This window comes from Pelosinus sp. UFO1 (assembly GCF_000725345.1).
GTDB lineage: Bacteria > Bacillota > Negativicutes > DSM-13327 > DSM-13327 > Pelosinus.
Map to the genome: position 1 here is coordinate 115,344 of NZ_CP008852.1, position 461,373 is coordinate 576,716.

At 39.4% G+C, this 461,373-nt stretch carries 395 protein-coding genes and 5 riboswitches (2 of these 400 running past the window's edge); of the genes, 321 read left to right on the plus strand and 74 right to left on the minus strand.

Going from position 1 to position 461,373, the window contains the following annotated elements; translation table 11 throughout:
- The 20 genes from UFO1_RS00470 to UFO1_RS00560 all read left to right on the plus strand — a co-directional run.
- On the plus strand, positions 1–263 hold the end of the coding sequence (locus UFO1_RS00470; RefSeq protein WP_038666500.1) for a CoA transferase subunit A. It extends 499 nt beyond the left edge of the window; 263 of the gene's 762 nt are visible here — the last part of the coding sequence; the start codon falls outside the window, past its left edge; it ends in the stop codon at positions 261–263.
- 20 nt (positions 264–283) lie between these two features.
- Entirely contained in the window at positions 284–943 is a 660-nt protein-coding gene (locus tag UFO1_RS00475; RefSeq protein WP_038666504.1) for a 3-oxoacid CoA-transferase subunit B, read from the plus strand.
- 63 nt (positions 944–1,006) lie between these two features.
- Entirely contained in the window at positions 1,007–2,155 is a 1,149-nt protein-coding gene (locus UFO1_RS00480; protein ID WP_051788766.1) for an acyl-CoA dehydrogenase family protein, read from the plus strand.
- Between the two features lie 26 nt (positions 2,156–2,181).
- Positions 2,182–3,429, plus strand: coding sequence for a hypothetical protein (locus tag UFO1_RS00485; RefSeq protein ID WP_051788767.1), 1,248 nt, complete (start codon positions 2,182–2,184; stop codon positions 3,427–3,429).
- 92 nt (positions 3,430–3,521) lie between these two features.
- On the plus strand, positions 3,522–3,665 hold the full coding sequence (locus UFO1_RS25070; RefSeq protein WP_158442759.1) for a hypothetical protein: 144 nt from the start codon (positions 3,522–3,524) through the stop codon (positions 3,663–3,665).
- Positions 3,666–3,783: 118 nt separating this feature from the next.
- A complete protein-coding gene (locus UFO1_RS00490) occupies positions 3,784–5,685 on the plus strand; it encodes a sigma 54-interacting transcriptional regulator (RefSeq protein WP_051788768.1) in 1,902 nt (633 codons plus the stop codon).
- 330 nt (positions 5,686–6,015) lie between these two features.
- Positions 6,016–7,041: a 4-hydroxythreonine-4-phosphate dehydrogenase PdxA gene (locus UFO1_RS00495; protein ID WP_038666513.1), complete on the plus strand. Its 1,026-nt coding sequence runs from the start codon at positions 6,016–6,018 to the stop codon at positions 7,039–7,041.
- A 73-nt stretch (positions 7,042–7,114) separates the two neighbouring features.
- Positions 7,115–8,002, plus strand: a complete 888-nt coding sequence (locus UFO1_RS00500; protein ID WP_038674778.1) for a sugar phosphate isomerase/epimerase — start codon at positions 7,115–7,117, stop codon at positions 8,000–8,002.
- 15 nt (positions 8,003–8,017) lie between these two features.
- Complete coding sequence (locus tag UFO1_RS00505) at positions 8,018–8,845, plus strand: sugar phosphate isomerase/epimerase (RefSeq protein WP_038666517.1); 828 nt, start codon at positions 8,018–8,020, stop codon at positions 8,843–8,845.
- Positions 8,846–8,884: 39 nt separating this feature from the next.
- Positions 8,885–9,541 carry an aspartate/glutamate racemase family protein gene (locus UFO1_RS00510; protein ID WP_051788769.1) on the plus strand — a complete coding sequence of 219 codons (657 nt, stop codon included), beginning with the start codon at positions 8,885–8,887 and terminating at the stop codon, positions 9,539–9,541.
- A 74-nt stretch (positions 9,542–9,615) separates the two neighbouring features.
- Positions 9,616–10,929 carry an MFS transporter gene (locus tag UFO1_RS00515; RefSeq protein WP_038666519.1) on the plus strand — a complete coding sequence of 438 codons (1,314 nt, stop codon included), beginning with the start codon at positions 9,616–9,618 and terminating at the stop codon, positions 10,927–10,929.
- A 209-nt stretch (positions 10,930–11,138) separates the two neighbouring features.
- Positions 11,139–11,975 (plus strand): transketolase, encoded by an 837-nt coding sequence (locus UFO1_RS00520; protein ID WP_038666521.1) that lies wholly within the window; start codon positions 11,139–11,141, stop codon positions 11,973–11,975.
- A complete protein-coding gene (locus UFO1_RS00525; RefSeq protein WP_038666524.1) occupies positions 11,972–12,904 on the plus strand; it encodes a transketolase family protein in 933 nt (310 codons plus the stop codon). The genes UFO1_RS00520 and UFO1_RS00525 overlap by 4 nt, the downstream gene beginning before the upstream one ends.
- 28 nt (positions 12,905–12,932) lie before the next feature.
- Positions 12,933–13,844, plus strand: coding sequence for a sugar phosphate isomerase/epimerase (locus tag UFO1_RS00530; RefSeq protein ID WP_038666527.1), 912 nt, complete (start codon positions 12,933–12,935; stop codon positions 13,842–13,844).
- 59 nt (positions 13,845–13,903) lie between these two features.
- On the plus strand, positions 13,904–14,878 hold the full coding sequence (locus UFO1_RS00535; protein ID WP_038666529.1) for a D-2-hydroxyacid dehydrogenase: 975 nt from the start codon (positions 13,904–13,906) through the stop codon (positions 14,876–14,878).
- Between the two features lie 173 nt (positions 14,879–15,051).
- A complete protein-coding gene (locus tag UFO1_RS25610) occupies positions 15,052–16,134 on the plus strand; it encodes a PrpR N-terminal domain-containing protein (RefSeq protein WP_038666532.1) in 1,083 nt (360 codons plus the stop codon).
- A gap of 47 nt (positions 16,135–16,181) precedes the next feature.
- Entirely contained in the window at positions 16,182–17,147 is a 966-nt protein-coding gene (pfkA, locus tag UFO1_RS00545) for a 6-phosphofructokinase (protein ID WP_038666535.1), read from the plus strand.
- Between the two features lie 112 nt (positions 17,148–17,259).
- Positions 17,260–18,018 carry a sulfite exporter TauE/SafE family protein gene (locus UFO1_RS00550; protein WP_038666538.1) on the plus strand — a complete coding sequence of 253 codons (759 nt, stop codon included), beginning with the start codon at positions 17,260–17,262 and terminating at the stop codon, positions 18,016–18,018.
- Between the two features lie 297 nt (positions 18,019–18,315).
- Entirely contained in the window at positions 18,316–20,538 is a 2,223-nt protein-coding gene (locus tag UFO1_RS00555; protein WP_038666541.1) for a cache domain-containing protein, read from the plus strand.
- Positions 20,539–20,690: 152 nt separating this feature from the next.
- Positions 20,691–21,140, plus strand: a complete 450-nt coding sequence (locus UFO1_RS00560; protein ID WP_038666545.1) for an Hsp20/alpha crystallin family protein — start codon at positions 20,691–20,693, stop codon at positions 21,138–21,140.
- Positions 21,141–21,571: 431 nt separating this feature from the next.
- Here UFO1_RS00560 and UFO1_RS00565 read toward each other — a convergent pair whose 3' ends face one another.
- Positions 21,572–22,465: a MurR/RpiR family transcriptional regulator gene (locus UFO1_RS00565; RefSeq protein ID WP_038666548.1), complete on the minus strand. Its 894-nt coding sequence runs from the start codon at positions 22,463–22,465 to the stop codon at positions 21,572–21,574.
- Positions 22,466–22,781: 316 nt separating this feature from the next.
- Between UFO1_RS00565 and garR the strand changes: the two genes are divergently transcribed.
- From garR to UFO1_RS00610, 9 genes are all read left to right on the plus strand, one after another.
- Entirely contained in the window at positions 22,782–23,675 is an 894-nt protein-coding gene (gene garR, locus UFO1_RS00570; protein ID WP_038666551.1) for a 2-hydroxy-3-oxopropionate reductase, read from the plus strand.
- 75 nt (positions 23,676–23,750) lie between these two features.
- Positions 23,751–25,184: a four-carbon acid sugar kinase family protein gene (locus tag UFO1_RS00575; RefSeq protein WP_038666554.1), complete on the plus strand. Its 1,434-nt coding sequence runs from the start codon at positions 23,751–23,753 to the stop codon at positions 25,182–25,184.
- A gap of 21 nt (positions 25,185–25,205) precedes the next feature.
- Entirely contained in the window at positions 25,206–26,048 is an 843-nt protein-coding gene (locus tag UFO1_RS00580; protein WP_051788770.1) for a class II fructose-bisphosphate aldolase, read from the plus strand.
- Between the two features lie 46 nt (positions 26,049–26,094).
- Complete coding sequence (locus UFO1_RS00585) at positions 26,095–27,432, plus strand: GntP family permease (protein ID WP_038666557.1); 1,338 nt, start codon at positions 26,095–26,097, stop codon at positions 27,430–27,432.
- Between the two features lie 148 nt (positions 27,433–27,580).
- Positions 27,581–28,207, plus strand: coding sequence for a carbonic anhydrase (locus UFO1_RS00590; protein ID WP_051788771.1), 627 nt, complete (start codon positions 27,581–27,583; stop codon positions 28,205–28,207).
- 11 nt (positions 28,208–28,218) lie between these two features.
- Positions 28,219–29,142 (plus strand): AEC family transporter, encoded by a 924-nt coding sequence (locus UFO1_RS00595; RefSeq protein ID WP_038666560.1) that lies wholly within the window; start codon positions 28,219–28,221, stop codon positions 29,140–29,142.
- Between the two features lie 177 nt (positions 29,143–29,319).
- Positions 29,320–29,751, plus strand: coding sequence for a MarR family winged helix-turn-helix transcriptional regulator (locus tag UFO1_RS00600; RefSeq protein WP_038666562.1), 432 nt, complete (start codon positions 29,320–29,322; stop codon positions 29,749–29,751).
- Between the two features lie 54 nt (positions 29,752–29,805).
- The gene (locus UFO1_RS00605; protein ID WP_236639300.1) at positions 29,806–31,035 is read left to right on the plus strand and encodes an MFS transporter; all 1,230 of its coding nucleotides are present in this window, start codon (positions 29,806–29,808) and stop codon (positions 31,033–31,035) included.
- An 84-nt stretch (positions 31,036–31,119) separates the two neighbouring features.
- Positions 31,120–33,117: an FAD-dependent oxidoreductase gene (locus UFO1_RS00610; RefSeq protein ID WP_038666568.1), complete on the plus strand. Its 1,998-nt coding sequence runs from the start codon at positions 31,120–31,122 to the stop codon at positions 33,115–33,117.
- A gap of 120 nt (positions 33,118–33,237) precedes the next feature.
- On the opposite strand, the gene UFO1_RS00615 is transcribed toward UFO1_RS00610, so the two are convergent.
- On the minus strand, positions 33,238–34,173 hold the full coding sequence (locus UFO1_RS00615) for a LysR family transcriptional regulator (RefSeq protein ID WP_038666571.1): 936 nt from the start codon (positions 34,171–34,173) through the stop codon (positions 33,238–33,240).
- Positions 34,174–34,310: 137 nt separating this feature from the next.
- On the opposite strand from UFO1_RS00615, the gene citD (UFO1_RS00620) reads away from it, so the two are divergent.
- From citD (UFO1_RS00620) to UFO1_RS00680, 11 genes are all read left to right on the plus strand, one after another.
- Positions 34,311–34,586 (plus strand): citrate lyase acyl carrier protein, encoded by a 276-nt coding sequence (gene citD / locus UFO1_RS00620; protein WP_051788772.1) that lies wholly within the window; start codon positions 34,311–34,313, stop codon positions 34,584–34,586.
- Positions 34,583–35,497: an aldolase/citrate lyase family protein gene (locus tag UFO1_RS00625; RefSeq protein WP_038666574.1), complete on the plus strand. Its 915-nt coding sequence runs from the start codon at positions 34,583–34,585 to the stop codon at positions 35,495–35,497. Before citD (UFO1_RS00620) ends, UFO1_RS00625 begins: the two co-directional genes overlap by 4 nt.
- Positions 35,487–37,043, plus strand: coding sequence for a citrate lyase subunit alpha (citF, locus tag UFO1_RS00630; RefSeq protein WP_038666577.1), 1,557 nt, complete (start codon positions 35,487–35,489; stop codon positions 37,041–37,043). Before UFO1_RS00625 ends, citF (UFO1_RS00630) begins: the two co-directional genes overlap by 11 nt.
- A 103-nt stretch (positions 37,044–37,146) precedes the next feature.
- Positions 37,147–37,398, plus strand: a complete 252-nt coding sequence (locus UFO1_RS00635) for a MerR family transcriptional regulator (protein WP_051788773.1) — start codon at positions 37,147–37,149, stop codon at positions 37,396–37,398.
- Between the two features lie 205 nt (positions 37,399–37,603).
- Complete coding sequence (gene ftsH / locus UFO1_RS00640; RefSeq protein ID WP_051788774.1) at positions 37,604–39,145, plus strand: ATP-dependent zinc metalloprotease FtsH; 1,542 nt, start codon at positions 37,604–37,606, stop codon at positions 39,143–39,145.
- Between the two features lie 317 nt (positions 39,146–39,462).
- Complete coding sequence (locus tag UFO1_RS00645) at positions 39,463–39,759, plus strand: hypothetical protein (protein WP_038666581.1); 297 nt, start codon at positions 39,463–39,465, stop codon at positions 39,757–39,759.
- A gap of 543 nt (positions 39,760–40,302) precedes the next feature.
- Positions 40,303–41,529, plus strand: a complete 1,227-nt coding sequence (locus UFO1_RS00655) for an MFS transporter (RefSeq protein ID WP_051788775.1) — start codon at positions 40,303–40,305, stop codon at positions 41,527–41,529.
- Between the two features lie 76 nt (positions 41,530–41,605).
- Entirely contained in the window at positions 41,606–42,187 is a 582-nt protein-coding gene (locus UFO1_RS00660) for a MerR family transcriptional regulator (protein WP_051788776.1), read from the plus strand.
- 30 nt (positions 42,188–42,217) lie between these two features.
- On the plus strand, positions 42,218–42,505 hold the full coding sequence (locus UFO1_RS00665) for a YciI family protein (protein ID WP_038666586.1): 288 nt from the start codon (positions 42,218–42,220) through the stop codon (positions 42,503–42,505).
- Positions 42,506–43,001: 496 nt separating this feature from the next.
- Positions 43,002–43,193 carry a PTS system mannose/fructose/sorbose family transporter subunit IID gene (locus tag UFO1_RS26155; RefSeq protein WP_071841975.1) on the plus strand — a complete coding sequence of 64 codons (192 nt, stop codon included), beginning with the start codon at positions 43,002–43,004 and terminating at the stop codon, positions 43,191–43,193.
- A gap of 541 nt (positions 43,194–43,734) precedes the next feature.
- Positions 43,735–52,098 (plus strand): GH36-type glycosyl hydrolase domain-containing protein, encoded by an 8,364-nt coding sequence (locus UFO1_RS00680; RefSeq protein ID WP_038666595.1) that lies wholly within the window; start codon positions 43,735–43,737, stop codon positions 52,096–52,098.
- A gap of 190 nt (positions 52,099–52,288) precedes the next feature.
- On the opposite strand, the gene murI is transcribed toward UFO1_RS00680, so the two are convergent.
- On the minus strand, positions 52,289–53,071 hold the full coding sequence (gene murI / locus UFO1_RS00685) for a glutamate racemase (protein ID WP_038666598.1): 783 nt from the start codon (positions 53,069–53,071) through the stop codon (positions 52,289–52,291).
- Between the two features lie 328 nt (positions 53,072–53,399).
- Here murI and UFO1_RS25080 point away from each other — a divergent pair, with 328 nt between their 5' ends.
- From UFO1_RS25080 to UFO1_RS00695, 3 genes are read left to right on the plus strand one after another with little or no spacing between them, the layout of a single operon-like run.
- On the plus strand, positions 53,400–53,570 hold the full coding sequence (locus tag UFO1_RS25080) for a hypothetical protein (RefSeq protein WP_158442761.1): 171 nt from the start codon (positions 53,400–53,402) through the stop codon (positions 53,568–53,570).
- Between the two features lie 16 nt (positions 53,571–53,586).
- Positions 53,587–55,503, plus strand: a complete 1,917-nt coding sequence (locus tag UFO1_RS00690; protein ID WP_038666601.1) for an OPT family oligopeptide transporter — start codon at positions 53,587–53,589, stop codon at positions 55,501–55,503.
- Positions 55,496–55,846 (plus strand): PqqD family protein, encoded by a 351-nt coding sequence (locus UFO1_RS00695; RefSeq protein WP_038666603.1) that lies wholly within the window; start codon positions 55,496–55,498, stop codon positions 55,844–55,846. The genes UFO1_RS00690 and UFO1_RS00695 overlap by 8 nt, the downstream gene beginning before the upstream one ends.
- A gap of 143 nt (positions 55,847–55,989) precedes the next feature.
- On the opposite strand, the gene UFO1_RS25920 is transcribed toward UFO1_RS00695, so the two are convergent.
- Positions 55,990–56,262 (minus strand): iron-containing alcohol dehydrogenase, encoded by a 273-nt coding sequence (locus tag UFO1_RS25920; protein WP_051788777.1) that lies wholly within the window; start codon positions 56,260–56,262, stop codon positions 55,990–55,992.
- Positions 56,246–56,485, minus strand: coding sequence for an iron-containing alcohol dehydrogenase (locus UFO1_RS26160; RefSeq protein ID WP_051788778.1), 240 nt, complete (start codon positions 56,483–56,485; stop codon positions 56,246–56,248). Before UFO1_RS26160 ends, UFO1_RS25920 begins: the two co-directional genes overlap by 17 nt.
- 165 nt (positions 56,486–56,650) lie before the next feature.
- On the opposite strand from UFO1_RS26160, the gene UFO1_RS25620 reads away from it, so the two are divergent.
- The gene (locus UFO1_RS25620; RefSeq protein ID WP_236639301.1) at positions 56,651–56,863 is read left to right on the plus strand and encodes a hypothetical protein; all 213 of its coding nucleotides are present in this window, start codon (positions 56,651–56,653) and stop codon (positions 56,861–56,863) included.
- A 156-nt stretch (positions 56,864–57,019) separates the two neighbouring features.
- Here UFO1_RS25620 and UFO1_RS00710 read toward each other — a convergent pair whose 3' ends face one another.
- On the minus strand, positions 57,020–57,850 hold the full coding sequence (locus UFO1_RS00710; RefSeq protein ID WP_038666606.1) for a MerR family transcriptional regulator: 831 nt from the start codon (positions 57,848–57,850) through the stop codon (positions 57,020–57,022).
- 167 nt (positions 57,851–58,017) lie between these two features.
- On the opposite strand from UFO1_RS00710, the gene UFO1_RS00715 reads away from it, so the two are divergent.
- The 6 genes from UFO1_RS00715 (at position 58,018) to UFO1_RS00735 (ending at position 65,430) form a co-directional block, all read left to right on the plus strand.
- Positions 58,018–59,178: an efflux RND transporter periplasmic adaptor subunit gene (locus UFO1_RS00715; protein WP_038666609.1), complete on the plus strand. Its 1,161-nt coding sequence runs from the start codon at positions 58,018–58,020 to the stop codon at positions 59,176–59,178.
- A gap of 15 nt (positions 59,179–59,193) precedes the next feature.
- Positions 59,194–62,337 (plus strand): efflux RND transporter permease subunit, encoded by a 3,144-nt coding sequence (locus UFO1_RS00720; protein ID WP_038666612.1) that lies wholly within the window; start codon positions 59,194–59,196, stop codon positions 62,335–62,337.
- 95 nt (positions 62,338–62,432) lie between these two features.
- The gene (locus tag UFO1_RS00725) at positions 62,433–62,759 is read left to right on the plus strand and encodes a multidrug efflux SMR transporter (RefSeq protein ID WP_038666615.1); all 327 of its coding nucleotides are present in this window, start codon (positions 62,433–62,435) and stop codon (positions 62,757–62,759) included.
- A 191-nt stretch (positions 62,760–62,950) separates the two neighbouring features.
- Positions 62,951–63,694: an AAA family ATPase gene (locus UFO1_RS00730; RefSeq protein WP_038666618.1), complete on the plus strand. Its 744-nt coding sequence runs from the start codon at positions 62,951–62,953 to the stop codon at positions 63,692–63,694.
- 45 nt (positions 63,695–63,739) lie between these two features.
- Positions 63,740–63,865 (plus strand): hypothetical protein, encoded by a 126-nt coding sequence (locus UFO1_RS25925; RefSeq protein ID WP_256380530.1) that lies wholly within the window; start codon positions 63,740–63,742, stop codon positions 63,863–63,865.
- Between the two features lie 152 nt (positions 63,866–64,017).
- Complete coding sequence (locus tag UFO1_RS00735; RefSeq protein WP_038666620.1) at positions 64,018–65,430, plus strand: aspartate aminotransferase family protein; 1,413 nt, start codon at positions 64,018–64,020, stop codon at positions 65,428–65,430.
- A gap of 106 nt (positions 65,431–65,536) precedes the next feature.
- Here the strand turns inward: UFO1_RS00735 and UFO1_RS00740 are convergent, their stop codons facing one another.
- Together UFO1_RS00740 and UFO1_RS00745 are read right to left on the minus strand one after the other, a co-directional pair.
- Complete coding sequence (locus UFO1_RS00740; protein WP_038666623.1) at positions 65,537–67,336, minus strand: MutS family DNA mismatch repair protein; 1,800 nt, start codon at positions 67,334–67,336, stop codon at positions 65,537–65,539.
- Between the two features lie 268 nt (positions 67,337–67,604).
- Entirely contained in the window at positions 67,605–68,609 is a 1,005-nt protein-coding gene (locus tag UFO1_RS00745) for a DMT family transporter (protein WP_038666626.1), read from the minus strand.
- 187 nt (positions 68,610–68,796) lie between these two features.
- Between UFO1_RS00745 and UFO1_RS00750 the strand changes: the two genes are divergently transcribed.
- Both UFO1_RS00750 and UFO1_RS00755 read left to right on the plus strand, forming a co-directional pair.
- Positions 68,797–69,678, plus strand: coding sequence for a LysR family transcriptional regulator (locus UFO1_RS00750; RefSeq protein ID WP_038666629.1), 882 nt, complete (start codon positions 68,797–68,799; stop codon positions 69,676–69,678).
- A 119-nt stretch (positions 69,679–69,797) separates the two neighbouring features.
- The gene (locus UFO1_RS00755) at positions 69,798–70,229 is read left to right on the plus strand and encodes a VOC family protein (protein WP_236639302.1); all 432 of its coding nucleotides are present in this window, start codon (positions 69,798–69,800) and stop codon (positions 70,227–70,229) included.
- A 75-nt stretch (positions 70,230–70,304) separates the two neighbouring features.
- Here UFO1_RS00755 and UFO1_RS00760 read toward each other — a convergent pair whose 3' ends face one another.
- Positions 70,305–72,182 (minus strand): sigma-54-dependent Fis family transcriptional regulator, encoded by a 1,878-nt coding sequence (locus UFO1_RS00760; RefSeq protein WP_038666633.1) that lies wholly within the window; start codon positions 72,180–72,182, stop codon positions 70,305–70,307.
- Between the two features lie 323 nt (positions 72,183–72,505).
- Between UFO1_RS00760 and UFO1_RS00765 the strand changes: the two genes are divergently transcribed.
- From UFO1_RS00765 to UFO1_RS00815, 11 genes are all read left to right on the plus strand, one after another.
- Complete coding sequence (locus tag UFO1_RS00765; protein WP_038674799.1) at positions 72,506–73,900, plus strand: anion permease; 1,395 nt, start codon at positions 72,506–72,508, stop codon at positions 73,898–73,900.
- 77 nt (positions 73,901–73,977) lie between these two features.
- Positions 73,978–75,231, plus strand: a complete 1,254-nt coding sequence (locus UFO1_RS00770) for a 3-isopropylmalate dehydratase large subunit (protein WP_038666636.1) — start codon at positions 73,978–73,980, stop codon at positions 75,229–75,231.
- A gap of 13 nt (positions 75,232–75,244) precedes the next feature.
- Positions 75,245–75,763 carry a 3-isopropylmalate dehydratase small subunit gene (locus tag UFO1_RS00775; RefSeq protein ID WP_038666639.1) on the plus strand — a complete coding sequence of 173 codons (519 nt, stop codon included), beginning with the start codon at positions 75,245–75,247 and terminating at the stop codon, positions 75,761–75,763.
- 347 nt (positions 75,764–76,110) lie between these two features.
- Positions 76,111–76,848 carry a (Fe-S)-binding protein gene (locus UFO1_RS00780; protein ID WP_038666642.1) on the plus strand — a complete coding sequence of 246 codons (738 nt, stop codon included), beginning with the start codon at positions 76,111–76,113 and terminating at the stop codon, positions 76,846–76,848.
- Positions 76,838–78,259 (plus strand): LutB/LldF family L-lactate oxidation iron-sulfur protein, encoded by a 1,422-nt coding sequence (locus UFO1_RS00785; RefSeq protein WP_038666645.1) that lies wholly within the window; start codon positions 76,838–76,840, stop codon positions 78,257–78,259. The genes UFO1_RS00780 and UFO1_RS00785 overlap by 11 nt, the downstream gene beginning before the upstream one ends.
- A gap of 4 nt (positions 78,260–78,263) precedes the next feature.
- Complete coding sequence (locus UFO1_RS00790; protein WP_038666647.1) at positions 78,264–78,986, plus strand: lactate utilization protein; 723 nt, start codon at positions 78,264–78,266, stop codon at positions 78,984–78,986.
- 412 nt (positions 78,987–79,398) lie between these two features.
- Positions 79,399–79,740, plus strand: coding sequence for a zinc ribbon domain-containing protein YjdM (locus UFO1_RS00795; protein ID WP_038666649.1), 342 nt, complete (start codon positions 79,399–79,401; stop codon positions 79,738–79,740).
- Positions 79,741–79,868: 128 nt separating this feature from the next.
- Complete coding sequence (locus tag UFO1_RS00800; protein WP_038666652.1) at positions 79,869–81,083, plus strand: MFS transporter; 1,215 nt, start codon at positions 79,869–79,871, stop codon at positions 81,081–81,083.
- A 243-nt stretch (positions 81,084–81,326) separates the two neighbouring features.
- Complete coding sequence (locus UFO1_RS00805; RefSeq protein ID WP_038666655.1) at positions 81,327–82,880, plus strand: glycosyltransferase family 39 protein; 1,554 nt, start codon at positions 81,327–81,329, stop codon at positions 82,878–82,880.
- Between the two features lie 86 nt (positions 82,881–82,966).
- Complete coding sequence (locus tag UFO1_RS00810; protein WP_038666658.1) at positions 82,967–83,653, plus strand: response regulator transcription factor; 687 nt, start codon at positions 82,967–82,969, stop codon at positions 83,651–83,653.
- A complete protein-coding gene (locus UFO1_RS00815; protein ID WP_038666662.1) occupies positions 83,643–84,935 on the plus strand; it encodes a cell wall metabolism sensor histidine kinase WalK in 1,293 nt (430 codons plus the stop codon). Before UFO1_RS00810 ends, UFO1_RS00815 begins: the two co-directional genes overlap by 11 nt.
- Before the next feature lie 207 nt (positions 84,936–85,142).
- On the opposite strand, the gene UFO1_RS00820 is transcribed toward UFO1_RS00815, so the two are convergent.
- On the minus strand, positions 85,143–85,328 hold the full coding sequence (locus UFO1_RS00820; RefSeq protein WP_038666665.1) for a hypothetical protein: 186 nt from the start codon (positions 85,326–85,328) through the stop codon (positions 85,143–85,145).
- 415 nt (positions 85,329–85,743) lie between these two features.
- Complete coding sequence (dcuC, locus tag UFO1_RS00825) at positions 85,744–87,006, minus strand: C4-dicarboxylate transporter DcuC (protein WP_038666668.1); 1,263 nt, start codon at positions 87,004–87,006, stop codon at positions 85,744–85,746.
- A gap of 258 nt (positions 87,007–87,264) precedes the next feature.
- Between dcuC (UFO1_RS00825) and pepT the strand changes: the two genes are divergently transcribed.
- Positions 87,265–88,509 (plus strand): peptidase T, encoded by a 1,245-nt coding sequence (gene pepT / locus UFO1_RS00830; RefSeq protein ID WP_038666671.1) that lies wholly within the window; start codon positions 87,265–87,267, stop codon positions 88,507–88,509.
- A 125-nt stretch (positions 88,510–88,634) separates the two neighbouring features.
- Here the strand turns inward: pepT and uxaC are convergent, their stop codons facing one another.
- The gene (gene uxaC / locus UFO1_RS00835) at positions 88,635–90,041 is read right to left on the minus strand and encodes a glucuronate isomerase (RefSeq protein ID WP_038666674.1); all 1,407 of its coding nucleotides are present in this window, start codon (positions 90,039–90,041) and stop codon (positions 88,635–88,637) included.
- A gap of 316 nt (positions 90,042–90,357) precedes the next feature.
- Between uxaC and UFO1_RS00840 the strand changes: the two genes are divergently transcribed.
- A complete protein-coding gene (locus UFO1_RS00840) occupies positions 90,358–90,612 on the plus strand; it encodes a hypothetical protein (protein WP_038666677.1) in 255 nt (84 codons plus the stop codon).
- Between the two features lie 50 nt (positions 90,613–90,662).
- On the opposite strand, the gene UFO1_RS00845 is transcribed toward UFO1_RS00840, so the two are convergent.
- The gene (locus UFO1_RS00845; RefSeq protein ID WP_038666679.1) at positions 90,663–90,953 is read right to left on the minus strand and encodes a hypothetical protein; all 291 of its coding nucleotides are present in this window, start codon (positions 90,951–90,953) and stop codon (positions 90,663–90,665) included.
- A gap of 149 nt (positions 90,954–91,102) precedes the next feature.
- On the opposite strand from UFO1_RS00845, the gene UFO1_RS24240 reads away from it, so the two are divergent.
- The 5 genes from UFO1_RS24240 (at position 91,103) to UFO1_RS00865 (ending at position 94,311) form a co-directional block, all read left to right on the plus strand.
- Positions 91,103–91,258, plus strand: a complete 156-nt coding sequence (locus UFO1_RS24240) for a ribbon-helix-helix domain-containing protein (RefSeq protein WP_084159764.1) — start codon at positions 91,103–91,105, stop codon at positions 91,256–91,258.
- Between the two features lie 195 nt (positions 91,259–91,453).
- Complete coding sequence (locus tag UFO1_RS00850; RefSeq protein ID WP_038666682.1) at positions 91,454–91,747, plus strand: DUF1294 domain-containing protein; 294 nt, start codon at positions 91,454–91,456, stop codon at positions 91,745–91,747.
- A gap of 138 nt (positions 91,748–91,885) precedes the next feature.
- On the plus strand, positions 91,886–92,971 hold the full coding sequence (locus tag UFO1_RS00855; RefSeq protein WP_038666685.1) for an alanine/ornithine racemase family PLP-dependent enzyme: 1,086 nt from the start codon (positions 91,886–91,888) through the stop codon (positions 92,969–92,971).
- Positions 92,964–93,455, plus strand: a complete 492-nt coding sequence (locus UFO1_RS00860) for a GNAT family N-acetyltransferase (protein ID WP_038666688.1) — start codon at positions 92,964–92,966, stop codon at positions 93,453–93,455. Before UFO1_RS00855 ends, UFO1_RS00860 begins: the two co-directional genes overlap by 8 nt.
- Before the next feature lie 292 nt (positions 93,456–93,747).
- Complete coding sequence (locus tag UFO1_RS00865; RefSeq protein ID WP_038666690.1) at positions 93,748–94,311, plus strand: flavin reductase family protein; 564 nt, start codon at positions 93,748–93,750, stop codon at positions 94,309–94,311.
- Between the two features lie 23 nt (positions 94,312–94,334).
- On the opposite strand, the gene mrdA is transcribed toward UFO1_RS00865, so the two are convergent.
- Positions 94,335–96,194 carry a penicillin-binding protein 2 gene (mrdA, locus tag UFO1_RS00870; protein ID WP_236639303.1) on the minus strand — a complete coding sequence of 620 codons (1,860 nt, stop codon included), beginning with the start codon at positions 96,192–96,194 and terminating at the stop codon, positions 94,335–94,337.
- 182 nt (positions 96,195–96,376) lie between these two features.
- Complete coding sequence (locus tag UFO1_RS00875; protein WP_038666693.1) at positions 96,377–98,392, minus strand: sigma-54-dependent Fis family transcriptional regulator; 2,016 nt, start codon at positions 98,390–98,392, stop codon at positions 96,377–96,379.
- A gap of 543 nt (positions 98,393–98,935) precedes the next feature.
- Between UFO1_RS00875 and yjeM the strand changes: the two genes are divergently transcribed.
- From yjeM to UFO1_RS00905, 6 genes are all read left to right on the plus strand, one after another.
- Positions 98,936–100,447, plus strand: coding sequence for a glutamate/gamma-aminobutyrate family transporter YjeM (gene yjeM / locus UFO1_RS00880; protein WP_038666695.1), 1,512 nt, complete (start codon positions 98,936–98,938; stop codon positions 100,445–100,447).
- 96 nt (positions 100,448–100,543) lie between these two features.
- Positions 100,544–101,536, plus strand: coding sequence for a type II asparaginase (locus UFO1_RS00885; RefSeq protein WP_051788780.1), 993 nt, complete (start codon positions 100,544–100,546; stop codon positions 101,534–101,536).
- Between the two features lie 29 nt (positions 101,537–101,565).
- Positions 101,566–102,828, plus strand: a complete 1,263-nt coding sequence (locus tag UFO1_RS00890) for an S-layer homology domain-containing protein (RefSeq protein ID WP_038666700.1) — start codon at positions 101,566–101,568, stop codon at positions 102,826–102,828.
- Positions 102,829–102,887: 59 nt separating this feature from the next.
- A complete protein-coding gene (locus UFO1_RS00895) occupies positions 102,888–104,000 on the plus strand; it encodes an aminopeptidase (RefSeq protein WP_038666703.1) in 1,113 nt (370 codons plus the stop codon).
- Between the two features lie 96 nt (positions 104,001–104,096).
- Entirely contained in the window at positions 104,097–104,831 is a 735-nt protein-coding gene (locus UFO1_RS00900) for a gamma-glutamyl-gamma-aminobutyrate hydrolase family protein (protein ID WP_038666705.1), read from the plus strand.
- Positions 104,832–105,137: 306 nt separating this feature from the next.
- Positions 105,138–105,824 carry a hypothetical protein gene (locus UFO1_RS00905; RefSeq protein ID WP_051788781.1) on the plus strand — a complete coding sequence of 229 codons (687 nt, stop codon included), beginning with the start codon at positions 105,138–105,140 and terminating at the stop codon, positions 105,822–105,824.
- 9 nt (positions 105,825–105,833) lie between these two features.
- On the opposite strand, the gene UFO1_RS00910 is transcribed toward UFO1_RS00905, so the two are convergent.
- Positions 105,834–106,061: an Imm74 family immunity protein gene (locus tag UFO1_RS00910; RefSeq protein WP_038666708.1), complete on the minus strand. Its 228-nt coding sequence runs from the start codon at positions 106,059–106,061 to the stop codon at positions 105,834–105,836.
- A gap of 375 nt (positions 106,062–106,436) precedes the next feature.
- Here UFO1_RS00910 and UFO1_RS00915 point away from each other — a divergent pair, with 375 nt between their 5' ends.
- The 4 genes from UFO1_RS00915 (at position 106,437) to UFO1_RS00930 (ending at position 112,489) form a co-directional block, all read left to right on the plus strand.
- A complete protein-coding gene (locus tag UFO1_RS00915; protein WP_038674803.1) occupies positions 106,437–108,572 on the plus strand; it encodes a peptidase domain-containing ABC transporter in 2,136 nt (711 codons plus the stop codon).
- Positions 108,565–109,983 carry an HlyD family type I secretion periplasmic adaptor subunit gene (locus UFO1_RS00920; protein WP_038666710.1) on the plus strand — a complete coding sequence of 473 codons (1,419 nt, stop codon included), beginning with the start codon at positions 108,565–108,567 and terminating at the stop codon, positions 109,981–109,983. The genes UFO1_RS00915 and UFO1_RS00920 overlap by 8 nt, the downstream gene beginning before the upstream one ends.
- A gap of 4 nt (positions 109,984–109,987) precedes the next feature.
- Positions 109,988–112,150 carry a peptidase domain-containing ABC transporter gene (locus tag UFO1_RS00925; RefSeq protein ID WP_038666714.1) on the plus strand — a complete coding sequence of 721 codons (2,163 nt, stop codon included), beginning with the start codon at positions 109,988–109,990 and terminating at the stop codon, positions 112,148–112,150.
- A gap of 150 nt (positions 112,151–112,300) precedes the next feature.
- Positions 112,301–112,489 (plus strand): hypothetical protein, encoded by a 189-nt coding sequence (locus UFO1_RS00930; protein ID WP_038666717.1) that lies wholly within the window; start codon positions 112,301–112,303, stop codon positions 112,487–112,489.
- A 242-nt stretch (positions 112,490–112,731) separates the two neighbouring features.
- Here the strand turns inward: UFO1_RS00930 and UFO1_RS00935 are convergent, their stop codons facing one another.
- The gene (locus UFO1_RS00935; protein WP_038666720.1) at positions 112,732–113,358 is read right to left on the minus strand and encodes a hypothetical protein; all 627 of its coding nucleotides are present in this window, start codon (positions 113,356–113,358) and stop codon (positions 112,732–112,734) included.
- A 706-nt stretch (positions 113,359–114,064) separates the two neighbouring features.
- Here UFO1_RS00935 and UFO1_RS00940 point away from each other — a divergent pair.
- From UFO1_RS00940 to UFO1_RS00975, 8 genes are all read left to right on the plus strand, one after another.
- Entirely contained in the window at positions 114,065–116,704 is a 2,640-nt protein-coding gene (locus UFO1_RS00940) for an EAL domain-containing protein (protein ID WP_038666724.1), read from the plus strand.
- A gap of 389 nt (positions 116,705–117,093) precedes the next feature.
- Complete coding sequence (locus tag UFO1_RS00945) at positions 117,094–118,155, plus strand: hypothetical protein (RefSeq protein ID WP_038666727.1); 1,062 nt, start codon at positions 117,094–117,096, stop codon at positions 118,153–118,155.
- A gap of 31 nt (positions 118,156–118,186) precedes the next feature.
- Positions 118,187–118,918 carry a thiamine diphosphokinase gene (locus UFO1_RS00950; RefSeq protein WP_038666730.1) on the plus strand — a complete coding sequence of 244 codons (732 nt, stop codon included), beginning with the start codon at positions 118,187–118,189 and terminating at the stop codon, positions 118,916–118,918.
- 188 nt (positions 118,919–119,106) lie between these two features.
- Entirely contained in the window at positions 119,107–119,760 is a 654-nt protein-coding gene (thiT, locus tag UFO1_RS00955) for an energy-coupled thiamine transporter ThiT (RefSeq protein ID WP_038666732.1), read from the plus strand.
- A 225-nt stretch (positions 119,761–119,985) separates the two neighbouring features.
- A complete protein-coding gene (locus UFO1_RS00960; RefSeq protein WP_038666735.1) occupies positions 119,986–121,065 on the plus strand; it encodes an aromatic acid exporter family protein in 1,080 nt (359 codons plus the stop codon).
- A gap of 326 nt (positions 121,066–121,391) precedes the next feature.
- Positions 121,392–121,769 carry a GntR family transcriptional regulator gene (locus UFO1_RS00965; RefSeq protein WP_038666738.1) on the plus strand — a complete coding sequence of 126 codons (378 nt, stop codon included), beginning with the start codon at positions 121,392–121,394 and terminating at the stop codon, positions 121,767–121,769.
- The gene (locus UFO1_RS00970; RefSeq protein ID WP_038666741.1) at positions 121,762–122,457 is read left to right on the plus strand and encodes an ABC transporter ATP-binding protein; all 696 of its coding nucleotides are present in this window, start codon (positions 121,762–121,764) and stop codon (positions 122,455–122,457) included. The genes UFO1_RS00965 and UFO1_RS00970 overlap by 8 nt, the downstream gene beginning before the upstream one ends.
- Positions 122,457–123,161: a hypothetical protein gene (locus UFO1_RS00975; protein WP_038666744.1), complete on the plus strand. Its 705-nt coding sequence runs from the start codon at positions 122,457–122,459 to the stop codon at positions 123,159–123,161. The genes UFO1_RS00970 and UFO1_RS00975 overlap by 1 nt, the downstream gene beginning before the upstream one ends.
- Positions 123,162–123,345: 184 nt before the next feature.
- Here the strand turns inward: UFO1_RS00975 and UFO1_RS00980 are convergent, their stop codons facing one another.
- Positions 123,346–124,254: an MBL fold metallo-hydrolase gene (locus UFO1_RS00980; protein WP_038666747.1), complete on the minus strand. Its 909-nt coding sequence runs from the start codon at positions 124,252–124,254 to the stop codon at positions 123,346–123,348.
- A 392-nt stretch (positions 124,255–124,646) separates the two neighbouring features.
- On the opposite strand from UFO1_RS00980, the gene UFO1_RS00985 reads away from it, so the two are divergent.
- The 5 genes from UFO1_RS00985 to UFO1_RS01005 all read left to right on the plus strand — a co-directional run bounded on the left by UFO1_RS00985 (position 124,647) and on the right by UFO1_RS01005 (position 128,057).
- Positions 124,647–125,636, plus strand: coding sequence for an NADH:flavin oxidoreductase (locus UFO1_RS00985; protein ID WP_038666750.1), 990 nt, complete (start codon positions 124,647–124,649; stop codon positions 125,634–125,636).
- Positions 125,637–125,673: 37 nt separating this feature from the next.
- Positions 125,674–126,324, plus strand: a complete 651-nt coding sequence (locus tag UFO1_RS00990) for a flavodoxin family protein (protein ID WP_038666753.1) — start codon at positions 125,674–125,676, stop codon at positions 126,322–126,324.
- A 137-nt stretch (positions 126,325–126,461) separates the two neighbouring features.
- Complete coding sequence (locus UFO1_RS00995; protein ID WP_038674804.1) at positions 126,462–126,839, plus strand: VOC family protein; 378 nt, start codon at positions 126,462–126,464, stop codon at positions 126,837–126,839.
- A gap of 18 nt (positions 126,840–126,857) precedes the next feature.
- Positions 126,858–127,442, plus strand: a complete 585-nt coding sequence (locus UFO1_RS01000; RefSeq protein WP_038666756.1) for a nitroreductase family protein — start codon at positions 126,858–126,860, stop codon at positions 127,440–127,442.
- Positions 127,443–127,658: 216 nt separating this feature from the next.
- A complete protein-coding gene (locus UFO1_RS01005) occupies positions 127,659–128,057 on the plus strand; it encodes a hypothetical protein (protein ID WP_038666759.1) in 399 nt (132 codons plus the stop codon).
- A 152-nt stretch (positions 128,058–128,209) separates the two neighbouring features.
- Here the strand turns inward: UFO1_RS01005 and UFO1_RS25385 are convergent, their stop codons facing one another.
- Positions 128,210–128,380: a hypothetical protein gene (locus UFO1_RS25385; protein WP_173406201.1), complete on the minus strand. Its 171-nt coding sequence runs from the start codon at positions 128,378–128,380 to the stop codon at positions 128,210–128,212.
- Positions 128,381–129,080: 700 nt separating this feature from the next.
- On the opposite strand from UFO1_RS25385, the gene UFO1_RS01015 reads away from it, so the two are divergent.
- From UFO1_RS01015 to UFO1_RS01045, 7 genes are all read left to right on the plus strand, one after another.
- A complete protein-coding gene (locus tag UFO1_RS01015) occupies positions 129,081–129,692 on the plus strand; it encodes a class I SAM-dependent methyltransferase (RefSeq protein ID WP_038666762.1) in 612 nt (203 codons plus the stop codon).
- Between the two features lie 81 nt (positions 129,693–129,773).
- Positions 129,774–131,618, plus strand: a complete 1,845-nt coding sequence (atoS, locus tag UFO1_RS01020; RefSeq protein WP_038666765.1) for a two-component system sensor histidine kinase AtoS — start codon at positions 129,774–129,776, stop codon at positions 131,616–131,618.
- Positions 131,608–132,984: a sigma-54-dependent Fis family transcriptional regulator gene (locus UFO1_RS01025; protein WP_038666768.1), complete on the plus strand. Its 1,377-nt coding sequence runs from the start codon at positions 131,608–131,610 to the stop codon at positions 132,982–132,984. The genes atoS and UFO1_RS01025 overlap by 11 nt, the downstream gene beginning before the upstream one ends.
- A 217-nt stretch (positions 132,985–133,201) precedes the next feature.
- Positions 133,202–133,864, plus strand: a complete 663-nt coding sequence (gene atoD / locus UFO1_RS01030) for an acetate CoA-transferase subunit alpha (protein WP_038666771.1) — start codon at positions 133,202–133,204, stop codon at positions 133,862–133,864.
- Entirely contained in the window at positions 133,864–134,517 is a 654-nt protein-coding gene (locus UFO1_RS01035) for a 3-oxoacid CoA-transferase subunit B (protein WP_038666774.1), read from the plus strand. The genes atoD and UFO1_RS01035 overlap by 1 nt, the downstream gene beginning before the upstream one ends.
- 28 nt (positions 134,518–134,545) lie before the next feature.
- Positions 134,546–135,868: a TIGR00366 family protein gene (locus tag UFO1_RS01040; protein WP_038666777.1), complete on the plus strand. Its 1,323-nt coding sequence runs from the start codon at positions 134,546–134,548 to the stop codon at positions 135,866–135,868.
- 61 nt (positions 135,869–135,929) lie between these two features.
- Positions 135,930–137,111: an acetyl-CoA C-acetyltransferase gene (locus tag UFO1_RS01045; protein ID WP_038666780.1), complete on the plus strand. Its 1,182-nt coding sequence runs from the start codon at positions 135,930–135,932 to the stop codon at positions 137,109–137,111.
- A 145-nt stretch (positions 137,112–137,256) separates the two neighbouring features.
- Here the strand turns inward: UFO1_RS01045 and UFO1_RS25085 are convergent, their stop codons facing one another.
- Together UFO1_RS25085 and UFO1_RS01055 are read right to left on the minus strand one after the other, a co-directional pair.
- Positions 137,257–137,514, minus strand: coding sequence for a DUF4405 domain-containing protein (locus tag UFO1_RS25085; protein ID WP_038666783.1), 258 nt, complete (start codon positions 137,512–137,514; stop codon positions 137,257–137,259).
- 200 nt (positions 137,515–137,714) lie between these two features.
- Complete coding sequence (locus tag UFO1_RS01055) at positions 137,715–138,611, minus strand: LysR family transcriptional regulator (RefSeq protein ID WP_038666786.1); 897 nt, start codon at positions 138,609–138,611, stop codon at positions 137,715–137,717.
- Positions 138,612–138,774: 163 nt separating this feature from the next.
- On the opposite strand from UFO1_RS01055, the gene UFO1_RS01060 reads away from it, so the two are divergent.
- From UFO1_RS01060 to UFO1_RS01125, 13 genes are all read left to right on the plus strand, one after another.
- A complete protein-coding gene (locus UFO1_RS01060) occupies positions 138,775–140,214 on the plus strand; it encodes a DHA2 family efflux MFS transporter permease subunit (protein WP_038666789.1) in 1,440 nt (479 codons plus the stop codon).
- A 156-nt stretch (positions 140,215–140,370) separates the two neighbouring features.
- A complete protein-coding gene (locus UFO1_RS01065) occupies positions 140,371–140,994 on the plus strand; it encodes a dienelactone hydrolase family protein (RefSeq protein WP_038666792.1) in 624 nt (207 codons plus the stop codon).
- Between the two features lies 1 nt (position 140,995).
- Complete coding sequence (locus UFO1_RS01070) at positions 140,996–141,331, plus strand: YddF family protein (protein ID WP_038666795.1); 336 nt, start codon at positions 140,996–140,998, stop codon at positions 141,329–141,331.
- Positions 141,332–141,477: 146 nt separating this feature from the next.
- On the plus strand, positions 141,478–142,107 hold the full coding sequence (locus UFO1_RS01075) for an HAD-IA family hydrolase (RefSeq protein ID WP_038666797.1): 630 nt from the start codon (positions 141,478–141,480) through the stop codon (positions 142,105–142,107).
- Positions 142,108–142,416: 309 nt separating this feature from the next.
- Entirely contained in the window at positions 142,417–143,181 is a 765-nt protein-coding gene (locus UFO1_RS01080; protein WP_038666799.1) for a serine hydrolase, read from the plus strand.
- A 399-nt stretch (positions 143,182–143,580) separates the two neighbouring features.
- Entirely contained in the window at positions 143,581–144,258 is a 678-nt protein-coding gene (locus UFO1_RS01085; RefSeq protein WP_038666802.1) for a DUF2625 domain-containing protein, read from the plus strand.
- A gap of 334 nt (positions 144,259–144,592) precedes the next feature.
- Positions 144,593–145,009 carry a hypothetical protein gene (locus UFO1_RS01090; protein WP_038666805.1) on the plus strand — a complete coding sequence of 139 codons (417 nt, stop codon included), beginning with the start codon at positions 144,593–144,595 and terminating at the stop codon, positions 145,007–145,009.
- Between the two features lie 711 nt (positions 145,010–145,720).
- A complete protein-coding gene (locus UFO1_RS01100; RefSeq protein WP_038666811.1) occupies positions 145,721–146,635 on the plus strand; it encodes a DUF5655 domain-containing protein in 915 nt (304 codons plus the stop codon).
- Between the two features lie 108 nt (positions 146,636–146,743).
- Positions 146,744–150,007, plus strand: coding sequence for a type I restriction-modification system endonuclease (gene hsdR, locus UFO1_RS01105; protein WP_038666813.1), 3,264 nt, complete (start codon positions 146,744–146,746; stop codon positions 150,005–150,007).
- Positions 150,008–150,276: 269 nt separating this feature from the next.
- Positions 150,277–151,695: an N-6 DNA methylase gene (locus UFO1_RS01110; protein ID WP_038666817.1), complete on the plus strand. Its 1,419-nt coding sequence runs from the start codon at positions 150,277–150,279 to the stop codon at positions 151,693–151,695.
- The gene (locus tag UFO1_RS01115; RefSeq protein WP_038666820.1) at positions 151,695–153,071 is read left to right on the plus strand and encodes a restriction endonuclease subunit S; all 1,377 of its coding nucleotides are present in this window, start codon (positions 151,695–151,697) and stop codon (positions 153,069–153,071) included. Before UFO1_RS01110 ends, UFO1_RS01115 begins: the two co-directional genes overlap by 1 nt.
- Positions 153,072–153,457: 386 nt before the next feature.
- Positions 153,458–154,111, plus strand: a complete 654-nt coding sequence (locus UFO1_RS01120; protein WP_038666823.1) for an MtnX-like HAD-IB family phosphatase — start codon at positions 153,458–153,460, stop codon at positions 154,109–154,111.
- 232 nt (positions 154,112–154,343) lie between these two features.
- Positions 154,344–154,709: a hypothetical protein gene (locus tag UFO1_RS01125; protein ID WP_038666826.1), complete on the plus strand. Its 366-nt coding sequence runs from the start codon at positions 154,344–154,346 to the stop codon at positions 154,707–154,709.
- A 350-nt stretch (positions 154,710–155,059) separates the two neighbouring features.
- On the opposite strand, the gene UFO1_RS25090 is transcribed toward UFO1_RS01125, so the two are convergent.
- On the minus strand, positions 155,060–155,308 hold the full coding sequence (locus tag UFO1_RS25090) for a hypothetical protein (RefSeq protein WP_038666829.1): 249 nt from the start codon (positions 155,306–155,308) through the stop codon (positions 155,060–155,062).
- 609 nt (positions 155,309–155,917) lie between these two features.
- Here UFO1_RS25090 and UFO1_RS01140 point away from each other — a divergent pair.
- The 5 genes from UFO1_RS01140 to UFO1_RS01160 all read left to right on the plus strand — a co-directional run bounded on the left by UFO1_RS01140 (position 155,918) and on the right by UFO1_RS01160 (position 159,952).
- Positions 155,918–157,414: a hypothetical protein gene (locus UFO1_RS01140; protein WP_038666835.1), complete on the plus strand. Its 1,497-nt coding sequence runs from the start codon at positions 155,918–155,920 to the stop codon at positions 157,412–157,414.
- 31 nt (positions 157,415–157,445) lie between these two features.
- Positions 157,446–157,865, plus strand: coding sequence for a phage holin family protein (locus tag UFO1_RS01145; protein ID WP_038666838.1), 420 nt, complete (start codon positions 157,446–157,448; stop codon positions 157,863–157,865).
- A gap of 176 nt (positions 157,866–158,041) precedes the next feature.
- Positions 158,042–158,677 carry a hypothetical protein gene (locus UFO1_RS01150; protein ID WP_038666840.1) on the plus strand — a complete coding sequence of 212 codons (636 nt, stop codon included), beginning with the start codon at positions 158,042–158,044 and terminating at the stop codon, positions 158,675–158,677.
- A 192-nt stretch (positions 158,678–158,869) separates the two neighbouring features.
- The gene (locus UFO1_RS25095) at positions 158,870–159,010 is read left to right on the plus strand and encodes a hypothetical protein (protein WP_158442762.1); all 141 of its coding nucleotides are present in this window, start codon (positions 158,870–158,872) and stop codon (positions 159,008–159,010) included.
- Between the two features lie 303 nt (positions 159,011–159,313).
- A complete protein-coding gene (locus UFO1_RS01160; protein ID WP_038666846.1) occupies positions 159,314–159,952 on the plus strand; it encodes a hypothetical protein in 639 nt (212 codons plus the stop codon).
- Positions 159,953–160,121: 169 nt separating this feature from the next.
- Here the strand turns inward: UFO1_RS01160 and UFO1_RS01165 are convergent, their stop codons facing one another.
- Positions 160,122–160,298, minus strand: coding sequence for an Arc family DNA-binding protein (locus tag UFO1_RS01165; protein ID WP_038666848.1), 177 nt, complete (start codon positions 160,296–160,298; stop codon positions 160,122–160,124).
- Between the two features lie 198 nt (positions 160,299–160,496).
- On the opposite strand from UFO1_RS01165, the gene UFO1_RS01170 reads away from it, so the two are divergent.
- The 6 genes from UFO1_RS01170 to UFO1_RS01195 all read left to right on the plus strand — a co-directional run bounded on the left by UFO1_RS01170 (position 160,497) and on the right by UFO1_RS01195 (position 166,564).
- A complete protein-coding gene (locus tag UFO1_RS01170; RefSeq protein WP_236639304.1) occupies positions 160,497–161,162 on the plus strand; it encodes an HAD-IIIA family hydrolase in 666 nt (221 codons plus the stop codon).
- Between the two features lie 177 nt (positions 161,163–161,339).
- Positions 161,340–162,941, plus strand: a complete 1,602-nt coding sequence (gene dcuS / locus UFO1_RS01175) for a DcuS/MalK family sensor histidine kinase (RefSeq protein ID WP_038666851.1) — start codon at positions 161,340–161,342, stop codon at positions 162,939–162,941.
- Positions 162,938–163,612 carry a response regulator gene (locus UFO1_RS01180; RefSeq protein WP_038666854.1) on the plus strand — a complete coding sequence of 225 codons (675 nt, stop codon included), beginning with the start codon at positions 162,938–162,940 and terminating at the stop codon, positions 163,610–163,612. The genes dcuS and UFO1_RS01180 overlap by 4 nt, the downstream gene beginning before the upstream one ends.
- 150 nt (positions 163,613–163,762) lie before the next feature.
- Positions 163,763–165,088 carry a 2-hydroxycarboxylate transporter family protein gene (locus tag UFO1_RS01185; protein ID WP_038666858.1) on the plus strand — a complete coding sequence of 442 codons (1,326 nt, stop codon included), beginning with the start codon at positions 163,763–163,765 and terminating at the stop codon, positions 165,086–165,088.
- Between the two features lie 26 nt (positions 165,089–165,114).
- A complete protein-coding gene (citD, locus tag UFO1_RS01190) occupies positions 165,115–165,435 on the plus strand; it encodes a citrate lyase acyl carrier protein (RefSeq protein ID WP_371256630.1) in 321 nt (106 codons plus the stop codon).
- Positions 165,436–165,568: 133 nt separating this feature from the next.
- The gene (locus UFO1_RS01195) at positions 165,569–166,564 is read left to right on the plus strand and encodes a TrkA family potassium uptake protein (RefSeq protein ID WP_038666861.1); all 996 of its coding nucleotides are present in this window, start codon (positions 165,569–165,571) and stop codon (positions 166,562–166,564) included.
- 4 nt (positions 166,565–166,568) lie between these two features.
- Here the strand turns inward: UFO1_RS01195 and UFO1_RS01200 are convergent, their stop codons facing one another.
- Both UFO1_RS01200 and UFO1_RS01205 read right to left on the minus strand, forming a co-directional pair.
- Entirely contained in the window at positions 166,569–167,723 is a 1,155-nt protein-coding gene (locus UFO1_RS01200; protein WP_051788786.1) for an acyltransferase family protein, read from the minus strand.
- A 193-nt stretch (positions 167,724–167,916) separates the two neighbouring features.
- Positions 167,917–168,759: an aldo/keto reductase gene (locus tag UFO1_RS01205; RefSeq protein WP_038666864.1), complete on the minus strand. Its 843-nt coding sequence runs from the start codon at positions 168,757–168,759 to the stop codon at positions 167,917–167,919.
- 331 nt (positions 168,760–169,090) lie between these two features.
- Between UFO1_RS01205 and UFO1_RS01210 the strand changes: the two genes are divergently transcribed.
- From UFO1_RS01210 to UFO1_RS24245, 24 genes are all read left to right on the plus strand, one after another.
- Complete coding sequence (locus UFO1_RS01210; protein WP_038666868.1) at positions 169,091–169,672, plus strand: TetR/AcrR family transcriptional regulator; 582 nt, start codon at positions 169,091–169,093, stop codon at positions 169,670–169,672.
- A gap of 110 nt (positions 169,673–169,782) precedes the next feature.
- Entirely contained in the window at positions 169,783–170,850 is a 1,068-nt protein-coding gene (locus UFO1_RS01215) for an efflux RND transporter periplasmic adaptor subunit (RefSeq protein ID WP_038666871.1), read from the plus strand.
- The gene (locus UFO1_RS01220) at positions 170,847–173,900 is read left to right on the plus strand and encodes an efflux RND transporter permease subunit (RefSeq protein WP_038666874.1); all 3,054 of its coding nucleotides are present in this window, start codon (positions 170,847–170,849) and stop codon (positions 173,898–173,900) included. The genes UFO1_RS01215 and UFO1_RS01220 overlap by 4 nt, the downstream gene beginning before the upstream one ends.
- 443 nt (positions 173,901–174,343) lie before the next feature.
- Complete coding sequence (nadA, locus tag UFO1_RS01225; RefSeq protein WP_236639305.1) at positions 174,344–175,258, plus strand: quinolinate synthase NadA; 915 nt, start codon at positions 174,344–174,346, stop codon at positions 175,256–175,258.
- Entirely contained in the window at positions 175,258–176,868 is a 1,611-nt protein-coding gene (gene nadB, locus UFO1_RS01230; RefSeq protein WP_038666876.1) for an L-aspartate oxidase, read from the plus strand. The genes nadA and nadB overlap by 1 nt, the downstream gene beginning before the upstream one ends.
- A complete protein-coding gene (nadC, locus tag UFO1_RS01235; protein ID WP_038666877.1) occupies positions 176,846–177,676 on the plus strand; it encodes a carboxylating nicotinate-nucleotide diphosphorylase in 831 nt (276 codons plus the stop codon). The genes nadB and nadC overlap by 23 nt, the downstream gene beginning before the upstream one ends.
- A gap of 427 nt (positions 177,677–178,103) precedes the next feature.
- A complete protein-coding gene (locus UFO1_RS01240) occupies positions 178,104–178,745 on the plus strand; it encodes a MotA/TolQ/ExbB proton channel family protein (protein WP_038674809.1) in 642 nt (213 codons plus the stop codon).
- On the plus strand, positions 178,732–179,142 hold the full coding sequence (locus UFO1_RS01245) for a biopolymer transporter ExbD (protein WP_038666878.1): 411 nt from the start codon (positions 178,732–178,734) through the stop codon (positions 179,140–179,142). The genes UFO1_RS01240 and UFO1_RS01245 overlap by 14 nt, the downstream gene beginning before the upstream one ends.
- A gap of 6 nt (positions 179,143–179,148) precedes the next feature.
- Positions 179,149–179,781, plus strand: a complete 633-nt coding sequence (locus UFO1_RS01250; RefSeq protein WP_144390853.1) for an energy transducer TonB — start codon at positions 179,149–179,151, stop codon at positions 179,779–179,781.
- Positions 179,782–180,035: 254 nt separating this feature from the next.
- Positions 180,036–181,226, plus strand: coding sequence for an FTR1 family protein (locus UFO1_RS01255; RefSeq protein ID WP_038666882.1), 1,191 nt, complete (start codon positions 180,036–180,038; stop codon positions 181,224–181,226).
- Between the two features lie 14 nt (positions 181,227–181,240).
- Positions 181,241–181,771, plus strand: coding sequence for an iron transporter (locus tag UFO1_RS01260; RefSeq protein WP_038674811.1), 531 nt, complete (start codon positions 181,241–181,243; stop codon positions 181,769–181,771).
- Between the two features lie 219 nt (positions 181,772–181,990).
- Complete coding sequence (locus UFO1_RS01265) at positions 181,991–183,253, plus strand: Fe-S-containing protein (RefSeq protein ID WP_038666885.1); 1,263 nt, start codon at positions 181,991–181,993, stop codon at positions 183,251–183,253.
- 13 nt (positions 183,254–183,266) lie between these two features.
- On the plus strand, positions 183,267–184,550 hold the full coding sequence (locus tag UFO1_RS01270) for an ABC transporter permease (RefSeq protein WP_038666889.1): 1,284 nt from the start codon (positions 183,267–183,269) through the stop codon (positions 184,548–184,550).
- Between the two features lie 7 nt (positions 184,551–184,557).
- Positions 184,558–185,688, plus strand: a complete 1,131-nt coding sequence (locus tag UFO1_RS01275; RefSeq protein WP_038666892.1) for an FtsX-like permease family protein — start codon at positions 184,558–184,560, stop codon at positions 185,686–185,688.
- 15 nt (positions 185,689–185,703) lie between these two features.
- On the plus strand, positions 185,704–186,393 hold the full coding sequence (locus UFO1_RS01280) for an ABC transporter ATP-binding protein (RefSeq protein ID WP_038666895.1): 690 nt from the start codon (positions 185,704–185,706) through the stop codon (positions 186,391–186,393).
- Entirely contained in the window at positions 186,390–186,857 is a 468-nt protein-coding gene (locus UFO1_RS01285; RefSeq protein WP_038666898.1) for an FMN-binding protein, read from the plus strand. The genes UFO1_RS01280 and UFO1_RS01285 overlap by 4 nt, the downstream gene beginning before the upstream one ends.
- Before the next feature lie 333 nt (positions 186,858–187,190).
- Positions 187,191–187,466 (plus strand): hypothetical protein, encoded by a 276-nt coding sequence (locus UFO1_RS01290; RefSeq protein ID WP_038666901.1) that lies wholly within the window; start codon positions 187,191–187,193, stop codon positions 187,464–187,466.
- Between the two features lie 310 nt (positions 187,467–187,776).
- Positions 187,777–189,285 carry a PRD domain-containing protein gene (locus UFO1_RS01295; protein ID WP_038666904.1) on the plus strand — a complete coding sequence of 503 codons (1,509 nt, stop codon included), beginning with the start codon at positions 187,777–187,779 and terminating at the stop codon, positions 189,283–189,285.
- Between the two features lie 57 nt (positions 189,286–189,342).
- Entirely contained in the window at positions 189,343–189,801 is a 459-nt protein-coding gene (locus UFO1_RS01300; RefSeq protein WP_038666906.1) for a PTS sugar transporter subunit IIA, read from the plus strand.
- An 81-nt stretch (positions 189,802–189,882) separates the two neighbouring features.
- Positions 189,883–190,749 (plus strand): ketose-bisphosphate aldolase, encoded by an 867-nt coding sequence (locus UFO1_RS01305; protein ID WP_038666909.1) that lies wholly within the window; start codon positions 189,883–189,885, stop codon positions 190,747–190,749.
- Positions 190,750–190,919: 170 nt separating this feature from the next.
- Complete coding sequence (locus UFO1_RS01310) at positions 190,920–191,231, plus strand: PTS fructose transporter subunit IIB (protein WP_038666912.1); 312 nt, start codon at positions 190,920–190,922, stop codon at positions 191,229–191,231.
- A 31-nt stretch (positions 191,232–191,262) separates the two neighbouring features.
- Positions 191,263–192,348, plus strand: coding sequence for a PTS fructose transporter subunit IIC (locus tag UFO1_RS01315; RefSeq protein WP_038666915.1), 1,086 nt, complete (start codon positions 191,263–191,265; stop codon positions 192,346–192,348).
- Positions 192,349–192,543: 195 nt separating this feature from the next.
- On the plus strand, positions 192,544–193,233 hold the full coding sequence (locus UFO1_RS01320; protein ID WP_038666917.1) for a D-lyxose/D-mannose family sugar isomerase: 690 nt from the start codon (positions 192,544–192,546) through the stop codon (positions 193,231–193,233).
- Positions 193,234–193,345: 112 nt separating this feature from the next.
- Positions 193,346–193,519 carry a DUF3787 domain-containing protein gene (locus UFO1_RS24245; RefSeq protein ID WP_071841976.1) on the plus strand — a complete coding sequence of 58 codons (174 nt, stop codon included), beginning with the start codon at positions 193,346–193,348 and terminating at the stop codon, positions 193,517–193,519.
- A gap of 148 nt (positions 193,520–193,667) precedes the next feature.
- Here the strand turns inward: UFO1_RS24245 and nifJ are convergent, their stop codons facing one another.
- Positions 193,668–197,192: a pyruvate:ferredoxin (flavodoxin) oxidoreductase gene (gene nifJ / locus UFO1_RS01325; protein ID WP_038666919.1), complete on the minus strand. Its 3,525-nt coding sequence runs from the start codon at positions 197,190–197,192 to the stop codon at positions 193,668–193,670.
- A gap of 293 nt (positions 197,193–197,485) precedes the next feature.
- Between nifJ and UFO1_RS01330 the strand changes: the two genes are divergently transcribed.
- The 3 genes from UFO1_RS01330 to UFO1_RS01340 all read left to right on the plus strand — a co-directional run bounded on the left by UFO1_RS01330 (position 197,486) and on the right by UFO1_RS01340 (position 201,364).
- Positions 197,486–198,823, plus strand: coding sequence for an FAD-binding oxidoreductase (locus tag UFO1_RS01330; protein ID WP_236639307.1), 1,338 nt, complete (start codon positions 197,486–197,488; stop codon positions 198,821–198,823).
- Between the two features lie 250 nt (positions 198,824–199,073).
- The gene (locus UFO1_RS01335; protein ID WP_144390854.1) at positions 199,074–199,577 is read left to right on the plus strand and encodes a CBO0543 family protein; all 504 of its coding nucleotides are present in this window, start codon (positions 199,074–199,076) and stop codon (positions 199,575–199,577) included.
- 515 nt (positions 199,578–200,092) lie between these two features.
- On the plus strand, positions 200,093–201,364 hold the full coding sequence (locus UFO1_RS01340) for an MFS transporter (protein ID WP_038666928.1): 1,272 nt from the start codon (positions 200,093–200,095) through the stop codon (positions 201,362–201,364).
- A 33-nt stretch (positions 201,365–201,397) separates the two neighbouring features.
- Here UFO1_RS01340 and UFO1_RS01345 read toward each other — a convergent pair whose 3' ends face one another.
- Positions 201,398–203,026 carry a PucR family transcriptional regulator gene (locus tag UFO1_RS01345; RefSeq protein WP_038666930.1) on the minus strand — a complete coding sequence of 543 codons (1,629 nt, stop codon included), beginning with the start codon at positions 203,024–203,026 and terminating at the stop codon, positions 201,398–201,400.
- Positions 203,027–203,283: 257 nt separating this feature from the next.
- On the opposite strand from UFO1_RS01345, the gene allD reads away from it, so the two are divergent.
- Entirely contained in the window at positions 203,284–204,363 is a 1,080-nt protein-coding gene (gene allD, locus UFO1_RS01350) for an ureidoglycolate dehydrogenase (RefSeq protein WP_084159766.1), read from the plus strand.
- A 55-nt stretch (positions 204,364–204,418) separates the two neighbouring features.
- Here the strand turns inward: allD and UFO1_RS01355 are convergent, their stop codons facing one another.
- Genes UFO1_RS01355 through UFO1_RS01365 form a run of 3 tightly spaced genes read right to left on the minus strand, consistent with a single transcriptional unit; the run spans position 204,419 to position 208,513 of the window.
- Positions 204,419–206,035, minus strand: coding sequence for a PucR family transcriptional regulator (locus tag UFO1_RS01355; protein ID WP_038666934.1), 1,617 nt, complete (start codon positions 206,033–206,035; stop codon positions 204,419–204,421).
- Complete coding sequence (locus tag UFO1_RS01360; RefSeq protein ID WP_038666937.1) at positions 206,032–206,892, minus strand: alpha/beta hydrolase; 861 nt, start codon at positions 206,890–206,892, stop codon at positions 206,032–206,034. The genes UFO1_RS01355 and UFO1_RS01360 overlap by 4 nt, the downstream gene beginning before the upstream one ends.
- Complete coding sequence (locus UFO1_RS01365; protein ID WP_038666940.1) at positions 206,885–208,513, minus strand: PucR family transcriptional regulator ligand-binding domain-containing protein; 1,629 nt, start codon at positions 208,511–208,513, stop codon at positions 206,885–206,887. The genes UFO1_RS01360 and UFO1_RS01365 overlap by 8 nt, the downstream gene beginning before the upstream one ends.
- 137 nt (positions 208,514–208,650) lie before the next feature.
- On the opposite strand from UFO1_RS01365, the gene fdrA reads away from it, so the two are divergent.
- The 9 genes from fdrA to gltA all read left to right on the plus strand — a co-directional run bounded on the left by fdrA (position 208,651) and on the right by gltA (position 220,558).
- Positions 208,651–211,650: a DUF1116 domain-containing protein gene (gene fdrA / locus UFO1_RS24250; RefSeq protein ID WP_038666944.1), complete on the plus strand. Its 3,000-nt coding sequence runs from the start codon at positions 208,651–208,653 to the stop codon at positions 211,648–211,650.
- Positions 211,643–212,527, plus strand: a complete 885-nt coding sequence (locus tag UFO1_RS01375; RefSeq protein WP_038666947.1) for a DUF2877 domain-containing protein — start codon at positions 211,643–211,645, stop codon at positions 212,525–212,527. The genes fdrA and UFO1_RS01375 overlap by 8 nt, the downstream gene beginning before the upstream one ends.
- Positions 212,528–212,599: 72 nt before the next feature.
- Positions 212,600–213,823 carry an allantoate deiminase gene (gene allC / locus UFO1_RS01380; RefSeq protein ID WP_038666950.1) on the plus strand — a complete coding sequence of 408 codons (1,224 nt, stop codon included), beginning with the start codon at positions 212,600–212,602 and terminating at the stop codon, positions 213,821–213,823.
- 24 nt (positions 213,824–213,847) lie between these two features.
- The gene (locus UFO1_RS01385) at positions 213,848–215,128 is read left to right on the plus strand and encodes an MFS transporter (protein WP_038666953.1); all 1,281 of its coding nucleotides are present in this window, start codon (positions 213,848–213,850) and stop codon (positions 215,126–215,128) included.
- Positions 215,115–215,900 (plus strand): (S)-ureidoglycine aminohydrolase, encoded by a 786-nt coding sequence (allE, locus tag UFO1_RS01390; RefSeq protein ID WP_038666956.1) that lies wholly within the window; start codon positions 215,115–215,117, stop codon positions 215,898–215,900. Before UFO1_RS01385 ends, allE begins: the two co-directional genes overlap by 14 nt.
- 25 nt (positions 215,901–215,925) lie before the next feature.
- Positions 215,926–216,864, plus strand: a complete 939-nt coding sequence (gene arcC / locus UFO1_RS01395) for a carbamate kinase (protein ID WP_038666959.1) — start codon at positions 215,926–215,928, stop codon at positions 216,862–216,864.
- 131 nt (positions 216,865–216,995) lie between these two features.
- A complete protein-coding gene (locus tag UFO1_RS01400) occupies positions 216,996–218,222 on the plus strand; it encodes an alanine--glyoxylate aminotransferase family protein (RefSeq protein WP_038666963.1) in 1,227 nt (408 codons plus the stop codon).
- A 96-nt stretch (positions 218,223–218,318) separates the two neighbouring features.
- Entirely contained in the window at positions 218,319–219,167 is an 849-nt protein-coding gene (locus tag UFO1_RS01405) for a sulfide/dihydroorotate dehydrogenase-like FAD/NAD-binding protein (RefSeq protein ID WP_038666966.1), read from the plus strand.
- On the plus strand, positions 219,152–220,558 hold the full coding sequence (gene gltA / locus UFO1_RS01410; RefSeq protein WP_038666969.1) for an NADPH-dependent glutamate synthase: 1,407 nt from the start codon (positions 219,152–219,154) through the stop codon (positions 220,556–220,558). Before UFO1_RS01405 ends, gltA begins: the two co-directional genes overlap by 16 nt.
- Positions 220,559–220,856: 298 nt before the next feature.
- Here the strand turns inward: gltA and UFO1_RS01415 are convergent, their stop codons facing one another.
- Positions 220,857–221,756, minus strand: a complete 900-nt coding sequence (locus tag UFO1_RS01415; RefSeq protein WP_038666973.1) for a LysR family transcriptional regulator — start codon at positions 221,754–221,756, stop codon at positions 220,857–220,859.
- 154 nt (positions 221,757–221,910) lie between these two features.
- Between UFO1_RS01415 and UFO1_RS25390 the strand changes: the two genes are divergently transcribed.
- Positions 221,911–222,069, plus strand: a complete 159-nt coding sequence (locus tag UFO1_RS25390; protein WP_173406202.1) for a hypothetical protein — start codon at positions 221,911–221,913, stop codon at positions 222,067–222,069.
- A gap of 81 nt (positions 222,070–222,150) precedes the next feature.
- Here UFO1_RS25390 and UFO1_RS01420 read toward each other — a convergent pair whose 3' ends face one another.
- The gene (locus tag UFO1_RS01420) at positions 222,151–222,528 is read right to left on the minus strand and encodes a pyridoxamine 5'-phosphate oxidase family protein (RefSeq protein WP_038666976.1); all 378 of its coding nucleotides are present in this window, start codon (positions 222,526–222,528) and stop codon (positions 222,151–222,153) included.
- Positions 222,529–222,831: 303 nt separating this feature from the next.
- Here UFO1_RS01420 and UFO1_RS01425 point away from each other — a divergent pair, with 303 nt between their 5' ends.
- From UFO1_RS01425 to UFO1_RS01435, 3 genes are all read left to right on the plus strand, one after another.
- A complete protein-coding gene (locus UFO1_RS01425; RefSeq protein WP_038666980.1) occupies positions 222,832–224,229 on the plus strand; it encodes a PLP-dependent aminotransferase family protein in 1,398 nt (465 codons plus the stop codon).
- Between the two features lie 441 nt (positions 224,230–224,670).
- Positions 224,671–225,924 (plus strand): C4-dicarboxylate transporter DcuC, encoded by a 1,254-nt coding sequence (dcuC, locus tag UFO1_RS01430; protein WP_038666983.1) that lies wholly within the window; start codon positions 224,671–224,673, stop codon positions 225,922–225,924.
- A 51-nt stretch (positions 225,925–225,975) separates the two neighbouring features.
- Entirely contained in the window at positions 225,976–227,274 is a 1,299-nt protein-coding gene (locus tag UFO1_RS01435; protein ID WP_038666986.1) for a CapA family protein, read from the plus strand.
- Between the two features lie 184 nt (positions 227,275–227,458).
- On the opposite strand, the gene UFO1_RS01440 is transcribed toward UFO1_RS01435, so the two are convergent.
- Entirely contained in the window at positions 227,459–228,361 is a 903-nt protein-coding gene (locus tag UFO1_RS01440) for a LysR family transcriptional regulator (protein ID WP_038666989.1), read from the minus strand.
- A 198-nt stretch (positions 228,362–228,559) separates the two neighbouring features.
- On the opposite strand from UFO1_RS01440, the gene UFO1_RS25100 reads away from it, so the two are divergent.
- The 31 genes from UFO1_RS25100 to UFO1_RS01590 all read left to right on the plus strand — a co-directional run bounded on the left by UFO1_RS25100 (position 228,560) and on the right by UFO1_RS01590 (position 273,669).
- Positions 228,560–228,733 (plus strand): hypothetical protein, encoded by a 174-nt coding sequence (locus UFO1_RS25100; RefSeq protein WP_158442764.1) that lies wholly within the window; start codon positions 228,560–228,562, stop codon positions 228,731–228,733.
- Positions 228,734–228,781: 48 nt separating this feature from the next.
- Positions 228,782–229,546, plus strand: coding sequence for a TSUP family transporter (locus UFO1_RS01445; protein WP_038666992.1), 765 nt, complete (start codon positions 228,782–228,784; stop codon positions 229,544–229,546).
- Positions 229,547–230,043: 497 nt separating this feature from the next.
- A complete protein-coding gene (locus UFO1_RS01450; RefSeq protein ID WP_236639308.1) occupies positions 230,044–230,253 on the plus strand; it encodes a TolC family protein in 210 nt (69 codons plus the stop codon).
- Between the two features lie 24 nt (positions 230,254–230,277).
- Positions 230,278–231,444 carry an efflux RND transporter periplasmic adaptor subunit gene (locus tag UFO1_RS01455; protein WP_038666997.1) on the plus strand — a complete coding sequence of 389 codons (1,167 nt, stop codon included), beginning with the start codon at positions 230,278–230,280 and terminating at the stop codon, positions 231,442–231,444.
- Positions 231,445–231,455: 11 nt separating this feature from the next.
- A complete protein-coding gene (locus tag UFO1_RS01460; RefSeq protein ID WP_038667000.1) occupies positions 231,456–234,611 on the plus strand; it encodes an efflux RND transporter permease subunit in 3,156 nt (1,051 codons plus the stop codon).
- Between the two features lie 372 nt (positions 234,612–234,983).
- Entirely contained in the window at positions 234,984–236,399 is a 1,416-nt protein-coding gene (locus UFO1_RS01465; protein ID WP_201771048.1) for an alpha/beta hydrolase-fold protein, read from the plus strand.
- A 608-nt stretch (positions 236,400–237,007) separates the two neighbouring features.
- Positions 237,008–237,096: riboswitch (cyclic di-GMP riboswitch) on the plus strand.
- Positions 237,097–237,206: 110 nt separating this feature from the next.
- Positions 237,207–242,477: a matrixin family metalloprotease gene (locus tag UFO1_RS24845; RefSeq protein ID WP_071841977.1), complete on the plus strand. Its 5,271-nt coding sequence runs from the start codon at positions 237,207–237,209 to the stop codon at positions 242,475–242,477.
- Between the two features lie 415 nt (positions 242,478–242,892).
- The gene (locus UFO1_RS01475) at positions 242,893–245,052 is read left to right on the plus strand and encodes a peptidase domain-containing ABC transporter (protein WP_038667006.1); all 2,160 of its coding nucleotides are present in this window, start codon (positions 242,893–242,895) and stop codon (positions 245,050–245,052) included.
- Positions 245,052–246,410 carry an HlyD family type I secretion periplasmic adaptor subunit gene (locus UFO1_RS01480; protein ID WP_051788787.1) on the plus strand — a complete coding sequence of 453 codons (1,359 nt, stop codon included), beginning with the start codon at positions 245,052–245,054 and terminating at the stop codon, positions 246,408–246,410. Before UFO1_RS01475 ends, UFO1_RS01480 begins: the two co-directional genes overlap by 1 nt.
- A gap of 2 nt (positions 246,411–246,412) precedes the next feature.
- A complete protein-coding gene (locus tag UFO1_RS01485) occupies positions 246,413–248,566 on the plus strand; it encodes a peptidase domain-containing ABC transporter (RefSeq protein WP_038667009.1) in 2,154 nt (717 codons plus the stop codon).
- A gap of 614 nt (positions 248,567–249,180) precedes the next feature.
- Positions 249,181–250,710, plus strand: a complete 1,530-nt coding sequence (locus tag UFO1_RS01490; RefSeq protein WP_038667012.1) for an acyl-CoA carboxylase subunit beta — start codon at positions 249,181–249,183, stop codon at positions 250,708–250,710.
- Between the two features lie 381 nt (positions 250,711–251,091).
- Entirely contained in the window at positions 251,092–252,030 is a 939-nt protein-coding gene (locus tag UFO1_RS01495; protein WP_038667014.1) for a CHAP domain-containing protein, read from the plus strand.
- A gap of 451 nt (positions 252,031–252,481) precedes the next feature.
- Positions 252,482–253,603, plus strand: a complete 1,122-nt coding sequence (locus UFO1_RS01500; RefSeq protein WP_038667018.1) for a DUF362 domain-containing protein — start codon at positions 252,482–252,484, stop codon at positions 253,601–253,603.
- Positions 253,604–253,725: 122 nt separating this feature from the next.
- Positions 253,726–254,886: an iron-containing alcohol dehydrogenase gene (locus UFO1_RS01505; protein ID WP_038667021.1), complete on the plus strand. Its 1,161-nt coding sequence runs from the start codon at positions 253,726–253,728 to the stop codon at positions 254,884–254,886.
- A gap of 104 nt (positions 254,887–254,990) precedes the next feature.
- Entirely contained in the window at positions 254,991–256,124 is a 1,134-nt protein-coding gene (locus UFO1_RS01510; protein ID WP_038667024.1) for an NADH:flavin oxidoreductase, read from the plus strand.
- Positions 256,125–256,247: 123 nt separating this feature from the next.
- Positions 256,248–256,862, plus strand: coding sequence for a TetR/AcrR family transcriptional regulator (locus UFO1_RS01515; protein WP_038667026.1), 615 nt, complete (start codon positions 256,248–256,250; stop codon positions 256,860–256,862).
- A 44-nt stretch (positions 256,863–256,906) separates the two neighbouring features.
- On the plus strand, positions 256,907–257,986 hold the full coding sequence (locus tag UFO1_RS01520; RefSeq protein ID WP_038667029.1) for a Gfo/Idh/MocA family protein: 1,080 nt from the start codon (positions 256,907–256,909) through the stop codon (positions 257,984–257,986).
- A gap of 95 nt (positions 257,987–258,081) precedes the next feature.
- Positions 258,082–258,528 carry a MarR family winged helix-turn-helix transcriptional regulator gene (locus UFO1_RS01525; protein ID WP_038667031.1) on the plus strand — a complete coding sequence of 149 codons (447 nt, stop codon included), beginning with the start codon at positions 258,082–258,084 and terminating at the stop codon, positions 258,526–258,528.
- Between the two features lie 76 nt (positions 258,529–258,604).
- Positions 258,605–259,198, plus strand: coding sequence for a hypothetical protein (locus tag UFO1_RS01530; RefSeq protein WP_038667034.1), 594 nt, complete (start codon positions 258,605–258,607; stop codon positions 259,196–259,198).
- Between the two features lie 76 nt (positions 259,199–259,274).
- On the plus strand, positions 259,275–260,381 hold the full coding sequence (locus UFO1_RS01535; RefSeq protein WP_038667037.1) for a nitroreductase: 1,107 nt from the start codon (positions 259,275–259,277) through the stop codon (positions 260,379–260,381).
- A 252-nt stretch (positions 260,382–260,633) separates the two neighbouring features.
- Complete coding sequence (locus UFO1_RS01540; RefSeq protein ID WP_038667040.1) at positions 260,634–262,667, plus strand: methyl-accepting chemotaxis protein; 2,034 nt, start codon at positions 260,634–260,636, stop codon at positions 262,665–262,667.
- 197 nt (positions 262,668–262,864) lie between these two features.
- Complete coding sequence (locus UFO1_RS01545; RefSeq protein ID WP_038667043.1) at positions 262,865–265,534, plus strand: sigma-54-dependent transcriptional regulator; 2,670 nt, start codon at positions 262,865–262,867, stop codon at positions 265,532–265,534.
- A 360-nt stretch (positions 265,535–265,894) separates the two neighbouring features.
- Positions 265,895–266,317, plus strand: coding sequence for a PTS sugar transporter subunit IIA (locus tag UFO1_RS01550; RefSeq protein ID WP_038674820.1), 423 nt, complete (start codon positions 265,895–265,897; stop codon positions 266,315–266,317).
- 16 nt (positions 266,318–266,333) lie between these two features.
- Positions 266,334–266,807, plus strand: a complete 474-nt coding sequence (locus tag UFO1_RS01555) for a PTS sugar transporter subunit IIB (RefSeq protein ID WP_038667046.1) — start codon at positions 266,334–266,336, stop codon at positions 266,805–266,807.
- Positions 266,808–267,021: 214 nt separating this feature from the next.
- The gene (locus UFO1_RS01560) at positions 267,022–267,783 is read left to right on the plus strand and encodes a PTS sugar transporter subunit IIC (protein ID WP_038667049.1); all 762 of its coding nucleotides are present in this window, start codon (positions 267,022–267,024) and stop codon (positions 267,781–267,783) included.
- A gap of 26 nt (positions 267,784–267,809) precedes the next feature.
- Positions 267,810–268,625 carry a PTS system mannose/fructose/sorbose family transporter subunit IID gene (locus UFO1_RS01565; protein ID WP_038667052.1) on the plus strand — a complete coding sequence of 272 codons (816 nt, stop codon included), beginning with the start codon at positions 267,810–267,812 and terminating at the stop codon, positions 268,623–268,625.
- A gap of 148 nt (positions 268,626–268,773) precedes the next feature.
- Positions 268,774–270,153 (plus strand): sn-glycerol-1-phosphate dehydrogenase, encoded by a 1,380-nt coding sequence (locus tag UFO1_RS01570; protein ID WP_038667055.1) that lies wholly within the window; start codon positions 268,774–268,776, stop codon positions 270,151–270,153.
- A gap of 114 nt (positions 270,154–270,267) precedes the next feature.
- Entirely contained in the window at positions 270,268–271,122 is an 855-nt protein-coding gene (locus tag UFO1_RS01575) for a MurR/RpiR family transcriptional regulator (RefSeq protein ID WP_051788788.1), read from the plus strand.
- A 292-nt stretch (positions 271,123–271,414) separates the two neighbouring features.
- Positions 271,415–272,065, plus strand: coding sequence for a nucleoside recognition domain-containing protein (locus tag UFO1_RS01580; RefSeq protein ID WP_051788789.1), 651 nt, complete (start codon positions 271,415–271,417; stop codon positions 272,063–272,065).
- Positions 272,066–272,070: 5 nt separating this feature from the next.
- Complete coding sequence (locus UFO1_RS01585) at positions 272,071–272,523, plus strand: YjiG family protein (RefSeq protein ID WP_038667058.1); 453 nt, start codon at positions 272,071–272,073, stop codon at positions 272,521–272,523.
- Between the two features lie 24 nt (positions 272,524–272,547).
- On the plus strand, positions 272,548–273,669 hold the full coding sequence (locus UFO1_RS01590; protein ID WP_038667061.1) for an amidohydrolase: 1,122 nt from the start codon (positions 272,548–272,550) through the stop codon (positions 273,667–273,669).
- A gap of 97 nt (positions 273,670–273,766) precedes the next feature.
- Here UFO1_RS01590 and UFO1_RS01595 read toward each other — a convergent pair whose 3' ends face one another.
- Complete coding sequence (locus tag UFO1_RS01595; protein ID WP_038667066.1) at positions 273,767–274,579, minus strand: helix-turn-helix domain-containing protein; 813 nt, start codon at positions 274,577–274,579, stop codon at positions 273,767–273,769.
- A 243-nt stretch (positions 274,580–274,822) separates the two neighbouring features.
- Between UFO1_RS01595 and UFO1_RS01600 the strand changes: the two genes are divergently transcribed.
- From UFO1_RS01600 to UFO1_RS01630, 6 genes are all read left to right on the plus strand, one after another.
- Positions 274,823–277,198 (plus strand): TonB-dependent receptor, encoded by a 2,376-nt coding sequence (locus tag UFO1_RS01600; protein ID WP_371256634.1) that lies wholly within the window; start codon positions 274,823–274,825, stop codon positions 277,196–277,198.
- 356 nt (positions 277,199–277,554) lie between these two features.
- Positions 277,555–279,084 (plus strand): PepSY domain-containing protein, encoded by a 1,530-nt coding sequence (locus tag UFO1_RS01610; protein ID WP_038667069.1) that lies wholly within the window; start codon positions 277,555–277,557, stop codon positions 279,082–279,084.
- Positions 279,072–279,719, plus strand: a complete 648-nt coding sequence (locus UFO1_RS01615; RefSeq protein WP_038667071.1) for a MotA/TolQ/ExbB proton channel family protein — start codon at positions 279,072–279,074, stop codon at positions 279,717–279,719. The genes UFO1_RS01610 and UFO1_RS01615 overlap by 13 nt, the downstream gene beginning before the upstream one ends.
- The gene (locus UFO1_RS01620; protein WP_038667074.1) at positions 279,706–280,113 is read left to right on the plus strand and encodes a biopolymer transporter ExbD; all 408 of its coding nucleotides are present in this window, start codon (positions 279,706–279,708) and stop codon (positions 280,111–280,113) included. The genes UFO1_RS01615 and UFO1_RS01620 overlap by 14 nt, the downstream gene beginning before the upstream one ends.
- A gap of 5 nt (positions 280,114–280,118) precedes the next feature.
- Entirely contained in the window at positions 280,119–280,823 is a 705-nt protein-coding gene (locus UFO1_RS01625; RefSeq protein ID WP_038667077.1) for an energy transducer TonB, read from the plus strand.
- Between the two features lie 146 nt (positions 280,824–280,969).
- Positions 280,970–282,061, plus strand: a complete 1,092-nt coding sequence (locus UFO1_RS01630) for a dipeptide epimerase (protein WP_038667081.1) — start codon at positions 280,970–280,972, stop codon at positions 282,059–282,061.
- A 91-nt stretch (positions 282,062–282,152) separates the two neighbouring features.
- On the opposite strand, the gene UFO1_RS01635 is transcribed toward UFO1_RS01630, so the two are convergent.
- Positions 282,153–282,530 (minus strand): VOC family protein, encoded by a 378-nt coding sequence (locus UFO1_RS01635; RefSeq protein WP_038667083.1) that lies wholly within the window; start codon positions 282,528–282,530, stop codon positions 282,153–282,155.
- Positions 282,531–282,668: 138 nt separating this feature from the next.
- Between UFO1_RS01635 and UFO1_RS01640 the strand changes: the two genes are divergently transcribed.
- The 4 genes from UFO1_RS01640 to UFO1_RS01655 all read left to right on the plus strand — a co-directional run bounded on the left by UFO1_RS01640 (position 282,669) and on the right by UFO1_RS01655 (position 287,147).
- Positions 282,669–283,430 carry a transposase gene (locus tag UFO1_RS01640; protein WP_038667086.1) on the plus strand — a complete coding sequence of 254 codons (762 nt, stop codon included), beginning with the start codon at positions 282,669–282,671 and terminating at the stop codon, positions 283,428–283,430.
- 94 nt (positions 283,431–283,524) lie between these two features.
- Positions 283,525–284,259, plus strand: a complete 735-nt coding sequence (locus UFO1_RS01645) for a sulfite exporter TauE/SafE family protein (RefSeq protein WP_038667090.1) — start codon at positions 283,525–283,527, stop codon at positions 284,257–284,259.
- A 500-nt stretch (positions 284,260–284,759) separates the two neighbouring features.
- Positions 284,760–285,863, plus strand: a complete 1,104-nt coding sequence (gene nspC, locus UFO1_RS01650; protein ID WP_038667093.1) for a carboxynorspermidine decarboxylase — start codon at positions 284,760–284,762, stop codon at positions 285,861–285,863.
- Positions 285,864–285,893: 30 nt separating this feature from the next.
- On the plus strand, positions 285,894–287,147 hold the full coding sequence (locus UFO1_RS01655) for a saccharopine dehydrogenase family protein (protein WP_038667094.1): 1,254 nt from the start codon (positions 285,894–285,896) through the stop codon (positions 287,145–287,147).
- 398 nt (positions 287,148–287,545) lie between these two features.
- Here UFO1_RS01655 and UFO1_RS01660 read toward each other — a convergent pair whose 3' ends face one another.
- The gene (locus UFO1_RS01660) at positions 287,546–288,049 is read right to left on the minus strand and encodes a hypothetical protein (protein WP_038667097.1); all 504 of its coding nucleotides are present in this window, start codon (positions 288,047–288,049) and stop codon (positions 287,546–287,548) included.
- 157 nt (positions 288,050–288,206) lie between these two features.
- Here UFO1_RS01660 and UFO1_RS01665 point away from each other — a divergent pair, with 157 nt between their 5' ends.
- From UFO1_RS01665 to UFO1_RS01675, 3 genes are all read left to right on the plus strand, one after another.
- Positions 288,207–288,476 (plus strand): hypothetical protein, encoded by a 270-nt coding sequence (locus UFO1_RS01665; RefSeq protein WP_038667100.1) that lies wholly within the window; start codon positions 288,207–288,209, stop codon positions 288,474–288,476.
- Positions 288,477–288,820: 344 nt separating this feature from the next.
- Positions 288,821–289,744 carry a YIEGIA domain-containing protein gene (locus UFO1_RS01670; protein ID WP_038667103.1) on the plus strand — a complete coding sequence of 308 codons (924 nt, stop codon included), beginning with the start codon at positions 288,821–288,823 and terminating at the stop codon, positions 289,742–289,744.
- Between the two features lie 3 nt (positions 289,745–289,747).
- Entirely contained in the window at positions 289,748–289,957 is a 210-nt protein-coding gene (locus tag UFO1_RS01675) for a hypothetical protein (protein WP_038667107.1), read from the plus strand.
- Positions 289,958–290,003: 46 nt separating this feature from the next.
- Here the strand turns inward: UFO1_RS01675 and UFO1_RS01680 are convergent, their stop codons facing one another.
- Entirely contained in the window at positions 290,004–290,645 is a 642-nt protein-coding gene (locus UFO1_RS01680) for a DUF421 domain-containing protein (protein ID WP_144390920.1), read from the minus strand.
- 234 nt (positions 290,646–290,879) lie between these two features.
- Between UFO1_RS01680 and UFO1_RS01685 the strand changes: the two genes are divergently transcribed.
- Entirely contained in the window at positions 290,880–291,986 is a 1,107-nt protein-coding gene (locus UFO1_RS01685; protein ID WP_038667116.1) for a phosphotriesterase, read from the plus strand.
- Positions 291,987–292,397: 411 nt separating this feature from the next.
- On the opposite strand, the gene UFO1_RS01695 is transcribed toward UFO1_RS01685, so the two are convergent.
- From UFO1_RS01695 to UFO1_RS01730, 8 genes are all read right to left on the minus strand, one after another.
- Entirely contained in the window at positions 292,398–293,048 is a 651-nt protein-coding gene (locus UFO1_RS01695) for a TetR/AcrR family transcriptional regulator (RefSeq protein ID WP_236639309.1), read from the minus strand.
- A gap of 93 nt (positions 293,049–293,141) precedes the next feature.
- Positions 293,142–294,185 (minus strand): ABC transporter substrate-binding protein, encoded by a 1,044-nt coding sequence (locus UFO1_RS01700; protein ID WP_038667120.1) that lies wholly within the window; start codon positions 294,183–294,185, stop codon positions 293,142–293,144.
- A gap of 11 nt (positions 294,186–294,196) precedes the next feature.
- Positions 294,197–294,982 carry an ABC transporter ATP-binding protein gene (locus UFO1_RS01705; RefSeq protein ID WP_038667125.1) on the minus strand — a complete coding sequence of 262 codons (786 nt, stop codon included), beginning with the start codon at positions 294,980–294,982 and terminating at the stop codon, positions 294,197–294,199.
- A 10-nt stretch (positions 294,983–294,992) separates the two neighbouring features.
- Positions 294,993–296,018 carry a FecCD family ABC transporter permease gene (locus tag UFO1_RS01710; protein ID WP_371256720.1) on the minus strand — a complete coding sequence of 342 codons (1,026 nt, stop codon included), beginning with the start codon at positions 296,016–296,018 and terminating at the stop codon, positions 294,993–294,995.
- Positions 296,019–296,221: 203 nt separating this feature from the next.
- Positions 296,222–296,917, minus strand: coding sequence for an energy transducer TonB (locus UFO1_RS01715; RefSeq protein WP_038667131.1), 696 nt, complete (start codon positions 296,915–296,917; stop codon positions 296,222–296,224).
- 3 nt (positions 296,918–296,920) lie between these two features.
- Positions 296,921–297,331, minus strand: a complete 411-nt coding sequence (locus tag UFO1_RS01720) for a biopolymer transporter ExbD (RefSeq protein WP_038667134.1) — start codon at positions 297,329–297,331, stop codon at positions 296,921–296,923.
- Entirely contained in the window at positions 297,318–297,965 is a 648-nt protein-coding gene (locus UFO1_RS01725; RefSeq protein WP_038667137.1) for a MotA/TolQ/ExbB proton channel family protein, read from the minus strand. The genes UFO1_RS01720 and UFO1_RS01725 overlap by 14 nt, the downstream gene beginning before the upstream one ends.
- Before the next feature lie 131 nt (positions 297,966–298,096).
- Positions 298,097–299,869, minus strand: a complete 1,773-nt coding sequence (locus UFO1_RS01730; RefSeq protein ID WP_038674832.1) for a TonB-dependent receptor — start codon at positions 299,867–299,869, stop codon at positions 298,097–298,099.
- Between the two features lie 813 nt (positions 299,870–300,682).
- On the opposite strand from UFO1_RS01730, the gene UFO1_RS01735 reads away from it, so the two are divergent.
- The gene (locus UFO1_RS01735; protein ID WP_038667140.1) at positions 300,683–301,882 is read left to right on the plus strand and encodes a tetracycline resistance MFS efflux pump; all 1,200 of its coding nucleotides are present in this window, start codon (positions 300,683–300,685) and stop codon (positions 301,880–301,882) included.
- A gap of 218 nt (positions 301,883–302,100) precedes the next feature.
- Here UFO1_RS01735 and UFO1_RS01740 read toward each other — a convergent pair whose 3' ends face one another.
- The gene (locus UFO1_RS01740; protein WP_038667142.1) at positions 302,101–302,853 is read right to left on the minus strand and encodes an exodeoxyribonuclease III; all 753 of its coding nucleotides are present in this window, start codon (positions 302,851–302,853) and stop codon (positions 302,101–302,103) included.
- Positions 302,854–303,829: 976 nt separating this feature from the next.
- Here UFO1_RS01740 and UFO1_RS01745 point away from each other — a divergent pair.
- The 6 genes from UFO1_RS01745 (at position 303,830) to UFO1_RS01770 (ending at position 309,425) form a co-directional block, all read left to right on the plus strand.
- Positions 303,830–305,011, plus strand: coding sequence for an MFS transporter (locus tag UFO1_RS01745; RefSeq protein ID WP_038667144.1), 1,182 nt, complete (start codon positions 303,830–303,832; stop codon positions 305,009–305,011).
- A 101-nt stretch (positions 305,012–305,112) separates the two neighbouring features.
- Positions 305,113–306,519, plus strand: a complete 1,407-nt coding sequence (locus UFO1_RS01750) for a PLP-dependent aminotransferase family protein (RefSeq protein WP_038667147.1) — start codon at positions 305,113–305,115, stop codon at positions 306,517–306,519.
- Positions 306,520–306,604: 85 nt separating this feature from the next.
- Positions 306,605–307,561: a 2-hydroxyacid dehydrogenase gene (locus UFO1_RS01755; RefSeq protein WP_038667149.1), complete on the plus strand. Its 957-nt coding sequence runs from the start codon at positions 306,605–306,607 to the stop codon at positions 307,559–307,561.
- A 186-nt stretch (positions 307,562–307,747) separates the two neighbouring features.
- On the plus strand, positions 307,748–308,269 hold the full coding sequence (locus tag UFO1_RS01760; RefSeq protein WP_038667151.1) for a dihydrofolate reductase: 522 nt from the start codon (positions 307,748–307,750) through the stop codon (positions 308,267–308,269).
- 99 nt (positions 308,270–308,368) lie between these two features.
- Positions 308,369–309,133, plus strand: coding sequence for a serine hydrolase (locus tag UFO1_RS01765; RefSeq protein WP_038667153.1), 765 nt, complete (start codon positions 308,369–308,371; stop codon positions 309,131–309,133).
- Between the two features lie 67 nt (positions 309,134–309,200).
- A complete protein-coding gene (locus UFO1_RS01770; RefSeq protein ID WP_038667155.1) occupies positions 309,201–309,425 on the plus strand; it encodes a DUF2164 domain-containing protein in 225 nt (74 codons plus the stop codon).
- 183 nt (positions 309,426–309,608) lie between these two features.
- Here UFO1_RS01770 and UFO1_RS01775 read toward each other — a convergent pair whose 3' ends face one another.
- A complete protein-coding gene (locus UFO1_RS01775; protein ID WP_038667157.1) occupies positions 309,609–310,274 on the minus strand; it encodes a hypothetical protein in 666 nt (221 codons plus the stop codon).
- 288 nt (positions 310,275–310,562) lie between these two features.
- Between UFO1_RS01775 and UFO1_RS01780 the strand changes: the two genes are divergently transcribed.
- From UFO1_RS01780 to UFO1_RS01840, 14 genes are all read left to right on the plus strand, one after another.
- The gene (locus tag UFO1_RS01780) at positions 310,563–311,510 is read left to right on the plus strand and encodes an AEC family transporter (RefSeq protein ID WP_038667159.1); all 948 of its coding nucleotides are present in this window, start codon (positions 310,563–310,565) and stop codon (positions 311,508–311,510) included.
- Positions 311,511–311,610: 100 nt separating this feature from the next.
- Complete coding sequence (locus UFO1_RS01785) at positions 311,611–312,978, plus strand: NAD(P)-dependent oxidoreductase (protein ID WP_038667161.1); 1,368 nt, start codon at positions 311,611–311,613, stop codon at positions 312,976–312,978.
- Positions 312,979–313,271: 293 nt separating this feature from the next.
- Positions 313,272–315,383: a BglG family transcription antiterminator gene (locus UFO1_RS01790; protein WP_038667163.1), complete on the plus strand. Its 2,112-nt coding sequence runs from the start codon at positions 313,272–313,274 to the stop codon at positions 315,381–315,383.
- 58 nt (positions 315,384–315,441) lie between these two features.
- The gene (locus tag UFO1_RS01795) at positions 315,442–315,921 is read left to right on the plus strand and encodes a PTS sugar transporter subunit IIA (RefSeq protein ID WP_038667166.1); all 480 of its coding nucleotides are present in this window, start codon (positions 315,442–315,444) and stop codon (positions 315,919–315,921) included.
- 2 nt (positions 315,922–315,923) lie between these two features.
- A complete protein-coding gene (ilvD, locus tag UFO1_RS01800; RefSeq protein WP_038667168.1) occupies positions 315,924–317,561 on the plus strand; it encodes a dihydroxy-acid dehydratase in 1,638 nt (545 codons plus the stop codon).
- A gap of 32 nt (positions 317,562–317,593) precedes the next feature.
- On the plus strand, positions 317,594–317,890 hold the full coding sequence (locus UFO1_RS01805; RefSeq protein ID WP_038667170.1) for a PTS sugar transporter subunit IIB: 297 nt from the start codon (positions 317,594–317,596) through the stop codon (positions 317,888–317,890).
- A gap of 15 nt (positions 317,891–317,905) precedes the next feature.
- Positions 317,906–319,300 carry a PTS galactitol transporter subunit IIC gene (locus tag UFO1_RS01810; RefSeq protein ID WP_038667172.1) on the plus strand — a complete coding sequence of 465 codons (1,395 nt, stop codon included), beginning with the start codon at positions 317,906–317,908 and terminating at the stop codon, positions 319,298–319,300.
- A gap of 25 nt (positions 319,301–319,325) precedes the next feature.
- Complete coding sequence (locus tag UFO1_RS01815) at positions 319,326–319,973, plus strand: bifunctional 4-hydroxy-2-oxoglutarate aldolase/2-dehydro-3-deoxy-phosphogluconate aldolase (protein ID WP_038667174.1); 648 nt, start codon at positions 319,326–319,328, stop codon at positions 319,971–319,973.
- 112 nt (positions 319,974–320,085) lie between these two features.
- Entirely contained in the window at positions 320,086–321,054 is a 969-nt protein-coding gene (locus tag UFO1_RS01820) for a phosphoglycerate dehydrogenase (RefSeq protein ID WP_038667176.1), read from the plus strand.
- A gap of 205 nt (positions 321,055–321,259) precedes the next feature.
- Entirely contained in the window at positions 321,260–322,984 is a 1,725-nt protein-coding gene (locus tag UFO1_RS01825) for an ABC transporter ATP-binding protein/permease (RefSeq protein ID WP_038667178.1), read from the plus strand.
- Positions 322,985–323,031: 47 nt separating this feature from the next.
- Positions 323,032–323,520, plus strand: a complete 489-nt coding sequence (thiW, locus tag UFO1_RS01830) for an energy coupling factor transporter S component ThiW (protein WP_038667181.1) — start codon at positions 323,032–323,034, stop codon at positions 323,518–323,520.
- A gap of 155 nt (positions 323,521–323,675) precedes the next feature.
- On the plus strand, positions 323,676–324,566 hold the full coding sequence (locus UFO1_RS01835; protein WP_038667183.1) for a LysR family transcriptional regulator: 891 nt from the start codon (positions 323,676–323,678) through the stop codon (positions 324,564–324,566).
- Positions 324,567–324,735: 169 nt separating this feature from the next.
- Complete coding sequence (locus tag UFO1_RS25105; RefSeq protein ID WP_158442766.1) at positions 324,736–324,912, plus strand: hypothetical protein; 177 nt, start codon at positions 324,736–324,738, stop codon at positions 324,910–324,912.
- Between the two features lie 338 nt (positions 324,913–325,250).
- Positions 325,251–325,964: a 2-phosphosulfolactate phosphatase gene (locus UFO1_RS01840; RefSeq protein ID WP_038667186.1), complete on the plus strand. Its 714-nt coding sequence runs from the start codon at positions 325,251–325,253 to the stop codon at positions 325,962–325,964.
- A 127-nt stretch (positions 325,965–326,091) separates the two neighbouring features.
- On the opposite strand, the gene UFO1_RS01845 is transcribed toward UFO1_RS01840, so the two are convergent.
- The 4 genes from UFO1_RS01845 to UFO1_RS01860 are packed head-to-tail and all read right to left on the minus strand — an operon-like array spanning position 326,092 to position 328,984.
- Positions 326,092–326,742: an amino acid ABC transporter permease gene (locus UFO1_RS01845; RefSeq protein ID WP_038667189.1), complete on the minus strand. Its 651-nt coding sequence runs from the start codon at positions 326,740–326,742 to the stop codon at positions 326,092–326,094.
- A complete protein-coding gene (locus tag UFO1_RS01850; protein ID WP_038667192.1) occupies positions 326,742–327,410 on the minus strand; it encodes an amino acid ABC transporter permease in 669 nt (222 codons plus the stop codon). Before UFO1_RS01850 ends, UFO1_RS01845 begins: the two co-directional genes overlap by 1 nt.
- A complete protein-coding gene (locus UFO1_RS01855; protein ID WP_038667195.1) occupies positions 327,410–328,225 on the minus strand; it encodes a transporter substrate-binding domain-containing protein in 816 nt (271 codons plus the stop codon). The genes UFO1_RS01850 and UFO1_RS01855 overlap by 1 nt, the downstream gene beginning before the upstream one ends.
- Before the next feature lie 33 nt (positions 328,226–328,258).
- Entirely contained in the window at positions 328,259–328,984 is a 726-nt protein-coding gene (locus tag UFO1_RS01860) for an amino acid ABC transporter ATP-binding protein (RefSeq protein ID WP_038667199.1), read from the minus strand.
- A 580-nt stretch (positions 328,985–329,564) separates the two neighbouring features.
- On the opposite strand from UFO1_RS01860, the gene pgm reads away from it, so the two are divergent.
- The 5 genes from pgm to UFO1_RS01885 all read left to right on the plus strand — a co-directional run bounded on the left by pgm (position 329,565) and on the right by UFO1_RS01885 (position 335,746).
- Positions 329,565–331,217 carry a phosphoglucomutase (alpha-D-glucose-1,6-bisphosphate-dependent) gene (gene pgm / locus UFO1_RS01865; RefSeq protein WP_038667201.1) on the plus strand — a complete coding sequence of 551 codons (1,653 nt, stop codon included), beginning with the start codon at positions 329,565–329,567 and terminating at the stop codon, positions 331,215–331,217.
- Positions 331,218–331,264: 47 nt separating this feature from the next.
- Entirely contained in the window at positions 331,265–332,548 is a 1,284-nt protein-coding gene (locus UFO1_RS01870; RefSeq protein WP_236639311.1) for a metallophosphoesterase family protein, read from the plus strand.
- 613 nt (positions 332,549–333,161) lie between these two features.
- On the plus strand, positions 333,162–333,977 hold the full coding sequence (eutJ, locus tag UFO1_RS01875; protein ID WP_038667207.1) for an ethanolamine utilization protein EutJ: 816 nt from the start codon (positions 333,162–333,164) through the stop codon (positions 333,975–333,977).
- 192 nt (positions 333,978–334,169) lie between these two features.
- A complete protein-coding gene (locus UFO1_RS01880; protein WP_038667210.1) occupies positions 334,170–335,225 on the plus strand; it encodes a PocR ligand-binding domain-containing protein in 1,056 nt (351 codons plus the stop codon).
- 38 nt (positions 335,226–335,263) lie between these two features.
- The gene (locus UFO1_RS01885; RefSeq protein WP_038667213.1) at positions 335,264–335,746 is read left to right on the plus strand and encodes a chemotaxis protein CheW; all 483 of its coding nucleotides are present in this window, start codon (positions 335,264–335,266) and stop codon (positions 335,744–335,746) included.
- Between the two features lie 56 nt (positions 335,747–335,802).
- On the opposite strand, the gene cobT (UFO1_RS01890) is transcribed toward UFO1_RS01885, so the two are convergent.
- From cobT (UFO1_RS01890) to UFO1_RS01920, 7 genes are all read right to left on the minus strand, one after another.
- The gene (gene cobT, locus UFO1_RS01890; RefSeq protein ID WP_038667215.1) at positions 335,803–336,894 is read right to left on the minus strand and encodes a nicotinate-nucleotide--dimethylbenzimidazole phosphoribosyltransferase; all 1,092 of its coding nucleotides are present in this window, start codon (positions 336,892–336,894) and stop codon (positions 335,803–335,805) included.
- 13 nt (positions 336,895–336,907) lie between these two features.
- Entirely contained in the window at positions 336,908–337,972 is a 1,065-nt protein-coding gene (gene cobT / locus UFO1_RS01895) for a nicotinate-nucleotide--dimethylbenzimidazole phosphoribosyltransferase (RefSeq protein ID WP_038667218.1), read from the minus strand.
- Positions 337,973–338,188: 216 nt separating this feature from the next.
- Positions 338,189–339,181, minus strand: coding sequence for a biotin synthase BioB (bioB, locus tag UFO1_RS01900; protein ID WP_038667221.1), 993 nt, complete (start codon positions 339,179–339,181; stop codon positions 338,189–338,191).
- Between the two features lie 11 nt (positions 339,182–339,192).
- A complete protein-coding gene (gene bioB / locus UFO1_RS01905) occupies positions 339,193–340,197 on the minus strand; it encodes a biotin synthase BioB (RefSeq protein WP_038667224.1) in 1,005 nt (334 codons plus the stop codon).
- Positions 340,198–340,450: 253 nt separating this feature from the next.
- A complete protein-coding gene (locus tag UFO1_RS01910; RefSeq protein WP_038667227.1) occupies positions 340,451–340,864 on the minus strand; it encodes a ferritin family protein in 414 nt (137 codons plus the stop codon).
- Positions 340,861–341,313 (minus strand): MarR family winged helix-turn-helix transcriptional regulator, encoded by a 453-nt coding sequence (locus UFO1_RS01915; protein ID WP_038667230.1) that lies wholly within the window; start codon positions 341,311–341,313, stop codon positions 340,861–340,863. Before UFO1_RS01915 ends, UFO1_RS01910 begins: the two co-directional genes overlap by 4 nt.
- Before the next feature lies 1 nt (position 341,314).
- Positions 341,315–341,800: a glutathione peroxidase gene (locus tag UFO1_RS01920; protein WP_038667233.1), complete on the minus strand. Its 486-nt coding sequence runs from the start codon at positions 341,798–341,800 to the stop codon at positions 341,315–341,317.
- A 198-nt stretch (positions 341,801–341,998) separates the two neighbouring features.
- Here UFO1_RS01920 and UFO1_RS01925 point away from each other — a divergent pair, with 198 nt between their 5' ends.
- From UFO1_RS01925 to UFO1_RS01960, 8 genes are all read left to right on the plus strand, one after another.
- The gene (locus tag UFO1_RS01925; protein ID WP_038667236.1) at positions 341,999–342,937 is read left to right on the plus strand and encodes a GGDEF domain-containing protein; all 939 of its coding nucleotides are present in this window, start codon (positions 341,999–342,001) and stop codon (positions 342,935–342,937) included.
- A gap of 27 nt (positions 342,938–342,964) precedes the next feature.
- Entirely contained in the window at positions 342,965–343,594 is a 630-nt protein-coding gene (locus UFO1_RS01930) for an HD-GYP domain-containing protein (protein WP_144390857.1), read from the plus strand.
- Between the two features lie 217 nt (positions 343,595–343,811).
- Positions 343,812–344,183: a hypothetical protein gene (locus tag UFO1_RS01935; protein ID WP_236639312.1), complete on the plus strand. Its 372-nt coding sequence runs from the start codon at positions 343,812–343,814 to the stop codon at positions 344,181–344,183.
- A gap of 151 nt (positions 344,184–344,334) precedes the next feature.
- Positions 344,335–344,943, plus strand: a complete 609-nt coding sequence (locus tag UFO1_RS01940) for a TetR family transcriptional regulator (protein WP_038667243.1) — start codon at positions 344,335–344,337, stop codon at positions 344,941–344,943.
- Positions 344,936–345,907 (plus strand): HlyD family secretion protein, encoded by a 972-nt coding sequence (locus UFO1_RS01945; protein ID WP_038667246.1) that lies wholly within the window; start codon positions 344,936–344,938, stop codon positions 345,905–345,907. The genes UFO1_RS01940 and UFO1_RS01945 overlap by 8 nt, the downstream gene beginning before the upstream one ends.
- A complete protein-coding gene (locus UFO1_RS01950; protein ID WP_038667249.1) occupies positions 345,904–346,803 on the plus strand; it encodes an ABC transporter ATP-binding protein in 900 nt (299 codons plus the stop codon). The genes UFO1_RS01945 and UFO1_RS01950 overlap by 4 nt, the downstream gene beginning before the upstream one ends.
- A gap of 1 nt (position 346,804) precedes the next feature.
- The gene (locus tag UFO1_RS01955) at positions 346,805–347,713 is read left to right on the plus strand and encodes an ABC transporter ATP-binding protein (RefSeq protein ID WP_038667252.1); all 909 of its coding nucleotides are present in this window, start codon (positions 346,805–346,807) and stop codon (positions 347,711–347,713) included.
- The gene (locus tag UFO1_RS01960) at positions 347,710–348,834 is read left to right on the plus strand and encodes an ABC transporter permease (RefSeq protein WP_038667255.1); all 1,125 of its coding nucleotides are present in this window, start codon (positions 347,710–347,712) and stop codon (positions 348,832–348,834) included. The genes UFO1_RS01955 and UFO1_RS01960 overlap by 4 nt, the downstream gene beginning before the upstream one ends.
- Before the next feature lie 174 nt (positions 348,835–349,008).
- On the opposite strand, the gene UFO1_RS01965 is transcribed toward UFO1_RS01960, so the two are convergent.
- On the minus strand, positions 349,009–349,215 hold the full coding sequence (locus UFO1_RS01965; protein WP_038667258.1) for a hypothetical protein: 207 nt from the start codon (positions 349,213–349,215) through the stop codon (positions 349,009–349,011).
- A 323-nt stretch (positions 349,216–349,538) separates the two neighbouring features.
- Entirely contained in the window at positions 349,539–350,372 is an 834-nt protein-coding gene (locus UFO1_RS01970; protein ID WP_038667261.1) for a DMT family transporter, read from the minus strand.
- 325 nt (positions 350,373–350,697) lie between these two features.
- On the opposite strand from UFO1_RS01970, the gene UFO1_RS01975 reads away from it, so the two are divergent.
- The 7 genes from UFO1_RS01975 (at position 350,698) to UFO1_RS02005 (ending at position 359,203) form a co-directional block, all read left to right on the plus strand.
- Complete coding sequence (locus UFO1_RS01975) at positions 350,698–351,744, plus strand: nitrogen regulation protein NR(II) (protein ID WP_051788790.1); 1,047 nt, start codon at positions 350,698–350,700, stop codon at positions 351,742–351,744.
- Between the two features lie 219 nt (positions 351,745–351,963).
- Positions 351,964–352,524, plus strand: a complete 561-nt coding sequence (locus UFO1_RS01980; protein ID WP_038667264.1) for a helix-turn-helix domain-containing protein — start codon at positions 351,964–351,966, stop codon at positions 352,522–352,524.
- A 29-nt stretch (positions 352,525–352,553) separates the two neighbouring features.
- On the plus strand, positions 352,554–353,456 hold the full coding sequence (locus UFO1_RS01985) for a trans-4-hydroxy-L-proline dehydratase activase (protein WP_038667267.1): 903 nt from the start codon (positions 352,554–352,556) through the stop codon (positions 353,454–353,456).
- 3 nt (positions 353,457–353,459) lie between these two features.
- The gene (gene hypD, locus UFO1_RS01990; RefSeq protein ID WP_038667270.1) at positions 353,460–355,835 is read left to right on the plus strand and encodes a trans-4-hydroxy-L-proline dehydratase; all 2,376 of its coding nucleotides are present in this window, start codon (positions 353,460–353,462) and stop codon (positions 355,833–355,835) included.
- Between the two features lie 245 nt (positions 355,836–356,080).
- Positions 356,081–357,529 carry an aldehyde dehydrogenase gene (gene aldA / locus UFO1_RS01995; RefSeq protein ID WP_038667274.1) on the plus strand — a complete coding sequence of 483 codons (1,449 nt, stop codon included), beginning with the start codon at positions 356,081–356,083 and terminating at the stop codon, positions 357,527–357,529.
- A gap of 334 nt (positions 357,530–357,863) precedes the next feature.
- Positions 357,864–358,742, plus strand: a complete 879-nt coding sequence (locus UFO1_RS02000) for a LysR family transcriptional regulator (RefSeq protein WP_038667277.1) — start codon at positions 357,864–357,866, stop codon at positions 358,740–358,742.
- Positions 358,743–358,810: 68 nt separating this feature from the next.
- Complete coding sequence (locus UFO1_RS02005) at positions 358,811–359,203, plus strand: NusG domain II-containing protein (protein ID WP_236639313.1); 393 nt, start codon at positions 358,811–358,813, stop codon at positions 359,201–359,203.
- Between the two features lie 180 nt (positions 359,204–359,383).
- On the opposite strand, the gene UFO1_RS02010 is transcribed toward UFO1_RS02005, so the two are convergent.
- The gene (locus UFO1_RS02010; RefSeq protein ID WP_038667283.1) at positions 359,384–360,895 is read right to left on the minus strand and encodes a PLP-dependent aminotransferase family protein; all 1,512 of its coding nucleotides are present in this window, start codon (positions 360,893–360,895) and stop codon (positions 359,384–359,386) included.
- Between the two features lie 120 nt (positions 360,896–361,015).
- On the opposite strand from UFO1_RS02010, the gene UFO1_RS02015 reads away from it, so the two are divergent.
- The 4 genes from UFO1_RS02015 (at position 361,016) to UFO1_RS02030 (ending at position 365,794) form a co-directional block, all read left to right on the plus strand.
- The gene (locus UFO1_RS02015) at positions 361,016–361,702 is read left to right on the plus strand and encodes an AzlC family ABC transporter permease (protein ID WP_038667286.1); all 687 of its coding nucleotides are present in this window, start codon (positions 361,016–361,018) and stop codon (positions 361,700–361,702) included.
- Entirely contained in the window at positions 361,692–362,009 is a 318-nt protein-coding gene (locus tag UFO1_RS02020) for an AzlD domain-containing protein (RefSeq protein ID WP_038667288.1), read from the plus strand. The genes UFO1_RS02015 and UFO1_RS02020 overlap by 11 nt, the downstream gene beginning before the upstream one ends.
- Positions 362,010–362,096: 87 nt before the next feature.
- Complete coding sequence (locus UFO1_RS02025; RefSeq protein WP_038667291.1) at positions 362,097–363,284, plus strand: PLP-dependent aminotransferase family protein; 1,188 nt, start codon at positions 362,097–362,099, stop codon at positions 363,282–363,284.
- 476 nt (positions 363,285–363,760) lie between these two features.
- Positions 363,761–365,794 carry a methyl-accepting chemotaxis protein gene (locus UFO1_RS02030; protein WP_038667294.1) on the plus strand — a complete coding sequence of 678 codons (2,034 nt, stop codon included), beginning with the start codon at positions 363,761–363,763 and terminating at the stop codon, positions 365,792–365,794.
- 124 nt (positions 365,795–365,918) lie between these two features.
- Here the strand turns inward: UFO1_RS02030 and UFO1_RS02035 are convergent, their stop codons facing one another.
- A complete protein-coding gene (locus tag UFO1_RS02035) occupies positions 365,919–367,073 on the minus strand; it encodes a glycerophosphodiester phosphodiesterase (RefSeq protein WP_051788791.1) in 1,155 nt (384 codons plus the stop codon).
- 259 nt (positions 367,074–367,332) lie between these two features.
- On the opposite strand from UFO1_RS02035, the gene UFO1_RS02040 reads away from it, so the two are divergent.
- The 4 genes from UFO1_RS02040 (at position 367,333) to UFO1_RS02055 (ending at position 372,476) form a co-directional block, all read left to right on the plus strand.
- A complete protein-coding gene (locus tag UFO1_RS02040; protein WP_038667298.1) occupies positions 367,333–368,277 on the plus strand; it encodes a DMT family transporter in 945 nt (314 codons plus the stop codon).
- 299 nt (positions 368,278–368,576) lie between these two features.
- Positions 368,577–368,753, plus strand: a riboswitch (M-box (ykoK) riboswitch).
- Between the two features lie 131 nt (positions 368,754–368,884).
- A riboswitch (M-box (ykoK) riboswitch) is annotated at positions 368,885–369,056 on the plus strand.
- Between the two features lie 209 nt (positions 369,057–369,265).
- Positions 369,266–370,555: a magnesium transporter gene (locus tag UFO1_RS02045; protein ID WP_038667301.1), complete on the plus strand. Its 1,290-nt coding sequence runs from the start codon at positions 369,266–369,268 to the stop codon at positions 370,553–370,555.
- Between the two features lie 2 nt (positions 370,556–370,557).
- On the plus strand, positions 370,558–371,832 hold the full coding sequence (locus UFO1_RS02050) for an Nramp family divalent metal transporter (protein ID WP_038667305.1): 1,275 nt from the start codon (positions 370,558–370,560) through the stop codon (positions 371,830–371,832).
- Positions 371,833–371,906: 74 nt separating this feature from the next.
- A complete protein-coding gene (locus UFO1_RS02055; protein ID WP_038667307.1) occupies positions 371,907–372,476 on the plus strand; it encodes a nitroreductase family protein in 570 nt (189 codons plus the stop codon).
- A 374-nt stretch (positions 372,477–372,850) separates the two neighbouring features.
- Here the strand turns inward: UFO1_RS02055 and nfsA are convergent, their stop codons facing one another.
- Both nfsA and UFO1_RS02065 read right to left on the minus strand, forming a co-directional pair.
- Positions 372,851–373,588 (minus strand): oxygen-insensitive NADPH nitroreductase, encoded by a 738-nt coding sequence (gene nfsA / locus UFO1_RS02060; RefSeq protein ID WP_038667310.1) that lies wholly within the window; start codon positions 373,586–373,588, stop codon positions 372,851–372,853.
- A gap of 69 nt (positions 373,589–373,657) precedes the next feature.
- A complete protein-coding gene (locus UFO1_RS02065; protein WP_038667313.1) occupies positions 373,658–374,341 on the minus strand; it encodes an HAD family hydrolase in 684 nt (227 codons plus the stop codon).
- A gap of 241 nt (positions 374,342–374,582) precedes the next feature.
- Between UFO1_RS02065 and mutY the strand changes: the two genes are divergently transcribed.
- The 11 genes from mutY (at position 374,583) to UFO1_RS02120 (ending at position 388,164) form a co-directional block, all read left to right on the plus strand.
- Positions 374,583–375,662 carry an A/G-specific adenine glycosylase gene (mutY, locus tag UFO1_RS02070; protein ID WP_051788792.1) on the plus strand — a complete coding sequence of 360 codons (1,080 nt, stop codon included), beginning with the start codon at positions 374,583–374,585 and terminating at the stop codon, positions 375,660–375,662.
- Between the two features lie 134 nt (positions 375,663–375,796).
- Positions 375,797–376,294, plus strand: a complete 498-nt coding sequence (gene msrA / locus UFO1_RS02075; RefSeq protein ID WP_038667316.1) for a peptide-methionine (S)-S-oxide reductase MsrA — start codon at positions 375,797–375,799, stop codon at positions 376,292–376,294.
- 164 nt (positions 376,295–376,458) lie between these two features.
- Positions 376,459–376,737 (plus strand): citrate lyase acyl carrier protein, encoded by a 279-nt coding sequence (citD, locus tag UFO1_RS02080; RefSeq protein WP_038667318.1) that lies wholly within the window; start codon positions 376,459–376,461, stop codon positions 376,735–376,737.
- 53 nt (positions 376,738–376,790) lie between these two features.
- On the plus strand, positions 376,791–377,684 hold the full coding sequence (locus tag UFO1_RS02085) for an aldolase/citrate lyase family protein (protein ID WP_038667320.1): 894 nt from the start codon (positions 376,791–376,793) through the stop codon (positions 377,682–377,684).
- Complete coding sequence (citF, locus tag UFO1_RS02090; protein WP_038667323.1) at positions 377,677–379,218, plus strand: citrate lyase subunit alpha; 1,542 nt, start codon at positions 377,677–377,679, stop codon at positions 379,216–379,218. The genes UFO1_RS02085 and citF (UFO1_RS02090) overlap by 8 nt, the downstream gene beginning before the upstream one ends.
- 74 nt (positions 379,219–379,292) lie before the next feature.
- Positions 379,293–380,909 (plus strand): sensor histidine kinase, encoded by a 1,617-nt coding sequence (locus UFO1_RS02095; RefSeq protein ID WP_236639314.1) that lies wholly within the window; start codon positions 379,293–379,295, stop codon positions 380,907–380,909.
- A complete protein-coding gene (locus tag UFO1_RS02100; protein ID WP_038667326.1) occupies positions 380,896–381,570 on the plus strand; it encodes a response regulator in 675 nt (224 codons plus the stop codon). The genes UFO1_RS02095 and UFO1_RS02100 overlap by 14 nt, the downstream gene beginning before the upstream one ends.
- A gap of 165 nt (positions 381,571–381,735) precedes the next feature.
- Complete coding sequence (locus tag UFO1_RS02105; RefSeq protein WP_038667329.1) at positions 381,736–383,016, plus strand: ATP-binding protein; 1,281 nt, start codon at positions 381,736–381,738, stop codon at positions 383,014–383,016.
- Positions 383,017–383,058: 42 nt separating this feature from the next.
- Entirely contained in the window at positions 383,059–384,108 is a 1,050-nt protein-coding gene (locus UFO1_RS02110; protein ID WP_236639315.1) for a DUF2157 domain-containing protein, read from the plus strand.
- Complete coding sequence (gene hrpB / locus UFO1_RS02115; RefSeq protein ID WP_038667335.1) at positions 384,105–386,624, plus strand: ATP-dependent helicase HrpB; 2,520 nt, start codon at positions 384,105–384,107, stop codon at positions 386,622–386,624. The genes UFO1_RS02110 and hrpB overlap by 4 nt, the downstream gene beginning before the upstream one ends.
- 139 nt (positions 386,625–386,763) lie before the next feature.
- Positions 386,764–388,164, plus strand: coding sequence for an anion permease (locus UFO1_RS02120; RefSeq protein ID WP_038667338.1), 1,401 nt, complete (start codon positions 386,764–386,766; stop codon positions 388,162–388,164).
- A gap of 198 nt (positions 388,165–388,362) precedes the next feature.
- Here the strand turns inward: UFO1_RS02120 and UFO1_RS02125 are convergent, their stop codons facing one another.
- Positions 388,363–388,854: a cysteine hydrolase family protein gene (locus tag UFO1_RS02125; protein WP_038667341.1), complete on the minus strand. Its 492-nt coding sequence runs from the start codon at positions 388,852–388,854 to the stop codon at positions 388,363–388,365.
- Between the two features lie 236 nt (positions 388,855–389,090).
- Here UFO1_RS02125 and UFO1_RS02130 point away from each other — a divergent pair, with 236 nt between their 5' ends.
- The 3 genes from UFO1_RS02130 to queG all read left to right on the plus strand — a co-directional run bounded on the left by UFO1_RS02130 (position 389,091) and on the right by queG (position 392,095).
- Positions 389,091–389,720, plus strand: a complete 630-nt coding sequence (locus UFO1_RS02130; protein ID WP_038667344.1) for a hemolysin III family protein — start codon at positions 389,091–389,093, stop codon at positions 389,718–389,720.
- Positions 389,721–389,837: 117 nt separating this feature from the next.
- Positions 389,838–391,148, plus strand: a complete 1,311-nt coding sequence (locus UFO1_RS02135) for a diguanylate cyclase domain-containing protein (RefSeq protein ID WP_038667347.1) — start codon at positions 389,838–389,840, stop codon at positions 391,146–391,148.
- Between the two features lie 53 nt (positions 391,149–391,201).
- Complete coding sequence (gene queG, locus UFO1_RS02140) at positions 391,202–392,095, plus strand: tRNA epoxyqueuosine(34) reductase QueG (RefSeq protein ID WP_038667349.1); 894 nt, start codon at positions 391,202–391,204, stop codon at positions 392,093–392,095.
- A gap of 39 nt (positions 392,096–392,134) precedes the next feature.
- Here the strand turns inward: queG and pflA are convergent, their stop codons facing one another.
- The 3 genes from pflA to UFO1_RS02155 all read right to left on the minus strand — a co-directional run bounded on the left by pflA (position 392,135) and on the right by UFO1_RS02155 (position 397,114).
- Complete coding sequence (gene pflA, locus UFO1_RS02145) at positions 392,135–392,857, minus strand: pyruvate formate-lyase-activating protein (protein WP_038667352.1); 723 nt, start codon at positions 392,855–392,857, stop codon at positions 392,135–392,137.
- A 181-nt stretch (positions 392,858–393,038) separates the two neighbouring features.
- Entirely contained in the window at positions 393,039–395,270 is a 2,232-nt protein-coding gene (pflB, locus tag UFO1_RS02150; protein ID WP_038667356.1) for a formate C-acetyltransferase, read from the minus strand.
- Positions 395,271–395,491: 221 nt separating this feature from the next.
- Positions 395,492–395,572, minus strand: a riboswitch (ZMP/ZTP riboswitch).
- 99 nt (positions 395,573–395,671) lie between these two features.
- Positions 395,672–397,114, minus strand: coding sequence for a PAS domain S-box protein (locus UFO1_RS02155; RefSeq protein ID WP_051788793.1), 1,443 nt, complete (start codon positions 397,112–397,114; stop codon positions 395,672–395,674).
- 297 nt (positions 397,115–397,411) lie between these two features.
- On the opposite strand from UFO1_RS02155, the gene UFO1_RS02160 reads away from it, so the two are divergent.
- Together UFO1_RS02160 and UFO1_RS02165 are read left to right on the plus strand one after the other, a co-directional pair.
- Entirely contained in the window at positions 397,412–398,674 is a 1,263-nt protein-coding gene (locus tag UFO1_RS02160; protein ID WP_038667359.1) for an Nramp family divalent metal transporter, read from the plus strand.
- A gap of 110 nt (positions 398,675–398,784) precedes the next feature.
- Positions 398,785–398,913: riboswitch (FMN riboswitch) on the plus strand.
- Positions 398,914–399,003: 90 nt separating this feature from the next.
- Positions 399,004–399,588 carry an ECF transporter S component gene (locus tag UFO1_RS02165; RefSeq protein ID WP_038667362.1) on the plus strand — a complete coding sequence of 195 codons (585 nt, stop codon included), beginning with the start codon at positions 399,004–399,006 and terminating at the stop codon, positions 399,586–399,588.
- A 115-nt stretch (positions 399,589–399,703) separates the two neighbouring features.
- Here the strand turns inward: UFO1_RS02165 and UFO1_RS02170 are convergent, their stop codons facing one another.
- Both UFO1_RS02170 and UFO1_RS02175 read right to left on the minus strand, forming a co-directional pair.
- Entirely contained in the window at positions 399,704–400,555 is an 852-nt protein-coding gene (locus UFO1_RS02170; protein ID WP_038667365.1) for a YitT family protein, read from the minus strand.
- A gap of 161 nt (positions 400,556–400,716) precedes the next feature.
- Positions 400,717–401,067: a DUF4870 domain-containing protein gene (locus UFO1_RS02175; RefSeq protein WP_038667368.1), complete on the minus strand. Its 351-nt coding sequence runs from the start codon at positions 401,065–401,067 to the stop codon at positions 400,717–400,719.
- 460 nt (positions 401,068–401,527) lie between these two features.
- Here UFO1_RS02175 and UFO1_RS02180 point away from each other — a divergent pair, with 460 nt between their 5' ends.
- The 6 genes from UFO1_RS02180 to speD all read left to right on the plus strand — a co-directional run bounded on the left by UFO1_RS02180 (position 401,528) and on the right by speD (position 406,322).
- Positions 401,528–402,424, plus strand: a complete 897-nt coding sequence (locus UFO1_RS02180) for a Rossmann-like and DUF2520 domain-containing protein (protein WP_038667372.1) — start codon at positions 401,528–401,530, stop codon at positions 402,422–402,424.
- The gene (gene panB / locus UFO1_RS02185; RefSeq protein WP_038667375.1) at positions 402,411–403,250 is read left to right on the plus strand and encodes a 3-methyl-2-oxobutanoate hydroxymethyltransferase; all 840 of its coding nucleotides are present in this window, start codon (positions 402,411–402,413) and stop codon (positions 403,248–403,250) included. Before UFO1_RS02180 ends, panB begins: the two co-directional genes overlap by 14 nt.
- 18 nt (positions 403,251–403,268) lie before the next feature.
- Positions 403,269–404,114 carry a pantoate--beta-alanine ligase gene (panC, locus tag UFO1_RS02190; protein ID WP_038667378.1) on the plus strand — a complete coding sequence of 282 codons (846 nt, stop codon included), beginning with the start codon at positions 403,269–403,271 and terminating at the stop codon, positions 404,112–404,114.
- A 4-nt stretch (positions 404,115–404,118) separates the two neighbouring features.
- Positions 404,119–404,502 carry an aspartate 1-decarboxylase gene (gene panD / locus UFO1_RS02195; RefSeq protein WP_038667382.1) on the plus strand — a complete coding sequence of 128 codons (384 nt, stop codon included), beginning with the start codon at positions 404,119–404,121 and terminating at the stop codon, positions 404,500–404,502.
- Positions 404,503–404,589: 87 nt separating this feature from the next.
- Complete coding sequence (locus tag UFO1_RS02200; protein WP_038667385.1) at positions 404,590–405,060, plus strand: YhcH/YjgK/YiaL family protein; 471 nt, start codon at positions 404,590–404,592, stop codon at positions 405,058–405,060.
- A 449-nt stretch (positions 405,061–405,509) separates the two neighbouring features.
- Entirely contained in the window at positions 405,510–406,322 is an 813-nt protein-coding gene (gene speD / locus UFO1_RS02205; protein ID WP_038667388.1) for an adenosylmethionine decarboxylase, read from the plus strand.
- 118 nt (positions 406,323–406,440) lie between these two features.
- Here the strand turns inward: speD and UFO1_RS02210 are convergent, their stop codons facing one another.
- Positions 406,441–407,322, minus strand: a complete 882-nt coding sequence (locus UFO1_RS02210; RefSeq protein WP_038667391.1) for a LysR family transcriptional regulator — start codon at positions 407,320–407,322, stop codon at positions 406,441–406,443.
- Between the two features lie 101 nt (positions 407,323–407,423).
- Here UFO1_RS02210 and UFO1_RS02215 point away from each other — a divergent pair, with 101 nt between their 5' ends.
- The 3 genes from UFO1_RS02215 (at position 407,424) to UFO1_RS02225 (ending at position 415,056) form a co-directional block, all read left to right on the plus strand.
- Positions 407,424–411,188 carry a phosphoribosylformylglycinamidine synthase gene (locus tag UFO1_RS02215; RefSeq protein WP_038667394.1) on the plus strand — a complete coding sequence of 1,255 codons (3,765 nt, stop codon included), beginning with the start codon at positions 407,424–407,426 and terminating at the stop codon, positions 411,186–411,188.
- Between the two features lie 330 nt (positions 411,189–411,518).
- Complete coding sequence (locus UFO1_RS02220; protein ID WP_038667397.1) at positions 411,519–412,889, plus strand: sodium-dependent transporter; 1,371 nt, start codon at positions 411,519–411,521, stop codon at positions 412,887–412,889.
- Between the two features lie 262 nt (positions 412,890–413,151).
- Positions 413,152–415,056, plus strand: a complete 1,905-nt coding sequence (locus UFO1_RS02225) for an ABC-F family ATP-binding cassette domain-containing protein (protein ID WP_038667402.1) — start codon at positions 413,152–413,154, stop codon at positions 415,054–415,056.
- Positions 415,057–415,207: 151 nt separating this feature from the next.
- Here UFO1_RS02225 and recQ read toward each other — a convergent pair whose 3' ends face one another.
- Complete coding sequence (gene recQ, locus UFO1_RS02230; RefSeq protein WP_038667405.1) at positions 415,208–417,337, minus strand: DNA helicase RecQ; 2,130 nt, start codon at positions 417,335–417,337, stop codon at positions 415,208–415,210.
- A gap of 238 nt (positions 417,338–417,575) precedes the next feature.
- On the opposite strand from recQ, the gene UFO1_RS02235 reads away from it, so the two are divergent.
- The 16 genes from UFO1_RS02235 to UFO1_RS02310 all read left to right on the plus strand — a co-directional run bounded on the left by UFO1_RS02235 (position 417,576) and on the right by UFO1_RS02310 (position 435,270).
- Positions 417,576–418,466 carry a DUF2156 domain-containing protein gene (locus UFO1_RS02235; protein WP_084159769.1) on the plus strand — a complete coding sequence of 297 codons (891 nt, stop codon included), beginning with the start codon at positions 417,576–417,578 and terminating at the stop codon, positions 418,464–418,466.
- A 176-nt stretch (positions 418,467–418,642) separates the two neighbouring features.
- Positions 418,643–419,908 (plus strand): nickel-dependent lactate racemase, encoded by a 1,266-nt coding sequence (gene larA / locus UFO1_RS02240; RefSeq protein ID WP_038667410.1) that lies wholly within the window; start codon positions 418,643–418,645, stop codon positions 419,906–419,908.
- A gap of 203 nt (positions 419,909–420,111) precedes the next feature.
- Entirely contained in the window at positions 420,112–421,110 is a 999-nt protein-coding gene (locus tag UFO1_RS02245; protein ID WP_038667413.1) for a SpoIID/LytB domain-containing protein, read from the plus strand.
- 355 nt (positions 421,111–421,465) lie between these two features.
- On the plus strand, positions 421,466–422,335 hold the full coding sequence (locus tag UFO1_RS26090; protein ID WP_038667417.1) for a methyl-accepting chemotaxis protein: 870 nt from the start codon (positions 421,466–421,468) through the stop codon (positions 422,333–422,335).
- 219 nt (positions 422,336–422,554) lie between these two features.
- A complete protein-coding gene (locus UFO1_RS02255) occupies positions 422,555–422,995 on the plus strand; it encodes a DUF1934 domain-containing protein (RefSeq protein WP_038667419.1) in 441 nt (146 codons plus the stop codon).
- On the plus strand, positions 422,985–424,649 hold the full coding sequence (argS, locus tag UFO1_RS02260) for an arginine--tRNA ligase (protein ID WP_038667422.1): 1,665 nt from the start codon (positions 422,985–422,987) through the stop codon (positions 424,647–424,649). The genes UFO1_RS02255 and argS overlap by 11 nt, the downstream gene beginning before the upstream one ends.
- 123 nt (positions 424,650–424,772) lie before the next feature.
- Positions 424,773–425,138, plus strand: a complete 366-nt coding sequence (gene rpoE, locus UFO1_RS02265) for a DNA-directed RNA polymerase subunit delta (RefSeq protein WP_038667426.1) — start codon at positions 424,773–424,775, stop codon at positions 425,136–425,138.
- Between the two features lie 109 nt (positions 425,139–425,247).
- Positions 425,248–426,855, plus strand: coding sequence for a CTP synthase (locus UFO1_RS02270; protein WP_038667429.1), 1,608 nt, complete (start codon positions 425,248–425,250; stop codon positions 426,853–426,855).
- Between the two features lie 92 nt (positions 426,856–426,947).
- Complete coding sequence (gene sppA, locus UFO1_RS02275; RefSeq protein WP_038667432.1) at positions 426,948–427,898, plus strand: signal peptide peptidase SppA; 951 nt, start codon at positions 426,948–426,950, stop codon at positions 427,896–427,898.
- Positions 427,899–428,480: a Yip1 family protein gene (locus tag UFO1_RS02280; protein WP_038667435.1), complete on the plus strand. Its 582-nt coding sequence runs from the start codon at positions 427,899–427,901 to the stop codon at positions 428,478–428,480.
- Positions 428,481–428,505: 25 nt separating this feature from the next.
- Positions 428,506–430,854 (plus strand): hypothetical protein, encoded by a 2,349-nt coding sequence (locus UFO1_RS02285; RefSeq protein ID WP_038667439.1) that lies wholly within the window; start codon positions 428,506–428,508, stop codon positions 430,852–430,854.
- A gap of 108 nt (positions 430,855–430,962) precedes the next feature.
- On the plus strand, positions 430,963–431,364 hold the full coding sequence (locus tag UFO1_RS02290) for a response regulator (RefSeq protein ID WP_038667442.1): 402 nt from the start codon (positions 430,963–430,965) through the stop codon (positions 431,362–431,364).
- A gap of 132 nt (positions 431,365–431,496) precedes the next feature.
- Positions 431,497–432,138, plus strand: a complete 642-nt coding sequence (locus UFO1_RS02295; protein WP_038667445.1) for a hypothetical protein — start codon at positions 431,497–431,499, stop codon at positions 432,136–432,138.
- 69 nt (positions 432,139–432,207) lie between these two features.
- Positions 432,208–432,852, plus strand: coding sequence for a fructose-6-phosphate aldolase (gene fsa, locus UFO1_RS02300; protein ID WP_038667447.1), 645 nt, complete (start codon positions 432,208–432,210; stop codon positions 432,850–432,852).
- 125 nt (positions 432,853–432,977) lie between these two features.
- Entirely contained in the window at positions 432,978–433,943 is a 966-nt protein-coding gene (gene glpX / locus UFO1_RS02305) for a class II fructose-bisphosphatase (RefSeq protein WP_038667449.1), read from the plus strand.
- A gap of 412 nt (positions 433,944–434,355) precedes the next feature.
- The gene (locus UFO1_RS02310) at positions 434,356–435,270 is read left to right on the plus strand and encodes a peptidoglycan DD-metalloendopeptidase family protein (RefSeq protein ID WP_038667452.1); all 915 of its coding nucleotides are present in this window, start codon (positions 434,356–434,358) and stop codon (positions 435,268–435,270) included.
- A gap of 299 nt (positions 435,271–435,569) precedes the next feature.
- On the opposite strand, the gene UFO1_RS02315 is transcribed toward UFO1_RS02310, so the two are convergent.
- A complete protein-coding gene (locus UFO1_RS02315) occupies positions 435,570–436,364 on the minus strand; it encodes a RelA/SpoT domain-containing protein (protein ID WP_038667454.1) in 795 nt (264 codons plus the stop codon).
- Positions 436,365–436,572: 208 nt separating this feature from the next.
- Here UFO1_RS02315 and UFO1_RS02320 point away from each other — a divergent pair, with 208 nt between their 5' ends.
- The 11 genes from UFO1_RS02320 to phoU all read left to right on the plus strand — a co-directional run bounded on the left by UFO1_RS02320 (position 436,573) and on the right by phoU (position 448,708).
- Entirely contained in the window at positions 436,573–437,730 is a 1,158-nt protein-coding gene (locus UFO1_RS02320) for an MFS transporter (RefSeq protein WP_038667457.1), read from the plus strand.
- Positions 437,731–437,809: 79 nt separating this feature from the next.
- Positions 437,810–438,193, plus strand: coding sequence for a hypothetical protein (locus UFO1_RS02325; RefSeq protein WP_038667460.1), 384 nt, complete (start codon positions 437,810–437,812; stop codon positions 438,191–438,193).
- Positions 438,194–438,245: 52 nt separating this feature from the next.
- A complete protein-coding gene (locus UFO1_RS02330) occupies positions 438,246–438,488 on the plus strand; it encodes an anti-sigma-F factor Fin (RefSeq protein ID WP_038667463.1) in 243 nt (80 codons plus the stop codon).
- 279 nt (positions 438,489–438,767) lie between these two features.
- The gene (mfd, locus tag UFO1_RS02335) at positions 438,768–442,037 is read left to right on the plus strand and encodes a transcription-repair coupling factor (protein WP_038667466.1); all 3,270 of its coding nucleotides are present in this window, start codon (positions 438,768–438,770) and stop codon (positions 442,035–442,037) included.
- Between the two features lie 173 nt (positions 442,038–442,210).
- Positions 442,211–442,780 carry a stage V sporulation protein T gene (spoVT, locus tag UFO1_RS02340; RefSeq protein WP_038667470.1) on the plus strand — a complete coding sequence of 190 codons (570 nt, stop codon included), beginning with the start codon at positions 442,211–442,213 and terminating at the stop codon, positions 442,778–442,780.
- 167 nt (positions 442,781–442,947) lie between these two features.
- On the plus strand, positions 442,948–444,549 hold the full coding sequence (locus UFO1_RS02345; RefSeq protein WP_038667474.1) for a polysaccharide biosynthesis protein: 1,602 nt from the start codon (positions 442,948–442,950) through the stop codon (positions 444,547–444,549).
- Positions 444,550–444,588: 39 nt separating this feature from the next.
- Positions 444,589–446,046: a nucleoside triphosphate pyrophosphohydrolase gene (mazG, locus tag UFO1_RS02350; RefSeq protein ID WP_038667477.1), complete on the plus strand. Its 1,458-nt coding sequence runs from the start codon at positions 444,589–444,591 to the stop codon at positions 446,044–446,046.
- Between the two features lie 103 nt (positions 446,047–446,149).
- Positions 446,150–446,425 (plus strand): HU family DNA-binding protein, encoded by a 276-nt coding sequence (locus tag UFO1_RS02355; RefSeq protein ID WP_038667480.1) that lies wholly within the window; start codon positions 446,150–446,152, stop codon positions 446,423–446,425.
- A 66-nt stretch (positions 446,426–446,491) separates the two neighbouring features.
- Entirely contained in the window at positions 446,492–447,181 is a 690-nt protein-coding gene (locus UFO1_RS02360; protein ID WP_038667483.1) for a response regulator, read from the plus strand.
- Between the two features lie 95 nt (positions 447,182–447,276).
- A complete protein-coding gene (gene pstB / locus UFO1_RS02365; RefSeq protein ID WP_038667486.1) occupies positions 447,277–448,032 on the plus strand; it encodes a phosphate ABC transporter ATP-binding protein PstB in 756 nt (251 codons plus the stop codon).
- 16 nt (positions 448,033–448,048) lie between these two features.
- Positions 448,049–448,708 (plus strand): phosphate signaling complex protein PhoU, encoded by a 660-nt coding sequence (phoU, locus tag UFO1_RS02370; RefSeq protein WP_038667489.1) that lies wholly within the window; start codon positions 448,049–448,051, stop codon positions 448,706–448,708.
- 363 nt (positions 448,709–449,071) lie between these two features.
- Here phoU and UFO1_RS02375 read toward each other — a convergent pair whose 3' ends face one another.
- Positions 449,072–450,457 carry a PhoH family protein gene (locus UFO1_RS02375; RefSeq protein ID WP_038667492.1) on the minus strand — a complete coding sequence of 462 codons (1,386 nt, stop codon included), beginning with the start codon at positions 450,455–450,457 and terminating at the stop codon, positions 449,072–449,074.
- Between the two features lie 262 nt (positions 450,458–450,719).
- On the opposite strand from UFO1_RS02375, the gene pstC reads away from it, so the two are divergent.
- The 10 genes from pstC to UFO1_RS02420 form a co-directional block, all read left to right on the plus strand.
- On the plus strand, positions 450,720–451,607 hold the full coding sequence (pstC, locus tag UFO1_RS02380) for a phosphate ABC transporter permease subunit PstC (protein ID WP_038667495.1): 888 nt from the start codon (positions 450,720–450,722) through the stop codon (positions 451,605–451,607).
- Positions 451,607–452,467 (plus strand): phosphate ABC transporter permease PstA, encoded by an 861-nt coding sequence (gene pstA / locus UFO1_RS02385; protein WP_038667498.1) that lies wholly within the window; start codon positions 451,607–451,609, stop codon positions 452,465–452,467. Before pstC ends, pstA begins: the two co-directional genes overlap by 1 nt.
- A gap of 550 nt (positions 452,468–453,017) precedes the next feature.
- Positions 453,018–454,898, plus strand: a complete 1,881-nt coding sequence (locus UFO1_RS02390; protein WP_038667500.1) for a spore germination protein — start codon at positions 453,018–453,020, stop codon at positions 454,896–454,898.
- On the plus strand, positions 454,891–455,988 hold the full coding sequence (locus UFO1_RS02395) for a GerAB/ArcD/ProY family transporter (RefSeq protein WP_038667503.1): 1,098 nt from the start codon (positions 454,891–454,893) through the stop codon (positions 455,986–455,988). Before UFO1_RS02390 ends, UFO1_RS02395 begins: the two co-directional genes overlap by 8 nt.
- On the plus strand, positions 455,973–457,205 hold the full coding sequence (locus UFO1_RS02400) for a Ger(x)C family spore germination protein (protein WP_038667506.1): 1,233 nt from the start codon (positions 455,973–455,975) through the stop codon (positions 457,203–457,205). The genes UFO1_RS02395 and UFO1_RS02400 overlap by 16 nt, the downstream gene beginning before the upstream one ends.
- A gap of 20 nt (positions 457,206–457,225) precedes the next feature.
- Positions 457,226–457,393 carry a hypothetical protein gene (locus tag UFO1_RS25110; protein ID WP_158442768.1) on the plus strand — a complete coding sequence of 56 codons (168 nt, stop codon included), beginning with the start codon at positions 457,226–457,228 and terminating at the stop codon, positions 457,391–457,393.
- A gap of 55 nt (positions 457,394–457,448) precedes the next feature.
- A complete protein-coding gene (locus UFO1_RS02405; protein WP_038667511.1) occupies positions 457,449–458,423 on the plus strand; it encodes a SpoIID/LytB domain-containing protein in 975 nt (324 codons plus the stop codon).
- 116 nt (positions 458,424–458,539) lie between these two features.
- Positions 458,540–460,216 (plus strand): spore germination protein, encoded by a 1,677-nt coding sequence (locus UFO1_RS02410; protein WP_236639316.1) that lies wholly within the window; start codon positions 458,540–458,542, stop codon positions 460,214–460,216.
- Positions 460,209–461,327 carry a GerAB/ArcD/ProY family transporter gene (locus UFO1_RS02415; protein WP_038667518.1) on the plus strand — a complete coding sequence of 373 codons (1,119 nt, stop codon included), beginning with the start codon at positions 460,209–460,211 and terminating at the stop codon, positions 461,325–461,327. The genes UFO1_RS02410 and UFO1_RS02415 overlap by 8 nt, the downstream gene beginning before the upstream one ends.
- Positions 461,320–461,373, plus strand: partial view of a Ger(x)C family spore germination protein gene (locus UFO1_RS02420; RefSeq protein ID WP_038667521.1) — the start only. It continues 1,122 nt past the right edge of the window; 54 of the gene's 1,176 nt are visible here — the first part of the coding sequence; the start codon lies at positions 461,320–461,322; the stop codon falls past the right edge of the window. The genes UFO1_RS02415 and UFO1_RS02420 overlap by 8 nt, the downstream gene beginning before the upstream one ends.

The following is a 461,373-nucleotide window of genomic DNA, read 5'->3' on the forward strand; positions in this document are numbered from 1 at the left end:
TTAAAGCATGGCGGGCTGATGAAATGGGTAATTTGGAATATCGGCATACCAGTATGAACTGTAACCCCATGGTGGCTATGGCCTGTGATTATACCGTGGCGGAAGTGGAAGAAATCGTTCCTGTCGGCACTATTTCGCCTGAGCGAGTGGGGACACCAGCGCCGTTTGTGCAAGCAGTTGTCAAGGGCTTAAGCTTAGAACAGCATGATGATATTTATCGTCAGCATTGGCTGAAGATTGGTAAATTGGCTCCCGAAAAATAAGAATTTTAGGAGGGAATGACATGGATTCGAGAGTATTAATTGCTAAACGAGTTGCCCAGGAATTTAAAGACGGACAGCTTGTCAATTTGGGATTTGGAATGCCAACCCAGGCTTCAAACTATTTGCCTGAGGATGTTAAGGTAATGTTTCATGCTGAAAATGGTGTTTTCGGTGTTGGACCTAGGCCTACAGCGGCAAAAGCAATGGCGGATATGACTAACGCTGGCTCTGAGCCTATCACACTTATGCCAGGGGCTGCTATTATGGATTTAGCTACTTCGCTGGGAGCTATGCGCAGTGGGATCTTGGATATTACTGTCCTAGGTGCTTTAGAAGTGGATCAATTGGGTAACATAGCCAATTGGGCTGTAGAACGTAATGGCAAATGGTGGCCTGGTATTGGTGGCGCTATGGATTTGTGCTATGGTACGGAACAAGTTGTTGCCTGCCTTATGCATACTGACAAAGCGGGTGCATCTAAAATTCTTAAAAATTGCACTCTCCCGCTCACAGGAAAAGGCTGTGTAAAGTCAATTATTACCGATAAGGCCGTTTTCGAAGTAGGCAATGATATTCTTATTTTAAAAGAGCATGCACCTGGTGTAACCCTAGAAGAAATTAAAGCTTGCACTGAGGCTGACTTTATTGTTGCCGATACTTTCTGCGAAATGAGACTCTAAGTAGATTATACAAGGCGGCCTATCCGTTTATGTTTCTGGTTAAATCTTCAGGAGGTGATGTTTGTGAGCATTTCGGAAAAACATATAGTTAGTGATGTTGTAGATCAGGCTAGACTATTTTGCCAAAATAACCTCCAGCCTATTGCAAGAGAGCTGGATATAAACAGCAGGTTTCCTACTGAACTCTTACCAATAATGGTCGAAGCCGGTTTTTTTGGCATAAATTATGATGTTGAATACGGTGGAAGTGGTTATGATTCTATTACCAATCACTTGGTAGCCAAAGAAATTGCTAAAGTGAGCGCCGGGGTAGCGCTCACCTTCCACGTGCATTGGATGGCTGTTGATGTGTTGCTGAAATTTGGTAATGAGGCGCAAAAACAGAAATATTTGCCTGCCCTATTGCGGGGTGAAAAAGTGGCGGCCTATACCGTCAGCGAAGTGCAAGCAGGCTCTGATGCTGCCGGGATCAAGGCAACGGCTGCAAATACCGAGGCAGGCTGGCTACTCAATGGGGCTAAATTTTTTTGCACGAATGGTGGCTTAGCTGATATCTATTTCGTTGCATTGAAAACTGATGTGGAGGCTGGGGCAAAAGGCATTAGTATGTTTATTGTTGAAAAAGGTACAACGGGATTTGAAATTGGTGCTCCTGTAGAAAAAATGGGATGCAGAAGTTCTTATACTACTGCCTTAACCTTCAACAATTGCGTAGTGCCGCAGGACAATATAATCGGTGATATAAATGCCGGTTTTAAAATTGCCATGTATGGCTTAGTGGGGGGGCGTCTGGGGATGGCCTCCATGGGACTCGGCATTGCCGAAGCTGCTCTGGAGAGCGCTGCAAAATATGCAAATAGGCGAGTCGCTTTCGGTAAGCCGCTAAACGCACTTTTTGCGGTGCAAGAGATGCTGGCCGACATGTATGTAAAATTAGAAGCAGCTAATTTGTTAGTTTGGGAAACGGCTAAGAAAAGGGATAGCGGAAAGGACTACGCTCTGGAAACTTCTGTTGCAAAGCTGTTTGTCACAGAAGTGGTTAACGAGGTTTGCCACAAGGCTCTCCAAATATTTGGCGGTCACGGTTATATGAAATATAACGACGTGGAGCGCTATGCTCGGGATGCGAGATTACTTGATATTGGGGTTGGGGCATCCGAAGTATTGAAGATGGTTGTGGGGACGGCTGTGGCGAAACTCAAGGGAAGTTAACTATTGGACATGAGGGAGGATAGTGTATGAATTATATCGTAAAAAGACGATTTGATAGCAAGCTGACTACCGGGATTGTGGGTGTAATTCTATGTTTTGTTTACGCTATGATTTACTGGCCGGTTTGGGCGACGGTGGCAAAGATTATTATTAGTTTTACAGCTGCGGCGGGATTGCAAGCAGTAGAACCTGCACTGGCGAAAAAATTTATAGCCACATTTGCAGAGGGAACCTTTTTTTGGTGCAGCATCTGCGCCTGGATCTGGCAGACTTTAATATTCGGTAATTATGGCAAATACACCTTGACTAAAGAACAACCCGGTGCCGGAATTTGGTATACTTTTCTCAGTTTCGTCTGCGGTATTGGTGCTTATCTTGTTTTAATATCCTTCATTGGCATCTGGTGGAAGCCTTTTAATTTAGCCATAATGTTTGCTCCCAAGACAGCGCAAGAGCTTCATTTGGCACTTGAAGGATGGGAGGCTTCCAATTTCTATGTATTGCCTGTGATTATAGCACAGATTCCTTTTGTTTCCCTTTTTCAAAAGAAGCCTTGGACTGGTAACCTTAAACCTCCCCTCGACGGACTGGCAGTGATGATGACTAGCTCACTATTTGCTTTGCTTGTTTGGGTTGCTTTGTTTGTTCCCAGTTTTATGCATGTTCAAGTAGGTGGATATGAAGTTACCTCTCAACCAATGGGTTCCTGGCCAGCTGTACTTGCTTTCTGCCAAGGATTTATTTTTTGGTTCCTTATCCCAGCGGAAGGTGGGGAAGGTTATCCGTATAAGATTTTCACTGACAAACAGCCTTGGATGGGGATTATCGGGTTAGTGGGGGCCTTACTATGTGGCGGTTATTTAACCCCTGCCTTGTATGTCAGCTTAATTAACACTTTTAACATCAATCCTGGTGTGAATCCGTATATTACAACTGCCTCCCTTGAACTATCGCTTATTGTAACCATGCTGTGCTGGCATCATTTGTTTGATGACTATCCCAATGCCGAGAAGGAACCGAGCGTTGCAAGACGCGTGAGTATCCGCGCTATCATCTGGCTTGTGCTTGGAACTGGTTTCGGTTTTGCATGGCTACAAGTCTATAGGATTCTTCCTTTTGCTGGAAATGATCTTGGGATGGGTTTTCCAGTAATGGGTATTTTGGCAGGTCAGTTTGCCTTGTTGATGGTATTCCTCTATTTCAATACCTTCTTTGATAAATGGCCGCTTGTTTATAAAGAAATGGTTACTAAAACAGACTCTATTTCTAATTGATTGGTTAGCTAATCTGTCGCATTCGGAGATGTAAAGTAAATATAAGGACAAACTCCTGCAAAGTAATCAACCTTGCAGGAGTTTGTCCTTATATGATACATAAATTGTTAACAGGTACTTTGTTCCACCAAGAAAGAGCAAGGTATTGCAGAATTGTTACAACATTGAATGGTGAAGTCGTTCAAGATGGAATACGAGCGATATGTCTCTTAGCACCCCTTTCCTTATTGAAGTGAACCCCGAATTTGGAAGATGATAAAAAAGATTGAGGATTTGCGACCGCAACAAGGAATAAATAATGTTATACTGATATACATAGATCCAATTTTTTATAGGAAAGAGTGAAAAAATTTGATGAAAATTACGTTTATAATTCCTTATAAAGAAATTGAAGAACAGATTGAAGGTTTTTTAGCAGAAGCGAAGGGAGAGGGAGTGGTTTTTAATACTACTCATATTGTTGGTACGCAAGAAACCCTTCTTAAAGAGTGGGATTCAGATATTATTGTTGCCCGAGGTATAACCTATCTTGCTCTAAAAAATAATTTAAAGAATGTTTCCGTCATCGAAATAGCGGTAACAGGTTATGATATCATTCAGGCAATAAATGTGTGTAAGAAGAAATATAACTCTAAAAAAATTGCAATTATCGCTTCTGAATCAATTATCTATGATGTCGGAAGTTTAAAGGAAATTGTCAATATTGATTTTGAAGTTTTTAAAATAAAAAATGAAGAAGATATTCGATGCGCTTTGAATACTGCAAGATCTCATGGTGCAGATACAGTAGTTGGAGGATTGACAGGGTGTAGTCTTGCTAAAAATATGGGTTGGCAATGCGTGAAGATCAAGACGGGAGAAGAGGCAATTAGAAGGGCAATTAAAGAAGCACTGAATGCAGCCCATGCTGCGCGGTTGGAAAGATCAAAAGCGGAACTTCTTAAAGTTATCTTGGAAAATACGCAAGAGGCCATTGTTGCAGTTGATCAAGAGGGTATTATTACGGCGTTTAACAAAACTGCTTATAAAACACTTAATATTCCTCAGAATCGGTCGGTGATAGGGAATTCAATTAACGAGATACTGCCTGATGGAGATTTATTCAAGGTAACAGAAACATATGAGGAAGAATCGGGAGTTCTTAGAAATATTAACGGAGGGATGGTTCTTACTAAGTGGGTTCCTATCCGAGTAGAGACCAGGATGGTTGGCGTAGTGTATACATTTCAAAATGTTGACAAAATACAAGAGACAGAAAGTAAGATCAGAAAGGAATTGAGTCGGAAGGGGTTAGTGGCAAAATATAGTTTCGGTAATATTATAGGTACCAGTAGTGTTTTAAAGAAAACCATACAAACGTCCTATAAATACAGTCAGATAAATTCAAATATATTAATTATTGGAGAAACAGGTACAGGGAAAGAGTTATTTGCGCAAAGTATTCATAATGCCAGTAACAGAAAAACCCAGGCCTTTGTGGCAGTAAATTGTGCCGCTATTCCAGAGAATCTTTTAGAAAGTGAGCTATTTGGTTACGTGGAAGGAGCCTTTTCTGGTGCAGGAAAAGGTGGGAAAATTGGATTATTTGAAATTGCTCATAAAGGAACTCTTTTTTTAGATGAAATCGGTGAAATCCCTCTGAACTTGCAGGCAAAATTGCTTAGGGTTCTTCAAGAGAGGGAGATTCGAAAAATTGGCGACAATAATATCGTGCCTATTGATGTTCGGATTATTGCAGCTACAAATATTGATTTAAAGAAAAAAGTTAAGAGTGGTCATTTTAGGCAAGACCTGCTTTATCGACTTGATATATTGAACTTAAGAATACCTTCTTTGCGTGAAAGAAGAGAAGACATTGAAAGTATCGCCCAATACTATATCAAGGAATACTGTAAACAGTATAATAAAGTGATATCGGCGCTTACGTCAGACGTTGTGGAGGTACTGAGTAGCTATAACTGGCCAGGGAATATTAGAGAGATGAGGAACATCTGTGAGAGACTGGTCGTGTTAACTGATAATAAATTTATTACACGGGAAGAGACAATGGAAATATTGTATTGCTCTGAACAGCCTCTGGAAGAAAAAGTAGTTCAAGATGAAATTGTGGCCAAAGTGATGAAACACCCTGGAGAAGAGAATTTAGAAGCATTGATGAATTTGCTGAGTGTTGCAAAAGTCAATAAAGCAGATATCGCAAATCTTCTAGGGGTTAGTCGAACTACTTTATGGAGAAAATTAAAAGAGAAGTCCTAAGCGTTATAGAGAATGGCCTTGACGATGATGCAAAGAGCTATGAAACATTTTTGAAACAAAAATGTTTCATAGCTCTTTGCATTGCGTTATTTTTTTGTCTTTTTGCTGTTTTCGGAACTACTAGATACAGATAAAAGGGTATCGCATTAAAGAACGAATTATTTAAGTACACGAATAAAGTCATAAAAATAGCCTAACTCAGTATAAGCAAGAATTGAATTTAGAATAAAAGTCACTGAAAGAAAAACGAATGGCACGAATATTGCAAATATTATAAAAGTGATTAGGATTATCTAAATTCTTTATTGTAGAGAGGGGAAGGAAAAGTTGATGACTAGAACTTATAACGAAAAGCCGGTACTAGGTATCACCCTCGGTGATGCTGCCGGAGTTGGACCAGAGATTGTAGCCAAGGTTATAGCCAAAGGAGTATTAGAAACATGCTGCCGTCCAGTAATCATCGGTGATGAGCGGGTACTAAAAATGGGAATGAAAGTTGCAAAAGTTGATTTCCCGTATACCATAATCGAAAACATTGAGGAAACAACTGGAGAAGGTATTTGGATTCTTGATCAGAAGGATGTAAATCCTGAAGAAATAAGGATAGGCGAAGTAAACCCTATCTGCGGGAAAGCAGCGGGGGATGCTCTCATTATGGCAGTTAATCTTTATAAAGAAGGAAAAATCGACGGTTTCTGTTTTGCATCGTTAAACAAAGCGGCACTAAAGTCGGGAGGTCATATGTTTGAAAGTGAGCAAATGCTTTTTGCCCAACACTTTAATTGGACTGAACCCTTTGGTGAAGTCAATGTACTAGATAATGTATGGACGACACGGGTGACAAGCCATATTCCTGTAAAAGAAATTAGTAATAGTTTGACGATAGAGAATGTCATGCGGGCAATCAAGTTGGCGACTAAAACGCTAACTCGTGCAGGAATCCAGAATCCAAGGCTGGGTATAGCGGCTCTTAATCCCCATGGCGGCGAAAATGGACTATGTGGCACAGAGGAGATTGATGTAATAATTCCCGCTATGGAACAGGCTCGCCAGGAAAAAATCAATGTTTTAGGTCCATTTCCTGCAGATATTTTATTTATTAAAGCTTTCGATGATCAATTTGATGCAGCCGTTACCATGTACCATGATCAGGGGCAGATTGCATTAAAGTTAAGAGGTTTCGAATTTGGCATCACTATCGCCGCAGGATTCCCAGCGCCAATTGTAACACCAGCTCACGGTACCGCTTATGATATTGCCGGTAAGGGGATTGCAAATACGGGAGCATTTGAGAACGCTGTAAAGATGGCAGCCAGAATCGCTCTTTGTGATAAGAAAGTCCTGGTATCCCAATAAAGGGCAAAGACATGGTCTCCCACCAAGGAAATATTGAAAGGATGGAGAGAGCTTGGATAGTTTACGAAGCTATATGAAAATAGGTATAGTGCAAGGTGTGGCATTTCCACTTTCGGCAAAAGATCCGCAAAACCTGATAGAATCATTTAAAACCATTGCTAAGGATGAATTTTTTGAGGTCATAGAGATAGGGCAAATAAAAGACATTGAAGCAAGGGAAGACATAAAAGGGATCATTGAAGTAAGTAAGATGATAGTATCTTATGCCGGACACTCTAGACTGCTGTCTAATAGACTTAATATCAATGATTTACATGAAGAAGGCAGAAAAAATGCAGTTGTAGCTTTGAAAGAGGGCATTGATGAAGCCTACTACATGAATGCAGAGAGTTTTGCCTTCCTCAGTGGCAGATATGAGGAAGACAAGAAGGAGGATGCCCTACAGGCCCTTATCCAATCCACTAAAGAACTCTGTGCTTATGCATCCCGTAAGGGGAATATGCCAATCCTGTTAGAGGTCTTTGATTATAATATTGACAAAAAAAGTTTGATAGGTCCGGTTGGACTTGTTGAAAGATTTGCAAGGGAAGTAGCAAAGGAATGCACTAACTTCGGCATCATGGTGGACCTAAGTCATCTTCCCTTGCTAGGTGAAAATTCTAGGCAAGCTTTGCTCCCCATAAAGCAATATATCAAACATGTCCATATTGGAAATGCGGTAATGCGGCAAAGTAAATTAGAAGCATACGGCGACGAACATCCAAGATTTGGATTTCCTAATAGTGAAAACGATGTCGCGGAGGTAACTGATTTTTTAGAAGTGTTGCTTGAAATAGGTTATCTAAATAGGTTGAATCCACCTATAGTGAGTTTCGAAGTAAAACCAAGGCCCTATGAGGATCCCGAGTTGGTCATTGCCGGTGCTAAACGTGTACTAAAAGAGGCGTGGACAAAAGTCTAATGAAGGAGGTTGAAGATGAAACTATGTTATCAAGTGGCGACACCAGATGTGGCTATTTCACCTGCAGTTACAGCTTTTCAAGGTAAACTAGATGATAGTTTTAGAAAACTTGCTGAACTTGGTTATGACGGGGTTGAGCTTATGACACTCAATCCATTGGAGCTTAACTGGGATCAGGTGAAAGGTGAAGCGGACAAAAACAAGCTGGATATTGTTCTTATTTGTACAGGTGAAATCTTTGGACAGTTAAAGCTTTCTTTCATGGATCGGAATTTGGATGTAAGAAACAAAGCCAAGAAGCAGGTTAAGGGAATTATTGATTTTGCAGCTTATTTTGGTTCAAATGTAAATATCGGAAGAGTAAGAGGCCAATATTGTGCTGAACTACCTAAAGAAGTATCCTATGGATACGCTATTGACTCTTTTAAAGAAATCAGTGAGTACGCAGGTAAGAAAGATGTTAAAATCGCATTGGAATCGGTAACGTTGATGCAAACAAATTTTATTAATACTGTGCAAGAGGCTGTAAATGTAGTTAAGGATGTCGACAATGAGTATTTTAAGATGATGATGGATGTCTTTCATCTTAATATAGAAGAAAAAGATATGTTTGAAGTGATAGAAAAGTATGCAGATTATAACATTCACGTCCATTTAGCGGATAATAATCGAAGATATCCTGGTCATTGTGGTCTTGACTTTGAAAAGATTATCACAGCTTTTAAGAATACAGGTTTTGATGGCGCTTTTTGTACCGAAATATTCCAACTGCCAGATCAAGATGTAGCGGCAGCGGGGGCCATCGCACATCTTCGACCCATCTTAGATAGGGTCTATAAATAACCTTGGATCAGATGATCTGTATAAAAAAGGAGGTCTATCGTGGTAGTGAAAATTGCCTTAATTCACACAGTTCAAAGTGTTTTAGCTACTTTTGGTAACAGAATAAAAGACGCTATCCCTAATGTGAAAGTGGTTAACACCCTTGACGAATTCTTGGCAAGTGATCCGGCTGAAAAGGGAGAGTTTACCGTTAATAATATGCAGAGGTTATTCTCGATTGTAAAATGTGCGGAAATGACTAAACCGGATGCAATTATTGTAACCTGTTCTACACTATCTCCAACAATAGAAAAAATCTCTCCTTTTATTAAAGTACCAATCATTACAATCGATGAAGGGATGATACGCAAAGCAGTCGAAATTGGGTTGAAAATTACTATCCTGGCAACTGCAGACAGTACAGTTGAGCCGACAAAAAATAAGCTCATTAGTGAAGCTCAAAAAATTAGTAAGGATATCGATATATCCGTGATAGTCTGCCCTAAAGCATATGTGGCGATGAAAGCAGGAGATCAGCAGTATCATGATGAGATAGTAAAAGGAAGCGCACTTGAAATAAAACAGCAGGACGTGGTGATATTAGCCCAGGCATCTATGGCCCATTTAGAGGAAGATATACAAACGATCTGCGGATGCACGGTACTTTCTAGTCCTAGTATGTGTATCAAGCAGTTAAAAGAAACCTTAAAAAAGTAACGCATCATAAGGGCAACTAAATCCCAATTAATCAGGCATTTCATTTAAGTGAATAGAGGAGAGGGGATTACAAAATGTCAGAAAAGCCAACGAAAGTAAGGTATCTTGTTCTTTTTGTGGTGTGCTTAGTTTACTTAATTACATATCTTGACCGCGTGGCCATCTCAGTCGCTGCCCCATTAATGATGAAAGACTTCGGAATCAACAAACTGGAGTGGGGCCTCGTATTATCGGTGTTTTCCTGGACTTATGCTTCGTTTCAAATTCCAGTCGGATTGCTAGGTGATAAATTAGGTGCTCGTAAGGTTCTTGCCGGTATCGTCTGTCTTTGGTCGCTAATGACAGTTGCTACAGCTATGGCATGGAATTTCATGTCCCTGGTGGTAATAAGACTTTTGTTTGGTATTGGTGAAGCAGGGGCGTTTCCTACCGCAACTAGGGCATTTGCCCATTGGATGCCTTCCACAGAACGTGGTTTTGCTCAGGGTTTTACTCACGGAGCAGCAAGATTTGGTGGGGCGATTACACCTTTGATAGTCGCGGTTATTATGAATGCGTGGGGTTGGCATTCAGTATTTTATATTTTTGCGGCTATTGGTTTAGCGTGGGCTGGGTTTTGGTATTTTTGGTATCGTGATAAACCGAGTGAGTATAAGGAAAGATGGGGCGGTATTAACCAAGCTGAAATGGATCTTATTGATGGCGGGAAATCAAGTAAAAAGGCTGCCCCAAAACTGCCGTTTAAGGCTCTCTTAAAAAGTAAGAACATGTGGTTTCTCAGCTTGAGTTTTCCAACGTATTGCTATACTGTCTGGATATTTATGACTTGGTTGCCTGCTTTTCTTGTTGAAGCGAAAGGCTTCAGTGTCATTAAGATGGGTATTTTCGCTAGCATACCCTTGTTTGCCGGAGTAGTTGGTGACACCCTAGGAGGTTGGTTATCTGATAGAATCTGGAAAAAGACTGGGAATGGTAAGTTTGCTCGTCGGGTGGTGCCGATGGCAGGCATGTTAGTAGCAGCGGCTTTTTTGATTCCTGGTGCATTGACTGATAATGCATACATGGCAGTGTTTTATCTGGCTTGTTCACTATTTGGCCTAGAAATGGCGGTCGGTGTTTACTGGGCTGTGTGCCTGGATGTAGGGCATGAGTATGCTGGGACAGTATCTGGAATGATGAATACCATTGGCAATATCGGTTCTGCATTATCTCCATTGGTATTTGGTGCCATCCTTCAATTTACAGGATCATGGGTATATCCCTTCCTTGTTGCCAGTACAATTTTGGTTATTGGCGCTCTGCTTTGGTTAAAAGTTGATCCAACGCTTTCTATTGCAGAGGAATTGAATTTGGAAAAACTTGAAAATGAACAAAAGGTTGTAATGTAAAAAGCTAACTAAAAAATGAGAGGAATACATTATGTGTCAAAGGCACAGATACAATCTGTGCCTCAATTATAAAGTAATAGAGATGCTCATCAAAGAGTATGAACGGATTTATCAATCCCTTGATGGAAATATGGCGCAAAGCATGAAAGTATTGCTATAGGTTGGCATTTAATTTGAAAAATATTATTGAAAACAAGGAGGCTATTTGCATGGCATTATCTGAGGAAAAAGTCAGTCAATTAAAAGAAATTACTAAAAAAATGCGTATTGATATTATTAAGACATTATACAAGGTGCAAACTGGTCATCCAGGGGGATCTTTATCAGCTGTAGAAATTATGACAACACTTTATTTTGGTCATATGCGGGTGGATTGTACCACACCGGGTTGTCCAGATCGAGATCGGTTCATCGCTTCGAAGGGACATTGCGCACCAGTAGTCTATACTACACTGGCCTGTAAAGGTTACTTTCCTGCAGAAGAACTTGCTAATTTAAGGCAGCTAGACTGTATGCTTCAAGGTCATCCTGACATGAAACGTATTCCAGGGGTGGATTTGTCGACGGGTTCTTTGGGCCTCGGTCTGTCTGTTGGTGTTGGCTTAGCTTCAGCAGCTAAGCTGGATAAAAAAGACTATAACACCTATGTGCTCTTAGGAGATGGCGAGCTGCAGGAAGGACAAAATTGGGAAGCCTTCATGGCTGGCTCTAAATACAAATTAAACAACCTAATTGCCATTGTTGACTATAACGGTGTTCAATTAGACGGCACAGTAGATGACGTAATGCCTCTTGGGAATTTACGCAAGAAATTTGAAGCCTTTGATTGGCATGTTATTGAATGCGATGGTCATGACCTAGTAGCTTTAGATAAAGCTTTTGAGATGGCTAAACAAGAAACAGGCATGCCATCAGTAATCATTGCAAAAACCGTAAAAGGTAAAGGCGTTTCCTTCATGGAAGGCAAAAACACCTGGCATGGCAAAGCCATTGGCAAGCAAGAATATGAAACAGCGATAGCAGAACTGGGAGGTTGCGTACAATGAAAGCAATGAGAGAAGCTTACGGTGAAGCACTTGTAGAATTGGGAAAAAAGAATACCCAGGTTGTAGCGCTTGATGCGGATGTATCTGGTTCTACCCGTTCTGCATTATTTGGTAAGGCCTTTCCAGACAGGTTTTTCAATGTAGGGATTGCCGAAGGGAACATGGCAGCTATGGCTGCAGGATTTGCTTTGGCAGAAAAGATTCCTTTTATTAATACCTTTGCTTTTTTAATGGCGGTGAGAGCAACGGACCCCATTCGTAGCCTCATTGCTTATAATAAACTGAATGTTAAAGTGGTAGGTGCGTATGGCGGTTTTTCCGACTCTTATGATGGGGGCAGTCACCAAGCCATTGAAGATGTAGCCATCATGCGCTCCCTTCCCAATCTTAAGGTTGTTGTGCCAGCAGATGAGTATTCAGCCAGAGCTTCAGTTACAGCTGTTGCTGAATATATTGGCCCCGTGTATTTAAGACTGAGCAGAGCGGAAGTTCCTCCAGTGTATAGTGAGGAAAATTGTCCATTTGTTATTGGTAAAGGCAATGTCTTGGCAGAGGGTAAAAATGTGACTATTATTGCCAACGGTTATATGGTTCACCGGGCAATGGAAGCTAGAAGAATCCTGCTGGCTGAAGGTATTGAAGCGGAAGTCATTGATATGCATACCGTTAAGCCTATTGATAGCGAGTTAGTGATTAAATCGGCTACTAAAACTGGCGCGGTAGTCACTGCGGAAGAAGCGAGTGTCATTGGTGGCCTTGGTTCAGCAGTAGCTGAAGTGTTGATAGCGAATAAACCTGTACCTATGGAATTTATAGGAGTTAAGGATGTTTTTGGTGAGTCTGGTGATTATAACGAGCTACTGGCTAAGCACGGACTTGATACTCTGTCCATAGTAAAAGCTGCACGAAAGGTTATTGCCAAGAAATAAAATATAAGCATTTTGGAGGCGATTATTCATGAATGAATCCATTCGCAAATATATGAGAGTAGGCTTAATCCACTTTATGGCTTATCCTGCTGTGATAAAAGGGGAAGGCCCTATTGAAGAAACCTTTAAAAAGGTTGCCGTTGACGACTATTTTGAAGTTGCTGAAATCACTTGGATGAAAGATAAAGAAGTAAGAAAAAGTGTCAAACAAATGATTGATACCTCTCATATGACAGTGACCTATGGTGGTCAACCCCGCCTCTTAACAACTGGGTTTAACATCAATAATATTGATGAAGCTGGCCGCTTAACAGCTCTAGCGTCTCTGAAAGAAGGTATTGATGAAGCTTATGAAATGGGAGCAAAAGGTTTTGCTTTCTTGAGTGGCAATTATACAGAAGAGCAAAAAGAAGAAGCTTACCAAGCGCTCATTACATCTACGAAGGAATTATGCCGCTATGCTAAAGAAAAAGGCAATATGCCAGTAGTCCTAGAAGTTTTTGATTATGATGTGGACAAAAAATCACTTATTGGACCAGTAGACTTGGCCAAACGATTTGCACAAGAGATGAGAGCCGAATACGATAACTTTGGCTTGATGGTAGATTTAAGCCATTTACCACTCCTCCATGAAACAGCGAAAGAGTCGCTGATTCCGATTAAAGATTATATTATGCATGCTCATATGGGGAACTGTGTAGTGAAAGATCCATCCTGGCCTGCATATGGTGACGCTCATCCTCGATTTGGTTTCCCAGGTGGAGAAAGTGATGTTGATGAATTGGTAGAATATTTACGAGTGCTAATGGAGATTGGTTTTATCAGTAAAGAAAAACGCCCGATTGTTAGCTTTGAAGTAAAACCCTTCGGAAATGAAGATCCGGACCTTGTAGTTGCCAATGCTAAGAGAGTTTTGAATTTAGCGTGGGAAAAAGTCTAATTACATTGATAGGACTGAGAGAAGTATTAAAAATAAAAAAGAATTGAGAGTTGATAGTTATGAAAGCAGTCGTACTTGACGGCTATACTTTAAACCCTGGAGATTTAAGCTGGAAAGCTTTAGAAGCAATGTGTGAAACCACTGCATATGACCGTACAGCCTATGATATATCCGGGCTGGACTTAATAATAGAAAGAGTGGGGGATGCTGAAGTTGTCTTCACCAACAAAACACCACTTACTGCAGAAGCGCTGAAAGCTATGCCTAACCTTAAATTTATTGGGGTACTTGCGACTGGTTACAATGTGGTTGATGTAGATGCGGCGAAAGCACAAGGAATAGTTGTAACTAACATCCCTACCTATGGCACAGATGCTGTAGCCCAAATGGCCATTGCTCTTTTAATGGAAATGTGCCATCATGCGGGTGCACATAGCGATGCTGTTAAAAAAGGGGATTGGACAAATAACGTTGACTGGTGCTTCTGGAACTATCCACTCATCGAACTTGCCGGTAAAACCATGGGTATCATCGGCTTTGGTCGCATTGGGCAGGCAACAGCTAGAATTGCTCAAGCCCTTGGTATGAAGGTCTTAGCTTTTGATAGCTATCAGATAAAGGAACTAGAAAGTGTAACCCTAAAATATGTGGAACTCGATGAACTCCTCGCACAGTCTGATGTAATCAGTCTTCATTGTCCTTTATTTGAAAGCACTAAAGGCATAATTAATAAGGAATCCTTGGCCAAGATGAAGCCAGGAGCAATGCTTATCAATACGTCAAGAGGCCCTCTTGTTGTGGAAGCAGATCTTGCGGAGGCCCTCAATAGCGGTAAGATTGCTGGAGCGGCTTTAGACGTAGTATCTTCAGAACCGATTAAGGCAGATAATCCCTTACTGATAGCCAAGAACTGCATTATTACACCTCATATTTCATGGGCTCCTAAGGAATCTCGTCAACGTCTGATGGATATTGCGATGGATAATCTAAGTCACTTTATTAACGGCAAACCGATCAATGTGGTAAATAAATAATTCAGTCATAAAGAACTTTCATAAGGCAATATCATAATGGCGCAAAATATACGGCAGATTTGATACTATAAATAGCTGCTTGCTGTATTTTGCGCCAAATTAATGAGTTCTCATTCTCATTTGTGGCGCGGAGTAAAGCAGATAAGTTATGCAAAACTGGAGGATTTGTCGATATGGAACCGATTCTATTCATAGCACCTTCACAAATTGTTGCTGAAATTGTGAAAAGAATTACTGTCGAAATGAGTGTGAGTTTTCCGATTGAAATCGGCAGTAATCAGCAAGCACTAGAATTAGCTAACGCCTATCCAGAGATTAATATAATCATAGCTCGAGGAGGGACCGCTGAAATCATAAAACAACAATCTGGAAAAACCGTAATTGAGATCGCCGCCTCAGTGACGGATCTTTTGCTTGCAGTTTTCCAGATGATCAATACTGGCCAAAGAAAGATTGGGGTTGTCGCTAGAAAAAATATAATTGACGATGTTGTGCAGGATTTCCAGTATGAAAATCTACAGATTTTCTTTCGTCCATGTAAGAGTGATGAAGAAGTAAGGCAAGCAATACAGGATCTCACTCAATTGGGAGTGGAAGGAATTGTTGGCGATGGCGCAGGATATAAGATCGGAAAAAACAGGGGCTTACTAGCTGAACAAATTGCTTCAGGCCCTACGTCCGTAAAAAGAGCGATACATGAAGCATTAAGGATTGCCAGGGCTCAGGAATTAGAACGTTCGCGGGATAATAAAAGGGCGGGGCAGATTCAGCGGCATGTAAGTGACATTTATATTGATCTTGAACAAGCAGTGGCAGCTATAGAAGAGTTAACGGCAAGTTCCCAAGAAATCGCGGCAACAAGTCAAGAAACAGCCGCTATTGCCAAAATTGCGCATCAAAAAGTAAGGAATACTACAGCAATATTAGATATCATCCGGCGAGTAGCTGAGCAAAGCAATTTATTAGGACTGAATGCTGCCATTGAAGCGGCACGTGCTGGAGAATATGGGCGAGGATTTTCCGTCGTTGCTGAAGAGATTCGTAAACTAGCCGATGAAAGTCATCGTTCGGCCAACCATATCAATGCAACCCTAAATGAATTCCGCGATTCCGTTGAAGGAGTATTAAAAAATGTAGAACAGAGCAATACAATTACCCAAGAACAAGCTACAGCTACACAAGAAATAGCTAGGATGCTGGACAATTTAAAAGAAATAGGCCAAAAACTCGTAGATATGGCAGAAAAACCGCTCTAGTTTTCTTTGAATTGCGAGATAATACGATTCACAATAGGAGGGAAAAGATGAGTAATAAGCGAATCGCGATTCTGACTAGTGGTGGAGATGCTCCAGGAATGAATGCTGCTATTCGGGCAATTACGCGAAAAGGACTTTATCATGGTTTTGAAGTATTTGGGGTTGAAAAAGGTTTTCAAGGATTAATAAACGGAACCTTTTTACCCATGAGCTTAGAATCGGTAGCTGGTATTCTTGATCAAGGAGGGACTATACTCAAAACAGCACGGAGTGAAGAATTTAGGACTGAGGCTGGGCAGGCGGTAGCTTTAAGGAATTTGGAAAACCAGTTGATTGACGTAGTGGTCGTAATTGGCGGTGATGGGTCTATGCAAGGTGCTATGAGATTGTCTGAACTAGGCGTCAATACGATCGTGATTCCGGCGAGTATCGATAATGATATGCCTGGTACAGAATATTCTATTGGATTTGATACAGCGTTGAATACAATATTAGAAGCCGCTAATAAAATTAGAGATACGAGTATCTCCCATGATAAGGTTGCCATTGTAGAAGTCATGGGCAGAAACTGCGGAAATTTAGCATTAATGTCAGGCCTTGCATGTGGTGCAGAAACAATCCTGATACCGGAGATTACCAATGACATAGGGGAAGTCTGTGAAGAGTTGCTGGAAAGTTATAAACGAGGCAAGTTGTACCGTGTTGTTATGTTAGCTGAGGGCGTTGGTAGGGGGCATGATATTGCAACACAAATAGCAGCGCGAACAAATCTTCCTATTTCGGTCACAGTGCTCGGTTATATTCAACGTGGTGGTAATCCAACAGCTATGGATAATATTATGGCCAGCCGCATGGGGGCAGCAGCCATTGATGAGATCATTGCAAATAAGAGTGATTTTTTGGTAGCGATGAGACATGGAAAGTTAGTTTCAGTGTCTTATGGTAAAGAAAATGAGTTTCAACCCGGTGTCGATCTCGGAGAATATGAGCTTTCCCGAGTTTTGGGAATGTAGAGATGCTTTGGATTCTATAGTTTGCCGAAAAGCGTTGCAAAGCGGACTCAACATTATATAATATTGTTGTTGGGGTTTCACTCTCTTGGTCATGAAGAAGGGGCGTAGAATTATGCTGATTGCTCTTGTAATGTTTGTTTTAGGATTATTACTTGGTTTTGTTGGTGCCGGGGGAGCGGGCGTTGTTATTGCGGTTTTAACCGTATTATTCGGTATTCCAATACACACTGCTTTGGGAACATCGCTTAGCGCGATGATATTTACCACTCTGTCTGGCGCATACAGTCATTTTCGCGAAGGTAATGTGGAGGTGAAAAATGGAATAGCTGTTGGTGTTTTTGGGGCAATAGGTGCTTTTATTGGATCGCAAATTGCATCTGGCCTGGCTGCCAAAGATCTCAAATGGTTGACGGCTTGTATGTTGTTTTTATCAGCTATTTTGCTTTGGCTTAAAATCTTTTTTGCTTCTAAGGGAATCTTCTCAAGAATTGAAAGTAAATCTGCTCCAGTAGGGTGGAAGTTTTGGGTAACTGCCTGCGGCTTGGGAATTTTTACAGGAATTTTATCAGGAACCTTTGGAATTGGTGCCACTCCATTTATCCAAATCGGTTTATTAGTATTCTTTAATATGTCGATTCATCAGTCTGCGGGTACAACCATGCTTATCATTATGCCGATTGCTTTATTGGGTGGTTTAGGTTATTTGTCAGCTGGTTATTTGGACATATCGTTGCTTCTCAAGGTAACAATAGGGCTGATGGTTGGGGCCTACGTTGGGGCAAAATTCACAAAACGCCTAGACCCTTCTATTTTAAAGGTTTCTATGGTGTCGGTACCGATATTTGGTGGAATTTTATTACTATTTGGCTAGGAAAAGGACTCTGCTGTGAATGCGAAAAGCGTACCAAGTTTTAAAGGAGAAACTTGGTACGCTTTTGATTTATACCTTAAAGGGAAACGTCAATGGTTGTCGAAATTTATGCTAATTAATAGATCGAATTTTGAGAATTCGGATATCATAGATTATTTTCGAATTAAAGAAAATATGATTCAGTGAATAGAAGAATCCAAAATTCTAGCTGAACAATTAGAATAAAGACCTATTATGATAACTATAGACTTTGCTTTTTTCTATAGCAAAGAGATATATGATGAGGTGCAACTTTTAGTGAATAAGTGGATTAAATGGTTTAAGCGTAGGATTTCTTTGAACTTAACAAATAGACTAATGTTATATTATATTTTAGTCATTTTTTTAATTGTCGGTGCTACTATGGGGCCAACTTTATATCTATTTTCGGATACCATGCAAAAGATGAATGAGGATCGAGCGTTGCAAGGACTAGAAGGCCTTGCTAGTATTATTGAAATGAATAAACAAGATGCCTTGGAGCATGGCTCTATATTGGCAGGCAATCCGATATTGGCTAGTGCCATTGAGTCAAAGGATACAGTGCAAATTCTAGGAATTCTTCAACCAAGAGTGGAAAAGGCCAAACTAGACTTTGCTACGGTAACAGATGATAAGGGAATCGTCATTGCTCGTGTACATGCTCCTGTTAAAAAAGGTGATGATTTGACAAATCAGTCAAATATCCGCAGGGCGCTTTTAGGAGAGGAAGCTACAGGGATAGAGTCAAATAGTGAAATGAAATTTGCTATCATAGTAAGTATTCCTGTGAAAAATAAGCAAGGTGAAATAGTTGGAGCCATATCAACAGGATATGACCTGGAAAATAATAAGGCGGTTGATCAGGTTAAGAAGATGTTTAATACAGACGCAACTATCTTTTTAGGGAATGTTCGCTTATCAACGACGATTATAAAAGATGGCCAGCGTATAGCAGGTACTACACTGAATGAAATGATTGATCAAAGGGTATTAAGGCAAGGGGAAAAATATATTGGTCAAACAGAAATTGTAGGAGAAAAGTACGTTACAGCCTATATGCCGTTAATCGGTGTGGATGAAAGGCCTATAGGTGCAATTTTCGCTGGTCAGAAGGTAGCAAATTCCCTAGCAGCCAGAAATAAATTAATTTGTACTGTGACAGGCGTAGTTTTAGTAGCTATTATATTTGTTATTTTTCTTGCAGTATTTATGGCTAAAGGTATTGTTACGCCAATAAGAACAATTGCAAGGATTGCAGGGCTAGTGGCTATAGGGGACTTGACGCAGCATGTCGAGATAACATCTAGAGATGAAGTTGGTAGGATGGGGAATGCTTTTAACCATATGGTTAATCAATTGAAGAAGTTGATTGCTGCGTTAAATTGTGAGATACAAGAACGCAAACAGATTGAGGTAATGGTTCGTCAGAGTGAAAAGCGATATCGGTTGTTAGCTGAAAATGTTACTGACGTAATCTGGACAATGGATTTATCGGGAAAGCTTACGTATATAAGTCCTTCAGTTCAGCGACTAAGGGGATATACGGTGGAAGAGGCTCTGGAATTAACCACTGAGCAATGGCTAACTTCTTCCTCGGCTGCTATAGCTGTACGCAATATTCAATGGTTAAATGAGATGATAAAATCAGGTCAAAAGATAGAAAGTCGGCGTTTAGAACTAGAAATACGATGCAAAGATGGTACGTTGGTATGGGTTGAATCAACCTGTAGTGGAATATACAACGCCGACGGAGAGATTTACGGCATTCAGGGAGTTGACCGTGATATTACAGATGAACGACAGTTGGAGCGGAAAATTCGCCAGGACGTTCAGCTTGCGGGTAAATTACAAAAAGCCCTTCTGCCGGGAGATGCGAACAATGAATTATTTATTGTTCGTGCAGCCTATGCACCTTTAAGGGAAGTAAGCGGTGATTTTTATAATTACCTTTTTCATTCAGATGGTATTTTGCGGGGATATATCTCAGATATCTCTGGTCACGGCATAGCTACAGCGCTTAATTCCGCAGCGGTAAGATTTAGTCTAGATGAAGCCCTTGGTAAGAAATTGACTTTGGAGCTAGTGCAGAGCGTTAATACTAAACTTGTAGAATATCTTTCGGATGAAACATTTGTTGCCCTGATTATGTTTGAGTTTGACTTCTATGCAAAAACAGTAACGCTGGTTACAGGTGGGATTAACCACTTTTTAGCTTCTACGCAGCAATTTAACGGCTTAGTGACAATGCCTGGAGGTCTTATTGGTTTGTTTGAGGTAGCGGATTTGAATATTGTAAAAGTGCCAATACAGCCTGGTGATGCTTTCTATTTTGTTACAGATGGACTGATGGATTTGATTAAAGATAATATGCCTGATCAAGTTCACGATTTTGAAAAGAGTATTGACTTTTTGGAAGAGCAAATTCAGAAAACGTCGAAATTGGATGATTGTTCAATGCTTTGTGTAAAGATTCAAAACTTATATAACCAGTATTTTTAAAATTAGGAATGGTAATCTTTAAGCTTAAGCTTAAATTGCTATAACGTTACCTTTTAAGCAAATAGCTTGAATTAGATAACCATCTTGAATAAAAAGAGATTGAGTAAGCATACTAAAAAATGATGCAAGCAGAAAGAAAGGAGAGAATAAGTATGTTTGACTTAATACCTTATAAGCAAAATCATGGACATCAAAGAAATGCGTTGAGTAAGTTTGCGCGAAATTTTTTGGGGGATGATTTTGAAGCGCTTTTTGATCATGTTGATAACTTCCCCAGTTCTTTTCAAGTCGATCTGCGGGAGACTGACAATGAATATGTAATAGAAGCGGATCTACCTGGCATTAATAAAGAGGATATTAGTCTGCGTTATGAAAATCATTATTTAACAATTAGCGCCAAAAGAAATGAGACACAAGAAGTAAAAAGTGAAAAAAATTATGTTCGCCGAGAGAGACGATTTGGTCAGTTCCAACGGAATTTTTATATAGATAATATTCAAGATGATAAAATTAGCGCCAAATTTGATCACGGTGTTCTTACCGTTATCTTACTAAAAGCAGATAAATCTCAGTTACCACAGGGCAATATCCCGATTCAATAGAATTAACTATATGGTAATTAAACGGAGTTCAATACAAGGGGGCAGTTATCTTGTCTTCAATAGAATAAAACCTCTGGAGATGAGGCATATCCATGAAGTTCAATTAGTGGATGAGCATCATTTATTTAAGGCTATTAAGGCAGGTGCCGGATATTTCAAATAGAAAAAGTACACAATTTTGTGCAGTTTTATTTTGCAATAATTGTGTACTTTTATATTAACACTTTACAGTGTCCATTCTGAGGTTGAATTTTTAAACAAGATTATGGGTATTGTAGCTTAATATTCTGCTGAATGATAAAAGATATCTTTGCCCTTGCAAAAATCTCGTACCAGAACCAAAAAGAAAGTCAGCTTCTGTCATTAGAGAAGCTGACCTTCTTTTTTACGGAATCAGAAAATACAACACTTTCTTGATTTCAAGTCTTTTCTTAATTATCAGGTATTGGCTTTTTCGCAACAGAAATAGCTTTGCGCGAGCGATAAATAGAATTTTTGCCTATATCACCAAGCCGTAAACTTACCGAGACAAGGATCATATCCAGAATGACCAGCTGAAGAATGCGGGAAACCATGGCATCTGTATAATATTTGAGCTGATTGGTAGAACTAAATAGTGCAATATCAGAAAGTTTGGCTAGACTTGAGTTAATATAACTCGTGATGCCAATAATTTTAGTGCCTTGCTTTTTGGCGTTTTCTGCAATTTCTAAGACTTCACGGCTTTCTCCTGTGTGGGAAATAAGCACAGCAATATCTGTTTGGGAAAGATGTGCGGCTTGAATCATCATCAAGTGGGAATTTGAATGGGTTGTTACATTTAAACCTAAACGTAAGAATTTGTGGTAAGCGTCAAGGGCTATGACGTCTGAACCGCCAGAGCCATAAAAGAGTATTTTATCTGCCGTTGTAAAGAGTGTGACGATAGCTTCGATGGATGCTGAATCAATTAAGGATTTAAGGTCATTTATGGCAATTGAGGCTGATTGTATGATTTTTTGGTTAATGGTAGCTACGTCATCATCAGTACTGATGTCTTGGTAGCCATCTTCAATTTTAAATTTATGCGAAGAATTCTGGTTATAGGATATTTCAGTAAATTCGTGTGCCATGTCAATGCGAAAGATCTGAAAAGATGTATAGCCTAATTTTTTTATAAAGCGCATAACGGTAGTTTCACTTACATTACAGTTTTTAGCTAGTTCACTTATCGTGGCCATAACGGCATGTTTTTGGTCATTTAATATATGATTGGCTATTAATTTTTGACTTGTCGATAACGTATTGTATTTATGACGTATTTCAGTAAACGGTCTATTGGTCATATCTTTCACCTCGGAAAATTATTTATGAAAAAATAAAACGTATCGACTTTTAGCATAGAGTAAATTTATAACGATTGCAATACTAGTTGCGAAAAAATATTACGATTACACATTGACAGCTAAATTTAATTTTGCTAATATTAAATCAATTCACATAGTTAAAAAATAACTGTGTTAGCAAGTGTATAGTTAAAAACAAACTAAAAATGGAAACTGAGCATACAATATTATTATTGCGGAATATGCCTAGTGAAAAAGTAGATATTAATAGCTGCTTAGATTGTATGCTGTTTTATAAAAAAAGGGAGGCTAAAAAATGAAAAAAGTTGGTTTTGTTGGATTGGGGATTATGGGGAAACCTATGGTGTTGAACTTACTAAAAGCTGGTATTGATACTACTGTTTATGATATCAATCCCAAAGCAGTTGAAGCATTAGTAGAAGCTGGAGCGAAAGCGGCTACTTCTCCTAAAGAACTGGCAGCTGGTAGTGATGTTGTTATTACAATTGTACCAAATGCAGCAATTGTAAAGTCGCTTTTAGAAGGGGAAGATGGTATCTTAGCTGGCGTAAAACCTGGTACAGTTATTGTTGATATGAGCTCGGTATCTCCTGTCGATTCTCAGAAATTTGCTGAAGCTGCAGCAAAGTATGAGTGTCCATTCCTTGATTCACCGGTAAGCGGCGGGGAACCTGGCGCTATCAATGCAACACTCGCATACATGATTGGCGGTGACGAAGCTGTTGTTGAAAAAATTAAAGATGTTTTCTTGGCAATGGGTAAATCAGTTACTGTTATAGGTCCTAACGGCAGCGGTTCTGTAGCAAAATTGGCAAACCAAATTATCGTTAACTTAAATATTGCTGCAGTATCTGAAGCACTTGTGCTTGCACAAAAAGCTGGCGCTGATCCGGAAAAAGTTTACCAAGCAATCCGCGGTGGTCTTGCAGGTAGCACTGTGCTTGATGCAAAAGCTCCTATGATGTACAATCGCAACTTTAAACCAGGTGGAACACTTGCCATTAACTTAAAAGATATAACAAATGTTATGGATACGGCTCAAAGCCTTGATGTTCCTTTACTTCTTACTAGCCAATTAAAACAAATTATGCACAGCTTAAAAGCTGACGGTCACATTATGGACGACCATGGTGGAATTGTGCAATTCTATGAAAAATTAGCTGGCGTTGAAGTAAAAAAAGGCAGCTAATTTCGGTTAAAAGTTAATTAAATCGGAATAGGTGGCAGCCCATCTATTCCGTAATATGTAATAGGAGTGTGTGGAATGGAAAAAGTATTAAAATCTGAAATCTTTGCAACAATTCCAGAGATTGATGAAGCTAAGGTTAATACGGAAATAGCTAAAGCTCTACAAAACTTTGGCAAAAAAATTATTGTACTTGATGATGATCCGACAGGAATTCAAACTGTTCATGGAGTGTCAGTATATACTGACTGGTCAAAGGAAAACATTGAGGCTGGTTTCAAAGAAGAGAATTCCATATTCTTTATTTTAACTAACTCCCGGAGCTTTACCGAAGAAGAGACAACCAAGGCACATCAGGAAATAGCAACCAACATATTAGAAGTATCTAAAAAAGCTGGCAAAGGGTTCATGGTTATTAGCAGAGGAGATTCTACACTCCGCGGTCATTATCCGCTTGAAACTAAAGTGCTTAAAGATACCCTTGAAAAAGACGGTACTACAAAAATTGACGGTGAAGTGCTTATGCCTATTTTCAAAGAAGGCGGACGCTTTACGATCGGAAATGTGCATTATGTACAGGAAGGCGACTATTTGACGCCAGCTGGGCAAACCGAGTTTGCCAAAGACAAAACCTTTGGTTATGTAAGTTCTAATTTGGGGGATTATATCGAAGAAAAAACCAAGGGCGCATATAAAGCTAAAGATGTTACCTATATTTCTTTAGAAAGTATTAGAAGCTTTGATATTGATGGAATTGCTGCGCAATTGGCAAAGGTTTCTAATTTCGGTAAAGTAGTTGTCAACGCTGTTGACTACGTAGATGTAAAAGTATTCTCGATTGCTCTTATTAAAGCTATGGCTGCAGGGAAGAATTTCATGTTCCGCACAGCAGCTGCGTTTACTAAAGTAATTGGCGGGGTAAGCGATAAACCGCTACTTCTTAAAAAGGATTTGGTTGCCGAAGGCAGCACTGCAGGCGGCCTCGTAATTATCGGTTCGCATGTTAAAAAGACAACAGAACAGTTCGAAGAACTAAAAACATTAGATTTTGTGAATTTTATCGAATTTAATCATCTCTTGGTGTTAGAACCGACCGCAGTATTAGAAGCGGAAATCAGCCGTATTGTAAAAACAGCCGAAGGACACATCCAAAACGGAGAAACAGTAGCCGTTTACACTGGACGTAAACGTTTTGAGCTTGGGGCCGATAATAAGGAAGAAGAACTCAAAGTTGCTGTAAAAATATCGGATTCTGTAACAAGCATAGTAGAGCGTATTCAAGCTAAGCCAAGTTTCCTCATTGCTAAAGGCGGTATTACATCAAGTGACGTAGGAACAAAAGGTTTGGCTGTGAAAAAAGCAACTGTTGCTGGACAAGTTAAACCAGGCGTACCTGTATGGCTTACTGGCAGTGAAAGTAAATTCCCCGGACTTCCCTACATTATTTTTCCAGGAAATGTCGGTACAAAAACAACGTTAAAAGAAGTTGTTGAGATGCTTGGCAGAAAATAACAGATGTAAGGAGTAACAACTATGCTGACAACATTAAGTATTTTGCTGAACGCGGCAAAGCAGGAAAAGAAGGCGGTTGGTGCTTTTAATGTATATAATTTGGAGACGATTCTGGCAGTAGTTGAGGCGGCCAACCGTCTAAAATCACCTGTAATTCTTTCCTTCGGGGAAGGCTATTTTACTCATGCGCCAGTGGAAATTATTGCTTCAATTGTTAAGGAAATTTGCACCCCGCTTGATATTCAGGTAGCTCTGCACCTTGATCATGCTAAAGAACTAAAATCAATTGCTCGCGCCATTCGGGCCGGTTTCACTTCAGTAATGTATGATGGCTCAGCTTTGCCACTCTCTGAGAATATTCAAAAGACAAAATATATTGTAGAGTATGCCCATGCAGTGGGCGTAAGCGTAGAGGGCGAACTTGGCTATATGAATAATGAAGATGGTACCTGCGAGGAAGGCCTAGATTTAGAAAAAGGTTATACCAGAGTGCAAGATGCCGCTGCGTATGTAAATGGTACGGGAATTGATGCGTTGGCAGTGGCTGTCGGCAATGCCCATGGTATTTATAAAGGAACGCCAACGCTTGATTTTGCAAGGCTTGATGAAATTGCGCGGGCCGCTACTGTCCCGATTGTTTTACATGGCTGCTCTGGCATACCTGATGACTACATTAAAAAGGCAGTATCATTAGGTGTGGCTAAAATAAATGTGAATACAGAAATTTCAACAGGGGCAGTAATGGCAGCGAGAGAGTTTTTGGCTAAGAATACCGAGAAAGGATTACGTTTTGAAACCTTGCTAATGGATGCACGTCATACTATGAGCGCAACAGTTGAACGGTTTATAAAACTCTTAAGCTGATGCGTTATGTAAATAATTTTTTAAAATATAGTTGGAGGGTTTAATCATGAGTGATGTAACGTATTTAGTGATTTGTCTCCTTGTTGCAATTGCTTTAATTGTATTTCTTATTATGAGAGTAAAGTTGAGCGCATTTGTTGCATTAACTATTTCTGGTCTCACGCTTGGTATTTTATCAGGTATGCCTCTTGAGAAAATTGCAGGTTCCTTTCAAGCAGGTATGGGAAATACGCTAGGATTTCTTGCAACTGTTCTTGGCCTTGGAACAATTCTTGGAAGGATGCTTGAGGTTTCAGGCGGGGCGCAGCGTTTGGCAAAAACGTTAATTAAAGCGTTTGGTGAAAGAAACGCTCATTGGGCCATGATGTTTGTAGCCTTTATTTGTGGTATTCCTGTATTCTTTCAGGTCGGTTTTGTTTTATTAATTCCAGTTATGTTTAGTATTGCCATTCAAACTAAGATGTCACTAATAAAAATCGGAATTCCTGTTGTAGCTGGTTTGATAGTAGTACATGGTTTGGTACCTCCACATCCAGCTGCCTTAGCAATTGTTGGTACGCTTAAGGCAGATGTTGGAACAACTATTATCTACTCTTTGCTTATTGGATTACCTGCGGCGATTATAGCTGGACCAATTTTTGGTAGTATAGTATCGAAGTATGTTAAGGCTAATCCGCCGGAACAGCTTTTTAAAAGCGAACTTATACCAGATGAAAAGCTGCCGGGATTTGCAACGACACTCTTTACAATACTTCTGCCAATGATAATTATGGTAATAAAAACTATTGCTGAATTATTATTACCGAAAGACGCGGCGTTTTTACCGCTTATATCATTTTTAGGAAATCCAATCACAGCACTTTTGATTTCAGTAGTCTATTCCTATTTTACCCTCGGCTTTTCAAGAGGTTTGAAGAAAGAAGAAATATTAAAAATAACTGACGGCTGCTTCGGACCAGTAGCAGGCATACTGCTCGTTATCGGTGCAGGCGGAGCATTTAATCAGGTACTGCAGGACAGTGGAATAGGCAAAGCATTAGGCGGAGTTCTTACAAACCTTCATATGAATCCGATACTCTTAGCATGGATTATTGCTCTTATAATGAGATTTGCAGTAGGTTCCACTACTGTTGCCATGGTTACCGCCGCTGGTATAATTCTTCCAATTGTACCTAGTTTCCCAAATCTTAATCCATCACTTTTATGTGTAGCTATTGGGGCGGGAGGAGTTGGACTCTCACACGTAAATGACTCAGGATTCTGGATAGTTAAAGAATACTTTGGAATGTCGGTACAGGATACTTTTAAAACATGGACACTTTCTACAACGATTGCTTCTGTCGTTGCTTTTGCGGGCGCAATGATATGTAGTGTGTTTTTATAATTGGCTATTTTTTCATATTGAAAATTGTTAGAAGAATATAGTATCAATTTTGGTGAAAAGAACGGTTTTACGGCTCTTTTCACCAAAAGTAATTTTAAGGGCGTAGTGCGTTTGTCAAATATAAGTAGTACATTAGGAGTGTGGGAAAATGAGTACTCTAGCACAAGTATTAAAGGCAAACAGTGAATTTATGAACTCTAAAACGATACAAAGAATTCATGAAAACAGCCATTCAGTTAGCAAATTTCCGAATCGGCACTTAGCTATATTTACTTGCATGGACACAAGGTTAGTTGAATTTCTTGAGCCAGCTATGGGAATAAAACGTGGTGAGGTAAAGGTAATAAAAAATGCTGGTAATTCAATTACAGGACCGTTTGCGTCTACCATCCGTAGCCTTGTAGTATCAATTTTTGAGCTAGGGGTTAAGGAAATCATGATAATCGGTCATATGGATTGTGGTATTTCTCACTCCACATCAAGAGAGTTAATCCAAAAGATGCTCTCACGGGGAATTTCCCTGGATGCAATTAAAATGGTAGAGGCGGAACTAGAATTATGGTTAGATCAATTTCACAATCCGATCGACAATGTAAAAAGCGTTGTGTACAAAATTCGGTGTAATCCACTGATTCCTAAAGATATTCCAGTACATGGGCTTATATTTAACCCAAATACTGGGGCAATTAATGTTGTAATTGATGGATATAAGAGTAAAATAGAAGAACACGGCACTTATTATGCAGCTGATGTAGAAAGATTGGAAAAGATATAGGGAGAGTATACATGAACAATGGGAATGATCAGTTTTTATTATCAATGGTAATTATCATATTAGGATATCTGTTGAGAAAAATAAACTTAATCAAAGAACAGGATGGTGAAACCCTATCACGGATAATATTCAACATCAGTCTCCCAGCTTTGATTATTACTACTTTTAATACAATTACCATTGATTTTTCTCTTATATTGATAACTATAATTGGTATTGTATATGGTATATTTATGGCTTTATTGGGCGTAATTGTATTTAAAAATGAGGATAGAGCCACTCGGGGAATGCTTTCAATGCTAGTTCCCTCATTTAATATTGGATTATTTGCATACCCTATTGTGGAAGCTATTTGGGGACAAGAGGGGATTAAATATTTTGGAATGTTTGATGTAGGCAATTCTTTGGTCATATTTGGTGTTTCCTACATCATTGCTGGTTATTTTTCTTCTGATAGTTCAGATTTAAATTTTACCAGTGTCTTTAGTAAACTCTTAAAATCTGTCCCTTTGCTATCCTATACAATTGCTTTCGGTCTCGCTGCCCTAGGGGTACACTTTCCTAGGATCGTTGTTGATTGTACACAAGTTTTAGCGCGCGCTAACATGCCACTTTCCTTGCTACTTTTGGGGGTCTATTTAAATTTTTCCATAGAATCGAAGTATTTGAAAAATATGGCCAAAGTGTTGGCGTTACGATATTTGGTTGGATTAACAGTAGGCACAATATTTTTTTCCCTAATGCCCTTTGATCGGATGTTTAAATACACCATGTTGATTGGATTTTTGCTTCCTATGCCTACGGCGGTCATACAATATGCAATAGAGTTTGATTATGACCAAAAGTTTGTAGGTACTGTAACGAATATAACAATACTACTGAGCTTCTTTTTAATATGGATCATTATCAGTATGCCAAATATGCTTAGGCCTTAAGCTCCTAAAAATCATAAAGAAATAATCAGGGATATTGTAAAAAATACATATGTTTCTTAAAGAGCGGATCTTCTGGAAACAGTTTGCTCTATTCGATTGACAGATCGGTCATAAAGACTTATTATTGAATAATAGTTAACTAGTTAACTATTATTCAATAATAAGAAGGTGAAAAGTATGGAATGCTCGGAATTGCTATTACATCAACTTTTTCAAACGGTCCGAATTATTTCCAAAGGTTTAAATAAAAACTTAGAGTCTCATGGAATCTATAGCTCTGAGTGGTCAATCATAACGACATTAAAGGAAAAAAAATCAATGACTCAGGGAGCGTTAGCAAGCTATTTAAATATTGAGCCACCTGCAGTATCTAAAAGTTTAGTCAAATTGGAACAAAAGGGGCTAATCATGAGGATTCCAGGTGATGACAAAAGAGAAAAGAAAGTAATTTTAACCGAAAAAGCGGAGGAGCAATACCTCACTTGGAGCCAAATAGTGGGGCATCATAGAAAGGCAATTTTAGCTAATTTGTCGGAAGAAAAACAAAAGGAAGTAACAACATTGCTAAAAACAATTTTCCAAAGTGCCCAGCAATATGAGGGACTTTAGATAGCAACGCATAAGTTCTAGTAAAGAGCAGGCGGTAACTTAAATGGAGGATCTATGATGGAATGTAAAAAAGACGAAAGTAGCAGTGCTACAACATTGTGGTCAAAAAACTTTTTATTACTTGTATTTGGAAATTTTTTTGTATATCAAGGAATTTTGATGTTGATTCCAACCTTTCCACTATATATAAAACAAATTGGCGGGAATGATTTAGAGGCCAGTCTTCCCTTTGCGGTTGTTTCGATTTCTGCTCTTATTGTTCGCTCCATTAGCGGCAATGCAGCAGACAAATATGGGCGAAGGCCGCTACTGATAATCGGCATGAGTCTCCTTATTATTTTTAACTGTTCTTATTTTCTCGTTTCAGGAATTGGCATTATTCTAGTATTGCGATTTTGTCAGGGAATCGGTTGGGGAATGACATCGACAGTGCTAGCAACGATTATGTCTGACATAGTATCTACTAAAAGGCGGGGGGAGGGGACAGGATATTTCGCATTATCCATTATTCTTGGAACCTCTTTTGCAACGGTCTTAGGAATTGAAGCTATGAAGCGTTATAACTTTGATGTCATTCTAACTATTTCTACAGTTCTAGTTGGTCTTGGGATGGTATTAACGCAAGGCATATCAATTGCGCCGATAGAAAAAGTACATAAACCGAAACCTATTACACAAGGGTTTAGTTGGAATGATTTGTTTGAGAAAAGTGCATTATTGCCTGCTTTTTTATGTTTCTTACATTCAATTACCTTTGGTGGGATTATGAGTTTTATCATATTATTTGGTCAAGAAACCGGTATTGAAAATGTAGGGATATATTTCATCGGTCATGTTTCAATGATTTTAATTAGCCGTCCTTTTGCTGGAAAACTATTTGACCGAAAGGGACATTCTTTTGTAATCATACCAGGCGTACTGCTTATGATAATTGGTCTCTTTATATTATCCTATGCAACCTCCATGTACTCTTTAGTCGCAGCCTCATTATGTTATGGATTAGGATATGGAGCGGCTCATCCTTCTCTGCAAGCATGGGCAATTCAACGATCTCCCGAGGAACGTAAGGGAGCAGCCAATGGAACATTCTTATCTTCTTTGGATTTAGGATATGCAATTGGTGCCGTATTGTTGGGCTTAATTGCCACCCACACAAACTATGCTACTATGTATCGAATCTCTGTTTTGTTTTTAGTAGTGTTTGCCGTAATCTATGGATATCACCTGATAAAGGCGAAACAAGATAGTGCTAATGAAAATGAATATGATGAAGAATCAGCATGATCAATATTGGGTTAATGCAGTCCGCATGTAATGGTGAGAAAGCTCAGCGGAGGCTACATAGATAAATTTGAGGAGGTATTTATAATGTCTTTAAAGTACAAAAAATTATTTGAGCCAGTTAAAATAGGCTCCTTAGAGGTGAAAAACCGTTTTGCCATGGCTCCTATGGGGCCTTTAGGACTTGCAGATGCTGAAGGAGGCTTTAATCAGCGTGGGGTGGAATACTATACCGCTCGTGCCCGGGGTGGTACTGGTCTTATTATTACGGGGGTAACTTTTGTAGATAACGTTGTTGAAGAACATGGAATGCCGAGTGTTCCTTGTTCTACTCACAATCCTTTGCATTTTATTCGTACAGCCCGTGAAATGACAGAACGTATTCATGCCTATGATGCAAAGGTTTTTCTGCAGTTAAGCGGTGGTTTTGGCAGAGTAACGATACCGACTAATTTAGGCGAGTTTCCTCCGGTTGCCCCTTCACCCATTCAGCATCGCTGGCTTGACAAAACTTGTAGAGAAATGACAATCGAAGAGATTAAATCTATTGTTAAAAAATTTGGCGACGGTGCGGCAAGTGCTAAACGGGCGGGTTTTGACGGCGTGCAGATTCATGCGGTTCATGAAGGTTACCTGATTGACCAGTTTGCCATCTCTTTTTTCAATAACAGAACCGATGAATACGGTGGTCCTTTGGAAAATCGTCTGCGCTTTGCCCGCGAGATTGTGGAAGAAATCAAGAAAAGATGTGGCAAGGATTTCCCTGTTACCTTGCGGTATAGTCCTAAAAGCTTCATAAAGGACTGGCGCGAAGGCGCTTTGCCTGGTGAAGAATTCGAAGAGAAGGGCAGAGATATTCCGGAAGGTATCGAAGCGGCAAAACTGCTTGTGGCTTACGGTTATGACGCCCTGGATATAGATGTGGGCTCTTACGATTCCTGGTGGTGGAGTCATCCTCCAATGTATCAGGATAAAGGACTCTATATTCCTTATGCTAAAATCATCAAAGACGTAGTAGATGTACCTATCATTTGTGCAGGACGTATGGACAATCCTGATTTAGCCCTAAGTGCAATAAATGACGGTGCTTGTGATATGATAAGTCTTGGTCGTCCGCTATTGGCAGATGAAAGTTATGTCAATAAGCTTCGAGCGGGAAAAACAGCGGATATTCGGCCTTGTTTATCTTGTCAGGAAGGCTGCATGGGACGTATTCAGGAGTATTCCGTGCTCAACTGCGCCGTAAATCCTGCTGCTTGCAGAGAAAAAGACGCAGCGCTTTTTCCGACACTCAAGAGCAAAAAGGTAGTGGTTGTCGGCGGCGGAGTTGCTGGATGTGAGGCGGCAAGAGTATTAGCATTAAGAGGACATAATCCTGTAATTTATGAAAAATCTAGCCGGTTGGGCGGTAATCTAATTCCCGGCGGGGCGCCTGATTTTAAAGAAGATGACCACGCTTTAGTTGCTTGGTATGAACATACGCTCAAGGAACTTGGGGTAGAGGTTAATCTAAACACCGAAGTCAATGCAAATTTGCTCAGCGGAATCTCTGCAGATGCTACCATCATTGCGACAGGATCAAAACCCAAAATGTTCAGTTTTGGCGATGACAGTAAAGTATATGCTGCCGCAGATGTATTGTTAAAGAAGGTTGATTCTGGCAAAAATGTAGTAATTGTAGGTGGTGGACTTGTAGGCTGCGAACTTGCCATTTGGTTGGCACGGAGCAAAAAGAACGTTACTCTGGTCGAGATTCAAGATAAGCTGTTAGCTGTAAACGGCCCACTTTGCCATGCCAATTCAGAAATGCTAGAAAGACTGGTACCATTTAGCGGTGTCGAAGTATTAACCTCCTCAAAGGTTGTGAAAACCACGGAAAAAGGTGTTATAGTAAACAGCGACGGTAATGACCGGGAACTTCCTGCGGATAGCGTTGTCCTTGCCGTAGGCTACAGCGCTGAAAACTCCCTCTATAACGAGATTAAATATGAATGTGCTGATGTTCATTTAATCGGTGATGCTCGTAAAGTGGCAAATATCATGTATGCGATTTGGGATGCTTATGAGGTTGCTTCAAATTTATAACATATAAAAAAGACCATAATGAACCGTGAACTTGATTAATGACGGCTTTATCGAGTTTGCTGATGATGTGATTTTACGGCTGCCACACGAATGCTTTCGTTATGTGGCAGCTTCTTTTTATTATGTTTTGGGCAAGGCCCGGCCTAGGACCGATTGAACGGTTTCCTTTGTAATGCGGATAAAGGCCTGCTCGTATTTGGTTAAATACTTGCCTTTTCGATAGACCACGGCCAGGGTGCGCGTAAAGGAGGGCTCGGCGGTAAAGAGACGCACCGGCCTGTTGACATTGCTGTTTAGCTGGCTTATCGACAGGGTGGAGAAAGTAAAACCCGTGCCGATGGAAGCAAGATTATGTGCCGTTTGGGAGCTTCTCGTTTCCAAAACGATGCGCGGCTGATAACCAGCCTGTAAAAATAGGCTGTCTGCAATACGGCGCAAAGCTTGCCCTTGCTGAAGCAAAACAAAAGGTTCGTGCTCCAGATCGGACAAATTTAAAGAAACTGGTGCATCATTGTCTCCTAACCCATTCGTCAGCGGGTGGGTGGGCGGCGCGACGATTAACAATTTTTCTTCCATTAAAATTTCATAGGAGAAACCTTCGCTCCTAATTGGCAACGAAAGAATGGTGAGGTCTGTTACGCCTTGGTTCATCCACTCCTCTAGGTTGGCCGAGGTGCCTTCATGCAAGGACAAGTCGACTTGAGGGAAAAGTGCGCGGAATGCAGGAAGTATAATCGGGAGGATATAGGCGCTGCGCACGGGTGAGATTCCGAGGGCGAGGCGCCCACTGTTTTCTTCGGAGAAGTCTTTCATTTGCTGCAGCAGGTTACTGTCCAGTTGCAACATTTGCCGTGCTACTTGTGCGAACTGTTCACCAGCGTAAGTGAGTGTGATCGGTGTTGATTTACGGTCAAATAGCTGGATGCCAATCTGATTTTCAAGTTTTTGAATATACTGGCTTAAATGAGGTTGAGCAATATAGAGCTTTTCTGCCGCACGGGAAAAGCTTTTTTCTTCTGCGACCATCAACATATAGCGCAATTGACGTAATTCCATGGCAAAGCCTCCTTTATACATAAAAACGTATAGCTATTATACTTATTATAATATTAGACTTATGATTTTGCCTATATTATAATTTGCTTGTTGGTGAAATAGAGCGAATATACGTAAAATTGTTAGGAGGAATTCTTTTGAAAACCATTCAAAAAGAAGCGACTGTCGGTTTTGAAGAAACAAACGATGCATTGGTTACTGTCAGCCCTTTGACAGCAGGACAAGGAATTACAGTGGAACTTGTTTCTTCCGTGAAACGCCAGTATGGTCAACACCTAGAAGATTTGATTGTGGCGACAGTCAATGAAGTGGGTTATACCGACGTCCATGTAAAAGTAATAGATAAAGGGGCTTGGGATTATGCGTTGAAGGCGCGTATCGTAGCCGCCTTACATAGGGGGGACGCTGCATGAATCAGGATGTAAAATCAAGACTCAGACGTACGATGATGTTTGTGCCTGGCAATAGCCCAAAAATGATTAACAATGCGGACCTTTATGGTGCCGATACAATTATGTTTGACGTGGAGGATTCCATAGCTGTATCGCAAAAAGACGCAGCCAGGCTTATGGTCAAATATGCCCTTGAGGCAATACCATTTAGCTGCGAAACGGCGGTGCGCGTCAACCATGTGACACAGACTCCCTTTGGTATTGATGATTTGAAGGCGATTTTGCCCTCTAAGCCCGACTTGATTCGTTTGCCAAAAACCGAATCTGTCGATGAAGTGCGCTTGGTAACCAAGATGATCAAGGAAGTGGAACAGCGCGAAGGCTTTCCGGAAGGTTCGATCAATATCATTTGCGCCATTGAGAGCGTCAGAGGTCTCTATGAAGTGCGCGCCATTGCCAAGGAGCCACGTGTCATAGCGATTGCCTTGGGTGGAGAGGACTTCATTGCCGACCTGAGGACGCAGCGGACCCAACGAGGAATTGAATTTTACCATGCCCGTTCCGAAATCCTTATGGCAGCCCGTGATGCTGGTATCCAGGCAATGGATACTGTGTATGCTGATGTGGCGAATTTAGAAGGATTCCGGCAGGAAGTGACGGACATCAAGGATATGGGATTCGATGGTAAATCCGTGGTTCATCCTACCCAAATCGGCATTGTTCATGAAATCTATACGCCGACGGAAAAACAAATTGCTCATGCCGTGAAGGTACTAGCCTGCTATAAAGATGCTGTAGAGAACAACAAAGGAGTGATAACAGTTGACGGAAAAATGATTGATGGACCAATTGTTGTTCGGGCGGAACGTATTGTAGCGCAAGCAAAAGCGGCGGGTATTCTTACTGAGGAGGGATGTAAAGATGAAAAATAAAGCGGGACGTGAGCTACCAGATCACATTTATGGACTGAAAGCGTATCGGCCATACGAAGGGCTGTTTGTCAATTCGCCGGAGCCGGTGCATATGGCAGGCAGAACGCTGCGCGTTGGACGGCCTAGCAACAATAAAGTATTGTCCTCGTTGGTAGAAGCGGTGGAAGCCACCGGCCTAAGAGACGGCATGACCATATCCTTTCATCACCATTTTCGCAATGGCGACTACGTTAACAAATTAGTGATGACGGCCATTGCCGCCAAAGGTATTAAAGACATTACGATTGCGACCAGCTCGCTTAATGATTGTCACGATTTTCTCATTGATTACATTGAAGATGGCACGGTTACGGCTTTGGAGACGAGCGGTCTGCGGGGTAAACTCGGTGCTTATCTGACTAAAAACCCCGGCAAACTGAAGCGACCGATTATCGTTCGTTCTCACGGTGGACGGGCAAGAGCCATTGAGGCGGGTGAAGTGAAAATCGATGTGGCCTTTATGGGCGTACCGACATGTGACCGCTTTGGCAATGCTACGGGCCGTCTAGGCAAATCGGCTTGCGGTTCCCTCGGTTATGCCATGCTCGATTCCCGCTTTGCTGAACAGGTTGTATTGGTGACGGATAACCTAATCGGCGGCTATGTCTTCCCCTATAGCATTCCTCAGACCGATGTTAACTACATTGTTGCGGTGGAAGCAATCGGTGATCCGGAAGGTATTGCCTCCGGCATCCTGAAAATTACCAAAAACCCTATTCAATTGCTATTGGCCGAAGCGGCAGCCAAAGTCATCGAACACTCAGGTTACTTTAAAAATGGCTACTCAATCCAAATGGGTGGTGGTGGCTCTGCCTTAGCGGTGGGCCGCTTTATTCGCGAGAAAATGCTCAAACAGCAGATCAAAGGCAGCTTTGGCGTCGGCGGCGTAACGGGCCTATTTGCTCAAATGCTGGAAGAAGGATTGTTTGAAATTTGCTACGACACGCAGACATTTGATACAACGGCGATTCAGTCCTTACGGGAGAATCCCCGCCATGTGGAAATCTCATCTTCTTTCTATGCTAACCCTTGGAGCCCTGGCCCGATTATTAATGATCTGGACATTGTTATTTTGGGCGCAACAGAAGTCGATCTCGATTTCAATGTGAATGTGATTACTAACTCTAATGGCCTGTTGATGGGCGCCTCTGGCGGTCACTCCGATATTGCTGCTGCTTCCAAGTTGGCGATTATTGTCATGCCACTTATCCGGGGCCGGTTACCTATGGTGCGTGACCGAGTGCAAAACATCGTCACGCCGGGGGAAAGCATCGACGTGGTGGTGACGGACCGTGGTATTGCCGTCAATCCGCGCCGACAAGATCTCATCGATAATCTACGCAAGAGTGGGCTCAAGATCATGACGATCGAAGAACTACAAGGAGTGGCACATAAACTTGTTGGAAAACCACAGGAAATTGTCTTGAGCGAAGCAGACAAGGACATTGTCGCGATTGTTGAGTACCGCGATGGAACGCTTCTCGACGTAATTCGCAAGCCATTATAAAAGTAGGTAGTTTTTTAGGTAATGATTACCCTTGTTTTCAAAAACAAGGAACTCTTTTGAATTTCAGCCATGTGTCATTGGCTTTTGAGAATGGAGTAAAGATATGATACCTACGATTGGTAGATTAGCGAGCAAGTTTAACCTGTCACGAAGTACGCTGCGTTATTATGATTCGATCGGCGTGTTATCTCCGATAAAGAGAGGCAAGGGGAATTACCGTATATACTCGGAAGAAGATTGTAAACGTTTGGAACAGATTGCTAACTATCGTCAAATAGGGCTTTCTCTTCAAGAAATAAAAGAGATTTTAGATAACAAAATATGCATTGCTGCATTAAGTTTGAAAACTAATTAGAAGAAATAAATGAAGAAATTTTACTAAAGAGAAGCTACCCGTAATCATCCTTATTGGTATATTATGGGTAGCTTCTCTTTTGATTGGACATAGCGATAAGATATGAGCAATTTACAGTTAATGTCCCGTTTCCCCATATAAATGGTAACATGGACCGCTGGAGTGCATAAAATAATATGACATAATAAAGGAAAGGAGATTTAATGTGATAAGCTCCAGATTTATCTTCAAGAGGTTTAAGCAACTGGCGCTAAAAACCAGTACTCCAGGGTTGTCTATAGCCAATCTGCCAATGCTGTTCTCACTTGACGATTGGCTTTTTATAATGAGACGGATAGAAAATGGTAAATGGTCAAATATGTCCAATGCTGAGAAAAGGGCTAAATTGCGTAATAAGCATACTAATATCATTACCTTCAAAGATGTGGAAGGTAATGATGAAGCCAAGCAGGAATTGAAAGAAATTTTAGAGTTTATCAAGCATCCCAAAAAATTTAGTAATTTGGGTGCTCGCATTCCTAAAGGAGTTCTGTTGTACGGGCCTCCCGGCACAGGTAAAACATTACTGGCAAAGGCGCTGGCAGGTGAGGCAGGAGTACCTTTCTTAAGTATCAGCGGTTCCCAATTCGTAGAGATGTACGTTGGTGTTGGTGCTTCCAGGGTGCGTGATCTATTTAAGGAAGGCCGGAAGAAGGCGCCATGTATCATCTTCATTGACGAGATTGATGCAGTTGGGCGGCAGCGTGGAGCTGGTGTAGGTGGCGGAAATGATGAACGAGAGCAAACCCTTAATCAGTTGCTAGTAGAAATGGATGGATTCGAGGCTAATAAAGGTGTCTTTGTTGTGGCAGCCACCAATCGAACGGATATTCTCGATTCGGCACTTTTACGACCAGGACGGTTTGACCGCCGTATTGTAGTCGATCGACCAGATCTTATGGGGCGTCTTAACATATTAAAAGTGCATACTAGAAGTAAGCCCTTAGCAGATAAGATGGATCTTGAAGTCCTCGCCCGCCGTACACCTGGTTTTACAGGAGCTGACCTCAGTAATGTAGTGAACGAAGCTGCCATTCTTGCCGCGCGCCAAGGTAAAACATGTATAGAGATGCATGATATGGAGGAAGCGGTGGAACGTGTAGTGGCAGGACCGGAGCGTAAAAGCCGTTTTATCAACGAAAAAGATAAGAAACTTACTGCGTACCATGAAGCTGGTCACGTTTTAGTCGCAATGCTTCTAAGGCACGCTGACCCGATTCATAGGGTGTCTATTATTCCACGGGGCCAGGCTGGTGGATATACTCTTACTTTGGGGAAGGAAGATCGTTATTGTCTTACTAGGTCAGAAATTTTCGATCAGATTAAGATTCTGCTGGCTGGTCGAGCATCTGAAAACTTGATATTTAATGAAACGAGCACCGGAGTCCATAATGACCTAATACAGGCCACCGAGCTTGCACGTAAAATGGTCTGTGAATACGGTATGAGCGAGACCTTGGGACCAGTCGCTTTATCACGATCTAAGGAACAAGTTTTTTTGGGCCGTGATATTACTCTCGGCCCCAATAATAGCCAGGAAATGGAATATAGTATAGATAAAGAAATACGTCAGATACTAGAGAACGCTTATGGAAAAGCCGAAGAAATAATCAAATCCAATCTTGATAAGCTACAGCTGGTTGCAACTACCCTATTAGAACGAGAAAAGTTGGATGGTGAAGAACTTCGTCAGTTGCTAGGAAGATAAAGATTACTAAACTAAGTTTCTTTGTTACGATAAAGGCAACTGCCAGGTTGAAAGAAGAAACCTGAAACAGAACTTTCTCTTGGTAAAATAATGCTTATAATGTGAAAATATAGCAGGATTTAGTATTTATGAAAGAGAAGCTATCCATAATCTACCTTTTTAGTAGATTGTGGATAGCTTTTCTTTAGATTTGACATAACAATGAAATATGGACAGTTTAAAGTTATCATTCCTAATAGGGACAACTAACTTCTCACCGTGTCCCTTGAGAAAATTTGATTCTGAATTTCAACTATTCATATTAAAAGAGGTGAACCATGGATATTAAACCACAAACAGTTATAAAAATGACAGTCATTAGAAAGAATGGCTACTGCCCAATTTTTCAAGAGGGTGATCAAATTACTATAAGAAAGCATTGTTTAGACACAGATGTAAATGAGCTGAATAAATATTGCTATGCTACATTAGCCGATATATATCCGAAATGTAATGATTTGAGAAAACAACCAATTAGAACAAAAGACTACTTTGCCTGTCGAGATAATGGTATCATAGAAATCGAGTTAGAACGATTGGAAGATGAGTTATATGATTTTGAAAGGAAAAGTTGATGATTTTTGTATAGCGATATTAGGCAATGAAGATAAAATTGAATCAATGGAACCGCCCCTGATTCCATATAGAAAGATAGCGTGCCAATCGGCACGCTATCTTTTGCATCTTCTGTTTATGTCTATAGCGCATTTTCCAAAATTTTTCGGCTTACATCCAGCGAAAGATCTTGGGTTTCTGAGAGTGCTGCCATGCCATGCGTCTTTAACTGTTCAATGATAACCGGTATTTGATCTTTGCCGATGTTATAGCCGGACAGCCTTGCCAGTGAAACCAGGCTGTTTATTTCCGCTACGGGGCAAGTGGCTGTATTTACTACTTTCGGCACCCTTTTAGGAACAGTAGCTAAACTAGAAGAAATAAATTAAGAAATTTCTACGACCACTAGGACGAACAAAAAATCCATATCAAAGATAATCCGAGGTTCTATCTAGGACTTAGGATTATCTTTTTTATTGCTATTGACCTGACTATAACTTCATAGTTTATTCTTTTAAATATAAGAAGCTAGAGGAGCAAATCGATCTAGGGAGGCTAGGTGTATGTTCTTAATCAATCGGAACTTTCTTTTACTTTGGAGCGGTCAATTAGTTTCTCAATTAGGCGATAAAGCCTATAACATTGTGCTGATGTGGTGGTTGCTTGAGAAAACTAATTCGCCAATTTTTGTTAGCTCTTTTCTTGTTGTCTCAATGTTACCCGAGCTGCTTTTTGGCCCAGTGGCTGGTGTGTATATTGACCGATGGGGCAAAAAGAAAGTATTAGTGGTGTCTGATTTTATTCGGGGAATTATTATATTAATGCTTGCTGCTCTATATCAGTCGCAGCTTTTGGAAATATGGCATATTTATGTGGCAGCACTTTGTATTTCACTCTGTTCGGCATTCTTTAACCCAGCTATAATGTCTGTCATACCGGTTATTGTTGAAAAAGATAAGCTTCAGCAGGCAAATGCTTTGAGCCAAATGGTAGTAGGGGCTGTGTCGATAATTGGGCCATTGCTAGGGGCCTCGAGTATCGTCTTGGTGGGTTATATCGGTGGGCTTATATTTAACGGAATTTCCTATATCGCATCGGGAATTGCTGAGCTTTTTTTGTGCATAACCACAATCAAAGTTCAAACCAAGGAATCCGTCATTTATAGTTTAGCGCAAGGATTTCGTTTCATTCGGGCAGATGTGCGTGTGTCCGTAATTGTGATTGTGATTGCTATTGTTCATGTCTTTGTTGGAAGTGTTGTCGTAATCATACCGTTTCTTGCTCAATTATTAGATGGCAATGGGATTAATAACTTGGGATTGTTACAAGCTGCTATTGGTGGGGGGATGATCGTTGGGGCAGGGTATAGTTCGAGGTATTTGCGCAAAAACGTTAGCGAGCTGTACCTATTCTACGCTATCATGTGCATGGGATTAGGGATTCTAGCACTTGGAGCACTGCAGTTACTACACGCCGGATTAGTAGAAATCTATGTATTCGTTTGCATCATAATAGGTAGTTGTATAGCGATTGCAAGCGTGCTTTGGCGTACAATCGCACAGATTTGCATCCCAGTGGAAATATCCGGACGCGTTTTTAGCGTATTTTCTACAACCGGGAATATTTCTTTACCTATTTCAATTGGAATATTTGGTGTGCTTTTGAATTACGTGGCACCTGGATTATTATTTTCTTTTGCAGGTGGTTGCCTAATGGTTTTCGGAGTAGTATTGTTGTATAGTAACCGAAAAAACTTCGGAGGAACTTGTAAAAGAAAAGACCTCATCTAGAATAAGATGGTTTTGCGAGAGGAACTCTTTTGAATTTTAGCCATGTGCTATTGGCCTTTGAGAATGGAGTAAAGATATGACATCTACGATTGGTAAATTAGCGAGGAAGTTTAACCTATCACGAAGTACGCTGCTTTATTATGATTCAATCGGCTTGTTATCTCCCCTAAAGAGAGGCAATGGGAATTACCGTATATACTCGGAAGAAGATTGTAAGCGATTGGAACAGATTGCTAACTATCGTCAAACAGGGCTTTCTCTAGAGCAAATAAAAGAGATATTAGATAGCAAGAAATGCATTGCTGCAGTAAGTTTGGAAACGAAATTAGAAGAAATTAATGAAGAAATTTCCAAGTTGAGGCAACAGCAGCATTTTATTATTAAGCTTCTACAAGATAATCGGTTGCTAGAACGGGTGGGGATCATTCAAAAGGAATCACTAACTGGGTTAATGCATTCAGCAGGTATTGATGAGAAGGCGCAGTGGAGGCTACATAATCAGTTCGAAAAAAAATTTCCGGACAAACATCAAGAATTTTTGCAAATCCTTGGATTATCTTCCGAACAAATAAGCAAGATTAGGGAGTGGTCCTACAAGGAACAAGATAATGCTAGGCTATATGACCACCAGGTAGATTGCGATAATCCTTTAAAATAGAATCGACAAAATAGTAAGGGGGAAATATTGATGTTTCTTATAATTTTGAACTACATTAAACCATTGGAGTATCTTGATGAATTAATACCAGCGCATATTGAGTTTCTGGATCGGTTCTATAATCAAGAGAAGTTCCTTGTCTCAGGGCGTAGAAATCCACGAGTTGGTGGAGTTATTATTGCTAAAGCGAGCAGAGAAGAAGAAGTATGGGATATAATCAAACAAGATCCTTTTCATAGTAATGGAGCAGCAGAATATGAAGTGATTGAGTTTATCCCATCCAAATATGATCCACGCTTAGAAGGTCTTTTGAGTTAAATAATAACGCTGCAACTTATATGCATTCAAAGCTTATTAGCATTACAACTGGGTATAGTCTGAAAGAATATTTAATGCCTCATATTTTTCAACTCTTGGGAATATCTGAGCCACAATGGGATTCTGGTGTAAATGGTATATCATTTGGATGCTCAGGGTTATATTTAACGGCACGAGACTTATCCAAATTTGGTCAAGTGCTACTTAATCATGGTGTATGGAACAAAAAAGGCTTATATCTGAAGATTATATTGCACAGGCTACGAAATCCCTAAATTGACACTGTGACTTCAGTGAATATTTTTCAGCTGTCGATCATAAACAAGCATGCTAAAGAGAAGCTACCCGTAATCTACCTTATTAGTAGATTGTGAGTAGCTTCTCTTTTAGATTTATCATGGCGATGAATATAGACAAGAGTTGCGAATTTCTACTCTAATGGTGTACTTCAAGAGGTACTTGATTTTTATCCTTTAAAATCCGTATTCATCGTACCATGTCCAAAGCCGCTACAATCTTAGGGGTAACGGTTATTGGAGGATTAGTAGCCTCTTACATTCACATCGAAGTTTTATCAGAAATTGCAATCAATGCCGAGCATAGTGTATCCATACAAAAAGATTTTTTAAAAAAGATATTCCCGAATATATTACCAATGAGTTACGCACTGTTTATGTTTATCTCTTGAAAAAGAAGATAGAATTTAAGAGTAGAGTTTTTGCCAATCCATATGCTGAAATGGAAGTTGTTTTCAAGTAACTTCTTATTGAACCTTATATCTCATATACCAATTAACCTCATGATTTAAACACCAAGCACAAGGGTGAACAACCTGTCCCTGTGTTCCATTAGCATAGAGAGCAAAATATAGAAGAATGTAACGAAGAGAAGCTGCCCATAATAACGTAGTTAGCAGTAAATTATAGGCAGCTTCTCTTTTATTTGTTATGCCGATAAAATAAGACAATTTAGAACTATCATCTTTAATTGGGACAAGGAACCTGCCCTCCTGTCCCTTGGTGCTGACTTTTTCAGTGGTTTCGAACGTTACCAAGTGTCACATACGCCACACTGTACTATGAAATGGACTTAAAGATAGAAATTACCGAAATTTACAATTAATAATTAATGCTCCATAGGGGGATATTTTTAATGAATCCAATTTACCAGCAATATCGTATGGAATAAAAAAAATTACTTTTCAATCTTTGATTGTTTTTGGGAGGACTATGTTATTAAATACAGAACAACTCCGACAAAAAGCTCATGAGCTTGCATTGACCCATGACCCTTATGTGAGACGCTGGTCATCAAAGCGCCTGTGGCGGGAGTTTTATAACGACATCGAAGAATTACGCACGTTTATTCGTTCTCTGCAGGAAGGTGATGCAAGTTGTTTGCAGCCCGCAGAAGAATGGTTTTTGGATCATGCTGAATTCATCGATGAACAGGTGCTGGTCATCCGCCATCAGCTTTCTGGTGCCTTTGTGCGAAATTTGCCCGATTTACGCAAGACCGGCAAAACAAGGATACTGTCTATTTGTGCTAATTATCTTGAACATGTGGACGGGAACCTGGATGAGGATTCGCTCATCTCATATATCAATTCTTACCAGGAAGTATCGGTTTTGACTATAGCAGAGGCGTGGGCCATTCCGCTTATTATGCGAATCGCCTTAATCCAGCGCCTGGCCGCAGTCATGGAACTGGTTCGCGAACGGCGAGAGGTGTGTACCTTAGTCGATCGGCTGCTGGCACGCCTGCAGCCGGTGAGGTTAAATCCGGAAGTGCTAAAGTCTGCCCTTGAAGAAGCAGGCCAGGATACGCTGCTCTCCGGCTGCCAGATCGCCTACTTGGTCAGGCGTCTGCGAGAGTGGGCGGACGATTCGACAACCGTGCGGGAATGGCTAATGTGCAAATTAGAAAATGGCTCCGACAGCCTTGATCGAATCGTCTCTTATGAGTATCAGCTTCAGGCAGCCTATCAGGTAACCACAGGCAACCTTATGGGAAGTCTGCGTAAAATATCACGCTTAGACTGGCAAGAGCGGTTTGAACAGATTTGTATGGTCGAGCATACGCTACATGCAGAAAGCACAGGTACATATCGGCTTCTTGATTTTTCAAGCCGCGATGTGTTACGTAAGCGGGTTGAGAATTTGGCCTGCCGTCTGCATGTGCCGGAAAATCTAGTTGCGCAGCAGGCCGTCGGGCTTGCGGCAAAGGAATATGGGCAGGCGTATACAGAACAGGAAAAAAACGATGAGATAACACGTGGGCCGGTTATGCTGGAAGAGCTGCCACGCCAGGTATTTGCCGCATACTATTTGCTCGAAGCGGATGGTATCAAGGAACTGCGGCATGCACTAAAGATCTGCGGCACTCCTTCGTATTTACCGGAATTGGAAATGTTACGCCGCTCCACTGGTACCTATTTTACTGCCCTGACAGGATTATTCATGGTTTTCCTTCTTGGATTTGCCTGGTGGGTATCCAGGGGCACAAGCGTTACCGTTGGCCAGTGGGTGATCGTTATACTGGCACTGTTCTTACCCGTGAGCGAGTGGGCCATCACGGCGGCACACTGGCTTATAGAATGTGTGAGGCAGCCACAGCCGCTGCTCCGATACGATTTCTCGCGCGATGTTCCACCGGAAGCAACCACAATGGTGGTCATCCCCGTTATTTGGTCCACAGTCAAAGAGGTGCAGGAATTGGCGGATCGGCTGGAACTGCATTATCTGGCAAACCGCTATTCGAATATTCATTTTGCTCTCTTGGGCGATTTTACCGACGCAGGTGAGGAGACGCTGCCGGAAGATGCCGCTATTCATGCTACCGCCCGCGTAAGCATTGAGGAGTTAAACCGCACATACTCCGGCCCTGAAGGGAGCACCTTTTACCTCTTTCAGCGCCGCAGGATGTGGAACCCGTCCGAGGGAGTATGGATGGGTTGGGAACGCAAGCGGGGTAAATTGGTGGAATTTGTTGAACTGCTTAAAGGAAAGAATGATACGACCTATGATTTTGTAGTTGGGGACACAGACGTCTTGCCGCGAATCCGTTACATAATCACCCTTGACGCGGATACAGAACTGCCGCTGGGAAGCGCGCAGCGGATAATCGGCACTATGCATCTGCCCTATAATCGGCCACGGTTAAACCATACTCGGACAAGGGTCGTCGAGGGATACGGCGTACTGCAGCCGCGTATCGGTATTAGCCACAACGCGGCTTTGCGCTCGCGCTTCGCTTATCTGTGGTCGGTGGATCCGGGAATCGATCCATATGTTTTTGCTGCCTCCGATCCGTACCAGGATGGGCTGGGGCAGGGCATTTTTACAGGAAAGGGTATATTCGATATTGATGCATTTGCACAGGTTTTATGCGAGCGCATCCCGGAAAACCGGGTGCTTAGTCACGATTTATTAGAAGGTGGATTTTTACGTGCCGGCTTGCTGTCGGATATCGAATTAATTGATGAGCATCCGGCGGTGTTCAGTACCTATCAAAAGAGAATGCACCGCTGGGTGCGCGGGGACTGGCAACTCATTCCATGGCTGTTACACAGTGTTCCCGACCGCCGGGGAATATTTCAGCCAGTTGATTTATCCTCTCTCACCCGTTGGCAGATCATTGACAATTTACGGCGCAGTATACTGCCACCTGTACAGCTTGCAGTATTGCTGCTTGGGATGAACGTACTGCCAGGTTCTTCCGTCCGCTGGGTTGTCTTTATAGTAGCTACCTTGTTGTTGCCGTTGCTTCGCCAGCTGGTGGCGGTGAGGTGGGTTATTGGCCATCCGCGGAGTTTGCTGGGTACAGCCGCTCAAGTTTTGGTAAACATAATGATAATGCCGTTTCAGAGTGTGCTTTTGCTAGACGCAGTCTCCAGAACTCTGTACCGTTTAGTTGTGACAAAACGTCATTTACTTGAATGGGTGAGTGCGGCGGAGGTCGAACGCAGGCAGCGGGGCTGGCACTACCCCGTGTTGCTGGGAATGTACGGAGGGTATGCGGTAGCGTTTCTTTTTGTGCTGACAGCAGTGGCCAGTACCGTTCCGGTTCTGCGGTGGACAGGCCTGATATTTTGCGTTTTATGGGCCATTGCTCCTTTGGTGGTCCGCTGGCTGAACCAGCCTGTGCAGCAGCCTGAGTGCCCGCTTGCGGAGACTGAGCAGGAAGAACTGCAGAAACTGTCAAAACAGATTTGGACGTTCTTCGAGGATTACGTTACGGAAAAAGAGAATTGGCTGCCGCCTGATAATGTTCAATTGGAGCCGCCTAACGGAATCGCTCACCGCACTTCGCCGACCAACATCGGACTTTACCTTACCTGCACACTGACTGCACGGGATTTTGGGTTTATCGATACACCCGGTTTAATTGAACGATTGGAGCGTACGATTGGCACAGTGGAGCACCTGGATAAATGGAAAGGTCATCTTTATAACTGGTACGATACTGTCACATTGGAGCCGCTGCCACCGCTGTACGTGTCAACGGTAGATTCCGGAAATCTCGTTGTCTGTTTGGTAGCCGTCAAAGAAGGGGTAGCGGAATGGCTCAAGTCGGACCTGGAAGGGGATGGGTGGCCAGGTGCCAATAAAGTCCACGGTAAGACGGTAGAAACATTAAATGTTGCTTTCGCTGAGGAGTTAACGCCTGTACGGAAGGAGAAAGCGATAGACCAATACGGAACATCACCCCAAAGCGTCCGGGAGGAATGGCTTTATCGCGGGGAAAAACTGCTTGCCCGCCTGGAAGCGCTGATCAACGGGACAGACTTTCGTCCGCTTTATGACCATAAAGCGAAATTGTTCCACCTGGGCTACAACGCAGGGCTGAATAAATCCGATCCAATCCTATATGACCTGATGGCGTCGGAGGCTAGGCTGTCAAGCTTTATTGCCATCGCTCTCGGCCAGGTCTCCGTGTCGCACTGGCATGCCCTCGGACGGACAATGACGCGGGTGGGAAGACGAGTTACGCTGCTCTCTTGGTCTGGGACAATGTTTGAATATTTAATGCCGTGGTTGTTTATGCGTACCTATCCGAAAACCGTCTGGGACAGCACCTACCGTGGAGTGGTTCAGCGGCAAATTGAGTATGCCCACCAGCGGGGAGTTCCCTTTGGCGTCTCTGAATCCGGTTACTATGCCTTTGATTATCAGATGAACTATCAATACAGAGCGTTCGGTGTCCCCGGTTTAGGGTTCAAGCGTGGTCTCGAGCAGGATTTAGTTGTGGCACCCTACGCAACAATCCTTGCCTTACCCTTTGCAAAGCAACAAGGGCTGCTGGATTTACGCAAGTTGGATGAGCTTGGCGCCCGGGGAAAATACGGCTATTTTGAAGCCATCGATTTTACGTCTGAACGACTGCCGAAGAAGCAGGCCAGTATAGTCATCCGCAGTTTTATGGCCCATCACCAGGGAATGAGCCTGCTCGCACTTGCTAACTTGCTGGCACCGAGAAAAATAACCGAGCGCTTTCACCGTGACAAGCGCGTACGAGCAGCGGAACTTCTTCTGCAAGAGCGCATTCCAGCACGGCCTAAAATTATTAAACATCCCGCCATGACACGTAAATACGTGTCTTATAAGAAGTCGACAGAGATCGTCACTCTGCGCGAATACCGCAGTGCAGACACGCCTGCACCCGAAGTGTGCGTTCTGTCAAACGGGGCATTTATGACCATTGTGACCAACAGCGGCAGCGGTTTCAGCCGTTACGAAGGTCTGGCCGTTTCACGCTGGCGGGAGGATCCGGTATTGGACAACTGGGGAAGCTATATATATATTCGCGACGTTACTCGGGATGAGGTATGGTCGCCGGCATTTCAGCCCTGCCGTGTCCAGTCTGACGAACAACGTGTGCAGTTTGCTCTTGATCGAGCCACTTTCATGCGCGTGGACGGAGACGTACAGACAAGCATGGAAATTTGTGTATCGCCGGAATGGAATGCTGAAGTCAGGCGGCTGACGCTTACGAATACCGGAAATGAAGAGCGGATCATGGAAATAACAACCTTTCTTGAACTGGCCCTGGCATCTCCCATGGCCGACGATGCGCACCCGGCTTTCAGTAAATTGTTCATCAAAACGGCATATGTTGAGGATGCCCAGTGCTTGCTGGCCCGGCGCAGGCCCCGTCGGGATGACGAAAAAACGTTATGGGCGGCGCATTCTCTGCTGACCCCAGGCCAAACCCTCGGGCCGGTGGAATATGAGACCGATCGGTCCAGCTTCATAGGCCGGGGGCATACGCTCGCCTTGCCGCTGGGAGTCCGTTCCCGCTTGCGCGGAACGGTAGGTTCTGTGGCCGATCCTGCATTTATCATGCGGAGGCGGATGAGCATCAAGCCTGGCGAACAGGCGCAACTGTTCGCTGTTACTGCTGTGGCAGGCACGAAAGAAGAGGCATTGGAGATTGTCAGCCGTTTCTCTGGAGACCTAGTAGTGGAACGAACATTTCAACTGGCATGGAATCGCAGTCAAATCGAATTTCAGCACCTGCATTTGACTGCTGCCCAGGCTATGGCTTTTCAAGCTTTCGCTGGTCGGATTGTGCATACTCCGATGCTGCGCCAGGAGCGCGCGCAAAGTATCTTGTCTAATGTAAAAGGCCAGTCCGGCCTCTGGTCATACGGAGTTTCCGGCGACGTGCCAATGATCCTGGTACGGATCGAGGACCGGGCCAATTTGCAGTTTGTGGTCAATTTGCTTGCCGGACACGAGTATTTGCGCCGGCTGGGGTTACTTTTCGATCTGGTTATTTTGAACGAATCGGCGGGAGGCTACCAGCAGGATTTGCAGGAGGCACTGCGGCGGGCGGTTGAACAAGTCATTGGCTGGCACAGCCCGGGGCCGGGCGGGATTTTTATCATAAGTTCCAGCCAACTGCCTGAAGAAGACAGGACGCTGCTCCTAGCCACCGCCCGTATTGTGCTCAGGGCAGATGGTCCCAGCTTCCAGGCGCAATCCAATCTGCTCCGAAGGGCTATGGCTTTTCCAGCGCCTCTCAAACCGACGGCGTCAGTAAACAGGTTCGCTGGACCTGCGCTAGACAATGGGGACGATTTATTATTTTTCAATAGTTGGGGAGGATTTTCGCCCGATGGCCGGGAGTATCGGATTTCACTTAAAAACGGCAATTATCTGCCGGCACCATGGATCAATGTGCTTGCCAATCCCCGTTTTGGCTGCCTTGTGTCCGAACTCGGTACGGGCTACACTTGGTGGCGCAATAGCCGTGAGTGCAAGCTGACCCCATGGTCTAACGATCCTGTGCTTGATCCGCCAGGGGAAATGTGTTACCTGCGGGACGAAGAGAGTGGCGAACTGTGGTCTGGTGCACCTAGACGAGGGGACGCCGAACAGGCGGACGGGTCTTCTGTCTTGGGCTACACCGTTAACCATGGCAGGGGGTACACTTGTTTTCGTCACGAGGGACACGGTATCAGGTCTGAAATGACTGTTTTTGTTCCCCTTGATGATCCTGTCAAGGTTATTCAGTTGCGGCTACAGAATAAAAGTTCCGAGCAGCGGCATCTTTCCATCACCTATTATGCGGAATGGGTACTGGGTGTACAGCGCCCGGCGAATGCTTCTTTCATCATCACGGAGTGGGACGATTCTGCTCGGCTGCTACTGGCACGTAATGCGTATCAAGAGAATTTTCACGAGGCATGCGCCTTTTTAGGCGTATATTCGCAAACGGAAACTTCTGTTAGGTCACCCGTTGCGGCAGAATTTGAAGCGCAGCAGAACGTCGGTTCTGACGATCTATCCTGGACGGCAGACCGTAGTGAATTTTTCGGCCGCAATGGCACCTGGGAAAATCCGGCTGCTATGGCCCGGGAGCACCTTTCAGGTCAAACAGGATCGCTATATGATACGTGCGGTGCGGTACAGACCAAGCTCATACTGGAGCCTGGGGCCGAACAGACTATCTACATCCTGCTTGGCGCGGAACATTCCCGGGACGCCGCCGTGAAATTGGCTAAAAAGTACCACCAATCCCAAGTTTGCGATCAAGCCTTGGAGCATGTACGTAATTTCTGGGATGGTGTTTTAGAACAAATCACGGTTTCCACGCCCTGTCCGGAGATGGATTTACTAGTAAACGGTTGGCTCTTGTACCAGGCTCTTGGCTGCAGAATGTGGGCACGTTCCGCCTTTTACCAAGCGGGAGGCGCGTACGGCTTTCGCGATCAATTGCAGGATTCTCTGGCACTTCTGCACACCCGTCCCGATTTAACACGGGCGCAAATTTTACTGCATGCCGCGCATCAGTATGAGGAGGGCGACGTGCAGCACTGGTGGCATGAAGAGACGCAGCGCGGCATCCGCACACGTTTCTCCGATGATTTAATGTGGTTGCCGTATGCCGTCGGACGGTATGTTGAGCATACGGGGGACGAAGGTATACTGGAAGAGGTGGTACCGTTTCTTTATAGTGATCCTTTACAGGAGGGTGAACATGAACGGTATGAGCCAACCCAAATTTCTGCCCAAAACGGCACCATTTTTGAACATTGCTTACGTGCCATTGACAGAGCTGTGCAACGCTTTGGCGAGCACGGGCTGCCGTTGATCGGGATTGGCGACTGGAACGACGGTATGAGTCATGTCGGCGCTGAAGGCCGGGGTGAGAGCGTATGGCTTGGTTGGTTTCTCTGTGACGTGCTAAAAAGGTTTGCGGATTTTTGCCGGCAGCGCGGCGCTATTGAGCGGGCGGAGCATTACCTGGACATATGTAGACAACTGGCAGCTTCTCTTGATAAGCATGCCTGGGACGGGCAGTGGTACCGGCGGGCTTTCACCGACGCCGGACAATGGCTGGGTTCTATCTATAATGAGGAGTGCCGTATCGACGCCATCGCCCAATCCTGGTCAGTAATTTCAGGGGCGGCGCCACAAGAAAAGGCACTGCAAGCGATGCAGTCATTCGACCGTGAACTGGTGGACCGGGATCTTTCTGTTGCGCGTCTTTTAACACCGGCTTTTGACCGCACGAATCCGAGCCCCGGCTATATTCAGGGGTACCCGCCGGGTATCCGGGAGAACGGAGCCCAGTATACCCATGGCGTTATCTGGAGCATTATCGCCTGGTGCGGGCTTGGCAACGGAGATAAGGCTTTGGAATTGTTCCAACTGTTAAATCCTCTCAATCATACACGCACGCCTAATGAAGTACGGCAGTATGCGGGCGAACCCTACGTCATTGCGGCGGACGTTTATACGGCTCAGCCGCACCAGGGGCGCGCCGGCTGGACGTGGTACACTGGTGCTGCCGGATGGATGTATCAGGCGGGAGTTGAGTCGATTCTCGGTCTTCGTCGCCGTGGTGACCGGCTGTACATTTGCCCGTGTATTCCTTGCGAATGGCCAGGGTTTTCTGTCAGCTACCGTTTTGGCAACAGTTCCTACCATATTACCGTTAAAAACCCGTCCCATAAGTCGGTTGGAGCGGTTGCTTTACAAATTGATGGACGGGAAGTTGCACTTACGGAGCGAGACGTGAAGGATGGTCCTTACGTTAAAATGTGCGATGACGGGCAGCCTCATCAAGTTGTTCTGACGTTGTAAAAAACTTACGCCCCATGCTGTTCCGATACATCGTATATGTTTCATGCAAAACTCTATAAAAGAGAAACTACTCAGAGTCTACCTAGTTGGTAGATCGGAGTAGTTTCTCTTAACTTTGACATAACGATATTATTTGGGACAAGGAACCTGCCCCTGTGTCCCTTTAATAGTAAGGTTGATAAAGTGAATTTCATACATTAATGTCATCTAATCTTTTAAATAATTTACTGTATTCATCTAATTTCGCTTTATCTTGAACCTTGAATCCTGAATTATAGAAGATAATATTACCATTACCTTCATTTAAGGAGTTCATTTCTTCCAAAGTTCGTTTTAGATTGTTTACAGTACCAATGTTTCCATCAATTATATTGATATGTGATGGAAGTAACTTTCTAAACATATCCGTATAGAAAGAAAAATGAGTGCAGCCTAAAACAATGGTCTCATAATTACTTATATCATATTTAGATAACTGTTCTTGAAGATAAGGTAATACTATTTGTTCATTAAACTCAAATCTTTCCGAGAATTGAACCAATCCTGGAAGTGGTAATAAGTCAACAATGTGTTCATTATCTAATTTAGTAATAAGATTTTGTAGTTTTTCTTCTTTTAGAGTCAAAGCAGTAGCCGTTACCAGAACTCGTTTATTAACATTCTTATTTTTTTCAACGGCTGGTTTTACAGCAGGTTCCATGCCTATGATTGGAATCTTATATTTAGACCTTAAATCTTCGATTGATACGCTTGTAGCAGTATTACAGGCAATCACGATTGCTTTAACTTGCTGTTGGATAATAAATTCTACTGCATTGAAAATATATTTTTTCACTTCGTCTTTCGGTTTTGGCCCATATGGAACATTTAATGTATCTGCGTAATATATATAATCTTCATTAGGCAACATTTTTAATGCGGCATGTAATACTGTGATACCTCCGACACCAGAATCAAAAAAACCGATTTGCATTTTCTATTCCTCCAATAAATAAAATCTATATGAAATTTAACATACATGTAGATTAATTATACTATAATAATAGCTTATTGCTTCACCTAGTCTTATATTCTTCATCTTAATTTTGGTAGGATGCAGTAATTATTGAAAGAGAAGGTACCCACATGAATCATAAACTCTAGTAAAAAAAGGGAAAGCAGTTAATTACTACAAAAAAAATGTTGACTGATTTTTCTCACTAATGTACTATGATTATGGACTATATAGTAAAAAGTATTTCTGGAAGAGAGTAAATATCAAATAAACCTTATTTGGAGGTAGAGAAATGGAGTAAAAAGGATTGTCTCATACCGCGTACGGCAGTATACCAGGTGAGCAGTATAAGCCATATATATCTGCAAGCACCAATGTTCCTAAAATGGCTTTTTTGGCGAATGTTAGCTGGATTGGTACAGTGGCAATTGAAATAGTACATAATTTATTGCAGTGTGACTTAAAATATAACAAATAAGAAAGAGGTAAATTTTATGAATAATAAATTATCTAAAGATGCATATGGTGGCGTAGCTGGTAAAGACTACGTTCCTTATGTTTCCAGTGGTTCTAAATCTGGTGGAAATGTTGCTGTATTAATAATTGGTATTATTTTAGCTGTTTTATTCGCAGCATCTACTGCCTATTCAGGCATGAAATCAGGTCTTACAGTTGCCGCAGGTATCCCTGGATCGATAATAGGTTCAGCATTTATAGCTGCATTTGCTAAGCAAAAAGGTATCCTTGGCAAAAACTTACTTCAAGGTATGTCAAGTGGTGGCGAATCGGTTGCCAGTGGTGTTATATTCGTTTTACCAGCAATCCTTTTAATAGGTTCTCAAGTTAGTTTCTTAGAAGGTTTTGTTGTTGGTGTAGGTGGAGTTTTATTTGGTGTAGGAGCCGCTTCACTGGTTTATAATTATTTAATTGTTGAAGAACATGGTAAACTAATGTACCCAGAGTCAATGGCTATATCTGAAACACTTGTTGCTTCAGAAGGTGCTGGAGAATCCATGAAGTACATGGGAATCGGTTTCGGAATTGGTGGTCTCCTAACAGTTGTAACGGAGTCATTTTTGAATGTAGCAAACAACGTTATAAGCTTTGTAAATGAAAGCTTCTACAAGTGGAAATTTCAAGTTGAAGTGAGCCCGATGTTATTAGGTATTGGATTTATAGTTGGTTTGGAAGTCTCCTTGACTATGTTTGCGGGCTCAATATTATCAAACTTTTGTATTATGCCTTTAATAGGCTATTTTGCTGAACTTGGAAAAGACGGCGCAACTGTATGGAATAACCCTAGTGTTGCTATAAGCTCTATGCAGGTTAAGCATATTGGTGGCAGTTATGTAAAATATATCGGTGCAGGCATGATGCTTTCTGGTGGTTTGATAGGTGCTATAAAACTTATACCTACTATCGTATCATCGATAAAGGAAACTCTGAATGCTAAAGCTGGAAATGGAGCTGATAGTTCATCTGTTGGAAACATGATATTGCTTAGTGGTATAATTCTAGCTTTTATCGGGGGCTTTGTAGTATCCGGCGGTAATCTAGTAATGGCAATATCAGCTGCTATTTTATCATTATTCTTATCATTATTATTTGTTATAGTTTCAGGCCGTTTAACAGGTACTATAGGAACTTCAAACCTTCCTGTATCTGGTATGACTATAGCTTCTATCGTTCTTGTAACTTTATTATTCGTTATCATGGGATGGATAAATCCTGAAAGCAACAAATCTTTACTTTTATTTGGTACATTTATAGTTACTGCCATATCAATGGCTGGTGGTTACTCACAATCACAAAAAGTTACCTATATAATCGGTGGTAACAAAAATGAAATGCAGAAATACTTTACTGTTGCTAGTATATTTGGTGTTGCAGTAGTAGTTGGTACTATATTATTACTTTCCAACCAGCTTTCAATGACTGGTGATAATGTTCCGTTTGCACTGCCACAGGCTAATTTAATGTCAACATTAACTGCTGGCATCATGTCAGGTAAATTACCTTGGGTTATGGTTATTGTGGGTGCTGTTATGGGAGTCGTTTTATTCTTATTAGACCTTCCTATCATGACAGTGGCGATAGGATTCTACCTGCCAATCTCTACAACTTCTATCATATTAGTAGGTGCATTAGTTAAATTATTAGTAGAGAAAACTTGTAAATCTGAAAAAGAAAAAGAAACTAAAGTTTCAAATGGTATTAGTTTATCTTCTGGACTTGTTGCCGGTGGTTCTATAATAGGACTTATCGGTATAATACTTCAAGTAACAGGTGTTATAAAGGAAGCGAGTCCAAGTGGATTTGCTGCTTCTAATGGAATGGCATTTATAATGTTAATAGCTTTGGTTGTGTTAACTATAATACCTATCATTAAGGGTAAGGTAAGAAATGGATAGGAATAACCAAGAGATTTTAAGTATAATATTTAAAATCTCTGATGGCTTAGAATACGAAGTAAGTACAGACAATATTGTTACTATATTTGAAAAACAAGATCATAAGATCCAAAACTTCTTTAGAAAACTTAAATTTAGAATTCCAGAATATAAAAAAATATCTCTGGATGAATATGGAAGCTATATATTTTTACTAATAGATGGCATGAAAACTGTAAAAGAGATTGGCGAAAATCTAGAAACAAAGTATGGTGATAAAGCTCACCCACTTTATGAAAGATTATTGTTATTCTTAAACCATATCGATGTTAATTGTCACTATATAGAAAAAACAAATTTCTAATAAATAAAGATGGCACTACACTGTAGTTGCCATCTTTATTTATTATCAGACTCTCTAGGTTAATTAGTGGATCGGATACATTTAACTGGACCGAAAAATATCATTCAAAAATCTACGCTATCTTTTGCATCTTTTATTTATTTCTATAGCGCATTCTCCAAAATTTTTCGGCTTACATCCAGCGAAAGATCTTGGGTTTCTGAGAGTGCTGTCATGCCATGCGCCTTTAACTGTTCAATAATAACCGGTATTTGATCTTTGCCAATGTTATAGTCGGACAGCCGTGTTTTTACGCCTAGGCTTTCAAAGAATTCACGCGTTTTTTGGATAGCTGAACGTATCCGGGCATCTTCGCTTCCTTCTGTTATATTCCAAACACGTTCCGCATATTGCAGAAGTTTAGCATGTTTTTTCATGCCCGATCATATGAGCCGCCCAGTCCTGCGGAACGCCTGCACAGATTAATCCGTTGAGTGCCAGTGTTGCGCTCCAGACCAGGTTCGCGCGCGCATCGTAATTTTCCGGTTCGGCGATTGTGGTTTCACCTATTTCGATCAATGTTTGCAGGATGCCTTCCGATATACAGTCCTGAATTCTGCCGTCCACAGGATATGTGATATACTGCTTCGTCGTATGCACAAATGGGACACAGGGACAGGTTGTTTATCCTGAGAATAAAATGGAGGAGCTTCTGCCCCCTAACCAAAAGGGGCAAGAGGAAATCACCGTACCCATTAAAAGCATGATTACCGGGCAATGGATGGATAAAGGTGATGCGCTGCGTGATTGGAGTAGTTTGTTCTTATGCGCCAAGACAAAGCAGATGAGAAGTTGCAATTTGGTAACCTCTCTAGTGAATATACAACGTTAATGGAGCAAGTAGATGCACTATTAGAAGGACAGGTGGGAGAAGTGAATGAGGCTGTTACTTTATTGATAGTGATAGCTACCTACATGCACTATAACAAGGGATTTTTTGATGGTATAAAGAGTGGGATGGTTATGGGTAATTTATGAGTAGTTATATAGAAATAATAATTTCCTGCAAGAACTCTCAAGAGAGCTTGCAGGAAATTTGTGTTTTTATAGAAAGAGGACATATTCGCCTAGACCTCGGTTTAGGTTTTTTTTGTATCGTTGGATAAGGAAAATTACTGTTGTGTAAAAGCTGATTTATTTCAATAGAATTGAAATTTTAGATTCGCAATAGTAGGGATCTTCAACGGCTGCTGTAGTATCATCCAGGATGCTTTCTAGATAGGCGTGTCCAATGAATGTAAGCCCGTGATGATTTGCATAGTCCGCAAGTAGTTGAAGGGTTGGGTCCATCTCCGTCCAAGGCCCTCTGTAATAGCTCACAAGGTAACGGCCGGCAGGCTTATAAGTCCATTTCATGGCTTCGCTGTTTTTCTCATCAATACGGTAAAAGCAATTGGTCAATTGGCTGAAATCTCCTTGTTGTACTTTGGCAGCATCCATCATATAGCCAAGGGGGTATCCATTGTAGGTCCGGGTATGATAGCAGTCACGCATAAATTTCAGCGTAACTTTCATTGTTTGTTCCATGGATGCTTCGGAAGTCGGTTCGCTGACTACGATTGCTTCCGCTTTTGATTCAATAATTTCGATTTTAGAACAATCCATTTCTAGGTTTGCTTCCATGCTCTTGATCTTATTCTGTACAACTCTTTGCAGCCACATAAGCTCGGCAATTTCTTGCTCCAGCATTTGACTTTGATTATACAGCACAGTTCGTGTCTTTTGCGGAGTGCAGTGTACCAAATGTTTTTTGATATCTTCCAATGGGACACGGAGTTTGCGCAGCAGTTGAATCGCGTCAAAAAGACAGCTTTGTCCATATGTATAATAGCGGTACCCGTTTCCTTTCACGATAGCTGGCTTAAATAAATCAATGCTGTCATAATACATCAGGGTTCGTTTGTTAATGCCGTACAGAGCGGCAAATTGCCCGGTAGTAAATTTTTTTTGTAAAAAATCATGCATGATGCAAAATCCTCCCCTTGACTATACAGTTACTGTATAGTTTATCATAACGCATAGCTCCAAATTGGTCAATTTTAGGAGTACATAAGGCTGTTGGGCCGATATAACTTGGTGGCGCAGCAAAGATATGCTGCAATATCGTTAACAAATAGGGAGGTTGGAAAATTGTGTTTTCAGCAAAATTCAGGAAGAGTTGCTGTGTAGAATTGGGTGCCATAATGATTGGTTTGATCATTACAGGATGTGGCGGCACGGAGACGATGGTGCAGGAAAAAGCAGTGCCGGTTAAAGCAATAAAGGTTATCCAGCAGGATGTAACGAGAGCCAATGAATATGCAGGACAGGTACAAGGAAAAAATGACGTAAAAATTCAGGCGCGTGTGTCTGGTAATATTGTTGAAAAAATGGTTTCCGGCGGTGATATCGTCAAAAAGGGGCAACCATTGTTTCGTATCGACAGCATACAATATGAAAGCACATTGCTTTCAGCTCAAGCCCAACTGGTACAAGCTGAGGCTAATTGGGAAAACTCGCGTATTGATATGCAGCGATATCAAAACCTGTTAAACGCAGCAGCCATTTCGGAACAGCAGTTAACTACCCAGAAAGCGACCGAACGCCAGAATAGGGCTTTAGTGGCTTCGTATCATGCACTAGTAAAAAAAGCTCAGGATGATGTAAACAGTACCTTAGTTGTTTCGCCAGTAGACGGACGCATTGATGTAAATGATGTTAGCATGGGAACCTATGTGCAGGCAGGAAGTACCACATTAGTTACAGTGGGTGCACTGGATACAGTGTTTATCCAGTTTAGCATGAGTGAGAATGAATACCTTAGCTTGCGTCAGGCTTCGCAAAATAATATTGCCAACAGCGGTTGGGGAGAAGATGTCATGATTACATTAAGCAATGGTGAAGTATATCCGTTAAAGGGGAAAGTAACGCAGGCGGACAGAAGCTTGGCCAATAATAGTGGAACCTTGACGCTAAAAGCCTCTTTTGCCAATCCGGATGGGATTCTAATCCCGGGCATGTTTGCTAGAGTTAAAATCCCTGGCATACCAGTAAGAAATGCGGTGCTGGTTCCCCAGCGGGCTGTGCAGCAGGTATTGGATAAATCTCTTGTCACAATTGTCAATGCCGACAACAAAGCGGAGCCCCGAACGGTGATTCTGGGAGAAAAGGTGGGCAGTTATTATCTTGTAAAAGAAGGTTTGACTGTGAATGACACAGTTGTTGTAGAAGGACTGACAAAGGTTCAGGAAGGAGTGACGCTTGATGTGACTGTCGTCGCTCCGGAAGAGTTGGAGTTATCTATTAACTCGTAGGAGGTGTGCATAATCGTGGCAAGATTTTTTATAGAGCGTCCAATTTTTGCAATTGTTCTTTCCATTATGATTGTGGTAGCGGGAACGATTACCGGGCTGAATCTTCCCATCGCCCAGTACCCGCAAATCCAGCCGCCAACTGTATCCGTATCGGCAGCGTATACTGGCGCGAACGCTGAAGTTGTCAATCAGACGGTAGCTCAGGTTTTGGAAGAGCAGATTAACGGTGTACAGGGTATGAACTATATGAGCTCAAATTCCGATGATTCGGGTGCCTATAGTCTGGAAGTTGTTTTTGATTTGGGAGTCGATGGGGACATCGCCGCCGTTAAGGTGCAGAACAGTGTCGCCCAGGCCAATGCCAATTTGCCGGCAGAAGTAACCGCGGCTGGTATTACTACCCAAAAAGCATCTTCGGACATGGCTATGATGCTGAGCATCTATTCGCCCAAGGGAACTTATGACAGTGTATTTTTAACTAATTATTTTAATGTCTACTTGAAGGACGCTATTAAGCGGGTTAATGGTGTCGGCAATGTGATGGTCCTGGGGTCGGATTTTTCCCGGCGTATCTGGATTAATCCAGATCGCATGGCGGAGCTGGGCTTAACGGTAGCCGATGTGCTTGAGGCCGTCAAGGAACAGAATGTTCAGGCACCGGCCGGTACAATCGGTGCCATGCCTGTACCCAAAAAGCAGGAGTTTCAATATACTGCTAAAGTGCAGGGGCGTTTAGCAAGTATCGCCGATTTTGAAAATATTATCGTGAAGGCCCAGCCGAATGGCTCATTCGTTTATCTGAAAGATATTGCGCGAGTCGAGAATGCCGGGAAAGACTTGAATTATTCCACAAAACAAGATGGAGCCAATGCGGTTGCAGTGGGCATTCAGCTCACCAGCGATGCCAATGCAATGAATACCATTGCGGGAGTGAAAAAAGCTGTAGCAGCAGCAGAAGAAAATTTTCCACCGGATATGAAATATAGAGCCATCTTTGATAATACGAATTTTATCGCTGAATCCATGCATGAGGTGGTTAAAACCTTTTTTGAAGCGATGGCCCTCGTTATGATCATAGTATTTCTTTTTCTGCAAAGCTGGCGGGCAACGCTGATTCCGATGCTGGCCGTTCCCGTATCATTAATTGGTACGTTTGGTGCTTTTGTGCTTCTTGGTTTTTCGATTAACACCTTGACACTGTTCGCTATGGTATTGGCAATTGGATTGGTTGTCGATGATGCCATTGTCGTTATTGAAGCAGTCGAGCATCATATGCGTTATAATAAACTGACACCGGTGGAGGCCACGAAACGAGCAATGGCCGAAGTGTCCGGGCCGGTTATTGCCATTGCTTTTGTATTGGCCGCTGTATTTGTTCCGGTTGCTTTCATCGGCGGCATGGTGGGCGTTCTCTACCGCCAGTTCGCCTTGACGATAGCGGTGTCGATGGCTTTATCTGCTCTAGTCGCTTTGTCCCTGACCCCGGCACTGTGTGCCCTGTTATTAAAGCCCTACAAGGAACAAGCAAAGGACAGTGTTTTGGGCAGATTTTTTGGCCAATTTAATGACTGGTTTGACCGAACTACCAGTGCATATAGTGAAATGGTGAAATCATTAATCTCCAAAGCGAAATATTCTTGTATATTCTTGTTGATCATTTTAGTTGGGATGGTGTTCCTATACAAAATTGTCCCCACGACCTTTGTACCGGATGAAGATCAGGGATATTTTGCGGTAGCTGTCACTCTGCCGGAAGGCGCGAGTATGAATAGGACACAGGCAGTAACCGACCGATTGGCTGGAGAAGTTAAAGAACTGCCAGGTGTCGGTCAGGTTATCGCAATTGACGGTTTTGATATGTTGTCAAATGGTGCCAAGGCCAACACGGCAGCTCTATTTGTTTGTCTTGAACCGTGGAGTAACCGAAGAGATCCTGCTACCCAGATCGATTCCATCATCGGTCAGGTTCAGAGCAAATCTGACCTCTTTCCGGAAGCTTCTATTATGGCCTTTAACATGCCGCCCTTGCCAGGTCTGGGGATGATCAGCGGTTTTACTATGGTATTGCAGGATATGTCCGGTCACAGCAAAGAAGAACTGGATGGGATGACGAAGAAATTCGTACTTGCTGCCAATCAACTTCCGGAAGTGATGGCGGTATACTCAACATATAAAAGTGATTCTCCTGGCTATGAGTTCGAAGTTGACCGGGAAAAGGTGAAAAATCTGGGCATTGCTTTAAACGATGTATTCACGGCGCTGCAAGTCAATTTCGGCGGTACCCAGGTGAATGACTTTAACCTGTTTAACCGTACTTATAAAGTGGTTATGCAGGCGGATACAATGTATCGTAATGAAGCTGACATGATGCGCTTTATCTATGTCCGGTCTTCGAATGGCTCTATGATTCCGTTAGATACCTTGTTAAAACCGAAGCTGACCACAGGGACGTCCATTATTTCCCGTTTCAATGCTGCCCGCAGCATTCAGATCAATGGCTCCGTAGGAGAAGGCTACAGTTCGGGGCAAGCCCTAGCTGCCATGGAGAAACTGGCGAAAGAAACCCTGCCTTCCGGTTTTAGCGTGGAGTGGTCAGGGCAAAGCCGGGAGGAAAAGAAAGCCGGCAGCACAACCATGCAGATTTTGGCGTTGGCCTTAGTATTTGTCTTTTTATGCCTGGCGGCGCTTTATGAGAGTTGGAGCGTTCCGTATGCTGTCATGCTTTCCGTGCCAACCGGCATTTTCGGGGCATTATTGTCCCAATATACTATGAATCTGCAAAACAGTGTCTATATGCAGATTGGGGTGATTATGCTAATCGGGTTAGCCGCCAAAAATGCAATTTTGATCGTTGAATTTGCTAAGGTCAGGGTGGATAAGGGGATGGACCCGGTTAAAGCTGCTATCGAAGCGGCAACCTTACGGCTTCGACCTATTCTGATGACTTCTTTCGCCTTTATTATTGGATGCCTGCCGCTGGCAATGGCTAGCGGTGCTGGTGCTGGCGCAAGGAAGGCGATGGGGACTGCGGTTGTTGGTGGTATGACGATCGCTACGGCTTTTGGCATCTTCCTCATCCCCGTATTATTTGTGGTTGTGGAATGGGTTGTGGCTAAATTAAGTTGGAAGAAAAAGAAAAAAGAAGTCTATTCAGCATAAAGACTGTTTAAATAACAATGTCCTTGATTCTTCTTGTTGGAGAGGTATCAAGGACATTTAAAATATTTAATTTCTTTGACTAAGGAGAATATAAAATGAACGGATATGTTTTTTTAGGCATAGCAATTGCCTTAGAAGTATTTTCTACATCTATGCTTAAATATTCAGAAGGCTTTACGAAGCTTTACCCTAGTCTGGCTTTTGTAGTAGGAATGAGTGCTTCATTTTATGCAGTTGCTCAAGCCATGACTGTTATTCCACTAAACATCACCTATGCGATCTGGTCTGGTGTAGGAACGGTTTTGACAGCATTGGTGTCTATTCTGATTTGGAAAGAATCTATCAATATCTATAGTGGTATAGGGATAGGGTTAATCGTCATTGGCGTAGTAATGCTTAACTTAAAGGGACCTGCTCATTAAAAAAATACCTGTAAAGTAGATGCTTTGCAGGTGTTTTTCTTATTTCTATTTATTTAGTAAAAATAGACAAATGATATAATTATAGTCAGAATCGGGAAATATCATAAAAGAGGAATGCACGGTATTACTATGGAAGAAGTTACTCATTGGGGTTCTTAGTTACTGTTTTATCTTAGGTTTTCCGAAAGAAGGTGGTAGAGATTAATTTCTTAGATAAAAATCAATATGTTTCTAAAATTTTGTTGGAAAAACAAAATATACCCTCCTTTAAACACTATCCGTTTTCAATACCTGCTGTAGCAAAATTAGATAGTCTTGCATTACATCCCAATGTGACTTTTTTGATTGGAGAAAATGGAGCAGGAAAATCAACGTTAATCGAAGCAATCGCAATTGCTTTTGGGTTTAATCCTGAGGGTGGATCGAAACATTTTACCTTTTCAACGAGAGAATCACATTCTCCGTTGCATGAACATATGGTTTTATGTAAAGGAGTTAAAAGGCCAAGGGATTCTTTTTTTCTACGGGCGGAGAGTTTCTTTAACGTGGCCACGAATGTGGATGATCTAGGTGTTGGAGAAGCGTATGGTGAGCATTCTCTTCATGAGCAATCGCATGGGGAGTCGTTCATGTCACTTTTCTTACATCGATTTAAGGGGAAGGGGTTCTATATTCTTGATGAGCCCGAAGCAGCCTTATCGCCAATGCGACAGCTTTCTTTTATCAGTCGCCTTCACCAGCTCGTAGTAGACAATTCACAGTTTATCATTGCGACTCATTCGCCAATTATTTTATCCTATCCTAACTCCTATATCTATAATATTGATGAAAGCGGCATCAATAAGATCGCATATGAGCAAACGGATCATTTTATGATTAATAAACATTTTTTCAACAATCGCAAAGCCATATTGAATGAGTTGATGCAACTATAAACATGAGGCTTACTGAAATAATAATTGAGTGGAAAGGAGTGTAATATGGAGCAGCTTGAACTCATTTCATTACCATTGAATTCCAAGCCTAAGCCGAGAAAGATGAAAGCCAAACAAACCACTCAATCCTCTACGGTTCCCCTGATCCTGATACTGGCGATTGGTACCTAGTTCTGGTAAAGTATAATAGGAGTGGCATTCGAATAGTAAATTAGTTACCAGGTATTCAGCTCATTTATGCATTGAAGTGCCTCCGGGCATTGCTTGGCGGCAATGATTGTACATAATGTATACAAATGTTTCGGACAGGGAGGAATAGAAGTATGAAAAGACAGATAAAAGACAATATGCCTGAATTTCTAGGGCTGAGAGAAGCTATGGAGTTATCTCGGGAACAAAATCGGGAGAATCACCGAAAATTTATAAATCCTGAGTTAGTAAATCTCATGGGACTTTTAAATTTTGATAAGTGTTTTGTTAAGGCGCAAGGGACGTCGCTATGGGATAAAGACAATGATGAATACTTAGATTTTTTAGGAGGTTATGGGGCATTAAACCTAGGACATAACCACACTGAGATCAATGCAGCAGTTGAGGCAGTGAAGGAATTTCCAAATCTGCTGCAAGCGGCTCTAAACCCTTTAGCAGGGGCGTTAGCACGAAACCTGGCATTATTCACTCCTGGAGAACTGCAATACTCATTTTTTAGTAACAGTGGAGCGGAAGCTGTGGAAGGGGCATTAAAACTAGCTAGAGCCTCTACTGGAAGAACAAAATTTATTTCCTGTGAAGGCTCTTTTCATGGAAAATCCTTCGGAGCTCTGTCGATTACAGGCCGGGAAAAATATAGGAAACCTTTTGCCCCTCTACTGCCGGGTGTAGACTTTATCCCGTATGGAGATGCCAAAGCCCTTGAACAAGCTTTGAGCCAGAAAGATGTAGCGGCATTTATCGTGGAACCGATTCAAGGCGAAGGAGGAATTATTGTTCCACCGGAAGGATACTTGAAAAAAGTTAGAGATATTTGTACAACTTATAATACGCTGCTTATTGTTGACGAAATCCAAACAGGGTTTGGACGTACTGGAAAACTTTTTGCCTGTGAAGAGGAAGGTATTGTTCCTGATATTTTATGTCTGTCCAAATCTTTCGGAGGCGGGGTGATGTCACTAGCTGCCTATACTACAACAGAAAAGATATGGAAAAAGGCCTATGGCAGTATAGAAAAAGCGACACTGCATACTTCTACCTTTGGCGGAAATTCGAGGGCGGTAGCAGCAGGAATTGCCACCTTAGAAATTCTCTTTAGAGATGATTTATCCCGTCAGGCTGCTGAAAAGGGAGAATATCTCATGGGGAAATTACAGCAGCTCCAGAAAAAATATCCCTTCTTAAAAGAAGTTCGCGGAAGAGGGCTTATGATTGGACTTGAGTTTGCTCAGCCTGAGAAGGGGCTGCTGAATAGGCTGACTGGGGGAACGGTAGAAAAGTTAGCTAGTGAATATTTGGGTGCTATGGTAGCAGGAGAACTTTTAAATAAACATCGAATTGTTACGGCATATACCTTGAACAATCCGAATGTGATACGCTTAGAACCGCCTCTAATCGTATCTTATGAGCAACTTGATACATTACTTGCAGCATTGGATGAAATCTGCTCAAAAAATAGAGGATTTGGAGATATGGTTTTAGCTAGTGGTAAAACTATTTTGAGTTCTTTCGTTAAAAAATCTTGAGGATTTGTTTATATAACGCCAAAGCTCCTGCAAGCTTGATAAGCTTTGCAGGAGCTTTGGCGTTATATTGGTAGGTAGATTGCTGCTATGTAGTTAGCCGATTGCGCTACTCGTATAATTCAATGCCCACCATTTTCATCAGATATTTCGCATTGGTAGTTGTGCACTGTCCAATGCGAAGCTTATAGTCAAACTGTATTTCATTATCTACATAGCTCTCCGTGAAATGATAGTTAACAATTTTGCCATGGGTGTCTTTCTCCAAATTACATAGTTCAAAGTCATGGGTGGAAATGAGTCCGATAATCCAATCCTTATTTAAATTTTTCAGCACACTGGCAGCTCCTAGAACTCGATCTCGTGAATTGGTGCCGCGAAATATTTCATCAATTAAGAAAATCATGTCTTCTTGTTGATGTGAAAAATCAATGATGGTTTTTATGCGCAGCAGTTCCGCGTAGAAGGTTGATATGCCGCTGTTTAAATCATCATTGATTCTCATAGATGTGAAGATATTCATAATAGAACACTCTAGTTTACTGGCGGAGACAGGAGCTCCACAATAGGCCAGGACTAGGTTTATACCGATGGTTCGTAATAAGGTAGTCTTTCCTGACATATTTGACCCCGTAATTACACAAATCGTATTCTTCATATCAATGTTGTTACGCACACTTTTGGTTTCAACGAGTAGCGGATGCCCCATGTCGACTGCCGAAAACAATAGGCCTTTTTCCGCGAAGGCAGGAAAACTCCATTTGGGATGTAGCTGTAAGATGACACCTATACTTGCCAGTGCTTCAAAGTGACCGATAATACCAAGCCAACTTCGTATCAAATTTCCATTTTGCTTCTTCCAAGCCTCTAATGCGAAGACACAATGAAAATCCCACAGCATGAGAAAGTTCATGATACTAAATGAGATGATATTATAACGAAGTTCACTAGCCGTTACGATTCTTTCAAGATGCTTTACTCGCAGAGAGGCTGCTTTTGCTTCATGTAATAGGTCGGATTGCAACTGGGACAGATACTCATCCTGAAATTTTTCTTTTTCAATTAAGGCAATGAACTGATTGAAAGCGTCCAGATTTTCTTTAAATTTGTGTACCGTATTTAATGCTAGGGAGTTTTCTTTAAAGCCAATGGCGGTAAGTATCATTTGGACGGAAATCAGACTCAATGGTATAAAAGTAGGAATCGAAATTTCAAAAAGAAGTAGAATCAACGAGAGGACCGTTGCTACAGGCAGTATATAAAAGATGTTTTGTAGCCACTTACGTTGAAATAATTGTGAAGGATTTTCTGCATAAGCAATTAGACTACTAGGGTCATTTTCAATGTCTGCCGCAAGCATACCGAGACACTGTAATTCCTCGACAAAGTTGCCCTTTTCTGTCAGCTCTTTTACACCCTGTTGTCGTCTCTTGATGATTCGGATATCCTTTTCTGGAGTTGCGAGAAACTTCTTTAATGTCTTTCTTCCATAAAAGGTGTGTGCAACATTGATCCACTGGAATAAAGATTTTTCTCCGAATATATCTAGATCGCCGGTATAAGAATGACCTGGATCAATAAACTCCTGCCCGTTCTCTTTAAAATTGATCCAACTTCCATCCATTCTACTGAGGTACTTTTCATTAATCTCAATTTTACAGCGGATCTTATTTAATTCTCTTTTGATCTGTTGATGCTTAAGCACAAAGTGAATAAAGGTAATCAGAGATATGAGCAAAACAAAATACCCATAAATGGAATCTGTTTTGACAAAACAGAAGCTCGTAATCCCTGCGCCTATTAAAAATACTAGCATACGAAGATTGCTAATTCGATTGGAGATCTCCTGTTGTTTTACTTCCAGGCTTCTAAAGGTATGCAAGCGATTTGAAAAGGTATTGATCGGCATAAATCCTCCTTAATAACGAATACAAGCGATGAGTCACCTAGATCATCTAGTATTAATACTATTTACCATGAGAATCTAAAAAAACCTTTAATGTGAATTTAAGAATTAAATCCATTGTATGCAAAATGACTGAAATTAGAATGTTCCTAACGAAAGAGAAGCTCCCCACAATCTACCTTATTAGTAGATTATGGGGAGCTTCTCTTTCGATTTAGCATAGTGGAAGTGGGGTTTATTGAAAAGAATTTTTGCTAAAGAAGATTCTATTTTATTCGGCAGATATAGTGTTATCAGAGGAGATGGCATTCTTCTTTTGATTGGTGATATATACACCTAAAATGACGAATAATCCACCTAAAGCAATAGATAGAGTCAATTTATCATCAAAAAACAGTATGCCTGCTACGATAGCCATAATTGGGTTAAAATAGCTGAAGATTGCTGTTTTAACGGCACCGATCTTTGAGATTCCTAAATACCAAATAAAGTATGAATAAACGGAGCAAAAAACAGCTAAATATGCGGTGGCTAAAAGGGTGGCCCTGCTAATTGTGGGAAGTTGCTGCAACAATGATGTTTCCGCAAATACGGTTGGAAAAAATGCAAATGGCAACAATAGAATGGTTCCAAAGATGTGAATATAAGCCATTGCGATAAATGGACTATATTTTTCTAACACTGTTTTACCTTTAAGAGTAAACCAGGCCCAAACTAGTGCATTTAGGATCAGTAAACCGTCTCCTAAAAGAGTTCTTTGGTGGAACATGTTACCTAGTTTTCCTTGGCTGATGACTAGCAGAACACCCATAAAGGCAATACAGATTCCTATCCTACTACGAGTAGTCACTTTTTCTTTTTTAGTAATTATGCAGAATAAAGCAGCAAAGACCGGGGTCGTTGCCATAATGAGACCGGCATTTGTACTGGTTGTATATTGCAAACCTGTATAATGAATATAGAAGAAGGAAGTAATCGCAAAGAAGCCAAGTGTGAAAAACTGAGGTATATCTTTTTTATCAATGGAGCTAGTTCCCTTTTTAAGTAATAGAATTAGGGTAAACACTAAAGATGCAATAACAAAACGTAAGATAACTAGGTTCAGAGGAAGAAGTTCTTGCATCCCTATTTTAGCTGCAACATAGGAGGTTCCGAGAAATATAGGAACAGTCATTAAAAGCAGGTGTATGTTCTGGAATCTCTTCCGAGGGGAAGGTTTAGTAGATGCTATGCTCCTGATGTCGAAGTTGTTACAAAGAGTAGTTTGGTCATTCACTACAATCACTCCCAATCCTTAATAATGTGGATTATTACGCTCTCTAAAAAAACAAACGTTAAGAAAATTGATGTGGCGTTTTACTTTTTCTATTATTTGTTGCAATTATAGCATGACGCAAACTATAATAAAATTACTAATAAAATATACGTTCTATATTGAAAAAGTATAGTAAGAGGTATGCAAAATGGATATTCGGGATATGAAGAACTTTTATGCTATTGTTGAGGAGGGAAATATTAGTAATGCAGCGAAGCGACTTAATATAGCGCAGCCGCCCCTTAGTAAGCAGATGAAACAATTAGAAGATGATCTTGGAGTTCAATTGTTTGAACGTGGCAGCCGTAGAATCAGGTTGACAGAAGCAGGGCAGTTATTACGGGAGCGGGTAGAACAAATATTAGGGTTAGTCGATGGTACAGTTAAAGAAATTACTGAATTGAACTCAGGTTTAGTCGGTACACTTTCTATAGGAACAGTGACTACATCTGGGGCTACATTGCTGCCAAACTTGCTTCACCAGTTTCATAAGGTATATCCCCATGTTACATTCCAACTATGGGAAGGGGATGGCAGTCGAATTTTAGATCTATTGAATAATAGAGTCATTGAGATTGGTATTATACGAGCCCCTTTTGATTCGGAAATTTACGAATCAATTACTTTGCCCGATGAGCCATTAGTGATTGCTATGCGAAGGGATGGATATCTTTGTGGCGACGATCCTGTAAAGGTTCGGCTGATTGAACTTGCTAACCAGCCGTTGATTGTTCCATTGAGGTGGAAAGCCATGTTCGTAGAATGGTGCGAGAAAGTCGGATTTAAGCCAAACATCGTATGTATCAGTGATGGGATTTTACTCAATATAATATGGACAAAATTGGGGATTGGTATGGCCTTAGTTCCGAAGTCTACCGAGGGACTTATTTCTGATTCAGAATTGACTTACAAAACAATTGTGGAACCTGCCGTATCAACGCAAACGGTAATTGTCTGGGCGAGAAATCACAAATTGTCTGCTAGCAGTAAGCACTTCTTGGATTTGTTAAAAGATATGATTCTTAAGTAAAATAGTGCAAACTTACTGGAAGGAAAAGAGGAAATTCCTTATTCAATGTGAGTGATGACGACCCCTTCGAAAAATGGTCAGACAGGAATTCGGAATTGATGTGCAAGGAGGATGACAATGTGGTAGTGAGTGCGTCGTCAAGTAATGATGTAAATGCAGTTACTCCGTGCCTAAAAGTAGTCGATAGAATCGATCATCTTGTTTTGACGGTTGTTGATATTGACAAAACAATAGAATTTTACTCGACGATCTTGGGAATGGATGTTGTCAGATTTGGCAGTGGGCGAGTTGCTTTGTCTTTTGGCAATCAAAAGATTAATCTTCATCAGGTGGGAAAAGAGTTTGAGCCCAAAGCGAAAGTACCTATGCCAGGTTCAACAGATCTATGCTTTATTACAAATATCCTGCTGGAAGATGTCATAAAACACCTTGAGGCCAATCATATTAGGATTGAAGAAGGCCCTGTTATGAGAACAGGAGCTCTTGGTCCTATAAAATCAGTTTATATGAGGGATCCTGATAAAAACCTTATAGAAATTTCAAATTATTAAAAGGCTATAAGTAGAATTTAAAATGCTATTAAGTATATGGAAAAATATAAGAAAGACGGTATGACATTAAATTTGTCATACCGTCTTTTGTATACCGAAACGCTTGAGCTTGCGCCAAAGAGTAGAGCGACTTATGCCAAGTATTTTTGCTGCTTCTGCGTATTTTCCTTTTGTCAGGGCGAGAGCTTTTTTGATTTCCTCTAACTCATTAGGCAGGATATCAGCATGGTTATCGTTATTGTCTTGTTGATCCCCAAGTAATCTATTAATAATGGCTGCATCAATCGTTTCAATTTTATGTACGGCGATGACTCGTTCAATTATATTTTGCAATTCACGTATGTTGCCAGGCCATGTATATTCAGTAAGCGCTTTTATGGCGGAGGGAGCAAGTTTTAAGTGATGTTTAATAAAACCTTTATGTTCCTTTAAGAAGAATTGAGCTAGTAATTTAATATCTTCTTTTCGATTCCGCAAGGGAGGAATTCTAAGTTGTAAGACATTGAGGCGATAATATAAATCCGCTCTAAATTTATTTTCATTTACGAGATTTTTTAGGTTTTTATTCGTGGCAGCAATAACGCGAACGTCAATTGGAATAACACGGTCACTGCCAAGTCTCATCACTTTTTTCTCTTGTACAATACGTAGTAGCTTACCTTGTGTCACATACTCCATCTCGGCAATTTCATCTAGAAAGATGGTACCGCCATGGGCGACTTCGAATAATCCTGGTTTCCCTTTTGGATTAGCACCAGTAAACGCTCCTCCTACATAGCCAAATAGTTCACTCTCTAGTATTTGACTAGGGAGGGCAGCGCAGTTAATAGCGACAAAGGGACCTTGGTGGCGTTCACTGTAGTTGTGAATACTTTGGGCAAATACCTCTTTACCCGTACCTGTTTCACCAATAATTAAAATAGAGGAATGAGTTAAGGCGAAATCTTTTGCCATTTCAATGGTTGGTATTAGTTCTGTACTTGTACTCTCAATATTTTTGAAAGAATAATTTGTAATATGCCCGAAATCATAAATACGGTGTCTTACCCGAGCTTCCATTTGTTGAATTTGAGTTACATCTTGAAACGTGACAACAGCCCCTACCGTAGTATTGTTGACGACAATGGCGATTTTGTTGCAAAGAACGTCAACCTCATTAATTTTTAGAATGTGTGCTAAATCATCTTTTCCCGTATGCATGACTTGTTTCAGGTTAAGTTCAGGCCAAACCTCAGCAATGTTCTTGCCTGTAGCCTTAATGCTGTTAATGCCTGTAATCTGCTCTGCAATGGGGTTGAAAAAAGTGATACGATACTGGCTGTCAACAGAGATGATCCCTTCATAGGCATAATTAAGGACTGCTCGGAATAGGCTGGTCTTTTCTTTTTCTAAATTACGTGCATGGGCAATTCGTTTTGCTTCTTGTGCTGCCTGTAGAATTCCTTCCGCACCACTTTCAATTAATTCGAAGGGGTAGTCCCGTTTTTGCGTGACCTGTTTTGTAATAAATCCGCCAATAACGACGTCCACGCCATCTTGGAAAGCCTGAGACACTTGGGTATCTGCCTCTTCTTCAGCATCAATCGGATAAAGTCTAATGTCTACTCCTAAGATTGGACTCAAACAATCGGCTTCTTGGAGTAAAGAAGAAAAGGTAACAGCTCCGATAGTGCGTCCGTGTAACTTGGCCTTCTCAACGGTACGAATAATATCAAACCCTGTGATGGGAATTTCGACAACCGTAATTTCCAGTCCCGCATTTCTAATAGCAGTAGCAGTACCGCCGCGGGAGATGATAATTTCCGTACCTTTGGAACAAAGAGCAGTGGCAATAGCAACGCCCTCGTGGAGTAGACCTTTCACGATATGTATATCGCTGTGATGAGTCTTAAATAATTGACGAGCGCTTTCAAACAAGCTCATGTCTGGAGCGATAAATGCGATAAGGGACATAATTTGCCTCCTGTGAAACAAAATGCAACGATTTTCTCCTATTATAAAAGGTTGGCGGCTAGCTTGCAACACAATTAATTGATCTGAATGTAGCTCTAAGATACTATTAGGTGGATTATAATAGAAAATTAATCTCACAAAGAATACGAGGTGAAACTAAGTGAGACGAACGTTGCGGTATGAAACGTTTTTCTGAGTGTTGTTTTACAGCAGATGTTGCTAAAACAACACTATTGCTTGAAAAATCCGATGTGGCACGGCTTTTGCATTAGTTATGGAAGAAGCTTATCAATATAAACAAGGAGGTTGGTTACTTGGACAATTTGAAGCGTGGGCTTACGGTTCTTGCTATCGGTGCTGCTATTTGGTTTTTCCCCATACCGGCAGGTCTAAAGCCTGAAGCATGGAGGTTATTTGCCATCTTTGTGGCAACCATTGCAGGGTTTATTATGCAGCCGTTACCCATAGGTTCTATTGCATTTATTAGCATAACATTTACCGTACTGACGGGAGTTTTGAAATCTGCAGAAGTGTTATCTGGTTTTAGTAGTAGTACAATATGGCTTATTGTATCCGCATTCTTATTTTCTAGAGGGTTTATAAAAACGGGTTTAGGACGAAGAATTGCCTACATGCTTATAAAAAAGTTTGGCGATCGTACGCTGAAACTAGGTTATATTCTGGCTTTTAGTGAATTTATCCTGGCTCCAGCTACGCCTTCTAACACCGCGCGCGGGGGAGGGATTATTTATCCAATTGCACGCAGTCTTTCGGCTGCATTTAATTCAGAACCTGGTGGGGTATCTTCACAGCGGATGGGTGCATACTTGATGCAGATAGGCTATCAAGCAAATTGCATTACGTCAGCAATGTTTATGACAGCCATGTCAGCCAATCCGATGATAGCGTTACTGGCAGCTAAAACGTTAAACATCAGTATTAGTTGGGGATTATGGGTCGCTGCTAGTATTGTTCCTGGTATTCTGTCACTGCTGATTATTCCTTATTTTTTATACAAAGCTTGTCCACCAGAAGTGACTCATACGCCTGAGGCAAAAACCTTGGCAGACAAGGAGCTGTTGTCGATGGGAGCGATGAGTTTAGGTGAAAAAATCGTAGGCTGTGTTTTTGTGGGAGCCCTTCTGTTATGGAGTACTTACCAATTTACAAAACTTGATGCAACAGTTGTTGCGATGCTTGCTGTTTCCGTTATGTTAGTGACAAAAGTGCTTGAATGGCAGAATGTTCTTGAGGAAAAAGGTGCTTGGGATACATTTATTTGGATGGGAAGTTTAGTTGGAATGGCCGATTATCTATCAAAGCTTGGTTTTATTCCGTGGATTGCAAAGGTTGTTAGTGCCAATATGGTAGGAATTCCTTGGATACCCGCATTCTTGCTTGTGGTGATCATTTATATGTATACTCACTATGGCTTTGCTAGTATGGTGGCCCATGTTGTCGCCATGTATTCAGCTTTTATCGCTGTGGCGGTTGCTACAGGAGTACCACCCTATTTGGCAGCACTGTCTCTGGCCTATACATCAAGTCTATGTGGGTCTCTAACCCACTACGCTGCAGGTCCTGCGCCAATCTACTTTGGAGCAGGATATGTTGATCAAAAGGTTTGGTGGAAACAAGGGTTTAATATTTCAATTATTAATCTAGTCATTTGGATTGGAATCGGTTCTTGCTGGTGGAAGATTCTTGGGCTATGGTAGTGAACTCTACTGTAAGTAAGAAAACTAAATAAATCAGTAAGCTGAAAAAGATAAAACACAAAACATGGAGGATTATTATGCACGCAATTGAAAAACTTCTAGCCCAAAAAGCGGGAAAAGAATCTGTTTCTACAGGCGAAATTGTAAACTGTAGTGTCGACCTTGCTGGTATCAATGATTTATATCTGCAAACAGTACGTTCATTTTTTGAGATGGGTGGCAAAAAAGTATATGACCCAAGTAAAATTATCATGTTTTTCGATCATTATTCGCCACCGTCTACTATCGTACAAGCGGACAATCAAAAGCAGTTTCGTGAATTTTGCTGGGATCAGGGCATTGATTTATTAATGGACATTGATCAAGGAGTATGTCATCAGGTTTTGGCGGATAAGGGACTAGTGTATCCTGGGGAGATTGTTGTTGTAACGGATTCCCATACAACAACCCACGGTGCCTTTGGTGCTTTCGGAACAGGGGTAGGTGCCACTGATTTGGCTATTATTATGCTTACTGGGAAGCTTTGGTTTAGAGTCCCTGAGATCATTCGCATTAACCTTGATGGGACGGTGCCCAAGGGAGTCTATGCCAAAGATATTATCTTGCATGTAATTGGTGAACTAGGAGCTGATTATGGAGTATACAAGGCGGTAGAATTTACAGGCCCTGTACTTTCGCAGTTAAGCATTTCCGAGCGGATGGCTTTGTGTAACATGTCTACCGAGATGGGGGCCAAAACAAGCTATATTCAACCGGATGAAATAACCATGGAATATCTGAAAGAAAAAGTGACAGGCAATTACGAAATTTACACGACGGATACAGGGTATCAGTATGCCGCAGATCATACCTTTAATGTATCGAGTCTAAAACCACAATTAGCAGCGCCTTTCAGTGTTGATAATGTAGCAGATATTACGGATTTTATTGGTAGAAAGGTAGATCAAGCGTATTTAGGATCATGCACTGGTGGACGTGTACCCGATTTGGCGGTGGCGGCGAAAATTTTAGCTGGTAAAAAGATTCATCCACGCACTCGTTTTGTTGTCGTTCCAGCATCCAAGGGCGTTTTTCTGGAAGCTATGAAACTAGGCTATATTCAGACTCTTGTTGAAGCCGGTGCTACTTTCGTCACTCCTGGATGTGCGTGTTGTTTAGGTACTCATGAAGGTATGATTGCTTCAGGTGAAACCTGCATTACCTCCACGAATCGAAATTTTCCAGGGCGGATGGGCCACACCAAAGGAGAAATCTTTCTCGGATCACCAGCCGCAGTAGCCGCTGCTGCATTAGAAGGTAAAATTGTTGATCCTTCCCAATATATTGACTAAGGAGTGTTGCATAATGGAAACAGTAGTTAAGGGTAAAGCTTTTGTCTTTGGTAAGAATGTTGATACAGATCAAATATATCCAGGGCGTTTCGTAGAATTGACAGATGTACAAGATGTGGCAAAGCATGCGATGGAGGGAGCAGATCCTAACCTAGTTAAGGAATTTAAGCAAGGTGATATCATTGTGGCTGGTACAAATTTTGGTTGTGGATCAAGTCGTGAACATGCTGCCATTACATTAAAAGCAATAGGTGTCGGCGTAATTCTTGCGGAATCTTTTGGACGGATTTTTTACCGGAATGCAATTAACTTAGGCGTACCAGTATTGGTTTGTCCTGAGATCAGTAGCATGGTCAAAAAAGGCGATAGTGTATCTGTTGATATAAGGTCTGGGCAGATTAGGAATGAAAGAACAGGTCTCAGCGTAAAAGCCCAGCCCATGTCTGAATATGTAATGGACATCATCAACAGTGGTGGCATAAAGCCTCTGATCAAAAAACAAATGGAAAATCAGAACTCCGAGGTTTGTTGAAAGTTCGGAGTAAGTATAGTAACATCTCTTTGATTTCTTGAATTGTATAAGACGATACGTAAAGTGTATTATATGTAATGGTGTAAAAGCCTCTACCAAATTTTTGTGGAAATTTGGTAGAGGCTTTGTTTATAGGAAAGATTACGAAGATGGATTAAGAATAGTAGATCGATTCTATAGATCAAAACTTGCCATTTATTATAGGTGTTTACCATAGTAATTTGCAATAATAGCAATATGAAAAAAATGATTAGCAATTTACAAGTATCTAAGAATAAAAAGAACCCATTCACTGACATAATATTAAGAAGACAATTGACAATAGAAAGAAGTATGGGGGGGTTAATTTGAAAGCATCGTTATTCGTAACTTGCATTGCCGACATGATGTACGCAGACGTTGGCAAAAGTGTAGTTCAGGTATTGAGACGTAACGGGGTAGAGTTAGACTTTCCAGAAGGACAAACCTGTTGTGGCCAACCTGCCTTCTCGAGTGGATATTATAAAGAAACTGCGATTGTAGCAAAAAAGATGATTGAGGTTTTCGAAAATAGTGAGAAGGTGGTTATTCCCTCTGGATCCTGCGCGGCAATGATACATCATGGTTATCCAATTCTATTTGAAAATGATCCAAAGTGGAAAAAACGGGCAGAAGAATTTGTCGCTAAAACCTATGAGTTTTCAGAATTCATCGTTGATATCCTTGGCATAACCGATGTAGGGGCCACTTTCAACAAGAAAGTAACGTATCACTCTAGCTGTCATATGAGTCGTATACTAGGTGTAGAAGAACAACCTAAAATACTGCTTAAAAACGTGAAAGGAATTGATTTTGTTGAACTACCTTTTGCCTATGATTGCTGCGGGTTCGGAGGAACTTTTTCCATGAAAATGGCGGACATTTCGGGTGCGATTGTCGAGGAAAAAGTTGATAACATCATTTCGACTGGTGCTGAGGTATTGGCTGGCTCTGATTTGACCTGTCTAATGAATATAGGCGGTCGTCTAAGTCGCCGGGGTGTTCCGATTAAAGTCATGCATCTAGCACAAGTACTGGATCAGGGAGGTGGTAAAAATGCATATTGAACCGAGTTTTCGCAAGCGTTACCACAAAGCATTAAGTGATACGGCAATGTTAAAGGCAGTGAAAAATGGTACAGGACGTCTAAGAGGACAGCGGGCTACGGCAATTGAAGCGGTAGGGGCAGAGCGCTGGATGGAGTTTCGCAATCGAGCAGAGGCTATTCGTATGCATGTAATCCAGCACCTGGATCAATACTTAGATCAGCTAATTGATAATGTACTTAAAAAAGGTGGTCATGTGTGTCTTGCTAAAACTGGTGAAGAGGCCGTCCAGTATATTTCCGAACTGGCTAAGAAGAAGAATGCGAAATCCATTCTAAAATCTAAGTCAATGGTGTCGGAAGAAATTCACCTCAATCCGGCACTAGAAAAGCAAGGGTGCAAAGTAATCGAATCTGACTTAGGAGAATGGATTATTCAGCTGGCAGGTGAAACACCGTCCCATATCATAGCGCCGGCTATGCATAAAAATAGATTTCAGGTGGCAGATCTCTTCAATGCAGTTAGTGACGAAAAAATTCCTACCGAAATTGCCGATCTATGTGGATTCGCCAGGAAATATTTGCGGGAAAAGTTCTTGGGGATTGATATTGGGATTACTGGCTGTAATTTCGCTTTAGCGGATTCGGGTGCTATAACACTTTGTACGAATGAAGGCAATGCCCGTATTATCTCAGCGTTATCTCCGACATTGGTTACTATCATGGGAATGGAGCGGATTTTACCTGGATTAGAAGAACTTACAGTCATGCTCTCCTTATTAGCGCGCAGCGCTACTGGGCAGAAATTAACAGTTTATAATACACTTTCTACGGGTGTGCGAAAAGCGGAAGAACTTGACGGTCCTCAGGAATTTCATCTGGTTATTGTCGACAATGGCCGTTCTAAACAGCTGGGAACGAAATATGAAAAGATTCTTAACTGTATTCGCTGCGGATCCTGTTTAAATGCTTGTCCAGTGTATCGAAATATTGGTGGACATGCTTATGGCTGGGTGTATCCAGGGCCAATTGGAGCGGTATTATCTCCTTTATATCAAGGGATGGATAAATATGGTGAATTGGCGTATGCTACAACACTTTGTGGTGCGTGTACCTTTGCCTGTCCGGTTAAAATTCCTTTACATGATATGCTCTACGCACTGCGGAACGACAAGGTGGAGCTTGAAAAGAAAGGAGAACTTGTCGAAGATATAGCCTACAAAGGCTGGAGTGCTACTTTTGCAAGTATGAGCCGCTATCGCTTCTCAATACGAATGGCTAGGCGGTTTCAATTCCCTCTAGTCAAGGCGGAGAAAATTGCCTTTGGTCCACCGCCAATTTCTGATTGGTTAAAGCATCGTGATATGCCCGCTCTTCCGAATAAATTCTTCCATGAAATATGGCCGGAGATGAACAAAGACAGAAAGGAGTAGAAAAATGGCACAAGGAGTATTAACAGGTAATCGCGAAGCGTTCTTTTCCACCATACGCCAGAATATAAAAACCCCACCTGGTGGGAAAGCCCCACGCGTAGAAAACCCAATGGATGGTTTATTTACTCAGCGCCAAACAAATGTTGAAGAACGCCGAGATCTACGGGAACGATTTATCCATGAGTGGACCACATTGGGCGGGAAAGCTTTTAGTATTAAAAATCAAACGGAACTTGGACAAGTTATTAAACAAATTATTCAAGAGAGACAGCTTCAAAGGGTAATGCGCTGGGATCATCCTGAACTGGAAAAATTAAAATTAGAAGACATATTTTCAGATACGCAGGCTTCCTTATCACGGTGGCCGTTAGAAAAAAATTATAGTGACTGGATTGGCAAAGCAGCTGCCATGGAAGCCGGCATTGTTTGGGGTGATATGGTGATGGCCGAAACAGGTACCCTTGTATTACCAGCGGCATCTCCCGGTCAGCCTGCATCGATATCTGTATTACCACTTACCCTTATTGCCATCTTTACAACCGCTCAATTAGTGGATGGATTTGCCGGAGTGGTCAAAACCTTTAAAGAGCGGTACGGAACCGATCTACCTACCACAACTACCTTTATTTCGGGCCCTAGCCGTACGACTGATATCGAAATGGTTTTAACCATCGGTGTTCATGGCTCAAGGTATGTTTATGCTTTGATTCTAGATGAAGGAACGTAAACTACATCATCTTTTACGACAAAAATGGACTGATCCTTAGGAAATGCGAGGATTAGGCCATTTTTTTGCGGAATCAGAAAGTATAACACTTCCTTGATTCCAAGTAAGAGCGACTAAGGCTTCTGCCTGCGTCTGAGGACTTGGCCTAAGCCAAGTCTTTTCTTATGGTATCAGAAATTATAAGTTTCTAGTCAAAAAGATTGAACCACAAAGACACAATGCCGCTATCGCGGCACACAAAAAAGATGGGAATGAAATGGATAGAACCCCTTTGTGACCTTTGTGTCTTTGTGGTTCAAAAAGGATAGAAAAAGAACTAGGAGAAAGCTTACAGGGAAGGTTTGTCAATATAAGAAAACTATGATAGTATATTACAATTACAATTACAATAACGAATGGAGAAAAATGAATTATGAATGATTTGCCAAATTGTCCAAAATGTAATTCTGAATACACTTATGAAGATGGAAATCTTCTTGTTTGTCCAGAGTGTGCTCATGAGTGGACTTTAAAATTAGAAAGCGAAAATAGTGAAGATAAACAAGTTATCAAAGATGCAAATGGAAATGTTTTAAACGATGGCGATTCCGTAACCATAATCAAAGACCTTAAAGTAAAAGGAAGTTCATCAGCCTTAAAGGTAGGTACAAAAGTAAAAAGTATACGGTTGGTTGATGGAGATCATAATATTGATTGCCATATTGATGGTTTTGGAGCAATGAAATTAAAATCTGAATTTGTTAAAAAGGTATAAAGCTTCGTACCTGCTACGGATTTAAGTCCAATTCCCTTCTCTTGATAGGAATTGGACTTTTTTACTATAATATTGCATTAAACATTTGCTAATAATTTATAGAATAATATCGAGTAAAGGAGCCAATCATGCAAACTAAATCAACTCGTTCAGCCTGGACGCTAATGATAAGTTCTGCGGCAATTCTAGCAATCACTATGGGGGTCAGGCAGTCAACTGGACTTTTCGTCTCACCGATAAATGCATCTACAGGATTAGGTATTGTTTCGATTAGCTTCGCGCTTGCTGTGGGGCAGTTTGTCTGGGGCTTAGCTCAGCCTATATTCGGAGCAATTGCTGATAAAAAGGGCTCCTATGGTGTTCTTATAGTGGGAGCTTTTATACTTGCAGGGGGATTGGCTTTGACACCTTTCGTAAATTCGGAATGGTCGCTCATATTAACTATGGGCATTTTAAGTGCGGCAGGTGCAGGGGCGGGAAGTTTCTCAATATTGATTGGTGCCACTTCTCGGCAGCTGCCTCTCGAGAAACGTGCTTTTGCTGGCGGTTTTATAAATGCAGGAGGTTCTTTCGGTCAGTTTATTTTTGCACCTTTATTACAAGGAATTATTAGCGGATTTGGCTGGGTCGCTGCCATGCTCACCATGGCGGTAACAACACTTCTTACGATACCCATTGCTTCACTATTGCGAGGTGACTTACCAACAGATAAGAGTGTTGCTTCTACTTCTGAACAGCCTACGGGAGGGTTAGTGCAGCAAGTTCGTCAAGCTATGAAGAATCCAAGCTACTTATGTCTGCATGCAGGATTTTTTACATGTGGCTTTCATATTGCATTCTTGGTAACCCACCTGCCTGGGGAAGTTGCTTTATGTGGGCATTCGGCAAGTGTATCTGCTGCTTCATTGGCTATCATCGGCTTGTTCAATATAGCAGGCAGCTTATTTGCCGGATCCCTTGGTTCACGATATCGGATGAAATACATACTTGCTGTGATGTACGGCAGTCGCGCTGTAATGATCGGATTATATCTTATTGCACCCAAAACGCCTTTGACTTTCTATATTTTTGCTGCTTCTCTAGGGTTCACTTGGTTGGCGACAGTACCACCAACCGCTGGTCTTGTTGGGAAACTTTTCGGTACGAAATATTTGGCGACACTTTTCGGCCTAACACTTCTGACCCACCAAATTGGAGGTTTTTTGGGTGCATGGCTCGGGGGAATTGCTATGGCTCATGATGGCAACTATCTATGGATGTGGTACGCAGATATTATATTGGCATCCGCTGCAGCACTAGTTAACCTTCCAATTCGAGAGGAAAAACTAATTCAGTCTGCTTAACAAGTTAGTTTTCACTTTTCCATTCAAATTAAATTGTATTATAAAGAGTAAAGCAGTTATTTGCCAAATTGGACAATAGCTGCTTTACTCTTTGTAGAAGTCGTGGACGGAGCTTTCTTATTTAGGCACTAATGATTGTATTTGATAGAATGTACTGAGATTTTTACTGATAGGTATTAATACTTTCATTTTATTTTCAGAATCCTAGTTTATACTTAGGTGCTATGAAGGGAAAGTGATAGTATGAAAGATAGAAAGTTATGGATAAATATCGCAATAATCTTATGTGTTTCCTGGTTAATTAGCTTTTTTTACTTGGGTAATTTACCGTTATTAGATCCGGATGAGCCGGTTTATGCCGAAACTGCACTAGAAATGATACAAAATCAAGACTTTATCTCTCCAAGGATTTATGGTGAGTTTTGGTATGATAAACCGCCAATGTACTATTGGCTCGTGGCGGGAGCATTCAAAGTATTTGGTGTTGGAGAATTTGCCGCACGGTTTCCGTCTGCGTTGTTGGCAGCATTAGGATCGGTTTTGCTATATCTAGCGGGTCGTAAACTTTTCAATGATCGCGCCGGACTGCTCTCAGCATTAGTCCTTGCTACTAGTTTAGAATATTTCTACTTGAGTAAGGCCGCCGTTACAGATATTACTCTGACGTTTTTCCTTACAGGAGCATTGCTTGCTTTTCTTATTAGAAAGAACTACCTATTTTATGCTTGCGCCGCACTCGCTGTTGTTACCAAAGGACCTATTGGTGTTGTTTTCTGTGGGGCAATTGTAGGTCTGTACTTGTTGTTCACAGGTAACATTGGGTTGCTAAAACGTATGAAATTATTTAGTGGTGGAGTATTGTTTAGTGCGATTGCGGTACCTTGGTACTGGATCATGTATTATTACCACGGCATGGATTTTGTGGACACATTTCTAGGCTTCCATAATGTGACGCGATTTTTGCAACCTGAGCATCAGTCAGGCGCTTTATGGTATTATTACATCCCCGTACTAATTGTTGGCTTTTTCCCCTGGACTGCATTTTTGACCCAGGCGTTTATTGGGGGATTGAGAAATAAGGGGCAAGAAAGGAATTACACCATATTTCTAGTCATCTGGGCTTCGGTTGTATTCTTATTCTTTAGCTTGTCACAAACGAAGCTGGTTTCTTATATCTTACCAATGTATCCTCCTTTAGCATTATTGGTCGGTTGGTATTTTGATAAAGCTTGGAGGGAAAAACGTAGTAGCGTTTTGAAATGGTCTAGTATAATTCTCGCAATCCTAGTCGTTGTTCTCGAAGCTGGGTTGTTTAAGGCAGGAGGGGTGTTAGCGGCTCAATTAGTTCCACTAGTAAAAGTAACGGCAATTATTCTTTTTCTGCTTGTTGCTTCTGTATGGTGGTTAAGTTATCGTATTAATTTTCGTAGTGTCTTTGTAGCCAATGTGATCGGCATGATATTTTTCACCGCATTTCTAGTAACACAAATGCTTCCTGTTCTGGCACCTAGTCTCGCGGTAAAGGATCTTGTTAATGATTTTAAACAGTATTACGACGGACAGTCTCCCGTATATGTCGCAAAATTTTACCGCCCGGGTTTTATGTTTTACAGTGGTATGCCGGGTATCGAATTGAAGTCAGATGAGTTACAGAAAGCAGTACAAGACAAGGCAGGTAAATCCTATTTCATTGCGCAAAAGAAATATTACGAGAATTTGCCACCGTCAATTCAGGGCAAGATAAAGTTGTTAACAATTGTTGAAGATAAAGCCCTTTTTGTCTACGAAGCTAATTAGGAAATAGTGTTGACATTCGAATTGCTATCGCCTAGAATATATAAAAATAAATCCCTTGGGTAGTTATGGCAAAAGGAGAAGTTCATATGCGTGTATTACTTGCCGAAGATGATGCTAAGCTTGGAAGGTTAATTAAACATATGTTGGAGAAAGCGGTTGCGCAGGTCGACTGGGTTTTGCGTGGTGATATAGCTATCGATTATGCGCTTCACTCTCCCTATGATGTAATTATTATGGATTGGATGATGCCTGGTCAAACAGGACTCGAAGTATGTGATCATCTGCGAAAACAAAACTATCATGGAGCTATATTAATGCTTACAGCCAAAGATGCCGTAAGCGATCGAGTTCTAGGATTGGATACAGGGGCGGACGACTATCTTGTCAAACCTTTTGAATTCACAGAACTACTTGCCAGAGTCCGTGCCCTGTCTCGACGTAGTGGATTAAAAATAAAAGAAGAAATATTACAAGTAGGTAGTCTTGTCTTAAATCGTACCACTCGTAGTGTGCATCGTGGAGATACTGAAATACAACTTACTGCGAGGGAGTTTCAAGTACTGGATTTACTAATGCACAATAGCGGACAGGTAGTACCTAGGGAAGTCATCTTAGATCGGATATGGGGGCTAGAGGCAAACGTATCATCAAATAATCTTGATGCCTATGTTCGGCTGCTCCGAAAAAAAATCAGTCTTGCCGAAGATGATGATGTAGAGTTACAAAACATTAGGGGTATCGGATTCAAATTGGAGGCTCATAATGTTTTCTGAAATACGTAATCGTTTAACGCTGCTTTATACGGTAGTTATGGCAGTCTTTCTTCTAGCATTTATTGCAGTAAGTGATGCTGGGGTTGTTTGGGTGCTTCATCATGAAGAACAACAAGATATACGGTCTTTTGCCGAAGAAGAAGCAAAAGAGCATATAACGATGCTCAAACAAAAAAAGAATAAAATAGAGTTAAAAGAAGAAAACAATATCGATGCCATGGGTGGCAAAATTTTCTTTTATGTGTTTGATGATAAAGGACAACTCGTTGACACCAATGAACCAGCCGTGAAAATGCGCCCCAAAGTTCAGGAGATTATTAGCAACTGGAATGTAGCAGATGGCGAAGGAACAATTAGGAAATTCTATCTCCCAGAAGGGGAACGAGTCATCATAATTATGTGCAGTATGAAGATCTACGACGGAGAAGATTTTCTCGGCAACGTTTTTGTTGGTGAAGACATTACGGCCTATTATGCACTACTTAAGACATTACTGATTGTATTAATTGTGATTGCCATCTTATTTCTTCTTGTTGCCACTTTCATAGGACATTTATTAGCAGGGCGAGCAATCATTCCGATCAAGCAATCGTTTGTAAGGCAACGTGAATTTGTCGCAGATGCTTCTCATGAATTACGTACTCCTCTTAGCATACTCTTGAGTTCCGTCGAGGTTGTCCAGACGGATGACAGTAGCCACCTTTCCTCCTTCTCTACTCAAGTGTTGGATGATATGAAAAGCGAAGTGAAGCGGATGTCAAAAATGGTTTCCGATTTACTGACCCTTGCACGAGCCGATGCAGGGGCAGCCAATATTATTAAAGAAAGATTCGATTTATATAGTGTTACTGAACAGGTTATTCGCTCATTTCAGCCAGTAGCCGATGAAAAAGGATTGGAGCTGGGATTGGACGGTGGTGAGGAAATGGTGATTTTCGCCGACAAGGAGAGAATCAACCAATTGCTATTAATTTTGCTTGATAATGCGATAAAATACACTCCAACCAGAGGTCGGGTAGATGTGTTGCTAAGAAGGGTGGCAGGAGCAAAACCAGGTATTAGCATTACTGTGCGGGATCAGGGTGTAGGAATTTCCGATACACACAAAAGCTTAATTTTCGATCGATTCTACAGGGTAGATAAAGTAAGATCGAGAGAAGAAGGCGGTACGGGGATTGGTTTGTCCATCGCTAAATGGATAGTGGATGCCCATGGTGGGACGATAAAAGTGGAAAGCGCGCCAGGGCATGGAAGTACGTTCATAGTGAATTTACCGAGTTAATCAACAGCCTTATGTGACCATTTTTTAGATGTGAGTTAACCTAAAGTCCCAAGAATAAAAGAACTCAACCGCCGTTATAATGGGTTGAGTTCTTTTTAATTGCAGTAAATCTATATTCGATATTCATTTACGATAAGAAGACTATAATAGTAGATGTATGTAATGAAAATAAGTGGAATAAAAAATTGAAAGATTTGTTCGGTAAGTTCAAGAATCCTGACTAGTAAAGCCCATATAACCATAGGTGTCTTTTACAGCCCCTACCGGTGAAGTATCCTTTACATCATCCATTTTATCTAAGTCTGTAGTAACTATACTAGGGTGCTTTCCAGCGGGTGATCTATTTGATAAAGATTTAATTTTTCGATAGGTTAATTTTTGCCTATAACTCATACTTATCACTTCCTTTATTGATTAGTTAATGCATTCCTTTCTACTTCCTCTGCTTAGCTGTATCCAAAGTATCATCGTTCTATGTATGGTAAAGGAAGGAGCATTGAAACTGAGAGGGCATAAATTAGGATATAGTTAAAAAAGTAGCATCACACATGAATAAGTATTGAATTTATTATTGAAATTTTTTCGGTAAGATAGAAACGAATAGAATTCTTGAATCCTCACGATTGAGAAAATCTCTGTTCGAATCTCTTCAGATCAGTACTAGCTAGTGTTTTAAACCTCAAAAAAATGATGTTGAGTTATAGTAAAATTTGATTTATCTTTTATCCGATTCATAATAGGAAATTCCACAATTATAATACATATAACTGTGGAATTTTCTATTTGCGTTTAAGCTATATAGTTGTTATTAAATTCCCATTAAAAACATACTCATTGTGATGATAAGAGCAAATATCATACCAGGTAAGTTGCGTTTTGTCATTTCCAGAGCGCTTACGTTAGCCATTCCGGCTACAATGATTGTGGCTGCTGCCACTGGAGATAAAACACGTCCGATATTGCCGCTTATGAATGCCATCAAGCCAATCTGTGGGATAGTAAATCCTAACTGCTCTGCATGAGGCGTAATGGTATTGTTAAAGGCCAAAATCATTGAATCACTTGAACCAGACAAAGTTGCCATGAGGAAAGGTCCTAGGGATGCAGCTAGCTTAGCAATATATTGTGAGTGTTTCATACCTTCCACTAAACTGGTCGTTAAGCCAATTGAATTCATTCCCTCTACAAAAACGGTAGCACAAGCGATTAGACCAATGACGTTACCATATGAAGTTCCTAATCCTTTAAAGAATTCTTTAGAAATTATTTCAGGTTTAGTCCAGGTAACAAAGAAGGACGCGATTGTACTTACAACCATAGCTTGCAATACAGAGATTGGTGGGAGGACTGCTACCAACGGACTTCCTAATATCAATAATACCAGTGGCAAAACTGGTACGGCTGCTTTTAGATAATTCACCTTTAACTGTTCAACTGTTTGTAAGGTTGCGGCTGTCTCAATCATACTACAATCTTCTTTACGAAGCCGAGCCACAATTGTTAGGACAATAGCTGAGACAATTGCCCCTGTAATAGGAATTTTGGCCATTTTCATTACAACAACCATTACGTCTAGCCCACTGAGTTTTGCAATAACAATATTATGTACTACGCCCGGATTATATACACCACCCCATGAACCAGCTAATAGTGCACTACCGGCGATTACGGGATGGACACCAGCACTAGTTAGTGCAGGAATTAAAATTGCCCCAACTGCTGCTACACAGCCTGAAGCGCTAGGTAGGGCTATATTAATAAAGAAAGTTATCATTACTGCACCAGGAATAAGTATCGACTTGTATTTAACTAACGCGCGTGAGAGCATATGGACAAGATGTTTATCACAACCAGTTACCCTCATAACTTCAGAAAATCCTAACACTGAACAAATTGTCGTCACTAGGACGCTATTAACCAAGGCCTTTCCGAAAGCATCAATGCTTGCTGCCGGATTTAGAGCCAACGAAGACATGGCTAATCCAGATAGAAATAATACAACTTTGTTTTCGTATCCCTTAGCAATTAAATAAAAAGTAATGATGACAATAATGAAGCCAAAAAAAATCATCAAAGTAGCCTCCTAAGCACAAAGTCCAAAAATAAACTCAGCCCATGTAGATTTAAGATATATGGCCTAGTGTAATCAATCCCCCTTAATACAGTTGCAATCGATTATCTAATTGTAAAAAAAATTACTTTATTAATATATTTGATGATGAAAATTAATTTCCTGCTAATATTTTTAATATATGGAAGGAATTACTATGTATACAGACGAAGCTGATATAGTGTCTTTATGTTAGAGTTAATTCGAGGAGGGGAAAGAATGGTATTAGATGCAAATCATTTAGTTGAACGCTTTTTTCGGTATGTCAAAATTGACACTCAAGCAGACAGTAGATCGGCTACTTGCCCAAGTACTCCAGGACAGTTGGTACTTGGTAGCATAGTAGCTACAGAACTGCAAAATATTGGACTAAAGGAAGTCTCAATGGATGAGAATGGATATGTAATGGCAACCTTGCCAGCCAACGGTTGCCATGATGCCCCAGTAATCGGATTTGTAATGCATATGGATACCGCAACGGACTTAACAGGGAAAAATGTCAAACCTCGCCTTGTTAGTAATTATGATGGCGGTGATATTATATTGAATGAAGAAGCCAGAATTATATTATCACCAAACGATTTTCCAGAGTTGTCTTCTTATAAGGGGCAGGATATTGTGGTAACCGATGGAACTACTTTATTGGGTGCCGATAACAAAGCAGGCATATGTGCGGCGTTTAGCGCGGTAGAGTATCTCATTAACCATCCAGAAATACCCCACGGTAAGATACGTATAGCATTGACACCAGACGAAGAAATTGGCCGTGGTGTAGATAGATTTGATGTAGCGGCATTTGGTGCTGATTTTGCCTATACAATTGATGGTGGTGGATTAGGAGAACTAATCTATGAAAGTTTTAACGCGGCTAACGCCATAGTCCATTTCAATGGTCGTGTTGTTCACCCAGGTTGGGCCAAAAATAAAATGATTAATGCAATGACTATGGCAGCCGAATGGCAAATGATGTTACCAGCTGGAGAAAAGCCAGAATATACAGAGGGCCATGAGGGCTTTTTTCACCCCAAACGCATTACGGGTGGCGTAGACTATGTAGTACTAGATATGTTAATTCGTGACCACAATCGTGCAAAGTTCGAGCAACGTAAAGTATTTATCCAATCTTTAGCGGATTGTTTTAATGCAAAGTATGGATCAGATGCTATTCGCTTAGAAATGAAAGATCTTTATTATAATATGCGGGAAAAAATAGAAGAGGTTTTCTTCGTCGTAGAGGAAGCTCAGCACGCTATGGAAGCTGTGGGTGTAACACCGATAGTCGTACCTATCCGTGGGGGCACAGATGGGGCACACTTATCATACAAAGGCTTGCCCTGTCCTAATATATTTGCCGGTGGACATAACTATCACGGAAAGTATGAATATCTCCCCGTACCGTCTCTAATAAAAGCAACCGAAGTGATAATAGAGCTTATTAAAAGATGGGGTTATAAAAAATGCTGATATATCTTTAATAAGGAATGAAGAGCCTTTTGTAGTAGAGATACAATTAGTAAACGCCTACAAAACAAAAACGTCCTACTAGATTCTATAGAATCTAGTAGGACGTTTTTGTTTTATTCGATTTATTATATTTTGATACCAAAGTATTCTTTGGCATTGTCAAAGCAAATATTTTGTACCATTGTGCCGAGAAGTTCAAAGTCATTAGGTGCTTCGCCAGACTCTACCCATTCCCCAATGATGTTACAAAGAATCCGTCTAAAATATTCATGTCTCGTATAGGAAAGGAAACTTCTTGAATCAGTAAGCATACCGACAAAGAGACTCAGAAGGCCTAGATTTGACAAGGAGATAATTTGTTTTGTCATGCCATCCTTTTGATCATTAAACCACCAGCCAGAACCAACTTGAATCTTGCCTGGAATCCCGCCGCCTTGGAAGCAGCCTATGATTGTACCCAAGATTTCGTTATCGCGAGGATTTAAACAATATAAAATTGTCTTTGGCAGCTCATCGGTATCGTCTAATTTATCAAGAAATTTTGAAAGAGCTTCAGCGAACGTATAATCTGCAATTGCATCAAAACCAGTATCTGGTCCCAGTAGTCTCATCATTCGTTTGCTGTTATTTCTGATGGTACCAATATGGATCTGCATGGTCCAATTCAAACGGGTATACTGTTTTCCAAGATAGACCATAACTTCAGTTTTATATTTCTTTATCTCAGATTCAGTAAGTTGTTCTCCTTTTAACGCTTTTTGCAGGATAGCGGTAATTTCCTCTTCAGTACCTTCTTCGAAAACAATTGGATCTAAGGCATGATCAGAAACTCTGCAACCAACTTCATGGAAGAAATCTAAGCGTTGTTTTAAAGCCTCTTTCAGACTAGTAAAAGTTTGAATATCTTGACCAACAACTTTACTAAGTCTTTCGATCCATTCTACGAAACCTGCTTTATCGATATTAAAGCTCTTATCAGGTCTAAATGCAGGGAGTACCTTTACAGCAAAAGTTTTATCCTTAGCTAATGCAATATGGTCTTCGAGGGAATCTACAGGATCATCGGTAGTACAAATCACCTTTACATTCGAACGTTTGATAAGTTCTCGTGCAGTAAACTCGTCTTTTGCCAACATTTCATTACATTTTTCCCAGATTACTTCAGCAGTTTTGGATGAAAGTAGTTCATTTATACCAAAGAATCTTTTCAATTCTAGATGAGTCCAGTGATACAAAGGATTGCCAATGCATTTTGGCATTGTCTCGGCCCATTTCATAAACTTTTCTTTATCAGGTGCATCTCCTGTTATATACTTTTCGTCAACACCATTACTTCGCATAGCGCGCCATTTGTAATGATCACCGCCAAGCCATATTTCCGTAATGTTTCGGTATCTCTTATTGTCTTTAATTTCTTTCGGATTTAGATGACAGTGGTAATCAAAAATTGGCATATCCTTTGCGTAATCATGGTAAAGTTTTTCCGCAGTTTTATTGGTTAATAAAAAATCTTCGTCCATAAAAGGTTTCATACGTCTTCCTCCAATATATTTTTTTCTAAAAGTTATATAATTCTTATTATTCTATATAATATTGAAAAATCCTTGTTACTTAATTAAATAAATTAACTAACGAATAATTAAAAAGAGATATCATTAAACGGATTAATATGGCTTAGGGGTTAAATATCTCTGATTTTACCGTTATATCTATTATAATTTAAACGAAGAAGATTTATTGGTAGTTTTTACTTGTCATATAAATGTCATATTTTTCTTGTATTATAACCAATATAAACTACTTATAGTGATTTTTATGCCACTATTGGTAAATTAGTTGGAGGTAGTTATGAATAGTACAATGTCTACGACTAAATATCGAAGTCCAATATTATCAACCTGCGATATTGGAAGGTACAAATATAGGATTGTTATGAATTCTGATCAAGAAAACACAGGAATGACAAGTAGGCGCATTAACGTTGAGAAGTGCCTTCTAGATATGAATGATGTATGGGAAAATGTTGAACGGGACACGGTAGAGCATAAAGCCGTAATACAATATGGATTGTTTAGTAAGATGAGAGCAGAATGTGGTTTGTAAATCAAAACTCCTGCAAGGTAATTTTACCTTACAGGAGTTTTGATGCTACGTTAGGTTGATCCCCATTTCTCGTAGTTTGCGATTAAATTTGAAATATACGGTATTGTTGCTGATTCAATTTGTGTAGGAGGTATTGAATCAGCATGTTGTTGTAAGGCATGTAAACCTTGGGAACTGATTTCAACAATATCTAAACTTTGCGGCTTAGTTCTTGAATAAAAACTGCGTTTATTTTTATTATATTTATAATCTTTATATGCAATCATATTTTCATGATTTGCTACTTGAAGATATCGAGCATTAATTTGCTTTATGGGGGATACTTTATAGAAGCCTTGCATTATACCACACCTTTCAAGGGATTACTTAAAATTACCAAGTCTAGAATAATATAAAAGTATGGCAAAACCATGACAATCTCTTTTAAACTTGCTTAAAAAATATAGTTGTGGTGTAATATATAAATATTAAGACATAGGAGTGAATTAACATGGCAGGTAAAGTTATGGTGTCCTACACTACTCGTATTGAACAATCTCTTTCAGATAGACTTAAAGAACATAGTACTACGACGGATGTTTCAATTACAAAGATTATCAATAAGGCTTTAGAGGATTATCTCGATAAAGTTGAAACAACAAAGTAAATTCGACTAATAAAGAAACTAGCAGACTTTAATAGATTGCTAGTTTCTTTGTTATTATTGAAATATCGACGGTTAATTTTTATAGAACCATTTTCAAGCAAATAAACAATAGTGCTGCCTTCTTACCCTTATATGGCTTGCATGTTGAGAATTACACTATAGCGGTCTTTACCTACAAGAGGAGGACATAATTTGATGCATTTATTTCTTAATTCTCGGATATGGTTCATTACATATGTTCTTTGGAACATAGTAACCTTTTTCTTGATTATGTTAGATAAGAAACGTGCGCGGCAACAAAATTGGCGCATCAGAGAACGTACTTTATTTCTTTGTGCCTTATTTTTTGGCGCAACAGGTATACTTATCGGTATGTATATGTTTCGCCACAAGACGCGTCATTGGAGTTTTATCATAGGTATACCCTTTCTATTGCTGATTAATGCCACCTGTTGTTACTTCATTTGGCGACAAGGCTGGCTTTTATGAGAGGGTGCTGGAGATTCAGTAGTATAAGATTAAAGATGAGTAAAGTGGTTATTATATTACCTTAGAGCGGTTTCTACAGTCTAACCATTAGCGCAATTTCATGTGTCCGAAAGTGCGCTATATAAGGGGGAGAGCTTAATGCGTGGTTGTCCAATGCTTGAGATTGACCTAGAAAAAATCAGGTATAACTCCATTCAAGTAGTAGAAAAATGTCACCAAAAAGGGATAGCCGTAATTGGTGTTACTAAAGGGTTCAGTGCTATGCACCAAATCGTCTCTGCCATGGTGGAAGGTGGCATTAACGGTTTGGCGGATTCCAGGATGGAGAACGTCATTGAACTTAGAGAAAGAGGCTTTACTCAACCGATTACTATGCTTAGGCTTCCAGGGTTAAGCAACGTTATAAATGTTGTTCAGCATACCAATACTAGTATTAATTCAGAAATAACTGTAATCAAGGCATTAGCGAAAGCGGCTAAGAAATTAAAAAAAATACACAAAGTGATTCTAATGGTTGACGTCGGTGACCTTCGTGAAGGAATACTGCAGGAAAATGTACTTGATATTGCAAGGCAAATTTCTTTTTTAAAAGAAATAGAACTATCGGGATTAGGAACAAATATGGGATGTTTTGGCGGCATTCTGCCCAGTTCTAAGAATTTAGGGACTTTAGTTGAAATGGGGCGTGCTGTGGAATCTCAATTAGGTCATAAAATTGAGATTATCTCCGGGGGCGGGACGTCTAGTTTACTTCTGGTAGAAAATAATCAAATTCCTGCTGGAGTTAATCAATTGAGAATTGGTGAAGGTATATTGTTAGGTACAGACACGACCAATAGTCGCAAAATACCATGGCTTCACCATGATGCTTTCCTTTTGCGAGCAGAGGTAATTGAGGTTAATTGCAAGCCAACTATACCTACGGGAATTATTGGTAGAGATGCTTTTGGTAATATCCCGGAATTTATCGACATCGGGATCAGAAAAAGAGCAATTGTATCTATGGGGAAACAGGATGTCAATATTGATGGCATTAGGCCAATTGACAAAAAAATAATAGTATTAGGAGCGAGTAGCGATCATCTCATCGCTGATATTACAGACTCTGAACAAACAATAAAGGTTGGGGACCAAATTGCATTTTCTCTAACCTATGCGGGGGTGCTTTCAGTCAGTGATTCAAAGTATGTGGGAAAGAAATTCAAAGGGGGAACCGATGATTGAACTGGTGCGAGAAATTGAACCTAAACTGATTCAGCGTTTAGTTCAGTTAGAAAAAGAAGCTTTTGGCGAAGGTGGAATGAATGCGTGGCATCTTGTACCGCTAATTCGGCATGGTCGTGTCTATGTTTTTAAAAAAAATATAGAAATTATTGGACTAATTCAGTATATGCTGGATTGGGATAGTCCACAAAAAGCCTATATGGTCGGAGTTTCAATATCCAAAGACTCTCAGGGGCTAGGTCTCGGGACTGAATTACTTAAGAAGAGCTTAAAAGCTTTATATAGGGAAAATATTGAAAAAGTAGAACTAACAGTGGATCGAAATAATGTTGCAGCAGTTAAAATTTATGAGAGCAAATTGGGATTCAAGGTTACGGATTGCCGGAAAGACGAGTATGGTGAAGGCGAAGATAGACTGGTAATGGTCCTATCGTTAGCTGACTTTGCAAATAACGACGAGTGCAGAGTCGATCAAACAAGGTGAAGGTATAATAAGATAAATTTGTAGACCCCAAAATGGCAAGAAAAATTCAATAAATAGTTTTAAGGCTCAACATGCAATGGATAATTGCAAGTTGAGCCCTTTTGACATACAAAATTTTCGATTGATTCTTGAACAAACCGTCACTTGATATCAGATACTAAATGTACATGAGGATCTGATAAATCATAATGAGTTAGAATTCGATATCTTAACACGGGTATACTATACAATGGAATAATCATCGAATTCGTTTACACTTTATGTTGATTCAATTAAAGGAGGACTTATTTTAGTGAAAAAAGTTAAGTTACCGAATAGGCCATTTGGCCCGTTTCCTACTATGCTTGTTGGCGTAGATGTCAATGGCAAACCTAATTACGTTACAATCGGTGCATGCGGAGTCGTGAGTCTTGAGAATGTACTATATATATCATTAAAAAATACCCATCACTCGACTTTGGGAGTCAAAGAAAATGGGTATTTCAGTGTTAATATACCTTCGGCAGATATGGTGCAAAAAACGGATTATTGCGGTGTGGTATCAGGAAAGACTGTAGACAAGTCAATGTTATTTACGTCTTTTTACGATGACCTAGGAAAGGCACCTATGATCAAAGAATGCCCGATGAACCTACTTTGCAAAGTTATTAATAGTGTGCCAATGTTTGGCTTCGAAATGTTCTTTGGGGAAATTGTGGCTGTGTATGGAAATGAGGAATGTCTGAGTGCAGGCAAACTAGATCCATTAAAGGTCAACCCGATGATTATGATGGGGTCGAGTTACTTTAGCCTGGGACAAGTAGTAGGTCAGGTTTTCAAAGAGGGAGTAGAATTTAAAAAAACACAAAATGAATAAGGATTATATATATCTTATATTTTTTATTGTGAGGTAATCTTGTTGTTCTGCTTTGTCTGCCATTCTTCGGCATATATATCTGCTGCATCTCGGCTCGGTGGTAAATCAAAGGCGGCTTCCATTATTTTTCGTGCAATCGGTGCTGCTGAGTCGGATCCATAACCGCCTTGTTCTACGATAACGGCGATTGCTATGGTTGGATTGTCATAAGGGCCATATGCTACAAACCATCCGTGATCATCTCCATGAGGATTTTCTGCGGTACTTGTTTTTCCGGCAATCGGGACAGGAAAGCCTTCGAATATGTATCCAGCAGTACCAGAGGGGGTAACAACATCACGCAGACCTGTTCGAATGGCATTTAACGTAGAAGGCGACATGGGTACAGTACCTAGCTCTTCAGGTTCAAAAGTTTGTACAACTTGACCGCTCGGTGAAACCATTTTGCTTACCAGGTACGGACGATAGCGATGCCCACCATTGGCAGCTATACTGGTTACTACAGCCATCTGAAGCGGTGTTGCTAAATTAAATCCTTGTCCAATTGCGGCATCAAAGGTTTCGGAAATTACCCAATCTTCATCGTACACTTTTTTCTTATACCGCTGATTTGCAACGAGTCCGTCATCCTCATCAGGTAAATTGATGCCAGTGACTGCTCCAAGGCCAAATTTACGAGCCCATTGCTCTAGCGTATCAATACCTAAGCGATTGCCTAATTCGTAGAAGTAGACGTTATCCGATTTGGCAAGAGCGACTCTAAAATCAATCCAACCCAGAGCGGCGTTGTGAGCATTACCTTTAGCAGGTGCCAGTCTATGCCTGCCAGAATCAAAAATCTTTTCTTCCGGAGTTACTTTCCCAGTCTCTAAGGCAGCAGTCCCAGTAACAATCTTGAATGCAGAGCCGGGGGGATATGATGCACCGATGGTTCTATTTTGCATTGGATTATTTGGATTATCATTAATCTCTTTCCAGTCCTTCGCAGAAATACCACCATTAAATTTATTTGGATCAAATGTAGGACGGCTTACGATAGCAAGAATTTCTCCCGTTTGGGGATTCATTACGACGGCAGCAGCCGCTTTTGCTTCTGGATTCCCTAGTTTATCTTGAAGGTATTTTAAACGTTCGTCCATAGCTTTTTCAGCTGCTCGCTGGATTTTAGCATTAATAGTTAGAATAAGATCGTTTCCAGCGATAGGCTGTTTTTTGCCAAGCATTTGTACAGGCTTACCAGAAACATTAACCTCTACTTGGGCTCCGCCATCGACACCGCGCAGCTCCTTATCCCATACTTGCTCTAGTCCCGTTTTTCCAAGCATGTCTCCCGATTTATAACCACTTACTTTTCCTTTTGCCAATTGAGAGTCACTAATTTCACCTACATATCCGAAGGTATGAGCGCCGAGTTCATTGTATATGTAGCTTCTTACTGCCTGGACTTCGATGACTACACCGGGAAGATCTTCTCGACGCTCTTCAATTTTAGTGATAATTTCAGGTCCGACATCGGATTTGATTCTTGTTGGTAGAAGAGGATTACCTTGTTGGCTCATTTTCTTTTGAATGTCATCTGGATTCATTCCAAGTATTTCAGCCAGTCTTACAATGATTTCCTTAGGAATGGGTCCTTTGATTGGTACGAGAGAGATAGAAAAACCAGGCCGATTATTTACCAGCGGTAATCCATTCCTGTCGTAAAAGGTTCCCCGGGGGGCTGTAATCGGTAACAATCGGATTCGGTTATTCTCTGCTTTCTGTTTGAATTCCTCGCCATGGAGAGCTTGTAGCCATACTAGTCTACTGAGAAGAGCGATAAAGATAGAAACGATAATAAATGTGAGTACGTTGAGGCGTTGACTAGTAGATCCTTTTGTCACGAGTACCAACCTTTCATTTAACCGAATAAATACAATCCGATACCTAAAAAAATGCGAGAATTTAAGGTGGTACTAGAAATAGTTGAGGGACTATTTCTGAGTGTTAGCAATATTAACTTAACATAATATATATAGTTTACCAAAGAATATCCCAGGCAGCAATGTAGAACATATTGGTAATTTTAACGTTTTATCCAATTCAAGAAAAGTAGTCCTTTGGATGTAATGCGGCTACCCCTTCTACCTACTTGCGAATCAACTAGCCCCAGCTCACTAAGTACTGACAGCATCCGTCTGATTTCACTTTCCGTAGTATTTATCAAGGATGCGGCACATTGATTTTCCAAAGATTTTCTCCCGATACCAAGGGTATGGTGAGAAAGGTTAGTAAGTATTTGATGGATTTTTTCACTGTCGCAGCGGCTAGTTAAGTACGTAAGTTCCTGATTAAAATCAGCTTGGGTATCGAAAATATATGCAGGTAAATTGTTAAGATCTACAATATCAGTGGTTATTAATGAAATATATGCCACGGTATTGGTTAACTCCCGAATATTGCCTGGCCACTTGTAATTCAGTAACATATTTGCAGCTTCCGCAGTCAGAGTAATATTTTTATTATGATAGTTTTTCATTAATAAATGAAATAAGTGGATGACATCCTCGGGGCGTTCCCTAAGCGGTGGGACGATGATGGGGAGGACATTCAGACGGTAAAATAAGTCCTGGCGAAAGGTGCCCTTTTGTATTTCGGCTTGTAGATTTTTGTTAGTGGCCGCGATTACTCGGTGATCTACGTCGATTACCCTTTGGGATCCGACACGCATAATCTGACGTTCTTGGAGTACCCTCAGTAGACGTACTTGCACCGATGGAGGCATGTCTCCTACCTCATCTAAAAAAATAGTGCCATTGTTAGCCTGCTCGAATAAACCTGATTTACCTTCTTTGATTGCACCAGTGAAAGAACCCGCCTCATAACCAAATAGTTCACTTTCTAGTAAGTTTTCTGGAAAGGAGGCGCAGTTGATCGCCACAAATGGATAGATCGATCGAGGGGAGGCATCATGAATAGCATGAGCCATAAGTTCTTTGCCGGTACCACTTTCTCCTGTAATAAGTACTGTTAAATTTGTTGGAGCGATTCGTTTGGCGAATTTGATGCAGTCCTCCATCTTGGGCGACTTTGTTTGAATACTTGCAAAGGAATATCGGGTCACTAAACCTTTATCCCGTAACTTCTTTGAGAGACTTTTTTCCAAGTGGCGAATATGGGTTACTTCTTGAAAGTCATAGTATATTCCCGCTGGTTCGCCAAGGTGTTCGATTTTACTATTGCTTACAAGCAAGGAGCGTTCCTTGAACTCAATTAATTCGTTAGTATAAATGCTTTGGTTTGAATTAGGGAGCAATGAATCGGGAATTACATGTGAGAGATGTTTCCCAATAATATTATCGTTGATTTCGAATATTTGACTAAATTTTTTATTATATAGCAATATGAAATGATCCTTATCAGTTAGCAGAATCCCATCATGAGAAAGATTAACAATAGTGTCCAGCTGAATGTTTTTCATAAAAAGATCTTTATATTGATTTTGGACGCCGCTATCCATTGTAACAATTCTTTCTGAATATTTGATAAGGCGTCTCCTTGTTTCGTGTGAATCAATATTAAAATGGTTTAAAATTGTCAAAAATGTAGAGATATCAATGCAGCGGTGACCTACGTCGATTATTATTTTAACGTGAGGAGGAACTGTACCAGCTTCTCCTAGGGTAATGGCAATATTGATATCAAGAAATTCTTTGGTACTATCATGAGGGACAAAATTTAGGTGAGTAATACCGATCTGATATAAAAAAGCCACTGCGTCACTGGTTGTTTCTAAAGAATCATTTACTACAAGTACGTTAGTACCTTTAGGAAGGGCAGTAATTTTATAAATTTCACTACTAGGAAGGGAACGACGTAGGACGATAATACGGCTATTGGCAGAAATATAATTTCGGGCTTTCATTGCGTGGCTCTGGGCTGTAACAACAACAATGTCATCATTAATAATATCGCCAGGACTAAAATAGGATAAATAGTAATTATTTATTATTACATAGTCTTTCAAAACTTCTTCTAAATTGCTTTGGATAAATTCATTAAGGTCGGATGGAACTAGAGTAAGGATGCCAATGGTTTTCATTTTTAATTTAATCCTCCCCCGTCTATATGATAATTCCTCTAAAATTTCTATCTGCCCAGTGTTGGGGTTTAAAAGAGTTAGCTGGGAATCGGTTTTCATTTTATCACAATCACTTAGTTCTTGTACTGATAATTATCTAAAAATTATGAAAATAATTATCAAAAATACCTAATAGGTTAATAAATGGGTGAGATTAAATGCCTATTACTCCTATTTAGCTGCAGTTTAGTTTAATAAATGGGATAACTCTTCTTGGACAGTTACCTAATCTTATGTTAGGCAACTGTCTCTTTTTATTTTAAGATCATCTGGTAATACCTGGATTGTATGGCATTTTTCTGGGTAAAAAGAGGGTATTCGAATACATAAATTAATTTGCATTTTCCTTTTGGCACAGTAGTTGCAATAAAAACAAATAACAGTCTATATTGAATATTCTAAAAATTATGCCCTGCATTCAAGGTAGACTCATTTTCGAAAGAGGGAGGATAGATTGTTTACTCGCAAAATAGCTACTCTAAAACTATTCTTGGAGGGATAAACATGTCCGAAATTACAAGGAAAAAATTAACATTAATTCCACTGGTTCTAATGATCTTTACATCGGTATTTGGCTTTACCAACATACCTCGATCCTTCTATCTCATGGGTTATAGCGCGATTCCATGGTATGTTCTTTCCGCTTGTACTTTTTTCATTCCCTTCGCCTATATGATGGCCGAATATGGTGCCGCCTTTAAAAAAGAAAAGGGTGGGATTTATTCATGGATGGAAAAATCAGTAGGAGCCAAGTATGCATTTGTGGGTACCTTTATGTGGTATGCATCTTATGTTGTCTGGATGGTTAACATTAGCTCCTCCATTTGGATTCCTTTCTCTAACTTTCTTTTCGGCTCTGATATGACATCTACTTGGACAATCTTCGGCTTAAAGGCAACACAAACACTGGGGATCTTAGGAATTATGTGGATTTTATCAGTAACCTTTATTGCAACAAAAGGATTGGACAAAATCACCAAATTCACTTCCATAGGTGGTACTGCTGTTGCACTACTTAACGTTGTATTGCTACTAGGAGCAGTTACTGTATTTATTGCAAATGGCGGACAGTTTGCCGAGGCAGTGAGCGCAGACGCCTTTACGAATTCCCCTAGTCCTAAATATCAATCATCTATCTCTATTCTCTCATTCTTAGTATTCGCTCTTTTCGCTTATGGTGGTATCGAAGCCGTTGGTGGTTTGGTCGATGAAACCGAAAAACCAGAAAAGAACTTTCCAAAAGGAATTATTTTTTCTGCCGGAATTATAGTAATTGGCTATTCTCTAGGAATTTTTCTTTGTGGGATATTTAGCAACTGGAATGAAGTTCTGTCTTCAAAAGATGTCCATATGGGGAATGTTGCCTATATACTTATGAAAAATCTTGGATATCAAATAGGCCATAGTTTGGGTTATGAAAATTCCATTTCCCTGTCATTAGGGATGTGGATGGCCCGATTGGTAGGATTCTCTATGTTTTTAGCCCTTACTGGTGCCTTTTTTACATTGTGTTATGCACCCCTCAAACAAATTATAGAAGGTACTCCAGCTAAATTATGGCCTGGGAAAATGGGCGAGGCCACAAATGGAATGCCAATTAACGCGATGTGGATTCAATGCTATATGATAATTGCTTTTATTCTACTAATTACTTTTGGCGGTGAGGGTGCATCTAGATTCTTCAATAAATTAATACTTATGACTAACGTAGCCATGACGCTACCGTACATGTTTTTGTCTGGCGCATTTGCTCCTTTTAAGAAAAAAACTCACATAGATAAACCTTTTGAAGTATTTAAAACTTACAATAGCGCCTTGATAGCTAGTGTTGTTGTTACTTTAACGGTTGGCTTTGCTAACATCTTCACCATCATTGAACCAGCAATAAATGGTGATGTTGAATCCACAATTTGGTGTATTGTTGGGCCTTTATTCTTTAGTATATTAGCAATGATTATGTATTCACGCTATGAGAAAAGAGAAGTATTGGAAGAGACAGTCTCACTCAAACAATAGTTAGCTAATGTTTAATGCTCTAGTCTTCAGACCTCCTGAAAAGCAACAAATATCATTCAATTTTAGAGCTAAATTTACTTACAAGGGAGAATTTTCATGAAAAAAAATATTGTGATTATTGGTACAGGGGGTACTATTGCTGGCAAAGCATCCTGTTCAACAGAAACGCTTTGCTATACATCGGCGATGGTGTCCATTGACAACCTAATTCAGGAGGTTCCAGAAATACATAGTATCGCAAACGTAACTGGTGAACAAATATCTCAAGTCGACAGTGGTGATATGACATGTGATTTATGGCTGATGTTAGCTTTGCGTATTAATGAAATGCTTGCCACCAGTGACGTGGATGGAATCGTGATTACTCACGGGACTGATACACTTGAAGAAACTGCCTATTTATTACATTTGGTAATAAAAAGTGAAAAACCTGTCGTTCTGGTAGGAGCCATGCGTCCTTTTTCTGCCATGAGTGCCGATGGGCCAATGAATCTTTATAAAGCAGTGACTTTGGCAGCAAGCAATGCGGCAGTCGGGAAAGGTGTATTAGTTTCTTTGAACAATACGATTAACTGCGGCCGTGAGGTGACTAAGACAAACACATTATTGCAGGATAGTTTTCAATCCCCCGATGTCGGATATCTAGGTTATTTGCAGGGGGGCGAACCCCATTTTTATCGACTTCCAGCACGTAAACATACTATTTCTTCGGGTTTTGATGTAACAAAGCTGACAGCGTTACCTCAAGTTGAGATTATTTACGGTTACTTAAATAGCAGTCCATTGCTAGCGGAGGCTGCCGTAGCAACAGGAGCCAAAGGAATTGTTTATGCTGGTTTAGGGAATGGCAGTATGTCAAAAAACGTAAGAGATGCACTTTCAAACCTTGCAAAGCAAGGTATCGTGATTGTTAGGAGTACTCGCGTGGCGAGTGGAATTGTTACTCGTAACGGCGCAGTTGATGATGAACTTTATCATTTTGTTGCATCTGATACTTTAAGCCCTCAAAAAGCGAGAATCCTTCTTATGTTGGCTCTAACACAAACGAATAACTCTACGGAAATACAACGAATGTTTTGGGACTACTAAAAAATAGAGAGTAAAAGGGAGAGAATAATATGAGAAAAAAATTACTTAAGACCTTAATTTTGGGATCCTTACTGAGCGTGTCAGCCACGGCTTTTGCCGCCAATCCTTTCGAACTTGTGCCGACGAGTAACTGGACTTACGATGCAATCGACAAACTCGTTCAAGCTGGTGTTTATGAAGGATATAGGGACATGAATTTTAGTAAACAGCAAACTTTTACCCGTTATGAATTGGCTACCTTTGTAGGCAAGGCAATGGCGAATCAAAATAAGGCGGATACAGAGCAAAAAGCCACTATTAATAAATTAGCCACAGAATTTAAGGTTGAACTAGGCAATCTCGGAGTTTATTCTTTGGCAACAACACCAGCAACAACACCAGCTACCGCACCTGCCGTTGCCCGCGTTGATAAAGTTAAGATTTCCGGTGATACTCGTTTTCGTTATGAGCATACAAAAAGCACTAAATTCTCGGATGATGTAAACTTTAGAACAAGATTTAACGTTGATGTGGATCTGGACGACACCTGGAAGTTTCGTACTCGCTTCGTTAATAGTAACAATATTACTGCATATGATGGTAATGACGACAGTGGAAGTTCGACTACAAAAGTCGATTTATCCTTTGTAAAAGGTACCGTTGGTGATGTTGGAGTATCCCTTGGCAGATTGCCGTTAGCATTGGGGAAAGGTATGTTAGTAGATACTGATAAAAATTGGAATGGAGCTAAGTTTGATTTTGGCGATAAGATCAAAGCTCAGGTCGGTTATGCACGAGCAGGGGATAAGAAAAAAGCAAAGTACTTCTTTACCGATGTTACAACCAATTTAACTAAAGATCTCGACGTTACCGCATCCTATTTAAAGGATTCTGGCACTAAAATAGATGCTGCCGAATATAAGGCTTGGACAGCTGGGTTTGGCTATAATGGGCTTAAGAATCTTGCGGTAGTTGGTGAGTATGGTAAAAACAGTGTTAAAAGTGCCAAAGCATGGATGACGGGGCTGACTTTCAGACAAGCTGATCGTAAAAAAGTAGGTTCTTGGAGTGCAAGTACTATTTACAGAAAGGCAGCGCCAGGATTTGATCCACAATATTGGAGTACAGTAGATGCCTCCTATGCTGTGGAAAACAGTGCCATGGACGATATTCAAGGCATTGAATATGCTGTAGATTATGTTCCGATGAAAGGTGCAATACTTCATGTAAGTTATGGTGATATGAAAAATTATGCTGGAGATAGCAGCGATAATCGCCAATATTTTATCAGTAACCTTAGCTATAAATTCTAGTAAAAATCACGTTACATAAAGAGCCAGATGCGCTTACGTAACGTAGAGGAGGAGTTATTTTGGACCAGAGAATTCGAGAGCTAGCCAAAAACTTAATTGGCTATTCGACCAATCTGCAAAAGGGCGAGAAAATTTTAATTGAAATGTTTGATGATGGATTACCATTAACAAAGGCCTTGGTAGAAGAGGTATACCGGGTAGGGGGAATTCCTTTTGTCACGGTAAAAAACAATAAAGTGATCCGAGAACTATTAAAAGATGCCACCATTGATCAGTTGACGATGATTGCAGAATGGGAAGCAGCACGTATGAGCGGTATGGATGCGTATATCGGGATTAGAGCTGCAGAGAATAGCAGTGAGTTAGCTGATATTTCATCAGAAAAAATACAGCTTTATCAAAAATACTGGAACAAACCAGTGCACACAGATATCCGTGTTCCCAAAACAAAATGGTGTGTTCTTCGTTACCCCAATAATGCTATGGCTCAGTTAGCAAATACTAGTCTAGAAACTTTTGAGGACTTTTATTTCAATGTATGTAATTTGAACTATGGGAAAATGGCGAAAGCAATGGACCCTCTGATTGAATTAATCCATAAGACTGACAAAGTACGGATCATTGGCCCTGGTACCGACCTGAAATTTTCGATAAAAGGTATCCCAGCGATAAAATGTTCAGGTAGTAGGAATATTCCAGATGGTGAAGTATATACTGCGCCGATAAAGGATTCAATAAATGGCTACCTTTCCTATAATACTCCTTCTATTCAAGGTGGTTTCACTTACGAGAATATCCGCTTTGAGTTTATCAACGGGAAAATTGAAAAAGCCACTGCAAATGATAACGAAAAAATTAATCAACTGCTGGATACGGATGAGGGAGCGCGCTATATCGGTGAATTTGCTTTAGGTGTAAATCCCTATATTACAGATCCAATGAAAGATACACTGTTTGATGAAAAAATTAAAGGAAGCTTTCACTTCACTCCCGGAAATGCTTATGATAATGCCTTCAATGGCAACCGATCCGCCATACACTGGGATATAGTATGTATCCAGACTCCCGAATACGGTGGTGGTGAAATATGGTTTGATGATCGGCTGATTCGTAAAGATGGAATCTTTGTTATTGCCGAACTAAAAGGCTTAAATCCAGAAAATTTGATATAAGAGAAAATACCTCCCGATAGCACAGTGAAAAATCCTCGAATCTTTCTTGTGTTGATATGTTACGAGAGGATATATATTTCAAGGAGGATTTTAGATGTGGTTATCCCAGTAATCGGTATTTCTGCCAGTATGTTGGTTACAGAAGACGGATCTTGTCTTGGCAATGAACAAGCCTATGTCAATAAACATTATGTAAGGGCATTAACTTCTGTAGGAGCGGCACCTTTGTTACTGCCAATCGTTGAGATGAATGATTCCCTTATTAAAGTTCAATTACAACAGATTGATGGCCTGCTACTTTCTGGCGGTTATGATGTAAATCCACTTTTGTATGGGGAAGAACCATTACCTGAACTTGAGTACATTCTTCCAGAAAGAGATGAATATGAGATTAAATTGATTCATATGGCCCTTGCCATGAAGAAACCTGTTCTTGGTATTTGCCGAGGAATGCAAATCATTAATGTTGCTTGCGGCGGCACCTTGTATCAAGACCTGAGCCAATATTCACTAAAACACTTTAAGCATCAACAAAAAAGCAAAACCGATACTGCCAGTCATACTGTAGAGTTTATTCCCAATACTAAGCTACGCAATATCATGAACGTAGATGCTACTAAAATTAATACCTTTCACCACCAGGCCATTAAAGATCTGGCTCCTGGTTTTGTTATCAATGCTAAGGCAAAGGATGGTATTATCGAAGGTTTTGAAAGAATAGGAGACGATTTTGTCATCGGATTGCAATGGCATCCTGAAATGATGATGGAAAGAGATGCTTCCATGCAGGAAATCTTTCGCAGCTTTATTGATTTTGCCAAATTAGCATGAGAAATAGTTCCAAATTAGTCCTTGCCCTTATTAAAACAGCAGCAACAATGAGAAAATAACTATAATAAATTCCTGCAAAAGCTCAAATGAGAATTTGCAGGAATTCTTTATTTTTTAAGCGTTAGATGATGTTTCAGCCATTGTATAGAGAATAGATACTAAATCCTAATTTGCATATTCTTTCGAACTGTTATAAAATTAATAAATTAAGGAAGATATAAAATTGGTTTAGATTCGTTTATATTTCAGCGGATCAACTGAACCCTTTACATATGGGAAAACTATCAGTAAGATAGGAGTGATCTAGTGAGTAGCGAAGATTCTGAAAATAAATCCGGTTTTTACTTTGGAGCTCAGAATTCCAATAATAGTTCTTCTAGTAACGGTTTGGGATTAGAAATTTCAAATAGTACTTCTAGTAGCGGCTTTGGTGTAGAGACTCCCAGTAAGGATCCGAATAGCAATTACGGGGGAATTTCAAGAAACGAAGCTGGGGTAGATTCATTTTTAAATATGTTAAATATGAATCATGGTAATACAAAAGGAATTGCTGGAGGAGAAGCTTATTTAGGAACTATTACTAGTTCTTATGATTATGATGATGATTCTATAGAAGATTTGTGTGATGAAATTGAAATTGATAATGGTGAGAGCTGGATTGAGCGTGGGAGTATATTTGGATCGGCAATTAAAATAGTTACAGACTTTTATAATAAATTCTTCTCAGCAGAAACACAGAGTATTGGAAAAGTTATTGGAGATATAGATAAAACAATAGCATCGGCAATCGAAGAGGTTTCAAGTGGGGGTTGGGATAAGTCCTACAGAAACATTCAATTAGATGGTTGCATCGGGGCGAGTATAGCAGAGTCTTCTGATGAAACAGAGATACGTTTCATCGGAAAGGATACGAATGGAATTAAGCTTAATGGTTCGGTAGGGGAAATTTTAAGTGCTAGTGGTGACGGGGTAGATAAATCGGGTAGTGAATAGATAGTTTCACTAATTAAATCTTATTTTAAAGTTGGAATTCTTAGTCTCCTTAATTAAACATCTGATTAGTTCAGCTTTTATCCTCTCTTCAATTTGGATTGATTCATAGGGTGGTTCCCAGTACTTCATTGTATCTGTATAAGCAAGGAAGCCATCGATGAGCATTTCTCCTTGAATATTTGCTGCTCTACCTGCTATCTCCACCCTCAGGTTAGATGTTGTTGCTATTACTTCCATTTCATTTCACCTCATAAATACAATATTTTCTCTCTAGTAATAAGATACAGGAAAAGTATGACACAATAATGACAAATCAGTTTATTTGCTTGGTGATTATAGATAAAACGGTAATTAAAAAATAAATTGCTACCTTTCAGTAAATGTACTCAAAGATAGCAATTTCTTTTTTTTTATTTTTGTATATGAAGAAATGTCGTAAAATGTTGTTCGAAAAGTCTTGCTATAGCGCAAAATATGTGACAGAATCTATAATCATATGGAACTTATTTGAAATAACGACAAAAAATAACACAAGACTATGATGAATGATAGTTGAAAATACGATATATATGTAAGCGCAAAAGGAAAGGAATAGTGATGGACGATATAACGATGGAAAAGAGAAAGTCAACATATGCAAGCACTGCGAAAACCTGTTTAGCAGTAGTAGCAAAAGGATTTGGGATACCAATCGACGAGGAAGCTTTATCAAATAAATATGGAATTAATGAAGATCTAGCCGATCCGAAGGATTTAATAAAAGCTGCAAAAAAGATTCAACTTAAGGCGAAAATGTTAAAACCAGGGAAGACGGGACTATCTGCGCTTCCTATTCCTGCAATAGCGATTCGAAATGATGGAACTTATGTAGTTATTGGAGAAAACAATTCTAAAAAAATACTACTATTTGATCCTGAGCATGGACATTCCATTGTAATCCCATTAGAAGATTTTCTGAGTAATTGGACTGGAGAAGTTATCGTTTTTAAACGGTCTTTTAATTTAAAAGACATTAGTAGGCAATTCAATTTGACATGGTTTATACCTGTTGTAGTTCGCTATAAAAGATATTTCCTAGAAATTTTAGGAGCAGCATTTCTTTTTCAGCTTTTTGGCTTGGTAGCACCTTTATGTACCCAAGTGATTATTGATAAAGTAATTGTAAATAAAGGGAACATCACTTTAAATGTGCTTGTAGTAGGGATGGTATTCGTTGTTTTATTTCAAACGGTAATGAATTTGATAAGAACCTATCTATTTACGCATACCACAAATAAAATTGATGTAATTTTAGGCAATAGAATGTTTCGCCACTTGATGAATCTACCAATACAATTTTTTGAAACAAGGCGGGTCGGAGATACTCTTATGAGAGTATCCGCTTTAAATAATATTCGTGAATTTTTAACAGGTACTGCAGTAACTGTGTTGATTGACTTATGTTTTTCTATAGTATTTTTCGCTGTAATGTTTTATTATAGTGTACCTTTGACTTTAATTGCTATTGCTGCAATACCCCTTCAATTGCTAACCAATATTCTCGGCACGCCTATTTTTCAAAGAAGGCTGCAAGATTCTTGGAACGCTAGTGCAGAGAACAATGCTTTTCTTGTAGAGGCGATAACAGGTATTCATACAGTAAAGTCTCTGGCAGTAGAGCCACAGTTTAAGTATAGATGGGAAAGAATGGTGGCAAGAAGTGTTAGTACCAATTTGGACAAAGCGCAGTTTAGTGTTGTATTAAATAATGGGGGAAGTTTTATACAGAAGTTATTTAGCTACCTAATTATTTGGTTTGGTGGTTTTATGGTGATTGATGGATCGGTAACAATTGGTCAATTTATCGCTTTTCAGATGATGGCAAATCAGGCTGGTGCACCTTTATTACGCTTGGTTGGGATGTGGCAATCCTTTCAACAAACAAAGTTGGCTGTTACAAGAATCGGAGATATATTAAATGCAGTACCAGAACCAACATGTTTACCGGATGCGATTCGATTGCCAGAAATAAAGGGAGAAATAAGGCTTGAAAATATAACTTTTCGCTACTATATCGAGAGTGACAAGGTTTTGCGTCAAGTTAATTTACACGTAAAATCAGGCATGAAAGTAGGTATAGTAGGACGATCCGGTTCGGGAAAAAGTACCTTAACCAAAATTATTCAACGATTATACGCGCCTGAAGTTGGCAGAGTTTTAATTGATAATGTGGATATAGCGCAAGCTGATCCAGCTTGGTTAAGACCGCAAATTGGTGTAGTGTTACAAGATAACTACCTGTTCAATGGCAGTGTACGAGAAAATATAGCTCTTGCCCGCCAAGGTGTAAGTATGAAAGAGATTAATGAGGCGGCTAGACTTGCCGGTGCTCATGAGTTTATTCTCGATCTTCCAGAAGGCTATGATACTCTTGTAGGGGAACGCGGTGCTACTTTATCTGGTGGTCAGCGTCAGCGGATTGCCATTGCCCGGGCACTGATTTCCGATCCGAAAATTGTTATATTTGATGAAGCTACAAGCGCATTAGATTATCAGTCTGAAAAGATAATCATGGGAAATATTGATCAGATTGCTGCTGGACGTACTATGTTCATCATTGCTCACCGTCTGGCAAATGTTAAAAATTGCGACCTAATTGTTGTTATGGAACGCGGTAAAATCATAGAACAAGGAACACATGATGAACTTATAGGTCTAAGAGGCATGTATTATAATCTCTATCAACAACAAGGAGACAGCCATGTTTAAGAAAATAATCGGGTATATAACAAATAATAAAGTGATTGAGACTCTTCCAGAGAAAATAAAACAATTCTATGAAAAAGTGAAAATAAGAAACATAGAAAAGTATCAAAGTAAGGAAGCCGAATTTTTACCAGCGGCTTTAGAAATTGTAGAATCTCCGCCATCCTATGGCAGTCGAACTGTACTATGGACATTTTTCAGTTTGGCAATCATTGGGTTGCTTTGGGTAGTATTTGGTAGTGTCGATGAAGTAGCTATAGCCCCAGGAAAGGTGATCCCAAATGGTTATGTTAGAGTGCTTCAAGCTGAGGATAAGGGAATCATTAAGAAAATTCACGTTGTAGAAGGTCAAAAAGTAAATAAAGGTGATTTATTATTAGAATTAGATACTACATATTCTGCGGCGGATCTTGCTAAGCTGAAAAAAGAGACAGATAACGTTAAACTGGAAGTGGAGCGCTTAACCGCCGAAAAAGAAAATCGAAAATTTCGGCCACAAAACGTAGCTGGAGCAAACGAAGAAGATATGTTAGCCCAAATTGGACTTTATAATAGCCGTAATTTTGAATATCAGACAAAAATCGAAGAAGCACGGCAAATGGTGCAGCAATATGAACAAAATTTGCGTAGTGCTCGTATCGAAAAAGATAAACAAACAAAGTTATATCAGCTTGCAGAAGAGAAAGAAAGAAAACTAGAGCAATTAGTAAATGAAAATGCTATATCGAAATTCACCTTGATTGATCAGCAAAGTAAAAGGACTGAGGCCGAGCAGAATCTGAAAGAACAAGAATCAGTAATTTTGGCACAACAATCCTTACTGCTAAAAAGTCAAGCATCTTTAGGCCGGGTTATAGCAGAAAGAAATTTGGACGTAGATACAAAATTAGTTAATGCGAAGCAGAAACTTTACTATTGCAGTGAAGAGTTAAAAAAGGCCGAAGTAAAGAGTCGTTTATCAGAAATTGTAGCACCAGATGATGGTTATGTAAGTAATTTATCAGTGCATACAATTGGTGGAATTGTAACACCGGCTCAAGTACTGTTAGAGGTAGTACCTAATATGGTAAATCTAGAAGTTGAGGCTTGGGTAGCAAATAAAGATATTGGTTTTATACAAGAAGGACAGACTGCCGAACTTAAGGTAGAGACATTTACCTTTCAAAAATATGGTACTGTGCCTGCGGTTATTAAAAATGTGAGCCAGAACGCAGTGGAAGATAGTGAAAAAGGTCGTGTATATAGAGTATTATTACAGATGGATAGGGATTATGTCGTTGTAAACAATCGTGAAGTACGTTTAAATAGTGGCATGACGGTCAGTGCTGAAATTAAAATTAGGCAAAAGAAAATATATGAATTTTTCCTAGAACCATTTAAAAAGTACCAAAGCGAATCTTTGAGAGAGAGATAACAGAATGTCTAAACAAATAATGCAAGAAGAAAAAGAGGAAATACAAGAAACTGTTTTTGTTGATTCAGCCTTACAATGTCTATTGAGGATTTCCCAAATAATTGGGGTCGCAGCTGATGAAAAACAAATACGGCGTGCTCATATTATCGGAAAAGCGGGTATGGATTTAGCAACTCTCGTCCGAACTGCGAAAGAAATGGGGCTCAAGGCTCATTACGTTGATTACAGCAATAAAAAAGCCAAGGCAACTTTCCCACTGCCCGCAATTGGGATTTTGGAAAATGGTTGCTATATAGTAATACTGAGTCGAAATAGTGAAAACACGATTGTATTTGATCCATACAGAGATCATCAGGTGAGTCTTCCAGAAGAAACTTTTATCGAGCAATGGAGTGGTAAAACAATTCTTATTGCGAAACGTCCTAGTTTGGTTGAAGAGGAAGAAACGAAATTTGGCTTAGCCTGGTTTATTCCTGTAATCATGCAGTATAAAAAGGCATTTGGAAAGATCTTATTATTTTCGTTGATTTTGCAGATTTTTGGTCTTGTCACTCCTTTGTTTACACAAGTAATCATTAACAAGGTGCTTGTTCACCATAGCTTAAGTACTTTAAACATACTTATTGTAGGTGTAATAGCAATTTGCATATTTGAAGCATGGATTACTGGATTAAGAAGTTGTATGCTAAATCATCACATAAGTAAAGTCGATGTTACCCTTAGTGCAAAAATTTTTCATCATGTAATGGCCTTACCAATAAAATTTTTCGAGAAATATAAGGTTGGCGAAATTGTATCTCGGATAAGAGAATTGGACAATATACGGGGATTTATTGTTGGATCAGCTTTTACAGTGATTCTCGATAGTGCCTTTTCATTGATGTATCTTGGTATAATGGTTATGTATAGCGGTTATCTCACTATAGTAACCTTAGTGGCTCTGGGGTTATATATCATACTTAATCTAATATTGACTCCATTATTTCGGAGAAAATTAAAAGAAAAATCGAAACTAGATACTGCAAATCAAACGTTTATGATTGAAGCCATAACAGGAATACAAACGGTAAAATCCTTGGCGGTAGAAAAATATTTTATCCAAAAGTGGGATGAAATGTTGTCAAGATATATAAAGTCCGTCTTTGTTACTGCGAATATCAATAATGTAGGTAATAATATAGCGGCCTTAATTCAACAACTCTCTATGATTGGGATACTATGGGTAGGTGTAAACCAAGTAATGGAGAATCAGCTATCAGTAGGTGAATTAATAGCCTTTCAGATGTACTCAAATTCTGTAGTATCTCCAGTACTGAGGTTAGTAGATATTTGGCAGAGATTTCAACAAACAAGAGTATCTGTTAACCGACTAGGTGATATTATGAGTGAAAAGTCGGAACCTGTTTTTGACCCGGATAGAACCACTCTTTCTACAATTCGTGGAGAAATAATCTTAGATCGGGTCACCTTTAGATATAGAGAAGATACAAATGAGATACTCAATCAAATTAATCTAAAAATAGAAGCAAACACTAGTATTGGTATAGTTGGCAGGTCGGGATCGGGTAAAAGTACACTAACTAAGATTATTCAGAGGCTGTATGTGCCGGAAACAGGCAGGATATTAATTGACGGCGTAGATATGGCCCAAGTTGAGCCAGCATGGCTTAGGAGGCAAATCGGGGTTGTGCTCCAAGAAACCTATCTGTTTAATGGGAGTATCAGAGATAACATTGCCTTAGCTAAATTAGATGCTAGTATGGATGAAATAATAAAGGTAGCACAAATTGCTGGGGTAGATGAATTTGCAAATGAATTGCCGAATGGATATAACACAATTGTAGGTGAGCGAGGTGCTACGTTATCGGGAGGTCAGAAACAGCGCATAGCGATTGCTCGGGCGCTGCTTATTGATCCAAGAATCCTTATTTTTGATGAAGCTACAAGTGCTTTAGATAATGAATCAGAAAATATTATAAAAGAAAACCTTGGAAAGATGGCAGTCGGGCGAACACTAATCATGATAGCTCATCGTTTAACAACAATACGTGACTGTGATACCATTATTTTTATGGAACAGGGAAAAATTATAGAAAAGGGCACCCATGCTGAATTATTGGCATTAAAAGGTGCATATTATGATTTATATATGCTGCAAGAAAAGTAAAAAGAAAATTTTCAATTTAGAAATCCCCGCCTATTGGGGATTTTTCTATTTCCAAAATGTAAATGATTTGTCATATGGTTGTCACATATTTCCTGTATTATAAATAAAAAAATGTAAAGTGCTGATAGATACAATTTACTGGAGGCTATTATGAGTGAAATTTCTACAAGTAGATACCGAAGACCGCTGTTAGCAACTTATGATATTAAAAGATACAAATACAGGATCGTAGCGAATTATAAGCAAGAAGGAACAGGAACAACAACTACAAACATTAAAGTTGAAAGATGTTTTTTAGGTCACAAAGGGGTATGGGAAGATGTACAGCCGGAAAGATAGTAAAGAGCCAGATTAACAATCGTCGTTAGTTGTCACTTACGAGAGATACACAAAGCCTCAAGGTTGGTGTAATGATGTAGATAGAGATGCTCCCCTTTCGGTAGCAGGTTTATTATTTAACCTGTCTACCGAAAGGGGAGCATCTTATTTCTTTCATTATTGAGTTTTGTTATCCACGTAATAAATTTGATTAAATATCTGTTTATACTCGTAGTTGTTAGGTTGCAAGTCATCTATTACTACTAAAACTTATGACTTACGCCATAACTCATTCCTTTGGCGGAAACCCCAGTTCCATCACTTTGGTAATCACGATAGCCTACATCCACAGATGTATCCTTACCGAGGTTATAAGCCACACCTGCTTTCCAATCTTGTACATTAGAAGATTTTAAATAAGATGCGTATCCATTCATGTTTTTACTAAAGTTTTGTTTATAAGCAATACCGCCATATACTTCAGAGGAAGAATTGGAGTCCGAATCAGATTTAACACTTGATTTTACACTACCGCTTGAAATCGCAATATTATCATTTAATTTATATTGAAGACCAATCGTGGTTGCATCAAATTTTAGACCATTAAAAGTACCTTGGTAAACACCATTATTATAAACATTGAAATTTTTCGAATTTGTGGCGAGGTGGTCGCCAGTAATTGCTAATTTACTATTTAGGCCATAAGCAAATTGGTAACCATTCCCATGATACGTTCCAAGGTCTCCAATCCCATTCATACTGGTTTCTAAATTACTGAATGAATATCCAATTTGAGCCTGACCGGCTCCTAAATCGATTGGGGGTGTTGCTGCTAGAGCAGTACTAGCAAATGCTAAAGAAATAAGTGTTGGCAGAATGATCTTTTTCACTATAATTCCTCCTAAAAATTTTAAACTGCAACCAGATTTTATTTGTTTGTTTTCCTTGTGTCGCAGTTGCTATGATCAAAATATAATGGATTTATTTTTGAATATCATTAGAAAAAAGAAGAAATCTAAAGCTACTTGCCACCCACTTCCATTTAGATAAAAATGCTTATTCCAATATGCTGGGGATTCTTCTAAAGAAAAGTTAACGAGACATACGGAATAACAAAATCACAGCATAACGTACTTCTGCTTTTTTTCCAAGTTAATGGATCATAAGTATTTTGCAAATAGGAAAAAATTTAAAAAATAATACAGCCAATAAAGAAGACTTGATTCAGATGGAGTTTTAATTCCATCTGAATCTTAGTCGCACTTATCCAGGGACTTAGCCGCTCTTAACTCCCACTTATAAAGATAGGAGTCTTAGAGCGGTTTAGTCATCGGACAAAAGTAGAAGCGGTTATCAAAGCTGAAGAAAACGACATCATATTCTAAAAAAATATAAAACATTTATTGATTCTACAAAATATTATTTAAGTTGAGCAAAAATTCAGTTTTAGAAGGATTTGGTAGATGAGACGTATAATTTTATAGGTAACAAAACACTCTCGGTTTAATAAGAGTATGCGCATAAAATAGGCGGTCTGCGAAAAAAAGTTTATTGTTAATTAGGTAATTATCGTGACTAGATATAAGGAGTCAAGATATGAATAAACAGACATTAGAGCGCCAATTCAGATTATGGACAGTTTTGGTTGTAGTTGTTCCCGGTCTTATAATTATGATGATTTACACAGTTGGACAAATTTCAGTAGCGAAGCGCCAAAACTTAGAACTAATCCAGCAGCAGGTTCATTTTCAAGAACGACTCATCAACTACTGGATAGAGGAGCGGGCTGGAAACATTCGCGAATTAAGCCAAATAGAGGCTTTTAGAAATTTGGACGAACAAAAGATGAAAAGTACTCTTTATCTAAAGCAACAAAGCGATACTAATTTTGATTCATTATCATACATCCACAAAGACGGTTTATTCAAGATGTCCACCCTCCCAGCGGGAATACAGTTCCCATCGGCAATTGGTAAGCCTTATTTTGAAGAGGCTCTGGTAGGGAAAGAATATATTTCAGATGTGGTTATTGGACGAAATAGCGGTTTACCCATTATTAATTTTTCTTGTCCTATTTATGATTACGCTGGTAATTTTCAAGGATTAATACTTGGATCAGTAAAAACGGCAACATTAGAAATGCTTTTACGTGAGAACTGGATCGGTCAAACGGGAGATATATTTCTCGTCAATCGTGAGGGAATATTCCTTGCTGAACCGCGATTTCTTAATTTGTTAATTGACAAAGGAATTGTCAAAGAAACAGCCATAATGAAGCTAAAATTATCTGACGATGCTCTTCAAAATATAAAGCTTGGCCAGTCTGGCACTGCTACTTGGACCTCTTACCTAGGCGATAAGATTCTGGGGGCTTATCATTACATGCCTGAGCGAGGATGGACGTTAATCGGCAAAATTAACAAAGATGAAGTACTTACTCCTATTTACAAACAACTGGTAATGATGGCCTGTGGCACCATTTTTTTAGTATTATTGATTCTACCGCTAGCGACATTGATAACGAGCCGGATCAAGAGACCAATTGACTGGTTGATCAGGCAGTCAAATCGGGTGGCAACAGAAAACTACCAAATGGTTGGTCGAGATATGCCTTTGGATAATATACCTTATGAGCTTAGAACCTTATGTGAAACTTTTGTTAAAATGAGCTATAAAATCAAAAATACCGTCGGTTTGCTCAGAGAGAATGAAGTTACGCTGGAGAATAAAATGCTACAAATTCAAGCAATGAATACTTATTTGGAAGAGGAAGTATTGGAGCGAGAAGCAACCCAGCAAGCCTTGGTAGACTTAAATGCCAAATTGGAAAGCAAAGTAACTGAGCGGACGTTAGATTTACAAAATATGAATGCCGCATTGGAAGAAGAGATCATGGAACGCCAGATGGCACAAGAAGCATTGAGTCAGAAAACGGAAGTGATCCGGCAATTGGCTTACTCTGATAAGCTTACTGGTTTGTCTAACCGTACCCATTTGAATGAAAGACTTGAGGAGGAGATGGAAAAGACCCGCCGAGATCAATCGGCAGGTGCCCTCTTTTTTATTGATTTAGATGATCTAAAGATGATAAATGATACTTTTGGACATACGTATGGGGACGCTCTCATTAAGATGGCTGGAAATCGTATTGTAGAGGCGTTTGGTGATGGAGTTTTTATTGGGCGTATTGGTGGAGACGAGTTTATGGTTATCATGTCTGGCGACTACGATCAGAGAAGTATAGCTGATCGTGCCGATCAGATAATTGGAGCATTTAGTCAGGATATGGAAGCCCTTGGAATTGGATTTCATACTTCAGCCAGCGTTGGCATTGCTGTATATCCACAAGATGGCGATACGGTGGAGGAAATTTTCAAAAATGCGGATAATGCTATGTATTCTGCCAAGAAGGCTGGTAAAAATTGTTGGCGCTTTTATCAACCAACTATGCAGGCGGAAGCATATGAGAAGATATTGCTGATCAACAGCTTACGGCATGCCATTGAAAATAACGAATTACTGCTACATTATCAGCCACAAGTGAGTACTAATGGTATTATCATTGGCTTTGAGGCTTTGCTTCGCTGGAATAGCCCAGAACACGATTCAGTATCGCCCACCCGCTTTATTCCACTGGCCGAGCAAAGCGGGCTTATTCAATCGATTGGAGATTGGGTACTAAAAGAGGCTTGTCAATTTGCCCGGCGTTTAGCTGATATGGGCTGGGGGCATCTTCATGTTGCCGTCAACGTATCGCCATGCCAGTTATGTGCCAATAAGTTCATAGATAGAGTTGGTGAAGTTCTCTCAGATTCTGGCATTGAGCCACAACAGCTGGAACTTGAAATCACAGAAAATGCGTTGATATCCTCACTCGAGGAAAGTACTCACATACTCAAAAAGCTAAGAATGCTTGGAGTGAGATTGTCTCTAGATGATTTTGGTACAGGGTATTCATCTTTAACCTATCTTCAACGTTTGCCTGTCAGTACTTTGAAAATCGATAAAGCTTTTATAGACATGATCTTGACGGATGGAGCGCAGAAGGCAATCATTGCAACCATCATAGATATGGCTCATATTATGGACATGACTGTAGTAGCAGAAGGAGTAGAAACAGAAACGCAAATTGATTATTTGGCACAGTGCGGTTGTGACTCTCTTCAAGGGTTTATTATTAGTAAACCTGTGCCAGAAGAGAAAGCACTACTCTTTTTACGGAATCAGAAAGTATAACACTTTCTTGATTCCAAGTAAGAACGACTGAGGCTTCTGCCTGCGTCCGAGGACTTGGCACAAGCCAAGCCTTTTCTTAACCAAAAGGGATAATTAGACTGTTGCCATGACAACAGAAATGGTTCTCCGGCAGTATTTAATATTTATTTAACTACTATACCCTTTTACAGATGCCACATTAATTCATTAATGATATAGTTAATGAAAACTACGTATTATGCTATGGAATTGACAGTGGCAGAGAATGGAAATATACTTATAGTTAGAAATGAAACTGACATTAGGGCAGTAGTGAAATTTTTTCTCCCCTAGGATGCGTCTTGGGGGAGAATTTTTTTTTGCAAAGGAATTGTATTTTATTACGTATATTGTAGGTTTGGAGGAACAAGATGAAGTATGCAACGAAGCTAGTATTAATTATAATGATGGTCGCAATCTTAGGAAATGGATCGAATGCTGCGGCTTATGAACCAATCCGAATGGATAATGTAGAGCAGCTGCCAGAGTGGGAAATGAAAAATAGTTCTCTTGGTGGTAAGCTTCTACTTTCGGACAGCCCTGAAATGGTAGAAAATGATGGTATTTTGTATCAGGACAAGGTAGAAGGAAATGTCCGTCTCTTCTTTTATCATGTAAATGCAGCAAAAACTGCTAAGAAAATGGACGTAATCTTGGAGAATAAAGGTACTGAGGTTGCCCATGTTAAGGTAAGCAAATCTAGTTTAGGTGGACCGGGCTACGCTTGGCTCGTCGTAGGGAAAGAGACAATGACATCTTATCTTGGTAAAACAGCGTCATATCAAATCAATATCCCTCCAGGTGGAGCGCTGCCATTATCAACAAGCATCAGTGAGACCGCTGTTCTGCCCAATATGTTGATTAATGGTATCTATGACTTTACAGTAGATCACCCGATAAATGTTAAAGTGATGATGTTGCCTATACTTGAGGATGCTATAAAATTTTCTCAAACAGCTAAGGTATTACCTACTGACGAGTGTCGTTTGCGTGGTACCTTTGAAGGGGCAAATCGAAAACTTTCTTCAGTAGATGCTTATGACCCAGTTCTTTATAAAGCAATAGGAATTACGTTGGCTGATAATGAGATTGATCATTACTTAACGGGAGTTGACGCTACGGATGGAACGAAAGTTGTCAACTATGGTAATTATGGTGTAGTCTATCAAATTGAACCTCCTGGGAGAAATAGTCGGAGAATTTCTTACTATCTGGTACCATTGGGCGGGTATTATGCCGGTGCCATTGGGATACACCACCCGGAAGTAGACTGGAGTCCTATGGCAACACCGCGGGGAAAGGTATATTTCGGGGATAATAAGCAAGATTTTTCATTTTTAGGTACTTATGACAAAAGTGAATCCCTATCCTTTACATTCAGCCCTCCAGGAGCATCCAACCTGCCGGTGAAACTCGTTATTTTATCACAGTAAGCTTAGGAAAAAGATTCGGGAGACTTATGGAATGAAGAACCAATTGATACTACCACAACTACGATGTTCCTTTGAAAAAGAACTGCCAGATTCCGAGGTTTTACTTGTTGCTGGTGGAAGGCAGCCTGCATCAAAATGGCTTGCTCAAGCGGCCACTCAATTTCCTGTTTGGTGTATAGATAGTGGCGTTGACATTTGCCGCATGAATAATATTATCCCAGAACGGCTCATTGGTGACGGGGATAGTGCTACATCCCAGGGGTGGTCTTGGGGGAAGGAATTAGGGATTCCTGTGGAGGTCTATCCGCCAGAGAAAAACTTGACTGATTTACAATTAGCATTACAAACAGTAGGGTCACTACATGGAGAAGCTATAGTCGTTGTAACTGGTGTGTGGGGAGGCCGTTTTGATCATGCTTTTAGTAACATCTATTCTTTAAAAGGTTGCGAAGCTTTTGGAATACGGGGTTGCTGTGCGGACGAAAAAGAAGTGCTTATACTATTAAAAGGCAAAGATTCTGTAGTCATAGATACGGCAACCTGTCCAAAAGTTGTTTCTTTACTCCCGTTATCTTCGGAATGCTCCGGTGTTTGTATTGATGGTGTTCATTGGCCGTTGGTCGATGTTCAATTACATGATACCTTACCCTATGCTGTCAGCAATCGTCCCAGCCAATTGGGCACATCAATCACAGTGACTATTGAAGCAGGTTGGTTAGGGATATATTTATGCTGGGATGAAAAAGGTCTGAATACTAAATAAGTAATATTAATTTTTATTGACAAATATTGGATGCGGAAATAGAATATATGCAATAACCTATAATCCTATACTTGGTGCGGAAAAACTGGATTAGGGAGCGAATCGGCAATTAACACCTCATTCCTAAGATAAGAATGTGGTGTTAAATTTCCCTATGCCTAGTAAAAAAAAGAATGGAGACGAGTGGTGTGGAAGCAAATTTTAGTAGTAAAGTAGCAATAATTTTAGATCAGCCAACCAGTATTTTCGCTCTAGTGGCACTGGTGACCTTGATTTCCGCTTTTGTATACATAAAAAAAATCAAACTAAACACGCGAATGATTACTCATATTGGTCTAATGCTTGCATTAACTGTAATCCTGCATAATCTTCGCTTATACCATATGCCCCAAGGCGGTAGTGTAACGTTAGGAGGAATGATTCCCCTTCTGTTGATTGCTTTTCGTTATGGACCTGTTGTTGGATATCTGGCAGGTTTTATCTATGGATTGATGAATTTAATACAAGATCCTTATATCCTGCATCCGATTCAAGTTCTCTTTGATTACCCTCTGCCCTATATGGCAATTGGTATGGCAGGTTATTTTAAAGATCGATTTTTTTTGGGAGCTATAGTTGCCAGCTGTGGTCGGTTTCTTTGCCACTTTATATCGGGGGCAGTTTTCTTTGCTAGTTATGCACCCCCTGGAACATCACCTTATTGGTATTCCCTGGTATTTAATGCAACATATCTTGTACCTGAATTGTGTATTTGTCTTGTAATTCTACGCGTACTGCCAGTGAAACGTATACTGTTCCAAATGAAAAATCAAAATTATTACGGACTAATAACACTTAATTGAAGACTGCTCACCGACTTACCTCAGGTATCGTCTAGTGGTACATATTTTATAGTAATGGGTTTATATTAATATTATCCTTTAGATACTATACTCTTGCCAAATTTCAATTTGAGGTTTGGCAGGAGTATCCTTTTATATAGCTAATATCTTAATTATGAAAAATGAGGATCGTCCCCGCGGCTATCCAGTAAAGTCAAATGATTTGAAGACTAGGAGATGAAATAAATGAAAATTGGTGCACGTGTTCTCAAAACTGGTATAGCCGTTGCAATAACAATGTTTTTCTGTAAATTCCTTGGCCTAGAGCCTGCCTTCTTTGGTGCTGTTTCTGCTGTAATTAATATGCAGCCATCCATTTTTTTAACGCTAAGGGCAGCACGAGATCAGATTTTGGTCCATCTTCTTGGCATTGCAGCAGGTTTCTTCTTTGGCTATTTTCTCGGTGTTAATCCATTTTCAGCAGGTTTAATTGTTATTTTGTTAATACCAATATACATAAAATTAAGACTGCATAGTGGTATCACTATGGGGATCGTAGCGGCTCTCTTTGTCTTAAGTTCTAGTACGGAAGAGTTCATGATGCATGCTCTTGCTAGATCAGGGGTGATTTTCGTTGGTCTTGGATCCGCCATGCTTGTCAACGTATTATTATGGCCACCGAGGTATACCAAACTACTGAAAGAGAAGCTAAGGCAGAGCAACGAGGCAGCGGTTCTTTACTTCTGCCGAGCAGTGCAGGATTATGTCGGTCTTGATAGCAGCAAAGAGCTTCACATTGATACGGAACAAAGAAAGAGAGTGTACAAACTAAATAAGGAAGCGCGAGTGATATTGGATCTACTTAGCAGTGAGCGTCCAGTAGTCGCGGAATCAACTGAGCCAAGAGAGTGGATTACTCTAGCAGAAAAGCTAATTGATTACAATGAATCGATTATAAAAAAAGGTGATCGTATTTTTGATCTTTTGCCGACGCGATTGGAGCGAAGGATGAAGTCGGATGCTCCACCTGTCAGCGATGAATTCAAAGCAATTTTAGAAATATTGGAAAGTGGATGTACAATCGTTGTTCGCGTGAACGGGAAAATTAGGTCAGTCATTGTTGATGGAGGTATAGTCAGTCCAGAAGAGATTAGTGAGGAGTATTGGGAAAGCCTTACTATGGCAATAGAGCAATGGCAGCAAAGACTTGCTGGTAGCTATTATTTGCATGGTTTACTTGAAATCGCTGTAACTGCAAATGAGATCAAGTGGGCTACGAGACAAGCCAAGATATTGCTGCAAGAAAGTGTAGAAAACAAAGAATAAACATTTTAAGAAAAGATTTGGCTTCTGTCTGCGTCCGAGGACTTGGCACAAGCCAAGTCTTTTATTAAAATTTCAAGGTTTACAAACCACAAAGACACAATGCCGCTAACACGGCACACAAAAGATAAACTATAAGTAGAACTTCTTGTGAACATCTCTTTGTGTCTTTGTGGTTTAAATATTTTGTGTATGTTTTGAAGGACACAAGCATTTTTCTTATCCCTTGTTATATTTACTTGCAAATATAGTTTTGACAATGTGAATGTTTTGGTGTACTATTTTACTAATACACTCAATGGGCATATAGAAAACTAAGGAGTGAAGGCATGGATTTGGAATTTGATGATAAGATGCCGATATATCTACAAATTATGGACAGGATAAAAATGGATATTGTTACCCAAAAGCTAAAAGCGAATGACAAATTACCATCAGTAAGGGAAATGTCTTCGATTTTGAAGGTAAATCCCAATACGTTGCAGAGAGCATACCAAGAACTTGAAAGACTTGGAATTGTATATACACAAAGGGGAATGGGAACATTTGTGGGGGAAAGGGATACTATGGTAGATGAATTAAAACAGGAAATGGCTAGGGAAGTTATGCATTCATTTATCCTACGAATGAAACGCTTAGGATTTAGTGAGCAAGAGATCATTGAGAGAATTTCTCAAAATATAATAGAGGTGAAACAACATGGATAATATATTGATGGCTGAAAACCTATGTAAGGCTTATTTTAATAAGAAAGCATTGCAAGGAATAAATCTAACGATACAACAAGGAAAAATAGTGGGGCTTCTCGGCCCGAACGGTAGCGGGAAAACTACATTTCTAAAAATAGCAGCGGGCATATTACATCCATCTTCAGGGCAGATACTTATAGATGGTCAAAAACCAGGAGTTTATACAAAATCCATCGTGTCCTATTTGCCCGACACAGAATACCTTTTCAAATGGATGAAAATAAAAGATGCCGTACAATATTTCAAGGATTTCTACTCTGACTTTGATGAAAAGAAAGCTTCCCAGTTGCTAGAATTTATGAAACTTGATGGTAATAGCAGTGTTAAAAGCCTATCAAAAGGCATGAAAGAAAAATTAAAGCTAACATTAGTGCTTTCGCGAAAAGCGAAACTTTATATACTTGATGAACCCCTTGGTGGTGTAGATCCTACTGCGCGAGAAAAAATATTAGATGCAATTATCAATAACTTTAGTGAAGACAGCTCTATGATCATTACGACTCATCTTGTAAATGATATTGAACGGATTTTTGATGATGTAGCGTTTATATCTGAGGGAGAAATTGTACTACAGGGGAATGCGGAAGAATTAAGATTGAACAAGAACAAATCCATTGATGAATTGTATAGGGAGGTATTTCAATAATGCTGAATCTTATAAAATATGAAGTAAGAGGAAAGTTTTTAACCATACTTGGCATTAGCCTTACGGTTATAATGGGAAATCTCCTCCTGATGACAAAGATTGATTCCTGGCAAGTCGGAGCTTCTGTACTATCAGGAATTATAGGAATTGGTGCCCTAATCGTTATGTTTTTATCCTCACTAACACTGATGAGTGATTACTTGTATAATGAGCAAGGTTATTTGTTATTTACCCTTCCGCAAACAGGCTTATCTATAATGGTTTCTAGATTAATAGCCGCTGTAATGCAAATAAGTATTGTTACTATTGTATCCTTACTTATGTTCTGCCTACTTGATCAAGGAAGAATGTTTAATATCATTATGCATAACAGTGAGGTATCTGAGCTACTGTATTCTTTACTTATGTTTCTATGGTCCATTGTTTCAGCTTTAACATTTATCTATTTTTGTATGGTTGTTGGTAAAATAGCCTTGCGCGGGAAAAAAATAGGGAAAATCGGTTCCTTTATCATTTTCTTTGTATTTAGTATGATAAGAAATGGGCTAACATTGATGATTTCAAATTTCTTCCCACAAATAGTTCAATTACATTCCTTTACTACCGTTACGGTTAATGTGGGGACGACTATCTTTGATATAGTTACCTTTGCCATATTATTAATGGCTACTTCCTATTTATTAGAGCACAAGGTAGATCTATAAAAAAGGTTACACATAAGAGTTAGTAAAAAGACGCTGATCGATAGACAAAGGAATTGTTCTATCGATCAGCGTTTTTTAGCGGAATCAGAAAGTATAGCACTTTCTTGATTCCAAGTAAGAACGACTAAGGCTTCTGCCTGCGTCGAGGACTTGGAACAAACCAAGTCTTTTCTTATCTATTGATTTATTTCCACCAGAAGGTTTTAGGATATTCGGCAGCCGTAAAGTTGACGATTTCCCCAATTCGAGGTGTTGAAATGGTAACATTTCTATCGATGGCTGCTTTTGTTACACGCTCAATCGGTTCTATCCAGTCATGAAAGGCCAAACTAAAAGCGGCCCAGTGAATCGGAATCATCAATTTGCCTTTCAGATCAAGATGGGCTTGTACTGATTCTTCTGGCAACATATGAATAGCAGCCCAGCGTTTATCATATTGCCCGCACTCCATTAACGTCAAATCAAATGGTCCAAACTTTTCACCAATTTCTGCAAAGTGAGGGCCGTAACCACCATCCCCACTAAAAAAAACTCTTGTTTGTTTACCTACAATCGTCCAAGAACACCACAATGTTTTATTACGATCAAATAATCCTCTGCCTGAAAAATGCCTCGCGGGTGTACAAGTCAATGTTAGTCCAGCGAAGTCCACTTTATCCCACCAGTTAAATTCTCTGATCTTTTCTTGAGCAATTCCCCAGCTTTTTAAACGACTTCCGACCCCAGTAGGAACGCAGAATTGACTGGTTTTGTCCTTAAGTAGCATGATTGAGTGGTAATCCATATGGTCATAGTGATCATGGGACAGAATAATAACATCAATAGGTGGCAGCAATTCTGGTTTGATAGGTAAGACTTTGCTAAAACGCTTACCTCCGACAAAGGGAAAAGGGGAAGGCGAATTTGCAAATGTAGGATCTAATAATAATCTCTTTCCTTCTATTTCTAATAACAAAGCAGAATGACCAAACCAGATAACTTTTGCTTGTTGATTAGAAGTTATGGCGTCAATAGTCAATGGTTCTACCGGAATTGCTTTATGTGGTTTTCTTCTTGGATTTGCTTTAAATAAGTCTCTAATTATCGTTAACATTTACGTTATCTCCATCTCATTAGTGTAATTTGATACTTGGATAAATACTGAAATATATAATAGAACGACTTTAAAATGAGGTTCACCTATATTGTAGAATTAGTAGGATTTGATTTTACAGCCTAGTGTTATATTATATTTCGAAAAGTGTCGAATTGATGTTATTATATTTTATCTTCAATTTATTGTCAATAGTATAAACGGTAGCCCATTAAAGCCGTCTAATAGGAGAACAGGAGTATTATCCCCATCCTAGAGGAATAATATAATAGAGCTACTCCTTGTATAGTAGACGGTATATATAAGGGTACTATAGTACAAATAAGTACATACTTGTTATTTATTCTTTCTGTATATATGATTACAACATAGAATAAAAAGGAGTGTGAAACATGGGGAAGTTATCTGATGAGATAATCATAAGAGGGAAGAAAATAAAAAACAGAATTGTTATGCCTCCGATGATGTGCTTTTCCTTTAAAGGTGACAATGGAGGAATGTACGGTGAGCAGTATGTTGATCATTATACACGAAGAGCCAAAGGCGGTACAGGTTTGATCATCGTACAAGCAACTTCTGCTCAGGGTGCAGCAAAGCAACTTGATGTTTGGAGCGATGAACAGATGAAACCGCTGGAAAAAATCGCTCAAAACTGTCACAATTATGGAGCTGCTGTAATGATGCAACTTTCTTACGGCGATATAAACATTAATGAATTATCGGTAGAAGAAATACATACTATGCAGTTAGACTGTATTGCTGCTGCTTCAAGAGCGAAACAGGCAGGGTTTGACGGTGTCGAATACCACTTTGCTCATGGATATACGTTATGCAGATTTTTAGATCCAACTTCAAACACAAGAACGGATAGCTATGGTGGCATTTTAGAAAATCGAGTACGCTTTTTAACAGAAATACTTCCTCAGATTCGTGTGGACGTTGGTGAAGAATTTATTGTGAGTATCCGAATGGGTGGAAATATCCCTGATGTAGCAGGGGCAATCGAAGTCGCCAAGGTCTTAGAAGAGACAGGAATAGACCTGCTTCATGTTTCATTTGGTATGAAAGAGCCTAACAATACTGTGCCAGATGATTTTATCTGTAGTACTATCGCATTTAATGGTAGCGAGATTAAAAAACATGTCAACATACCAGTAATTGCTGTGTCGGAAATATTTACGGCCGAGCAAGCAAGGTTTTTGGTAGAAAATGAATATGTGGATTTTGTCGCTATAGGCAGGGGTATATTTGCCGATGAAAATTGGGCAAATAAAGTTCTTGCAAATGAGTCGATTCAGCAATGCCGTAACTGTGGCGGTATTACAAGAAAATGTTTATGGTTCATAGATCATACCAAATGCCCTGCAAAAAAGAGTAGTTGATGGGCTAATCAAATATAATATGAAATGGAGGGCCTTTATGAAAATAGTAGCAATTAACGGAAGCCCGAGGAAAACTTGGAATACTGCGACACTCTTAAATAAAGCATTGGAGGGTGCAGCATCCCAAGGAGCTGAAACGGAACTGATTCATCTTTATGATCTGAATTACAAAGGCTGTATCAGCTGTTTTGCATGCAAAACAAAAGATGGCAAAAGTTATGGTAGATGTCCAATACCCGATGATCTAGCACAAGTTTTTCAAAAAGTGGAGGAATCGGATGCTGTTATATTAGGGTCTCCAATCTATTTAGGAAGGGTTACTGGTGAAATGGCAGCATTTATGGACCGTTTTCTATTTCAATACTCGGCATATACCAATCCTCCCCAATCACTTTTCCCCAAGAAGATACACGCAGGGCTTATTTATACAATGAATGTTACCGAAGAACAGGCGAAAGAATATGGTTATGGTCAACATTTTATGATTAATGAGAATATGATGCATCGTATATTTGGAAACGCAGAATCCCTTAGTAGCTTTGATACATATCAGTTTAATGATTATTCAAAAGTGGTTGCACCAAGGTTTGATCCTGAGAAAAAGGCTCTAAGACGCGAAGAAGTATTTCCTAAGGATTGCAAAACAGCGTTTGACATGGGTGTAAGATTTGCAACAGAGAGTGTTTAGTTCCAAGATAGAGCACTGATCAAATAAAGCTATCATGATAAACTTCTGCAAAGTAGCTTAACATTGCAGGAGTTTATATTTTAATGGTAAATAGAAGGGGAATATGAAATATTAATTACAGAAAGGTCGTGAATGAAATGTACAAAGTAGCACATGTTGGACTCGTCGTGAAAGACGCAGAGCAATCGAGCTTGTTTTATCAGCAGATTTTAAAATGTGAGTTGGTTAATTCCTATCAAGATGAGCGGATTAAGTTGGTTTTCCTCAATTCTGGTGGGCAAATTATTGAATTGGTACAGCGTTTACAAGAGACTACACCGGAGCAGCGTACAGCTGGAGCAGTAGACCACATTGCCTTTGAGGTAGAGGATGTTTCTGCAGAAATGGAAAGGCTGCGTGCTGCTGGAGTTACTCTCTTATCTGATAAGCCAAATTCTTTGGGGAAAAGTTTGAAAAACTTCTTTTTCCTAGGGCCTGATGGAGAGAGACTGGAGTTCATTCAGGGAATGCTATAAATAAGGGGGGAATAGTAAGTGAATGAAATTATAGAGAACCTTTTAACTCGTAGAAGTATTAGAACGTATACGAAGGAGCAAATTCTAGATACTGAGTTAGCGGCTATTATAGAAGCAGCTAAATATGCACCAAGTGGTGGTAATTCGCAGTCTTGGCATTTTACTATTGTACAGAACGAAGAAAAGCTTAATCAGCTAAATTCTCTTGTTCGCGAATCCTTTAAGGATTTGATAGTCGATGATAGAACGTATCGGTCAAAGATAGCAGGTAAAAAAGCAGCGGAAAATAGTAAGTATAATTTTTATTACCATGCTCCTACTCTGATTATTGTGTCCAATGACCGGGAGTATTCCAATGCAATGGCCGATTCTTCAGTAGCGCTTCAAAATATCTTTTTAGCTGCCCATTCATTACAAATTGGTTCCTGTTGGATTAACCAATTGACCTGGTTTGGTGATGAACCAGCAATGCGAGAAATGCTAACTTCACTTGGCATTCCGGAAAATTATAAAGTTTGCGGTGCAGCAGCTTTGGGATATGCAGCAGGCAATCAGCCGAAAGCGACCCCACGTAAAGAAGGTACTGTAACTATCATAAAATGATTTATTCATAAGGTTCGGAAAGAGACGAGGGGGCATTAGCTGATCCCCTCGTCTCTTCTATAAAATTAAATCAATAGGGGAATTTTGTAAAATAACTAAAGGTATTCCATATTTTATGCGATATTACTAATAGAAGGCGTGAGTCATTTCTACAATAAGGATGACATGTTTGTATTAGCCTTTAAACATAATTCACGAAGGGAATGATGGTTTGTTATGAGTATAGACGCATTGGGGATTTCTATATCACCGCAAAGTAAGTCTACCGTTAATCAAAATGATAATAATGGTACGCAGGAAAACACTAAAAGTACTCAAAATCAATATGTTACGGAAACGGTAGGAAACTATGAATACACATATGTAATCATAGGAAACTTTAAGATATTGGTAAGTTCGGCTCCTAAGGATAAGGATCAAGACAAGACTGAGTCAAAAACGCAAGAGGTGGGTAAGGACAATACACTTTTAAATAATGATCAAACATTAATGAGATATCAACAGTCAATAGCGGCGGCACTTCCGAAAAACAATCCACAGGAAAAAATACAAGCTATGGAAAAGTATGCTGAGAATTCTTATTATGACATTGCCAAAGTAAATGCTAAAGGATAGTTACCCTAATGAAAAGACAAAATATTTTTCACTAAAAAACATGGATCGGTTTTATAACTAGATCCATGTTTTCATTATGTCTTCCCCTTAGTTGCTGATTTAATAGAAACATTTATAGTAATTAAGGGCAAAAAAAAAGTGACGGATGTCACCTACTCGTTAATTGTTTTATTATCTTGTGGTTTCTTATGTAGTAATACAGCGACCGGCTTCAAATTTTTCAATGCTTGTTGCTGCTTATCCCATTCGCTAGTACAATCAGGATATTTCCTTTTAGACCATTCAACAGCAGCCAATCGAATAGTATGTTTAAAATGTCTCAAAATATCGCCTCATTTTTTCAAAAATAATTATTTTTAGTATAGCTTCTTTGAAGTTATAAAGTCTATTAGTAAAATATGGTGGGATAAAAGCCAATTACCCTAGAACATTTTCTATTTTAAAAGTTCATTTGAACATCTGATAACATTAATCATTGCTACAATTACGATTAGTATACGGTACTTTATCTTTGAAAAAGATTTTAAAATACCTTTCGCTAAAAAAATAGGATTCGTTATCACCAATAATGCTAAATATGAAAATATAATAATTTCCATAAAATAGTAGATCCTTTCGACCATATAAAATTCTCCCTTCATGAGTCGTTCTCTTTATACTAGAAATATCAAGATTGATTATCTAATCTAAGAGTGAGATTAAGTACCTATTTTATCTCAAAGATCCAAAGGACGGCCTGGTGGTTTCCCTAAATGTACTCCTTGATTCACTATGCGTGTATATTGTTATTATATAACAATATTTTGACAGAAATATGACACAATAATGATCCATCTAATGATTAATCTGCATGCCGACAAATGAAATAAATATCCAGGGAGACAACATTAATTGGTGCTGAAAGGCAAGTCCATCTCGTAAAAAGAAATAAACAAGGAAAACAAAGACTAAAGGTGAAATATAAAAAGAAGTATCTTGAAATAGTGAATCAGTGCTTAACGAATATTTATTCTGGAGGGTGTTATGAAAACTATATTTCGGCAAACACAACTATATAAATTCTTGCAATATTGTGAAGAGTATGGAGCAGAAAAAGTCGTATTAGACTGCGGCGCAGGAGGAGATTGCCCACCGCTGGCGATTTTTAGTGAACATGGATATAAAACTTTTGGTATTGAAATTGATGAAAGACAATTAGACAAAGCAAATCGATTTGCAAAAGAGAAAGGAATTGTTCTCGATATAAGAAAAGGCGATATGCGAAACATTCCCTTTGAAGATGAATCGTTCGGCTGTATATTCTCTTATGGTGCAATTTTTCATATGAAAAAAGAGGATATGCAGAGTGCTATTAAGGAAATCAAAAGAGTGTTAAAACCAGGGGGACTATGTTTTGTTAACTTCCTTTCTATTCATGATTTTAGATATAACACAGGCGAAAAAATAGGAGAGGGAGAGTATTTACAGGAAGAAGAAGGCGAAACCGTCATACACTCCTACTATCAACTGGATGAAGGTGATAAACACTTTGAAGATATGGAATTCGTCTATAAGGAAAATAGGGTTCTAGAGAGATTATACAAAGGTCATAAGATTCGCCAAGGCTATATTGATTACATAGTTAGGAAGAAATAAAGTAGACAAGATAAGGGACAGGAGTTTCATTCATGTAACAAGCAAATACGGGCATTGGGCAATGATAGGGGAGAGAGTAGGATGAGAAGATATTTCCCAAAAACGTTACGTTATCAAATGTTATTATTGATGCTAATTATTGTCAGTATACCTATTTTGCTTACGGGATACGTTGTTAAAATTCAAGCGAAGGAAGCTCTATTAGCAGAGAAGCAGACAAAATTATTTGGTATTGCTCGATTACTTGATGAGCATCTTGGTGCTGGTTTTAATAGGATACTATCAGAAAAGCATGTAATAAATGGGAATCGCGTAGAAAAAATAAAAGCGCTTAATGAGGAATTATCTCATTATACTGATGTTGTTGCAGGTGCAGATGTAGGAATTGGTGTAGGTTACTATAGTAAAGAACTAGATGCGATTATTACTTATGGTCCTAGCAGCAGCTATGCTGATAAGGTAGGTATTTCCATTGAGGAGTTACATCCAGGACGAAAAGTCATGGAAACGGGTCATCGGATGGTTGAGTTTGGTCCCCTAGTACGGGGGAATATTATGAACGTCATGATCCCAATTCAGAGGGATGGACAAATAGTAGGATATATATGGGCTAATGAATTAACTGATGATATTCAGGCGCAACTGGCAGTGATGGATAAAAATATCTATTTGTCAGTTTTAATTGGGATTATTGTTGGTATCTTTTTAATTACAAGTTTAACAAATAATTTCTTGAAAGATGTAGAGAAAATAAAAACTGGACTGGAAATTATCAAGTTTGATTTGAATAAGAAAATTGGCCCGCTGCAAGGAGAAATGGGAGAAATTGCTGAAGCAATTCATCATATGGCCCAGTCATTAATTGATGCCCGATCACTGACTGAAAATATTATGTACAGCATTGCTGATGGTGTTGTTACCGTGGATACGCAAGGTATTATCACAACAATGAACCAGGCGGCTAGACAGATAACAGGTTTTACACTCGAAGAAGTGATTGGGAAGCCATACCGAGAAATATTTTGTGAAAATCATCAATTTAATAGTTTGTTATTAAACACCTTGGAAACAGGGGAGAATCACATTGGTATTGAAGTAAATTATCCAGTTAAGGACAAGAGTATTTATATTAGTGTCAGCACGAGTATATTACTGGATAGCCATAATAAGAGCATTGGCGCAGTTGTTGTTTATAAAGATTTAACCCAGCAACATAGCCTTCAAGAACAAGTGTATCGGGCCGAACGCTTAGCTGCATTAGGTGAACTGATGGCAAGCATTGCCCATGAAATACGTAATCCATTAACTTCAATTAAAGGTTTTGTACAGTATTTACAGAATGTGGATAGCATTGAAGAACGAGAAGAATATATGCCGATTATTATAAAGGAAGTAGACCGTGTTAATCGTGTAATTGAAGAATTATTATATTTTGCGAGACCTTCTGAAACCTATTATTCACTGGTGAATATAAATGAAATATTAGAAAAAACCTTAGTACTAGTTCAGAACAAAACAACGAGCCATAAGGTGGAATTTCGTTTAATTCTTGCCCCAGGTTTACCACTAATAGAAGCTGATGCAGAACAGATTAAACAAGTATTGCTTAATTTACTGATTAATGCTATGCAGGCTATCCCTGATAAAGGTTCTGTAGTAATTGATACTTGGCAGCCTGACCCTTCTTGTGTTTGTGTTAGGGTTACAGATACGGGTATTGGTATTAAGGAAGAAGATAAACACAAAATCTTCGATCCCTTTTTTACTACTAAGGCGGCTGGAACCGGACTAGGACTAGCAGTGGTCCAGCGTATTATCAGCGCTCATTATGGTCAGATACATATTGATAGCCAAGACAATGAATGGACAGCGGTGATCTTGAAACTGCCTGTAGTCCATCAAGGAGGTAGGCAAGTTGAAGGATAACTATACAATATTGATAGTTGATGATGAAGAGAGTGTGCGAAAATTATTAATGGCGGTACTTAAACGTGAGGGGTATCATGTAGAGAGTGCAGTTGATGGACAAGATGCTTTAGAAAAATATAGCACAGTTAAACCCCATGTAGTATTAATGGATATTAGAATGCCTGCGATGAACGGCATTGCCGCTTTTACGGAAATGAAAAAAAAGCATTCCGATGTGACAGTCATTCTAATGACGGCCTTTGCTGCAGTTGAAACCGCGGTGGCTGCTATAAAACTTGGTGCCTTTGATTATCTCATTAAGCCCTTTGATATTGATGAAGTTACTTTATTAGTCAATCGCGCTGTACAAATACAGCGTATGGAGAAAGAAATTACAGTGCTGCACCGTGAACTAAATGATTCTTATCGTTTAGATAAAGTATTGACCAATAGTAAAAAGGTGGAAAAGCTATATCAAGTAATTGATAAGGTCGCCAAAAGCAATGCAAGTGTTTTGATTATTGGGGAGAGCGGTACAGGTAAGGAGCTAATTGCCAATGCAATTCACTATAATAGTCCTCGATGTAAGGGACCATTTATTAAAATTAATTGTAGTGCATTGCCTGAAGGGTTATTGGAGAGTGAGTTATTCGGTCATGAAAAGGGTGCTTTTACTGGAGCTGTAATGCGCCGATCAGGCAGGTTTGAGCAAGCTGATAAAGGGACATTATTTTTGGATGAAATCGGAGAAATATCCACGAACTTGCAGGTTAAGTTGCTGCGTGTGCTACAAGAACGAGAATTTGAACGAGTGGGCGGGAATGAAACCGTAAAGATAGATGTTCGTATCATTACGGCAACAAATCGAAATTTAGAACAAATGGTTCAAAATGGCCAATTTCGCCAGGACTTATATTATCGTATGAATGTAATCTGCCTCAATTCCATACCCCTGCGGGAGCGTAAAGAGGATATAAGGCTACTAGCCGATCACTTTTTGCAAAAATTTTCTGGGGAAAATGATCGAGGAATTGTTAGCTTCGATAATGACGCAATTGCTAAATTAGAAGAATATGATTGGCCAGGAAATGTGCGAGAGTTAGCTAATGTGATTGAACGTGCGGTAATTATGAGTACTGGTAGCGTGATATTTACAGAAGATTTACCGGATGCTTTACGTAAAAACAGTATGATTGGTGAAATTGAACCGGAAAAGAATAATTTCTTAGGGTCTACTCTTAAGGAAATGATTAAAGAACAAGAATGTAAGCTTATTAAGCAGGCACTATTAAACAATCGTGGAAATAAAATGAAGACTGCTAAAGAGCTAGGAATTAGTCGACGTACCTTAATCTATAAAACCCAAGAGTATGAAATCGAATAGTGTGAAAATTGCCGCAAGGAGTGCGCAAGAAAATGCGCACTCCTTGCGGCAAAGGAATAGAAAAAAGTAAGCGAATCATAATGAACTATGAGCTATAAACAGCATTTACAGTGCTTCAGCTGCCTTATCGAAAAAAGATAAGGCAGCTTTTATTTTTTGGCGCGCATCTTGCAATAGTTTATTTATAGAGACTAGGAATAAGGTTAGGAGGTTTATTATGAGTAACAAACACGTGAGCGTTGAACAAGTAAGTCAATCCTTTAAAGATGGTATGACAGTAATGGTTGGTGGTTTCTTGGGTGTGGGTGCACCTGAGTTATTAGTAAAAGCTATTTTGGACAAGGAGATTAAAGACATTACCTTGATTACAAGTGATACTGGCTTTGTTGATAAGGGGGTGGGACCATTAATCGTTAAGCATCAGGTAACGAAAGTGATTGCGTCCCATGTTGGTACCAATGCTGAGACGGGTAGGCAAATGATCGCTGGAGAAATGTTGGTAGAGTTAGTGCCCCAAGGAACCTTGGCAGAAAGAATACGTTGTGGGGGATCAGGTTTAGGCGGTGTACTGACTCCAACGGGTGTGGGCACTATCGTGGAAGAAAATAAACAAAAATTGTGCGTTGATGGTGTGGAGTATCTTTTGGAGAAGGCCTTACGCGCAGATATAGCTTTATTAAAGGCGAAAAAGGCGGATCGAGCCGGCAACTTGATTTATGACAAGTCTGCTCGCAATTTTAACCCAGTTATGGCTTTGGCTGCTGATCTTGTCATTGTAGAAGTTGATGAATTAGTAGAGAATGGGGAAATTGACCCTGATGAAGTGATGACGCCGGGCGTACTTGTGGATCAAATCATATGTATAGGAGGCTGCAAATAATGAATGCAAAAGAAATAATTGCAAGAAGAGTAGCACTAGAAATGCAAGATGGAGATGTTGTAAATCTGGGGATTGGCTTACCTACAATGGTAGCAAATTATCTGCCTGAAGGCATCAGTGTGATTCTACAGTCGGAGAATGGTTTTGTTGGTCTGTGCAGCGTGGGGGCAACTCCTGACGATAATCTGGTTAATGCAGGTGGACAACATTGTGGTATTCAGCTTGGTGGTGCTACCTTTGATAGTGCAATGTCCTTTTCTTTAATCCGTGGCGGACATGTTGATGTCACTGTACTGGGTGGATTGCAGGTAGATCAACATGGTAATTTGGCGAACTGGATGGTGCCAGGAAAAATGGTTCCCGGTATGGGAGGGGCCATGGATTTAGTGACAGGCGCTAAAAAAGTTATTGTTGCTATGGAGCATTGTGCTAAAGATGGTACTGCTAAAATTTTAAAAGAGTGCACCTTGCCGCTAACTGGTAAGGGAAAAGTGAATGTTCTTGTGACGGAATTAGGTGTATTTCGCGTAGCGCCAGAAGGTCTTATATTGGAAGAAATTGCTCCCGGGGTAGAGGTAGAGAGTATTGTAGCCAAAACGGAAGCAACACTAATTATCAGTTCAGATCTTAAAACGATGCAGAACCTTACATAAAAAAAATGTGAAAAAGGGGGAAAAATATATGGTCAATGCAATCGCAAGATTTTTTACGAATATAGTAAATCGCTTTTTACCGGATCCGTTGGTTTTCGCTATCTTATTAACGATTCTTGTTTTTTTCTTAGGTATTACTATGACTCCCAAGAGTCCATTGGATATGGTTATGTTATGGGGGAATGGTTTTTGGAACTTGTTGGGATTTGCTATGCAGATGGCTTTAGTATTAGTTACGGGACATGCCTTAGCCAGCTCATCACCCGTTAAGAAGGGGATGACAAAACTAGCATCGATTGCAAAGACACCAGCCCAGGGAGTTATGTTAGTGTCTTTTATGTCTGCTGTTGCTTGTGCCATTAACTGGGGCTTTGGATTGGTTGTTGGGGCTATGTTTGCCCGCGAAGTTGCTCGTCGTATTCCAAAATCTGATTATCGTTTGCTAATTGCATCAGCGTATATGGGATTTTTGACATGGCATGGTGGCTTATCCGCTTCGATTCCATTGGTGGCTGCTACCAAAGGCAATCCTATGGAAAAAATAGTTGGTCTTATTCCAATTTCAGAGACAATTTTTACTCCTTATAATATCTTCATTACAGTGGCGTTAATTGTCATGCTGCCGTTTTTGACTCGTATGATGATGCCTAAGGAGAGTGAAGTGATTGCTGTTGATCCTGCTCTTTTACAAGATGAAGCAGCAGTTACCAGAGAATTAGGTGAGAATGCTACTTGGGCAGAAAAAATTGAAGAGAGCCGCTTATTAGCCCTTGTTGTCGGAGGTTTTGGGATTGTGTATTTAGGAATGTATTTTTCCCAAAAAGGCTTTGATCTTAACGTAAATACGGTGAATCTCATTTTCTTAACGGCTGGAATTTTGCTACATAAAACACCTATGGCATATGCCAGGGCCATTACGATGGCAACCCGTGGTACCTCTGGTATTTTAATTCAATTTCCTTTTTATGCTGGTATTCAAATTATGATGGAGCACTCTGGTTTGGGAGGTATTATTACGAACTGGTTTGTGGATGTTGCCACCAAAGAAACCTTCCCTCTTATGGCCTTCTTTAGTTCAGCACTCGTTAATTTTGCAGTACCATCAGGCGGCGGACATTGGGTAATACAAGGGCCTTTTGTTATGCCAGCAGCGCAGGCGTTAGGTTCCGATTTGGGTAAGGCGGCTATGGCCATTGCCTATGGTGAAGCTTGGATGAATATGGCGCAACCATTCTGGGCACTGCCAGCACTAGCCATTGCTGGATTGGGTGTTAGAGATATTATGGGATATTGCGTAACAGCGCTGCTGTTTTCTGGAATTATCTTTATTGTGGGCTTACATTTCTTTTGAGTAATGAAGTTAGTGAGACAGAGTCTATAGATTTTACAATACAAAATGGAGGTATGATGAAATGAAAGAAGTAGTAATTGTAAGTGCTGTACGTACTGCCGTAGGTAGTTTTAATGGCTCCTTGGCACCTTTTGCGGCAGTTGACTTGGGAGCAATTGTTATTAAAGAAGTAATTGCTCGTGGTGGTATCAACGCAGATCAAGTTGAAGAAGTGATTTTCGGTAATGTATTACAAGCTGGTCTGGGGCAAAACCCTGCTCGCCAAGCAGCAGTTAAAGCTGGTATACCTGTTGAAGTATCGGCTTATACGATAAATAAAGTATGTGGCTCTGGACTGAAATCTGTAAATCTAGCAGCACAAGCGATTATGACAGGCGAGGCAGATATTGTAATAGCAGGTGGAATGGAAAGCATGACCAATGCCGCCTATGTGCTCGATACTAAGGCGCGTTGGGGACTTCGTATGGGCAATGCAAAAGTTGTTGATACGATGATCCAGGATGGTCTGTGGTGTGCATTTAATGATTACCATATGGGTATTACCGCTGAAAATGTTGCAGAAAAGTATGGTATTAGCCGTGAACAACAAGATCAATTAGCAGTAGAATCCCAGCAAAAAGCTGTTCAAGCAATTGCAGATGGTGCATTTAAAGAAGAAATTGTACCAATTGTTATTAAGACTAAAAAAGGTGAAGTTATTTTTGATACAGACGAATTCCCTAGAGCAGGGACAACGGCTGAAAAATTGAGTGGGCTAAAGCCTGCCTTTAAGAAAGAAGGGACAGTTACTGCTGGCAATGCTTCTGGTATTAATGATGGGGCAGCGGCCATATTGCTCATGTCGGCTGATAAAGCGAAAGAATTAGGTATTACGCCGTTAGCAAGGATTCGCTCTTTTGGCTCGGGAGGTGTCGATCCAAGCATTATGGGGATGGGACCTGTGTCAGCTACTCGTAAGGCACTGGCTAAGGCTGGTTTAACAGTAGCAGATCTTGATTTAGTTGAAGCCAATGAGGCTTTCGCAGCTCAGTTCTTGGCGGTAGGTCAAGAACTCGGTTTTGCTAAGGAAAAAGTTAATATCCATGGTGGAGCGATTGCGATTGGACATCCGATAGGAGCAAGTGGAGCTCGTATTTTGGTAACACTTTTACACGGAATGAAGCAAAAGGATGCAAAAGTAGGCTTGGCAACCTTATGTATTGGTGGTGGGCAAGGCGTAGCAACAATTGTAGAGTTAGTATAAGAAATAGGTAGGTATTGTCATTGATTTTAGACAAACATTTAAAATAAGAATTTGATAAAGTGATTATAAAAAATGAAGGATGTTTCACAAGGTGAAACATCCTTCATTTTTTTGCAAGACATTTTAGAATTCTCTAAGTCTAAAGTTAAGCGTCATTCTTCGTGTTAATCGTGTTTTTTGTCATTGCTTTGATCCAGTCCATATGGAATACAACATGAAGTATAACGAAAACGGTAAGGGCATAACTTGCCCATTCATGCAGAGATTTAACGTTCATGGCCCTGAGATATGGCATTAAAGCAGGTGGCTTTATCGATAGAGCAATTCCTGTCATGATGCTCACGACTCCAAACAATAGTAAGGCGATATCTAAATAATAATTTTTTTTAGGTTTTAATACCATAAGTTGATCCTCCAATAAGTTTAAATTAATGCTAATTATAATTGCTGAATGTGACAGGGATGTTACGGTTTCTTTTATAAAAATAAAAAAACAGTAAATGAAATTAAAGAAAATCGCAAAGGATGGACTTGGTACCGTTGATACCAAGTCCATCTTTTTTATGCAGGTAAAAAATGTACAGATTGTACGGTTATGCGAGTTTACTGCATCTTTAATAAATCAAGGGATACTATCGGGTGATAAGGGGTGCTTGTTTCTACCATCTCAATAAATTTATCCAGAGCGCTCGTCATTAAAGCAGCCTTATGCCGAATCAAGAATGTTTTAGTTGAACTATATTGCTGAGGAATTGAAAAGGATCGTAAAAGTCCAAGCTTTTCATGTTTTTCAATGGCAGATTGAGGGACGAAGGATGCACCTAGACCGGCTATTACACCGCCAATAATGGCATCAAGATTATTGAATTCCATAAATCGTAGATGGTTAATCGCGTTTGCCTTAAGCCAACTTTCAAGTTGGTCCCGATTGGGACATCCTACAGGGCTCATGAGAAAGGGTTTGGAATAGATTGCTTTCATATCAAGGTCCTCAGGGCTGGTAATCAATACGAGGGTTTCTTCAGATACAAGTTCTTCTACAATATTATCGTCTTTGACAGATGCTTTAACAAATGCACCGTCTAGTTGAAAATGTAGTACCTTATGCACAAGTTCATCTGTTGAACCTGTTGTGAGTGACAAATCAACCTTGGGATAAGCTTTGTGATACTGAGCTAAAATTTGTGGGAGATTGAGTGTTGAAACCGTTTGGTTAGCGCCGATGGATAAGCGTCCATTCGGTTCTATAGAATCACTCATCGCTTTTTTTGCTTCGTCAAGTAAGTGTAGAATTTGTTCGGCGTAACACAATAGTTTTTCACCTGTTGGAGTTAATACCATGCCTCGTTGACGATAAAATAGTTGTGTTTTTAACTCCGTTTCCAATTGTTGCACCCTAGCAGTCACATTTGACTGAACGTAGCCTAGAGCTTGTGCCGCCTTTGTAATGCTGCCTTCCTGGGCAACTGCCCGGAAAATGCGCAGTTCATTGCTCTCCACGTTAAGTCCTCCTCTTTATCTATCGTTAAAAACGAATCGTTATATCATATTCATTCATTTTACATGATAGTTAATCTCCTGTAAACTAGGCATAGGCAATAAGTTGAAAGAATGCAGTGAGCAAACCCTTTGTTCACTCTGCCATAATAAGAGGAGGATTTATATGATAAATGTATGGCCACGAAAGTGGATTGTTTTGGCCGTTGTGACGTTAGTTTCATTTATTACTAATGTGGATGCTACTATCGTTATTATCGGATTACCCAGTATGGTAGAAGGATTGCATATTACGATGGTAACAGGACTATGGATTATTACGTCTTATATTATTACTAGCACCATATTTTTGCTCCCTGCAGGAAGGTGGGCGGATATGGTAGGAACAAAACCTATTTTCATTTTGGGATTTGGGATTTTCACAATTGCCACGGTGCTATGCGGTATAGCCAACTCAGGAACTACTCTAATAATTTTTAGATTTATTCAAGGAGCTGGCGCTGCCTTAGCTCTAGCTACAGCTACACCAATCATTGTGCGGACATTCCCGCCTCATCAACTTGGCTTGGCAGTGGGAATCAACTCTACTTCCTGGGTAATTGGATCCATCGCAGGTCCAGTGGTTGGCGGAGCACTAATCGGCCAATATGGATGGCCAGCTATATTCTTCGTAACTGTGCCCTTTGGGGTGATTGGAATGATCGCTGCTTGGTTCGTTCTCGAAGACACAGATGCTCCTGTAAAGTCAAAGACGGACTGGATGGGTATGTCGACTTTCGGTATCGGATTAGTCGCACTATTAATCGCCCTTTCCGAAGGGCAGGTGTGGGGCTGGGTATCGGCACCAATTCTTGGCTTGTTTCTAACAACGTTGGTGGCTTGGATTGCCTTTGTCATCACCGAATTACGGGTAAAGCACCCAATGTTCAATTTTAGTTTATTGTCCAATATACATTACTCAGCGGGATTGGGGATTACGCTAAATTATTGTATTGGCTACTTTGGTATCACTTTTCTTTTAACCCTTTATCTTCAGGGGGCACTGCACCTAAGTCCCCTACAGTCAGGAATGCTGCTGATCCCGTTATCAGCGCCACAGCTTATTATGGGTCCCTTAGGTGGTGTACTTGCTGATCGTTTTGGCCCGGTGCGCATGATGATGATCGGCCTTATCTTTCTCTCAGGTGGTTTATTTCTCTTGGGGAACCTAGGATTGCAATTGTCCATGGCTGCAATAGTGGTACCATTGATTATTATTTCCATCTCCAATGGAATTGCTTGGCCCTCCCTGGCGAAGACCGTCCTTTCGGCTGCACCGAGGGAGCACTCTGGATCCGCTTCAGGGATGTTTTATACCATCTATAATGTGGGTAGAGCATTGAGCCAAACCTTGGCGTTGGCAGCAGTGGAGTTCAGCGTGGCACCAGACATCATATCTCAGGCATTAATGGGAGGATTGGAGGCACAGGATCAAAATATAGAAAATAGTTTGGTTCATTCCATAGACAACAGCTTCCTATTCTTCATCCTCTTTTTCGCCCTCGCACTGCTACTTATCTTATTACTACGTCGTACAAATAGCGGAATAGCGTCTAAAGTGGGATAACAGAAATCTAGGAAGACAATTTTAAAAATACTCTCCTGCAAACTAGTTTAGTTTGCAGGAGTTTGCATTTGTAATGGTAAATGAAATAGAAAGATAAGATGTTTTCGAAAAGAAGAAGCAAAGAAACATAGGATAAGTAATGGGACGGAGATATTGATGTTAACCTATATTCATCATTCTGATACAGTGCTTGTGATTCTACATGAAATTTATGGACGTAACGAACATATCATGGATGTATGCGAAAAGTTTTCAAAGTATGAGATTGATATGATTGTTCCTAATTTGCTTAATGGCAGAGAGCCATTTAGTTATGACCAAGAAACGATGGCCTATAATTATTTTATGAATACTGTTGGTTTTGAAAGTGCATTTAAGCAGGTAAAAGAGGTTCTACATAATGTACGACGTAAGTATAGAAAGGTATATGTGTTGGGTTATAGTGTAGGGGCTACACTTGCTTGGTTGGGTAGCCAAACTGGTTTGTGCGATGTAAGTATTGGATTTTATGGTTCAAGAATACGAGACTATGTTGAGATCAAGCCTAAATGCCCTGTCTTATTGTTTTTTCCTAGTGAAGAAAAATCGTTTGATGTCGATGAATTGATTTTACGGTTACATAACTTTAGTAATATACAAGTAGAAAAACTACCTGGTGAGCATGGATTTGCTAACCGGTTTTCGCCAAATTATAATGAACAATCTTCAATTAGAGCTTATAGGGAAATCGAATCATGTATTAAAGGAACGTCCATTTTAAATTACAAAGGAGAAATATAAAATGGTAAATAGGCAACCCATCGCTATCCTAAATGGTGCAATCATTACGGCAGATGGAGAGTATTCCTGTCGAACAATCAGCCTAGAAGAATGCAAAAAACTAATTCAGTACGCTCCAAAAATTATTTCTGCAGTAGGACACAAAGCGACAGCAGAAGTAATAAGCGACCTTCTGGAAACAGAAGTCACTTTAAATCGAATTGACTTCCATCAAGAAGCGGGGCAGCAGGCAGTGGTGTTTAAGCTCAACACTCGGCCTCCAGAGGGTATCATCCTCACTCGTGATGAAATTGAGGCATTTGGATATCAATTTCAGTTACTATCTAGGATTTCCTAGGGGCTTACATAATAGTAATAATGTAAAAGGAAGATACCCATAATAATCTACCTAAATAATTAGATTATTACGGGTATCTTCCTTTTTGATGTAACATATTACTGAATATGGGGTGGTAATAAGTTAAAAAGGAGGATACGATTCTTATGGTAAAGTACGTAGTATTTGACTTTGATGGTACTTTGGTTGATTCACTGCATGTTGTTATCGAAGTGTATAATCGGCTTGCTCGGGAGTACAATGCAAATAAGATAGAGGAAAAGGATATTGCCTATATAAAAGGATTATCGATTATGGAGAGAGCTAAATTTCTTGATTTTAAATTATTTAAACTTCCACTTCTAGCCCTCGATATTTACAAACTATATAAGCACTCCATAAAGGATCTTACTTTGTTTGCTGGGGTTAAGGAACTATTGGAAGAGTTAAACGCCAGTGGTTTTCAACTGGCAATTGTATCAACAAATGCGGAGCAAAATATAAGAGAATGTCTTAAGCGTAACCAGATTGACTTCATTAGTGAAATTATCTGTTCAAACAATATGTTTGGCAAGAATGAAGATATTAAAAGATTTATGAAAGCCCAGAACCTGGAAGATTCCGAAGTGATTTATGTTGGGGACGAAGCAAGAGACATTATTGCGGGCAAAAAAAGTGGTGTCAACGTAATCTGGGTAAGTTGGGGATTTGATCATATTGATAATGCGAAGAAGGAAGACCCGAACTATATCGTGAATAAACCACATGAAATTTTAAGTATTTGCCAATCGATTTAAATGCAAATTGAATAGAGAAAAGATACCCCTAATCTACCTTGTTAGTAGATTAGGGGTATCTTCTTTTTTGCGGAATCAGAAAGTATAACGCTTTCTTGATTCCAAGTAAGAACGACTAAGGCTTCTGCCTGCGTCCGAGGACTTGGCACAAGCCAAGTCTTTTCTTAATTCGACGAATTTTTAATAGCAGAATCCGGCTGCTTTGTCATAATTTGGTCATGGTTTTATTCTATACTATACAAGAAAGAAAATCGGATACATACAAAACGTATTGAACTTTCCAAAGATAAATTATTTTGAGGTGGCTACATGATAAAAAAGATTACGATACTACTTGCATTATTGACTCTCGTTACTGCTCAAGCCTTGGCAGCTTCTCCCCTTGAGCGAGAAATAAAAAACGATTTGCAAAAGTTTGATGGCCGAGTTGGCGTTTTTGCTCAAAATTTGAAAACTGGTCGGACCATCGAATTTAACAAGGATGATGTATTTCCCTCGGCTTCAACCAGCAAATTAGTGGTTGCCTTAGCGACCTATAAATATTTGTATCCTCAGGCCGATTCAGCCAAGGCCAGTCAATATGATCAGCAAATTCAGCTGATGATGACGGTTAGTGACAACAATTCATTTGAGGAATTGTTAAATGAGATGGACACCGACCACAAGGATGTTTTGAGTCAGACTGTCAAGAATCTTGAGCTTCGCAAAACCCAAATTCATAATGAAGATGCTTTTAGGAAATATCAATACCATAGTGTAACTACACCCTACGAAATGGGTAAAGTATTTGAGAAGATCTATAATGACAAGTACCTGAATAAAGGCAAAAGTGAGCAGCTAAAATACGAACTGGCGAATACGATTTATAATGACGAAATCCCGCGCTACATGTTGACTCCTGTATTTCATAAGGTGGGTGAACTGGATGAGATTCTTTGTGATGTAGGGGTAATCCAGGATGGCCATGATCCGATCCTGATCAGCTTTTTTACAGCGACCGGCGATCATACGTATTCCAGCAATTTTATTGCCACTGAATCAGCGAAGCTTTATAACGCCCTGAGGAGAAAATAGCAGCAAGTTAGACTGTGATGAAACTAATGTTTCAACACAGTCCTTTCCTATTACTCTAGCCACCCGTTGACAATTATCGGGCAGGAGGGTTCGGTGTAGGCTCTAAGGAAGAATTCCCATGCAAGGGAGGGCTCTAATTGGATCGTGATAACACCCATTTGCTTACCTTTATAGTAGCCATTAATTTCGGCGTCATGGTTCTTGTAATCATAGGGCTCTTAGTTTATCCGATGACTAAACCGCTCTAAGACTCCCATCTTCTATAAGTGGGAGTTAAGAGCGGCTAAGTCCCTGGATAAGTGCGACTAAGATTCAGATGGAGTTAAAACTCCATCTGAATCAAGTCTTCTTTATGTTGTTAAGACTTGAACTTTAATAGAAAGGAGTGAATGAAAATTTATGAGACCACTTGATGAATTGATTAATAAAAAAGATTCTGCATGGCCTCTTATACAAAAATGGCTTTCAAAAGCAAGGAATAAAGTAGAAGTTCTTCCAGTTAGTAAGCATCAAGCTGACAAAGTTCTATGCGATTTACAGGTTACGACTCGATCCTCATTAGGCACAGTCGCTTATCATACAGGAGGGATATTATTTGATAATGGTTGGTTACGTTTCTTGGGATCAGGGCATAACTTGCTGCCTAGAAACTTATCAACATGGAATCAATTTGATACCCAAAGAAAAGCAAGGAAATTAGATGGCGGTTTGCTCATTGCAGACGATGTAGTAGGTGGATTCTTTGCTTTAAATCGTGGATTATTTGATGGAAAAATAGGAGATGTATTTTATCTTGCTCCAGATACACTAGAATGGGAGTGGCTGGAGATGGGGTATTCGGAGTTTTTGTATTGGGCTTGCACAGGAAAGTTAGAACAGTTTTATGAGACGTTCCGATGGAATCGTTGGGAAGAAGGGGTCAAACAAACCAATGGGAATCATGGAATTCTAATATATCCTCATATATGGACAAGAAGTGAAGAGGTAATTAATCCAGCAAGGTCCATCGTACCGATAGAAGAAATTTGGAACATAAATATGATGTATCGGGAAAAGTTCGGTTGCTGTTCCTATTAATAAGTATTACTTTAGCAGATTTATATAACTAGATAGAAATAATCTTGGCGATTACTTGGCAATTAGTTGGCGATTACATGGCGATTATAGATATTAAAAATTCCCGCTTAGTATAAATTAAAACCTCTCTTTAAGTACAGAAATGATTACGTAGGCATCGTTTTTGGTGCTAATTTTGATAAATCCAGTATTTTTGGTTATTTATGGAGACCTTAAAGGAGCTCCCATGAATTAAAAAGCTCCTTTAAACATGGAATGTGAAGTTGTAGATGTAATCGACATGCCTAATGATGATGACTAAACAATAGACCAATCCATAAAGGAGATATGTATTATGGACAAGGAGCTATCAGTTTGGCAAGGCCTTCTAATTAGTTCAATAATAACGCCTATTTGTCTACACTTACAGTATCCATTGAATCTTATGGCTATGCTTCTTGCAATTTTGGTGTTTTTCGTATACGTCATTAAAGACAGAAAAAAATATAATATAATTAATTTTGTTGGAATGTATAGTATTATTATTGGCTCCATAGTAGGTGTAATGATGATTACGGGGAAGCTAGACGATTTTTCTTTATTTGCTCAGCTTTTAGCTAGTATGGGTATGATTTTTCTAGGTATCATCTTAATAGGGGTAGGAAATCACATCGCGAATCCAGAAAGGGTTCCTAAGAAAACATTGTACTTTGGAACGGCCTTTTTCTGTTTTATCTTGGGAATCTATTGGCTTTTGTTCGAACTACTTTAGTATATTTATGTAAATGGATAGAAAGAATCTTGGCGATTGGTTGGCGATTAAAGATATTAGAAACTCCCGTTTAATATTAAAGTTATGAGGGATAGGTTAATTGTTCCGAAGATGAAAGCCTGAAACAGAACCCTATCTTGGTAAAACAATGTTTATTGTAAAATTTTAGCAGGATTTAGCATTTAATAAAGAGAAGATACCCATAATCTACCTGGTGCAGATTGTGGGTATCTTCTCTTTTAGATTCGACATAGTAGTGAAAATTGAAAGATATATGGATGGTGACTAAAAATAAAACTACTATTTATATGCAGTAGAAACAAATGGCGAAGCTTAACTGCCGAGAAAATATTTCATGGTGTTAATGGTTATGAAGTGAGGTCGGCAGGGACTGAGGACAAAGCTCGTATTAAGGTAACAAGGGGACATATTGGATGGGCCGATTTCATTTTTGTAATGGAAAAGAAACATATAAGACGGCTTAGAGAAAGCTTCAGTGATATACTCCCAAACAAAAAAGTTGTATGCCTCAATATACCTGATGAATATCAATTTATGGATCAAGAGCTAATTGATATTCTTTTATCTACGGTATCAGAACATATTGAGATTCCAATGACGTTAGATGAGTAAGACTTGGTTTTATCACGTTCGTTACTACCAGCAAAATGCGATAAAATAGAAAATGAAGTAAGAAAGGATGCTCATTACATGAGTGAAACAAAAGTATTCCAACTGAATGGAAATAATGCGGTAGAATTGGCTAGAAAGACTATTGAATTGGAAAAATCTCTCCAGACAATTATGGAAAAAAATCTTGAAGTCTTTCTTGGTGTTGGTTTCTTGCAATCTGAATATACAACTGGTAAGACCCATGGTGGTCGAATTGATACGTTAGGATTAGACGAAAACGGGTGCCCTGTTATCATTGAATATAAGCGAGCTATTAACGAAAATGTAATAAATCAAGGGCTGTTTTACTTAGATTGGCTGCTTGATCACAAGGGTGAATTCAAATTGCTCGTTATGGAGAAGATGGGTAAACAGAAAGCGGAACAGATTGATTGGACTGGACCTAGGCTTATCTGCGTAGCAGCATCTTATACTAAATACGATGAGCATGCGGTTAAACAAATTAATCGCAATATTGATTTGATGAAGTATTGTAAGTTTGGGGCAGATCTCATTGCCTTGGAACTGGTTTATTCTAACAGTGCCAGTACACCTATTCATAGCAAGGCTATTGAACAAGTAGAGGGTATAAAAAGGAGCGGTGATAAGTCTGTTGCTCAGTGGTTAGAAGAGTTAGATCCAGAGATGTTGAATCTATTTGAGTCGATTCAAGCTTTTCTATTGGCATTAGGAGATGATGTCTCAGAAAAGCAACTCAAGCTTTATATGACTTATCGTCGAATTAAGAATTTTGCTTGTGTGGTCATTCAAAAGAAATCGCTTCTTGTCTATTTGAAATTAGATCCAGATACTGTATTATTGGAATCTGGATTCTCTCGTGATGTGCGGACAATAGGTCATTGGGGTACAGGGGATTTGGAAATAACTCTCCGTAGTCATGACGACCTGCGCAAGGTAGAGGCATTACTTGTTAGGAGTTACGAAGAAGCGTAGAAGAAGGAATATAAGCTTATATCCAGTCAATTGATGAATAATATAAATATGCAAATCTTAGTATGTCATGCAATAATCCGTACTACTAAACGTGCAGGAGGACTAGTAATGAGCAATAGTAATTTTGAATTTCTTAATGGCAGATGGCCCATGCTTGCGCAGTTGGGCGCCCTTGCTGAAAAAAATATACAAGAAGACTCAAATACTACCCTGATTAAACTAGGAATGTTTGCCGAAGTATTAGTAAAATTTATGTTTGCCTATGATAATCTAGATGAGCCTGCCGATGGTAAGTTAGCCAGTAGAATCAGCATCTTAAAAAGAAATGACTTATTATCAAATGATATCAACGATATCTTATATACCCTAAGAACCAAACGGAATGTAGCCGCCCATGACGGATATCATTCAGAGAACGACGCAAAAGTGCTTACGAAGATGGCGTACAAGTTGGGCGTTTGGTTCATGCAAACCTATGGTGATTGGAGTTTTGAACCGGAAAAATATATTGAGCCTATACATAAATCGGCAGCAAATGAAATGAAAGACTTAAAACAAGAAAACAATAGATTAACTGAAGCTTATGAAAAAGAAAATCAAAAGCTGAAAGAGACATTAGAAGCACTGAAACAGCAATCAACAATAGAAGTAGTAGCACAACGAAAAAAACAATCGCAAAAGGCAGCCGGGTTTGTGAAGTTGGATGAGGCAGAGACTAGAAAAATTATTGATGGTAAATTGCGAGCCGCTGGGTGGGAAGCAGATACGGAAGTCCTTAGATATGCACACGGCACTCGACCGATAAAAAATAGAAATATGGCGATAGCAGAGTGGCCTACTAACTCCAATACACGTAATCACGGACGAGCAGACTATGCACTTTTTATCGGATTAAAATTGGTTGGCATAGTAGAAGCAAAAAGAGCCAGTAAAGATGTTGCTGCAGACCTTGATCAAAGTAAGGAGTATGCCAGAAATATAAAGAAGGAACATCTGGAATATGTCAGCGGCAAGTGGCAGGATTGTTATGTGCCTTTTCTGTTTTCTACTAATGGCAGAGAGTATTTGAAACAGATTGAAACCAAATCAGGCATATGGTTTGTAGATAGCAGAAAGAGTACCAATCATGCAAAAGCCCTTCAGGGCTGGTATACTCCCGAAGGATTAAAAAAACTATTGGAGTTTGATGAACAAGAAGCGCATGAACGATTAAAACAGGAAGATACGGAATACCTAACAAGCAAAAGTGGCTTAGGATTACGGGACTATCAGATCAAGGCTATAGAAAAAGTAGAAGAAACCATAGAAAAGGGACAACGGACAGCACTTCTCGCCATGGCTACTGGGACAGGTAAAACGAGAACTGTAGTTGGTATCATGTATCGGTTATTGAAAGCCAAGCGATTTAAACGAATACTATTTTTAGTAGACAGAAAAGCCTTGGGAAACCAAGCGGAAGATACTTTTAAGGAAGTAGTAATTGAAGGTCTAGAGAAATTTTATGATATCTATGACATCAAAGGGATAGACGAGTTAAAGCCAGATAGTGAAACAAAAATCCATATATCAACCGTACAAGGCATGGTAAGGCGGATACTCTGCAATGAAGATTTAGATCGCATGCCGAAGGTAGATGATTATGATTGCATCGTAATCGATGAGGCCCATCGAGGTTACATCTTAGATAAGGAAATGGGCGAAGTAGAGCTTGAAATCAGGGACCAGACCGAATATGTCAGTAAATACACCCAGGTCATAGAGTACTTTGATGCTGCCAAAATTGCTTTAACAGCAACTCCGGCTCTCCATACGAAAACTTTATTTGGTGATCCTGTATATAAATATACCTATCGAGAAGCTGTCATTGATGGATATTTGGTAGACCATGAACCACCCCATCAATTAACAACACAACTAAAAGAATCAGGTATTCATTTTGATAAAGGCGAGTCCGTGGAAGCATATGAGATAGAAACGGGAAAAGTAATCAATATTGATGATCTTCCAGACGAACTGAATTTTGAGATTGAGAGTTTTAATAAAAAGGTAATTAACGAGAATTTTAACAAAGTCGTATTGCAGGAAATCGCCAAAGACATTGATCCTGAAGGTTCTAAGAAAACCCTGATCTTTGCGGCTACTGACAATCATGCAGATTTAATCGTCACCTTATTAAAGGATATCTATTCAGAGATGGGTGTCGAAGTGTATGATGATGCGATTAAGAAGATTACTGGTTCGATAACAGATCCACTCAGTATGATAAAGCGGTTTAAAAATGAGACCTACCCCAATATTGCCGTTACCGTTGACCTCCTTTCTACTGGTATCGATGTACCAGCCATTTGTAATCTGGTATTTTTAAGAAGAGTGAAATCTAGAATTCTCTATGAACAAATGCTAGGTAGAGCAACACGGTTATGTAGTGATATTCAGAAAACCCATTTCACTATTTATGATGCCGTCGGTTTGTATGAATCCTTAGAAGACATCACCAATATGAAGCCAGTAGTAAAGAATGTGGCGATTGAATTTAAAACATTAGTCAATGAACTTGCCGCTTTTTCTACCATGGAACACAAGAAAAGTGTAATCGAGCAAATCGTGGCAAAGCTGCAAAGGAAAAAACGGCAATATGATAAGAAACAACTAGAACAATTTGCACATATCGCAGGTGGTAAGACACCAGATGAACTAATTCAACACATTCAGCTTGGCGATATGGAACGGATTATCAGAGAACTAGAAGAGAATGTGAAGCTCGTAGACTTTTTAGATCAGAAAGTGGGTTTGCAAAATGGCGGGATTATTATATCCAATCATCCCGATGCCTTAAAAGAACATTCCAGAGGCTATGGCGATGCAACAAAACCAGAAGACTATATCGAGAAATTTAGTATTTATATAAAAGAAAATATGAATAAGATACCAGCCCTCGAAATTGTATGCACTAGACCCAAAGAGCTTACTAGACAAGCATTAAAAGAATTAAAATTAGAGCTTGATATTCATGGTTATAACGAGACCAATCTAAATACAGCATGGCGTAGCATGAGCAACGAAGAAATAACTGCCGATATTATCAGCTTCATCAGAAGACAAGCCCTTGGCAGTACGTTAATGAATCATGATGAACGCATAAAAAATGCCGTGAAAAAAGTAAAGAAAATGCACCAATGGACCAAGATTCAAGAAAGCTGGCTAGACAGAATTGAAAAACAATTATTAATCGAAAGTGTGATTGATAAAGACGTATTTAATACAGGAGCTTTCAAAAGCCAGGGCGGATTTAAGAAAATTGATAATATACTCGGTGGAAAACTAGAACAAGTTATCAATGAAATTAATGATACGTTATATGATGTAAGCTAGCTTAACAATGTTATAATAGTAAAAGTTGGCGATAGGTTGGCAATTCATTCGCGATTAGCTGGCGATTAAAACAATAGATAATAAGAAGAGTATTTTGAAAAATACTTGGCGCAAAACTAAAACAAGTATGGATTGAAATATATGATAAACTATATGTGGTAAATTAACTCATGAATGTTATAATGTAAGGATCAACTGGCACAACCCTATCTTTGATAGGGTTGTTTTATGAAGATATATAGGATGGCCTTAGGAAGGATTGAAGAATAATGAATAATACAGAAATCGTAGCAAAACTTTGGAATTTGTGTAATGTGCTTCGGGATGATGGTATCACCTATCATCAATATGTAACCGAACTGACTTATATATTGTTTTTAAAGATGGCCAAGGAGACAGAAACAGAAGATAATATCACTGAAGAATATCGCTGGGACAGACTGGTGGAAAAAGAAGGCACAGAGTTAAAAACATTCTACCGCCGACTACTATTAGACCTTGGGGAACAAAGCCAAGGCAGAATCAAGCAAATTTATTCTGGGGCAAATTCCAACATTGATGAGCCGAAGAATCTAGAAAAGATTATCAAGTCCATTGATGCCTTAGATTGGTATAGTGCCAAAGAAGAAGGTCTTGGTAATCTCTATGAAGGATTGTTAGAGAAAAACGCTAATGAGAAAAAATCAGGGGCGGGTCAATATTTCACTCCTCGACCGCTCATCAATATCATGGTTCAGTTGGTAGATCCGAAGCCAGGGGAAAAATGCAATGACCCCGCTTGTGGTACATTTGGTTTTATGATCGCTGCCGATCAGCACATTAAGAAAAATACAGATAAATTATTTGATTTGTCGGAAGCAGATCAGGATTTTCAAAAGAAGCAAGCCTTTACAGGTGTGGAGCTTGTACATGAGACTCATCGTTTAGCATTAATGAATGCCATGCTTCATGACATTGAGGGTGAAATTTTTCTCGGTGATACCCTGTCTAGTTTAGGTACACAGATTAAGGATTATGACGTAGTATTAACAAATCCCCCTTTCGGTACCAAGCAAGGTGGAGAGCGAGTAACCAGAGATGATTTAACCTATATGACGTCGAATAAACAGCTTAACTTTCTTCAACATATCTATCGTTGCCTAAAGAAAAATGGACAAGCAAGAGCGGCAGTGGTCCTGCCTGATAATGTACTGTTCCAGGACAATGATGGACAAAAAATCAGAGCCGACTTGCTGGAAAAATGCAATCTACATACCATACTAAGGCTGCCGACAGGCATTTTCTACGCCCAAGGCGTGAAAACCAATGTGCTATTCTTTACCAAAGGTAAAACAGACAAAGATAACACCAAAGAAGTCTGGGTTTATGATATGCGTACCAACATGCCTAACTTCGGTAAGACGACACCCCTTAAAGAAGAACATTTTAATGACTTCATTGAAGCCTATACTGCCGAAGACAGGTCAGCAATCCAAGATGAACGCTGGAGCGTTTTCACCAGAGAACAGATTGCCGAAAAAGGTAATAGTCTAGATATAGGCCTAATCCGCGATGACAGTGTCCTTGATTATGAAGATCTCCAAGACCCGGTGGAAAGCGGTGAAGAAATAGTGGCTCAGCTAGAGGAAGCTGTAGATTTAATACTGAGTGTAGTAAAGGAACTGAAAAGCCTGGGCGGTGGCAAGTAATGGCGAAAAAAGAAAAGCTGTCGCTGGAAGAACTACTAGAACAGGCACTGGTTAAGGATGAGGACAAACCATATGAGGTGGCAGAAAATTGGGTATGGACGAGGTTTAAATTTTTAGCAGACAGGTTACAGTATGGATATACTGAATCGGCATCTAATGATAAAATAGGACCACAATTTCTTAGAATAACTGATATTCAAGACAACAATATTGATTGGATTAATGTGCCATACTGCAAGATAATAGATAAGGATTATGACAAGTATAAAGTGAATAATGGTGATATAGTAGTTGCTAGGACTGGTGCGACTACAGGAAAAAGTTATTTAGTTAGTAATCCCCCTGATGCTGTATTTGCATCATATTTAATAAGAATTTCACCAATCAGTCACATTGATCCTGCATACATGTGGCTGTTCATGAATAGCTCATATTACTGGAATCAAATTATTGAAAATAAAAAAGGTAGTGCTCAGCCAGGAGTAAATGCGCAAAAGTTAGGTGAAATTATCATTCCATTACCTTCTTTAAAAGAACAGCAAAGAATCGTTGCTTTAATCGAATCCCTTTTCGAAAAGCTCGACCGCGCCAAGGAACTTGTCCAAAGCGCCCTGGACTCCTTTGAAAAAAGAAAATCCGCCATACTGCATAAAGCTTTTACTGGGGAACTGACCAGAGAATGGCGTGAGGAGAATGGAGTGAATTTCAAAAAGGATTGGGTGAAGAAAGCATTAGGAAAATGCGGTAAGTGGTTTGGCGGTGGAACACCAAGCAAAAGCAATCCACAATTTTGGATAGATGGAAATTTGTTGTGGGTTACACCGAAAGATATGAAATCTGTATATATAAAAGATACAGAGGATAAAATTACAGAAATTGCTGTAGATAGTTCAAGTGCAAAACTCATACCAAATGCCGCAGTTTTATTTGTTGTTAGAAGTGGCATTTTGCGAAGAATATTGCCAATAGCAATAACAACACGACCAGTCACAGTGAATCAGGATATGAAAGCTATAATACCAAGAGATATCGATATTAAATTCTTTTACTGGTATTGTTTGGGTAAAGAATCTGATATAAGAAATAAGTGCGCTAAAAACGGAACAACAGTTGAAAGTATCAGTTCTGATTTACTATATAAGTATGAAATATTAGTTCCACCACTACAAGAACAACAAGAAATCGTCCGCATTCTCGACAGCCTCTTGGAAAATGAACAAAAAGCTAAAGAACTCTGTGCTGTCATTGAAAAGATAGACCATATGAAAAAATCCATCCTGGCCCGTGCCTTTCGGGGTGAACTTGCCACCAACAGCCCTGAGGAAGAAAGTGCGTTAGAGTTACTCAAAGAAGTGTTAAAGGAAAAAACCCAATAAATTTATACAATTTAATGGGCGTATTGTAGAGAAATAGGGACATTAACATTGTTCCAAAATAGAAAGGGATTTTCGAGCCATAATCGCATTGAAAATCCCTTTTGTCTTGCCTACAGTCTGAGGAATAATTATTATAACGAATAACATTTTTGATGGCAAATGGATTATTTTTTTAGCTTGTCTACCAGATCTTCTTATGAATAATCGTATTGGTAAGGTTTTTTAGATGCAATTTAGCGGATATGAAAGGCTTGATTAACCACAAAGAAAAGTTTGAAATAAGTGTCGAAATATGAGATACTGCTGATACGTTTTACTAGCTAGACTTCAATCACTAAAGTAAGCAAGGATATAGCAATAGCCGAAGCTAAAATGGAGGAATTATTTTGAAAAAGTTTGCTTTTGTATCAGATTTTGATGGGACATTAACGGATCGAGATTTTTATCATATTATTATTGATACCTATCTGCAGGAATGGGGCATGCAGTTTTATGAGGATTGGAAAAAAACGAAAAAGATTAATGTAGAATTTCTAAATAAAATCTTGGGGTCGATAGGGAAAACTGAGGAAGAGATTCTGATTGAAATTCACCGTATACCTTTGGATGAATATGCGGTAGATTTTATTCATAGAGTACAAAAGGCAGGCGGGGAGTTTTATATCCTAAGTGCTGGGACAAGTTATTATATTGATCGATTACTTGCTCATCGACAGATTGAAGGTGTGAAGGTTATTTCTATGGGCGGAGTATACAAAGATGGGGGTATCGAAATTACTCCGGATGAAGGGAGCCCATATTTTTCTGAGATTTTTGGTATTAATAAAGCAAAAGTAGTAGCAGATTTGAAAAAGGAATTTGACATAGTCTTTTTTGCTGGAGATAGCGAGCCAGACTTAGGAGCAGCCAAAGAAGCCGATATTGCTTTTGCCAAAAAGGATCTAAAGGAATTGCTCAGTAAAGAACAACAAGAATTTGTTCCTTTTGAAAATTTCAAAGAGGTTGAAAAGTATCTAGAGGATAGAGGGTGGCTTGCATAATGCATGCGTTGCCTTACTCTGCCAATTCAACCTGAATAAGTTATATCGTATAGTAACGGAAAAAATAATTAATCCAAATACGAAACTGCCCTTGCGCCTGTGAAATCCAGGAGTAAGGGCAGTTTTCTATGTAGCTTTATACTAGGAAATTAACATAAGCTGACTAAGCAGTCACAATTCTGTCATATTTCTATAATATACTTAAAGTAGGAAATTAAGGGAGTGATCGTTTATGAAAAGCATAGTTAAAAAGATAGCTATTTTCTCAATGGTAGGCCTGATGCAGATCGGTTTTGGTGCATCAGTAATAGAAGCTTCATCGTTACACAGTGAACCAGTTCCCATGCGGCACCATGATGATCGAAATGATCAAGATCGGCATGAACGCGAGCGACATGAAAGACAAAGACATGAACGGGAGCGTAGGGAGCGTGCTGAAAATGAACGGCACGAACGGGAGATGCGGCGTCGGCATCATGAGAGTGAGCGAGAATGGCACCATCGACAAGAGAGAGAAAGGGAACGTCATGATAATACAATGAGAGAAATTGCAGCTGGTTTGATTGGGATATGGATTGGTTCGCAGATTAATAATTAACAGTAGCATAAACCGTTATCTAGCAAACTGCTAGGTGACGGTTTTTTTACGGAATCAGAAAGTATAACACTTTCTTGATTCCAAGTAAGAACGACTAAGGCTTCTGCCTGCATCCGAGGACTTGGCACAAGTCAAGTCTTTTCTTATATCGGCATTTTTACTCTGCGTAGTTTAGCGTGGTTTAATGTTAGAGAGGCATAAGCAGCATCTACCTATTTAGGTGAATGCTTTTTGGTTAAATTGGATTTTTGTCATATAGTTGTTTTGTTATTATTATAATATTTATAAAAAGGGAGGTTATTAAAAGATGAAGAAAACGTTATTATTAATGATAGCGTTGTTTATTTTGTCTATCTTCTCGGCAGTAAGTGCTCATGGCAATCAAGATAATTTGTTAAGTTCCAATCATCGAATCGTTGTAGTGAATGATCCCCAGGCTCTAGATTCACATGACCCACAGCAGCCGTATCCACCTCAGCCACAGCCCCCGCAACTACCTCAGCCACAACCACCAGAATCACCACAACCACAACCACAAGTACCAGATCAACACGATCCGCATTAATATTTTGTATATAGCGAAATAAGAAGTCGTCCATAATGGGCGACTTCTTATTTGTAGCGGACAGCTAGTGGTTTACATATAATAGATTAAAAATCAACATAGGAGGTGGCCTTGTGGATTACTATTCTGGTGTTCCAAATTGGCATTTGGCGAAGTCCAGCAAAAGATGCATCAAAACCTATACTTCGATCTTTAAATTGTATGAAGTTCATTTTATTAGGTTATATAAGGTATGCTCGTGGTGCGGTTCTGAATTCGATTATTACTTCTATCATGGCAGATGTCCTTGTTGTGGCGATAAATCGAATATTAATAATAGCGACGATCCTCCTCAACCTGGTTTCGTGTTCTTTCCGGAACTTTTAACTGAAAGTTCTTTACTCACGCTTTTTCCAGAACTTGCGTTTTATCCATAAATAGCTGCCCCTTCAGGGTGGCTTTCTTACTTTCGAATAACTGCTGCTTGATTTTATACCCATAAAACAACAATACAACGTATATTGGCCCATTAGCGTTTTTGGTAATAGAGAGACAATGCAAGGACTGAGGAAAATCAAGAAATGTAGTAAATTTCCAACGGTTGTCATTAATATGTCATATTTTTCCTGTATTATATAGTTCTGAATGAAGGAGGGGATAATACATGAGCTATGGCAATAGTGATGGTTCGGACGGTAGCTCTAACGGTGGTTACGGAGGAGATAGTTCCAGTAGCAGCTCCGCTGGTGGTTATGGCGGAGATAGTTCTAGTAGTAGCTCCGCTGGCGGTTACGGAGGAGATAGTTCCAGTAGCAACTCCGGTGGTGGTTACGGAGGTGATGGTTCTAGTAATAGCTCCAGTAGTAGTTGCGGAGACGATAGTTCCAGTAGCAGCTCTAGTGGTAATTTCGGAAGTGATAGTTCCAGTAGTAGTTCTAATGATGATTCCAATAGTAACTCTAGCAGTGCTGATAGCACAAGTGATAGTAGTGATAATTCGGATAGTGGTTCTAGCAGTGATAGCTCGAATGTCAATTCTAACAGTAGCGCTGCAGCAGAGAATACTTCCAGTGTCGATTCTAGTAGCAGCTTAACGGGTACTCAATTAGACGGTTCTGCAGGTAATAGTTTAAATCCCAGCGAAGGTATTGTTGGAGGAACTCCCTGTTCAGAAGTTATGAGTAGCTATTATAATAGTAGTACATATAATGGCATTAATCTAGATGGAACAGCAGGGGCTACGTTGGATTCATCGGAAACAGCCACGGCATATAGTTTTACTGGTTACATTAGTGATAACTATGACAGCACAGTTGCAAGTTCCTATCAAAGTACGATGGATATGAGTGGTTTCCAGAATACAGAGGTAACGGAACCATCTTTATTAGGTAGTGCTTGGAATTCACTAACTCAATGGGCTGATCAAAATGTTGTTCAGCCTATTCAGACGGCGTTGAACACACCGTTACAGACTCCTGAAAGTACTTCGGTAGCGGATCTTCTGGCGGATAATGTTCCTGGCATGACGAAAGATGAAGTTGAAAATGGTCTTAGTAATATGGGGCTTGCGACTACAGATGTAAATTCGACAACGAATATGATTGGAGATGATCCAGACGCTATTAGCAATTGGGCAGCGGCTAATGGTATTCAGCCAACAACGGTAACACCAACAGAGACAGCTGGGGTAGGTAATTTGTTGAATCAAGCAATTAATTGGGATGACGAACATGCCAATCCTGCGAAAAATCTTTTACTAAATTCTGGGGATACAGGTATTGCACAAGGAATTGATTCATTAAAGGAAGTTACTGTTGGAAAAGTCAGTGTTCCATCTTTAGGCCTAGCTGCTGAATTGGAAGTAGCAGAAAAATCCCTTGGTATTTCAGCTTTAAAAGGGATATCAAAACTTACAGGACCGTTAAATATGGTCTCTACAGGATATGATATATATGGTGATTTTCAGAAATATGAAGGAAAAAACTTAGTGGGAGCTGTCGGGGCAGACTTACTAGCATATGGCGCAGGAGTTACTGCCGCTGCTGTGTGCGTTACATTTAGTGCACCTGCTATTATAGGTGTTGGTATTTGTACCGGTGTAGCTGTGGGTGCTGGCCTTCTGGTTAATTATGTTAAAAGTACTCAATTATCAAAGAAATAATAAATAAATCAAATAAAGGAGAAATACAAGTATGAAGGAGAGACTATCTACATGGCAAGGGGTGCTAATTGGTTCGTTGATAACACCTATTTGCTTACGATTACAATATCCATTAAATCTTGGAGTTATGGTTCTTGTAATCGTAGGGCTCTTAGTTTATGTTATTAAAGATAGAAAAGAATATAATAAATTTAATTTTGCCGGTATCACCAGTGCAATTATTGGTTCAATAGTGATCGCCATCTCGACTACAGGACAGACAATGCAGGGTGTTTCTTTCGGAACTCAAATTTTATCTAGCCTGGGATTGCTTTTTATGGGGATAATTCTTATAGGAATAGGTAATCATATCAGAACTCCTGAAAAGGTTTCGAAGAAACAATTAATGTACGGTTCAGGAATATTATTTATTTTTTTTGGTGGCTTTTGGGTGTTATTAAACTGCTTCTGAATAGTATTAGGTTTATATGTGCAAAGAGTTGTGATCTATTATGCCCTAATACTATATTGTTAGATAATGTTATAGGTAATGAATTATAAATCTTAAAAAAGCTGATTGGTTTCGTTGCTTTCGGCTGGGCGGATGCTGTGGTATCTGTACATTGAGTCCCTAGGAAAGGAAGTATTTTGAAAGAATTAAATAGTACAGATGTTAAAGCGTATATAAGATTTGAATCACTTAATGTTTCAAAACGTAGAATCCTTTTTTCGCACATTATGATTAGTGGATTAATTTCTATACCTACTGCGGTATTTGGTGTATATTCGAATATAACCCAAATATTAATAATTCCAATTATAGTACTAGTTGCTATTTGGGCGGTTAATTTAGCATTTGGGATTGAAAGGAAACAAAAGGAATTCATTTTATTTTTGGGGTGTAATTCTTTAATTCTATCAATGACATGTTTACTTGCTATTTATAAGATATTGTCTACTATTATTGAAGTAAGTACTATGGCGATAATAGGTGTAATTATTTTTTATATTATAGGTTTAATAATAAATAATTTGAACGTTTTACGATTAATAAAGAAAGGTTATTATCACAAGAATTCAATTAGTGGATCAACCGTCTTAATTTTTCCTTTTGCTGTATTTGGTTTAGGTATCGGTAAAGCAATGATAGGTAATATTGGACAAAATGGAGCGGTTATTTTAATAGCATCTTGTTTAATGTTCTTTGCAGTTGTATGTATGATAGGAACTCATAATTTATTGAAATACATGTTAATAAGGAGATTTAATAAAAGTATTGATTAAGTTACACTCCTACGTAAAAATGCCCTTGATCCTGTGAAAAGTTCAGGATCAAGGGCACTTTCTATGCATCTTTTACTAGAAAGACATGTAAGGAGTGAGGAAAATCAAGAGATACAGTCATCTCTTTGGTTGTCACTAATATGTCATATTTTTCCTGTATTATAAAGCTCTAAACAAAGGAGGAGATAATACATGAGCTATGGCAATAGTGACGGTTCGGATCGCAGCTCTAGTGGTGGTTATGGAGGAGATAGTTCCGCTAGCAGCTACGGTGTTGAAGACGTCTGTATGAATAAAGATGCGGACTCACAAGATCAGAAGGGTGGTAAATAATGTATTACTTTCATATTTTCTATGCTATCCTTGAATATCTTCTATTTGGAGTAGTTTGGTTTATTGCACAGTATAATTTTTTGTATAAAACTTCTTTTTACAAAAATATTTGTAAGGAAGAGAGCGCAAAAGAAAAAAAGAAAAAAGCTTTGAAGTCGGCTATAATAGTAACCATTCTATTTGCATTCTTTAAAAATATAAATCATATCTTATCATATTTAAATTTGTTTAATTAGTCTCTTGCTTTCGGCTGGGCGGGTGGCCGAGTGTCTGCACATTTAAGGCTCTAGGAAAGGAAGTTTTATGAAAGAATTAAATAGCGAAGATGTTAAAGCGTATACAGATTTTGAAATAATAGATTTATCAAAGAAAAAACAAATTTGGTCAAGTTTTTTATTTAATTTATTAATTGCTATACCTACGGCATTCTTTGGGGACTATTCAGATATAACAAGAATAGTCATACCTCTAATCATTATAATATCAGCTGTATGGGTGGTTTACTTAAGTTTTAAGATTGAGAAAAAACGGGAAAGTTTTATTTTATATTTGGGGTGTAATGCTTTGTTCACCTCGATTATTTGTATGCTTGCTAGCTATAAGATATTGTCTACGATTATTGAAGTAAATAATTTGGTGATAGTAAGTGTAGTTGCCTTGTATATTATTTGTCTACTATTAAATGTGCTAAATGTATTACGATTAATAAGAAAAGGGCACTATGGCAAGAGCTCTCAAAAAGGATCTGCAGCTTTAATTATCCCTTTTTCAGTATTAGGTTTAGGTATTGGTAAAGCGATGGTAGGTAGAATTGGAAACAGTGGAGCAGTTATTTTGTTAGCATCTTGTTTAATGATTTTTTCATTTATGTATTTGATAGGAACTCAAAATATATTAAAATACGTGTTAATACAGATATATGATAAAAGTACTGCTAAATAGTGATTTGAATACAAAAAACTAGGAATAAAATGCCCTTGATCCTGTGAAATTCAGGATCAAGGGCGTTTTAGGTCTTTGGGGAATTATCATATTTTATTATTTATAATATGAAGCATAAGATTTTTTTCGTATTTTAAAAAATATACTTTTACGTAAAAGACATGGACTATTAAAGTACTTCAACTTTAATGGGGCCGTGCTCTTTTTCATATGTGGAAATATGAGTCTTGATGAGCATCTCTAATTCTTTGTTGACGGTTCGAAAATTATTATCAGCAATAAATCGAAGCTTTTCTAAACTTTCTTGATTGATGCGAAGTGTAAATTTAGGCATTTTTGACGGCACTCTAATCCCTCCATGTGGTCATAATTGCAATTTCAATATATAGTAAAATAAATTACTAGGGCGAATTGACGGCTAGGTGACGGCAATATATAATATAAAAATGAGGTGACTAAAAGGTGACGGCTTTATATGGTTACCTATAGTATCTCGAAAAGAAGACACTAAATACTCTAAGATGACTGGAGGACAGTACAAGTAATGATCATTCATGGGTCACTTATTGATGTTCAAACAAATTCCATAAACATAGCTGAAATTATTGATGGAACGGTAGGTTTTATGGGAATACACGGTTTTGCTGTTTCTGGAGGAGAATATAGAAGGGAGTGGAAAAGTATGAGGAAAAAGCCTGCGGTGTTTTTTGATCGTGATGGAGTCTTAAATGTAGACAGAGGATATATTTGCAGGCCTAAAGAGTTGACATGGATGCCGGGAGCGATGGATGCAATTCGGCTGCTGAATAAGCAAGGTTACTATGTATTTGTAGTTACCAACCAGGGCGGTATTGCACGAGAGTTTTTTACTGAAAACGAAGTGTATGATTTTCATGAGTTTATGGCAGAAGAAGCGGACAAGCAGGGAGCAATCATTCATTCTTTTTATGTCTGCCCCCATCATCCAGAAGGGACGATTGAGAAGTATTCTTCTAGCTGCAATTGCCGCATGCCCTTAACGGGGCTAATTGAGCAAGCGTGCCTAGAATGGCCGGTTGATCTCAATGGATCCTTCTTAGTCGGCGGTATGCAGGAGGGGCTTGATGCAGCGAAAGGAGCTGGCATACCTGGATATCTGTTTGTAGATGGCAACTTGTATGATTTTGTTCAGGGGATTTTGAAAAATAGACGAAGTGGAACCGAAAATTAATGATCATAGGATTCGTGACAAGCAAAGATTCACAATATTTTGTCATAATTTAGCAGGATTTTCATATTTAAAGGGAAATAAAGAAGGAGAAAAGCTTAAAATGTATCAGGCTGGTGGACAAATTATCCTAGTTATGTAGAACGGTAAAGAGTAATGCTGTATTGCGGAGTGGTAAGAATGAAAGCGAATCCAATGTTTAACTTGCAGACGAAGATTATTCTTTTGGTTTGTGGTGTAGTAGCATTAGCGTTATTGGCTGCGAATGCTCTGATCACCAATCGGGTTGAGTCGAACGTACGAGAGACACTTGGGCAGAAAGCGATAGATGTTAGTCGGATGGTGACTCATTCCTCTATCGTGATTGCAGGCTTAGAAGGTCAAGATGAGGCACTGATTCAGGAATATGCGAATACCATTCGTACTGCTGTGAATGTGGAATTTGTGGTTGTGTTTGATATGCAGGGAATCCGTAAATCCCATCCCGATGAGACACTTGTTGGTAAACATATTAAGGGCGGGGATGAAACATTAGCTTTGCAAGGGAATGAGTATATCTCCTATGCAGAAGGTACGTATGGACCTTCCTTGCGGGCATTTTCCCCTGTGTTTGCGAAGGATGGGAGGCAAGTCGGGGCAGTCGTTGTGGGAATATTGCTTGGTGATGTAGAAAAGGCATTACAGGAAAGTCACAAAATTATATATATTGCTACCCTTTTTGGATTCATTATTGGTATCGGTTTTGCTATTTTACTTGCGAGAAATATTAAGAAAACCTTATTTGGCTTGGAACCCTTTGCCATTGCGCAACTGGTTCAAGAACGGAGTGCTATGTTGCAGTGCGTGCGGGAAGGGATTTTGGCAGTGGATAAGGATAGTGTCATAACCATAGCGAATAGTGAGGCGATACGTGTATTAAAGTTGGCTGGAATACCTGGTAATCCCATTGGACGTCAAGTCGCTGATTATGTTCCCCATACCCGTCTAAAGGATGTAATGAATACAGGACAAGCAGAATTGGATCAAGAACAAAAAATCAATGGGGTGACCATTTTAACCAATCGAGTTCCTGTTGTTGTAAATGGTGAAATTGTTGGAGCCATAGCCTCGTTTCGCGATATGACAGACATGCGTCAATTGGCAGAAGAACTTACTGGTGTCAATAGTTACGTAGAAGCGCTTCGTTCCCAAGCCCATGAGTTCTTGAATAAAATGCATGTGATTTTGGGACTGGTTCGCTTAAAATTTTATGACAAGCTTGAACTCTATATCACGCGAATTGCCAATAAAGACATTGCGGAGTCTGAATTTGTGGGTGGGTGTATCCATGATCCTGTTCTTGGCGGGTTACTCCTAAGTAAGTTTAGCAGAGCCAGGGAAATGGCGATTGATATGGTGTTGGCTGAGGACAGTTTTCTGCCAGAGCCAGTTGATGTCCAAGTCACACAGGAATTAGTTACGATAGTGGGCAATTTAATTGATAATGCCCTTGATGCTGTGAAAGACACTCCACATCGTCAGGTAAGGGTATTGATGAAATATAAGGATAACCAATTGAACATCGAAGTGATGGATTCTGGTCCAGGCATAAACCTGGCGATTGTGGAACAGATCTTTCTAAAAGGATATTCGACGAAAGCCCAGAGTCGTGGTTTTGGATTATTCCTCGTCGCACGGGCCATCGAAAGGTTAGATGGGACCATTCAAGTTGTAACGACTCCTGGAAATGGTGCATTATTTAAAGTCTCAATCGCGTATCAAGGCAAGGAGGTGGTCTCTTGATCAAAGTTTTGATTGTGGAAGATGACCCTATGGTCGCCGAGCTGAATAAGCATTTTCTAGAGCAAGTCGAAGGTTTTTCCTTAGCGGGAATCGCGTACAATGGCGCAGAAGCCCTTGAGTTTTTAAAAAATCATGAAGTACGTCTTATTTTGCTTGATATTTTTATGCCGATTGTGGATGGTATGGAATTATTAAACCGTATTCGTTCTATAGGCCATAATATTGATATTATTATGATCACCGCGGCACGCAATAGTGTAAGTATACAGAACTCTCTCAGACAAGGTGTTGTTGACTATATTGTTAAACCCTTTCAATTCGAACGCTTACATGCAGCACTTATCGCTTATCGGGATCGAATTCAACTGATTGAAGAGTCTGCTGTCCTCAATCAAAATGAAATTGATTGCCGCATTTTATCAAAAGGTGATTTGTCAGCGAGGGAACTGCCCAAAGGGCTGGAACAGGAAATGCTGAACATTGTGCTTGCCCAGGCAAAACTATATTCTACGCCTTTTACTACGGAAGAAATGGCGAAATGTGTAGGGAGATCACGGGTGTCCATTCGGAAATATCTCAAATTTCTCAGAGAGACGGGTGTTCTACAAGGGAAACTTACATACCACTCTGTTGGTCGTCCTGTTACCATGTATTCTTATATAAATCGGTAGTTTGTTTTTCATTCCGGGGTCGGCTTCGTCCGTTCCCGGAATTATTTTTGCCTTACATTAGTTACATAATGGTTCCATATATTCCGATACCCTTAGCGATCAAGAAGCAGAATGCTATACTCAAAGCAAAGCGATAAGGAGGAATGTATTATGAATCTGGCAACAACAAAATCAAGTCCCAACTTACTGCAGAAAGGTTTTGTGTATTTACAGTCGATTACTATTGGTTCTGTGCCTCTTCCCTTGTACTTAATTCTTGCAGCACTCATTTATATTGCATCTCTACATGGGAAACTACCAGCGGATATGATTGGCGGCATTGCTATTATGATGATTATGGGCATGGTACTGGGGGAAGTTGGTCTCAACGTGCCAGTTCTGAAAGATATTGGTGGGCCTGCCATTCTATCGATTTTTGTGCCGTCTATTTTAGTCTTTTATCAGCTTTTGAATGTGGATTCGATGAAAGCCATTACGGCTTTTATGAAAACTTCCAACTTCTTATATTTCTATATTGCTTGTCTGATTACAGGCAGCATCTTGGGAATGCTGCGAGTGGTGCTGATTCAAGGTTTCATTCGAATGTTTATTCCCATTCTCGTGGGCTCTATCGGTAGTATTGTAGTAGGGACAGGGGTTGGGATGATGACAGGCCTTGGGGCCCATCATTCTTTCTTCTATGTCGTCATTCCCATTATTTCCGGTGGACTCGGGGAAGGAATTCTGCCCCTATCGATGGCCTATTCAGAAATCTTAAATCAGCCCTATGAAAGCTTCATTCCTCATCTGGTGCCAGCGGCCATGCTGGGTAATGTGGTCGCCATTATGATGGCTGGTGGACTTCGGACGTTAGGAGAAAAGAAACCCCATTTAACGGGTAACGGGGTATTAGTCAGGACCGGGGATGATGAAAGAATGCATGCCCCACAGAATATTGACAAACCTGTAAACTTTTCTCTTATGGGGGCAGGATTGTTACTCGCATGTTGTTTCTATATCTGGGGACAGTTAGCCAGTAAGTTTATCCCGATTCCTGCGCCCATTATTATGATCTTTTCCGCTGCCCTAGTGAAAGCACTGGGGATTATGCCAGAAAAAATGGAACAAGGAGCGTACCATATGTATAAATTTGTGTCTGCAAATTTGACCTGGGCACTCCTAATTGGTGTGGGAGCTTTATATACTCCTTGGAAGGATGTCCTTGCCGCTATTAGTCCTGCCTATATTGCCACCGTCGCTGCTTCTGTGGTCGCTATGGTTGCATCAGGATTTTATGTTGGCAGGGTGATGAATATGTATCCGGTGGAAGCAGCACTTGTGACGGCTTGTCATAGCGGTTTGGGAGGTACTGGTGATGTGGCGATTCTGTCAGCGGCCAGCCGAATTGAACTCATGCCTTTTGCCCAGATTTCCACACGCCTGGGTGGAGCCTGCATGGTGGTAATGGCAGCTATTTTAATGCGATTGTCCTTATAACCTAAAGAACTTAGGGAGTGATGATGATGAGTGTTATAGACAAGGAAGAGAACACACGCAAAGTCGGACAAGCGGGTACCTTAGAACCCAATGATGTGTTGATTCGAGTAGAACCGAGAGAAACGGGCAGTGGTGTCTTCATTGATCTAACCAGTAGTGTGAAGGATCAGTATGGAGAGGCCATTCGCCGTAGCTTATTAGCCGTGGTTGCGGAGCAGAAGGCTTCTGATATTTATATTACAGTGATAGACAGGGGAGCATTCGATTGTACCATCCGGGCTCGTTTGCTCACCGCTTTAACCCAAGCAGGAGCTGTAGGAAAAAGACGCCCTTCGGCTGGTAAGTAGATATTCTCATCAAGATACCCCAGTAATATTAAAATCCTTCCAGCATGCTGCTAGAAGGATTTTTTGACGTATAGTGGATGTATTGGTAAACTAAGGGGAGGGAGAAGCATCATAACATCAGGAGGTGAGTATTATGTATCTCAATCGCTTAAAATTATCACTTATTTTTTTTATTGGTATTTTAATAACCGGTATTATTGGTTTTATGGTATTGGAAGATCTATCGATTTATGATGCGACTTATTTAGCTGTGGTCACGATTACGACGGTGGGCTATGGTGATATTGTGCCGAAAACACCAGCTGGCCGAATGTTTACTTGTCTGTTTGTTGTTATTGGGGTAGGGATGGCTTATTATACGTTTACATTAGTGATCAGTATGTCGATCGAAGGACGGTTAAAAGATTTCTTTGGGAGGAAGGGTATGGATAGGCGTATTGCAAATTTGGATAATCATATTATTGTCTGTGGTGCTGGTAAGGTAGGAGGAAATGTAATTCAGCGTTTGCAGGATGAAGGGGAAGATTTTGTAGTCATTGAAAAGGATTTACCACTCTATGAAAAGTTGTGTGATCAAAAGGTGTTAACCATCCACGGAGATTCAACTCTTGATGAAGTATTACTAGCAGCTGGTGTCAAAAGAGCTAAGGGCTTGATTACCGCTTTGTCTCATGATGCGGATAACGTATATGTTACTCTCACCGGAAAAAGTCTCAATCCCGAGATGGCGATTGTGGCAAGAGCGGATCGGGCAGAAGCGGAAGAAAAGCTGCGACGGGCAGGGGCTACCACGGTTATTTTTCCATCGGTAATGGGCGGGCGGCAGATGGTGTCGGCGATGATTAAACCTGTCATTATGGATTTTGTTGAAAATTTGTTTTACAATCAAGAATTACATATGGATATTGCCGAGGTTACGGTACATCCAGCATCCCCATTGGTAGGGAAAAATTTCATTGAAAATGATATTAAAGGGCGATTTGATTCCATTGTAGTGGCCATCAAGCGTGATAATAAGCTGATTACCAATCCCCCAGGAACACAAGTGATAAGCGCAGGTGATATCATGATTGTTCTTGGTCAGAGGACAACTTTAAGTAAATTGAATGAGTTGGCGTTAGCGGAGTAGGGGGCTATAGGGGGATGTGGGGATTGGTTTTTTCGCCTCGTTTTTTAAAGGGCAAAATAGGCTGGATTATATATTCAGCGATTAAGTAGCATAAAATAACGGTGGTAATCGACACACCAATATATTTTATCCATATATTTATTTCTAGCTTTTGTACAATGCATCCGATAGGGATGATTACGCATTGGTGAATGAAATAAATCGTATAAGAATTAGCGGCGAGCCTACGCCATAAGTAGGCATTACTATCAAAAAAACGTTGGAACAAGGCAATAAGTGCAAAGGTAGCGGTTAGGCAAAAAGTAGCATGGGTAAGTGCATGACCTGCTTTATATAGTATAGGTACATCAGGCATAAGGGTAAATGTCACCCGATAAAATAGAAAAACAAATAACATAATAATTGCCGAGCTGCCCCAGGTAAGTAACCCAGGGGTATAACCACCGCGGGTAAACCAAGAATGCTTCCAAGCATAAACTCCGAGTCCGAAGTAGCAAAGGTGCAAAACAAGTCTTACTGGCTGAATCACGAATATAAATTTCACGTTCATCCATGTATCATTCCAAAAAAACAAATTACCACTAAAAAAAGCTGCCGTAGTAAGCAATGCAAAAGCAGGGAAAAACCATATCGATGGAGCGCTTATTTGGGGCGACTTTTTAAAGTAGCTGGGATTGAATAGGTAGGCAATCATAAGTAATAAAAAGAATAGGGTCAAGATCCCTAAAAACCAATAATGAGCCTGTTGGTAATACGGACCAAAGAAATCATTCTGCCAGAAAGAAAAATAATTGGGTGGCGTATCCATGCGGCTAAATAAAGCACTGTATGCGATGAGGGGAGCAATGAATAATACGCCTCCAATCCAGGGAAGAACAATGTTTTTAAATTTATCTTGAAAAAATGTAGTAAGTCCTTTCTTGACTAACACCATAGGGGCAAAATAACCAGCGATCATAAACATGATGGGCATAATATATACATCTGTTTCTAATACAAAAAGATCAAAAAATTTATTTTTTTGTATGTCATTTACATACCACCATTTAAGATCCCAAGTGGTATACCCCATGGCAATATGAAATACAACCACTAATAGAATAATAAAAGCTTTTAGATTATCAAAGAAATACACCCGTTGTTTGTTCACGGCTTGCATGTTGATTTATCCTCCTCTAATCATGATTTTACTTTTATTATTCAGCATGTAGCGGTAGAATCCTTTTTCTGCCATATTTAAAATTGATCAACTTCAATAAAATTTTCGCTTAGAGAACTGTTTCTTTGAATTATTTTTGAGCTAAAAAAAGAGGATATAAACGAAAAATTTTCGTTTATACCCTCTTCTTATATTAAAAGTTAAAATTGTCTGGATCAGATCCAACACGCTGATTTTGGTTTAAAGCATCAATTTGTTCCATATCTTCTTTCGTAAGCTCGAAATCAAACACATTGGAGTTTTCAATAATGCGATGTTCTTTTATCGACTTCGGAATGGTTACGACACCATTTTGTAAATCCCACCGTATAATAACTTGAGCGATTGATTTACCATATTTGTTAGCAATCTCTTGCAATGTAGGGTTATCCAGTAACTTACCTTGCATTAAGGGGGACCAGGCTTCAAACTGAATACCTTGCTCTTTGCAAAAGGCCCGGAGTTCTTTTTGAACTAGACGTGGATGATATTCCACTTGATTGACCATTGGCTTGATTTTAAAATCTTGAAATAGATCTTTGAGGTGATGAACATGGAAATTACTTACCCCAATGGCACGAACTTTTGCTTCGTTATAAATGGTCTCCATTGCTCTCCATGTCTCTTTATATTTTCCTTTTACAGGCCAGTGAATCAGATATAAGTCGAGATAATCTAGATCAAGTCTCTTTAAACTTGCTGTATAGGCTGCTAATGTGGATTCATATCCTTGATCTGCATTCCAGACTTTTGAGGTTACGAATAAATCTTCTCGAGAAATACCGGCTTCCTTTAGTCCTTCTTTGATACCTTGTCCTACGCCTTCTTCATTTCCATAGATGGCTGCTGTATCAATACTGCGATAACCAGATGTAATGGCAGTTCTTACAGCATCTACGACTTCTCTACCTTCTTTCACCTTAAATACCCCTAAACCAAGCCAAGGGATTTTTACTCCATTCGCCAAGGTTACTGTGTCTTGCAGGTTCTTTGCCATAATAAATGACCTCCCATTTTTTTATCTAAACGCAGATTATTTCTTCTAGACCCATATTTAGATTGGCCTAGGAGTGTTCTACCAAGATTACCTTTTTCTTTCAATGCCGTTGTCCATATATTGAGTATATATTTTATTTCTACATGCCACAAGTAGGCACTTTTAAGTAAGAAGGATTTTATATTACCCATCAAAGGCCAAGAGGAAGATGATTGTTTTTTATATTATGATTGCTTTTTGGAAACTAAAACACTATAATAGTTTATGAGTAGGGCAATTGATGGAAACTCTCTACGATACGTAGATATAGAATAAATAGTAGGTGAAAAACATGGACGATATCAAAAACAATATTCTTGATAAGGCCAAGGAACGATTGGACCGTTTTGGTTTTAAGAAAACAACGATGGATGAAATCAGTAAAGATTGTAGAATTTCTAAAAAAACAATCTATGAACATTTTAAAGATAAGGAGGATATGTTTACTTGTTTATTAACCAGGGAATGTCATAAGACAATAGAGATGATGTTATCCCAGGTAGCTGAAATTGCCGATCCATTAGAGCGGCTCATTCAATTAGTCAGGATCGCAATATCCTATTTTAGTGAAGATAGCTTTGTAACCAGGCTGTTAAAGGATGACGATGCGCTGTTCTCAGCTTTTTTAAGCAGAAAATATCATGCCCTTATTGACCAAGAGATTATCTCTACTATTGCGTCCATTATTAACGAAGGAAAACAACAGGGAATCTTTCGGGATGTGGATGAAAATGTAGTAGCATATGCCGGATTTAAGCTATTTCAGTCCTTTAGTTATATGCGAACCGGTCAATTTCTAAGTGACCCAGAGAAACAAGAGTATTATACGGATGTGTTGATTGATTTTATCGTTCATGCTCTGGTGAAGAAATAGCTGCTGTCCTTTAACTTGGTTGTTAGATCAATTTATTTTTCTTTTGTCCCTAATAAACTGTAATACCAAAATAGTTTATTAGGTATATATTATGATAGGGAGGAATCCATGTGAAGAAAGGTATTATTCGCATCGGCGTTATTTCGGGCTTACTTGTATCCTTAGTAGTATCCGGTTGTTCAAGGACAGCCACAACAAAGGAAGACGTACCTCTTGTGCGCTGGGAAAGTGTAAAAATTAATAGTTCTGCGCAAAATGCAAACTATCCTGGTGAAGTGCGTGGGCGTTATGAAACCCAGTTGGCTTTTCAAGTCAGTGGCAAAATAATAAAAAGGAATGTTGATCTTGGCAGTCGTGTCAATCCAGGAGATGTACTGATGGAAATCGATGCGAAGGATATTGCACAAACCGTCAATATTTCTTCAGCACAAGTTTCTTCCGCTGAGTCTCAATTGCAGTTAGCCGGGGCCAATTTGGAACGATATCGTACTTTATTTGAACAAGGAGCGATTAGTCGGGCTCAATTGGATCAATATCAAAGCACCTATGAAGTCGCCCAGGCAGCTGTGCGCCAGTCCTCCGCCCAATATACCCAAGGCACTAATCAACTTGGCTACAGCACATTAGTTGCCGACAGTGGCGGTATTATCTCCAGCATTAATGCGGAAACCGGACAGGTAGTAAGCGCTGGTCAGGCAGTAATTACCCTTGTAAAAGAGGGAGAACGAGAAATCGAAATTAATGTTCCTGAAAATCGTGTTGATGAAATTCGTAATGCGAAACAGATTCAGGTTACTTTTTGGGCATTACAGAATGTAGCAGCCCAAGGGCAAGTTAGAGAAATTTCCCCAATCGCTGATAAAGTATCTCGGACTTATAAAGTACGTATTAGCTTACTCAATCCGCCTCCTGGCATCAATTTAGGTATGACTGCCAATGTTAACATTGCTGGAAACGGTGGTCAACAAGGCACTTATATTCCTCTTTCTGCTGTTATTCAAACAGGGGGTACGCCTAATGTTTGGATCATTACCAATGAGACAGTAACATTACGCCCTATCAAAGTAGGGGTTTTTGGTGATAACAAGGTTCAAGTATTAGAAGGCCTTCAGGATGGGGATATCATTGTTACCGCAGGGGTGCAAAAACTACATGATGGACAGAAGGTGCGTATATGAGCCGCATGAATTTGACAGAATGGGCACTAAAACACAAACAATTAGTTTATTTTTTTGTTGTCCTGATTTTTATTATGGGAATCTTTTCTTATCAGCAGCTAGGAAGAATGGAAGATCCGGATTTTGTAATCCGCCAAATGATTGTATCCGTATCCTGGCCAGGAGCTAGTGCTCGTCAGGTGGAAGAACAGGTAACTGACAAAATTGAAAAGAAACTGCAAGATACACCCGGTATTGATTATTTAAAGAGTTATTCTCAGCCGGGAAAGGCCATTATCTATGTTACTTTAAAGGATACGGTAAATGAAAAAGACGTTCGCCCAACCTGGCTAGAAGTGCGTAATATGGTCAATGATATCAAAGGAACATTGCCCCAAGGCATCGTTGGTCCCTCTTTTAATGATCGATTTGACGATGTATTCGGCAATATTTATACCCTTACCTCTGAGGGATATAGCTATGAAGAAATGCGGGAAGAAGCGGAACATATACGCAGAACCTTGCTAGGGGTTAAAAATGTAAAGAAGGCAGACTTGATTGGCGTTCAAACGGAAAAAATTTATATTGAGATGGAAAATAGTAAATTAGCACAACTTGGAATCGACCCTAATCTGATTATCAATACGGTAAAAGCACAAAGTTCAATGGCAGCATCAGGCATGGTTGAAACTTCATCAGATAATGTGTATTTAAGAGTTACTGGCATATTTGAGAATATAGACAATCTTAAGAGTCTGCCCATTCGTGCGAATGATCGTACCTTTCGTCTAGAAGATGTAGCTAAGATACACCGCAGTTATTCTGAACCGATACAACCAAAAATGTATTATAATGGGCAGCCAGCAATCGGTATTGCCGTTTCTATGGATAAAGGCGGAAATGTTCTTACGCTGGGCACAGACTTAGAGAAAACCATAAACCAGATTAAGCAGGATTTACCCCTTGGTCTAGAAATCAATCAGGTCTCTAATCAACCTGAAGTGGTCAAAGAATCCATTGGGGAATTTATTAAATCACTGAAGGAAGCTATTATCATTGTATTGATTGTATGTTTCTTAAGCCTTGGTGTCCGGTCTGGGATTGTTGTTGCCCTATGTATCCCTTTGGTAATTGCCGGCATCTTTGTGTGCATGCAAATCTTTGGGATTGACCTGCACAAAGTTTCCTTAGGTGCTCTCATAATTGCTCTCGGCTTATTAGTCGATGATGCAATTATAGCCGTCGAGATGATGACGGTAAAATTAGAACAGGGCTGGGGAAGATTTGAGGCTGCTTGTTATGCATATACAGCTACCGCTTTTCCCATGTTGACAGGAACTTTGATTACTTGCGCAGGTTTTATCCCCATTGGTTTTTCCAAAGGATCTGCCTCAGAGTTCACGAGCAGTATTTTCACAGTAGTAACCATTGCTCTTTTAATCTCGTGGTTTGTCTCTGTTTTAGTAACTCCTTTGCTGGGGTATAGGCTGATCAATTTGAAACCAAAAGAAAAGGAAGTTCACGACCAATATGATTCTAAATTTTATCAACTTTTCCGTAAAATCCTTAACTGGTGCTTGCACCATCGCAAATTAGTACTCGGTATCACTGTAGCATGTTTTATTAGTTCTCTTTTCCTCTTAAAACTTGTAAAACAAGAGTTTTTCCCGCCATCCGTTCGTCCCGAGCTCATTGTTGAGATGACTCTACCAGAAGGATCGTCGTTAAAAGCAACAGAACAGGAAGCCCAAAAGTTTGCTGAAAAGCTTACCGATGATCCGAATATTGACAATTATAGTTACTATGTTGGCCAAGGAGCACCACGCTTCGTATTAACTTCTGATCCTAAGCTGGCTACAGCCAATTATGCCCAATTTGTTATCGTGGCAAAAAATCTAGAAGCACGTGAAGCGTTGAATAACAAAATCGATACCATCTTCACAGAAGATTTTCCCAATGTGCGTGGTCATGTAAAATTGATTCAGACGGGACCGCCTTCTCCTTATCCTGTCATGCTGCGAGTTACTGGGTATGATCATGAGAAGGTTCGTGCCATAGCCAAAGAAGTAAGTGATACCATGATAGCCAATCCCAATCTGAATAATGTTAATTTTGATTGGAATGAAAAAAGTAAAGTAATGCACTTGTCCGTTGATCAGGATAAAGCTAGAATGTTAGGCATTGACAGCCAAAGCCTAGCTACTGATTTACAGACACAATTATCAGGTGCATCCATTGCAGAGTTTTATGAGCAGGATAGAACTGTCGGTATTGTTTTCCGTATGGATGATCAAAACCGCAAAGATCTTTCTACGATTAAAGATCTTCCCATTCATATCGGCAGTGGTAAATATGTTCCCCTAGATCAAATTGCAAAAATTAGCTATGATGCAGAAGAAGGATTGATTTGGCGGCGTGATCTCAAACCAACCATAACCGTTCAGGCCGATGTAAGACCTGGAATAACGGGGAATGATGCCACCAAAAAAGTGTACGCAGACCTTGCTGCACTGCGTCAAAGCTTGCCACCTGGTTATAGCATTGATATAGGTGGATCACTAGAACGTAGTCAGCAATCAATGGAATTTCTGCTAAAACCTGTTCCGATCATGATTGTAATCATCATCACATTGCTAATGATCCAATTGCAAAGAATCCCTCTTATGATTCTTGCTGTCCTTACAGCGCCTCTAGGAATTATCGGTGTTAGTATTTCTATGCTCCTTACCATGCGGCCAATGGGCTTTGTGGCGGAGCTTGGGATTCTAGCCTTAAGCGGTATGATTATCCGAAATTCAGTCATTCTAATTGATCAGATTGAGCAGCATATTAAAGCTGGCGAAACACCTTGGGATGCCATCATTGATTCTGCTGTTCTACGCTTCCGCCCCATTATGCTCACGGCTGCGGCTGCCATATTGGGAATGGTTCCTCTCATTCCTAGTACTTTTTGGGGCCCAATGGCAGTAGCCATTGCTGGCGGATTGTTAGGTGCCACTATTTTGACATTATTAGTACTGCCTACCATGTATGCAGCCTGGTTTAAGGTAAAACCGAATGGTGATGAATAACTTTTCCCTTACTAAGTAATATGTCTGTTTATGCTAACCTTAGTCAACTTGTTGACTAAGGTTATTTTTTTTATTTCTCAGCTGTCTTTACAGCTGTATTGACACAAACTTAGATATAGGCTTACAATGAGATAAATAATTGGTTTATCCGATGATTAAACCGCTCTAAGACTCCCATCTTCATCTCGTTAACAGCCTGTAATATCCTGCCCTCTGGTTAGGATAACAGTCTGTAAAACTCGAAGTAAGTTCGCTCTAAGGATTTTCGAATCCAAGGCTCACTTATATAAGTGGGAGTTAAGAGCGGCTAAGTCCCTGGATAAGTGCGACTAAGATTCAGAGGGAGTTAAAACTCCATCTGAATCAGTCTTCTTTATTCGGGATGTGTGAGCAGGCTTTGGCTGAAAGATGCAAAAGGGGATTTTGCAATTCGTAGATAAGGAGTGAAAGCATTGGTAGATTTAACAATGGAGATTCAGCGCTTGAAGCAGGACCGTAATGCAGTGATTTTAGCGCATAATTATCAATTAGAGGAAGTACAAAGGGTTGCAGACTATGTAGGGGATTCTTTGTATTTAAGTAAAGTAGCAGCCAACAGCAAACAAGATGTCATTGTTTTTTGTGGTGTTCGCTTTATGGCGGAAACAGCCAAGATACTATCCCCAACGAAAACTGTATTGTTACCAGAGAAAGATGCTGGTTGTCCTTTGGCAGAAATGATTACAGCGGAAGGTCTGCGTGCCTTAAAGTCTAAGCATCCTGGGGTTCCAGTTGTTTGTTATATAAATTCCTCCGCTGAAGTGAAAGCAGAGAGTGATATATGCTGTACTTCGGCGAATGCAGTTAAGATCGTCGCCTCTTTATCCGATCGTAAGGTTATTTTTGTTCCTGATGAGAATTTGGGTGATTATGTTGCCAAACAAATACCAGACAAGGAGTTAATTCTTTGGAAAGGTCATTGTGTGACTCATGCCAAAGTAAAAGCAGAAGATGTGAAGCAGGTTCGCGAGTTATATCCAGCAGCAAGAATCTTAATTCATCCAGAGTGCAATCCAGCCGTTGTGAAGTTAGCCGACTTTGTTGGCAGTACATCTGAAATTATTCGTTATGCTGAAGAGTCTGAGGAAAGCACATTTGTGATCGGAACAGAAATGGGAGTTGTGTGTACTTTACGAGAGACGCTGCCTAATAAACAGTTTTTCTTGTTGCATCCAGGGCTAGTGTGTCCCAATATGAAAAAAACTAGGTTGGAAAGTGTATATCAAGCATTACATAATCATCAATATGAAATTGATGTGGAGCAAGAACATATTTTATCAGCACAGCGCACCTTGCAAAGAATGTTGGAGGTAGTGTGATGTCAGAGCGGGGCTACGTTATATCAACCAAAACAAATCTTGCTGCATTAGATGATCAGAGTTATGACGTTATCGTCATTGGTGCAGGGATTGCCGGAATGACAGTTGCCTTGTCTTTGGATCCTAAACTTAAGGTGGCCCTTGTTAGTAAGGAATCAACTCAGGAAAGCAGTACTTATAAAGCCCAAGGGGGGATGGCGATTCCGCTAGGGGTTGATGACAGCTTAGAAGAACACATTGCAGATACCCTTAGAGTAGGCAGAGGGTTATGCCATGAGCCAGCAGTAGAGGCTACAGTAAGAGAAGCACCCGCTGCATTAGAATTCTTACAGTCCCTTGGTGCTAATTTCAATCAAGGAGAAGACGGGCTGTATTTAGGCAGGGAAGCAGGTCATTCTCACCACCGAATTGTGCATTATTATGATTCAACGGGGCGTCATATTGCAGAGACTATGATAAAGCGAATTGAAATACAGGAAAATATAAAGCAACTTGATCAATGTTTTTTAGTGGATCTGTTGACGAAACAGAATCAGTGCTATGGTTGCATTGTTCTCAATTCTGGGCGGTTAGTTACACTTCGTGCCCAAGCCATTGTAATGGCTACAGGAGGGTATAACGGTATATTTGCCCGTTCTACCAATAGCATTTCTGCAAATGGGGATGGCCTTGCTGCAGCCTATCGAGCAGGGGCTGCAATTTCGGATATGGAATTTGTTCAGTTTCATCCGACGTCCTTTAAGACATTATCGGGAGAAATATTTTTATTAACAGAAGCACTCCGGGGAGAGGGGGCTATGCTGCGTAATGCAGCAGGGGAGCGATTTATGTTTTCTTATCATGCCGACGGTGAACTGGCTCCCCGGGATGAGGTTTCTAGGGCCATCGTCACTGAACTGCAATCTAACAATAAGGATGCTGTATATCTAGATACAAGGCATCTTGGAAAAGGCTATTTAAGCGATCGGTTTCGACAAATCTATGCCGAATTATTGGAAAACGGCTATTGCATGGAAAAAGATATCATTCCTATAGCCCCGGCAGCCCACTATACGATTGGTGGTATAGCTACAAATCTTTGGGGCCAGACGACATTATCACATTTATTTGCGTGCGGAGAAGTAGCAGCGACAGGTGTCCACGGTGCCAATCGTCTTGCTAGCAATTCCTTACTAGAGGGCGTTGTTTTTGGAAGACGAGTTGCCCAGGTTATTAATCAGGACTTTCCTGTCAGTCATCTCATTGATAGGGGAGTTGCTCTAGAAGGAGACACAGTGCGATATAGGTGCGATACTAAGAAGTTAGGAATTATTTTAGACCGAGTAGCAGGAGTGGTGCGTAAGGGAGATGCCATGAGTTTACTGCTTATAAAGTTACAGGAAGAAGTAGAAGGTCCTAGTTCTTGCCTTACTCATATCCAGGGATATCAAGAAAATAATGCCTGTCAGTTGGCAGAATTAGTGTTAAGAGCAGCTTTGCTTAGGTGTGAGAGTAGGGGCACACATTATCGGGAAGATTTTCCTGAACGAAAGGATGGGGATTTTTCTAAACATATAACGCAGCAATGGGGAAGGAGAGCTGTTTTCAATGAACAAATTAGCGTTAGATGATCTGCTGCACAGATCCTTGCTAGAAGATATCGGTTTTGGCGACATTACCAGTGAGGCTATTTTTAATGAAAGTCATACATCGCAAGGATTTCTTCTGGCGAAGCAAAATCTTGTTTTGGCGGGAATGGAAGTGTTTTCTCGTGTTTTTGCCTTGTTGGATGATCAAATTCAAATAAGTCCTTATTATACGGATGGTACTTTGGTGCCAGCAGGAGAAAAAATAGCAAGTATGGCAGGGAATACTCGTTCCTTATTGGCAGGGGAAAGAGTTGCTCTTAATTTGTTACAGCGAATGTCAGGAATAGCAACCCATACCAGACGATATGTTGAGGCATTGAATGGCTTTCCTACGATTATCGTAGATACACGTAAAACTACGCCTGGTTTACGCATGTTAGAAAAATATGCTGTAACGGTTGGTGGTGGGAAGAATCACCGTTATGGGCTAGATTCTATGGTATTAATAAAAGATAATCATATCAAAGCAGCAGGAGGTATCACTGCAGCAGTACAGCTTGTACGCAGTCAAGGTACGTGTTTTAGAAAAATCGAAGTTGAGGTTGAAAATTTGCTGCAGGTGCAAGAAGCATTAGTAGTAGGGGCAGATATTATTATGCTAGACAATATGCATATCAATATGATAGAGCAAGCTGTAGAGATGATTGCTGGGAAAGCCTTAATTGAAGTTTCAGGAAATGTGGTGTTAGCTAGAGCAGCAGAATTGGCTGCTGCTGGTGTTGACATTATCTCAAGTGGTGAATTGACTCATTCTGTAAAGACAGCTGATATAAGCATGAGATTGGTATAAAAAATAAGAAACAGCCCTTCCATCACATAATGGAAAGGGCTGTTTCTTAAAGGGAAAATGCTATTTAAGCCAATATAAGGAGGACTATATTACATAATATGAATATCTTTCGAAAATGTGATAGATTACGCTAATTATTTTTCTGCCCCAGGAAAATTTGGCTTTATGTTTACGACAAAGGTTACGGCACCAACTGCTGCAGTAGTTGATATTCATTATCAATTTTGTTGGCGAAAAAACCTAGAGCAAAAGTGGCTGATTTAAAAAGTTGATACAAGTAAAAGTAGGCTTGACAAAAAATGGGTGGGTAATTATAATGATTACGTTGATAATGATTATTAAGATCATTACATAAGAAAGTGATGACCTAACAGACAACCGGTAGAAAAAATAGTTTGGAGGCGCAGAAAGAGTGACGGAATTGTTAATGCAAAGTATCAATTTGTTCTATAAAGGCGGACCTGTTATGTATCTTCTCGTGATGTGCTCCTTGGGTGTAGTTGCCATTACAGTGGAACGTTTTTTATATTACCGACATGCTGCTTTAAATATGCAGAAGTTCCAGGTTAATCTACAGCCACTACTGGCGAACCAGCACGTTGAGGATGCTGTGCTATTGTGTGAGAATACAAAGGCAGTTGTAGGAATAGTAACAGCTCAAGGGTTATATGCGTATCAACGGGGAAGCAGTATAGATACTGCTATGGAAAGTGCCGCCATGTTGGCTGCTGCCCGCTTGCGTGAGAATCTCAATTATTTGAGCGCGATTGTTACATTGGCGCCACTACTTGGACTATTAGGAACAGTGGTTGGCATGATTAATTCTTTTAGTGTATTTAATATTCAAGCTGGGCAGCCAATGGCAATTACTGGCGGTGTCGGAGAGGCACTGGTGGCAACGGCTACAGGACTGTCTGTCGCAGTGATGGCCTTAGTTTCTCATACTTATTTTTCTCAGCGATTGGATGGATTGATCACCGATGTGGAACAAGGGATTGCTATGGTCCTTACTTATTTACGGACTCCAGTAAATGGGAAGATGAAGAGGGAAGCACATGAAATTGCGTAATTTACGGCTAGACAATCAACCGCAACTAATGATTATCCCGATGATTGATATCATTTTCTTTTTGCTAGTATTTTTTATGATGAGTACTTTATCTATGGTGGAACAGCGGGCCATTCCCGTAAATTTACCCCAAGCCGCCGCGTCCTTGCAGGATATGCAGCATAACACAGCCATTACCGTTATGCAGGATGGTAATGTTATGTTTGATCAGGAAACAATTCCTTTAAACTTGCTTGGGAAAAGGGCTAAAACTGCATTATTGCAGCAGCCCGAAAATGTATTTGTGCTAAGAGCTGATAAACAGACGGAGTATGAAAAAGTAGTCGCTGCATTAGATGAACTAAAGGCCGCGGGCGCTCGTCGAATATCGATAGCGACGGAACGGAAAGTGAGGTAGGAAATCATGTCTTATACGGTCCGTTGGCGCAAAGCGATTGCACTGTCGGTTTTTTTGCACATTTTTTTGGGTGCGGCAGTTGGTTACATGACGGTTAGGCTAACCCCTCCACCGCCCCCCGATGAACAAGTTATTGAGCTAGATATGGCGGCTGCCTTGCCCGATGCTGGTCCAGCAGAGACTGAACCAGAAGTTGCATTGCCAAGTACGCCTTTACCGGAAGTATTGCCACCAGAGGAACTTCCGCCTGTAGAGCCCCCGCCTGCAATTACTGAAGATATAGTAGATTCTGAGCCAGTACCAATCAAGGAAATACCGGCAGAAAAAGATATACCCGCTCCTGTAAGCAGTAGTAAACGCAGTGCGATGGGAACACCACCGATTGTGTTAGTACGGGCTAATCCAATAAACCCGCCTGAATTAGATGAAGTTGGACGTAAAGTAGTGGTGGTGCTCAGAATGCAAATTCTGGAGAACGGATCACCCGGAAAGATTTCTGTTGCTGTTCCATCGGGATATAAGAGCATTAATGACGCAGCTATAGCAGCTGCGAAGAAATGGCACTTTGAGCCAGCGAAGGATCGTGAAGGAAGACCAATGGTTTGTTCTACTATTTTATCAATTCCTTTTATCCCCTAAGTAAGAGCTTGTGCTAAAGTGAATTTGAGTAGCAATAAAAAATATATAATAATGGATTTCTACATCTTGACAATGTTGCAGTTTCGTATTATTCTTTCCATGTGAGAATGATTATTAATATCAAATTATGGTAATGACCTTTTAAAAAATAAAAGTCATTTTGTTCCTAGTGTTTGAAATGTTTTCACCTCGTTTAATGATAATGAAATCCACTATCATTAAACGAGGTGAAAAAGATGGAAGGAGGTGAGAATATGCGTAAATGGTTATTGGTCTTTTGTGCAATTATAGTACTAACCATTGGACAGGGGCTAGCTTTAGCTGCGCCGCAATGGAATGCTGTAGTTGATCGTATTGAGCAAACAATGAACCAGTCCCTTGTTGTACATAAGAGTGGAGATACTGTTACAGCCAAGAAAATGGTGAACGACGCTTATTATGGGACGTATGAGAAAGACGGCTTGGAAAAGGCGGTAAACTCTACTGTTTCTGCCAAACGAGCCAATTTGACTGAGTACAAGTTCAGTACGATCAAAAAGTTAATGACTAACCAGGCGCCTGAGGCACAAATCAAAAAACAAATTGATGAATTAATTGCGATGATGCGTGAAGACGTTGGGCAAATGAGTAGTGGTGGCAAACAGCATGATTCTTGGGCAACTTTTTGGCCTGCCTTTCTTATTCTGGTCCGCGAAGGTGTTGAGGCAATTTTAGTTATTGCGGCCATTATTGCTTATCTGATTAAATCGGGCAATGGTGAAAAAACGAGAATAATTTATAATTATTCAGCGGGGGCGGTGGTGGCAAGTTTTGTAACGGCTATCTTATTCCGTTCTGCGATCAGTATCAGTGGTGCTAGTCAAGAGATTATGGAAGGCGTGACAATGTGGCTTGCAGTATTTGTCCTTTTTTCCGTCAGTCATTGGATGCGCAGCAAGTCAGATGAGAAGTCTTGGGGTAACTATATTGAAGGCAAGGTAAAAAGTTCATTAAGCAGCGGTAACACTTTATCTTTGGGGGTTGCGTCGTTTTTAGCGGTATACCGTGAGGGAGCTGAACTTGTTTTGTTCTATCAAGCGTTATTTAATGATGCTGGTGATGATATGCATATGATTTGGCTGGGATTTGGTTTGGGATGTATTGCTTTAGTTGCGATTTTTGCATTGATCCGTTATGGCAGTTTAAAAATGCCAATCAAGCCTTTTTTTCAGGGCACCAGTATTTTGATGTGTGTTATGGCACTTAGTTTTGCTGGTACCGGAGTGAGCAAGCTGCAAGAAGGTGGCATCGTTGACGTTACTCTTATAAATGGGATGCCAATGTTTGATCTATTAGGAATTTATCCGACTTTGGAAACTCTATTGCCGCAAATTCTTCTATTAACAATGATTATTGGAAATGTGATGTATCAAAAAAGAAAAAAACTTAAGGAGGTCGTATCGTGAGAAAATTTTTATCTATGACTTTTATTACTTTATTGGCATTGTTCGTATCAGTAGGGCAATCCTTTGCCGCTGGTTTCCAGGAATATCCTATTGGTGATGATGTTGAAGTGCCTCAAGCAGGGTTTAAAGTTGCTGTTGTTTATTTTCAGCCGATATCAATGGAACCAGCTGGAATGGGGTTAACACCTGCTAAATCGGATATTCATCTTGAAACGGATATTGCTGCGATTGAAGGCAACAATACAGGTTTTGGTGTTGCTGAATGGATTCCTTATTTGACTGTACATTATAAATTAACTAAAAAAGGTACTGGTGAAGTTATCGAAGGCAACCTTATGCCAATGAATGCTTCTGATGGACCTCACTATGGAGCAAATGTGAAAATGAAGGGTGCCGGTACATATGATGTAGCGTTTACGATTGATAGTCCTCTTCGTCAGAATTACATGCTGCATGTTGACAAAGAAACTGGTGTTGAAGGCCGTTTCTGGGAAAAACCAATTGTTCTACATTGGGATTTTGACTATATTCCTAGAAGTTGGTAAAAAACTAGCGGTCCGGGGATGATTTCCCGGACCTTTTTTATAAATCAAGACGTAGATAATCTTTTATATTCTGCAATTTTAAATTGCACCTTTATTAGGCTTGGCGCGAGCCAAGTTTTCTAGATTTTAATGAATGCATATACTGCCTTTACTACTGATAAGGCAATTTTTGGCCATTGTTTTCGGGTGCAATAGAAAACTTGGTGAAAGGAGAACAATATGCTACAAAGTGTGCTACAAAATCTCATTCCCGTTATGCAAAATATGATTATGGCTGTTATACCATTAGCCATGCTGTTGGCTTTGACAGGCAAGGATCAGTCAGGGACTGTTAAAAAACGGATCTGGCGGGGAATTCTTTGGGGACTGGCTGGTGCTGCTTTCATTGCAACTGTAAAGTTAGGCACAAAAGCCGTGAAGCGTGAAGTGTATGAAAGTTTGGTTCTTGTAGTGGGGCTCGCTGGCGAGACGTTGCTATTAGGTATTTTTTTATGGAATAACAAACGTGGGGCTATTTTAGAGAAATACAAACTGCTAGGAGTTACTAGCTGTGTTGTTGCGATAACCGCGCTGTTGTATCATGGTCTGGAATTGTTTCTTTTTCCCGTTGATTTAATTACTTATACGAATGAATTGATCAGCCTGGAGTTTCTCATGAAAGTTATTGGCTTTTTGTTAGGGCTGCTTTTGACTTGGTTGACCGGTTTGGCAATCTTACGAGCAGCAAGCGTATTATCGTCTCGGGCAATTGGTAATATTCTTGCTGCTCAGCTTGTTGTCATCATGGCAAAGCAAGTTCTTGTAGTTGCGCAGGTGATGATGGTAAGAAAGATTTTGCTGACTAGTAAAGGTATGATGCCTTTTATGGGACCTTTGATTAATCATCAAATCTGGTTTTTATATTTGCTGCTTGCTGTTACGGTAATTTTGCCAATTGCTTTGATCTTGCAGCGCAAGCCGGCAAAACCTGAGGGACTCAATCCTGCTCAGTATCGAAAAATATTGATTACGGCGCGTAAAAAAATGCGCTGGAGCGGTGCCGTGGCCTTGGGTTTGTTAGTTATTTGTCTTTTTTCAACGGTTGGTATGGTATATGCCGATCAAAAAACGGAGATTATTCCTGCAGTACCGATGGCTGCTGAGGACGGACAGATTCGAATTCCTTTAGAAAAAGTTGATGATGGACATTTGCACCGCTTTTCCTATCAGTCATCAACAGGTGAGGTTGTGCGGTTTATTGTCATTAAGAAGAGTGGTTCGGCTTACGGCGTAGGCTTAGATGCTTGTGAAATTTGCGGCGTAACAGGTTATTTTGAACGTGACAATCAGGTGGTTTGCGTACTTTGTGATGTTGTTATGAATACAGCTACTATTGGTTTTAAGGGCGGCTGTAATCCGATTCCTCTGGAATACAAGGTTGCTGAGGGAAAAATGATAGTACCAGTAGATGGATTGGAAAAAGAAAAGAATCGATTCAAGTAAGGGAGGATGAGTCATGTTTTGGCAGATGCTAAAGGGAGCTCTGGTAAGACAGAGCCGGAAAATGTTTATGGTAGCAATTACCATTGCGTTAGGTGTTTCGCTGACAACAGCCATGCTCAATGTGATGTTAGATGTGGGAGACAAGGTTAATCGAGAGTTGAAGGCTTACGGGGCAAATATTACGGTTACTCCCCGTGCAGCCTCCGTGTTGCGGGATATTTATGGACTGGAAAGCGGTCCCGGTGGGGCCGGGCAGTATTTACAGGAAGCCGATGTTGGTAAGTTGAAGACTATTTTCTGGGCTAATAACATTGTTGGATTTGCGCCATCGTTGGAAACTAAGGCTGTTGCTGGAACAGGAGATGTGACAGTAGTAGGTACTTGGTTTAATCGTCAACTGGAGCTGCCAACCGGGGAAGTAGTGGAAACTGGTATTAAAGAATTAAAATCATGGTGGACTGTAGAGGGAAATTGGGTCAGTGATACGGACATTAACAGTGCCATGGTAGGTTCTACGTTAGCTCGTAAATTAGGTATCCATACTGGTGATACCGTGGAATTGGTCTTACCTGGAGATAGTCGACGAGAAAAAGTAACGGTACAAGGCCTTTTTAATAGTGGTGGTCCTGAAGATGAGCAAATTTTTGTAACGCTACCTTTCCTGCAAAAAGCTCTGAATCTAGAGGGAAAGGTCGGTAAAATAGAAGTAAGTGCGATTACAACACCTGAGAATGATTTGGCGCGTAAAGCGGCACATGACCCACAAAGTCTTTCATTAAAAGATTGGGAAACATGGTATTGTACCGCTTATGTAAGTTCCATTGCTTACCAGATTGAAGAAGCTGTGAGTGGTTCTCGGGCAAAACCAGTTCGGCAAGTTGCTGAATCAGAGGGAACAATTTTGCAAAAAACCCAGTTACTCATGCTTTTGATTACGGTGCTTAGCTTAGCAGGATCTGCTTTAGGAATTTCTAACCTGCTAACAGCTAATATGATGGAACGAAGCCGTGAATTTGGTTTGCTCAAGGCATTAGGAGCAACCGATGGAGATGTATTATTACTAACCCTTACTGAAATTACCTTGACCGGTCTGGCTGGTGGTGTAGCAGGTTACTTTTTAGGCTTAGGCTTTGCCCAGATTATTGGTCAAAATGTTTTTGGTTCAGCTGTGGCGATTAATATGATGGTTATTCCATGGGTTATTTTATCCGTAATTTTAATTACTTTGGTCGGTAGTCTTCCGGCTATACGAATGCTTTTATCGCTGCGTCCGGCAGCAGTACTTCATGGCAGGTGATAAAAAGATGACAAAATATTCGATGTACACTAAGATGATCTGGCATGCCCTGCTTCGTCGTCGGTCCCGCATGTTGATTGCCTTAATGGCTGTAGCGATTGGTGCGACCGTTGTGTCGGGACTTGTTACTATTTATTATGATGTTCCTAGACAAATGGGTAGAGAATTTCGTTCCTATGGTGCCAATTTACTGTTAACACCTGCTGGTGATCAGCAGATTATATCGGAGAGCTTGGTTTCCAATGCTACCAGCCTGTTGCAGGCAGATAAATTAATCGGCATTGCACCATACCTGTATGATCGTGTTAAAGTAAATGAGCAGCCATTACAGGTTGCAGGCACACGCTTTCAATCTGTAAAGAAAGTGAGCCCTTACTGGCAGATTCGCGGTAACTGGCCAGAGGATCAGTCGGAAGATATTGTCATTGGTGCTGATATTGCCGAAAGGTTAAAAATTGAACCAGGACAGCAGGTGACTTTAACAGTAGCTGGTAATGATACTGAGAAAAAGGTGAAGGTAGCCGGTATTGTTCGGACAGGCGGACCGGAAGAAGAGTTCGTTTTTCTTGATCTTTCTTTATTGCAGCAGATGCTGCATAAGGAAGGTGTGGTTAGTATTGCACAAGTAAGCATTACCGCTAACGAGGCAGAACTAACAGCCTTGACACAGAAGATTGGTCAGCAAGTACCTGGCGTAGCACCGCGTTTAGTCAAGCAAGTGACGCAATCAGAGCAGACCGTGCTAGGGAAACTGCAGGCTTTGGTATATTTGGTTACGATTGTAGTGCTGTTGCTTACGTTGATTTGTGTGGCTACCACTATGATGGCCGTAGTTACGGAACGGCGTAAAGAGATTGGCTTGAAAAAAGCGTTAGGTGCGGAAAATCGCAGTATCATTTTAGAATTTTTAGGTGAAGGTTTGGCATTAGGGGCTTTAGGCGGTCTAATGGGAACCATTCTAGGCTTCTTTTTTGCACAAGCGGTAAGTGTTAATGTTTTTGGCAGGATTATATCATTTCAGCCCTTAATTGCACTATTAGCCTTGGTTGTATCAATCGTAGTGACTGGCTTAGCCTGCCTGATACCAGTGAAAATTGCAACAGATGTTGAACCGGCGATTGTGCTGCGGGGTGAGTGAAGGAGGTTAATCAATATGAGTTTATTAGAATTACAAAATGTATCGATGATTTACGGAAATGTGAAGGCTCTTCAAGAGATTGACTTAACTGTACAGCAGGGAGAGTGGCTGGCTCTAATGGGGCCGTCTGGATCTGGTAAGACAACCCTGATGAATATCATTGGTTGTATGGATAAAGCTTCTAGTGGCTCCATTGTATTGGATGGAATTGATTTTTCAGATGTTACAGCGGGAAACCTGACAATGCTCAGAAGAGAAAAGATTGGGCTGGTATTCCAGCAATTTCATCTTATTCCTTATTTAACGGCAGTAGAAAATATTATGGTAGCACAGTATTATCACAGTATGCCGGATGAACAGGAAGCATTAGAAGCTTTAGAACGGGTGGGTCTTAAGGAGAGAGCGCGTCATTTGCCCAGTCAGCTTTCTGGTGGTGAGCAGCAGCGTGTGTGTATCGCCCGTGCTTTAATCAATTATCCCATGCTAATCTTGGCTGATGAGCCAACAGGCAACCTGGATGAAACCAATGCGAAAATTGTTTTAGAATTTTTCCAGCAGCTTCATCGCGAAGGACATACCATTATTATGGTTACCCATGACCCAAGAGTTGCTGAACTCGCTGAACGATGCATTGTCTTAGAGCACGGCCGTATAGCAGATCGAATGGATCGTAGGATCGTCTGCAGGGAGGAGGAAGTCTCATGAGAAAATGGTTGTTGGTTATGGTAACAGGTGCTATAATGTCAATTCTCTTAACTGGCTGTGGTCAAAAAACTGCCGAAGATCATTCGGGCCATACCAATCATGCCAGCGCTCATACTGGAGCCTATAAGGATGGGACGTATACGGCAAAAAGCAGTCCTGATGAACGGGGAGCAATTGGTGAGATTACGCTGACGATTAAAGAAGGTAAGATCACTCAGGCCGATTATAAGGGGATTCAGAAAGACGGTAAAGTCAAGGATGCTGATTATGGCAAAACAAACGGTAAAATAGAAAACCCTGAATTCTACAAGAAGGCCCAGCAAGGATTAAAAGGAGCCATGAGTTATGGTCCTAGGCTGATAGAAACACAAAATCTTGATAAGGTCGACTCTGTATCTGGGGCAACTCTTTCCTATAAACAGTTTACTGAAGCAGGGCACAAAGCTTTGGATCAGGCCCATTGAGGTTGGTTTCCTTAGAATTGAATTGAAAACTTTATTGGACAAAAGACTCAATAAGCAGAACACTACTGCAAGTTGAGTCTTTTGTTACGGAATCAGAAAGTATAGCACTTTCTTGATTCCAAGTAAGAACGACTAAGGCTTCTGCCTGCGTCCGAGGACTTGGCACAAGCCAAGTCTTTTCTTATATAAAGTTTAATTTATATTAATTTTTTTTATGAAATTCTTAAATACTAAATAATTTTATAATAATAAATGTGTATATTAGTAACAAAGGATTGTAGACAATCCCCCTATTTTTGTTCCAAGGAACAATAAAATGGAGAGTGATATGTAATGGATAGTAACTTGATTGATTTTTCTAAGTTTACGCCGAATAAGCAAGGTATGGTAAACAATGAAGCAGCTAAAAAATATTTTATTGCTGAAGTGTTGCCTTATGTGTGCGGGGATAGTTTGCAAAGGCTAATCACGGCAAATATTTCAGGGAATTCACAATTAATACAAATAGAAATGAAAAGAATGTTTATTGAGGCGGAGTTAATGAGGCCAACTAATACAGATACAAATAGTTTGCAAACGTTTTTTGACAAGCCGAAAGTTTTACCGTGAAAGTATTAGTGAATTCAATATAAAAGTAAAAGATACCCAATGGCCAAAACTCTTTGGTTGTTGGGTATCTTCTGCTATATTGCTCCTCTTATAAACGATGATAAATATATATTGGTATTAGGAAAAGTTTAAGAATGTCTATAAGTTATGGACAATAATTAGTATTTTCAAACAATATTTTTGTTGTTAAAATAACAATGTGTTAACAACCAGAATATACAGAAGTGAAACATGGCAAACAGAATAATTTTTATAAATGCACACTTTAACATATTGAAGTATTATTAATTTCAAAGATAAAGAGGTGACGATGGTGGAAAACTTAACAGTACGTGAGGAAAAAATCGTTACTTTTTTAGCACAATCAGATGGATATGTTTCAGCGAATCGATTAGCTGATTTTTTAAATGTCTCGCAAAAAACAATTTATAGAGACATCACGTCAATAAAGAAGAAAATGGGGAGCGATGATTTCATAAAACAAAGTCAAGGAAAAGGACTGCAACTTGATGTATCTTCTTTACATATAATTAATCATCATAATATTGAATATCGGCAGACCTTTTTTTTAGGAATGAGTGCTACTGAGCGTAGAAAACACTTATTAATACTGTTATTGCTTCAATCACCTCAAGAAACATCGATAAAGAGTTTATCTGAATATTATTATGTGAGTAATGCTTCTATTGTTAATGATTTAAGGAGTATTGAGAAACAACTTGAGATATATAAATTAACGATGATTCGCTCTCATAAGGGAACTTATGTAAATGGGAAAGAAAAAGATATACGCAAAATGCTGATGTATATTCTAGAATATATGCCAGTGTCATTTCAAGAAAATCCTTATTTAGATCGAGAGAGTTATCGTTATATGTTTGAAGAATTTTCTCAAGATGATTTTGAGTTTATTCGGCACTTATTAAAAGATGTTGAAAATATGCTATATGCTAATATCAAAGACCCTTACTATATAAATATTTTTACCCATCTGGTTATTTTGATTAAACGATTACGCAATAATAGTTTCAAAGCAGAATATGAGGTTTTACAAGAGAAAGATACTGAAATAAAAAATGAACAAATATTTCAAGTTGCCCAATATGTTATTAAAAAAATTAATCAGTATATTAGTTTAAAAGTACCTGAAATTGAAGTGTTTTATATTTACCAATATTTAATTTCATGTGGGATAGAAGCACAAGAAAATGTCATTATAGGGCTAACGGCTAATAACTCTAAAGAAAAAGTGATGACGCTTGAATTAATTCAAAATGTGTCTCAACGCATGAAAGTAGATTTTATTAGCGATATTACATTACAAAAAAATTTGTTTTTACATATGTGTTCTTTATTGAAAAGAGTAGAATATGACATCTCCATATATAATCCACTTTTACAAGAAATTAAAAAAGAATTTTCAGTAATGTTTGATGTTGTGCAAAATAGTTTTAATGATCAGAAAAATTTTCCTGTTTGGCAAAATATAAGCGATGATGAAATTAGTTATATCGTAGTTTATTTCCAAGCATCTTTAGAAAAACAATCCTCAGTAAAACGAGTATTGATTGTTTGCTCTTCGGGCATAGGAACATCACACTTACTTAAAACGAGGGTCAAAAATGCATTTCCTGAGTGGGAAATAGTCAATACTGTTTCAGCAAATCATATTACACAAGTTTTAGAAAATGAAAAAATAGATTTAGTATTAACGACAATTCATCTTAACTTACAAAAAGATATACCAACGGTTTTAGTAAGTGCTTTATTTAATAAGCTTGATATTTTAAAAGTGAAAAATATAGTGACTGCAATTTAATGATAGTTTCTAATTCAAATGTTTAAATTATTAAAAATTATAGAGGAGGATAATGAAATGCAAATTGATCATATTTTAAATGAGAATTTGATTGACTTGGATATGAAAGCGACGACGAAAGATGAGGTTATTCGAGAACTTACCAGTAGGCTTTATAAAGAGGGAAAAGTAATCCAAGAGGAAGCTTTTATTAAAGATGTTTACTTGCGTGAAGCTGAGGGGAAAACCGGCATTGGTGGGCATATAGCAATTCCTCATGGTAAATCAGATGCCGTATGCTTAACATCTATTGCTGTTGGCAGAACAAAGAACAGTTTAAAATGGGAGACACCGGATGATTTACCCGTGCATTTTGTTATTTTATTTGCGGTGAGAAATGTAGATAAAACAACAGTGCACTTGAAATTATTATCTCAAGTAGCAACTGCTTTAGCAGATGATGAAACATTGCAAAAATTATTAACGACTCAAAATAAAAAGGAAGTGATTCAATTGTTATCACAGCAGATAGAATAATAATCTATAAATAAATATTATAGATTATTAAATAATTAACAAGTGGTTTATCATTACTAATTAAAAAGGGAGTTGGTCATTATGTTAATCAACATGAAGGAAATGCTTAAAGTAGCACAGCATCATCAATTTGCCGTTCCGGCTTTTAATGCAGGAACGGGACAGCTGCTGACGGCGATGATGGAAAGCGCAGAGGAAAAACAAGCCCCCGTTATTATGGCAATCCATCCAGACGAGTTGCGCTTTTTACGTAATAGTTTTATTGCAAGTGTTATTTATGAAGCAAATCACAGCAAAATTCCTATGGTTTTACATTTAGATCATGGAGCATCGTATGAAGAATGCATGCATGCCATTCAACTGGGCTTTACTTCCGTTATGATTGATGGGTCACATTTATCTTTTGACGAAAATGTTGCTTTAACAAAAAAAGTAGTAGAAGCAGCTCGTGCCTGTGGAGTTTCTGTAGAAGGTGAACTAGGTACTATTGGTCAAACTGGAAATTCGATCGAAAAAGGTACGACTGAAATTATTTATACTAATCCAGATGATGCAAAAGAATTTGTTGAAAAAACAGGGGTAGATTCTTTAGCTGTTGCAATTGGGACAGCTCATGGCATCTATCCAAAAGGATTTACTCCTAAATTAAAATTAGACCTTATTACTAAGATAAGGAATAAAGTGGATGTTCCCTTAGTGTTACATGGTGGTTCTAGTAATCCTGATAAAGAAATTGCTAATTCTGTCAAACTAGGTATTGCTAAAATAAATATTTCCAGTGATATCAAAATGAGCTTTATGACTGCAGTGAAAAAATATTTAGATGAAACCGGTTTGGAACGAGAGCCTAATGTTATTTACCCGTCTTGCATTCGTGCCTGTCGTGACACAATAGAAGAAAAGATGGAATTGTTTAATGATATAGATAAAGTAAAATATTTTAAATAATATTCAAGAAAATATTGATCAATAAACTAAACATAAAGGCACTTATAAATAGGGAATTAAATAACAGTAGACAAAATAAAACTAAAAAATAAAGAATATTCAATTAATTATATTGTGAAAATTAGGTAATGGGTTTAAAAAATATTTCCATAAAGAAAAGAGGGAATAAAATGAAAATTGTTGGCGTAGCAGCTTGTGTAGCAGGAATTGCCCATACATACATTGCAAGGGAAAAGTTGATTAAAGCAGCAGGTAAAGCGGGTCATAAAATTCATATGGAAACCCAAGGGACAATTGGTACAGAACATGAATTAACGCCAGAACAAATTAAAGAAGCGGATATTGTAATTCTTGCTATAGATATAAATATTAAAGAAAAGGAACGATTTTCTGGGAAAAAAATTATAGAAGTTCCTACAGAAGTAGTTGTACACTCTGCTAATGGTTTGATTAAAAAAATGGAAGAAATTATACAAAATTAAGCAAATACAATAGAAGGAAGGGATAGATCTTATGAATGGTTTACAGTTAAGAAAACATGCTATGACGGGGATATCCTATATGATACCTTATGTATGTGCAGCAGGTATGTTAATGGTAATTGGGAATATCTTCGGCGGACATACAATACAAAATTATAAAGAAGGATTTTCTATTCCCGATGCGTTAACAACATTAGGAGGAGATGGATTAGGAATTTTGCCTGTATTTATTTCTACTTTTATTGCCTATTCGATTGCTGATCGCCCAGGTATTGCACCAGGATTTTTGCTAGGGTTACTTTCTAAAGCCAATGGTTTTGGATTTCTAGGTGGCTTATTAGGTGGTTACTTAGGTGGCTGGGTCGTTAACTGGCTAAAAAAAGTAATTAAAATGCCTAGCTTTGCTGAAGGTTTAGTGCCACAAATGATATTGCCCCTTTTAACTACTATTATTGTTGGTTTATTTATGGAGTATCTTGTTGGTATTCCTATTATTGCATTGGCAAATGGTATTACGACGCTTCTGACGAGTTTTCAGGGGGGCAGTTCCGTTATCGTTCTTGGCGCGATTTTGGGGATACTTTCTGCTATTGATTACGGTGGACCAATCAATAAAGTTGTATTTGTCTTTGTGCTTGCGCTTATGACGCAGGGAATTGGTGCACCTATTTCTACATTGATATCGGCTTCCATGATTGCACCTTTTGGTTTGACAATAGGTTATTTTTTAAGCAAGCTACTCAATCGAGATTTATATTCTCAACAAGAAATAGATGCTTTAAAATCAGCATTTTTAATGGGATGTTGTCAGATTACAGAAGGATCATATCCTATTATTCTTAATGATTTAGTGCGTATTACGATCTGTACGGCCATTGGTGCTGCCGTTGATGGAGCATTAACTATGTATTGGGATTGTGCCTCCGTAGTTCCGGCAGGTGGCTTCTTTGCACTTCCTGGAATTCGGAATCCGGGATTGTGGTTATTAAGTTTATTGATTGGATCAAGTGTCTTTGCTATTCTGATTCAGTTTTTAAAAAGGAAGCCTTCAGAAGCAATAGAAAGTGATGAAGAGGAAAAAGAGTTAGATTTAGCCAGTCTTAAAATTTCCGGCTAAATGTGAGTATAAAGATCATGTGATCATTGGGTACGCGTAGGAAGGTTTTTATCAATCTGCTTATTCGTACCCTATGTACATGAGCATCAGTTTACACAGATAGGAGAAAAAAATAGTAAAAGAATAGGATAATCAGCATGAATAATACGAAAATATTATGAGATAAATGGTATGTGATTAAGGAAGGGGATATATATGAAACGATCAGAAATAAACAATATTATTGAATATACCATTAAAGCAACTGAAAAATCTAAAATTCCGCTGCCTCCATTTGCTTATTATACTCTCGATGATTGGAAAGGCATAAAAGAAGATCAGCGTGAAATAGTTGATAATATGTTAGGATGGGATGTTACTGATTTTGGCAGAAATAATTTTAACCATACTGGATTAACAATATTTACATTTAGAAATGGTAATTTTAATAATAAAAATAAGTATCCAAAACCGTATTGTGAGAAGTTATTATTTGTTCGTGACGGACAAATCTTACCTTTTCATTTTCATTGGCACAAAATGGAGGATATCATTAACCGAGGTGGCGGTACATTAAAAATTACTCTATATAATTCAAATGTGAATGAAGATTTTGATGATAGCGATGTAGAAGTTACTATTGATGGAAAAGTCGAAAAAATAAAAGCGGGTGAAAATATTTTTCTTAAACCAGGTCAAAGTATCACTTTAGGCACAGGTCAATATCATCAATGGCAAGGTGTTCCTGGTACAGGTGATATTGCGTTATTTGAAGTTTCTACAACTAATGACGATAGAATAGACAATCGTTTTTATGAAGTCAAATCACGTCTTCCTGAAGTAGAAGAAGATGCGATTGCAAAGTATCTAATATTTAACGATTACGGAAAATATGTAGGATTCTAACTAGCTAGTTGGTTTTTTATCATTTTCCGGAAAAAACTAGATAAATTGATACCTCCCTAATAAAATTTCAAACTTGGAAAATACTAAGATAAGGACTAAAGGAGGTATTTATATGACTGAAAATCGTTCAAAAGAAAAGTTTCTAGCAAATCCCATCGAGCGGCATGAAACCGCGGCTTGGCGTGGGCATATCGAAAGTACGAAGCCTGAGTCAAATGTTCCGATTCCCAGTGAAGAGTCCGTGATTGAGGCTAGGGAATGGGTAAATACAAACTCCTTGTCGTAACTTTTTAAAGTAAAAATCAGGGTGTCTCAAATATTGAGACACCCTGATTTTTTACGGAACCAGAAAGTATAACACTTTCTTGATTCCAAGTAAGAACGACTAAGGCTTCTGCCTGCGTCCGAGGACTTGGCGTAAGCCAAGTCTTTTCTTAATACTGCATTTCTGCGATACGCTTTAGGGTACGATATTTTTCCTGGGCATGTTTTTCTGCAGCTGCAAACATCCCATCCGCAATTTCCGGGAAGGTCGTCTTGAGTGAGGAGTAACGAATTTCGCCCTTTAAGAAATCTTGGAAGGAGGCTGTCGGTTCTTTGGAATCGAGTACGAAAGGATTCTTACCTTGATCTTTAAGACGGGGATCGTGACGCCAGAGATGCCAATATCCCGCTTCAACGGCTTTTTTCATCTCATAAATACTTGTGCCCATACCAGTTTTAATCCCATGGTTTACGCAAGAAGCATAGGCAATAATGAGGGATGGCCCTTTGTAGCTTTCCGCTTCGGTAATTGCTTTAAGGGTTTGATTCATATTGGCCCCCATGGCGATTTGGGCGACATAAACATAGCCGTATGTTGTAGCCATAAGCCCGAGATCTTTTTTGCGAATTTTCTTCCCGGCGGCTGCGAATTTTGCAATGGCTGCTGTCGGTGTAGCCTTTGAGGCTTGGCCGCCTGTGTTAGAATAAACCTCTGTATCCATAATGAAAATGTTTACATCATCTCCGCTGGCGATGACATGGTCCAATCCGTTATAACCAATATCATAAGCAAAGCCATCCCCGCCGAGAATCCAAACCGAAGGTTTCACGAGATAATCCTTGCGGGCCATAATTTCGGACAGAATCGGATTGCTGGAGACAGTCTCCTTTTGCAGCTCTTCAAGTACGCGGGCCGCGGCTTTCTTAGACCCTGCACCATCGTCCATATTGTCAAGCCATTCTTGGAAGGACTGCTTCAAGTTTTCGCTGATCGAACTCTTTAATCCCTGGTACATGAGATCGGCAAGTTTTTCACGAATTTGTTTTGAACCAAGATACATGCCGTAGCCAAATTCGGCGTTATCTTCGAAGAGAGGGTTCATCCAGGCCGGTCCTTTTCCGTCAGCATTCGTTGTATAAGGAATGGAGGGAGAACTGCCGCCCCAGATCGAAGAACAGCCTGTAGCATTGGCAATCAGCATGCGGTCACCATATAATTGTGTGAGGAGTCTGATATAGGGAGTCTCACCGCAGCCGGGGCAAGCTCCGTTAAATTCAAGGAGAGGTTTGGCAAGCTGGCTGCCAAAGAGTGTATTTTTATCCATTACATCCGATTTTTCCGTTACCTTCATAGCAAATTCCCAGTTTTCCGATTCCATCTCAATTTCATGGTCGGCCGGCTTCATAACAAGCGCTTTTCCCGGTGCCGGACAGATATCGGCACAGTTACCGCATCCGGTACAATCAAGGGGAGCAACCTGAATACGGTAATGATATCCTTGGAGTTTCTTGTTTCTTGGTTCCGTGGTCTTAAACGTATCAGGAGCTTTTCCTTGTTCTTCATCATTTAAGAGGAAAGCTCGAATGGTCGCATGGGGGCATACATAGGCACATTGATTACATTGAATACATTTATCAATTTGCCATTCAGGAAGATAAACGGCAATTCCTCTTTTTTCGTATTTTGTTGTACCAAGGGGGTGTGTCCCGTCCTCCATTCCGACAAAGGCGCTGACTGGGAGGTCGTCCCCGTCGTGTCTGGCCATGGGACGCTGAATGTTTTTAACAAAATCAGGTTCGTCTTTTACGGACAAATCTTCATCTTTGGCATCAGCCCAAGAGGCAGGAATTTTAACCTGATGAAATCCATCAACGCCGCGGTCGACAGCCTTTTGGTTCATCTCAACAATATTAGCGCCCTTTTTGCCGTACATTTTTTCGATGGAATCCTTTAGGTACTTGATGGCGTCTTCGACGGGTATGACGTTCGCTAATTTAAAGAAAGCTGCCTGCATGATCATATTAATGCGGCCGCCGAGTCCAATTTTTTCGGCAATGGATATGGCATCTATGGTATAGAAGTTGATATTGTTTTTCGCGATATAGCGTTTGAAGAGGGCTGGTAGATGTTCATCCAGTTCTTCTGGCGTCCAAGGGCAGTTAAGGACAAAGTTACCATTCTTCTTAAGCCCTTTAAGCAGGTCGTAATGATGAAGGAATGATCGGTTATGGCAGGCAATATAGTCGGCATCGGATACTAAATAGGAGGATTTGATCGGTTTTTTGCCAAAGCGCAAATGGGATATTGTTGTACCGCCGGATTTTTTACTGTCGTATTCAAAGTATCCTTGCGCATAAAGGTCGGTATGGTCACCGATGATTTTAATCGCAGTTTTATTAGCACCGACAGTCCCGTCAGAGCCAAGTCCCCAGAATTTGCAGCTAATCGTGCCTTCTGGCGTAGTATCTACCGCCTCTTTTATCGGCAGTGAGGTGTGGGTGACATCGTCAACAATTCCAACTGTGAAGTGATCTTTAGGCTGGTTTTGTTTCAGATTCTCATACACAGCGAGGATGTGGCTGGGTGTGGTATCTTTCGATCCAAGGCCGTATCTCCCGCCAACGATCACCGGTTTTACGGACTCATGATTAAACATCTGCAGTACATCAAGATAGAGCGGTTCACCAGTTGCTCCAGGCTCTTTGGTGCGGTCCAAGACAGCAATCTTCTTCACCGATTTAGGCAAAACCGCAAAGAAATATTTCCTCGAAAACGGGCGGTATAAGTGAACTTTGAGAAGTCCAACCTTTTCGCCTTTTGACTGCAGGTAATCGATCGTTTCTTCCGTTGTGTTGCAAACTGAGCCCATGGCCACGATTATGTTCTCGGCTTCAGGATGCCCGTAGTACTCGAAGGGGTGGTATTCACGCCCAGTAATTTTCTTAAATTCTTGGAAGTAGTTTTCCACAATATCAGGAATCGCTTCGATAAAAGGATTAGAAGCCTCACGATTTTGGAAATAAATATCAGGGTTTTCAGCAGTGCCCCTTAATACAGGGTGTTCGGGATTCAGGGCCCGGTTTCTAAATTCTTCAATTGCTTTATGATCGACAAGTTTCGCAATTGCGTCAGCGGGTGTTACTTCAATTTTCTGGATTTCATGAGATGTTCTAAATCCGTCAAAGAAATGTAAGAATGGTACCCTAGACTTAATTGCGGAAAGATGGGCAATATAGCCAAGATCCATAGCTTCTTGGACATCGTTAGAGCAAAGTAAGGTAAAACCAGTTTGACGGCAGGCGTTAATATCCTGGTGATCACCGAAAATTGACAAGGCATGGGATGCTAGGGCACGGGCGGTTACATGAAAAACTGCCGGTACCAGATTACCTGCCATTTTATACATCTCAGGAATCATTAAGAGTAACCCTTGGGAAGCAGTATACGTTGTTGTAAGAGCTCCTGCCTGAAGTGAACCGTGAACTGCTCCGGAAGCACCCGCCTCTGATTGCATCTCTACAACTTTTACAGGTTGGTCAAACAAGTTTTTTTTACCGTGAGCTGATGCTTCATCAACTCCTTCGGCCATTGGCGATGAGGGTGTAATCGGGAAAATGATTGCAACCTCGGTAAGGGCGTAAGAGGCCTCAGCAGCCGCCTGATTGCCATCCATTGTTTTCATTTTTTTTGCCATAATAGAGCCACCTTTGTACAAGAATATCTGCTGTTTAGTATTTGAAGTTTACGGATCTTCATACATAGGATTTGCATTCAAGGGACGGAAATTGTAACTATTCTTCTTCTCATTCAAATAAGGTTGCTAAGGATACCGTTTAAAACGATTCGTTTTAAACGGTTGATTTTATTACTATGAGAATGCATAGATAGAGGGAGTGAAAAACAAAGCATCTGTTTCGTGTATAGTTATACTCCTGTGACAAAATCAGGGCAATTTACATAAAATAATCTAAAGAGATGTAAGAAAGGGTGAGTACATTGAATTGCCAAGAGCTAACAGGAAAGGTGATATTCCCTTGTGATGCTGCGTATAATTGGGCAAGACAAGAATTCAATGAGGCGATAAACAAATATCCTTTAGCTATTTGTTATTGTCTTACTATACAGGATATAGTTAATGCTTTATTATGGTCAGAAAGACAAGGGATACAAGTACGGATTCGTTCTGGAGGACATAATTATGAGGGCTATTCGGTTGGTACGGAGAAGCTGGTGATAGATACCTCTTTCATGAATGGTATCAAGATCAATTCTGAGGAAGATACTGTTGAAGTACAAGCTGGAACGCGACTTATGCATTTATATAAAACTCTCTATAATTCAGGATATACTTTTCCTGGTGGAACATGTATGTCGGTGGGGATTTCTGGGTTGGTACTAGGAGGTGGTATAGGCCTATCTACCCGATATTTGGGGCTCACGGCTGATAGTCTTATTGAAGCAAAAATGGTAGATGCTAATGGACAACTGTTAACTGCAAACAATTGCTGTAATGAAAAACTATTTTGGGCGTTAAGGGGAGCAGGAGGCGGGAATTACGGAGTTGTGACCTCGTACAAATTCCATTTGTCTAAGATAAATAAAATAACTCTTATTCAGTTAAGTTGGGATAATAAATCCGCTAGGCTTGAATTTTTACGAGTTTGGCAAGAGTGGTTAAGGAATTTAGATCCAAGGATCAGTGCCTTCGGTAGAATATATAAGCCAGGCCCACGGCTTTTTGGGTTCTTTTACGGATATCCCGAGGAGGCTAGGCGGATTTTGGAACCTTTTTTAAATATACCGGGAATAACCTTTGAAAATATTGAGTATGTAGACTTTATTGAAGCTGTAAAGGTAATAGGGGGAATCTATCCTAAGCGAGAAGCTTTTAAATCTACTGGGAGATTTATTGAAAGACAGCTTTCCCATTGTGAATTGGAGAATGTTATAAACATTATTGAGACCGCACCTACTGAGATCAATTCATTTATTGGACTGTACTCATTAGGCGGAGCCGTCAGGACTGTGAAAACAGATTGTACTGCTTTCTTTTACAGGCAGGCTGATTATATAATGGGAATTTCGTCTAGCTGGGATATTGAAGCAACAGCACCGGCTCACAAAGAATGGGTAGCAGAAGGCTTTCAGTATATTTATACTATATCTGCGGGTTCATATGTAAACTTTCCTTATAATAATCTGCCACATTATGAGTGCGCCTACTATGGAGGACATTTACGAGATTTAAGAAATATAAAAAGAGAATATGATCCTCATAATGTATTTGAGTTTCCGCAAAGCATTAAAACGGCCTATTCGGGATAGTTTATAGAGCAGAATTTCATCATTATAGCTGATACACAGAACCTTACCATTTTTAATGAGAAAGAGTCCTGCCAAATTTTTCTGGTGGAAAATTGGCAGGACTCTTTTTTTACGAATAAATCTAATATTCTATGTCGATGAACCTATCTTACTCGATTGCAGGTCATTTCCCAATGTACTAACTAGGAATGTTTGCCGTGGATAGTATACCCTCAAAAAGTAATAATAACTATGGGTGAAAGAAATGCTAATGAATTTAATTTTTGCAATCCTATATATAGTCGCTACCTATAAATGGGGGGACTGGCGAAATTGGCAACGCTACTATCCAACGATTCTGTTCTATGGGTTTGGCGATATCTTAGCTTTCTCTCTGTTTTATCAGCAACCTTTATGGCTATATTTCATACCAGGCCTGCCGCACTTGTTTCACGAGTTATTTGTCGTTATTGTCATGTATTCTTGTGGGGTCATCCTTTTTTTATCGAATTATCCTAAAGCGCTAGTTACCCAGTGCCTGTACATATTGTTTTGGGCGAGTCTATACACTTTCTTGGAATGGTTTGCTATTAAAACAGGTAATTTTATCCATTTAAATGGGTGGTCGTTAGTTTGGTCCTTCCTATTTTACATGATTATGTTTCCCACATTTCAATTACATCAAAAAAGGCCATTGCTGGCCTTATGTATTTTGTTTGGTGGTCTTGCATTACTCCTTTACTTATTTCGCGTACCCGTAGAGCTTGTTAAATAGTTAATTTTGCACTGTTATTTGTGGTGTGGAGAACGATATCATCTTTAATGGCTAAAAGTGGACTATATCCTTATAGTGTAAGGATATAGTCCACTTTATTATATTTTGTGATGAAGGGAAATGATTTATGGAAAGAAACTGGCTGTATTGCTATTCTGCTAAAAAGTCCATTAGGGCTATGTATTGGTATTATCTAACATCAACTGTATAAGTCCTGTAAACAAGAAGAAAAATGATTGGGCAATATGCACATTTGTAACTTGATATTTAAAAGAATATGCTCTAGACGAAGAAATGCTTATCAATATATACTTTAAATAAAATAATGGAATGTTAACAGTGATGTCGCAAAAATGCAAGGGTTGAAGGTATGGGACGTAACATTATGTGATGATGGCATTGTAATTAGAAAAATCAATGGATGGTGGGTCGCTTTTTTATTTTAAGTGATTTAGTCGAAATATTATGAATTTTAGTATGAAAATAATTTCATACTAAAAATTGGGGGGCGTACTATGTTTAAAAATTCGGCCAGGGTCAGCCGGGGATTTCATTGGAAGGCACGTTATACCGTTTTGAGTATACTTTGGGTTGGATGGTTATTTTCTTTTTTAGATAGAATGGTAGTTAGCATTGCCTTACCATTTATTGGAAGAGAATTCCAGCTGAATGCTGCATCGCAAGGAATGATCCTTAGCACTTTTTTTGCAGGCTATGCAATATTTCAAATACCTGGCGGGATGTTAGCTGATAAATTTGGTCCGAGAAGGGTAATGGCTTTTGCTATAGTATGGTGGTCCGTTTTTACAAGTCTCACGGGTATGGTTCTTTCTTATCCGTTGATGTTGATATGCCGATTTGTTTTTGGTATAGGTGAAGGTTGTTTTCCAGGATCGTCTTTCAAAACAATAGCAATGTATTTTCCGCCGAAGGAAAGAGCAACCGCAACGGCCATTCAAGGTTCTGTCAATGCATTAGGACCGGCAGTTGCTTCGTTAGTTGCGGCTGGAATCATTGCTGCCTTTGGCTGGAATACGGTTTTTATTACTTTGGGTATACCTGGTTTAGTAATTGGATTGGCAATCTGGTTTTACGTTAAGGACAACCCTGCTGAGCACCCTCATATTACACCGGAAGAATTATCTGAGCTAAATTTAGTATCTCCGGATGTTTCTAACTCGAATATTAGCTATCAGAAAATAACATTTAAAGAGTTTTTGCAAAAACCAGTTTTGTGGCAAATGCTATTAATTTGGTTTTTATTTGATATTACGTTTTGGGGATTTATATCATGGCTACCTTCTTATTTGATGGAAGTACGGGGGTTTTCATTACTTAAGACAGGCTTTTATGGGTCGCTTCCTTTTTTCATTGGAACAATAGGAATGCTGATCGGCGGTTACTTATCAGACTATTTTAAGGGAAAAAGAAAATGGTTATTTATACCAAGCTCGTTGATGGCAGCCTTTTTTATATATATGACTTTTAGTGTCGCTGCACCGAATATGGTGATTGTTTATCAAAGTGTTGCCGCGTTGTTTATGTTTTTGGCTTATGCTGCATTTTGGGGGCTTGTTGTTGATTCAATTCCAGCGGATATTATGGGAGCGGGTTCGGGAATGGTTAATCTAGGTGGGCAAATAGCAGGGCTTGTCTCTCCTTTTGCTATGGGACATCTGATTGACTTGAATAAAGGATCTTTTGATATGGCATTTGCTTTTTTGGCTATTGCGGCTATCGGATCTGCTGCCGTCGCTTTTACTGTGAAAATAGAGGCACTGAAATAGTGTGGTCTTTCTAGTTATAGGAAGAAAAAATGATTACTCTTTTAAAATTTTTCTTCTTCTAAGAGCTAGTCTCAAGCAAAAAAGCTGTTCTCTATTTTCTAGGTCCAGTCCACTTATGTCAGCAATTCGTTCGAGTCGATTTGCTAAGGTATTTCGGTGAACATAGAGTTCTTTAGCTGTGGCAGCAAGGCTTTTATCAAATTCTAGATATTTTTCTAGTGTTTTAAGAAATTCTGTGCCTTGGTTTTGGTCAGATTTTTCTAGTTTATCAATCATAGGATTATAAAGTTGGGTGAGAATATGTGTTGTCTCCTTGTCAGCAAGGAGGATGGAATAGCCTGCAATGTCATAAGGATGTGTCGTGTTTCCAGGGCCTTTAAGTAGACGACCAAGTTTTAGGCAAGCTAATGCATTATGGAAACTTTGGCGCACAGCGCGAATGTCTAGTTCTGGAGTACCGATACCAATGGATACTTTTCTAAGTGGATTAATGTTGGCAAAAGATTGTTGTAGTTTTTCATACATTTCATTTTCTTGATTAAAATTATTGATGGATGCTAATAAAACAATAATTTTCCCTGCCCGCTCGGATACTAAGGACAATGAATATCTTGCAGCAATGATTTGTTGAACGATTTCATATAGTCTGACAGAGAGAATAGGTAGGGTGTATTCATTTTCTGCAGTATCGGGTTCAATAATTAAGCATTTATAAACTTTAGCTTGGGTTAGCTTGGAAGTATCAATAATTTCGCTAGAATTGGGTTGGTTAAGATCACTGAATAGTAGATATTCCAGGATGTCTCGGGAGTATAGCTTGTGACTTTCGGTTACGGCTTTTTGTTTCAAAAATTCCAAAGTAGCAACTGTGCAGGCATGTTCTATCGCTACTAAATTAATATCAGAGAAAGCGCTGGATCTTTGAAGTATAGTTATATATCCAAAAATTTCATTGCTAGATAAAATCTTACCTGATATTTTCAGATAAGAGTGATTTTGAACTGTAATTGATTGGACGTAGGAATTTTTGTCTGAAAAGCTGCTAGTGGGTTGAGGGCAAAGCAAGAGTTTGTTTAGAGCTACAAGGATATTTGTATCCTGTCCAGGGATATTAGCTGGTAGCCAGTGATTAATTAACATGCCATTTACGTCATAGCAAGCAACAGGGCATTGTGTGATTTTACCTAAACAGCTAATAATTGCAGGCAATCCGTCTCCACTCATAGCTACAGTTGTCATTGATTTATAAATCTCATTAGAGCGTTGCAATAGTACGGATTGGCGATTTACGATATTACTGATGATCGGATTCATAATTTCAGATAAAGATAAATTTAAGGGAAGTTCTAATATTGGAAAGTCTAAGTAATTTGCTATATCAAGCATCTTCTGAGGGATTTCTGGTAAAAAACGTTTGGTTTTAATGCCAAGGCCAGCACAACGACATGCCTTGAGTTGCTTAAGTAGTTGCTCTTGCAAAAGAGGATTATCTTTAACGGTATAAGCGGTTGTTAAAATCAAATCTCCAGCCTTAGCCCAGTTTTCAATGTCGGGGGAATCCATTATATTTACAGACTCAACTATGTTGTTCAGCCCATTGGCACCTGCAACTAGCGATATCGATTGTTCTTGAAACAGTTGTAAAACATCTTGGATTTTCATAGGCACCTCGACTTTCTGTATTTAGAGTTTTAGTCACTATTCGACTAATTATGCTAAGTTCCTTTATGGATTGAGCAATTTTCAAGCCATCTACGTAAGGTGTTAGAGAAGTTTAATTTATTTGTTCAAAACAGACAAATCAAGTAGGACAAATTATCCTGTATGGATGATGCAAATAAGGGAAAAGAAAAGTACAATAAACGTAAAGCATCTAGAAAAAATCAGATGGAAATAGAATAAAAGGGGTGTTATTTATTATGAGTAGCCAGGAGATGGTATTGGTAAACAAGGAAGAATTGCATCAGTTGATTAAGAATAAGGTGATGAAGGCTGGCTTGCCCGAGGATCATGCGCAGGAAGTTGCCAACCACTTGAGCTACGCAGATGGCAGAGGGGTACATTCCCATGGAGCTGTGCGTGTGGAATACTATTCGGAACGGATATCCAAGGGAGGCAGCAATGCGAAGCCTAATTTCTCCTTTAGGAAAACAGGACCCAGCACAGGTATTTACGAAGGGGACAACGCAGTAGGAATGGTTGTAGCAAAAAATGGTATGATTGAAGCAATAAAGCTTGCTAAGGAAACTGGAATCGGTTTTGTCGGCATGCGTGAGTTGGGGCATTGTGGCACCCTTTCATATTTTCTCAGAATGGCTACCGACGAAAATATGATCGCCATGTCCATGTGCCAGTCCGACCCTATGGTGGTGCCTTATGGATCAGCAGATCCATACTTTGGAACAAACCCTATCGGCTTTGCCGCTCCTTGTGCAGGGCGTTCTCCAATTGTATTTGATATGGCTACTACAGTAGGGGCTTGGGGAAAGGTTTTGGATGCCAGAGCAAAAAACAAGCCTATTCCTGAAACATGGGCGGTAGACAAGAATGGACATCCTACCACTGATCCATTTGCTGTTGGTGGCCTTCTGGCGATTGCAGGTTCCAAGGGCTATGGCCTCATGATGATGGTCGATATTTTGTGCGGCTCTTTGCTCGGCATTCCATCTGGAAAGCATGTAAGCTCCATGTACGCCGATCTTTCTGCTGGACGTGAATTGGGACAGGTTCATCTGGTAATAAATCCCGATTATTTTACATCTATTGATACATTTAAAAACAACGTGAGTAAAATGGTGGATGAGATTCATGAGCTCCGCCCGGCTTTGGGTTTTGATAAGGTACTGGTTCCAGGTGAATCTTCAGAAAAGAAGGCGAAAGAATATGAAAAGAGTGGAATTCCCATAGTAAAGGAAATCTATGATTATCTTGTCAGTGATGACATCCATTACAACCGCTATGAGGGGAAAAGCGCTTTTGCATCGGATACATTAGATTAAAAGAAAAGTAATAAGCAAAGGGTCTCAACTGATGTTGAGATCCTTTTGCTTATCACTATAATTTGGAAATCAGCAGTGCAAGCCGCAGCTGTAAAGAAAAATCTGGATTGGAGAGAGGCGTGTCTAATAAATCATTTAGTCTTGCTATCCGGTATTTTACAGTGTTGCGGTGGATATAGAGCACTCGGGCCGTTTCGGCAATATCGCCCTGACAATCCAAGTAGGTCTGAAGCGTCTGGCGGAGAATTACCTGCGCTTCCTGCTCTGGGTAAGCCAGAGATTTTAAAATGCAGGTGCAGAAATGGTGGGCATGTTCCTGAGGGACAAAGCGCAAAAGCTCCGAAACGCCTTGAGAATAATAGGTGCGGAAAAAAGCTTTCCTGCCCTCCACTCTGCATTGATGGTAAATTTCTTCCGCCTCAATGCGCGAGAATGGCAGAGAATGGAGAGAAGTAACCGGATTCCCCGCAGCACAGGAAATGGAAACAGAGAGAAATGCAGTCATTTGCTCTCTGATGAAAGCAAGGGAACTTTCCAGATTTTCCACAGGATTTTGCAAGAGTATCATTATTGTTTCGCTTTTCTGGCAGGAAAATAAAATGGCATTTTCCCCGAAAATTGCTACATGCCGCTCCATCCAGTCATACACAAGGGAATAGAGATCTGAGCGCACAGGATTGTTCTCCTCCAGCAAGCCATCGATCCCCACAATAAGGAATCTGTAATAATCGGAGGAAACCAAACCAAGGTCGGCGCCCTGCTCCAGAAAAGCTGTGGTGTCGGTATTGCTGGTGCTGTGGGTCAGCCGCCGTAAAAAATCCTCCCGTATTCTCCTGTGTAATTCTTTGAGTTTTTGATTTTTGTAAAGGGAAAAAGCGGTGGCAGCGGCAGTCTGTTCAATTACAAGATAAGAGAAGGGATAAGGAATTTTTTCTTCTTCCAGCACAATAAGCAGGTGGGGATGGACAGAAGCGGGCCAAACGGGAAAGATCCATGCGGTAAACGGGCGGGAAGCCTGAACATACAGGGAAGAGGGGACAGACTCGGAAGGAGAGTTTCTAAATTTTCCGCTTTCTTTTATGGCGGCTATTGTCTGATTCATCCCCATCGTTTCCTTACCCATAGGAAGGGAGGTGTCTATTATTTCCCAAAAGGGGTCGGTCAAAAACACCACTTGCCGGACTGTCCGGCTCAGATGGGCAAGGAGAGCAGAAATAGGAGTGTCTTTTATCAGCATTTGGGAATACTCCCGTTGAATTTTCAGAGCGTTTAGAAGCTGTTGATTTTCTACATTCCAGAGGTAGGAGAGGAGTTGATGGCAGGTTATTCCCAGCGTCCAGGAAGCAGGAATCTGAAGCAGGGGAAAATGAAGCTTATCGGCGGTTTCGAGAATAGAGGGATCCAGTTCGTCGATAAACCGGCCCAGCTTCACGCAGATTCCAGCAATGGGGAGACAGTTTAATTCCTCAATCATCCGGCAGAAGCCGGCCGAATCCTCTTTAAAGGCCATGCCGGTTGTAATCAGCAAGGTATGGGGTTTGATAAAAAATGTAATGTCCGGCGTTTCCGAAATATCGGCGCTGTCCACCTTACGAGACAAATCGGCGGCCCGGTTCAAAACGGTCATTTGAGAGAAGGGCGGGTTTTTTAAAAGTTCTGCAATAGAAATCATATTCTATCTTCCAGCCATTTTATTATTTCTTCATATGTCAATCTTCCTGACTCATCGTTTACATCTCTATCGAAGTCGTGGACTTCTCTGTAGATTGTTATAAGGTGTGAGTTTGGGATTAGCTTACGTAGTGTCTTTGTCATTCTATATGGCACATCTGGGTCTAGGGTTGCCGCTGCCAATATTGTCGGCGGGAAAGCTTTAAGTTTTTCGTCATCTAATGAGTATTTTTTTGGATCTTCTTTTCCACAGAGGTGCTTTATCCACATTCCTTCCTGTCTAGCCTTTATATAGAGGGAAAATCTCAAATTCATTGGGCCATATGTCACCGGGCTATCCGAGATAATTTTTTCTATGCTTTCATCCGGTACGCTGGCTAACTTGTTATAATATTTGTTTGGTGTGTTAAATTGAACTTCGTCAAGCCTCGCATATCCATACAGGCTTATGATTGCCATTGGCATTAAGGCTTCATTTTTAATTAACATATCACACATCATAAAAGAGAGATAGGCTCCTGCCGACCTCCCAAATAGCACGTATTTATTATTTTTTAATTCAAATACCTTGTCCAGATTTTTCAAATAGAAGAAAAGCATTTCGAAGACTGATTTTAAAATCATGTCCAGTTTTGATTCCGGCGCTAATGGATAATCTAGCGCCAAAAAATCATACCCTGCGTTTAAAAAATTATTTATATAAATTTCCGGCAGGTCGTCTCTCACTCCATAAAGCAGTCCGCCGCCATGAAAATATAGTATCGTTATGTTTTTTCTATTATTTTTTGCCTTATACAAATTCACATTCAATTTGATATTTTCTTCTGTCACAAAGCTGAAAATTTCCGGTTTATTCATTAATTTTTCCCCCGTCAATCAGTTTAAACAGCCTTGAGGCTATTTGAATTTGAAGTAGTTCCTCCGGGTTCATAAAATCTATGTCCAGCAGATTTTTTATCTTGTCAATTCTATACCTCACAGTCTTTGGGTGAAGAAACAGCTTTTCAGAGGTGAGGATATAGTTCTGATTTGTGTCCAGAAAGGTTTTTAGAGTCTCGAATAGTAGTGGATACTCGTGTCTGAAACTAGCTATTCTGGGAGATATGAACTTTTTAAGATCGTCCAGGCTGTTTGAGTCTAAGAATAGTTTGTAAATGCCTAGCTCTTCATAGGGCAATATTTTATTCGAATTGTAGAATAACATTAGTACTTTTAACGTGTCCAAAACTTCTCTGTTTGCTTTGGGAATACCCAATTTTTCTACTTTCGAGCTAATACTTACATAGTAATAGAACTCTTTAAACAGGTCATTTTCAACTAGCGGATTCATTATTTTTTCAATAGAGTCCGCATTAATGCTATTTTGATTATCGCTAAAATTAAGTATAAACACCACTATATCCAATTTTTCCAAGAAAATTATATCTTTGAAACTGGATTTAAATTTGATTCTAATCTGCCTTAGAGTTTGGGGCATGAGATTTTTGCCCACATTTCTTTTTTCGTCTCGTTGATACAGCTTTATGAGAATCACTTGGTAGTGCTTATGTCTATTTATATTAAGGGATTCCAGTACCTCATCTATGTCTTTTTCCGCGTAGAGTCTGTCATTTAATAAGTCGCCTATGATGTTGTTTTTTTGTTGAAATAGATTTTGCGAGATTATATAGTTTTTTAATAGTTCCATCTGTAAAAATTTTACTGCGTTTTCTATTACCATGAAATCTTCTGAACTAATTTGATCCGGCAGTTCGTGGATAACCAGTTCGTAGTCATCATATACGAGATGGGGTATACGGACTCTAATCTGTTTGCCGGCTATCTTTGGATTAGTGCCATTATAGACTACAGTTTTACGCTCATACTTGAAATGCACGTACTTCTCAGTTGAAACTTCACTTGTATCTATTACTGTCACGTCGCAAAGTTCAGGGTTTGTGCTGATTTCAGTTCCCTTTGCAGAATTAATAAGGCTTACATCACGAAGTATCATTTTTTTAAATTCACATAGTATATTGTCCATTGACGGCATTTTCATCGCAAGGCTGGTTAGCTCGCTATGTACTTCGTAATACTTATTTAGCAGGTTCATATTTTTATTTATTATTGGCCCTAATATCTCGAGAATGATGGATTCATATTTTACATCCTTACTAATCTGGATTAACGGGATTAAATAGTTGTCGCAAAGCTCGATTATTTTATTTGGTATCTGGGTAACAAGCCTATCGATCTTAATTATAACCGCACTAATGCCTATGTTATGGAGTTTTTCAAAAAATACGTCCAATTCACTATCGCTCAAATTTTGCAGAGCAAAAAAACTGGTAAGGATAACCTCTCCAGAACGCCCCCAATTTGCTATATCAGTTGCCTCAAGTACGTTGACACCATGTATTTCATTTAAGATTCCATTTTTGCCGGCTATTAATTTTGTCCCATAAAGGGATGGCATTTTTAGTATGTCTTTGATGTTCAAATTACTACTCCTTTATCCTTTGAGTATAAAAAAACCATGATTTTTATGATTTTATGCCAATGATAATGCAAAAAAATAGTGATATAATGGCGATAATTGATTTAACGAAATATTAACACAATAAAGGAGATTTGGAAATGCTATATACGGTAATTAAGAAAAATAGTTATCAAGATTCGATCAATCTTATGTTGCTCACTAATTCAATTAATACTCTTGCTGGTATAACAAAGTGCTCAATAATGATGGGTACTGACGCAAATAAGGACATCCTTAAAAATAGTGGACTTCTTACAGCAGAAGCTGAAAGTGCAGCTCCAAGTGATATGATTATCGTAGTCGAGACAGCGGATGAAAAGATTGTTGAAAATGTTCTTAGTGAAACGGATAAGTTCTTAAATGACCTGGCTGTTAAAAGAAAGAATAATAACGCCCTAAGTGTAACCAGTATAGAGGCTGCATTAGAAGAGATGCCTGATGCGAATTTAGCATTGTTTTCAATACCGGGAGAATACGCAGCCGACGAGATCGAAAAAGCTCTTGATCAAGGACTGCATGTATTTTCCTTCACCGATAATATCTCATTAGAAGATGAAGTGAGACTTAAGCAGAAAGCGCATGAAAAGGGACTATTATTGATGGGGCCTGACTGTGGAACGGGAATTATTTCCAGTATCCCCATCGCGTTTACAAATGTTGTAAGACCTGGGAACATCGGTATCGTTGGAGCTTCTGGAACGGGCATACAAGAAGTTACGACCATTATCGACAGGCTAGGTGGTGGCGTTGTACATGCAATCGGCACAGGCGGACGTGATTTGAGCGAAGAAGTCAATGCGGTAACCGTTCGTGATGCGATATTGGGACTTGAATATCACGACCCTACTGATGTAATTGTAGTCATTTCAAAACCACCGGCCAAAAAAGTCAGGGATGAAATTGTAGAGCTGCTGCATAGTGTTACAAAACCTGTAGTTGCCATATTCCTCGGCGAAAAGCCGGATCATCATGAGGGTAATGTATATTTGGCACATACTCTCGAAGAAACGGCAATGATTGCGCTGGACCTTGCAAAGAACAGACCTGTTAAACCTAATTATATGGAAGAAATAAACTATGAGGTACAGACTCCACTGGCACTAGATAAAACCGTAAAGGGACTATACTCCGGCGGTACACTTGCTGCCGAAGCGGGAATGCTTATCACTGAGGCCCTAGGGCTTGGAAAATTGACTAAAAAAGAGGGATATATCCTCAGCGTCAATGGATACGAAGTAATGGATCTCGGTGATGACATCTACACACAAGGCAAACCACATCCGATGATCGATCCAGAAATTAGAATCAAAAAGATCGGAGAATATGCAACTGATGAGAATACAGGAGTCATACTTCTTGACTGCGTACTAGGATACGGCTCACATCCGGATATGGCAGGGGCATTATCCGATGCAATCAAGGATGCAATACAGACAGCAAAGGAAAATGGACGGGAACTGTATTTCGTAGCAACTGTCTGTGGAACGGAGTACGATCCGCAAAGCTACCAGCAATCAATAAAAAAATTGAAAGAATGCGGTGTATTGGTAGAAGAAAGTAATGCAAAGGCAGTAAGACTTGCCCTTAAATTAAAAGGAATAGACTTCAAAGAAGTTGATAAATACGTAGTAGAAAGACATGCTGAAAAGAAAGCACTGCCAAAAGTCAGCGATAGTGTCATTGACCTTTTAAACTCCAAACCGCGTATTGTAAATATCGGCCTTTCAAGCTTTACAGAATCGATTCTGGCGTATGGCGGAAGTACGGTACAATACGATTGGAAACCGGCGGCAGGCGGCAATAAACAACTGATAAAGATATTAAATAAACTTTCAAAAATGGAAGAGATAGAAAAAGCCAATAGCGAAGTCATTGACAAAATGAAAAGCTCGCAGCCCTTCCTGATGGACGTAGTACCTGCAAAATCAGTCATAGAAATCTTAAATGATAGAGTATTACTTCATGCAGGACCACCGATCGAATACAAAAATATGACAGGACCAATGAAGGGTGCCTGTATTGGGGCGATATTATTCGAAGGTTGGGCAAAGGATGAAAAGAGCGCAACGGAATTGCTGGAAAGTGGAGGGGTGAAATTCACACCTTGCCATCACGTAAACGCAGTAGGTCCTATGGGTGGAATTACGTCAGGCAACATGCCAGTGTTTGTAGTAAATAATAAGCTGGATGGATCCATTGGCTATTGCATCATGAACGAAGGCATCGGAAAAGTACTTCGATTCGGAGCTTTTTCGGAAGAAGTTGTAAATAGATTAATATGGATGAGAGATTGTTTAGGACCGGTATTATCGAAAGCGCTGCAGAGAAAAGAGGGCGGTCTCAACCTGAACGTACTCATTGCCAAGGCCATTACCATGGGTGATGAATTTCACCAAAGAAATATCGCTGCCACACTGAACTTTCTGAAAGAAATCACCCCGCTCATCACAGAGCTTGACATTGACGAAAAAGAAAAATACAGCGTAATAAAATTCTTGGCAGATACAGATCAATTTTTCTTAAACATCATGATGGCAGCCAGTAAATCCATCGTAGATTGTGCAAGAAAAGTTACAAACGGTACGGTAGTTACAACAATGGCTAGAAATGGAGAGAATTTTGGCGTAAAAATAAGCGGAATGGGCGATGAATGGTTCACAGCACCCGTTAACACTCCAAACGGACTCTACTTCACAGGCTATTCGGAAGGTGACGCAAATCCGGATATCGGAGACAGTGCCATCACAGAAACAGTGGGCGTCGGGGGCATGGCCATGGTGGCAGCTCCTGGAGTTACAAGATTTATCGGTGCGGGCGGATTCCATGACGCATTAAAAATCTCAGATGAAATGGATCAAATCTGTATTTCTAATAATTCGAATTGGAGCATTCCAACTTGGGACTTCAAGGGAGCGTGCCTCGGGATCGACGCTAGAAAAGTAGTGGCAACTGGCATTACGCCTCTGATCAATACGGGAATAGCGCATAAAAACATGGGAGTAGGTCAGATCGGAGCTGGAACAGTGCGTGCACCGCTGGCTTGCTTTGAAAAAGCAATCATTGCATATGCGAAAAAATTGGGGATAGACGTTGAGTAGTAATGAACTCAAACATAATAGAGAGGTAAAGAGCAATCTATTGCCTCTCTATCTTAAAAACCATCGCGTCGGTAAAGTGCACAGCAAATTTAATATCGGGCTCAATGTACAATTTGATGATGCTTTAATTTATGTTGGTGGTGGCGGGAGTCCCCTTTCTTCATTCGGACTGAATATAGAAGAAGAGAAGCTAAACGCGATACTTACTTCTGTAAGAATCGATGATATGGTTGTAAACAAAGATGATAAGTTAATTTTTTATAGTGTGGATGGAACAATAAATATTTATTATAAAGAGATAGAAGAGGTAGATTTAACGCTTCCAAAAATCAAATGCAGCATTAATGAGATACCTAATACTGGACTATATAACTATTTAGAAAACATTGAATTTGAAAAATGTATAGGAATCAAATTAGATGAAGAAACCAGTAAACATGTAGATTTATTATTGAATTCCGATAAGGCAGATTGGAATATCAATGTTATGATTATAAGATTTTTTGCCGGCAGAGGTAAAGGATTGACACCTAGCGGAGATGACATTCTCATAGGATTTACACTAGCGCTTATGATGTTTGGCAAATTCAATATTTGGAGGCAGGCTCTTGAATCGGGGGTCACCAGAGATAGAACGACCATGATAAGTGTGGCATATCTCAGTGCTTTATTAGAAGGGTATGCAAGCGAGTATTTTATACGGCTTGTAAAGCTGATAGACGATGTAGAGATGGCTGCAATTGAAGAAACAATAGAAGAAGTACGGTCATTTGGTCATACTTCAGGAAATGATACATTGTTTGGATTTTTATTGGGGTTAAAATTTTTACGTAATCAGAAAGTATACACTTTCTCGATTCCAAGTAAGAACGACTAAGGCTTCTACCTTCGTCTGCGGACTTGGTCGAAACCAAGTCTTTTCTTAACAAATCAATGGGAGGGATAATATATGGACATTACGCTGAGTGAAATCCAAGAGACGATGGAGTGGTTATCTTCGATCAGTGACGATAAAGGACCGGGGACAACGCGGCTTCTATACTCACCTAGCTGGCTAAAGGCCCAAAAAGAGCTCGAAGCGCGCTTTGAAGCACTGGGGATGAAGTGCCACTTCGATGCTGTAGGCAACTTGTACGGCACCTTGGAAGGAACCGAGATGCCGGAGAAGACAATTGCTACCGGGTCTCACGTTGACACGGTCGCAAGAGGCGGTAAACTGGATGGACAACTGGGGATTTTCGGAGGATACCTTGCCGTAAAGAATTTGCTTGAAACATTCGGGAGACCTAAGAAGAGCATCCAGATTATTTCGATGGCTGAGGAAGAAGGCTCTAGGTTCCCTTATGTTTTCTGGGGCAGCAAGAACATTTTCGGTCTGGCAAAAAAAGAGGACGTTGAGACAATTAAAGATGCCAACGGAATCGGTTTTGCCCAGGCCATGCACAATTGCGGTTTCGACTTTGCCACGGGCAGCAAGGACAGAAAGGATATCGAGGCTTTTATTGAACTACACATCGAACAAGGTAATTTCCTTGAAGAAGAGAATTTCACGGTTGGTGTGGTGAATTCGATAGTGGGGCAGAAGCGCTATAATATTACACTCAAAGGCGAAGCAAACCATGCTGGCACCACCCTCATGCGTTTCCGCAAAGATACGGTTGAATGTATGGCCCGCATCGTGATCCATGCCATTGATAAAGCGAAGGCTGCGGGCGATCCGCTGGTCATCACTTTTGGTAAAGTCGTGCCAAAGCCCAATACGGTCAACGTTGTTCCAGGAGAAACCTTGTTTACAATGGATTGCCGTCATACTGATGCAAACTTCCTGCAGGAATTTACAACCGGTCTTGAGGCTGATATGAAGGAAATTGCTGGCAGTAAGGGCATTGTGATTGAATTTGACAACTGGATGAACGAGACGCCCGTATTGATGGATAAAAACGTCGTTGATATTATTGAGCGTGTCTGCAAAGATAACAAGATGAATTACAAAGTTATGCACAGCGGTGCTGGTCATGACTCTCAGATTTTTGCGACCCGGGTTCCCACAGGAATGATTTTTGTCCCGAGTATCAAGGGGATTAGTCATAATCCGGCGGAAGATACGAAAGTCGAGGATCTTCGTGAGGGAATCAAAGCGCTGGCATATACGCTCTACGAACTTGCTTATTAATACAAATAAGAAAGGATGTTTATTATGAACACACAGGCATTAACAAAATCGTATCCAGAGAACTATTGGAAACGCCTCGTATTCACGTTCTGTATGGGGTGGACCATCATCTGGATTTACAGAGCGATGCTGTCTCCAATTTACCCTGAGATTCAAAGCACAATCGGACCTCAAACGAATGCTGCCATGGGCCTTATTGCGTCATGTTATTTCTTTGGCTATACGGCGCTCCAAATTCCATCAGGTTTCTTAGTCGATAAATTTGGTCAGAAGAAAGTTCTGATTCCTGGATTTATAATCTTTGCCGCCGGTGTTTTCAGTATCGCCTCTGCGACGTCGATTACCGCGATTTATATAGGCGCTGTGCTGGCCGGTGTTGGTTGCGGCACCTATTATGGTTCAGCTTACTCTCTGACATCACAACATGTACCCGCAGAAAAGAAAGGTTTGCAAACTGCTATCGTTAACAGTGGCTCTGCACTGGGTATGATTCTCGGTATGACCGGCTCAAGCTACTTTGTTAAAACAATGGGTTTGCCATGGCAGACAATGGTTGTCGTTTCGGGCTGTCTGCTTGTCTTCCTCGTTCTGTGGTTTGTCTTTGTAATTGTTGAGCCAAGCAAAGTTGCTCCAGTTCCCGAGGCTTCTGCTAATAGAAAAGGTGAGGCAACAACTGAAGTTGTTGCGAAATCCAAAGATTCCATATTCCGTCTTTCATTAGTAAGTTGTTACTTCATGTATTTCACAACCTGCTATGCGTATTATTTGATCGTCACCTGGCTGCCAAAATTCCTTGAAGCTGAGCGCGGCATTAAAGGCGGCATGATTGGACTTATGGTATCCATGATAGCTGTTACGGCTGTCCCTGGGGCCTTGTATTTCGCCAGAATGTCTGACAAAAAGCGTGACAAGAAAGCCGATATCGTCGTTTTTCTTTCAATTGCTTCATTTATCCTGATTGCAATTTCCATGTTCGTACCAGACACCACCAGTCTTGTCATCGTCTTGCTCCTTTATGGATTCTTGGGTAAAATGGCCGTTGACCCTGTTTTGATTTCCTATGTGTCCGACCAAGCTGACAAGAAAACCATGGCTACAACACTTGGTACCTTCAATTTCTTCGGTATGTCTTCTTCTGTTGTGGCTCCGGCCCTTACAGGCTATGTCATGGATAAGACAGGTTCAGGTGTTTGGGGCTTCTACCTGGGAGCCATCCTCTTGATCATTGGTGCAATTTTCTTCTATGTAGCAAATAAGATAAACAAAAAGGGTTTAGATAAGGAGATTAGTCATGAGCTATCTTAATAATGTTGTCGGATACAGAAAAGATCTTTTAAGTAATCGATCCGTAGTCAAGAAAAACAACTATGCACTGCTTGACCCCGATGGTTTGGTCAAAAATGTCATTCCTGGTTTTGAGAATTGTGATATCACAATTCTCGGTTCCCCCAAGCTAGGTGCTAGTTTTGTCGATTATCTCGTTACCATATACGCGGATGGCAAGAACGAACTTGGCTTCGGTGCAGAGGGTGTTGAAACGCTGTTTTACTTGCTGGATGGCAGCTTGGTCGTCAAAGCCGGGGATCAGTCTTATTCCTTGCATAAGGGTGGATTTGTCTACTGTCCCCCTGGAACAAAGCTTTATTTTCATAACGAAAGCGGCGAAGTGGCCAAGGCGTTCATGTATAAGCGTGTTTACATGCGTTTGGAAGGCTTTGAACCGTATGTTGTTACAGGCAATACGGAATCTATGGAATGGACAATTTACGAAGGCATGGAAGATGTTTTGATTAAAGATTTTTTGCCCAAAGATCTGGCCTTTGACTGTAATTTTCATATCCTCAGCTTCAAACCCGGTGCTTCCCATGGCTATATTGAGACACATGTTCAGGAACACGGCGCTTACTGCCTAAGTGGACAGGGTATGTATAATCTGGATAACGACTGGATTCCTGTTCAAAAGGGCGACTACATTTTTATGAGCGCATATTCCCTGCAGGCCTGCTACGCAGTGGGTCGCGGCGAAGACTTCGCCTATGTCTATTCCAAAGATTGTAACCGTGATGTGACTCTCTAACTAGGAAGTAAAGAGGAGAAATGAAATGAACAAACAGTTAGTTATCGCTTTAGGAGGGAATGCGCTGGGCAATACTCCTGATGAACAGAAACAAGCCGTCCTGACTGCTGCTAGTCACATTGTGAGCCTTGTCAAAGATGGATATAAAATAGTTATTGTCCATGGTAACGGACCGCAAGTTGGAATGATTAATCTGGCCTTTGAACTCGCATACAAGCAAAATTCAAATGTCTCCGCCATGCCATTTGCCGAATGCTCAGCCATGAGCCAAGGATATATCGGATTTCATTTGCAAAATGCCCTGCAAAATACGTTCATGGAGCAAGGAATGACGACACATGTATCAACAGCCATCACCCAGGTCATTGTCAATCAGCATGATCCGGCTTTCCAGCACCCAACCAAACCGGTTGGCCTATTTTACTCAGAAGAGGAAGCTAAAGAGATCGGACAGGAGAGAGGCTACACCTTTGTCGAGGACTCGGGAAGAGGTTTTAGGCGCGTGGTTCCATCACCCGAGCCAGTTGATATCAAGGAAAAAGGGACGATCCGCTGCCTCATGGAAAACGGAGACGTCGTTATTGCCTGTGGAGGAGGGGGGATTCCCGTATGTCGCGAAGAAGGTATGCTTCACAGTGTTGACGCAGTGATCGACAAAGATAAAGCAGCAGCCAAACTGGCAGATGTTATCAATGCGGACACATTCGTTGTCCTGACGGCGGTGCCTCGTGTTGCCATCAATTTTGGCACACCCGACCAAAAATGGTTGGAGCGTATCACCGTTGACGAAGCCAATCGATATATTGAAGAAGGACACTTTGCCCCGGGGTCTATGCTGCCAAAAGTCGAGGCGGCTATCAAGTTCGTTAAATCCGGACCAGGCCGGGAAGCCATCATTACATCTTTGGAGAATGCGTATAAAGCGGTCACCGAAGATAATGGTACGATAATCTGTTCTGAATGAATCGAGCAGGAAAGGTGATTCAGATGTAGAATCACCTAACGATACAATCATGTAAATATGTAATCAACTGCTAAAGTGATTGTGAAAGTCAATCGCTTTAGCAGTTGTGTTATCAAAGGAGATTGAATGAGATGTATAAAGAGTTGAATACTTCAGTGTGTACACTAATGACGCCAGGTCCCGTTGAAGTTGAACCAAGAGTGCTCAGAGCCATGTGTACTTCCATATTGGGGCAGTTTGACCCTGAGTTTACCGAGCTTATGAATCAAACAATGGAAATGCTTAGAACTGTTTTTCAGACTAAGAACCATTGGGCTTTTCCTATTGATGGTACTTCAAGGGCTGGTATCGAAGCCGTTCTCTGTAGCATTATTGAACCTGGAGACCGGGTGTTAATTCCGATTTATGGCCGCTTCGGTCATTTGCTTACGGAAATCGCCGAGAGGTATGGCGCTGATGTTGCCAATATTGAAACAGATTGGGGGCAGGTCTTTGATCCTCAAGTGGTGATTCAAGAAATACGGAAAGTTAAACCGAAAATTGTGGCCATGGTCCATGGAGAAACTTCAACGGGGTGCATGCAACCATTAAAAGAAATTGGTGAAGCGTGCCGTGAATTAGATATTTTATTCGTAGTTGATGCAGTTGCCACAATTGGCGGAACAGCCGTAAAGGTTGATGAATGGAAAATTGATGCTGCCATTGGTGGTACCCAAAAGTGCTTATCTGTTCCATCTGGCATGGCACCAATTACTTTTAATTCACGGGTGGAGGCTGTATTATTGCAGCGTAAGAAAATTGAAAGAGGTTTAACAGATGCGAGTGAACCGCAAAACCAGCAAGCAAGGTTAATCCGTAGCAACTATTTTGACCTTAGTCAACTTATGGATTACTGGAGTCCGGTTCGCCTGAATCATCACACGGAAGCGACTTCCATGTTATATGCTCTGCGTGAAGGATTGCGAATTGTATTAGAGGAAGGGCTTGAAGCGAGATTCATTAGGCATAAATTACATGAAAAGGCGCTGGTTCAAGGTATTCAGGCTATGGGTCTGAAGATTTATGGTGATCCAAATTGCAAGCTTCCTGTAGTGACATCAATCACTATACCAGATGGAATCGATGGTGAATCAGTTCGCCGTATGTTACTGCAAGATTTTCAAATTGAAATTGCTAGCTCCTTTGGTCCTTTGAAAGGTAAAATTTGGAGAATTGGTTCTATGGGTTACAGTTGCAGAAAGAAAAATGTTCTTCATGTATTAGGAGCATTAGAGGCTGTACTGATTCGTCACAAAGTAAAGGTATGTGCTGGAGACGCGGTTCAAGCTGCCTTAGATATCTATCAAAAAGAAGAATAATCATACAATAGCATTGCCACAGGATGTATTTATTAGGATGAATCAATGCCTAAAATAACAATCGTTATTTAAAATCATTTTATGAGGAGGTTTCTTGTGTATAAAATTATTGTTAAGCAGCAAATAGCGCCTAGTGTCCAACTTTATGAAGTAGAGGCACCACTCATTGCTAAAAAGGCTAAACCAGGACAATTTGTTATTTTGCGTATCAATGAAGATGGAGAGCGTATTCCGCTAACAATTGCTGACTTTAATCGAGAAAAAGGCACCATTACACTGATTTTCCAAGAAGTAGGCGCATCTACGGTAGAATTGGGTCTTCTAAATGAAGGTGATTTTCTATTAGATTTAGTGGGACCTCTTGGTAAAGCAACACATATCGAAAAAATAGGTACTGTTGTATGTGTAGGTGGCGGTATCGGCATTGCACCTGTATATCCTATTGCTCGTGGCATGAAGGAAGCAGGCAATGAAGTAATTTCGATTATTGGTGCTCGCTCAGAAGATATACTGATTTATGAGCAAGAAATGGCGGCAATCAGTGATGAACTCATTATCACTACAGATGATGGTTCAAAAGGGTTAAAAGCCTTAGTCACCCAGCCTCTAAAGGAACTCTTAGATTCTGATAAAACCATAAGCCTCGTTGTGGCAATTGGACCTGTTATTATGATGAAATTTGTTGCCGAAACCACACGTCCCTACGGCGTTCCCACAGTGGTAAGTCTTAACCCAATTATGGTAGATGGAACAGGCATGTGCGGGGGTTGCCGTGTATCTGTTGGTAATGAAAATAAATTTGCTTGTGTGGATGGTCCAGAATTTGATGGGCACAAAGTAGATTTTGACATATTAATGGCTCGCCAGCGGATGTATAAACCACATGAAAAACAACATAGCGAGCATGTCGCTGGTAAGGGAGGATGCAAATGTCACTCTCACTAAAAAGACATCCAATGCCTGAGCAGGACCCCAAGGTACGGGCTAAAAATTTCGCAGAAGTAACCCTTGGTTATACAGAGGAGTTGGCCCAGTCTGAAGCAGAGCGTTGCTTACAGTGTAAAACAGCACCTTGTCGTAAGGGCTGTCCGGTAGAAATTGATATTCCTGCTTTTATTAAGCACATAAAAGAAGGGAATATGGATGCCTCCATTGCTAAAATAAAAGAAGCCAACGGTCTGCCCGCAGTATGCGGCAGAGTATGCCCTCAAGAAGAACAGTGTGAAAAATATTGCGTATTGGCAAAAAAAGGTGAATCCGTTGCCATTGGTCGGCTAGAACGCTATGTTGCAGACTATGTACGAGGCAAAGGAGAAGCTATTGCGTCATTGGAGTATGCCACTGATGCTCAAAAAGTAGCGATTATCGGTTCTGGGCCAGCTGGACTGAGTGCTGCGGGTGATTTGGCAAAAATGGGCTATAAAGTCACTGTGTTTGAAGCTCTGCACTTACCTGGGGGCGTATTAATGTATGGTATTCCAGAATTTCGTCTGCCGAAAGATGAAGTGGTGCAGGCAGAAATCAATAATTTACGCAAACTTGGCGTGGAAGTGGTTGTAAATGCTGTGATTGGCAGCACTTTTACCGTAGATGAACTGCTGGAAGAAGAAGGATTTGATGCCGTATTTATTGGCACCGGAGCTGGTCTTCCCTACTTCATGGATGTACCTGGTGAAAACCTGAATGGAGTATATTCCGCCAATGAATTCTTGACTCGTTGTAACTTGATGAAAGCCTATCGTTTTCCTCAAAGCGGTACACCTATTCATGTTGGGAAGCGCGTAGCGGTAGTCGGTGGCGGTAATGTAGCAATGGATGGTGCTAGAACAGCCCTGCGCTTGGGTGCAGAGCATGTTTCTATTGTATATCGTCGTTCGGAAAAAGAACTACCAGCTAGACTGGAAGAAATTCACCATGCCAAAGAAGAAGGCATTGATTTTCAATTGTTGACGGCTCCCACAGCTGTACTGGGTAATAAAGAAGGCTGGGTAACTGGTTTACAATGTGTTCGTATGGAACTTGGTGAACCAGATGCCTCTGGACGCCGTCGTCCCATCGAAGTACCAAATTCTGAGTTTGTACTGGATGTAGATACTATAATTATCGCGATTGGCCAAGGTCCAAATCCATTGGTGCAATCTACGACGAAGGGACTAGAAACTAATCGAAAAGGTAATATTAATGCTGATGCAGAAACTGGGGCTACTAGTAAACCAGGCGTATTTGCTGGTGGTGATATTGTGACAGGTGCAGCGACTGTTATCCTAGCCATGGGGGCGGGGAAAAAGGCGGCAGTGGCGATTGATAAGTATTTACAAGAGAAAAAGAATAAATAGCATTACCAAGGCATACATTACAATCTGAATAGCTATATAAAAGGGGCTGTGGAAATTTCAAAGCAAATTATCCCCAGTCCCTTTTATTAACTTATTTAACCTGTATTTTAAGTGATTGATTTTCACACTGTTTGCCGTCCCCTTGCCTTGTTCGGATAGATAAAAACCTTCTCCTTATTATAAAAATAAGGAGAAGGTTTTTTACGGAATCAGAAAATATAACACTTTCTTGATTCCAAGTAAGAACGACTAAGGCTTCTGCCTGCGTCCGGGGACTTGCCACAAGCCAAGTCTTTTCTTATCTGGTACGCTCATTAGATGTAAAATAATCTTCGGCAAACTGTAACCATAAACGCGCGGCGTGGGACATGAAGCGCCCTTTTTTCCAGATAATTGACATGTTGTGTATGATCTGAGGCTGTATTAATGGTACGGAGACAATACGATTAGAGTCTAGTTCCTTGCACACTTCGCTAGGCAAGAAGGCAATTCCCAAATTAGCGGCTACGATTTGCGTCATAAGCTCACGTTGAGAGGTTTCAAAAATAACGTTAGGGGAGAAACCTACATTTTTGCACTGATTGATTATTTCATCATGCAGGCTAAAATCTTCACTGTATAATACAAAGGATTCGTTAGATAATGATGCTAGCTCAATGGATGGTAACTGGCTTATGGGATTCTGAGAGGAGACAATAACGAAAAGGGGATCCTTGGTAAAGGAAAGGGAATCAACATACTGATTATCTGGCTCTATGCAGATTACGCCGATATCTAACGTTCCATCTTGAATCGCGAGTGCTACTTTTTTTGATCCATATTCAGATAGACTAATTTCGATTTGTGGATATTTCTTTTTAAATTCTCCCAACAACTCAGCAAATATGGTAGAGCTAGTAATTGGAGGGAGACCGATGAAAATCTTGCCTTTTTCCATTTTAATTTTATTTTCAAATTCAGTAGTGAGATTTTGGAACATCACCACCACTTGTTGTGCTTGATCTAAAAAGATCATACCTGCATCTGTTAATTGCACATATTTCGAGGTCCGATTAAATAAAGATGTTCCCAGTTCCACTTCCAAATCTTTTATCATCTTACTAATCGCTGATTGGGATACGTGAGTTATACTAGCGGCTTTACTAAAACTTTTTTGGCGAGCCACTTCAACAAAATATTCTAAATGTCGGATATCCATAGTAAACACCCCCAAATACAGTTTACTATCTATTTTAGTCATAGTAAAGATTACGATTATATATTTTACTTATAAGGAGATTCGATTTAGAATAAAGACAGAGAAAAAAGAGAGAGAAAGACGCTTTAAATATAGATCGAAGGGGATGTTTTTTATGATTAACCAGCAAGCATGTCAGACCAATTTTTTAGGAGGAATGAATATTATGGAAAAGGATAAAGTAAGAGTAGAAAATACAAATGCTAAGAAAACTGTAAATGTAGATATTACACAAACTAAAGAATTTTGGTCTAATTTAGCAGTAATCAGCTAATACTAGATTTGATACTTGTGAAAAAGCTCTACATTCTATATAAAATAGAATGTAGAGCTTTTTGCTTTTATAGAGCTTTTGTTATAGCATTTGTTTTGCATCTGTTACAGTGATTTCTAATACTGCGCGGATCCATGAGAATTTTTCTTTCATACGATCAAAATTTTCGCCGGATTTTACAAAACGGGTAGTTCCTTTCACTATAAAACCTGTTCCTGTTCCTTTGTAACCTTCGATTTCCCTACTGGCAATTGAAAGAATAACATGGTTTTGATTGCTAAGGTTTTTTTCGGTTTTGTTATAGCCATAAGCTGGAATTAATAGCTTGTCATCAGGAGTAACCACTATATAGCTATTCCAAGTATTAACTAAATGAGGACCATCTTCACCATTCGTCACAATACTGACAGCTCCATCTGAGGGATGAGCAAGTATGTCCAATAATTTTTCGTTAAGCATAGTTATACATCCTTTCTGTTGAATAAGTTAACGGCTTTACTTTGCCTTTGTGTAGCACAAATATTGTGCCCTCACGACAGACTGCAATGCATAATTTGAATCTAAAGCAGACAATCAGTGTGAAATATATCGGATAGCTATATTATAAAATAAAACTACCCCCGGTTATAGGTGCAATTTTTAAATAAAATATGGGGTCAGATTTTATTTAAAACTGCTTTTTATAACCTTGACACTAGGTCTTAGCATCTATATAATGGCTCTAATTAAGAGGGCTTTTAATAAATGGGTTAGGTGAGAGTAATGATTATATTAAATAGTAAGGGTCGCCAGCCGCTGCACGATAAGATCTATAACCAGATTAAAAATAAAATATTATCAGGAGAATTGCCTCCAGCTACCAAGCTTTTATCGATTAAGAATTTAGCAATTGAATTATCTGTAAGCCGCAATACGGTGGAGTATGCCTATCAACAGTTATTTGCTGAAGGGTATATACATAGCAAGCCAAGAAGTGGGTATTATGTCTCACTAATTGACCCAGAATTCCTTCCATCATCTCACTGTCAAACAGGTACATCCCCGGGACAAATTTTAGAAGAGGGAAAATCATACTCCTTTGATTTTCATCCTGCTAGTATTTCACCAGAAAGCTTCCCTGTTAACTTATGGCGTAAACTGTATGTAGATAGTTTAAAAGAAAATCCTAAACAACTTGCGTCCTATAGCAATCAACAAGGGGATACTGCATTGCGCTATGAGCTCCAAAGATATCTGGCCCGTTCTCGTGGTGTATCATGTAGCCTAGAGCAAATTGTTCTTTGTTCTGGGTTACAAGATAGTCTTTCTATTCTAGCACCAATTTTGAAAGAAAATCATTCCCAATTTGCCATTGAAGATCCTGGACATTTCATTCCAAAGTCGGTTTTTCGAAATCATTCCTTTTCTATATCTCCTGTCCCATTAAATTCGGATGGCCTTGCTATAGATTCGTTATATAACACTAAGAGCACCGTTGTATATGTAACTCCTTCTCACCAATTTCCATTAGGATATATTATGCCAGTGGCAAATAGACTAAAATTAATTGATTGGGCGAAAAACGTTGGGGGAGTTATTATTGAAGATGATTATGATAGTGAACTACGATATTACGGCAAACCAATTCCTGCGTTGCAAGGTCTACACCCAGAAGAAAACATAGTATATATAGGTACTTTTTCTAAAGTGTTATCTCCTGTACTTCGCGTAAGTTATATGGTATTACCTTACCAATTGCTTACGATATATAATAAGCTATTTGGCCATTATTCTACTTCTGTTTCCTTATTAGACCAAAGGACACTAAGCAAGTTTATGGAGCAAGGATACTGGGAACGGCATTTGCGTAAGATGCGGACCGTTTATAAAAAAAAGCATGATGCAATCATTCAATCGATTCATCAGCATTTTGGATCTCAAGCTAATATAATTGGGCAGGGAGCGGGGCTCCATGTTGTCTTAGAGCTAGTTGGTAATTCTCTTACTGAAGGGGAGCTGATTCATCGCGCTCAAGAAATAGAGGTTAGATTACACCCGCTTTCTAGTACATATCTGCATAAGAGTAGTAAGAATCCTCAAATAATGCTTGGGTTTGGTAGTATGAGTAGTAATGAAATTGATCGCGGAATTGAGTTGTTATATCAAGCCTGGTACCCCTAATAAGAAACAATTAGATCATATACCTCAAAGTAAGTATAAACTCCTTAGTTCATTTCTCATTTAGTAGTTAGATCTTTTGCAAAAGGTTCTGTAGAGTAGAAATACTTTGTAGGATTTTTGTAATTTGCTATACAATGCTAGGAGAGTATTGAAGATACTAAAGTAGCAGAAATAAATGGCAGACTTCTGATGAACAGATAGTAGAACATTACACATTTTGTTATAATAAGTTGAATTATAACAATGTATTATAAATACTGTATAATTTTGTCTAAAGATATGATATAATTATACTCAAGGCAAAGACGCTGTTTTCTTATTAGAGGAAATTCAGCGTTTTTTTCGTTTTAATTTAAGAAAAAGGGAGGGAAAAGGTTTACTTTTTTGAAGTAATAAGACGATATATGTTATGTAAATTTTTATAAAGAAGGGAATGTTGTTATGATTATTACAATTGGCATTATTATGGTATTAATTACAGTTTACTTTTTAATCAAGCGTTATGATGCGCGTTTAGTATTATTAGCTTCCGGTATTATTATGGCTTGTTTGGCGGGTACGCCGATGGCTCCCTTAAATGCTTTTGCTAAAGAAATGACCAATAGTGGGCTGATTCAAGCGGTTTGTTCCGTTATGGGGTTTGCAATGGTAATGAAGTATACAGAATGTGATAAACATTTAATTAATTTTATGGCAAATGGTCTTTCTAAAGTTCGTCCACTTTTGATTCCGGGTGTTGTTTTGGCTACTTATGCAGTCAATGTAGCACTACCAAGTGCTGCGGGAACAGCGGCGGCAGCGGGCGCGATTTTTGTACCGTTGATGATGTCGGCAGGTGTACACCCTGCTATGGCGGGAGCAGCGGTAAAATGCGGTACATACGGTAGTATGTTAAATCCGGGTTTGGCACATAACCCCTTTGTAGCCAAGATTGCCGGTGTAGACGTTATGGAAGTTATCGGATTTCATTTTAAAGCCAATATTGCGTCTTTGATTACAGCAACAATCTTGATTACACTGATTGCTTATTATAAAAATGAGCATAAAGGGTATAAAGCTGAGGGTTTCGAAGTCGAGGAATCCTTTAAGGTAAAACTTCTATATGCGTTGATGCCGATTTTTCCTATTGTAATTTTAATCTTGGGTGCAACGGCAATCGTTCCAGCATTTAAGATGGATGTTCCGCAAGCCATGATCATTGGTTCTTTGGTTGCACTGTTGGTGACGAGAAAAAATCCTGTAAAACTGAGCAATTCATTCTTCGATGGTATGGGAAAAGCATATGGTGAAATTATTGGTATCATCATTGCCGCAGGTGTATTTGTTTCCGGCTTGACAGCAATGGGACTTGTAAAAGCTTTTACAGACTCAATGTTAAATAATCCAGCAATTGTTAAGATTTGTGCAGCTGTTGGTCCATTTATTTTGGGATTGGTTGTTGGCTCTGGCGATGCGGCAACCTTTGCATTTAATCAAGCGGTTACACCACATGCCGCAGATTTTGGTATGTCCGTAGTCCAAATGGGCAGTATGGCTACACTTGGCGGTACACTAGGGCGCACAATGTCACCGATCGCTGGTGCTACAATTATCATAGCTGGTATTGCTGGTGTAAATCCAATGGAAATCGCGAAACGCAATTGCTTGCCAATGGTAGGTGCTATGGTTGTTGGTATGTTATTCTTGTTAGCGTAAAATTTGTATCCTTCATTGTGAGTAGTATTTTAAAAGAGGTGTTGAGTTGCTATGTCGAAAATTTCTATTGTGGCAACAGGAGATTCTTTTATTACACAACGTTTACCACAAGATGTTCATTTCATTAAATTGAAAAGCTACATAGAAGCACATGATGTTCGATTTACGAACTTTGAGATTTTACTACATGATTTTGAAGTGTATCCCGCTCCGACAAGCGGAGGTACATGGGCGGTTGCCCGTCCGGAAGTTTTGCAAGATATTAAACAGCTTGGTTTTAATATGATGGCATGGGCGAATAATCATACCAGCGATTGGAATATCGATGGTATCTTAACGACGATGAAACATCTTGATGAAAATAAATGTATCCATGCCGGTGTTGGTAGAAACTTGGCAGAAGCCTCGCAACCGCGATATCTTGATACCCCACAAGGAAGGGTTGCATTGATTGGTATTACTTCTACGATATCCGAATGGGGCATGGCCAGTGCACAAAGACCAGATGTGCTCGGTCGTCCGGGCGCAAATGTTCTTCGCTATCAGGCAATTCATAAGGTGCGCCCGGAGGAATTTGAAAAGTTAAGAGAAATCGTTGAACAGACGGAGGTTAATTCCAATAGAATTTTAGATGAAAAAGAAGGGTTTAAGAAGCCTGTTATTGGCGGCTATTATGTAGGCAACATCAGATTTGAACCAGGTGACGAGCCAGGGACAATAACTAAGATGAATCCCAAAGATGCTGAACGCATTATTCGATCTATACGTGAAGCCGCGCGACAGGCAGATGTTGTCTTAGTTAGTCATCATACACATGAGCGTAAGGGCTTAGAGAAAGACCGTCCGGCAGATTTTGCTCGTGATTTTGCGAAGCTATGTATTGACAGCGGCGCACATGCTTATATTGGTCACGGTCCGCATATTTGGCGTGGCATAGAAATCTATAAAAACCGTCCGATTTTTTATAGTCTTGGTGATTTTGTTTTTCAAAATGATTCGGTGGAACGGCAGCCGACTGAGTTTTATGATCTTTATGATTTGGGTGTAGAAAATACCGTGTCTGATGGACTGGATGCTCGCAGTGCCAATGAAACAAGAGGACTGGTTGTAGATCAGAAAGTATATGAATCGGCAATGGTTTCTTTTGCTGTGACGGATGGGGAAATTGATGAAATTACGCTAAGCCCGCTTTCGCTGGGGTTTGAATATGGTAGGGCACGGCGCGGTCGTCCGCAATTTTCCGATGAGGAAAATGGAGAACGAATTTTGCGTGATATTGGTGATTTATCAAAAGAATTTGGCACAAAAATTACGATAAAAGATGGTATAGGGACGATTGAGTTGAAATAAATATAGATAATATAAGACCAGCATTTTTGGTGCTGGTCTTATATTATTTATGAGGATAGATACGGAAAGAAGCTATTTGTTATTGACAAGCTTTCTTGTTAAATTCGGTAATTGCATTTTGTTTATGATATCAGAGAATAACAGCACAAATCCTGCTAGCTTAATAGTAAGACTAGCAGGATTTTCATTTATATTTTGTTAAGTAATTAATTTCTGTGAGGAGCTCTGAAGCAAAGGTCTCAAAAATGGTTAGTGCTTTTTCCGTGCTGGATTTAACAAATTTATGGGTAACCTTATAACATATTCGATCAGGCGGAGGATCAAGTAATTTTTGAATGGTATACTTGTTGGTTGCTGTTGTGGCTTGCGCGATTGACAAGGGAACAATTGCCCACTGCCCAGGTGTTCGTAGTAGGGGCAGAACCATTGGACCGTTACTGACTTGAATATGCGTTGACTGAAGAGGATTCCACCATTTGTTATGCCAGAGTTGATAGGCTGGAAACCAGTTATGGTACAATTCATCACTTGGATTTAGTTGCTGCGGATGAATGCTTGGAACAGAAATGTTCTCTGGTAAGGCTAAACGAATAAGGACCATCGGCTCTGCAAAGAATGGAGAAACTTCAATATTGTTTATGATCCTCTCGTGCAAGACAAAAGCAATATCAACTGCTCGTTGTTCAACTAAGGAATAAAGATCAGTGGAATTTTGAGTAACAATGTGTAAGCGCATGGTTGGATGCTGATGGATTATTTGCTCATAAATATTAGGTAATAAATAAGTGTTTACACTATCAACGGCTCCAATTGATAAAGACAGACTAGTACGTGATTTTAATGATTGGGTTTCTAACAATAAATGAACCCATTTTTCGGCAATTAGAATGAAATCTTCACCTGCGGGAGTAAGTGTAATGGTTTTTAATCCTTTTCGTCGTTGAATAAGAACTAGGTCAAGTTCTTGTTCAAGATTTTTGAGGCGGTGACTCACCGCAGATTGGGATAAATGAAGAATTTCAGCAGCCTTTGTTAAACTCTGATTAGAGACAACTGCTAAGAATGCTTGAATATCATCAATATTCATTATTGATTACTCCTCATATCTAAATATAAAAAAAATGCATATTATTAATGTATTTCATTTGTTTTACTTTAAGTATAAGTACTGTCTATAATTAACTCAAGAGCAATTAACGAATAAATAATGCAGAAAGATTTGCAATGACACTATTAAATCAGTATGGGCTTATTATTCTACTGACAAACAAAGGAGGTACGAACAGTGCGAGCTTGCAGTTTTGTATGTAGTGTCGCTGTAGTATTTTTATGCATTGATCAGTTTTACAGCGGGCTTAATTGGGGACGACTTTTTATCGGTGGTTTTGTGGTTGTTGCTATATGGACAGACTGTGAATGTTGGTTACGTTATAAGATAAGACATAGAAGACATGGTTAATAAAAAAGTAGAAGTATTTGCGATTGGTAAAATAGGAGGACAATAGTTGTGGATCATATTAGTATGGAAATGCTTAGTTTTTTATTGGGAGTAGGTTTTGTTGCTGCTTTTATAGACTCTGTTGTTGGCGGCGGAGGTTTAATCTCCATGCCAGCATTGTTGATGACAGGATTGCCTCCTAGCGTTGTATTGGGGACTAATAAATTAGCTTCGATATGTTGTTCTAGTACGAGCAGCATATCATTCTTGCGCTCAGGGAAGATGGATCTTGGATTAGTTAAATATCTTTTCCCGTTGTCTCTAATTGGATCCATATTGGGAGCATATACGGTAAAGCTAATTCCCTCCGAATCTTTAAAGCCGCTAGTGGTAGTCATGCTAATTCTGGTAGCAATTTATACGGTTTTTAAGAAGGATTGGGGAGATGAGTCTACTTATAAAGGTATTAATAAAAGAGCTGGTGTCTTAGGAGGTTGTGCTGCTTTTATTTTGGGCTTTTATGACGGCTTTTTCGGTCCAGGAGCAGGAACATTTTTAATTTTTGTATTTTTGACCCTTGGTTTTGATTTTGTGGTAGCCGCTGGAAATGCCAAGGCACTCAATTTAGCGAGTAACCTGGGTGCGGTTGCAATATTTATGTTAGGCAGTTCAGTCAATTATATTTATGGCTTTAGTATGGGCATTGCGATGATTATTGGTGCTATCGCGGGTTCAAGGTTTGCTATTGCCAAAGGTGCTACTTATGTTAAACCACTATTTATTTTGGTGACAACGTTATTAATAGGGAAGCAATTATTAGATATTTTACATTGAGAATAGAGCTAATGCGCCTTTTTCTGCACCGTTTCACCCGATATGGAGAGCCGTATCATCTTTAACGGCGAAAGATAGCCTTAACCTTTGCGAAATGCAGGGTTGAGGCTTTTTTTAAGCTATTTAAAACGGAATTTGTATTTGGAAGAAACTTTGATAGTTTACCCAGTTGCTTCGTGAGCTAGCCCAATCGCTGGCCCATTTCCGGCAATTGATCTTATAAAAACTGTCCGACTAAGTGTTGACAATCTACTTTAAGAAGATAGAAAAATTTTTTTAACCTAATTTTAATCTTTGATTAATCATGGTTTAATCTGGAACTGATATTCTTTTAAGTATTAACGGTTGTGTGCTTCATATATCTTGGTGCTATTAACCTAAGATAATGAAAAACGGGTTCATATTTATTCCTGTTGTACTTGTTATTTTTTAAAACTAATTTAATAAGAAGCAAATTCAGTTTCTTTTCTCAGGTACTGAAGGTTAGATTCTTTTTTTTGGATACCACCAAGGTGTCGGTGGAGCAGGCTGAAGAAAGTTTAATGATTCAAAAAGCCAGCTATGAGGTCGGAATTGGCACCAACCTTGACCTGCGTGATGCGGTAGTGGCGCTGGATACTGCCAAAAAGAATTATATTCAGGCATTGTATAGTTATAATACAAACAAGGTAAAACTGGAACAGGTCATGGGTTTGCCAGTGAAATAGTAAGGAAAGCAGGAGGGATGGTAATTGAGTATCAAGGGTTCGAAGAAACTGTATGTTGGCTTGATTTTTGCAGTTGTTTTACTTAGCGGTGTTGTTATGCGCAGTGGAGTTTTGTCTAAAACCCAGGTAAATAATGTAAACCAGGCTATAGCGGTAAAAGCCATGCAGGTAGTAACGAGGGATACGCCTATCAACATTGAATTTGTTGGACAGGTAAAAGCCAAAAGCGAAGTAAAAATCATGTCAAAGGTATCAGGTAACATTATTGCTAAGATGGTAAATGGCGGCGATACCGTCTATAAAGGTCAGCCATTGTTTCAAATTGATAATAAACAATATCGGTCAGCGATTAATTCGGCCAGAGCTACCATAAATAAATCGCAAGCGACTCTCAACAATACGCAGAAAGATGTGGAACGTTATCAGCGATTGGCGGAGATAAAAGGGGTTGCCCAGCAAACGGTAGATGCGTATGTATCCCAGGCTGAACAAGAAGCCGCGACAGTCGAAGTCAACCGGGCCGATCTGCAACAAGCCATTGAGAATGAACAGGATACTTTAATTGTTTCGCCAGTTGATGGCCGCATTGATGTGAATGATGTAAGTCTTGGTTATTATGTGGCAGCCAGCTCGACAACAATGGCTACCGTATCCTCAATAGATCCGGTTTGGGTGCAGTTTAGCATGAGTGAAAATGAGTATCTAAAATTCATTCGCAGCGGCAATGGTTCACTTCCCGCCTATTTTAAGGATCATCTAAAACTTGTTCTTAGCGACGGCAAGGAATATCCGTTCATAGGACATGTAGAGCAAATCGACAGAGGAATGAGCGATACGACTGGCACTATTACAATTAAAGCCAGTTTTGATAATCCGCAAAAATTTCTGTTGCCGGGGATGTTTGCCCGGGTAGTTGCGCAAGAAATCGTGCGGCAAGGAGCTTTACTGATTCCGCAAAAGGCAGTTAAGCAAGTGCTGGATAATACCTTTGTTACCGTCGTGACCGTAGATAATAAAGCAGAGAGCAGGCAGGTAAAATTAGGAGATAAAATTGGTGATATGTGGCTGGTTGAAGAGGGGCTCAGCGCCAATGAACGTGTCATTGTCGAAGGGATTGACAAGGCAAAACAAGGAAGTTCACTGCAAGTAACAATGTTAGAACCGGATGCGCTGACTCCGGCCAAACAATAGGGGGCGCTTATATGGCTAATTTCTTTATTAACCGTCCTATTTTCGCCATCGTTTTGTCAATTATCATTACTTTACTGGGTTCGGTTGCCGCGTTCACCCTGCCGGTAGCGCAGTACCCCAAAATATCGCCGCCGACAATTTCGGTAAGCACCACATACCAGGGCGCGAATGCGGATGTTGTTGATCAGACAGTTGCCCAGGTTATTGAAGAACAGGTCAATGGAGTCGAAGATATGGTTAGTATGTCTTCCAACAGTACCGATTCCGGTTCCTATTCACTTAGAATTCAGTTTGAGACAGACAAAAATTCTGATACGGCTGCCGTGCAAGCACAGAGCCGGGTGGCGCAGGCCAACGCCTCGTTGCCAGGTACGGTACAAACAGCCGGGGTAACTACCCGTAAATCATCACAAGATACGTCGTTGATTTTTAATCTCTGGTCACCGAGTGACAGCTTTGATCGTAATTTCTTAAAAAACTACGGCAGTATTTATCTTATTGATGATATCAAACGGGTTAAAGGTGTTGGCGAAGTAGATGAATTCGGTTCAAACTACAGTATGCGGATTTGGCTGCAACCGGAAAAGATGGCACAACTCGGCATTTCAGTCGATGAAGTGACCTCTGCAATTGAAACGCAGAATGTCCAGGCTGCCGCCGGCACTTTTGGTAAAATGCCTGTGGCATCTGAACAGCAATTTCAGTATACGGCCAGAGTAAAAGGTCGCCTCACTGATGCGAAAGAGTTTGAGAATATCATTGTGCGTTCAAAATCAGATGGATCCTTTGTCAGGATTAAGGATATTGCCCGGGTGGAACTCGGCAGCAAGGATTATGATGCTGGTGGTGCCTTTCTAAACGGTCATTTATCCACCGGGTTTGGCGTTAAATTAACAAGTGATGCCAATTCCCTAGAGACTATTAGTAATGTAAAAGCAGTAATTGAAAACGCATCGAAGAATTTCCCAGGAGATATGCAGTATAATATTACTGTTGATAGTACCGAATTCGTACGCGAGTCTATGAAGGAAGTCGTTAAAACCTTTGCCGAAGCATTGTTATTAGTGGTCATTGTGGTATTTGTATTTTTGCAAAGCTGGCGAGCTACGTTGATTCCCTTGCTGGCAATTCCTGTATCTTTATTGGGTACTTTTGGCGCTTTTAGTGTATTAGGTTTTACCATCAATACGCTTACTCTGTTTGCGCTGGTGCTGGCGATCGGTCTGGTTGTTGATGACGCCATTGTCGTTATTGAAGCGGTCGAACATCATATGCGCTATTCAGGGCTTTCGCCGCTCACGGCTACTAAACGGGCCATGAGTGAAGTATCCGGCCCGGTTGTTGCCATTGCCTTTGTCTTGGCGTCGGTATTTATTCCGGTTGCGTTTTTAAGCGGTACTACGGGAATTTTATATAAACAATTTGCGTTAACCATCGTGGTTTCAATGGCTTTGTCAGCCATTGTTGCTTTGTCACTTACACCGGCCCTGTGCGTGATGCTACTTAAACCCCATGAAGAACAGGAGCACCCCGGTGTGTTGGCGCGTTTTTTTAGCCAATTCAATAATTGGTTTGAAAACAATCTGGCGCGGTATGGCAATGGACTAGGCAGGATTATTCCTAAAGCCCGCCTGTGCCTGGTTCTGCTTATCGTGTTACTCATCCTGACTGGGGGATTATATAAACTGGTGCCATCCTCCTTTGTACCTGATGAAGACCAGGGCTATTATATGACGTCTATTACTTTACCTGAGGCATCCAGTTTGAACAGAACAATTGATGTTATGCGGCAATTTACCGAAAAAGTAAGTGCGCAGCCTGGGGTTAAAAATATCATGTTGATGCCAAGCAGGGATATACTGGGTGGAGGCTCAAAGCCTAATGCCGGAGCCATGTCTATTTCTCTGGATTCTTGGGATAAGCGGCAAAAACCCGAATTACAGCTAAAAGACGAAATAAAACAGACAATCATGGATGGAGCTCAGTATCCGGAAGGCACAGTAATTTCATTTGCTCCCCCGAGCTTACCGGGATTGGGAACGGTTGGCGGCTTTACCCTGATGTTGCAAGATCGGAGTGGTGGTTCACTGAATGATTTGGACAGCATGGCCCAAAAAGTCGTGACGGCCGCAAAAGAGCGTCCGGAGATTGCCTCGATATCGTCAAACTTTAAAGCCAATACTCCAAGCTATGAATTTGAGGTAGACCGTGAAAAGGCTGAACAACTGGGAGTGGCTGTTAATGATGTATTTACGGCATTGCAAGTATTCCTTGGTGGCAGCCAGGTTAACGATTTTAATAAATTTGGTCGATCCTATAAAGTTATCGTGCAAGCAGAAAACACATTCCGTGGTGATGTGGATGCAACCCGTTTTCTTTATGTAAAAAGTTCCAATAACGTGATGGTTCCGTTAAACACACTACTTAAACCCAAGCAGATTAATGCGCCAACTATTATTACCCGGTATAATGGGGTTAAGGCTGTTCAAATCAACGGCAGACAGGCAGACGGGTACAGCTCCGGCCAAGCTATGGCTGCACTCGAAGAGGTGGCACAGCAAACTTTATCTGAGGGTTATACCTATGAGTGGTCGGGGCAAAGCCGTGAGGAAAAGCTTGCCGGCTCGCGTACGGCGCTTGCTTTCGGGCTGGCGATTGTGTTTGTCTTTTTGTGTTTGGCTGCTTTGTATGAAAGCTGGAGTGTTCCCTTTGCGGTATTGCTTTCGGTACCAACCGGTGTTTTTGGAGCCTTCCTGTTCCAGTATGTGTGCAATTTGGAAAATAGTGTATATATGCAAATTGGGTTAGTTATGCTTATTGGCCTGGCTGCCAAAAATGCTATCCTCATTGTTGAGTTTGGCAAAGTCAGAGTTGATAGTGGCATGAAGCCGGTACAGGCTGCTATTGAAGCGGCGAAAACCCGTTTGCGGCCGATTCTTATGACCTCATTGGCATTTATTATCGGTTGCTTGCCTTTAGTTATGGCAACAGGCGCCGGCGCCGCGGCCAGAAATTCCATGGGAACAGCCGTTGTTGGTGGTATGCTTGCAGCAACTTCAATTGGAATATTTCTAATTCCTGTTCTCTTTGTTGTAGTGGAGAATATTGCAGAAAAGATTGCTGGCTGGCGTGAGTCCAGGAAAAAGGCTGTAACTTTAGAGAAATGATCTGGGAAATTATGATAAATCATAAATTTTAAATGCATTCAAAAAAACTGTGTAACCCTTCAAAGCAATAAAAGGCCCATGTTATACTATTTAAGATTAGAAAAAAAGCAGTGTAGATTGCAATAAAGAATGCAACACTTTGAGAAAAACGGAGTAAAGCTGGAAAAGTGACTTAAGGGCCAATAAGTAAGCGAGTGGCCGCATGTGACCGGAATTGGTGGCCGAATCAAACCGGAATATGCAGTAGATTCCTGGTTACATATTTTTTGTAGTTGCCTGTAATTTCAAAATCATAGTTGTAAAATAAAAAAAAGCTCGGTTACAACGGGTTCTTACCATTGCCACCGAGCTTGTGAACGGAGTAGTTTATAAATGAAAAGAATAGTATCAACCTTAATAGCATTTCTAATGCTTGTGATGACAATGAATTCATTAACATTTGCAGCAGAGGGCGTGGATGTACAAATAACTGATGCTTTGGGGAACAAACAAATGACGATAGAAAATATGAAGCATAAGCATATTAAAAGTGTCACAGCAATCAATGAGGTATTTGGGGATGGACAAAAGGTAAGCGCTGTAGCAGTGGAATACGATAGCGCCATAGACACCTCTAAGCTAAAGGCCTCAGACTTCACGGTTGAAGACAAGAATGTTACGAAGGTATATGCCAATACTGCGGCGGAAAAAGCATATAAGGGCGTAAACGGTCAATATGTCATTGTTGAGCTTGATACAACTATTACACCTGATACAGGATATGGTGGTGGCAATGGAGCAAGCAATGATGCCAATGGAGCTGGTAACGGCCAAAATGGCAATGCCGAGCAGGGTGCTTCTCAGGGGGGGAATCGGCCCCCTGGCAACGGTGGTCCAACCTTAGGCTTCGTAGCAACTGATTCAGCCGAAAGCAAACCATTGACAGTCAATGTAACACAGAGCGGCGACATCGCAACTGTGGGAGGTCAAACCTACAAGGCGGATTCCAAGGTGATGACAAACAGTAAGGACATTAATTTAGTGGTGGATGACTTCAAGAAACTTGTTTATACAGATCCAAACTACAACAATGAAAAATTGATGTACAATCTATATGTGCCAAAAAATTACGATCCGTCTAAGAAGTATCCGTTGGTATTATTTATGCATGATGCAGGTGTTGTTAGCAACAACCCTACAAATACATTAACTCAGGGCTTAGGAGCTGTTGTCTGGGCAGAACCATCTGAACAAGCAAAGAACGAATGCTTTGTACTCGCCCCACAGTATACTAGTATTATTGCTGATGACACTTCTCAGACTACTGAACAAATGGATATCACAGTGGATCTTGTAAAAGATTTAGAAAAGCAGTACAGCATAGATTCCAACCGTCTATATAACACTGGTCAATCAATGGGAGGAATGACTTCTATTGCTATGGAGATCAAGTATCCTGACATGTTTGCAGCATCACTATTGGTTGCTTGTCAGTGGGATGTGAACAAGGTAACTCCAATGGTAAAGAAAAACTTATGGATCGTTGTATCTGAGGGTGATAACAAGGCTAACCCAGGCATGGATTCCATCACTGAAGCTTTGAAGAAGCAGGGTGCTACTGTCAGCAAGGCAACTTGGTCTGCGGAATCCAGTGCGGCGGAATTCGCAACTGATGTGAGTAATATGCTTGCCGCAGGCAGTAACATCTATTATACGGTCTTCAAGAACGGCAACCATCGGTATACCTGGCAGTACGCCTATACGATTGAAGGTGTTAGAGACTGGTTGTTTAAACAGGTGAAACAATAAATTTCAACAAACTCGCAACAAATTGTCATAACAGAATGGGGTTCCGAAAATCATAAAGCAGCCATAATAGTCAATCAGATTTTTGTCCACCAATACAAGATAATATGAAATGAATAGAAAGCAATTATATAGAAGAAAGCTATTGAAATTTACGCAGTTTGCATGTATTAAAGCCTGTTGTTTTTAATAAAACTATAGCCTAAAAACTCTAAGCCGTGTGTCGAGCGTTCGAATCGCCCCAGGCGCACCATATGAAATCAAGGGTTCTAGCTTTCTTGCTAGAGCCTTTTTTGTTGTTGTTCACCAATAGAAAGTATTTTGTTGTTGGTGGATAACAACAATCACGGGGAAGGCATACCGTGTGAAAAGCAATCTCATTTTTTCACTGTAAATCCTCATGACTTCAGCCTGTACCAATAAAATATGATTTAATTGATTCAAAAGTTTTACAAATAAGAAAATCAGTACTTGTATGTAAGTACGATTCTAAAACAAAAGAATTTTCTAAATGAAGTTTATTAAATTATAATTTAATTTTATTGACAACATAATAATAATATAGTTTAATAATGGTAATGATGTTACAAAAAATGACATTTTTTTTTACACATAAAATTAGGCAAACTTACTGAAAGGTGAGGGCGCAAAGCCATGGGTCTAAGGACTGTAGGAAGTCTATGATTGCCAGGTTACCATTTCGTAAGAAATGATGTTAAACCAGACAATCTGTCTGGTTTTTTGTTTTTTACAAGTAGTACATGCTGGTTGTATTTTAGTAAGTTAGTAGAAAAAATGGGGGAGAAAAACATGGCAAATATCAATGGAACAACAGGGAACGACATACTTCTTGGTACTGCAGGCGATGATGTAGTTGATGGTGGTGGCGGTGATGATTCCATTAATGTAGGAGCTGGAAATGACATTGTAAAGTATTATACTTCGTACACTCCTTCTAAAATTACAGGTGGATTAGGTATTGATACGTTGGATGCCAGTGCCCAGACGACTGGAGTAGCTATTAATCTTACTACCCAGTTTACTGACTTTGAAAATATAACTGGCGGTTCAGGTGACGATGTGTTGACAGGTACCATTGGTGTCAATACTCTGATGGGCGGAGCAGGTAATGATATTATTGATGGAAAGGGTGGCAGTGATATCATTAATGCTGGCGATGGCGATGATATTGTCAAATATTATTCGACGCTTACCGCTACTAACGTAAAGGGCGGTAATGGCATAGATACATTAGATGCTAGCGCTCTTACTACTGCTGTCAATATTAACTTAGCAACCCAATTTAAAGACTTTGAAAACATTACAGGTGGCTCAAGCAACGACACTTTAACTGGTAATGATCAAACAAATATCTTAATTGGTGGGGATGGTAACGATTATATTGATGGTGGAAAGGGTGCCGATAGTATCTATGGCGGTAATGGAAATGATACGATTGTGTTCCATGCTGACAACGCTCTTGTAGATGGTGGTACGGGAGTAAATATTCTAACGGCTGCTCCGTCTGCGACGGGAGTTAGTATTGACTTAACGAATGGTGTTTTTTCTAATATTCAACAAGTAATTGGCAGTAATTATAATGACGTCATTAAAGGGACCAGCGGTAATGATATTATCTCATCTGGTAATGGCGATGACATAATTGATGGCGGTGCTGGTATTGATACCATTGATGCAGGCGCTGGCAATGACACGGTAAAATATTATACTTCTTATGACCCTACTAAAATAAAAGGTGGAGCAGGTATTGATACGTTGGATGCCAGTGCACAGGCCACTGGATTAACTATTAATCTTACTACTCAGTTTACTGATTTTGAAAATCTTATTACTACCGCTAACAATGACACAGTAACAGGTAATGCACTTGCTAATGTCATTGACGGCGGTGGCGGTGATGATACGATTGATGCGGGAGCCGGCAATGATACTGTAAAATATTATGCTTCCTATACTCCTTCCAAAATAAAAGGTGGATTAGGGATTGATACACTGGATGCCAGTGCACAGACGACTGGAGTAACTATTAATCTTACTACCCAGTTTACTGACTTTGAAAATATAACTGGCGGCTTAGGTGACGATGTGTTGACAGGTACCATTGGTGTCAATACTCTGATAGGCGGAGCAGGTAATGATATTATTGATGGAAAGGGTGGCAGTGATATCATTAATGCTGGCGATGGCGATGATATTGTCAAATATTATTCGACGCTTACCGCTACTAACGTAAAGAGCGGTAATGGCATAGATACATTAGATGCTAGCGCTCTTACTGCTGCTGTCAATATTAACTTAGCAACCCAATTTAAAGACTTTGAAAACATTACAGGTGGCTCAGGCAACGACACTTTAACTGGTAATGATCAAACAAATATCTTAATTGGTGGGGATGGTAACGATTATATTGATGGTGGAAAGGGTGCCGATAGTATCTATGGCGGTAATGGAAATGATACGATTGTGTTCCATGCTGACAACGCTCTTGTAGACGGTGGTACGGGAGTAAATATTCTAACGGCTGCTCCGTCTGCGACGGGTGTTAGTATTGACTTAACGAATGGTGCTTTTTCTAATATTCAACAGGTAATTGGCAGTAATTATAATGACGTCATTAAAGGGACCAGCGGTAATGATATTATCTCATCTGGTAATGGCGATGACATAATTGATGGCGGTGCTGGTATTGATACCATTGATGCAGGCGCTGGCAATGACACGGTAAAATATTATACTTCTTATGACCCTACTAAAATAAAAGGTGGAGCAGGTATTGATACGTTGGATGCCAGTGCACAGGCCACTGGATTAACTATTAATCTTACTACTCAGTTTACTGATTTTGAAAATCTTATTACTACCGCTAACAATGACATATTAACAGGTAATGCACTTGCTAATGTCATTGACGGCGGTGGCGGTGATGATACGATTGATGCGGGAGCCGGCAATGATACTGTAAAATATTATGCTTCCTATACTCCTTCCAAAATAAAAGGTGGATTAGGGATTGATACACTGGATGCCAGTGCACAGGCATCAGGAGTAAATATCGATCTTAATACGCAGTTTACTGACTTTGAAAACATTGTAGGTGGTACTGGTGCTGATGTTTTGACTGGTAATGCGTTAGCGAATACTTTAGTTGGCGGCGCAGGAAATGATACATTGGATGGTGGCGCAGGAGACGACTATCTTGATGGTAGCATTGGTGGCGATAAAATTTATGGCGGGGCTGGAAATGATACTATTGTATTTGACTCAGCGGATGTTTTGGTAGATGGTGGACTCGGGGTAGATATTGTGACTGCTGCCTCTTCTGCTAGCGGCGTAACTATTGACTTGAATTCGTCCATGTTTACCAATATTGAAAAGTTTGTAGGCAGTAATTATAACGATACTTTGATCGGCACTGCCGGGGCGGACAATTTATCTGGTGGAGCTGGTGATGATATTATAGACGGTGGTGGCGGTAATGATATTATTGATGGCGGTGCTGGAAATGATACAATAAAGTATTATACATCAATTGTACCTACTAATATAAAGGGTGGAGCTGGTATTGATACCTTAGATGCAAGCTCTTTATCTTCCACTGTTATTAATCTAAACCAATTCCCAGATATCGAAAACATTATTGCAACTTCTGGCAATGATACGTTAACAGGCAATGCACTTGCTAATGTCATTGACGGCGGTGGCGGTGATGATACGATTGATGCGGGAGCCGGCAATGATACTGTAAAATATTATGCTTCCTATACTCCTTCCCAAATAAAAGGTGGATTAGGGATTGACACATTGGATGCCAGTGCTCAGACGACTGGAGTAACTTTTAATCTGGGTACCCAGTTCACTGACTTTGAAAATATAACTGGCGGCTTAGGTGACGATGTGTTGACAGGTACCATTGGTGTCAATACTCTGATAGGCGGAGCAGGTAATGATATTATTGATGGAAAGGGTGGCAGTGATATCATTATTGCTGGCGATGGCGATGATATTGTCAAATATTATTCGACGCTTACCGCTACTAGCGTAAAGGGCGGTAATGGCATAGATACATTAGATGCTAGCGCTCTTACTACTGCTGTCAATATTAACTTAGCAACCCAATTTAAAGACTTTGAAAACATTACAGGTGGCTCAGGCAACGACACTTTAACTGGTAATGATCAAACAAATATCTTAATTGGTGGGGATGGTAACGATTATATTGATGGCGGAAAGGGTGCCGATAGTATCTATGGCGGTAATGGAAATGATACGATGGTGTTCCATGCTGGCAACGCTCTTGTAGACGGTGGTACGGGAGTAAATATTCTAACGGCTGCTCCGTCTGCGACGGGTGTTAGTATTGATTTAACGAATGGTGTTTTTTCTAATATTCAACAGGTAATTGGCAGTAATTATAATGACGTCATTAAAGGGACCAGCGGTAATGATATTATCTCATCTGGTAATGGCGATGACATAATTGATGGCGGTGCTGGTATTGATACCATTGATGCAGGCGCTGGCAATGACACGGTAAAATACTACACTTCCTATGACCCTACTAAAATAAAAGGTGGGGTAGGCACGGATACTCTGGATGCTAGTGCCCAGACAGGATCCTTAACAATTAATTTAACAACTCAATTTACCGACTTTGAAAATGTTATCGGTGGCTCAGGAAGTAATACTCTTACAGGTAACACTGTGGCAAATGTACTAACAGGCGGAGGCAATAGCGATGTCCTTGATGGCAAAGGAGGAGCTGACAAACTTTACGGCGGCGCAGGTGATGATACTCTAGTATTTAACTCGGCAGGGATTCTCTTTGATGGTGGAACCGGGGTTGATACATTGACTGCTGCAAGCTCTACTGTAGGTGCCATTATTGATTTAAGTAAAATAAACTTTGTTGGTATTGAAAAAGTAGTTGGCAGTAATTTTGCCGATGCGATTACCGCTGGTGCTAGTGACGTAACGATTGATGGTGGTGCTGGCAATGATATATTAAAGGGTGGTGCTGGTGCTAACACTTTGATTGGTGGATCGGGTAACGATACACTATATGGTGGCGCTGGCAATGATACTTACGTTTTCAATTCTGGTTTTGGGCAAGACACCATTATGGATATGGCTGGCAACGGTGGTGATACGATTAAGTTTGGAGCTGGGATTAATAAAAGTAATGTAATCATCACGAAGAATAGTAATGATCTTGTGTTGAAAACAGCAGGCAGTGATTCCATTACCATGAAAAATTGGTATCTGGGAGGTTCTAACAAAGTAGATAATTTTATCTTTGGAGATGGTTCCACCGATAGTATTTCCAATTTCAGCTGGAGTAGTGATTTAAATACTACGCCAGGAGCTTTCAATATTGAGTTTGACTATTCACTGGATACCAACCATTTCTTTGATGACCCTCTTAAACGGCAGGTGTTGAATGAAGCGGCTAGTGCTTGGGAAAGTGTTATCAACGAAAATTTCCCTAGTATTACGCCTGGACAGTCTTTTTATATCACGAATCCTTCTACCGGTACAGGGACATTAATTAATAGTAGTAATCTAACTCCAGGTGCTGATCTGACCATCTTTGTTGGGGCTCATCAATTAGGACAAGGCGGAAGCTTATTGGGACTTGGCGGACCAAGCAGTAGCGGCGGTTACCATGCTGGATCAGCGTTTGAGCCAGAGGCGGGAGCTATTCAGTTCGATATTGATACAAACTGGTATTTCGATCAGACTCCGCTGACAACCAACGATATACCAAGTAATCAAATTGACTTTTTAAATGTAGCCACACATGAAATGGGACATGTTCTTGGTATTGGTACATCCCAACAGTGGCACAATCTTATATCTGGAACCAATTTCATTGGACAAAATGCAGAATTGGCGTACGGTGGTCCGGTGCCGCTCAATACGGGACTCGATCATTTTGGACCAACCGTAATGAGCGACGGAACCCATCCCATTATGAACCCGTATGCAACCCCAGGAGCAAGATACCCAATTACTTCACTGGATAAAGGCGCAATTGCCGATTTAGGATATAATGTAGTTTAATATAAAAGAGTTTGGCCTATAAAGAGAACCCCCTAAAGTAGATAAAATATACTTTAGGGGGTTCTCATGAATCACTATTAACATGTATTATCTCTTTAGCCGGTATTTAATTTGCAGATTATTTAGCTCCTTGGGGGGGATATTTTTCAGGTTGTAGACAAACTATGTTTTTAAAATAGCTAGATACACTTAAAAACAAGATTAAAGAAGCATTAAAATTGCATTAACGACTTTGTTTACATTCTGAAGCTAGTTTTTTATGAAATAGAAATTGATGAGTTTCATAGCAAGCAATAAGAATTAAACTTTACATATTACCAGAGGATATGTCGATTTCAAAGGTAATTATCATTTATTAGCGAATTAAACAATTTAGGTATTGTTAATAAACGATTTTGTCGAGGTATAACAGATTATGATGAAACTTTTACAGGAACAAGAAGACATTCTAGATGATAAGTCAGTTGATACCGGGCTGGTTTGTCTGGTGTTGGTGGTTCAGGCTTTAGGGATAGCTGCTGAGGAAGAGGCACTGCGCCAGAACTGTAGACTAGGCGAGAGGCTGATGGATACTAACACCTTAATCCAGGCAGCAAAATGTTTAAAACTGAAGACAAAGAAACTGAGTGTACCTACAGGCGAGCTTGGAAATCAGCCGATACCGGCTATTGCCATTATGCAGGGTGACGGCTATGTGGTGATTGGGCGTTGTACTGAGGGGAGAATTATCGTATTTGATCCTAGGACGCGGCGAAGTCAGACTGTAGCTGTAGAAGAGTTTGTAAAACTATGGAGCGGTCAAATTATTACTCTTAGAAAACCTTTCAGTTTCAAAGAATGTAAGAAGCGTTTTAATGTTGGTTGGTTTATGCCATCGTTAATACTGTTTAAAAAGTTTTTCGCTGAAACCATAGTTGCGGCATTTTTTCTTCAATTATTTGGTCTTGTGACGCCCTTATTTACTCAAGTTATTATAGACAAGGTTCTTCCTTATAATGGGACATCCACATTAGATGTATTGGCAGTAGCCCTCTTAGCCTCAGGAGTGCTTCAGACAGCCTTGGGTATTTTGCGAACTTATGTATTTACTCATACTACGAACAAGGTGGATGTCATCTTGGGTGCCAGATTATTTCGTCATATTACTGCTTTGCCACTTCGCTATTTTGAACTGCGGCGTGTGGGTGATACCCTCATGCGTATATCAGCCTTAAATACTATCAGAGAGTTTATGACGGGTACGGCTTTAACGGCATTAATGGATACTTTTTTTTCTATAGTGTTTATTGCTGTGATGTTTTATTACAGCTCTTTTCTAACTTGGATTGCCTTAGCGGCTATGCCATTTTTTCTCTTTCAAAATATTTTCGCTACTCCCATTTATCAAAAACGCTTAGAGGCAGTATGGGCTGCTGGGGCGGAAAGTAATTCTTTTCTGGTGGAGACAGTGACAGGCATTCATACCATAAAATCTTTGGCGGTTGAGCCCCAATTTAATTATCGTTGGGAACAAATGCTGTCACGTTATGTTAAGACTACTTTTGATAGTGCAGTAGTTGGTATTATCCTGGGAAATAGCGGTTCCCTAATTCAGCGTTTATCTGGCTTTGCTTTGTTATGGTTTGGTGGGCATATGGTAATTGATGGGCATATGACGATTGGTCAATTAATTGCATTTCAAATGTTGGCAGGGCAGGCAGGGGAGCCTCTTCAAAGGTTGATGGGCATGTGGCAGCAGTTTCAGCAAGCGGCATTGTCAGCTGAACGGCTGGGAGATATTATTGCTACGCCACCAGAAATGGTAAATCATTCTGGGGTGCAAGGGGGACTAAAACCTCTGCAAGGCAGTATTACTTTTGAACAAGTAGTTTTTCGCTATGTACCTGATGCACCACCTGTATTACAAGGAATTGGTTTACATATTAAAGCAGGTATGAAGATCGGTATTGTGGGACGATCAGGATCTGGCAAGAGCACTTTAACCAAGCTAGTGCAGCGGTTATATTTACCGGAAAAAGGCCGAATTTTACTGGATGACGGGGATGTATCCCAGATGGATCCAGCGTGGCTAAGGCGTCAAATTGGTGTGGTTCTTCAGGAAAACTTTCTATTCAATGGTAGTGTGCGAGATAATATTGCCACTGCTCGTCCGGGAGCATCCATGGAGGAGGTCATTCGTGCAGCTGAGATTGCTGGTGCCCACGAATTTATTCTGGAATTGTCTGAAGGCTATGACACTCGAGTCGGAGAACGAGGTATGGCCTTGTCTGGGGGGCAGCGTCAACGCATTGCTATTGCTAGGGCTATTCTTGTGAATCCAAGGATTTTGATTTTCGATGAAGCCACCAGTGCTTTGGACTATCAGTCAGAACGTATTATTATGAAGAATATGGATCATATTACTGCTGGCCGTACAGCGCTGATTATTGCTCATAGGTTGTCTACGGTGCGGCGATGTGATCTTATTGTAGTAGTCGACAGGGGTTGTATCGTTGAGCAGGGAACACATGAGGAACTACTTGCTAAAAAAGGTTTGTATTATAATTTATATATGTTACAACAAGAGGTACGATAATGTTAAAAAAGTTACAAATGTATTTTGGTATGCATGTTAAAGGACGTTTGTCCTCAAGTGAAAAAGATTTTTTGCCAGCTGTCTTGGAAGTGATGGAAAAACCACCATCGCCAACTGGGCGAATTGTCATGTGGACAATATTTCTCCTTATTACCCTCGGTATAATATGGTCCATATTTGGTCATGTAGATGAGGTGGCAGTAGCCCCAGGAAAATTAATCCCTGTAGGGTCTGTTAAAGTGGTACAGGCTGAAGATAAAGGTGTCGTTAAGGCTATTGGTGTGCAGGATGGTGATAAGGTAACTAAAGGGCAGTTATTGATGGAATTGGATACTACTTTTTCGGCAGCTGATTTAGCTCGCGTAAAGAAAGAGTTAGTATATTACAATTTGGAAATGGAAAGGTTGATGGCTGAAAAAACGGGTGCGCCTTTCTCACCACAAACAACAGCAGAGCTTGACGCTAAAGATCTAGAATTTCAACTTAGACTTTATCAGAGTAGGCAAAGTGAATTTCGCGCTAAACTGGCAGGCGCAGAGTCTAGTATTGCGCAGAATCAAGTTAGCTTAGAAATGGCGATGATTGACAGAGATAAATTTCAGGTATTATATGATATTGCTAAAGATAGGGAAGAACGTATTGATAAATTGGTAGCTCAAAATGCTGTAGCTATGTTTGTGTTGCTTGATTATCGATCGAAACGATTGGAGCTGGAACAAAATCTGGCTTCTCAAATTGCTAATCTCAATCGATTACAATCAGCAATTACACAAAGCCGGGAGGTACAGGCGGGCGTCATAGCTGAACATGATCGAGACATAGATACTAAATTGGTAGAGGACCGCAAACAAGTGGCGGCCTACAATGAAGAATTAAAAAAGACTGCCGAAAAAGAACGATTGTCACATATTACAGCACCAGTGGATGGTAGGGTGACACAGTTGGCTGTGCATACCGTTGGTGGAGTCGTTACTGCTGCTCAACCACTTATGGTAATTGTGCCTGAGGATGTTACTTTGGCAGTAGAGTCTTGGGTTGCCAACAAGGACATTGGATTTGTCCATAATGGTCAACAGGCAGAAATAAAAATTGAGACCTTTAGTTTCCAAAAATATGGTACCATTGATGCAGTGGTAGTTGATGTCAGTCCAGATGCAGTAGAAGATAAAGATAAGGGGCGAGTTTATCGGGTAATGCTTAATCTGGATAAGAATAATGTGTTGGTAGGCGATAAAGAAGTATTTTTAGGACCAGGTATGACAGCCAGTGCGGAAATAAAGATAAGGCAGAAACGCATTATTGAATTCTTCCTTGACCCCTTCCGCCGTTATCAGAGCGAGGCCTTGAGGGAGAGATAAGAATGAAGACAGAACAACATGTTGAAGAAATGAGCTCAAGACCTCAACATATAGATACGGCTTTAATATGTCTAGTGACAGTGGCTAAAATACTAGGAATTCCAGCAGATATCGTACAAATGCGTCGTGCTTATGTAGTAGGCGCAGTTGGCATGGATGATGTTGCCTTTGTTCGTGCTGCTAAGGATTTGGGAATGAAGGCTCGGTTGGTTAAGGCGGAACAGGAAAAGTTTCTCCAATACCCTTTGCCAGCAGTGGTTATTTTAAAAAATGGTAATTATGTTTTAGTGGTGCGCAGGGAAGGGGACAAGGTAGTTCTCATTGATCCCTATAAACCTCAACCCTTTACTATTTCCTTGCAAAATCTGTTTCAGGCCTGGAGCCAGCAAGTCATACTTATTACTAAGCGAGTAGGGCTTGAGGAGGCAGCTAGAAAGTTCAATCTGGCTTGGTTTGTACCAGTTGTATTGCGGTACAAGGGGCTATTTAGCGAAGTATTGTTAATATCGTTTATTTTACAATTATTTGGGCTGGCTGCACCAATGTTTACCCAGACTATTATTGATAAAGTACTAGTACATCGTAGTTTAAATACTTTGGATGTATTGGTGTTGGCCATGGTGGTAGTAGCTATATTTCAGGTATGGATGACAGCAGTGCGTAGTTATTTATTTACGAACACTACGAATAAAATAGATGTAACATTAAGTTCCGAGTTATTTCGTCACATTACAGCTCTGCCTATTAAATATTTTGAAACTTGGCAGGTAGGTGATGTAGTTTCACGAGTGAGAGAATTGGAAAATGTGCGTCAATTTATTACAGGATCGTCATTGACACTTGTACTGGATATAGTGTTTGCTGTGGTTTATATTGCAGTGATGTTTGTTTATAGCGGAGTTTTGAGTTTGGCGGCATTGGTGGCGTTGCCATTATACATAATACTGAACATAGTGGTAACGCCAATTTTTCGACGGCGCTTAAATGATAAATTTACTGCTGGGACGGAAAATCAAGCCTTTCTAATTGAGGCTGTGACTGGTATTCAAACTGTAAAATCGTTAGCTATTGAGCCTCATTTTGTGCAGAAATGGGAGCAATTGTTAACTCGCTACGCAAAAGCATCCTTTGCTACTGCTAATTTAGCTAATGTTGCTGGCAATATTGGTTCTTTTATTCAACAGCTTTTTACATTGGCTATATTGTGGATTGGCGCACATGCTGTTATGGATAATAAAATGACAATTGGTGAATTGGTGGCTTTTCAAATGTTGGCTGGTCAGGTAATTGCTCCAATTCTCAGGCTTGTAAATATGTGGCAGTATTTTCAGCAAACCCGAGTTTCGGTGGATCGGTTGGGGGATATTCTCAATGAAGATAGTGAGCCTACCTTTAATCCTAATCGTACGACTTTGCCTTATATTCGTGGTGAAATTATTCTCGATAGGGTAACTTTCCGTTATCGTAGTGATACGAGTGAGGTGTTACGGCAAGTTAGCTTGCATATTAAAGCTGGTATGCGTGTAGGGATTGTTGGGCGCTCTGGCTCGGGGAAAAGCACATTGACAAAAATTATCCAGCGTCTGTATGTGCCTGAATCAGGTAGGGTTTTGATTGATGGTGTGGATTTGGTGCAAGTGGAGCCAGCTTGGCTACGCCGCCAGATTGGTGTGGTACTACAAGAGAATTATTTATTTAATGGTTCTATCTCCCAAAATATTGCTACTGCTCGTTCAGAGGCTACGCTTGAAGAAATACAAAAAGTGGCACAAATTTCTGGGGCCCATGAGTTTATAAACGAATTGCCTAAGGCATATGATACTAGTGTGGGAGAACGGGGTGCCGCATTATCAGGGGGGCAACGGCAACGTATTGCCATTGCTAGGGCGCTGCTACCTAATCCTAGCGTACTGATTTTTGATGAAGCTACTAGTGCTCTTGATTATGAATCAGAACGTATTATTATGGATAATCTTGATAGTATCGCTGAAGGAAGGACGATGATTATGATTGCCCATCGTCTATCAACCGTTAGGCGGTGCGATATGATTGTGGTGATGGAATGTGGCAATATTGCGGAAATTGGTACCCATGACGAATTATTAAGGCATCAAGGGTATTATTATAACTTGCACCGTCAGCAGGAGGAAATGTAAATATAATGCTCAGTGGACTGGTAGCATCATTGTACTTATTGTTTGATTCAAGTAGCTTTGAGTCTGCTTCTAGATCATAAATATAATTTATTTGCAGTATATTTTTCTTGTTATTCGGTACCCGGTGATTTATTGGATGTTTAATGCAATTTAAGTGCATGACATAGTATTATGCCTATTTTACTTTTTAAGCAATTCCTTTCTCATGCAATTGCGGGAGAGACACGGTCTGGCGATTCCGTTGAGTTGAGAAACAATGGGATTAGGATTGACTTATTTGACGTACAATAAATTTCGCCGTTAGAGGTGATACACAGAACCGTATCATCTTTAACGACGAAAATAATATAATGGCTCCTAGAAATCTAATAGTTTAGGCATGGAAGCAAGCGAACCGTCGGCTCCTTCTATAGACTGAGAGGTCAGCGGATGAAATTCGCTGACCTCTCAGACTATATTGCATTATGTTTTTTTGAGGCGCTAGTATTTTATATCCTGGTGTTCGCAAACTTGATAAAGGCAGCAAGGTCTGATATAATGAACATGATTTAAAATTAGTACCAGGTAATAGTATCTGAATATATAACCTAGTATAAAATTCGGAGGGAATATAGATGAAAACAGTTTTGGAAAAAATTGAGAATTTGAAGACACAGCAAGAGACAATTAAATTGGGCGGTGGCGCAAAACGTATTGAAAAACAGCATGCTAGTGGTAAAATGACTGCTCGTGAGCGTATCGAAAGGCTTCTTGACCCGAATACTTTTATTGAGTTTGATCAGTTTGTAAAACATCGTTGTATCAATTTTGGTATGGAAAAACAAGAAAGCCCTGGTGAAGGGGTAGTAACTGGTTATGGTACGGTCAATGGACGACTCGTGTTTGTTTTTGCCCAAGATTTTACGGTAGTCGGAGGTTCCTTAGGAGAAATGCATGCTGCTAAAATTGTAAAAGTGCAGGAAATGGCATTGAAGATGGGAGCACCTATTATTGGCATTAATGATTCTGGTGGTGCGCGGATCCAAGAAGGAATTGATGCGTTGGCAGGGTATGGGGATATCTTTTTTAATAACACCATGGCCTCAGGAGTTATTCCACAGATCTCTGTTATTATGGGACCTTGTGCAGGCGGTGCCGTTTATTCTCCAGCATTAACTGATTTTATTTATATGGTAGATAAAACGAGTCAAATGTTTATTACAGGACCACAAGTTATTAAGACTGTGACAGGTGAAGAGGTGTCTGCTGAAACCTTAGGGGGAGCTATGACTCATAATGAGATATCAGGGGTTGCTCATTTTGTGACAGCCAATGATGAGGATTGTCTGGAACAGATTCGTTATTTATTAAGCTTTTTACCAAACAATAATTTGGAAACTCCGCCTAGATATGAGACTGAGGATAAGGCAAATCGCATGGAAGAGGCCTTAAATTCGGCTATTGCAGATGATCCTAGTATTCCTTATGATATGAAAAACATTATAAAAATGATTGTGGATAATGGGGAATTTTACGAAGCACAACCTTTTTTTGCCCAGAATATTATTACTTGCTTTGCTCGCCTAGATGGCAAAAGTGTAGGGATTATTGCGAGCCAGCCTAAGGTAATGGCTGGATGTATGGATATTAATACATCGGATAAATGCGCTCGATTTATCCGCTTCTGTGATGCTTTTAATATTCCCCTAGTTAATTTAGTGGATGTTCCTGGATTCTTGCCAGGTACTAGCCAAGAATATGGTGGTATTATTCGTCATGGCGCCAAGGTATTATATGCTTATTCAGAGGCTACAGTACCAAAAGTCACTGTAATCACTCGTAAATCTTATGGTGGGGCATATATTGGTATGTGTTCAAGGCACTTAGGTGCTGATATGGTTTTTGCATGGCCAACAGCAGAAATTGCTGTCATGGGACCAGCAGGAGCAGCGAATATTATTTTTCGCGGTGATGCAGAAGTAATGGAAAAAACCCAGAAATATGTAGAAGAGTTTGCTACTCCTTATAAAGCGGCAGAACGAGGTTTTGTGGATATGATTATTGAACCTAAAGAAACGAGAGTACGTATTATTGAGGCTCTTAAAATGCTCGAAACAAAAAGTGAAACCAGACCGGCCAAAAAACATGGTAATATGCCTTTATAAGAAATACAATAAAAAATGAAGGATTTGATAGTGAAGTGGGAGAGGATAGTCGTTAACGATAAATAATAATTTTCGTCGTTATCTATGATGCGAGGAACTACCCATCGTAGATGGTAATGATGGATTTCGTACGCTAAGAGTGGTACCCAGCATGTTGTTTTTTAGCAAGAACTATTTTAGTAGTAGTAATTTTCCTATAAATGGATTATTATGTAATTAAGTATTAAAATGGATGGCATCCATAAGTACACTTGCTTAATGGAGGCCATTTGTTTTGTTAACACTACAAGTTACAGTAAATGATTAACCGAGGCTACTATGAACAGAAAAAAATATGAGGAATAATTAAAAATAGGAACAAGTCTAACAAGGAGTTACAGTATGTATAGAAAAATTAGCTTGAGTATTTTGGTTATTTATATGTATTTTTCAGCCATTGCATTTGCTGCTGATTGGCACCAGTTACCGGATGGTATCTGTGCTAAATATGCCGCCCAAGAATTTGAAAAAATTGCACCGCAACCAGGAGTTAACTGGTTAAATACTAACTATGATTGGACTTTACAAGCCAACCAAGCTGGTTGGGTAACAAAGGCTATGGCTAGGGACGCAATGGTTGGAGCAATTGCAGAGTGGCAAGGTCTCGATAGAGATGGAGGACATGTTGCTATAGTTCGAGTCGTATTGTCTGATCGTATTATTGTAGAGGAGAACAATGTAGGTAAGGTAGTTGGTAATCGTATATACTCATTTGGTGGAATAAACTATAGATCTGAAGTGACTGATAGTTGGGGTAAAACAACTATCAGAGCAATAAAATATGATGATATGAGGAAGATGGATAGTCGCAAGTTTATGGGCTATATTTGGCCTATTCGTCAAGATGACTATGATAAAGATCCGGCGAAATATCAAGTATCCTACATGGATCAAATGGAAATTAAAGAGCCAAGGTATAAAGGATTTTTTGAATATTGGGCTCCTGCTTACATGCTTAAAGAATTTGATAAAGTAGCTCAGGAACCAGGTGTTAATTGGAAAGGAAATGTAACAAAGTGGATTGATAACGCACAAAAGGCTGGATGGATAACTAAAACTGACTCACATGATGCAAAAATAGGTGCGTTATTAATAAGAACTAATCCAACTAACAATAAAGTTAAAGTTGACATTATACGGGAAATTAAAAATAATGAGATTGTTGTTGATTCCCGTAAAAGTAATTTATATCCTTTTACAGAAACTTTGCAAATGGATGATTTAAAAACAGATAAAGAAGGTTTTAATTTCATTGGTTATATATGGCCAGTAAGAGAATAATAAATTTATAATATTAATGATGGTTATTAACAACTCGGAATAAAAACTCCACTAAGCAGTGGAGTTTTTTATTCTGATTATCTTATAATATTTTGTCATTTATTATAGAGGAAAAGGGATGTAGAATTAGATAATGTTCCACCTCCTCCCGTTATAATGTTTCATACCAGCTTTGAAGAATTAAAACTGCAGAGCTGGGGTGTTTCCAGAGAAAGAAACTGAAGATGTTAAGTTACTTTAAAAAGTTATCTTGGTATGAAGTTTTAGAAGTGGCACGTTCAAAAAGAATATATATGCATAAACAAATATATGATTTGTAGATTATGAATAAATAAGGGGCTTATTTAACTAATGTAAAAACAAAGTGAAATGACACCATGAATTGGTACTTCGAGATAGTTCCTAATAAAATGTATAGTAGGTATTCATTATAATTAATTGAGGTGATTAGGTGAGCAAAGTAGTAATTACAAAAGCAGATACTTATGATGAACAGGCAGTTGCGTTAGCAATGCATGAATTACTTAATCAATTGGGAGGTATATCAAAGTTCATTAAGCCGGGAGATAAGGTTTTACTCAAACCAAATATGTTGGAAGGGTTACCGCCAGACAAAGCAGTGACTACCCATCCTGAAATCGTCCGGGCGATGATAAGACAAGTTAAAGGAGCGGGTGGGATTCCTCTTGTGGGGGACTCACCTGGAGTAAGTAGTACACTGAAGGCCGCTGAAAAATGCGGTATTCTTAGGGTATGCCAACACGAGGACGTAGAGCTTATACCTTTTATCGATAAGGTGGAAGTACCTTTTGCTCAAGGTAGTACCGTGAAAAAATTCGTCTTAGCGAAAGCCTATATCCAAGTAGATAAAGTAATTTCATTGGCAAAGATGAAGACTCATTCCTTTATGGGGGTTACAGGGGGAGTGAAAAATCTATTCGGTTTGATGGTTGGGACTGATAAGGCTCAGTTTCACCTACGGATGAAAAAACGTAGCGATTTTGCTGGAATGTTAGTGGACTTAGCACAGGTGATAAAGCCAGTGCTTTATATAGTAGATGGTATTGTTGGTATGGAAGGTCATGGACCGCGAAACGGTAAGCCCAAGCAGGCTAATATACTTCTAGGCGGAAGGAATGGTTTTGCTGTGGATTTGGTCATGGCAGAAGTGATGGGGTATAAGGGGGAAACCATGCCTGTTGCAGCTAAGGCATTGTCCTTAGATTTGTCGCCAAGAATGAAAGATATAGAAATTGTAGGAAGTGGTAGCAATATACGATTAGAATTTGCTAAGCCTCGTAATTTAGAATCCTTAGATAATAAGTTACCTGCCCCAGTCGTTGACTTTTTTCAAAATCAGCTGACAGCTAAGCCAGTGATTGCGGATTGTTGCATAGCTTGTGGGCGATGTGCCGCCCATTGCCCTCCTGAAGCAATTAAAATGATGGATAATAAAGCAGTAATTGACTACAAAAAATGTATCCGCTGCTATTGCTGCCAAGAATTATGTCCTGCTGATGCAGTGAAGCTACAAAATGGATTATTGTTGAAAATGATAAGGAGAGGGAAGTAATAAATTAATTTTTGGAGAGTAGATTAAATAGTGCATAGGAAACGTTATTGACAATAAATATGACCAGTCGTATAATAAAGGGAAAGTATACCATTGTAAAATTATTTTGAGGAGTTGTTAATGTGCAAAATTTTCAATTTTCAAATCCGACAAAAATTATTTTTGGTAAAGGTGAAATTAAGCGATTGCCAAAGGAGATTCCTTCCAATAGCAAAGTACTAGTGATTTATGGTGGCGGCAGTGTCAAAAAAACTGGTCTGCTAGAAACAATTAAAGAGGTATTGAAGGATTATCAACTAGGAGAATTTGGCGGTATTGAGCCTAATCCAACTTATGAAACTCTGATGAAGGCTGTGGAATTAATACGCAAAGAGAACTATGATTTTCTATTGGCTGTAGGAGGCGGTTCAGTTATTGACGGAACCAAGTTTATCGCTGCAGCTGTACCTTTTACGCAAGGTGATCCTTGGGAATTGGTTGAAAAACATTTGCCTATCGATACGGCATTACCTTTTGCAACAGTTTTGACGCTGCCAGCTACGGGATCGGAAATGAATAATGGGGCTGTAATAACTAGGAAAGCTCTGCAGGCGAAATTACCGTTTTTTAGTCCAGTGACTTTCCCACGTTTCTCCATACTTGATCCAATTTATACATATACGTTGCCAAACAAGCAGATTGCTAACGGGGTTGTAGATGCTTTTGTTCATGTGATGGAACAATATCTGACCTACCCAGTCGCAGGAAAAGTGCAAGATCGGTTTGCGGAAGGACTGCTTTTGACATTGGTGGAAGAAGGTCCAATTGCTTTACAAGATCCAGAAAACTACGATGTACGTGCTAATATAATGTGGACGGCTACTCTTGCTCTAAATGGTTTGATTGGTAGCGGGGTACCTCAGGATTGGTCTACTCATATGGTGGGACATGAAATTACTGCTTTATATGGACTAGATCATGCTCAGACATTGGCTATCGTGCTACCATCCATGTTAGAAGTGATGAAGGAAGAAAAAGCAGCTAAACTTCTTCAGTACAGTGAGCGAATTTGGAATATAGATATCAACTTATCACCAGCAGAAAAAATCGAGTTAGCGATTGAGAAGACTAGGAACTTCTTTGAAACTATGGGCGTTAGAACTCGCTTATCGGATTATGGCTTGGGTGAAGAGACAATCGAAAAGATCATTGCTGGTTTAAAAGCACATGGAATGGTCAAGCTTGGTGAAAAAGGTACAGTAACAACGGAAGTAGTTCGTCAAGTATTAGCGTTAAGCTTGTAAGTTTGGTAAAGAAGTAAATGTTGTCGCCAATGACGGCATGTGCAGTTAAAAGACTAGTGGCGTATGTTTGAATAATTACGCTGCTATCATAAGGAGAGATACATATGGAACACAATGAGAAAATTAGAAATCATGATCTAGAGGTTTTATTTCAACCAGTAAGGATTGGGAATTTATCATTAGCGAATCGAATTGCCATGGCGCCAATGACAAGAGGATTTTCTCCTAATGGCGTACCTGGCGAAGATGTGGCAGGATATTATAGAAGACGAGCAGAAAATGAAGTAGGATTGCTTATTACTGAAGGTACATTGATTAATCACCCTGCGGCAGCAGAAGGCCTAGGTCGACCTAATTTCCATGGGGAAGCAGCGCTGAGTGGCTGGTCACAGGTTGTGGAATCCGTTCATAAGGCAGGAGGCAAGATTATTCCTCAGTTATGGCATGTTGGAATGGCACGTCAAATAAATGGTGACAATCCGAATCCAACTGCCCCACCAATTGGTCCATCAGGGATTGATGTAGCTACAGGGGTAAAAGTAACTGAACCAATGACTAAGTCCGAAATCGAACATATCGTTAAGGCATTTGGGCAGGCGGCGAGTGATGCGAAAAGCCTAGGGTTTGATGGGCTTGAGATTCATGGTGCACATGGATACTTAATTGATCAATTCTTTTGGGGAAAAACAAATCAGCGCCAGGATGAATACGGCGGAGATCTGGTTGCACGTACCCGATTTGCCGTTGAAATCGTGCGCGCTTGCCGGCAAGCTGTAGGCCCAGAATTCCCGATTGTATTCCGCTACTCTCAATGGAAATTAGGAAATTACAGTGCGAAGCTGGCAGAAAATCCGGAACAACTTGCTGAATTTTTAGCACCCTTAGTAGATGCAGGAGTAGACATTTTCCATTGCTCAACTCGTCGTTATTGGGAACCAGAATTTGAAGGATCACCTCTAAACTTAGCCGGGTGGACGAAGCAATTAACTGGCAAACCAACGATTACTGTCGGATCTGTTGGTCTTGACAATAACTTTATCGACTTTTTCATGGAAGGGAAAGGTGCAAAGACTACAAGCCTTACACCTCTCATTGAAAGATTACAGAAGAAAGAGTTTGATTTAGTAGCAGTGGGCAGGGCTCTACTTGCCGATCCAGCATGGGTAACAAAAACACATCAAAATAGAACGGATGAATTAATTCCTTTTGAACTTGGTGCAGAAAAAACATTGTCTTAACAATTGTCACACTAATTGCGCCATTGGACAGAAGAAGAGGCAGACTAAATCTGCCTCTTTCTCCTATCTATACAATGGATTGGCAAAAAAGCAGAAAGATACGATTACAAGAGGTGGTAACAAATGGCGAGGAAAAAAAGTGCAGATTTAGAAAAAACAAAACAAAATTTATTAGAAGTTGGCTTATCACTCTTTGAACAAAAAGGTTTTAACGCTACAGGTATCCAAGAAATAGCTACATCAGCCGATATTCCCAAAGGGTCATTCTACAATTATTTTTCGAGTAAGGAGGAGTTTGGCGTAGCGGTGATTCGCTATTATACCGACATAAGTACGGAAAGATGGGAAAGTATCTTAGATACGGCAACCCAAGAAGAAGATTATTATAAGGCGCTGTATACAGCATTTTCGGCGATTGCTGAAGAATATAGATGTGCCCAGATAAAAAAAGGCTGCTTATTAGGGAATCTTGCTGCTGAAATCAGTGAGGCCAGTGAAGAATGTCGTATGGCTTTGCAGCAATCTGTAAGTCAATACAAATCAATTTTAGCGGAACGTTTTCTCGTAGGACAGGAAATGGGGAAAGTAAGAAGGGATTTACCAGCACAGCAATTATCTGATTTAGTTTGGGACTGCTGGCAGGGAAGCTTATTACGGATGAAAATTGAAAAATCAGTGGAGCCAGTCAATAATGATTTGGAATTGTTATTCCATCATATTTTGCCACCAGGAATCTAGTGAACAAGGCTACATTTGCCAAAATTTTTAAAACGAGGTGCAAAATGAATAAAGTAAGATTTGCAATAGTAGGGACCGGATCGATAACCCCTACGCATGCCCAGGCAATTTCAGCGATACCTGATGCTGAGTTGGTTGCGATTTTTGGTCGATCTGCTGCAAAGGCGCAAGAACTTGCTACCCAATTTAATTGTGATTGGTACAATGACTATCAGGAAATGTTAAAAAGAACTGATATTGATGTAGTTTCGATCTGTACTCCTAATGGACTGCATGCTGATCTTGGAATTCAGGCTGCATTAGCGGGTAAACATGTTGTAATCGAGAAGCCAATTGATGTCACATTAGAAAAAGCGGATACCCTAATTAAAACCTGCCAAAAACAAGGAGTGGAATTGTCAATCGTATTCCAAAGGCGTTACAGTGATGGTGTTATCGCTTTAAAAAATTTACTGGAACAAGGCAAATTGGGTAAAGTGATTTTTGGAGGTTGCTACATTAAGCTATATCGGAGTCAGGAATACTATGACAGCGCTGCTTGGCGTGGGACATGGGATATTGATGGCGGTGGCGTTTTAATGAACCAAGGTATCCACTATATTGATATGCTGCAGTATTTGGCAGGATCAGTCGCAGAAGTTACAGGTCATTGTGGAACTTTCGGCCATACAGGCATAGAGGTGGAGGATACTGCCTCGGCTGCTGTTACGTTTCAATCTGGTGCGTTGGGAGTAATCGAAGGGACTACCTGTGCATATCCAGGTCTAGTTTCGCGGGTAGACATCTATGGGACAGAAGGATGCGCGGTGATTGAGAATGATGTACTTACCTCTGTTCAATTAAAATCGGGTTATGAATATAAAGTAGGAAGTAGTACTGAAAATGCTGGGGTGAGTAGTCCCGATATTTCTTTTGAATGTCATCAGCGTCAATTTCAGGAAATAACTACAGCATTAAAAAATAACACGGAACCACCAATCAGCGGAGTGGAAGGCCGAAAAGCATTGGAAGTAATATTGGCTATTTATAAATCCGCATTTACAGGAGATAGCGTATTGTTGCCTTTAGCAGATAGCTTATTTTTAAAAGATCTAGCTAAAACGGGTGGGTTCAAGAGAAAGTAGTGGGGCGGTAGCTGCTTTGGAGACTTGACAATTTGTGTCTCCTTACATATAATTAGTTTCATCAAACTAATTATATGTAAGGAGAACAGACTAGTATGGCGACGGAAGATATAATCGTTAAAGCAATCAATGTTCTATCTGAGTCAATGCGTGAATGTATGCGAAAATATAAAGAAGAGACTCCTAACAGCAAAGAATTATTTAATTTAACAATAACTCAATTACATTATCTTCATGCGATAAGAGAGAGGGGAAATCCTACGATAACCGAGCTTGCAGAAAAGTTTGGGGTGCAAAAATCTACGGTAACGGTTGCCATTAATAAGCTTTTACAAAGAGAGTTTATTGAAAAAATCTCCTCAGAAAGTGATCTTAGGGTAGTACATATCAGCTTAGCAGCAAAGGGAAAAAGATTAATTGAAATCGAAGATATGGGATATTATCAATTTGCTGGTCATATTATGGAATCACTGGATGAGACTGAAAGAGAAACATTTGCATACCTTTTAGGTAAAGTAACAGACAATACTACCCGCGACTAAACGCGGGTTTTAAATAAATTTATAGTTAGTTTCATCAAACTAATTTAATGTTAGACAAAAAAAGATTGGGGGTTGAATGGTGAATAGGATGGGAAAAATCTTTAGTATAATTGTTATGATTATGATTTCTTTTAGTTCAGTATTTGTTTGTTCAGCAATGGATAAAAAGGATGTTACTGATGAGGTTGTTCTTTTGGTTGTTGCAGACGAATCGAGGGAGACTTATGGACTTCAGCTAAAGAATGAAGTTTATACACAGTTAGAAAAGCAATTGAAGATTGCAATATGTAAAGATAGTGAGTCGCAAGACAAAATAACGAACTATAGTTTTGGCGAAATATCTAAGGCTGAGAAACCAGATCTTTTCGCACTAGCTGCTAAGAAAGGTGTGAATATGGTATTTGTTGTAGAGATATTGCCAACTAAATCTGATTTTAGTGAGATTCTTTTTTACCAGTCGATCAAATCGGAAGCAACAATAAAAGTTCGTTTATATGATGCAGTAAAACAACAATATGTATTGACAGAGGAAATAGGAAGTACAGGTATCAATAAAACAATAATTCCATACACTTTTGTTGGGAAAAAGGTAACTGTGCTAGAAGCCGTTCATAAAGCAACGAACATCGTAGCACAACGGGTTAACCAGACGCTAGCTAATTATAAATAGAGATAAGAAGAGCCATATCATCTTACATACAAGAGTTATATAAAACAAGCAGCTTATCTATAGGGAGTGGTGCTTTATGAATCGACGGCAATTCATTAATTACAGTGGAGCGAGTCTTGCCCTGCTAGGGGGAGCTTATCTATTCAATTCATTGTTGCAGTTTAAAACACCTGATAGAGAAAACGTAGGTAACCAGATAAAGGGGTTAGAGGAGGGGGCGCTAGATATAATATATCTAGCCTCTTTGGCACCTAGCGGACATAACACCCAACCATGGACGGTACGGATTATTGATAGTAATCACTGGATTATCGGTACAGATCTAACTAGGTGCTTAGCTGTTGTTGATCCAGAAAATCGTGAAGCTCTTCTTTCGATAGGGGCCTTTTTAGAAAACCTAGTCGTTGCAGCAAGGGTAAAAGGATATGATGTAGATGTTCAAGTAGTAGCTAAACAGCCAAAAGATAGAGATGTATTAGATATAAAGCTAAGAAAAGTTAACGGGTCAAATAATTTTGATGTTAAGAAAATAAGATTGCGCAGGACGGTTAGAAATAACCTTCTTAACGATCAATTATCGAGGGAAGATATTCAATTTCTGATAGGAAAAAATACAGATTCTATTTATTATACAAGGGAGTCAAGAGAAGGGCATTATCTTGCAGAAGGGACTCTTTTGGCTAACAAATCACAGGTCTATAGGGATTCTGCGCAAGAGGAATTGGCGCAGTGGATTCGATGGTCGAACCAGGATAGTAGGCATTATCGCAATGGGTTAACTCCTGAAACAATGGAGATAGAAGGTATAGCGAAATGGTATGTTAAAAACTTTTATACTAGACAATCTGTTTTGGAGAATAGCTTTCGAGAGGAAACAATTAAGAAAGTAGGGGAACAAGTGGCTGCTGGCAGTGGGTGGTTGCTAATTACCAGTAAGGATTCCTCGATTCCAGAATTGATTGAGACGGGTCGAAAGCTTCAGAGGATGTGGCTTGAGGCACGGGATAAAAGAATAGCAATCCACCCCATGACCCAAATGCTCGAAGAAGAAATAATAGGAAATGAAATGGCATCTTTTTTAGGAATTACTGAGAAAATCCAATTTTTATTACGAATAGGCTATTGCAATGACTATCCCCAACCTGTGAGTCCAAGAATGTTATTAGCAAATATAATCTTATAAGAGTTGCAACATATATTTGAAGTGCTTGTTCAAGATTATTTAGTAGAATATATCACGAATGTACTCAATAAAATTGGCATATAGATTCAATTAATTGAGTCTGGCTGATAACTCCTGAAATTAAAAAAAATTCCAGTTGACAAAGGAAACTGCAGAAAAATGTCGAAAAATATCTTTAAATGTAATTGATACGAAGCATTTTACCATGTTTGCTTTTGATGCAAGTACAATTTATTTAAAGGAGTCTATAAAATGAAAGTGAAAAATATCCAAACTCGTTTACTACTAGGTCTTATTCCTCTTATTTTAGTGGTGTTAATTGCGTTATCGGGTGTTAGTTACTATCTAGCCAAACAATCTCTATTAAAAAGTGTAGATGATACTGGGCGAGCGGTAGGTACTGATTATAGCAATCGAGTACAAGCAGATATGGAAAAGATGATTGTTCAATTAGAGGATTTAGCCAGTATTCAGCGTATTCGCGCAGGCACTGATAAAGTTCAGATTACAGAGGCCATGTCAGAGATGCAGAAACGCCTTGGAATTTTTGATGTCGTTGCTTTCATTTCACCTGATGGATCAGGGGTTATTAATACAGGACAAACAGCTTCTTACAATGATCGAGAATATTTTAAGAAAGTGGTAGCAACAAAGAAGGCTGTTGTATCAGATCCTCTCGTTTCAAAAGTTACAGGGAAATTGGCAGTTGTTTTAGCAGTACCTGTAATGAATAATGGTCAACTAACAGGAGTCTTAATTGGAACTTTTTCCATGGAAAAATTAAGTGAAATGATGAAAGAGCTAAAATTTTTAGAGACAGGTTACGGTCAGGTTGCAGATGATTCGGGTATGGTTATTGCTCATCCCAAACAGCCTGATCTTGTAGGGAAATTAAATCTGCTTGACAAGAAAATCAATCCAGAACTTAAGTTACCACAAAGTGATCTTGACGAACGTTTGACCAATATATTTAAGGTAGCATCTAAAGAGGGGAAACAGTCCAGAGGGGTATATAGCTTTGTTGATGGTGTAGAACGAGTTGCAGTAGCCACTCCAATTAACTTACCAGGTGACCAGCGTTGGGTTGTAATCGTAGCGGCGCCTGAAGTGGAAGCAACTCGTCAAGTCGATAGCCTAACAAAAATGATGCTATTGATTTCTGTAATATGTTTACTCATCGCAGTAGCTGCTATTTTGTTCATTGCGAAACAGTTTGTAAAACCAATTTTGGTCATACGTGACGAATGTCTACTATTAGCTGAAGGAGATTTGCGGGAGCGAGAAGCAAAAGTTTCTTCCGAAGACGAAATTGGGCAGCTAGCGAAGGGTTTTCGCGAGATGAGGACCAATCTGCGTGAGCTTGTCACAAAGGTACACTCTCAGTCCGAACAGTTGGCGGCTTCTAGTGAAGAGCTGACAGCCAGCGCCGATCAGTCGGCTCAAGCTGCCAATCAAGTTGCTATATCGATTACCGATGTGGCGAATGGTTCCCAGGAACAACTGACTGCCGCAAATGAAACCTCTGCAGTGGTGGAAGGGATGTCAGCAAGTATCGAGCAGATTTCCGCTACCACCAATGAAGTAGCTGAGCAATCCAGTCAAACAGCTAATAAAGCAAACGAAGGTAATAAGGCAGTAAATAAAGCGGTTATTCAAATGAAACAAATTGAACAGACGGTACAAACCTCTGCGCAAGCAGTAGCCGAATTAGGTGAACGATCTAAGGAAATTGGACAGATTGTAGCTACTATTTCCGGGATCGCTGGACAAACCAATTTATTGGCTCTTAATGCGGCGATTGAAGCAGCGCGGGCAGGTGAGCAAGGACGCGGCTTTGCTGTAGTAGCTGAGGAAGTTCGTAAATTGGCTGAACAGTCCCAAGAGGCAACAAAACAGATCGCCTCATTGATTAGTGGAATTCAGGGAGATACGGATAAAGCAGTAATGGCTATGGATGATGGTACTAGAGAAGTTAAGTTAGGCGCAGAAGTAGTGGATGCTGCTGGACAGGCATTTCAAGAGATTGTGATAATGGTTACACAAGTATCAAATCAAGTAAGGGAAATTTCTTCTTCCATTGATCAAATGGCAATTGGTAGTCAACAAATTGTAGAATCCGTAAACCGGATTGACAGCTTAAGTAAAAAGGCTACCGAAGAATCCCAGACCGTTTCTGCAGCTACTGAAGAACAATCAGCCTCTATGGAGGAAATTGCCTCTTCTAGCCAGAGCTTAGCAAATTTAGCTATGGATCTACGGGAAGCTGTTACTCGTTTCAGAGTATAATTTTACCCTTTAATTGAAGAACATAAAATACTCTCCATCGTAGAAAAAAGCTATGATGGAGGGTATTTTTTATGATTTTACGAATGACAGAGGGATTACAGAAAATGGTGTGGAATACAAATAAAGTTAATTATCTGATTATTTAGATGATTGCTGTACATCGTTATATGACAAATACCTTAACTGGAGGGGCTATATTGTTTAATGACAAAAGTAATGATCTAAATCATAAGTTAAATAGAAAAGATAAGGTGTATTTAGAATTAAGGAATCTCACCCAGACAGTTAATTTTAATGAAGCGAAATCGTTAGAGAAAATAGGCTTTGAAACAAATCATATAGCGAAACAGTTAACTATTACAAGGAATAATGTTAGTACAGCATTAAATACTCTTTTGTCTGAGGGGAAAGTCATTAAGATTTTAGGCAAACCTGTTCGTTACCTTGATAGAATCTGTCTAGAATCGAATACAAATATAATGATAAAAAATCCAATCATTAATAGCACTGATGAGTTTAAGAAGCTGATACGAAAAGTGCCCTTGTTTTCCAAGCTAGAAGAAGAAACTTTTTCTTGTAATAAGAATGAAATACATAATCTAATTGAAAATCATACAAAACCGAAGAGTGATATTTTTGAAAATATAGTTGGTGCTGGTGATGACTTAAAAGTACAGGTAAAGCAGGCGCGGGCCGCCATACTATATCCGCCCAATGGTCTACATACCTTGCTAATAGGCCCTACGGGAATTGGGAAAACTACGTTTGCTGAAATTATGTATCGGTACGCTATAGAGATAGGAAGATTGCAGACTAACGCTCCTTATGTGATATTTAATTGCGCTGATTATGCTGAAAATTTACAGCTTTTAGTATCACATCTTTTTGGCAATGCAAAAGGTGCTTTTACGGGTGCTGATACAGAAAAGAAAGGATTAGTTGATCAAGCAAACGGCGGAATACTTTTTCTCGATGAAGTACATCGCTTACCACCTGAAGGGCAGGAAATGCTATTTTCACTAATGGATCGAGGCAGCTATCGCCGGTTAGGAGAATCTGAAAATACACGAAAGGCAAATATACTTATTATTGCTGCGACGACAGAAGATCCAAAGGAAGCTATCCTTGGTACCCTTTTGCGAAGAATCCCGGTCATTATTATGTTTCCTAGTTTAGCTGAACGCTCATTGAAAGGGAGAATGACCCTTATTTGTCAGTTCTTTAGGGAAGAGTCCGTTAAAGTAAAGATACCGGTAACCGTATCAAAAGAAGTATTAAAAATACTGCTGATTTACAAATGTCCAGGGAATATAGGCCAATTAAAAAATGATATTCAGCTTATGTGTGCCAATGCATTTGTAGAATATGTCACGGAGCAACATAATTACGTACATGTAAAATTATCTCAGCTTTCTCCAAGATTAAAGGAAGGTTTTTTTACAATTGATAATAAAAGACAGGAGATAGCCAAAGTCTTTAATCTAAATGATTTTGAATCCATCACTTTTAATGGAGTCAATGAAGATTTAAATGAAAATCTAAATAATGTACTTCTTTATGATGAATATAAAACAGAAGAAGATTTTTATGATTTAATTCTAGAAAGTGCCCAAAAGTTTTTAGAAAAAGGTCTTTCAATCAGCGAGATTAGAGAAAGGATAAATAAACAAATCCAAAATCGATTTCAGGATTCTTTTGCTGCCGGAAAGGACAAAAGTTTACTGTTAGAGAAAGAAATTCTCTCTAAAATTGTAACTCCAGAAATCGTAAAGATTATTGAAGAATCCTTGGCTGAATCAGTAGACTTAATAGGATTGTCTTTTGACACTAAGGTGATATATAGTCTTGCTTTACACATGGAAACTTTAATTGAACGGTTACGTTTAGGGCAGATTTCCATACATCCCAATATTAAAAAAATTTACCAAGAACATCAACAGGAATATGCCGTTGCAGAAAAGATAAAGAATAAGCTGGAAGAAAAATTGTTCCTGACTATTCCTGATGATGAAGTAGCCTTTACTGCCATGTTGTTATACTCCTTAAATATAAAGAAAAGTGATGAAAATATTGAGGTATTAGTTATCACTCATGGCTATGCTACAGCTACGAATATGGTTCAAGTTGCTCAAACTCTCTTAGGTTATGAGTGTATTCACGCCTTAGACATGCCTTTAGAAGAAAAGGTAGAAGTGATATTGGAAAAGGCAATTGAAATGGTCAAAAAAATCAATAAGGGGCGTGGTGTGCTATTATTAGTTGATATGGGATCCCTTACCACATTTTCCGAAATAATTTCTGAAAGAACTGGTATTCCTACTAGAACAGTTAAGATGGTTAGTACGCCTATGGTCATCGAGGCAGCTAGAAAGGCTATGATGCCTACGATAAGTCTTGATCAGTTAGTTGAAAGTGTAAACGGGATGAGTCCTTTAATTGCTGGAAGAATTAAAGTCGATAACTCACCAGTTGAAATTGGCTATTCATCTATCATCTACCAAGAACGGGCAATTGCCATGTTAGAGGAAATTCTCACCTTTTTAAATGTGAAAAAGGCATCAAAATTGCTATGCGAAGTGCTAGAGCAAATTTTACATGCCTGTGATGGTATGATAGATGAAAGTATTAAAATTAAGTTTTTATTTCATTGTTCCTGCATGATTGAAAGAATCATACGAAATGAACCCTTGCCATATAATAATTTCTTGCAGGTACAAGAAACCAAGGCGTCTTTGTTTAGGCTGATTAAATCGAAGTTCATCTTAATTGAGGAAGTGTTTGGAATCAATATTCCTAATACGGAGTTAGCCTATATTGTTGAAATGATCGATACTCATATTAATATAATATCCATAATGGAAAATTAAAAGGAGTCCAAGAGGGGTATCACTCTTGGACTCCTTTCTTTACGGAATCAGAAAGTATAACACTTTCTTGATTCCAAGTAAGAACGACTAAGGCTCTGCCTGCGTCCGAGGACTTGGCACAAGCCAAGTCTTTTCTTAATGTGTCTCAAATGTTGAGACACATATAAAGAAAAATGACTGAGACACATTTTAAGACACATAATTACGAAGGATTCATGTTGGTATTGAAAATTAATTTATATAGGAGAAGTCAGTCACAGCGGATAGATGTTGGTTGCAATGAACTATTTTACAGGTAGTGAGACACTTTGTTGGCATGGCAGTTGCAATATTATTTATACAAAAGAAAGGAGTGTTGTAATGATTGGGATTTTGCTAGTAACCCATGAAGATTTCGGCGAAGCAGCTTTGAGAACTGCGGAACTAATTTTGGGAAAACAAGAAGAGGCTTTCGCATTAGGTTGCCATCGTGGGGATAGTATTGAAGAGTTTTGTGAGAATGTAAAAGCATCTATAGAAAAATTAGATACAGGAAAGGGCGTTTTGGTGTTTGCAGATTTGTATGGCGCAAGCCCTTATAATATTGCGGCCAAAGCGAGCAACACAAGTAACAGTAAATTTAGATGCATTACTGGTTTTAGTTTGCCAATGGTGATAGAAGCTTTTAGCATGAGAGAAACCTGTGAATTAGAGGAGTTAACGGATAAATGCATGGAGACGGGGCCTTTGGGGATAAAAGAACTTTTCAAAGAAATAGAAATATTTGATGCGAAAAATAAGTAGGGGTGAGATAAATTTTATGTTAAACATTGTTCTTACTAGGATCGATGATCGATTGATACATGGGCAAGTGATTACAGCCTGGTCAAAAATTACAAAAGCAAACCGCATTATTGTTGTTGATGATGAAGTGGCAGAAGATTCTTTTATGGTAAAAGTTTTAAAAATGGCAGCACCTTCCTCTATAAAAGTAGAAATCTTTACGATTGCTGATGCTGCAGTGGCTTTAGGAGGAGAAGATATAGGCGAAAAAGTGATTATTTTAGTTAAGACACCTAAGACGGTACTTGGCCTTGTAAAGGCTGGGGTTAGTATAAAAGAACTAAATCTTGGTGGTATGGGAGCAACACAAGGAAGAAAGCAACTTTATAGAAATATTTCAATTTCAACGGAAGAGAAAGAAATATTTAAAGAACTTCTAACTCTTGGAGTAAATGTTTTTGTACAAATTGTTCCCGATGCAACTAAAATGCCTATGGCAACATTAATTTAGAAATGACAAGTTTCATGAGAGGATGGCAATAATCTCATGTTTCCCAGGTTATCCTCAATGGATGTTCATTTTATGGGTGGATAAAATTGTTCTTCAATTAGGTACTTTTATGAATTACATATACACCGCCAAGGTCCACTGTTAGTAGATTGATTTCCAATGAATATGGGGAAGATGGGCTTTATAAATAAAGAATAAAAGGGAGGACAAGAGTATGCATATATCTTTTTTTCAGGCGGCGTTAATTGGTGCATTTTATTATCTTTCATGGAGTCCTTGGTTTACGTATGTTGGTTTTTTCACTTTTAATAGACCATTAGTAGCTGGATTTATTACTGGTATCATATTAGGGCAACCCTTAGAGGGAGCATTAATCGGCGCAGGAATTAATGTGATTTATTTAGGATTTATATCGGCTGGGGGAGCTCAAATGGGCGATCCTTCCTTCGCAGGATATGTTGGTACGGCCCTTGCTTTAGTATCACATTTAGATGTAACCACTGCCATGGCAATATCGGTACCCTTAGGAACCATCGCTACTGTTTTATGGATTGCGAAAATGACAGTTAACTCCTTCTTTGTTCATTGGGCTGATAAAGAAGTTGAAAAAGGCAATTTACGGAGATTGGCTTTTATCAACGTAGTGCCTCCTCAGATATTACTTTTTTTAGTCAGTTTTATTCCTGCGACATTGGTAGTGTATTATGGGCCAGATGCAGTATCTGGAATGCTAAGTGTTATGAGTCCGAGTGTGCTGCATGTGTTTACTGTAATTGGTGCTATGTTGCCAGCATTAGGCATTGCCATGAATTTAAAGTTAATTGGCAATACGTTTACAATGCCATTTTTCGTATTAGGTGTTATTTTATCAGTATATTTCAAGCAAGATATTTTGATTATCGCTATCATGGGCATTGTATTAGCATTAACAGTAACGTCGCTCAAAGCATCTAGTGGAAAGGATGTCAATGCTTAAATAAAATTGAAGGAGGGAATTAAAGAATGGAAGTTACAAAGACGTTAACGAAGAATGATGTACTTAAATCTTGGTTTAGGTGGTATATGTTTGCTCAATCCAACTATAATTATGAGAGAATGCAAGCTACAGCCTTTGCACATTCCATGTTACCAGTTATAGAAAAACTGTATCCTGATAAAGAGGATGCCAAGGCTGCAGTTCAGAGGCATTTATCTTTTTTTAACACGGAACCAGTATGTGGTGCCGTTATTCATGGGATTACTATAGCGATGGAAGAAGAAAAAGCAAATGGTAAACCGATTACTGATGGAGCTTTTAATGGTATTAAAACAGGATTAATGGGCCCATTAGCAGGTATTGGAGATACATTAACCCAAGGAATTATTACCCCAATTATGCTTGCAATTTGTATCGGGATTACCAATAATCAAAACCTTGCGGGGCCCATCATATTTTTAATCGCTCAATTCACAATTATGACTACGATCCAGTTAACAATGTGGATGAATGGTTATACCTATGGAAAGAAAGCGGTAGAGCAAATTCTTGAAGGCGGTACAATTAATAAGGTTATCGAAGGAGCATCCATTCTTGGAACTCTTGTTATGGGCGGACTCGTGGGACGATTTATTCCGCTACAAACCTTAATAAGTTTTGATGTGGGGCAAGTGAAGTTTAATTTGCAAACAGACTTACTTGATAAACTTATGCCAGGATTAATCCCGCTTGCATTAACTTTAATTGTACTTTCTATGGTTAAAAAAGGTGTATCCCCGATAAAATTAATGGGTGTTCTGATAGCCTTAGGTGCGATTACAGGAATTTTAGGTATCTTTTAATAGGAAAGTATCCTCGATTTCGTATTGATAAAAGTTTGATTGCCCAGAAGTGAAGTAACTTAGTTACTCGTTTCTGGGCAATACAATGAATTGACTAAGAATATTTACTTTAGGGTAAAGATTGAAATCTTATGAGGGAGTGGTAAGTATGAATGTAACAATAAATAATGTTGCTATGTTAGATATAAAAGATTTTCTAGGTGATGAAATAAAATGCGAATGCAAAAAACTTCATCATGTAGGTATTGATCGTATCATAATAGAAAAGGATGCTATTTCTAAACTACCTGAAATGTTAAGAGATTTTCAATTTAAAAAGGCATTAGTGGTTGCAGACCTTCACACCTATGAAGTAGCTGGCAAAGTTGTAGAATCAGTCTTAGGGGAAGAAAAATTTTCATACAAAACATTTATATTTCAAGAGCTAGAAGAGTTAGTCCCTGATGAAGCGGCAGTAGGCAAACTATTAATTCAAGTAGAAAAAGATATTGATGTAATTGTTACCATCGGTACAGGTACACTCAATGATTTAGCTAAGTTTGTTAGTCATAAAGTTGGTATTCCAACTATTATTGTAGCGACGGCTCCCTCCATGGACGGCTTTGCCTCTACAGGTGCGGCCTTAATTGTCGATAATCTTAAAACCTCTTTTGAATGTGTATGTCCCAAAGGAATCATAGGAGATATTACTATATTAAAACAAGCACCGATGAATATGATCATAGCTGGTTTTGGTGATATCGTGGGAAAATATTCGGCTTTGACAGATTGGAAATTAGGCAAAGTTATTAATGATGAATATTACTGCGATGTAGTTGTAAAAATGGTTACTGACTCCATGGCAAAATGTATAAATAACATCGAGGGCATTAAAACAAGAGAAGAGATTGCTATTAAAAACTTGATGGAAGCCTTGGTAGTAACAGGGATTGCTATGAGTTTTGTCGGCAATTCAAGACCAGCATCAGGCTCAGAACATCATTTAGCACATTATTGGGAAATGATGTTTTTATTTGAACATAAAAAGGCAGTACTCCATGGTACAAAGGTAGGTATTGGAACCATTATTACAGCCAAACTTAGTGAACTGGTAGCCCAATCAAATATTAACTTTGCAGAAGCTATTGCGAAAGCCAATTCATTTGATCAAAGCCAATGGCAAGAAAATGTTATGAGGCTCTACCAGAAGGCTGCTGCGGAAATCATTCATATCAATGAAAAAGAGGAGAGAAACTCCATAAGTAAAAGATTAGCAAGAATCAATCGCATTCAAGAAAATATCGATGAGATTATCGATGTTTTTAAAAGTGTACCTTCCGCCAAAGAAATTAAATCAATTCTTAAACATGCTGGTGGGCCAATTCACCCAAGGGAAGTTGGAATTGATGAGCACCATGTAGTCAATGGCATTCTTATGGCTAAAGAAGTGCGGACAAGGTATACAATCCTTAACTTCTTATCGGATCTTGATCTGTTAGAGAAGTTTGCTTATGAGGTGAGTGAGGATTTAAAGAAGGAAGAGGCATAGCCTTAACTACAAATTAGATAGGTCTTCTACTTGTAACATGCAGGTATTTTAAATAAAATGTTGAACTCATCAGAAGATAGTATTGGTATAAATAACTTAGAAAATGAGTGAAATATGAATAAAAATGATGTGCTTCAATATTTAAAAAATAATTATGACCAATTAACTGGCAGTCAAAAAATAATAGGGAAATATGTATTAGATAACTATAGAGAAGTGGCTTTTCTATCTGCCATAGAATTAGGAGAAAAAGTAGGGGTAAGTGATGCCACGATTATAAGATTTGCCAAATCGATTGGTTTTACTGGTTTTGCAGAGTTTAGAAGTAACATTAGAGATGGGATAAAAAATTTCGATTTACCTCATAAACGGCTTTCTAAGAATTTAGAGATTATTAATGATAAAAATAATCTTACTATGCAAGTTGGTAAAAAGGATTTAAAAAATCTTGAAGAATTTTTATTACATTTTGATGTTGAAAAAATAAAACAAGCAACTGACGCTATATGTAGGGCGGATACAATATATTTGGTAGGGATAGGATCTTCTGGTGTTCTGGTAGACTTTTTAGCATTGCATTTTAGAAGAATGGGATTTAAGGTTATGGCAGTTAGTGAAGGCGGAGTTGTGAATGTTGAAAAAATAATGTCCATTGCCGCAAAAGATTTATTAATTGCTTGTAGTTTTCCAAGGTATTCAAAGCCTACTTATCATGCTATAAATTTTGCAAAAAAAAGAGGGGCTAAAGTGATTACTATTACGGATAGTAACTTTTCAACTGTTAGTATTAATAGTGATATTGTGTTTTCCTTACCAATCGAGAATGCAACTTTTTTTAACTCATACATAGTCCCCATGGAATTATGTAATATGTTGATAATCAGCATATTAGAGAATGATAAGGAACGGATATATTCTAGTTTAGAAGAAAACATACAGAGTTTAGAAATTTTTGATTTACGGTTATGATTTAATAACTCATCTTTTAAAAAGAGATGAGTTTTTTTTATTTTTTTAATTGAAAAAGCAGGATTTTAGTATCTATGTAGTGAAAGAAAGCATTATTAAATAAAATGTAGTGATTGCAAACAAAAGTAAAATATAGATATAGAATGAAGCTTGGCAATGGCGCCTGAGTTTATTACTCGGGATGCCTTTTTTTATATAAAAAAAGGTAGGGGTGAAAGGAGGAAGTAAGAGAAAGTTACGTTTTCGGATTGTAGTTAGATGGTAATCGTAATAAGAATAGGAGGAGTAATAGGTGGATAAGCAACAAGAAACAATAAAAAAACTAGAAACGTATGTACCGACATCAGGATATGTAGTCTTAGGTTTTGCTCTAATCATATTTTCAGGAATTTTTGCTGGTACCCATGGCTGGATTTCTGTAATGGATTTTGATACTCTGTGTGGGAAATTTGGAACTATGAAGGACGCAAGCAAAGCAACTTTTGCTGGGATGGGAGGAAGTGGTGCTAAAGATGGTTTTTTATTTGCCCTTGGTCTTCTTCCCAGTGTGATGCTAGCCATGGGAATTATTGAAGTTGTTGAACAGTATGGTGGTCTTAAGGCGGCACAAAAATTACTCTCGCCGATTCTTCGTCCCTTATTAGGCATTCCCGGAATTACCGGCATCGCTTTGGTCTCCAGTCTTCAAAGTACAGACGCAGGAGCAGGGATGACTCGGGTATTGTACGATACTGGTGAAATTACAGAAAAAGAAAAATTGATTTTTTCGGCTTTTCAATTTACTGCAGGCGGTACAATTACGAATTACTTAAGTTCCGGCTCCGCTTTATTTGGATTTCTTACTGTGCCCATGTCAATACCCTTGGTCGTTCTGTTTGTAATGAAAATTTTTGGGGCGAATACAATGCGGCTATATGTAAAAAGGTTTTGTAAGGAGGAGTAAGGATTATGAACGATAAAACAGTAATTGATGTTTTTGTTGATGGCGCAAAAAAAGGTTGGCACGTGGGCATTAATAATATCATTCCTAATGTATTAATGGCCTATGTTTGTATTCAAATATTAACAATTACAGGGCTGCTGGATTTACTAGGAAATTTGTTTGCTCCTGTTATGGCTGTTTTCGGGTTGCCAGGTCAGGCTGTTATGGTGCTAATTAGTGCTCTTATGTCAATGGGTGGCGCGGTTGGTGTAGCTCATGCTCTCTATACCAAAGGAGTTTTAACTGGAACCCATATTACTATTTTAATTCCGGCAATTTACTTAATGGGTTCCAAAATTCAATACTTAGGCCGCTTGTTAGGTACGGTGGGTGTAAATCCTAAATATTATCCAATCATGCTGGGGATTTCAGTTTGTAATGCGATGATTTCCATGTTGATTATGAAAATATTAGCTTAAAATAAAGAGATTGAAGGTGTTATTATGACAGATTTGACAAATCGAGTAAACGAAGTGTGGAGTTTTTTGCATACTATACCTGAAGTAGGGTTTGAAGAATTTAAAACGTCTGCCTATTTGGCAGAGGCGTTGGGCAAGGCTGGTTATGTTGTGAAAACTGGAATTGGTGGAACGGGTGTAATTGGTATGTTGGATAGTGGATACCCAGGACCGACTGTAGCTTTACGTGCAGATATGGATGCATTAGCGCATACCATTGATAAACAAGAATGTGCGATCCATTCCTGTGGGCATGATGCACATGCAGCAATGGTGTTGACAGTGGCAGAAGCTATAGCCAGAAAGGGTATTAATAAGGGGAAATTGAAAATTTTCTTTCAGCCAGCTGAAGAAAAGCTATTTGGTGCACTCCGAACCATTGAGGATGGCGTTATTGATGATGTAGATATTCTGTTAGGAATACATTTGCGACCAATCCAAGAAGCTAAACTAGATCAGGCGACTCCAGCATTGTATCATGGCGCGAGTTATATAATGGAGGCTGAAATTCAAGGTGAAGCTTGTCATGGGGCTAGGCCACACCTAGGGATAAATGCTATTGACGGAGCTGCGGCAGTTGTCAATGCAATTAATGCGATTCATGTCAATCCAGTAATCCCATCAACGGTTAAAGTTACTAAACTTCAGGCGGGTGGTGCGGCTCTTAACGCGATTCCTGACAAGGCACATATGGCATTTGATTTGCGTGCGCAAAACAATGTTATTATGAAAGAATTGCAAGACAAGGTTAGCCGGGCAATTGAAGGTGGTGCCGCTACCGTTGGTGCCAGTGCTGATATTAAACTCGTTGGCGGTTGTCCAGCGGCTGAGTACAATGATGAGATTATTGCATTAGCCAAGGAAGCGATTGCGGCTGTACTAGGAGAGCAAGGATTGCTTGAACCAATTACGACCCCAGGTGGAGAAGACTTTCACTTTTTTGTCAAACATAAACCAAGTTTAAAAACTGGCTACATAGGTTTGGGAGCTGATTTAACCCCTGGCTTACATAGTCCAGCTATGGCATTTGACCAGAGAGCACTCTTAAATGGGGTAAATATCTTAATTTATATGATGAATCAGTTGGTTGGTATAGCTGCTGAGTAAAAGTTGCTGATATATCTCGTTTCTTTGAAAAATAAAGCACGCCTTTTGGCGTGCTTTATTTTTTCCCTTTAATCGCGTTAAATCACCCTGTATTTTTTTAAGAATAGATTCGCAGTGTACTAGGGGAGATACCTGTGCGTTTCTTAAAAAGTTTACTGAAATAATAAGGATCCGAGTAACCGACACAATCGGAGATTTCCGATATAGAGAAATTTGTAGTACATAATAATTCCTTCGCACGGTTTATACGCTGGGATATCAAATATTCATTGGGACTTATTCTCGCATGTTTTTGGAATAGATAGGCGAACTGCTTACTGCCAAGACCATACTGTTCAGCTAGTTTTGGTATGGTAATCTGTTCCATATAATGATTGTTCATATATTCCATCGCCTGTTCTACTAATCCCCGTCCGCTGTCGTTGCGTCGGTTTCCCGAGCAGGTTAGTACTTCATCCATGACATTGAAAAACAGTGATTTTGCCCGAAGGCCTTCTAGGCTTCCCGGTTTTGTGCAGGTCTGACAAAGTTTTTGTAGCATGTCATTAATTTGTGGACTGTAACCTGGTTCGAGCTCGTAATGAGATAATGCATAAGGAAAAAGATCCTTTTCATTATCAGGAATTTGATAGTGAATCAGCACAAATTCCCATTTAGATTCTCCAACAACTTCTTTATCTAGTGTCATGCTAGGCCCTGCATGGAAAAAACGTCCAGACTCCATTTCATAGGGTACACCATTAAAAGTCATTCTTGCCTTTCCTCTTACAGGGAAAACAATCCCCGAAGCCGGTGCAGTATAAGTGGCTAGACGCTTTTTACCAGGTTCTATTACAAATCTGCGTGCGTCGAGGATATTAAAGGATACCTTAGAAAAACCTTCTGCTATCTCATCAATATCAACCTTCATGTGCTGCGCCTCCATAAAATAATAAAATTTCACCTATAAAGAGTATCTATCCTTTGAAATAATCAGTAATTGATTATTTTAGTTATTCACTATGCTATAGACATTGCTTACCAGGTATCGTTTATACTATTGAAATGATAATGATTATCATTGCAATAGTATAAACGGTCTGTGCTCTTTTGTCAATAATATCCTTATAAAATCTTGTTCTCCTCTTAGATATTAGGTAGGGATGTAGATAAATTGCTAAGTTATTGGGAAAAAATCCATGGCAGTTTTGAAATATATCCATTTACCCCAACTATTTTACTTAGTATGATATGGAAAAGTATTGACTTTGGTTCTCATTATCAGGATGAAAAAAGGAGCCGATGGTATTATATGAAGAAGAAAAAAATGTCTAGGACGAATAAAAATCTACTCTATGCTCTTTTGAGTAGCAGTTTATTCTGGCATACGCCATTGGTTGCATACGCGGCAGAAGAACCAGTAACAACTGGGGAACAGGCTGCTGAGGAACAAGCTGCGGCAGAAAAAACAACCAAGGAACGGGATTTTACTCTGGAGGGAGTAGAAGTAACAGCTGATCGGGAGCAGAAGACGCTTCCACCAGTCTACGCTGGCGGCCAAGTGGCACGCGGGGGGCGCCTTGGTCTCTTGGGGAATAGGGACATTATGGATACGCCTTTCAATATTACCAGTTATACGTCGAAGTCCATCGAAGATCAGCAGGCACGTACCGTGGCCGATGTTTTGGTCAATGATCCATCAGTGCGTTTCACGACTTCCAGCGGCCATATGAACGAAAACTACTCTATTCGGGGGTTTGCCGTTACTGGCTGGGAATTGGGATTCAATGGTATGTATGGTCTAGCACCTTATGGTCATACACCAATCGAGTTCTTCGAGCGAGTGGAAGTTATTAAAGGTCCCAGTGCTTTACTCAATGGTATGCCCCCTAGTGGTGCTGTGGGCGGCTCGATCAACCTGGTTCCTAAACGTGCTGACGATCAGCCACTGACCCGCATCACTACAGACTACACTTCGGGTTCCAACTTCGGCACCCATCTGGATCTGGGACGGCGTTTCGGCGAAAATAAGGAATGGGGCATGCGATTTAATGGGGTTTTCCGAGATGGAGAAACCGGCGTTGATGACCAGTCGAAAAAAAGCGTCTTGGGGGCATTGGGACTGGACTACCGCGGCAAGCGATGGAGAGCCTCTCTCGATGCCTATAACACAGAAGAAAATAGCACCAATGGATCCCCAATGACGGTCAATTTTAAAAGTACTGTCACTTCTATCCCCGATGCTCCTAATGGCAGTACCAATGCCTTTCGTAATACCTTTGCCAAGCAAGATAATAAGGGGGTAGTATTTCACGGGGATTACAATATCAATGACAACCTGACTGCCTATGCCGGCGTGGGAACCCTGCGTTACGATTACGCAGGATTTATCAATTCAACGCACATGCTGAATGTAGATGCACTGGGTAATTCTGGTACGACCCAAAGTACGTATATAAAGGGTTACTCTGATACGGTGTCCACCGAAACAGGTTTGCGTGGCCATTTCAAAACCGGTGCAGTCGGCCATCAGGTAGTGTTGAGTGCGAACTCTCTGAAAATTAATAGTGGCACGAATAACACCCAAGTAGCGTATACCTCTAATATCTATAACCCTACATTACATGTGTTAGCTACTGAGCCAGCTTTTGTTCTTCAAACCGAAGATACTACGCTTTCTGGCATTGCCCTGGCAGACACGATGTCCTTTGAACAGGACAAATATTTGCTTACGCTAGGGGTACGCAATCAGCGAGTTCAAAGTAAAACTTATAATAATAAAACAGGTGCACTATTGACAGATTACGACAAAAGTGCTGTTACCCCAGCCATCGCCCTTGTTGTCAAACCGTGGAATGCACCGGTGTCCTTGTACGCCAACTACATCGAAGGCTTGAGCAAAGGGGCCGCTTATACCGACAGTGATGGTAATGTCTCTACCTTTGCCCCTTTCAAGAGTAAACAGATGGAAGCGGGTGTCAAATGGGATGCAGGTACTTTTGCCAATACCTTAAGTGTGTTTCAAATTACTAAACCGAGTGTAATCAAGGTCACTGATGCCAATAATGCCAGCAAATACACCTATAACGAGGATGGTGAACAGCGTAACCGTGGTGTCGAGTGGAATGTGTTTGGAGAAGTTGCACCACACCTCCGACTGCTGGGTGGAATGGCGTTTACTCGTGGTGTACAGACCCATACTTTAAACAGTGCCAACGATGGTAAAACGGCCTATGGTACGCCTAAGTGGCAAGGTAATTTGGGCTTCGAATGGGATACGTCAGGGGTGCCTGGCCTGACGCTGAATGCCCGTGCCGTGTACACCAGTTCCCAATATGCCAATTCTGCTAATACGCAGGAAATGCCAAGCTGGATCCGCTACGATATTGGTGCCCGCTATGCAACCAAGGTCAATGGCAAATCAGTAACATATCGCGCTAGTGTTGAAAACGTGTTTGATAAAAACTATTGGTCTGGTACTTTCACCGACGGCTATCTCACGATAGGCAGCGGGCGGACATTCAAATTGTCGGCTACCATTGATATTTAAAGGACAGTGTTGATGATGAACTCAAATCTGATAAATAACTATATGTGGCTAAAGGCCACACTACAAAGTCGTACCCAGCCAGTCCAAACCATCCTGCGCATTCTGGCAGGCGCATTCGGGGGTTATGGGTTAACTTACAGCGCCTTGGCAGCTTTGGCGTTACTGCTGCCTTGGCCTCGAGTCGAGGTGGTATTCTTTAGCGCTCTGTTTCCTAGCATTTTATGGTTGGGGGCGCTGCTATGGGCCTTTGCTGCCCCGACCGCCCAGCGTGCTTGGCGAGATTTGCTGGGAGTAACAACGATTTTTGGTATCCTGGCTCTAGCAGCTTGGGTTCATTCAAGGAGCATGTCTTAGTGATGAAATTAGCGATAAACAAAACTTTTACTCGGTCAATGAGTGAACTACATACTTGGGGTGGCTTGATTTTTGGCTGGCTACTATTCGCCATCTTTCTGACAGGTACGTTGGCAATATTCCAGGCTGAATTGACTCATTGGATGAGGCCGGAATTCAGGGCAAGTCAAGTGTTGCCTGGTCAGGCCCTTGCTGCAGCCGATAAAAAACTTCGTCAGTTTGCTCCCCATGCCGATAATTGGACCATCCATATGCCTCAGAAGAACTCTCCTGTACTGGATGTAAACTGGAAAAGGGGCAAGGTAACAACAGAGAGGCATTTAGATCCTCTGACGGGAGTGGTGCTCAAAGAACGCCAAACAGAAGGCGGCCATTTCTTTACTGATTTTCACTCTGAGTTACATAGCGGTAAGGCCGGATTATGGATAGTGAGCGCCGCCTCTCTCGTACTATTGGCGGCACTGGTGTCTGGGATTGTCATTCGCAAGCAGGTTTTTAAAGAATTTTTTCTTTTGCGCTGGCGCCGGACCTGGCTTCATGCTCATATTATGACAGGTGTATTCACGCTACCCTTTGTACTCTTAATTACCTATACGGGTTTGGTGCTGACCTTCATGGAAGTGATGCCGGTTGCAACCCACTTATTGTATGAAAATAAGGCAAAACTATGGACTGAAGTAGGATTGTTATCTGACCATACACGTGCGAATGTTCCTGCCACGATGCTGCCTTTAGCGCAGTTGTTACCTTTGGCCGAAGAACAATTTGGTAAGGGTAAGATTATTTTTGTTTTGGTGAAAAACCCGGGTGACCAGCAAGCCGAAGTCACCTTTATACGGAATATAGATGACCGGATTGCAGCCGTTGGTGACCGTATTTCTTTTAACGGAGTTACCGGTGAACTGCTCGGCATCCATACCAAGTGGGATCCTTATGTTTATACTGTTCGCTACTTGGCTGGATTGCATGTTGCTAGGTTTGGCGGTTATATCGTATCTTGGTTGTATTTTCTGTCTGGTTTAATGGGCTGCATTATGATCGCCGCCGGACTGGTGTTCTTTACAGTCAAACGTCGTAGCCGCTATGCCAAGAGTAGCAAGGCAGTCCAATATGTTTATCGCGCTGTTGAAGCATTGAATACTACTGCTGTTGCCGGCCTTATCATTGCTTGCGCCGCCTATTTGTGGGCCAATCGGCTTTTGCCTATCTCCATGCGGGAGCGGGGAGAGGCTGAAATAATCGTATTTTTTGGCGTATGGCTAATTATGCTGGTTCATGCCTTTCGGCGTTCACCGTTGGGAGCTTGGGTCGAACAATTGACAATCGCAGCAGGACTTTGCATAGGATTGCCAGTTATTAACGCGTTGACGACCCATGTCGGTCTAGTGCCGTCCATTTTACAGGGCGACTGGATGACTGCTGGCGTGGATTTGACGGCAATTGTGCTGGGAGCCTTGCTGGCCATTACGGCTTGGCGCGTCTCTGGTAAAAAAATAAATTTAATAAAAGGAGCAAACTCATGGAATTCATAAACCAAACCATATATTTATTTCACAAAGGCGGCCCGGTTATGTATCTCTTAGTGATCTGCTCGCTGTTTGTGGTGTCCATTGCTGTCGAACGGTTTTTGTATTATCGCAGTATTTCTGTTAACACCCAGACTTTTCAACAGAAGCTGCAGCCTTTGCTTGAGAAACAACGAATCAGTGAAGCCGCTCATTTCTGCGAACAAACTCCGGCTGCCATAGCTCGTATCGCACTGGCAGGTCTCATCGCCTCCCAACGGGGCAGCCAGGTTGAGAGCGCCCTAGAAAGCGCCGCCATGCTGGCAGCAGACCGCCTGCGGGAGCATCTCGACGATCTGAGCATGGTCGTTACCCTTGCCCCGTTACTTGGCCTCCTCGGTACCGTTATTGGCATGATCAATTCCTTCAGTGTATTCAATGCCCAGGCCGGTCAGCCCATGGCCATCACCGGTGGAGTCGGTGAAGCCTTAATTGCCACCGCCACTGGACTCAGTGTCGCAACCTTATCGTTGGTGCTGCACAGATATTTTTCCCGCAGGGTCAACCGCTTGATCACTGATATTGAGCAAACGGCAGCTCTAGTGGTCAGTTATGTGCTAATTAAGAAAACCGGACGGAGAGAATCCCATGAAATTGCGTAGTCTCCGTGTGGAAAATCAACCTGAGTTGATGATTATTCCGATGATTGACATTATCTTTTTTCTTTTGGTGTTCTTTATGATGAGTACTCTTTCTATGGTCCAACAGCAAACTATCCCCGTCAACCTGCCTCAGGTGACCACCGCCCAGCAGGATAAACCCAGCAGCATCAATATCACGGTGCTGGAAAATAGCAGCGTCATGTTTAACCAGGAAGAGATTCCTTTAACTTTATTAGCCAAGCGTGTAAATCTTGAGCTTGGCAAGCAGTCAGATACCGTTTTTATCCTGCGAGGCGACAAACAGGCGGCTTACGGTCAGGTAGTAGCTGTACTAGATGAGCTGAAACAAGCTGGCGCTCACCGGGTGACAGTGGCGGTGGAGAAAGGGAGGTAGTAACCATGACCTATGCCTATCACTGGCGTAAAGCCATGGTAATGTCTGTATGCCTACATATGTTTTTTATAATAGGGGCAGGTTATTTAGCTGCTGGTTGGACTGCCCCTTTACCAACAACGGAAGAAGTGATGTTGGAAATGGATCTAGTCAGTGATCTGGGTGAACGGCCTGAGAATAGCAATACTGTTCCAGAAACAGCCACACTGCCAGAAGCGCTAAAACCGATTTCAGCTGAAATGTCGCCGGTTATGCCAGTCGATACGGAGACTAAGGTTAGTGAGTCAGAGTCAGTGGTTACCACTAGCGAGTTGGCGATGACTGCGGCCGAAAATCCGACTACAACAAGGAGCCAATCATCTAATTCTGCCAGTACCACTACAGATAACAGTCCAGCTGCTGTTCCCATAGTGGGGGGAGGTTCTAGAAGCGGTATTGCCGCACCTCTCATCCTATCCAAATCCGACCCAGTCTATCCTTCAGCGGCCAGGCAGGCTGGTCTGGAAGGAACAGTAATACTGAAAATACAAATTCTAGCGAATGGCAGGCCTGGTGACATTGCTGTGGCTCGTTCCACTGGCCATGCGGTACTGGATGAAGCAGCAATAACGGCTGTTGAAAAATGGCGATTTGTACCGGCCAAAGACCGTACTAGTGGTAGGGCTATGGCATGTACCACCACTCTGCCTGTGTCATTTCACCTACATTAAAGATAAAATCCTAAGCTTCACTCTGAACTAGTGGTGAAGCTTAGGATTTTATCTTTAAGAGTGCCCTCAAATAGTAGCTTGACAGCACGTCCTTTCTAAAGGAAAATTAATTTGGAAGTAAAGAGATAAAAAAGAGGAGAGTTCATATGAAAATCAAAGAAATCAAGATTGGCAAAGTGAGCATCCCACTAAAAAAAATCTTCAAGACAGCACTGCGCGAAGTGCATTCAGCAGAAGACATTATTATTAAAGTAATAGCGGATACTGGTGAAGTTGGTTATGGTAATGCACCACCAACAGCAGTAATCACTGGCGATAGCCAAGATTCTGTTATTGCAGCAATACGAGATACGATTGGTCCTAAGATACTTGACATGGAAGTTGATAATCTAGAAAAAGTCCTGACGACAATTGAAGGAGCCATGTTACATAATCACTCAGCGAAGGCAGCCCTCGATATTGCCGTACATGATTTATTTGGAAAGTTATATGGGATTCCGCTTTATAAGTTATTTGGTGGCTATAAGAATACAATGACAACTGACCTTACTATTAGCGTAAATGCACCAGATGAAATGGTAAGGGATTCATTGGAAGCTATAGCAGAAGGATATAACGAGTTGAAACTAAAAGTAGGAACAGATGTCCAAATGGATATTAAAAGGGTCAAAGCAATTCGCCAAGCAGTTGGTTCCGAGGTTAAAATTCGCCTTGATGCCAACCAAGGCTGGTTACCGAAAGAAGCTGTACGCATTATTCGTAAGTTTGAAGATATGGATTTAGGTATTGAACTCATTGAGCAACCTGTAAAGGCCCATGATTTTGCAGGACTTAAATTTGTTACAGATAATGTAGAGACGAATATTATGGCAGATGAATCCTCTTTTGGGCCTTATGAAGTATTTACTCTTTTGAGTATGCGAGCTTGTGATCTTATCAATATAAAATTAATGAAGGCTGGCGGATTACATAATGCGGTCAAAATTGCGAATATCGCAGAAACCATGGGAGTACAATGTATGATGGGCTGCATGCTGGAAAGTAAAGTGGGAATAACAGCGGCTGCTAGCATTGCGGGTGGGAAGAAAATTATTACAAAAACTGATTTGGACGCAGCAGTATTATTAGCTGCAGATCCAGTAGTTGGTGGAGTTAGCTTTACTAAAAATCAGATTATTATCTCTGATGCCCCAGGTCTAGGAATTACAGATGTACATGGCTGGCAAGAGATACTTTAATGTAATTTTATCAATACATAATGCATTTTAAGTACACTAAAAAGCTTTAACCCAAACAAAGTTGGGTTAAAGCTTTTTACCATTGGATTTGTTAACCTCTGAATTCTATTGACTCTCCATCTAAGCCTTCAAATACCACTCTGCGCCAGCCTTCTTCTCTTGGTTCTCTTGCTCCCGTAGGATGGGGTTCGGTAGTAACTGGAATACCTGCATTTTTTAGGCGGGTGTAGTCAGCAGTAAAATTCTCACTCTCAAGACAAAAGTGAAAGCCTTGATTTGTGGGGCCTTTTGGCATATGTATCAATTCTAAAACGGTATCACCCAGTTTAAGGTATGCTATTTTTTCGATTGCTGGTACTGGTACATCGTGTTCATAATACTTCTTAAAACCAAAGTGTTCCTCGTAAAAATAGATTGATTTAGCAAGATCCTTAACAATAAAAGCTATATGGTCAATACGTTTAAACATAGACCTTCCTCCTAGTGATTTTATTATGATATTATACCAAGTGTCGCAGGTTCTAAACAAACTAGATTATAAATCGTGGGGACGGTTCTATTGAGTTAATCTTGATAGTGTGATAGAATATCGTGGGGTGATTAGGGAATGTCCAGGCAAGCGCGTCAAAAGAGTCAAAGCGGTATATATCACATTATTTTACGCGGGATTAACAAGCAAATACTATTTGAAGAAGAGGAAGATAAAGAAAAATTCATTGAGTGTTTGCGATTTTATAAAGAGAGTAGCAACTACATAATATATGGGTATTGCCTAATGGACAATCATATCCACTTACTTATTAAGGAAGGCAAAGAGTCCATTGGGAACACCATGAAGAGAATTGGTGTAAGCTATGTATCCTGGTATAATCGTAAATATGATAGAAGTGGTCATTTATTCCAAGATCGCTTTAAAAGTGAAGTAGTGGAAGATGATGAGTATTTACTGACCGTTTTACGCTATATTCATCAGAATCCATTAAAGTCGGGTAATGTAAAACAGTTAGAAAAATATAAGTGGAGTAGCTACGAGGAATATTTAAGTCAACCGAAGACCGTTGATACAGATCTTATATTAAAGATTTTTGCCTCGAAAAAAGAACAGGCAATGATCTATTTTAAAAACTTTATGAATGAGCAAAATGATGATACGTGCATTGATAGCATTGAGACGAAAAGAATGACGGATCAAGAGATAAAAGAACTAATAAAAGAATATGCAAATGTTAATTCACCTAGTGAGTTAAGAAATATGGATATACTGGCAAGAAATCAAGTAATAAGAAAAATAAAGGAAGTCGAAGGGGTATCTACTCGCCAAATAGCAAGGCTTATAGGAATTAGTCAAAGTATAGTCTCAAAAGCCTAAGTTGTAGAACAATGTGACGACTCGTTCTCTTTCTTATAGATTGAATTATTGTTGGATGATTCTAGCAGCAATAACATGAAACGGAGTAATAATTGTGGATTTGATATCAAGTAATATATTTCTTATTGTCTTATTCTCATCCTTTATTCAATCAATTACCGGATTCGGTTTTGCGGTTGTAGGTACGCCGTTGCTTTTATTTTTTATGGAACCAAAGCAGGTTGTTAGTTTGATGGTTTTTGGAGCTTTAATATTGAATCTTATGGTTATCTATAAAACGAGGGGAAAATCGGACCCCAAAGTCATATGGCCCATGTTCATAGCCAGCTTAATTGGTATTGTACCTGGAGTATATATATTGAAAGTAGTAGATCCTTCGAATCTAAAGCTCTGCATTGGGATGTTGATTTTATTGGTATCATTTTTTATGGCCTCGAATTATGTAATGACAATTAAGCGTGAGAAGCTGGCGACAGTTTTGGTTGGTATAGTAAGTGGTTTTATGGGGGGCGCAACCAGCTTAAGCGGACCACCCGTGGCCTTGTTTTTGATGAATCAACAACAAGACAAAGAAGCTTTTCGTGCCAATCTAGTTCGCTACTTTTGCCTTGGTAATATTGCTACTTTACTTGTAATGTATTTTATGGAGACAATGGAGCTAGGGGTGCTAAGGCAAGGTTTGTATGCAATTCCGGGAGTCTTATTAGGTGTATGGGTAGGGGAAAAGGCTTTTGCAAAGGTAAGTCCAAAACTTTTCAAATGGATTACATTAGGAGTAATATTTTTTTGCGGCACGATTAGTGTTACTAGTGAATTGATAAAAAGATAGATAAAACAAAGAAGAAATTGAAATCTAGCGACAGCCGTTTAGCTAATCAAGTAGATAAAAGTACGAAATCTAACAACCATTAATAAAGCTAGATTACTAGGATTTTTTTGCAGCATGAAGGTGGATGAACGGTCTGCGAGCATGATTCAGCTTGTAGATCTTTTTCGTGTGGTTAGAATGACATTATTCTAGCTAGAAAGACTTTTTATTAAAAAATTCGATTGTTTGTAAAGAACAATCGACAAATGGAATCTATTTTGCTATTATTAGTTTCGTAGAAATTTTAAAGCATAAAAAAGCAGTCTGAAATCAAGCCTTATAACGGGTAAATAATATAATAAACGAATATTGGCCTACCTCAATCTTACAATAATAATCTATTGCATTTATTTTATTTATTCTTGTCACAGTATTTGGATTGAGGTAGTTTATATAGATTATAATCAAGGTCAGAGTATTTACTTCTGGTACATCACATTCACAAAGAGGAGCTTTACAAAATGAAAATAGCCACTCCCTATTATCTTATTGATGAGAAAAAAATGTTGCGCAACTTAGAGATCATTCAGAAGGTGCGCCAGCTTTCCGGAGCTAAGTCAGTATTAGCACTGAAGTGTTTTTCAACTTGGTCTGTATTCGACCTAATGCAAGAGTATATGGATGGCACCACCTCTAGCTCTCTTTTTGAAGCACGCCTTGGGTTTGAAAAGTTTGGTAAAGAAACCCATGCTTATTGTGTAGGTTATTCAGAAGAGGATATCTTGGCCGTAACCCAATTTGCTGATAAAATCATTTTTAATTCAGTTTCACAATTAGACACATATTACGATGCTGCCAAAAAAGCAAAACTTGGTTTACGTGTCAATCCAGGCATTAGCCACTCACATTTTGATCTAGCTGATCCAGCACGTAAAAATTCGCGTCTAGGAGTAGTAGACAAGGATGAACTCAAAAAACAAATATCACGTCTTAGTGGTTTGATGTTTCATTATAATTGCGAAAATGATGATTTTGATGCCTTTTCTCAGCAACTTGATGCCATCGGTGACAATTATGGTGATATGCTCAAACAACTAGAATGGGTAAGCCTTGGAGGTGGATTATATTTCACCAAAGAAGGCTATCCTGTAGAAAAGTTTAGCCAAAAGTTGGCGGACTTTGCTGCTAAGTTTAATGTTCAAGTATATTTAGAACCAGGAGAAAGCGCAATTACTGGCTGCGCTGAACTGGTCACTAGTGTGGTCGATGTGGTGCATAACGAAATGGATATTGCCATTGTTGATGCTTCAGTCGAAGGTCATATGTTAGATTTGTTGATATATCGATTATCAGCCAAAATAGAAGAGAGTGATATGGGAAATCATAAATATATGATAGCTGGACGATCTTGTTTAGCAGGAGACGTTTTTGGCACCTATCACTTTAAGGAAAAATTAAAAATCGGTAGTGAAATTCGATTTGCTGACACGGCAGGATATACGATGGTCAAGAAGAATTGGTTTAATGGTCTTCAGATGCCATCCATTGCTGTACGTAGATTGGATGGAAAAGTAGAGGTTATCCGTAAATTTACTTATACAGATTTCATTAATAGTTTATCATAAAATTTTTTTTGACAAGTAAGGGAGGCAAAAATGAAAAAAAATGTTTTAATTGTAGGTGCTGGGGGAGTGGCTCATGTAGTTGCTCATAAATGCGCGATGAACAACGATGTCTTGGGAGATATATGCATAGCTTCTCGGACCCAGCAAAAATGTGAGGCAATAATTGAAAGCATATTGCGCAAAAATAGCTTAAAAGATGTGACCAAGAAACTATATTCACGAGAAGTGGATGCGATGGATATTCCGTCTTTAGTAACTTTAATCAAAGAAACTAAGTCCGAGATTGTCATCAATGTGGGGCAATCCTATATCAACATGTCCGTTTTGGAAGCTTGCATAGAAGCTGGCGTAGTATATATGGATACAGCAATCCATGAGGATCCAGATAAAGTTTGCGAAAATCCACCTTGGTATGCCAATCATGAATGGAAACGCAAAGAACGTTGTGCTGAAAAAGGAATTACTGCAATTTTAGGTATTGGTTTTGATCCTGGCGTAGTAAATGCATGGTGTGCTTTGGCGCAAAAGGAATATTTCGACACCATCGACACCATTGATATATTAGATGTAAATGCTGGCAGTCATGGTAAGTATTTTGCTACTAATTTTGACCCTGAGATTAACTTTCGGGAGTTTAAGAAAGTATGGACATGGATTGAACGGAAATGGGTGTTGCAAGATGTTCACTCTATAAAAGTAGACTATGATTTTCCCGTAGTAGGAGAATGTCCAGTATACCTAACTGGACATGATGAATTACATTCTTTGTCTAAAAATATCGATGCTAATTCGATTCGCTTTTGGATGGGATTTGGCGAACATTATTTGAATGTATTTTCTGTTTTGACTAATATTGGACTTACCTCTGAAAAACCAGTAGAAATAGCAGAGGGTGTAGAGATTGCACCCCTTAAGGTATTAAAGGCCTTATTACCAGATCCATCCTCCCTAGCACCTGGCTATACTGGTAAAACTTGTATCGGTAATTTTATCAAAGGTACAAAGGATAATCAAAAAAGAGAAATCTTCATCTATAATACTTGTGATCATGCTGAATGCTACGAGGAAGTAGAGTCCCAAGCAATTAGTTATACCGCAGGTGTACCACCAGTAGCGGCAGCAATTTTGGTAGCCCGTGGTGAATGGGATGTAAACCATATGGTGAATGTTGAAGAATTGGATCCAAGACCTTTTATTGACCTGTTAAATACAATGGGGTTACCTACAGAAGTTGTTGAAAATCCAATTACCTTTACATCACCAGTCATTGAATCATTAGAGTAGTTTATCCGATGACTAAACCGCTCCAAGACTCCATCTTCATCTCGTTAACAGCCTGTAATATCCTGCCCTCTGGTTAGGATAACAGTCTGTAAAACTCGAAGTAAGTTCGCTCTAAGGATCTTCGAATCCAAGGCTCACTTATATAAGTGGGAGTTAAGAGCGGCTAAGTCCCTGGATAAGAAGGGCTAAGATTCAGATGGAGTTAAAACTCCATCTGAATCAAGTCTTCTTTATAATGATAGAATAAAACTTCTTGTGGATATCAAATAGATATCCACAAGAAGTTTTTTAATTTATTTGGTAATTGAAGGGACGGTTTCGCTGGGTTAGAGAAACTCAATAGAACCGTCCCCTTGAGTTTCAATAGCTTTGTAAGTGGCTCCTGGTGTTTTATCAATTTACTCTTTATAACGGAATTGATTGATGATATCCTCTGAAATAATAAGTTTGATTCCTGGAGCCCATGTAGGGAGTACGGTAACAGGTAAGGGAATTCCTAAGATTTGACCAAGGGTATTAAAGACAGAATTACTATTTTTTTTATGGAAATGTTGCCACCAATTTGGATAATGTAACTGTAATGCATTGATTGCAGGTATTGCATTTATGGCTGCTTGCCATCTTTGTCTGATCGCAGCTTCAGAGGCGGTAGCGCAAACTACTGTTGGTTGGTTTGGTTGCAATGACCAAACAATGGTCGCATCTTGGATTGCCAGTAATAGGTCATGGGAATTCCCGATTGCTCTGCTTTCTCCTGTTTCTGGGTCAACTGCCAGGCCGTGAAGTTGATCAAGGATAATATGGTTATTGTCAGTTAATACCCAAAAATTATGTGAAAAGGGAGTAAAGGGGATTTCGAAGGCACGTGCTTCGATACTCCACGAATGTAAGAGTTTTCTCATTACGATATTTTCATCTTCTTTCTATACATTATATGGCGATCTTGCGTGCTCTTAGTAATAGTATACTCATAAATTACATGTAAATAATCTTTACTAAGGGAATGAAAGGATGTTATAGGGAGATAATAATAAATACTAAGACGTTAGGGGGGAAAACATGGCGACAATTGAGCAAGCAATTGAAAGGATAAAGGCACTTGAATGTCCCACGGGGGATGTTAAGGATCGGGTTAGAAAGATTCTTACTGATTACAAAGTTGCTAGTAAAAGTGAGATTATGGTTACGAGGGAGCATAGTCTCGATAAGAAGGGCGCAAGGGGCTATAACGCTAAAATATCCGGTGAAGGAGAAACTGATATTGTGGTTTTGGCGTTATCGGGAAGAGATGATTATGTGGCAAAGGTAATGGATGTTTATATAAGTTAAAGCATATTTTTAAAAAATTAAAGTATGCCATCTAATTTGAGTGTAGCTGAGGGGAAGTAGGAACGAACATCATTCAATCGAGAAAGGCTGCGTTATAGCCTTTACGATTATTTCTTTATTATAATATATTCAAAGAGTCATTTGTTGCTACCTGCTCTTTATGAAATCGCATTAACGAAAAGCTCTACCAAGTAACAGTTGGTAAAGCTTTTCGTTTTTTAGTATGGAAAACAAATTTGATGATTGTTTTTTGATTTTAAAGGGATACTAGCTAATGGACATCTAGAGCCTTAATCCTTTAGGGACTCTAAGATATATTCGTATAAAGGAAGGTGAGGCAACAGATGGATGGACGCGGACCAGCGATTATATCTACAGAAGATTTATGGTTAATCATTATAGCTGCAGCGATGGGAACAATGGCAAGAATACTGGCACTAAAGGTTGATTATAAGCAATATCCTTCCTATCCAAATGGATATCTCATTCACATAGTATTGGCATTTATTGCGGCAGCAATTGGAGCAGTTGCTATTCCTGCAATCAAATCGAATAACTATACTGCAGTTACCTTCCTCGCGTTGGCAGTTCAACATTTTCGTGATGTGAGAAAGACTGAAAGAGAAAGCTTGAAAAGCCTAGAGCAAACGGAATATACGCCTAGAGGGGATGCTTATATTGATGGAATCTCCAAGACTTTTGAGGCAAGAAATTACTTTGCGCTAGTTGTTTCATTAGTCTCAGCTGCTTCCATGGAAATAGTTGCAACTTATCATGTACCTATCATATGGCAGGTGCTTGTCGGTATTGTTGTAGGGAGCATTGTATATCAGTTGATCAGTAGATTTTCCAAAGGGAATAGTGTAGGGGATGTGGCTTCGGTTCGTTTCGCCGAAATAAAGGTAGAAGGGTCTGTGATTTCAGTAGAAGGTATTTTTGTCACAAATCTTGCAGGTACAGAAATTGCTCAGAAGATGATATCTGAGGAAGGCGTGGCCGTTGTCATTGAAGCAAATCAAAAACATGCCACCATTGCTCTTCATAATTTTGGACAAAGGCAGGCAATATTGTTTGAGGCTACGCGAACATTAGGGGCTAAAAGATATAATTTCACGAGAAAAGATTATGAAACAGGAAAAGTGATTCTTTTATTTGTACCAATTGTCAAAGATAATGATAAATTACTTAAAGTGATTAAGAACACTCCATTATTGGAGTCAGTAAAAAAGAGTCATGCCGTTTTACGATCAAAGGTAACGGAGGATTGAGTTATGTCAAATGAAAGTGCACAGAGGCAGACGGCTTCCATTGTTGCAGCCGTTACCCTTAGCCATCATAAAGTTCCAGGATCAGGTGAGGCATTTTTAGTGGAGGCGAAGGATGAGGAGGAACAGAAAAGGGTGACAAGTGACATTGCAAAGGCTGTTAAGGGGGATGTAGCAGAGCTGAGTAATGGCATCTATTTAATACTAAAAAGTTAATGCTGGGAGAATTTTTTGGGTAGGCTCTGATTATTTAATCCAGAGCCTATTTCTTATTTGTAAGTGCTACTTTTTTAAAAACATCCTCATGGGAAAGGGGGTCTTTAATTTCTTTTCCAAAAGATGTCTGACAATGGATGTGTGATTCTTGCCCCTTATTACCTGCTAGATGTTTTTCTATGGCTTCGAGGCGATGGAGTAATTCTTGATACTCACACCCTCCGATGGCTTGCAATTCGTCCCTTAGTAAAAAACCAAACTGTCCATTCGCCTCAATTGTCGCCCACTTTATATCGGCAATTTTAGCAATACTTGCTTGTCGAAGCTCCATCTCTAATTGTTGAATTGTCATGCGAACTCGTTTTAAGTTTTCTCTTTTCACTTCACCATTTTCAATAAGTACCACAGGTTCTCCGGTAAAAAGTTTTCTTACAATAGGAAACTTAATCTCGGAATACTCAATTGCTATAAGGGTTGCCACGGAAATTGCAACTAATGTAAAAGTGTCAATGAGCTCAACTCCTCCGACAAGGGGCTCAATCAAAACCGTACCAACCGCCAACATAACAACAGTTTGGGCCACTGTCATTTGTGATAATGATTTACGACCAGCAATACGCAGAATTAGTGTTCCATAAATTATAGTAACTATGGTTTTCCAACCAAGGGAAAAATCCAATTCAATCACCCCGATAAGCATTTTCGATACAATACTTTGACCTCTTAAGTAATAGATCTCTATCCGTTACTATTACCATTTTCCTACTCGGATACCCATCTAATCATTAAAAAGTTCAAAGCGTTCCTATCGGATTTCTTTAGGCATATATTATCCGAGATAGCTGTCTCTATAGAAGATAAAAGGCGATTAGGCAAACATTCTTAAAGGCAGGCTAAATCTTTATAAGAAAGGACAGATAATATGCTGCCTAAGATTATGACGGTTTGCGGACCGATTACACCCGAGGAGCTTGGACTCACTTCTATGCATGAACATGTTCTTTCAGACTGTTCCATGTTTCGCCATCGAACTAGGAAGAGTTGTTTTGTTCCAAGTCGTCACAGCATAAGAGCAGAAGATAAGTTAACACTAGAGAATCGTTCGGCTCTAAGGCATGACATCGTACTATCCTTAGATAATATGTTACTAGACGATGAGATGATAATGGCAGCGGAAGTGGCCGATTTTAAAGCGAGTGGTGGTGACTCAATTCTTGAGGTGAGTGCCCCTGGCATTCGAAGTTCACCTGATGATCTGATTGCTATTAGGCGTATAGCAGAGCGTACCGGAGTTCACATTGTGGCTTCTACAGGTTTATATGCAGAAGATACTTGGCCATTCATTTACCGAGATATGGCTTTCGAGCAGTATGTTGGATTTTTACGACAGGAAATCACCCAAGGCATTGGCGATACAGGGATTTTGCCTGGTCATATTAAAGCTGCCTACGAAAAACCTACTAAACAGCTGGATATCTATTTGTCGGCAGCAGCCTTCGTTTCCAAGGAAACAGGCCTATCATTACAGGTTCATCTAGGTGCGGATGTAATGCCCGATGAAGTGCGGGATCATGTGTTACCACCTCTTTACCGAGGAGGTTGTATTCCAGAAAGGACTATTTTATGTCACGTTCAGTTCTTGATGGGCGCTTTGTCCATTAAAGAGTTGGTAACTAACCCGGGCTATGTGCCCTTTGATATTAGCCTACTTAGAGAATTACTTGCTAGTGGTTTCATTCTTTCTTTTACCCCTCTAGGGTTTGAGGCAGATAATGAGCCTTTAGGTTTTGCCCATTATCCGGATTGGTACACATTAGCTGGAATGGTAGCGCTGATTCAGGATGGTTACGCAGGACAATTAGTCATCGGAAATGATGTGTTTACGAAGTTAGCTACCCGCAGGGGTGGGGGAGAAGGGTATCGACGCCTTACCGACTTTGTAATTCCTGCATTGAAAAAATGCGGTGTCTCAGACAATGACATCCATAAAATCATTATAGAAAATCCAGCTAGGATTCTCGCATTTTGACCTATTATTGTACTCAATAAACAAAAAGACCTGAACTCGTATGAGTCAGGTCTCTTTTGTTATGATAGAAAGTAAATGATTTTGTTAAAAAGGATGAGAAAAATGATGAACCACAGAGGCGCAGAGAACGCTGAGTGGGATTTTATAACTCTATCTATTTTCTCTGTGTCCTCTGCACCTCTGCGGTTCAAATCCTTTACGCCCTTCGTATCCAATGTTTTCTTTGTGCTCTCTGTGTCTTTGTGGTTCAAAAATTCGTTATCCCCCAAGTCCCCAAAGGAATTTATATATTTCGTGTCCTTCATATTCTTCATGTCTTCGTGTTTAAAATGCTTTTTCTCAATATGCACAAGGCGTGTTAAGGTTTTTCTTACTAAAGAAGATCATGATAGAAGTGCTCAGAGAGAGATGTTATGGGAGAGGGAATTCCAAGTGGATACTATTAAGAGGTGCACCCAATAAAGTTTCTATCAGCTTGCCAGCAATTTTCAATTTGTTTTTCACGACGATCGGATCCGCTTCATGACCAAATTCCGAGGGAGAAGTGGCTTCTAATAAGGAACCCATAATACCCGCGAAAAAAGAAAAGGTTTCTTCCATATGTACAACATGGGTCAGCCCTTCCTGATTACCTTGTTCTAGAATGCGCCGTAAAAGGGGGGTAGTAATGATTAGCATTTGCCGCCATAGTTTGTTGATCAATTCCCCTTGTTTTTCCTTATACAGTATTTTACCAATCAAGCCAGGCTCATCATAATAGCATAGCTTGTAAAAAAGATTAAAAAATAATTGTAACTTTGCCAAAACTGTATCATCTTCTAAGTAAAAGGACTGGACTTCGGCCACCATATTGGCTACGTGACGAGCAAAGATTGCTTCTAAGATGGCCTCTTTTGAAGCAAAATAGTAATAAAAAGTTCCCTGGGCTACACCCACTTTCTTCACGATAGCACTTACCGTAGTTTGTTGATATCCTGTCAAAATAAATAGTTCTTGTGCTGCATCTAGCAGTTCAGCCTGGCGAATCTCTGGATCTTTTGTAATTCTAGAAATATAGAGCACCTCACTTTTACCTAACTGACACAAGTCAGTAGTATTGTAAATAAGATTTTCGTTGTTGTCAATAGTTGGATGTTTTAGTATGGTGAAGGAAAATTAGTGGAAGTGGTTAGGATACAATGATTTTGCGATTTTTTCTATCGCATCAATGGTACGTACTCCACCGTTGTTAACAGTGAAGAAGGGTAAGTTGATGATACTTCCTGTTCGAATGGCTCTCATACTCTGTAGTTCTTTGATTTTTTGCAGACTTTCTATAGCTTCTTTATCCGTCATATCTTTTGTACTATCCTCTCTACTGGAGGAGACCACTAAAATAAAATCAGGATCAAAGCCCAAAACCTTTTCTGCTCCGACAAAGGAAGCCGGATCTTGACAGAGGTTTATACCACCAGCAAGAGTAATCATATGGCTAATCAGATAGTGATTGTCATACAAAGAGAAAGTACCATTCAGGTGATCTTGTAATACGAGGACTGTTTTCTTCTGCTTGATATCTTTGACAGATTTCTCTACACTGGCTACACGCATTTTTGCTTGCCCGATATATTCATCTGCTTTCATTTGTATATTAAAGATGCTGCCAAGATCGGAAATAGAGGCATAAACTGTATTTTCTAGTGTAGGCTTGGTTTTAGTTAACGTACTTTGCAAGATAAAGGTGGCAACGTCTCTGTTTTGCCAAGTTTTTACCTCACCTAAGCCGTGAGAAGTAAATTGATGGGCCCAACCAATAAGCATGTCGGGCTGCATTTCGACTAGTTCCTCTTGGGATGGGTCGTATTGGGCCTTGAGAATATTAAGTTTAGCATACTTTGCAGCTAAACGATCTAAGGTCGCTCCATATGGGGCTACAGTTGATAGTATATGATCTTCTAGACCTAGTTCTAACATAAGCTCCGTTGCACCAGGATGGGTAATGATGACTCTTTCTGGTGCTTTTTTATAGGTATAGGAAACTTCCTTTTCATTTGTATCATAATTGGCAATCGTAAGGGGATAGTAAGAGCCATTTGATTGGGCAGCTGTCGGTTGTGATGCAGGAGGGGGAGTTGTCTTTAGCGGACTGCAAGCAGCAAGGGACAATGCTAGGAGCAACCATAGAAAGACAAGGAGTAGGTTACCTTTGATTTTTTTCATGATAAATCTCCTTACAGCGAAGAGACAAACTGGCAATCAGGATAGTAAGTGATTGCTAAATAGCCAGTATCAGGATTTTCTTTGATATCACATTCTATTTCATATACTTCACGGACAAGCTTTGGTGTAAGGATTTTGTTAGGTGCCCCGCTTGTTATTAGTTGTCCATCTTTCATTACATACAATTTACTACAGTACATTGCTGCGAGACTAAGGTCATGTAAGGCAGCTAAGACGCCAATGCCTAATGACTTTACAATAGAAAGAATCTGTAATTGATACTTAATATCGAGGTGATTCGTTGGTTCATCCAATACCAGTAGTTTTGGTTGTTGAGCCAAGGCGCGGGCAAGTATAATACGTTGTTTCTCCCCACCGGACAAGGTTGAAAAATTGCGGTTTACTTGGTTTTCCATACCCACTTTTCGAATGGCTTCTAGAGCAATTTCATAATCTTCCGGTTTATCCGCACCAAGTAAGCTTTTGTGGGGAGTGCGTCCCATCATGACCATTTCAAAAACGGTAAAGTCAAAACTCATACTATTAAATTGTCCTACGACCCCCATTTTTTTTGCCGATTCCGATAATTTTACGTTTTTGAGATTCTGTCCATCAAAAAGGATAGTGCCATTAGTCGGTTCTATGATTCGATAAATGGTGCGCAATAAGGTTGACTTGCCGCTGCCGTTAGGTCCGATAATCCCGACAAACTCGCCTCTTTCCACAGACATAGAGACATCTTGGATAATCTGTTTATCACCAAGTTCTATATTGATATTGTTTAGTGCTAGATCCATCATGTACCTCCTACTTACTTCCAAAATCAAAAGAATGTTTAAAAAGAATATACATAAAAAAAGGCGCGCCAATTAGGGATGTGATAATACCGATGGGCAATTCGCCACTTTTTAAGAGGACGCGGGCCAATACATCAGCCCAAGTCAGAAAAATGCCTCCAACCAGGATGGTACCGGGCATTAAACGTCTGTGATCCGGTCCTACCAAGCCCCGGACTATATGGGGAATGACTAATCCAACAAAACCGAAGATACCACAAGTAGAAACGATGAGCCCAGTGGTTAAGGCTGTAAGCAATAAATAAATTCGGCGGATTTTTACTAAATTAACTCCTAAGGTAATCGCAGCTTCCTCGCCAAGGAGCAAGGTATTGAGCATACGAGATTGAAAAAGAAAAAATAAACAGCAAAGACCAACACCTATGGCTGGCAAGGCCAGATTATCCCATTTGGCAGCAGCAAGTGAGCCCATCGTCCAAAAAGTGACGGTACGCATACCTTCTGCATTGCTCGACATGTAAATAATAAAGTTGGAGAGGGCTATAAATAAAGCACTGGCAATGGCACCGGATAAGACCATTTTGACCGTAGACATTTGACTGCCGATACCCGATAATACCAAAACAAAGAAGGAAGCACCCAATGCGCCTAAAAAAGCCCAAAATGCCGTGCCAAAACCAAAGAATATTTCTGAGGTACCGCCAATTAAAATGGAAAAAGTAGCACCTAAGGCAGCGCCAGCGGAAATACCTAAGATAGAAGGCTCGGCCAAAGGGTTTTGAACAGTAGCTTGCATTACTGTGCCACACATGGCCAAACCAGCACCAAGAATAACAGACATTAAAACCCGGGGTAAACGAATCTGCCATATGATATCCATATGAGAGGGAGATACTTGACTGATAAAATCGCCTACATTATAGTTAAACATTTTATATAGTAGGATGCGATAGGATTCTTCTGGGGCAATTTGTACCGTTCCTAAAGAAACTGCCAGTAAGATGGAAAGTAAAGTGGCGGCACTTAGGGTTATCATTAATAGTATAAAATTTCTTCTTTTTTTGACAATGGTTTCATATTGAAGGGGTTGTCGTGGTTTTAATTGCGTCATGTAAATGTGAATCTCCTACATATTTTTTTGTTTGTAAATCTAGCACCCCTTAAGATGACTATTGGGAAAAAAGTTCTCAATACTCATTTTAAGGGGTGCCCCTATATAAAAAAGGTACGATTTAGCCATCAATGTAAACGGAAAGAAATTGGTAAAGTCGTATAACATGATATAGCAAGGCCGCTATCACGATCTTTGGCGGGAGCAAAACGCCACTCTCTTAAAGCTGCTATAGCCGCATCATCTAGAATTTCATGTCCCGAGGAACGAGAGATGGAGATATTGCCTGCACGGCCAGTCTCTAAAATTTGTACCTTAAGAACAACGGTACCTTCTAGGCCTCCTTGCCGTGCCGATTGAGGATAAGATGGATCTGCCTTACTTAAAATGCTGGGCGGGATAATGCCTCCTGATTTTCCTTTACTACCTGAACTGGGACCACTACTGCTACTAGGAGTAGTGGCTTCAGAGGAACCAGTTGCTTCTTCACTACCGCTAGTATTGCCGAGGGGAGAGGCATCCGTTGTCACCATAGACAAAGCAGACGTAGATACGCTAGGAGTTGGTGTGGAGGCCGGCTGTTCCGTTTTAGCAAGGGACGGATTCGAAGGCGACAAAGGCGTAGGCGCTATTGACCTATTTGTTATAACAGAATCCCTAGCAGTTTCTTGAGATTCATTCATTAACTCTAATTCTACATATTGTTCTGGAGGTAATGGTGTAGCTAACAATTGGGCTGATAAATAACCGGCACCTGCAAAAAAGAAAATATGGCAGAAAAAAGAGACTATGACGGCTCTTCGCCAGCGTAGATGATATGCCATTTTCTACCTTCCTTTCTGTTCTGTAGCCACAGACACTTTATGGGCACCTGCTTGCTTTAATTCATCTAATACAGTAATCACCTTGCCGTATTCTACTTGTTTATCTGCGCGCAGTACGAAGACGTTGTCTGGTTGTTTCAGTAATTCTATGCCAACCCGTTTTGCAAGTAGAGGCAGTGGAATTTCTTCTTGATCAAATAGGATTTGCCCATTTTGCATTACCGTGACGTTGACAGTTCTGGGGATCTCTTGCTTAACTGCTGAAGCCTGGGGTAAATTCACAGGAATGGTATGTTGCTCTACCATAGATAAGGTGCTAATCATAAAGAAAACTAGGAGAAAGAAAATAATATCAATCATAGGGATAATCATCAATTCTGGTTGATTTTCTACCCGTAAACTACGCAATTTCATGATTTTCTCTCCGCACTGTTTTTTTAGCTAATAAGTAATTAATGGTTGTTGCGCACACCTGTTCCATGTCAGTAACAAACTTATCCAAACGATGACAAAAGTAAGTATGAGCAAGTAACGCCATAACGGCAACAATTAAACCTGTAGCAGTCGCAATCAATGCTTCGCCTACACCACCAGTAATTGCCATAGGTTGACCTGCCTGCAAATTAAATACGCTAAAGGAATTGATCATACCAATTACCGTACCTAATAGTCCAAATAGGGGGGAGAGAGTAACGATGGCACTAAGAAAATTCAAAGATTCTCGCAATCTTGCAGCAGATAATTGCGCTGCGCTTTCTAACGCATTTTCTACATTACTGCCTCGTTGAAATGCTTTTAATCCTTCTAATGCTACTTGGCTCACTACTTTTGGCATCTTTTCGCATAATTGTATTGCTTCCGTAGTGCGTTGCCGTTCCAGTAAAGGTTGCAGTTTGGTAAGAAAGGTTTGGGTATCCGTAGAGACACTCTTATAATATAAAAAACGCTCCATTGCAATGGTGATTACAGCAAATGAACATACTACAAGGAGGTACATAACGGGACCACCCTTGTGAAATAGACTTAGACATTGTGATAAAAATTCCATGATTGATATCTCCTTTAGTTTTTATTGAATGGATGAAAATGGTGATGTACTGCCAACTTGCAATAAGCTAGCAGTACATCTTTTATTAGGCAAGGTGGTTCTTGGATTGCCACCTCTTGTGTCTACTTAGATTACATGCGGTGTTCTACACCCAGGTAGAAGTTTCGTCCTGGCATTGGATAGGTCCCAGGATCACCGTAGCCATTGGAAGAGCTTAACTCATAAGCCCTATTCGTTAAGTTATAGCCTTTGAGGTAAACACGGGTTTCAGGAGTGATTTTATAGTTGGCTATCAGATCAAGAGTTACATAGGATTTAGATGTATACTCTTTCAAACTGCGGCCTGTTGCACTCCGTAGTGTAAGACTGGCATCCCACTTATCTTGATCGTACTGTACATTCAAACGATAACCATTTGGTTGACTATTACGGTCATAGTTCACAAAATCGGTTGATGTACTGTCCTTAATTTCAGTCTTAGAGTAAGTGTAACCGACTCCTACGTTCCATTGAGGTGATAATTGACGCGTCAGATTTAGGTCCAGTCCTTGTCTTTTTTCATTACTAACATTATAGTAGTAGCCAGGATCAGGTAGAGGCCAAAAACCTTTCCATTCTAGAGCATTTTTGAGGCGACTGCTGTAAATACTGGCTTGCAGTTTTGTCCCATCTCCTAGTTTGGTATTGACACCTAGAGTAGTTGTAGTTCCTTCTTCCGGTTTAAGATTTGGATTGCCAATCCAGTATTGGGTATTGCTAAAAAGTTCTGCGATTGTAGGATTTTTTACATATTGTCCCCACGAAGCATAGACATTAGTAGTAGGGTTTAGTTCTCGATTTACCGTAATACGTGAGCTATAATTATCGCCAACGATACTATGATCGTCATAGCGCGTCCCGGCGGTCACCGACCAGTTATTCGCTAATAGCCAACGATTTTCTAGGAAGAGTGCTTTATTTGTATAGCCTTTATTAATGGATGCTTTGTCATCGATATGTTCTTCACGCCAATCTACACCACCAGTTAGAGTATGACCTTTGCTAAGTTGCCAGTTTTCTTGCCAATTAAAGCCGTTAGCATAAAGATTAGCGACGGAGTTTAAGGACTTAAAATATTCTTGTTCGGATGTGTTGCGATATACACGGAAGAAATTTTCAGCTCCCTTGTACTGCCCATAATGGTAAGTTAGTGCAACGTTATTATCTACTATCTTACGGTAACCACCTGGGTATTGGAAAAGAGGGTTTCCATTTGGATTACCAAAGCCAGATTCATCATCTCCATGTTCTACATCTAGAGAAAGAGAATTTCCATTGCTGAGTTCTTTATCTAACTTCATCGTCATATATTCTTGATCAACCTGACTATCCCGACTAGTCTCCGTTTTACCGGTTTTGGCATTCTTATATTCAAAATTATTCCGTTTTTTCTTTTCTGCTGTAATCAGATAACCAAATCCATTTTCTTTGCCTTCGGTAGTCAGGCTATAGTGGCGTAAGCCCCAACTGCCAAATTCGGATGAAATTGAAGTACTGGCGGTTTTTGCTTTGCGAGTAATGATATTAATAATGCCTCCGACAGCGTCACTACCATATAAAGAAGAAGCAGGGCCACGGACAATTTCAATACGCTCAATATTCTTTACGGGTAAGACATCGAGATTTACTCCAGCATGGCTGTTTCCACTTATAACAAGGTGATCCCAATTCATTCTGCGACCATCTACTAGGATTAATACACGATCATCTCCATTGAGAACGGGGACGGTATTATTGCCATTTGTTCGTAGGTCAACATTACTTTTGCTTAGTATATCAGGCACGCTAGTGAAGCCGCCTTTTTCAATTTCTTCCTGGGTGATGACGGTGACATTGGCTGCAACCTCTGACATTTTTACGGGCATGCGGTTGGCAGTTACTACATATTCATCAAAATTAAAATTTTCCTCGGCTGAGGCTATTCCTGAAATACTGCATAATAAAGTCCCACCAATCAGTGAGCATAATAATTTTCGTTGTTTTTTGTTCATAATAATCTCCTCTCATTTTCCGGTAAATAGAATCTAAATTTATAGGGGATATGAATTGGCTTAGATAATGAGAAATAAAAAATTCAACTTATGTAGGAAATAGGGCGGTAGCACTTGCACAACCATCAATTGACTGACAACAGTCAGTCAATTGGCATTCTTATCTTGTTATTCCTAACAGCATAGCTCCTTTCACGTTTCAATCTCACACTAGTTACCTGGAATCATCTAGTAGCTAGATCAATAAAAAAATTTTTAGACGAAAACAAAAAATATAATTTCAGAAGCAATCATCAAGTTTGATTCCAACGTACTTGATGAAATTGACTGACAACAGTCAGAATCGGAACCTTATAACATTAATTGACGATGATAATCATAATCAATTAGATTATAGACCTTTTAAAATTGTAAGTCAATACATTTAATTCATATTAATTATTATTCTATTTTTTCCTTGGTGAGAGGTAATTGCTTATGATTAAGGGGGCAGGTTTACTATTTATTCATCTATTTAGGGATGTGGATGTTTTTAAATTATTTAAAATAAGAGGCAATTGTATAATGAAACAGAGTATTGTATACTATACAGCGATAATGATTATCTCTATTTCTCTATTATATAAACTATTAATAGAGTATTGACCCTATGATATTCAACGATACGAAAGTGGGATTTTTTACTATATGAATAAATTAAGCAGTCGAAATGTACCTATGATGATTTTAATTGTGAACATGTTTATTGTTCAACTTGGGGTTGGCCTGATTATTCCTGTATTGCCGAAGTTTATGCAAGACTTTGGGGTAAGTGGTGCTACCCTTGGTTATTTAGTCTCTGCTATGGGATTAAGCCAACTTATATTTTCGCCAATTGCAGGTGAATGGTGTGATCAATATGGACGGAAAATAATCCTTGTTCTTGGTATTGCCATGTTTAGTGTGTCTCAATATATTTTCGGTTTTGCAAATGATCTTTGGATGCTCTATATTTCTAGATTAATAGGGGGCATGGGAATTGCTTTTACAACTCCAGCTATCACGGCTTATGTAGCCGATATTACTACGGAGGAGAGCCGTGGCAAAGGCCTTGGATGGATGGGGGCCGCCATGTCCTTCGGTATTGTTATCGGACCTGGTATTGGCGGATTTCTAGCAGATTATGATATACATTTTCCTTTTTATGTAGCAGCTGCTGCATCTGCCTTCTCTATGGGGGCAGCCATATTTGTACTGCCAGAAACTTTATCCAGAGAAAAACAAATAAATGCTAGAGAATCGCCGAAAAAACGGGAGAATATTTTCACGCAAATTGCGTTGTCCTTTAAAGCTCCCTATTTGTGTCTTTTGGTGCTCATTTTTATTTTGACCTTTGGATTAGTGAATGTTGAGGTAGTTTTTGGCTTATATGTAGATGCTAAATATGGATTTACGCCTAAAGATATAGCAATTTTGCTTACGGTAGGTGCGTTAATGGGCGTTTTAATGCAGGGCGTATTAATTGATTGGTTATTGCGTCAATTTGGCGAAAGACAGGTCATCAATGTAAGTCTACTCTTATCTGCTCTATTTTTGGTACTGATGTTATTGACAGGAAATTTTTACTACATATTGCTTGTTACAACTCTTTTCATTTCTGTTACCTCTATCTTGCGCCCGGCAATTAATACTTTATTATCAAAAATGGCGGGGCAAGAACAAGGATTTGTTGCTGGTATGAGTAATGCCTATACGAGTTTAGGCATTATTATCGGCCCAGCAACTGCAGGTATTTTATTTGATATACATATTGATCTTCCTTATATGCTCGGGGCAGTGTTGATACTAATTAGCTTGGCTATACCTATTAGCGCCACAAGGGAAAAGAGCGTTATTTTAACGGAATAAAGGAATTTTGGTTCAAAAGGCGGGTACGCCTACCGAATAGAATAAACTCCAGAAAAGTTTGCAATACTTTTCTGGAGTTTATTTACGGAATCAGAAAGTATAACACTTTCTTGATTCCAAGTAAGAACGACTAAGGCTTCTGCCTGCGTCTGAGGACTTGGCACAAGCCAAGTCTTTTCTTATGATGGAAATCATAATGATTTCCCTATAATTTAATTTTAAAATATCTCCAACCCAACAGGACAATGATCACTTCCCATGATTTCACAATGAATTGTAGCGGCTTTCATAGAATCCCTTAACCGATCCGAAAGGAGAAAGTAATCAATACGCCAACCAATATTACGATCCCTTGCTTTCATCATGTAGGACCACCAAGTATAAGCATCCTTCTCAGTTGGATGTAAGTATCTAAAGCTGTCTGTAAATCCAGCTTGTAAAAGAGTTGTCATTTTGCCTCTTTCTTCATCGGTAAAACCAGCATTGCGTCGATTGGATTTCGGATTCTTAATGTCGATTTCTTCGTGAGCAACGTTAAGGTCACCGCAGACAATGACAGGTTTTTTCTTGTCTAGCTCTTTAAGGTAGCTCCGAAAGTCATCTTCCCATTTCATACGGTAATCTAGACGCAAAAGCTCTCGTTTTGAATTTGGTGTATAAACATTTACGAGAAAAAAATCTTCAAATTCTACTGTGATGATGCGGCCTTCTTGGTCATGCTCTTCTAGATTCATGCCATAGGTTACTGACAGAGGTTTGATACGTGTGAATACAGCCGTTCCAGAGTAACCTTTTTTAATTGCACTATTCCAGTACTTTTCAAAGCCAGGAAGGTCTAATTGGGCTTGATCGGGCTGCATCTTTGTTTCCTGTAAACAAAAAATATCAGCGTTTATGGTATTGAAGAAATCTTCAAAGCCCTTACCAAGGCATGCTCTAAGTCCATTTACATTCCATGATACTAATTTCATATACAATCCTCATTTCTATATGTTGATACAACTGAAAATGGCCTTTTAATTAATTGACATTAGTAGATACTATTTACTATAAATAAGAAAATACCTCTTTTATTGCTAAAAATTGCGATAGAAAAACCCAAACCATAATTGGTTTGGGTTTTTCATATGCCTCATAATAGTACGCTATTTTCCTTGCCGTATTATCAGATTAAATAAGATGGGTCATATGAACTAAGTTTAACACAAATAAGCTAGCTGCGATAAAAACGAAAGCAAATGCTCCAAGTTTCAGAACCATAATATCAATCCTTCCTTTACAGTTTTATTTGTTTGTCGATTCATTAATGTAAAATATAGATATAAAAAGATAACGGGGAAGATGCGTTAGATAATTCACATGTATAAGGCAATTCCTAGTTTATCTGTTTCCATAAAAATTATCAAATCGTTACAAGAACACTCTGACAACATTAAGACGTATTTTGTTCAAATAGATAAGATTTGCTGTTATTTTCTTTATAATTGAAAAAATTCATAAAATTTCAGTATATCATAATAAATTCTAATAATAAAGTATTTTTATAGAAAATTCATTAAATTCAGAATAAATTAACATGTAATTTTAATCCCAAATGATTATAGTAATAGAAAAAAGGGCATGGGTCACTGGAATCGCAATCTTCTTTGTGATATAGTTTAAAAAATAGGCAGCTCTTTATTAGAATTTATCCGATGACTAAACCGCTCTAAGACTCCCATCTTCATCTCGTTAACAGCCTGTAATATCCTGCCCTCTGGTTAGGATAACAGTCTGTAAACTCGAAGTAAGTTCGCTCTAAGGATTTTCGAATCCAAGGCTCACTTATATAAGTGGGAGTTAAGAGCGGCTAAGTCCCTGGATAAGTGCGACTAAGATTCAGACGGAGTTAAAACTCCATCTGAATCAAGTCTTCTTTATATAAAAGTGGTTTGGGGGACGTTATTATTGAATTGGCGTAGAAATCTGTGGGTTTTATCAATAGCAGTTATGTTATCGGGGTCAAGTTATACAATGGTGATTCCGTTTTTGCCTCTATATCTTTTAGATATTGGGGTAAGTCAGAATGAAGTGAATATGTGGTCTGGGGTTATATTCTCTGTTTCTTTTTTAGTTGCCGGATTAATGGCACCTTATTGGGGGCGATGTGCAGATAAGACGGGCAAAAGGCGTATGATCATGCGGGCAGGTTTTAGTCTGTCAGTGGTATATTTCTTAGGTGCATTCGTTAGAAATCCAATCGACTTATTAGTTGTTAGAATTCTGCAAGGTTTTGCAAATGGCTTTGTTCCCGCGTCTATGGCGATTGTTGCTTCATCGACGCCAAAGGATAAAATGGGCTTTAGTTTAGGTTTTATGCAAACTGCATTATTAATTGGTGGGATTTTAGGCCCGTTGGCAGGTGGTGGGTTATCCCATCTTTTTGGCATGCGTTTATCCTTTGTTATTGCAGCAGGGATTATCTTTTTGGGAACGATTGGTGTAGGTATGTTGGTAACAGAACCAGAAAATAATAATCCGCCAAGTGAGGGGAGTATTACCGACGACCTAAAACGGGCATTTCATAATCGTAAATTAGTAGAAATGTTACTACTTTTGTTTAGTGTACAAATGGTTAGTATGATGCTTCAACCTTTGATATCTCTCTACGTAGCAGAGCTCCAAGGGAATATGGAAGGAGTTGCATTAACGGCAGGTATTGTTTATAGCTTAGCAGGGATTGCCGGTGCCATAGCCGCCCCGTCATGGGGAAAGGTTGGTCAGCGAAGAGGATTCTTGAATATATTGGTGTTTGCTTTTATTGGTGCTGGTGTATTTAATATGGGGCAATTTTTTGCTGGTAGTATATATAGCTTTAGTGTTTTACAATTTATTTTTGGCTTATTTATAGTCGGTGTGTATCCTGCCATCAATACCATTGCTGTTAATTCTACCGATAAGGCCTTTCAAGGACGTATTTTTGGTCTTACTACACCGGCAAATCAAATGGGCTCGATGGTTGGGCCAATATTGGGTGGATTTATTAGCTCTTGGTTTGGGATTAAGCCTGTTTTTCTTTTTACGGGTAGCGTATTGATTCTACTCGGTTTACTTGTCCTATTCAAACTTTCAAGGAAAAAGACGGCTTAGTATTGCAGTAAAAAAACTGCAACGTTAGTTTAAAAACGTTGCAGAATTTTTATTATCTATGGAGAGGGTTATTTTGATAATAGGCATGACTTGGAGGAATTATGAATTTAATTATACTTAATGCAAATAGCAAAACCCCTTTATATTTACAACTTTATAAACATTTTAAGGCGGCAATTGAAAGCAATCGTCTAAAGGAAGGCGAAAAAATGCCGTCCATACGAGGGCTAGCAAAAGATCTCTCGATTAGCAAAATAACGGTTGAAAAAGCATACCAACAGCTTATGAGTGAAGGTTATATTGAGAATTATGATCGTTCTAGATATACTGTGAAGAAATTTGAAGGAATTGTTTTGAAAACACCGACTCCTTCCATCCGAAGCCAGGATAATCAGCTAGATATAGAGCACAATAAGATTTGTTATGATTTTGCAAGTGGCGATATGGATAAAGAGGGGTTTAATTTTGCTTTATGGAAAGGATATATTAATAAAGCTTTTTTGCAGAAGGAGCGTCTTTTTGGTTATGGGGATATAAAAGGCGAAGACGAATTGCGCAGAGAAATAGCAAAATATATTCAAAAATCACGGGGCGTACAGGCTCACAAAGAACAAATTATAATCGGCGCAGGTGTACAAAGTCTCTTGAGTGTGCTTTGCAGCATTTTGCAACTAGAACATTCAAGTATCGCTTTTGAAGAACCAGGGTTTAAAAATGGCAGACGGATTTTTGCAGATCATTCCTTTCAAATTGCCCCAATACCCATGCAAAAAGATGGTATTGATATGGAACAGCTAGTTAGTAGCGGTGAAAAACTTGTTTATGTAAGTCCATCACACCAATTTCCTACTGGCTATATTATGCCCATAGCGAAAAGAAGCCAGTTGTTAAATTGGGCGGAAGAAAAAATGGGTATAATTATTGAAGATGACTATGATAGTGAGTTTCGCTATTTTGGTCGCCCGATACCTGCCTTAAAGGGGCTCGATCAAAGAGGCAAGGTTGTATATTTAGGGTCGTTGTCAAAGATAATTCCACCTTCTATACGCATTAGTTATATGGTATTACCTGAAGAATTTTTAGAAATTTATCAAAAGAAAGCATCTTTATACAACCAAACTGCTTCTACAATTGAACAGCTGGCCCTTGCTCATTATATGGCAGATGGTCACTTGGAAAGGCAAATACGGCGCCTTCGCAAACTGTATCATGAAAAAAGAAGATTGTTTTTGGCTGAAATTAAAGCGATTTTAGGTGATAAGGTAGAGGTAAATGAGAACGAATCTGGACTTCACATCCTACTCAGTTTGAAATCTGAATTACCGGCGAAAATGTTAGCACAAAAAGCGCTTGAAAAAGGTTGTCGTGTAGCTCCTGTCCAGGATTATTATTTGGAACGCTCACCTGAAAAATTACCACAAGTATTATTATACTTTTCTAAAATTCCGGCAGAAGAGATGAAGAATGGAATTAATTTATTAAGGAATGCATGGTTTTCAGCACAGTAAGTATTGAAGGTCTTGATAAGTGTTGACAGTTTTCTAATGCATAAATATACTTATAGTTATAATATTCCAAAAACAGGGGGTAACCATGAAGAACACAGTCTTTCTGAATGTAGCAAAATTGGATTTTGATAACAAACTTGATTTTTCTTCATTAGCGAAACTCACTACGATTACAAAATACGATGCAAGTAGTAATGAAGAAATTCTAGAACGGGTGAAGGATCAAAATATTGTAATTACTAAGGAGTTGCCCGTAGGAAGGGATTTGATTTCAAAATTTCCTCCTTCTGTAAAACTCATCTGTGAAGCAGGCACTGGCTATAATAATATTGATATTGCAGCCGCCAAGGAAAAAGGGATCATTGTCTTAAACGTTCCTAGTTATAGTACAGAAGCTGTCGCTCAGTTGGTAATTACCTTTATATTGAATTTAAGTTCTTCCTTGATTCAGCAGCAGATTATGCTCCAAAAGAAAAATTTTGATAATTTTACAAAACATTTGCAGTATCCACATTTCGAGCTACAGGGAAAAAACCTTGGAATTGTTGGTGCAGGTGCCATTGGTAGGGAAGTAATGAACATTGCCTTGGCTTTGGGAATGAATATTCTTGTCTACAACCGCACTCCGAAGCCTTGGGATAATCCCAAGATCCAAAATGTTTCTCTTGAGGAACTTCTGAAACAAAGTGATTTTGTTAGTCTTCATTGTCCTCTTACCCCTGACACCAAACATCTTATTAATAAAGATCGATTACAATTAATGAAGCCTACTTCCTATATTATCAATACGTCCCGAGGGGCAATCATCAAAGAAACGGATTTAATTGAAGCGTTAGAGCAAGGGGAAATTGCCGGTGCAGCTCTTGATGTGCAGGATCCAGAACCACCAGAATTAAATAATCCCTTATTTTCCATGGATAACGTCATTCTGACACCTCATATAGGGTGGAGACGTTTAGAATCTAGGCAGAGATTGCTTGAACTCATGGCGGATAACGTGGCAGCATTTCTTCAAGGAAAACCAATTAACGTTGTAAATTAAGTAACTATCACCACAGTAATCTTTAGAAGGGTAATACCAACTAAGGATTACTGTTTATTTTACGGAATCAGAAAGTATAACACTTCCTTGATTCCAAGTAAGAACGACTAAGGCTTCTGCCTGCGTCTGAGGACTTGGCCTAAGCCAAGTCTTTTCTTATGAGATTGAATGTTTTCTGGAGGTTGTATGAAATTAATTGTAGCAGTTGATCAAAATTGGGCTATTGGCTACGAGGGAAAATTACTGGAGATCATCCCAGCAGATATGAAATACTTTAAAGAAAAAACAATTGGAAAAGTAGTCGTAATGGGAAGAGCTACTTTTGAATCTCTACCTGGTGGTAGACCCCTTCAGGATCGAATTAATATTGTATTAACAAAAAGCCGCGTTACTAATTGCGAGGGAATGATAGTATGTAATTCTCTAACCGCACTGTTTAAGGAAGTGAAGAAGTATAGCTCTGAGGAGATTTTTGTAATAGGAGGAGAATCTATATATGAGCAACTCATAGCATATTGTTCAGAGGCATATGTTACTAAAATTGATAAAAGCTATGTAGCAAATAAATCTTTCCCCAATTTAGATGCTCTCCCAGATTGGAAGTTGGTTGAGGAAAGTAGTTTACAAAATTATAAGGATATAAACTATCGCTTTATAGTCTATGAAAATAAAGTTAGGAAGAGTTGGCCTACTGAAGAAGTAACATAAGAAATTGAATGTGGGATATATTCCCTTTTGTTGTTTGGCAGATAAAGAAGAACTGTTATGTTACAATATAAAGGGAAATGTTACTTAATGAGGTGCTAAATGAATAAAAAAATTGTTATACTTGTAGTTATGCTAACTCTGTTCACGACAAACGTTTTCGCAGCTTCTGCTCTTGAAAAAGAAATTAAGAAAGATCTCAAAGGGTTCAGTGGGAGAGTTGGAGTTTTTGCCAAGAATTTGAATACTGGAAATACGATTGAGTTTAGTCAAGATGATATTTTTCCTACGGCTTCGACTAGCAAATTAGTCGTTGCTTTAGCAACGTATAAATATCTTTATCCTAAAGCAGATGCAGATAAGGCCAGTACATACGACCGAGATATTGAATTAATGATGACGATTAGTGATAATGGGTCTTTCTATGAGTTATTAAATGAGATTAAAACAAATAAAGCAGATGCTTTAAGTAAAGTAACAAAGGATCTCCGTCTTCGTCAGACACAAATACATAGCGAAGCTGCCTTTACTAAATATCAATATCATAGTGTGACGACCCCATATGAAATGGCAAAGGTCTTTGAAAACATCTATAGAAATAAATATTTGCCAAGAGATAAGAGTGAAGTATTAAAGGGTGAACTAGCAAATACTATCTTCCATGAGGAGATTCCTCGTTATATGCTAACGAAAGTCTTCCACAAGGTAGGAGAATTAGACGATGTTCTTTGTGACGTTGGCGTAATAGAAGATGGTCATGATCCCATACTAATCAGCTTCTATACTGTTACACCAGATCATGAGTATTCTAGTAATTTCATCGCGACCGAATCAGCAAAGCTTTATAATGCATTAAGAAGGAAATAAGTTTACCTCGGACTCACGCAGAGGTATCACGCGGGAATTTATATTTTAGATAAGGGGTTAATATAATATGACACCAATTAATTTGTCAAAAGAATTAAGGAAGCAAGCCCTTGATGAAATTAAGAAATATTTTTTGGAAAAGCGAGAAGAAGAGATTGGGCAGCTAGCTGCTGAGCTATTACTCGATGTAATGATTGAAAAAGTAGGTGCAGCTATTTATAATCAAGGCATCAGAGACGCGCATACTTTTATGAGCGAAAAGATTGAAGATTTATATGGTCTTGAGAAGTGAAAAATCTAGACATTGTTATTATGTACTTGAAGGAAGATAGTAAGTGTCAAAGCTATAACTAATTCAAACCTTGAAGTCATAACGTTACATAAATAAAGTCTTTAGGATAAGCAATGACCTCCTACTTGTAGAAGAATGGCTACAAGTAGGAGGTCATTTTATGGGTGAAAAGCTGTTATTTGTTTACAGTTTAAAGGCAAAGAGACAAGAGATACCTTTCATAGTGTAGTTTTCTTTGCCACTAATTACTGATAGTGCTTTGAGGTCGACATTGTTAACTTCACGTTCTGCATAAGAAAGATTGAATGTCGAAGATTTTGACATCTTATAGCTAATGCCTACTTCTTTTAACGATACATCTTTACCAGTGAGTAAAGTTGCAAATAGGGTATATTTATCACTTAGCTGTTGCGTCCCAGTCAGGCCAAAATGCAAAGCCGACTTAGAGGCAGGATCCACGTAGTTACCATAGGATATTTTAGTGTTTTCATAACCTGCAATAAAAGTAAGGTTCGGATTTACCTTGTATAGTAAATTAAGATCACGAGGTTTCGATTCAGCATATGTTGTCTTTGTCAATATAGTAGAGTCTTTCGATACGAAGAGTCCTTGTTTGTACTGGACTGCTAAATGGTCGTTTAAACCAGTGGTCACTGCAGCCTTAAAACCAAACTTACCAGTTACATCGGCTGGAACTTTTCCTCTACCACTCACTTTAGAATTGAGGGTGCTTCCGATTTCTAAAGTCGTGGCTCCTTTTTCAAACTCTGTTGTAGGAGAGGCAAAGGTATTATCTGCTATCATGATGAGTCCCGTTGTTAGTGTTAATGCAGCGATTAATTTGCGCATGTTTCCTCCTTAGTATGTTTCCTTGTTTATACACCACATTTGTAGTTGCAAAAGTTGCTTTTACAGGGCTCAAAATGGCTATTGCTTATTTTACCATAAAAAAATATTGTGACAAATAGAGACTGGCCAGTCTCTTGCGGGTTAATGTAGCTCTCTAAATTTGTTATTTATAAATTGTAGATTATTTGGGTGGAGGAAATTCTTTGTCGATTTGGGAGAGGATAATGAATTATAGGAGTTGAAATGAACAAGATAAAGCAATTGAAAGATGGTGAGTCATACTGACCTATGGATATAAAAATGAAACTGCTTCTATTTATTGTTGATTTATTAGCACCGTTAACAATCGGTTATTTTTGCCGATTCCAAAAGATAGTTCCAGAATCGGTTTTTAACAAAATGATTTTAAACAACATCCTTGTGATTTATCCCGCCTTATCTTGTCTGAGTTTTTGGATTTTACCTCTTAATTATGGACTAATTTGGTTACCCATGATGGGACTCTTAATGGGCATTATTCCAGGAATCATTGCTTACTTTGTTGCTGAGTATAAGTATACTAGTGATCTAGATAGGGGAAGTTACGTAATGTCTGCTATTTTATCAAATTTGGGAACGATTGGCGGGCTATGTATATTTCTGCTATATGGTGAAACTGGGTATGCTTATCAACAGCTGGTAGTTTTATTTCAATATATTTTAATGTTTATGTTTTGTTATCCTTTGGCTCAGTATTATTATCAACGTTCTCAAAGTAGAGTTGAGGTTAAGGCAGTATCAATCAAATCTGTTTTATTCAGCCGCAACCAATTAGCGATTGTTGGTATATTGTGCGGGGTCGTACTACAAATAATAGGGATACCAAGACCGCAAATGCTAGGTGGCTTCGCTGAAATTTTAATTCATGTTGGAGCCTGGACCGCTCTAATCCCAGTTGGCTATTCGATTGATTTTGCCAAATTAAAAGAGCATTATCATAGTATTAAAGATATAACCTTAATAAAATTTGTATTTACTCCTCTACTAATTTATGGAATGGCAAGAATGGTGATGTCTGAAGAAAAAATGATCAATACCATATTGGTTTTATCTTGTATGCCGACGGCTGTAAACGCTGTTATTACTTCACGAATATATCATCTTAATATTCATATCTCGATAGCTTCCTTTATCATAACAACAATCGTATTTTTATTAGTTGTTTATCCCGTATTATTTTTAGGGTTAGCGTTGTAAGAGAAGTATTTATACATTACTGGAGTAAACCTTTAGAAAAAATCGATTTACTAGTATAATAAGGGGAACGTTTTAATTTGTGATAAGGGAGACGATATATATGTTAATTGATAAGCAGACAAATTTTGCAAAGGAAAGGCTCTCCTTTAATGAAATAGATGAGGGTTTTACAACGAAAGAGGCAATTGCTGAGGCTAAGCGATGTTTAAATTGCCCGAAGCCACTGTGCCGTGCTGGCTGCCCTATTGAAAATGAAATTCCCAGCTTTATTTTAGCGCTAGCAAAAGGTAATATTGGGGAAGCCAGTACTATAATTGCACGCCGCAGTAATCTCCCTGCCGTTTGCGGGCGGGTTTGCCCACACGAAAAACAATGTGAAGGTGCCTGCATTCTTAATAAAAAGAATTGCGGAATTCAGATCGGTAAACTGGAACGCTTTATTGCTGATTTTGATGCGGAAATGAGTATAGATAGACCTAAGTGCGCTTCTTTGGTAAACGGTAAGATTGCAGTAATTGGTTCTGGTCCAGCTGGATTGACTGTGGCTGGAGATCTTGCCAAGCTGGGCTTTGAAGTTATTATCTTTGAATCACAAGAGGAACCGGGTGGAGTCTTAATGTATGGAATTCCTGAATTTCGTTTAGGGAAGGAAATTGTCCGTCGAGAAATTAAAAGAATTGAAGAACTAGGAGTTACGATCAAGACGAATGTTTTAGTTGGACAGGATCTTACTGTAGACGAATTATTTGCAGAAGGTTTTGATGCGATCTTCATTGGGACAGGTACTGTACTGCCCAAAATAATTGATATTCCGGGGAAAGATTTAGTGGGCGTGATACAGGCAACGTATCTACTTAGAATGGTGACCTTAATTCGAACAGAAAAAATTGATGAAAAAGAAATTCCTGTGAACCCTCATGATCGAGTAGTAGTCATTGGGGCCGGAAATGTAGCCATGGATGCTGCCCGTACCGCAGTGCGTTTGGGAGCTGCTAAGGTTACCGTTGTCTATCGTCGCACGGAGAATGACATTACAGCCTTACATTCTGAGTATGAAGCGGCAAAAGCAGAAGGGGTGGAATTTAAGTGGCTATCAAGTCCTACTTCGATTCTAGGAACAGATCAGGTTATCGGGCTAGAATATGAAGTTCAGGAAATTGATGGAGAAGGAAAGGTCTACGGAACAGGAAAAAGAGAAGTGATTGAGGCCGATAAAATTGTTCCTGCAATCGGCCAACGTCCAGCGGCTCGAATCGTATCCACTACTCAAGGAATTGATGTTAATGCCAATGGATATGTAGTTACCCGTGATCGCCCTTATGGTATGACAACTCGTAAAGGTGTTTTTGCAGGGGGAGATGTTGTGCATGAACCTGCCACTGTAGTGTTAGCAATGAAAGAAGCTAAAAAATTAGCAGCAGGGATCGCTCAATATGTGGAAGCAAAGAAACTAATTGAGAATTGCTAAAAGATAGTAAAAAATTCTTCTAGAAGCCTAAGAATCGCTACATCTGAAGGGACTGTATTGAAATGTTATTTCAACACAGTCCCTTCTTTTTAGATAATATTAACTCTACATTAAGTTGACAATTCCTATAAAAATAGTACTGCATAACTTGTTGCTAAAATGTGATTTAGTGTAGAACGGATTCTTTGATTAGCACTCTATTAGTTCATTTTTGCCATAATGTTAGTGAAAGATGTTAAACTTCTGATTATTCAAATAATAAAGTAAAATAAATATGGAAGTAGGTGAAAGTTATGTTACTAAATGAACGCCGTTGTAGTGTGCTTCTTGATATTTTAGAAAACGAAGGTTGGGTTCGGATTCGAGATTTGGCTCAACGTTTTCATGTTAGTGACCGTACCATCCGTTATGACTTGGATGTAGTGGATGATTTTTTGCACTTTAACAATCTATCGCTACTGATTCGCAAACAAAACGGGGGCGTGAAGTTTGTAGAATCATTAGAAGAGAAACATAAGCTATTAAGATTGTTTCAACATTTGGGATTATATCAGTACGTGATGTCATCTAGTGAACGGCTGCAGAGAATTTTGGCGGAATTATTATATGTTAAAGATTATATTAGAATTAATGACCTAGCTACTATTTTATATGTTAGTCGAGGAACGGTAATAAAGGATTTGCAGAAGGTACGTGAATGGTTAGAAGTACGGCATTTAGAATTACGATCAATTCCTAAGTATGGGATCAAAATTGTAGGACCAGAAAGAGAATTCCGCCAGGCTGTTGTAGAACTTCTGCGTAAAAATTTGTCTTTACCGTCTATGTTGGAATGGATTACAACAGCGGAAACCAATTGGGGCGACAAGCAGTTATTTAAAAATTGGTTGGAGGACATTGATATATCCTTCCTGCAAACTTATATTAGACAATTAGAAAAAGAGTTGCAGGTTATATTTTCAGATGTAGCATTTAGTGGGTTGGTAATTTACCTGATTGTTTCTATTCATAGAATCAAAGGCGGACGTGATATTATTGTTGGTCAGTCAGAGCTAGGAGTTCTGCAGAATTCACGTACATTTGCTATTGCACTTACCACCATTTCTCTTTTAGAAGAAAGATTTGATGTATCGATTCCTATTGATGAAGTCAGCCTTTTTACTGAATATATTTTAGGAAGTAATGTTGCATCTTCAACAGTAGAAGAACAAGAAAGTGGAACTGAAATGCAGATGTTAGTCTGTAATCTAATTGCGCATGTAAGCCAGGATTTACCTTATGATTTGACAGAAGATCATCAATTATTTGAAGGACTCCTGGAAGAAGTACGCCCTACACTGTACAGAGTAAAATATGGACTAAGCTTGGAAAACCCATATTTGGATGAAGTCAGGTCTAGTTACCCTATATTGTTTGAATCAGTGAAAAAACATATAAAATCTTTGGAAAATTATATTGGTGGCCAGCTATTAGATGAAGAAATCAGCTATCTAACGGTTCATTTTAGTGCTGCTCTTGAAAAAATGAGGAACAGTAAAAAAAATCGGCCATCAGTTCTTGTCATTTGTGCGACAGGTAAGGGAACCGCTAATTTACTTTCTTCCCGTCTACAATCTTTATTTGATATAAAAATTGTCGGTGTAGCACCTTGCCGTCAAGTTCAAATGCTATTAGAAAGCCGCCAGGTAGACATTATCGTATCTACGGTACCGATTACTCCCGTACATGTACCTATACTAATTGTTAATCCTCTACTGCCTCCCCATGATATTGCATTATTAGAAAATCACATGGATAAAGCAAAAGAGACCTCTTCCGTTGATGATATTGTTAAAGTTATTGAAAAATACTGCAGCATTCAGGACTATCCTCAATTACGCCGTGAGTTAGACAACATGCTGAATGCTTCTTTAGAAGAAGCACAAATAAGTTCCAATCCGCCGTCTTTATATCAGTTATTACCTGCCGCGAATATTAGACTGGATGTGCCTGCTCAGAGTTGGCGAGATGCTATTTACCAGGCCGGAAATGTATTGTATCAAGAGGGCTATATTGAACATGCATATACGCAAGCAATGATTGACGTAGTAGATAAGATGGGACCTTATATTGTTTTTTGGAAGGGCGTTGCCCTGCCTCACGCAGATATTGATTGCGGAGTAAAAAAATCTGGCTTCAGCTTTATTCGACTAAGAGAACCCGTTTCTTTTGGATCACAGGATAATGATCCAGTAGATATAATATTTGCTCTGGCAGCAGTAGATCATTCTGCTCATGTTATTGCACTGCTAGAATTAACTAATATTCTCAGTAGTCCGGAGAAAGTAGCATACCTTCGTAGTGAGAATGATATCGAAAAAATAACTCAAGTACTTCTGTCCTGGTCTGATACCAAGACAATTTAAATATGAAATTTCCCGGTTCATTTGTGATTGGGAAAAGAAGGGTAGGAGATTTACAGATATGAGTGGCAACCAAGTTTTGTCAGCAGATTTAATAGTATCGCAGTTAGTGGCTGCAAGTTTTCAAGAAATAATCCAATCTCTTGGTAATAAATTACATGATTTTGGTTATGTAAAAAATTCTTATGTACCAGCGGTTATAAAGCGAGAGGGAATATTTCCGACAGGTCTTCCCCTTGGTAATATTAATGTAGCTATTCCACATACGGATGTGGAGCATGTGAATAGACCAGCGATTGCTGTAGCGACTTTAGCTCATCCAGTAACTTTTGGTAATATGGGTGATCCAGGTAATAAGCTGGAGGTTAGCATCGTTTTTTTATTAGCAATGAAGGAGCCTCATGCGCAAGTCGATTTGTTACAAAATCTAGTTGAGACCTTTCAGAACCCTGAAGTTTTAGAAAATTTACTGGGAGCTACGGACTCAAAAGAAATCGAAAAGATTTTACAACAGTATTTAAAACTAAAGGAGGTTCATTAAGAATGGAACGCGCAATTGATCGTTTAGAACCCTACCAAAGGGCCATAGCCAAAGTTCATCTTGCGTCTGCAGGAATCTCTTTAGATGCACTGGACGGAAAGCCTTTAATTGCTGTTGCGAATAGCTGGAATGAAGTATGTCCTGGTCATGAGCCTTTACTGAAGTTGGCTGAAGCTGTTAAGAACGGTATACGGGCAGCGGGTGGGGAGCCCGTTGAATTTAATACTATTGGTATGTGTGATGGTATCAGCCAAGGGCATCTTGGTATGAGATATACATTGCCACATCGTGACATTATCGCCGACTCTGTAGAAGTAATGGTTCTCGGCCATGGTGTGTTTGATGGGATGGTCTTATTAGGCTCTTGCGACAAGATTATTCCAGGCATGATGCAGGCAGCTTTACGCATCAATCTTCCATCTGTGATAGTCACTGCTGGCACTTCTGTGCCAGAATGTAAGCCATCCGATTCAAAAAAATTACGTACTAGGTTTCTAGCAGGTGAAATAACAGAGCGCCAACTAATTGAAGGATCGCTCCAGTATTATTCTGGACCAGGAGTATGTCCCTTTTTTGGTACTGCCAACACGATGGCGGTTCTCTGTGAGGCAATAGGACTGATGTTGCCAGGTAGCAGCGTACTCCCCGCACCAACCAGCCTTCGTCGATTTTCTGCTGAAAAATCTGGTATGGCAGTAATGGAGATGATTAAACAAGGTATCAGACCAAGGGATATTGCAACAACGGATGCATTTTATAATGCGCTGGTGGTGCTAAATGCTTTAGGTGGCTCATTGAATGCCTTTCTTCATCTTCCAGCTATCGCCGCTGAGGCAGGGATCTCTTTATCATGGGATAGTTTTGCTGAAGTGAGTGATAAGACTCCGCTATTGTCAGCGCTTGTGCCAAATGGTAATCAGACAGTATACGATTTATATCGTGCTGGTGGTTTACCTTCTGTACTTAAGGAACTTCAACCTCTGCTTAAAATGGAAGCAAAAACCGTAGGCGGGATAACCATTGGCGATGTTGCTCGTGGAGCTTCTGAGGGGGATCGAGATGTGATTAAGGCTTTTGATAAACCTCTTGCCCCAACTGGTGGGGTTCAAGTACTTTATGGTTCGCTGGCACCATGTGGAGCATTGGTCAAAGCTTCTGCTGTACCAGAAGAGCAACATATATTTAGTGGACCAGCCATTGTATTTGAAAGTGAGGAAGCGTGCCACAATGCCTTGCATGAAAATAAAATTAAACCTGGTCAAGTAGTGGTTGTCCGTTATGAAGGGCCTAAAGGCGGTCCTGGTATGCGAGAATTGCATAGGGTCACCGAGGTGCTAAAAGGAGTTCCCAATACGGCGTTAATAACAGATGGCCGTTTTTCCGGGGCCAGTGCAGGCTTAAGTATTGGTTATTTGTGTCCTGAAGCAGCAGAAGGAGGGCCCATTGCTTTAATTAAAGATGGTGATGAAATTACTATTAGTCTTAAGGAAGGCACCGTTAATTTAAATGTGGATCCTATGGAATTGAAACGTCGGAGCTTAAACTGGCAAGCGTTGGTGAAAGATACTGGTTCAAATTTACTGCTTAGGTATAGCAAGCAGGTTGGCCCAACCGTCAAAGGAGCAATCTGGGGACTATAAATAGTAAAAATTATAGTTAGGGGGATTCTGTAATGGCAAAAAGAGTATTAGTATTATGTGGCAATGGGGTAGCGACTTCTACGGTGGCTTGTAAGAAAATTCAGGATTATATGGCAGGTGCCCATGTTCGCTGTGAAGTAATTCAGGCCAAAATCGGAGAATTAGCTTCCTATGCTGATAAAGTGGATGTAATTGTCTTAATGGCAATGGGGGCAGCGCTTCCAGAAATAGCAAACAAACCGCTGCTAATTAAGGGGCTTCCTTTTCTCACTGGCATGGGTTTACCAGAAACATTAGAACAAATCAAACAACATATACAAAAAAATTAAAAAGGGGAATGTGAAATGGAGTTAATTGGAAGTTACTTTAAGGCGATATTCGATTTTGGACCTAATATTGTACTCCCGTGTTTCATCTTTTTGTTTGCTTTGGCCTTAGGAACTAAACCAGGAAAAGCCATACGCGCAGCTATTTTTATTGCTATTGCCCTTATCGGTATCAAGATGGTTGTCGGTTTTATGGGTGATAATTTAGGGCCAGCAATGAAGGCACTATCAAAAAATTCAGGAATTAAATTAGATATTATGGATGTAGGTTGGGGCGCTGTCGCGGCGGCTATTTGGGCCACTCCTATGGGAGCTATTGGCATTCCACTATTACTACTATTTAATTTTGTATTACTTTATTTTCGTGTTACAAAAACGTTAATGGTTGATATTTGGAACTACCACCATTTGATAACCGTCGGTGTACTCACTTATTTCGCGACAGATAATGTGTATCTTGGTTTTGTCGGCATGCTGCTAGCGTCTTTAATTACTTGGTTACTTGCGGATTGGGCAGCACCATTCCTGCAAAAATTCTATGGTCTACCAGGAATTACCATGCCTACGTTGTCTTCTATATCCGAGTGTCTTATTGCAGCGCCAATGAACGAATTACTAGACCGTATTCCAGTTGTGAGAGATATTCGTGGTAATTTTAGTTCGGTTAAAAAATACCTTGGTGTGTTTGGAGAGCCGGCAGTACTTGCTGTAATTATCGGTATGGGCATTGGATTTATGGCCAAATATTCCATGAAAGATTCTTTAAATTTAGCCATGAACCTAGCTGCAGTGATGATCATTTTACCTAAGGTAGTTGCTATTTTAATGGAAGGCTTAATGCCGATACAAGAAGCCAGCCAAGAGTTTCTCCACAAACATATGGGTGGTCGAGAGATCTTCTTAGGACTTGATTCTGCCATATCAATTGGCCACCCTTCCGTTTTAACAGCGGCACTACTCTTGACACCTTTCGTATTGGTACTGGCTGCTATTTTACCAGGTAATCAAATGCTTCCCTTTGCTGATATTACGGTAATCCCTTTCCGGATTGCTTTCGTTGTGGCGCTGGTTAATGGCAACGTATTTCGTACCTTGCTGATTGGTGCGGTTGTACTCGTACAAATATTGTTGTGTGGTACTGTAACCTCACCTGTTTTGACAAAAATATTTTTATCCGTTGGAGGCAAAATTCCTGAAGGGGCTATCGGTGTTGCCTCATTCTCAGGTGGCTCTTTATTTGTCACCTATGCAATTATGCAAACGTTGTCTTTCGTTTTGAGTGGTGTAATCATTTCGGCTGTTGTTTTTGGACTCTTCCTGCTAGTAGCAAAATCACAAGCTCGCAAAGCAGTTCAATTAATGGAAACGGAAGAAGAAAACACTTATGCTGGTATAAAGAATATTCAAGGTTAAAAACTGAAAAAGGGAGGGTGATTTCATGCATGCAGTATTGGAACATGTTGCTGAAATTGGTGTTGTAGCCATTCTGCGCGGTGTTGATCCTAGCATACTCGTACCCCTCGGACAAGCATTGGAAGAGGCTGGCGTAGGTGCAATTGAGATAACCTTAAATAGTGAAGGGGCTCTCCAGGGCATCGCGGCACTCAAGGAAGCAATTGGTGAAAAACTACCTATTGGAGCTGGGACCGTCATGACAGGAGAAGATGCTCATGCTGCTATTAAGGCTGGTGCGACTTTTGTGCTAACGCCACATCTGGCAGAGGAAACATTAGCCGTTTGCTGCCAGGCCAAAATTCCCGCAGTAATTGGTGTTATGACGCCATCAGAAATTGTACGAGCCTATGACTTAGGATGTGAAATGGTAAAAATTTTCCCAGCATCATCTTTAGGTGCTAACTATTTTCGGGAACTTCGTGGTCCATTACCACAGATAGCAACTATGGCGGTTGGCGGTGTGAACAAAGATAACGCTGTAGAGTTTATAAAAGCTGGTGCGATGGCTGTTGGTGCTGGAGGTCAACTCGTTGATTTTGCAGCTGCAGCACGGGGGGATTGGGACGCGGTAACGCTTAAAGCCAAGGAGATTGTTACTGCTGTTTATTCTGCGAAAAATAGAGATTTATAAGCAAGATTTATTTTATTCGAGAAGAAGACTTAGGCATTTGCCGACGTCTGGGGACTTGGCAGATGCCAAGTCCTTCTTGTTATTAACTAGAAAAATAAATGGAGGAATGATCGTGTACAAGTGGAAGGTTGTTGTTACAGCAGTTACATTTGCAAAAGCTGACCCTGAGCCTTTAAATCGTTTAAAAGCTATAGGCTGTGAAGTTATCACCAACTCTTACGGTAGACCTTTGACGGAAGGTGAAATGATAAATATTGCTCAGGACGCAGATGCTTTAATTGTAGGTAATGATAAAGTGACGAGTGCAATGATTCGATCCTGTCCGAAATTAAAGGTAATTGCTAAACATGGTGTGGGTGTAGATGCTATCGACAGTAAGACGGCGACCGAATGTGGTGTAGTAGTGACAAATGCTCCAGGGGTAAATAGCCATGAGGTAGCTGATTTGGCTTTCGGATTACTCCACATGTTATCACGTGGATTATATATCGCAAATAAAGCAACGAAAGAGGGGAATTGGCTAAAGCCGATGGGAGTAGGTCTTTGGGGAAAAACGATTGGTATTATCGGTGTTGGGAAAATAGGTTTAGCTGCGGCTTATCGTGCAACAGGATATAATATGAAGATTTTAGGTTTCGACTGTGTGGAGCGATTGGAAGCAAAGAAAATAGGAATTAAATATGTTGGACTTGAGGAATTATTACAACAATCCGACTTTATCAGTCTTCATCTACCGTTAACTAAAAAAACAAGAAATATTCTTGATCAGCGCCATTTAGGTTTACTTAAACCTGGAGCTATTCTTATTAATACAGCCCGTAGTCAGCTGGTAGAGTACGAAACGTTGCATAAAGCATTACTTGATGGCCGTATCCGTGGATATGGTGTAGATGTATATGATTTTGAGCCTCCCCAGCTACATCCTATATTTAGTTTAGAAAATGTTATATTGTCTCCCCACTTAGGTGGAACTTGCTATGAGTCAAATATTCGCATGGGAAATACCGCCGTAAATAATGTAATTGCAGTATTAGAAACTCGTACCCCTCCTAATAGAATCAATGAGGTTAATCTATGTTAAATTAAGAGGATGAAGCTACCTGAGGTTGTGGTCGATTTATTAGTACGCTGAATAGTAGATTATTAGTTTCTGCGGTACAAAACTGGCATCTTACTGTAGGATGTCAGTTTTTTTGTGTAATGAGAAGGAGTTTCGAGAGATTTCGAGAATCGAGAAGAATTAAAGTAAAAACTTCCATGATAGATTTTAGAAGAAAGGACGATTTATGATAAAAACAGTTAATTGGAATTTTATCCAAGGGATGTGGCAGATTACTAAGGGCTATTGGATATCAGGGGAAAAATGGCGAGCTAGATTGTTGCTCGGTATCATTGTTGGCCTCAATCTAGGGCATGTTTATGTATTCGTATTGTTAAATGAATGGAATAATACATTTTATAACACCTTACAAAATCATGATAAACCAGGCTTTGTTAGTGCTCTAGGTACCTTTTCTATACTAGCAACTTGTCATATTGTTTTGGCTGTTTATGAACTCTACATGCAGCAGCTCCTGGAAATTAAATGGCGTCGTTGGCTGACCCAAGAATACTTGCAAAAATGGCTGCAAAAAAGGTCTTATTATCGTATGCAATTAACGGATAATAGTACAGATAATCCTGACCAACGAATTAGTGAGGATTTAAAGCTATTTGTTAATTTAACATTACGGCTTTCACTAGGATTGTTAAAAGCGACAGTTACTTTACTATCTTTTATTGCAATATTATGGAACCTATCAGGCCCTTTTTCTATACCTTTAGGGGGAAATGATGTATCTATCCCCGGATATATGGTTTGGGTTGCTGTTATTTATGCTACAGTGGGCACATGGCTAACAGCGAAGATTGGGAATCCTTTAGTAGGCCTTACTTATAGCCAACAGCGTTATGAGGCTGACTTTCGTTTTAGTCTAATGCGTCTTAGAGAGAATAGTGAGAGTATTGCTCTTTATGGTGGTGAAAAGCAAGAACAAGATAATTTATCAAAGCGTTTTCACATGGTAGTGAATAACTTTAGAGATTTAATGCTGCGGCAAAAGAAACTAACTTGGTTTACTTCTGGTTATTCTCAAATTGCTATTATCTTTCCTCTTGTTGTTGCAGCTCCGCGTTATTTTAGTAATCAAATACAATTGGGAGGGCTAATGCAGATTTCATCAGCCTTTGGTCGCGTGCAGGATGCATTATCCTTTTTTGTGGAGAGTTATTCCTTATTCGCTGAATGGCAAGCAGTCATTAATCGTCTAAACGGTTTTAGCAATAGTATAAACAAAGTACATTATATTTCTGAAAAAGAAAAGATTAAAGTAACTCATGGTGAACATTTACCTTTTCAGGTTTCTCAATTACATATTAATTTGCCTAATGGCGAAAGATTACTTAAAAAATTAGACTTGACGATTAATAAAGGTGATTCTCTTTTAATTATGGGGCCATCTGGATGTGGGAAAAGTACTCTAATGCGAACATTGGCCGGTATTTGGCCATTTGGAGAAGGTAATATTACCATTCCAACAGAGAAGAAACTTTTATTTTTATCCCAGAAATCCTATTTGCCTCTTGGTACCCTACGGCAATCCTTATTATATCCTTACAACAATTCAGGATTTACCACTGATGAAAATATTCGTAAGGTCATGGCACTTTGTAAATTGAATGATCTTGCCGATAAATTAGATAAAGTTGAGGATTGGTCTCATATTCTTTCCTTAGGAGAACAACAAAAGATCGCTTTTGTCAGAGCGATACTCCATCAACCCAATTGGTTGTTTTTAGATGAGGCAACATCCGCAATTGATGAAGCTACAGAAAAAGAATTATACAAACTCTTACAAACCCATCTCAAAGATGCAGCTATTATTAGTGTTGGTCATCGAAGTACGTTGACAAACTATCATGCAAAAAAACTAGTGATAGACAACATAGGTAACTGGCGGCTAGATTCATAAAAAGAATTTATGCTACTTATAGTAAGCCAAACTCTGGAGGAATTAGTATGCAAGTACGAAAATTAGCATTTACAGCTTTATTTATAGCCATAGGTGTTTTCTCAGCTCATTTGGTGTATATACCAATCGGTATTGCAAAGTGTTTTCCTGTACAGCATGCTATCAATGTGCTGTTAGCAGTGTTGATGGGGACAAGGTATTCCGTTAGTGCCGCCTTTAGTATTTCGCTCTTACGCAACATTCTTGGTACAGGCTCTTTGTTGGCTTTTCCGGGTAGTATGCTGGGGGCAGCCCTTGCAGGTATTTTGTATAAGAAGACGAATCATATTTTAGGAGCCATCGTTGGTGAGATTATTGGTACTGGAATTATAGGAAGCCTTGTAGCTTATCCTGTAGCAAAATATATACTTGGCTCTCAAGTAGGGGCATTCTTCTTCGTTCTTCCCTTCTTAGTTAGCACAACTGGTGGTAGTCTGATTGCTTATTTTCTATATCATACGCCGATGAAATCATTTTTTCACGAGAAAATAGGATAAATATCGACGATTTATAACTAAAACTCCTGCAAAGTGAATTGGCTTTGCAGGAGTTTTTGATTAGCGAAAAGAAGGAACTGATACGGAATGAAAGCCTTCTAAAAGACTAGGAAATGATCTTAAAAATAGTAAATTGTAAAAGTAGGGGGAAGATTTTGGATATAAAAAATCTAGAATGTTTTATCGAAGTTGCCCGTTACAAAAGCTTTAGTAAGGCTGCTGAAATGATGTATATTTCACAGCCGTCCATCAGTAGAATGATTAAGGAGTTAGAAACACAATTTGGCGTAATGTTATGCTACCGAGATACAAAGTCCGTTAGATTAACGGATGCTGGCGAAATTATTCTTAGACAAGCACAACAAATTGTATCATCATTTCAAAGTATAACTGCCCAATTAGGGGATTTGAAGAAAATGCAAACTGGGAAAATACATATTGGAATACCTCAAATTACTGCGATTACAAGTTTTTCAAATTTGCTTAGTGCATTTAAGAATGAATACCCTAACATTTCTATTCATCTATATGAAGTTGGTCCGAAAAAAGTAGAAGCAGCAATTCAAGAGGGATCATTAGATATTGGAATATTCACGCCTTCTGAGGATGACGACCTTTATGAAAAAATTTGGTTTGAACAAGATCCGCTTGAAGTAATTATGCACCCCACCAGTAGGTTGGCTCAATATAAGGTAATTGATTACAAGATGCTTATTGATGAAGAGTTTGTTTTATATAGCAACGATTATAAGCTGCATGATATGATAATAGATGAATGCAAACATGCTGGTTTTAAGCCTAAGATCGTTCTAGAAACTTCACAACGGGATTGGATGACGCAGATGGTAGCAGGAAACCTCGGTATCGCAATGCTGCCCAGCAAAATATGTAAAAGCTTTGATAATAAGGTTATTATACATCGCCCTCTTGAAGAGCCAAAATTATATTTGCGCCTGGCTCTAGTATGGAGAAAGGAGCGATATCTTTCTTACGCAGCCCTTGAATTTCTATCCTTTGTTAAAAACCAGCTGGCTAAGTCTGAATAAAAATAGAGAAGTTGCAAAACCAAGCTTTCTAGCTTGGTTTATTTATTATCTAAATACACTAGATCCATAATAAGTATTTCACTAATTCTCTTATGATTATTAAAATAATCATATAACAGTGCTTTATTGAGATGTGTATTGCGCTTACATCAAAGGAGATTGATATTATATGAATGTGTCGGTCAAGCAGTTAAATAGAAAAATAATTGAGAATCAAAATTTGCAGGTTGATGATGAGGTTACCAACGATTTGAATAAAAGTGAATTGAAAAAAGAAACAAAGAAAAAACGAGTTCCTGATATAACTAGGCAAAAGTGGTTTTGGGATAACGCGGTACTATCCTAATCCGATAAGAGGGGAATACTTTTATTTCAATTGGTATAAATTAGTTACGATAAATGAATAAAGCACAAAAATGGCGTGAAAAATTGAGATGCACCTACAGGTGAGTTGGCAGGGACTATTGATAAACATATTGAATTAAATAAGATAAGAGTGTATTGGGTGCTGCATATAAAGAAAGCCTGTAAATTTCCTAATTCAATAGAATGTCATTTGAAATCAATTGACAGCTGCTTTATTTCATATTTTTCGTGAAATAAATTTAAGTATTTGTAGTGCACAATCAGATCATCCTTTACAACAGTAATAGTACGTAATATATAATAGGAGATGGTTTAATAATGAAAATTGATATTGCATTTTTACCGAAAGACATTGGTGAGGTAAATCTTTCTGAGACTATTTGTATCGTATTAGATATATTTCGTGCAACTACATCGATTGTTACTTCTATGGCAAACGGCTGCAAAGAAATGATCCCCGTTTTATCTGTAGAGGATGCTAGCCTGGCAGCTATTAAAATGGAATCTGCCTTGTTTGCTGGGGAGAGGCAGTCTATCAAAATTGAAGGATATGATTTTGGTAATTCTCCCTTTGAATTTTCTAAGGATAAGGTAGAGGGTCAAAGTATCGTTATGACTACCACGAATGGAACGATTGCCATTAAGGCAACAGAAGGGGCACATCGTACATTGATTGGCTCTTGTCTAAATGCTACGGCTGTTTGTGGGCAGGCTAAAATTTATGGAAAAGATATTTTAATTGTATGTGCTGGAACAGATGGTCTTTTTTCGCTAGAAGATTCACTTTGTGCAGGATTATTGGTTCAGTTATTAACTGCAGAAGGTAATGCGTTACTAACAGATTCTGCTCGCGCAGCCTTGCTGATGTATATTCAGGCTAAAGATAAGCTAGTTGAGACTGCTGTTCATAGTAGAAATGGTAAACGGCTAGAAGATTTAAACCGTATGGATGATGTAGAATATTGTTTTCAGATAGATGCACAACATATCGTACCAGAGTATCGACAGGGTAAAATTATCTTAGAGAAATAAAGTGCAAGATAGTTACTATTACTATCAATGGCAATGGTGATCAGCAGAACCGTCCTGCCGATTTAAGGAAAGAGAACCATTAAAGGTGCATTCACCTTTAATGGTTCTCTTTTTCATAAGGCTCTTATTAGTAACTTCTAAGCAGCAGTCTGCGTTGCTGATATCGGGCAAGGATGGAAAGGGCATAATTAAAGACAAAGTAGGTGAGCGCTATGGCTATGAATATCGCAAAAACCTGCGCTGTTGTCCCGTACTTACCCATTATAATCATGCCTTTGCCTGTTAAGTCCTCAATACCTACGGCCCATACAAGAGAAGTATCTTTGATTACAGTTGTAAACTGGGATACTAATGGCGGTATGGTGTTTCTAAAGGCCTGGGGCAAAACAATATATAGTAAGGTTTGACTGTAGGTAAATCCCTGTGATTTTGCGGCTTCCCATTGACCTTTTCCGATAGAATTTAAACCACCCCGGACAATTTCAGCAATCATGGCTGTTGTAAAAACAGTCATAGCCACAATGCCTGCATAAATGGGAGGTAGGTTAGTCATGAACCGGACTGCTAAAATAAATAGCAGCAATGGTGTATTTCTCACCGTTTCAATATAAATAGAAGCGGCAGTACTAAACGGAGCTATATTAGAATGGCGAGCAATCCCAAGAATAGTACCCAAAATCATGCTCAAAACAATGGAACTGATCGCAATGTAAAGAGTCGTTAATAGGCCGGCTCCGAGAAAAGTAAGTAAATCATATTGAAATAATTCTTGAATCATTAGGACACCTCCAGTTTGCGTTCCATACGTTTGGCATAGGTTGCTAATGGAAAGCATAAAGAGATATAAAGTAAGCCCGTTACCACATAGGAAGGACCATAATAAAGATTGTTGCTTGACCAGGAATCAGCATGGTACATGAGTTCACCACCTGCAACCATGGCAAGTACGGAGGTATTTTTGATTAAATTGACAGCTTGATTGGTTAGTGGCGGATAAGAAATACGTTTAGCTTGGGGTAAAATAATATGGACCATTGCTCCCCAATAGCTAAATCCTTGGGAATAGGCAGCTTCCAGCTGTCCTCTTGGTACAGATTCTACACCTGCTCGAATCACTTCTGCAATATAAGCACCATGATAAACGCCAACTCCCAATACACCAACAACGAAAACGGGTAACATGATTCCTAAGTGTGGTAAACCATGATATAAAAAGAATATTTGAATAACCAAAGGAGTATTTTGGGTGAACTCTACGTAAATCCGATTAATGGTTCGTAATATTTTTACATGAGACGTTCCTAAAATACCAAAAAAGATACCTAAGCCTAAAGCCAACGACAAGCCTAATGCTGATAGAAGGATGGTCTGTATAAAGCCTTCAGCAAAAACAGACCAATCACTTAATAGTGCCAACCATTTAAATCCAGCGAAGGGGCCAGGCACTATTTAAGGCCCCACTTGTTCATCATTGTAGTCAACTCACCAGATTTTTTCATGTCGTTGATGGTATCGTTCACTAATTTAGCTAAGCCTTCATTGGTTTTCTTGCTTGCGACCCCATACTCTTGCGGAGTGAAACGATCGGCTAAGATAACAGTAGAATCATCTAGATAACCAAATAAAATAGCTCCATCTACACTAAAACATTGGATACGGCCGGAATCAAGAGCGGTTTTAATTTCTGGATAGGTGCCAAACTCTAAGAAGTTAACTTTGATTCCTGCTTTGTCAGCAGCTTCTTGGATGGCTTTTTTACTAGTGGCACTTTGGGCTACACCAATAGTTTTATTAGCTAAGCCTTTTAAATCCGTAATTCCTGCGTCTTTTTTCACCATTAAGGCAACACCGTCAGTGAAATAAGGGTCGGAGAAATTATAGCTCTGTTTACGTTCTTCTGTAATGGTAAAGGTTGCAATGACTAAGTCCACTTCGCCATTGTCAAGGAGTGGACCCCGGGTTTTTGCAGTTACACCTTGGGCTTCAAACTTAGTTTCATCACCAAGAATTTTTTTGGCTAAGACCTTTGTTAAGTCAATTTCGAAACCTTCGATTTGGCCAGTTTTAGGATCTTTAAAACCGAACTTTGGTACATCGACTTTTACACCGACTTTTAGCGTACCGCGATCTTTAATGGCTTTAATATCAGGAGATACACCTGTACTTGCAGTAGAAGGTTTTGCTTCGTTGCTGCCGCAGCCAGCTAGTACTAGAGTCATAAGCATCATCAAACTTACCAAAAAGATAGTAAACTTTTTCATTATAAATACCCTCCATTTTTATCTTAAATATAACTATCGAATAATACGGCTTAAAAATAATTTTGTACGGTCATGTTCTGGGTTGGTGAAAAAATGCTCTGGAGATCCTTTTTCTAGGATTTGGCCACCGTCCATAAAAATAACTTGATCTGCTACTTGTTTAGCAAAACCCATCTCATGAGTTACGACTACCATCGTGATACCTTCCTTGGCAAGATCAATCATAACATCTAATACCTCTTGAATCATTTCGGGATCAAGCGCCGAGGTTGGTTCATCAAAAAGCATAATATTAGGCTTCATGTTTAGAGCTCTAGCAATGGCTACCCGTTGTTGCTGACCACCAGAAAGTTGAGCAGGATAAACATCTGCTTTTTCTTTAAGCCCTACTCTGTCTAAAAAGGCTAAACCTGATTCGCTAGCCTCGTCACGGGAGACTTTTTTTATTAAGGTTGGCGCCAATGTTAAGTTTTCCAGGACAGTCTTATGAGGATATAGGTTGAATTGCTGAAAGACCATGGCAACTGATTCTCTAACCTTCGTTACAGGCGCTTTAGGAGCCGTAATATCAACGCCATCAATCAATATTTGACCTGCACTTGGTGTTTCTAGTAGATTCATGCACCGAATTAAGGTGCTTTTTCCTGAACCGCTGGGGCCAATGACGACGACCTTTTCGCCGCTACCTACAGTAAGGTTAATATCTTTTAATACATGTAATGAGCCAAAGTGTTTATTGAGTCCTTGTACTTTTATCATGAAATTCCCCCTTCCTCAAAAAAAGCAAAGCCGTGCACCCATAGTTTAACTATGATTGCACGGCGTCATTGCCAATGAAGTATATGTAATTTGTGTTTACAGTATAACACTAAAAATAGAAGTTGTCATTAGTTAAATGTAAGAAATGTTTTTTGTGAATGGAAAATATTTCGACGTGGGTGTAGTGTAAATACAAGGTGAAGAGTGAGCGGGTACAATGTAAAAATATCCTAGTTAGAAGGGGAGAGTGGCAGGGTATTTTATCTTGTTCGCGGAATGTAACAGTAAGGAATTTATCCGATGACTAAACCGCTCTAAGACTCCCATCTTCATCTCGTTAACAGCCTGTAATATCCTGCCCTCTGGTTAGGATAACAGTCTGTAAAACTCGAAGTAAGTTCGCTCTAAGGATTTTCGAATCCAAGGCTCACTTATATAAGTGGGAGTTAAGAGCGGCTAAGTCCCTGGATAAGTGCGACTAAGATTCAGATGGAGTTAAAACTCCATCTGAATCAAGTCTTCTTTATATACAAATATGGTGTTTAAGTAATACCTAAATTTATAAGCTGGAGGTATATCTATGTCGATTCATCCATTGGCAGGTAAAAAGGCTCCTAAAAATATGTTGGTTAATATTCCACGTCTGATTAGCGCCTACTATGTTAATAAACCCGATGTTAACGAGCCTTCGCAAAAGGTTGCTTTCGGGACGTCTGGCCATAGAGGAAATTCGCTAAAATCTAGTTTTAATGAAGATCACATTTATGCTATTACCCAAGCCCTTTGCTGCTATCGTACAGAACAAGGAATAACGGGGCCTTTATTTATTGGTTTTGATACCCATGCTTTGTCTGAGCCTGCCTTCATGTCAGCAGTAGAAGTACTTGCTGCTAATGGTATAGAAACTTTCCTGGCTAAAGATATGAATTACACTCCGACACCAGGTATTTCTCATGCTATCTTGCAATACAATAAAGGAAGAAAAGCCAATCTGGCTGATGGAATTGTTATTACCCCATCTCATAATCCGCCGGATAATGGGGGCATTAAATATAATCCACCTAATGGCGGTCCCGCCGATACACACATTACCAAATGGATTGCTGATAAAGCCAATGAATTTTTAAAAAATGACAATCAAGAGATTAAACGTATGCCTTATGAAAAAGCACTGAAAGCCGATAACATCCATGAGTATGATTTCATCACACCCTATGTGAATGATTTGAAGAATATTATTGATATGGACGCAATTAGGGCTGCTGGTCTAAAATTGGGAGCTGATGCACTTGGTGGTGCAGGTCTTGGTTATTGGATGCCTATAGCAGAAACTTATGGTATTGGGATTGATCTAATCAATGGTGATCCTGATCCTACTTTTAGTTTTATGAATGTAGATGGTGATGGTAAAATTCGTATGGATTGTTCTTCACCGTACGCTATGGCAGGACTTATTGAACTACGAGGCAAATATGATCTTGCCTTTGGCAATGACCCAGATTTTGATCGTCATGGCATTGTAACTCCTAGTGTCGGCTTAATGAATCCTAATCATTATCTTTCCGTAGCCATATCTTATCTATTTCAAGATCGTAAAGGATGGCGCGCTGATGCAGCTATCGGTAAAACGTTAGTTAGCTCTTCCATGATTGATCGTATTGCCATGAACTTGGGAAAAAAACTTGCTGAAGTTCCAGTAGGTTTTAAGTGGTTTGTTGATGGATTGGTAGATGGTTCCTTTGGCTTCGGCGGTGAAGAAAGCGCAGGTGCATCCTTTTTGAGAAAAGATGGAAGCGTTTGGACGACGGATAAGGATGGAATCATTCTATGTTTATTGGCCGCAGAAATTACAGCCAAAACAGGACGAGACCCTGGCGAACACTATCAGGATTTAACTGATAAGTTTGGTGCACCAGTCTATGAACGTATCGATGCTATTGCCAATGGGAAACAAAAAGCAGTGTTATCTAAACTTTCACCCGAACAGGTGACGGCAGATACTCTTGCAGGGGAAAAAATTACTGCCAAGCTTACCAAAGCACCTAGTAATCAGGCAGATATAGGCGGATTAAAGGTTTGCACTGCCAATGGTTGGTTTGCCGCTAGACCTTCTGGTACGGAAGATGTCTACAAGATATATGCAGAGAGCTTTAACGGTGCTGATCATCTTAAACAAATTCAAAAAGAAGCTAAGGAAATAGTCGATAAAGCTTTTAAAACCAGTGGAGTGTAATTTTGGGCCCACTTCATAAAGGAAAATAGTGTAAGGGGAATAAAATAGTGCAAAAAAAGAAAATTTACCAGAGTTTCTTGCTAGTTTGTTTCGTTGCTGTATTATTAGTAGGGTTTTCATCAGTACTTTTCCAAAATCAACCTGTGGCTACTGCCTCAGGAGCTGACCATATTACTCTCACCTGGGCAGGTGATCCGAGGACGACGCAGACAATTACCTGGAGGACAGAAGTTACGACAGCAGCAGGGCAGGTGCAGTATGCTGAAGTAACCGAAAGTAAGCTACTGCCCAATGCTGCTAAAATAGCAATTGCAGAAGTAGAACAATTGTTTACTAATATGGGAAGTATGAGTATTCATTCTGCGACACTGACTGGTCTTAAGCCTAATACTCGCTATAAGTATCAGGTAGGTGATGGAAGCTTATGGAGTGAACCTCGCACCTTCCTTACTGCTCCATCAAAGGTTTCAGGGTTCAAGTTTTTGGTCTTTGGTGATTCCCAAAGTATTAACTATAACACTTGGCGTGCAACAGTGCAGCAGGCATATCAGGCTAATCCAGATGCAGCATTTTTCACCAACGTGGGCGATCTAGTCGATGTTGGTCAAGATTATGCCCAGTGGAATGCTTGGTTTGATGGCTCCAAGGGAGTTATTGATACTATTTCTGCTATGCCCTTAACGGGCAATCATGAGAACTATACACCAGAAAGAAAATTTTCGATGCCTATATTCTTTACTGCTCAGTTTAAGGTGCCAATGAATGGTCCGGAAAATTTGAAACGGCAAGTTTATTCTTTTGACTATGGGGATGTGCATTTTATTATGCTAGATAGCCAAGCAGGAGAAGAGGCCAGTTTTGTGCCTTCTATGTTAGAAATGCAGAAAACCTGGTTAGAAAAAGATTTGGAAAATACAACAAAGAAATGGAAAGTCGTCTTTTCCCATCGACCGCTGTACAATAATAAGTCAGGGGGAGAGGGGGAGAACGTTCGACGGGCCTTTGTGCCCATACTTGATAAATATCAGGTAGATGTGGTATTTACTGGACACGACCATGTGTATGCCCGTACTTATCCTTTGAAAAATGATGGCTTAGTAGATAAACTAACTAAAGGAACGGTTTATGTGGCTACAGGACGAAGTGGTAGTAAGACATATAACGATACAATCCATAAGGAATGGAATGAATTTTTCTATAATCCAGTAGATGAACCAAACTATATTACGGTAGAAGTGCAAGGTGATGTACTAGGAGTAAAAGCATATAAACAAAGCGGTGTGCAGATTGATGCCTGGACGATTGATAAAAAAGCAACGGGATCTAAGTAATCTAGAATATTATATATATGAACCACGATTCACCTTTCAGGGGATCGCGGTTCTATTTTTTTGCGGAATTAGAAAGTATACATTCTTGATATTAATAATATGTAGCGCTTTGTAGAAAAAACAATAAAACACGAAGAGCGCGAAGAGACACAAAGAACACGAAGGGATATATATTTATTTCGTGTCCTTCATATTCTTCATGTCTTCGTGTTTAAAATGTTTTTAATTAATATGCACAAGGCGTGTTAACGTTTTTTATTATGTTAGAAAGTAAATGATTTTGTTAAAAAGGTGAGAAAAATGATGAACCACAGAGGCACAGAGAACGCTGAGGGGATTTTATAACTCTATCTATTTTCTCTGTGTCCTCTGCTTCTCTGTGGTTCAAATCCTTTACGCCCTCCGTATCCAATGTTTTCTTTGTGATCTTTGTGTCTTTGTGGTTCAAAAAGGACGCGTAGCGTTTTTCTTATAAATTTGAGCAATATAGTAAAAGAAGAGGGCATGCAATTCGCTTATTCCTGGCAGGATATGCAGGAGGAATCGGATAATAGTAAAGGTATCATAAATAGCAGTAATTTGTCCCTAGGGGCGTTAGACAGGGAGGATTAGCATGGAAGCATACGAAAAAATTCATCAGTTACACCATCTCATTGAAACTGGGACGGTGGCTGATTTGCCAGGACCTTATAAAGTGGGAGTGGATCTTGGTACGGCAGACGTAGTGCTGGTTGTTACAGATAGCCAGGGAAATCCAGTGGCGGGAAGTTTACGTTGGGCATCTGTCGTTAAGGATGGTTTGGTGGTTGATTTTAGGGGAGCTACAATGATTGTAGAAGAATTAAAGGCGGAAGTAGAAAAACGAATGGATATTACTCTTGATAAAGGAGCTACTGCCATTCCGCCAGGTACTGTAGGCAGGAATGCACAAGCCTGTGGACACGTGATTTCTGGAGCAGGCTTAGAACCAGTCTGTCAGGTTGATGAACCAGTAGCAGCGGCCAAAGCATTGAATATTACCCATGGCATCGTAGTAGATATTGGAGGAGGTACTACAGGAATTGCTGTATTAAAGAATGGAGATTTAGTTTTTACCGCTGATGAAGCAACAGGAGGAACTCATATAGCTTTAGTGATAGCAGGAGCGTATAAAATAAGCTTTGAAGAGGCAGAAGTACTTAAAAAAGACACAAGTCAACATCGACGCATTATGCCAGTGGTGTTGCCTGTCATCGAGAAAATGGCGACGATTGTAAAAAAGATGCTGGTAGGCTATGAAGAATACAACAATTACCCAGTGTATGTAGTAGGTGGTACTGCTTATTTAAGCGGTTTTGGTGAAGAATTTAGCAAAGCCTTTGGCCGAGAGGTACATGTTCCTCCCCACCCTTTATTGGTTACGCCTCTTGGGATTGCTATGTTTGGCTAATATATTGTGCTGCGTAGAAGGGTCCTATACTATTTCACTTAGAAATTGAAATAGTAAGGGCCCTTTACTTATTTACATAAAACTCAGCAAGAAAGTACCACTAAAACGTTAGAAAAATCCAAGGGAATGGAGGATTATTATGTCGAATTTTAAAATAAACTGAATATTAAATAAACTATGGAGGGGTTATCTATGGAAAAGAAGATAAATGATGAACATGGAAAGTCTATAGAGGATCTGAAAACTGTTAAATTAGAAGATATAATTGATATAGCCTTTCTGCAAAATTTTCAGGATAACTTTGCAGAATCCGTAGGGGTAGCAAGCATTACAGTAGATATTACAGGTAAGCCAGTCACCAATCCTAGCAATTTTACAACTTTTTGTATGAAACATACAAGGGGCTCTGAATTAGGTCTTAAGGGCTGTATGGGTTGTGATAGCAAAGGTGGTGAAGAATCAGCGCGGACGGGTAAACCAGCTATTTATGATTGTCATGCTGGCTTAGTGGATTTTGCGGCTCCCATCATGTTAGAAGGCAGGCAAATAGGCTCTATATTGGGAGGCCAGGTATTGACATCAACTCCCGAAGAAGGTAAATACCGTCAGATAGCGGAGGAAATTGGTGTTAATCCTGATGAATATATTGATTCTCTGAGGGAAATTAAGCAAATACCAAGAAAGAGTGTTGAAGCTGCTGCAAATGTTTTATATTTGGTAGCTAATACTTTGTCTAAGATGTGGTACCAGCAGAGTAAGCTAAAGAATATGGCTGGTTCTATTAATGATAGCGTGATTCAGATATCGGCAACAATGGAAGAATTAGCAGCTTCTGCTAATGATGTTAGTCATAATCAAAGCACCTTAAATCATGAAATTAATAATGTTAACGTGGTATCAGGCAAAATTAATGAGGTTATGGATTTTATCAAAGAAATTGCTGATGAGACTCGCTTACTGGGATTAAATGCGGCAATTGAAGCTGCTAGGGCGGGAGAGGCAGGACTTGGTTTTGGTGTAGTGGCCCAAGAAATCCGCAAGCTGTCAGGGGATTCAAAACAAACGGTAGGAAAAATTAAAGAGTTTACGACGATTATTCAACAGTCTGTAGATAAGACCGTTGCTATGGGGAATGCTACAAGCCTAACCGTAGAGCAGCAGGCAGCCGCGATAGAAGAGGTAACGGCAAGTATTGAAGAAGTAACTAGTATGGCAGAAGATTTATATAACTTAGCAAATGATATGTAAGAAGAGTGGTTCGGATTAAGTGACTGGGAGATGATAGAATGGCACGTGTGCAAATGGTTGTTTTTGAAATTAATGGTACAGAATTCGGCATAGAAGCAGCGGCAGTGAATGGTATTATTAGAACAAACAAAGTAAACATCCAGGTTGTCCCAGGCACGTTAAGTGATATAGAAGGTATGATAAGTTGGAGAGATAAAGTACGGTATGTTTTTAATTTGCGTAGAAAACTAAAATTAGAACATAAGGTAATATGTGATGATAGTAAAATTATCATGGTTCACGCCAATGAACTAATGGTAGGGTGTTTGGTAGATGAGGTTACTGACATTGTATTGTTTAATTCCGAGGAGATAGAACCTGCGCCATCTTTTATGCAAACAGGGAAGGGGAATTACATAACAGGGATTGGTAAAGTTGAGGAGCGTTTAGTTGTCATATTAGATGTGGATAGACTCTTGACGGGTGTAGAAATGGATGAATTAACCATGAAAAATTTGCAGCAATATGTTAAGGGAAAATAATGATTTTAAAAGAGCAAAGCCATGATAGCGAATTGTAAGCTATCATGGCTTTATCTTTACTCTTTAATATTTTTATCTTGCTTTAGTGCGCCTGGACCATCTTGAGCCACGGCTACTTCTGCGTCACCGAATGTCTTCATATCATTTAACACGTGGAGTGAAGCTTTAAGTACGGACATGCCTAATGCCGCACCAGTTCCCTCTCCTAAGGACATATTCAGATGCAGGTGAGCGGGAAGGTTAATGAGATCAAGTGCGAATTTATGTGCTGGTTCCGGGGAAACATGAGAACCAATTAAGTAATCTTTTACCTGAGGAGCTAATTTGACAGCAATAAGAGCTGCAGCACTAGTTACAAGACCATCTAAGATCAGAGCGGCTCCGCCAGCAGCCCCACCAAGTATAACGCCTACTAAGCCAGCAATTTCAAAACCGCCTAATTTACTTAACACATCGATTGGATCACTTAGGTCAGGGCGATTCATAGCGATCGCATTTTCTATTATCTTTATCTTCTTGTTGAACATTGTATCTGTTATGCCGATACCTCTTCCTGTTAGTGTGGACACAGGAATTTGACTATAAGTAGCAACGATCGCTGTACCTGAGGTAGTATTGGCAATACCCACTTCGCCTAATCCTATAGCGGTTACACCTTTTTTGATTTCCTCAACAGCTATTTTAATTCCAGCTTCAATGGCTTTAATAGCTTGCTCTCGTGACATGGCAGGACCCTGGTTTATATTACTTGTTCCATAGGTAATTTTCTCATTTCTTAGAGCAGGAATTGATGGTAAATCAGTGGCGACGCCCATGTCAATAAGAAGCAAATCAGCAGCAACATGTTCAGCAAAGGTATTAATAGCAGCACCGCCGCTTGCTATCTGATGGATCATTTTTACTGTAACCTCTTGAGGATAAGCACTGATATTTTCTGCCGCTACACCGTGATCAGCAGCTAAAACAAGAATACTTTTTTTAAGATCACGAGGCCTGGGGTTACGAGTAATACCTGCAAGTTGACGTGCTAAATGTTCAAGGGCATGTAGACTTCCAAGGGGTTTTGTTAAATTATCAAGACGCACTTGGCATTTATCCATAGCTGCAATATCCAAAGGTTTGATAGACGAAATTACTTCCTGAATCATAGTGTGCCCTCCTCTAATCAACCAGTTTGTTTGAAACATTAGCCGTTTCAAATGTGGTCATATTATTTAACATTTTTATGGAAACACCCAAAATATCAACAACGATGGATGCTCCAATGGCCTCACCCAAACGTATCCCCATATCAATACAAGCCTCTAACCCTAAGAGTTTTAATGCAATAATATGGGCGGGCTCGCCGGATAAATGGGAAGGTACAAGAAAACTTGTACTCATAGGTTCTATAGCGTGTGCGATAAGTGCTGCCGCCGTCGTATTCAAACCATCAATGACAACCATACAACGATTGGCAGCGGCGCCCAATATAACACCTGCCAAAAGGCCTGTTTCAAAACCACCAATTTTTGCTAACACGTCAAGTCCATCTTGTGGATTCGGTTGATTGATCTCTAGTGCTTGACGAACAATATTAATTTTAAAAGCAAGCCGGCTATCCGATATGCCAGTTCCTCGGCCTGTAGCTTGCTCGGGAGTGAGATTAGAAAAGGCTGTAACAATTGCTGCGCTAGAGGTAGTATTACTGATGCCCATTTCACCAAGACTGAAACATCGATAGCCTGCACGTACTCGATTCGTAACGATCTCAATTCCTGTTTCGATAGCCATGATGGCTTCTTCTCGGGTCATAGCTGGTCCTTTGGTAAAATCCTTTGTACCGAAAGCAATTTTGCGGTGCCATAGACCGGCAGTATCAGATAAATCTGCGGCGACCCCCACGTCAACCACGACCATATCGGCTCCAGAAAAGTTTGCTAAGGCATTTGCACTGGCACCCTTAGCCCCAACATAGTTTTTGGTCATTTGTGCAGTGGTTTCGATAGGGTAGGCACTAATTTGATTGATTGCTACTCCGTGGTCGGCGCAAGCTACAACCATACAAGTACGAGGTAATTCAGGTGATTCTTCTTTCCTTATACCTGCATATTGTTTTACTATTTCTTCCAAGCGGCCAAGACTACCCTCAGGTTTAATTAGGCTATCTAATCGTAATTGGACTTTTTCCATGATTTCTTTATCTAAAGGGGTAATTTGTGATAAGGTTTCCAATAATAAGCTCATAGTAACCTCCAGTGTATTTTATCAGAATCAATAAAGAAAAAAGGACTTTTCTGGCGAATGCCAAAAAAGTCAGGATTGCTTTTGCGTAAAAGACTAATTCAGACTTATACGATTTTCACATAGGAAAGTATGTAAATCTTATTTATCAAATTAGTGTCATTATATCAAGTGAAAACCGTAGCCGTCAATCATAATAAAGGAGAATACTTATTCTATTTAGCCATTTTTCAACAATTTTAGCCCCAAATCTGTTACTGTTTGTAAATCTTTTGAAGCACCTCGCCCTTGTGTGGTAAGGTAGTTGCCAATTAGCATCCCATTAACACCAGATAAGAAGCCTAGAGGGACTAATTCGCCAAGATTGTGTTCACGGCCACCAGCATAACGAATAATCTTTGTCGGTAGGATAAGTCGGAAAATAGCAAAGGTCTGTAGAATCTCCATCGGATTTAATTTTTCTTGGTTTTCAAGTGCAGTACCCTTAATTGCATTTAAAACATTAATAGGAATTGAGTCTGCATCCAACTCCTTGAGAGTGAAGGCTAATTCAATGCGTTGACGCCAAGTTTCTCCCATACCAATAATTCCGCCAGAACACACTTCAATACCTGCTGCCTTGACCCTTTTAATGGTGTTAACCCGATCTTGATAAGTATGGGTGGTACATATTTCATGAAAATAGCTTTCACTTGTTTCTAAGTTGTGGTGATAACGAGTAATACCAGCTTCTTTTAAAGATGCTACGTGCTCTTCCTGTAAAGTGCCGAGAGAACAGCAGCGTTGAAGAGTTGTTTCTTGACCAATTCTTTTGATTGCCGCTGTGATTTGCTCAAAATCTCGATCGCCTTCCATGCCACAGCCAGAGGTTATGACACAAAAACGATAAGCACAGTCGGCTTCGGCTTTTTGGGCTGCCTTTATAATGTCATCTTCCTTCATAAGAGGATAGGCCTCAACTTGTACGTCATGATGGGCGGATTGGGCACAAAATTTACAGTCTTCAGAACAATTACCTGAACGAGCATTGAGAATTTGGCAGGTATCTACATAGGAGCCAGTGAATTTTTCCCGGACCTTATTAGCGACACCGAGAAGTATAGGAATATCAGCTTCTTCAATAGTTGTTAAGGCAACGGCTTCATCAAAAGTAATTTGATTGCCCTCCAAGACTTTTTTACCTAATGAAAAAATTAAATCATAGTTAGTCATATTTATTCCTCCTATATAAATGAATAATGAAGAGTATCAGCTGGTGTAAGTCCAGCATCCTGTACCATTTGAAAATCCGCCGCAGTATCACGGCCTGTAAAAGTTAAATAGTTCCCAATAATGAGGCCATTTGCACCAGATAGCATTAAATGCCCTTGCATATCCCGTAAATTCATTTCACGGCCGCCGGCGGGCCTTATAATCTTATCAGGAAAAATAAAACGGAAAATAGAAAAGGTCTTAATAATATCCAGGGGAGATGGGGGAAGGAGATTTTCGAGAGCCGTTCCTTTAATCGGATTTAGAATATTTATAGGAATAGAGGCTACACCAACTTCTCGTAGAGCAAAAGCAAAATCAATACGATCTAACCAACTTTCACCCATGCCGATAATTCCCCCAGTACAAAGTTCCATACCAGCAGCTTTGGCAACTTTAATGGTTGTTAATCGTTCTTCATAGGAGTGAGTTGTACACACAGAGGGGTAAAAATTTTTACTTGTTTCCAAGTTATGGGCATAGCGTTTAACTCCTATTTCTGATAAAAGCAAAGCTTGCGTGGCAGACAAGGTTCCAAGGTTAGCACAGACCTTTAGGTTAGTCTTAGCCATGATAACTTGTAGAGCTTCAACGATCTTGTGAAAATCTGAATCATGGTTCATACCTTTGCCGCTAGTGACAACACTAATTCGCTTGGCTCCTTGTGATTCTGCTTTTTGTGCAGCTGCTAGAAGCTTATCTGTGCTAAGTAATTTGTAGATGGGGGCATCTGTGCGGTGATGGGCGGATTGTGCACAAAACTTACAGTCTTCAGAGCACATACCAGAGCGAGCATTAACAATTCCACACATGTCCACACTTTTTCCAGCAAACTGGTTTCTAATTTTATTAGCAAAAGCGGAAAGCAGGGGGATATCTTCTTCAGCCACTTTAGTGAGTTGTATGGCTTGCTCGTAAGTAATTTCCTGATCTTCTAATATGTACTCTCCAAGGGTAACGATTTCACGGTAATCCATACCTAGCCCCCTTTTTATTAGATATATATTTCTTATAAAAATACGTTAACTAAAGTCGAATATGTGGTTAACGTGTTTATTTTACTATTATTTTTAGAAGCTGTAAATAAAAGAATTATTTGTTAGTTTAATTCTTTTACAAAAAAATACTGGCATCCCTATAAAAGGAGTGCCAGTATCTTGAGTCTTATTATTAGATTGTCAACTGAGTGAGCCAGTTATTTAGGATTCTCAGCTTATATTAGTGAGAAATTTAGTCTTTTTTGTTTTCATATTTCTTAATGAGTTCCTTCAATATAACTCCGTGGCGCCCTTCCTCAATTGCCGCGGCCTCGATTTCTTTGGCTGCTTTATCCAGACCTAATTCTCGTGCTTTTTGGGCAAAGGCTTTTATTTTTTCTTCGCCACCAATTTCTGCTTCTGCAGCAAAACGTAGTATTGAAAAGATATCCGGTTTAATATCTCCATTTAATACTGTGTATAAACCTGCATGGCGTATTTCATCAGCAGCTAGTGCTTGTAGGTTTTCGGCTAGTTCATCAAAGCCTTGCTCATTAGCTAAACGTGCCAAGGCCTGGTACATGCCAGCTCCTTGTCTTTCTAGTTCGGCAAAGTGTGCAATTTGTGTTTCAATTTCCGTTCCTTTTGTAATTCCTAATAAACTCATATATTTTCTCCTTCACCTTTTGGTAATTGTTTTAATAAGTTGTGTATTGTGTCTCGTAGAGCAATAGCTTCTGTAGGATTTAACGGGGAACTGCACATCATCTGCTGGGGAATTGAATATGCATCCTGCTTCAAGGCTTTTCCTTTGTCTGTTAAAGCAACAATAACTTGTCGTTCATCCTCTAACATCCTTTGCCTAAGAAGTAAGTTGTTTTTTTCCATTTTTTTGAGCACAGGTGTTAGGGTGCCTGAATCCAAATAAAGGCGTTGGCTTAGCTCTTTAAAAGTGATAGGCGTTGTCTCCCACAGTACTAACAATACAAGGTACTGAGTATAAGTAATTCCCAAAGCGTCAAGCAGTGGGCGGTATAAACGAATGATTTCTTTTGAACAGGCGTACACAGCAAAGCATAGTTGATTGTCTAAGCGTAATAATTCATCTTTTGACATGTCAGTAACTCTCTTTCAGCAAAAGTTCAATATCCCCCACTATTTTTCTGGGTGAGGTGATAGGAGCATACCGCTTATGGATAAGACCTTTTCTATCAACCAAAAACTTAGTGAAGTTCCACTTGATTCCGCTACCGAGTAATGATGGAGTTTGTTCCACTAAATATTGAAATAGAGGATGAGCATCTTTGCCTCTTACATTAATTTTACCAAAGACGGGAAAGGATACACCGTAATTCAGAGAACAAAATTGCTGAATCTCTAGGTTGCTTCCTGGTTCTTGTTTCATAAATTGATTGCAGGGGAAAGCAAGTATGATGACCCCTTTTTCTCGGTAAGTCTCGTATAATTCCTGGAGTTCTTCATACTGGGATGTGAAACCACATTTACTAGCAGTATTTACAATTAAAACTATTTTATCCTTATATTCTTCCATGGATTGTTGCTTACCATCGGCGGTAGAGACAGAAAAATCATAAATATTCATGGTTATTAGCTCCTTATGAATTAAATCGATTTTATACAATTGAATCTTACACAACCTTAGAGAAATTGTCAAGATGCCTTACAAAACTAAAAAAAACATGGTATATCTTGACAGGATAAGGGAGAGTGCTTTATTATTTAAATGATAATGATTTTCAATGAGTGTTGTTCTGAGTGTGCTTTGGAGGAGGAACTATTTTTGGTAAGCAAACTTCGATTGGTTTTTTTTGTGCTGCTAATGATTCCCCAGGGAGTTATGTTTTGGATGGCGTCTAATTCACTACTACAAGGAAATAAATTTTTTAGCGAAATAGAAGCAGTATCCTTAGCAAGTGCCTTGATATTAGTTTTAGGAATGCCGGGATTGACAGTGGAATGGTTGGTAGGAAAGCATATACGTGATATGGGGAAATTGTGTGGCCGGGTTAAACAAGGAGATTATAGTGAGTTACTTTCTTTGCCCAATGAGTCAACGAATGAAGAAGATACAATAATGATTCTCAAACGGGACATGAATTGGATGGCGCGACAAATTGAATTTAGGGAAAGGGATTTACGAAGAGTTGTAAAGGAGCTGCAAGAATCTCGTAGCCAAATGCAAGTTATGGCAATGACAGATCCCTTAACTTCCATTGCAAATCGACGGTGTTTCTTTGATACACTAGAGAAGCATTTTACGGCACTACTGTGTGATTGTCATCCTATTTCATTACTGTTATTTGATGTAGATCTGTTTAAAAAAATTAATGATACTTATGGACACCAAGCAGGTGATAAAGTATTGCTAAAACTAGCTGAAATTATTCAAGAAAATACAAGAGATAGTGATTTGGCTGCTCGCATCGGAGGAGAAGAATATGCACTTTTATTACCAGAAACTCACTCACAAGAGGCGGCAGGAATTGCGAGTAGAATCAAAAACTTGATTGCAGGACATGATTTTATCTTAGATGGCAATCAGCAAATTTCTGTAACAGTCTCCATTGGGATTTGTACTCTTTTTCAGCGGCCCTGTTGCTTTGATAAAGAAAAACTATATAATTTTGCAGATCAGGCTCTTTACTACTCAAAGCATATTGGGAGAAACAGTGTTTCTATCTATAACCCTGATACAGACTTGATTAGTAAATTTGCATGATTTCAGTGACTTGAAAGGATGTGTAACTTGCAAACTTTAGTTACAACAGATGATTTACATGATATTGTAGATGCCTTGTCAACGGCCTTAGAGGCAAAAAGTTCTTATACGTGTGGCCATTCAGAGAGAGTCGCTGAGCTTTCCCTTTTAATCGCACAAGCTATGGGGTTACCCTTAGCTGAACAGGAACGGATTCACATTGGTGCTCATTTACATGATATTGGTAAAATTGGTATTCCAGATGCTATTTTGAATAAACCAGGAAGATTAACAGAAGTTGAATTTGATACGATTCGGCAACATCCAGAGATCGGGGGAACCATTGTAGGCAAGATTAAAGTTTTTGCTTCAGTGGCTGATATAGTAAGGCATCATCATGAACGCTTTGATGGCAAAGGTTATCCTGATGGATTAGGCGGAGAGCAGATTTCTTTAGGTGCTAGAATTGTAGCTGTGGCGGATTCTTTTGATGCGATGACAACACTAAGGACCTATCGGCAAGTATTTAGTGTTCAAGAAGCAATTGAAGAGACGAAACGCTGTAGGGGAAGTCAGTTTGACCCAGCTGTAGTTGATGTTTTGGTGGCTTTGGCTTGTAAAGATAAGTTGAAAAGTGCAGGTAATCAGGACTTTGCCAATCGGTTTATTACTGCTTAAAAGATGCTACTTTCAAGTTCAGTATAGGAGGAATTTTGTCTTTCCTTAGGAAGCAAGCGTTTGACGGAATATATTATTTGTAGTATAATTTGTTAGAGCCTACAGACAGTTATTGACAATACCATATTGAATTTTAACCGCCACGGGATAGGAAATAGGTGTGACAATCACCTTAGACGGCATGCGTCAAATATCCTAACGTAGGAGGTTTTTTTTTATGGAAAAAATAAAGGAAGAGATTAACATGAGATTATACCATTTTACAACGGAAGACAATTTAGAGGGAATCTTAGAGAAAGGTTACCTTGATCAATCAAGCGGAGGGATTGTCTGGCTAACTAAAAATAAAGAACTTGAAGCCCAAGGATGGTCAGGAGGGAAGAATTCTACAGTGAGAATTAGTGTTTCACTCCTCAATATATCTCATTTCGGCAAGGAGGCAACACCGGAAAAATTAGTGGAAGGTGCGGCAGATTGGTATGTAACAGACCAGGCAGTACCACAAAAACTATGGGTTGACGTAGAAGCTTTCAAAAAGGGACATTGGGCTATTCATAAAGGCCTAAGTTATAAAAATAGGAAAATGTAATGCAACTAGAAAATAATTGGCATAGTATTAACTATGCCAATTATTTTTTTATAAGAATGGGCTTGTATTATTAGGAAATGATTTACAAAAAAATGATATCTATGATAGAATTTAATCAATCGATTAATTAACTTAAAGTAGGAGAATTTTTATGGAAAAAGACGCTCAAACCAAATTACTTGAAACGGCAACTTTGTTGTTTGCCCAAAAGGGGTTTCATGCTGTATCTATACGTGAGTTGGCGAAAACCGCCAAAATGAATAGTGCCCTTATTTCGTATTATTTTGGGGGCAAAGAAGGACTTTATCAAGAAGTATTAGAGGATCAATTCACCCTAATTGCAAGTCTACTAGAGTCATTAGAGAGTATGCCTCCCTTATCTCCCCTTGAAGGACTCCGCATGTATGCCAAAAATATTGCGATCATTCATCGACAACGTCCCTTTTTAACTAAGTTTTTAATGAGTGAAATTATTAATCCCACTCCCTGCGGAGAGAAAATAATAAAGAAATACCTATCGAAAGTATTTCTTTTTATCCGCACTACTATAGGGCAAGGTGTCGCTAGTGGTGAATTCAAGGCCAACCTGAATGGTGATTATGCTACCATATCTTTGGCAGGTATTATGAATTTTTTCTTTCTTAGTAAACCTATTTTTCAAGAATTTACATCTTTGGAGGAAGGGGGGGAAGGCGATTATACTTCTCAGGCAATAGATACATTCTTGAATGGAATTATAAGGAGGGAAGACCATGAATAAAAAAATCTTAGCAATCCTAGTGATCTTTCTAATTTTAGGGACTGCAGCAGGTTATAAACTTTATCTTACAAAGGAGAAGGGGATTACAGCTACTGGTACAATTGAAGTGACTCTCGCGGATGTTACACCTAAAATGAGCGGTTATATGTCTACATTAACGATTCAAGTTGGCGACATTGTTAAGGCTGGGCAAGTTATTGCTCGTATTCATCGGCCAGACTTAGAAGCCCAATTAGTAGCAGATCAGTCAGCCTTAACGAAGGCTAAAGTACAATTGAAAGACCTGCAAAAAGGACCACGAAAAGAAGAAATACAACAAGCAAACGCAAGTTTAGCAGCAGCGCAATCTGTATATGCAAAAGCACAAAATGATCTAGAACGTTATCGTGCTCTTTATAAGACGGGAGCTATTGCAGTTCAGCAGCTAGATGTGATCCAGTCTAACTATGATGTGGCCTATAATTCTCTTCTGTCAGCTAAGGCGCAGCAAGATTTGGTACAGGAGGGAAATCGCCCAGAGGTAATAGAAGCCCAAATGTTAGAGACAAAGAGGTCAGAAGCAATTGCTTCTGTTTCGCAAGCTAATTTGGCCGATACTATTATTGCGAGTCCCCTGGAAGGCGTCATTTTGACCAAGAATTATCAGACAGGAGAATATGTAAATACTGGATCGGCGATTGCTACCATTGGTGATTTGAATGATTGCTGGGTTAAAATTTATGTATCTTCGGAACAACTAGGACTCATTACACTTGGTCAGCCAGTGGACGTCAAGATAGATGCTTATCCTGAACGAACTTTTGCTGGAACCATAAAAGAAATTAGCCAAAATGCGGAATTTACACCCAGACAAAGTATAACGAAGCAAGAACGAGCCAATTTAGTGTTTTATGTTAAAGTGAAAATCAATAATTCTGAAGGCATCTTAAAGCCAGGCATGCCAGCGGATGTGGTTATTAGATGATTATGTTAGAGCATATCAGTAAAAATTATGGCAATACATTAGCCGTGAAAGATGTTTCTCTAGAGATTAAAGCAGGAGAAATCTTTGGTTTGGTTGGACCAGATGGTGCTGGTAAAACAACTCTGATTCGCATGCTGACAGGTATACTTCCAGCCACCTCTGGAACCCTCGAAGTATTAGGTGATTCCAATCCGGAGAAAGTGAAAGGGCATCTTGGTTATGTTCCTCAGAAATTTAGTTTATATGGTGAACTGACAGTTATAGAGAATATCTGTCTACTCGGTTCTTTATATGGACAGAAGGAAGATGAGATCCAAAAGCTTGCTAGTAGCATTTTAGGTTTTACCAAACTATTGCCCTTTAAAGACCGGTTAGCTGATAATTTATCAGGGGGCATGAAACAGAAGTTGGCTTTGGCTGCTGGTCTAATGCACCAACCAAAAATATTTTTTTTAGATGAACCAACGACTGGTGTTGATCCCGTATCCCGTCGAGAATTTTGGCAAATGTTATTTCGCCTTAATAAAGAAGGTACTACCATTGTTGTATCAACACCTTATATGGATGAGGCGGAACTCTGTACCCGCGTTGCTTTTATGCACAATGGACAGATGGTTTCTTTGGGCTCTCCTCAAGAATTGCGTCAAACTTATCCTTATAAAGTGCTAGAACTGGCTGTAAGGGATCAACAAGTTAAAAAGTATTTAGAGAATTGTTCCATTATTGATAGTAATCGTTTCGGTGATAAGTATCATTTAGTAGTAAAAGACGCTCTGGCTGCCATAGTTCAAGTGAAATCTAACCTGGCGAAAGCAGGTGTAAGTATCACTTCTCTTAAGGAAGTTCCACCTACCTTAGAAGATGTTTTTGTAGCTGTAGCAAGTGAGGTGAACTAGCATGTATGCTGTAGAATTGAACCATCTGACGCGCTGTTTTGGTGACTTTACTGCCGTCAATGATGTTTCTCTTAAAATAAAAGAAGGCTCTATTTATGGCTTTCTAGGACCTAATGGTTCTGGTAAATCGACTACGATTCGGATGCTGTGTGGCCTACTAGAACCAACTTCTGGCAGCGGTAAAGTCTTAGGCCTAGATATTTCCAAGGATAGTGATGAGATCAAACATCACATTGGCTATATGTCGCAAAAATTCAGCTTATATGATGACTTAACAATCCTGCAAAATCTTAAATTTTACGCTGGAATGTATAGCTTATCACGAGATCTAGAGAATAGGAGAATTGAGGAAATGCTGTCACTGGCAGGTCTTAAAGATCGCCAAGGGGAAGTTGTAGCCAATCTTTCAGGTGGTTGGAAACAACGTCTGGCACTGGGGTGCTCTATCCTTCATAATCCTCCAATTCTTTTTTTAGATGAACCTACAGGTGGCGTTGATCCTAAGTCAAGACGTATGTTTTGGGATATTATCTACGATTTGGCTTCCAAGGGTACTACGATAATGGTTACGACACATTTTATGGATGAGGTTGAGCATTGTGATGAAATTGGCTTTATTTTTGAAGGAAACCTTATAACCAGTGGTTCTCCTGCTCAATTAAAAGAAAGTATTCCAGGCATGTTACTTCGGATTCCTACTGATGAACCTATGAAATTACTAGAGGAGCTAGAAACTAGCAAATTCCCTTATCTTGATATATATCCATTAGGTACTAGTGTACACATTTTAATGGAAGAGGATCAACTTACTCATATTACATCATCTTTTCAGTATGAGAAGATAACTCCAGGATTAGAGGACGTTTTTGTTTATCTCGTGAAATCTCATAGAAAGGAGATAGCACTATGAGGCGCCTTAAAGCTTTATTAATTAAGGAATTTCTACAAATGCGCCGTGATCGACTGACCCTCGTCATGATGCTTGGTTTGCCTGTAATACAATTATTACTATTTGGTTTTGCCATTAATACGGATGTGAAACATTTGCCAACCATTGTCTTTGATCAATCCTTGCAACAAGACAGTCGTGATCTTTTTAGTTCATTAGAGGCTAGTGAGTATTTTGATATTAAGTATGTGGCTAAAAATTTTCAAGAAGTAAATGAAGCTGTCGATTCTGGCAAAGCAAAGGTAGGTATCATCATACCACCCGATTTTTCTGAAAGCCTAAAGCATGGTAGAAAAGCTACGGCTCAGGTGATTGTAGATGCAACAGATTCCATGGCCGCCTCCTCCGCTATCAGTGCTGCACAGCTGATTGGTCAAATAAAATCCCAAGAAATTTTACTGCAGAAAATTCAAGGGTATTCAGGACATTCCACGGAAAAACCTTATGACATTCGTATTCGTCCCTGGTATAACCCAGACTTTGTATCAGCGTACTATATGGTGCCAGGAATTATGGGTGTTATTTTGACGATGACAATGGTAATGATTACTTCTATGGCCATTGTGAGGGAACGTGAGAGAGGCACCCTTGAGCAACTGATTGTTACACCTATGAAGAATTGGGAGTTAATGCTGGGCAAAATCATTCCTTATAGTATTGTGGGCTACGTACAAGTAACAGTAGCTCTATTAGTAGGCATTTTGGTATTTGATTTACCTATCCGTGGCAGCATTGCCTTGCTTTATGGCCTTACCTCTTTGTTTATTATTGCATCTTTGGCTTTAGGCCTTTTGATATCTACTGTAACCAAAACCCAAATGCAGGCAATGCAGTTATCCTTCTTTGTTTTTTTACCAAGTATCTTGTTGTCAGGGTTTATGTTTCCTCGTGAAGCCATGCCCCTATTCTTTAATATACTAGGTTGCCTTTTGCCCCTTACTTTTTATCTTCAAATTTTGCGAGGTATTCTTCTTAAAGGAGTGGGCATTAGTGTATTGTGGCCCCAGATTATGGCCCTAATTATTTTCATTATGATCACATTAACGATTAGTATCAAAAAATTTCAAAAGAAAGTAGCTTAGTAGATAATATAAGAAAAAACTTGGCTTGTGCCAAGTCCTCGGACGCAGGCAGAAGCCTTAGTCGTTCTTACTTGGAATCAAGAAAGTGTTATACTTTCTGATTCCGTAAAAAAAGAAAGCTTACCTTGTAAGGAAAGCTTTCTTTTTTTATTTATTATGTAAGTAAGGTACTCTTTAGGGAATGAAATAAAAGACTTGGACAAAATCCCCTGGTACCAAACAATCAAAACCAAAATTAATGTTTTCCCCATCAACTTTGTAACTCTGTCTATCTTGGAGACGTCCCTTTACGAAAACTTGAAATATACAATCAGCGGGATGATCTGCTTTCATAATACTAGTACGCGTCGTAACACGAACGGCTTGTTCTACAATACGCATCGACTAACCTCCTTCTTCACGTTATTTGGTGAATACTTCTCAAAAAAAGAATATATTCATTTATTCTTTCTTTCTGCTGAAATTCCTTTTGTAAGAAAATGATTTCGTGGCAACAAATCATAATATTTTATTGCTGATTTTTCCTTTTTGAGTATGTAGATCAAGATAATACATAAATTAAAGATAATGGAAAATCACTTTTTCTGAAATACAAGTTTGATATGTGTGTTGTTATCTTATTATTGTTCCTGCTTCTGCTGAAAAAATAACCTCAAATGCCAATATGCATGAATGAAATGCTCTTTCATTACTAAGATTAAGTACTATTCAGATTGAATTTTAGAATTAAACCAGTAGCGCATTGTAATTGCTGTCATTACAATTAAGCCACCCGCCATAGAATAGAATCCAGGTTGCTCACCGATTAATAGAAAAACCCAAATTGGATTTAAAATGGGCTCAATAGAAGTAATCAAAGTTGCTTCTAGCGCTTCAACATGTCGTATCGCATAAGAGTAGAGAACATAGGCTATTCCAAGTTGAAAAACTCCGAGTAAAGAAATGCTGATTAAATTGGTACTCTCAAAGGAATTACCTGACCAAAAGAATAGGCTAATCGCGAAGGTGAATAAGTTTCCTATTAATACAGATCCGTAGGGTGAGCCATCCTTTTGCATCCGCATAAAAAGAATAAAAAAAGCAAAGCTGATGCCGGAAGCAACAGCACAAAGGTTTCCTAGCAGACCGCCACCCGAGACCTTATCTAAAAAGAAAAAGATCATTCCGAAGCATACTACAAAAATCGTTACCCAATCGCGACGTGTCGCTTTTTCACCAAGTAACCAGCCGCTGAGCAAGGCTACATAGATAGGAGCGGTATACTGTAATAAGATAGCATTGGCCGCAGTAGTAAGTTTAGTTGCAATTACAAATAAAGTAACGCAGGCACAATAGGCTACCGCGCCTCCCCATTGGGGTTTGGAAAAAGAGAGGCTTTCCTTACGAAAAGCAAGCCAGATGACGAGAGCGGCGATGATGCTGCGGCCACCTGCAATGGACATAGGATGCCAGTTTATCCACTTTATTAATACGCCACCGGCACTCCATAAAAGTGCTGTAAGCGCTAGGTAAAAAATAGCTTTTTTGTGTTGAGTCATATGAAATACCTTATCCAATCCTTTATTTTAGAAATATAGGGTAAACACGATGGTCTTATTTCTTAAGGTAATTCGTCTTCAAGACAATTGAAACCTTCATTCGCGTATTAAAATAATAAAGATATCAAACTGTGTTCCAATGATATTTTGTTAAAATACCTGAGATGAAAAATTTAAGTAATATTAAGTTTTTGTAAAAAATGTCGATATTTGCTTTACCCCAAAAAAAGGAATTAAGCCCCTAATAACGAAGCTATGATTAACGAAGCTATCAATTTGAGACTAGTCCGTAAATTATTTACTATTCCTGAGGGTGGTATGTAAAATGAGAAAAGCCTTTCAAGAATTATTCCTTTCCAATCCATGTGCCATGATTCTTGTTGCTGCAGATACGGAAGAAGTAATAAATGTAAATGACAGCTTCATGGCATTGACAGGGTACGACCGAAAAGTAGTTACGGGTCAGAAGATAGATGTCCTGGGTGAGATGATTTCCATTAAAGATTTCACAAGATTGAAAAAACTCTTGATTCATAATCAAAGTGTACAAGGCTATCAATGTCGCTTTACGATACAGCCTAAGCGCACAGGTACTGCACTAATTAATGTGAGATATCTTACTATACATAAAAAAATTACAGTACTTATTACAATAGTAGATGTAACGGAGAATGCAGAGCTTAGGGATCATATTGACAGATTAAGTTGCTTAAATCTCGTTGGGCAGTTAGCTGCCAGCATTGGGCATGAAATTCGCAATCCAATGACTACTGTGCGAGGGTACTTGCGATTTATGCAAAAAAAATTAGATTTTACTGGGTATGATGAGCAGTTCACCATGATGATTCAGGAATTGGATCGAGCAAATGCAATTATCACCGACTTTCTAGCCCTAGCTAAAAATAGAGTGAATGGTTTCGCCATACAGAATATAAATGATATTATACAAGATATAAGTCCTCTAATGGAGGCTATGGCTTCTGAAATGGGACATCATATTACATTTGATCTAGGGCAGGTACCGAATTCTTTATTAGACAAAATAGACATTCATAAAGCACTTATTAATTTAGTTAAAAATGGCTTTGAGGCTATGGATGGTAAAGGTACAGTTATTGTACGGACCTATAAAAAAGAAGATTGCATTGTATTGCAGGTTGAAGATGAGGGGAAAGGTATCCCCAAGGAAATCGTAGATAAGCTAGGAACGCCTTTTTATACTACGAAGGAGAAAGGGACGGGGCTCGGGCTTTCCGTATGCAATGAAATCGCCAATCGTCATAATGCAATATTAGAAATTAAGACTAGTGCAGCAGGAAGTATCTTTTCCTTAGCATTTCCCTGTAAAGAGTACATTAAAAAAAAGGCATGAACTATTTTGGTTCATGTCTTTTTTATGTACTCATATTCACCAAAGTGTATTAATCAATTCCTTAAAGGTGATTTTTTAATAGAATATAGGTAAATATTCAATTTGATGAAAATCTATTCATTATAATGAAAAAATGATTGAATTTTAGATACTGCTATTATATAGTATAACCAAGAAGAAAAAACATAAAAACAAGTAATTAGAAAGAGAAGGTCCTATATGAATAAAGACATTGGTAAAAAAGTAAAAGAGCTACGAACACAAAAAAAGCTAACATTAAAAGATCTTAGCGGTTTAACCAATCTCTCCACAGGATTTTTGTCTCAATTGGAACGTGGGTTGACGAATATTGCGACAGATTCTCTGCATAAGATTGCCCAAATTTTGGACGTGGATTTAACTTATTTTTTTGCAAGTCCAAGTAAAAGTGGAAAATATGTGCTCCGAAGCTATGAAAAAGAAGTGTTTCAAGTTGTAAATTCTCGGTTTATACATTATCACTTAACGGATGGGGCTTCAAATAAAACATTATTGCCGAGAATCGTGGAATTGTTACCGATTAATTCAAATGAGGATATCAGTCAATATGCCCATGAAGGAGAAGAATTTATTTATGTTTTGGAGGGAGTTTTAACACTTTTTATCAACAATGAACAAATCGAGGTATTTCCAGGAGATTCTGCCCATTACAATTCTTCCATTGTACATAATTGGGCTAACTATACCAATAAGATGGTAAGATTGCTTGTCGTTAGCTCCCCTAACCCTTTTAAAGAATAAAGGCAAGGTTGTATAAGTGAGGTGAGTAAATGAAAACAGCATTGATTTTTAGTATTCAAAAGTTTTCGATTCATGATGGCCCGGGAATTCGTACTACTATATTTTTTAAAGGTTGCCCTCTTAGTTGTCAATGGTGCCATAATCCAGAGAGTCAAAGCTATCAGAAAGAAATACTGATCAATCAAGAAGGATGTAGTCTCTGCGGTCAATGTGAAATTCATTGCAACAGGGGAGCGATACAGCGAGATAAAGATGGGATTTTTTATGATGAAAGTAAATGCAATGCTTGTGAAGTATGTATGGATCACTGTGTTAACAATGCGAGAGAAGTGGCAGGCAAAGAATATACAGTACCTGAATTAATGAGGGAAATTATCAAGGATAAAGCTTTTTATCAAGAATCTAACGGTGGTGTAACCTTATCAGGTGGAGAATGTATGATACAAATCGACTTTGTTCAAGAGGTCGTGCAGGAATGCAAAAGACAAGGTATATCTGTTGCTATTGATACTTGTGGTTACGCACCTAAAGAAAGTTTCCTACGAATAGTAGAGGATGTAGATTTATTTCTTTACGATGTAAAGTTGCTGGACTCTAATTTACACCAGCAATATACAGGCAGAGATAATAGCTTGATCCTCGATAATTTAAAGTTGTTATCCCAACAAGGTGCCGTTATCTATTTACGATTACCTCTCATAGAAGGGATTAATACAAAGGATGAGCATATCCAGCAGGTGCTTGATTTTGTCCATGAACTTAAAATAGATCGGGTCAGTTTATTGCCCTATCATCATATGGGAAAAGGTAAATATAAAAAAATGAATTTAGAATATCCCTTTTCGGCCTTTTCTCCGCCGTCAGAGGATCGATTAATCGAAATTCAGTCTATGTTTTTGCAAGAAAATTATAAAGTGAAGATTGGAGGGTAAAACATGGAAGAAAGAGGTATGAATGAAAGAATTCAAAAACTCAGGAGCCAAAGTCTTGAGGCCCAGCCTCACTTGTCCATTGAAAGGGCCTTACTGGTAACCGAGGCATATGAAAAGTATTTTGGCACGGTAGAAACGCCTATCTTAAGGGCTCTTACATTCAAACATATTATGGAGAATAAAACTCTGTGTATTAATGACGGAGAGCTCATTGTAGGGGAAAAAGGAGAACAACCTCAGTATGCTCCTAGTTTTCCAGAACTTTGTTGCCATACAATAGAAGATTTAGAGGTCATGAACCAGCGGGATAAAATATTCTTTAAGGTGGATGAGGAAGCCAAAAGAATTCAGAGGGAACGGATTATACCCTTTTGGGAAAACCGATCTATGCGTAAGGTTATCTTACAGCAGATGTCTCCAGAGTGGTTAAATTGTTATGAAAGTGGCATTTTTACGGAATTTATGGAGCAACGTGGTCCAGGTCATACTGTGGCAGATGGGAAAATGTATGGAAAAGGCTTCTTGGATTTTAAAGCTGAGATTCAACAACAAATCGAGGCACTTGATTTCTTAACAGACCAGCAGGCTTATGAGAAGAAGAGTCAATGGGAAGCTATGCAAATCTGCTGTGATGCCATTATAATTTATGGAAAAAGGTACGCCGAGTATGCTAGGGAAATGGCAAAGGTAGAGCAGGATGAAAGTAAAAAATCTGTCCTGCTAACAATTGCCGCAAATTGTGAAGTTGTACCTGCCCATAAACCGGAAACTTTTGCTCAGGCCATTCAAATGTATTGGTTTGTGCATATTGGTGTTACCACCGAAATCAATCCTTGGGATGCTTTAAGTCCTGGCCGCCTTGACCAACATTTGCAACCTTTCTATCAAAAGGGGCTGGAGGATGGTTCCTTAACGCGGGAGAAGGCTAAAGAATTATTACAATGTTTGTGGGTGAAATTCAATAATCAGCCGGCTCCTCCTAAGGTAGGAATCACCTTGAAAGAAAGCAGCACTTATACGGATTTTGCCAATCTAAACACAGGCGGTGTAAAGGATGACGGCTCTGATGGTGTAAATGATGTATCTTATTTAATCTTAGAAACCATGGATGAAATGAAGTTGTTGCAGCCTAGCTCTAATGTACAGATTAGCAAGAAATCACCTCATCAGTTTATCAAAAAAGCCTGCGAAATTTCCCGCAAGGGATGGGGCCAACCTGCTTTTTATAATACAGAGGCTATCGTTGAAGAATTGCTAAGGGCAGGTAAAAGTATTGTTGATGCCCGGCAAGGGGGTTCTAGTGGTTGTGTAGAAACAGGTGCATTTGGTAAAGAAGCCTATATTCTAACAGGATATTTTAACCTGCCCAAGGTACTAGAGTTGACGCTCTACAACGGTTTTGACAAAATTGCAAATAAACAGTTAGGGCTTCAAATTGGTTATGCCCAGGATTTTAAAACCTACGAAGAACTCTTTGCGGCATTTAAAAAGCAATTGCATTATTTCATGGATGTGAAAATTACAGGCAATCATATTATTGAACTTCTTTATGCAAAACATATGCCAGTACCCTTCTTATCCATCATTACCAGTGGATGCATTGCCAGTGGCAAAGATTATAACGGAGGCGGAGCCCTTTATAATACTAACTATATTCAAGGAGTTGGTATAGGGACTTTGACGGATTGCTTATCTGCAATAAAATATAATGTTTATGATAAACAACGTTTTTCCATGGAAGAGTTACTAAAGGCCCTAAAAGATGATTTCGTGGGGCATGATTATATCGGTAATCTTGTAGGGAATCGCACACCAAAGTATGGCAATGATGATGAGTACGCGGATCAAATTATGGTCGATACATTTAATGCATTTTATCAGGAAGTCGCAGGCAGAAAGAACCGTAAAGGTGGCGTTTATGGTATTGATATGCTACCTACGACTTGCCATGTATACTTTGGATCAGTGATGGGGGCAAGTCCTAACGGTAGAAAGGCTTACAAACCTTTATCTGAGGGGATATCCCCCGAAAAAGGAGCAGATCGAAAAGGTCCTACCGCCGTTATCAAATCAGCATCGAAGATGGATCATATTAAGACAGGAGGAACCTTGCTAAATCAGAAATTTACGCCTTCTGTCGTTTCAGGGGATCAAGGTTTAGAAAATATGGTATCCTTAGTTCGAACCTATTTTAATCTCGATGGTCATCATATTCAATTCAATGTTATTGATCGAAAAACATTAATAGAAGCACAAAAGCATCCTGAGGAGTATAAGGATCTCATTGTACGTGTAGCAGGCTATAGTGACCATTTCTATAACTTGAGTAAAGAGTTGCAAGATGAAATTATTGATCGAACGGAGCAAGGGTTTCATTAAGAAAAAGCTGTAATCAGAATTGATTACAGCTTTTTCTTTTACGCGAATAGTATTAAGTAATTTCAGGTTCCCTTACTATAGCAGATTATATCCAATAATTGGTGATTTATTGCTAAGCGTAAAATGGAGAAAGGAGTTTATAAATAGGTACAGAAATTGATAGTAAAGATATCTGCTATTATCGAAATAGTAAGATGAATTTTAGTTTTCTCGAGAATCAGGATAAGTAAAGGGGAGGAATTTCAATGAAAAGTTATCAAATGTTCATCAATGGTGAATTTGTTCCTACTCGGTCAGGAAAAATGATAACCGTCATAAATCCAGCCACTGAAAAAGTTATCTCTGAGGTACCCGAAGGAACGCGCGAAGATATTAACGCTGCTGTTGAAGCTGCTGAACAGGCTCAAAAATCTTGGGCTAAGCTACCTGCTATTGTACGGGCGGGCTATCTTAGAGAAATTGCCCAAGGCATACGGGAAAATGCAGAGGAAATAGCAAAGGTTATAGCGGAGGAACAAGGAAAGATAATGCCTTTAGCCAGAGTAGAAGCTAACTTTACAGCTGATTATATGGATTATATGGCTGAGTTTGCTCGTCGCTACGAAGGAGAAATTATTGAGAGTGACCGTCCAAATGAAAATATATTCCTTTTCAAAATGCCTATTGGTGTTATTGGCGGTGTTTTACCCTGGAATTTCCCGTTTTTCTTAATTGCTCGCAAAATGGCACCTGCTTTAGTTACTGGGAATACAATCGTTATTAAGCCAAGTCGGGAAACACCGAATAACGCCTTTGAATTTGCTAAAATTGTTGCCAAATCGTCTTTGCCAAAAGGGGTTTTCAACTTAGTATCTGGTGCAGGTTCCGTTGTAGGCAACGCTCTTGCTGGTCATCCCAAAGTGGGCATGGTAAGCTTTACGGGGAGTGTAGAAGGTGGTGTTGCTATTATGAAGGCCGCTGCCGAAAATGTTACTAAAGTTTCCTTAGAATTAGGTGGCAAGGCTCCTGCTATTGTAATGGCAGACGCGGATCTAGATTTAGCTGTGAAATCCATATGTGATTCACGTATTATCAATAGTGGTCAGGTTTGCAATTGTGCAGAAAGGGTCTATGTTCATGAATCCATAGCCGATCAATTTGTTGCTAAGATGACAGTGGCTATGCAAAATGTTAAGTATGGTAACCCGCTTGTGGATGCTGATATTGACATGGGTCCATTGGTAAGCAAACAGCAGTTAGAACAAGTGGAAGCCTCAGTACAGCAAGCCATTAAAGATGGAGCGACCTTAGTGGTAGGCGGTAAACGAGCGAATAGAGAAGTTGGTTTTTATTATGAGCCTACGTTACTTACAAATTGCAAACAAAGTACGGATATTATGCAAAAAGAAACTTTTGGCCCTGTACTACCAGTTGCGACTTTTAAAGATCTAGATGAAGCCATTGAATTGGCAAATGACTCTGAATTTGGTCTTACTTCCTCTATTTATACCCAGAGCCTTGATGTTGCCATGAGGGCTTGTAAAGAGATTAAATTTGGTGAAACATATGTCAATCGGGAAAATTTTGAAGCTATGCAAGGTTTCCATGCAGGTTGGCGTAAATCAGGTATTGGCGGTGCAGATGGAAAACATGGGCTGGAAGAATATCTCCAAACCCATGTCGTATACATGCAGTACAATCAAAATGTAAAATAAAGAAGACTTGATTCAGATGAAGTTTTAACTCCATCTGGATCTTAGCCGCTCTTAACTCCCACTTATATAAGTGAACCTTGGATTCGAAAATCCTTAGAGCGAACTTACTTCGAGTTTTACAGACTGTTATCCTAACCAGAGGGCAGGATATTACAGGCTGTTAACGAGATGAAGATGGGAGTCTTAGAGCGGTTTAGTCATCGGATAAAGTTTATAAGTTGGCAAAATCCCTTACTGCTATCTAGCAGTAAGGGATTTTGCTTTATAAGTATTTGAAAAAGAGATATAATATAATAAAATTGATAGGTAATTACCTATAATAAAGAGGGATACTATGACACTACGTCATTTATTAGTGTTTTTACATGTATGTGATGAAGGGAATATGACAGCTGCAGCTGAGAAACTTTATATTGCCCAGCCATCCGTTAGCCAGGCCATTTCAGAACTTGAAAAACATTACAATGTAAAATTGTTCGAGAGACTTGGGCGTAAACTATATATTACCATGGCAGGGCAAAAGTTATTAACCTATGCACGACACATCGTAAATTTAAACAATGAAGTCGAAGAGGTCATGCGTAATAGTAATGAAAATAGTGTGCTAAGGGTGGGGGCTAGTGTTACCGTAGGAACCTATGTTTTACATGAAGTTATAAAAAAATTTACGAAGTGTAATCCTGGAGCGAAAGTGATTTCTACTGTTAACAATACAACGGTGATTGAAGGAATGCTGCAAATCGATCAGTTAGATATAGGGCTAGTGGAAGGAAGGGTGCAAGCTCAAGGAATTCTACAAACCCCTTTCATGACAGATGAACTTGTATTAGTGAGTTCTACGGTTCATCCCTTTGCTAAGAAAGAAAAAATTAATCCATCAGATTTGGAAGCAATGGAGTTTATTGTAAGAGAAACAGGAAGCGGTACACGGGAGCTATTTGAGTCGGTGATGGTAGACAAAGGGATTCATTGGCAGATAAGTGGGGTTTATAATAATGCTGAGACTATTAAGAATGCTGTGAAAGTTGGTCTTGGGGTTTCTGTAATGTCAAGAATGGCCATCCAAAAGGAAGTAGAACGCAAGGAATTAGCTATTATTGAAATTGAAGGTATGTATTTTAAACGGCACTTTAATCTTGTTTATCACAAAAATAAGTATATCTCTCCTGTTCTAAGCAAGTTTATTCATTTATGTATTGATTATGTAACTTGAGCAAAAAATAAAGTTATAACTTTATTTATGCGCTGCTCAGTCGGAAACAATCATTGTTTGGGGATGTAATGATGAAAAAAGTAAAACTAACTGTAGGGGATAAATGGTTAATTGGAATTCTTTTAGTAGTATCATTGTCGGGTATCGCTCTAAGCATTCTTCTTTTTCCGCGGCAGGCTAACACTTTAGCTGAAATTCGGGTTGATAATAAATTGATTAAAACAATTACCCTCAGACCGGGTTATCAGGAAGAAATACGTATTGGCGGGGAAACTGAATATGCCATTATTCAAGTTCAGGATGGAAAAATTCGCATAAGACAAGATGACTCACCCAGACAAATTGGCGTGCAAACAGGCTGGATTAGTAAACCGCCTCAACAGGTTGTGAATTTACCTTACCACATTGTAATTCATCTTGTATCCAATGAAGCTCTAGATGTTGATGACATTGCCCGGTAAAAAATATAGTAATTAGCGAGCAGGGCAGAAGAACTACAAAGTGAAGTTGGGAGATTTAAGTTGTAAGCTGTTGTGCTGTAGTGGTAGTTCATTATGAATATAATTTTATAAGTTAAGTAGATATGCCCTACAGTTAGAAGAAGCTGTAGGGCATATTTTATTGGGCTAGCAAGGACTCTTTTAAATTATGGGGCGACCAGCTGTATCCGATGATTGGATCGTGTTGGCAGTACCTGAACCAAGAATACGGCCTAACCTCCGTATTCCTTCTTTTAAGAGAGATTCATTGTGGGTAGAAAAGGAGAGGCGCATTTCGTTACTCTTCGTCCCATTGGTATAGAAAGCTTCGCCAGGTACAAAGGAAACACCTACAGCAGCAGCGTGGCGCAGTAGCTCAGAGGATGACGCAGGAGGATTTAGAGTGCACCAGAAATAGAAACCGCCTTCTGGTGTAGTAAAATCCATATAGTTATCGCAGTATCGTCGGATCGCACTAGTCATAGTGTCCCGACGTTTTTTATATTCCCTACGGACAGTGTTTAGATGGACTGGTAAATAGTCTTCTTCTAGGCAGATATGGAGGATTCGCTGAGAAAGAGTATTGCTATGCAGATCCATATATTGTTTTTCTTGGGCTAAACGATTGATCACCTGTGGGGCAGCGGTTACCCAGCCTGTGCGCAGTCCAGGAAAGAGAATTTTGGAGAAAGTACCCAGATAAATCACGCCACCATAGTTATCAAGACTTTTTAGAGAGGGGGGGGGTTGTTGATCAAAATATAATTGACTATAAGGATCGTCTTCTACAATAACGAGTCGATAACGTGCTGCTAGTCGAATAAGCTCTTGACGATCTCGTAGAGACATGACCCGGCCAGTGGGGTTCTGAAAGGTAGGGATTGTATACATTAGTTTTGGTCGATAGCGTATAAGATAGTCTTCCAAAATCTCAAAATTAAGATGATCTGATTGAGGGAGGGAGAGAATACGGGCATTGGAAGCCTCTAAGGTCTGAATAGCTCCTAAATAAGTAGGCGATTCGACGATGACATAGTCTCGAGGCTCGACGAAGGCTTTTACAATGAGATATAGACTTTGTTGTGAACCTGATGCGATTAGGAATTGATCAGGGGAGGCCTGTATGCCCTGATGATTTTGCCAAGTTGATAAGCTATGTCTAAGAGGAAGGTATCCTTCAGTTGCCATATGACCAAAATCCGAAAGTTCAAGATGATATTTACTAGATATAAGAGCTTTTTCAATGATACATAGGGGATATAAATCTGGATCAGGCATGCCGGCTGCCAGAGAGATAGCCTCATCTGCAGTAGGAGTAGAAATTAAATTGCGCAATAGTGATGAGAGGGGTGATTTATATTGGGGAGTAAATAATTGTTCCCAGGGGATATTGCTTGATTGTTGGGTGGCGATAGATAATTCAGTAACATAGGTGCCGCTTCCCACTTTGGTTAGTACAAGTCCGCGCTCTTCTAATAACCTGTAAGCGCTGATTATTGTAGTACGGCTAACGTTGAGTAATTTGGCGAGTTCCCGTTCTGGAGGCAGTTTTGTACCAGCAGAGAGGGTGGAGCTTTGAATTTTTGTTGCTAAATGATTAGCGATCTGTAGATACATGGGGGCTGATCCAGATTGATCAATTCGAATGCCTCTTAATATTTTGGTAATATCCATTTAGATTATTCTCCTTGAGAAAATAAATTGGTATTCTAAAAATATTATATTGGATATTTACAATATAATTCCTGCAGGCTATTATAAATAAAAAAACTGTAAAGTGTTGGAGGAGGAATAATGCAAGAAAAGGACTTTCGTGAGGGTGTGAGCGACACATTGCCTCTGTTGTTGGGGATGATTCCTTTTGGTTTGGCATACGGTATTTTGGGTAAGTCCATTGGTCTTAGCTCAGGTGAGACGGTTGCAATGTCTATCATGGTTTTTGCAGGAGCTGCTCAATTTATATGCTTGCCCATGTTTGCCGAAGGGGCTAGTTTGCTGATGATTGCTTTTACGACTTTGTTAATTAACCTTCGTCATCTTTTGATGGGAGCGTCCCTTGCTACTTATATGAGTGGATTATCAATGCCCTTTAAAGCATTTCTTGCATTTGGGATGACGGATGAAACGTATGCTGTGACAATTAGTCGGGCTCAAAAAGGCGGTTATAGTGGAGCCTATCAATTGGGAAGCAATGCAACATGCTATCTACTATGGGTGATATCCACAGTAGGCGGTGTTATTTTGGGAAGCCATATCAGTGATCCACTATCCTGGGGATTGGATTTTGCTATGCCAGCTACTTTCTTAGCATTATTAATTCCACGGCTGCGTGACAAAGTAAGTATTGTTGTTTGTCTTGTTGCGACTTTAGTCAGCGTGGGATCTGTTATTTTAATTCCTGGCAAATGGTATATCATTATTGCTTGTTTAGCTGCGGTTACAGCAGGTGGGCTTATGGAAGGAGAACAGAATGCGGATTGAATTTTTTATGAATATACTTGCGATGGCGATAGCTACTTTTGCAACTCGTTTTGTTAGTATCGGACTTTTGGGAAGTTCCGGTGTACCTGCTTGGTTTGGACGCTTCTTGAAGCACGTACCGACAGCCATGCTGACAGCTTTAATTGCTCCAGCAATTTTTGCGCCACGAGGTTACATAGAGCTGACCTTTGCAAATCACTATCTGATGGCAGGGGCGGTAGCGATTTTTGTAGCTTATAAACGTCAGCCTCCTATTGCTACCATGGGAGCGGGGATAGCTGTGATGTTGGCTTTGCGCATTATGTAGATTTACTATTTATTCAGATGAATATAACTTCAATAAATTTTTTAGTTTATAGTAAAATTAGATAATCAAAGTAGGAGGAGTTTTATTATGGCCATTTCTTTTGCGAAACGTATAGGGGCTTTGCAAGCCTCTGAAATACGCGAAATATTAAAGCTGACACAAAGGGAAGAAATGATATCCTTTGCAGGCGGATTGCCAGCCCCAGAATTGTTTCCTATAGAAGAAATGAAAGAGATAGCTAGAATGGTATTAGAGGAAATGGGGAGAGAAGCCCTCCAGTATTCCATAACAGAGGGATATCAACCATTGAGAGATAAAATATCCCAGAGAATGAATCGAAAATTTCAAACCAGTGTAAATGCAAAGCAGATTTTAATTACCTGCGGTTCACAACAGGCGCTTGATTTTTCGGGAAAGCTTTTCTTGGATAAAGACGATATTGTCTTATGCGAAAGTCCCACTTATCTAGCTGCTATTAGTGCTTTTAATGCCTATGAACCTCAGTTTGTTGAAGTACCTACCGACGAGCATGGAATGGTCATCGAAGAGCTTGAACACATTTTGAAAACAAGGAAACGGATAAAATTAATATATGTCATCCCAGATTTCCAAAACCCTACGGGAAAGACTTGGTCGCTGGAACGCAGGTTTGATTTTATGGAAATGGTGACAAAGTATGAAATTCCAGTTATTGAAGATAATCCCTATGGAGAATTGCGTTTTGAGGATCAGATTCTTCCTTCATTAAAATCAATGGATACGAAAGGGCTTGTAATCTTTACTAGTACTTTCTCGAAAACCTTCTGTCCTGGTTTGCGTATTGGGTGGATTGCTGCTGACAATAAATTTATCGAAAAATATGTATTAATCAAGCAGGGAGCTGATTTGTGTACATCGATGAGAAGCCAGATGGAAATAGCAAAATATATCGAAGTGTATGATTTTGAAGCTCACATACAGAAGTTAATTACTTTATATCGAAAACGTAGGGATCTAATGGTAGAAGCTTTGGATAAGAATCTACCGCATGGAGTAAAATTTACGCGTCCACAGGGAGGATTATTTCTTTGGGTTGAGCTTCCGCCCAATATAAAGGCTATGGATTTATTAACAGAATGTCTAAAAAATAATGTTGCCTTTGTACCTGGTGATTCCTTTTTCCCTAATGGTGGTATTGAAAATACGCTACGGTTAAATTATTCAAATATGTCAGAAGAAAAAATAATAGAGGGAATACAGAGGTTGTCACAAGCAATTCATAAGTGTTTACATTGAAACCTTTTCGGAAAGTGATTATGAAGAGTAGTTAAGGCACTACTGTTAAAATATTTTTTGGAGAGAGTTTTTTTATTATAAATAAGACGGAGCATTGTAAATAAGAGCAGGGATTACTGTAGAGGGGTATTCCTGCTCTTATTTTTGTGCTTCAAATGTTCAGTTCATACTTTGGCATTCTTTTATATGCCTATAACATGTATTGAGTTTAGTTGGAGTGGTGGATTTCTATTATCTTATTTATGGTCATTTAAATAACTAAATAATAACCCAAATATAATTGTTTATTAAATAGTTATTTGTTACGATATATTACATGACTTGGTAAATCAGGTTGAGAGTACCAAGAATAATTTGATTTTGATTATAACCTAGAAAAACATAAAGAAGGTGTTTGAGTAGGGAGTCATCTGATACATTCTTTGTTATTAAAAGCAGGAGGTTAGTTGCGAAAAAATACTAAGGGGGACATAAAAATGCACTTTAGAATTGCCAGTATGCGTACTAGATTATTGTTAATGATACTACCTTTAATGATAGTCTCATTGGGAACGGTGGCTGGGTTAAGCTATTATTTTGCTAATCAAATTTTATCAAGAAGTATTGATGAGACGGTGGTATCTATTGGTACTGATTATTCCAACCAAATTCAAGGAAACATTAGTGAACGGGTCATTGAGCTAGAGGGTTTGGCTAGTAATCAAGCAATGAAAGGTAATGATACCACACAAATTGTTAAGGCTTTAAATGATACTTATAAACGAACGGGTAATTTTGACAATATTAATGCACTCTTGCCGGATGGTTCTGGGGTAAGGTTTAATGGAACGACAACGAATGTAAGTGACCGGGATTATTTTAAGGCGGTAGTGAATACCAAGCAAGTTTACATATCAGATCCTTTACTTGCGAAAGTTAATGGAAAATTAAGCATGATTATTGCCGTTCCAGTGTTAGAAAATAATAGGCTTGTTAAAATTATAACCGGAAATGTGTCCCTACAACGAGCAAATGACCTGATTAAAGAGGTGAAATTTAAAGAAAATGGGTTTGCTGCGCTGATTGATGATTCAGGAATGATAATTGCTCATGGAAAAAGACCAGAATTAAATGGTAAGTTAAATATCTCTACAAAAAAATTGGATCCGGAGCTTCAAGTGCAGAATACGGAGGTCGATGATCAATACAAGAAACTTTTCGAAGAAGCTAAAACTGGGAAGAAAACTTCTGGGCGTTATATAGATTTAGATGGTGTTAAGAACATCGGAGTTTTTACACCAATAAAACTCCAGGGTGGACAACTATGGGTAATGGTAGTTTCTGCGCCAGAGGTGGAGGTTACACAAGAAGTATCTGTTTTAGCTAAAATTATGTTTTGGGTTGTTTTATTCTGTATACTATTGACGGCTCTCTTGATTACATATATCAGTAAAAAATTTGTTAGACCCATTATTCTCATGCGGGATGAAGCCTTGCTATTGGCAGATGGTGATCTTGAGCAGAGACAACTTGTCATTCATTCCAATGATGAAATTGGGCAACTTGCCCGAGCCTTTATAGAAATGTCGGAAAAATTACGATATCTGATTGTCGAAGTGCAAATACAAGCAAACACGATTGCTTCATCTAGCGAAGAGTTAACAGCAAGTGCACAGCAAGCTGCACAAGCGGGGAATCAAGTAGCCCTTTCTATTACTCAAATTGCCCAAGGGACAGAACGACAAGCTGCATCGGTAACGAGTATGTCGGCTGTAGCTGAGAGGATATCGGCAAGTATCGGGGAAATTGCAAATACAGGTAAAATGATTTCGGAAACTGCTAGCGGATCTACAAAGAATACAGAGCGGGGGCAGGAAGCCATCGAGCAGGCGATGGCGCAGATGAAACAAATTAATCAAGGATCAGAGTCTGTTCAAAGAGTCATTGGTGAACTTGCGAAAGGTTCACAAGAAATTAGTGAAATTGTAAGTCTAATTGCTTCTATTGCAGGGCAAACCAATCTTCTTGCACTGAATGCAGCGATTGAAGCTGCAAGAGCTGGTGAACAGGGAAGAGGTTTTGCTGTGGTTGCAGAAGAAGTGCGAAAGTTAGCAGAACAATCGAATCAAGCAGCGGAAAAAATTGCCGATTTAATTAAAAAAAATGAAACTGATATGGATGAAGCGATTGCTGCTACTCACAATAATAGTGACGCAGTAGATACGGGTATGCATGTAGTTGAGATAGCGGGAACTATTTTCAAGGAGATTGCCGGTTCAGTTACCCAGTTGTCGGATCAAATTTCTGGGATATCTGACTCTATTAATCAAATTGCAGTAGGAAGTCAAGATTTAGTTGAGTCGGTACAAGTCATTGATTCTGAAAGTCAGGCGAATGCTGGCGAGACGCTCAATGTTTCAGCTGTGAGTGAAGAACAATTGGCTTCTATGGAGGAGATTGCTTCCGCTAGCCAGGTATTAGCGACTATAGCTGGTGAATTGCAAGAAATTGTCGTTAAATTTAAAGTATAATGATAAGACAAAATAGTACATGTGTATAATAGCATAATAGGAAAAGAGCCATAATTGCCCCTGTGGGGGTATTTATGGCTCTTTCCTTAGTGTACGATATGTAGAATGTAATTTTTACATGTTATTACTCTGCAGAATCTCCACCTTTAGATAATTTTTTGGTTTCTACATCGATAATGTTAGTGCCGATATGGTAAGGGCTATTGCTATTAATAGTAGGTTCAGCCACAGAGATATCTCTTTTGATGAGTAGATCACGGAGAATCCAAGGCTTATCGGAAATAATACCATCTACGCCCATATCAATTAACATATTCATAGATTTAGGACTATTTACAGTCCAGGGAACAACCTTCATACCTAATTCGTGAGCTTCACTAACTAACTGTGGGGAGAGCTCTTCCCAGTAGGGAGATACGACATCAGCACCAATTGCTTTTGCTGCTTTTACATAGTCGCCATGGTAATCATTAATATTTAGACCTGCCAACCAGGGAGAAGCATTTTTGTCACCAATTTTAAGATAGCATCCATCTACGTAGCCCCAAGAGGGTTGTTCTGAGCTTAATGCTACCAGTGTAATCGTAGGATCAATGTTATGCATAATTTTTAATGTTCGCCAATCAAACGATTGTAAGAATACCCGATCTTCCATATGATATTTTTTTACGATTTCATAAAATTTCTTTACAAATTTTTCTGGATCAGCATTGTTTGCATGATTTGGATCAGCAGGATCTGCATAAGATTTTGTTTCTAAATTAAAATAGATTTTATCGTTGCCATAAGAATTGGCTAATTCAAAAACTTCTTCCAAGGTGGGGATTTTTGTTCCAGGTACAGATAATTGGGTTTTGCCATGGCTTTCATAATAATCACCAGCGTTAGGATTCATCGTACCAACATCAAATTGTTTTATTTCTTTTAGCGTCATTTTGCGAATATCATACTGACCTGCTTTTACATAATTGCCATCTGGACCTTTCGTCAAATTTGCATTCATAATAGGATTATGACTGATTACGATTTGATCATCTTTAGTTAGTTGCATATCCATTTCTAGGGTTGTTACACCGAGTTCTAAGGCATAAGCGAAAGAAACAAGGGTGTTTTCTGGGCGAGCGTCACGTCCACCGCGATGTGCCTCTAAATCAAATATCTGAGGATTGGCTTTAGCCTCTACTTGTGGGATGTCAATTAGATTGATAGCAAATGTTAGTACTGCAAGGGTCGCGCCTGCTGCAAGAAAATGTGTCCAAGAAATGTTTGTGAAGTTCATTAAAACACTCTCCTGAATTTTATTTATCCTAAAATGGAATATAATGGTTTAAGTATAAACGAAAGAATCGTATGGATTGTTATTAACATGTTTTGTTTTTGTAAATTTTTCATATAATTTTAAATTAAGTAATAGTACTTAAGAGAATGACTTTTACATCATTAATTGGTTAATTAAATAGGGAAATTTTGACGGACTCCATTTAATGTGTTAAATTGTATCTTAAGAAAAAACAATTTAAGTAAAGAGGGTATTGTTAATGAGTGTTCTTAAATCAAATTTGTTACTTTTGTTAGCTGCAGCGATATGGGGCTTTGCTTTTGTAGCCCAGAGAGTAGGAATGGAATATGTAGGTCCTTTTACTTTTAATGGTGTTAGATTTGCATTAGGAAGTCTTTCCCTAGTGCCGCTTATGTTTTTTTTCAATAAAAATCCTCAGGATAAAGGCAATAAAGAGCAAAGTTTAAAACATGTGATGGGAGCTGGTCTTCTTGCTGGTGCAGTCCTTTTTATGGGCGCGTCTTTGCAACAAATTGGCTTGGTATATACTACAGCAGGAAAAGCAGCCTTTATTACTTGTCTATATATTGTGCTTGTGCCTTTGGTAGGGATATTTTTAAAACAATATGTTAGCATGAGTACTTGGCTTGGTTCAGTTATTGCTGTTGCTGGGTTATATCTGCTCTGTGTTAAAGATAGTTTCTCTATTTCTTATGGAGAATTTCTTGAACTTGTAGGGGCTTTATTCTGGGCTGTTCATATTTTAGTAATTGATCACTTTTCGCGAAAAGTGGATGTATTAAAATTATCCTTTTTTCAATTTGTTACCTGTTCCGTGATGAGTTTAATAACTGCTTTCTTCATAGAAACTATCAGCATCAATACTCTCAGTCAAGCACTAATGCCAATACTTTATGGTGGTATTTGTTCTGTTGGTATTGCTTATACCTTGCAAGTAGTTGGTCAAAAAAATGCACAACCATCCCATGCAGCAATTATCCTCAGCATGGAAACTGTGTTTGCAACCATTGGTGGGTGGATGATTTTAAATGAAACGCTAGGAAGGCGAGAACTGCTGGGATGTATTATTATGCTAGTGGGTATGCTCCTATCGCAACTTCAAAATATTAGACAATCAAAAGAAAAGCAAAATGAACTCGACCTTGCATACTCTTGCCAAAAAAGCCAACAGGAGCTACAATAACTTTTTTCAAAATGAAGGTATGCACATTGTTATCTCTAAAATCTAATAGGGTTGGTTTTAACAGTAAAGAATGCTTGCTAATTTACAGCAAGCATTTTTTTATCGCTGATTGGAGATTGAGTGCATATTATATAGATAAATAGATAAATATAGACATATAGGGAGCTTGACGGGGATAATTGCATTTGTTGAACATCTACTAGTTATAGAATCATATTAATAGCCGATTTAAAGATTTGACGAAAAGTCAAATAGGTATTGACACATTTCTATAAAGGTAGTAATCTCATAGTATAATAATAATTCTTCGTTAGGTGAGGCTCCTGCATAAACATAGGCCACTGCCCGGAAATGTCGAGAGACGCCAATGGGTAGAACAGGTACTACCGGATTAAGGTTTTACTTAAGGTGGCTGAGTGATTTGGGTTTGTACTCTACGTTATGCAGTGCCAAAACTCGTACGAGTGAGGAAGGTGTGAATGTATTTAGTTCGCTTATTAAGCCTTCCGGCAAGGGGGGCTTTATCTATTTTTTTATTTAGTAAAGAATACGACCGTGGTACTGCATAGAATAATAGGGCAACAGGTACTTAGAATTATATAATATGGAACTTCTTCGTTAGGTGAGGCTCCTGTATGAACATAGGCCATTGCCCGGAAACGTCGAAAGACGCCAATGGGTAGAACAGGTATTACCGAATTAAGGTTTTACTTAAGATGGCTGAGGTTGTTTTGACCTCTACGTTATGCAGTGCCAAAGCTCAACGATTGGGGAAGGTCGTAGTAATAGCATCATGGTGACATGAAAGACCTTCTTATAGACGATAAGAGGTCTTTTTATATTCCTGTTTGCTTATTGAAATAATAATGGAGGTGGTTTTATGGATTCCGGTCCCAGTGGCAGCATAAAAATCCAAAGTGCATATAAGAATTGTCTGTCCATCTTATGTAAAGCGGACGGACTCCGACAAAAGAAGGAGGAATAGAATATGAATGAAGTGAAAATGTTAGGCGAATTTTATTTCAGCCAACTAATCGGTCAGCCGATTGATGATGTAACGGGCAATAATATTGGCCGGATTAAAGATATAGCAGTACGTTGGGATGGGGTTTATCCACGGGTAATTGGTATTAAATATGCAAAAAAAATACACAATCTAATCCCCATTGATCTCGTTGAACTTTACGAAGGGCATAGGGTAAAGCTTGTGGGGACGTTTTCGCCAGAACAAACAATTCCTTTACATGATAATGATATTTATGCCAGTAAATGGTTATTGGATAAACAGATTATTGATCTAAAGGGCTCAAAAATGGTAAGGGTAAATGACATTATTTTATCATGGGTGGTACAAGAAGAACGGCAACTCATGGTATTACTAGCGGTCGATATTGGAGTGCGTGGCTTATTTAGGCGTTTAGGGTTGGAATTTTTATTCAAGAAGTTTAAACAAAATTGGTTAGTTTTAGAATATATCAAACCCTTGGAAAGTTGGAATTCCAATCTGCAGTTAAATCGTGTAAAACAGCAATTGACAGAATTGCACCCTGCTGATATTGCTGATTTAATCGAAGAGATGGATTATAAACGCCGGGCAAACTTCATGGATAGTTTAGATGTACAGCAGACCATTGATACGTTAGCAGAAATGAACCTGGATACACAGGTGGAAATTATTGAACAAATGGATGCCCAACGAGCTTCTGATATTTTAGAAGAGATGCCACCAGATGAAGCAGCTGATATTCTAGCAGAGTTGCCTACGGAGAAATCTGAAGGATTACTTAGCTTAATGGAAACTGATGATGCTGAGGATGTAAGGGAACTCATGCAATATGAGCAAGGTACTGCTGGGGCCTTGATGACGAATGAATTTATCTCTTTTTCGTCACAAATTACAGCAGAAGAAGCAATCAATCAATTACGAGAATTGTCGCCAACGGCAGAAACGATTTATTATCTATATGTTATGAACGATGATGAACATCTTCAGGGGGTTCTTTCCTTGCGGGAGCTAATTGTAGCTGCACCTCATACTACATTAGAAGCTTTAATGCACACGAAAGTTGCTGTAGTAAAAGATGAAGATAATTACCAACGTGTGGCAGAGGTAATAAACAAATATAGTTTACTTGCAGTACCCGTTGTGAATGAAAATGATGTTATGCTAGGAATTGTAACGGTAGATGATATTCTTGATATTCTAATGCCAGAGCGTGGCAAACTGGACACATACTCCTGGTTTGCATTGAGTAAGATGGCAGGACGGGGGCGATAAAAATGGTTATGATAAAAGATATGCGCAAAAGATTAGGACTATTCATGGCAGTAATGGGACCTGGAATTGTTACAGCCTTTGCCGATAATGATGCAGGTGGTATTGCTACTTATGCTGCTGCGGGAGCAAAGTATGGGTATGGGTTATTATTTGTTGTGTTGATCAGCAGCATTTGTTTAGCGATTGCTCAAGAAATATCAGCGCGGACGGGGGCTGTTACAGGACGTGGTTTGTCCGATTTAATTCGAGAGTTGTTTGGTGTTAAGTGGACGTTTTTTGCGATGAGCGTACTGTTGGTTGCTAATATTGGTACTACGGCTTCTGAGTTTTCCGGTATTGCTACTAGTTTTGAAATTTTTGGTGTTAGTAAATATATAGCGGTGCCTACGATGGCGATACTCGTCTGGTGGTTAGTTCTTAAAGCGGATTATGGGAAGATAGAAAAGATCTTTCTTGTATTGTGTGCCACCTTCTTTAGTTATGTGGTTTCAGGCTTTATCGTAAATCCTCCGTGGGGAGAGGTTTTAATTGCTTCTGTTACTCCTTCATTTTCTCCTAAGGCGGATTATTTAATCATGGCCATTGGTGTAATTGGCACTACCATTACACCCTGGGGTCAGTTTTATGTTCAAGCATCCGTTGTCGATAAAGGAATTACTGCTGAAGACTATAAATATACTTTCTGGGATGTTATGTTTGGGGCTTTTTTTACTTGGTTGATTGCCTTCTTTATCATCGTAGCAACAGCAGCTACCTTATTTACGAATCAAATTTCTATTGAAACGGTGAAAGATGCGGCAATGGCATTGAAGCCATTAGCTGGTGAGTATGCAAGCATGCTGTTCTCCTTTGGTCTATTAGGAGCTTCTATGCTGGCAGCCTTTATTTTACCACTGAGTACCGCTTATGCTGTTTGTGAGGCTTTAGGTTTTGAACGTGGCGTTAGTAAAACCTATAAAGAAGCTCCTGCTTTTTTTAGCTTATATACCGCTTTAATTGTGATTGGTGCAGGATTAGTACTATGGCCGGATTTGTCTCTCTATCAAGTAATGATTACCTCTCAAGTAGTAAATGGTATGTTATTACCTCCGATTCTTATTTTTATGGTTCTTATTGCTAGTAATAAAAATATTATGGGCGGCTATGTGAATGCTCCTTGGTACAATATGGTTTCTTGGGCGTTTACTCTTGTATTGATTCTATTAACCTTACTTTTATTAGCTACTACGCTGATGCCTGAACTTATGGATGCGGTGATGGGATATTTCGGGTTATAAAGAAATTATATTAGGAGCTGCTAACCTATCTATGCAAATGGATGGCAAATATAAACGCAGGAGGAATAGAAAAAATGTTTTATGATTTAGTTGTTTCCAATCGATCTTATCGTCGTTTTTATGAAGAACATAGCATATCCGAGGGCAGATTGCTTGAACTTGTGAATTATGGTAGGTTATCTGCTTCGGGAGCTAACAAACAGCCATTGAAATACATTATCTCTAGCGATAAAGAGAAAAATCAAATCATTTTCCCTCATTTATTATGGGCTGGATACCTAAAAGATTGGTCCGGACCTAAAGAAGGGGAGAGGCCTTCCGGTTACATTATTATTCTTCAAGATAAGAAGATTGGCACAAGTGGCGTAGATCATGGAATTGCAGCCCAAAGTATTTTGCTAGGTGCACGCTCGATGGATTTAGGTGGGTGTATGATCCAAAGCATTAAGCGTGATGAATTACAGACGGCGCTACATATTCCAGATCAATATGAAATCTTACTGGTTTTGGCTTTAGGTAAACCGAAAGAAGTAGTTATCATTGAAGAAATTGAAGAAGGTGAAGATATAAAATACTGGCGTGATGAAAGGCAAGAGCATCATGTGCCGAAGCGTAAGATGAAAGATGTAGTTTTAACGTTATAAAGAAGACTTGATTCAGATGGAGTTTTAACTCCATCTAAATCTTAGTCGCACTTATCCAGGGACTTAGCCGCTCTTAACTCCCACTTATATAAGTGAGCCTTGGGTCCGGAGACCCTTAGAGCGAACTTATTTCGAGTTTACAGCCTGTTTCCCTGACCGTCAAGGGCAGGGAATTACAGACTGTTAACGAGATGAAGATGGGAGTCTTAGAGCGGTTTAGTCATCGGATAGATTAAGTTATTAGAAGCAGAAAGGGTCTGTGCTAAACGATAGTTTCAGCACAGACCCTTTTTATGGATTATAGATAGGTAAAAATACTAAAGACTATAACAGTTGATTTCTGATATTAACAGTCTATAGTGAGTTCTATATAATTATATCATTTCAAAGCCCTTATTTTTTAAGAATTCTTTCATGTGGGGTCTTTGTTTATCTTTCAAAAAACTTGACATTCCTTCTGTCCACGTGTTGCTTCTTACACCATTTGTTCTTTCGATATAGTAATCCCGTATACTAGCATCGTAATTTTTTAAGATTTCTTCGTCGCCTTCTAGGGTATAGCTATCTTCCTTAAAGACTAAAGATAAAGGCAAACGCGGTTTAATGCTATTTTTTACTTCAGGATAACCAAGACACATACCAAATACAGGATATACATTATGGGGAATATTTAATAAATAACAAACATCTTCAGGATTATTTCGTAAGGCACCAATATACACGCCGCCTAAACCAACTGATTCTGCGGCTGTCATAATGTTCTGTGCTGCCAAACTTGTGTCTACAGTTGCTAGAATAAAATTTTCTGTATAGCCACTTTCAAACTTCTTGTTATTCATTTTACAGGCTCTGCCAAGCCTGTTTAAATCAGCACAGAATACCAAAAATACGGGGCATTCTTCAACATAAGATTGATTTCCTGCTAACTTTGCTAAGGCTCGTCTCTTGCCTTTATCCTTGACTCTAATAATCGTATAGGCTTGGATGTGGTTGGAAGTAGAGGCATGTTGGCCTGCTTCAATAATTTCTTGTAATAACTGGTCATCGACAGGCTGGTCTTTAAACTTCCGTACAGATACATGGTTTTTTAACAATTCTATTACATGATGCATGGTGGGACCTCCTAAAAATGAATATAATTGTAGAATGGATCTGTGTGGTCGCAATAACAAAAATGGGGTCTATTTCTGTAAATGCTGTTCAAATTCGGTGGGGGATGGCAAGGTAGATACAGCCCACCAGGGGGAATGGTCCTGCAGTTCTTCTAGAGAGTACATGCCAGTCGCAACTGCAATCGTTTTTGCCCCGATGGCCTTACCGCAGTCAATATCATTGGGAGTATCGCCGATAACATAGATTTGGTCAGAGGTTACAGTTGGATAACGATCGTTGACGATGGTGCGGGCCTGATTAGATATTTCAGTGCGGTAAAAGCAGGTTCCACAAAAGGCGCTGGATGAAAAGTTAAAAAAGCCATCAAGTTCATAATGGCTAAGTTTGGCTTTAGCGCCAAATTCCGTATTACCTGTAAGGAGTAGAGAGACATAGTCTTGTCTGTGGTGTAAATGGGTTAAAATATCTTTTACGGATGGAGTAAGGTGTCCTTGTCTGCTTGCCAAATGGCGGGGTAATATTTTTTCATAAAGACTCATTAGCTTACAAACTTCATGGACAGAGGGTTCACAACCAGTAGCAAGAAGGATTACTTGATGGGAGATATAATAATCAGTCATGCCAGCTGTTTTGATTGTAGTAAAATCGAATGTAGTGCTAAACATTTCAGCAACTGCTTCTTCAAACGCATATAAGCCGGCTTTGGCTGTTTTCAATAAAGTTCCATCAATATCCCAAAATAAAATTTTCATAGTATGTGCCTCCCTTGCATATAACTGCATTTATCCGCGATTAGTATAATTAGATATTGGTAGCGAAATATCCTTGTTATATTCGACTTTTGTATTAAAATGTATGAGAATCTCTATAGTATAGGATTGCCATACATTTCTTATAAAGTAGGCATTTTATTAAAACTTATGTAAAAGAATTAGCTCGATATATGATATAGTAAATTTATAGATAATTTGTTGAAAAATAGGGAGCATTGTAATGGGAATAGCTGATATTTTATTGACATGGTATCAAGGTTGTAAAAGAGATTTACCATGGCGCAAAGATAAAGATCCTTATAAGGTTTGGGTTTCGGAGGTCATGCTGCAACAAACAAGGGTAGAGGCAGTTAAAAATTACTTTGAAAGATGGGTAGGACGATTTCCAACCTTAGAAAGCTTGGCAGTTGCCGAGGAGGAAGAGGTGGTTCGTTATTGGCAAGGGCTTGGATATTATTCACGGGCGCGAAACCTTCTACAAGGTGTGCGGGAAGTAAGTGAATCGTATGGAGGGCAGGTGCCTAATACCAGAGCAGAGGTGATAAGCCTTACAGGTGTTGGTGATTATACTGCTGGGGCTATTTTGAGTATTGCCTATGATAAAAAAGAAACAGCTATTGATGGGAATGTTCTTCGTGTATTTAGCCGATTATATTGTATAGAAGATGATATTGCTTCCCTCGTGGGGAAACGTAAAATTAAAAGCTTGGTGGAAAGGGAAATGCCAGAAGAACATCCAGGAGACTTTAACCAAGCTCTGATGGATTTGGGAGCAACTATTTGCATACCCAAAACACCTCGTTGTAATTTGTGCCCGTTAGAGAGTTTTTGTTTAGCAAGGGCTAGGGGATTAGAAGGAGAATTACCAATAAAAAAGAAAAAAGCTCCGCCAAAGCCAGTCAAGATCATAGCTGGAGTCATTCGTAATGGAGAGAAATTTCTGCTCCACCAAAGACCGAATAAGGGACTTTTGGCTGGGATGTGGGAATTTCCTAGTGTGGAGATTGAAAATGAAGAAGTGATGGATACATTTCGTCAGACGCTATTAGAAGAGACTGGTCAAGAAATCCAATCAGAAAGATTGTTATTACAATGTAATCATACTTTTAGTCATCGGCAATGGGATATTTCTTTTTACTACTGTGTTATTACACCAGGAAAAGAGATACCTTTGGGAAGACGACTTAAATGGGTACATCGCCGAGATTGGAATAATCTCTCCTTTGCGGGACCCCATCGAAAAATGGAGGCTTATTTGTTAGGGAATATTGATTTTGATTTTTTGAGTAATGAAGAATAGTCATTGATGAAAGATATGATTTCCCTAAAAGGGAAAAGATATTTTATTCTATTTGTATCTACAAGCTTTGGCTTGGAAGGCAGGAATTTTTTTAAATGAAGATTAAGAATTTGTAAGGAAAGGGAGGGATTTTCATGAAAAAGATTTGGCTTGCAGGGGGATGTTTTTGGGGTGTGGAAGCTTATTTTACGCAGCTTAAAGGAGTGATAACTACAAGAGTTGGTTATGGACAGGGGAACACGGCAAACCCAACCTATAAACAAGTGTGTTCAGGAATGACTAGATATACAGAGGTCTGTGAATTAACTTATGATGAAGAATCACTATCCTTGGAGAAAGTACTAGAGCATTTTTTCCGAATCATTAATCCTGTCACTCTAAACCGTCAGGGACCAGATGAGGGGTCTCAATATCGCAGTGGAGTATATTATTCAGATGCAGGAGATAAAGAAGTTATTATCGACTTTATCAAAGATAAGCAGACTTCTTACAAAGAACCTATCGTTGTAGAAGTAGAACCTGTTAGAAATTTTCATTTGGCAGAGGATTATCATCAGGAGTATTTACAAAAAACTCCTGGTGGATATTGTCATGTGAATTTAATGCTGGCAAAGCCAGAAGAAAAAAAGTAACAAGGAAAAGACTTATTTAAGACCATAATGACCGAAATGAACAAAACCTTCTCTGACTGAATATTTAATGTTTTAATGGAAGAAGGAAAGCTAGTTTGCTGCATGGCTGATCAGGCCAGTATGTAGTAAGGTAAAGGATAGCAATATTAGATGGAGGTTTAAGAATGACTATAGTTGGAACTGGACAAGCTGGAACGTTAGAATCTAGTGATATTTTGGTTACTGTATCTCCTGCTGAGAGTGGTAGCGGTATAATTCTTCAGTTGACAAGTCCCGTAATCAAACAATATGGGCGTCATATCGAGGAGTTTATTACAAGCTTGGCGCGTGAACAAGGATTGTCAGATGTAACCATTCATGCTAATGATAGGGGTGCATTAGACTGCACAATAGAAGCAAGAGTTTTAACTGCAATTGCTAGAAGTAAAGTAAAAGCTGTATAAGATTATTTTACAAGAGAGTTTTAAATTTTCACACGGGATGAGGAGGGGTTATTATGGAAAAATTGCGTAGAGCTATGATGTTTGTACCAGGCAATAATCCAGGCATGTTACAGAATGCTGGTATTTATAGAGCAGATACGGTTATTTTTGACGTAGAAGATTCTGTATTAATTAGTGAAAAAGATGCTGCAAGGCAATTGGTGCATAATGTAATTAAAACAGTAAAGTATCCTTGTGAGGTTGCTGTACGGATTAATCATATTACGACACCTTATGGTAAAGATGATTTAGCCGTTATTTTGCCTGCTAAGCCAGATTTGATTCGTCTGCCAAAGGCGGAAACGGCAGAAGAAATTAAGATAATTGATGAAATAATTTCAGAAGCAGAAGAGAAAAATGGTTTTGCCCATGGTTCCATTAAAATGATGGCTGCTATTGAAACAGCAAAAGGCCTAATGAAAGCTTACGAAATTTGTTCTGCTAGCCCTCGGATGGTAGCACTTGCCCTCGGCGCCGAAGATTTTCTTGCTGACTTAAAAACCACTAGAAGTTCTCACGGTAGTGAACTATTTGGTGCAAGATCCCAGATAATACTTGCAGCTCGTGCTGCTGGGGTGCAGGCCATTGATACAGTTTTTACTAATGTGAATGACGATGAAGCCTTCATTGCAGAAACGACTCGCATTAAAGAGATGGGGTTTGATGGTAAGTCTGTTATTAATCCAAGACAAATTAAAATGCTTTACAAAATATTTGCTCCCACTGAAAAGGAAATCGACTTAGCTGAACGAGTTCTTGCAGCCTATGAAGAAGCAAAAGCAAAGAACTCAGGAGTTATCGCATTAAACGGAAAAATGATCGATGTTCCAGTAGTCACTCGTGCCGAGAGAGTCATTGGCTATGCAAGGGCTCTTGGTTTACGAAAAGGGGGTTCGACAAATGATTAATAAAGCAGGTAGAGATATTCCTTTAGTAATACCAGGTTTTAAAGAAGTCAAATTGTATAATGGTGCATTTGGTGCTGTTCCTACAGGAAGGGTTGTAGGGCCTAAAATCACAGTCAATAAGCCTCGTTCGGAAAAAATAGTAAAATCCATTGACCAAGCTATTGAAGCTACTGGTCTAAAAAGCGGTATGACCATTTCTTTTCACCATCACTTCCGTAACGGTGACTATGTATTAAATATGGTTGTAGAAGCCATCGCTCGTAAAGGCATTAAGGATATCACGTTAGCTGCTAGTTCTCTTACAAGTACCCATGATGCAATTATTCCTTTTATTGAACAAGGCGTTATTACCGCTATTGAAACGAGTGGTGGTCGTGGTAAGCTAGGAGAATTGTTTACATCAGGAAAGTATTTGAAAAAGCCAGTACTCATTCGTTCTCATGGCGGACGTGCTAGAGCTATTGAAAGTGGAGAACTTGCTATTGACGTTGCTTTCATTGGCGCTCCAGCTTGTGATACCTATGGCAATATTAATGGTATTGAAGGCAAGTCAGCATGTGGTTCCATGGGTTATGCGATGTGTGATGCGACCTATGCAGATCAGGTTGTCGCTATTACAGATCATTTAGTACCTCATCCTTTATTTCCAATTAGCATTCCTCAGACCAATGTGGATTACATTGTGGAAGTCGATGCCATTGGTGATCCTAAGGGGATTGCCTCGGGTGCACTACGTATTAGTAGAGATCCTAAAGAACTTATTATTGCTGAATATGCGGCTAGTGTAATTGAGTATTCAGGATATTTTAAAAATGATTATTCTTTGCAATTAGGTAGTGGTGGTGCTTCTCTTGCAACCGCTCAATTTATTAAAGAAAAGATGATAGAGCAAGGTATAGTCGGCAGCTTTGGGGTTGGCGGTATTACAGCTCCTTTCATTGATATGCTAGAACAAGGATTATTTAAGACACTGTTTGATGTGCAGGATTTTGATATACCTTCTATCGATTCTTTGCGAAATAATCCGAATCACTTGGAAATGTCAGCATCTTATTATGCGAATCCTCATAACAGAGGACCGATTGTCAATAAGCTAGATGTAGTTATTTTAAGTGCGACAGAAGTAGATGTTGACTTTAACGTAAATGTTATTACTAATTCCAATGGTGTTATTATGGGGGCTTCTGGTGGTCATTGTGATACAGCAGCTGGTGCAGGTCTTTCAATTGTAGTAGCACCACTCCTTCGTGGTCGTTTGCCGATGGTTCTTGACCGGGTACACACTATTGTAACGCCTGGTGAAACGGTAGATGTTATTGTTACTGAGCGGGGGGTTGCTGTCAATCCAAACCGTAAAGATGTTCTTGAAAACTTAAAGGAAGCCAATATTCCTTTAATGTCCATTGAAGAATTACAGCATATTGCTTATAGTTTAACTGGGAAACCTGAAGCCATTCCTGTAACTGATGATATTGTAGGTGTGGTAGAGTATCGTGACGGTACGATACTTGATGTGATCCGAAAACCAGTATAAAATGGAAACCACCCTATGCAGGCAGGAACACGGTAATGTATGTGGAATGTTATGCAGTCATGGGGTGGTTTTTTTTGTGTAAAAAAAAGTTTAGTATATCACTGCAATATAAAATTATGTTATTGACGGTGGGAATGGTTTGTTTGGCCTTGATGATGGCTGGTGCACTTGTTACACAACATATTTATCAAGGCGTTCAGGAGAATGTTGGCGAACGCGCATTAGCTATAGGAAGATCTATTGCACAAATGCCGGAAGTCAAAAGAAACATTATTGATAATCATCCATCAGAAGTGTTGCAACCTATTGCAGAAGAAATACGTATTAAAACGGGTGCAGCCTTTATTGTAATATCAAATATGGAACAGATTCGTTTATCCCATCCGACTTCAAGTAATGTAGGTACGCCTTTGTCAAATCTATATCGTGATCCAGTTTTAGGCGGACAAGAGTATGTCTATATTGCTAAAGGGAGCTTGGCCCCCTCTCTAAGGGCAAACATACCAATCTTTTCGATAAATGATGCGACTAAGCAGATTGGTTTTGTATCTGTTGGTTTTTATGTTGATGATATTTACCATATGTTTTTAGAGGGCGCTCAGAATGTTTTTTATGCGCTACTAGTAGCCTTAGTGCTCAGTATTATTGGATCTGTTCTCGTTGCAAAGAATATAAAAAAAGCGATCTATGGTTTGGAACCCTACGAAATAGCTACCCTACTGAGAGAAAATGAGGCCACATTGCATGCTATACGGGAAGGGGTAGTAGCAGTTGACGTCAAGGGACATGTACGAGTCATTAACAATGAAGCGGTAGCAATTATTGGGCGAAAAGCTGAAGAAATTTATGGGGAACCAATTACAAAGTTTATTACCCAGCTTCGCTTAGATTTTGTAATCGGAACAGGTACAGCATTATATGATCATGAGCAGCGGGTGAATGATATTATCATTTTATCTAATATTATTCCGACTATCGTAGAAGGTGTTGTAGTAGGGGCGGTAATTACCTTTCGGGATCGTACAGAAATATCCCGCTTAGCAGAAGAAATGACGGGAGTACATCGTTTTGTAGATGTTTTACGGGCACAAACTCATGAGTTTAAAAATAAGTTACACGCAGTTGCAGGACTTATTCAACTGGGATCATATGAACAAGCCGTCGATTTAATTATTGAAAGTTATGCGAATAACCAGAGTGAATTTGAAAAAATGCGCTATAATATTAAAGATGCTGTTACCTTTGGCCTGTTAGTAGGGAAGATGAGCCGCGCTAGAGAACTAGGTATCCAATTTGTGATAACGCCGGATACAACTATGCAGACCTTACCGGGTCAGCTTACTAGTGGAGATATGGTGATTATATTAGGTAATCTAATTGAAAATGCTACAGAAGCTGTAACGATTGCTAAGACTAAGAAGATATTACTTTGCATTAAAGAGAAAAAGGCAGGAGTTCAAATAACTGTACAAAACTCTGGGGCATGGATTGATGAAGAACTAGGAGATAGCATCTATGTACGGGGGATTTCAGGTAAAGGCAGTAATAGAGGGTATGGCTTGGCCTTAGTATCAGAAAAGGTGCTTCTAAATAATGGAGTAGTCTCCCATTCGAACTTACCAGCAGGCGGCGTGGAATTTAAGGTGTGGATTCCGTATAATAGTAAAGGTGACAGATATGAAGAAAATTAAAGTATTGATTGTAGAAGACGATCCAATGGTTGCTGATATTAATAAAAGGTTTACGGAGGCAGTGGATGGTTTTACGGTAGTTGGTATTGCCGATAATGGTACAAAGGCAATAGACATGGCGAATAAGCTGCATCCTGATTTAATCATACTCGATATTTATATGCCAGAAGTTGACGGTATGGGTGTATTAGCCTCACTACGAAAACGAGATATAGAAGTGGATGTTATTTTAATTACGGCAGCGAATGATAGCGATATGATTAGTAAGGTTATGCGCTCGGGGGTAATTGATTATATTATAAAACCATTCAAATTTGATCGTTATCGTAATACATTAGAGGCATACCGAGATTTTAATAGTAAGATAGTAGAACAAGATAGCTTTAGTCAGGTAGAACTTGATAAGTTTTTTTCCGCGAAAATGGCAAAGGCTAGCTCTCATTTGCCTAAGAATATGCATGGGCAGACATTGGATTCCGTTATTGATTTACTAAGTTGTCAATCAGAAGCTTTATCCGCTGATGATGTAGCAGGCCAAGTAGGAATTTCTAGAGTGACTGCTAGGCGTTATTTAGATTATCTAGTAGTTGAAGGTAAACTTCAAATGCTGCTTGAATATATGCCTGTAGGAAGACCGATTCATCGGTTCAAAATGAGATAATATAATGCAGGTATAGACTGATGGTTTCCGATTGGAAGGATAGCTGGTTTTGTATAAAAAATGTTAGAGAGATAATATCAAAAAGACGGCTGCTTTGAGACTTTCAAAGCAGCCGTCTTTTTGATATAGTTAGGGTACTATTCGGGCAAGAAGAGGGGATACAAAATGGGGCACATTGGTAATAGTGACCGAGAATATCGTTTGTTGCAACAACGCTTGGACTATAATATAACCGGAGCACCCTATTCGCCAGTGTTTATTGCAATACTAAAACTATTATTTTCTACAGAAGAAGCTGAGCTTGCCAGGCAAATTCCTCTGCGTCCTACTTCTCTTACAGTTTTAGCATGTAAGCTTGGTATTCCAGTAGAATCATTAAAGTATAAAATAACAATTATGGCAGAGCGAGGTTTAGTTTTTGATTTAGAATACAAGGGAGAATGTTATGTAGTCTTAGCGCCTGTCGTGATTGGGTTTTTTGAATTTATTTTTATGCGAACGCGCGATGAATTACCGATGAAGGAGCTCGCAGAGCTTTTTGATCAATATATGTTTCAAGATGATCGTTTTGCTCATAGTATATTCGAAGAGAGCACCCAATTAGGGAGATCCTTAGTTCGTGAAGAAGCAATATTTGAAGATGATTATACTGAGGTTCTAGATTGGGAGAAAGCAAGCTTAGTGATTACCTCTGCAAAAACCATTGGTTTATCTTTATGTGCCTGTCGTCATAAGGCCAGTCATCTGGGGAAAAGTTGCAGCGCCCCGCAAAAGACCTGTATGACATTTGGTAACAGCGCAGAGTTATTAATCAAAAAAGGAATGGCTGAGCCAATTACAACAGCTGTTTCTATGATGATTCTAGAACAATGTAAAACTGCTGGCTTAGTACAAATTGCTGACAATGTACAAAAAAATGTAGGATTTCTTTGTAACTGTTGCGGCTGTTGCTGTGGGATGCTACAGTCTATGAAAAATTTCAACATGGGTCACGCCGTAGTTACTTCCAATTGGGTAGTCCAAATCAATAATCAGAAATGTATAGGCTGTAATTCATGTGTAAAAGCTTGCCCACTAGGAGTAATTAGTTTGGTAAAAGGGCAGCAAACAAATAAGCATAAAAAGGCGGTCTACGAAGAAGATTTATGCTTAGGTTGTGGTGTTTGTGTAACTACCTGTAAATTTGGCTGCATTCAAATGAAACCTCGGGAAAAACGAGTGCTTGTACCAGAAACAACCTTTGATCGAATGATTGCTATGGCTATCGAGCGGGGGAAGCTATCTCATTTTATCTTTGATGATCCTTCCCGTTTCAGCCATCGTGCCTTGGGGCGAATTGCTTCCGTCATCGAGAAATCTCCCCCTGTAAAAGCATTAATGGCGATTGAGTCGATTAAATCAGTATTTTGCCGAAGTATTATAGCAGGTGCAAAGAAATATACATAGAGCAAACCAATAGGTTATCGGGTAGAGCTTAACTTTTAGGAGGTGTTTATCTTGGAGATCACTCGTAAAGAAATAAAACAAGCTATAGAGGAAAACATTATCTCACAGGAACAGGGAGATAAATTATGGAAGTTATGGGATGAACGGCAGATTAATGAGCCGAAATTTCAACTTTCCCACTTAGCCTATTATTTTGGTGCCCTTCTAGTTATTTCAGCCATGGGTTGGTTTATGAATAATACTTGGAATCAATTTGGTGGTATGGGGATTTTTTCCATTGCAGTACTTTATGCAGTTTGTTTCACTGGCATAGGAAAGATGCTATGGGAAAAGAAGGGGCTCAGGGTTGCGGCAGGCTTACTGATTGTCATGGCAGTATGTATGACGCCGTTGGCTATTTTTGGTTTAGAGCGGGCTCTAGGGTGGTGGCCTCATTCTGAGCCTGGTAATTATCGCAGCTTTTATCATTGGATTCGTGGTGGCTGGTGCTTCATAGAAGTGGGAACCATTGCTAGTGCTTGTATTGCCTTACGATTTTTTTCATTTCCTTTGCTAACTGCACCTTTATATATTATCTTATACTTTTTATCAATGGATATAACGCCACTTTTATTTGGGGTGGAGCATAATTGGGTTATTACCCGCTGGGTGTCCTTGTTTTTTGGTTTGACAATGATAGTCATCTCTATGCTTGTTGACTATCGCTGCCAGAGGAAGATTTATCAAGGAGACTATGCTTTTTGGGGATATTTATTTGGAACATTAGCTTTTTGGTCCGGACTTACTTTTCTTGATAGCAATAATGAATGGTCTAGGATTGCCTATTGTTTGATTAACCTTGGTTTACTAGTATTGGGGATATTATTACGACGTAAGGTTTTCCTTGTATTTGGTACAATAGGCGTGAATGGGTATATTGGACATTTAGCTTATCGTGTGTTTAACGATTCCGTGTGGTTTCCCTTTATTTTAAGCTTTGTTGGAATTGGAATTATTTATCTTGGTGTTATTTATAATAAAAAGCAAGATAAAATACAGGCCTTCCTCAGGGGAAGGGTACCAGAAAAAATTAGGCGGTTTTTGCCAGAATGAAAAAATTACCCATCGAAGATATTTTACTTGAATTACAGACAAAATTAAGCACTTCTAAAAATATTGTTCTCGTGGCGCCACCAGGAGCAGGGAAAACTACACGGATTCCCTTGGCTTTATTAGATGAGCCCTGGCTTTCGGGGCAACGAATTTTACTATTAGAACCCCGCCGTTTAGCGGCTCGATCAGCTGCTCGTTATATAGCGGCCTTGTTAGGAGAGCAAGTAGGAGAAACTGTCGGTTACCGAGTTCGGCTAGATACTTGTGTTGGTCCGAAGACTCGAATCGAGGTAATTACAGAAGGAATTTTGACTCGTCTATTACATAGGGATCCTTCTCTTGAAAATGTCGGTATTGTAATTTTTGATGAGTTTCATGAACGAAGTATACATGCAGATCTGGGATTAGCATTGTGTTTGCAGTCCCAGGCACTGCTGCGAGAAGAATTAAAACTTTTGGTGATGTCGGCGACGTTAGATACTACTCCAGTATCTTCCATCCTTGGAGATGCACCCGTCGTTATCAGTGAAGGAAAATCATATCCTGTAGAGACGTATTATAATAAGCGTCCTATTGAGGGACATATAGAGCTAGCTGTTGTTCGCAAAGTGCAAGAGGTTCTTTTAGCTGAACAAGGAGATATATTAGTTTTTTTGCCAGGTGTAAGGGAAATTCGTAGAGTAGAGTCTCAGCTTTTGGCAATGGTAAATGAGAATGAGGTATTTATATATAAGCTTTATGGTACCTTACCACAAGAAGAACAAGATGTAGCTTTATTACCAGCACCCGCTGGAAAACGAAAAGTAGTATTAGCTACTTCTATTGCTGAAACGAGTATTACGGTACAAGGAGTAGGGATTGTTATTGATAGTGGTCTGATGCGGGTATCTCGCTTTTCGCCAGGTACAGGAATGACCCATTTAGAAACGGTAAAGGTCAGTCGGGCTGCTGCTGATCAACGGCGTGGACGGGCAGGGCGTTTAACTTCAGGTATTTGTTACCGATTATGGACGCCTCAAGAAGACTTAACTCACAGGGCGGGAAACACGCCAGAAATTTTGGAGGCAGATCTTACAGCTTTAGCTTTGGAACTTGCCTTATGGGGTATAGAAGATCCAGAGGAGTTATTGTGGCTTGATCCGCCGCCTAAGGGAGCTATTGCGCAAGCGAGGGAGTTATTACAACAATTAGGTGCTTTATCGAGTACAGGGCGTATTACTGCCCATGGTCAACAAATAGCTGAGGTGGGAATTCATCCTCGCCTAAGTCATATGATTTTGAAGGGCAAATCCTTAGGATATGGGAAATTAGCTTGTGAGATTGCTGCATTACTCAGTCAAAGGGATTTATTCCAAAATGATAAAAGTATGCCTGATGCTGATTTGCGTTTACGTATTGAGGTACTGCATGGTGGAAAGAAAGCGGGAATTGTTGGTCCTTCAGGGTATAAAATTGATTCTAAACTCTATCAGCGAATTCAGGTTGAAATTCGTCATTGGACTCAGCTATTTTCCATTTCAGATGAGGATACTGATGATATTAGTGCTTGCGGAGTCTTACTGGCTTTTGCTTATCCAGACCGAATCGGTCAAGGGAGAGGAGATGGAAGATTTCTCTTACGAAATGGTCGTGGGGCTACGTTTATTGGTCCCCAATCTTTAGCGCAAGAGCCCTACTTGGTGGCAGCCGAGTTAGGGGGAGATCAGCAGCGGGATAATCGTATTTTTCTCGGAAGTTCGATTGATGTGAAAGAAATACGTCAGTATTTTAACGAACAGATTGAGGTTCAAGAAGATATTAGCTGGGATCACGAAGCGCAGATAGTGAGAGCAAGGCGCTATGAGAAACTCGGTGCCTTGATTCTAGAAAATACTCCGATTGTAGGTTGTGATCCAGCAAAGTTAGCAACAGCTTTATTAGAAGGAATTCGAGAAGAAGGACTGAAAATTCTTCCATGGACAAAGGCCGCCTTACAACTCCGCCAACGGCTTGCGTTTATGCATTCCTGCCAGCCTAACTGGCCGAATGTATCAGAGGAAGCTTTACTAGCTACCTTAGAGGATTGGTTAGGACCTTATCTATATGGTAAGGCCAATCCAAATCGGATTGAAGGGCTAAATTTAGTATTAGTACTTAGATCGATGCTCACTTGGGAGCAAGGGCAGCAGCTTGATAATTGGGCCCCAACACATATTGCTGTTCCGAGTGGTCAACGTATACCTATTGATTACAGCCAGACTTCTATTCCTGTGCTAGCTGTGCGTTTGCAAGAAATGTTTGGTTTAGAAGAAACCCCTCGAATCGGGCAAGGTAAGGTAGCCCTTACGCTTCACCTGCTATCACCTGCTCATCGCCCCATTCAAATTACCCAAGACCTTGCAAGTTTTTGGAAAAATGCTTATTTCGAAGTGAAAAAGGATTTAATGGGACGTTATCCGAAACACGCCTGGCCTGAAGATCCTCTACAAGCGATGCCAACTCACCGCACTCATGTTCATTTAAAAAAAGATAATTGAACATTAAGTTTGCTTAGATGAGATTTGTTCATGTCTGTTTTGAACAAAATGACCAAAAGGAACAAAAGGTTCTTCCTACCTGGAATTCATGCTAGTATTAACATGAATTTTCGAAAAATGTAAAGGTAGGAGTGTTATTTTGAATAAAAAAATTGCAGCTTTATTGACAGTTGGGCTTGTAATAGCGCTATGGTTTATACCTGTACCTGCAGGCTTAAAACCTCAAGCTTGGCATTTATTCTCCATCTTCATGGGTACAGTGGTTGGTTTTATTTTGCAACCTATCGAGGCGGGTTCTGTAGCCCTAATTGCTATGGTAATGGTAGCATTGACGAATACCATAAAATTTACAGAAGTATTAACAGCTTTTAGTGGCTCTACTGTATGGTTAATTGTTTCTGCATTTATTCTTGCGCGGGCATTTATTATTACGGGCCTAGGTAAACGTATTGCTTACTTAGTTATGCGATCATTTGGTGATAGCAGTCTGAAGTTAGTATATTCTTTAGTGATTAGTGATGTAATTATTGGACCAGCGATCCCTTCTAACTCGGCTAGGTCGGGGGGGCTGGTTTTCCCTATTGTGGCCAGTTTGTGCCAAGCTTTTGATTCTCATCCAGGGACGTCCTCTAGAAGAATCGGTGCTTTTCTAATGACATCTGTATTCCACATTGACTTTGTTGTATCAGCTATGTTTTTGACGGCCATGGTAGGCAATCCCATTGCTGCCGAATTGGCCAAAAAGATTTTAAATGTTGATATCACATGGATGAGTTGGTTCATAGCAGCAGTTGTTCCAGGCGTTGTAGCCCTTATTGCAATTCCGTATGTACTTTATAAAATTTATCCGCCAGAAATTAAAAACACTCCGGAAGCAAAAGAAATGGCCAATAAAGTATTACAAGAAATGGGTCCTATCTCAAAAGGCGAAAAAATTATGTTGGCTGTATTCATTGGTTTGCTTGTGTTATGGGCAACCGCTGAATTTACCAAACTTAATGGTACCTTGATTGCCTTTATGGGACTTTGTGTGCTGCTTATGACCAAAGTTCTTACATGGGATCATGTGATCAAAGAAACAAAAGCATGGGATACCCTAGTGTGGGTAGGTAGTGTTATTTTAATGTCAGATTACTTAAATAAAACAGGTTTTATTCCCTGGTTTGCCAAGATACTAGAGAATCAAATGGTAGGGGTCAGCATGATTACGGCTATTGTATTGTCTTTTGCCATTTACTTATATAGTCATTATTTCTTCGCTAGTATGTCAGCTCATATTACATCTATGTATGGAGCTTTGATTACTCTTGGGGTTGCAGCAGGTGCACCGCCTTTTATTTCAGCATTTGTTGTAGCCATGGCTTCAAATATTTGTGGATGCTTAACTCATTTTGGCTCAGGTCCGTCACCCGTTTATTTTGGTGCAGGTTATGTTGATCAAAAAACTTGGTGGAAACTTGGTTTTGTTGTATCGATCCTGCATATTATTATTTGGGTCGGTGTCGGTGGTGTATGGTGGAAAATTCTTGGGTATTGGTAAAATTGAATTAGAATATAAAGATAATGATGCGATGCATAGTAAAGAAGCCACTTAAACGATAAGTTAAGTGGCTTCTTTTTTGCGGAATCAGAAAGTATAACACTTTCTTGATTCCAAGTAAGAACGACTAAGGCTTCTGCCTGCGTCTGAGGACTTGGCCTAAGCCAAGTCTTTTCTTAACCTTAAAGCTGAACCATCTTATAATATCTTTTTTAAGATTGCATAAGATATAATATCACTGACATTTTCAACAAAAGGAATGTTGCTTGGGTTGCGGCTTGCAATAGCGCCACGTAAGATTACAGGAGTCAAATCAAGGTCAAGGGCACCTCGGTAAGTAGACAAGACGCAGAACTCTGCGCAATAGCCTGTGATAACAAGAGTATCAATATTCTGTTGCCTTAGTAACTCCTCTAAAGGTGTTTTATTAAAAGCATTACCATAGGTTTTGTGAATATGAGGATCAGTTGGCAAGATGGAAAGAGAATCTGGTAAGTCAAATCCTTCTGTGCCTGGTAAAAGTCCATTTTCTTTCACCATGTGTTGAATACAAATAATGGGTAATCCTTTTTGCCTAAATAAATCAATTCCAGCATTGATTTGTATAATGGCTTTATTGAGGGAATGACTTGTTTCAGGATCTTTAAAGAATGCTTTTTGCACATCAATGACTAAAAGAGCAGGCTTCATGAAAAGACACCTTCTTCTTATAAAATTTTATAGTATAATATACGACAATGATATTTCCAGTCCTGCCAAAATAATGGGTTTATTTTTTATTCTTCTAATAATACTAGAGTTAATGTGGCTTTTTTATTCAGAATTATTATGGGTGAAATATAATAAGTATGTTATAATTTTGTAATAAGGATTAAATAGTAGTTGTTATTAAGAAATAGATTAAAAGAAAAATATGGAGGTTTCAAATGGAAGAAGTTATGAATGCAGTAACTCATGGGATAGGTACTTTGCTAGCCGTTGCGGGATTAGTTTTATTAACAGTATTTGCTTACTTGAATGGGAGAATTTGGCATATCGTTAGTTTTAGTATTTATGGTACCACGTTAGTGTTACTATATTTAGCTTCCACACTCTACCATAGTTTTACGAACGAGCGAGTCAAAAGAATTTTTAAGATATTGGACCATTCAGCTATTTATTTGCTAATAGCAGGGACCTATACGCCCTTTACTTTAGTACCTTTGCATGGTGTTCTGGGCTGGACTGTATTTAGTTTGGTTTGGGGATTGGCGATCATTGGAATTGTCCTAAAGGTTTTTTTTGTAGGACGCTATAAGGTTTTATCAACATTGTGTTATCTTGGCATGGGTTGGTTTATTGTCTTTGCAATTAAACCTTTGCTTGCTACTGTGCCGGCATTAGGTATGATTTGGTTATTTGCTGGTGGTTTATTTTATACATTAGGCAGTGTTTTTTATCTTTGGAAAAGGCTTCCTTATAATCATGCAATATGGCACTTGTTTGTTTTAGCGGGCAGCATATCACATTTTATTGCAGTATTTTTCTATATTCTTCCTATTCCTCTTCATTCATAATTGTAGATATTTACTCAATATTGAAAAATATGGAGATACCTGATTGTTAAAAGAAGGTGAATTACTGTTACAGATAGAATTTAATTTGACCTTGAAAATTGCATAGGGGGGAGAGCAATGAAGAATAGACTTGAAAGTAAAGAAGAATTTTTATGTAAAATAAATAAGCCTGACTCCAAATTGCTGGGGAAAAAGGGTTATTGCTGTTCTCTCGATAAAGATAGTGGCGGTGTAAGATATGCCTTCCATGTATCTACTAGGAAAATTATTGAGGTCAATGATGCTTTTTTAGCATTACTTAAGTATAGTAGTGAAGATGTAACTGATTTATATGTAGAAGATATTATCGTTGCTGAACTGCAGGAGATCGAGTCTAATATTAATAAAATTCTAAACTATGGTTTGACCGAGATTAGCCTGCGCCAATATCGCTGCAAAGATGGGGACATGTTGTTTGTTGAAAGTTCTTTTGAAATAGTTAATTTATACAATGAACAGTATTTGGTGGCAACCATTAAGGACGTAACAGAGTGGCAACAATTACAAAATCGTTTACGATTAGCGGCACAGGTATTTGAGAGTGCCAGCGATGGTATCCTTGTTACAGATGTGGAAGGGGTTATTCAATTTGCCAATCCAGCCTTTCTAAAAAATACAGGATATTCACTAGAAGAAATTATGGGCCTAACGCCGCGTATCTTAAAGTCTGGCATACATTCAGATGAGCTTTACCATGAGATGTGGCATTCCCTACAAAAGAATGGGCAGTGGAAAGGCGAGATCAACAATAAACGGAAAAACGGCGAAATCTACTCTGAGTGGTTAGTAGTAGATGCGATTAAAAATGACTTAGGTCAAATTACTATGTATTCTGGAATATTTAGAGACTTATCAGAACGTATGAAATACGAGGAAAAGATAAAGTTTCATGCTTATCATGATGGGCTAACAGGTTTGCCCAATCGCATATTATTTTACGAAAAGATGAGCCAATGTTTTAATGCTGCTAAACGTTATCGTCATATTATGGGTGTGATGTATGTCGATCTAGATGGTTTTAAATATGTAAATGATACCTTTGGTCATGATAAAGGTGATTTATTGCTGCAAGCAGTTGCCTTAGGCTTAAAAGAATGTGTTCGTGAAAGTGACATTGTAGCCCGGATGGGTGGCGATGAATTTACCATAATCTTACCGGAAATGGCGAGGTATCAGGAGGCAGAAGTTGTAGCTAAAAAGATACAAGAAAGATTAAATCAGACATTTATTTTATTAGACTGTGCTGTCAAAATTTCTAGTAGCATTGGAGTGAGTATTTTTCCTAAGGATGGAGAGGATGCAGACACTTTAATCAAAAAGGCGGATAATGCTATGTATCAAGCCAAAGCAGCAGGTAAGAATACTTATCGTTTTTCTAATAATGGATAATGAATTAAATGTTTTACTGCAGTTGAGGACGATTTTAAATGGGGTGGCACCTGATGAAAGAAACGTTAAGAGAATTTTGTAAATCAATTGGTATTGAATCTATGGGGATCGCTCCTACCGGGCCTTATGTGGAATTACAACAAATTCTAAAAGAAAGAATTTCAAAGGGGCGGTTTACGGAATTTGAAGAGCAAGAACTACAGGTAAGGGTAAACCCTCAGTTAACAATGGACAGTGTGCAATCTATTATCGTCTGTTTATTCCCTTATTATCCAGGGGAAAAAAAAGCAGCAAATGTAGCTAAATACACCTACTCTGTTGATTATCATAGGATTATAAGAAGGAAGTTAGAGGAAGTTGGTGATTTCCTAGGAAAAAAAATACCAGGATTCGAATATAAGGCCTATGTTGATAATGGACCGCTAGTAGATCGGTACCTTGCTTATATAGCAGGACTTGGCTTCTACGGATTAAATAGCCATATTATTACTGATGCATATGGTTCTTATGTTTTCATTGGCTATATCCTTACGAATTATCCATTTGAGACAGATATACCCTTAAAGCGGACCTGTATGAAATGCGGAGCGTGTAAAAAAGCATGTCCAGGTTCAAGTATTCTTGGCGCTAATGGAATAGATCCAAGGACTTGCCGCTCTTATTTAACACAGAAAAAAGGTGAGTTGACGAGGCTGGAAATCGACGTGATCAGAAAAACAAACCTAGTTTTTGGTTGTGATAGCTGTCAAGAGGTATGTCCCCATAATGCCGGGATTGCATTGTCAAATATAGAAGAGTTTCAAGAAGATAGAATGGAAGAGCTAAACTATGATGAATTGGTAGGGATATCTAATAAGGAATTTATGCGAAGATATGGTAATCGTGCCTTTAGTTGGCGGGGCAGAAAATTGCTTGTTAGAAATTTTGAGTATCTGAAAGACAGCTAAAGACTCCCACTTAATGAAGTAGGAGTCTTTAGTTGTTTTTTAGATAAGGTTTGTGATTCCTTCGGCTCTGAGAAGAGTAGCTACTGATGCTACATCTTGGGCGGTAGCATCAGGTACGTCATCTAAACTATATTTCATTTGTAAAGCCTGCCACTTTTGCCGCCCTAAGGAATGATAAGGTAGTAATTCAACGGTAATGGGAGCTGGTAAGGAGTGAATTAGGTTAGCTAATGCTACTATATCTTCATTTGTTGTTGTAATTCCTGGAAGAACGACATAGCGCAATGTTACTGGGATATGCTCTGTGAGATATTTTAAATTGCTAAGAATTTGCTCGTTATCAAATCCAGCTAACCAACGGTGTTTTTCTGGATTTACAGCTTTAATACTAAATAGTGCTGCATTGGTATAGGGCAAAATATCGGTAATGTTTTGCTTATCATAATATCCTGCAGTATCAATGGTGGTATGAATGGTATGTTTTTGGCAGGCTGCAAAAAGTTCAGCTACAAATTGGGATTGCAACAAAGGCTCCCCACCGCTTACAGTAATGCCTCCCTTGGAACCATCATAAAAGTGACGATAGTGTAGTAAATCAGACAGCACTTTCTCTGTGCTAATTACTTTACAACCTTTTTGCCAGGTATCGGGATTATGACAGAAACGGCAGCGTAATTGGCAACCTGATAAAAATAAAACATAGCGGATGCCTCGTCCATCTACTGTTCCAAAATGCTCAATGGAATGGTAATAGCCTTGCATAAGAAATACCCCCTAGTTATTATGAAAACCACAAAGACACAATGCTGCTATCGCAGCACACAAAGGGAATTGATGGAACCCTTTTTAGAGTATCCTTTTTCCAATCTTTGTGCCCTCTGTGTCTTTGTGGTTCAAATAGTGATCTATGTTTTCTCTTGCTTACATAATTGTTACACTTTTACTATAAGGATTGGTAAAATGTCCGTTCAATAACTTCAGCTTGCTGAGCGGGAGTTAGTTTGATGAAATTAACAGCATAGCCAGATACGCGGATCGTTAATTGTGGATATTTTTCTGGATGTTTTCTTGCATCCTCTAATACGCTGCGGTCAAGAGCATTTACATTAATATGATGCCCTTTCTTGGCAGAATAGCCATCTAATATACTTGCTAAATTTTGAATTTTAATAGGATCAGCTTTTCCTAAGGTGGCAGGCAAAATAGAGAAGGTGTAAGAAATACCATCGCGGCAGTCATCATAAGAAAGTTTGCAGACAGATTGCATAGCAGCCAGTGCACCTTTTTTGTCCCTGCCATGCATTGGGTTGGCACCAGGGGCAAAGGCTTGTCCTGCTTTACGTCCATCAGGAGTTGCACCTGTCTTTTTGCCATACATTACATTAGAAGTAATGGTAAGTATAGATAAGGTATGTTCAGCATCACGATAAGTAGGGTGTTCTTTTAATTTTCGGCTGAATTCATGGCTTAATTCGGTTGCCAAAATATCTACAGTATCATCGTCATTGCCGAAGAATGGGAAATCCCCTTCGATGGCAAAGTCTTTGGCAATGCCAGCTTCGTTACGTAATGCTTTAACCCGAGCGTGACGGATAGCGCTTAGCGAATCTGTGGCTACAGATAACCCCGCAACGCCAAAGGCCATAATACGTTTTACATCTGTATCATGCAGAGCAAGCTGGGCTTTTTCGTAGGCATATTTATCATGGCTAAAGTGGATCAGATTCATAGTATTGACATATAAACCAGTGAGCCAAGTAAGTACTTGTGATAAGTTATTACGTACTACTTCATAATCTAGGTATTCTCCTGTAGGGATTGGCATGATAGGAGCTAATTGTTCGCCAGTATTTTCATCACGACCACCGTTAATGGCTAAAAGTAAGGCTTTTGCCAAATTGGCTCTGGCACCAAAAAGCTGCATTTGTTCTCCAATTCTCATCGCGGATACGCAGCAGGCAATGGCATAGTCATCTCCGTAGACAGGTTGCATAATATCATCATTTTCATATTGAATAGCACTGGTATCTAAAGATACTTTTGCGCAGAAGTTTTTAAAATCCGTAGGTAAATTAACAGACCACAAGATAGTTAGATTCGGCTCAGGAGCAGGACCTAAATTATATAAGGTGTGGAGAATACGGTAAGACGTACGAGTTACCAAAGTGCGCCCATCCAGTCCCATGCCACCAATTGATTCCGTTACCCATAAAGGATCGCCAGCAAACAATTCATTATAATCAGGTGTGCGTAAATGACGAGCTAATCGTAGCTTAATTACCATTTGATCAATTAACTCTTGCGCTTCCATTTCGGTAAGAATGCCATTTTCTAAATCTCTAGCTAAATATATATCGAGGAAAGTAGAAACCCGGCCTAAAGACATAGCGGCGCCGTTTTGTTCTTTTATAGAAGCAAGATAACCCAAATATAACCATTGAACGGCTTCTTTTGCAGTTTCAGCTGGGCGACTAATATCAAAACCATAAGATGCAGCCATGGCGATCATATCTTTTAGGGCTGCAATCTGAGCAGAAACTTCTTCTCGTAGGCGTAATGTTTCCTCAGTCATTGGTTTGTTCGCAAGATCTTCTAAATCAGCTTTTTTTGTTGTCATTAAGTGATTGATTCCATAGAGCGGAATGCGGCGGTAGTCACCAATAATCCGACCGCGACCATAGCCATCAGGTAATCCTGTAATAATCCCTAGTTTACGAGCTTTTTTCATTTCATCAGTATACATATTAAAAACAGCAGTATTATGGGTCGTTACATGGTTGCGATAGATGTTACTAATTTCTGGATTAAGCTTATAACCATAGGCTTCGCAAGCCTGCTCAGCCATACGAACACCGCCATTAGCAATTACGCTGCGTTTTAAGGGAGCATCCGTTTGTAAACCATAGATTACTTCTAAACTTTTTTCAATATAGCCTGGCTTATGAGATGTAATAGTAGAAACGATAGTAGGATCTACATCCAGGACTCCATTTTTTTCACGTTCTTCTGCTAAGAGGGCGCTGCATTTGTCCCACAATTTTTTAGTGCGAGGTGTTACGGTAGCTAAGAAATCACTATTACCCTCATAAGGTAAGTAATTATTTTGAATGAAATCTCGTACGTTTATCGATGTTTGCCATTTTCCTGGTTTAAATTGTTGCCATGCTTTGTTCATAGTATTTCCTCCTATAATTATTGATAATTGTTATCATTTAACTATATTATAACTATATTATATGGTTTTGAATATGATATAAATCATATAATATTTACATTTGGTATATTATGATTGTAATTATTGTAGCAGCAAAAGTCAATAAATAGTATTAATAAATAATTGATATCATTTATTGTTCATTTTGTTCACAAGAAAAGACCGCCTGAACATAACGAACTAAGTTATGCCCAGGCGGTCGGCTTATATCTAGATACAGTCCCTTGTGGTTATTCCACGATCCGCCAGTTCTGCATCTGTTTTATTATATTATTTCAAAGGTATGATCTTTCTTATGTAACAAATTCTATAGCTTTCTTTTTCTCTTGTCAATAAGAATTTATTGGTAGAGTAGAAGATTGTTAAGGGAGCTTAAATTTCACATAAAAGGTGGTTCCAAGAGGGCTAGTGTCAAAAACTATCTCTGCTTGGTGTCTCGCAGCAATATTATAGCAGATAGCCAAACCTAAACCTAGCTGATCTTCCTTAGTTGTGAAGAAAGGGGTAGCTAGTTTGTCCAAATCTTCAGGAGAAATTCCTATTCCTTGATCTTTAATAGCGAGAACGATCCTGTTCTGTTCCACATACGTACGAATTACTAATTCAGTCCGAGGGAACATGGCTTCAAGACCATTTCGGGCTATGTTGAGAATAAGCTGGCTTATTTCTTTATCATCCATTTCAAAATCTGGAATGGATTCAAGCTGAGTAGAAATTTTTTTATTTGCAATAATTGCGTCTGCCTGTAATAGGGGGAGTAAGGAGCTGATAAGGGTATTCAAATTGTGTGATTCTAAGGTTAAAGACTTATTTTTGGCTAAGGATATAAATTTACTAATAATTCGATTTGCATCGTCAATTTCAGTAACCATAAGTTCCACTAATTCTTTATAATTTTGAAAAGCGCTTTTTTTCGAGAACATTTGTAAAAAACCACGTACCGTAGTCATAGGATTGCGAATTTCATGACCGATACTGGCAGCCATCTCTCCAACTAAGTGTAAGCGATCGAATCGAGTCAAATGTTGCTGCATTTGTTTAAGTTCACTAATATCACGGATTATCAAGACGAAATCATTTTCGTTGCTCGCTGTAATTCTACCTTCACAATAATAAGTAATTGAATTTACTGTAGTTTGAAATTCAAAAAATTGCATAGTATTTGTAGTTACTGCCTGATCAAAGTAATGCATAATTTTTGAGGCTATTAAGGGCAGTACATCCTTAATGTTTCTATTTTGAAGATTGATAGGGGGGAAGAAGGGAAATGTATTTTTCGACTCTTGATAATCCAGGATAAAACCATTCCTGTCTAACACAAATAAGGTATCAGGTATTGAATTGAGTAGAATTTGCGTACGATCTTGATTTTTCTTTAATGATTGCTCAGCTTTCTTTAAGTCTGTGATATTGCGAAGGGTACATAGTACATATTCAACAGAACCATCGGCTCCAAGCTCTGGAACTAACAGGGCATGATAATACATTGTTCTTTTATGTAAAGTTTTAAAATCAGACTGAAAACTTAGACTTTTTTTAGATTTAAAAACTTTGTTAATTTCAGTTTTCCATAGTTGATAATAATGAGAAGAAAGACCAAGGTCTGAGAGTTTGGTGCCAATCAGATTTTCGGCTAGTATACCCGTGATAATTTTAATTGCGGGATTTGCATAGATAAAGCAGAGGTTCCTGTCAAAACGAATGATAGCATCGGGAGAATTTTCAGCGAGAGATTTGAAGTCGTGTACACGTTGCCAGGGTGGAATCGGTTCTTCTATAGAAAATTTTCGCGGAGAATCATTCATAAAAAAACGTACCCCCATATACAAATAATATTTGAAATCCTTTGAAAGATTATTTGTAGCATAGCATTCGTCAAAGATAGATAGTTTCCCTTTAGATAATTTGTCGAAAAAACAGGAATGTAAAAAAATATACTATATTACTGTTATATCCAGTATGATATACAGTAACAAATTGGTAGCTTTACTTTACCGTAATTTTAAAGAAGGGAAAAAGGCACTTAAAAAAGAATAAATATTATATACAAGTTATATAAAGTATTATGCAAAAAGAAATAAATTCACAAAGGGGTTTTATAAATGCTCAAAATAGTGAAAAGATTTTTCCAAGAAGAGCATGGCTTAAATCAACGGGCAAGGGAAATATTACGGTATATTGGCCCTGGAATACTAGTAACAGTAGGATTTATTGATCCAGGGAATTGGGCTGCTAATATGGCGGCAGGGGCCGAATATGGATATAAATTGTTGTGGATGGTGACGCTGTCTACAATTATGCTAATTGTATTACAGCATAATGTGGCCCATCTAGGGATTGTCACAGGGCGTTGTTTATCCGAAGCAGCCACAGAATATTTGCGGCCCTTAGTCTCACGGACCGTACTCTTATCTGCAGTAACGGCTTCTGTTGCGACAGGTCTAGCAGAAATACTGGGTGCAGCGATTGCTTTAAATATGTTATTTCATATTCCCTTAAAGGTGGGCGCTATATTTACGGCTTTAGGATGTGGCTGGATGTTGTGGGCCAATTCCTATAAGCGATTAGAAAAATGGATTATGGGTTTTGTATCGATTATTGGATTAGCATTTTTATTTGAGCTTAGTTTGGTGAATATCAATTGGCCTGAGGCTGCTATTGGCTGGGTTTCTCCTGTCATTCCCGAAGGAGCTATGCTTGTAGTGATGAGTGTGCTCGGGGCAGTGGTAATGCCACACAATTTATTTTTACATTCCGAAATTATTCAAAGTAGGCAATGGAATTTGGAAGATGAAGCTGTCATTCAAAAACAGCTTAAATACGAGTTTGCAGATACTTTGTTTTCAATGTGTATTGGTTGGGCAATTAATAGTGCCATGATTTTAATAGCCGCAGCTGTGTTTTTTAGCAATCAGGTACAAGTCGAAGAATTGGAACAAGCTGAAATTATGCTTCGTCCCTTACTTGGAAATGCCGCAGCAGTTGTTTTTGCCATAGCACTATTATTTTCTGGTATTTCTTCTACGATTACAGCCGGTATGGCTGGTGGAAGTATTTTTGCTGGTATGTTTAGTGAGCCATATGACGTTAAGGATCGCCATTCCTGGATGGGAGTAGCTCTTACTTATGGTTTGTCAGTACTTTTAATTCTTTTTATTGAGAACCCTTTCCAGGGGTTGGTTTATTCACAGATGTTTCTCAGTGTTCAACTGCCGTGGACAATATTTTTACAAATTTATTTAACATCGTCAAAGCAAGTCATGGGCAAGTATGCCAATACAGGTTTGCAACAAATTATGTTATGGGCAATTGGTATTATTGTTTCCGTATTAAATATGATGTTGTTATGGGATTTCATTAAGTAACCCAGGTGCTATATTTTATATCTTGCATTTACAAATTGAATTTGCTACAATGTATCCATAATAATCATTTTTGAGAATGATTATCTCCGGGGCTGAAATTAAATAAATTGAAACATCTTCAGGGCAGGGTTTAATTCCCGACCGGTGGTAAGCAGTGGATTCTGCAAGCCCACGAACCGCAAGGTTGATTTGGTGTAATTCCAAAGCCGACAGTATAGTCTGGATGAAAGAAGATATACTAGCACATGATTAGATGTGTTTCCTTGTGCTACTAACTTCCCGAAGATATTTCGGGAAGTTTTTGTTTCTATGATTAAGGAGGAATCTGTGTGGTTTACAATACACGTTATATAACAAAGGTAGGAATCTTATCTGCAATTGCTGTCATTTTGATGTTTTTTGAGGTGCCGTTACCTATGATGCCAAGTTTTCTAAAATTGGATGCCAGTGAACTGCCTGCTATCCTTGGTGCTTTCCTATTAGGACCAATCGCTGGTGTTGGCATTGAGTTGATCAAGAACCTAATACATGGGGCAAATAGCCAAACGATGGGGATTGGGGAAGTTGCTAATTTTCTGGTAGGCGTATCATTTATTCTTCCGGCAAGCTGCTTATACCAGAGATATAGTAGTCGTAACGGGGCTATTATAGCTCTAGGCGTTGGAACAATTTCTATGATGTTTTCCGCTTCTTTATTAAATTATTTTATACTATTACCTCTTTATCAGGCAGTATTGCATTTTCCTCTTGAGCAAATTATATCCTTGGGGACAGTAGCCAATCCTCAGGTTGTGGATTTAAAATCTTTCATCACCATGGCCATTGCACCATTTAATCTGATAAAGGGAATTGTCATATCTATTTTTACCATGATGATTTATAAAAAAATCTTTCCCGTTTTATGTGAAAGATAAGAGATAGTGAAAGAGGCTACTCCAATACAAGGAGTAGCCTCTTTCACTATTCTAAAAAGTGCTCTTTTCTCTGTGTCCTCTGCTTCTTTGCGGTTTAAAAGATGTCAAACAATTATTATAGTTGTTTGGTACTTGGTAGTGTAAAACCTCTGCCCATGACTTCGACGGCATCTTGCACAATCATAAAGGCGTTAGGGTCTGATTCTTGTACAAGAAGTTTTATCTGACCAATTTGCGTAAGAGTTACAACAACAAAGATGACCTGTTTGTCTTGTCTTGTGAAAGCTCCTTCTCCACGAAGGATGGTAGCGCCGCGACCAACTTCTTTCAAAATCGCTTTTAAGATTTCATCAGTTTTATAAGAAACAATATAAACCGTTTTCTTGCGATTGATCCCTTCCACGACATTATCCGTAATGTTAGCGGCAATAAACATAGAGATTAATGTTAAAATGGCCAACTTGATGCCGAAGAGGATGGCAGCAATCAGCATAATCACACAATTAATGGAAAAGGAAGCAGCGCCAACATTCATAGAATAATACTTTTTGATAATGCTGGAGACGATATCAAGTCCTCCACCACTTCCGTTGGCTTTAAAAATCAGGCCAGAACCAATTCCTGTAATAATGCCACCGGTGATTGCTGAAAGAATCGGATCATCTACCACAGTGAAGTTTGCCAAGTAGCCTGTTGCATCGACAAAAAAGGAAAATAGGGCTGTTCCATAAAGGGTCTTTATAGTGTACTCTTTTCCCAAAAGACGATAAGCAGCATAAACAAGTGGAATATTCATTACAAGAATTTGCACGCCGATGGGGAATTTAAATAAATAATAAAGAATAATGGCGATGCCACTAACTCCACCACTCAAAAGATGGTGGGGGACGAGAAAACTATTAATAGCTACAGCGCTTAGCAGGCAGCCAACACCAACCGAGAGATATTGATAAATTTTATAGCGCATCTGTTCCTCCTATAGAAGTTTAATTAAGTAGTATCAATAGCAATCTTCAGGAATTGGCTATAGGGGGGAGTCGTTACGTAGGAAGTAGACGATCCTTATATCCGATTCCTGAAGAAATTTTACTGATATTTATTTACTCCCTGAAGTAGGGATGATTTTTACTATAGTTTGTTAATGAATCCTTGAATGAAAGGGTATTGATAGCTTTCCCCGTTGAATGCCTTAACAGCTGCCATAATAGAGGTTACGATGAGGATTAGCCACAAAATACCTACTATGGGGAGTAATAAGACTCCAATCAGGAGTGTACATAGCAGTCCCACAAGGCAAGAAGTAACTAATATGGCCAAATGAGCCACCAAAGATTGCTTAGCATGCTCGTAAACAAAAGGATCATTCTTTTTTAATAAAAAAATGACTAAAGGTGCAATAATAAAACCCAGACCGCCTAAAAAATAGGATATATGAGCGAGGATGGCTAGCAATTTTTGCTCTCCTGTAATTCCATTCATAAAAACACCTCCTAAGTATATTTTATAGTAGGTTGGTTCTTTTGTATATCCTATTCATAAAGATTGAAAATCACACTATAATAAAACCTTGTTTTTGAAATGCAGTTTATGATATTATCAAGAGGAACATTTATAGCAGAGGTTTTCTTTAGGTGGTATCGTAATGAACCATACTATAAAAAAGGAATCTTCAGCTGTGAAGGATCAATATAGCTATATGTTAATACTGGTATTATATCCGCTTAGATCTATGATGGACTGAGACGGGAGGTTACATAGGAAAAGTATGCCTTTCGGACAAGTGCCGGAAGGCTTTTTTTATATTCTTTTCCTAGGGCGTTTATTAGTATGTTATTAAGAGAGTACATCTATCATACTTTTTCTCAGAAGTAGGATCGGGAATTGATTGTTATCTATACTATTAAATCGGCTTATATAGTGGATAAAAAGGAGAAGCAGCATGAACAAGCCAAAGGTGCTAATCGTCGGAGCTGGTAAAGTAGGCAGTGTGTTGGCCCGAGCCTTATATAGTCAGGGTTATGAATTAGTAGGAATCGCTAGCCGTACTTTAGATTCGGCCCGTGAATTGGCTAAACAGTTTGGTGTAAAAGCAGGGACAGAAGCAGTAGATTTTACGAAAGAGGCGAATATTGTCTTACTTACAACTCCTGATCGCTATATTGGTAAAGTAGTAGAGGAACTGGCTAAGAAAAGTGGCTTTAGGCCAGGACAAGTTGTTATCCATACTTCAGGCTGCCTGCCTACCGAAATATTGAAACCTGCTAGAGAGCAGGGAGCTTTCATTGGCTGTATGCATCCCCTTCAGTCGTTTGCCAATAAAGAACTATCTATAGAAGCTTTATCTGGTGTGTATTTTGCACTGAGCGGACATGATGAGGTGATAGTAGCAGGAAAAAAAATAGTCGAGGATTTAGGCGGAAACGGTTTTGTTATGTTGGATAAGGACCGGGCACTATATCATGCTGGGGCCTGTATTGTATCGAATTATACAGTTTCGTTGATACATTGGGCGAGTCAACTATATAGTAGTTTTGGTTTATCTAGAGAAGAGGCTTCAAAAGCCTTATTGCCCTTATTGCAGGGCACAGTGAATCAAATAAAAGAACTTGGTCCTACGGAGGCCTTAACAGGACCTATTAGTCGAGGGGATAGTATTACCATAGAGGCTCATCTACAGGTTTTAGAAAATGATGAGGAAAAGAAGTTGTATCAAAATCTTGGATTATATACTCTAGGGGTTGCTTTAGAAAAAGGAACAATAGATCAAATGCAGTCAAATAGCATGACAGAATTATTGAAAATGAAACTAAAGGAGAAAGAAGATGAGCAGCAATAAACGTATTACAACAACGGTGATTCAAGAGAGAAAGGTTGCTGGTAAAGCAATAACCATGCTGACAGCATATGATTTTTCTATGGCGAAATTTTTAGATGACGCTGAAGTAGATATGTTGTTAGTTGGTGACTCTTTAGGCAATGTAGTATTAGGGTATGATTCTACACTCCCTGTTACGATGGAAGATATGATTCATCATGGGAAAGCTGTGTGCCGAGGGGCAAAAAGGGCAATGGTGGTTGTGGATATGCCTTTTATGTCGTATCAAGTTTCAACAGAGCAGGCCGTGACAAATGCAGGGAGAATCATGAAGGAAACAGGGGCTCAAGCTGTTAAATTGGAGGGGGGGCAAGAGGTTGCTGATGCGGTAAAAGCCATTGTCAGAGCTGGTATCCCTGTGGTAGGACATTTAGGACTAACCCCCCAATCGGTTCATAGTTTAGGTGGGTTTAAAGTGCAAGGCAAAGAAGAAAAAGGTGCACAAAAATTGTTAGATGATGCGAAACGCTTGGAAGAGAGCGGGGCTTTTGCAGTGGTATTAGAGTGTGTGCCTGCATTGTTAGCACAAAAGGTTACCGATTCCATTGTGATACCAACCATTGGTATTGGTGCAGGGGTATATTGTGATGGACAAGTATTGGTTACCAATGATTTATTAGGTCTTTTCCCTGGTTTTACTCCGAAATTTGCGAAACAATATACCAACCTTCATATTCAGCTGGCTCAGGCAATCGCCGAATACAGAAAAGAGGTAGAAGAAAGAGCCTTTCCTGGCGCAGAGCATAGTTTTAAAATTTCGGATGAAGTATTGGAAAAATTGTACTAATAGAAGGGGGACATTCAGATGAAAATAATTTCAGACATACAGGAGATGCAATTCTTTGTTAGGCAGGCAAAAGAGAAAGGGATGAGTATTGGACTAGTACCAACTATGGGGTCCCTGCATGAGGGGCATCTCACCTTAATGCGTCAAGCAAAGAAAAGTTGCGATATAGTTGTAGCAAGTATCTTCGTCAATCCAACGCAATTTGGTCCTACGGAAGATTTTGCTAAGTATCCTCGGGATTTATCTGGTGATAGCCAGCAGGCTGCTAAAGCTGGTGTAGATGTCATCTTTCATCCTCAGCCAGAGGAGATGTATCCAGCAGGATATAGCAGTTTTATTGAGATTAATGGTATTACTCAGAAATTATGTGGTTTATCACGACCAGGTCATTTTCGTGGCGTAGCTACCGTTGTAACTAAATTATTCAATATTATTCAGCCGGATAAAGCTTTCTTTGGCCAAAAAGATGCCCAACAGGTGTTGGTACTTAAGCGTATGGTGGCTGATTTGAATATGAGCGTTACTTTGGAAGTAGTGCCTATTGTACGGGAGGAGGATGGTTTAGCCATGAGCTCTCGTAATGCTTTCTTATCTCCTGAGGAGCGTAAGGCTGCCTTGGTTTTATCGCAAAGTCTACAGCTTGCGCAAAAGCTGGTTGATCAAGGGCAAGTCAATGCTCGGAACATTAAGGAGCAGGTAATACTTAAAATTCAAAAAGAAAAATTAGCGCAAATCGACTATGTAGAAGTATATAGCTATCCCCAATTAGAAAACCTGGATGTTATAAGGGACAAAGCTCTTCTTGCTTTAGCTGTCCGGATTGGGAATACTCGTTTAATTGATAATACAATTTTGGAGGGATAATATTATGTTTATTACTTGTTTAAAAGCAAAACTTCATTGTGCCACGGTGACAGAGGCCAATCTTAATTACATGGGTAGCATTACAATCGACGAAAGCTTATTAAAAGCTTCAGGGATTCTACCTAATGAAAAAGTGCAAATTGTTAACAATAATAATGGGAACCGTTTTGAAACCTATGTAATTACAGGAGCAAAAGATTCAGGTGTTATTTGTTTAAATGGGGCAGCGGCTCGTTTAGTGCAGCCTGGTGATAAGGTCATTATCATTGCCTATGCTATGATGACTAACGAAGAGGCAAAAGACTTTACTCCTACGGTGGTAATGGTGGATGAAAAAAATCAAGTGAAGGAAATTCGTTCTAAGGAAACTCATGGTCAGATAGAATAACAAAGGAAAGACAATACTAAATAAAGAATAGAGTAAAATACCTTAAAAAGGTAGGAATCTGGGAGGATCGATAAGGGGGACAAAAAATTGATTTACGGACAACTAAAAAACTTGGAACAAGAGAAATCTGCATTTTCACCTGTGTTGCAAAAAGCGCTGTTGTATTTAAAAAATACAGATTTAGCAAAGTTAACAATTGGACGACATGATATTGAAGGGGACACTATATTTGCTTTAGTTTCTGAATACCAAACCGAACCTAAACAAGATAGACGCCCAGAGGCTCACCAAAAGTACATCGATATTCAATATTTGGCTTCAGGTGAAGAGATAATTGGCTGCAGCTTATTGTCAGATCAGTGTATAGTGCTTCAAGACGAACTAAAGGAAAAAGATCTTATTTTTTATAAAGAGATCATGGAAGAAACCGATATGGTATTAGAGCCAGGAACCTATGCCGTACTCTTTCCTAATGATGTACATCGTCCTTGTTGCATGAGAAGGACCGCACAAACAGTAAAAAAGGTAGTCATTAAAATTGCAATTTCTCAATTATAAAAGAAGAGAACTCCACATCAGAATGGCAGCTGCTTGTGGAGTTCTTTTTTTACGGAATCAGAAAGTATAACACTTTCTTGATTCCAAGTAAGAACGACTAAGGCTTCTGCCTGCGTCCGAGGACTTGGCACAAGCCAAGTCTTTTCTTATACATTCTATAGAATACATTCAAAGGAGAATACTATAATATATATAATACAGACTATTTACAGTAGTAAAAAAGTAGTCTATTATGTAGTATTAGAAGTGCATTTTATCCGATGACTAAACCTGCTCTAAGACCCCCATTCTAATAAGTGGGAGTTAAGAGTCCTTGGATTCAGTTGTAGGTAAAACTCCATCTGAATCAAGTCTTCTTTATAAATGGTACATGTCTAAAGAAAGGACACTTGATGGTGCCGTTGTTCAGGGCATAACTTTTAAATTATACAAAAAGTAAGGAGAGAAAGATGGAAATAAAATCAATTAAAAAATTGAAATTATATGGATTTAATAACTTAACCAAGACGCTTAGCTTTAATATGTATGATATTTGTTATGCCAGAAGTCCAGAACATCGTCAAGCTTACATTGAATACATCGATGAAGAATATAATGCAGAACGGCTTACCAATATTTTAACAGAAGTCGCCAATATGATTGGAGCTAATATCTTAAACATTGCCAAACAGGATTATGACCCCCAAGGTGCTAGTGTAACCATGCTCATTTCCGAGGGTAAAATTGCCGCTGATGAGCTGGAAGAAAACGAACTATCAGATCCTCAGTCCGATGCAGTTGTTGCACATTTGGATAAAAGTCATATTACTGTACACACATATCCGGAAAGTCACCCAGATAAAGGGATTAGCACTTTTCGTGCCGATATTGATGTTTCTACTTGCGGAGAAATCTCTCCTCTGAAGGCATTAAACTATCTAATTAATAGTTTTAGCTCTGACATTGCGATTATTGATTATCGAGTACGAGGTTTTACTCGTGATGTCAGTGGTAAAAAATTCTATATTGATCATAAAATTAATTCTATCCAAAATTATATTGCACCCGATACGCGTGAGTTATATCAAATGCTAGATGTGAATGTATATCAGGAAAATATCTTCCACACAAAAATGATTCTCAAAGAATTTGATTTAGATAATTACTTGTTTGGTACAGCAAAAGGGGAACTTTTGCCAGGGGAAAAGAAAAAAATAAAACAACGTTTGAAAAAAGAAATGTCTGAAATTTATGCTGGTCGCAACATTCCTAAAGTAAAATAAAAAAACTTAAAAAATGAACCACAAAAACACGATACCGCTTTCGCGGTACACAAAGAGGAGGCAAATATGCTGGTGTCCACTCCTTTGTGTCCTTTGTGTCTTTGTGGTTCATTTTCAACTATAACAACTCAATAAATTTCTGTGCTGCAATTGGAACTGGTAAACAATCATACGTTATAATCCCTAATTCACGCTTCGGTATCTCTGTAGTGAGGGTGAGGGGGAATAACTGATTGTCAGCCAGTTCTTTCTGTATATATTCACGACTAATAAAAGAAATCCCCAAACCAATCTTAGTTAATTCTATCATTAAATCCACACTGCCTAATTGAATTTCTGGTTGAAAGAGGATGTTGTGTTGGGCAAATAAAGTATCTAAGAAGGTCCTAGTAGTCGTATTTTTTTCTAAGGTGAGAATTGGCAGTGCTGCAACCTCATCGAAGGTTAAAAGAGATCCTTGTAGATGGGAAAAGGCGGGGCTAGCAAAAAATACATCATGAAGCATCTTGCATTTACTAATTGTCATCTTAGGGTAGGACTTTTCTGGGGCAAGGTTGACAACACTAATGTCTACTAAACCTTTTTTTAATAAATCGACGCAGACAGGTGAAGGGCGGTTGGTAACATTAAGTTTGATTTTAGGATATAGTTGATTAAATTGCTTAAAATAAGGAAGTAAATAATATTTGCAGATTGTATCGCTGGCGCCTATCTTTAATTCTCCTTGTTCAAGAGTATAGAGTTCGCTAAGGCTGCGTTCCCCAGTTTTAAACAAATGAAAAGCCTGTTCAACATGAGTAAATAAAAGTAGACCAGATTCCGATAGCTGCACTTGCTTTGTACTACGAAAAAAAAGTTTGGTGTTAAGTTTCTCTTCCAGAAGTTTTATAGCTTGGCTAACAGCGGATTGGGAGATGTAGAGCTCGTTTGCGGCTGCCGAAAAGCTTAAGTATTTAGCAACGTAATAAAATACTTTATATAATTCAAAGTTAATATCCATATATAAGCTCTCCTAATGATTTATATTAAAATTATTAATTATTATAATCAATGATAGTATACTACAATAAGAATAGCAAGAGGATATAGGAGGTAGTAAAAATGCCACATCAAGTAAAACGAATTTTTGTTGAGAAACGTGTAGATTTCGCCGTAGAAGCAAAGGGTATGTATGCTGACCTTACTCAAAACCTTGGCATTAAAGGCTTAAAAAACGTACGTATAATTAATCGTTATGATATATCTGGCATTAGCGAGCAAGAATTTGCGGATGCAAAAAATAGTATTTTTTCAGAACCGCCAGTTGATGATGTATATGATGAAGTACTGTCAATCAATCAAGAGGATCACATTTTTGCGGTAGAATTTTTGCCTGGTCAGTATGACCAACGTGCTCATTGGGCGGCCCAATGTGTGCAAATACTTACGAAAACAGAAGATCTATCCATTCGTACTGCAAAAGTGATTGTACTACAAGGTAATATTGGAGAAGATGAGTTTGAAAAAATAAAAGCCTATAGTATTAATCCAGTAGAGGCTAGAGAAGCTCGATTAGACAAGCCTTTTAGTCTTGATCTGACCGTGGAGAGTCCAAGTAATGTAGCAGTTATTGAAGGCTTTACTAGTAAGACAACAGAAGAGTTGGCAATGATATTGGGGCATATGGGACTGGCAATGGGACTTGGGGATATTGCTTTTTGTCAACAATACTTTCGTGATGTTGAAAAACGCAATCCTACTATTACTGAAATAAAAGTATTAGATACCTATTGGTCCGATCACTGTCGTCATACAACTTTTTTTACGGAGATTGAAAAGGTAGACATCGAAAAAAGTCATTTTACTCAACCGATAGCCAAAGCGTATGAGCAATACCTCAAGGCTAGAGACGTGGTATATAAAGATAAGAAAAAAGATATTTGTTTAATGGATATTGCCATTATGGGCATGAAGGAATTACGGCAAGCGGGTTTGTTACCTGATTTGGACCAATCGGAGGAAATCAATGCTTGTAGTATTGTGGTTCCTGTAGATGTTGATGGTGTAGTAGAAGAGTGGTTAGTGATGTTTAAAAACGAAACTCATAATCATCCGACAGAAATTGAACCTTTTGGTGGTGCGGCTACTTGTCTTGGTGGAGCAATTCGCGATCCTCTGTCAGGCAGATCTTATGTATACCAAGCAATGCGTGTTACCGGTAGTGGTGACCCACGGGCTAAAGTAGAAGAAACTCTGGCTGGAAAACTGCCACAGCGAAAAATCACCTTAGGAGCAGCTGCAGGATATAGTTCCTATGGCAACCAAATTGGATTGGCGACAGGTCAGGTGGCAGAAATTTATCATGAGGGTTTTATCGCAAAAAGAATGGAAGTTGGTGCTGTCATTGCTGCTGCTCCTAAATCCAATGTTGTCCGTAAACAGCCTACAGAGGGAGATGTAGTTATTGTCTTAGGCGGCAGAACAGGTCGAGATGGTTGTGGTGGTGCTACTGGCTCATCCAAAGAACATACAGAAGAATCTCTAGCAACTTGCAGTGCTGAAGTGCAAAAGGGCAATCCGCCAACAGAACGGAAAATTCAACGGTTGTTTAGGCACCCTAAAGCAAGTGAAATGATTAAACGCTGCAATGACTTTGGGGCAGGTGGAGCATCTGTCGCCATAGGAGAATTGACAGATAGTCTCGTAATCGATCTTGATGCTCTGCCTAAAAAATATGCTGGGCTGGATGGTACGGAACTCGCTATTTCAGAATCTCAAGAGCGTATGGCAGTGGTTGTGGCTCCTGAAAATGTAGAAGATTTTATGAACTATGTAGCAGCAGAAAATTTAGAAGCCGCAGTAGTAGCCAAGGTAACAAATTCTGGGCGTCTTGTTATGTTGTGGCGAGGCCAGCCTATCGTAGATATTAGTCGTGACTTTTTAAATACCAATGGTGTTAAACAAAAAGTCGATGTACAAGTAATTGCACCGACAGAGGCTGATAATTTTTTTGCGAGTACTAGAAAAGATAGTGAAAATCTTGAAGCAGCCTGGTTGGACAATTTGCGTAACATCAATGTATGTAGTCAAAAAGGCCTTGTAGAAATGTTTGATAGTACCATTGGTGCAGGCACGATCTTGATGCCTTTCGGGGGAAAATATCAGGCAACACCAGCAGAAGGAATGGCAGGCAAAATTCCTGTTCTTCATGGTAGTACAAACACGGCGACTTTAATGACCTATGGCTTTGATCCGGAGTTATCATCATGGAGTCCCTTTCATGGTGCAGTGTATGCAGTCGTAGAAGCGGTAGCGAAAGTGGTAGCCATGGGGGGAGATTATCAAAAAATCCGCCTAACCTTACAGGAGTATTTTGAGCGATTGGGTCTTGATGCTACAAAATGGGGTAAACCTTTTAGCAGTTTACTAGGGGCTCTTCATGCCCAAGAACAGTTTGGTATTCCTGCCATCGGTGGCAAGGATAGTATGTCTGGGACATTTAAAGAACTAACAGTGCCTCCTACCTTAGTTGCCTTTGCTGTAAATGTGGTTAAGGCAGACACTGTACTTTCTCCCGAATTTAAAAAGCCACAAAGCCAAGTTGTACTCGTACCTTTAGTTCGTGATGCCTTCGAATTACCAGACTTTCCAGTATTGTGTCAAGGTTATGACAAAATTAATCAATTAATTAAAGCAGGTAAAGTTCTTGCTGCTCACACGGTAAAAATGGGTGGCTTAGCTGCAGCGATTAGTAAAATGAGCTTCGGTAATCGTATTGGGATGAATGTGACTGCCTCCTTATCTCCTAAGGAGTTATTTGGGGTTGAATATGGTTCTTTGATATTAGAAATCCCTGCAGGTGTGGACGTACAACAAGCTTTTGGTAATATAACTTACAAAGTACTTGGACAAACTCAAGAGAAACCAGTAATTGAAGTAAATGGCCATTCGATTGATATTATAAAAGCACAAACAGCTTGGGAGAAACCTTTAGCTGCTGTTTTCCCTACTGAAGTAGAAAGCGTTAGCGAAAAACCGAAGGCAGAATTATTTGCTAGTAGCCCCAAAAAATCGAAACAATCTTTCGCTAAACCGCGTATTTTTCTACCTGTGTTCCCAGGAACTAACTGCGAATATGATTCAGCAAAGGCTTTTGAAGTAGCGGGAGGCAATGTCGACACCATGGTCATTCGGAACCTTACACCTGCTGCGGTAGAAGACTCTATAGAGGAAATCGTAAAACGAATTAAAAACTCTCAAATTATTATGCTTCCAGGTGGCTTTAGTGCCGGAGATGAACCAGATGGCTCAGGTAAATATATTGCTACTATGTTTAGGAATCCAAGAATTAAAGAAGCAGTACGTAATTTTCTATCTGAGCAAGATGGGTTAATGTTAGGTATTTGTAATGGTTTTCAGGCACTGATTAAATTGGGATTAGTTCCTTACGGCGACATTGTTGATCTGACTCCTAACTGTCCTACCTTGACTTATAATCAGATCGGGAGACATATTTCCTGTATGGTGAAAACGAAGGTAGTATCAAAGCTTTCTCCTTGGTTTAATAATGTAGAACTAGGGGATATGCATACCATTGCTACTTCTCATGGGGAAGGACGTTTTGTCGCTGGCAGTTCATTAGTAAACGAGTTGCGTCAAAAAGGACAGATTGCCGCTCAATACGTAGATGAGCAAGGTGAACCTACTTATGATATACGTTATAACCCTAATGGATCTGTAGAAGCTGTAGAGGCACTTACCAGTCCAGATGGACGAATTTTAGGCAAGATGGGGCATTCAGAAAGAATTGGTAACCAGGTAGTGAAAAATGTTCCTGGAAACAAGGATCAACAACTTTTTGCTGCGGGTATTGAATACTTTAAATAGAAATCTAAAAAAAGACTAAGTTTTAGCCGGTTTCTAAAAAAGATTTGGCTAATCCTTAGTCTTTTCTTATAATGCGAAATGTCTTTTTAAATGGTATACAGTATTTTATTCGCAAAAAAGGAAAAAAAGAAAAGTAGGAGTTCAAAATTCAGTATTTTATGGTATCATATATTAGGTTGTAAGTAGAATAAAGAAAGGGATAGTGTAAAAATTTATAATGGTGTATTATACAAAAGTACTTTGTGTGTAAACAATGTTATAAATCGATAGTGAGATTTCTTGTTTTTGTATACTTACAAATAGTAATACGAGAAGGTGGGAGTAAAGTAGATGTCCGTAGTTAAAAAAAGAGAAACTTTTTCCTCAGGTTTAGCAGTATTTTTTGCAACCTTAGGCTCTGCAGTAGGTTTGGGGAATATATGGAAATTTCCTTATCTGACAGGGCAGAATGGTGGCGGAGCTTTTTTATTGGTATATTTTTGTTGTATTTTATTTGTAGGTCTGCCAATCATGTTGAGCGAGTTTTATATTGGACGTAAAACAAGAAAGAATGCAGTAGGTGCATTAGAACAGTTAAAGCCCGGAACTTCCTGGAAAAATATTGGTCTTATGGGAGTAAGTGCAGCCTGTATTATTATGTTTTTTTATAGTTGTGTAGCAGGCTGGGTATATTTCTATTTGTTTAAAGCCATAGCTGGGGATTTTGTTGGTGTCACACTAGAGGTTGCTAAAGCCCAATTTGGTGCTGTGATTATGGGACCTTTATCGCCAATTCTTTGGCAGTTCATTGTTTTAGCCGTAGTAGCTGGAATTTTGACCATGGGTGTTAAACAAGGCATTGAGAAAATTACAAAGACATTAATGCCATTATTATTCGTTCTTATTGTTATTTGTGATATTCGTGCCTTAACATTGCCAGGGGCGGCTGAAGGCGTTAAGTTCTTATTTCATGTCGATTTTGGACAACTATCAGCTGCAGCTGTTTTAGCGGCATTGGGTTTAGCCTTCTTTAAATTATCTCTTGGTATGGGCACTATGATGACTTATGGGAGTTACTTTACGGAAGATAATAATATGTTTACGACAGCATTAAAGGTAGCTCTGTCAGATACTTTAGTTTCTATGTTAGCAGGACTCGCCATATTTCCAACAGTATTTTCCTTTGGTATGGAACCAACTGCTGGTCCTGGTCTATTATTTATGACAATTCCCCTTGTATTCTCCCAAATGCCTTTAGGTAATATTTTATTAATTGCCTTTTTCTTCCTTACCGCGATAGCAGCTACAACGGCTATGTTATCGTTAGTGGAAGTGCCTATCGCTTATTTGTCTGAAGAAAGAGGTATGTCAAGAAAAAGTGCGGCAATTTTGACTGCAACTATTATGTTCGTAGTTGGTATTTTAGCTACTTTGTCAGTTGATAAGGCTAGTGTACTTGGTCATATTACCTTCTTTGGCATGGGATTCTTTGATTTATTCGATTATATTTCATCTAATATTTTATTGCCTATCGGTGGATTATTAATTGCTCTGATGATGGGATATTCGATAAAGCGTGAGGACGTAGTGACTGAGTTATCGAATAATGGCAAAATGAAAGTTGCCGCTTTGGTAAATGTATATTTCTTCCTGATTCGCTATGTCACCCCGTTATTGCTTATTGTAGTCTTTTTAAGCTCAATTGGAGTACTTAAATTCTAAAAAAAATAAATGCTGCTTCCGAATATACTCGGAAGCAGCATTTTCTACTTAAAAGCAAGATTATGGAGAACAAGCATTTAAACGTGAAGGTTGCGAAGATGTGCGAAGGAAACAAAGAGAAGGTTATAATATTCTCTTTGTTTCCTTCGTGTCTTCGCGTTTCAAGTCTTTTTTAAAAGAGCAGGACAGCATTTTCTTTTGCATACTTGCCAGCATTGAGTATAATAGTTATAGTACAATTTTAGTTGTGAGAGGAAAGTTTATGAATATAGTATCAATTGAGAAGTTATCCAAAAGTTATGGTATGAAGAATTTATTTAGTAATGTTACTTTTGGAATTGACGAAAACGATAAAATTGGTTTAATTGGTGTAAATGGAACGGGAAAATCTACTTTTCTAAAAGTAATAGCAGGGTTAGAGGAAGCGGATGATGGCAAGGTGAGCCAAGGAAATCAGGTAGAGATACAATACCTATCTCAAAATCCTGATTTTGATCCTTTAGATACGGTACTGGATCAGATATTTAAAGGTTATTCTCCAATTATGAAGCTACTAAGGGAGTATGAGCAGGTGCTATTGGCTGTTAATAATCAGCCTAATGAAGGTCTAGAGAAACGCTTGATAGCCTTAAGCCAGGAAATGGATGCTATGAATGGCTGGCAGTTAGAGAGTGAGGCAAAGAGTATTTTAACCCGGCTTGGTATTACCGATTTTACAGCTCATGTAGGTACCTTATCTGGAGGTCAACGTAAACGGATTGCCTTAGCAAGTGCCTTAATCCATCCAGCAGATCTCTTGATATTGGATGAGCCTACCAATCATATTGATAATGATACTGTGGCTTGGCTTGAGGATTATTTACACAAACGTAAGGGCGCTCTACTCATGATTACTCATGATCGTTATTTTCTTGATCGAGTAGTCAATCGAATTATTGAGCTGGATAAAGGTAATTTGTATAGTTATACTGGAAATTATAGCCTCTTTTTAGAACTTAAAATGCAGCGTGAAGCAGACCAAGAGGCCACCGAGAGTAAACGTCAGAATTTACTGCGTAATGAGTTAGCTTGGATGCGTAGAGGGGCCAAAGCACGTACTACTAAACAAAAGGCTAGGATTGAACGCTTTGAAAAGTTGTCAGATGAAAAGGTAGATTTAAGCCAGGATAAGGTTGAGATAACAGCCGGCGCTAGTCGCTTAGGGCGAAAAATAATTGAATTATCCAATGTAACGAAGAGTTTTGAAGAACGGACAGTCATTCAGGACTTTAGTTATATTGTGCTTCGTGACGACCGTATGGGGATTGTGGGACCTAATGGTAGTGGGAAATCTACTTTGCTAAATCTAATTACCCAGAGGATGGAACCTGACAGTGGTGTGATTGAAATTGGCCAAACTGTAAAAATTGGCTATTTTTCCCAAGAAAACGGAGATATGGATGAGAATCTTAGGGTCATCGAATATATTAAAGAAGAAGCAAACTACCTGCCATCGGCAGATGGCGGTGTCATTACAGCTTCTCAAATGTTAGAACGTTTTCTTTTTCCACCTGAATTACAATGGACACCGATTCGTAAGTTATCTGGCGGAGAGAAACGTCGTTTATATTTGCTCCGCGTGTTGATGGGGGCGCCCAATGTCCTGCTCCTTGATGAGCCTACCAATGATTTAGATATTCAGACATTGACAATTCTGGAAGATTATCTCGATGAATTTCCCGGGGCGGTTATTGTAGTGTCTCATGACCGCTATTTTTTAGATCGAGTCGTCGAAAAATTATTTGCCTTTGAAGAGGATGGATCTATTAAGCAGTACGTGGGAGGTTATTCTGACTATCAGGAAGCCTTGGCATCTAAAGGGATTAGCGAAGGTAACAAAGAAAAAGAGACGGTCGCTCACCCGTCTCAAGTTGAAAAACCAAAAGAACGTTCTCGTAAATTTACATTTAAAGAACAAAAAGAATATGAAGAGATTGATGCCGTAATTGCCAGTGTGGAAAAAGAAATCCAGATTGTTGGTACACGTATTAATGGGGCAGGGAGTAACTTTGTCTTGCTGCAAGAGTTAACAGACTTACAGCAAGAATTAGAACAAAAGTTAGCAGAACTCTTCGATCGCTGGACTTATTTGAATGAATTGGCTGAGGAAATCGAAAATAATAAATAAAGAAGACTTGATTCAGATGGAGTTTTAACTCCATCTGAATCTTAGCCCTTCTTATCCAGGGACTTAGCCGCTCTTAACTCCCACTTATATAAGTGAGCCTTGGGTCCGGAGACCCTTAGAGCGGTTTAGTCATCGGATAATAGTGTTTGTTTTACTTTATAGCATTATATTTACAGAGTACTGCTTTTATGGCAGCATAGTCGATTTCTTCTGGCAGAGCATCTTTAAGGGGTTTTAATTTTTCAGCACCTAATTCTGCTATTTTACTAAGAATTAGATTTTCATATTGAGGTGGGATGAGAGCATCCCAATTTACGATATGTCCTTCCTGATAGCAGCGTACGAGATGATCTTGTACTGTAAGAGATTTAAGACCACGAATTTGACTGATTTCATCTAGTGAACGGCCACTTTGATAAAGTTCAAGACTAACTACATGACTCGGATGTTCTTGACTCTTGCTAGTGCCCTGTTTCGTTTCAGTAGGCAAAACGGTTGGTTTTATGCTATTCATAGCTGCATATTGTTGCATGACTTCCAAAAATTCATCACCATAACGTTTTCGTTTGCTTTCTCCCACCCCTTTGATTGTCAGCAGGGCCTCATACGTTGTTGGACAATACTCGCTCATTTCCTTTAGGGTGCTATCAGCGAATACTAGATAAGGTGGTATTTGCTCTCTATCAGCAATTTGCTTTCTTAGGCTGCGTAATAAGTCAAAGAGGGAATTATCGGTTGTAATCTTTTTAGCACGGGTTGGAACTTTCTGCCATACCTTTGTTTGGTTTTTTAATACAGCAATTCCTTTAGGTGCTAGTTTTACTACAGGATATTCACTATCCGTTAACGCTAAGTAATCAGTGGCGATTAAACGGTTAATCGCATCGCGAATTTCTGGTAGGGTATAGTTCTTCAATAGACCATAAGTAGATAAGCTATCAAAACCTAGTTGCAGAACTTTTTTATCTTTAGAACCTTTTAAAACACTAGCAATTATGGTTGTACCATAACGTTCTTTAACCCGCATGACACAAGAAAAAATCTTTTGTGCATCTAAGGTGATATCTGTAAGCTCATTATCATCATTGCAGTTACTGCAATTGGCACATTCTGCTGTAGTATTTGTCTCGCCAAAGTAGTTTAAAATAAATTTTCTTAGGCATTCAGGGGTATGACAATAATCCACCATCGTTTGCAATTTGTTTAGTTCATTGGTTTTGCGTTCCGTATCAAAAGTGGTTTGTTCAATTAGGTATCTTTGTAATAACGGATCTTGGGCACCGAATAAAAGAATACATTCACTAGGCTCGCCATCTCGTCCTGCACGACCAGCTTCTTGATAATAGGCCTCCATGTTTTTGGGCATATTATAATGTATAACATAACGTACATTGGACTTGTCAATTCCCATACCAAAAGCATTGGTGGCGACCATAATACTAATATTGTCATAAATGAAGTCTTCCTGGAAACGTTGCCGCTCGTTATCAGGGAGTCCAGCATGATATTTTCCCACAGAATAACCCTTTTTGTGTAATTGGCTATAAAGATTATCTACTTCTTTACGGGTAGCAGCATAAATAATTCCTGATTGGTCTTTGTTGGTGTTAATATAGTTTAAGGTGAAGTCCGCTTTATTTTCACCACGTATGACGGTAAAAGATAAATTCTCACGGTCAAAGCCTGTCATATAAATATCAGGTTTTTGTAAGGTCAATAAGTTTTTGATATCTTGGGTTACATCTGTAGTAGCAGTTGCTGTAAAGGCGCCAATAATGGGGCGCTTAGGCAAAGAACGGATAAAAGAACCGACAGCCCGATAACTAGGGCGAAAATCATGTCCCCATTGTGAGACACAGTGGGCTTCGTCAATGGCTAATAAGGATATCGTCAGAGATTTAATAGCAGTCTGGAAACTTTCAGCTTCTAGGCGTTCGGGAGCAATATAGATAATTTTGTAGCGACCACATTTTGCATTATAAATACGCTCACTGACAACAGAAGCACTAAGAGAACTATTAATAAATGTGGCAGGAATACCTACGCTGTTTAAGGCATCTACTTGGTCTTTCATGAGGGAAATTAAGGGTGATACAACTAAGGTGGTGCCTGGTAATAATAAGGCGGGGATTTGAAAGCAGAGAGATTTGCCCGCTCCTGTAGGCATAATAGCTAAGGTATCTTTCTTTTGTAATAGACTGGTGATTATTTTTTCTTGTCCAGGGCGGAAGGTGGTATAGCCATAGTGTTGCTTTAATATTTTTAGGGCGGCATCTAACATATAGTTTCTCCTGAAATTTATTTTTACTAGTAAGTATGAAATAGATGCTAAGATCATCAATTTTAAAAAGATCTTAGTATGACTATTTCATTAGAATATATCATAATATAGTATTTAATTCGGCTTTTAGTAAGGGGATTCCTGTCGATATAACACCTGCTTTTTGTAGATTGCCATTATATTTTTTCCAACAATCATGTATAATGTAAAATAGAGTTTCGTTTTAGGAGGGATTACCATTAAGTTTCAACAACTTACTCTAGAGGATAAGCCGCTATTTGATAGGTTCTTTAAGGAGCGGCGGTATGAAAATGCCCATTATAATTTCACTAATTTATTTATGTGGCGCAAAGCCTACAATATAAAGTGGACAGTTGAAGGCAAATTTTTATGCGTAAAAGCCTGTTGGGAAGGGGAAACATTTTTTTTACCTCCATTTGGCCCAGAAGAAGGCTTAGCAGATGTAGTTGAAATAATGCTAGAGCATGCTAAGGAAGAGAATTTCCCCTTTTCGTTTCAGGGAGTAGAAGGCTATATGGTTGAGTGGCTAGAAAAGATAAAACCTGGTTATTTTAGCTGCAAGCCAGAGCGGGATAATTATGATTACGTCTATTTGGCAAAAGATCTAATTGAGCTAAAAGGGCGCAAATTTCATACTAAGAAAAATCATGTAAATAGTTTTAGAAAGACGTACAGTAACTATCAGTATGTCCCAATGACAGCTGACATGACCCAACAGTGTATCGATTTTATGGCGGCATGGTGTGATGAACGGGGTTGTGTGAAAGGTGATAGCCTAGATTGTGAAAGAAATGCCATTGTTGATGCAATGAATCATTTTACAGTTCTTGGTTTTCAAGGGGGCGCTATTTTTATTGATGGTAAGATGGCGGCATTTACTTATGGTGAAATGAATAACAATGATACTGCAGTGATTCACGTAGAAAAGGGCCGCAAAGAGTTTAAGGGTGTTTATGGGGTTATTAATCAAGAGTTTTGTGCTCATAACTACCAGGAGGCTCTTTACATTAACCGGGAAGAAGACATGGGAATTGAAGGTCTGAGAAAAGCGAAAGAATCCTACCATCCTGTTAAAATGGTAGAAAAATATATTGTAAAAGTTAAATAATAAAAAACGTTACATAAATTATTTTTATGTAACGTTTTTTTTGTATAGGTGCGGCGCTTTTTTCGTAGTATAAGAATAAAGCATTGGTTACCATCTAAAAATATATAGATTGAAAAGCAGGAAAATTACAATATTTTATAAAAGTATGTAGTAAAGAAAAAATAAGGGGTGCAGAAATGAAAAAAGTACAATTGGCATATGGTAAAGGCAGTATTAGCATTGAGGTTCCTCAAAGAGCTGTAGTCGTTGAACCCCAGCATTTAGAAAGCTTAAAAGATGAGAAGGCAGCCGTAATCTCGGCACTGCGCCAACCAGTAGGTACTCCTCCCTTAAAAGAAATGGTGAAAGCCACTGATCGGGTAGCAATTGTAATTTCTGATATTACAAGACCAACTCCTAATCATAAATTAGTACCTTGGCTGATTGAAGAATTATCTCATGTCCCCAAGGAGAATTTTGTAGTCATTAATGGATTAGGGAGTCATCGGCATAATACAAGAGAAGAATTGATTAGCATGTTAGGTCAGGAAGTGGTAGATACCATTCAAGTTATTAACCATGAAGCCTTTGATGATGAACAGCTAGTACATGTTGGTCGTAATAGTTATGGTTCTGAAGTTTATTTAAATAAAACCTATGTAGAAGCTGATTTTAAAATTGTAACTGGATTTATTGAACCTCATTTCTTTGCAGGCTTTTCTGGAGGTCCAAAAGGTATCAATCCTGGAATCGTTGGTATAAAAACCATTCAAGACTTTCATAATGCCGAGATGATTGGCAACCCTAAGAGTACATGGGGCGTGATTGAAGGAAATGGCGTACAAGATGCGGCTACTCAAAACTGCTTGATGGCAAAACCTGAGTTTATGCTGAATGTTACTTTGAATGGGGATAAAGAAATCACTAATGTATTTGCGGGTGATGTTATTGAGGCCCATCGTGTAGGCTGCGCTTTTGTAAAGAGCCATTCTATGGTTGCTGTTGATAACGCCTTTGACATTGTCATTACGACTAATGCTGGTTATCCTTTGGATCAAAACCTTTATCAAACTGTAAAAGGTATGAGTGCAGGGGCGCAAATCGTAAAAGAGGGCGGCAGCATTATTAGTGTTGCAGAATGTTCCGATGGACTTCCTAGTCACGGTAATTTTGGTCCTATCTTAAAGATGCGTAATACGCCTCAAGACTTATTAGATATGATCAACGATCCTTCTTTTTCTATGTTTGATCAATGGGAGGCACAAGCATTAGCTATGATACAAGTGAAAGCGGATTGTTACTTGTATTCCTCCCTTGACAAGGAGACCGTAGTGGATTGCATGCTGCATCCAGTTGAAAGCATAGAAAAGACATTAGCAGATTTGATAAAAAAATACGGGCCAGACGCTAGTATTGCCGTATTACCTTTAGGACCACTAGTCGTTCCCTATGTGGCTAAATAAAAAATAGTATACGCAGAAGAGAACGGTTGAACCACAGAGAGACAGAGAACACAGAGAAGAGGGGAATGGGATATGCCCTCTGTGTTCTCTGTGCATCTGTGGTTTCTTTTTAGCTCTCTAAAAAAACTAATAATATTCCTATATCTGATCAACTGGGTATAGTGTCATAGGTATTGTTTCATACTATGACTGAGGTGGAGTGAATGGAAAATAAACATAGAGTGAAGCAGTTATTATTAGCGATTGGAGTGTTAGTCATATTAGCAGGGGGATGTTCTTTTTTGCCTTCGCCAGCTCCTAAACCTGCACCGGAAGTTCCGGCACCCAGCCCAGTTGAGCCAATACCAGGGGTAGAGCTTTTAAATGTTAACAATTATAAAAATGAACCTACCATTACAGTATGGATTGCAGATAAAGGCTATGTAGATAGGATGATGTTAGAGAAATATTTGGAGGGGGTTCTGGCTAGGGAAATGGAGCCAAATTGGCCGATAGAAGCGTTAGCCGCGCAAGCCATTACCTCAAGGACACTAACCCTTCATGCAATTGAAGCAGGCACAATTAGGCGCTTGCACCATGCTGATGTTAGTACCTCAAAGGAAGAGCTACAAGCTTATGCACCTGAACTTGTTAATGAAAATGTCAGAGAAGCAGTACGTCGTACTCGTGGGCAGGTATTGGTATATGCTGGTGGTCTAATAAACGCTATCTATAGCTCATGTAATGGGCAAATTGCCGCCACGAAGGAAGAGAGTTTTCCGAAGGAGATTCCGACGCCTACGCCCTATTTTCAGCCCGTGACGGATCAGTGTTTTCAATACGCACCAGAAAAAGAAAAAAACTGGGAAGTCAAGATACCTGGTAATGAAGTAGCAGCTGCCATAGGTTACCGTGGTAATCCGGCAGATATTAGGATTTTAGAAAAAGGACCTTCAGGCCGTATCCTGACCATAGGCGCAGGAAATCAAAAAATATTTGGTGCTGAATTTAGAAAGGCAGTCGGCTATGATCGGCTGCGATCCACATTAATTACAGAAATGAATTATGATGGTCAAAATTTTGTATTTAAGGGCATGGGCTGGGGTAATGGTGTAGGGCTGTGTCAATGGGGGGCCTATACTTACGCAGAGCAAGGGAAAACAGCAGAGGATATTGTAAAAGCTTATTATGTCGGAGCAGATGTAATAAAATTGTGGCAATAAGAAGCGGATTTAAAGTAATTTTTTAAAAACTGTATGTATATACTAATAGTGGAGAGGCAGTCATATGGCACCTCATCCATATAGGCGCCGCAGTTCCTTTTTAAAAGGGATTGCGGCGCTACGGCATTTTATAAGATCGATTAGGTAATAAATAGGTTTCAACAGATTTATTATCTCTTAACTTTTGGCTAGAGAGGTTTAGAAAAAATTGGTGTTTTGGAGAAAAGGATTGGTTAAATTGTAAATCTTTAGCAGGAATTAATGCGTTCTTATGGAACTTATTATAGATAACTTACTATCGGATGCTGAAAAATAGAGATAAAGAAGGTCCGGCAGCAAAAGGGAGATGGCGACAATGGCTGACTATATAATAACCTCGGAAATGGCAGGCTCTTTAGCTCAGTTTATTTATCAAAATACAAACTATCATATCATCATTTGTAACCAAGATGCTATGATTGTCGGGGATTCTGACGGTGGAAAACGACTTGGAACAAAACACGAAGGGTCACAAAAAATCCTTAGTGGGCATTTGGATGAATATGTAGTAACTACGGCAGATGTGCAAAAAAATCCAACCTTAAAGGAAGGGCAAAATTATCCAATTGAGGTAGATGGACAGAGGGTGGGTACTTTTGCAATTGCTGGTCAGTTAGATTATGTCCGTCCCATCGCTAAGGTTGTGGTAGCTTTGCTTAGTAGTCGCTTAAAGCAGGCAAAACAAATCGAAATTGTACAGGGAGTCGCCCACGCTGTTTCGCGGAATGTAGAACAGGCTGTTGCTGCTATCGAAGGTATTTCTGCATCTTCTCAAGAATTGGCTGCCAATACGGAAAGCGTAGTAAATGTTTCTCATGACTCAGTTAGAAGGGTAAAGGACACAGGCAAGATACTTGATATGAGTCGTAAAATTGCTACCCAAACAAAGCTATTGAGTTTAAATGCTTCTATTGAAGCCGCTAGGGCGGGGAATTATGGTAGAGGTTTTGCCGTTGTAGCACAAGAAATGCAAAACCTAGCTCAAAATAGTGCCGATGCAACCGAAAATATCAATAAAATTTTGCAAGAGATACAAGAGTCCATTCAAAAAGTGATTGATGGTATTAATCAGTCTGCTGTAATTTCCAATAAGCAAGCAGGGACAATGCAAGATATTATTAAAGTCGTACAGGATGTACAAACATCTTCTGCTGATTTGGTAGCGGCCTTTGAAAGAAATGAATGATAAATTGATGCCAGGCTAAAAAAACATATTTTAGACATTCTTTTACATACTATAGTAATAGAGCGCGAGCTGTATAACAGACTATTATCTGCAAAAGCGCCGCTTGTCTGGTAAGCACAGGCAGGAGGCGCTATATTTTTTTATGATAAAATCGTCACCTTTAGTTGCAATATTTGCTGAGTACGCTATAATATATTTCAGGTTGACAAGGGAGATAATATGAAAAATGTTGTAGTTACGATAATTGGCACACAAAAGGATGAGCAAAAGGAAGAATCACGGATTGAACTGATCACTTTAGGTCGCTGTTATAGTAAAAATGGTGTAAACTATATCTTGTATAAAGATAGCGAAATATCAGGTCTTGAAGGTGTCACCACAATGCTAAAAGTGTACGATAAACAGGTGACACTAGTAAGAACGGGCAGCGTAGAGCATAAACAAGACTTTCGGTTGGGCGAAAAAAGCCGTAGCGCATATGTTACGCCTTATGGTACTATGCAAATGAGTATAGTGACAAACAGCCTGGAGATAACCTCAGATAGTATTACTGGAATTAAAGATCTAGATATTAGTTATGAATTAGAAATGAACGGACAATGGCAAAGCGCTAATACCTTGTCTATCAGCATACGGGAGGAAAGCAAACGTGGATATTAAAGATTTATTGCAGACGGCAATTTACCAAGCAGCTCATAAAGCCATTGCTGATGGTGTATTTGCAGATCATGAGTTACCTCAAGTTATCTTAGAGGTGCCACCTAAAAAAGAATTTGGTGATTTTGCTACGAATTTTGCAATGCAGGCAGCTAGAGGAGCGAAAACCAATCCAAGGGTCATTGCCGAGGCCATTGTAGAACGAATGAATGAAACATGGATGGAAAAAGCCGTTATTGCTGGTCCTGGTTTTATTAATTTTTATTTAAAAACAGACTGGTTATATACTATGTTGGCAGATGTGTTAACTCAGGGTGAAAATTATGGGAACAGCCAAGCTGGTGGGAAAGAAAAAATTCAGGTGGAATTTGTCAGCGCAAATCCAACTGGACCACTTCATGTAGGTCATGGACGTGGCGCAGCAGTCGGAAGTGCATTGGTTAATTTATTAAAAGCTGCAGGTTATGATGTAGCGAGTGAATACTATATTAATGATGCTGGTAATCAAATTGATAATTTAGCTGCATCTGTTCATGCTCGCTATTTAGAACTCTTACGTCAGGAAGTTGATTTTCCCGAAAATGGATACCATGGTGAGGATATTATTGACACGGCTAAAGGTATTATTGATCGAGAAGGAGATGCCTATCTGGCCTTTTCTGTAGAGGAACGATTAACCAAATTTAAAGAAATCGCATTACAGGAAAAATTAGCGGCGCTAAAAGCTGATCTAGCCTCTTTTAATGTATACTTTGATGTATGGTTTAGCGAATGTACCTTGCATCAAAATGGTGCATTAGAAAAGACTTGTCAAGTTCTAAAAGATAATGGTTCTATCTATGAACATGATGGGGCTCTTTGGTTAAAATCCACAGCCTATGGGGATGATAAAGACCGAGTGGTAATTCGGGATAATAAAATTCCTACTTATTTAGCTGCTGATATTGCCTATCATCGCAATAAATTAGAGCGAGGGTTTAAGCAACTCATTAATATTTGGGGTGCTGACCATCATGGGTACATATGCCGTGTGAAAGCTGCTATTGGCTCCTTGGGGTATTCTCCTGAACAATTAGAAGTTCTAATTGTACAAATGGTGAGTTTATACAGAGGCGGTCAATTGGTTAAGATGTCAAAACGCACAGGTCAAAGTGTTACATTAACAGAACTGATTGAAGAAGTTGGCACAGATGCTGCAAGATTCTTCTTTATTATGCGTTCTCTTGATAGCCAATTGGATTTTGATCTTGACTTGGCGAAATCTACATCAAACGAAAATCCAGTCTATTATATTCAATACGCTTATGCACGAATTGCTAGCATATTCCGTCAAGCTACAGAAGATGGTATCACGCTTGGTGAGATTGATTATAGTAAATTAAATTTCCTAACAACGGAATGTGAGATCGATTTGATTAAAAAGTTGGGTGAATACAAAGAAGAAATAATTGATGCAGCAAAAGAACGGGCACCACACCGTATTGCTCGATACGTACATGACTTAGCAGGACAATTTCATACTTTTTATAACCAATGCCGTATTAAGGGTGTGGATCGTGATTTACAATTAGCGCGAATGGGTTTAGCCTTGGCTGTACAAACAACCATTCGTCATGCACTCAATATTTTAGGAATCAGTGCTCCAGAGAAAATGTAGCATTTAAAGCAATATTAAAAGAGGAGTTTCCTCTTGCTTGGTGAATAATACCAGCAAAAATAAGTTAAACTGGTGTTTAAATAAAAATACAAATTAGACGCTAAGTGCGGAAGGAATAAATATATGACAGAAATGATGAAACAAGTCTCAGAGGTAGAATTGGCTTATAAAATTTTGCAAAAAACAGGACACTCTATGTATTTTAGAGATTTAATAACAGAGGTTTTAGAGCTTAAGGGACGCAGAATTCATTCTTTGGCTCATGCCATGTCCGAAGTGCATACACAAATCAATATGGATAGCCGATTTGTTCATATGGGAAAAGGTATGTGGGGTCTTATGGACTGGTCGCCTCAACAATTAAGCGCTCACTCCAATGATGAAAACGAGAGTGTAACTAGTTCTTTTTCATCTCGCCGAGAAAAACTTTTTGAAGAAATCCAGCAAGAATATGTTGCAGCTTCAACAGAGCCTGGTGAGCGAGAATAAATACTTGACACTGCCCTTTAGTAAGGATAAAATGATTGGCGTACTTGAACTAAATATGGGCGTATAAATAATAGAACTGTTAAAGGCATTTTAGGAGGAAATTAAGATTATGGCAAAATATATATTTGTTACCGGGGGGGTTGTATCTTCACTTGGTAAAGGTATTACTGCTGCTTCATTGGGGCGGTTATTAAAGAATCGCGGACTGAAGGTTACCATTCAAAAATTCGATCCCTACATAAATATTGATCCAGGAACCATGAGTCCTTATCAACATGGTGAAGTATTTGTTACGGACGATGGAGCCGAAACAGATTTGGATTTGGGTCATTATGAACGTTTTATTGATATTAATTTAAGCAAAAGTTCCAATGTGACAGCAGGAAAAATATATTTGTCTGTTATTAATAAAGAACGTAAAGGTGATTATTTAGGAAGTACAGTCCAAGTCATTCCTCATATCACCAATGAAATAAAAGATCGTGTTTACCGTGTAGGTAAAGAAGATAATGCAGATGTTGTTATTACTGAAATTGGCGGCACTGTAGGTGATATTGAAAGTCTGCCCTTCTTAGAAGCAATTCGCCAGGTGAAAAAAGAAGTAGGGCGCAATGATGTACTTTATCTTCATGTAACATTATTACCTTACATTGCTGCAGCAGGAGAATTAAAAACTAAACCTACTCAACATAGTGTAAAAGAACTAAGAGGTATTGGTATTACTCCTGATATTATTGTTTGTCGTACGGAATATGATATCTCTCCAGATATGCGAGATAAATTAGCACTTTTCTGTGATATTGATTCCAATGCAGTCATTCAAAATAAAACAGCGTCAAGTATTTATGAAGTTCCTTTGATGTTACAAGAGCAAGGTCTTGATCGTATTGTCTTAGAAAAGCTTAAAATAGATGCTGGCGATGCAGATATGGCTGACTGGCGCAAAATGGTTCACAAGATTATTAACCCTACCAATACTGTTAAAATTGCTATTGTCGGTAAATATGTAGCTTTACCTGACGCATACTTAAGTGTAGCAGAAGCATTAAGACATGCCGGCATTGCTAATGATACATCCATCCAGGTTCACTGGATCAATGCAGAAGAAATTGAAGACGAGGCTGTGGATCTTAAAAAGTGCTTTGAGGGTGTTGATGGTATTTTGGTACCAGGCGGCTTTGGCGATCGGGGTGTGGAAGGCAAAATTAAAGCCATCCAATATGCCAGAGAAAACAAGGTGCCATTTTTCGGATTGTGCTTAGGAATGCAATGTGCTGTTGTTGAGTTTGCTCGTAATGTATGTAAAATGGCAGATGCTCATAGTACAGAGTTTAATGGTGAGACAAATTATCCTGTGATTGATCTGATGTCAGAACAAGTGGCTGTTGAAGAAAAAGGCGGAACTATGCGCCTAGGTGTTTACCCATGTAAGGTATCAGAAGGTACCTTGACTCAGCAAGCTTACCAAGATGAGATTATTTATGAACGTCATCGTCATCGTTGGGAGTTCAATAATGCCTACAGAGAGCAGCTTACCCAGGCTGGTCTTGTGATCGGTGGAACTTTACCTAATGGTCGTTTGGTAGAAATCGTGGAAGTGAAGGATCATCCATGGTTTGTTGGTACTCAATTTCATCCAGAACTGAAATCACGTCCAACCAATCCTCATCCTTTATTCAGAGAATTTGTAAAGGCTGCTCTGAGCAACAAGAAGTAGAAAGAAGCAACTGTTGGACGATTTGTCGACAGTTGCTTTTTCCTATACCTATAGACTTACAGTATTAGGGTTAGACAATAAGGAGGATCCTCATGTATAAAAAATCAGTTATGGTTGTAATTGGCATATTTGTAGTACTTTCCCTTGTCGGTTTAGCATCTATGGCAAACAGTGCAAAGGAACGGGGAAAGGCAAATCATTCTGGTAAAATCGCCATCATCCACGTTGAAGGTGTTATTTTAGGCGGTCGAGGGCAAAGCACTGTACTTTTTGAACAAGGTGGTACCGACCAAGTCATTAAGCAAATCCATGAAGCAAGAGATGACAAAGACGTACAAGCTGTGGTTCTCAGGATTAATAGTCCAGGTGGCAGCGCAGCAGCTTCTCAAGAAGTAGGAGAAGAACTTAAAAAACTGCGGGCTCAAGGTAAAGTAGTGGTGACTTCTATGGGGGATGTTGCAGCCTCGGGAGGATATTGGCTGGCAGCTTGTACGGATAAAATTTATGCAAATCCTACAACGATGACCGGTAGTATCGGAGTCTATATGCCTTATGCAAATTGGGAAGAGTTATATAAAAAAGTTGGTATTTATCAAGAGAAAATTAAAAGTGGTCCTCATAAAGATATTATGTCTCCTGAACGACAAATGACACAGGAAGAGCGAGAAATCATTCAAACTATGGTGAATGATATTTACAATCAGTTTGTGGAAGTTGTAGCTGAAGGGCGTAAGATGGACAAGGACCAGGTGCGGAAGTTAGCTGATGGACGTATTTATACAGGAAATCAAGGGAAGCAATTAGGTTTGGTTGACGAATTAGGCAATATGTATGATGCCATTGATGGGGCCGCACAGTTGGCGGGTATTGTGGGAAAACCAGAAATAAAGGAGCTTGGCAAACAAACCCCTTGGCAAATGCTCTTTGGACCTAGTGAAAAGGTAAGTACTTTGCTAGAACAGTTTTTGTTTAAAAAAGCACAAAATGAGTTAAGTTCTGGCATTCCTTTGGAAGCTTCGCCAGAAAAATGGCAGGTGAAGTAAATGGGTAATATATTTGATATTATGTATGATGTATTATTTCAGCCCAAGATGGGGATGAGGGTTATTGCCGATAAGAAGAATATTAGTCAATCTCTGATTGTGTTTTTTCTTAGTCTATTAATACCTTTATGGGCCTTGTATTTTGGATTAAAGGCTTCTAGTGTGACAGCCCTAGTTCACTTAGTAATCGGGTTTAAGATAATTGCCAGTCTTATGCTATGGATTATAGGAACTGCCGTGTGGCATTTAATTGCAGAATTCTTTGGGGGTAGAGGCACAGCTGTTGGCTTATTTTCCGCTTTAGGCTTTGCCTATTTTCCCTCCGTACTTATTGTGCCATTGTGGGTATTCGCGGCTTTATTACCAGCTAATTTTAAGAGTATAATGATGGCCTTAGTAGCGCTCCTAATTTTGAGTTGGTCATTTGTTTTACACATCGTAGCAATTAAAGAAGTGTATCAATTTTCTACAGCCAAAGCTGTGCTCGTACTTGTTACGCCAATGCTGATTATGGTATTAGTAGGTGCGGTTGCCTTTACCTTTATTAGCAGTGCGTTGATTCAGATGCCAATGTGGTTGTAGATCGATAAAAAAAGGGTAGGATGAAATGAGAGGTAAATTTATAGTCATAATGCTGCTTCTAGCAGTTATGCTAGGAGGGTGTACTGAGAAGCCTTTGACTTTTAAAGCGGGGCTCAGTACTGCTATAGCAGATGAAGCAATAAAATGGGGACTTCCCAATCAACTTTTGCAGCAGGGTGCAGGAAATTCGTACCGGATTTTGAAGGATGAAGGACAGGGGACAAATATACTGGAACTAGCAGCAGGAAGCAATGGTTCTATGGAATACTTCGTAGAGATTGAGGCAAATGATGCGTCTGTTGCTCATATGCGCTTGGAATTTTTATCTACGCAAGGTGGCGGACGGATTAGACTGGCGGCCCTTGATCAAAAAGGAAATATTCTTGGAGAAAAGGGGTCTGTTTTTACAGGGAAGATTCCTCCGGAAACGGGACAAAGTAAGTGGCAGGATATTCGTTACAATAATAATTATCAAGGTGGCTGGTTAGAAGAAACCTACTCTTTTCCCGATATCTTAAGAAGCCTGAACCCTGAGGCTTTGGCAGGTGTGGCAAAGTATCGACTGAGTGTAGAGGTGAGTGAAGGGCAGCACGCTCTGATAACCCAGTTTAGTGCAGGTATAGATAGTACGAAAGCAGTAAGAATCATACCAAAGATGGTAGAATACACAGCTAATTTGGGAGATGTATTTTCAATTGAGATGGATATTGAGAATATAACGCAAAATCTCATTCCTTCTGTGGAAGTATTGCTACAGGAACCCTTTGGTTATGGTGTGATTGCCATAAGTCCAGAGGTGCAAGTTGTAGAGCAACTAGTACCAGGAGAAAAGAGACATCTTAGTTTTCAGGTTAGGGCACAAAGGCCAGATGCAGTAAACTTAAATCAAGTTTGGCCTGTACAGTTTAGTATAAATGGTAAAAATATACAGACGAAGGTCGGAGTTACTGTAAGAGATACAAGACCGGGCAAAGTGTTTTATGTAATGACGGAAGACTTAGAGCCTATTGATGGGGCTGGTTATGCAAAAGCCTGGGGAAATTCTGATAGTTGGCTGGAGCCAGAGGAATTTCGAGGCCAAATGGTAAATAAAGCCGAAGCTATCGATAAAATCGCCGAAAGGCATGGTGCAAAGTGGACCCATTACATTGCTTGGCCTGCTGTAAAGGCAGCCGAATGGGCGGCAGGTCAATCCAAGACAGGGGAGTGGCCTAAGGTAGTAGCAGATATTAAAGCTTCCGTACTACGAGAAACTGAAAAAGGGCATGAATATGGAATTCATTTTCATACGGATTATGACCCCTATTTACCTGGTAATGTATTGTCTTATAACGGGTCAGTTGATGGTTTGTGGGCCAATCATTTGAAACACGGCTGGGCTCATTCTATCACTACAGAAGGTGATTTTAGTGATTATAATAGTCGGGCAGGCATGTTATACGAATATCAACGTATTTTAGATCAACTTGCAGCGAGTTCCTCGCAAGGGCAACTCCTAACAGCGAGAGCTGGTTCCTTCGATTTTGGTAATGGTAGTGCAGAAGAAGCGATGAGTACCAATGCATTTAAAAAGGCAGGGCTGTGGGGTTCAAGTGATGCTGATGGTAATGCAGGTGGCCTGACAAGTGGTGATTACGGACAAGAAATTTACTTTGCTGCCCCTGATGATATTAACACCCCAGGCAAGGACATTAGTTCACTAGGAATTGTAGAGTTTCGTCCCACACCGAGGGAATCGATTGCCTATGATAGCCAAAGTGCTACAGTGATGAATCAAAAAACTGACCAAGGTATGAAGTACTTTACTACTAGTAGTGGGGACGTAAAGCCTGGAATTCATAGTATAGTAGGATTTACCCACGCCATGTTTATGATGGGACAAGGGGATTGGAAAAGTCTAGAAGGTGGGCAATTCCAGGCATTAGATGATCATTTATCTTATGTAAAAGATCAATATGCTTCCCGAGGGCTACTCGCTTTTGGGACTGCCAGTGAATTGGTGGAGGCTTATTTGGATTACTATACACCAGAATTACTGGCTATTTATGGTCAAAGGCAGTCAGATAAATATGGGGTTGCCGAGTATGCAATCCACATTTTGGGGCATGATATCCCTGCAGATGGGAATCATATCCATAACGTAGGGGTGAAATATCCTCTATATCTACGTGACAGTGCCTATCGTATCAGTGTGCTAAAAAATGGACAGCCAATCTATAGTACTTGGGGTTTACCTACACCATATAATGATATTTTCTTTGCAGTAGACGATAAATCTGCCGTATATACTTTGAAAATCTATCATAATGAGCTAGCATATAAGCTAATATCAAAGTTTCGTGTCATAAAAGAAAAAATATTTAAAAAAAAATAGATTAAATCCTAATTTTTCCAGCAAATAGGAGGATATTTTTGCTATTGTGCGAATAGACATATAACATAGAGCATAAAACGAGTAAAAAGGAATGAGGAGAGGCGAAGGATGTCTAATATCACACATACAGTATTAGTTGTTGATGATCAGCCAGGAATTAGAAGATTGTTGATGGAAGTTTTAACTGAAGAAGGATATGTAGTACATACTGCTGCAAATGGTTATGAAGGCTTACAAAAAGTCAAAGAGGTTAACCCGGTTTTGATTTTGATGGACATGAAAATGCCAGGCATGGACGGAATTGAAACACTCCGTGAGCTCAAAAGATTAAACCAAGCTAATAAAGTGATTATGATGACAGCATATGGCGAATTGGAACTGGTCAATACTGCCAAAGAACTAGGTGCTTACGCATATATTACGAAACCTTTTGATATTATTGATTTATGTTCTATGATTAGTACGTTAATATTTGGTAGTGGTAAGGAATGTGAATTAAAGATCGGCTAATTGAAACAGTTTCTACACCCAAAGTACAGTCTTTGGGTGTTTTATTTAGAAAAGACGGTAAGCGGGTTTTTCAAATAGAGGCAGGAATTTTTTATTGTTTGGCGAAATCAATAGCGAGAGGAGGGGATGTATATGATTATTAACACTGTTTCAACACTAGCTTTATATTGTCCGCGTTGTGGCAAATTGCACATGCATGATATTTCAAGATTTGATCTGAAAAACACGACTGGCAGAAAGCTTCTATGTAGTTGTGGTCAGTTACAAGCCTCCATTACTAGTGTTGGCGAACGTCAGTGTTTATTGGACATCCCTTGCGTTTTATGCCAAACTAATCATGTTGTTTGTATTGACAGCAATCGCTTTTGGCGTGCTTCTATGGATAAAATATATTGTGTACAGGAAAATTTTGAGCTTGGGTTTATGGGATCGCGGCAATTTATTGCAGAGACGATTGATAAAAATAAAATAGAGTTTGAAAAGATGTCTCTTGGTATGGATATTGATGAGTATGATGACTATATTGAAAATCCGCAAGTTATGTTTGAAACCTTAAATAAGATACATGATATTGCCGAAAAAGGAAAAGTTTATTGCCGTTGCGGTAGTAGCGCGATTGGCGCCGAATTGCTGCCTGAAGGTATTGAACTAGAGTGTGCCCAGTGTGGTGGGCATCTTCTTATTCCAGCCCAAAGTGAAAAAGATTTGGCCTGTGTGGAAGCATTAGATTCTATTGAAATTATTTCACCGCGCCGTTCACGTCGTAAACATTAGAATATATTGTGAGTCAGGTTATAAAAAATTTACACAAGAAGCAAAATAAAGAAATGAGGTGTAGTTAAATTGAAATTCTTCCTTGATACAGCAAACTTTAATGAAATTAAGGACGCTGCGGCCTTAGGGGTTGTAGCTGGAGTTACGACAAACCCTTCTTTAATTGCAAAAGAAAAAAGAAATATAAAAGAAGTTATAAAAGAAATTTGTGGACTAGTTGACGGCCCTGTTAGTGCAGAAGTCATTAGTACTGTTTTTGAAGATATGTTGCCAGAAGCACGGGAGTTAGCAGCTATTGCAGACAATGTGGTTGTTAAGGTCCCGTTAAATATGGAGGGGCTTAAAACAGTAAAGGCTCTAAAAAGTGAAGGGATTAAAACGAATGTTACATTAATCTTTTCTGCGAATCAAGCCCTTATGGCCGCTCGTGCCGGAGCTTCTTATGTTAGTCCTTTTGTTGGCCGGCTAGATGATATCGGTCAGGATGGTATTGAATTAGTAAAAACCATAGCTGATATTTTTGCTATTCATGATATTGAAACAGAGATTATTGCTGCAAGCGTGCGCCATCCGATTCATGTTACCCAATCCGCCTTGGCTGGGTCACACATTGCTACTGTACCTTATAAAGTGCTTATTAGTTTACTTCAGCATCCTTTAACGGATGCAGGGATAAAAAGATTTCTAGAAGACTGGAAAAACGCAAATTTATAGTTTCAAAGATAATGAGTTTAAAATTGGGTTCCAAGTAAGGATAAGTGAGACTTGGCATAGGCCGGGTCTTCTTTATTGCTTTTTAATAGAAAATATAATTGTTGTTTAAAAGGAGATGTTGCTAAATGGATCGTGAACTCGCACTTGAATTTGTCCGTGTAACAGAAGCCGCGGCGATTGCCTCAGGACGTTGGATGGGTAAAGGGGAAAAAAACTTAGCCGATCAGGCAGCTGTTGACGCAATGCGTGCAGCTTTTGATAGTGTTAATATTAATGGTAAAGTTGTTATTGGCGAAGGGGAAATGGATGAGGCTCCAATGCTATATATTGGGGAAGACGTTGGCGGTGGTGGCCTTGATGTAGATATCGCAGTTGATCCTCTAGAAGGAACAAACTTAATTGCCAAAGGTTTACCTGGTGCTATTGCAGTTCTAGCCATTGCATCCCGCGGTGGTCTTTTACATGCCCCGGATATGTATATGGATAAAATTGCCGTTGGGCCTAAGTGTGCCGGTAAAGTAAGCATTAAGGCATCGGTTACTGAAAACTTAAAGGCAGTAGCGACTGCTTTAGAGCGTAAAATAGAAGACTTGACAGTTGTTATTCTAGATCGTCCTCGCCACGCTGACATTATTGCAGAAGCACGTAGTGCTGGCGCGCGAATCAAGCTAATTACAGATGGTGATGTATCTCCGGCTGTTAACGTATGTATTGAAGGCACAGGCGTTCATATGATGATTGGTATGGGTGGTGCGCCAGAAGGTGTTATCGCAGCTGCTGCGGTAAAATGCTTAGGTGGCGATATGCAAGGTATTTTGCGCCCTGAAAATGAACAAGAGATTGCCCGGGCTAAAACGATGGGTATTATGGATATTAATAAAGTATTGACGATTGATGATTTGGTAAAAGGCGAGGATGTGTTTTTCGCTGCAACCGCTATTACCCAAGGTGATTTATTAAATGGTGTGCGCTATTTTGGTGGCGGTGCACGGACCCATTCTATTGTTATGCGTTATAAAACTGGTACTGTGCGTTTTGTCGATGCCATTCATAAATTTGACCGTAAACCTTTTTCCATTAAACGAGCATAGAAATAGGTTTCTTGCTAGGTGTACTATTATTTATAAAAAGGGACTTGGCATTGGCCAAGTCCCTTTTTGTAGTATCAGGGTGTCTAAGTTTTTGGAGTAAAAACACTGAAACGCGAAGAAGCGAAGACACAAAGATAATACGAAGAGAATATTAACTTTGTGTTCTTCAAACTCTTTGTGTCTTTGCGTTTCAAATGTTTTTATTTTTAAAGGACCCGCTAGCGTTTTTCTTAAGGTAGGCACTCGAAATTAGGCCAATCCGTAGAATTACTTTACCTTGTTATCTATGGTATGGACAAATCGTATGCATAAATACTATAATTGGTGCTTATGATATATTATGTGAATATAATATAGAAAGTTTCTATGTTATATTTATGTTTTTTTTTCATAAAAAAGTGGAGGTAATGATGTGAATTTGATTTGGATACAAAAACAACGATCAAGATTATTATATATGTTGGCAGCTTTTGTTTGTGTGGGATCTCTTCTTTTTTTTGCGGGTAAAACCCCTAAGAACCAACCAATAGAACAAAAGGCAGAGACAGTTCAATCGGAGGAAAAAGCCAATACAGTAGCTCAGCCAGAAAGCGTTCCTAAAAATAAAATCCACACTGTTAAAGAAGGTGAGACCTTAGGTGTGATTGCCGAGCAGTATAATATTGATGTTGATACTTTGCTGGGAGCAAATGAAAATTTAGGAACTGATATTCATCCAGGAGATCAATTAGTAATTTTACCGCAAAAAGGTATACTCTATCGTGCAGACATGGGGGATACCCTATGGAGGATTGCGAGTACGTTTCAAGTAGATGTAGCTGCTATTATGGCGGCTAATGATAAAAAGGATGAAGATTTAGCGATTGGCGAGAATCTATTCATTCCTGGTGGTAAAAAAATTAAAGAGCCGGAACGGTTATTGGCAAGAGCTGAGTCACCGGTCTCACGTGGCGGTGTTAGTAATCGTTTTATTTGGCCGACAGTAGGAGACGTAAGTTCTGGTTTTGGCTACCGGTGGGGGAGACATCATGACGGTATTGATCTTGCGAATGATATTGGAACAACCGTTCGCGCTGCTCGCTCGGGACGTGTAACCTATAGCGGTTGGTCGAGTGGATATGGTCGATTGGTTATTATAGAGCACGATCAAGGATATACGACTTACTATGGGCATCTTAATGAATCTCTTGTAGAAAATGGAGAGTACGTAAAAGCAGGTCAAAGTATTGCTTACATGGGGAACACAGGGGAATCTACAGGCCCACATCTTCATTTTGAAGTGCGGAAAAATGGTACACCGATTAATCCTTATAGTGTATTACCATGAGAATAAATAAAAGTGGTAATGTAGAAGAAAGTTTTTAGAAATTAAAGCTATATGCTGTTGATTACTATCTATAATAAATAATGGTAAATAAGCTAAGGGCAATGACGAATACATTGCTCTTAGCTTATTTTTTGAGGAATCAGAAAGTATAAGTTTCTAGTTAAAAAGATTGAACCACAAAGACACAATGCCGCTATCGCGGCACACAAAGAAGATAGGAATGAAATGGATAGAACCCCTTTGTGACCTTTGTGTCTTTGTGGTTCAAAAAGGACGCGTAGCGTTTTTCTTATGCCTAGTTATTTCAGCTGTTCTTTTAGTTCTTTTATTTTTAGATCCTTTGTCGTTATGGTTTTTTCATATTCTTTTTTTATGTCGCTAAGGTTTTTATTCAGTTGATTGATAAAGGATGCCATTTCATCAGAGCTGCCAGCGATACGATTAAATAATAAAAGATTAGAAGCCAGTATTTGTGGGATTTCTTTGTGAGAATATCGCAATTGATGGTCGATTTCACCATAGCCTTCTTCAAAGATTGTTCGTACTTGAATTTCTGCAATTACTTTTTGGTTAGTAGGGAAAAATTCTATCAAGTAGTGAACGGAACGATAGCCGGATTTTCTTGAATTGATTTTAATCTTTAAGTCTTCAAAACGCTGGGTGTCATCACCTTCTCGAACATTTGCGGTAATTTCCATAACTTTCCAAGTCTTTGTAATGAAATTATGGATATCATCCCAATCTTCTTTGAAAATATGAATCGCCCTAATTCCGATTAAATCAGTTATTTCTTCCTTGTAATTTTCAACTGTAAACTGAAAATCTTTGCCATAAGATTCTTTTCTAGTTGGTGTTTTGCGAATGATTTTCTCGATAAGCCGCTCTGATTCTTTGACCCTAGATTTTACAAAATGTATTTTAGGGTGTGTTCTTAGTGTACTAGCGATAAATTCAGCCTGGGTTTGGTACACATATTTATAGTTATTAAAATCAAGAAAAATATCTGTTATCGTCTCCCAGTTTATTTCACTCTTGATAATATCATCTTCAGAAATATGATGAATTGTTAGAAAAGATTCTTTTATAAGGCTCATATAATATTCCCCTCTGCATGAATAAGCAATATAGATAATGTAATTATAACGAAGAATTCTATAATTAACAATTAATCTTCTCAAGATGCTTAAGAAAATATACGTGAATTGGTGCTATGGTTGAAATAGAATATTTTATAGCGTTTTTGAGAAATGCTAATAGAATGAGAAGGACCAAGTGAACGAAATGTACTATTTGGGGGATCTTATGAATCTAGATTTAAACCTTTTACTGCCGTATCTTATTTTTGTCTTTCAGGGGCTCATAGCTCCTCTAGGTAGTGTTATGATCATAGAGATTGCTAAGAAATATTCTGTAGATACTTCAATGATTGGTTATGTTTTTGCTCTTAGCATCATAGGGGGCGGGATAGCTGCCTTAGCAAGTGGTTTTTTGCTAGAGACAATTGGAAAACGCAGACTTATTTTTGTTGGGATTTTGTGTGGAGGATTGGCTGTTGTCTCAATTACGGTTTCTAATCATTTAACGATGTTTGGGATGGGGGTATTTCTTACAGGTTTAAGCAATTGGCTATTGACGGCTGTTGGTAACGAGATCGTTGTTGAAAATTACCAGGGAAAAAAACGCTCCTCACAACTTAATTTATTAAATTTCTTTTATAGTGTAGGTGCTCTGGTAACTCCCGCTTTGGCTGGTTCTATGCTAGCGAGGGGCATTCAATGGGAAATGATTTTTTTAACGCCCTTTACGTTACTAGGAGCATTGGCTCTATTTGCTTATTTTTTTAAGTCTAACCTATCCAAAGTTCCTGCAAGCTCTTTGGAAAAAGTGGCGCAATCGAACTCTAGTGAAAGTTGGAACGCGAATATGTATCGGACTAGCATCGCTTTGGGAGTTTACTGTATGTTGGAACTTAGTTATACCTATTGGATTGTTGTACATCTTAGGGAGAACTTGTCAGTAGATATTGTGGAGGCAAGTTTGGTTCTGACTATTTTTTATATATGCCAGGCGATAGGTAGATTTATAACAGGGATTGTAATAAAATACATATCTCTTTACCGCTATATCATTTCCTGCGCCTTTATTGGTCTTGCTGCTGCTAGTTTCATTATTATTAGCAAAAGCTACGTAGTGATACTTTGCCTAACAATCTTATTCGGGTTAGCAGTCGCTGGTTTGTATCCATCAATCCTATCCTATGGAACCTTACAAGCTACGCATTCACCTCGTGCTGTGACTTTTTTTTTGACATCTGGTCTTGCTGGTTCTGTTGTGGGAATGTTGGTAACAAGTTTTTTAAAACAACAAGTTGGCTCTTGGGCATGTATTGTTGTCACGGCTATATCGGCGGCATTGGTTATCCTATTGATAGGAAGTACTATGGAAAAGGGGGAAGGGTAACCTAGCCGTTACTGATTGTATAAAGACTACCCATATCGGTAATAATAGACTCATTGTAGTTGTATATAAAGAGGTAATCATGGCTTATGTGATTGGCTGTTTAATGGCTGGTTTGAGTTTCTTATTAAATAAAGTGTTAATACAGTATATTGGCATTAAGGCTGTCATTAGTTATAGCCCTTTGGTAGAAGAAATCACAAAGACACTTTGTTCTTACTATTTGGCGGCTGATATTTTAGTTACCCATGTTGTTTTTGGTATTTTGGAAGCTGCTTATGATTGGTATTGTGACCAGTTGGGGCGGGGGTTATCTGCAGCTTTATTTAGTGTAGTAGGTCACACCGTTTTTGGAGCATCTACACTTCTAATTTTACATATGAGTGGCAGCGTGGTCTTAGCAATCCTTGTAGCCAGTTGCATACATTTAGTTTGGAATGTAACAATGATTCGGTTATCTTCCTAACTAGTTATAACTATAAAGTTTTTACGTATTATTTTGGAGGCGAAAATGAGTCATGAAAATATATTATAGTTGTGAACATTGTGGTGATGCTATCGATACAATAGAGGTAGATGAAGTAGATGAAGTTAAGTTCGGTTTTGATTGCTTGACTGCTGAAGAACGCCAAGATATAATAAAAGTTGATTTAATGAAGAATACCATGTATGTTCATTCTTTATGTGATAAGTGTATAGAGTCCATGGGGTTTTTTGAGGAAGGGCTGCCTCAAAAGCAGCAAAAAGAGTTTTTACATTAAGAAATCTTCGTCTGCACTAAGTTTAGATGTAGGCACTAAGGGTAGTCGTACTTGCTTGCAAAAAAAAGGTGGATTACATTTCAATTGTTTGCAGTATAATACAGTAAGGTACCAGGGCTTTAGCAACAGCTAAAGCCCCTTTTTACCTGTCGCTCTTGTGACTGGCTAAGGGAGCTGCATGGCATGGTTGTGGTGTGATAAAAGCCGTAATTACTAGTTGTTTTAAATATCATGATATAAGTAGAATATGAAAGTTTTCTGATTGTAGGATGAGGTGCTATGAATAATTTATTTGAAATTATGAAAAATGACCCAGGGATAAAGCGGGTACTTGCCGCTTATCAAATGACTGCTAGCCAAAGCCAAATTTATGGCGTAACAGGTGCGCAAAAAAGCGCATTACTGGCTGCAGCCTATCAATTAAGTCCAAGGCCTACTGTGATTATTACTGGCAATCAGGAGTCGGTGGAGCAATTGCGCGCTGATTTTGCCACATTACTTCCTGGTACCCTTGTTCTTGAATTGCCTGCTTTGGATATTATTACCTTTACTGCCGCTGCTAAAGGGGTAGAGTTAGCAGCCCGCCGTATGGATGTGTTAGGACGCATGATTCGGGGGGAAAATCTGATTGTTTTAGCGACGGCTGAGGCAACAATCCAAAAAGTGTTACCACGAGAACATTTTGAGAATAATCGTATTACAATAACCAGCGGCACAGAAATTATCCGTGAGGAATTATTAGAATCCTTGGTTCGATTTGGTTATGAGCGAGTTGAACAAGTAGACGGACTTGGTCAATTTAGTGCCAGAGGCGGAATTATAGATATATTTCCTATTAGCAATAAAGTGCCAATTCGTTTGGAGTTATTCGGCGACGAAGTAGATTCTCTGCGTGAATTTGATGCTGGAACACAACGGTCTATGCATCCTGTGGTGCAAGTTGATATTTTGCCTCTTTCTGAAGTAGAGCAAACAGGAACGCCTACCGTGTTTTTATCGTATTTGCCTCCTAGTGCCACCGTAGTATTTGATGAGGCTGCTCGCGTTCGGGAGCAGATGAGTAAGTTGGTTAAGGAAAATCCTGAACTGAAGAAAAGTACGTTTACTTGGTCAGATATAGTAGCCGTTGCGAAACATTATAATGTAATGTACCTATCTTTAATGTTACAAAAGATTCCTTACACCCAACCTGATGAAATTGTTAGTATTACGGCTAAAAGTATTGTGCCATTTCAACGTCAGATGGATATGTTACTCGCCGAACTGAAAAGTTGGCAGGAACATAAATCATATACCATTATTTTCATGTCAAATAGTGAGAAAGCCTTATCACTTCAGCACAGTTTGGTAGAGGACGGCATTCATGCCGTTTTTTCTGAAACAATTCCTACCCTAGTGGAAGGCTCTGTATTAGTGACCGTAGGCTTATTAACGGCAGGCTTTGAGCTGCCACAGGCTCATATGGCCGTCATTACAGAAAAAGATATTATGGGCAGGCAAAAGAAAAAGCCTCGTCCAAGAGTGGGTAAAGGGCAGCAAATTGCCTACTTCCGTGATATTAAGATTGGCGACTATGTTGTACATGTCAATCATGGTATTGGAAAGTATGTGGGAGTAGAGACCCTTGTTGTTGGCAACGTTCATAAAGACTACTTACACATCCGCTATGCTGGAGAAGACAAACTTTACGTTCCGACAGATCAAGTAAATCTATTACAAAAGTACATTGGTTCAGAAGGGGATGCACCTCGTTTAAATAAAATGGGGGGCAGCGAATGGCTAAAAGCCAAGGGAAAAGCAGAAAAAGCCGTGGCGGACATGGCAAAAGAATTGCTAGAGATCTATGCCAAACGGGAGATCGTATCTGGCTACGCTTTTGAGGCGGATACTCCTTGGCAAAAAGAATTTGAAGATGCTTTCCCTTTTGAAGAAACGCCAGATCAATTAAGTGCTATTACTGAAATAAAAGCAGATATGCAGCAGGCGAAGCCCATGGATCGACTATTATGTGGGGATGTGGGTTTTGGTAAAACAGAGGTTGCTGTTCGCGCAGCCTTTAAAGCTGTTATGGGTGGTAAGCAAGTGGCGATTTTAGTACCGACTACAGTGCTGGCTCAGCAGCACTATCAGACGATAAGTGCTCGGTTTGCCGGTTTTGGGCCAGTGGTAGATGTGATTAGTCGTTTTCGTAGTGCAAAAGAGCAACGTGCAACTATTGAGGCCTTAAGGAACGGCCAAGTAGATGTATTAATTGGGACACACCGTATATTGCAATCGGATGTGAATTTTAAAGATATTGGTCTGCTCATTGTCGATGAAGAACAGCGTTTTGGGGTCAAGCAAAAAGAAAAGTTAAAACAGTGGAGCGCAGGCATTGACGTACTTACCTTAAGCGCTACACCAATCCCACGGACTCTACATATGTCATTAGTAGGGGCGAGGGATATGAGTATTATTGAAACTCCTCCCGAAGAACGTTTCCCCGTACAAAGTTATGTAGTGGAATATAACGAAGAAGTTATGCGTGATGCAATTAAACGGGAACTAAAAAGAGGTGGGCAGGTATATTTTGTCTATAATAGAGTGCAAACCATTGATAAAATGCATCGTAGGTTGTCAGAAATGCTGCCTGATGCCAAAATTAGGGTAGCTCATGGGCAAATGCCAGAAGAAATATTAGAACAAGCTATGCTTGATTTTTATGAGGGTAATGATGATGTATTGCTGTGCACTAGTATCATTGAGAATGGTCTTGATGTACCAAATGCCAATACCATTATTGTTTATGATGCAGATCGATTTGGTTTATCACAACTTTATCAGATGCGGGGGAGAGTCGGACGTTCTCACCGTATGGCTTTTGCCTATTTTACCTATCGACAGGATAAAGTTTTGACAGAAGTAGCTGAAAAACGTTTGCAAGCAATTAAGGAGTTTGCAGAATTAGGTGCAGGTTTTAAAATTGCTATGCGTGATTTAGAAATTAGGGGTGCTGGAAATCTCTTGGGAGCGCAGCAGCATGGACATATTGTTAGTGTAGGTTTTGAAATGTATTGTCGTTTATTAGATGAAGCGGTTCAACAGTTAAAAACTGGACAAAAATTCGAGGCACCGATTGAACCAGTGCTAGAATTTAATATAGATGCTTATATAAGTGGCGACTATATTAGTGATGCCATGCATAAAATTGAAATATACCAACGTATTGCTGCCAGTAGGAATGACCAACATATTTCAGATCTTGTTGATGAATTGGTAGATCGATTTGGTGAACCACCCACCTGTGTGGTTAACTTACTAGAAGTTGTTAGAATTAAAAATTTAGCGAGAGCTATTGGCATTCGGTCAGTTATTCAGCAAAGTAATTATATTGAAGTCACATTTATAGATCGGCCTCATGTAGAACCGGCTCAAATCATGGCTCTAAAAGATGCGTTTCCCAATCGGGTCATGATGTATCCTGAAGGGATTCGTCTAAAGACGGCTCAAATTACGAATGAGGCATTAATTGGCTGGTTGGTGAAAGTATTTAAAACATTAGTTCCTTGAAAAAAAGATATAAAATTCCGAATGACCATCCCCTAGTGATTGTTCTATGTTCGAAGGTTCCAACTGTTTGATGAAGGTTTTTTTAACACAAGGTGTGTGAATAAAAATATCAAGTTGGATATATACTATCACTGAAATCAGTTGACAAAAACTGTAGAAAAGGGGGGAAACTGGTGAAAGCGACTGGAATTGTAAGAAGAATTGATGATTTAGGTAGAGTAGTAATACCAAAAGAAATTAGGCGAACACTTAGAATTCGTGAAGGTGATCCACTGGAAATATATGTTGACCGAGAAGGGGAAGTTATTCTTAAGAAATATTCTCCAGTAAGTGAGCTAGGTGATTTCGCAAAGGAATATGCTGATTCCTTGTATGAAGCTGTAGGTCATATTGTCTTAATAGCAGACAGAGATACTATAGTCGCTGTCGCAGGCTCATCGAAGAAAGAGTTCTTGAATAAGCCATTGGGTTCTGTATTGGAAAAAGTAATGGAAGATCGTAAGGCAATCGTATTGAACAATCTTACTGACGGTAAAGGTTGTAAAGGCTGTATTATTGACGCAGGTGATGACGATGAAGTATGTAAATTTACATCAGAAGTCATTGCCCCAATTATTGTTGAAGGTACGTCCATTGGTGCAGTCGTTCTTTGCTCCAAACAGCAGGGAGTGCAGATGAGTGAAATGGAAGTCAAGCTAGCAGAAACTGCTGCAGGATTCCTTGCAAAACAAATGGCAACATAAATCACTTTTGCGTTAGTCATAAGTAGCGGACACCAGTTCGCTACTTTTTGTATTTGTTCTTTTAGAAAAGAAGTATTGGCTATTTTTGTACTTTATTATAATATAATATGCACCTTCAGAATAAGTATAGTATGATACGAATGGGAATGCTGGAGGGAAGAAAATAGGTGAGTAAAGATACTTTTTTAAAAGGGGCATTCATTTTAACTGCTGCCGGTGTTATTGTAAAATTAATTGGATCGGTAAACCGTATTTTACTGTCTCGCCTATTAGGGGGAGAGGGTATTGGATTATATCAGATGGCTTATCCCATTTATCTTTTGGCGTTAAGTGTTTCATCAGCTGGTATTCCTGTAGCGATTTCTATCATTGTGGCAGAGAAGGTAGCGTTATCTGATTTTCGTGGGGCAAATCGCGTATTTCGTATTTCGTTAGGTTTACTAATTATGACAGGGGTTACTTTTACTTTCTTATTATATTTTGGTGCGGGGTGGCTAATCGAACATCAATTTATACGGGATCCTCGGGCGTACTATGCTATAGCTGCATTAGCTCCAGCGATACTCTTTGTTACTGTTTTATCTAGCTATCGTGGTTATTTTCAAGGTTTGCAGATGATGACACCGACTGCCGTATCTCAAATATTTGAACAGCTGCTTCGGGTAATAACCATGATTGCTCTCGCTTTTTATTTATTGCCACTTGGCCTTGAGTATGCGGCGGCAGGCGCTAGTTTTGGAGCAGCTCCTGGAGCTGTAGCTGGGCTAATTGTACTAATGTATTATTACTGGCAACATCGGATTGAATTACAGATGAAGATAGTTGCTGAGCCGATTATCAAACAAGAAGCAAGTAGTAAGGTTATATCTCGCATTATAAAACTTGCCTTACCTGTATCATTAGCCAATATTATGCTTCCTGTAGTATCGAGTATTGACTTGTTAATTGTACCTGCAAGGCTAGAGGTTGCCGGCTATACCATTGAACAGGCTACCGAGTTATTTGGTTATTTAACAGGTATGGCAATTGCGCTAATTAACGTTCCAACGATTTTAACAGGGTCTTTGTCATCTAGCTTAGTGCCTGCCATTTCCGAGGCCTTTACACTTAAGAATTACCACCGAATCTATCAAAGTACGGCCATGGCAATGAGGATTGCCAATTTGATTACAATACCAAGTTTTATCGGCATGTATCTTTTGGCGACACCAATATCTTTAATGCTTTATGGTACACCAAATGCAGGTGTCTCTATTGCCATATTATCAGGTGGTGTTGTACTACTAGGGATTCATCAAGTGACTACAGGAGTCTTACAAGGACTAGGGCATACAGCCATTCCTCTTATTAACATGGTAGTTGCTGCTATTGTAAAGATCATGTTAAGTTGGACCTTAACAGCGATGCCTTCTTTAGGGATTGAAGGGGCAGCGTGGGCGACAAATGTAGATTTTACCTTAGGGGCTCTTTTAAATGTATATTTTGTATATCATTATGTAGGCTTTAGCATTGATGCTAAAGATACGGTAAAAACAGCGATTGCCGCGGTTGTGATGGGGGTGATTGTACTACTGACCTATGATGGCGTTATGCTTAAGACCTTTGATAATACAACAGCGACGCTTGCTTCTATCAGTGTAGGTGGTAGCATGTATGGTATTATTCTCTTATTACTAGGAGGAATACAGCAGCGGGATATTGAAAAGTTACCTAAATTTGGTTTACAATTAGCAGGTTTTTTAAGTAAAATAGGTGTACTACGAAAATAATCTATTTTTTATTTTAGAATATGAATATGAGGCGATAACATGGGAGAAATTACAATTGTGGGTTTAGGACCAGGTTCATTTGGTCTTATTACAGTCGATACCCTTGAAAAGCTAAGAACTGCAGAAACGTTACTTTTGCGTACCGCAAAACATCCAACAGTCGCAGAACTTGTGAAGCTTGGAATACCATTTACTAGTTATGATTCTATTTATGAAGAGAAAGAGTCTTTTGAAGAGGTTTATATGGCCATTGCCCAGGAATGTATAAAGCAGGCAGTAATGGGGAAAAAAGTAGTATATGCCGTTCCAGGCAGCCCTCTTGTGGCGGAAAAAACTGTCGTACTAATTAGAAAGTTAGCGATAGAACAAAATGTACCTATTACCATATTGCCAGGGATGAGTTTCTTAGAAGTCCTATATACGCGTTTAGCCATAGATCCGATTGAAGGTATCACGGTACTTGATGCCGCCGATTTGGCAGCTATACCGCCCGAATTGACAACAGCTTTGGTGGTAACACAGGTCTATAATGCTTATGTTGCTTCTGAAGCGAAATTGGTCTTAATGGAAAACTATCCTGATGATTATGAAGTGGTTGTTGTGAAGAATTTAGGCTTACCTGATGAACAACTATTGACAGTACCTTTATTTGAATTGGATAGGGTGCCTGGTATTGATCACCTCACAAGTGTGTATGTGCCTCATCGTCCGGCAGTAAGTCAGTCTTTTTCTTTAGAGCCGATTCTTAGTGTCATGGCAAAACTTCGTTCGAAAGAGGGGTGTGTCTGGGATATTGAACAAACACACCCCAGCCTTAGACGGTATATGGTGGAGGAAGTGTACGAAGTGTTAGAGGCCATCGAGTTAGAAAATGGAGATGACTTATGTGAAGAACTTGGCGATTTATTACTGCAAATTGTGTTTCATGCACGCATAGCGGAAGAATCCAAGATCTTTTCAATGCAGGATGTAATTGATACAGTTACAGAGAAAATGGTGCGCCGTCATCCCCACGTATTTGGTGATATTAAAGTACGGGATGCGGGCGAGGTAGTTCTTAATTGGGACGCAATTAAAAAGCAGGAGCATGGTCATGACAGGCATTCTGTACTTGATGGTATTCCAAAAGGGCTCCCTAGCCTCATGAGGGCATATAAGTTGCAGTCAAAAGCGGCTAAAGTAGGTTTTGATTGGGATTGTATTGAACCAATATGGGACAAGATATATGAAGAGCTGACGGAATTAAAGGAGGCCTGTACAGAGGGACAAGCTGCTGACATAGAAGCTGAACTAGGAGATGTATTATTTTCTGTAGTGAATTTGGCAAGGTTTTTGAAAATTGATGGAGAAATAGCATTAAATACTACAAATAACAAATTTCGTCGGCGGTTTATGTACATTGAGAAAGAAGTGAAGGAAAAAGGCCATAATTGGGATAAAATGTCACTTGGAGAGCTCGATTTACTCTGGAAAGAGGCAAAAAAGCACAAAATTTAAAGAAATTCGTGTTTTTTTCGTATTTTTTTAGAAAATAGACAGGAATAAAAAAAATGATAGCGAATAAGCTATTCGTAACGATTTTCATAAGGAGGCTATTTTTGTGAATAAAACTGAGTTAATTGCAAGTGTTGCAGAAAAAGCGGGTTTGACTAAGAAGGATGCTGAGAAAGCTATCAATGCTTTATTTGTTAGTGTTGAGGAAGCTTTGGCACAACAAGATAAGGTCCAAATCATTGGCTTTGGAACTTTTGAAGTGAAAACACGTGAAGAAAGAAAAGGTCGCAACCCACAAACTGGTGCTGAAATTACTATTCCAGCATCTAAAAACCCAGTTTTCAAGGCTGGTAAAGGCTTGAAAGACATCGTAAATCAATAAAATTTTATAAATAAAAACCAGGTTATTATAACCTGGTTTTTATTTTAAGGGTGGTGAAGTGTAAAAATGAGTAATGTATTAATTGTTGATGATGAGCCTACTATAGCAGAGTTAATTGAGTTTAACTTACATAAAGCAGGTTTTCAAGTTTTAAAGGCTGATAATGGTCATACAGCGCTCCAACTGGTTAGGAGCGATAAACCGGACTTAATTATCTTGGATTTAATGATTCCAGGTATCGATGGTATGGAAGTATGCCGCAAACTTAAGGGACAACAGCACACAGCAAGTATTCCTATTATTATGTTGACAGCCAAAAATGAAGAAGTGGATAAGATTGTCGGTTTAGAATTAGGCGCTGATGATTATATGACTAAACCATTTAGCCCAAGAGAACTAGTTGCCCGGGTTAAAGCAGTATTACGTCGTAGCCACAAGGAAAGTGTACATGATGGTGAATTGGCGGTTGGTAAATTACGCTTGAATTTTGCCAGCTATGTAGCTTATCTAGATAATGAAAAGTTAGAATTGACACCCAAAGAGTATGAACTACTAAAGCTATTTATTACAAATGTGGGTAAAGCTTATACCCGTGAACAACTACTTGAAAAAGTATGGGGCTATGAATACTTTGGTGACACGCGTACTGTAGATGTACATGTGAGGCATTTAAGAGCAAAACTGGCAACTCAGCCGGAAGTAGCAGAGGCGATAGAAACGGTTCGAGGCGTAGGCTATCGCTTTAGTGAAATTTAACAAAAACGTAATAATAAATTAATAATAATTCACTGTATTTTGTGGTATATTTCTTTATAGCAGTAGGAAAGCCCAAGATTACAGGAGGACGTATTATGGATTATAAAATTCATGTAAATAAACTTAAATTATATTATGGAGATGCACTGGCCTTAAAAAAAATATCTCTTGGTGTGGAGAAAAACAGTGTATTAGCTTTAATTGGGCCTTCTGGTTGTGGTAAATCGACTTTTATCAAGACGCTAAATCGTATGAATGATTTAGTTACAAATGTGAAAATAGAAGGCGAAGTCCTATTAGATGGATTTAATATTTATCATCCGGACACAGATGTAGTATTATTGCGAAAAAGAGTGGGGATGGTTTTTCAGAGACCCAATCCATTTCCAATGTCAATTTATGATAATATTGCTTATGGCCCTCGGATTCATGGTATGAAAAATAAAGCCCAAATTGATGAGATTGTAGAAAAAAGCTTACAAGGAGCGGCGCTGTGGGAAGAAGTCAAGGATCGACTTCATAGTTCAGCTATGGGTATATCAGGTGGACAACAACAACGCCTATGTATTGCCAGGTTACTAGCAATTGAGCCTGAGGTACTGTTAATGGATGAACCTTGCTCTGCTCTTGATCCTATATCCACTATGAAAATTGAGGAATTGGTGTCTGAGTTAAAACCAAAATATACAATCGTGATGGTTACTCACAATATGCAGCAGGCTGCTAGGGTATCGGACTATACTGCATTCTTTTTAAATGGCGAGCTGGTGGAATATGACAAGACAGATGTTATATTTACTAGACCTCAAGATAAGCGGACAGAAGATTATATTACGGGCCGATTTGGTTAATAAAGGAGGTTAAAGGATGACTAGTACCAGACAAAGTTATAATCATGATCTCGAAGAGCTACGAAATGAGATCTTAGAAATGGGAAATCGTGTTGAACTGGCTATTGGGCAAGCTGTAGCCTCCTTAACAACACAAGATGTAGAGATGGCTAAGCGGGTTATGGCTGGGGATGACTATATTGATAATATGGAAAGTGATATTGAAGATAAGTGTATGGTCTTGATTGCAAGACAGCAGCCCTTGGCAAGAGATCTAAGAATTATAGGTACAGGGCTCAAGATTACAACAGATTTGGAACGGGTCGGAGATCATGCCTTTGATATAGCTAAAATTGCCCTAAGTATTGCTGGACAGCCACTTATTAAGCCTTTGGTAGATATCCCGCGAATGTCAGCCATGGCGCAAAAGATGCTAAAGGATTCTTTGGTAGCTTATATCAACCTTGATATTGCCTTGGCGGAACGGGTGTGTGCTGCGGATGATGAGGTAGACGATATTTACCATCAAACATTCCGTGAATTGTTAACTTATATGATGGAAGATCCCCGTAATATAAAGCAAGCGACCCAACTACTGTTTGTAGCACGTTATTTAGAACGTGTTGCAGATCATGCTACCAATATCGGGGAATGGGTTATTTATTTAGAAACAGGACAGCGGATGCGTAAAAAATAAACTGCCAAGTATGGCAGTTTATTTTTTTGCGGTTTATCCGATGACTAAACCGCTCTAAGACTCCCATCTTCATCTCGTTAACAGTCTGTAATACCCTTCCCTCTGGTCAGGATAACAGTCTGTAAACTCGAAGTAAGTTCGCTCTAAGGATTTTCGAATCCAAGGCTCACTTATCTCGTTAACAGCCTGTAATATCCTGCCCTCTGGTTAGGATAACAGTCTGTAAAATTCGAAGTAAGTTCGCTCTAAGGATTTTTGAATCCAAGGCTCACTTATATAAGTGGGAGTTAAGAGCGGCTAAGTCCCTGGATAAGAAGGCTAAGATTCAGATGGAGTTAAAACTCCATCTGAATCAAGTCTTCTTTATAACCTAAGAGCTGCTTCGGCAGCTAGAGGGGATCGTTCACATTCATCATGCTGCAAGGTTACTTGAAAACATAGTTTAGAGCCTCGCATTTTTTCACTGGCAAATACCAGTCCGTTGGATTGGCTGTCTAAGTAAGGATGGTCAATTTGGGCAGGGTCACCAAGTAGGATAATCTTAGTCCCCAGCCCTGGTCTAGTAATAACTCCTTTGGCTTGACGAGGTGTGGAATTTTGCATTTCGTCTAAGATTACCCAATATTTTTGTAAAGATCGTCCTCGTTGAAAAGCTAAGGCTTCTGTTTGGATAACATGTCTATCAAATAAAAGTTGAACTGTATCTTCTGCTTGGGCCAATTCTTTTGCATCATCGATGGTACTTCCGTTCATCAGTGTAAACAAATTGTCCCGAATACCTCGCATAAAGGGACTTACTTTATCAGCTTCTGACCCAGGAAGATAACCAATGTCTTCGTCCATAGGTACATTAGGCCTGCAAATTAGGATATGGTTATAATCCCTTGGACGGCAGTCGAAATGCTGGTATAAACCAACGGCTAACGCATAAAAGGTTTTGGCGGTTCCAGCTGGGCCTTTAATAATGACTAAGGGAGCTTCCGCGGCACTCATCATGAGACATTCTTGCATAAAGATTTGTCCGATATTGCGGGGAACAACCCCAAAAGGATTGTGTTTATGATAGCGCAAATGAACGAGTTTTTCACCATTAAAACGACCTAAAGCAGTATGGCGATCATTATCGGTAGAACGAATTAGGAAAAATTGGTTTGTTTCTAAAGGAGCCGCTACTAATGAGTGGGTTACTTCGTTATAAGCAAATAAAGATGCAGGGTCAATCGAATTTGAATCACTTTGGTGAAAGGCATTCATAACTTCAGAGGATGTATAGATAGTACCACGTCCTGTATACTGTTCCTCGATACTAGCTACCTTTTCATTGCGGAAGTCCTCGGCTTGAATATTGAGGATTGCAGCTTTTACCCGCATATTGGTATCCCGGCTGACTAATACAGTAAAATGATCGGCTTCTGCTAATCCCTTACACACTTGTAAGATACGGTTATCAGGCTTAGAACGGGGCCAATTGGCAGGGAGTTTGGTATTAAGATGATTCGTTTCAATTTGGAGCCTTCCGCCGTGCTCATTTAGAGCGACTCCTTCTAATAAATTTCCTGTAGTCCGTAGAGTATCAATGATTCTGCTGACTTCACGACTGTTAGCACCTCGTTCGTTGCTTTCAGACTTAAAACGATCTAGTTCCTCAAGGACCACTTCGGGAATGATTACAGTGTGCTCATTGAAAGTGAATATTGCGTTTGGTGAATGTAGGAGAACATTAGTATCAATAACGTAACATTTCTTCAATGTAATCCTCCTCTGATTAAGAATTACTTCTTATGTTTTATTATATGCAATAGTGAGACTGTTGAGTTACTATGTAGTAAGATTTTTAATGGAAATTTAAGCGAAATAGTGTGTATAGACTTAACAATTTGTTAACAATATCATAACAAAGAGAAAGATGGGATGGGTTACAATTTATATAGGTATATAGCCTTTTTTTTCAAGGACAATGCATGTAAGATTTGGCCTAGTCAAATCTTTATAGAAATAGGAGGGATTAAAAATGCAGCTCGTGGACAAAGAACATAAAATGAAATTATTATATGATTATTATATGAAATATGTATTTATTGCTAGTGCTGGTTTTATGACGTTAATTATCGTAACAATCATTATCTTTGTAGGTGGTCAAGGGCTGATGACCTTTAGCGAGGTAAGCCCTCTTGATTTTTTCCTTTCAGCGAAATGGGATCCTATGGGCAATCGTTTTGGTGCGTTAAGTTTTATTGCAGGTTCCCTAGCGGTTACGGCGTTGGCTATTTTATTTGGGGCACCCTTAGGCTTGGCTGGTGCTGTATTTATGGCGAAAATAGCTCCACCCTGGTTAAGTAAAATTATGAGGCCTGCTACTGATTTATACGTAGCCATACCCTCTGTAGTATATGGTTTTGTTGGTTTGACCATTATTGTTCCCTTTATTCGAAACTATTTTCATGTCAATATGGGGTTTGGCTTATTAGCAGCTGCTATTATTTTGGCGATTATGATTTTACCAACTATCGTTAGTATTTCGGAGGATGCATTACGTTTTGTTCCTAAAAGTTTGGAAGAGGCTTCCTTAGCGCTGGGTGCAACCCGGTGGCAAACCATTTGGAATGTATTATTGCCCGCAGCTTTACCTGGAATCTTGACATCGATTATTTTGGCGATGGCAAGGGCGGTGGGGGAAACCATGGCAGTGCAAATGGTAATTGGTAATACGCCACAATTGGCAACTTCCTTGTTTATGCCTACCTCTACATTGCCTAGTGAAATTGTCGTAGAAATGGGTAATACGCCCTTTGGTTCTGCTTGGGGAAATTCTTTGTTTTTGATGGCATTCGTTCTTTTAGTTTTGTCTTTGCTAATGATTCTTATTATTCGCCGTATTGCTAGAAAGGGGGTGGCTTAATGTCTGCAAAGATAATTGATAAGGTGGCTACCCTGGCAATGTGGTTTGCAGGTGTTGTGATTCTGGGAATTTTAGCTGCCTTTTTATTATTTATTTTATATAAGGGAGTACCTGTATTATCCTGGGACTTTATTTTTGGCCGATCTAGTGATATTGAGGCGGGGGGCGGCGTTGGTGGACAGCTTTTTAATTCCTTTTATATTCTAATTTTATCTTTGTTAGTTTCTATACCGCTGGCTATTGGCGCAGGTGTTTATTTGGCAGAATATGCAGGGAACAATCGTCTAACGGATATTATTCGTTTAAGTACGGAGAGTTTAGCTACCGTTCCTTCCATTGTTTTAGGCTTATTTGGTATGATTGTGTTTGTGAATTTATTAGGTATGGGTTTTAGTATTATCGGTGGGGCCTTGACTCTTACCTTGCTGAATTTACCTGTATTGGTGAGGGTAACGGAAGAAGCAGTCCGAACCGTTCCTGTGCATTACCGGGAAGCGAGTCTGGCTCTTGGAGCTACGAAGTGGCAGACAATTTGGCGAGTTGTATTACCCAATGCGTTGCCGGGAATTATAACGGGTATCACGCTGACAGCAGGCAGAGCTTTAGGTGAAACAGCGATTCTAATCTTTACAGCTGGTACAACGGTTGGACGGCAAATGGTCAATTTTGATGTGACAGCAGCAGGAGAAACCTTAGCTGTACATCTTTGGTACGTTATGGCAGTAGGGCTTGTACCTGACAGAGTTGATGTAGCCAATGGCGCTGGAGCCTTACTGATTATTACCATTTTAATGCTGAATTTATTGTTCACCATACCTAGTAAAGTTCTACAGAAAAAATTAGGCGTTGGTAATCATTGATTGGTAATTGATAACGGACATTTAATATATAGATAAAAGAGATTGTTTCCTTAATTGGGAACAATCTCTTTTTTACGGAATCAGAAAGTATAACACTTCCTTGATTCCAAGTAAGAACGACTAAGGCTTCTGCCTGCGTCTGAGGACTTGGCCTAAGCCAAGTCTTTTCTTATATTTTAGGATATAAAAATGTAAAGATACAATGATGTAAAGTGCTCACACAAGGGGAAAGGTTCTATGCTCCCTATCCTTTACTTTATCCGATGACTAAACCGCTCTAAGACTCCCATCTTCATCTCGTTAACAGGCTGTAATATCCTGCCCTCTGGTTAGGATAACAGTCTGTAAAACTCGAAGTAAGTTCGCTCTAAGGATTTTCGAATCCAAGACTCACTTATATAAGTGGGAGTTAAGAGCGGCTAAGTCCCTGGATAAGTGCGACTAAGATTCAGATGGAGTTAAAACTCCATCTGAATCAAGTCTTCTTTATAGTAGTAAAAAAGTTCATTTTGGTAAAGCTATAAGAAGATAAACAGGGGGAGGGAGTAGCATGGAGAAAAATACGGTTACTAAGATATTTTCTGATATGGCAAATTTGCTACTTTTTCAACCACCCAAAGAGCTGGATCCTTTTGTTCTTGATGAAACAGAGTATGATACGGAGGAAAAGGATAATTTCTCAACAACTGCTTTACAAGAACGTAGTCGTGAGATGGAGTTTTTATTGGATTACGCTAGAGGCTTACAGCAATTCCTCAATAAAGCAATAAAAACCTTACAGAATAATCCAGAGTTTGGAGTAATAGAAACAGTCAAAAAAGATTTTGAAAAAATAGAGACCCAGTGGACAGAAATAAAAGAGATACTTCTTAAGAATCGCAGTACGGATGGTATGTATAATAATTCTGTTGTAAGCACCAGTCTAGATGGAAACGAAAAAATCTTAGAAGCCATCTACAATTTGCCCATAAACAAAGATATTGTAATTCGAAAAATTAGTATCGGAACCCAGCCTAGAATACAAGTCATGATGGTGTTTATGGATGGCCTAATTGATAAAAAAGTGGTAAATTTATCAATTCTAGAGCCCTTGTTATTCATGCAAGAGCGGAAGGAAAAGCTAGAAGGGGAAGATTTAATCGGTTCTATTATGGAAAAATGCTTGCCCAGTGGACAAGCGACACGAATCAGCAGCTTTGTAGAGGTACAACAAGGAATTAACACGGGCGATGCCATCTTATTTTTTGAAGGTAGTGATGAAGCGGTAGCTGTAGAGGCTAAAGGCTATGAACACCGTAGTATTGGTAAACCGGAAACAGAACAGTCGGTACGTGGTTCACAAAACGCCTTTACCGAAGTATTGCGTGTTAATACGGCATTAATTCGAACCATGCTGCATGCCAGTGACTTGGTAACAGAAATGATCCCTGTAGGGGCTCGGGGACATTCCAATTGTGCGGTGATGTACATAAAATCTATTGCGAATAAAGAGCTTGTTTCAGAAGTAAAAAGGCGGATTAAAGGAATTCGTGTAGATTTCATTGCAGATTCAGGTATCTTAGAGCATTTTATTGTAGATGATCCTCGCAATCCTTTTCCTCAGACTCTGTCAACAGAAAGACCGGATCGAATGGCCGTGCACTTAACAGAAGGACGGGTCGGAATTTTAGTAGATGGTAGTCCTTTTGGCCATATTGTACCTGTTTCTATATTTACTTTAATGCATGCTTCTGATGACTTTAGTTTAAGCCTTTATTATACCAATATGCTTCGTATCATTCGCTGGTTTAGCGCCATGCTGTCCTTATTACTACCAGCCTTATATCTGGCAATTAGCACTTTTCATCAGGAAGCAATACCAACGGACTTACTATTATCCATTACAGCTGCTAGGGCACAAGTACCTTTTCCTACTATTATAGAAATCCTCTTGATGGAAATCTCCTTTGAGCTGATTCGTGAAGGAGGACTTCGTATTCCTGGTATCTTAGGGTCAACGATTGGTATTGTAGGTGCATTGATTTTAGGGCAAACGGCAGTTACGGCAAAAATTGTAAGTCCCATGATGGTAATTGTTATTGCAGTGACGGGCCTAGCATCCTATAGTATCCCAGATTATCGCTTAGCCTCTGCTTTTCGCTTATTTCGGTTTTTATTTATCCTATTAGCAATGGGGATGGGGCTTATTGGAATTGCCTGTGGTCTCTTGGCTTTAGTTGCTATGATCTCTTCGATGAAATCTTTTGGTATGCCTTATCTGACACCTGTAGCACCAAAGACAGTATATGGTGGAGATGTAGTTCTTAGAAGCCCTGTTTACCAACAGGAAAGAAGACCTGATGAACTCAATACAAAGGATTCTCTAAGGCAAGAAACTATTAGTAGAGTTTGGACTAGAAAAAATCGGAGAGGGCGAGAAAAGGATGAATAGCTATCATACGGGGAAGTTAGGTTTAATGGATGGTGTAGGACTAGTTTTTTGGCTTGTAATTCCTCGGCTATTTTTGTCCACCATTTCAAATCTAATTCAGGAAAATGGGCAGATTTTATGGCTAGCAGAGGTTGTATACACAGTAATAGGTTTATTAGTTTTTTTTATGATGGTTTATGTGTGCAAATACGTAACCGGGGACATTTTTATCGTATTTCAGAAGTTAGTAGGGAAGCTGGGAGCATGGTTTATACTCCTAACCTATAGTGTTATGTTTCTTAGTAATAGTGCCTTGACCCTGCGTCTATATGCAGAATATACATTAGAAACTGCTTTGCCTCAGGTAGAATTCCAATTGGTGATAGTTTGGTATGTTATTACTGTTAGCGTTATATGTTATTTAGGTATAGAAGCATTGACGCGTACAGGTTATATTGTTTTCCCATTTTTACTCGGTGGACTTGTTTTAATATTACTTATGCTTATTCCTTTTTATATTGGCTACAATTTAAGTCCTTGGCAGGGGTATGGCATTTTTCGCGGGATAATTTCAGGAGTCAATGGCGCAGGTTATAATTTTGGCGTGTTAGCTTTGATTTTTTTAGCTCCTGCATTTCAAAATGTACAAACAATAAAAAAGGCAGCGCTTTATGCATTATGTGGCGCAGGAGTATTACGAATTAGTTTTAGTTTGGTTTACATAATGGTTTTTGGAGTTTTAGGATCGGAAAAGACGATGCCCCTTTTCGAATTGGCCCGTTTAGTTTATCTCAATCAGTATATTCAACGAATTGAAGCTTTATTTATCATAGGTTGGGTAATCTTGGGGTTATTAGCAGTTGCCGGTGGTTTATATGTCGCTTTATATTTAATAGCCATGTTACTCAAATTACCGACCTTAAGGCCCATTGTGCCTTTAGGAGCGTTGATTGTTGGCAATTTGGCCATGCTGCCTCCTGATATTGGTTATACCCTTAAAGTAGATCAATATTTACTAGCGGCACTTGATATTGGCATATACGTTTTTCCTACATTTTTGTTTAGCATGGCATTGTGGAAAAGGAGGAAGAAAGGATGTACCTCCGTTTAATTGTAGGGGTTATTTTAGTGGGGGTGTCTATGGTGCTTTCTGGCTGTAATGGGGCGCGAGAAAGCAATGAGGTTGCTTATATTATTGCTATGGGCCTTGATAAAGCAGAGGAAAAAGGAATGGTTACAGTAACATACAAGATCGCTAAACCCAGTGTAGAAGGCAGTAAAGAAGCTGGAGGGGATGCCTTTCTAATCAGCAATACAGCAGCAACCATAGCCGAATCACTTAATCTACTTAATTCTACGATCGCAGCTAAGCCTTCACTCTCGCATACGAAAGTATTAGTGCTGGGAGAAGAATTATCCAGGCAAGGATTGACGGATATTTGGGGGTCTCTGTTTCGCTATCGGGAATATCGTGGATCAATGTTTGTTTTAATAGCACGTGGTACAGCTAAAAAATTTTTAGAGGAAAGCAAACCTACTACAAATATGTCACCAGCTAAGTATTTTGAAACAGTGCTTAGTTCAGGAGAGGAATCAGGTTATTTTCTGCGTACTAGCTTTCATCAATTTTACCATCGGCTTAAGAGTAGAAGTTCTCAACCTTATGCCACGTTAGTTGGTATCAATCCGCAATCTGGTAAAGGACAGATAACCGTGCCAACAGTTCCTGGCGGCAAGACCAATGGATATATTGCGGGAGAGATCCCCCGTGAAGGGGGAAATCCTGCAGAGTTTGCTGGTACTGCCATATTTTCTGGAGATAAAATGGTGGGAATGCTAAGCACAACAGAAACCCGTATACTGGCAATGTTATTAGGTACATTCCACCGTGGATTTTTATCCGTAGAAGATCCTCTTGACCCTAAATCTTATGTAAACGTCTATTTGCGATTAGGTTCCTCTCCTAAAATTAAAGCGACGCTAAAAGATGGTCATCCCCTAATTACTGTTAAGGTATTACTGGAAGGTGAATTTACCAATATTACATCAGGGATTAACTATGAGGAAGAGAGTTATTTGAAGTTAGCAGAATCCCAGATAAATAACGTTCTGCAAGAAGAAATGGCCAATTTTATTCGACATACCCAAGAACTTAACTCGGATGTCGCAGGTTTCGGCTACTATATGCATCCCCTGTTTTCCAATATGCAAGATTTCTTGGATTATAACTGGAATGAAAAATATAGTCAGGCCGAGGTGCATGTTGAAATTAATACGAAAATTCGTCGTACTGGTTTGATGCTTAGGACGATTCCTATGGAGAAGTAATCGGAAAGGGAGAATAAGGCATGGACTACGTGTTTTTATTATTGGCTTTATTAGCTGGTATCCACGGAATCTCATTTTGCCTATGGTTAAAAAAGAATGGAAATGGATTCGGGGCATTTGGTGTATTTGTTCTTGTCTTTTTTAATATAGCTTTGCCCATTTATCACATGATAAGTGAGGGGTTATGAATGTATTTCTATTTTCCGTTCATACTACAAGTAAAGTAATAAGGAGGCAGAAAAGATGGGATTTAAAAAATGGTATCTAATTGCAACATTAGTAATCGGTGTGCTTTTGATGAGTGGTTGCTCTCTCTTAAAAACGCCTCAGTCTAAGCCGGAGCAACAAACTCCGCCGCCTGCCAATCAGAAGCAAGCGATACAAGGGAATGAACCTGATATTACTGTTTTTATGCATGAAACAGGAGAAAAGAAAACCATGAAGATGGAAGAGTATATAGCAGGTGTAGTCGCAGGGGAAATGAAAAATGATTGGCCAGTAGAGGCTTTAGCAGCACAAGCCATATTGGCAAGAACATTTACGGTACAAGCCATAGAAGAAAAAGGCGGTGTACCAGCAAGGGGAACGCAAGCTTCTACGGATATTAAGGAGTTTCAAGCTTATGATGGAAAAGCAGTAAATGATCGTGTCAAAAAGGCAGTTGAGATGACGCGAGGCATGGTAGCTACCTATCAAGGTAAGCCAATTCATGCTTGGTTTCACGCCTCTGCTGGCGGTATCACAGCGATGGCGAAAGAAGGGCTTAACTTTAAGGATGAGGAACCTCCCTACATTCAATCGGTTAACTCTCCCGATGAACTAGCTCCTAGTGATGTGCAAAATTGGACAGCTTCTTTTACGAAAAAAGAAATGATAGATGTTATGACAAAGATGGGAAAAACGGCTGCTACTATCGACAGTGTAGAGATTGGGAAAAAAGGACCTTCAGGTCGTGCAACTACATTATTAATTAACAAAACTCTAGAAGTATCTGCCCCAGAGGTAAGGGTGGGGCTGGGCAGTACAAAACTTAAATCCATGCTGCTGGATAAGGTAGAGGTTAGCGGTGACACCATAGTTTTTAGCGGCAAAGGATATGGTCATGGTGTAGGTTTATCCCAGTGGGGGGCAAATAATTTAGCAACGAAGGGCAAGAAACCAGAGGAGATCATTGGGCAATACTTCAAGGATGTAACAATTGAAAAACGTTGGAATTAATAAAAAAACGGCCAGATTTTTATTCTGGCTGTTTTTCTATGTAACATACTTATGGGTTCTTGGTATAAAGAGAGAGTGAAACGCAAAAAATAGAAATTACAGGAAGGAGGGATGGTATGAAAAGATTGAAATGCCCTAAAATTCGGAAACTATCTGCCGATAGACCGGAAGCTTCGATACTACAAGCTAAAAAAGAATTAAACAAATTACAACAGATGACCAGTCAAAGCATTTCCTTTAGCGACGAGATAGAGCAGATTGTTGCCCAGCTTCGTCAAGTTGCAGCTCCTTCCTCTGAACCCTTTGTCTTTACCAGTAAATTAACAGAAAATGAGAATTTATTACGAACTATTTTCAAGGATTGCGGTGATATTGAATTTCGCAGCTTTTATGCAGATGGGAAGAAAGCATTACTTGTTTACCTAGAGGGTATGGCGGATACCTCCAACTTGGAGAGAAATATCCTTAAACCGCTAATAAGACAAACAAGATCGAACAATGTGAATTCAGGTGGCCAATCCAGTCTTTTTACTTCCATGAAAAGTATTTCGGAGCATGTATTAGAAGCCTCTTCCATGAGTGTGATAACCAAAGCCAGCGCGGCAATTGAGGCAGTGATGACGGGAAATGCCCTATTATTAATAGATGGTCTGTCCGAGGGCTTGAGCATTTCTGCTGTTAAATACGTGAAACGTGATATTGGCGAAGCGAATAATGAACATATTTTAAGAGGACCCAATGAAGCCTTTAATGAAGGTCTTCCAGACAATATTGTTTTGATACGCCGCCGTTCTCGGGATACCAATCTTAAAGTGCAGATATTAAAGATAGGGGAACGGACGAAGACTTCTGTTGCTCTGCTGTATGTAGCAAATTTAGTGAAACCAGGCTTGGTGGAAGAGGTAGAGCGCCGCCTAGGATTGATCAAAACGGATAAAGTATTAGCTTCAGCTAAGATTGAGGAGTTTATCGTAGATCATCCTTGGTCACCTTTTCCCCAGCTTCAGACAACAGAAAGACCAGACAAAGTTCTTGCGGCATTATATGAGGGAAGGGTAGCAATTATCGTAGATGGTACACCTGCTACACTAATGGTCCCCTGTACGTATAGTACGATCATGCAATCTCCAGATGATTATACGATACAACCAGTAATCTCCAGCCTAATTCGCTTAACTAGAAATTTCGCGGCCTTTGTTGCTATTTATCTACCAGCTATCTATGTTTCTGTAGTTTCCTATCATCCAGGGATGTTACCGACTACTATGGCGATTTCCGTAGCAGAACTGAGGGCGCGTACTCCCTTCCCTTCTTTTTTAGAAGCCTTTATGATGGAGGTTTTACTAGAAGTGTTTCAAGAAGCTATTGTTCGTCTACCCCAAAGATTGGCTGGTGCTGCTACTATGCTTGGTGCCTTTGTGGTCGGTACAACGATAGTGCAAGCTGGGTTAATTAATCCCTTGTTAGTAGTGGTAATTTCGATTACAGCCATAGCCTCTTATTCCATGCCTTCTTACCCTTTCAATTTGGCCTTGCGTTGGCTGCGAATCCCCATGCTAACTTTAGCATCTATTTTAGGACTATATGGCGTCATAATAGGAATACTAGCGGTGACAATACATGCATCTTCCTTGCGCAGTTTTGGCGAATCCTATATTGGAGGATTGTTTGATATTGATCTTTTATCCGATTGGAAAGACGGTATATTCAGGCTGCCTGCTAAATTACTAAAAGAAAGGCCTAAAGAATTTGGTACTAAGGATCAAACGAGGATTGGTGAGGAGGATGGCTAATTTAGAAGTAAAAAAACATATGTCTGCATGGCAGTTAGCAATTGTAGTCTTTGTAACTTGTATAGGTGCTCAAATTATGCTGACTCCCCGAGGTTTAATTGCTCAAGTTAAAAATGGTGCATGGATCAGTGTTCTATTGGGAGGAATGTTTTTTTACACTGCTACTTATTTTATGCTAAGGCTGGGCAAGCAGTATCCGGATGAGACGATAGTAGAATATGCCCCAAAAATTTTTGGACGTATTGGCGGCGGTATTGTGATTTTCTGGTTCAATTTGCTATTTTATATGCAAGTTATCACAATATTCTACGGTGTAGGTAGAATTATAACCTTCTACATGTTTGATCGGACGCCACCCGAGGTAGTAATTTTGGCTTTATTAGTAGTATGTACCTATTGTGCATTGCAGGATTGGGGAACGATTTTGCGTATACAGCAGTTCCTATTTGTAATCGCTTATAGTATATTGATCTTGGTTTGGTTAACTAGTATCTTAAATTTTCAGCCAGAAAATATGCTGCCTCTATGGCCATTAGATATAAAGGGAGTGGCTTTGGGTAGCTTTACCACATGGGGTATGTATAGTGGGTATGAATGTGTACTATTATTACTTCCTTTAGTCTATCGAAAAGTAAGCCTTTCTAAATTAGCTAAAACGGTTGGCCTGGCTTTTGTGGGGCTTAGTATCGTATTTATGCTTATTATCATACTTACTATTGGAGTATTAACAGTGGAAGATGCCAAGAATGTGCCTTTTCCATCTTTAATTGTCATTCGCAGTGTGGAATTGCCAGGGACATTTTTGGAGCGTTTGGAAAATTATTTATTAGTAACTTGGATACCCGTTGTATTTGATACCTTGGCAGCGATGATGTTCTTTATGGCAGAAGTATGTATGCGGCGGTGTCGGCATGCTGATCATCGTCCTGCCCTATTGATTTTGGTACCAATAATCTATGTAGGAGCCATGTTGATTGAGAATCCACAAATAGACGAAGTATTAGGGAAATTTACAATGTGGCTAGGCTTAACATTCTCTTTTGGCGTAGTACCCATGGCTCTTCTACTTACTTGGTGGCAAAAACGTAAGGTAGGTAAGGAGTGTGGCTAAAAAGAAGTGGATTGGTTGTTTATTAATCATTTTTCTATGTGTTATG

Excerpts from the sequence above, each read along its gene's own strand:
- UFO1_RS00475 (WP_038666504.1), top strand. The coding sequence starts at position 284 with ATGGATTCGAGAGTATTAATTGCTAAACGAGTTGCCCAGGAATTTAAA.
- UFO1_RS00485 (WP_051788767.1), top strand. The coding sequence starts at position 2,182 with ATGAATTATATCGTAAAAAGACGATTTGATAGCAAGCTGACTACCGGG.
- UFO1_RS25070 (WP_158442759.1), top strand. The coding sequence starts at position 3,522 with ATGATACATAAATTGTTAACAGGTACTTTGTTCCACCAAGAAAGAGCA.
- UFO1_RS00490 (WP_051788768.1), top strand. The coding sequence starts at position 3,784 with ATGAAAATTACGTTTATAATTCCTTATAAAGAAATTGAAGAACAGATT.
- UFO1_RS00495 (WP_038666513.1), top strand. The coding sequence starts at position 6,016 with ATGACTAGAACTTATAACGAAAAGCCGGTACTAGGTATCACCCTCGGT.
- UFO1_RS00500 (WP_038674778.1), top strand. The coding sequence starts at position 7,115 with ATGAAAATAGGTATAGTGCAAGGTGTGGCATTTCCACTTTCGGCAAAA.
- UFO1_RS00505 (WP_038666517.1), top strand. The coding sequence starts at position 8,018 with ATGAAACTATGTTATCAAGTGGCGACACCAGATGTGGCTATTTCACCT.
- UFO1_RS00515 (WP_038666519.1), top strand. The coding sequence starts at position 9,616 with ATGTCAGAAAAGCCAACGAAAGTAAGGTATCTTGTTCTTTTTGTGGTG.
- UFO1_RS00520 (WP_038666521.1), top strand. The coding sequence starts at position 11,139 with ATGGCATTATCTGAGGAAAAAGTCAGTCAATTAAAAGAAATTACTAAA.
- UFO1_RS00525 (WP_038666524.1), top strand. The coding sequence starts at position 11,972 with ATGAAAGCAATGAGAGAAGCTTACGGTGAAGCACTTGTAGAATTGGGA.
- UFO1_RS00530 (WP_038666527.1), top strand. The coding sequence starts at position 12,933 with ATGAATGAATCCATTCGCAAATATATGAGAGTAGGCTTAATCCACTTT.
- UFO1_RS00535 (WP_038666529.1), top strand. The coding sequence starts at position 13,904 with ATGAAAGCAGTCGTACTTGACGGCTATACTTTAAACCCTGGAGATTTA.
- UFO1_RS25610 (WP_038666532.1), top strand. The coding sequence starts at position 15,052 with ATGGAACCGATTCTATTCATAGCACCTTCACAAATTGTTGCTGAAATT.
- pfkA (WP_038666535.1), top strand. The coding sequence starts at position 16,182 with ATGAGTAATAAGCGAATCGCGATTCTGACTAGTGGTGGAGATGCTCCA.
- UFO1_RS00550 (WP_038666538.1), top strand. The coding sequence starts at position 17,260 with ATGCTGATTGCTCTTGTAATGTTTGTTTTAGGATTATTACTTGGTTTT.
- UFO1_RS00560 (WP_038666545.1), top strand. The coding sequence starts at position 20,691 with ATGTTTGACTTAATACCTTATAAGCAAAATCATGGACATCAAAGAAAT.
- UFO1_RS00565 (WP_038666548.1), bottom strand. The coding sequence starts at position 22,465 with ATGACCAATAGACCGTTTACTGAAATACGTCATAAATACAATACGTTA.
- garR (WP_038666551.1), top strand. The coding sequence starts at position 22,782 with ATGAAAAAAGTTGGTTTTGTTGGATTGGGGATTATGGGGAAACCTATG.
- UFO1_RS00575 (WP_038666554.1), top strand. The coding sequence starts at position 23,751 with ATGGAAAAAGTATTAAAATCTGAAATCTTTGCAACAATTCCAGAGATT.
- UFO1_RS00580 (WP_051788770.1), top strand. The coding sequence starts at position 25,206 with ATGCTGACAACATTAAGTATTTTGCTGAACGCGGCAAAGCAGGAAAAG.
- UFO1_RS00585 (WP_038666557.1), top strand. The coding sequence starts at position 26,095 with ATGAGTGATGTAACGTATTTAGTGATTTGTCTCCTTGTTGCAATTGCT.
- UFO1_RS00590 (WP_051788771.1), top strand. The coding sequence starts at position 27,581 with ATGAGTACTCTAGCACAAGTATTAAAGGCAAACAGTGAATTTATGAAC.
- UFO1_RS00595 (WP_038666560.1), top strand. The coding sequence starts at position 28,219 with ATGAACAATGGGAATGATCAGTTTTTATTATCAATGGTAATTATCATA.
- UFO1_RS00600 (WP_038666562.1), top strand. The coding sequence starts at position 29,320 with ATGGAATGCTCGGAATTGCTATTACATCAACTTTTTCAAACGGTCCGA.
- UFO1_RS00605 (WP_236639300.1), top strand. The coding sequence starts at position 29,806 with ATGATGGAATGTAAAAAAGACGAAAGTAGCAGTGCTACAACATTGTGG.
- UFO1_RS00610 (WP_038666568.1), top strand. The coding sequence starts at position 31,120 with ATGTCTTTAAAGTACAAAAAATTATTTGAGCCAGTTAAAATAGGCTCC.
- UFO1_RS00615 (WP_038666571.1), bottom strand. The coding sequence starts at position 34,173 with ATGGAATTACGTCAATTGCGCTATATGTTGATGGTCGCAGAAGAAAAA.
- UFO1_RS00625 (WP_038666574.1), top strand. The coding sequence starts at position 34,583 with ATGAATCAGGATGTAAAATCAAGACTCAGACGTACGATGATGTTTGTG.
- citF (WP_038666577.1), top strand. The coding sequence starts at position 35,487 with ATGAAAAATAAAGCGGGACGTGAGCTACCAGATCACATTTATGGACTG.
- UFO1_RS00635 (WP_051788773.1), top strand. The coding sequence starts at position 37,147 with ATGATACCTACGATTGGTAGATTAGCGAGCAAGTTTAACCTGTCACGA.
- UFO1_RS00645 (WP_038666581.1), top strand. The coding sequence starts at position 39,463 with ATGGATATTAAACCACAAACAGTTATAAAAATGACAGTCATTAGAAAG.
- UFO1_RS00655 (WP_051788775.1), top strand. The coding sequence starts at position 40,303 with ATGTTCTTAATCAATCGGAACTTTCTTTTACTTTGGAGCGGTCAATTA.
- UFO1_RS00660 (WP_051788776.1), top strand. The coding sequence starts at position 41,606 with ATGACATCTACGATTGGTAAATTAGCGAGGAAGTTTAACCTATCACGA.
- UFO1_RS00665 (WP_038666586.1), top strand. The coding sequence starts at position 42,218 with ATGTTTCTTATAATTTTGAACTACATTAAACCATTGGAGTATCTTGAT.
- UFO1_RS26155 (WP_071841975.1), top strand. The coding sequence starts at position 43,002 with ATGTCCAAAGCCGCTACAATCTTAGGGGTAACGGTTATTGGAGGATTA.
- UFO1_RS00680 (WP_038666595.1), top strand. The coding sequence starts at position 43,735 with ATGTTATTAAATACAGAACAACTCCGACAAAAAGCTCATGAGCTTGCA.
- murI (WP_038666598.1), bottom strand. The coding sequence starts at position 53,071 with ATGCAAATCGGTTTTTTTGATTCTGGTGTCGGAGGTATCACAGTATTA.
- UFO1_RS00690 (WP_038666601.1), top strand. The coding sequence starts at position 53,587 with ATGAATAATAAATTATCTAAAGATGCATATGGTGGCGTAGCTGGTAAA.
- UFO1_RS00695 (WP_038666603.1), top strand. The coding sequence starts at position 55,496 with ATGGATAGGAATAACCAAGAGATTTTAAGTATAATATTTAAAATCTCT.
- UFO1_RS25920 (WP_051788777.1), bottom strand. The coding sequence starts at position 56,262 with ATGAAAAAACATGCTAAACTTCTGCAATATGCGGAACGTGTTTGGAAT.
- UFO1_RS25620 (WP_236639301.1), top strand. The coding sequence starts at position 56,651 with ATGCGCCAAGACAAAGCAGATGAGAAGTTGCAATTTGGTAACCTCTCT.
- UFO1_RS00710 (WP_038666606.1), bottom strand. The coding sequence starts at position 57,850 with ATGCATGATTTTTTACAAAAAAAATTTACTACCGGGCAATTTGCCGCT.
- UFO1_RS00725 (WP_038666615.1), top strand. The coding sequence starts at position 62,433 with ATGAACGGATATGTTTTTTTAGGCATAGCAATTGCCTTAGAAGTATTT.
- UFO1_RS25925 (WP_256380530.1), top strand. The coding sequence starts at position 63,740 with ATGGAGCAGCTTGAACTCATTTCATTACCATTGAATTCCAAGCCTAAG.
- UFO1_RS00735 (WP_038666620.1), top strand. The coding sequence starts at position 64,018 with ATGAAAAGACAGATAAAAGACAATATGCCTGAATTTCTAGGGCTGAGA.
- UFO1_RS00740 (WP_038666623.1), bottom strand. The coding sequence starts at position 67,336 with ATGCCGATCAATACCTTTTCAAATCGCTTGCATACCTTTAGAAGCCTG.
- UFO1_RS00750 (WP_038666629.1), top strand. The coding sequence starts at position 68,797 with ATGGATATTCGGGATATGAAGAACTTTTATGCTATTGTTGAGGAGGGA.
- UFO1_RS00760 (WP_038666633.1), bottom strand. The coding sequence starts at position 72,182 with ATGTCCCTTATCGCATTTATCGCTCCAGACATGAGCTTGTTTGAAAGC.
- UFO1_RS00770 (WP_038666636.1), top strand. The coding sequence starts at position 73,978 with ATGCACGCAATTGAAAAACTTCTAGCCCAAAAAGCGGGAAAAGAATCT.
- UFO1_RS00775 (WP_038666639.1), top strand. The coding sequence starts at position 75,245 with ATGGAAACAGTAGTTAAGGGTAAAGCTTTTGTCTTTGGTAAGAATGTT.
- UFO1_RS00785 (WP_038666645.1), top strand. The coding sequence starts at position 76,838 with ATGCATATTGAACCGAGTTTTCGCAAGCGTTACCACAAAGCATTAAGT.
- UFO1_RS00790 (WP_038666647.1), top strand. The coding sequence starts at position 78,264 with ATGGCACAAGGAGTATTAACAGGTAATCGCGAAGCGTTCTTTTCCACC.
- UFO1_RS00795 (WP_038666649.1), top strand. The coding sequence starts at position 79,399 with ATGAATGATTTGCCAAATTGTCCAAAATGTAATTCTGAATACACTTAT.
- UFO1_RS00800 (WP_038666652.1), top strand. The coding sequence starts at position 79,869 with ATGCAAACTAAATCAACTCGTTCAGCCTGGACGCTAATGATAAGTTCT.
- UFO1_RS00805 (WP_038666655.1), top strand. The coding sequence starts at position 81,327 with ATGAAAGATAGAAAGTTATGGATAAATATCGCAATAATCTTATGTGTT.
- UFO1_RS00810 (WP_038666658.1), top strand. The coding sequence starts at position 82,967 with ATGCGTGTATTACTTGCCGAAGATGATGCTAAGCTTGGAAGGTTAATT.
- UFO1_RS00815 (WP_038666662.1), top strand. The coding sequence starts at position 83,643 with ATGTTTTCTGAAATACGTAATCGTTTAACGCTGCTTTATACGGTAGTT.
- UFO1_RS00820 (WP_038666665.1), bottom strand. The coding sequence starts at position 85,328 with ATGAGTTATAGGCAAAAATTAACCTATCGAAAAATTAAATCTTTATCA.
- dcuC (WP_038666668.1), bottom strand. The coding sequence starts at position 87,006 with ATGATTTTTTTTGGCTTCATTATTGTCATCATTACTTTTTATTTAATT.
- pepT (WP_038666671.1), top strand. The coding sequence starts at position 87,265 with ATGGTATTAGATGCAAATCATTTAGTTGAACGCTTTTTTCGGTATGTC.
- uxaC (WP_038666674.1), bottom strand. The coding sequence starts at position 90,041 with ATGAAACCTTTTATGGACGAAGATTTTTTATTAACCAATAAAACTGCG.
- UFO1_RS00840 (WP_038666677.1), top strand. The coding sequence starts at position 90,358 with ATGAATAGTACAATGTCTACGACTAAATATCGAAGTCCAATATTATCA.
- UFO1_RS00845 (WP_038666679.1), bottom strand. The coding sequence starts at position 90,953 with ATGCAAGGCTTCTATAAAGTATCCCCCATAAAGCAAATTAATGCTCGA.
- UFO1_RS24240 (WP_084159764.1), top strand. The coding sequence starts at position 91,103 with ATGGCAGGTAAAGTTATGGTGTCCTACACTACTCGTATTGAACAATCT.
- UFO1_RS00850 (WP_038666682.1), top strand. The coding sequence starts at position 91,454 with ATGCATTTATTTCTTAATTCTCGGATATGGTTCATTACATATGTTCTT.
- UFO1_RS00855 (WP_038666685.1), top strand. The coding sequence starts at position 91,886 with ATGCGTGGTTGTCCAATGCTTGAGATTGACCTAGAAAAAATCAGGTAT.
- UFO1_RS00860 (WP_038666688.1), top strand. The coding sequence starts at position 92,964 with ATGATTGAACTGGTGCGAGAAATTGAACCTAAACTGATTCAGCGTTTA.
- UFO1_RS00875 (WP_038666693.1), bottom strand. The coding sequence starts at position 98,392 with ATGAAAACCATTGGCATCCTTACTCTAGTTCCATCCGACCTTAATGAA.
- yjeM (WP_038666695.1), top strand. The coding sequence starts at position 98,936 with ATGTCCGAAATTACAAGGAAAAAATTAACATTAATTCCACTGGTTCTA.
- UFO1_RS00885 (WP_051788780.1), top strand. The coding sequence starts at position 100,544 with ATGAAAAAAAATATTGTGATTATTGGTACAGGGGGTACTATTGCTGGC.
- UFO1_RS00890 (WP_038666700.1), top strand. The coding sequence starts at position 101,566 with ATGAGAAAAAAATTACTTAAGACCTTAATTTTGGGATCCTTACTGAGC.
- UFO1_RS00910 (WP_038666708.1), bottom strand. The coding sequence starts at position 106,061 with ATGGAAGTAATAGCAACAACATCTAACCTGAGGGTGGAGATAGCAGGT.
- UFO1_RS00915 (WP_038674803.1), top strand. The coding sequence starts at position 106,437 with ATGGAAAAGAGAAAGTCAACATATGCAAGCACTGCGAAAACCTGTTTA.
- UFO1_RS00920 (WP_038666710.1), top strand. The coding sequence starts at position 108,565 with ATGTTTAAGAAAATAATCGGGTATATAACAAATAATAAAGTGATTGAG.
- UFO1_RS00925 (WP_038666714.1), top strand. The coding sequence starts at position 109,988 with ATGTCTAAACAAATAATGCAAGAAGAAAAAGAGGAAATACAAGAAACT.
- UFO1_RS00930 (WP_038666717.1), top strand. The coding sequence starts at position 112,301 with ATGAGTGAAATTTCTACAAGTAGATACCGAAGACCGCTGTTAGCAACT.
- UFO1_RS00940 (WP_038666724.1), top strand. The coding sequence starts at position 114,065 with ATGAATAAACAGACATTAGAGCGCCAATTCAGATTATGGACAGTTTTG.
- UFO1_RS00945 (WP_038666727.1), top strand. The coding sequence starts at position 117,094 with ATGAAGTATGCAACGAAGCTAGTATTAATTATAATGATGGTCGCAATC.
- UFO1_RS00950 (WP_038666730.1), top strand. The coding sequence starts at position 118,187 with ATGAAGAACCAATTGATACTACCACAACTACGATGTTCCTTTGAAAAA.
- UFO1_RS00960 (WP_038666735.1), top strand. The coding sequence starts at position 119,986 with ATGAAAATTGGTGCACGTGTTCTCAAAACTGGTATAGCCGTTGCAATA.
- UFO1_RS00965 (WP_038666738.1), top strand. The coding sequence starts at position 121,392 with ATGGATTTGGAATTTGATGATAAGATGCCGATATATCTACAAATTATG.
- UFO1_RS00970 (WP_038666741.1), top strand. The coding sequence starts at position 121,762 with ATGGATAATATATTGATGGCTGAAAACCTATGTAAGGCTTATTTTAAT.
- UFO1_RS00975 (WP_038666744.1), top strand. The coding sequence starts at position 122,457 with ATGCTGAATCTTATAAAATATGAAGTAAGAGGAAAGTTTTTAACCATA.
- UFO1_RS00980 (WP_038666747.1), bottom strand. The coding sequence starts at position 124,254 with ATGTTAACGATAATTAGAGACTTATTTAAAGCAAATCCAAGAAGAAAA.
- UFO1_RS00985 (WP_038666750.1), top strand. The coding sequence starts at position 124,647 with ATGGGGAAGTTATCTGATGAGATAATCATAAGAGGGAAGAAAATAAAA.
- UFO1_RS00990 (WP_038666753.1), top strand. The coding sequence starts at position 125,674 with ATGAAAATAGTAGCAATTAACGGAAGCCCGAGGAAAACTTGGAATACT.
- UFO1_RS00995 (WP_038674804.1), top strand. The coding sequence starts at position 126,462 with ATGTACAAAGTAGCACATGTTGGACTCGTCGTGAAAGACGCAGAGCAA.
- UFO1_RS01005 (WP_038666759.1), top strand. The coding sequence starts at position 127,659 with ATGAGTATAGACGCATTGGGGATTTCTATATCACCGCAAAGTAAGTCT.
- UFO1_RS01015 (WP_038666762.1), top strand. The coding sequence starts at position 129,081 with ATGAAAACTATATTTCGGCAAACACAACTATATAAATTCTTGCAATAT.
- atoS (WP_038666765.1), top strand. The coding sequence starts at position 129,774 with ATGAGAAGATATTTCCCAAAAACGTTACGTTATCAAATGTTATTATTG.
- atoD (WP_038666771.1), top strand. The coding sequence starts at position 133,202 with ATGAGTAACAAACACGTGAGCGTTGAACAAGTAAGTCAATCCTTTAAA.
- UFO1_RS01035 (WP_038666774.1), top strand. The coding sequence starts at position 133,864 with ATGAATGCAAAAGAAATAATTGCAAGAAGAGTAGCACTAGAAATGCAA.
- UFO1_RS01040 (WP_038666777.1), top strand. The coding sequence starts at position 134,546 with ATGGTCAATGCAATCGCAAGATTTTTTACGAATATAGTAAATCGCTTT.
- UFO1_RS01045 (WP_038666780.1), top strand. The coding sequence starts at position 135,930 with ATGAAAGAAGTAGTAATTGTAAGTGCTGTACGTACTGCCGTAGGTAGT.
- UFO1_RS25085 (WP_038666783.1), bottom strand. The coding sequence starts at position 137,514 with ATGGTATTAAAACCTAAAAAAAATTATTATTTAGATATCGCCTTACTA.
- UFO1_RS01060 (WP_038666789.1), top strand. The coding sequence starts at position 138,775 with ATGATAAATGTATGGCCACGAAAGTGGATTGTTTTGGCCGTTGTGACG.
- UFO1_RS01065 (WP_038666792.1), top strand. The coding sequence starts at position 140,371 with ATGTTAACCTATATTCATCATTCTGATACAGTGCTTGTGATTCTACAT.
- UFO1_RS01070 (WP_038666795.1), top strand. The coding sequence starts at position 140,996 with ATGGTAAATAGGCAACCCATCGCTATCCTAAATGGTGCAATCATTACG.
- UFO1_RS01075 (WP_038666797.1), top strand. The coding sequence starts at position 141,478 with ATGGTAAAGTACGTAGTATTTGACTTTGATGGTACTTTGGTTGATTCA.
- UFO1_RS01080 (WP_038666799.1), top strand. The coding sequence starts at position 142,417 with ATGATAAAAAAGATTACGATACTACTTGCATTATTGACTCTCGTTACT.
- UFO1_RS01085 (WP_038666802.1), top strand. The coding sequence starts at position 143,581 with ATGAGACCACTTGATGAATTGATTAATAAAAAAGATTCTGCATGGCCT.
- UFO1_RS01090 (WP_038666805.1), top strand. The coding sequence starts at position 144,593 with ATGGACAAGGAGCTATCAGTTTGGCAAGGCCTTCTAATTAGTTCAATA.
- UFO1_RS01100 (WP_038666811.1), top strand. The coding sequence starts at position 145,721 with ATGAGTGAAACAAAAGTATTCCAACTGAATGGAAATAATGCGGTAGAA.
- hsdR (WP_038666813.1), top strand. The coding sequence starts at position 146,744 with ATGAGCAATAGTAATTTTGAATTTCTTAATGGCAGATGGCCCATGCTT.
- UFO1_RS01110 (WP_038666817.1), top strand. The coding sequence starts at position 150,277 with ATGAATAATACAGAAATCGTAGCAAAACTTTGGAATTTGTGTAATGTG.
- UFO1_RS01115 (WP_038666820.1), top strand. The coding sequence starts at position 151,695 with ATGGCGAAAAAAGAAAAGCTGTCGCTGGAAGAACTACTAGAACAGGCA.
- UFO1_RS01125 (WP_038666826.1), top strand. The coding sequence starts at position 154,344 with ATGAAAAGCATAGTTAAAAAGATAGCTATTTTCTCAATGGTAGGCCTG.
- UFO1_RS25090 (WP_038666829.1), bottom strand. The coding sequence starts at position 155,308 with ATGGACGACTTCTTATTTCGCTATATACAAAATATTAATGCGGATCGT.
- UFO1_RS01140 (WP_038666835.1), top strand. The coding sequence starts at position 155,918 with ATGAGCTATGGCAATAGTGATGGTTCGGACGGTAGCTCTAACGGTGGT.
- UFO1_RS01145 (WP_038666838.1), top strand. The coding sequence starts at position 157,446 with ATGAAGGAGAGACTATCTACATGGCAAGGGGTGCTAATTGGTTCGTTG.
- UFO1_RS25095 (WP_158442762.1), top strand. The coding sequence starts at position 158,870 with ATGAGCTATGGCAATAGTGACGGTTCGGATCGCAGCTCTAGTGGTGGT.
- UFO1_RS01160 (WP_038666846.1), top strand. The coding sequence starts at position 159,314 with ATGAAAGAATTAAATAGCGAAGATGTTAAAGCGTATACAGATTTTGAA.
- UFO1_RS01170 (WP_236639304.1), top strand. The coding sequence starts at position 160,497 with ATGATCATTCATGGGTCACTTATTGATGTTCAAACAAATTCCATAAAC.
- dcuS (WP_038666851.1), top strand. The coding sequence starts at position 161,340 with ATGAAAGCGAATCCAATGTTTAACTTGCAGACGAAGATTATTCTTTTG.
- UFO1_RS01185 (WP_038666858.1), top strand. The coding sequence starts at position 163,763 with ATGAATCTGGCAACAACAAAATCAAGTCCCAACTTACTGCAGAAAGGT.
- citD (WP_371256630.1), top strand. The coding sequence starts at position 165,115 with ATGAGTGTTATAGACAAGGAAGAGAACACACGCAAAGTCGGACAAGCG.
- UFO1_RS01195 (WP_038666861.1), top strand. The coding sequence starts at position 165,569 with ATGTATCTCAATCGCTTAAAATTATCACTTATTTTTTTTATTGGTATT.
- UFO1_RS01200 (WP_051788786.1), bottom strand. The coding sequence starts at position 167,723 with ATGCAAGCCGTGAACAAACAACGGGTGTATTTCTTTGATAATCTAAAA.
- UFO1_RS01205 (WP_038666864.1), bottom strand. The coding sequence starts at position 168,759 with ATGGCAAAGAACCTGCAAGACACAGTAACCTTGGCGAATGGAGTAAAA.
- UFO1_RS01210 (WP_038666868.1), top strand. The coding sequence starts at position 169,091 with ATGGACGATATCAAAAACAATATTCTTGATAAGGCCAAGGAACGATTG.
- UFO1_RS01220 (WP_038666874.1), top strand. The coding sequence starts at position 170,847 with ATGAGCCGCATGAATTTGACAGAATGGGCACTAAAACACAAACAATTA.
- nadB (WP_038666876.1), top strand. The coding sequence starts at position 175,258 with ATGTCAGAGCGGGGCTACGTTATATCAACCAAAACAAATCTTGCTGCA.
- nadC (WP_038666877.1), top strand. The coding sequence starts at position 176,846 with ATGAACAAATTAGCGTTAGATGATCTGCTGCACAGATCCTTGCTAGAA.
- UFO1_RS01240 (WP_038674809.1), top strand. The coding sequence starts at position 178,104 with ATGCAAAGTATCAATTTGTTCTATAAAGGCGGACCTGTTATGTATCTT.
- UFO1_RS01245 (WP_038666878.1), top strand. The coding sequence starts at position 178,732 with ATGAAATTGCGTAATTTACGGCTAGACAATCAACCGCAACTAATGATT.
- UFO1_RS01250 (WP_144390853.1), top strand. The coding sequence starts at position 179,149 with ATGTCTTATACGGTCCGTTGGCGCAAAGCGATTGCACTGTCGGTTTTT.
- UFO1_RS01255 (WP_038666882.1), top strand. The coding sequence starts at position 180,036 with ATGCGTAAATGGTTATTGGTCTTTTGTGCAATTATAGTACTAACCATT.
- UFO1_RS01260 (WP_038674811.1), top strand. The coding sequence starts at position 181,241 with ATGACTTTTATTACTTTATTGGCATTGTTCGTATCAGTAGGGCAATCC.
- UFO1_RS01265 (WP_038666885.1), top strand. The coding sequence starts at position 181,991 with ATGCTACAAAGTGTGCTACAAAATCTCATTCCCGTTATGCAAAATATG.
- UFO1_RS01270 (WP_038666889.1), top strand. The coding sequence starts at position 183,267 with ATGTTTTGGCAGATGCTAAAGGGAGCTCTGGTAAGACAGAGCCGGAAA.
- UFO1_RS01275 (WP_038666892.1), top strand. The coding sequence starts at position 184,558 with ATGACAAAATATTCGATGTACACTAAGATGATCTGGCATGCCCTGCTT.
- UFO1_RS01280 (WP_038666895.1), top strand. The coding sequence starts at position 185,704 with ATGAGTTTATTAGAATTACAAAATGTATCGATGATTTACGGAAATGTG.
- UFO1_RS01285 (WP_038666898.1), top strand. The coding sequence starts at position 186,390 with ATGAGAAAATGGTTGTTGGTTATGGTAACAGGTGCTATAATGTCAATT.
- UFO1_RS01290 (WP_038666901.1), top strand. The coding sequence starts at position 187,191 with ATGGATAGTAACTTGATTGATTTTTCTAAGTTTACGCCGAATAAGCAA.
- UFO1_RS01295 (WP_038666904.1), top strand. The coding sequence starts at position 187,777 with ATGGTGGAAAACTTAACAGTACGTGAGGAAAAAATCGTTACTTTTTTA.
- UFO1_RS01300 (WP_038666906.1), top strand. The coding sequence starts at position 189,343 with ATGCAAATTGATCATATTTTAAATGAGAATTTGATTGACTTGGATATG.
- UFO1_RS01305 (WP_038666909.1), top strand. The coding sequence starts at position 189,883 with ATGTTAATCAACATGAAGGAAATGCTTAAAGTAGCACAGCATCATCAA.
- UFO1_RS01310 (WP_038666912.1), top strand. The coding sequence starts at position 190,920 with ATGAAAATTGTTGGCGTAGCAGCTTGTGTAGCAGGAATTGCCCATACA.
- UFO1_RS01315 (WP_038666915.1), top strand. The coding sequence starts at position 191,263 with ATGAATGGTTTACAGTTAAGAAAACATGCTATGACGGGGATATCCTAT.
- UFO1_RS01320 (WP_038666917.1), top strand. The coding sequence starts at position 192,544 with ATGAAACGATCAGAAATAAACAATATTATTGAATATACCATTAAAGCA.
- UFO1_RS24245 (WP_071841976.1), top strand. The coding sequence starts at position 193,346 with ATGACTGAAAATCGTTCAAAAGAAAAGTTTCTAGCAAATCCCATCGAG.
- nifJ (WP_038666919.1), bottom strand. The coding sequence starts at position 197,192 with ATGGCAAAAAAAATGAAAACAATGGATGGCAATCAGGCGGCTGCTGAG.
- UFO1_RS01335 (WP_144390854.1), top strand. The coding sequence starts at position 199,074 with ATGAATTTAATTTTTGCAATCCTATATATAGTCGCTACCTATAAATGG.
- UFO1_RS01340 (WP_038666928.1), top strand. The coding sequence starts at position 200,093 with ATGTTTAAAAATTCGGCCAGGGTCAGCCGGGGATTTCATTGGAAGGCA.
- UFO1_RS01345 (WP_038666930.1), bottom strand. The coding sequence starts at position 203,026 with ATGAAAATCCAAGATGTTTTACAACTGTTTCAAGAACAATCGATATCG.
- allD (WP_084159766.1), top strand. The coding sequence starts at position 203,284 with ATGAGTAGCCAGGAGATGGTATTGGTAAACAAGGAAGAATTGCATCAG.
- UFO1_RS01355 (WP_038666934.1), bottom strand. The coding sequence starts at position 206,035 with ATGATTTCTATTGCAGAACTTTTAAAAAACCCGCCCTTCTCTCAAATG.
- UFO1_RS01360 (WP_038666937.1), bottom strand. The coding sequence starts at position 206,892 with ATGAATAAACCGGAAATTTTCAGCTTTGTGACAGAAGAAAATATCAAA.
- fdrA (WP_038666944.1), top strand. The coding sequence starts at position 208,651 with ATGCTATATACGGTAATTAAGAAAAATAGTTATCAAGATTCGATCAAT.
- allC (WP_038666950.1), top strand. The coding sequence starts at position 212,600 with ATGGACATTACGCTGAGTGAAATCCAAGAGACGATGGAGTGGTTATCT.
- UFO1_RS01385 (WP_038666953.1), top strand. The coding sequence starts at position 213,848 with ATGAACACACAGGCATTAACAAAATCGTATCCAGAGAACTATTGGAAA.
- allE (WP_038666956.1), top strand. The coding sequence starts at position 215,115 with ATGAGCTATCTTAATAATGTTGTCGGATACAGAAAAGATCTTTTAAGT.
- arcC (WP_038666959.1), top strand. The coding sequence starts at position 215,926 with ATGAACAAACAGTTAGTTATCGCTTTAGGAGGGAATGCGCTGGGCAAT.
- UFO1_RS01400 (WP_038666963.1), top strand. The coding sequence starts at position 216,996 with ATGTATAAAGAGTTGAATACTTCAGTGTGTACACTAATGACGCCAGGT.
- gltA (WP_038666969.1), top strand. The coding sequence starts at position 219,152 with ATGTCACTCTCACTAAAAAGACATCCAATGCCTGAGCAGGACCCCAAG.
- UFO1_RS01415 (WP_038666973.1), bottom strand. The coding sequence starts at position 221,756 with ATGGATATCCGACATTTAGAATATTTTGTTGAAGTGGCTCGCCAAAAA.
- UFO1_RS25390 (WP_173406202.1), top strand. The coding sequence starts at position 221,911 with ATGATTAACCAGCAAGCATGTCAGACCAATTTTTTAGGAGGAATGAAT.
- UFO1_RS01420 (WP_038666976.1), bottom strand. The coding sequence starts at position 222,528 with ATGCTTAACGAAAAATTATTGGACATACTTGCTCATCCCTCAGATGGA.
- UFO1_RS01425 (WP_038666980.1), top strand. The coding sequence starts at position 222,832 with ATGATTATATTAAATAGTAAGGGTCGCCAGCCGCTGCACGATAAGATC.
- dcuC (WP_038666983.1), top strand. The coding sequence starts at position 224,671 with ATGATTATTACAATTGGCATTATTATGGTATTAATTACAGTTTACTTT.
- UFO1_RS01435 (WP_038666986.1), top strand. The coding sequence starts at position 225,976 with ATGTCGAAAATTTCTATTGTGGCAACAGGAGATTCTTTTATTACACAA.
- UFO1_RS01440 (WP_038666989.1), bottom strand. The coding sequence starts at position 228,361 with ATGAATATTGATGATATTCAAGCATTCTTAGCAGTTGTCTCTAATCAG.
- UFO1_RS01460 (WP_038667000.1), top strand. The coding sequence starts at position 231,456 with ATGGCTAATTTCTTTATTAACCGTCCTATTTTCGCCATCGTTTTGTCA.
- UFO1_RS01465 (WP_201771048.1), top strand. The coding sequence starts at position 234,984 with ATGAAAAGAATAGTATCAACCTTAATAGCATTTCTAATGCTTGTGATG.
- UFO1_RS24845 (WP_071841977.1), top strand. The coding sequence starts at position 237,207 with ATGGCAAATATCAATGGAACAACAGGGAACGACATACTTCTTGGTACT.
- UFO1_RS01475 (WP_038667006.1), top strand. The coding sequence starts at position 242,893 with ATGATGAAACTTTTACAGGAACAAGAAGACATTCTAGATGATAAGTCA.
- UFO1_RS01480 (WP_051788787.1), top strand. The coding sequence starts at position 245,052 with ATGTTAAAAAAGTTACAAATGTATTTTGGTATGCATGTTAAAGGACGT.
- UFO1_RS01485 (WP_038667009.1), top strand. The coding sequence starts at position 246,413 with ATGAAGACAGAACAACATGTTGAAGAAATGAGCTCAAGACCTCAACAT.
- UFO1_RS01490 (WP_038667012.1), top strand. The coding sequence starts at position 249,181 with ATGAAAACAGTTTTGGAAAAAATTGAGAATTTGAAGACACAGCAAGAG.
- UFO1_RS01495 (WP_038667014.1), top strand. The coding sequence starts at position 251,092 with ATGTATAGAAAAATTAGCTTGAGTATTTTGGTTATTTATATGTATTTT.
- UFO1_RS01510 (WP_038667024.1), top strand. The coding sequence starts at position 254,991 with ATGGAACACAATGAGAAAATTAGAAATCATGATCTAGAGGTTTTATTT.
- UFO1_RS01515 (WP_038667026.1), top strand. The coding sequence starts at position 256,248 with ATGGCGAGGAAAAAAAGTGCAGATTTAGAAAAAACAAAACAAAATTTA.
- UFO1_RS01520 (WP_038667029.1), top strand. The coding sequence starts at position 256,907 with ATGAATAAAGTAAGATTTGCAATAGTAGGGACCGGATCGATAACCCCT.
- UFO1_RS01525 (WP_038667031.1), top strand. The coding sequence starts at position 258,082 with ATGGCGACGGAAGATATAATCGTTAAAGCAATCAATGTTCTATCTGAG.
- UFO1_RS01530 (WP_038667034.1), top strand. The coding sequence starts at position 258,605 with ATGGTGAATAGGATGGGAAAAATCTTTAGTATAATTGTTATGATTATG.
- UFO1_RS01535 (WP_038667037.1), top strand. The coding sequence starts at position 259,275 with ATGAATCGACGGCAATTCATTAATTACAGTGGAGCGAGTCTTGCCCTG.
- UFO1_RS01540 (WP_038667040.1), top strand. The coding sequence starts at position 260,634 with ATGAAAGTGAAAAATATCCAAACTCGTTTACTACTAGGTCTTATTCCT.
- UFO1_RS01550 (WP_038674820.1), top strand. The coding sequence starts at position 265,895 with ATGATTGGGATTTTGCTAGTAACCCATGAAGATTTCGGCGAAGCAGCT.
- UFO1_RS01555 (WP_038667046.1), top strand. The coding sequence starts at position 266,334 with ATGTTAAACATTGTTCTTACTAGGATCGATGATCGATTGATACATGGG.
- UFO1_RS01560 (WP_038667049.1), top strand. The coding sequence starts at position 267,022 with ATGCATATATCTTTTTTTCAGGCGGCGTTAATTGGTGCATTTTATTAT.
- UFO1_RS01565 (WP_038667052.1), top strand. The coding sequence starts at position 267,810 with ATGGAAGTTACAAAGACGTTAACGAAGAATGATGTACTTAAATCTTGG.
- UFO1_RS01570 (WP_038667055.1), top strand. The coding sequence starts at position 268,774 with ATGAATGTAACAATAAATAATGTTGCTATGTTAGATATAAAAGATTTT.
- UFO1_RS01575 (WP_051788788.1), top strand. The coding sequence starts at position 270,268 with ATGAATAAAAATGATGTGCTTCAATATTTAAAAAATAATTATGACCAA.
- UFO1_RS01585 (WP_038667058.1), top strand. The coding sequence starts at position 272,071 with ATGAACGATAAAACAGTAATTGATGTTTTTGTTGATGGCGCAAAAAAA.
- UFO1_RS01590 (WP_038667061.1), top strand. The coding sequence starts at position 272,548 with ATGACAGATTTGACAAATCGAGTAAACGAAGTGTGGAGTTTTTTGCAT.
- UFO1_RS01595 (WP_038667066.1), bottom strand. The coding sequence starts at position 274,579 with ATGAAGGTTGATATTGATGAGATAGCAGAAGGTTTTTCTAAGGTATCC.
- UFO1_RS01610 (WP_038667069.1), top strand. The coding sequence starts at position 277,555 with ATGAAATTAGCGATAAACAAAACTTTTACTCGGTCAATGAGTGAACTA.
- UFO1_RS01615 (WP_038667071.1), top strand. The coding sequence starts at position 279,072 with ATGGAATTCATAAACCAAACCATATATTTATTTCACAAAGGCGGCCCG.
- UFO1_RS01620 (WP_038667074.1), top strand. The coding sequence starts at position 279,706 with ATGAAATTGCGTAGTCTCCGTGTGGAAAATCAACCTGAGTTGATGATT.
- UFO1_RS01625 (WP_038667077.1), top strand. The coding sequence starts at position 280,119 with ATGACCTATGCCTATCACTGGCGTAAAGCCATGGTAATGTCTGTATGC.
- UFO1_RS01630 (WP_038667081.1), top strand. The coding sequence starts at position 280,970 with ATGAAAATCAAAGAAATCAAGATTGGCAAAGTGAGCATCCCACTAAAA.
- UFO1_RS01635 (WP_038667083.1), bottom strand. The coding sequence starts at position 282,530 with ATGTTTAAACGTATTGACCATATAGCTTTTATTGTTAAGGATCTTGCT.
- UFO1_RS01640 (WP_038667086.1), top strand. The coding sequence starts at position 282,669 with ATGTCCAGGCAAGCGCGTCAAAAGAGTCAAAGCGGTATATATCACATT.
- nspC (WP_038667093.1), top strand. The coding sequence starts at position 284,760 with ATGAAAATAGCCACTCCCTATTATCTTATTGATGAGAAAAAAATGTTG.
- UFO1_RS01655 (WP_038667094.1), top strand. The coding sequence starts at position 285,894 with ATGAAAAAAAATGTTTTAATTGTAGGTGCTGGGGGAGTGGCTCATGTA.
- UFO1_RS01660 (WP_038667097.1), bottom strand. The coding sequence starts at position 288,049 with ATGAGAAAACTCTTACATTCGTGGAGTATCGAAGCACGTGCCTTCGAA.
- UFO1_RS01665 (WP_038667100.1), top strand. The coding sequence starts at position 288,207 with ATGGCGACAATTGAGCAAGCAATTGAAAGGATAAAGGCACTTGAATGT.
- UFO1_RS01670 (WP_038667103.1), top strand. The coding sequence starts at position 288,821 with ATGGATGGACGCGGACCAGCGATTATATCTACAGAAGATTTATGGTTA.
- UFO1_RS01675 (WP_038667107.1), top strand. The coding sequence starts at position 289,748 with ATGTCAAATGAAAGTGCACAGAGGCAGACGGCTTCCATTGTTGCAGCC.
- UFO1_RS01685 (WP_038667116.1), top strand. The coding sequence starts at position 290,880 with ATGCTGCCTAAGATTATGACGGTTTGCGGACCGATTACACCCGAGGAG.
- UFO1_RS01700 (WP_038667120.1), bottom strand. The coding sequence starts at position 294,185 with ATGAAAAAAATCAAAGGTAACCTACTCCTTGTCTTTCTATGGTTGCTC.
- UFO1_RS01705 (WP_038667125.1), bottom strand. The coding sequence starts at position 294,982 with ATGGATCTAGCACTAAACAATATCAATATAGAACTTGGTGATAAACAG.
- UFO1_RS01710 (WP_371256720.1), bottom strand. The coding sequence starts at position 296,018 with ATGATAACCCTAAGTGCCGCCACTTTACTTTCCATCTTACTGGCAGTT.
- UFO1_RS01715 (WP_038667131.1), bottom strand. The coding sequence starts at position 296,917 with ATGGCATATCATCTACGCTGGCGAAGAGCCGTCATAGTCTCTTTTTTC.
- UFO1_RS01720 (WP_038667134.1), bottom strand. The coding sequence starts at position 297,331 with ATGAAATTGCGTAGTTTACGGGTAGAAAATCAACCAGAATTGATGATT.
- UFO1_RS01725 (WP_038667137.1), bottom strand. The coding sequence starts at position 297,965 with ATGGAATTTTTATCACAATGTCTAAGTCTATTTCACAAGGGTGGTCCC.
- UFO1_RS01730 (WP_038674832.1), bottom strand. The coding sequence starts at position 299,869 with ATGCCCGTAAAAATGTCAGAGGTTGCAGCCAATGTCACCGTCATCACC.
- UFO1_RS01735 (WP_038667140.1), top strand. The coding sequence starts at position 300,683 with ATGAATAAATTAAGCAGTCGAAATGTACCTATGATGATTTTAATTGTG.
- UFO1_RS01740 (WP_038667142.1), bottom strand. The coding sequence starts at position 302,853 with ATGAAATTAGTATCATGGAATGTAAATGGACTTAGAGCATGCCTTGGT.
- UFO1_RS01750 (WP_038667147.1), top strand. The coding sequence starts at position 305,113 with ATGAATTTAATTATACTTAATGCAAATAGCAAAACCCCTTTATATTTA.
- UFO1_RS01755 (WP_038667149.1), top strand. The coding sequence starts at position 306,605 with ATGAAGAACACAGTCTTTCTGAATGTAGCAAAATTGGATTTTGATAAC.
- UFO1_RS01760 (WP_038667151.1), top strand. The coding sequence starts at position 307,748 with ATGAAATTAATTGTAGCAGTTGATCAAAATTGGGCTATTGGCTACGAG.
- UFO1_RS01765 (WP_038667153.1), top strand. The coding sequence starts at position 308,369 with ATGAATAAAAAAATTGTTATACTTGTAGTTATGCTAACTCTGTTCACG.
- UFO1_RS01770 (WP_038667155.1), top strand. The coding sequence starts at position 309,201 with ATGACACCAATTAATTTGTCAAAAGAATTAAGGAAGCAAGCCCTTGAT.
- UFO1_RS01775 (WP_038667157.1), bottom strand. The coding sequence starts at position 310,274 with ATGCGCAAATTAATCGCTGCATTAACACTAACAACGGGACTCATCATG.
- UFO1_RS01780 (WP_038667159.1), top strand. The coding sequence starts at position 310,563 with ATGGATATAAAAATGAAACTGCTTCTATTTATTGTTGATTTATTAGCA.
- UFO1_RS01785 (WP_038667161.1), top strand. The coding sequence starts at position 311,611 with ATGTTAATTGATAAGCAGACAAATTTTGCAAAGGAAAGGCTCTCCTTT.
- UFO1_RS01790 (WP_038667163.1), top strand. The coding sequence starts at position 313,272 with ATGTTACTAAATGAACGCCGTTGTAGTGTGCTTCTTGATATTTTAGAA.
- UFO1_RS01795 (WP_038667166.1), top strand. The coding sequence starts at position 315,442 with ATGAGTGGCAACCAAGTTTTGTCAGCAGATTTAATAGTATCGCAGTTA.
- ilvD (WP_038667168.1), top strand. The coding sequence starts at position 315,924 with ATGGAACGCGCAATTGATCGTTTAGAACCCTACCAAAGGGCCATAGCC.
- UFO1_RS01805 (WP_038667170.1), top strand. The coding sequence starts at position 317,594 with ATGGCAAAAAGAGTATTAGTATTATGTGGCAATGGGGTAGCGACTTCT.
- UFO1_RS01810 (WP_038667172.1), top strand. The coding sequence starts at position 317,906 with ATGGAGTTAATTGGAAGTTACTTTAAGGCGATATTCGATTTTGGACCT.
- UFO1_RS01815 (WP_038667174.1), top strand. The coding sequence starts at position 319,326 with ATGCATGCAGTATTGGAACATGTTGCTGAAATTGGTGTTGTAGCCATT.
- UFO1_RS01825 (WP_038667178.1), top strand. The coding sequence starts at position 321,260 with ATGATAAAAACAGTTAATTGGAATTTTATCCAAGGGATGTGGCAGATT.
- thiW (WP_038667181.1), top strand. The coding sequence starts at position 323,032 with ATGCAAGTACGAAAATTAGCATTTACAGCTTTATTTATAGCCATAGGT.
- UFO1_RS25105 (WP_158442766.1), top strand. The coding sequence starts at position 324,736 with ATGAATGTGTCGGTCAAGCAGTTAAATAGAAAAATAATTGAGAATCAA.
- UFO1_RS01840 (WP_038667186.1), top strand. The coding sequence starts at position 325,251 with ATGAAAATTGATATTGCATTTTTACCGAAAGACATTGGTGAGGTAAAT.
- UFO1_RS01845 (WP_038667189.1), bottom strand. The coding sequence starts at position 326,742 with ATGATTCAAGAATTATTTCAATATGATTTACTTACTTTTCTCGGAGCC.
- UFO1_RS01855 (WP_038667195.1), bottom strand. The coding sequence starts at position 328,225 with ATGAAAAAGTTTACTATCTTTTTGGTAAGTTTGATGATGCTTATGACT.
- UFO1_RS01860 (WP_038667199.1), bottom strand. The coding sequence starts at position 328,984 with ATGATAAAAGTACAAGGACTCAATAAACACTTTGGCTCATTACATGTA.
- pgm (WP_038667201.1), top strand. The coding sequence starts at position 329,565 with ATGTCGATTCATCCATTGGCAGGTAAAAAGGCTCCTAAAAATATGTTG.
- eutJ (WP_038667207.1), top strand. The coding sequence starts at position 333,162 with ATGGAAGCATACGAAAAAATTCATCAGTTACACCATCTCATTGAAACT.
- UFO1_RS01880 (WP_038667210.1), top strand. The coding sequence starts at position 334,170 with ATGGAAAAGAAGATAAATGATGAACATGGAAAGTCTATAGAGGATCTG.
- UFO1_RS01885 (WP_038667213.1), top strand. The coding sequence starts at position 335,264 with ATGGCACGTGTGCAAATGGTTGTTTTTGAAATTAATGGTACAGAATTC.
- cobT (WP_038667215.1), bottom strand. The coding sequence starts at position 336,894 with ATGATTCAGGAAGTAATTTCGTCTATCAAACCTTTGGATATTGCAGCT.
- cobT (WP_038667218.1), bottom strand. The coding sequence starts at position 337,972 with ATGAGCTTATTATTGGAAACCTTATCACAAATTACCCCTTTAGATAAA.
- bioB (WP_038667221.1), bottom strand. The coding sequence starts at position 339,181 with ATGACTAACTATGATTTAATTTTTTCATTAGGTAAAAAAGTCTTGGAG.
- bioB (WP_038667224.1), bottom strand. The coding sequence starts at position 340,197 with ATGGATTACCGTGAAATCGTTACCCTTGGAGAGTACATATTAGAAGAT.
- UFO1_RS01910 (WP_038667227.1), bottom strand. The coding sequence starts at position 340,864 with ATGAGTTTATTAGGAATTACAAAAGGAACGGAAATTGAAACACAAATT.
- UFO1_RS01915 (WP_038667230.1), bottom strand. The coding sequence starts at position 341,313 with ATGTCAAAAGATGAATTATTACGCTTAGACAATCAACTATGCTTTGCT.
- UFO1_RS01920 (WP_038667233.1), bottom strand. The coding sequence starts at position 341,800 with ATGAATATTTATGATTTTTCTGTCTCTACCGCCGATGGTAAGCAACAA.
- UFO1_RS01935 (WP_236639312.1), top strand. The coding sequence starts at position 343,812 with ATGGAAAAAATAAAGGAAGAGATTAACATGAGATTATACCATTTTACA.
- UFO1_RS01940 (WP_038667243.1), top strand. The coding sequence starts at position 344,335 with ATGGAAAAAGACGCTCAAACCAAATTACTTGAAACGGCAACTTTGTTG.
- UFO1_RS01945 (WP_038667246.1), top strand. The coding sequence starts at position 344,936 with ATGAATAAAAAAATCTTAGCAATCCTAGTGATCTTTCTAATTTTAGGG.
- UFO1_RS01950 (WP_038667249.1), top strand. The coding sequence starts at position 345,904 with ATGATTATGTTAGAGCATATCAGTAAAAATTATGGCAATACATTAGCC.
- UFO1_RS01955 (WP_038667252.1), top strand. The coding sequence starts at position 346,805 with ATGTATGCTGTAGAATTGAACCATCTGACGCGCTGTTTTGGTGACTTT.
- UFO1_RS01960 (WP_038667255.1), top strand. The coding sequence starts at position 347,710 with ATGAGGCGCCTTAAAGCTTTATTAATTAAGGAATTTCTACAAATGCGC.
- UFO1_RS01965 (WP_038667258.1), bottom strand. The coding sequence starts at position 349,215 with ATGCGTATTGTAGAACAAGCCGTTCGTGTTACGACGCGTACTAGTATT.
- UFO1_RS01970 (WP_038667261.1), bottom strand. The coding sequence starts at position 350,372 with ATGACTCAACACAAAAAAGCTATTTTTTACCTAGCGCTTACAGCACTT.
- UFO1_RS01975 (WP_051788790.1), top strand. The coding sequence starts at position 350,698 with ATGAGAAAAGCCTTTCAAGAATTATTCCTTTCCAATCCATGTGCCATG.
- UFO1_RS01980 (WP_038667264.1), top strand. The coding sequence starts at position 351,964 with ATGAATAAAGACATTGGTAAAAAAGTAAAAGAGCTACGAACACAAAAA.
- UFO1_RS01985 (WP_038667267.1), top strand. The coding sequence starts at position 352,554 with ATGAAAACAGCATTGATTTTTAGTATTCAAAAGTTTTCGATTCATGAT.
- hypD (WP_038667270.1), top strand. The coding sequence starts at position 353,460 with ATGGAAGAAAGAGGTATGAATGAAAGAATTCAAAAACTCAGGAGCCAA.
- aldA (WP_038667274.1), top strand. The coding sequence starts at position 356,081 with ATGAAAAGTTATCAAATGTTCATCAATGGTGAATTTGTTCCTACTCGG.
- UFO1_RS02000 (WP_038667277.1), top strand. The coding sequence starts at position 357,864 with ATGACACTACGTCATTTATTAGTGTTTTTACATGTATGTGATGAAGGG.
- UFO1_RS02005 (WP_236639313.1), top strand. The coding sequence starts at position 358,811 with ATGATGAAAAAAGTAAAACTAACTGTAGGGGATAAATGGTTAATTGGA.
- UFO1_RS02010 (WP_038667283.1), bottom strand. The coding sequence starts at position 360,895 with ATGGATATTACCAAAATATTAAGAGGCATTCGAATTGATCAATCTGGA.
- UFO1_RS02015 (WP_038667286.1), top strand. The coding sequence starts at position 361,016 with ATGCAAGAAAAGGACTTTCGTGAGGGTGTGAGCGACACATTGCCTCTG.
- UFO1_RS02020 (WP_038667288.1), top strand. The coding sequence starts at position 361,692 with ATGCGGATTGAATTTTTTATGAATATACTTGCGATGGCGATAGCTACT.
- UFO1_RS02025 (WP_038667291.1), top strand. The coding sequence starts at position 362,097 with ATGGCCATTTCTTTTGCGAAACGTATAGGGGCTTTGCAAGCCTCTGAA.
- UFO1_RS02030 (WP_038667294.1), top strand. The coding sequence starts at position 363,761 with ATGCACTTTAGAATTGCCAGTATGCGTACTAGATTATTGTTAATGATA.
- UFO1_RS02035 (WP_051788791.1), bottom strand. The coding sequence starts at position 367,073 with ATGAACTTCACAAACATTTCTTGGACACATTTTCTTGCAGCAGGCGCG.
- UFO1_RS02040 (WP_038667298.1), top strand. The coding sequence starts at position 367,333 with ATGAGTGTTCTTAAATCAAATTTGTTACTTTTGTTAGCTGCAGCGATA.
- UFO1_RS02045 (WP_038667301.1), top strand. The coding sequence starts at position 369,266 with ATGAATGAAGTGAAAATGTTAGGCGAATTTTATTTCAGCCAACTAATC.
- UFO1_RS02050 (WP_038667305.1), top strand. The coding sequence starts at position 370,558 with ATGGTTATGATAAAAGATATGCGCAAAAGATTAGGACTATTCATGGCA.
- UFO1_RS02055 (WP_038667307.1), top strand. The coding sequence starts at position 371,907 with ATGTTTTATGATTTAGTTGTTTCCAATCGATCTTATCGTCGTTTTTAT.
- nfsA (WP_038667310.1), bottom strand. The coding sequence starts at position 373,588 with ATGCATCATGTAATAGAATTGTTAAAAAACCATGTATCTGTACGGAAG.
- UFO1_RS02065 (WP_038667313.1), bottom strand. The coding sequence starts at position 374,341 with ATGAAAATTTTATTTTGGGATATTGATGGAACTTTATTGAAAACAGCC.
- mutY (WP_051788792.1), top strand. The coding sequence starts at position 374,583 with ATGGGAATAGCTGATATTTTATTGACATGGTATCAAGGTTGTAAAAGA.
- msrA (WP_038667316.1), top strand. The coding sequence starts at position 375,797 with ATGAAAAAGATTTGGCTTGCAGGGGGATGTTTTTGGGGTGTGGAAGCT.
- citD (WP_038667318.1), top strand. The coding sequence starts at position 376,459 with ATGACTATAGTTGGAACTGGACAAGCTGGAACGTTAGAATCTAGTGAT.
- UFO1_RS02085 (WP_038667320.1), top strand. The coding sequence starts at position 376,791 with ATGGAAAAATTGCGTAGAGCTATGATGTTTGTACCAGGCAATAATCCA.
- citF (WP_038667323.1), top strand. The coding sequence starts at position 377,677 with ATGATTAATAAAGCAGGTAGAGATATTCCTTTAGTAATACCAGGTTTT.
- UFO1_RS02100 (WP_038667326.1), top strand. The coding sequence starts at position 380,896 with ATGAAGAAAATTAAAGTATTGATTGTAGAAGACGATCCAATGGTTGCT.
- UFO1_RS02105 (WP_038667329.1), top strand. The coding sequence starts at position 381,736 with ATGGGGCACATTGGTAATAGTGACCGAGAATATCGTTTGTTGCAACAA.
- hrpB (WP_038667335.1), top strand. The coding sequence starts at position 384,105 with ATGAAAAAATTACCCATCGAAGATATTTTACTTGAATTACAGACAAAA.
- UFO1_RS02125 (WP_038667341.1), bottom strand. The coding sequence starts at position 388,854 with ATGAAGCCTGCTCTTTTAGTCATTGATGTGCAAAAAGCATTCTTTAAA.
- UFO1_RS02130 (WP_038667344.1), top strand. The coding sequence starts at position 389,091 with ATGGAAGAAGTTATGAATGCAGTAACTCATGGGATAGGTACTTTGCTA.
- UFO1_RS02135 (WP_038667347.1), top strand. The coding sequence starts at position 389,838 with ATGAAGAATAGACTTGAAAGTAAAGAAGAATTTTTATGTAAAATAAAT.
- queG (WP_038667349.1), top strand. The coding sequence starts at position 391,202 with ATGAAAGAAACGTTAAGAGAATTTTGTAAATCAATTGGTATTGAATCT.
- pflA (WP_038667352.1), bottom strand. The coding sequence starts at position 392,857 with ATGCAAGGCTATTACCATTCCATTGAGCATTTTGGAACAGTAGATGGA.
- pflB (WP_038667356.1), bottom strand. The coding sequence starts at position 395,270 with ATGAACAAAGCATGGCAACAATTTAAACCAGGAAAATGGCAAACATCG.
- UFO1_RS02155 (WP_051788793.1), bottom strand. The coding sequence starts at position 397,114 with ATGAATGATTCTCCGCGAAAATTTTCTATAGAAGAACCGATTCCACCC.
- UFO1_RS02160 (WP_038667359.1), top strand. The coding sequence starts at position 397,412 with ATGCTCAAAATAGTGAAAAGATTTTTCCAAGAAGAGCATGGCTTAAAT.
- UFO1_RS02170 (WP_038667365.1), bottom strand. The coding sequence starts at position 400,555 with ATGCGCTATAAAATTTATCAATATCTCTCGGTTGGTGTTGGCTGCCTG.
- UFO1_RS02175 (WP_038667368.1), bottom strand. The coding sequence starts at position 401,067 with ATGAATGGAATTACAGGAGAGCAAAAATTGCTAGCCATCCTCGCTCAT.
- UFO1_RS02180 (WP_038667372.1), top strand. The coding sequence starts at position 401,528 with ATGAACAAGCCAAAGGTGCTAATCGTCGGAGCTGGTAAAGTAGGCAGT.
- panB (WP_038667375.1), top strand. The coding sequence starts at position 402,411 with ATGAGCAGCAATAAACGTATTACAACAACGGTGATTCAAGAGAGAAAG.
- panC (WP_038667378.1), top strand. The coding sequence starts at position 403,269 with ATGAAAATAATTTCAGACATACAGGAGATGCAATTCTTTGTTAGGCAG.
- panD (WP_038667382.1), top strand. The coding sequence starts at position 404,119 with ATGTTTATTACTTGTTTAAAAGCAAAACTTCATTGTGCCACGGTGACA.
- speD (WP_038667388.1), top strand. The coding sequence starts at position 405,510 with ATGGAAATAAAATCAATTAAAAAATTGAAATTATATGGATTTAATAAC.
- UFO1_RS02210 (WP_038667391.1), bottom strand. The coding sequence starts at position 407,322 with ATGGATATTAACTTTGAATTATATAAAGTATTTTATTACGTTGCTAAA.
- UFO1_RS02215 (WP_038667394.1), top strand. The coding sequence starts at position 407,424 with ATGCCACATCAAGTAAAACGAATTTTTGTTGAGAAACGTGTAGATTTC.
- UFO1_RS02220 (WP_038667397.1), top strand. The coding sequence starts at position 411,519 with ATGTCCGTAGTTAAAAAAAGAGAAACTTTTTCCTCAGGTTTAGCAGTA.
- UFO1_RS02225 (WP_038667402.1), top strand. The coding sequence starts at position 413,152 with ATGAATATAGTATCAATTGAGAAGTTATCCAAAAGTTATGGTATGAAG.
- recQ (WP_038667405.1), bottom strand. The coding sequence starts at position 417,337 with ATGTTAGATGCCGCCCTAAAAATATTAAAGCAACACTATGGCTATACC.
- larA (WP_038667410.1), top strand. The coding sequence starts at position 418,643 with ATGAAAAAAGTACAATTGGCATATGGTAAAGGCAGTATTAGCATTGAG.
- UFO1_RS02245 (WP_038667413.1), top strand. The coding sequence starts at position 420,112 with ATGGAAAATAAACATAGAGTGAAGCAGTTATTATTAGCGATTGGAGTG.
- UFO1_RS26090 (WP_038667417.1), top strand. The coding sequence starts at position 421,466 with ATGGCTGACTATATAATAACCTCGGAAATGGCAGGCTCTTTAGCTCAG.
- UFO1_RS02255 (WP_038667419.1), top strand. The coding sequence starts at position 422,555 with ATGAAAAATGTTGTAGTTACGATAATTGGCACACAAAAGGATGAGCAA.
- rpoE (WP_038667426.1), top strand. The coding sequence starts at position 424,773 with ATGACAGAAATGATGAAACAAGTCTCAGAGGTAGAATTGGCTTATAAA.
- UFO1_RS02270 (WP_038667429.1), top strand. The coding sequence starts at position 425,248 with ATGGCAAAATATATATTTGTTACCGGGGGGGTTGTATCTTCACTTGGT.
- sppA (WP_038667432.1), top strand. The coding sequence starts at position 426,948 with ATGTATAAAAAATCAGTTATGGTTGTAATTGGCATATTTGTAGTACTT.
- UFO1_RS02280 (WP_038667435.1), top strand. The coding sequence starts at position 427,899 with ATGGGTAATATATTTGATATTATGTATGATGTATTATTTCAGCCCAAG.
- UFO1_RS02285 (WP_038667439.1), top strand. The coding sequence starts at position 428,506 with ATGAGAGGTAAATTTATAGTCATAATGCTGCTTCTAGCAGTTATGCTA.
- UFO1_RS02290 (WP_038667442.1), top strand. The coding sequence starts at position 430,963 with ATGTCTAATATCACACATACAGTATTAGTTGTTGATGATCAGCCAGGA.
- UFO1_RS02295 (WP_038667445.1), top strand. The coding sequence starts at position 431,497 with ATGATTATTAACACTGTTTCAACACTAGCTTTATATTGTCCGCGTTGT.
- glpX (WP_038667449.1), top strand. The coding sequence starts at position 432,978 with ATGGATCGTGAACTCGCACTTGAATTTGTCCGTGTAACAGAAGCCGCG.
- UFO1_RS02315 (WP_038667454.1), bottom strand. The coding sequence starts at position 436,364 with ATGAGCCTTATAAAAGAATCTTTTCTAACAATTCATCATATTTCTGAA.
- UFO1_RS02320 (WP_038667457.1), top strand. The coding sequence starts at position 436,573 with ATGAATCTAGATTTAAACCTTTTACTGCCGTATCTTATTTTTGTCTTT.
- UFO1_RS02325 (WP_038667460.1), top strand. The coding sequence starts at position 437,810 with ATGGCTTATGTGATTGGCTGTTTAATGGCTGGTTTGAGTTTCTTATTA.
- UFO1_RS02330 (WP_038667463.1), top strand. The coding sequence starts at position 438,246 with ATGAAAATATATTATAGTTGTGAACATTGTGGTGATGCTATCGATACA.
- mfd (WP_038667466.1), top strand. The coding sequence starts at position 438,768 with ATGAATAATTTATTTGAAATTATGAAAAATGACCCAGGGATAAAGCGG.
- mazG (WP_038667477.1), top strand. The coding sequence starts at position 444,589 with ATGGGAGAAATTACAATTGTGGGTTTAGGACCAGGTTCATTTGGTCTT.
- UFO1_RS02360 (WP_038667483.1), top strand. The coding sequence starts at position 446,492 with ATGAGTAATGTATTAATTGTTGATGATGAGCCTACTATAGCAGAGTTA.
- pstB (WP_038667486.1), top strand. The coding sequence starts at position 447,277 with ATGGATTATAAAATTCATGTAAATAAACTTAAATTATATTATGGAGAT.
- phoU (WP_038667489.1), top strand. The coding sequence starts at position 448,049 with ATGACTAGTACCAGACAAAGTTATAATCATGATCTCGAAGAGCTACGA.
- pstC (WP_038667495.1), top strand. The coding sequence starts at position 450,720 with ATGCAGCTCGTGGACAAAGAACATAAAATGAAATTATTATATGATTAT.
- pstA (WP_038667498.1), top strand. The coding sequence starts at position 451,607 with ATGTCTGCAAAGATAATTGATAAGGTGGCTACCCTGGCAATGTGGTTT.
- UFO1_RS02390 (WP_038667500.1), top strand. The coding sequence starts at position 453,018 with ATGGAGAAAAATACGGTTACTAAGATATTTTCTGATATGGCAAATTTG.
- UFO1_RS02395 (WP_038667503.1), top strand. The coding sequence starts at position 454,891 with ATGAATAGCTATCATACGGGGAAGTTAGGTTTAATGGATGGTGTAGGA.
- UFO1_RS02400 (WP_038667506.1), top strand. The coding sequence starts at position 455,973 with ATGTACCTCCGTTTAATTGTAGGGGTTATTTTAGTGGGGGTGTCTATG.
- UFO1_RS25110 (WP_158442768.1), top strand. The coding sequence starts at position 457,226 with ATGGACTACGTGTTTTTATTATTGGCTTTATTAGCTGGTATCCACGGA.
- UFO1_RS02405 (WP_038667511.1), top strand. The coding sequence starts at position 457,449 with ATGGGATTTAAAAAATGGTATCTAATTGCAACATTAGTAATCGGTGTG.
- UFO1_RS02410 (WP_236639316.1), top strand. The coding sequence starts at position 458,540 with ATGAAAAGATTGAAATGCCCTAAAATTCGGAAACTATCTGCCGATAGA.
- UFO1_RS02415 (WP_038667518.1), top strand. The coding sequence starts at position 460,209 with ATGGCTAATTTAGAAGTAAAAAAACATATGTCTGCATGGCAGTTAGCA.